Annotated in this window: 413 protein-coding genes, 6 tRNA genes, 2 rRNA genes, 1 other RNA gene, 6 pseudogenes, 1 CRISPR repeat array and 3 riboswitches (2 of these 432 cut by a window edge); of the genes and pseudogenes, 200 read left to right on the top strand and 228 right to left on the bottom strand. The window is 67.0% G+C overall.

Annotation, left to right across the window (positions count from 1 at the left end; translation table 11 throughout):
- Positions 1–1,114, bottom strand: the 5' portion of a protein-coding gene (locus QE360_RS10645; protein WP_309701411.1) for a TonB-dependent receptor domain-containing protein. 1,874 nt of this gene lie to the left of the window's left edge; the window shows 1,114 of its 2,988 coding nt (coding positions 1–1,114); the start codon lies at positions 1,112–1,114; its stop codon lies off the left edge, out of view.
- Positions 1,115–1,332: 218 nt separating this feature from the next.
- Here QE360_RS10645 and cobA (QE360_RS10640) point away from each other — a divergent pair, with 218 nt between their 5' ends.
- From cobA (QE360_RS10640) to QE360_RS10620, 5 genes are read left to right on the top strand one after another with little or no spacing between them, the layout of a single operon-like run.
- Entirely contained in the window at positions 1,333–2,124 is a 792-nt protein-coding gene (gene cobA / locus QE360_RS10640; protein ID WP_309701410.1) for a uroporphyrinogen-III C-methyltransferase, read from the top strand.
- Positions 2,121–2,417, top strand: a complete 297-nt coding sequence (locus tag QE360_RS10635; protein ID WP_309701408.1) for a DUF2849 domain-containing protein — start codon at positions 2,121–2,123, stop codon at positions 2,415–2,417. The genes cobA (QE360_RS10640) and QE360_RS10635 overlap by 4 nt, the downstream gene beginning before the upstream one ends.
- An 11-nt stretch (positions 2,418–2,428) precedes the next feature.
- Positions 2,429–4,054 (top strand): nitrite/sulfite reductase, encoded by a 1,626-nt coding sequence (locus tag QE360_RS10630; RefSeq protein WP_307100262.1) that lies wholly within the window; start codon positions 2,429–2,431, stop codon positions 4,052–4,054.
- Positions 4,047–4,505, top strand: coding sequence for a DUF934 domain-containing protein (locus QE360_RS10625; protein ID WP_309701405.1), 459 nt, complete (start codon positions 4,047–4,049; stop codon positions 4,503–4,505). The genes QE360_RS10630 and QE360_RS10625 overlap by 8 nt, the downstream gene beginning before the upstream one ends.
- The gene (locus tag QE360_RS10620; protein WP_309701403.1) at positions 4,498–5,244 is read left to right on the top strand and encodes a phosphoadenylyl-sulfate reductase; all 747 of its coding nucleotides are present in this window, start codon (positions 4,498–4,500) and stop codon (positions 5,242–5,244) included. Before QE360_RS10625 ends, QE360_RS10620 begins: the two co-directional genes overlap by 8 nt.
- A 159-nt stretch (positions 5,245–5,403) precedes the next feature.
- Here the strand turns inward: QE360_RS10620 and QE360_RS10615 are convergent, their stop codons facing one another.
- Positions 5,404–6,897, bottom strand: a complete 1,494-nt coding sequence (locus QE360_RS10615; RefSeq protein WP_307100268.1) for a replicative DNA helicase — start codon at positions 6,895–6,897, stop codon at positions 5,404–5,406.
- 97 nt (positions 6,898–6,994) lie between these two features.
- Here QE360_RS10615 and QE360_RS10610 point away from each other — a divergent pair, with 97 nt between their 5' ends.
- From QE360_RS10610 to QE360_RS10600, 3 genes are read left to right on the top strand one after another with little or no spacing between them, the layout of a single operon-like run.
- Complete coding sequence (locus QE360_RS10610; RefSeq protein ID WP_307100270.1) at positions 6,995–7,477, top strand: UPF0262 family protein; 483 nt, start codon at positions 6,995–6,997, stop codon at positions 7,475–7,477.
- Positions 7,477–8,151: a GH25 family lysozyme gene (locus tag QE360_RS10605; RefSeq protein ID WP_309701400.1), complete on the top strand. Its 675-nt coding sequence runs from the start codon at positions 7,477–7,479 to the stop codon at positions 8,149–8,151. Before QE360_RS10610 ends, QE360_RS10605 begins: the two co-directional genes overlap by 1 nt.
- Positions 8,148–8,606, top strand: a complete 459-nt coding sequence (locus QE360_RS10600; RefSeq protein ID WP_309701397.1) for a cytidine deaminase — start codon at positions 8,148–8,150, stop codon at positions 8,604–8,606. Before QE360_RS10605 ends, QE360_RS10600 begins: the two co-directional genes overlap by 4 nt.
- Before the next feature lie 130 nt (positions 8,607–8,736).
- On the opposite strand, the gene QE360_RS10595 is transcribed toward QE360_RS10600, so the two are convergent.
- Positions 8,737–9,516, bottom strand: coding sequence for a MerR family transcriptional regulator (locus QE360_RS10595; protein WP_309701395.1), 780 nt, complete (start codon positions 9,514–9,516; stop codon positions 8,737–8,739).
- Between the two features lie 113 nt (positions 9,517–9,629).
- Here QE360_RS10595 and dcd point away from each other — a divergent pair, with 113 nt between their 5' ends.
- Positions 9,630–10,184, top strand: a complete 555-nt coding sequence (gene dcd, locus QE360_RS10590) for a dCTP deaminase (protein ID WP_007405039.1) — start codon at positions 9,630–9,632, stop codon at positions 10,182–10,184.
- A 74-nt stretch (positions 10,185–10,258) separates the two neighbouring features.
- Entirely contained in the window at positions 10,259–11,167 is a 909-nt protein-coding gene (locus QE360_RS10585; RefSeq protein WP_309701393.1) for a LysR family transcriptional regulator, read from the top strand.
- A 5-nt stretch (positions 11,168–11,172) separates the two neighbouring features.
- On the opposite strand, the gene QE360_RS10580 is transcribed toward QE360_RS10585, so the two are convergent.
- The 13 genes and pseudogenes from QE360_RS10580 to QE360_RS10520 all read right to left on the bottom strand — a co-directional run bounded on the left by QE360_RS10580 (position 11,173) and on the right by QE360_RS10520 (position 25,386).
- Positions 11,173–12,171 (bottom strand): bile acid:sodium symporter family protein, encoded by a 999-nt coding sequence (locus QE360_RS10580; protein WP_309701392.1) that lies wholly within the window; start codon positions 12,169–12,171, stop codon positions 11,173–11,175.
- A 28-nt stretch (positions 12,172–12,199) separates the two neighbouring features.
- A complete protein-coding gene (gene uraH / locus QE360_RS10575; RefSeq protein WP_309701391.1) occupies positions 12,200–12,541 on the bottom strand; it encodes a hydroxyisourate hydrolase in 342 nt (113 codons plus the stop codon).
- Positions 12,538–13,959, bottom strand: coding sequence for an NAD(P)/FAD-dependent oxidoreductase (locus QE360_RS10570; RefSeq protein WP_309701389.1), 1,422 nt, complete (start codon positions 13,957–13,959; stop codon positions 12,538–12,540). Before QE360_RS10570 ends, uraH begins: the two co-directional genes overlap by 4 nt.
- Positions 13,956–14,447 (bottom strand): 2-oxo-4-hydroxy-4-carboxy-5-ureidoimidazoline decarboxylase, encoded by a 492-nt coding sequence (uraD, locus tag QE360_RS10565; RefSeq protein ID WP_309701387.1) that lies wholly within the window; start codon positions 14,445–14,447, stop codon positions 13,956–13,958. The genes QE360_RS10570 and uraD overlap by 4 nt, the downstream gene beginning before the upstream one ends.
- Complete coding sequence (gene hpxZ, locus QE360_RS10560) at positions 14,444–14,824, bottom strand: oxalurate catabolism protein HpxZ (protein WP_309704133.1); 381 nt, start codon at positions 14,822–14,824, stop codon at positions 14,444–14,446. Before hpxZ ends, uraD begins: the two co-directional genes overlap by 4 nt.
- 8 nt (positions 14,825–14,832) lie before the next feature.
- On the bottom strand, positions 14,833–15,735 hold the full coding sequence (gene puuE / locus QE360_RS10555; protein WP_309701385.1) for an allantoinase PuuE: 903 nt from the start codon (positions 15,733–15,735) through the stop codon (positions 14,833–14,835).
- On the bottom strand, positions 15,732–16,913 hold the full coding sequence (locus QE360_RS10550; RefSeq protein WP_309704131.1) for an alanine--glyoxylate aminotransferase family protein: 1,182 nt from the start codon (positions 16,911–16,913) through the stop codon (positions 15,732–15,734). Before QE360_RS10550 ends, puuE begins: the two co-directional genes overlap by 4 nt.
- 37 nt (positions 16,914–16,950) lie before the next feature.
- Positions 16,951–18,207, bottom strand: a complete 1,257-nt coding sequence (locus QE360_RS10545) for an allantoate amidohydrolase (RefSeq protein WP_309701383.1) — start codon at positions 18,205–18,207, stop codon at positions 16,951–16,953.
- Positions 18,201–19,782 (bottom strand): annotated as a pseudogene (locus tag QE360_RS10540) (gamma-glutamyltransferase family protein). The gene QE360_RS10545 and the pseudogene QE360_RS10540 overlap by 7 nt, the downstream one beginning before the upstream one ends.
- Positions 19,782–21,140, bottom strand: a complete 1,359-nt coding sequence (locus QE360_RS10535) for an AtzE family amidohydrolase (RefSeq protein WP_309701381.1) — start codon at positions 21,138–21,140, stop codon at positions 19,782–19,784. The pseudogene QE360_RS10540 and the gene QE360_RS10535 overlap by 1 nt, the downstream one beginning before the upstream one ends.
- Positions 21,137–21,301, bottom strand: coding sequence for a hypothetical protein (locus QE360_RS10530; protein WP_309701378.1), 165 nt, complete (start codon positions 21,299–21,301; stop codon positions 21,137–21,139). Before QE360_RS10530 ends, QE360_RS10535 begins: the two co-directional genes overlap by 4 nt.
- Before the next feature lie 30 nt (positions 21,302–21,331).
- Entirely contained in the window at positions 21,332–23,665 is a 2,334-nt protein-coding gene (locus QE360_RS10525; protein ID WP_309701376.1) for a TonB-dependent receptor, read from the bottom strand.
- 173 nt (positions 23,666–23,838) lie between these two features.
- Positions 23,839–25,386 carry an adenosine deaminase gene (locus QE360_RS10520; RefSeq protein ID WP_309701374.1) on the bottom strand — a complete coding sequence of 516 codons (1,548 nt, stop codon included), beginning with the start codon at positions 25,384–25,386 and terminating at the stop codon, positions 23,839–23,841.
- A 208-nt stretch (positions 25,387–25,594) separates the two neighbouring features.
- On the opposite strand from QE360_RS10520, the gene QE360_RS10515 reads away from it, so the two are divergent.
- The 6 genes from QE360_RS10515 to QE360_RS10490 are packed head-to-tail and all read left to right on the top strand — an operon-like array spanning position 25,595 to position 34,033.
- Complete coding sequence (locus QE360_RS10515) at positions 25,595–26,950, top strand: NCS2 family permease (protein WP_309701372.1); 1,356 nt, start codon at positions 25,595–25,597, stop codon at positions 26,948–26,950.
- Positions 26,951–26,954: 4 nt separating this feature from the next.
- The gene (gene xdhA / locus QE360_RS10510; protein ID WP_309701371.1) at positions 26,955–28,358 is read left to right on the top strand and encodes a xanthine dehydrogenase small subunit; all 1,404 of its coding nucleotides are present in this window, start codon (positions 26,955–26,957) and stop codon (positions 28,356–28,358) included.
- Entirely contained in the window at positions 28,358–30,670 is a 2,313-nt protein-coding gene (gene xdhB / locus QE360_RS10505) for a xanthine dehydrogenase molybdopterin binding subunit (protein ID WP_309701369.1), read from the top strand. The genes xdhA and xdhB overlap by 1 nt, the downstream gene beginning before the upstream one ends.
- A gap of 11 nt (positions 30,671–30,681) precedes the next feature.
- The gene (xdhC, locus tag QE360_RS10500; RefSeq protein WP_309701367.1) at positions 30,682–31,617 is read left to right on the top strand and encodes a xanthine dehydrogenase accessory protein XdhC; all 936 of its coding nucleotides are present in this window, start codon (positions 30,682–30,684) and stop codon (positions 31,615–31,617) included.
- Positions 31,618–31,619: 2 nt separating this feature from the next.
- A complete protein-coding gene (gene guaD / locus QE360_RS10495) occupies positions 31,620–32,909 on the top strand; it encodes a guanine deaminase (protein WP_309701365.1) in 1,290 nt (429 codons plus the stop codon).
- The gene (locus QE360_RS10490; protein ID WP_309701364.1) at positions 32,882–34,033 is read left to right on the top strand and encodes a nucleoside hydrolase; all 1,152 of its coding nucleotides are present in this window, start codon (positions 32,882–32,884) and stop codon (positions 34,031–34,033) included. The genes guaD and QE360_RS10490 overlap by 28 nt, the downstream gene beginning before the upstream one ends.
- Here QE360_RS10490 and QE360_RS10485 read toward each other — a convergent pair.
- Positions 34,015–34,935 (bottom strand): LysR family transcriptional regulator, encoded by a 921-nt coding sequence (locus QE360_RS10485; protein WP_309701362.1) that lies wholly within the window; start codon positions 34,933–34,935, stop codon positions 34,015–34,017. The genes QE360_RS10490 and QE360_RS10485 overlap by 19 nt on opposite strands.
- Before the next feature lie 336 nt (positions 34,936–35,271).
- Between QE360_RS10485 and QE360_RS10480 the strand changes: the two genes are divergently transcribed.
- Both QE360_RS10480 and QE360_RS10475 read left to right on the top strand, forming a co-directional pair.
- Positions 35,272–37,659 carry a TonB-dependent receptor domain-containing protein gene (locus QE360_RS10480; RefSeq protein ID WP_309701360.1) on the top strand — a complete coding sequence of 796 codons (2,388 nt, stop codon included), beginning with the start codon at positions 35,272–35,274 and terminating at the stop codon, positions 37,657–37,659.
- 59 nt (positions 37,660–37,718) lie between these two features.
- Entirely contained in the window at positions 37,719–38,810 is a 1,092-nt protein-coding gene (locus QE360_RS10475) for a purine nucleoside permease (RefSeq protein ID WP_309701358.1), read from the top strand.
- A gap of 26 nt (positions 38,811–38,836) precedes the next feature.
- Here QE360_RS10475 and QE360_RS10470 read toward each other — a convergent pair whose 3' ends face one another.
- On the bottom strand, positions 38,837–40,201 hold the full coding sequence (locus QE360_RS10470; protein WP_309701356.1) for a nucleobase:cation symporter-2 family protein: 1,365 nt from the start codon (positions 40,199–40,201) through the stop codon (positions 38,837–38,839).
- 278 nt (positions 40,202–40,479) lie between these two features.
- Here QE360_RS10470 and QE360_RS10465 point away from each other — a divergent pair, with 278 nt between their 5' ends.
- On the top strand, positions 40,480–41,493 hold the full coding sequence (locus tag QE360_RS10465) for an adenosine deaminase (RefSeq protein ID WP_309701354.1): 1,014 nt from the start codon (positions 40,480–40,482) through the stop codon (positions 41,491–41,493).
- A 99-nt stretch (positions 41,494–41,592) separates the two neighbouring features.
- Positions 41,593–42,144, top strand: coding sequence for a phosphoribosyltransferase (locus tag QE360_RS10460; RefSeq protein WP_307100324.1), 552 nt, complete (start codon positions 41,593–41,595; stop codon positions 42,142–42,144).
- Between the two features lie 42 nt (positions 42,145–42,186).
- Here QE360_RS10460 and QE360_RS10455 read toward each other — a convergent pair whose 3' ends face one another.
- From QE360_RS10455 to QE360_RS10425, 7 genes are all read right to left on the bottom strand, one after another.
- A complete protein-coding gene (locus tag QE360_RS10455) occupies positions 42,187–43,188 on the bottom strand; it encodes an MBL fold metallo-hydrolase (protein ID WP_309701352.1) in 1,002 nt (333 codons plus the stop codon).
- Between the two features lie 2 nt (positions 43,189–43,190).
- A complete protein-coding gene (locus QE360_RS10450; RefSeq protein ID WP_309701349.1) occupies positions 43,191–43,817 on the bottom strand; it encodes an SOS response-associated peptidase family protein in 627 nt (208 codons plus the stop codon).
- A gap of 872 nt (positions 43,818–44,689) precedes the next feature.
- The gene (locus QE360_RS10445; protein WP_309696915.1) at positions 44,690–45,040 is read right to left on the bottom strand and encodes a tetratricopeptide repeat protein; all 351 of its coding nucleotides are present in this window, start codon (positions 45,038–45,040) and stop codon (positions 44,690–44,692) included.
- A gap of 357 nt (positions 45,041–45,397) precedes the next feature.
- On the bottom strand, positions 45,398–45,823 hold the full coding sequence (locus QE360_RS10440; protein WP_307100333.1) for a biopolymer transporter ExbD: 426 nt from the start codon (positions 45,821–45,823) through the stop codon (positions 45,398–45,400).
- Positions 45,824–45,857: 34 nt separating this feature from the next.
- On the bottom strand, positions 45,858–46,331 hold the full coding sequence (locus QE360_RS10435) for a biopolymer transporter ExbD (RefSeq protein ID WP_307100335.1): 474 nt from the start codon (positions 46,329–46,331) through the stop codon (positions 45,858–45,860).
- Positions 46,332–46,433: 102 nt separating this feature from the next.
- Positions 46,434–47,225 (bottom strand): MotA/TolQ/ExbB proton channel family protein, encoded by a 792-nt coding sequence (locus QE360_RS10430; protein WP_307100337.1) that lies wholly within the window; start codon positions 47,223–47,225, stop codon positions 46,434–46,436.
- A gap of 51 nt (positions 47,226–47,276) precedes the next feature.
- Positions 47,277–47,957 carry an energy transducer TonB gene (locus QE360_RS10425; RefSeq protein ID WP_307100339.1) on the bottom strand — a complete coding sequence of 227 codons (681 nt, stop codon included), beginning with the start codon at positions 47,955–47,957 and terminating at the stop codon, positions 47,277–47,279.
- A gap of 214 nt (positions 47,958–48,171) precedes the next feature.
- On the opposite strand from QE360_RS10425, the gene QE360_RS10420 reads away from it, so the two are divergent.
- Positions 48,172–49,065 carry a hypothetical protein gene (locus QE360_RS10420; RefSeq protein ID WP_309701348.1) on the top strand — a complete coding sequence of 298 codons (894 nt, stop codon included), beginning with the start codon at positions 48,172–48,174 and terminating at the stop codon, positions 49,063–49,065.
- Here QE360_RS10420 and QE360_RS10415 read toward each other — a convergent pair.
- Together QE360_RS10415 and QE360_RS10410 are read right to left on the bottom strand one after the other, a co-directional pair.
- Positions 49,041–49,328: a Rossmann fold domain-containing protein gene (locus QE360_RS10415; protein WP_309701346.1), complete on the bottom strand. Its 288-nt coding sequence runs from the start codon at positions 49,326–49,328 to the stop codon at positions 49,041–49,043. The two genes, QE360_RS10420 and QE360_RS10415, sit on opposite strands and share 25 nt — an antisense overlap.
- Before the next feature lie 7 nt (positions 49,329–49,335).
- Positions 49,336–49,704, bottom strand: a complete 369-nt coding sequence (locus QE360_RS10410; RefSeq protein ID WP_307100345.1) for a dihydroneopterin aldolase — start codon at positions 49,702–49,704, stop codon at positions 49,336–49,338.
- Positions 49,705–49,838: 134 nt separating this feature from the next.
- On the opposite strand from QE360_RS10410, the gene QE360_RS10405 reads away from it, so the two are divergent.
- From QE360_RS10405 to QE360_RS10390, 4 genes are read left to right on the top strand one after another with little or no spacing between them, the layout of a single operon-like run.
- Positions 49,839–50,351 carry an N-acetyltransferase gene (locus QE360_RS10405; RefSeq protein ID WP_309701344.1) on the top strand — a complete coding sequence of 171 codons (513 nt, stop codon included), beginning with the start codon at positions 49,839–49,841 and terminating at the stop codon, positions 50,349–50,351.
- Positions 50,352–50,397: 46 nt separating this feature from the next.
- Complete coding sequence (locus QE360_RS10400; RefSeq protein ID WP_309701342.1) at positions 50,398–50,970, top strand: DUF1285 domain-containing protein; 573 nt, start codon at positions 50,398–50,400, stop codon at positions 50,968–50,970.
- A complete protein-coding gene (locus QE360_RS10395; protein ID WP_309701340.1) occupies positions 50,967–51,560 on the top strand; it encodes a CoA pyrophosphatase in 594 nt (197 codons plus the stop codon). The genes QE360_RS10400 and QE360_RS10395 overlap by 4 nt, the downstream gene beginning before the upstream one ends.
- Entirely contained in the window at positions 51,548–52,708 is a 1,161-nt protein-coding gene (locus QE360_RS10390) for a CCA tRNA nucleotidyltransferase (RefSeq protein ID WP_309704129.1), read from the top strand. The genes QE360_RS10395 and QE360_RS10390 overlap by 13 nt, the downstream gene beginning before the upstream one ends.
- On the opposite strand, the gene QE360_RS10385 is transcribed toward QE360_RS10390, so the two are convergent.
- From QE360_RS10385 to QE360_RS10375, 3 genes are all read right to left on the bottom strand, one after another.
- Complete coding sequence (locus tag QE360_RS10385; protein ID WP_309701338.1) at positions 52,699–54,297, bottom strand: bifunctional diguanylate cyclase/phosphodiesterase; 1,599 nt, start codon at positions 54,295–54,297, stop codon at positions 52,699–52,701. The two genes, QE360_RS10390 and QE360_RS10385, sit on opposite strands and share 10 nt — an antisense overlap.
- A 189-nt stretch (positions 54,298–54,486) precedes the next feature.
- Entirely contained in the window at positions 54,487–56,739 is a 2,253-nt protein-coding gene (gene parC / locus QE360_RS10380; RefSeq protein ID WP_309701336.1) for a DNA topoisomerase IV subunit A, read from the bottom strand.
- A 127-nt stretch (positions 56,740–56,866) separates the two neighbouring features.
- Positions 56,867–57,256 carry a hypothetical protein gene (locus tag QE360_RS10375; protein WP_309701334.1) on the bottom strand — a complete coding sequence of 130 codons (390 nt, stop codon included), beginning with the start codon at positions 57,254–57,256 and terminating at the stop codon, positions 56,867–56,869.
- 299 nt (positions 57,257–57,555) lie between these two features.
- On the opposite strand from QE360_RS10375, the gene purC reads away from it, so the two are divergent.
- The 3 genes from purC to purQ are packed head-to-tail and all read left to right on the top strand — an operon-like array spanning position 57,556 to position 59,233.
- Positions 57,556–58,335: a phosphoribosylaminoimidazolesuccinocarboxamide synthase gene (gene purC / locus QE360_RS10370; protein WP_007405170.1), complete on the top strand. Its 780-nt coding sequence runs from the start codon at positions 57,556–57,558 to the stop codon at positions 58,333–58,335.
- Positions 58,335–58,565 (top strand): phosphoribosylformylglycinamidine synthase subunit PurS, encoded by a 231-nt coding sequence (gene purS, locus QE360_RS10365; RefSeq protein ID WP_042486357.1) that lies wholly within the window; start codon positions 58,335–58,337, stop codon positions 58,563–58,565. The genes purC and purS overlap by 1 nt, the downstream gene beginning before the upstream one ends.
- Positions 58,565–59,233, top strand: a complete 669-nt coding sequence (gene purQ, locus QE360_RS10360; RefSeq protein ID WP_309701332.1) for a phosphoribosylformylglycinamidine synthase subunit PurQ — start codon at positions 58,565–58,567, stop codon at positions 59,231–59,233. The genes purS and purQ overlap by 1 nt, the downstream gene beginning before the upstream one ends.
- Before the next feature lie 314 nt (positions 59,234–59,547).
- Here the strand turns inward: purQ and QE360_RS10355 are convergent, their stop codons facing one another.
- Positions 59,548–60,282, bottom strand: a complete 735-nt coding sequence (locus tag QE360_RS10355) for a queuosine precursor transporter (protein ID WP_309701329.1) — start codon at positions 60,280–60,282, stop codon at positions 59,548–59,550.
- An 83-nt stretch (positions 60,283–60,365) separates the two neighbouring features.
- Here QE360_RS10355 and QE360_RS10350 point away from each other — a divergent pair.
- Positions 60,366–60,442: transfer RNA gene (locus QE360_RS10350), tRNA-Arg, on the top strand.
- A gap of 211 nt (positions 60,443–60,653) precedes the next feature.
- Positions 60,654–60,962, top strand: a complete 309-nt coding sequence (locus QE360_RS19135) for a CHC2 zinc finger domain-containing protein (RefSeq protein ID WP_405052582.1) — start codon at positions 60,654–60,656, stop codon at positions 60,960–60,962.
- Between the two features lie 102 nt (positions 60,963–61,064).
- Here QE360_RS19135 and QE360_RS10345 read toward each other — a convergent pair whose 3' ends face one another.
- From QE360_RS10345 to QE360_RS10330, 4 genes are all read right to left on the bottom strand, one after another.
- Complete coding sequence (locus QE360_RS10345; protein ID WP_309701328.1) at positions 61,065–61,844, bottom strand: hypothetical protein; 780 nt, start codon at positions 61,842–61,844, stop codon at positions 61,065–61,067.
- Positions 61,841–62,653 (bottom strand): hypothetical protein, encoded by an 813-nt coding sequence (locus tag QE360_RS10340; RefSeq protein ID WP_309701326.1) that lies wholly within the window; start codon positions 62,651–62,653, stop codon positions 61,841–61,843. Before QE360_RS10340 ends, QE360_RS10345 begins: the two co-directional genes overlap by 4 nt.
- 181 nt (positions 62,654–62,834) lie before the next feature.
- On the bottom strand, positions 62,835–63,716 hold the full coding sequence (locus QE360_RS10335) for a 3'-5' exonuclease (protein WP_309701324.1): 882 nt from the start codon (positions 63,714–63,716) through the stop codon (positions 62,835–62,837).
- A 49-nt stretch (positions 63,717–63,765) separates the two neighbouring features.
- Positions 63,766–64,497 carry a hypothetical protein gene (locus tag QE360_RS10330; RefSeq protein WP_309701323.1) on the bottom strand — a complete coding sequence of 244 codons (732 nt, stop codon included), beginning with the start codon at positions 64,495–64,497 and terminating at the stop codon, positions 63,766–63,768.
- Between the two features lie 189 nt (positions 64,498–64,686).
- Here QE360_RS10330 and QE360_RS10325 point away from each other — a divergent pair, with 189 nt between their 5' ends.
- On the top strand, positions 64,687–65,049 hold the full coding sequence (locus QE360_RS10325; protein WP_309701321.1) for a metalloregulator ArsR/SmtB family transcription factor: 363 nt from the start codon (positions 64,687–64,689) through the stop codon (positions 65,047–65,049).
- 207 nt (positions 65,050–65,256) lie between these two features.
- Here QE360_RS10325 and QE360_RS10320 read toward each other — a convergent pair whose 3' ends face one another.
- Positions 65,257–65,919 carry a hypothetical protein gene (locus QE360_RS10320; protein WP_309701319.1) on the bottom strand — a complete coding sequence of 221 codons (663 nt, stop codon included), beginning with the start codon at positions 65,917–65,919 and terminating at the stop codon, positions 65,257–65,259.
- 12 nt (positions 65,920–65,931) lie between these two features.
- Positions 65,932–66,282 (bottom strand): hypothetical protein, encoded by a 351-nt coding sequence (locus tag QE360_RS10315; RefSeq protein WP_309701317.1) that lies wholly within the window; start codon positions 66,280–66,282, stop codon positions 65,932–65,934.
- Between the two features lie 585 nt (positions 66,283–66,867).
- Between QE360_RS10315 and QE360_RS10310 the strand changes: the two genes are divergently transcribed.
- A complete protein-coding gene (locus tag QE360_RS10310) occupies positions 66,868–68,028 on the top strand; it encodes a hypothetical protein (RefSeq protein ID WP_309701315.1) in 1,161 nt (386 codons plus the stop codon).
- 355 nt (positions 68,029–68,383) lie between these two features.
- Here the strand turns inward: QE360_RS10310 and QE360_RS10305 are convergent, their stop codons facing one another.
- Positions 68,384–68,944, bottom strand: coding sequence for a hypothetical protein (locus tag QE360_RS10305; RefSeq protein ID WP_309701313.1), 561 nt, complete (start codon positions 68,942–68,944; stop codon positions 68,384–68,386).
- Between the two features lie 203 nt (positions 68,945–69,147).
- Between QE360_RS10305 and QE360_RS10300 the strand changes: the two genes are divergently transcribed.
- The 13 genes and pseudogenes from QE360_RS10300 (at position 69,148) to QE360_RS10240 (ending at position 89,167) form a co-directional block, all read left to right on the top strand.
- Entirely contained in the window at positions 69,148–70,356 is a 1,209-nt protein-coding gene (locus QE360_RS10300; protein WP_309701310.1) for a cysteine desulfurase family protein, read from the top strand.
- On the top strand, positions 70,353–71,255 hold the full coding sequence (locus tag QE360_RS10295) for a DUF4007 family protein (RefSeq protein ID WP_309701307.1): 903 nt from the start codon (positions 70,353–70,355) through the stop codon (positions 71,253–71,255). The genes QE360_RS10300 and QE360_RS10295 overlap by 4 nt, the downstream gene beginning before the upstream one ends.
- Entirely contained in the window at positions 71,252–74,425 is a 3,174-nt protein-coding gene (locus QE360_RS10290) for a hypothetical protein (RefSeq protein ID WP_309701306.1), read from the top strand. Before QE360_RS10295 ends, QE360_RS10290 begins: the two co-directional genes overlap by 4 nt.
- Complete coding sequence (locus tag QE360_RS10285) at positions 74,422–75,240, top strand: phosphoadenosine phosphosulfate reductase family protein (protein ID WP_309701304.1); 819 nt, start codon at positions 74,422–74,424, stop codon at positions 75,238–75,240. The genes QE360_RS10290 and QE360_RS10285 overlap by 4 nt, the downstream gene beginning before the upstream one ends.
- Complete coding sequence (locus QE360_RS10280) at positions 75,237–77,039, top strand: hypothetical protein (protein WP_309701301.1); 1,803 nt, start codon at positions 75,237–75,239, stop codon at positions 77,037–77,039. Before QE360_RS10285 ends, QE360_RS10280 begins: the two co-directional genes overlap by 4 nt.
- On the top strand, positions 77,036–78,610 hold the full coding sequence (locus tag QE360_RS10275) for a hypothetical protein (RefSeq protein ID WP_309701298.1): 1,575 nt from the start codon (positions 77,036–77,038) through the stop codon (positions 78,608–78,610). Before QE360_RS10280 ends, QE360_RS10275 begins: the two co-directional genes overlap by 4 nt.
- A complete protein-coding gene (locus QE360_RS10270; RefSeq protein ID WP_309701297.1) occupies positions 78,611–84,076 on the top strand; it encodes an FtsK/SpoIIIE domain-containing protein in 5,466 nt (1,821 codons plus the stop codon). It begins immediately after the preceding gene.
- 3 nt (positions 84,077–84,079) lie between these two features.
- Entirely contained in the window at positions 84,080–84,532 is a 453-nt protein-coding gene (locus QE360_RS10265; protein ID WP_309701294.1) for a hypothetical protein, read from the top strand.
- Positions 84,533–84,561: 29 nt separating this feature from the next.
- On the top strand, positions 84,562–85,947 hold the full coding sequence (locus QE360_RS10260) for a DNA phosphorothioation-associated putative methyltransferase (protein ID WP_309701292.1): 1,386 nt from the start codon (positions 84,562–84,564) through the stop codon (positions 85,945–85,947).
- Between the two features lie 291 nt (positions 85,948–86,238).
- Positions 86,239–86,613 (top strand): IS66-like element accessory protein TnpA, encoded by a 375-nt coding sequence (tnpA, locus tag QE360_RS10255; RefSeq protein WP_309701290.1) that lies wholly within the window; start codon positions 86,239–86,241, stop codon positions 86,611–86,613.
- Positions 86,610–86,963, top strand: a complete 354-nt coding sequence (tnpB, locus tag QE360_RS10250; protein ID WP_309701288.1) for an IS66 family insertion sequence element accessory protein TnpB — start codon at positions 86,610–86,612, stop codon at positions 86,961–86,963. The genes tnpA (QE360_RS10255) and tnpB (QE360_RS10250) overlap by 4 nt, the downstream gene beginning before the upstream one ends.
- Positions 86,964–87,006: 43 nt before the next feature.
- Positions 87,007–88,568 (top strand): annotated as a pseudogene (gene tnpC, locus QE360_RS10245) (IS66 family transposase).
- Complete coding sequence (locus QE360_RS10240) at positions 88,565–89,167, top strand: plasmid pRiA4b ORF-3 family protein (RefSeq protein ID WP_309701287.1); 603 nt, start codon at positions 88,565–88,567, stop codon at positions 89,165–89,167. The pseudogene tnpC (QE360_RS10245) and the gene QE360_RS10240 overlap by 4 nt, the downstream one beginning before the upstream one ends.
- A 22-nt stretch (positions 89,168–89,189) precedes the next feature.
- Here QE360_RS10240 and QE360_RS10235 read toward each other — a convergent pair whose 3' ends face one another.
- On the bottom strand, positions 89,190–91,301 hold the full coding sequence (locus QE360_RS10235) for a peptidase domain-containing ABC transporter (RefSeq protein WP_309701283.1): 2,112 nt from the start codon (positions 91,299–91,301) through the stop codon (positions 89,190–89,192).
- A 49-nt stretch (positions 91,302–91,350) separates the two neighbouring features.
- On the opposite strand from QE360_RS10235, the gene QE360_RS10230 reads away from it, so the two are divergent.
- Both QE360_RS10230 and QE360_RS10225 read left to right on the top strand, forming a co-directional pair.
- Positions 91,351–92,604: an HlyD family efflux transporter periplasmic adaptor subunit gene (locus tag QE360_RS10230; RefSeq protein ID WP_309701281.1), complete on the top strand. Its 1,254-nt coding sequence runs from the start codon at positions 91,351–91,353 to the stop codon at positions 92,602–92,604.
- 102 nt (positions 92,605–92,706) lie between these two features.
- Entirely contained in the window at positions 92,707–93,063 is a 357-nt protein-coding gene (locus tag QE360_RS10225; RefSeq protein ID WP_309701279.1) for a hypothetical protein, read from the top strand.
- A gap of 442 nt (positions 93,064–93,505) precedes the next feature.
- On the opposite strand, the gene QE360_RS10220 is transcribed toward QE360_RS10225, so the two are convergent.
- Both QE360_RS10220 and QE360_RS10215 read right to left on the bottom strand, forming a co-directional pair.
- Complete coding sequence (locus tag QE360_RS10220; protein ID WP_309701277.1) at positions 93,506–93,691, bottom strand: hypothetical protein; 186 nt, start codon at positions 93,689–93,691, stop codon at positions 93,506–93,508.
- Between the two features lie 284 nt (positions 93,692–93,975).
- The gene (locus QE360_RS10215) at positions 93,976–94,284 is read right to left on the bottom strand and encodes a hypothetical protein (protein ID WP_309701275.1); all 309 of its coding nucleotides are present in this window, start codon (positions 94,282–94,284) and stop codon (positions 93,976–93,978) included.
- 317 nt (positions 94,285–94,601) lie between these two features.
- On the opposite strand from QE360_RS10215, the gene QE360_RS10210 reads away from it, so the two are divergent.
- Positions 94,602–95,522: a hypothetical protein gene (locus QE360_RS10210; RefSeq protein WP_309701273.1), complete on the top strand. Its 921-nt coding sequence runs from the start codon at positions 94,602–94,604 to the stop codon at positions 95,520–95,522.
- A 39-nt stretch (positions 95,523–95,561) separates the two neighbouring features.
- Here QE360_RS10210 and QE360_RS10205 read toward each other — a convergent pair whose 3' ends face one another.
- Positions 95,562–96,668 carry a hypothetical protein gene (locus QE360_RS10205; protein WP_309701271.1) on the bottom strand — a complete coding sequence of 369 codons (1,107 nt, stop codon included), beginning with the start codon at positions 96,666–96,668 and terminating at the stop codon, positions 95,562–95,564.
- 132 nt (positions 96,669–96,800) lie between these two features.
- On the opposite strand from QE360_RS10205, the gene QE360_RS10200 reads away from it, so the two are divergent.
- The 7 genes from QE360_RS10200 to QE360_RS10170 all read left to right on the top strand — a co-directional run bounded on the left by QE360_RS10200 (position 96,801) and on the right by QE360_RS10170 (position 105,921).
- Entirely contained in the window at positions 96,801–97,025 is a 225-nt protein-coding gene (locus QE360_RS10200; RefSeq protein ID WP_309701269.1) for a hypothetical protein, read from the top strand.
- Positions 97,022–97,504: a hypothetical protein gene (locus QE360_RS10195; protein ID WP_309701267.1), complete on the top strand. Its 483-nt coding sequence runs from the start codon at positions 97,022–97,024 to the stop codon at positions 97,502–97,504. The genes QE360_RS10200 and QE360_RS10195 overlap by 4 nt, the downstream gene beginning before the upstream one ends.
- Positions 97,501–98,364, top strand: a complete 864-nt coding sequence (locus QE360_RS10190; RefSeq protein ID WP_309701265.1) for a hypothetical protein — start codon at positions 97,501–97,503, stop codon at positions 98,362–98,364. The genes QE360_RS10195 and QE360_RS10190 overlap by 4 nt, the downstream gene beginning before the upstream one ends.
- 514 nt (positions 98,365–98,878) lie before the next feature.
- On the top strand, positions 98,879–101,227 hold the full coding sequence (locus QE360_RS10185) for a transposase family protein (RefSeq protein WP_309701263.1): 2,349 nt from the start codon (positions 98,879–98,881) through the stop codon (positions 101,225–101,227).
- Positions 101,228–101,280: 53 nt separating this feature from the next.
- The gene (locus tag QE360_RS10180) at positions 101,281–102,462 is read left to right on the top strand and encodes a TniB family NTP-binding protein (RefSeq protein WP_309701261.1); all 1,182 of its coding nucleotides are present in this window, start codon (positions 101,281–101,283) and stop codon (positions 102,460–102,462) included.
- Positions 102,459–104,330 (top strand): hypothetical protein, encoded by a 1,872-nt coding sequence (locus QE360_RS10175; protein WP_309701259.1) that lies wholly within the window; start codon positions 102,459–102,461, stop codon positions 104,328–104,330. Before QE360_RS10180 ends, QE360_RS10175 begins: the two co-directional genes overlap by 4 nt.
- A 109-nt stretch (positions 104,331–104,439) precedes the next feature.
- Positions 104,440–105,921 (top strand): hypothetical protein, encoded by a 1,482-nt coding sequence (locus tag QE360_RS10170; RefSeq protein WP_309701256.1) that lies wholly within the window; start codon positions 104,440–104,442, stop codon positions 105,919–105,921.
- Positions 105,922–106,185: 264 nt separating this feature from the next.
- Here the strand turns inward: QE360_RS10170 and guaA are convergent, their stop codons facing one another.
- The 9 genes from guaA to QE360_RS10125 form a co-directional block, all read right to left on the bottom strand.
- Positions 106,186–107,739, bottom strand: coding sequence for a glutamine-hydrolyzing GMP synthase (gene guaA, locus QE360_RS10165; RefSeq protein WP_307100363.1), 1,554 nt, complete (start codon positions 107,737–107,739; stop codon positions 106,186–106,188).
- A gap of 32 nt (positions 107,740–107,771) precedes the next feature.
- Positions 107,772–108,356, bottom strand: coding sequence for a hypothetical protein (locus QE360_RS10160; protein WP_309701254.1), 585 nt, complete (start codon positions 108,354–108,356; stop codon positions 107,772–107,774).
- A 146-nt stretch (positions 108,357–108,502) separates the two neighbouring features.
- Positions 108,503–108,925, bottom strand: coding sequence for a 50S ribosomal protein L17 (rplQ, locus tag QE360_RS10155; protein WP_307100367.1), 423 nt, complete (start codon positions 108,923–108,925; stop codon positions 108,503–108,505).
- Between the two features lie 246 nt (positions 108,926–109,171).
- A complete protein-coding gene (locus tag QE360_RS10150; RefSeq protein WP_307100369.1) occupies positions 109,172–110,236 on the bottom strand; it encodes a DNA-directed RNA polymerase subunit alpha in 1,065 nt (354 codons plus the stop codon).
- An 88-nt stretch (positions 110,237–110,324) separates the two neighbouring features.
- Positions 110,325–110,714, bottom strand: a complete 390-nt coding sequence (rpsK, locus tag QE360_RS10145; RefSeq protein WP_007405180.1) for a 30S ribosomal protein S11 — start codon at positions 110,712–110,714, stop codon at positions 110,325–110,327.
- 95 nt (positions 110,715–110,809) lie between these two features.
- Positions 110,810–111,178 (bottom strand): 30S ribosomal protein S13, encoded by a 369-nt coding sequence (gene rpsM / locus QE360_RS10140; RefSeq protein WP_307100371.1) that lies wholly within the window; start codon positions 111,176–111,178, stop codon positions 110,810–110,812.
- Between the two features lie 158 nt (positions 111,179–111,336).
- Positions 111,337–111,570 (bottom strand): hypothetical protein, encoded by a 234-nt coding sequence (locus QE360_RS10135; RefSeq protein ID WP_309701252.1) that lies wholly within the window; start codon positions 111,568–111,570, stop codon positions 111,337–111,339.
- 75 nt (positions 111,571–111,645) lie between these two features.
- Positions 111,646–113,001, bottom strand: a complete 1,356-nt coding sequence (locus QE360_RS10130; RefSeq protein WP_309701250.1) for a HAMP domain-containing sensor histidine kinase — start codon at positions 112,999–113,001, stop codon at positions 111,646–111,648.
- Positions 112,998–113,690 carry a response regulator transcription factor gene (locus QE360_RS10125; RefSeq protein WP_307100376.1) on the bottom strand — a complete coding sequence of 231 codons (693 nt, stop codon included), beginning with the start codon at positions 113,688–113,690 and terminating at the stop codon, positions 112,998–113,000. The genes QE360_RS10130 and QE360_RS10125 overlap by 4 nt, the downstream gene beginning before the upstream one ends.
- 371 nt (positions 113,691–114,061) lie before the next feature.
- Between QE360_RS10125 and QE360_RS10120 the strand changes: the two genes are divergently transcribed.
- Positions 114,062–115,561, top strand: coding sequence for a sensor domain-containing diguanylate cyclase (locus QE360_RS10120; protein WP_309701248.1), 1,500 nt, complete (start codon positions 114,062–114,064; stop codon positions 115,559–115,561).
- 48 nt (positions 115,562–115,609) lie between these two features.
- Positions 115,610–117,781 (top strand): primosomal protein N', encoded by a 2,172-nt coding sequence (locus tag QE360_RS10115; protein ID WP_309701246.1) that lies wholly within the window; start codon positions 115,610–115,612, stop codon positions 117,779–117,781.
- A 332-nt stretch (positions 117,782–118,113) separates the two neighbouring features.
- Here QE360_RS10115 and QE360_RS10110 read toward each other — a convergent pair whose 3' ends face one another.
- The 6 genes from QE360_RS10110 to QE360_RS10085 all read right to left on the bottom strand — a co-directional run bounded on the left by QE360_RS10110 (position 118,114) and on the right by QE360_RS10085 (position 123,602).
- A complete protein-coding gene (locus QE360_RS10110; RefSeq protein ID WP_007405041.1) occupies positions 118,114–118,365 on the bottom strand; it encodes an ATP synthase F1 subunit epsilon in 252 nt (83 codons plus the stop codon).
- A 74-nt stretch (positions 118,366–118,439) separates the two neighbouring features.
- Positions 118,440–119,912, bottom strand: coding sequence for a F0F1 ATP synthase subunit beta (gene atpD, locus QE360_RS10105; protein ID WP_307100383.1), 1,473 nt, complete (start codon positions 119,910–119,912; stop codon positions 118,440–118,442).
- Complete coding sequence (locus QE360_RS10100) at positions 119,912–120,493, bottom strand: hypothetical protein (protein ID WP_309701245.1); 582 nt, start codon at positions 120,491–120,493, stop codon at positions 119,912–119,914. The genes atpD and QE360_RS10100 overlap by 1 nt, the downstream gene beginning before the upstream one ends.
- Positions 120,493–121,368 (bottom strand): F0F1 ATP synthase subunit gamma, encoded by an 876-nt coding sequence (locus tag QE360_RS10095; RefSeq protein ID WP_261269889.1) that lies wholly within the window; start codon positions 121,366–121,368, stop codon positions 120,493–120,495. The genes QE360_RS10100 and QE360_RS10095 overlap by 1 nt, the downstream gene beginning before the upstream one ends.
- A 128-nt stretch (positions 121,369–121,496) precedes the next feature.
- Complete coding sequence (gene atpA / locus QE360_RS10090) at positions 121,497–123,026, bottom strand: F0F1 ATP synthase subunit alpha (protein WP_007406897.1); 1,530 nt, start codon at positions 123,024–123,026, stop codon at positions 121,497–121,499.
- Positions 123,027–123,032: 6 nt separating this feature from the next.
- Positions 123,033–123,602 carry a F0F1 ATP synthase subunit delta gene (locus tag QE360_RS10085; protein ID WP_307104613.1) on the bottom strand — a complete coding sequence of 190 codons (570 nt, stop codon included), beginning with the start codon at positions 123,600–123,602 and terminating at the stop codon, positions 123,033–123,035.
- Between the two features lie 251 nt (positions 123,603–123,853).
- Here QE360_RS10085 and QE360_RS10080 point away from each other — a divergent pair, with 251 nt between their 5' ends.
- The gene (locus QE360_RS10080; protein WP_405052581.1) at positions 123,854–124,684 is read left to right on the top strand and encodes a bifunctional transcriptional activator/DNA repair enzyme AdaA; all 831 of its coding nucleotides are present in this window, start codon (positions 123,854–123,856) and stop codon (positions 124,682–124,684) included.
- Positions 124,685–124,687: 3 nt separating this feature from the next.
- Here the strand turns inward: QE360_RS10080 and QE360_RS10075 are convergent, their stop codons facing one another.
- Both QE360_RS10075 and QE360_RS10070 read right to left on the bottom strand, forming a co-directional pair.
- Positions 124,688–126,244, bottom strand: a complete 1,557-nt coding sequence (locus tag QE360_RS10075; protein ID WP_309701242.1) for a hypothetical protein — start codon at positions 126,242–126,244, stop codon at positions 124,688–124,690.
- A 92-nt stretch (positions 126,245–126,336) separates the two neighbouring features.
- Positions 126,337–127,884, bottom strand: coding sequence for a trypsin-like peptidase domain-containing protein (locus QE360_RS10070; RefSeq protein ID WP_309701239.1), 1,548 nt, complete (start codon positions 127,882–127,884; stop codon positions 126,337–126,339).
- Between the two features lie 85 nt (positions 127,885–127,969).
- Between QE360_RS10070 and QE360_RS10065 the strand changes: the two genes are divergently transcribed.
- Positions 127,970–129,490, top strand: a complete 1,521-nt coding sequence (locus tag QE360_RS10065) for an ATPase, T2SS/T4P/T4SS family (protein ID WP_309701237.1) — start codon at positions 127,970–127,972, stop codon at positions 129,488–129,490.
- A gap of 323 nt (positions 129,491–129,813) precedes the next feature.
- On the top strand, positions 129,814–131,064 hold the full coding sequence (locus tag QE360_RS10060; protein WP_309701234.1) for an aspartyl protease family protein: 1,251 nt from the start codon (positions 129,814–129,816) through the stop codon (positions 131,062–131,064).
- A gap of 4 nt (positions 131,065–131,068) precedes the next feature.
- Here the strand turns inward: QE360_RS10060 and QE360_RS10055 are convergent, their stop codons facing one another.
- The 6 genes from QE360_RS10055 to QE360_RS10030 form a co-directional block, all read right to left on the bottom strand.
- Positions 131,069–131,341: a 3TM-type holin gene (locus tag QE360_RS10055; RefSeq protein ID WP_309696974.1), complete on the bottom strand. Its 273-nt coding sequence runs from the start codon at positions 131,339–131,341 to the stop codon at positions 131,069–131,071.
- The gene (locus QE360_RS10050; protein ID WP_309701232.1) at positions 131,338–131,931 is read right to left on the bottom strand and encodes a glycosyl hydrolase 108 family protein; all 594 of its coding nucleotides are present in this window, start codon (positions 131,929–131,931) and stop codon (positions 131,338–131,340) included. Before QE360_RS10050 ends, QE360_RS10055 begins: the two co-directional genes overlap by 4 nt.
- A 25-nt stretch (positions 131,932–131,956) precedes the next feature.
- Positions 131,957–132,862 carry an ROK family protein gene (locus QE360_RS10045; RefSeq protein ID WP_309701230.1) on the bottom strand — a complete coding sequence of 302 codons (906 nt, stop codon included), beginning with the start codon at positions 132,860–132,862 and terminating at the stop codon, positions 131,957–131,959.
- Positions 132,863–132,969: 107 nt separating this feature from the next.
- A complete protein-coding gene (locus tag QE360_RS10040; RefSeq protein WP_309701228.1) occupies positions 132,970–133,959 on the bottom strand; it encodes an SDR family oxidoreductase in 990 nt (329 codons plus the stop codon).
- 83 nt (positions 133,960–134,042) lie between these two features.
- Positions 134,043–134,840, bottom strand: coding sequence for a phosphatase PAP2 family protein (locus QE360_RS10035; protein WP_309696983.1), 798 nt, complete (start codon positions 134,838–134,840; stop codon positions 134,043–134,045).
- A gap of 38 nt (positions 134,841–134,878) precedes the next feature.
- Positions 134,879–135,325, bottom strand: coding sequence for a MerC domain-containing protein (locus QE360_RS10030; RefSeq protein WP_309701226.1), 447 nt, complete (start codon positions 135,323–135,325; stop codon positions 134,879–134,881).
- Between the two features lie 142 nt (positions 135,326–135,467).
- Between QE360_RS10030 and QE360_RS10025 the strand changes: the two genes are divergently transcribed.
- The 6 genes from QE360_RS10025 (at position 135,468) to cobS (ending at position 143,998) form a co-directional block, all read left to right on the top strand.
- A complete protein-coding gene (locus tag QE360_RS10025; RefSeq protein WP_309701223.1) occupies positions 135,468–138,605 on the top strand; it encodes a glycoside hydrolase family 2 TIM barrel-domain containing protein in 3,138 nt (1,045 codons plus the stop codon).
- The gene (locus QE360_RS10020) at positions 138,602–140,869 is read left to right on the top strand and encodes a DPP IV N-terminal domain-containing protein (protein ID WP_309701222.1); all 2,268 of its coding nucleotides are present in this window, start codon (positions 138,602–138,604) and stop codon (positions 140,867–140,869) included. The genes QE360_RS10025 and QE360_RS10020 overlap by 4 nt, the downstream gene beginning before the upstream one ends.
- A 171-nt stretch (positions 140,870–141,040) precedes the next feature.
- Positions 141,041–141,225: riboswitch (cobalamin riboswitch) on the top strand.
- A gap of 91 nt (positions 141,226–141,316) precedes the next feature.
- Positions 141,317–141,724: a DUF1636 domain-containing protein gene (locus QE360_RS10015; protein ID WP_309701220.1), complete on the top strand. Its 408-nt coding sequence runs from the start codon at positions 141,317–141,319 to the stop codon at positions 141,722–141,724.
- Positions 141,721–142,731 (top strand): nicotinate-nucleotide--dimethylbenzimidazole phosphoribosyltransferase, encoded by a 1,011-nt coding sequence (cobT, locus tag QE360_RS10010; protein WP_309701218.1) that lies wholly within the window; start codon positions 141,721–141,723, stop codon positions 142,729–142,731. Before QE360_RS10015 ends, cobT begins: the two co-directional genes overlap by 4 nt.
- On the top strand, positions 142,728–143,285 hold the full coding sequence (locus QE360_RS10005) for a histidine phosphatase family protein (RefSeq protein ID WP_309701216.1): 558 nt from the start codon (positions 142,728–142,730) through the stop codon (positions 143,283–143,285). Before cobT ends, QE360_RS10005 begins: the two co-directional genes overlap by 4 nt.
- Positions 143,282–143,998, top strand: coding sequence for an adenosylcobinamide-GDP ribazoletransferase (gene cobS / locus QE360_RS10000; RefSeq protein ID WP_309701214.1), 717 nt, complete (start codon positions 143,282–143,284; stop codon positions 143,996–143,998). The genes QE360_RS10005 and cobS overlap by 4 nt, the downstream gene beginning before the upstream one ends.
- Here the strand turns inward: cobS and QE360_RS09995 are convergent.
- Genes QE360_RS09995 through QE360_RS09985 form a run of 3 tightly spaced genes read right to left on the bottom strand, consistent with a single transcriptional unit; the run spans position 143,983 to position 147,345 of the window.
- Positions 143,983–145,437 (bottom strand): cobyric acid synthase, encoded by a 1,455-nt coding sequence (locus tag QE360_RS09995; protein WP_309701212.1) that lies wholly within the window; start codon positions 145,435–145,437, stop codon positions 143,983–143,985. The genes cobS and QE360_RS09995 overlap by 16 nt on opposite strands.
- On the bottom strand, positions 145,425–146,363 hold the full coding sequence (gene cbiB, locus QE360_RS09990; RefSeq protein ID WP_309701211.1) for an adenosylcobinamide-phosphate synthase CbiB: 939 nt from the start codon (positions 146,361–146,363) through the stop codon (positions 145,425–145,427). Before cbiB ends, QE360_RS09995 begins: the two co-directional genes overlap by 13 nt.
- Positions 146,356–147,345, bottom strand: coding sequence for an aminotransferase class I/II-fold pyridoxal phosphate-dependent enzyme (locus QE360_RS09985; protein ID WP_309701209.1), 990 nt, complete (start codon positions 147,343–147,345; stop codon positions 146,356–146,358). The genes cbiB and QE360_RS09985 overlap by 8 nt, the downstream gene beginning before the upstream one ends.
- 27 nt (positions 147,346–147,372) lie before the next feature.
- On the opposite strand from QE360_RS09985, the gene cobU reads away from it, so the two are divergent.
- Both cobU and cobO read left to right on the top strand, forming a co-directional pair.
- A complete protein-coding gene (gene cobU / locus QE360_RS09980; RefSeq protein WP_309701208.1) occupies positions 147,373–147,897 on the top strand; it encodes a bifunctional adenosylcobinamide kinase/adenosylcobinamide-phosphate guanylyltransferase in 525 nt (174 codons plus the stop codon).
- Complete coding sequence (cobO, locus tag QE360_RS09975) at positions 147,897–148,496, top strand: cob(I)yrinic acid a,c-diamide adenosyltransferase (protein WP_405052679.1); 600 nt, start codon at positions 147,897–147,899, stop codon at positions 148,494–148,496. Before cobU ends, cobO begins: the two co-directional genes overlap by 1 nt.
- Before the next feature lie 179 nt (positions 148,497–148,675).
- On the opposite strand, the gene cobF is transcribed toward cobO, so the two are convergent.
- Genes cobF through cbiE form a run of 6 tightly spaced genes read right to left on the bottom strand, consistent with a single transcriptional unit; the run spans position 148,676 to position 153,782 of the window.
- The gene (gene cobF / locus QE360_RS09970; RefSeq protein ID WP_309701205.1) at positions 148,676–149,440 is read right to left on the bottom strand and encodes a precorrin-6A synthase (deacetylating); all 765 of its coding nucleotides are present in this window, start codon (positions 149,438–149,440) and stop codon (positions 148,676–148,678) included.
- Positions 149,437–150,159 (bottom strand): uroporphyrinogen-III C-methyltransferase, encoded by a 723-nt coding sequence (gene cobA / locus QE360_RS09965; RefSeq protein ID WP_309701203.1) that lies wholly within the window; start codon positions 150,157–150,159, stop codon positions 149,437–149,439. The genes cobF and cobA (QE360_RS09965) overlap by 4 nt, the downstream gene beginning before the upstream one ends.
- Before the next feature lie 8 nt (positions 150,160–150,167).
- Positions 150,168–151,475 carry a cobyrinate a,c-diamide synthase gene (locus QE360_RS09960; RefSeq protein ID WP_309701201.1) on the bottom strand — a complete coding sequence of 436 codons (1,308 nt, stop codon included), beginning with the start codon at positions 151,473–151,475 and terminating at the stop codon, positions 150,168–150,170.
- On the bottom strand, positions 151,472–152,236 hold the full coding sequence (cobM, locus tag QE360_RS09955) for a precorrin-4 C(11)-methyltransferase (protein ID WP_309701199.1): 765 nt from the start codon (positions 152,234–152,236) through the stop codon (positions 151,472–151,474). The genes QE360_RS09960 and cobM overlap by 4 nt, the downstream gene beginning before the upstream one ends.
- Complete coding sequence (locus QE360_RS09950; protein ID WP_309701197.1) at positions 152,233–152,589, bottom strand: cobalamin biosynthesis protein; 357 nt, start codon at positions 152,587–152,589, stop codon at positions 152,233–152,235. The genes cobM and QE360_RS09950 overlap by 4 nt, the downstream gene beginning before the upstream one ends.
- Entirely contained in the window at positions 152,583–153,782 is a 1,200-nt protein-coding gene (gene cbiE, locus QE360_RS09945; protein WP_309701195.1) for a precorrin-6y C5,15-methyltransferase (decarboxylating) subunit CbiE, read from the bottom strand. Before cbiE ends, QE360_RS09950 begins: the two co-directional genes overlap by 7 nt.
- Between cbiE and QE360_RS09940 the strand changes: the two genes are divergently transcribed.
- Positions 153,781–154,527 (top strand): cobalt-precorrin-6A reductase, encoded by a 747-nt coding sequence (locus tag QE360_RS09940; protein WP_309701193.1) that lies wholly within the window; start codon positions 153,781–153,783, stop codon positions 154,525–154,527. The genes cbiE and QE360_RS09940 overlap by 2 nt on opposite strands.
- On the opposite strand, the gene cobJ is transcribed toward QE360_RS09940, so the two are convergent.
- The 7 genes from cobJ to QE360_RS09905 all read right to left on the bottom strand — a co-directional run bounded on the left by cobJ (position 154,503) and on the right by QE360_RS09905 (position 163,625).
- Positions 154,503–155,252 (bottom strand): precorrin-3B C(17)-methyltransferase, encoded by a 750-nt coding sequence (gene cobJ / locus QE360_RS09935; protein ID WP_309701191.1) that lies wholly within the window; start codon positions 155,250–155,252, stop codon positions 154,503–154,505. The two genes, QE360_RS09940 and cobJ, sit on opposite strands and share 25 nt — an antisense overlap.
- Positions 155,249–155,977, bottom strand: a complete 729-nt coding sequence (gene cobI, locus QE360_RS09930) for a precorrin-2 C(20)-methyltransferase (protein WP_309701189.1) — start codon at positions 155,975–155,977, stop codon at positions 155,249–155,251. Before cobI ends, cobJ begins: the two co-directional genes overlap by 4 nt.
- Positions 155,974–156,603 (bottom strand): precorrin-8X methylmutase, encoded by a 630-nt coding sequence (locus QE360_RS09925; RefSeq protein ID WP_309701186.1) that lies wholly within the window; start codon positions 156,601–156,603, stop codon positions 155,974–155,976. Before QE360_RS09925 ends, cobI begins: the two co-directional genes overlap by 4 nt.
- The gene (locus QE360_RS09920) at positions 156,603–157,727 is read right to left on the bottom strand and encodes a cobalamin biosynthesis protein CobG (protein WP_309701185.1); all 1,125 of its coding nucleotides are present in this window, start codon (positions 157,725–157,727) and stop codon (positions 156,603–156,605) included. The genes QE360_RS09925 and QE360_RS09920 overlap by 1 nt, the downstream gene beginning before the upstream one ends.
- The gene (cobN, locus tag QE360_RS09915; protein ID WP_309701183.1) at positions 157,724–161,107 is read right to left on the bottom strand and encodes a cobaltochelatase subunit CobN; all 3,384 of its coding nucleotides are present in this window, start codon (positions 161,105–161,107) and stop codon (positions 157,724–157,726) included. The genes QE360_RS09920 and cobN overlap by 4 nt, the downstream gene beginning before the upstream one ends.
- Before the next feature lie 5 nt (positions 161,108–161,112).
- Positions 161,113–162,150 (bottom strand): cobalamin biosynthesis protein CobW, encoded by a 1,038-nt coding sequence (gene cobW / locus QE360_RS09910; RefSeq protein ID WP_309701181.1) that lies wholly within the window; start codon positions 162,148–162,150, stop codon positions 161,113–161,115.
- A gap of 180 nt (positions 162,151–162,330) precedes the next feature.
- Positions 162,331–162,532: riboswitch (cobalamin riboswitch) on the bottom strand.
- A gap of 22 nt (positions 162,533–162,554) precedes the next feature.
- Complete coding sequence (locus QE360_RS09905) at positions 162,555–163,625, bottom strand: HoxN/HupN/NixA family nickel/cobalt transporter (protein ID WP_309697031.1); 1,071 nt, start codon at positions 163,623–163,625, stop codon at positions 162,555–162,557.
- Positions 163,626–163,789: 164 nt separating this feature from the next.
- Positions 163,790–163,992: riboswitch (cobalamin riboswitch) on the bottom strand.
- A 109-nt stretch (positions 163,993–164,101) separates the two neighbouring features.
- On the opposite strand from QE360_RS09905, the gene QE360_RS09900 reads away from it, so the two are divergent.
- Both QE360_RS09900 and QE360_RS09895 read left to right on the top strand, forming a co-directional pair.
- Positions 164,102–164,668 (top strand): septal ring lytic transglycosylase RlpA family protein, encoded by a 567-nt coding sequence (locus QE360_RS09900; RefSeq protein WP_309701179.1) that lies wholly within the window; start codon positions 164,102–164,104, stop codon positions 164,666–164,668.
- 63 nt (positions 164,669–164,731) lie between these two features.
- Positions 164,732–164,923 (top strand): hypothetical protein, encoded by a 192-nt coding sequence (locus QE360_RS09895; protein ID WP_309701177.1) that lies wholly within the window; start codon positions 164,732–164,734, stop codon positions 164,921–164,923.
- Between the two features lie 581 nt (positions 164,924–165,504).
- On the opposite strand, the gene QE360_RS09890 is transcribed toward QE360_RS09895, so the two are convergent.
- Positions 165,505–165,581, bottom strand: a tRNA-Pro gene (locus QE360_RS09890).
- Positions 165,582–165,773: 192 nt separating this feature from the next.
- Between QE360_RS09890 and yajC the strand changes: the two genes are divergently transcribed.
- The 4 genes from yajC to QE360_RS09870 are packed head-to-tail and all read left to right on the top strand — an operon-like array spanning position 165,774 to position 169,123.
- Positions 165,774–166,124, top strand: a complete 351-nt coding sequence (gene yajC, locus QE360_RS09885) for a preprotein translocase subunit YajC (protein ID WP_307100460.1) — start codon at positions 165,774–165,776, stop codon at positions 166,122–166,124.
- Between the two features lie 4 nt (positions 166,125–166,128).
- A complete protein-coding gene (gene secD, locus QE360_RS09880; protein ID WP_307100462.1) occupies positions 166,129–167,733 on the top strand; it encodes a protein translocase subunit SecD in 1,605 nt (534 codons plus the stop codon).
- A 16-nt stretch (positions 167,734–167,749) separates the two neighbouring features.
- Positions 167,750–168,730, top strand: coding sequence for a protein translocase subunit SecF (secF, locus tag QE360_RS09875; RefSeq protein WP_309701176.1), 981 nt, complete (start codon positions 167,750–167,752; stop codon positions 168,728–168,730).
- Positions 168,731–168,739: 9 nt separating this feature from the next.
- Positions 168,740–169,123: an Mth938-like domain-containing protein gene (locus QE360_RS09870; RefSeq protein WP_307100466.1), complete on the top strand. Its 384-nt coding sequence runs from the start codon at positions 168,740–168,742 to the stop codon at positions 169,121–169,123.
- On the opposite strand, the gene QE360_RS09865 is transcribed toward QE360_RS09870, so the two are convergent.
- Positions 169,105–170,301: a glycosyltransferase gene (locus QE360_RS09865; RefSeq protein ID WP_309701174.1), complete on the bottom strand. Its 1,197-nt coding sequence runs from the start codon at positions 170,299–170,301 to the stop codon at positions 169,105–169,107. The genes QE360_RS09870 and QE360_RS09865 overlap by 19 nt on opposite strands.
- Before the next feature lie 235 nt (positions 170,302–170,536).
- On the opposite strand from QE360_RS09865, the gene QE360_RS09860 reads away from it, so the two are divergent.
- Complete coding sequence (locus tag QE360_RS09860; RefSeq protein WP_309701172.1) at positions 170,537–171,973, top strand: S41 family peptidase; 1,437 nt, start codon at positions 170,537–170,539, stop codon at positions 171,971–171,973.
- A 61-nt stretch (positions 171,974–172,034) separates the two neighbouring features.
- Here QE360_RS09860 and QE360_RS09855 read toward each other — a convergent pair whose 3' ends face one another.
- On the bottom strand, positions 172,035–172,859 hold the full coding sequence (locus QE360_RS09855; RefSeq protein ID WP_309701170.1) for a phosphoheptose isomerase: 825 nt from the start codon (positions 172,857–172,859) through the stop codon (positions 172,035–172,037).
- Between the two features lie 180 nt (positions 172,860–173,039).
- Between QE360_RS09855 and QE360_RS09850 the strand changes: the two genes are divergently transcribed.
- The 7 genes from QE360_RS09850 to QE360_RS09820 all read left to right on the top strand — a co-directional run bounded on the left by QE360_RS09850 (position 173,040) and on the right by QE360_RS09820 (position 183,492).
- Positions 173,040–173,975: an outer membrane protein assembly factor BamD gene (locus QE360_RS09850; protein WP_307100473.1), complete on the top strand. Its 936-nt coding sequence runs from the start codon at positions 173,040–173,042 to the stop codon at positions 173,973–173,975.
- A 216-nt stretch (positions 173,976–174,191) separates the two neighbouring features.
- Complete coding sequence (gene recN / locus QE360_RS09845; protein ID WP_309701167.1) at positions 174,192–175,856, top strand: DNA repair protein RecN; 1,665 nt, start codon at positions 174,192–174,194, stop codon at positions 175,854–175,856.
- 138 nt (positions 175,857–175,994) lie between these two features.
- Positions 175,995–176,123, top strand: coding sequence for a hypothetical protein (locus tag QE360_RS09840; protein WP_309701165.1), 129 nt, complete (start codon positions 175,995–175,997; stop codon positions 176,121–176,123).
- Between the two features lie 92 nt (positions 176,124–176,215).
- Positions 176,216–178,348 (top strand): NAD-dependent DNA ligase LigA, encoded by a 2,133-nt coding sequence (gene ligA, locus QE360_RS09835; RefSeq protein WP_309701163.1) that lies wholly within the window; start codon positions 176,216–176,218, stop codon positions 178,346–178,348.
- A gap of 329 nt (positions 178,349–178,677) precedes the next feature.
- Entirely contained in the window at positions 178,678–181,431 is a 2,754-nt protein-coding gene (locus QE360_RS09830; protein ID WP_309701161.1) for a TonB-dependent receptor domain-containing protein, read from the top strand.
- A gap of 127 nt (positions 181,432–181,558) precedes the next feature.
- Positions 181,559–182,698, top strand: coding sequence for a histidine kinase (locus QE360_RS09825; RefSeq protein WP_309701159.1), 1,140 nt, complete (start codon positions 181,559–181,561; stop codon positions 182,696–182,698).
- Positions 182,695–183,492 (top strand): LytTR family DNA-binding domain-containing protein, encoded by a 798-nt coding sequence (locus QE360_RS09820; protein ID WP_307100485.1) that lies wholly within the window; start codon positions 182,695–182,697, stop codon positions 183,490–183,492. Before QE360_RS09825 ends, QE360_RS09820 begins: the two co-directional genes overlap by 4 nt.
- A gap of 231 nt (positions 183,493–183,723) precedes the next feature.
- Here QE360_RS09820 and queE read toward each other — a convergent pair whose 3' ends face one another.
- The 3 genes from queE to QE360_RS09805 form a co-directional block, all read right to left on the bottom strand.
- On the bottom strand, positions 183,724–184,356 hold the full coding sequence (queE, locus tag QE360_RS09815; protein WP_309701157.1) for a 7-carboxy-7-deazaguanine synthase: 633 nt from the start codon (positions 184,354–184,356) through the stop codon (positions 183,724–183,726).
- A gap of 4 nt (positions 184,357–184,360) precedes the next feature.
- A complete protein-coding gene (gene queC / locus QE360_RS09810; protein WP_309701154.1) occupies positions 184,361–185,056 on the bottom strand; it encodes a 7-cyano-7-deazaguanine synthase QueC in 696 nt (231 codons plus the stop codon).
- A 234-nt stretch (positions 185,057–185,290) separates the two neighbouring features.
- A complete protein-coding gene (locus QE360_RS09805) occupies positions 185,291–186,142 on the bottom strand; it encodes an ABC transporter permease (protein WP_309701153.1) in 852 nt (283 codons plus the stop codon).
- A gap of 87 nt (positions 186,143–186,229) precedes the next feature.
- Between QE360_RS09805 and QE360_RS09800 the strand changes: the two genes are divergently transcribed.
- Positions 186,230–186,877, top strand: coding sequence for a GcrA family cell cycle regulator (locus QE360_RS09800; protein ID WP_309701150.1), 648 nt, complete (start codon positions 186,230–186,232; stop codon positions 186,875–186,877).
- A gap of 191 nt (positions 186,878–187,068) precedes the next feature.
- Here QE360_RS09800 and QE360_RS09795 read toward each other — a convergent pair whose 3' ends face one another.
- Complete coding sequence (locus QE360_RS09795; RefSeq protein WP_309701148.1) at positions 187,069–187,929, bottom strand: hypothetical protein; 861 nt, start codon at positions 187,927–187,929, stop codon at positions 187,069–187,071.
- A gap of 150 nt (positions 187,930–188,079) precedes the next feature.
- Here QE360_RS09795 and parE point away from each other — a divergent pair, with 150 nt between their 5' ends.
- From parE to QE360_RS09775, 4 genes are all read left to right on the top strand, one after another.
- A complete protein-coding gene (gene parE, locus QE360_RS09790; protein WP_309701146.1) occupies positions 188,080–190,059 on the top strand; it encodes a DNA topoisomerase IV subunit B in 1,980 nt (659 codons plus the stop codon).
- Between the two features lie 99 nt (positions 190,060–190,158).
- Positions 190,159–191,349, top strand: coding sequence for an aspartate aminotransferase family protein (locus QE360_RS09785; protein ID WP_309701145.1), 1,191 nt, complete (start codon positions 190,159–190,161; stop codon positions 191,347–191,349).
- Between the two features lie 53 nt (positions 191,350–191,402).
- On the top strand, positions 191,403–192,350 hold the full coding sequence (gene argF, locus QE360_RS09780) for an ornithine carbamoyltransferase (protein ID WP_309701142.1): 948 nt from the start codon (positions 191,403–191,405) through the stop codon (positions 192,348–192,350).
- 133 nt (positions 192,351–192,483) lie between these two features.
- Positions 192,484–193,398, top strand: a complete 915-nt coding sequence (locus QE360_RS09775; RefSeq protein WP_307100506.1) for an Hsp33 family molecular chaperone HslO — start codon at positions 192,484–192,486, stop codon at positions 193,396–193,398.
- A gap of 216 nt (positions 193,399–193,614) precedes the next feature.
- Here QE360_RS09775 and QE360_RS09770 read toward each other — a convergent pair whose 3' ends face one another.
- Genes QE360_RS09770 through QE360_RS09760 form a run of 3 tightly spaced genes read right to left on the bottom strand, consistent with a single transcriptional unit; the run spans position 193,615 to position 196,006 of the window.
- Positions 193,615–194,406, bottom strand: a complete 792-nt coding sequence (locus QE360_RS09770; RefSeq protein WP_309701140.1) for a LysR family transcriptional regulator — start codon at positions 194,404–194,406, stop codon at positions 193,615–193,617.
- Positions 194,403–194,801 (bottom strand): Co2+/Mg2+ efflux protein ApaG, encoded by a 399-nt coding sequence (apaG, locus tag QE360_RS09765; protein ID WP_307100510.1) that lies wholly within the window; start codon positions 194,799–194,801, stop codon positions 194,403–194,405. Before apaG ends, QE360_RS09770 begins: the two co-directional genes overlap by 4 nt.
- Positions 194,798–196,006, bottom strand: coding sequence for an aminotransferase class I/II-fold pyridoxal phosphate-dependent enzyme (locus tag QE360_RS09760; protein ID WP_309701139.1), 1,209 nt, complete (start codon positions 196,004–196,006; stop codon positions 194,798–194,800). The genes apaG and QE360_RS09760 overlap by 4 nt, the downstream gene beginning before the upstream one ends.
- Before the next feature lie 129 nt (positions 196,007–196,135).
- Between QE360_RS09760 and QE360_RS09755 the strand changes: the two genes are divergently transcribed.
- Positions 196,136–196,447: a hypothetical protein gene (locus QE360_RS09755; RefSeq protein WP_309701137.1), complete on the top strand. Its 312-nt coding sequence runs from the start codon at positions 196,136–196,138 to the stop codon at positions 196,445–196,447.
- A 131-nt stretch (positions 196,448–196,578) separates the two neighbouring features.
- On the opposite strand, the gene QE360_RS09750 is transcribed toward QE360_RS09755, so the two are convergent.
- Positions 196,579–198,438 (bottom strand): beta-galactosidase, encoded by a 1,860-nt coding sequence (locus QE360_RS09750; RefSeq protein ID WP_309701135.1) that lies wholly within the window; start codon positions 198,436–198,438, stop codon positions 196,579–196,581.
- 196 nt (positions 198,439–198,634) lie between these two features.
- Between QE360_RS09750 and QE360_RS09745 the strand changes: the two genes are divergently transcribed.
- Positions 198,635–199,879: a phospholipid carrier-dependent glycosyltransferase gene (locus tag QE360_RS09745; protein ID WP_309701133.1), complete on the top strand. Its 1,245-nt coding sequence runs from the start codon at positions 198,635–198,637 to the stop codon at positions 199,877–199,879.
- Between the two features lie 116 nt (positions 199,880–199,995).
- Here the strand turns inward: QE360_RS09745 and QE360_RS09740 are convergent, their stop codons facing one another.
- The 3 genes from QE360_RS09740 to recO are packed head-to-tail and all read right to left on the bottom strand — an operon-like array spanning position 199,996 to position 202,934.
- A complete protein-coding gene (locus tag QE360_RS09740) occupies positions 199,996–201,096 on the bottom strand; it encodes a glycosyltransferase family 2 protein (protein ID WP_309701131.1) in 1,101 nt (366 codons plus the stop codon).
- Positions 201,097–201,101: 5 nt separating this feature from the next.
- The gene (gene leuB, locus QE360_RS09735) at positions 201,102–202,145 is read right to left on the bottom strand and encodes a 3-isopropylmalate dehydrogenase (RefSeq protein WP_309701129.1); all 1,044 of its coding nucleotides are present in this window, start codon (positions 202,143–202,145) and stop codon (positions 201,102–201,104) included.
- Positions 202,146–202,202: 57 nt separating this feature from the next.
- Positions 202,203–202,934, bottom strand: coding sequence for a DNA repair protein RecO (gene recO / locus QE360_RS09730; protein WP_309701127.1), 732 nt, complete (start codon positions 202,932–202,934; stop codon positions 202,203–202,205).
- Between the two features lie 713 nt (positions 202,935–203,647).
- On the opposite strand from recO, the gene QE360_RS09725 reads away from it, so the two are divergent.
- Positions 203,648–203,776: a hypothetical protein gene (locus QE360_RS09725; protein WP_309701125.1), complete on the top strand. Its 129-nt coding sequence runs from the start codon at positions 203,648–203,650 to the stop codon at positions 203,774–203,776.
- Between the two features lie 48 nt (positions 203,777–203,824).
- On the opposite strand, the gene uvrC is transcribed toward QE360_RS09725, so the two are convergent.
- The 10 genes from uvrC to QE360_RS09675 all read right to left on the bottom strand — a co-directional run bounded on the left by uvrC (position 203,825) and on the right by QE360_RS09675 (position 213,433).
- Positions 203,825–205,744, bottom strand: a complete 1,920-nt coding sequence (uvrC, locus tag QE360_RS09720; RefSeq protein WP_309701123.1) for an excinuclease ABC subunit UvrC — start codon at positions 205,742–205,744, stop codon at positions 203,825–203,827.
- A gap of 223 nt (positions 205,745–205,967) precedes the next feature.
- Positions 205,968–206,288, bottom strand: a complete 321-nt coding sequence (locus QE360_RS09715) for a multidrug efflux SMR transporter (RefSeq protein ID WP_307100527.1) — start codon at positions 206,286–206,288, stop codon at positions 205,968–205,970.
- Positions 206,289–206,655: 367 nt separating this feature from the next.
- The gene (locus QE360_RS09710) at positions 206,656–207,318 is read right to left on the bottom strand and encodes a hypothetical protein (protein WP_309701120.1); all 663 of its coding nucleotides are present in this window, start codon (positions 207,316–207,318) and stop codon (positions 206,656–206,658) included.
- Positions 207,311–207,805 carry an ATPase gene (locus tag QE360_RS09705; protein WP_261269959.1) on the bottom strand — a complete coding sequence of 165 codons (495 nt, stop codon included), beginning with the start codon at positions 207,803–207,805 and terminating at the stop codon, positions 207,311–207,313. Before QE360_RS09705 ends, QE360_RS09710 begins: the two co-directional genes overlap by 8 nt.
- A gap of 58 nt (positions 207,806–207,863) precedes the next feature.
- The gene (locus QE360_RS09700) at positions 207,864–208,091 is read right to left on the bottom strand and encodes a F0F1 ATP synthase subunit C (protein ID WP_007406947.1); all 228 of its coding nucleotides are present in this window, start codon (positions 208,089–208,091) and stop codon (positions 207,864–207,866) included.
- An 81-nt stretch (positions 208,092–208,172) separates the two neighbouring features.
- Positions 208,173–208,964 carry a F0F1 ATP synthase subunit A gene (locus QE360_RS09695; protein WP_309701110.1) on the bottom strand — a complete coding sequence of 264 codons (792 nt, stop codon included), beginning with the start codon at positions 208,962–208,964 and terminating at the stop codon, positions 208,173–208,175.
- A 33-nt stretch (positions 208,965–208,997) separates the two neighbouring features.
- Positions 208,998–209,315 (bottom strand): AtpZ/AtpI family protein, encoded by a 318-nt coding sequence (locus QE360_RS09690; protein ID WP_307100533.1) that lies wholly within the window; start codon positions 209,313–209,315, stop codon positions 208,998–209,000.
- 352 nt (positions 209,316–209,667) lie between these two features.
- The gene (locus QE360_RS09685; protein WP_307100534.1) at positions 209,668–210,048 is read right to left on the bottom strand and encodes a YdbL family protein; all 381 of its coding nucleotides are present in this window, start codon (positions 210,046–210,048) and stop codon (positions 209,668–209,670) included.
- A 2-nt stretch (positions 210,049–210,050) separates the two neighbouring features.
- On the bottom strand, positions 210,051–210,224 hold the full coding sequence (locus QE360_RS09680) for a YnbE family lipoprotein (protein ID WP_309704127.1): 174 nt from the start codon (positions 210,222–210,224) through the stop codon (positions 210,051–210,053).
- Positions 210,225–210,268: 44 nt separating this feature from the next.
- The gene (locus tag QE360_RS09675; RefSeq protein ID WP_309701108.1) at positions 210,269–213,433 is read right to left on the bottom strand and encodes a YdbH domain-containing protein; all 3,165 of its coding nucleotides are present in this window, start codon (positions 213,431–213,433) and stop codon (positions 210,269–210,271) included.
- A gap of 127 nt (positions 213,434–213,560) precedes the next feature.
- On the opposite strand from QE360_RS09675, the gene radC reads away from it, so the two are divergent.
- The 8 genes from radC to QE360_RS09635 all read left to right on the top strand — a co-directional run bounded on the left by radC (position 213,561) and on the right by QE360_RS09635 (position 219,619).
- The gene (radC, locus tag QE360_RS09670) at positions 213,561–214,262 is read left to right on the top strand and encodes a DNA repair protein RadC (RefSeq protein ID WP_307100540.1); all 702 of its coding nucleotides are present in this window, start codon (positions 213,561–213,563) and stop codon (positions 214,260–214,262) included.
- A 180-nt stretch (positions 214,263–214,442) separates the two neighbouring features.
- Entirely contained in the window at positions 214,443–215,018 is a 576-nt protein-coding gene (gene pth, locus QE360_RS09665; RefSeq protein ID WP_309701106.1) for an aminoacyl-tRNA hydrolase, read from the top strand.
- Positions 215,015–215,617, top strand: a complete 603-nt coding sequence (locus tag QE360_RS09660; RefSeq protein WP_309701105.1) for a TIGR02466 family protein — start codon at positions 215,015–215,017, stop codon at positions 215,615–215,617. The genes pth and QE360_RS09660 overlap by 4 nt, the downstream gene beginning before the upstream one ends.
- Before the next feature lie 160 nt (positions 215,618–215,777).
- Entirely contained in the window at positions 215,778–215,972 is a 195-nt protein-coding gene (locus QE360_RS09655; protein WP_307100545.1) for a hypothetical protein, read from the top strand.
- A 206-nt stretch (positions 215,973–216,178) separates the two neighbouring features.
- Positions 216,179–217,279, top strand: a complete 1,101-nt coding sequence (ychF, locus tag QE360_RS09650; protein ID WP_309701103.1) for a redox-regulated ATPase YchF — start codon at positions 216,179–216,181, stop codon at positions 217,277–217,279.
- Positions 217,280–217,358: 79 nt separating this feature from the next.
- The gene (locus QE360_RS09645) at positions 217,359–217,751 is read left to right on the top strand and encodes a BLUF domain-containing protein (RefSeq protein ID WP_307100549.1); all 393 of its coding nucleotides are present in this window, start codon (positions 217,359–217,361) and stop codon (positions 217,749–217,751) included.
- Positions 217,752–217,837: 86 nt separating this feature from the next.
- Complete coding sequence (locus QE360_RS09640; RefSeq protein WP_309701101.1) at positions 217,838–219,157, top strand: ectonucleotide pyrophosphatase/phosphodiesterase; 1,320 nt, start codon at positions 217,838–217,840, stop codon at positions 219,155–219,157.
- A gap of 12 nt (positions 219,158–219,169) precedes the next feature.
- Positions 219,170–219,619 carry a MaoC family dehydratase gene (locus tag QE360_RS09635; protein WP_307100553.1) on the top strand — a complete coding sequence of 150 codons (450 nt, stop codon included), beginning with the start codon at positions 219,170–219,172 and terminating at the stop codon, positions 219,617–219,619.
- Here QE360_RS09635 and QE360_RS09630 read toward each other — a convergent pair whose 3' ends face one another.
- Complete coding sequence (locus QE360_RS09630; protein ID WP_309701097.1) at positions 219,620–220,144, bottom strand: hypothetical protein; 525 nt, start codon at positions 220,142–220,144, stop codon at positions 219,620–219,622.
- A 287-nt stretch (positions 220,145–220,431) separates the two neighbouring features.
- On the opposite strand from QE360_RS09630, the gene petA reads away from it, so the two are divergent.
- From petA to QE360_RS09595, 7 genes are all read left to right on the top strand, one after another.
- A complete protein-coding gene (gene petA / locus QE360_RS09625; protein ID WP_307100557.1) occupies positions 220,432–221,025 on the top strand; it encodes a ubiquinol-cytochrome c reductase iron-sulfur subunit in 594 nt (197 codons plus the stop codon).
- A 15-nt stretch (positions 221,026–221,040) separates the two neighbouring features.
- Entirely contained in the window at positions 221,041–222,339 is a 1,299-nt protein-coding gene (locus QE360_RS09620; protein WP_309701095.1) for a cytochrome b/b6, read from the top strand.
- Positions 222,340–222,364: 25 nt separating this feature from the next.
- Positions 222,365–223,213 carry a cytochrome c1 gene (locus QE360_RS09615; RefSeq protein ID WP_307100561.1) on the top strand — a complete coding sequence of 283 codons (849 nt, stop codon included), beginning with the start codon at positions 222,365–222,367 and terminating at the stop codon, positions 223,211–223,213.
- A 248-nt stretch (positions 223,214–223,461) separates the two neighbouring features.
- Positions 223,462–223,998 carry an adenine phosphoribosyltransferase gene (locus QE360_RS09610; protein ID WP_309701092.1) on the top strand — a complete coding sequence of 179 codons (537 nt, stop codon included), beginning with the start codon at positions 223,462–223,464 and terminating at the stop codon, positions 223,996–223,998.
- Entirely contained in the window at positions 223,998–224,453 is a 456-nt protein-coding gene (locus QE360_RS09605; protein ID WP_309697130.1) for a TrmH family RNA methyltransferase, read from the top strand. Before QE360_RS09610 ends, QE360_RS09605 begins: the two co-directional genes overlap by 1 nt.
- 35 nt (positions 224,454–224,488) lie before the next feature.
- Positions 224,489–225,349: an oxygen-dependent coproporphyrinogen oxidase gene (gene hemF / locus QE360_RS09600; RefSeq protein WP_309701089.1), complete on the top strand. Its 861-nt coding sequence runs from the start codon at positions 224,489–224,491 to the stop codon at positions 225,347–225,349.
- 3 nt (positions 225,350–225,352) lie between these two features.
- Entirely contained in the window at positions 225,353–225,946 is a 594-nt protein-coding gene (locus QE360_RS09595) for an N-acetyltransferase (protein ID WP_307100568.1), read from the top strand.
- Here QE360_RS09595 and QE360_RS09590 read toward each other — a convergent pair.
- Positions 225,936–226,664, bottom strand: coding sequence for a hypothetical protein (locus tag QE360_RS09590; RefSeq protein WP_309701087.1), 729 nt, complete (start codon positions 226,662–226,664; stop codon positions 225,936–225,938). The two genes, QE360_RS09595 and QE360_RS09590, sit on opposite strands and share 11 nt — an antisense overlap.
- 11 nt (positions 226,665–226,675) lie before the next feature.
- Positions 226,676–227,527: a hypothetical protein gene (locus QE360_RS09585; protein WP_309701085.1), complete on the bottom strand. Its 852-nt coding sequence runs from the start codon at positions 227,525–227,527 to the stop codon at positions 226,676–226,678.
- A 172-nt stretch (positions 227,528–227,699) separates the two neighbouring features.
- On the opposite strand from QE360_RS09585, the gene lipB reads away from it, so the two are divergent.
- The 4 genes from lipB (at position 227,700) to QE360_RS09565 (ending at position 231,706) form a co-directional block, all read left to right on the top strand.
- Positions 227,700–228,371, top strand: a complete 672-nt coding sequence (gene lipB / locus QE360_RS09580; protein ID WP_373424647.1) for a lipoyl(octanoyl) transferase LipB — start codon at positions 227,700–227,702, stop codon at positions 228,369–228,371.
- A gap of 90 nt (positions 228,372–228,461) precedes the next feature.
- Complete coding sequence (locus tag QE360_RS09575; RefSeq protein ID WP_307100572.1) at positions 228,462–228,728, top strand: hypothetical protein; 267 nt, start codon at positions 228,462–228,464, stop codon at positions 228,726–228,728.
- 246 nt (positions 228,729–228,974) lie between these two features.
- Positions 228,975–229,682, top strand: a complete 708-nt coding sequence (locus QE360_RS09570; RefSeq protein WP_307100574.1) for a hypothetical protein — start codon at positions 228,975–228,977, stop codon at positions 229,680–229,682.
- 161 nt (positions 229,683–229,843) lie between these two features.
- Positions 229,844–231,706, top strand: coding sequence for an ABC-F family ATP-binding cassette domain-containing protein (locus QE360_RS09565; RefSeq protein ID WP_309701083.1), 1,863 nt, complete (start codon positions 229,844–229,846; stop codon positions 231,704–231,706).
- A gap of 251 nt (positions 231,707–231,957) precedes the next feature.
- On the opposite strand, the gene QE360_RS09560 is transcribed toward QE360_RS09565, so the two are convergent.
- Both QE360_RS09560 and QE360_RS09555 read right to left on the bottom strand, forming a co-directional pair.
- Positions 231,958–232,236, bottom strand: coding sequence for a DUF3297 family protein (locus QE360_RS09560; protein WP_309701081.1), 279 nt, complete (start codon positions 232,234–232,236; stop codon positions 231,958–231,960).
- A 76-nt stretch (positions 232,237–232,312) separates the two neighbouring features.
- Entirely contained in the window at positions 232,313–232,693 is a 381-nt protein-coding gene (locus tag QE360_RS09555; protein WP_307100580.1) for a hypothetical protein, read from the bottom strand.
- A 140-nt stretch (positions 232,694–232,833) separates the two neighbouring features.
- Here QE360_RS09555 and QE360_RS09550 point away from each other — a divergent pair, with 140 nt between their 5' ends.
- Positions 232,834–233,235 carry an EVE domain-containing protein gene (locus QE360_RS09550; RefSeq protein WP_309704125.1) on the top strand — a complete coding sequence of 134 codons (402 nt, stop codon included), beginning with the start codon at positions 232,834–232,836 and terminating at the stop codon, positions 233,233–233,235.
- Between the two features lie 263 nt (positions 233,236–233,498).
- Here the strand turns inward: QE360_RS09550 and QE360_RS09545 are convergent, their stop codons facing one another.
- The 4 genes from QE360_RS09545 to QE360_RS09530 all read right to left on the bottom strand — a co-directional run bounded on the left by QE360_RS09545 (position 233,499) and on the right by QE360_RS09530 (position 237,274).
- Positions 233,499–234,317, bottom strand: coding sequence for a shikimate 5-dehydrogenase (locus tag QE360_RS09545; RefSeq protein ID WP_309701078.1), 819 nt, complete (start codon positions 234,315–234,317; stop codon positions 233,499–233,501).
- An 88-nt stretch (positions 234,318–234,405) separates the two neighbouring features.
- Complete coding sequence (locus QE360_RS09540) at positions 234,406–235,473, bottom strand: sialidase family protein (RefSeq protein WP_309701076.1); 1,068 nt, start codon at positions 235,471–235,473, stop codon at positions 234,406–234,408.
- A gap of 45 nt (positions 235,474–235,518) precedes the next feature.
- Positions 235,519–236,559: a nitronate monooxygenase gene (locus tag QE360_RS09535; protein WP_309701073.1), complete on the bottom strand. Its 1,041-nt coding sequence runs from the start codon at positions 236,557–236,559 to the stop codon at positions 235,519–235,521.
- Between the two features lie 7 nt (positions 236,560–236,566).
- A complete protein-coding gene (locus tag QE360_RS09530; RefSeq protein ID WP_309701071.1) occupies positions 236,567–237,274 on the bottom strand; it encodes a cytochrome c family protein in 708 nt (235 codons plus the stop codon).
- Between the two features lie 117 nt (positions 237,275–237,391).
- Here QE360_RS09530 and QE360_RS09525 point away from each other — a divergent pair, with 117 nt between their 5' ends.
- A complete protein-coding gene (locus QE360_RS09525; protein WP_309701069.1) occupies positions 237,392–238,282 on the top strand; it encodes a prephenate dehydratase in 891 nt (296 codons plus the stop codon).
- A gap of 370 nt (positions 238,283–238,652) precedes the next feature.
- On the opposite strand, the gene nudC is transcribed toward QE360_RS09525, so the two are convergent.
- Genes nudC through mutY form a run of 3 tightly spaced genes read right to left on the bottom strand, consistent with a single transcriptional unit; the run spans position 238,653 to position 241,881 of the window.
- The gene (gene nudC, locus QE360_RS09520) at positions 238,653–239,507 is read right to left on the bottom strand and encodes an NAD(+) diphosphatase (protein WP_309701066.1); all 855 of its coding nucleotides are present in this window, start codon (positions 239,505–239,507) and stop codon (positions 238,653–238,655) included.
- Positions 239,504–240,823: a serine hydrolase domain-containing protein gene (locus QE360_RS09515; protein ID WP_405052678.1), complete on the bottom strand. Its 1,320-nt coding sequence runs from the start codon at positions 240,821–240,823 to the stop codon at positions 239,504–239,506. Before QE360_RS09515 ends, nudC begins: the two co-directional genes overlap by 4 nt.
- A gap of 8 nt (positions 240,824–240,831) precedes the next feature.
- On the bottom strand, positions 240,832–241,881 hold the full coding sequence (mutY, locus tag QE360_RS09510) for an A/G-specific adenine glycosylase (RefSeq protein ID WP_309701062.1): 1,050 nt from the start codon (positions 241,879–241,881) through the stop codon (positions 240,832–240,834).
- Positions 241,882–241,907: 26 nt separating this feature from the next.
- Between mutY and QE360_RS09505 the strand changes: the two genes are divergently transcribed.
- Genes QE360_RS09505 through QE360_RS09495 form a run of 3 tightly spaced genes read left to right on the top strand, consistent with a single transcriptional unit; the run spans position 241,908 to position 243,884 of the window.
- Positions 241,908–242,423: a DUF721 domain-containing protein gene (locus tag QE360_RS09505; RefSeq protein ID WP_307100596.1), complete on the top strand. Its 516-nt coding sequence runs from the start codon at positions 241,908–241,910 to the stop codon at positions 242,421–242,423.
- Complete coding sequence (locus tag QE360_RS09500; protein ID WP_309701057.1) at positions 242,423–243,118, top strand: thioredoxin domain-containing protein; 696 nt, start codon at positions 242,423–242,425, stop codon at positions 243,116–243,118. The genes QE360_RS09505 and QE360_RS09500 overlap by 1 nt, the downstream gene beginning before the upstream one ends.
- 28 nt (positions 243,119–243,146) lie before the next feature.
- Positions 243,147–243,884 carry a thioredoxin domain-containing protein gene (locus QE360_RS09495; protein WP_309701055.1) on the top strand — a complete coding sequence of 246 codons (738 nt, stop codon included), beginning with the start codon at positions 243,147–243,149 and terminating at the stop codon, positions 243,882–243,884.
- An 853-nt stretch (positions 243,885–244,737) separates the two neighbouring features.
- Here the strand turns inward: QE360_RS09495 and groL are convergent.
- Entirely contained in the window at positions 244,738–246,378 is a 1,641-nt protein-coding gene (groL, locus tag QE360_RS09490) for a chaperonin GroEL (protein WP_309701054.1), read from the bottom strand.
- A 57-nt stretch (positions 246,379–246,435) separates the two neighbouring features.
- On the bottom strand, positions 246,436–246,723 hold the full coding sequence (gene groES, locus QE360_RS09485) for a co-chaperone GroES (protein WP_230483787.1): 288 nt from the start codon (positions 246,721–246,723) through the stop codon (positions 246,436–246,438).
- Positions 246,724–246,949: 226 nt separating this feature from the next.
- Here groES and sppA point away from each other — a divergent pair, with 226 nt between their 5' ends.
- The 5 genes from sppA (at position 246,950) to QE360_RS09460 (ending at position 253,253) form a co-directional block, all read left to right on the top strand.
- The gene (sppA, locus tag QE360_RS09480) at positions 246,950–248,914 is read left to right on the top strand and encodes a signal peptide peptidase SppA (RefSeq protein ID WP_309701052.1); all 1,965 of its coding nucleotides are present in this window, start codon (positions 246,950–246,952) and stop codon (positions 248,912–248,914) included.
- A 206-nt stretch (positions 248,915–249,120) separates the two neighbouring features.
- On the top strand, positions 249,121–249,711 hold the full coding sequence (locus QE360_RS09475; RefSeq protein ID WP_309701050.1) for an N-acetyltransferase family protein: 591 nt from the start codon (positions 249,121–249,123) through the stop codon (positions 249,709–249,711).
- Positions 249,712–249,857: 146 nt separating this feature from the next.
- Positions 249,858–251,348, top strand: a complete 1,491-nt coding sequence (gene pgi / locus QE360_RS09470) for a glucose-6-phosphate isomerase (RefSeq protein ID WP_309701048.1) — start codon at positions 249,858–249,860, stop codon at positions 251,346–251,348.
- 224 nt (positions 251,349–251,572) lie between these two features.
- The gene (gor, locus tag QE360_RS09465) at positions 251,573–252,922 is read left to right on the top strand and encodes a glutathione-disulfide reductase (protein ID WP_309701046.1); all 1,350 of its coding nucleotides are present in this window, start codon (positions 251,573–251,575) and stop codon (positions 252,920–252,922) included.
- 163 nt (positions 252,923–253,085) lie between these two features.
- Positions 253,086–253,253, top strand: coding sequence for a hypothetical protein (locus QE360_RS09460; RefSeq protein WP_307100613.1), 168 nt, complete (start codon positions 253,086–253,088; stop codon positions 253,251–253,253).
- 15 nt (positions 253,254–253,268) lie between these two features.
- Here the strand turns inward: QE360_RS09460 and QE360_RS09455 are convergent, their stop codons facing one another.
- From QE360_RS09455 to ptsP, 7 genes are all read right to left on the bottom strand, one after another.
- Positions 253,269–253,892, bottom strand: coding sequence for a glutathione S-transferase family protein (locus QE360_RS09455; protein WP_309701044.1), 624 nt, complete (start codon positions 253,890–253,892; stop codon positions 253,269–253,271).
- 30 nt (positions 253,893–253,922) lie between these two features.
- The gene (locus tag QE360_RS09450; RefSeq protein WP_309701043.1) at positions 253,923–254,819 is read right to left on the bottom strand and encodes a dienelactone hydrolase family protein; all 897 of its coding nucleotides are present in this window, start codon (positions 254,817–254,819) and stop codon (positions 253,923–253,925) included.
- Positions 254,820–255,101: 282 nt separating this feature from the next.
- Positions 255,102–257,069, bottom strand: coding sequence for an ATP-dependent zinc metalloprotease FtsH (gene ftsH / locus QE360_RS09445; RefSeq protein ID WP_307100618.1), 1,968 nt, complete (start codon positions 257,067–257,069; stop codon positions 255,102–255,104).
- Between the two features lie 124 nt (positions 257,070–257,193).
- Positions 257,194–258,186, bottom strand: a complete 993-nt coding sequence (tilS, locus tag QE360_RS09440) for a tRNA lysidine(34) synthetase TilS (RefSeq protein WP_307100620.1) — start codon at positions 258,184–258,186, stop codon at positions 257,194–257,196.
- A 107-nt stretch (positions 258,187–258,293) separates the two neighbouring features.
- Positions 258,294–259,229: a tetratricopeptide repeat protein gene (locus tag QE360_RS09435; protein ID WP_309697182.1), complete on the bottom strand. Its 936-nt coding sequence runs from the start codon at positions 259,227–259,229 to the stop codon at positions 258,294–258,296.
- A gap of 73 nt (positions 259,230–259,302) precedes the next feature.
- A complete protein-coding gene (locus QE360_RS09430; protein WP_309701040.1) occupies positions 259,303–260,259 on the bottom strand; it encodes a helix-turn-helix domain-containing protein in 957 nt (318 codons plus the stop codon).
- 91 nt (positions 260,260–260,350) lie between these two features.
- Positions 260,351–262,624 carry a phosphoenolpyruvate--protein phosphotransferase gene (gene ptsP, locus QE360_RS09425; RefSeq protein WP_309701038.1) on the bottom strand — a complete coding sequence of 758 codons (2,274 nt, stop codon included), beginning with the start codon at positions 262,622–262,624 and terminating at the stop codon, positions 260,351–260,353.
- 189 nt (positions 262,625–262,813) lie between these two features.
- Between ptsP and QE360_RS09420 the strand changes: the two genes are divergently transcribed.
- On the top strand, positions 262,814–263,347 hold the full coding sequence (locus tag QE360_RS09420; RefSeq protein WP_309701035.1) for a DUF4142 domain-containing protein: 534 nt from the start codon (positions 262,814–262,816) through the stop codon (positions 263,345–263,347).
- Here the strand turns inward: QE360_RS09420 and lldD are convergent.
- The 4 genes from lldD to dapB all read right to left on the bottom strand — a co-directional run bounded on the left by lldD (position 263,344) and on the right by dapB (position 266,186).
- Complete coding sequence (lldD, locus tag QE360_RS09415) at positions 263,344–264,489, bottom strand: FMN-dependent L-lactate dehydrogenase LldD (RefSeq protein ID WP_309701033.1); 1,146 nt, start codon at positions 264,487–264,489, stop codon at positions 263,344–263,346. The two genes, QE360_RS09420 and lldD, sit on opposite strands and share 4 nt — an antisense overlap.
- 169 nt (positions 264,490–264,658) lie before the next feature.
- Positions 264,659–264,735, bottom strand: a tRNA-Arg gene (locus QE360_RS09410).
- 45 nt (positions 264,736–264,780) lie between these two features.
- Positions 264,781–265,452, bottom strand: a complete 672-nt coding sequence (gene nth / locus QE360_RS09405; RefSeq protein ID WP_309697255.1) for an endonuclease III — start codon at positions 265,450–265,452, stop codon at positions 264,781–264,783.
- A gap of 5 nt (positions 265,453–265,457) precedes the next feature.
- Entirely contained in the window at positions 265,458–266,186 is a 729-nt protein-coding gene (dapB, locus tag QE360_RS09400; protein WP_309701031.1) for a 4-hydroxy-tetrahydrodipicolinate reductase, read from the bottom strand.
- Positions 266,187–266,442: 256 nt separating this feature from the next.
- Here dapB and QE360_RS09395 point away from each other — a divergent pair.
- Positions 266,443–266,562: pseudogene (locus QE360_RS09395) on the top strand (NAD-dependent protein deacylase); the annotation flags it as partial.
- Positions 266,563–266,728: 166 nt separating this feature from the next.
- Here the strand turns inward: QE360_RS09395 and QE360_RS09390 are convergent.
- Positions 266,729–267,313 carry a hypothetical protein gene (locus QE360_RS09390; RefSeq protein ID WP_309701029.1) on the bottom strand — a complete coding sequence of 195 codons (585 nt, stop codon included), beginning with the start codon at positions 267,311–267,313 and terminating at the stop codon, positions 266,729–266,731.
- 29 nt (positions 267,314–267,342) lie between these two features.
- Between QE360_RS09390 and QE360_RS09385 the strand changes: the two genes are divergently transcribed.
- Positions 267,343–268,080, top strand: a complete 738-nt coding sequence (locus QE360_RS09385) for an NAD-dependent deacylase (RefSeq protein ID WP_309701027.1) — start codon at positions 267,343–267,345, stop codon at positions 268,078–268,080.
- On the opposite strand, the gene QE360_RS09380 is transcribed toward QE360_RS09385, so the two are convergent.
- From QE360_RS09380 to QE360_RS09365, 4 genes are all read right to left on the bottom strand, one after another.
- Positions 268,070–268,879: a 3'(2'),5'-bisphosphate nucleotidase CysQ gene (locus QE360_RS09380; protein WP_309701025.1), complete on the bottom strand. Its 810-nt coding sequence runs from the start codon at positions 268,877–268,879 to the stop codon at positions 268,070–268,072. The genes QE360_RS09385 and QE360_RS09380 overlap by 11 nt on opposite strands.
- A complete protein-coding gene (locus tag QE360_RS09375) occupies positions 268,866–270,212 on the bottom strand; it encodes a metallopeptidase TldD-related protein (protein WP_309701022.1) in 1,347 nt (448 codons plus the stop codon). The genes QE360_RS09380 and QE360_RS09375 overlap by 14 nt, the downstream gene beginning before the upstream one ends.
- 58 nt (positions 270,213–270,270) lie before the next feature.
- Positions 270,271–271,974, bottom strand: coding sequence for a methyl-accepting chemotaxis protein (locus QE360_RS09370; RefSeq protein ID WP_309701020.1), 1,704 nt, complete (start codon positions 271,972–271,974; stop codon positions 270,271–270,273).
- A gap of 176 nt (positions 271,975–272,150) precedes the next feature.
- The gene (locus tag QE360_RS09365; protein WP_307100661.1) at positions 272,151–272,780 is read right to left on the bottom strand and encodes a DNA-3-methyladenine glycosylase; all 630 of its coding nucleotides are present in this window, start codon (positions 272,778–272,780) and stop codon (positions 272,151–272,153) included.
- 69 nt (positions 272,781–272,849) lie between these two features.
- Here QE360_RS09365 and QE360_RS09360 point away from each other — a divergent pair, with 69 nt between their 5' ends.
- Positions 272,850–273,167, top strand: coding sequence for a 2Fe-2S iron-sulfur cluster-binding protein (locus tag QE360_RS09360; protein ID WP_309701017.1), 318 nt, complete (start codon positions 272,850–272,852; stop codon positions 273,165–273,167).
- A 361-nt stretch (positions 273,168–273,528) separates the two neighbouring features.
- Here the strand turns inward: QE360_RS09360 and rlmB are convergent, their stop codons facing one another.
- Both rlmB and QE360_RS09350 read right to left on the bottom strand, forming a co-directional pair.
- Positions 273,529–274,272, bottom strand: a complete 744-nt coding sequence (rlmB, locus tag QE360_RS09355; RefSeq protein ID WP_307100665.1) for a 23S rRNA (guanosine(2251)-2'-O)-methyltransferase RlmB — start codon at positions 274,270–274,272, stop codon at positions 273,529–273,531.
- Positions 274,272–275,882, bottom strand: coding sequence for a M20/M25/M40 family metallo-hydrolase (locus QE360_RS09350; protein WP_309701014.1), 1,611 nt, complete (start codon positions 275,880–275,882; stop codon positions 274,272–274,274). The genes rlmB and QE360_RS09350 overlap by 1 nt, the downstream gene beginning before the upstream one ends.
- 167 nt (positions 275,883–276,049) lie before the next feature.
- On the opposite strand from QE360_RS09350, the gene QE360_RS09345 reads away from it, so the two are divergent.
- The 5 genes from QE360_RS09345 (at position 276,050) to QE360_RS09325 (ending at position 277,617) form a co-directional block, all read left to right on the top strand.
- Positions 276,050–276,135: transfer RNA gene (locus tag QE360_RS09345), tRNA-Tyr, on the top strand.
- Between the two features lie 42 nt (positions 276,136–276,177).
- Positions 276,178–276,251, top strand: a tRNA-Gly gene (locus QE360_RS09340).
- A gap of 112 nt (positions 276,252–276,363) precedes the next feature.
- Entirely contained in the window at positions 276,364–276,672 is a 309-nt protein-coding gene (locus QE360_RS09335) for a polyhydroxyalkanoic acid system family protein (RefSeq protein WP_309701012.1), read from the top strand.
- Between the two features lie 103 nt (positions 276,673–276,775).
- Positions 276,776–277,228, top strand: coding sequence for a DUF2721 domain-containing protein (locus QE360_RS09330; protein WP_307100671.1), 453 nt, complete (start codon positions 276,776–276,778; stop codon positions 277,226–277,228).
- Positions 277,225–277,617, top strand: a complete 393-nt coding sequence (locus tag QE360_RS09325) for a DUF4345 domain-containing protein (protein ID WP_309701010.1) — start codon at positions 277,225–277,227, stop codon at positions 277,615–277,617. Before QE360_RS09330 ends, QE360_RS09325 begins: the two co-directional genes overlap by 4 nt.
- Positions 277,618–277,683: 66 nt before the next feature.
- On the opposite strand, the gene QE360_RS09320 is transcribed toward QE360_RS09325, so the two are convergent.
- On the bottom strand, positions 277,684–279,027 hold the full coding sequence (locus QE360_RS09320; RefSeq protein WP_309701008.1) for an amidohydrolase: 1,344 nt from the start codon (positions 279,025–279,027) through the stop codon (positions 277,684–277,686).
- 83 nt (positions 279,028–279,110) lie between these two features.
- Between QE360_RS09320 and uvrB the strand changes: the two genes are divergently transcribed.
- Entirely contained in the window at positions 279,111–281,303 is a 2,193-nt protein-coding gene (gene uvrB, locus QE360_RS09315; protein ID WP_309697280.1) for an excinuclease ABC subunit UvrB, read from the top strand.
- Between the two features lie 508 nt (positions 281,304–281,811).
- Here uvrB and QE360_RS09310 read toward each other — a convergent pair.
- Complete coding sequence (locus QE360_RS09310) at positions 281,812–282,183, bottom strand: PRC-barrel domain-containing protein (RefSeq protein WP_309697282.1); 372 nt, start codon at positions 282,181–282,183, stop codon at positions 281,812–281,814.
- Positions 282,184–282,312: 129 nt separating this feature from the next.
- Here QE360_RS09310 and QE360_RS09305 point away from each other — a divergent pair, with 129 nt between their 5' ends.
- On the top strand, positions 282,313–282,846 hold the full coding sequence (locus QE360_RS09305) for a hypothetical protein (protein WP_309701006.1): 534 nt from the start codon (positions 282,313–282,315) through the stop codon (positions 282,844–282,846).
- Positions 282,847–283,235: 389 nt separating this feature from the next.
- Here QE360_RS09305 and QE360_RS09300 read toward each other — a convergent pair whose 3' ends face one another.
- The 4 genes from QE360_RS09300 to ruvB all read right to left on the bottom strand — a co-directional run bounded on the left by QE360_RS09300 (position 283,236) and on the right by ruvB (position 287,787).
- On the bottom strand, positions 283,236–284,507 hold the full coding sequence (locus QE360_RS09300; RefSeq protein WP_309701004.1) for a hypothetical protein: 1,272 nt from the start codon (positions 284,505–284,507) through the stop codon (positions 283,236–283,238).
- The gene (locus tag QE360_RS09295) at positions 284,504–285,238 is read right to left on the bottom strand and encodes a hypothetical protein (protein WP_309701002.1); all 735 of its coding nucleotides are present in this window, start codon (positions 285,236–285,238) and stop codon (positions 284,504–284,506) included. The genes QE360_RS09300 and QE360_RS09295 overlap by 4 nt, the downstream gene beginning before the upstream one ends.
- 4 nt (positions 285,239–285,242) lie before the next feature.
- Entirely contained in the window at positions 285,243–286,457 is a 1,215-nt protein-coding gene (locus tag QE360_RS09290; protein ID WP_309701000.1) for a toxic anion resistance protein, read from the bottom strand.
- Positions 286,458–286,761: 304 nt separating this feature from the next.
- Positions 286,762–287,787, bottom strand: a complete 1,026-nt coding sequence (gene ruvB / locus QE360_RS09285) for a Holliday junction branch migration DNA helicase RuvB (protein WP_309697291.1) — start codon at positions 287,785–287,787, stop codon at positions 286,762–286,764.
- A gap of 183 nt (positions 287,788–287,970) precedes the next feature.
- Between ruvB and QE360_RS09280 the strand changes: the two genes are divergently transcribed.
- Entirely contained in the window at positions 287,971–288,873 is a 903-nt protein-coding gene (locus QE360_RS09280) for a 2-hydroxyacid dehydrogenase (RefSeq protein WP_309704123.1), read from the top strand.
- Positions 288,874–288,877: 4 nt separating this feature from the next.
- On the opposite strand, the gene ruvA is transcribed toward QE360_RS09280, so the two are convergent.
- From ruvA to QE360_RS09260, 4 genes are all read right to left on the bottom strand, one after another.
- Entirely contained in the window at positions 288,878–289,477 is a 600-nt protein-coding gene (ruvA, locus tag QE360_RS09275; RefSeq protein ID WP_307100688.1) for a Holliday junction branch migration protein RuvA, read from the bottom strand.
- A 286-nt stretch (positions 289,478–289,763) separates the two neighbouring features.
- Positions 289,764–290,282: a crossover junction endodeoxyribonuclease RuvC gene (ruvC, locus tag QE360_RS09270; RefSeq protein WP_309700998.1), complete on the bottom strand. Its 519-nt coding sequence runs from the start codon at positions 290,280–290,282 to the stop codon at positions 289,764–289,766.
- A gap of 104 nt (positions 290,283–290,386) precedes the next feature.
- Complete coding sequence (locus tag QE360_RS09265; protein WP_307100692.1) at positions 290,387–291,130, bottom strand: YebC/PmpR family DNA-binding transcriptional regulator; 744 nt, start codon at positions 291,128–291,130, stop codon at positions 290,387–290,389.
- A 27-nt stretch (positions 291,131–291,157) separates the two neighbouring features.
- Complete coding sequence (locus QE360_RS09260) at positions 291,158–291,697, bottom strand: DUF1003 domain-containing protein (RefSeq protein WP_309697295.1); 540 nt, start codon at positions 291,695–291,697, stop codon at positions 291,158–291,160.
- 69 nt (positions 291,698–291,766) lie between these two features.
- Here QE360_RS09260 and QE360_RS09255 point away from each other — a divergent pair, with 69 nt between their 5' ends.
- The gene (locus tag QE360_RS09255; RefSeq protein ID WP_307100696.1) at positions 291,767–293,230 is read left to right on the top strand and encodes an ATP-binding protein; all 1,464 of its coding nucleotides are present in this window, start codon (positions 291,767–291,769) and stop codon (positions 293,228–293,230) included.
- 584 nt (positions 293,231–293,814) lie between these two features.
- On the opposite strand, the gene QE360_RS09250 is transcribed toward QE360_RS09255, so the two are convergent.
- Positions 293,815–294,075 (bottom strand): DUF2312 domain-containing protein, encoded by a 261-nt coding sequence (locus QE360_RS09250; protein WP_261268946.1) that lies wholly within the window; start codon positions 294,073–294,075, stop codon positions 293,815–293,817.
- Positions 294,076–294,246: 171 nt separating this feature from the next.
- Positions 294,247–294,549 carry a DUF1244 domain-containing protein gene (locus QE360_RS09245; protein WP_261268945.1) on the bottom strand — a complete coding sequence of 101 codons (303 nt, stop codon included), beginning with the start codon at positions 294,547–294,549 and terminating at the stop codon, positions 294,247–294,249.
- A 71-nt stretch (positions 294,550–294,620) separates the two neighbouring features.
- Here QE360_RS09245 and pyk point away from each other — a divergent pair, with 71 nt between their 5' ends.
- The 4 genes from pyk (at position 294,621) to cas2 (ending at position 300,973) form a co-directional block, all read left to right on the top strand.
- On the top strand, positions 294,621–296,090 hold the full coding sequence (gene pyk, locus QE360_RS09240) for a pyruvate kinase (protein ID WP_309697301.1): 1,470 nt from the start codon (positions 294,621–294,623) through the stop codon (positions 296,088–296,090).
- 315 nt (positions 296,091–296,405) lie between these two features.
- Positions 296,406–299,678, top strand: a complete 3,273-nt coding sequence (cas9, locus tag QE360_RS09235; RefSeq protein ID WP_309700996.1) for a type II CRISPR RNA-guided endonuclease Cas9 — start codon at positions 296,406–296,408, stop codon at positions 299,676–299,678.
- A 15-nt stretch (positions 299,679–299,693) separates the two neighbouring features.
- Positions 299,694–300,623 (top strand): type II CRISPR-associated endonuclease Cas1, encoded by a 930-nt coding sequence (cas1, locus tag QE360_RS09230; protein WP_309700994.1) that lies wholly within the window; start codon positions 299,694–299,696, stop codon positions 300,621–300,623.
- Positions 300,620–300,973, top strand: coding sequence for a CRISPR-associated endonuclease Cas2 (cas2, locus tag QE360_RS09225; RefSeq protein WP_309700992.1), 354 nt, complete (start codon positions 300,620–300,622; stop codon positions 300,971–300,973). Before cas1 ends, cas2 begins: the two co-directional genes overlap by 4 nt.
- Positions 300,974–301,046: 73 nt before the next feature.
- A CRISPR array of direct repeats spans positions 301,047–302,336; the repeat unit is 36 nt; unit sequence AGCATAGCCGCTCAGAGATTGCGGTCCAGCGGCAAC.
- 123 nt (positions 302,337–302,459) lie between these two features.
- Here the strand turns inward: cas2 and lpdA are convergent.
- The 10 genes from lpdA to phhA form a co-directional block, all read right to left on the bottom strand.
- The gene (lpdA, locus tag QE360_RS09220; protein ID WP_309700990.1) at positions 302,460–303,854 is read right to left on the bottom strand and encodes a dihydrolipoyl dehydrogenase; all 1,395 of its coding nucleotides are present in this window, start codon (positions 303,852–303,854) and stop codon (positions 302,460–302,462) included.
- Between the two features lie 109 nt (positions 303,855–303,963).
- Positions 303,964–305,196, bottom strand: coding sequence for a 2-oxoglutarate dehydrogenase complex dihydrolipoyllysine-residue succinyltransferase (gene odhB / locus QE360_RS09215; protein ID WP_309700988.1), 1,233 nt, complete (start codon positions 305,194–305,196; stop codon positions 303,964–303,966).
- 114 nt (positions 305,197–305,310) lie between these two features.
- The gene (locus tag QE360_RS09210) at positions 305,311–308,295 is read right to left on the bottom strand and encodes a 2-oxoglutarate dehydrogenase E1 component (RefSeq protein WP_309700986.1); all 2,985 of its coding nucleotides are present in this window, start codon (positions 308,293–308,295) and stop codon (positions 305,311–305,313) included.
- Between the two features lie 130 nt (positions 308,296–308,425).
- Entirely contained in the window at positions 308,426–309,310 is an 885-nt protein-coding gene (gene sucD, locus QE360_RS09205; protein WP_307100711.1) for a succinate--CoA ligase subunit alpha, read from the bottom strand.
- Between the two features lie 53 nt (positions 309,311–309,363).
- Positions 309,364–309,660, bottom strand: coding sequence for a GIY-YIG nuclease family protein (locus QE360_RS09200; protein WP_309700984.1), 297 nt, complete (start codon positions 309,658–309,660; stop codon positions 309,364–309,366).
- A gap of 59 nt (positions 309,661–309,719) precedes the next feature.
- On the bottom strand, positions 309,720–310,682 hold the full coding sequence (mdh, locus tag QE360_RS09195) for a malate dehydrogenase (RefSeq protein ID WP_261268936.1): 963 nt from the start codon (positions 310,680–310,682) through the stop codon (positions 309,720–309,722).
- 127 nt (positions 310,683–310,809) lie between these two features.
- Positions 310,810–311,928, bottom strand: a complete 1,119-nt coding sequence (gene zapE / locus QE360_RS09190) for a cell division protein ZapE (protein WP_309700982.1) — start codon at positions 311,926–311,928, stop codon at positions 310,810–310,812.
- Positions 311,929–312,155: 227 nt separating this feature from the next.
- Positions 312,156–312,935 carry a succinate dehydrogenase iron-sulfur subunit gene (locus QE360_RS09185; protein WP_309700980.1) on the bottom strand — a complete coding sequence of 260 codons (780 nt, stop codon included), beginning with the start codon at positions 312,933–312,935 and terminating at the stop codon, positions 312,156–312,158.
- A gap of 109 nt (positions 312,936–313,044) precedes the next feature.
- On the bottom strand, positions 313,045–313,620 hold the full coding sequence (locus QE360_RS09180; RefSeq protein ID WP_309700978.1) for an ATP-dependent Clp protease proteolytic subunit: 576 nt from the start codon (positions 313,618–313,620) through the stop codon (positions 313,045–313,047).
- A 145-nt stretch (positions 313,621–313,765) separates the two neighbouring features.
- Positions 313,766–314,635 (bottom strand): phenylalanine 4-monooxygenase, encoded by an 870-nt coding sequence (phhA, locus tag QE360_RS09175; RefSeq protein ID WP_309700976.1) that lies wholly within the window; start codon positions 314,633–314,635, stop codon positions 313,766–313,768.
- Between the two features lie 14 nt (positions 314,636–314,649).
- On the opposite strand from phhA, the gene QE360_RS09170 reads away from it, so the two are divergent.
- Positions 314,650–315,345, top strand: coding sequence for a TIGR02117 family protein (locus tag QE360_RS09170; protein ID WP_309700974.1), 696 nt, complete (start codon positions 314,650–314,652; stop codon positions 315,343–315,345).
- Positions 315,336–316,046: an alpha/beta fold hydrolase gene (locus tag QE360_RS09165; protein ID WP_309700972.1), complete on the top strand. Its 711-nt coding sequence runs from the start codon at positions 315,336–315,338 to the stop codon at positions 316,044–316,046. Before QE360_RS09170 ends, QE360_RS09165 begins: the two co-directional genes overlap by 10 nt.
- Here the strand turns inward: QE360_RS09165 and QE360_RS09160 are convergent.
- Together QE360_RS09160 and QE360_RS09155 are read right to left on the bottom strand one after the other, a co-directional pair.
- Entirely contained in the window at positions 316,040–316,357 is a 318-nt protein-coding gene (locus QE360_RS09160; RefSeq protein WP_309700970.1) for a hypothetical protein, read from the bottom strand. The genes QE360_RS09165 and QE360_RS09160 overlap by 7 nt on opposite strands.
- 13 nt (positions 316,358–316,370) lie before the next feature.
- On the bottom strand, positions 316,371–317,369 hold the full coding sequence (locus QE360_RS09155) for a glycerophosphodiester phosphodiesterase (protein ID WP_309700968.1): 999 nt from the start codon (positions 317,367–317,369) through the stop codon (positions 316,371–316,373).
- A gap of 113 nt (positions 317,370–317,482) precedes the next feature.
- Between QE360_RS09155 and QE360_RS09150 the strand changes: the two genes are divergently transcribed.
- The 5 genes from QE360_RS09150 to QE360_RS09130 are packed head-to-tail and all read left to right on the top strand — an operon-like array spanning position 317,483 to position 322,774.
- A complete protein-coding gene (locus QE360_RS09150) occupies positions 317,483–318,019 on the top strand; it encodes a 2Fe-2S iron-sulfur cluster-binding protein (RefSeq protein WP_309700966.1) in 537 nt (178 codons plus the stop codon).
- Complete coding sequence (locus QE360_RS09145; RefSeq protein WP_309700964.1) at positions 318,016–318,999, top strand: xanthine dehydrogenase family protein subunit M; 984 nt, start codon at positions 318,016–318,018, stop codon at positions 318,997–318,999. The genes QE360_RS09150 and QE360_RS09145 overlap by 4 nt, the downstream gene beginning before the upstream one ends.
- A gap of 4 nt (positions 319,000–319,003) precedes the next feature.
- Positions 319,004–321,244, top strand: coding sequence for a xanthine dehydrogenase family protein molybdopterin-binding subunit (locus tag QE360_RS09140; RefSeq protein ID WP_309700962.1), 2,241 nt, complete (start codon positions 319,004–319,006; stop codon positions 321,242–321,244).
- Positions 321,244–322,167 (top strand): XdhC family protein, encoded by a 924-nt coding sequence (locus QE360_RS09135; RefSeq protein WP_309700961.1) that lies wholly within the window; start codon positions 321,244–321,246, stop codon positions 322,165–322,167. The genes QE360_RS09140 and QE360_RS09135 overlap by 1 nt, the downstream gene beginning before the upstream one ends.
- Positions 322,154–322,774: a nucleotidyltransferase family protein gene (locus QE360_RS09130; protein ID WP_309700959.1), complete on the top strand. Its 621-nt coding sequence runs from the start codon at positions 322,154–322,156 to the stop codon at positions 322,772–322,774. The genes QE360_RS09135 and QE360_RS09130 overlap by 14 nt, the downstream gene beginning before the upstream one ends.
- Here the strand turns inward: QE360_RS09130 and QE360_RS09125 are convergent.
- The 11 genes from QE360_RS09125 to QE360_RS09075 form a co-directional block, all read right to left on the bottom strand.
- Positions 322,743–323,948 (bottom strand): ABC transporter permease, encoded by a 1,206-nt coding sequence (locus QE360_RS09125; protein ID WP_309700957.1) that lies wholly within the window; start codon positions 323,946–323,948, stop codon positions 322,743–322,745. The two genes, QE360_RS09130 and QE360_RS09125, sit on opposite strands and share 32 nt — an antisense overlap.
- The gene (locus QE360_RS09120; protein WP_309700954.1) at positions 323,948–324,694 is read right to left on the bottom strand and encodes an ABC transporter ATP-binding protein; all 747 of its coding nucleotides are present in this window, start codon (positions 324,692–324,694) and stop codon (positions 323,948–323,950) included. The genes QE360_RS09125 and QE360_RS09120 overlap by 1 nt, the downstream gene beginning before the upstream one ends.
- The gene (locus QE360_RS09115; RefSeq protein WP_309700952.1) at positions 324,684–326,066 is read right to left on the bottom strand and encodes an efflux RND transporter periplasmic adaptor subunit; all 1,383 of its coding nucleotides are present in this window, start codon (positions 326,064–326,066) and stop codon (positions 324,684–324,686) included. The genes QE360_RS09120 and QE360_RS09115 overlap by 11 nt, the downstream gene beginning before the upstream one ends.
- Positions 326,066–327,541, bottom strand: coding sequence for an efflux transporter outer membrane subunit (locus tag QE360_RS09110; RefSeq protein WP_309697346.1), 1,476 nt, complete (start codon positions 327,539–327,541; stop codon positions 326,066–326,068). The genes QE360_RS09115 and QE360_RS09110 overlap by 1 nt, the downstream gene beginning before the upstream one ends.
- A 188-nt stretch (positions 327,542–327,729) precedes the next feature.
- Positions 327,730–328,314: an ABC-type transport auxiliary lipoprotein family protein gene (locus QE360_RS09105; protein ID WP_309700950.1), complete on the bottom strand. Its 585-nt coding sequence runs from the start codon at positions 328,312–328,314 to the stop codon at positions 327,730–327,732.
- Positions 328,315–328,334: 20 nt separating this feature from the next.
- Positions 328,335–329,297 (bottom strand): MlaD family protein, encoded by a 963-nt coding sequence (locus tag QE360_RS09100; protein ID WP_307100754.1) that lies wholly within the window; start codon positions 329,295–329,297, stop codon positions 328,335–328,337.
- Positions 329,297–330,214, bottom strand: a complete 918-nt coding sequence (locus tag QE360_RS09095; RefSeq protein WP_307100756.1) for an ABC transporter ATP-binding protein — start codon at positions 330,212–330,214, stop codon at positions 329,297–329,299. The genes QE360_RS09100 and QE360_RS09095 overlap by 1 nt, the downstream gene beginning before the upstream one ends.
- Positions 330,214–331,320: an ABC transporter permease gene (locus tag QE360_RS09090; RefSeq protein ID WP_309700948.1), complete on the bottom strand. Its 1,107-nt coding sequence runs from the start codon at positions 331,318–331,320 to the stop codon at positions 330,214–330,216. The genes QE360_RS09095 and QE360_RS09090 overlap by 1 nt, the downstream gene beginning before the upstream one ends.
- Positions 331,321–331,417: 97 nt before the next feature.
- A complete protein-coding gene (locus tag QE360_RS09085) occupies positions 331,418–332,623 on the bottom strand; it encodes a DUF445 domain-containing protein (RefSeq protein WP_309704121.1) in 1,206 nt (401 codons plus the stop codon).
- A gap of 159 nt (positions 332,624–332,782) precedes the next feature.
- On the bottom strand, positions 332,783–335,986 hold the full coding sequence (locus QE360_RS09080) for an efflux RND transporter permease subunit (RefSeq protein WP_309700946.1): 3,204 nt from the start codon (positions 335,984–335,986) through the stop codon (positions 332,783–332,785).
- Position 335,987: 1 nt separating this feature from the next.
- Positions 335,988–337,166, bottom strand: coding sequence for an efflux RND transporter periplasmic adaptor subunit (locus tag QE360_RS09075; protein WP_309704120.1), 1,179 nt, complete (start codon positions 337,164–337,166; stop codon positions 335,988–335,990).
- A 214-nt stretch (positions 337,167–337,380) separates the two neighbouring features.
- On the opposite strand from QE360_RS09075, the gene QE360_RS09070 reads away from it, so the two are divergent.
- A complete protein-coding gene (locus tag QE360_RS09070; RefSeq protein WP_309700944.1) occupies positions 337,381–338,124 on the top strand; it encodes an SIMPL domain-containing protein in 744 nt (247 codons plus the stop codon).
- Between the two features lie 147 nt (positions 338,125–338,271).
- On the opposite strand, the gene QE360_RS09065 is transcribed toward QE360_RS09070, so the two are convergent.
- The 3 genes from QE360_RS09065 to QE360_RS09055 form a co-directional block, all read right to left on the bottom strand.
- Positions 338,272–338,529 (bottom strand): GlsB/YeaQ/YmgE family stress response membrane protein, encoded by a 258-nt coding sequence (locus tag QE360_RS09065; protein ID WP_042483991.1) that lies wholly within the window; start codon positions 338,527–338,529, stop codon positions 338,272–338,274.
- Positions 338,530–338,635: 106 nt separating this feature from the next.
- On the bottom strand, positions 338,636–338,935 hold the full coding sequence (locus tag QE360_RS09060; protein WP_307104629.1) for a DUF1153 domain-containing protein: 300 nt from the start codon (positions 338,933–338,935) through the stop codon (positions 338,636–338,638).
- Between the two features lie 96 nt (positions 338,936–339,031).
- Positions 339,032–339,262, bottom strand: a complete 231-nt coding sequence (locus QE360_RS09055; RefSeq protein ID WP_405052580.1) for a hypothetical protein — start codon at positions 339,260–339,262, stop codon at positions 339,032–339,034.
- A gap of 173 nt (positions 339,263–339,435) precedes the next feature.
- On the opposite strand from QE360_RS09055, the gene mnmA reads away from it, so the two are divergent.
- A complete protein-coding gene (mnmA, locus tag QE360_RS09050) occupies positions 339,436–340,533 on the top strand; it encodes a tRNA 2-thiouridine(34) synthase MnmA (RefSeq protein WP_309704118.1) in 1,098 nt (365 codons plus the stop codon).
- A gap of 15 nt (positions 340,534–340,548) precedes the next feature.
- The gene (locus QE360_RS09045) at positions 340,549–340,821 is read left to right on the top strand and encodes a UvrB/UvrC motif-containing protein (RefSeq protein WP_309700940.1); all 273 of its coding nucleotides are present in this window, start codon (positions 340,549–340,551) and stop codon (positions 340,819–340,821) included.
- Between the two features lie 67 nt (positions 340,822–340,888).
- On the opposite strand, the gene QE360_RS09040 is transcribed toward QE360_RS09045, so the two are convergent.
- The 3 genes from QE360_RS09040 to QE360_RS09030 all read right to left on the bottom strand — a co-directional run bounded on the left by QE360_RS09040 (position 340,889) and on the right by QE360_RS09030 (position 342,189).
- Entirely contained in the window at positions 340,889–341,275 is a 387-nt protein-coding gene (locus QE360_RS09040) for a VOC family protein (RefSeq protein ID WP_309700938.1), read from the bottom strand.
- Positions 341,276–341,304: 29 nt separating this feature from the next.
- Positions 341,305–341,751 carry a GFA family protein gene (locus tag QE360_RS09035; RefSeq protein ID WP_309700936.1) on the bottom strand — a complete coding sequence of 149 codons (447 nt, stop codon included), beginning with the start codon at positions 341,749–341,751 and terminating at the stop codon, positions 341,305–341,307.
- A gap of 69 nt (positions 341,752–341,820) precedes the next feature.
- Complete coding sequence (locus QE360_RS09030) at positions 341,821–342,189, bottom strand: hypothetical protein (protein WP_309700934.1); 369 nt, start codon at positions 342,187–342,189, stop codon at positions 341,821–341,823.
- Positions 342,190–342,307: 118 nt separating this feature from the next.
- On the opposite strand from QE360_RS09030, the gene QE360_RS09025 reads away from it, so the two are divergent.
- The 4 genes from QE360_RS09025 to QE360_RS09010 all read left to right on the top strand — a co-directional run bounded on the left by QE360_RS09025 (position 342,308) and on the right by QE360_RS09010 (position 346,228).
- Entirely contained in the window at positions 342,308–343,552 is a 1,245-nt protein-coding gene (locus QE360_RS09025) for a putative DNA modification/repair radical SAM protein (RefSeq protein WP_307100769.1), read from the top strand.
- A gap of 67 nt (positions 343,553–343,619) precedes the next feature.
- Positions 343,620–344,105 (top strand): hemerythrin domain-containing protein, encoded by a 486-nt coding sequence (locus QE360_RS09020; RefSeq protein ID WP_309700931.1) that lies wholly within the window; start codon positions 343,620–343,622, stop codon positions 344,103–344,105.
- A 47-nt stretch (positions 344,106–344,152) separates the two neighbouring features.
- Positions 344,153–345,550 (top strand): UdgX family uracil-DNA binding protein, encoded by a 1,398-nt coding sequence (locus QE360_RS09015; RefSeq protein ID WP_309700929.1) that lies wholly within the window; start codon positions 344,153–344,155, stop codon positions 345,548–345,550.
- 45 nt (positions 345,551–345,595) lie between these two features.
- Positions 345,596–346,228 (top strand): DUF3885 domain-containing protein, encoded by a 633-nt coding sequence (locus tag QE360_RS09010; RefSeq protein ID WP_309700926.1) that lies wholly within the window; start codon positions 345,596–345,598, stop codon positions 346,226–346,228.
- A 23-nt stretch (positions 346,229–346,251) separates the two neighbouring features.
- Here QE360_RS09010 and QE360_RS09005 read toward each other — a convergent pair whose 3' ends face one another.
- Positions 346,252–347,049: an aldo/keto reductase gene (locus QE360_RS09005; protein ID WP_309700924.1), complete on the bottom strand. Its 798-nt coding sequence runs from the start codon at positions 347,047–347,049 to the stop codon at positions 346,252–346,254.
- Positions 347,050–347,123: 74 nt separating this feature from the next.
- On the opposite strand from QE360_RS09005, the gene QE360_RS09000 reads away from it, so the two are divergent.
- A complete protein-coding gene (locus QE360_RS09000; protein WP_307100779.1) occupies positions 347,124–347,759 on the top strand; it encodes a DedA family protein in 636 nt (211 codons plus the stop codon).
- On the opposite strand, the gene QE360_RS08995 is transcribed toward QE360_RS09000, so the two are convergent.
- Both QE360_RS08995 and QE360_RS08990 read right to left on the bottom strand, forming a co-directional pair.
- Positions 347,714–349,129 carry a hypothetical protein gene (locus tag QE360_RS08995; protein WP_309700921.1) on the bottom strand — a complete coding sequence of 472 codons (1,416 nt, stop codon included), beginning with the start codon at positions 349,127–349,129 and terminating at the stop codon, positions 347,714–347,716. The two genes, QE360_RS09000 and QE360_RS08995, sit on opposite strands and share 46 nt — an antisense overlap.
- 62 nt (positions 349,130–349,191) lie before the next feature.
- Positions 349,192–349,668 (bottom strand): Lrp/AsnC family transcriptional regulator, encoded by a 477-nt coding sequence (locus QE360_RS08990; RefSeq protein WP_309704116.1) that lies wholly within the window; start codon positions 349,666–349,668, stop codon positions 349,192–349,194.
- A gap of 127 nt (positions 349,669–349,795) precedes the next feature.
- On the opposite strand from QE360_RS08990, the gene QE360_RS08985 reads away from it, so the two are divergent.
- Entirely contained in the window at positions 349,796–350,860 is a 1,065-nt protein-coding gene (locus tag QE360_RS08985; RefSeq protein ID WP_309700919.1) for a Glu/Leu/Phe/Val dehydrogenase dimerization domain-containing protein, read from the top strand.
- 33 nt (positions 350,861–350,893) lie between these two features.
- On the opposite strand, the gene QE360_RS08980 is transcribed toward QE360_RS08985, so the two are convergent.
- The 9 genes from QE360_RS08980 to QE360_RS08940 form a co-directional block, all read right to left on the bottom strand.
- Positions 350,894–352,891, bottom strand: coding sequence for an acetyl/propionyl/methylcrotonyl-CoA carboxylase subunit alpha (locus QE360_RS08980; protein ID WP_309700917.1), 1,998 nt, complete (start codon positions 352,889–352,891; stop codon positions 350,894–350,896).
- 183 nt (positions 352,892–353,074) lie between these two features.
- The gene (gene bioB / locus QE360_RS08975; RefSeq protein ID WP_261269035.1) at positions 353,075–354,103 is read right to left on the bottom strand and encodes a biotin synthase BioB; all 1,029 of its coding nucleotides are present in this window, start codon (positions 354,101–354,103) and stop codon (positions 353,075–353,077) included.
- Between the two features lie 14 nt (positions 354,104–354,117).
- On the bottom strand, positions 354,118–356,250 hold the full coding sequence (gene scpA / locus QE360_RS08970) for a methylmalonyl-CoA mutase (RefSeq protein ID WP_309700915.1): 2,133 nt from the start codon (positions 356,248–356,250) through the stop codon (positions 354,118–354,120).
- A 78-nt stretch (positions 356,251–356,328) separates the two neighbouring features.
- Positions 356,329–357,087: an enoyl-CoA hydratase-related protein gene (locus QE360_RS08965; RefSeq protein WP_309700914.1), complete on the bottom strand. Its 759-nt coding sequence runs from the start codon at positions 357,085–357,087 to the stop codon at positions 356,329–356,331.
- A gap of 8 nt (positions 357,088–357,095) precedes the next feature.
- Positions 357,096–357,515: a methylmalonyl-CoA epimerase gene (mce, locus tag QE360_RS08960; protein WP_309700912.1), complete on the bottom strand. Its 420-nt coding sequence runs from the start codon at positions 357,513–357,515 to the stop codon at positions 357,096–357,098.
- A 156-nt stretch (positions 357,516–357,671) separates the two neighbouring features.
- The gene (locus tag QE360_RS08955; RefSeq protein ID WP_309700910.1) at positions 357,672–359,198 is read right to left on the bottom strand and encodes an acyl-CoA carboxylase subunit beta; all 1,527 of its coding nucleotides are present in this window, start codon (positions 359,196–359,198) and stop codon (positions 357,672–357,674) included.
- 232 nt (positions 359,199–359,430) lie between these two features.
- Positions 359,431–360,363, bottom strand: coding sequence for a 50S ribosomal protein L11 methyltransferase (locus QE360_RS08950; protein ID WP_309700907.1), 933 nt, complete (start codon positions 360,361–360,363; stop codon positions 359,431–359,433).
- Positions 360,353–361,048, bottom strand: coding sequence for an SDR family oxidoreductase (locus tag QE360_RS08945; RefSeq protein ID WP_309697385.1), 696 nt, complete (start codon positions 361,046–361,048; stop codon positions 360,353–360,355). The genes QE360_RS08950 and QE360_RS08945 overlap by 11 nt, the downstream gene beginning before the upstream one ends.
- Positions 361,049–361,092: 44 nt before the next feature.
- Complete coding sequence (locus QE360_RS08940) at positions 361,093–362,439, bottom strand: methyl-accepting chemotaxis protein (RefSeq protein ID WP_309704114.1); 1,347 nt, start codon at positions 362,437–362,439, stop codon at positions 361,093–361,095.
- A 233-nt stretch (positions 362,440–362,672) separates the two neighbouring features.
- Here QE360_RS08940 and sdhC point away from each other — a divergent pair, with 233 nt between their 5' ends.
- From sdhC to QE360_RS08910, 6 genes are all read left to right on the top strand, one after another.
- Positions 362,673–363,083 (top strand): succinate dehydrogenase, cytochrome b556 subunit, encoded by a 411-nt coding sequence (gene sdhC / locus QE360_RS08935; protein ID WP_307100800.1) that lies wholly within the window; start codon positions 362,673–362,675, stop codon positions 363,081–363,083.
- Positions 363,083–363,466 (top strand): succinate dehydrogenase, hydrophobic membrane anchor protein, encoded by a 384-nt coding sequence (gene sdhD, locus QE360_RS08930; protein ID WP_306998429.1) that lies wholly within the window; start codon positions 363,083–363,085, stop codon positions 363,464–363,466. Before sdhC ends, sdhD begins: the two co-directional genes overlap by 1 nt.
- Positions 363,466–365,274, top strand: coding sequence for a succinate dehydrogenase flavoprotein subunit (gene sdhA / locus QE360_RS08925; protein ID WP_309700905.1), 1,809 nt, complete (start codon positions 363,466–363,468; stop codon positions 365,272–365,274). Before sdhD ends, sdhA begins: the two co-directional genes overlap by 1 nt.
- A 289-nt stretch (positions 365,275–365,563) precedes the next feature.
- A complete protein-coding gene (gene otsB, locus QE360_RS08920; protein ID WP_309700903.1) occupies positions 365,564–366,337 on the top strand; it encodes a trehalose-phosphatase in 774 nt (257 codons plus the stop codon).
- A complete protein-coding gene (locus tag QE360_RS08915; protein ID WP_307100809.1) occupies positions 366,334–368,115 on the top strand; it encodes a glycoside hydrolase family 15 protein in 1,782 nt (593 codons plus the stop codon). Before otsB ends, QE360_RS08915 begins: the two co-directional genes overlap by 4 nt.
- On the top strand, positions 368,112–369,527 hold the full coding sequence (locus QE360_RS08910) for a trehalose-6-phosphate synthase (RefSeq protein WP_309700901.1): 1,416 nt from the start codon (positions 368,112–368,114) through the stop codon (positions 369,525–369,527). The genes QE360_RS08915 and QE360_RS08910 overlap by 4 nt, the downstream gene beginning before the upstream one ends.
- A gap of 81 nt (positions 369,528–369,608) precedes the next feature.
- Here QE360_RS08910 and QE360_RS08905 read toward each other — a convergent pair whose 3' ends face one another.
- Complete coding sequence (locus QE360_RS08905) at positions 369,609–370,712, bottom strand: mechanosensitive ion channel domain-containing protein (RefSeq protein ID WP_309700899.1); 1,104 nt, start codon at positions 370,710–370,712, stop codon at positions 369,609–369,611.
- Between the two features lie 207 nt (positions 370,713–370,919).
- Positions 370,920–371,612 (bottom strand): hypothetical protein, encoded by a 693-nt coding sequence (locus tag QE360_RS08900; protein WP_309700897.1) that lies wholly within the window; start codon positions 371,610–371,612, stop codon positions 370,920–370,922.
- 131 nt (positions 371,613–371,743) lie between these two features.
- On the opposite strand from QE360_RS08900, the gene QE360_RS08895 reads away from it, so the two are divergent.
- From QE360_RS08895 to QE360_RS08880, 4 genes are all read left to right on the top strand, one after another.
- Positions 371,744–372,412, top strand: coding sequence for a response regulator transcription factor (locus QE360_RS08895; RefSeq protein ID WP_309700894.1), 669 nt, complete (start codon positions 371,744–371,746; stop codon positions 372,410–372,412).
- A 2-nt stretch (positions 372,413–372,414) separates the two neighbouring features.
- Entirely contained in the window at positions 372,415–373,782 is a 1,368-nt protein-coding gene (locus QE360_RS08890) for a sensor histidine kinase (RefSeq protein WP_309700892.1), read from the top strand.
- A 10-nt stretch (positions 373,783–373,792) separates the two neighbouring features.
- The gene (gene treF / locus QE360_RS08885; RefSeq protein WP_309700890.1) at positions 373,793–375,391 is read left to right on the top strand and encodes an alpha,alpha-trehalase TreF; all 1,599 of its coding nucleotides are present in this window, start codon (positions 373,793–373,795) and stop codon (positions 375,389–375,391) included.
- A 66-nt stretch (positions 375,392–375,457) separates the two neighbouring features.
- Positions 375,458–376,741, top strand: coding sequence for an Hsp70 family protein (locus QE360_RS08880; protein ID WP_309700888.1), 1,284 nt, complete (start codon positions 375,458–375,460; stop codon positions 376,739–376,741).
- A gap of 130 nt (positions 376,742–376,871) precedes the next feature.
- Here QE360_RS08880 and QE360_RS08875 read toward each other — a convergent pair whose 3' ends face one another.
- Both QE360_RS08875 and QE360_RS08870 read right to left on the bottom strand, forming a co-directional pair.
- Complete coding sequence (locus QE360_RS08875) at positions 376,872–379,259, bottom strand: TonB-dependent receptor domain-containing protein (RefSeq protein ID WP_309700886.1); 2,388 nt, start codon at positions 379,257–379,259, stop codon at positions 376,872–376,874.
- 327 nt (positions 379,260–379,586) lie between these two features.
- Positions 379,587–381,845, bottom strand: a complete 2,259-nt coding sequence (locus tag QE360_RS08870) for an NADP-dependent malic enzyme (protein WP_307100826.1) — start codon at positions 381,843–381,845, stop codon at positions 379,587–379,589.
- 133 nt (positions 381,846–381,978) lie between these two features.
- Between QE360_RS08870 and QE360_RS08865 the strand changes: the two genes are divergently transcribed.
- From QE360_RS08865 to mutS, 3 genes are read left to right on the top strand one after another with little or no spacing between them, the layout of a single operon-like run.
- A complete protein-coding gene (locus tag QE360_RS08865; RefSeq protein WP_309700884.1) occupies positions 381,979–382,164 on the top strand; it encodes an antitoxin in 186 nt (61 codons plus the stop codon).
- Complete coding sequence (locus QE360_RS08860) at positions 382,143–382,427, top strand: type II toxin-antitoxin system RelE/ParE family toxin (protein WP_307100830.1); 285 nt, start codon at positions 382,143–382,145, stop codon at positions 382,425–382,427. Before QE360_RS08865 ends, QE360_RS08860 begins: the two co-directional genes overlap by 22 nt.
- Before the next feature lie 14 nt (positions 382,428–382,441).
- Positions 382,442–385,012, top strand: a complete 2,571-nt coding sequence (gene mutS / locus QE360_RS08855) for a DNA mismatch repair protein MutS (protein ID WP_309704113.1) — start codon at positions 382,442–382,444, stop codon at positions 385,010–385,012.
- Positions 385,013–385,350: 338 nt separating this feature from the next.
- Here mutS and ssrA read toward each other — a convergent pair.
- Positions 385,351–385,738: a transfer-messenger RNA gene (ssrA, locus tag QE360_RS08850) on the bottom strand.
- A 36-nt stretch (positions 385,739–385,774) separates the two neighbouring features.
- On the opposite strand from ssrA, the gene QE360_RS08845 reads away from it, so the two are divergent.
- Positions 385,775–386,206: an Rrf2 family transcriptional regulator gene (locus QE360_RS08845; protein ID WP_309700882.1), complete on the top strand. Its 432-nt coding sequence runs from the start codon at positions 385,775–385,777 to the stop codon at positions 386,204–386,206.
- 153 nt (positions 386,207–386,359) lie between these two features.
- Here QE360_RS08845 and mscL read toward each other — a convergent pair whose 3' ends face one another.
- Positions 386,360–386,812, bottom strand: coding sequence for a large conductance mechanosensitive channel protein MscL (mscL, locus tag QE360_RS08840; RefSeq protein WP_307100834.1), 453 nt, complete (start codon positions 386,810–386,812; stop codon positions 386,360–386,362).
- A gap of 108 nt (positions 386,813–386,920) precedes the next feature.
- On the opposite strand from mscL, the gene QE360_RS08835 reads away from it, so the two are divergent.
- Genes QE360_RS08835 through QE360_RS08820 form a run of 4 tightly spaced genes read left to right on the top strand, consistent with a single transcriptional unit; the run spans position 386,921 to position 389,621 of the window.
- Complete coding sequence (locus QE360_RS08835) at positions 386,921–387,514, top strand: LemA family protein (RefSeq protein WP_307100835.1); 594 nt, start codon at positions 386,921–386,923, stop codon at positions 387,512–387,514.
- Between the two features lie 10 nt (positions 387,515–387,524).
- Positions 387,525–388,424 (top strand): TPM domain-containing protein, encoded by a 900-nt coding sequence (locus tag QE360_RS08830; RefSeq protein ID WP_309700880.1) that lies wholly within the window; start codon positions 387,525–387,527, stop codon positions 388,422–388,424.
- A 1-nt stretch (position 388,425) separates the two neighbouring features.
- A complete protein-coding gene (locus QE360_RS08825; RefSeq protein WP_309700877.1) occupies positions 388,426–389,091 on the top strand; it encodes a hypothetical protein in 666 nt (221 codons plus the stop codon).
- On the top strand, positions 389,088–389,621 hold the full coding sequence (locus QE360_RS08820) for an NUDIX hydrolase (protein WP_309700875.1): 534 nt from the start codon (positions 389,088–389,090) through the stop codon (positions 389,619–389,621). The genes QE360_RS08825 and QE360_RS08820 overlap by 4 nt, the downstream gene beginning before the upstream one ends.
- A gap of 457 nt (positions 389,622–390,078) precedes the next feature.
- On the opposite strand, the gene QE360_RS08815 is transcribed toward QE360_RS08820, so the two are convergent.
- From QE360_RS08815 to QE360_RS08805, 3 genes are all read right to left on the bottom strand, one after another.
- A complete protein-coding gene (locus QE360_RS08815; protein WP_261269007.1) occupies positions 390,079–390,360 on the bottom strand; it encodes an ETC complex I subunit in 282 nt (93 codons plus the stop codon).
- 12 nt (positions 390,361–390,372) lie between these two features.
- Entirely contained in the window at positions 390,373–392,823 is a 2,451-nt protein-coding gene (gene hrpB, locus QE360_RS08810) for an ATP-dependent helicase HrpB (protein ID WP_309700873.1), read from the bottom strand.
- Positions 392,824–393,137: 314 nt separating this feature from the next.
- On the bottom strand, positions 393,138–394,148 hold the full coding sequence (locus tag QE360_RS08805) for a polyprenyl synthetase family protein (protein WP_309700871.1): 1,011 nt from the start codon (positions 394,146–394,148) through the stop codon (positions 393,138–393,140).
- A 109-nt stretch (positions 394,149–394,257) separates the two neighbouring features.
- Here QE360_RS08805 and QE360_RS08800 point away from each other — a divergent pair, with 109 nt between their 5' ends.
- Together QE360_RS08800 and QE360_RS08795 are read left to right on the top strand one after the other, a co-directional pair.
- Positions 394,258–394,536, top strand: coding sequence for a chorismate mutase (locus QE360_RS08800; protein WP_307100847.1), 279 nt, complete (start codon positions 394,258–394,260; stop codon positions 394,534–394,536).
- Between the two features lies 1 nt (position 394,537).
- Positions 394,538–395,209, top strand: a complete 672-nt coding sequence (locus tag QE360_RS08795; RefSeq protein ID WP_309700868.1) for a thymidylate kinase — start codon at positions 394,538–394,540, stop codon at positions 395,207–395,209.
- 234 nt (positions 395,210–395,443) lie between these two features.
- Here QE360_RS08795 and QE360_RS08790 read toward each other — a convergent pair whose 3' ends face one another.
- Both QE360_RS08790 and QE360_RS08785 read right to left on the bottom strand, forming a co-directional pair.
- Positions 395,444–396,037 (bottom strand): NADPH-dependent FMN reductase, encoded by a 594-nt coding sequence (locus QE360_RS08790; protein WP_307100851.1) that lies wholly within the window; start codon positions 396,035–396,037, stop codon positions 395,444–395,446.
- Positions 396,038–396,408: 371 nt separating this feature from the next.
- Positions 396,409–397,332: a hypothetical protein gene (locus QE360_RS08785; protein ID WP_309700866.1), complete on the bottom strand. Its 924-nt coding sequence runs from the start codon at positions 397,330–397,332 to the stop codon at positions 396,409–396,411.
- A gap of 142 nt (positions 397,333–397,474) precedes the next feature.
- Here QE360_RS08785 and QE360_RS08780 point away from each other — a divergent pair, with 142 nt between their 5' ends.
- From QE360_RS08780 to QE360_RS08750, 7 genes are all read left to right on the top strand, one after another.
- The gene (locus tag QE360_RS08780; protein WP_309700864.1) at positions 397,475–399,520 is read left to right on the top strand and encodes a carbon starvation CstA family protein; all 2,046 of its coding nucleotides are present in this window, start codon (positions 397,475–397,477) and stop codon (positions 399,518–399,520) included.
- Positions 399,517–399,699 carry a CstA-like transporter-associated (seleno)protein gene (locus QE360_RS08775; RefSeq protein WP_309700861.1) on the top strand — a complete coding sequence of 61 codons (183 nt, stop codon included), beginning with the start codon at positions 399,517–399,519 and terminating at the stop codon, positions 399,697–399,699. Before QE360_RS08780 ends, QE360_RS08775 begins: the two co-directional genes overlap by 4 nt.
- Positions 399,700–400,236: 537 nt before the next feature.
- A complete protein-coding gene (gene secE, locus QE360_RS08770; RefSeq protein WP_007407051.1) occupies positions 400,237–400,434 on the top strand; it encodes a preprotein translocase subunit SecE in 198 nt (65 codons plus the stop codon).
- A 10-nt stretch (positions 400,435–400,444) separates the two neighbouring features.
- Positions 400,445–400,981 carry a transcription termination/antitermination protein NusG gene (gene nusG / locus QE360_RS08765; RefSeq protein ID WP_007407052.1) on the top strand — a complete coding sequence of 179 codons (537 nt, stop codon included), beginning with the start codon at positions 400,445–400,447 and terminating at the stop codon, positions 400,979–400,981.
- A gap of 324 nt (positions 400,982–401,305) precedes the next feature.
- Positions 401,306–401,737: a 50S ribosomal protein L11 gene (gene rplK, locus QE360_RS08760; RefSeq protein ID WP_007407063.1), complete on the top strand. Its 432-nt coding sequence runs from the start codon at positions 401,306–401,308 to the stop codon at positions 401,735–401,737.
- Positions 401,738–401,741: 4 nt separating this feature from the next.
- A complete protein-coding gene (gene rplA / locus QE360_RS08755; protein WP_261268994.1) occupies positions 401,742–402,434 on the top strand; it encodes a 50S ribosomal protein L1 in 693 nt (230 codons plus the stop codon).
- Between the two features lie 140 nt (positions 402,435–402,574).
- A complete protein-coding gene (locus tag QE360_RS08750; RefSeq protein WP_309700859.1) occupies positions 402,575–403,315 on the top strand; it encodes a FadR/GntR family transcriptional regulator in 741 nt (246 codons plus the stop codon).
- A gap of 148 nt (positions 403,316–403,463) precedes the next feature.
- Here the strand turns inward: QE360_RS08750 and QE360_RS08745 are convergent, their stop codons facing one another.
- Positions 403,464–404,360: a sugar kinase gene (locus QE360_RS08745; RefSeq protein WP_309700857.1), complete on the bottom strand. Its 897-nt coding sequence runs from the start codon at positions 404,358–404,360 to the stop codon at positions 403,464–403,466.
- A 143-nt stretch (positions 404,361–404,503) separates the two neighbouring features.
- On the opposite strand from QE360_RS08745, the gene uxuA reads away from it, so the two are divergent.
- The 3 genes from uxuA to QE360_RS08730 are packed head-to-tail and all read left to right on the top strand — an operon-like array spanning position 404,504 to position 408,545.
- The gene (uxuA, locus tag QE360_RS08740; protein ID WP_309700854.1) at positions 404,504–405,697 is read left to right on the top strand and encodes a mannonate dehydratase; all 1,194 of its coding nucleotides are present in this window, start codon (positions 404,504–404,506) and stop codon (positions 405,695–405,697) included.
- Positions 405,694–407,106 carry a glucuronate isomerase gene (uxaC, locus tag QE360_RS08735; protein ID WP_309700852.1) on the top strand — a complete coding sequence of 471 codons (1,413 nt, stop codon included), beginning with the start codon at positions 405,694–405,696 and terminating at the stop codon, positions 407,104–407,106. Before uxuA ends, uxaC begins: the two co-directional genes overlap by 4 nt.
- The gene (locus QE360_RS08730) at positions 407,103–408,545 is read left to right on the top strand and encodes a mannitol dehydrogenase family protein (protein WP_309700850.1); all 1,443 of its coding nucleotides are present in this window, start codon (positions 407,103–407,105) and stop codon (positions 408,543–408,545) included. The genes uxaC and QE360_RS08730 overlap by 4 nt, the downstream gene beginning before the upstream one ends.
- Here QE360_RS08730 and QE360_RS08725 read toward each other — a convergent pair.
- From QE360_RS08725 to QE360_RS08705, 5 genes are all read right to left on the bottom strand, one after another.
- Positions 408,479–410,275 (bottom strand): family 43 glycosylhydrolase, encoded by a 1,797-nt coding sequence (locus QE360_RS08725; RefSeq protein ID WP_309700848.1) that lies wholly within the window; start codon positions 410,273–410,275, stop codon positions 408,479–408,481. The genes QE360_RS08730 and QE360_RS08725 overlap by 67 nt on opposite strands.
- Positions 410,272–410,952 carry a DUF6445 family protein gene (locus QE360_RS08720; RefSeq protein WP_309700846.1) on the bottom strand — a complete coding sequence of 227 codons (681 nt, stop codon included), beginning with the start codon at positions 410,950–410,952 and terminating at the stop codon, positions 410,272–410,274. The genes QE360_RS08725 and QE360_RS08720 overlap by 4 nt, the downstream gene beginning before the upstream one ends.
- A 26-nt stretch (positions 410,953–410,978) precedes the next feature.
- Positions 410,979–413,984 (bottom strand): TonB-dependent receptor domain-containing protein, encoded by a 3,006-nt coding sequence (locus QE360_RS08715; RefSeq protein WP_309700844.1) that lies wholly within the window; start codon positions 413,982–413,984, stop codon positions 410,979–410,981.
- Between the two features lie 174 nt (positions 413,985–414,158).
- Positions 414,159–415,703: a tryptophan 7-halogenase gene (locus QE360_RS08710; RefSeq protein ID WP_309700842.1), complete on the bottom strand. Its 1,545-nt coding sequence runs from the start codon at positions 415,701–415,703 to the stop codon at positions 414,159–414,161.
- Complete coding sequence (locus QE360_RS08705) at positions 415,700–416,701, bottom strand: LacI family DNA-binding transcriptional regulator (protein ID WP_309700840.1); 1,002 nt, start codon at positions 416,699–416,701, stop codon at positions 415,700–415,702. Before QE360_RS08705 ends, QE360_RS08710 begins: the two co-directional genes overlap by 4 nt.
- Positions 416,702–416,878: 177 nt before the next feature.
- On the opposite strand from QE360_RS08705, the gene QE360_RS08700 reads away from it, so the two are divergent.
- The gene (locus QE360_RS08700) at positions 416,879–419,167 is read left to right on the top strand and encodes a glycoside hydrolase family 3 N-terminal domain-containing protein (protein ID WP_309700838.1); all 2,289 of its coding nucleotides are present in this window, start codon (positions 416,879–416,881) and stop codon (positions 419,165–419,167) included.
- A 129-nt stretch (positions 419,168–419,296) separates the two neighbouring features.
- The gene (locus QE360_RS08695) at positions 419,297–420,433 is read left to right on the top strand and encodes a DUF2252 family protein (protein ID WP_309700836.1); all 1,137 of its coding nucleotides are present in this window, start codon (positions 419,297–419,299) and stop codon (positions 420,431–420,433) included.
- Between the two features lie 51 nt (positions 420,434–420,484).
- Here QE360_RS08695 and QE360_RS08690 read toward each other — a convergent pair whose 3' ends face one another.
- Positions 420,485–421,087 (bottom strand): DUF2076 domain-containing protein, encoded by a 603-nt coding sequence (locus tag QE360_RS08690; protein ID WP_309700834.1) that lies wholly within the window; start codon positions 421,085–421,087, stop codon positions 420,485–420,487.
- A 179-nt stretch (positions 421,088–421,266) separates the two neighbouring features.
- Here QE360_RS08690 and QE360_RS08685 point away from each other — a divergent pair, with 179 nt between their 5' ends.
- Entirely contained in the window at positions 421,267–421,755 is a 489-nt protein-coding gene (locus QE360_RS08685) for a hypothetical protein (protein ID WP_309700832.1), read from the top strand.
- On the top strand, positions 421,752–422,687 hold the full coding sequence (locus QE360_RS08680; protein ID WP_309700830.1) for an SMP-30/gluconolactonase/LRE family protein: 936 nt from the start codon (positions 421,752–421,754) through the stop codon (positions 422,685–422,687). Before QE360_RS08685 ends, QE360_RS08680 begins: the two co-directional genes overlap by 4 nt.
- A gap of 273 nt (positions 422,688–422,960) precedes the next feature.
- On the opposite strand, the gene QE360_RS08675 is transcribed toward QE360_RS08680, so the two are convergent.
- Positions 422,961–424,466, bottom strand: coding sequence for an FAD-dependent oxidoreductase (locus QE360_RS08675; protein ID WP_309700828.1), 1,506 nt, complete (start codon positions 424,464–424,466; stop codon positions 422,961–422,963).
- 30 nt (positions 424,467–424,496) lie between these two features.
- On the bottom strand, positions 424,497–425,066 hold the full coding sequence (locus QE360_RS08670) for a Dps family protein (RefSeq protein WP_307100895.1): 570 nt from the start codon (positions 425,064–425,066) through the stop codon (positions 424,497–424,499).
- 195 nt (positions 425,067–425,261) lie between these two features.
- Here QE360_RS08670 and QE360_RS08665 point away from each other — a divergent pair, with 195 nt between their 5' ends.
- The 4 genes from QE360_RS08665 to QE360_RS08650 all read left to right on the top strand — a co-directional run bounded on the left by QE360_RS08665 (position 425,262) and on the right by QE360_RS08650 (position 430,997).
- The gene (locus tag QE360_RS08665) at positions 425,262–426,626 is read left to right on the top strand and encodes an alpha/beta fold hydrolase (protein ID WP_309700825.1); all 1,365 of its coding nucleotides are present in this window, start codon (positions 425,262–425,264) and stop codon (positions 426,624–426,626) included.
- Positions 426,623–428,170 (top strand): GMC family oxidoreductase, encoded by a 1,548-nt coding sequence (locus tag QE360_RS08660; RefSeq protein ID WP_309700824.1) that lies wholly within the window; start codon positions 426,623–426,625, stop codon positions 428,168–428,170. Before QE360_RS08665 ends, QE360_RS08660 begins: the two co-directional genes overlap by 4 nt.
- A 117-nt stretch (positions 428,171–428,287) precedes the next feature.
- Positions 428,288–430,333, top strand: coding sequence for a M13 family metallopeptidase (locus QE360_RS08655; protein ID WP_309700822.1), 2,046 nt, complete (start codon positions 428,288–428,290; stop codon positions 430,331–430,333).
- Positions 430,334–430,445: 112 nt separating this feature from the next.
- Positions 430,446–430,997: an antibiotic biosynthesis monooxygenase gene (locus QE360_RS08650; RefSeq protein ID WP_309700820.1), complete on the top strand. Its 552-nt coding sequence runs from the start codon at positions 430,446–430,448 to the stop codon at positions 430,995–430,997.
- Between the two features lie 420 nt (positions 430,998–431,417).
- Here QE360_RS08650 and QE360_RS08645 read toward each other — a convergent pair whose 3' ends face one another.
- Positions 431,418–432,404: an alpha/beta hydrolase gene (locus QE360_RS08645; protein ID WP_309700817.1), complete on the bottom strand. Its 987-nt coding sequence runs from the start codon at positions 432,402–432,404 to the stop codon at positions 431,418–431,420.
- A 181-nt stretch (positions 432,405–432,585) separates the two neighbouring features.
- Complete coding sequence (locus QE360_RS08640; protein ID WP_309700816.1) at positions 432,586–433,413, bottom strand: oxidoreductase; 828 nt, start codon at positions 433,411–433,413, stop codon at positions 432,586–432,588.
- 97 nt (positions 433,414–433,510) lie between these two features.
- Here QE360_RS08640 and QE360_RS08635 point away from each other — a divergent pair.
- The 3 genes and pseudogenes from QE360_RS08635 to QE360_RS08625 all read left to right on the top strand — a co-directional run bounded on the left by QE360_RS08635 (position 433,511) and on the right by QE360_RS08625 (position 436,035).
- Positions 433,511–434,428 (top strand): annotated as a pseudogene (locus tag QE360_RS08635) (LysR family transcriptional regulator).
- A 59-nt stretch (positions 434,429–434,487) separates the two neighbouring features.
- Positions 434,488–435,245 (top strand): IS5 family transposase gene (locus tag QE360_RS08630; protein WP_309700814.1). Its coding sequence is split into 2 segments (ribosomal slippage): positions 434,488–434,821 and positions 434,821–435,245, totalling 759 coding nucleotides; the frame shifts between segments, so codons are not numbered across the junction.
- A gap of 85 nt (positions 435,246–435,330) precedes the next feature.
- Positions 435,331–436,035: a hypothetical protein gene (locus QE360_RS08625; protein ID WP_309700812.1), complete on the top strand. Its 705-nt coding sequence runs from the start codon at positions 435,331–435,333 to the stop codon at positions 436,033–436,035.
- A gap of 129 nt (positions 436,036–436,164) precedes the next feature.
- Here QE360_RS08625 and QE360_RS08620 read toward each other — a convergent pair whose 3' ends face one another.
- Together QE360_RS08620 and QE360_RS08615 are read right to left on the bottom strand one after the other, a co-directional pair.
- A complete protein-coding gene (locus tag QE360_RS08620; RefSeq protein ID WP_279333301.1) occupies positions 436,165–436,503 on the bottom strand; it encodes a hypothetical protein in 339 nt (112 codons plus the stop codon).
- Positions 436,500–437,603 carry an IS5 family transposase gene (locus tag QE360_RS08615; RefSeq protein ID WP_279333303.1) on the bottom strand — a complete coding sequence of 368 codons (1,104 nt, stop codon included), beginning with the start codon at positions 437,601–437,603 and terminating at the stop codon, positions 436,500–436,502. The genes QE360_RS08620 and QE360_RS08615 overlap by 4 nt, the downstream gene beginning before the upstream one ends.
- Before the next feature lie 214 nt (positions 437,604–437,817).
- On the opposite strand from QE360_RS08615, the gene QE360_RS08610 reads away from it, so the two are divergent.
- Entirely contained in the window at positions 437,818–438,549 is a 732-nt protein-coding gene (locus tag QE360_RS08610; protein WP_309700808.1) for a hypothetical protein, read from the top strand.
- Positions 438,550–438,692: 143 nt separating this feature from the next.
- Here the strand turns inward: QE360_RS08610 and tnpC (QE360_RS08605) are convergent.
- The 4 genes and pseudogenes from tnpC (QE360_RS08605) to QE360_RS08590 all read right to left on the bottom strand — a co-directional run bounded on the left by tnpC (QE360_RS08605) (position 438,693) and on the right by QE360_RS08590 (position 442,374).
- Positions 438,693–440,342, bottom strand: a pseudogene (gene tnpC, locus QE360_RS08605) (IS66 family transposase).
- A 43-nt stretch (positions 440,343–440,385) separates the two neighbouring features.
- Positions 440,386–440,718, bottom strand: coding sequence for an IS66 family insertion sequence element accessory protein TnpB (tnpB, locus tag QE360_RS08600; RefSeq protein WP_309700806.1), 333 nt, complete (start codon positions 440,716–440,718; stop codon positions 440,386–440,388).
- Positions 440,715–441,089, bottom strand: coding sequence for an IS66-like element accessory protein TnpA (tnpA, locus tag QE360_RS08595; RefSeq protein ID WP_267436060.1), 375 nt, complete (start codon positions 441,087–441,089; stop codon positions 440,715–440,717). Before tnpA (QE360_RS08595) ends, tnpB (QE360_RS08600) begins: the two co-directional genes overlap by 4 nt.
- A 406-nt stretch (positions 441,090–441,495) precedes the next feature.
- A complete protein-coding gene (locus QE360_RS08590; protein WP_309700804.1) occupies positions 441,496–442,374 on the bottom strand; it encodes a LysR family transcriptional regulator in 879 nt (292 codons plus the stop codon).
- Positions 442,375–442,613: 239 nt separating this feature from the next.
- Here QE360_RS08590 and QE360_RS08585 point away from each other — a divergent pair, with 239 nt between their 5' ends.
- Genes QE360_RS08585 through QE360_RS08575 form a run of 3 tightly spaced genes read left to right on the top strand, consistent with a single transcriptional unit; the run spans position 442,614 to position 444,834 of the window.
- Positions 442,614–443,270 (top strand): type 1 glutamine amidotransferase domain-containing protein, encoded by a 657-nt coding sequence (locus QE360_RS08585; RefSeq protein WP_309700802.1) that lies wholly within the window; start codon positions 442,614–442,616, stop codon positions 443,268–443,270.
- A 2-nt stretch (positions 443,271–443,272) separates the two neighbouring features.
- Positions 443,273–443,728, top strand: coding sequence for a VOC family protein (locus QE360_RS08580; RefSeq protein WP_309700799.1), 456 nt, complete (start codon positions 443,273–443,275; stop codon positions 443,726–443,728).
- Positions 443,728–444,834 carry an NADH:flavin oxidoreductase/NADH oxidase gene (locus tag QE360_RS08575; RefSeq protein ID WP_309700797.1) on the top strand — a complete coding sequence of 369 codons (1,107 nt, stop codon included), beginning with the start codon at positions 443,728–443,730 and terminating at the stop codon, positions 444,832–444,834. The genes QE360_RS08580 and QE360_RS08575 overlap by 1 nt, the downstream gene beginning before the upstream one ends.
- A 540-nt stretch (positions 444,835–445,374) precedes the next feature.
- Here the strand turns inward: QE360_RS08575 and QE360_RS08570 are convergent.
- The 5 genes from QE360_RS08570 to QE360_RS08550 form a co-directional block, all read right to left on the bottom strand.
- A complete protein-coding gene (locus tag QE360_RS08570; RefSeq protein ID WP_309700795.1) occupies positions 445,375–446,577 on the bottom strand; it encodes a sulfatase-like hydrolase/transferase in 1,203 nt (400 codons plus the stop codon).
- A complete protein-coding gene (locus QE360_RS08565; RefSeq protein WP_309700793.1) occupies positions 446,578–446,784 on the bottom strand; it encodes a sulfatase-like hydrolase/transferase in 207 nt (68 codons plus the stop codon).
- A gap of 299 nt (positions 446,785–447,083) precedes the next feature.
- Positions 447,084–450,371, bottom strand: a complete 3,288-nt coding sequence (locus QE360_RS08560; RefSeq protein WP_309700791.1) for a carboxypeptidase regulatory-like domain-containing protein — start codon at positions 450,369–450,371, stop codon at positions 447,084–447,086.
- A gap of 335 nt (positions 450,372–450,706) precedes the next feature.
- Entirely contained in the window at positions 450,707–451,630 is a 924-nt protein-coding gene (locus QE360_RS08555; protein ID WP_309700789.1) for a formylglycine-generating enzyme family protein, read from the bottom strand.
- A 498-nt stretch (positions 451,631–452,128) separates the two neighbouring features.
- Complete coding sequence (locus QE360_RS08550) at positions 452,129–453,568, bottom strand: IS1182 family transposase (RefSeq protein ID WP_309700787.1); 1,440 nt, start codon at positions 453,566–453,568, stop codon at positions 452,129–452,131.
- A gap of 407 nt (positions 453,569–453,975) precedes the next feature.
- Between QE360_RS08550 and QE360_RS08545 the strand changes: the two genes are divergently transcribed.
- Positions 453,976–454,461, top strand: coding sequence for a cell wall hydrolase (locus QE360_RS08545; protein WP_309700785.1), 486 nt, complete (start codon positions 453,976–453,978; stop codon positions 454,459–454,461).
- Positions 454,462–454,655: 194 nt separating this feature from the next.
- A pseudogene (locus QE360_RS08540) lies at positions 454,656–455,167 on the top strand (MucR family transcriptional regulator).
- Between the two features lie 4 nt (positions 455,168–455,171).
- On the opposite strand, the gene QE360_RS08535 reads toward QE360_RS08540, so the two are convergent.
- From QE360_RS08535 to QE360_RS08515, 5 genes are all read right to left on the bottom strand, one after another.
- The gene (locus tag QE360_RS08535) at positions 455,172–455,372 is read right to left on the bottom strand and encodes a hypothetical protein (RefSeq protein WP_309700783.1); all 201 of its coding nucleotides are present in this window, start codon (positions 455,370–455,372) and stop codon (positions 455,172–455,174) included.
- A 39-nt stretch (positions 455,373–455,411) separates the two neighbouring features.
- The gene (locus QE360_RS08530) at positions 455,412–456,431 is read right to left on the bottom strand and encodes a phage integrase central domain-containing protein (protein WP_309700781.1); all 1,020 of its coding nucleotides are present in this window, start codon (positions 456,429–456,431) and stop codon (positions 455,412–455,414) included.
- Between the two features lie 186 nt (positions 456,432–456,617).
- Positions 456,618–456,694, bottom strand: a tRNA-Met gene (locus tag QE360_RS08525).
- A gap of 116 nt (positions 456,695–456,810) precedes the next feature.
- Positions 456,811–456,925 (bottom strand): 5S ribosomal RNA (gene rrf / locus QE360_RS08520).
- 128 nt (positions 456,926–457,053) lie between these two features.
- Positions 457,054–459,793 (bottom strand): 23S ribosomal RNA (locus tag QE360_RS08515); it runs 82 nt beyond the window's last position.

Raw genomic sequence — 459,793 nt, 5'->3', positions numbered from 1 at the left:
GGGCGCTGGGCGTCCAGATGCCGCCATCGATCGAATTGGCGCCACGCTCGACGATGCTGCTATACAGGAAGCTGCCGTTCAGCCGCATGCCCGCCGGCAGGTCGGCGGTCAGGAAGCCGCCGACATTGACCTGCTCGTTGCGACGCTGGACCGCGTCGACACGCTGGATGCGCTGCTCGTCCTGCACGTCATAGGCGCGGAAGCTACGCGAACCATCGCGTGCGTTGGTGAGGTCCTGGTTGTTGATCCCGAAATAGCTGTACGGATTGTAGGTCGTGCCGTTGCACGTCCACTTGGTGTTGCCTGCCTCCACCTTGTTCGGGTCGAACATCAGCAGCGGACAGTTGGTCGTGTCCAGATTGCGGTACTGGATCGGGTCGGCGCGCTTGTAGGTGGCGAAGGCGCTGAGATTGACCTTGTCGTCCAGGAACGAATGCCCGGCCGCCAGCGACGCATAGTAATTGCCGCCGCCCAGATAGCTGCCGCGCGGATAGGTGTAGCCCGCTTCCTGCGCCACCTTGGCCAGCAACGGATTGTTGTTGTTGTGGTTGAAGCCGCTGACCTCGCCATCGAAGGCGATGCCGTTGAACTTGCGCTTCACGATGAAGTTGACGACACCCGCGATCGCGTCCGAACCATAGACCGCCGATGCGCCGCCGGTCATGATGTCGATCCGCTCGATCAGCGCGCCGGGGACGATATTGACGTCATTGTCCATCCGCTGCCCGTTGAGCAGCGTCAGGGTACGGCCCGCCCCCAGACTGCGCAGGCCGACCGGCGCCGCGCCGGAGTCCCAGCTCTGGCCCTGAAGTCCCAGCATCGGCGTGACCTGCGGCAGTTGCGCCAGCGCGTCCTCGACGCGGGCGAGCCCCCGCTCCTTCAGATAGGTGGCGTCGATCGTGGTGATCGGCGCATTGCTTTCCATGTTCGGCCGCACGATGCGCGTGCCCGTGACGATCACGTCGCCGAGATCGACCTTTTCCTGCTTGGCGTCGATCCTGTCGGTCGATGCCGCCACACCCGTGACGACGGAGGCCTCGGTCTTCGCCTTGTCGTCGTCACCCGCCTGAGTCGTTTGCGCCGACGCAACCCCCGTCCACGCCAGCGCAATCAAGGATGCGCCAATCCCCATTCTGGAGCAATATGATGTCTTCATTGCCACTCCCCCCATCAGCTTCTTCTACTTTTGTCCACCAAAGCACATCCAAATGCGAATCACAAATATAATATACTATCGGTCCGATCCCTCCCTGGGCGGCACCCAAGCTGATCTACCCCTGTCCCAAGCATCGCTCGGTTGTGGCAGGCGCGGAGCGGGCGCACATGGGCATCATGGCTAGTCTCCTCGATCCCGCCGCGCGTGGACGCGTGATCCTTGTCGGTGCAGGCCCCGGCGATCCGGGCCTGCTGACGGTTCGCGCGGTCGAGGCGCTGAAACAGGCCGATGTCGTCGTGCATGACGGGCTGATCGATCCGCGCGTGCTCGACATCGCGCCCGGCACGGCACAGCGCATTTCGGTGGCCAAGCGGCGCGCGCGGCACACCCTGTCGCAGGACGCGATCAACGCGCTGATCGTCGCGCACGTCAAGACCGGCGCGATCGTCGTCCGGCTGAAGGGCGGCGACCCCTTCATCTTCGGCCGCGGCGGCGAAGAGGTGGAGGCGGTGCGCGCCGCCGGCCTGCGCGTCGAGGTGATTCCCGGTGTCTCGGCCGCGCTCGGCTGCGCGGCGGAGGCGATGCTGCCGCTGACGCACCGCGATCATGCCTCGGCGGTGTCCTTCGTCGCGGGCCAGTGCAAGGGGCTGACCGATCAGGACTGGTCGGGGCTGGCGGGCCAGGGCCGGACGCTCGTCATCTATATGGGCGTCGCGACCGCCAACGGCATCGCCGACAAGCTGATGGCGGACGGCGTCGCCCCCGACATGCCGGTCGCGGTGCTGGAGCGCGGCACGCTGGAGGGCCACCGCGCGATTCGTACCCTGCTCGCCGATCTCGGCCCGATGGTGGATCGCGAAAAGGTTCAGAGCCCGGCGATCATCGTCGTGGGCGAGGTGGTCGAATTGTCGGATGCCGAGGACAAGCTGGCGCGTTGGGCCCGCGTGGCGGAAGGAATGAGCGCATGAAGCTGTTGACGGGCAATGATCTGGCGACCGGCGATGTCGTCTGGTGGACAGGGCGCGACTGGTCGCGCCATATCGAGGATGCGGTCGATGTCGGCGCATCCGGCGAGGCGATCCTGCGCGCCGAGGAAGGTGCGCGCCGGGTCAACGTCCCCTATCTGATCGACGCCGAGGCGACCGGGCAAGGCCCCCGTCCCGCGCATATCAAGGACCGTATCCGCGCGCTCGGCCCCACGGTGCGCCCCGACCTGACGCTGAAGCCCGCCGATGCCGATGCCGGCGCCTGGATCATTTGAGAGAATAGCGCATGTATCGTTACGACGAATATGACCAGAGCATCGTCGATGCCCGTGTCGAGGAGTTTCGCGACCAGGTGGAACGCCGCCTGTCGGGCGCGCTGACCGAGGATCAGTTCAAGCCGCTGCGGCTGATGAACGGGCTCTATCTTCAGCTTCACGCCTATATGCTGCGCGTCGCGGTGCCCTATGGCACGCTGGACAGCCGCCAGATGCGGATGCTGGGCCATATCGCGCGCAAATATGATCGCGGCTACGGCCATTTCACCACGCGGCAGAACATCCAGTATAACTGGATCAAGCTGGCCGACGCGCCCGACATCCTGGCCGAGCTGGCGACCGTGCAGATGCATGCCATCCAGACGTCGGGCAACTGCATCCGCAACATCTCGTCCGACCAGTTTGCGGGCGCGGCCGCCGATGAAGTCACCGATCCGCGCCCCTGGGCCGAATTGCTGCGGCAATGGTCGACCTTCCACCCCGAATTCACCTATCTGCCGCGCAAGTTCAAGATCGCGGTGATCGCCGCGGACGAGGATCGCGCGGCGATGCGGCTGCACGATATCGGCATCCAGCTCCTGGAGCGCGACGGCGTGCTGGGCGCGAAGATCTTCGTCGGCGGCGGCATGGGCCGCACTCCGATGATCGCGCATGAGGTGAAGGACTTCATCACCGCCGACCATCTGATGAGCTATCTGGAGGCGTGCCTGCGGGTCTATAACCGCTATGGCCGTCGCGACAATATCTACAAGGCGCGGATCAAGATCCTTCTGCACGAGATCGGCGTCGACGCCTATCGCGACCAGGTGGAGGCGGAATTCGCCGCGATCCGCGAGCTGGGCATCGACCCGCCCGTGGCCGAACTGGCGCGGATCACCGCGATGTTCGCCGGACCGGACTTTGCCAGCGACGCGCCCGATAGCGTGGACCGGTCCGATCCCGACTTCGCGGTCTGGCTCGACCAGAATGTCGCACGCCACAAGCAGCCCGGCCATGCCATCGTCACGATCAGCCTGAAGCCGATCGGCGGGATTCCCGGCGACGCCTCCGCCGACCAGATCGACCTGATGGCCGACTTGGCCGAGCGTTACGGCCATGACGAACTGCGCGTCACCCATGCCCAGAACATCGTCCTGCCGCATGTCCGCAAGGCCGACCTGCACGCCATCTGGACCGCGCTTCGCGATGCCGGGCTGGCCGAGGCCAATCTCGACCTGATCTCGGACATCATCGCCTGCCCCGGCCTGGATTATTGCAGCCTGGCCAATGCCCGCTCGATCCCGCTGGCGCAGAAGATCGGCGAGCGTTTCGCCGGGCGGCAGCGCGAGCTGGGCGAGTTGAAGCTGAAGATCTCGGGCTGCATCAACGCCTGCGGCCACCATCACGCCGGGCATATCGGCATCCTGGGCGTCGACAAGAAGGGCACCGAAAACTATCAGCTGCTGCTCGGCGGGTCGGGCGCGGAGGACGTGTCGCTCGGCAAGATCACCGGCCCCGGTTTCGACGAGGACGGTGTCGTCGATGCGATCGAGCGCGTGACCGACCGTTACGTCCAGCTTCGCGAGGGCGGTGAACGCTTCCTCGACACCTATCGCCGCGTCGGCATGCAGCCGTTCAAGGAAGCCATTTATGGTTGATCCGATCACCGTGAACACCGATGCGGGCGAGACGCTGCTGCGCTTTCGCGACGATGTAGCGCATGACGAACCGGCGGTGACGCTGGACGCGTTCCTGGGCCAGACCAACGCCACCGCCGTCCGGCTGGAGGCGGGCGACGATGCCCGTGCCCTTCTCCCGCATCTGGGGCAGATCGCTTTGGTCGAGATCAGTTTCCCGACCTTCCGCGACGGGCGTGGCTATTCGGCGGCGCGGATTCTGCGCGAGGCAGGGTTCGAGGGCGAACTCCGCGCGGCGGGCGATGTGCTGGTCGACCAGATCCCGCATATGCGCCGCTGCGGCTTCGACAGCTTCGCGCCCGAAAAGCCGGTCGATGCGGCGACGCTGACGAAACTGCTCGCCCTTTATCCGCAACCCTATCAAAAGGCCGCCGACACCCGCGTGCCGGTGTGGAAGCGGCGCCATGGCTGAGCGGTCGCTCGACCGGATCGACGTTCGGCCGGCTTACACGGCGGAGGACGCTGCGGCTTATGAAGCGCGCTTCGCGGGCGTGGCTGCGCCCGAGATGCTGCGCACCCTGCTGACCGGCGAGCTGCGCGGACAGATCGCGGCGGTGTCGTCCTTCGGCACCGAGTCCGCCGTGCTGCTCCACATGGTGGCGCAGGCCGATCCCGCGACGCCGGTGGTCTTCACCGACACGCTGAAGATGTTTCCCGAGACGCTGGCGTATCGCGACACGCTAGTCGCGCGGCTGGGCCTGCTCGACGTGCGCGTCATCCAGCCCGACCTGGCGCTGCTGGCGGCGAAAGACCCGGAGGGCATCCGCCATGGCTATGACCCCGATGGCTGCTGCGACCTGCGCAAGGTCGAGCCGCTGGCGCGCGGCCTCGCCCCGTTCGAGGCCTGGATTTCGGGTCGCAAGGGCTTCCAGGCGGGCACCCGCCACGCCCTGCCCCGGTTCGAGGTCGAGGATGGCCGGTTGAAGCTCAACCCGCTGGCGGATTGGGACAAGGCGGCGCTGGACGGCTATTTCGCCGAACACGACCTGCCGCGCCATCCACTGGAGGCACAGGGCTATCTTTCGATCGGCTGCGCGCCCTGCACCAGCAAGGTCAAGCCCGGCGAAGACCCGCGTGCGGGGAGATGGCGCGGGTTCGACAAGGTAGAATGCGGCCTCCACCGGCCGGTGGAGGCCGCTCGGTCGGCCTGAGGGACTTCGATCCCTTGGCCACTCTTCCCTGCGCCGGTGTTACGCGAAAGCAATCCCAACATCCGCTCGCACTGAGCGAAGTCGAAGTGCACGCCCCGGACCATGCGGTCAGGGCTTTGCGTGGCCTTCGACTTCGCTCAGGCTGAACGGAGGTTGGAATCAATACCCCGCGAAGTCGGTGAACCGCGTGATCGTCGGGTCGAACTTCATCACCACCTTGCCGGTCGCACCGTGACGCTGTTTCGCGACGATCAGTTCGGCCAGGCCGTAGACCCGTTCCACCTCGGTCGCCCATTTCGCGTGGTCCTCGAAGACCTTGCCGTCATCGCCTTCCATCGGGCGCTTGGGCTCGCGCTGCATCATGTAATAGTCTTCGCGGAACACGAACCAGACCATGTCGGCGTCCTGCTCGATCGAGCCCGATTCGCGAAGGTCGGACAGCATCGGCCGCTTGTCCTCGCGCTGCTCGACCGCGCGGGACAGCTGCGACAGGGCCAGCACCGGCACGTTCATGTCCTTGGCCAGCGTCTTGAGCCCGCGCGAAATCTCCGAGATTTCCTGCACGCGGTTGCCCTCAGACGACTTGCCCGAGCCGGTCAGCAGCTGGAGATAGTCGACCACGACCAGCCCGATCTCGTTATTGTGCCGCCGCTGCAACCGTCGGACGCGGGTGTGCAGCGCGGAGATGGACAGGCCGCCGGTATCGTCGATGAACAGCGGCAGCTGCTCCAGTTCGGCGGCGGCGGCGGCCAGCTGCGCGAACTCGTTGCGGCTGATCTTGCCCATGCGCAGCGCCTCGGAGCTGATCCCCGACTGTTCGGCCAGGATACGCGTCGCCAGCTGGTCGGCGGACATTTCGAGGCTGAAGAACGCGACCTTGGCACCGACCGACTCGGACGGCGGGATGCCGTCCTGCATGTCGCGCATCCAGCGCCGCGCGGCGTTGAACGCGATGTTGGTGGCGAGCGAGGTCTTGCCCATGCCCGGACGGCCCGCCAGGATCATCAAGTCGGAGCGGTGCATACCGCCGATCTTGGCATTGACCGAGTCCAGGCCGGTGGTGATGCCCGAGACATGGCCGCCGGAGTTCAGCGCGCGCTCGGCATTCTTGACCGCCATGGTGGTGGCCTGGGCGAAGCTCTTCACCGCATTTTCGGAGCCGCCGTCCGCCGCGACCTTGAACAGCTCGTTCTCGGCCAGCTCGATCTGCGCGCGAGGGTTCACCTCCTCCGAGGTATCCATTGCCCGGTCGACCAGCGTCCGCCCCACCGTCACCAGCGCGCGCAGCATGGCCAGGTCATAGATCTGCGTCGCGAACTGCCGCGCGCCGATCAGCCCCGCGCCCGATCCGGTCAGCTGGGCGAGATAGGCCGGGCCGCCCAGCGCCTTCATCCCCTCGTCCGCCTCGAACATCGGGCGCAGCGTGACGGGGGTCGCCAGCATGTCGGTGGCGCGCAGATTCTTGATCGCGGCGAAGACGCGGCCATGGACCGGCTCGAAGAAATGGTCCGGGTCCAGCCGGTCGACCAGATCGTCGGCCAGCCGGTTGTCGATCATCATCGCGCCCAGCAGCGCGGCCTCCGCCTCGATATTGCGGGGGAGCTGCTGCGGCTCGGCGGCGGCAGCGGTGTTCGGAAATGCGAGGGTGGCCATTTCTTCGGCGTTAGCGCGGAGTGGCGCCGGATGAAAACGCATTGCGTCGATCAGCGGGGGATTTGCGGCGCACGCGCTTCGCGACTATCCCTGCCGGATGGCCGATCCGCGGATCATATCCATCGATCTCGACGAACGCAGCCTCGGCTGGCGGTCGGCCGATGTCGAGCAGGAGCGGCGGATCGCGATCTTCGACCTGATCGAGGAAAATTATTTCGCGCCGCAACGGCCGCAGGCGGACGGCTATGCCGGGCCCTATCGGATCAAGCTGGAGTCCGAGGAAGGGCGCCTGGGCATCCATATGTACCGCGAGGACGGCACGCATATCGAGACGCTGGTGCTGGCGCTCGGCCGGTTCCGGCGGCCGATCAAGGACTATTTCGCGATCTGCGACAGCTATTACCAGGCGATCCGCGCCGCCACGCCGCAACAGATCGAGACGATCGATATGGCCCGGCGCGGCATCCATAACGACGCCGCCGAAATGCTGAAGGACAGGCTGACCGGCAAGATCGAGGTGGACTTCGATACCGCACGCCGCCTCTTCACACTGCTGTGCGTCCTGCATATCCGCAACTGATGGCGATTCTCTGGAAAATCGGCGCCGGGCTGCTCGCGCTCGGTGCGGCGGGCATGGGCGGCTGGCACTGGGCGACGCATTGGCGCCCCTCGGCCGACCATTATGCGTTGCAGGGCATCGACCTGGCCGAGAATCCCCCGCCGGTGGAGTGGCGGACGCTGCGCGCGGGCGGCGCCGACTTTGCCTATATCGTCGCCACCTCGGGCGCGGACCGCCGCGATCCCGCGTTCGAGGCGAACTGGGCCGCGCTGCCCGAGGCCGGGCTGCGGCGCGGGGCGATCCATATCTACTCGCTGTGCCAGCCCGCCGCGGCGCAGGCGGATGCCTTCAACATCTTCGTGCCGCGCGCCGGGGATGCGCTGCCCGCCGCGATCGACCTGTCCTTTCACGACGATTGCACCGCGCGGCCCGATCGCGCGACGCTGGTCGCCGACCTGACCCGGTTCGTGACGATGGTCGAGACGCATACGCGCAAGCCGGTGATGCTGCGCGTCGCCAAGCCGTTCGAGTCCGAATACAGCATCACGACCGCGTTCGATCGCCCGATCTGGGCGGTCGGCAATATGTTCAAACCCGATTATGCCGCCCGCCCCTGGCGGATGTGGCGCGCGAGCGATTTCCGCCGGGTCGAGGGGGTGGAAGGCCCCGTCAACTGGGACGTCGTCACACCATGAGCCAGATCGATCCGACCGCCGAGCGCCTGATCGCCGCCGCCCGCGCCGCCGCGCGCCACGCCCATGCGCCCTATAGCCGGTTCGCGGTGGGCGCCGCCTTGTTGATGGAGGACGGGTCGGTCATCACCGGCGCGAACTTCGAGAATGCCAGCTATGGCCTGTCGCTCTGCGCCGAGACGGTCGCGATCGCCACCGCCTCGGCCGCCGGGCGACTGCGCGAGATCGTCGCGGTCGGCGTGATCGGCGGCGCGATGGACGCGAACGGCGAGCCCACCGGCACCGCCCCGGTCGGCCCCTGCGGCCGGTGTCGGCAGGTCATCAACGAGGCCGCCCAGATGGGCGGCCGCGACCTGCCCGTCCATTGCGGCGCGGCGGAAGGCGATGCGGTGCGCAGCTATCGGCTGTCCGAATTGCTGCCGGATGCCTTTGGTCCGGCGGATCTGGGGATCGGCTGAATTTCGCGCGACGCCGCGAAGACACGAAGATGTGTTCGCGCAGAGGCGCAGAGAAGACGTTCCAGCCCTGCCTGCCTCATCGCCATGAGCGGATGCCCCCTTATCTTCGCCTCCGCGCGAACACTTCGCCTCAGTTGCCCGGCTCTTCGCCCCGCACCCGCATCGCGGCAGCGGCCGCCTGGATGAACTGCCACACATCGGCCGAAAAGCCCGGATCGGCCTGCCCATCCCACGCCGCCCGGTTCTCATGCAGCCGCGTCGCGCCCGCCCACATCTCCGGCGAGGCCACCGCGCGGAACGGCGCCAGCAGCGCGAACCATTCGCGCACAAAAGCCTGCGCCGCCTCCGAACCGGGGTCGAGCGGCAATGCGGCGGCGATCCGCTGGCCCAGATCGGCCCATTGCGCCTGATAGGCATCCTGATCGAAATCGGGGGCAAGCGTGGTCATCCGCTCGGCCCAATGGGCCTGTTCCTCCTTGGTGAAATGCTGGTCGACCACGGCCTTCCATTGGGTCGTCGTCATGCTGTTTCCCTTTCGAATCAGCGAGCAGAGCGTCGCGACGTCGATGCGCTCGCCGGCATCGATGCGGGACTGGATGGAATGAAGCAGGGTCGCCGTATCGGCCAGCACGGCGGCTTGCGCCTCGACCACCGCCAGTTGTGCCGCGACCATCGGTCCCAGCCGCGCGTCGGGCCGGTCGAGCATCCGCCCGATCGCCGCCAGCGTGAACCCGGCCCGTTTCAGCGCGACGATCGCATGCAGCCGCTCGAGTTCCCCTGCACCGAAGATGCGCCGCCCGCCCTCGCTGCGCAGCGGCCGGATCAGCCCCCGCGCCTCGTAAAAGCGCAACGCCCGGCTGCTGAGCCCCGTGGCCTTCGCGATCTCGGCAATATCCAGCATCTTCGTCATGCGGAGCAGCCTACCGCTTGACGCAACGTCAACCGCAAGCCCCATTTTGCGTTTCGGCGCTTGCCCTGTCCGGGCGATCCGGCAATGAGCGGCAACGCTTAAGGGGAATGAAGATGTCGATCCTGTCCGACCGCTGGATTCGCGAAGCCGCGCAGACCCAAGGGATGATCGAGCCCTTTGTCGAGAACCAGCGCCGCGACGGCTGTATCAGCTATGGCCTGTCCTCCTATGGCTATGACGCGCGGGTGGCGGACGAGTTCAAGATCTTCACCAATGTCGACAGTGCGGTGGTCGACCCCAAGGACTTCGCGTCGAACAGCTTCGTCGATCGCAAGACCGATGTGTGCATCATCCCGCCCAACAGCTTCGCGCTGGCGCGGACGGTCGAATATTTCCGGGTGCCGCGCGACGTGCTGGTGATCTGTCTGGGCAAGTCGACCTATGCGCGCTGCGGTATTATCGTGAACGTCACGCCGCTGGAGCCGGGTTGGGAGGGGCATGTGACGCTGGAATTTTCCAACACCACGCCGCTGCCTGCGAAAATCTATGCCAATGAAGGCGCCTGCCAGTTCCTGTTCCTGAAGGGCAACGAGCCCTGCGAGACCAGCTATGCCGACCGCGCGGGCAAATATATGGGCCAGCGCGGCGTCACCCTGCCCCGGCTGTGACCGGGCAACCGTAACGCCCCCAAAGCTCGCGGGCCTCGACCGTCGGTTGCGGCCCGGATGGCGACACGAGGACGATGATGGCCCTCATCAAGACCGGGTTGATCTATTTCGATCAGGCGATCCGCCACGGCTCGATCCGCAAGGCGGCGGAATCGCTCAACATCGCATCCTCGGCGGTCAACCGGCAGCTGTTGCAGCTCGAAGAGGAGCTGGACGTGCAGCTGTTTGTCCGCATGCCGCGCGGGATACGCCCCACCGCGGCGGGCGAGGCGTTGCTGGCCTATATCCGCCGGTGGAAGCGCGAAAGCGTCGCGCTGCGCCACGAGATGCTGCGGCTGCGCGGCGGCGAGCGCGGCCATATCCGGATCGCCGCCGCCGAGAGCCTGGCCGACGACCTCGTGCCGCGCACCATCGTCCGCTACAAGGAACGCTTCCCGCTGATCGAATTCTCGCTGCTGGCGGGCGACAATCACCGGGTGAAGGCGGAATTGCTGTCCAAGGAAGCGGATGTCATCTGCGCCTTCGACCTGACGGGCACCGCGCGCACCGCGACGGTGGCGCATGTCCAGACGCCGATCGGCGTCATCACCCCGCCGGGCCATCCCCTTTCCCTGCTCGACCGAGTGACCCTGTCCGACTGCGTTCCCCATGCGGTGGTGACGCCGCATGACGACTGGCTGAAGCAGAGCGTGCTGCACGATCTGTTCGACATGAGCGACGTGCCGCTCAAGCGAGTCGCCACGGTCGAGCGGATCGATACGCTCAAGAATCTGGTGCGCGCCGGGGTCGGCATCGCCTTCCTCTCGCGCATCGGGCTGGAGCGCGAGCTGGCGGCGGGCGAACTCTGCTGGGTTCCGCTGGCCGAGGGGATCGTCCGCCCGGCCAGCGTGTCGATGCTGCTTCAACGCGGCCGGGTACTGCCCATCTATCTCAGCACCTTTGTCGACATGCTGAAGGAGGAGTTCGCCCGGCTGGGCGAATAGCCGACTTATCCCGACGCCACCGCGCCCGGCATGGCGGGCTCCGCCTCCACCGCGTCCGCCAGCCGCCGCGCGAGGAAGGCGCAGGCGATCAGCTGCAACTGGTGGAATACCATGACCGGCAGCAGGACGACGCCGACCTGCGCGGGCGGAAACAGCACGCCCGCCATCGGCACGCCCGTCGCCAGGCTCTTCTTCGACCCGCAGAAGCGCATCACGACCGCGTCCTCGGGCGCCAGCTTCATCGCCCGCGCCATCACGCCGGTCAGCACCAGCACCACCGTCAGCAGCAGCGCGCACCATCCGACGAGTTCCGCCAGCTCCAGCGCGCCGACCTGCGACCACAGCCCCTGGCTCACCGCCGCACCGAAGGCGGTATAGACGACCAGCAGGATCGATCCGCGATCGAGCGTCGTCACCATCCGCTTGCGCGCCGCGATCCACGCGCCGATCCAGGGGCGCAGCATATGCCCCGCCGCGAACGGCACCAGCAATTGCAGGACGATCGCCCGCACGCTGTCGAACGACAGCTCGACGCCCCCGGTGCCCGGAAGCAGCAGGGCGGCCAGCGCGGGCGTGACGGCGATGCCCAGCAGGTTGGACAGCGAGGCGCTGCACACCGCCGCCGCGACATTGCCGCGCGCGATCGCGGTGAAGGCGATCGAGGATTGCACGGTCGAGGGCAGCAGGGTCAGGAACAACAGGCCGGTGGCGAGGCTGGGCGACGGCAGGCCGCTGCCCGCGATGGCGAGCCCCAGCAGCGGGAACAGCACGAAGCTGGTCGCCAGGATCGCCGCATGCAACCGCCAGTGCCGCGCCCCCGCCAGCAGGGCGCTGCGCGACAGTTTCGCACCATGGACGAAGAACAGCGCGACGATCGCGGTATCGGCGGCGAGGTCGAAGACGCGCACGCCGACACCGCGCGGCGGCAGCAGCGTGGCGATCAGCACGGTCGCCAGCAGCATCAGGACATAGGGCTCGATCGTGGCGAGCAGGCGACGGATCATCGGGGCACTCCGGCGGGAAGGAACGGGATCAACTGCCCCGATAGGTGGAATAGCTGTAGGGCGAGACGAGCAGCGGCACGTGATAATGCCCCCCCTCCGGCGCGATGCCGAAATCGATCGTCACCCGGTCGAGAAAGGGTGGATTCGGCAGTTCCACCCCGGCGGCGCGGAAATAGTCGGCGACCGCGAAGCACAATGCATGACGCCCCGGCGAGACCGGCACGGCGGCCAGCGCGGGACAGCGCCCATCGGCATTGGTCACGCCATCGAACAACCGCATTCCGTCGCCGTCGAGCAGCGTGACGGCGATGCCCGCCGCCGGCCGGCCATGCGCGGTGTCCAGGACATGGGTGGACAGGGTCATGCTCATGCCACCGCCCCCGTGCGCGGCCATGCCCCGATGAATTCGGGCTCGTCATAGTCGAGATAGGCGGCGATCATCGCATCGCGGTCGTCGAGGAACAGCTGGTCGGCCACCCCCGCCACCAGCCGGGGCAAGGCGTGGCGCAGTCCCGACAGCGCGGACGCCGACAGGCCAAGGCTGATGAGCCCCGAATAGTTGAACGCGAACAGCCCGTGCAGCGCCGCCGCATCGTCGGGCGTGCGCGGCAACAGCTGGAATTGCGGCCCCAGATAGGGATGCGCATCGATCAGCGGATGCGACGCCTCCGCCGGGCGATAGCGGTCGGACCAGCGCGCGATGCCGTCGGCGACCAGCGCCAGTTCGGGACGCAGCGCCGGATCGGTGACCAGCCCGGTCGACAGGACGAGGAAGTCGAACGTCTCGGTCCCGCGCGGGGTGGTGACCGCGACCGCATCGCCGGTGTCCGCCACGTCCAGCCACGGCGTACCGAGATGCAGGTGAAAGCCGGGTAGCGCCGACGCGCGATCGAACGTGTCGTTGGTCGGCGGCTGGCTGCGGTCGAAAAAGGCGACCATCATCCGGTATTTGGCGGCATCGTCCAGCGCGGGGAAACGGCCGATGATCCCGCTGCGCTCCATATGCCGGATCGGATTGACGCGCGGCAGTTCCGGGCGGCGGACGAAGACATGCGCCTCGGCCACCCCGGCGGACAACGCGGCATGGGCATTGTCAAACGCCGAGGCCCCCGCCCCCAGCAACGCGATGCGCTTTCCGGCCAGACCCGCATAGTCGATCGAAGCGGACGTATGGGCATAGCGGGTCGCGGGCAGCCGATCGCGCACCAGTTCGGGCACGTGCCAGTTGCCGCCCCCCTGGATGCCGGTCGCCAGCACGACCTTGCGCGCGAGCAGCGGCGCACCGTCGGCAAGGTGGACGCGGAACCGCCCGCCCAGCGGCTCGATCAGCGTCACCCGCGCCTCGTTGCGCACCGGCAGGTTCAGGACGGCGCGATACCAGCGCAGATAGGCCATCCAGTCGCGGCGCGGGATTTTGTCCAGCGCCTCCCATCCTTCCACGCCATGCTGCGCCTCCCAAAAGGCGCGAAAGGTCAGCGAGGGGATGCCCAGGTCGATCGCGGTCAGATGCTTGGGCGTGCGTAGCGTCATCATCCGCGCATAGGTATCCCACGGCCCCTCATAACCCGCCGGGTTTTCGTCGAGGACGAGGATGTCCGACACGCGCTCGCGCAACAATCCGAACGCCGCGCCCAGCCCGCTCTGCCCGCCGCCGACGATGATGACGTCATAGACATGGCCCTCCGCCATGGGCTGCGGCACCGTCCAGGCGGGGCCGCCATGCGCCAGGCGTTCGAGATCGGTCGCGACCTGCTGGGCCAGGGCGGCCAGGCCGATGGGTTGGGTCATGCCAGGGTCTCCAGTCGCAGGCGGACGATATGGCCGATCTCGGTCAGCGCGGTTTCGACCTCGGCCTCGCGGTCGTTGGCCAGCCGCTCGGCCATGGCGCGCAATATGCCCGCCCGGTCGGTCCGCCGGACACAGATGACGAAGGGGAAGCCGAACCGCTCGCCATAGGCCGCGTTCAGCGCATGGAAGCGCTCGAACTCCTGCCTGGTCATGCGGTCCAGCCCAGCCGAGGCCTGCTCGCTGCGCGACTCCTCGGTCAGCGTGCCCGCGATCGCCGCGCGCCCCGCCAGTTCGGGATGGGCGCGGATCACCGACAGCCGTTCCTCGGGCGTGGCGTCGGCAAGCACCGCCACGATCCCCTCCGCCAGATCGGCAAAGGGGCGCCGCGCCGCCGCGCGTTCGACCACCCAGGGCGAATGCTCGACCACGCTCGCATAGCGCGCGACGAAAGCCTCGCTGGACATGGCATTGAAATCGCTATCGGTCATGATCCCGCCCCCTCGATCGAGACATGCGCGGCGACGACTTTCCACCCATCGGGAAAGCGCACCCAGGTCTGGCTCTGCCGCCCGCGCCGGGCATCGCCTTCGCGGAAGAATTCGGCGTTGGCGGTGGCATGGTCGCGGCCAAAGGCATGGATGGCGACCGTTCCGAGCCGACGCTGCGGCGAACCGCCCCGACCCTGGCGAAAGGCGCGAATGGCCTCCGCGCCGTACAGCACCTCGCCCACGCCATAGCGGATCGTGGTCGGATGATCGTGGAACAGCCGGTCCATCGCGGGCACGTCATCGGCCATCAGCGCGGCTTCATAAGCGGTGAAGGCGGCCATGACCTCGGCCACCACCTGCGGATCGTCGATCATCATCTCGGGCGTCATGCCGGGTGCACCTGTTGCCAGTGTCGCGCGATATCGATGCGGCGCGCGATCCACGCGTCGCCGCTGGCGATCACATGATCGACGAAGCGGGCCAGCGCCGCCGCGCGGCCGGGCCGCCCGACGATGCGCCCATGCAGGCCCACCGACATCATCCGCCCGCCCTCGGCCCGCAACTGCTCGAACGTGTCGCGCAGATAGCGGAAAAAGGGTTCGCCATCGGCAAAGCCGTTATAGGCGACGAACTTCATGTCATTGGCGTCGAGCGTATAGGGCACGATCAGCTGCGCCCGCCCGCCATTCGCATCGGCATGGCGACGATCCCAATAGGGCAGGTCGTCGGCATAGCTGTCGGCGTCATAGACGAACCCGCCCTCAGCGGCGACCAGCGCGGCGGTCGCGGGCGAGGTTCGCCCCTGATACCAGCCCAGCGGGCGCGTGCCGGTCAGCCGGGTGTGCAGCGCGATCGCCTCGGCGATATGCGCGCGCTCCACCTCGGGCGGGACATATTGATAGTCGATCCAGCGATAGCCGTGGCTGGCGATCTCCCAGTCGGCGGCCAGCATCGCGTCGACCGTCGCCGGATTGGCGGCCATGGCGGTCGCCACCGCGAAGGCTGTCACCGGCACCTGCCGCTCGGCGAACAGCCGGTGCAGCCGCCAGAAACCGGCGCGCGCGCCATATTCGTACAGGCTTTCCATCGCCATGGCGCGGGCGGGATGGCTGGCCGCGCCGACCATCTCCGACAGGAACGCCTCCGACCCGGCATCGCCGTTCAGGACGCTGTTCTCCGCGCCTTCCTCGACATTGACGACGAACTGCACCGCGACGCGCGCGCCGCCGGGCCAGCGGGGATCGGGCGGCGATGCGCCATAGCCGACCAGATCGCGCAGCGCGGTCATGCGGTATAGCTTTCGAGCGCGGCATCGACCCCGGCGCCGGAGGGCAATGCCATCCCCTCCGCCCGCAACACCGCCTCCAGCGCGGCGAGCGTCAGCAGCACCTTATGCTTCATGGCATTGTAGCCCATCGCGCCGATCCGCCAGACCTTGCCCTGGAGCGGGCCGAAGGCGGTGCCGATCTCGATCTCGAAATCCTCGCGCATCCGGGCGCGCACCCGCTCGCCGTCAACGCCGGGCGGGATCAGGACGCCGGTCACGTTGGTCATGCGGAAGCGATCGTCGCCGAACACCTCCAGCCCCAGCGCGCGGGCCCCGGCCACCACCGCCCGGCCCGCCGCCGCATGGCGCGCGAACCGTGCCTCCAGCCCCTCGCCCAGCGCCACGCGGGCGCATTCGCGCGCGCCGTAGAGCATCGTCGTCGCTTCGGTATGATGGTTCAGCCGCTTCTCCGACCAATAGTCCATGATCATGGCGAGGTCGAAATAGTTGGTGCCGATCCGCACCCCGCCCGCATCGACAATGTCGTCGCGGCGAATGCCCTTTTCGACATGGCGACGCCCCAGGATGCGCTCGGCGGCGCGGGGCGAGACGGTGATCGGGGCCGATCCCGACGGACCGCCCAGGCATTTCTGCAAGCCGCCGGTGACGATGTCCGCCCCCCAGCGGTCGGCGGCGATCTCCATCCCGCCGATCGTCGCGGTCGCATCGACATAGAGATACGCGCCCGCCGCTTGTGCCAGCGCCCCCACCCCGTCGAGCGGCTGCGCCATGGTGGTCGAGGTGTCGCCATGGACGCAGGCGACGACCATTGGCGCGGTCCGCTCGATCGCGTCTGCGATGGCGTCGAGCGGCACCGTCTGCCCCCAGGGGACCGACAGCCGCTCGACCTGCGCGCCGATCCGCTCGCCAATCTCCTGCAACAACAGTCCGAAGCGGCCGAAATCGACGACCAGCAGCCGGTCCCCCGGTGCGAGCAGCGACACCAGAGACGCCTCGATCGCCGCGCGCGCGGTGCCGTCGACCAGGAAGGTCCAGTGGTTCTCGGTCCCGAACACCGGACGGTACAGCGCCATGACCTGGTTCATATAGCCGGTCATCTCCGGATCGAACTGGCCGAGCAGGTCCGCACTCATTGCGCGCAGCACGCGCGGATGGGCGTTGACCGGCCCCGGCCCCATCAGCAGCCGCTGCGGCGGATCGATCTCGCCGAAAAGGTCAGGCGTCACGACAATTTCCTCCCAATCGGTCGATAAAGCCGCGCATTGCGGCAAAGGCGGCATCGGCATCGGCCGGGTCGACATGTTCGGCCGGGTTGTGGCTGATCCCCCCGGCACAGCGCAGGAACAGCATCGCGACCGGCCCCAGCGCGACCATCGCCATCGCGTCATGCCCCGCGCCCGACATCAGCCGACGCGAAACCTGCCCGGTGGCGACGACCGCCGCGTCGAGCAGATCCATGAGGCGGGGATCGCACGGGCATGGCGGCAGGTCGTGGACCGTCGCGACGGTGAGGCGCACGCCCCGATCGCGCGCGATGGCCTCCATCGCCGCACCGATCGCGGCGGCGGCGCGGTCGCGGCGGTCGGTCGCGCCCGCCCGAATGTCGACGGTGAAGCGCACCTCGCCCGCGATCACGTTCGCCGCCCCCGGCGCGACCTCGATCCGGCCGACCGTCGCGACCAGATCGGACGCGGCGGCGACCGCGATATCCTCGACCGCCGACACCATCCGCGCGGCAGCGGCCAGCGCGTCGCGGCGCAGGGGCATGGTGACGGTTCCGGCATGGCCTGCCACGCCGTTCACCGTGACCTCAAGGCGGAGTTGCGCGGCGATGCCGGTCACGACGCCCAGCGCCAGCCCCTCGGCCTCCAGCACCGGCCCCTGTTCGATATGCGCCTCGAGATAGGCGACCATAGAGCCCGACGCGCGGCGCGCGGTGGCGAGCGCGGCGGCCTGGCTGCCGAACTCACGCAGTGCGGTATCGACGCTGATCCCCGCCGCATCGGCCATGTCGGCCGCGCCGGGCGTCAGCGTGCCCGCCACCGCGCGGCTGCCCAGCATCGCGGCGGGGAAGCGCGATCCCTCTTCGTCGCCGAAGCCGATCACCTCGATCGCGAAGGGCAGCCTGCGCCCCTCGGCATGAAGCGCGGCGACGCATTCGATGCCCAGCATCACGCCCAGCGGCCCGTCATAGGCCCCCGCGTCGCGCACGCTGTCGAGATGGCTGCCGATCACCAAAGCGGGCGCGTCCGGGCGCGTGCCCTCATAACGGCCGATCAGGTTGACGGCGGCGTCATGGCGGACCGTCATGCCCGCCGCCTCCATCCATGCCCCGACGCGTTCGATCGTCGCGCGATAGGCAGGGGTCAGCCAGCCGCGAAACAGCCGGTCCGCCCGGTCGCTATAGGGCGCCCGCGACAGCTCGAGACAGCGCACCACCGCGCGCGCGCCGGATGCGGTCGTCGTCACCATGTCGCCACCATCCCGTCGCTGCGCGGATCGGCCGCGCCCTCGATCATCCCGCCGGGATGGCGCAGGATCGCTCCGGCATGGCCCATCATCGACGACCGGCCGGGCACGCGCTCGACCGCATGGCCCGCCGCCGCCAGTTGGTCGTACAAGGCCGGATCGAACCCCGCCTCGATCTTCAGCGTGGTGCTCTGGTCGCCCCAGGTCCGCCCGAGCAGCCAGCGCGGGGCGTCCACCGCCGCCTGCAGGGGCTGGCCGAACAGCGCATGGCGGGTAAAGATCGCCGCCTGGGTCTGCGGCTGTCCCTCGCCGCCCATCGTGCCATAAGCCATGACCCGGCCATCGTCGAACCGCGCCAGCGCCGGGTTCAGCGTGTGGAAGGGCCGCGCTCCGGGTCGCAGCCGGTTGGGGCCGTCACCGTCGAGCGCGAAGGAGCATCCCCGATTCTGCCACACGATGCCGGTCCGGGGCAGGACGATGCCCGATCCGAACTCGAAATAGGTGCTCTGGATACAGCTGACGACCTGTCCGCGCGCGTCGGCCGCGCCGAACCAGGTGGTGTCGCCCAGCGCCGGGGGATGCGGCCATGGCGCGGCGCGGTCGGGGGTCGATAGCCCCCGCCATGCGGTCCAGCGCGGCGGTATCGCGCAGCAACGCCTGCGCATCCTGCGTCATCGTCGCCGGATCGCCGACATGCGCGTCGCGCCAGCGGAACGCCTGCTTCGTCGCCTCGACCAGCCGGTGGACATGGTCGAACCCGTCGGCCTCACCTGCGCGCAGCCGGTCGAACAGCGCCAGGATCAGCAGCGACGCCACTCCTTGCGTCGGCGGCGGCAGGTTGAACACGCGCGCCCCGGTGATCGCCACCTCCAGCGGCGCGACGGCCAGCGCGTCGAAGGCGGCGAGATCGGCCGCCGCAAGCGGACTCCCGAGCTGGGCGAGGTCGTCGGCGATTAGCTGTGCCAGCGCGCCGCTATAAAAGCCGTCCAGCCCTTCCCCCGCCAATCGTTCCAGCGTCGCCGCCAGCGCGGGCTGGCGGAGCAGGTCCCCCTCGGCCAGCGGACGGCCTTCGGGCTCAAAGACGGACGCATAGGCACCGGACAGGTCGCGCAGCGCGGGCGACGCGGCGGCGGCGACCTGCGCTCCGCCCGCCGTGACGACCACGCCACTCCGGGCGTGATCGATGGCATCGCGCAGCAGCCGGTCGAGCGGCAGGGTAGCACCGCTCTGCGCCAAGGCCGCCTGCCACCCCGCGACGGTCCCCGCCACCGTGTTCGCCGCCAAGGGTCCGCGCCACGGAATGGTCGCATGGTCGCGGTACAGCGCGCGGTCCGCCGCCATCGCGGCCGCGCCGCAGCCGTCGATCGCCCAGGTCCGGCCGTCCGGCTCGGCGACCAGCCAGAAGCCGTCGCCGCCGATCCCGGTCATGTGCGGATAGACAACGGCGAGGCAGGCGGCCGTCGCCACCGCCGCCTCGACCGCGCTGCCGCCCTCGGCCAGCACGTCGCGCCCGGCCTGGGCCGCCAGATGGTGGGGGGCGCTGACCATGCCGCGCAAGGAACGGGGGGTCGCGCGCATCATGCCGCCTCCGCCAGATGAGGAACGGGCGGACAGGCCACCAGCCCCGCCGCGACCAGCGCCGCCGCCGTCTCGAACAACAACGCCTCACGCCCCGGCGCGGCGATCAACTGCACGCCGATCGGCAGCACCCCCTCGGCCTGGGCCAGCGGCACCGAGAGGATCGGCACGCCTGCCAGGCTCAGCGGCTGGGTGTGCAGGCCCAGATCGGCGCGCGCGGACAGCGTCTGGCCGTCGATGACGATCGTCGTCGCATCGATCCGGGGCGCGGGCATCGGCGTCGCGGGGGCCAAGAGCAGGTCATGCCCGGCCAGCGCCTCGGCGACCTCGGCCATGAAGCGCGCGGCGACCGCCTCGGCATCGCGGACGGCGGCCACCGGCTGGAGCGCGCCCGCGATCAGCCGGTCGCGCGTTGCCGGATCGAACGCCATCGCGTCACGGCGCAGCGCGGGCAGATGGCGATGGCCACCCTCGGCCCCGGTCAGCAGGAAACCGGCCGACCGCGCGGCGGCGGCATAGCGCAGCACGACCGGCGGCCCCGCCTCCAGATGCGCGGCGATCCGATCGATCCCGGCAAGCACGGCGGCATCGGCTCGCCCGGCGAACCATCCGCCCAGCGCCGCGACACGCACCGGCCCGCCCTCGAACCGCGACACCGCCTCGCCGAGCATCACCGCATGGGCCAGCGCCATATCCTCGGGCGAGCGGGCGAAGCACCCGACCGTGTCGAGCCGCTCGACAAAGGGATAGACACCCTCGATCGACAGCGCGCCGAAGCTCGGCCGCAACCCGAATATCCCGCACAGGCTGGCGGGCACGCGGATCGATCCGTTGGTATCCGATCCCAGCGCCAGCGGGACCAGCCCCGCACCGACCAGCGCCGCCGACCCGCCCGACGAGCCACCCGCCAGCCGATCGGGATCGTGCGGGTTGCGGGTGGTGCCGTAATGGGCGTTCTCGGTGGAGAAGCCATAGGCGAACTCGTCCATATTGGCCGTCGCGACCAGCACCGCCCCCGCCGCGCACAGCCGCGCGACGACCTCGGCATCACGAGCCGCCGCCGGGGCATGCGCGCGTTGCCGGGCACCCGCCGTCGTCGTCTCCCCGGCGACGTCGAACAGGTCCTTGACCGCGAAGGGCACGCCTGCGAGCGGGCCGGGATCGCGCCCGGCGGCGACCGCCGCGTCGACCCGCGCCGCATCGGCCAGCGCCCGCTCGCGCAACAACCGCGTGGCCGCCTTCAGACCATCGTGCCGCGCGATACGGTCGAGCGTGTCGATCGCGACCTGCCGGGCCGATAGCCGCCCCTCGCGAACCTCGGCCGCGATGGCGCAGGCGGTTTCGGGCACCGCGCTCATTCCGCATCCTCCGCCAGAGCTTCGCGCACGACGGCATGATGCCGCGCCAGCAATTGCTGGTTGGCGGTGACGCCGTCCAGCGCCGCTGCCGGAAGGGCCAGCCCCAGGCGTTCGGCCTGAAGCATGGCGGCGTTGCGTTCGGCCTCCGTCGGCTGCGTCATGCTATCGTCTCCCCATCGCTCGGCGCGCGGTCAGAAGCTGTACCGCACGCGGCCGATGACGGTGCGCGGCGGGATCAGCTGGTCGAAGGTGGCGTTGACGCCGAACACGTCGGTGAAGCGCGTGCTGATGCCGTCGGTGTCGAACAGGTTCTGCGCGCTCAGGCTGATGTCCCAGCCGCCGCCGAACCGGACGCCGCCGGTCAGGTTGACCTGATTGTAACCGGGGATGCGGTCGATCGCGGGATTGTTGAACACGCGCGCCTGCATCGCCCCGCGCCGGATGAACAACCCGGACGCATAGCCGCGCAGCCCGTCGCCGAACTGATGGTCCCAGTTCACGCCCGCCGTGGCGCTGAACGCGGGCGTCTTGGCGAGTTGGTTGCCGTACAGATCGCCGATGACCGCCGCGCGGGCCAGCGTCACGGCGGGCGCGAAGATGCTGAGCCGCTGGTTGACCACCAGATTGCGCTCCGCCGCCGTGGCATTCACGCTGTCCAGCGCGCGGGCATGGCCGCTGACCTTGCTGTCGAGCAGGGTCAGGCCGGTGTTGAACCGCAGGTCGCGGCTGGGTGCGAAGGTCACTTCCGCCTCCGCACCCAGGATGCGGCTGCGCGGGATATTGGCCACGCCGCTCGACCGGTTGCGCGGGTCGCTGGTCATATATTGCAGGTCGACATAGTCATAGCCGAACCCGGCCAGATTGGTGCGCAGCCGCCCGTCGAGGAAGTCGGCCTTCAACCCCAGCTCATAGGCGTCGATGCGTTCCGGGCGGAAGGTGCGGAACACCAGATCCTCGGCTACGTCGGCAATGCCATAGGTCAGGTTGTTGCCGCCCGGCTTGAACCCGCGCGTATAGGAGGCATAGGCCATGCGATTGCGGCCCAGGTCGAACTCCACCGCCGCGCGCCCCGTCACCGCCGTCCCCTGCGACGTGATCAGCGCGGTCGGTCGGCCGGTCGACAGGGTGAAGAAATTATAGTTGCGGTTGGTCGCCCGGTCGTCGGTATAGCGCAGCCCGCCGGTCATCCGCAGCCGGTCGGTCGCATGCCATGTCGCCTGTCCGTAAAAGGAGAAGGAGCGGCGCTCGGGGAAGAAATCGCTCTGGAAACCGATGTCCCCGGCGGGCGGCAGGCCGTTATTCGCGACCGCGTTGAACGGATCGAGCACCCCGTTGCGGTTGCGATCCACCCGCTCGAACGAATGCGCCTCGATCTTCTGCTGGAACCAGAAGGCGCCGAGCACCCAGTCGACGCTGCCGAACAAGGGCGTGCGCGACACGAGGTTCAGCTCGGAGGTATAGGAGCGATGCGCCTGGTCCTGCCGCTCGTAGAAGCTGCGCTCGACGGCCAGCGGCCCTACCAGCGCCACGTCGGAAAAGTCGTTGTCGCGATATTTGCGGACATCCTCGCGCTGGTGGCTGCCCAGATATTTGACGGTGAAGCCCGGCAGGTCCCAGGTCGCGACCAGGCTGTACAGTTGCGAGCGCAGGAACAGGTGCGACGGCGAGTCCTGCGCCAGTTGCCGGTGGCCGTCCGCGTCGCGGCGCGGGGTCGGGTCGAGCAGACCGAAGCGCGCGGGCCCGTTGGTGTCGCTGCGGAATTGCTGCGCGGTCAGGTCGATATGGAAATTGTCGACGGGTTTCCACAGCAGCTGGAACCGCCAGGCGGCGTCGTTGCGCTGGTCCAGCTTCTGCCCCAGCCGGATGTTCGTCGTGGTGCCGTCCTGCTTCAGCCAGCTTCCCGTCGCGCGCACCGCCATCGTCGATCCGATGGGCAGGTTCACCGCCGATCGCAGGTTGCGATAGTCGAACGATCCATAGGCCGCATCGACATAGCCCTCGGTCCGGTCGAGCGCGGGCGCGACCGTGACCAGATTGATCGCGCCGCCGGTCGAGTTCTGGCCGAACAGCGTCCCCTGCGGCCCGCGCAGCACCTCGACCCGCCCCACATCCAGGAAGTTGCCGCCCAGCGCGAAGGGCGACACGATATAGACGCCGTCCTGGTGATAGGAGACGGACGGCGCGGCGACGTCATTCTGGTTCGCCTCCTGCCCGACGCCGCGAATGGACAGCGTCGTGCGCTCCCCTTCGGCATTGCCGACGGTCAGGCCGGGGGCCAGCGCGCTCAGATCCTGGAAGCTGTTGATGTTGTTCGCGACCAGCGCATCGCCGGTCAGCGCGGTGATCGCCTGCGGCACCTGCTGCAACCCCGCCTCGCGCTTTTCGGCGGTGACGACGATGTCGGGCAGATATTCCTCCTGCGCCGCATCCGCCGGCGTCGCCGGCGTGGCGACCTGCGCCGCGCACGGATCGGTCAGCAGCGTCGCGCAGGACAGCAGCAGCGACCATTTCGTCCAGTTCATCATTTGCCCCCGCACCTGATTTCGCATGGGCCGGGCACCGTTCCTCAACCGTCCGCCGGATGATGTCGCGCGGCGCCGCCCGCTTTCGAGGGCTGTGTTAGCGTCGACAAATGGGGCGGCAGAAGCGCAATATTCCGCCTCGAGCGCGCGCATTTTTCGCTCACCCTTTGGGCGGGTCAGTCGAAGCTCTGCCGCTCGAACCTGTCGAAATCGCGTTCGAGCCGTGCCTCCAGCCGCGCCTTGGCATGGGTCGCGGTAAAGGCGCGGCACGCGGGGGTATCGAGGCGATCGCAGGCCGCGACACGGGCCCCGCCCGCGCGGTCGCGCCACAGGCTGTCCCCCGGCAGGAAGGAATAGTGCAGCGAATCGCGCGCCATCTGCTTGAGGTCGGGGTAGCGCAGCTTCTGCTCGGTCACTCCGCGAAGATATTCGTTGGTCATGTCGCTGCGCGAGACGCCCTCGTCGTCGGTCGACAGGACCACCGGCACGCCCGCCTGGCGATAGAGCGACAGCGGATGGTCGCGCCCCTTCACGCCCAGGATCACCGCGTTGCTGGTCAGGTTGATCTCCACCGCCACCCGGTCGCGCGCCATGCGGGCGAGCAAGGTGCGGGCGTCGGTTTCATAGGCAATGTCGACACCATGGCCGATCCGGCGCGCCCCCGCGACCTCCACCGCGTCCCGGATATGGAAGGCCAGGTCGCGCGGGGGGACCAGCCCCAAGGTCAGTTCGCCCGCGTGCAGCGACAGCGGAACGGCGGGATAGCGCGCCTTCAGGAAGCGCAGCATCCGCATGTGCAGCGCATAGTCGCGCAGCGCGACCGGATCATGTTCGGGCGCGACGATATTGACCGCCACGAAGCGCGGATCGCCCTGCGCCAGCGCAAATCCCAGCGCGAGTTCGGCGAAGACCTGCACCGGCGGCCGGGTGCGGATGGCGGCATATTGATACCGGATTTCCGTGGCGCAGGCGGGCTTCGGGGTGGCCGTGGCGCAACCGTCGATCGATGCCATCTCCGCCTCATAAGCGTCATATTCCGCCCGCGTCGCCTGCACCGCGCGGGGCAGTTCGGGCGCGATCCTGGCATAGAGCGCGGCCAGATCGCCCACATCGCCTTCCCCGACCTTGGCCAGCAAGGGCTGCGTCGCGGCCGAACCGGTGCTCAACTCGGCATAGGACACGCCGTCGGCGGCGGCCTGCTCGCGCGCCAGAGCGAGCACCTTACCGCCATGCCGTGCGGCGATCGGCCAGAAGGCACCGAAGGTCGCAAAGAAACGGTCATAGCCGGATATGCGCGGATCGCCGGTCCCCGCTTCGAAGCCGCGCGTGGAGAAGGCGTCGACAAAGGCGGCATAGCGCGGATAGTTGCGGACCAGATCGGCCGCCGCGACCCGGCCGGGCGCGTCGCAGGGTGCGGGCGCCACGCCGACGGGATCGGTCGACAGGCACAGTCCCTCCGCCGCCGCCCATTGCAGCATATCCTCGGCATAGACCGCGCCGCCCGCGTGATTATGCAGGTCGCCGCCCTTGGGCATGACTTGCAGGAACATGCGCAGCCGTGGCGGGCTGTCCGCGATACGGTCCAGATAGGCAGCGGTCCGCGCCTCGGGCGATGTCGGCGCGGCCGCCCCGCCGAGCATCGCCGCCGCCAGCACCAGCATCGCGCAGGTCGCACCGGCGCGCCCGCGCCTGCCCCTGCGACCGTCATTGCAACGGGCGTTCATTCGCTATCCCCCTTGATGATGCCCGCCTGTCTAGGGAGCGGATTCCGCTCCGCCCATCGCAATATCCGGCACGTCGCGTTGCCTTAAACCGCGCGCGGGGCGTACCAAGGGGTGCACTCATTTTTGCAACGATCTATCCCGTTCATTGATGTAGATCGGTCGGGCGCCGAGTGGCATGACGCCCGTGAGGCGGATTTCGGGGGACGCAATGACAGATAGGGCAGCGACGGAAGGACCGGCATCGACCGCGCTGGAACGCCGTTTCCTGTTGCGCGAGCGCGGCACTTCGCTGCGGACGGAGGTGCTGGCGGGAACCACCACGTTCCTGACCATGGCCTATATCGTGCTGGTGAACCCCGCGATCCTGGGACAGGCGGGGATGCCGGTCGCGGCGGTCGCCGCCGCCACCTGCTTCGCCGCGGCCTTCGCCTCGATCCTGATGGGGATGGTCGCCAATGTGCCGCTGGCGCTGGCGCCGGGCATGGGCCTGAACGCCTATTTCAGTTTCACCGTCGTCCAGCAGATGGGCATCCCCTGGCCGGTCGCGCTGGGATGCGTGCTGATCTCGGGCGTCTGCTTCCTGATCCTGACGCTGACCGGGGTGCGACAGCTGATCGTCTCGGTGATTCCGTCGCATCTGTTCGCGGCGGTGGCGGGCGGGATCGGGCTATTCATCGGTTTCATCGGGCTGAGGAATGCCGGGATCGTCGTCGCCAGTCCCGCGACGCTGGTAACGCTGGGCCCGTTGACCGAGCCGGGCGCGGCGCTCGCGCTGCTGGGGCTGTTGCTGATCGCGATGCTGAGCATCTGGAACGTGCGCGGCGCGATGCTGATCGGGATCGTCGTCACCACCGCCGTCGCCTGGATGACCGGCCAGGTCACGGTGAAGCCCGAACCCTATAGCCTGACCATGCTGACCGAGACCGCGTTCCGCATCGACCTGCCCGGCGTGTTCGGGGCAGGCGGGCGGCACGGGCTGGGCCTGTTCGAGATATTGTTCGTGTTCCTGTTCGTCGACCTGTTCGACAATATCGGCACGCTGGTCGCGGTGACCAAGCGCGCCGGGCTGATCGACGCGGCGGGTCGTATTCCCGGACTGAACCGCATCCTCCTGACCGATGCGGTGGCGACCATGGTCGGCGCGGTGGCGGGCACCAGCACCGTCACCAGCTATGTCGAGAGCGCGGCGGGGGTGCAGGCGGGCGGGCGCACCGGGCTGACCGCCATCGTCACCGGCCTGTTGTTCCTGCTGATGATGTTCGTCGCGCCCTATGCGCAGCTGGTGCCGCTGGCCGCCACCGCGCCCGCGCTGATCGTCGTCGGCGGGCTGATGCTGTTGCCGCTGGCCGAGGTGAAATGGGACGATCCGCTGGCGGCGATCCCGGCTTTCCTGACCGTCGCGATGATCCCGCTGACCTTCTCGATCGCCAATGGCCTGGCCTTCGGCATCACCGCGCATGCCATATTGAAGGCGGCACGGGGACAGGCGACGCGGGCCGACTGGTTCCTGTTCCTGCTCGCCGCCCTGTTCGTCGCGCGCTTCGTCTGGATGGGAGCGGCGTGAGGCGATGACGATCCGCTTCCTTCTCGACGATGCCGTGGTGGAGGTCGCCGACGCCGAGCCGACCGCGACGCTGCTCGACCATCTCCGCTATCGCCTGCGCCGCACCGGCACCAAGGAGGGTTGCGCCGAGGGGGATTGCGGTGCCTGCACGGTGTTGGTCGGCGAGCCGGACGGAGAGGGCATCGCGTGGCGCGCGGTCAATGCCTGCATCCTGTTCCTGCCGATGATCGACGGCAAGGCGGTGCTGACGGTCGAAAGCCTGTCGCGCGGCGAGACGCTGACCCCGCTCCAGTCGTGCATGGCGCGCAACGGCAGTTCGCAATGCGGCTTCTGCACGCCGGGTTTCGTCATGTCGCTCTATGGCCGCGCGGTGGGCGCGGCGGGGCACGCGCTGCCGGTCGCCGACGTGATCGCAGGCAATCTGTGCCGGTGCACCGGCTATGGCCCGATCCTCGCCGCCGCCGAGGACGCGCCCCGGATCGACCGCGATGATGCACGACTGGCCGCTACGCTGCGCGACCTTCGGACCGCCTCAGCGCCGACAGAAACGAACTGGTTCGCACCGCGATCGGCCGACGACCTCGCCGCGTTGCTGCTCGACCATCCCGATGCGCGGCTGATCGCCGGGGCCACCGATGTCGGGTTGTGGGTGACGAAGGGACTGCGCGACATCGACACGCCGGTCTTCATCGGCGACGTGCCCGAACTGCGCACCGTCATGGAGGACGCCGCCGGGGTCACGCTGGGCGCGGCGGTGCGCTATGCCGAGGCGCATGACGCGCTCGGGCGGCTGCATTCCGATCTGGGCGAGCTGGTGCGGCGGATCGGCGGATTGCAGGTGCGCAATGCGGGCACGATCGGCGGCAACATCGCCAATGGCTCGCCGATCGGCGACGGACCGCCCGCGCTGATCGCGCTGGGGGCAGTGCTGACGCTGCGTCGCGGGAACCGGCGTCGGACGCTGGCCCTTGAGGATTATTTCCTCGGCTATGGCCGCCAGGACCGGGCGCCCGGCGAGTTTATCGAACGCATCCATATTCCCCGCCCCGCCCCCGATGCGATCGTCCATATCGCCAAGCTGTCGCGCCGCTTCGACAGCGACATATCCGCGGTGTGCGGCGCCTTCGCGCTGACGCTGCGCGACGGCGTCATCGCCGAGGCGCGGGTTGCGTTCGGCGGAATGGCGGCGACGCCGCGCCGTGCCCCGGCGTGCGAGGCGGCGCTGGCCGGCGCATCCTTTTCGCAAGCGACGATCGCCCGCGCCGTCGCCGCGCTGCGCGAGGATTTCGCGCCGCTGACCGATGTGCGCGGCAGCGCGGCCTATCGCCACGAAGCGGCGGGCAATCTGCTGTGGCGGCTGTGGCACCGCGAACAGGGCGAGCCGGTTTCGGTCCGGGAGGCGGTCTGATGGCCGATCCCGTTACGACCCCCGCCGCCGAGCCGATCCTCAAGCCCTCGCTGCCGCATGACAGCGCGGTCCTGCATGTCACCGGCGGGGCGCGCTATGTCGATGACGAGCCGGAGCCCGCCGATCTGCTCCACCTCGCCTTCGGCCAGTCGGGCGAGACGCATGCCGAAATCGTCGCGCTCGACCTGTCGGCAGTCCGCGCCGCACCGGGCGTCGTGGCGGTCTTCACTGCGGCCGACATTCCAGGGCATAATGACGTCAGCCCGGTCGCGCATGACGACCGGCTGCTCGCGGACGGGGAAGTCCTGTATCGCGGCCAGCCGGTCTTTCTGGTCGCGGCGACCAGCCGGGGTGCGGCGCGGCGGGCGGCGCGGCTGGGGAGGATCGACTATGCCCCCCGCCCCGCGCTGCTGTCGATCGCGGACGCCCGCGCCGCCGCCTCGCTGATCGAGCCGACCCAGCGCATGGCGCGCGGCGATGCCGCCGCCGCCCTGGAAAACGCCCCGCATCGCCGGTCCGGCGGGTTCGCGATGGGCGGGCAGGACCATTTCTATCTGGAGGGGCAGGTCGCACTCGCGCGTCCCGGCGAGGACGGGCAGATCCATATCACCAGCTCGACCCAGCATCCCAGCGAGGTCCAGCATCTGGTCGCCGACCTGCTGGGCGTGACGTCGGCGGACGTCACGGTCGAGGTGCGTCGCATGGGCGGCGCGTTCGGCGGCAAGGAGACGCAGGCGGCTCTCTTCGCCGCCGCCGCTGCTTTGGTCGCCGCCAAGACGGGTCGCCCCGCCAAATTCTGCTGCGACCGCGACGACGACATGGTGCTGACCGGCAAGCGCCATGATTTCGAGATCGCCTATGATGTCGGTTTCGACGACGATGGCCGGATCGTCGGACTGGTGCTGCGGCTGGCGTCGCGGTGCGGGGCGACGGTCGATCTGTCCCCCGCGATCAACGACCGCGCCATGTTCCATGCGGACAATTGCTATTGGTTGCCCGCGATCGAGATCGTCTCCGAACGGCTGAAGACCCACACCGTCTCCGCCACCGCCTTTCGCGGTTTCGGCGGGCCGCAAGGCATGCTGGCGATCGAGCGGGTGATCGATGCGGTCGCCGCCGCGCTCGGCCGCGATCCGCTCGAGGTGCGCATCGCCAATCTCTACGGGCCGGGGCGCGACGTGACGCCCTATGGCATGACGATCGCCGACAATATCGCGCCCCCGCTGATCGCCCGGTTGCGCGGCGACAGCGACTATGACGCACGCCGCGCCGCTATCCGCGAATTCAACGCCCGCCACACCATCCTCAAGAAAGGCATTGCGCTGACCCCGGTGAAGTTCGGGATCAGCTTCACCACCACCCATCTCAACCAGGCGGGCGCGCTGGTGCATGTCTATGCCGATGGCAGCATCCAGCTGAACCATGGCGGCACCGAAATGGGCCAGGGCCTGTACATCAAGGTCGCGCAGGTCGTGGCGGACGTCTTCGCCGTGCCGGTGACAAAGGTGCGCATCACCGCGACGCGCACCGACAAGGTGCCCAACACCTCTGCCACCGCCGCTTCGTCGGGGGCCGATTTGAACGGCATGGCGGCGTTCGAGGCGGCGCGCACCATCCGCGAGCGGCTGGCGGGCGTGGCGGCGTCGATCGGCGGCTGTGCGGTGGAGGCGGTGCGCTTCACCCCGGCCGGGGTCGTTGCGGGGGCGGAGACGATCCCCTTCGACACGCTGTGCCGCAAGGCGCATCTGGCGCGGGTGTCGCTGTCCTCGACCGGATTCTATGCGACGCCGGACATCGCCTATGACCGAGCGGCGCATCGCGGGCGCCCCTTTTACTATTTCGCCTATGGCGCGGCATGCGCAGAGGTGGTGGTGGACACGCTGACCGGCGAACACCGCGTCCTGGCGGTCGATATCCTCCACGATGTCGGCCGGTCGCTCAATCCGGCGATCGACCTTGGCCAGATCGAGGGCGGGTTCCTCCAGGGCCAGGGCTGGCTGACCACCGAGGAACTGGTCTTCGCCGAGGATGGCCGCTTGCTGACCCATTCGCCCGCCACCTACAAGATCCCGACCGCCGCCGACCGCCCGCATCGTTTCCGGGTCGCGCTGTGGGACGGGGAGAATGTCGAGCCGACAATCAACCGCTCGAAGGCGGTCGGCGAGCCGCCGTTCATGCTGGCCCAGTGCGTGCTGTCCGCGCTGGGCGAGGCGGTGGCCGCCACCGCGCCCGAACGGCGCGGCTTTCCGCCGCTGAACGCGCCCGCCACGCCCGAGGCGATCCTGCGCGCGATCGCCGCCCACCGCGCATGAACGCGCTGTGGATGACCAGGCTGCGCGACGCCACGCCCGGCGAGCGGATCGCGCTGGTCACGGTGCTGGCGACCGAGGGGTCCGCGCCGCGCGGAGCGGGCACGCGGATGGTGGTGACGGATGCCGCCGCGTTCGACACGATCGGCGGCGGCGCGCTGGAGCATCGGGCGATCGAACAGGCCCGCGCGATCCTGGCCCACCCACCCGGCACCTGGCGGATACAGGATTATCCGCTCGGGCCGCTGCTCGGCCAATGCTGCGGCGGGCGCGTCCGGCTGTTGATCGAGCGGATCGACCCCGATGCGCTGGGCTGGATCGAGACGGCGACCCTCGGCGCGACGCTGACCACCCTGCTGCACCCGTCGGGCATCACGCGCACCGTCGATCCGGCGGCGGCAATCGTCGCCCTGCCCTCGCGCGGCGAACGCCCCGGCGCGGGCGCATGCTGGGCCGAACGGCTCGGCCAGTGGCATCGGCCGCTCTATCTGTTCGGTGCGGGTCATGTCGGCCAGGCCATCGCGCGTCAGGCGATCGGCCTGCCGCTGCGGCTCGCCTGGTTCGACAGCCGCGCGACGATGCAGGAGCTGAAGGGCGTGACGATCGTCGACGAGGACCGCCTGCCCGCCTGTCTGGCCGACGCGCCCGCCGAGGCGGCGGTGCTGATCCTGACCCATGACCATGGGCTCGATTACCAGCTGACCCGCGCCGCCTTGACGCGCCCGCCGCTGGCCTTTGTCGGGCTGATCGGATCGGCGACCAAGCGCGCCCGCTTCCTCGCCCGGCTGACCCGTGACGACGTGCCGGACGAAGCCCGCGCCCGACTAACCTGCCCGATCGGGCTGGCGGCGATCACCGGCAAGGAACCCGAGGTGATCGCGCTGTCGGTCCTGGCCCAGCTTCTGGCGCTGGGCCGCGAGCCCGCCCCCCACCCCGTTATTGCCGAGTGACCATGACCCTACGCCTTTTCCGCGCCGAATTGCTGTCGATCGGTGCCGATCCCCGCGACGATCCGACCGCGATCCGGCATGAGCCCGACGGGCTGCTCGCGGTCGAGGACGGGCTGGTCGTGGCGCGCGGCGATTATGCGACGCTGGCGCCGCAGTTCGACGGCGTCGCCGTCGAGCGGCTGTCCGGCATCGTCGTCCCCGGCTTTGTCGACGCGCATGTCCATTATCCCCAGATGGACCGCATCGCCTCGCATGGCGAACAGCTGCTCGACTGGCTGGAACGCCATATCTTCCCGGCCGAAAAAGCCTTTGCCGACCCGGCCCATGCCGCCGCCGTCGCCGATGCCTTCCTGACCGAGCTGCTCCGCCATGGCACGACCAGCGCGCTGGTCTTCCCGACCGTCCACCCCGGATCGGTCGACGCGCTGTTCCAGGCGGCGCTCGACCGGCGGATGCGGATCCTGTCGGGCAAGGTGCTGATGGATTTGGGCCCTGAGGGCCTGCGCGACACGCCCGAGAGCGCCCGTGCGGATAGCGAGGCGCTGATCCGCCGATGGCGCGGGAGCGGACGGCTGGGCTATGCGGTGACGCCGCGTTTCGCGCTGACCTCGTCCGACGAACAGCTCGTGCAGGCCGCCGCGCTGCTCGACGCGAACCCCGATGTGCTGCTGCACACCCATCTGGCCGAGAACCGCCACGAATGCGCCGCCGTCGCGGAGCGTTTCCCGCACGCGCACGACTATCTCGATGTCTATGACCGGTTCGGGCTGGTCGGTCCGCGATCGGTATTCGCGCATGGCATCCATCTGTCCGACCGAAGCTGCGCGCGGCTCGCGGAAACCGGAGCGGGGATCGCGGTCTGCCCGACCTCCAACCTCTTCCTGGGATCGGGCTTCTTCGATTTCGGGCAGGCCGATGCCCACAAGCTGCGGCTGGGTCTGGGCAGCGATATCGGCGCGGGCACATCCTTCTCGATGCTCCACACCGCCGGGGTCGCTTATCAGGCGGCGCTCGCACGCGAGTTGCGACTCGATCCGTTCCGTGCGCTCTATCTGGCGACGGCGGGCAGCGCGGCGCTGCTCAACATCGGCGACCGGGTCGGGGCACTGCTGCCCGGACAGGAGGCCGATTTCGTCGTGCTGGACGAAGCCGCCACGCCGCTGCTCGCGCGGCGGACCGCAGGCGCGGACCTGGCCGCGCGGCTGTTCGCGATGCAGGTGCTGGGCGACGACCGCACCGTGCGGCGTACCTATGTGATGGGCGAATGCGGCTGGGATCGGGGGATCGGCTGATGCGCAAGCTGGGGTTGCAGCTTCTTGGATGTTTAATGGCGCTGCTCGCGGCGACAATGCCCGCGCAGGCGCAGGAGAACCGCCGCCTGGTCGTCATCGACGACGAAGGCTTCGGGCTGGGCCATGTCATGCTGCTCGACGCGCCCGATGTCGAGGTGCTGGGCATCACCACCGTCACGGGCAATGTCTGGGCCAACCGCGCCACCGCCCTGGCGCTCAAGGGCGTCGAGCGGATGGGCCGGAGCGTGCCCGTGGCGCAAGGCGCGACCTATCCGCTGGTCAATTCGGAGGTTCTGACCGAACGCTGGGAGGCGCTGTACGGCAAGCTGACCTGGAAGGGCGCCTGGATGCGCCAATGGGTCGAGCCGACGAAACAGAGCACCCCGCCCTATCACCGCGCCGACGATCCGGTCGCGCTGCCCGGCGGCAATCCGACCACCCGCCCCTCGCCCGAGATCGCCGCCAATTTCCTGCTCCGCATGGTGCACGAGCATCCCGGACAGGTGACGATCATCGCGATGGGACCGCTGACCAATTTGGCGCTGGCGCAGCGGCTCGATCCCGCCTTTGCGGGTCTGGCCAAGGAGCTGGTCTATATGGGCGGCAGCCTCAATCCCCGTCAGGTAAGGGACGGCGTGTCGGCCAGCCAGTTTGCGCGCGAATTCGTCCATTCGCCGCGCCGCGAGTTCAATGCGCGCTTCGATCCCGAGGCGGCGAGCATCGTGTCGCGCAGCCCGTGGCGGCACATCACCGTCGTCCCCGCCGACCCGTCCACCGCGACCGAACTGACGCCCGCGCTGATCGCGCGGCTGCGCGCGGTGTCGCCGCCCGCCATGGCAGACTGGATCGGGTCGCTCGAACCCGGCTTTCCGATGTGGGACGAGATCGCCGCCGCGGTCTGGCTCGACCCGAGGATCGTCACCACGCGCGACACCGCCTTTGTCGATTACGATACGCAGTTCGGGCCGGGTTACGGCGATATGCTGTCGTGGAGCCCGGGCTATCAGCCGGGGATCGGCGAACAGCGCGCGGAGGTGATCCGCGCCATCGATCCCGCCCGGCTGGAGGCGCTGATGCTGCGGCTGCTGGCCCGTCCGACCCGGCCTCAGGCCGCGGGGGGCTGATAGGCGAACTGGGTGAAACCCGCCTCGATCTCGCGCAGCACCATCGCGGCGGCATAGGAGGGCGTGCGCGCGGTTGCGGTGCACAGGGCCAGCGTCATCGGGCGCAGCACCTTGTCCGCGATGCGCGTGAACGCCAGCGATCCGGTGCGCACCTCGGTCGATACGTCCAGCGAGGTCAGGATGCCGACGCTGTCGCCCTGCTCGATCAGCGACGCGATCATCTGGATATTGTCCGACGTCACCCGACGGTTGAGCGTGACGCCCGACGTCGCCTCCAGCACCGCGACCTGCTGGTGCACGGCTAGCGGCGCGGCCGGCAGGATCACCGATTCGCCGTCGCAATCGGAAAAGCGAATCTCCGGCTGCCCCGCCAGCCGATGCCCCGGCGGCGAGACGATGCCCAGCACCACGTCGACAAAGGCGCGGACCGTCAGATCCTGATAGGATTGCGGGTCGAACAGGATGCCGAAATCGACGTCATTGGCGGCGATCGCGCGCCGCACCTGCTCGTTGCCCAGCACATGCACCCCCATGGTGATACCGGGATGGCTTTGCTGGATCGCATGGATCGCGGCGGGCATATAGCCCTTGGACAGCGCGTCGATGACCGCGATGTCGACATGGCCGCGCTTCAGCCCGCGCAAATCCTCGATCTGGGCCAGCGTGTCCCCGAGCTGCTTCTGCCAGCGTCCGCCCGCCGCCATCATCACTTCGCCCGCCGCCGTCAGCCGCAGGCCGGTGGACAGCCGTTCGAACAACTGAACCCCCAGCCGCGCCTCGGCATTGAGTATCTGCCGGTCGATCGCCGAGGCCGACACGGCCAGCTCGTCGGCGGCGCGCCGGATCGAGCCCAGCCGCCCGACTGCCATGAAATATCGGATGAAGCGCGATAGGGCGGGCATGCTCTAATTTATGCAACGGATCGTCGTCATCATTGCGTTTGAATGCAATGATCCCGGCCCGTACGTCAACTGCCGGGTCGGTATGATGACGCGGCCACCGTGCGATTGCCGCGCAATACGGACCGGCGTGACGACGATGGCCATACGCCGCCGCGATCACGGGGGAGAGATCAGGGACAAACAGCGACGGACCGGCCCAGGGGAATGGGCCGGGCGTCACATGGGGGGCTGACACTGATGACGCTTGCTTGCTCGCTATCGACCATTTCGCGCGCGCCCGGGCGAGGGCGCCGCACCGGGATCGCTTTGCTCCTGTCGCTGCTGTGCGGGACCGCGATGACCACGCCCGCCCTCGCCCAGCAGGCGACGACGGCCACCCCGCCCCAGCCCGCCGCACAGGACGGAGCGGAAATCGTCGTCACCGGATCGCTCGACGCGCTGCCGGTCAAGGATGTCGGCTCGGTCTTCGGGTTCGACAAGACGCTGGTCGAAACGCCGCGCTCCGCCTCGACGATCAGCGACGAACAGATCGAGCGGTTCGGCATCACCGACATCTATGATCTGGTCGCGCAATCGCCCGGCACCTTCACCAACTCCTTTTTCGGGGTGGGCGGCGCGCTCGACATTCGCGGCACGCCCGGCGAGACCTATTTTCGCGGCGTCCGCCGGCTCGACAATGCGGGCAATTATCCGACGCCGATCGCGGCGGCCGACCGCATCGACATCGTGCGCGGCCCGGCCTCGCCCATCTATGGCCCGTCCAAGACCGGCGGCTATCTGAACTTCGTGCCCAAATCGGCGCGGGTCGCGGGCGGCGCGCTGTTGAGCGGTCCGACCGGCGAGGTGAGCTATACGGGCGGCAGCTGGGACCGGAACAATCTGCGCGCCGAGGTGCGCGGTCCGCTCCACCTGGCGGGCGCCGATCTGGGCTATAGCCTCTATGCCGAGGTCGAGGATTCGGGCAGCTATTACCGCAACATGTCGACCCGGCAGACCATCCTGCAGGGCGCGTTCGACCATCAGCTGACCGACCAGATCAAGATCGAGTTCGGCGGCCAGTATCAAAATTTCAAGGGCCAGCAGAATGGCGGCTGGAACCGCCTGACGCAGAAACTGGTCGATAACGGCACCTATATCACCGGCACCGCCAAGCCGCTCGACACCAATGGCGACGGCCAGATTTCGCAGGGCGAGATCAACGCATCCATCCCCGGCGGCCTGTCGATCTTCGGCAATTATACCTGCCCCAACAGCACGTTCAGCGCGTTCGCCACCGGCTTCACCAATGCCTGTTTCACCCAGACCTATCCGCAGTTGAACCTGGTCAACACCGGCACGACGACGCTCAGCCGCCGCAACGTGCTGACCGGGCCGAACGACAAGCTGGAGAACAAGCAGACCACGCTCTATTACGACATCACCTTCGACGGCCCCGACGACCTGACCGTCAGGAACCAACTGTTCTTCGACCATACCCAGAACATCAACAACAATGATTACGGCTTCTCGCAGCGCGTCAAATCCTATGTGATCGAGGACAAGATCGTCATCGCCAAGTCGATCAAGACGGACATCGGCAGATTCTCCGGTCAGTTCTCGCCATCGGTCCGCTATGTCAATTTCGACTATGGCGACGATTTCGATTATGAATATTTCAGCCGTGTCGACCTGACGCAAAGCTATACGCCCGCGTCGAACCGCCTGCTCGCGAACGAGTGCAATTGCGGCTATACCGACCGGGTCTTCGGCCACACCACCGACTTTGGCCTGGCCGCGCTGGTCGACCTGGATTTCGACTTCGGGCTCGATCTGCTGCTGGGCGGGCGGTACGACAAGGTGGACGCCGCGTCGCGCTATGATCCGACCGTCATGGACCGGGTGCCGACCCGCGTTTCGGCCAAGGGCAGCGACGATGGCTGGTCGTGGACCGCCAGCGCGTCGTACAAGCTGCCCTTCGGCCTGATCCCCTATGCGACCGCGTCGCAGCAGGCGACCATCGTCGTCGGCCAGGGCGCCGAGGTGCTGCCCGAGGCGGCGGCATCGGGCTTCATGTCGACCTCGCGCCTGTACGAAGGCGGCATCAAGGGAAGCTGGCTGAACGAGCGGCTCTATGCGGCGCTCTCGGTCTACAAACAGAACCGGACCGACTTCAACATCCAGTCGATCACCGTCAACCAGGCGGTCGAGACCAAGGGGGTCGAGGCCGAAGCCCGCTGGGCGGTCGACCGGCATCTGCTCGTTACCGGTGCCTATACCCATACCGAGGTCGTCAACCTGACCGGCCTGCAAGCGGGTTCGCTCTTCAGCTTCTTCGGCATCGAGGATCTGGTCAACGTCACCAACCCGACGCTGTATCTGGGGGGCCAGCCGATCGGCCTGGTGCCGATCACCAACCGCAATCAGGCGCGGCGCGCGGGCATTCCCGCCAACCTCTATTCCGCCACCGCCACCTATGGCTTCGACAACGGCCTGTCGGTCAGCGGCAGCGTGGTGAAGGTCGACTCGGTCTTTTCCGGCCAGTCGCAGGCGGTACGGCTGCCCGGCTATACGCTGGTCGATCTGTCGACCTCGTACCAGACCGGCCCGTGGCTGTTCCGCCTGGTCGTCAAGAATGCGACCAATGCGCGCTATTTCCGCGCCAACTTCACCGAATTGTTCGGCAGCACCATCGTCCTGCCCGAGCGTCCGCGCAGTTTCCTGGCCTCCGCCGTCTATAAATTCTGAATGGGCGCACGGGGATGCGAGCCGCCCGTTCGCGTCCCCGTCCCGCCGGAGTATCGATCATGAACCCTCTCGTCACCGGGCTGCTGCTCGCCGCCATGGCCCCCGCCCCGCAACCCGCTCCACAACCCGCCACGCCGCCATCGCTATGCGCCATCGCCGCCCCCTGCCCCCGCCCCCTGCCGGTGCGGATGGTCGTCGTCACCATGTTCGAGATCGGCAAGGACGAAGGCGATGTCGCGGGCGAGTTCCAGCTGTGGAAGACGCGGCGCGATCTGCGCCAGCGCATCCCCTTCCCGCACGGCTATCACGACCTTTATTACAACCCAGACACGCAGATATTGGGGGTCGTCACCGGCGTCGGCTCGGTGCGATCGGCCGCCGCGATCACCGCGCTGGGCCTCGACACGCGGCTCGACCTGTCACGTGCCTATTGGCTGGTTGCCGGGATCGCCGGGATCGACCCCGAGGACGCCTCGATCGGCTCGGCGGCCTGGGCGCGCTACAGCGTCGACGGCGATCTGGCGCATGAGATCGACGCGCGCGAGATACCCGCCGATTGGAAGAGCGGCTATTTCCCGATCGACCGCAAGGGGCCCAACGACCCCGCCCCGCCCCGGCCCGATGGCGGAGAGGTGTTCGCGCTGAACCCCGGCCTGACCGAATGGGCCTATCGTCTGACGCGCGACGTGCCGCTGCCCGACGATCCGGGGATCGCGCGCGAACGGGCCCGCTATACCGACCATCCCAATGCGCAAAAGCCGCCCTTCGTCCTGATCGGCGACCAGTTTTCCGCGATGACCTTCTGGCACGGCGCGCTGCTCAATCGCTGGGCCAATGATCACACCCGTTATTTCACCCAGGGCAAGGGCAATTTCGTCACTAGCGCGATGGAGGAAACCGGCACGCTCCAGGCGATCGCCTATCTCTCGAAGATCGGCCGGGTCGACAAGGACCGCGTCCTCGTGCTGCGCGCGGGCAGCAACTATACCATGCCGCCGCCGGGGGTGACAGCCGCCGACTATCTGCTGCGCGAGAATGAGGGCTATGCCGGGCTGAACGCGTCGGTCGAGAGCCTCTACCGGGTCGGCAACCGGGTGGTGGAGGAATTGCTGTCCCATTGGGATCGCTACGCCACGACCCCGCCGCGCTGATGCGCCGCCGCCCCAACGCGGCGCGGTCAGGCCACCGCGCCGTCGCCGCTCGTCCGGTTGCCGAAAAAGGCGTTCAGCCCGACCGCGCTGATCGATGCCAGCACGATCCCCGAATGCAGCAGCGGGGCAAGCGCGGTCGGCATCGCCTGGAAGAAGCGGTCGGACAGGACCGGGATCAGCCCGACGGCGATCGACACAGCGATCGTCACCAGCCGCTCGAAGGTCAGCTCGACCGATCCCAGGATGCGGATGCCCGTCGCGGCGATCATCCCGAACATGACCAGCGCCGCCCCGCCCAGCACCGGCAAGGGCACCGCCGCGACCAGCGCCGCCAGCTTCGGACAGACGCCCAGCGTCAACAGGATCACCCCCGCCCCCGCGCATACAAAGCGCGAACGGACGCCGGTGATGCTCAGCAACCCGATATTCTGCGCGAAGGAGGTATAGGGAAAGGTGTTGAAGATGCCGCCCAGCAGCGTACCGGCCGCATCGCCGCGCAGGCCCCGCACCATCTGGCGCCGGTCGATCGGCCGACCGACCATCTGCCCCGCCGCCATGAACATGCCGAAGGATTCGATCATCACCGTCATCATGACCAGACACATCGCGATCGACGCGGGCAGGTCGAAGGTCGGCAAGCCGAACTGAAAGGGGCGCACCAGCGCGAACCACGGCGCCTCGCGAACCTGGGTCAGATCGACCTGGCCGGTCGCGCCCGCGATGATCGTACCGACCACCGTCCCCGCCAGCACCGCACCGCTTCGCAACAGGCCGCGACCGAAGCGCATCAGGCAGAGCACGATGGCCAGCGTCAGCAGCGCCAGCAGCAGATGCGCGGGTGCGCCATAGCCGGGATCGGTCGGCTGTCCGCCCGCCGTCCAGTTGATGCCGACCCGCATCAGGCTGAGCCCGATCGACAGGATCACCGTTCCGGTCACGGCGGGCGGGAACAGCCGCGACACCCGGCCGACGAACGGCGCGATCAGGAAACCAAACAGCCCGGCGACGATCACCGCCCCGTAAATGCCCTGCAGGACCATGGCGGGCGGCGTGCCATCGGCCTTGCCGGTGGCGATCATCGCCAGCATCGGGCTGATCGAGGCGAAGGTCACGCCCATCACGATCGGCAGGCGTATCCCCACCAGCGGCAGGCCCAGCGTTTGGATCAGCGTGGCGAACCCGCAGGCGACCAGATCCGCGCTGATCAGCATGCCCAACTCCGCAGGGGGCAGGCCCAGCGCGCGGCCGACGACCAGCGGCACCGCCACCGCCCCGGCATACATGACCAGCACATGCTGACAGGCCAGCGGAACCAGCCGCCGCGCGGGCAGCACCGCGTCGACGCCGTCCCCGGCCCGGTCGATCGCGGGCGCGACGGACGGATCGGACATGTCCTGGCCTGCCAGGGGCAACTTCCGTGTCGCCGATTGCATGGGCTTGGATCTCCGTCTGTCCATGAGGTGATGACGGTCATCGTATCGATATCGAAGCGGCCGCCACCAGCGCCGATTCTGGAACGGAGCGATCGAGAAAAGGCATCGCTCCCGGCCCGCCATGCCGTTCACTCGCGAACGGCATTGGAAATCGCGCGTCCGGGCTATCGCCTGTGTGCACGATTGCGCATGATGACGCCCGCGCCCGCCAATCCCGGCCGATGGAGCCTGCCCGCATGACCGACGACGACTTCATCACCGCGCTGCCCAAGGCCGAACTGCATCTGCATATCGAAGGCAGCCTCGAACCCGAGCTGATGTTCGACCTCGCCCGCCGTAACCGGGTTTCCATCCCGTTCCGCTCGGTGGAGGAGGTTCGGGCGGCCTATGCCTTTTCCAATCTGCAGGATTTCCTCGACCTCTATTATGCGGGCGCCGACGTGCTGCGGACGGCGGAGGATTTTCACGATCTGGCGGTCGCCTATTTCGACCGCGCGGCAGCCGATGGCGTGGTCCATGCCGAAATCTTCTTCGATCCGCAGACGCATACCGATCGCGGCATCCCGTTCGACGTGGTGATGGAGGGGCTGCTGGCCGGGATGGCCGCGGCGAAGGAACGCCATGGCCTGACGTCGAAGCTGATCCTGTGCTTCCTGCGCCATCTGGACGAGGAGGCCGCCTTCGCGACATTCGACCAGGCCGGGAAATGGCTCGACCGCATCGATGGCGTCGGGCTCGATTCGTCCGAGGTCGGCCATCCACCATCCAAATTCGCCCGCGTGTTCGCCGCCGCCGGGGATGCGGGCCTCAAGCGCGTGGCGCATGCGGGGGAGGAAGGGGCGCCCGCCTATGTCCATGAGGCGCTCGATCTGCTCGGGATCGACCGGCTCGACCATGGCAATCGCGCGCTGGAGGACCCGCTATTGACCGCCCGCCTCGCGCGGGAGGCGATGACGCTGACCGTCTGCCCGCTGTCCAACCACAAGCTGTGCGTGGTCAGGGACATGGCGGACCATCCCATCGACCGGATGCTGCGCCTGGGCCTGCGGGCGACGATCAATTCGGACGATCCCGCCTATTTCGGCGGCTATGTCGGCGACAATTACAAGGCGGTCGCCCGGGCCCGGGCCTTGTCCCGCGCCGATCTGGTGACGCTGGCGCGCAACAGCTTCCTCGGATCGTTTCTGGACGATGCCGCGATCGCGGCGCATCTCGCGCGGCTCGACACTTTCGCGCAGCGTTACGGATAAGCGGCGACGGTTGCCCTGGCGACGCCAGGGGGTAGAAGACGAGCGCCGGCTTCGGGCAGGAATAGACCCGGTCGGCCCAACAAGGATGATGGAAGTTTCGTGGTCACCAAAGTCTATCTGTCCGCCGATCGCCTGCTCGAGGACTCGTTCCGCCTGGCCAATCTGGTGTTCGATTCCGGATTTCGTCCGACCCATATCGTCGGCATCTGGCGCGGCGGTGCGCCGGTGGGCATCGCCGTCCAGGAACTGCTCGAATATCGCGGCGTCCAGAGCGATCACATCGCGATCCGCACCACCTCCTACACGGGAATCGACCAGCAGGACCCGCAGGTCCGCATCTATGGCCTCGGCTATCTGGTCGATGTGCTCAACCCCGAGGATCGGCTGCTCCTGATCGACGACGTGTTCGATTCGGGGCGCTCGATCCGCGCGGTCCTTAAGGAACTGAAGGAGCGGTGCCGGAACAACATCCCGGACGAGGTGAAGGTCGCGACCGTCTATTACAAACCCTCGCGCAACGTGACCGACCTGAAGCCCGATTTCTTCGTGCACCAGACCAATGACTGGCTGATCTTCCCGCACGAGATCAACGGGCTGACCGAGGCGGAGATTCGCGAGCACAAGCACGGCGCCGACATCATCCTGCGCTGACACGAGATTGCCCCTCCCCTTTGGGAAGGGGCTCATGTTCGTTCAGCGCGATGTCCCCAGGGTCCGGCCGAAATGGTAGACGCCGCCCGGCTCGGCCGCGACGAAGCGATCGCGGGGGATGCGTGCGGCGTCGAGGGCCGCCGCCAGTTCCTCGACCGGCGCGTCGCGGGCTTCGTCGGTGAGCTGGAACGTGCCCCAATGGATGCCGAGCGCCCGCCCAGCGCCGACATCGGTGAAGATCCGCACCGCGTCGGCCGGGTCGACATGCTGCGCGGCCATGAACCATCGCGGTTCATAGGCGCCGATCGGGATGAGAGCGACGTCGGGCGCTCCCAGCCGCTCGCGCACCTGACCGAAGATGGCCCCGTCGCCATAGCCGGTGTCGCCCACGAACCAGATCGTGCCCGCGCGCGTCTCCAGATAATGGCCGCTCCACAATGTCATCCGCGTGTCGCTCGGCCAGCGATTGGACCAGTGGTTGGCGGGCGTCAGCGTCGTCGCGACGCCGTTGCCGAGGTCGATCCGATCCCACCAGTCGCCGGTCACGCACCGCGCGCCCGGCACCGCGGCGCGGACGACCGCATCATTGCCCAGCGGCATCGCCATCAGGGGATCGTGTACGGCGTGAAGGCGACGCAGCGTCGCGATGTCGAGATGGTCGTAATGGGCATGGCTCAGCAGCACGACATCGATCGGCGGGAGGGACTCAAACGGGATTCCCGGCGCGGTGACACGCTTGGGCCCCACGCGACGGAAGGGGCTGGCACGCTCAGACCAGACCGGATCGGTGAGGATGTTCACCCCCGCCGCCTGGATCAGCATCGCGGCATGGCCGACCATGGTGACGGACAGGCCATCGACGCGCGGCCGTGGCATCGCCGGGGTGACCGGCACCGTCACCGGCCATTTGGCGGCAGCGCCCGCCAGCTTCCAGCGCAGGATCGCCCGCAGTCCCCGATCGGTGCTCGCTTGGCCCGGATTGAAGAAGCGCGTGCCATCGAAATGGTCGCTCGGCGGACCGTCATAATAGCGGTTGCGGGCCATGGTCAGGCGACCCGCATCAATTGCGAAGGATAGGCGGTCAGCATGGCCAGAGCCTCATCGACCGGCGCGGTCAGCCAGCGTTCCTGATCTTCGGCCGACAGGATGACTGGCATCGCCTTGGGATGCTTGGGCGCGACCAGCGGATTGGGCTCGGTCGTGCAAAAGGCATAGACCCGGTCATGATCCCGGTCGAGCTTCCACAGCCCGGCGAAGCACGGCACCGCCTGATCCTCGACGGTGAACCACCAATGGGTGTCGCCCGGCCCCTGGCGATCGGCAGCGGCCTTGGGCTCGGAGAAGCGGGTGAAGGGCACGAGACAGCGATGTTCGGCCTTCGCCATCCAGGGCTTCCACATGCCGCTCTGCATGTTGCGGGCATTGGTCCACCAGTCGTAGAGGAAGGGCAACTCCCCCTCGCGCGCGGGCCGCTTGCGCGGCTTGCGGGTTGGGAAACCCCAGCGCATCGCGCTCAGCACCCGCCGGCCCTCTTCCAGGCGGACGACATAAGCGGGCTTGCCGGGAGCGGCGTAATCCTTCTCCACCGCCACCGCATTGGCCGCGTCGTCCGCCGCGCCCAGCGCATCGAAATAGGTTCGGGGGTCCACCTTGATGCTGTAAAGATTGCACATTCCGCTGTTCGATCACGGTCGGTGGCAGCAGACAAGCCTCTTCCGCGCCGACTACCCTCCGTCGCGCGCGAACGCGAGCCCTATGGCGACGCACGACGCGCTCCCCTGTCGCAAGACCGGATCGCGAGCCCCGGCTACGGACTGTTGGCTGGGACATTCTCCGTCGCGCCATCGGCCTGTTACTTCGCTGCCGGTATTCCCCGGCGAAACTCCCTTCAGGACCATTCAGCGAGAGCGACGATCCCATTGGGGGATTGTAAGTTGCCCCGATCATCGCCTGACTGGACTCCAGCCTCTGCCGGCGTGGGCCCCCTTAGGCAACGGGCCGCCTCTGGCGGAGGAACCCCGCCAAGGGCAGGACGACGGTGCAAATCGCGGGGATGATGGCGGACGCCGCCTATCCAGCAATATTAAGGCCAATCGACATTCAGGATCGCCCCTTCTTCCCTCTCCCCTGGCCAGGGGAGAGGGTTAGCGAAGCTTGCCAGCCTGCTGGCTAGCGCAGCTTGGGTGAGGGGTACAGCGAGCCTGTAGGCTCGCGCGCTCGCTTCGCGAGCGCCAACCCCTCACCCAGCTCCGACTAAGCCTTTGCTTTCGCAAAGACCAAGTCTGCGCGCCCCTCTCCCCTCTGCGAGGGGCGAGGGAGAGAGGCATCGCTGAATGGCGATCGGTCCTACACATCGTCGTTGGATAGGAATCCAGGCGCGGGGCGACAGAGCGCGTCAAACCCCACTATCGGAGATGCTGCCCCGCCCCGTTCGGCCGAGTGAGGTCGACGGCCGGGTTCAGGCATGGCCCTCGAACTCCGCGCGATCGTCTCACCCGGCGCTCGACGCCAGGACAGATTCGAACCCGACCTACCCCTTCTCGCGTCAGCGCGAAGCAAATGTCCGGTTCAGTTGGCGAAGGCCCGTCTCCGCGACGCGGTGCGAGGAAATCACCGCGCCCGAAGGCATGTCCATGGCAATCGGCTTTTCCTGCAGGACCGCCGCATAGAGCGATCGCGCCTCGGACGCGCGTCCGGTTTGGGCATAGACCGCGGCGAGGTTGAGCATCAGTTCCGGGCTGTCGGGGCTGGCCCGGCGCTCCTGGAGCAGGGTCCGCTCCGCTGCTACCAGCTTCCCGGCGGCGATCTCCTGATAGCCCGTCCTTTGCGGCCAGCGATCCTGGGCGATGGCCGGGGCTGCCATACCCGCCGCCGCCACGATCAGAGCCAAAGACATGCCACGCATCGCCCTTCTCCATGTTTCACTTTTATGACGGCATGTTGTCATTTATGTGAAACCGCCGCAAGGGTCGAAGGCGTTGCCGATGGCCGCGCGAAACCGGATTTCCGACGTGTCGGGGGAAATTCTTCCCGAAGACAACAAGTGATGGCCGCCTTCGCCTAAGGCCGATCATCGCAGGATAGCCCAGTGTGATCATGGGGCCCTTGCCCCCGCCGGTCTCCGGCACCAGCCCGACGCCCTCCGCACTCGATCACGCTCACACCCCGCCTCTCACCCCCTGTGTACCCCAGGCATAAAAAAGGCGGCCTCCGAAGAGGCCGCCCTGGTCCGTCAAGAACGGGATCGCTTCGATCAGAAGTCGTTGCGATACTGCTCGTTGCCGATGAAGCCGAGCTTGCTGACCGCCGAACGCTTGATGACTGCCAGGATCTCGTCGACCTTGACATATTTGGCGTCGGGGGCCGGCTGGAAGTGCAGTTCCGGCTCGGGGTTCATGGCCGCCGTCTGGTCGAGATACTGACGCAGCGTCACCTCGTCGACCGGCGTGCCGTTCCAGGTCACCGTACCGGCGGCGTCGATGCCGACCTTGTTCTTCTCGCTGTTCACGACGGGCGTGTTGTTCTTCGAGTTGACCGGCAGGTCGACCTTCACCGCGTGAGTCTGGATCGGGATGGTGATGATGAACATGATGAGGAGCACGAGCATGACGTCGATCAACGGCGTCGTGTTCATGTCCATCATCGGCTCGCCATCATCGGATCCGGCGCTCATTGCCATGGCGTGCTAACTCCTATTCTGTCCGCCCGGCCAATCAGGCGCGGGGGTTGCCGCCGGGGGGCGGCTCGGAGATGAAGCCGACACGGGCGAAACCGGCCTGCTGCATCGTGTAGATGGTGCCGCCAATGCACCGATACGGCGTATTCACGTCGCCGCGAATATGCGCCTCGGGCAGCTGATCGGGCGTTATGTTCGGCCCGAGCCGCTCGATCTCGGCCTTCAGCTTCTGAACCGCCTTGTCACGCAGCTCGGTCGAGGTCACGGGGCTGAGGCCCCAATACACCTTGCACTGACCATTTTCGCTGGTCACCGAAAGCGAGACGTTTTCCGGCTTCGTCGTCGTCGGATCGAAGCGGACGCTCGGCAGCTTGAGCGGAACGGTCTGAATCACGACCGGAACCGCGATCAGGAAGATGATGAGGAGAACCAGCATGACGTCCACGAGGGGCGTCGTGTTGATCTCCGACATCGGTTTCTCGGCGGAGTCCCCGCCAACGCTCATCGCCATGAGAGAGCTATCCTATCCATGCATTCTTTCGCCGTCCCGGAGCCGGGTCGACGGGGGGTGGCGGGGCCGTGCCGCGAACGGCCGGTCCCCGCCCCCTTAGGCTCAGGCGCGCGTCTGAACGCCACCGGCCTGACCGGCCGTGGTCGTCGCCGGGGTCGCCTTGACGGCGGTCGGCTTGGCACCGGCAACGGCCGGACGAACCGCACCGTTCGAGGCCAGGAAGCCCAGCACGTCGTTCGAGAAGGACGACAGGTCTTCCGCGATGCCCTTGTTACGACGCTGCAGCCAGTTGAAGGCGAGCACCGCCGGAACGGCGACGACGAGACCCAGCGCGGTCATGATGAGCGCTTCACCGACCGGACCGGCGACCGCGTCGATCGACGCCTGGCCCGACGAGCCGATCTTGATGAGCGCGCGATAGATGCCGATAACCGTACCGAACAGACCGATGAACGGCGCGGTCGCACCGACGGTCGCCAGGAAGGCGAGACCGCCGCCCAGCTTCGAGTTGATCGCGGCTTCCGAACGCGCCAGCGAGCCGTGCAGCCAGTCATGCGCTTCGACCGGATCGGTCAGCTTCGAATGCTGGTCCTGAGCGGCCAGACCGTCGTCGACGATCTGCTTGTAGGCCGAGTTCTTCTCGAGCTTGGCCGAACCTTCGCGCAGCGAGTTCGACGACCAGAAGCCCTGACGAACGCGCTTCGCCTGGTTGATGATCTTCTGCTGCTCGAACAGCTTCGAGAACAGGATGTAGAACGACACGATCGACATCAGGCAGAGGATGGTGAACACCGACTGCGAGATGAGGCCGCCCTCTTTCAGAGCCTGGCCGAGGCCGTACGGATTTTCGGCACCGGCCGCAGCGCCGCCCGCGGCGAGGATGGTGGTGAGCATGATTGGTTAGGTCCTCTGACTAAAGCGTTGGGTGTGATCGGCTTTTAGCCGTTATTCCTGTGGCAGCTGCCAACGGATGTTAAGCGTGTACGACGATGCGACGGGGTTGCCGGCCGCGTCCTGGGCGGGCGTGAAACGCACGCGCGCCTTGGAGATGCGGCAGGTGGCATCGTCAAGGGCCCGGTTGCCGCTGCCCGACAGGATCGTGCAGTCGGTGACGCGCCCATCGGTGCCGATCGACAGCTTGGCCGACACGCGGCCTTCCGCGCCTTCGCGCTGGGCCGAGGGCGGATAGGCGTCGGGACCGAAATACTGGCCCGGGTTACCGCGCAGACCGGCAGCCTTCGAGACCGTCGGCGCAGGCGGCGGCGCGGGCGGAGCCGGCGGCGCAGGCGGGGCCGGCGGTGCGGTCGGCTGGCTGAGCGGGATGATGCTCGTCGTCGAGATCGTCGGCGCCGGCGAGGGCACGTTGACGATCGGCGGCGGCGTCACCACCGTGGTCGGCGGCGGAGGCAGGTTGGGCTGCTCCGGCGGCGGGGGCGGCGGTTCATCCGGCGGTGGCGGGGGCGGCGGCTCCTCCACGTTGAACGTGTCGAGCTTTTCGGTCGCCTTCTTCACGTACTGGTATGCCAGTCCCGTGACGAAGGCGTAGCCCAGGGCAGCATGGATGAGCACGACGATAACGATCGCGACCACCTTGCCCCCGGACATCTTCTGGTCAGTATAGGCCATTCAGCAACGAAACTCCTCAGTCTGCCAGTTTCGCCTCGCCGTAGCGTGGGGACGTGGGAAACTCCTGCCATGCGCTCACGCATGCGGCAGAGCCTCGGACCCTATCGTCACGGCTGGCGCGGTGCAATCAGTTTGTCGGACGTAATAAACGTACAAGCACGCCATGACAAAATTATTTCTGTACCGTTAATACACGAAGGAGTAGCGCGAAGCGATGAAACCCCTCTCCCACGCCCTCCATGCTACCACCATCGCGGTCGCGATGCTATCGTTTGCAGGCCCGGTCGGGGCGCAAGTGGCGACCGCGCCGTCGGTGCGCGCGGGCGATCCGATGGTAGCGCAAACAGGGCCCGGCTATGCCGACCTCGCCGACCTGGTCCTGTCGGCCCCGGTGATCGCCGACGTGACGATCCGCTCGGCGGCCGCGATCAAGGGCGCAGAGGCCGTGGGTGTCGCCCCCGGCCGGCAGCGTTTCTATGTCGAGGCCGATGTCGGCACGCTGATCCGCGGATCGGGCGGCCTGCCGGCGCGTGTCGGCTATCTCTACGATGCGGCGACGGATGCGCGGGGCCGCGCGCCGCGGCTGAAGAAGATGCGCGTGCTGATCTATGCACGGCGGGTGCCCAATGCCCCCGACCAGCTCCAGCTGGTCGCGCCCGATGCGCAGCTGCCCTGGACGCCCGATACCGAGCAGCGCAGCCGGACCATCGCGCGCGATGCGCTGTCGCCGGACGCGCCGCCGGTCATCACCGGCGTCGGCAATGCCTTTTACGTGGCGGGCAGCCTGCCCGGCGAGGGCGAGACGCAGATCTTCCTCACCACCGCCAATAATCGCCCGGTGTCGTTGTCGGTCCTGCGGCGTCCGGGCGAGGAACGCCGCTATGCCGTGGCGCTGAGCGAGATCGTCGACGAATCGGCGGCCCCGCCCGCGCGCGATACGCTGCTCTGGTACCGGCTGGCCTGCGCGCTGCCCGAATCGCTGCCCGATCGCAGCACCGCCTCGCTCTCGCCGCAGGATGCCCAGGCGGCGCAGGAGGATTATCGCTTCGTCATCCAGAAGCTCGGCCCCTGCGTCCGCGAGCGTCAGTTGCCCAGCGTCAGCAACTGACCCGTGACGGCGTGCGCGGCGGCGAGATAGGCGACCGCCGCCGCGACCGCCTGATCGGACGCGGTATCCCGGCAAATCACGGCGTTGACCCGCGCATCCGGAGCGGCGGCGACCGCGAGCGGCCCGATTGCCGCCTCCACCATCGCCTGCACCACGGGATCGCGTCCGGGGCGCAGCACCAGGATCAGGTCGCAGCCGGGATTCGCCGCGACGAGCGCCGCGACATCGTCCCCCGGCGCCACGTCGATTCGCCGCGCGACCATGCCCCGATCAGCGACGGTGGCGGACCAGCGTGATGCCGATCGCCTCGCCATCCTCGGCGATGGCCAGCTTCACGATCTTCACCTTCACGCGCCGAACCCGCTTGTCCTGAAGGAACAGCGTGTCGCAGATATGGTCCGCAACCCCCTCGATCAGCGTGAAATGCACACCTTCGGGCAACTGCGTCGCGGCATGTTTCAGATCGAGATAATTCTTTGATTCGCCCAGCGGCGTGTCGGGCGCATAATGGGCGGGACAGTCGAGATCGACGGTCAGCGAGATGCGCAGCGGTTGCGGCAGATGCGTTTCCTCGGAGTAGATGCCGGTCAGCACCTGGACTTCGAGGTCGTGGACTTCGAGCTGGAGACGGTCTTCCATGCCAGGGCTCTAGCAGAGCCCGCGCGCAAGGGAAGTAGCGGCGCGGAGCCGCAGGGCTTTGCATCCGTCGAGGAGCGGATTAAGGGCGCGCGCATTCTCCCCTCTCCTTCTGCCGCGATCGGACCCCACCCGTTGTGACCGAGACGACTGCCCTTGTTCCGCTCGACAGGGTCGATCCCGCCGCCGTGGAGGCGCTGCTCGACCGCGCCTTTCCGCCGGGGCGCCAGGCGCGGACCGCCTATAAGGTGCGTGGGACCGTCGCGGCGATCGCCTCGCTCTGCTTTGCCGCGCTGGACGAGGACGGCGCGCTGCTGGGTTCGATCCAGTGCTGGCCGGTCGCGCTTGCCGACGATGCGGGCGGGGTGCATCCCATGGTGATGGTCGGCCCGGTCGCGGTCGCCCCCGATCATCAGCGGGACGGCCTGGGACGTCGCCTGCTGACGCACATGCTCGCGGCCGCCGCCGAACAGGGGCTGGACCGCGCGTTGATGCTGATCGGCGACCCGGAATATTATGGCCGCTTCTTCGGCTTCACCGCCGACCGGACGGCGGACTGGCGATTGCCCGGCCCGGTCGAGCGGCACCGGCTGCTGGCGCGCGGCCCCGATGTGCCGGCTTGTCCCGGCATGCTGGGCGCTGCGGGCTGAGGCCGGGCTTTACCTGCGCTCCCTGCGCCCCTAACTCAGAACGATCATGCCCATGGCGCCGCCCCCCGATCTGTCCTCGCTCAGCCTCGCCGAGATCGTGCGCGCGATGGAGGCGCAGAAGCTGCCCCCCGTCTCGCAATGGAATCCCACCCATTGCGGCGACAGCGAGATGCGGATCGCCCGCGACGGCACCTGGTATCATCAGGGCAGCCCGATCGGCCGCCCCGCCATGGTCCGGCTGTTCTCGACCATCCTGCGCCGCGAAGCCGATGGCCGCCACGTCCTGGTCACGCCGGTCGAAAAGCTCGACATCGCGGTCGAGGATGCGCCCTTCGTCGCGGTGACGCTCAAGGCGCAGGGCGAGGGTCGCGAAGCGCGGCTGACCTTCCAGCTCAACACCGGAGACCTCGTCGCGGCGGGCCCTGCGCACGGCCTGCGCTTCGCCGAGGGCGAGGATGGCCCCCGCCCCTATCTGCATGTCCGCGACGGGCTGGAGGCGCTGATCGCGCGGACGGTCTATTACGAACTGGCCGAACGGGCGCTGGCGGGGGGTGACACGCCGCCGGGACTGTGGAGCGACGGCGCCTTCTTTCCCATCGCGCCCGCGACCGACGCATGACGCTGGCCGAAAGGCTGGCACAGGCGATGGCGCGGATACCCGTTGCCGACCTGTTGACCGGCGACGGGGACATCCTGCCCGAAACCGCCGCGACACCCACCGCCGCGGCGGTGCTGGTGCCCGTCACCGATCGCGTCGAGCCGGGCCTCGTCCTGACCCAGCGGACCGAGCATCTGCGCAACCATGCCGGGCAAATCGCCTTTCCGGGCGGCCGCGCCGATCCGGGGGACGTCGATCTGGTCGCCACCGCGCTGCGCGAGGCGGAGGAGGAAATCGGCCTGTCGCCGCACGCGGTGACGGTGGTCGGGCTCGCCGACCGCTATCGCACCGTCACCGGGTTCGAGGTGACGCCGGTGCTGGGAGTCATCCCGCCCGACCTGACCCTGTATCCATCCGAGGCGGAGGTGGCGAACCTGTTCGAGGTGCCGCTCGCCTATGTCCTCGATCCCGCCCATCACCGCCGGGTCAGCGCACCCTGGCGCGGGCAAACCCGTCATTTTTACGAGATTTTATGGAACGACCGGCGCATCTGGGGCGCGACAGCCGCGATGATCGTCAACCTGTCGCGGCGGCTGCAATGGGCGGCATGACGGCTGCGACCGCCCCCTGGACCGACCGAACCGACCTGATCGCGCTGGCCGAGCGGCTGGAGGCGCGGTTCGTCGGCGGCGCGGTGCGCGATTCGCTGCTGGGCCAGGCGGTGGCGGACATCGACCTCGCCACCCCGCTGTCGCCCGAGACGGTCATCGCGCGCGTGCGCGAGGCGGGGTTCAAGCCGGTGCCGACCGGCATCGCGCATGGCACGATCACCGCCGTCCTGCCCGATGGCCCGGTCGAGGTCACGACGCTGCGCCGCGACGTGTCGACCGATGGCCGCCACGCCGTCGTCGCCTTTACCGACGACTGGCGCGAGGATGCGGCGCGGCGCGACTTCACGATGAACGCGCTCTATGCCGATCCGGTGACGGCCGAACTGTTCGACTATTTCGGCGGGCTGGACGATCTGAAGGCGGGGCGGGTCCGCTTCATCGGCGATCCGTTGCAGCGCATCGCCGAGGATCATCTCCGCATCCTGCGCTTCTTCCGCTTTCATGCGCGCTTCGGCCAGGCGATCGACCAGGCCGGGCTGGACGCCTGTACGCAGCGCGCCAACGACCTGATGGCGCTGTCGCGCGAGCGGATCGCGGCCGAATTGCTGAAGCTGCTGGTGGCGGCGCGCGCGGTGCCGGTGGTCGCGCTGATGGTCGAACAAGGCATCTTCCGCGCGGTCATCCCCGAGATCGATCGCGCCGGGGCCGACCGGCTGGCCCGCCTCGCCCAGGCGGAAGCGGCGGCGGGGATCGCCCCCGATCCGATCCGCCGCCTCGCCGCGCTGCTGCCCCCCGAAGCCGCCGAGCCGGTGGGCGCGCGGCTGAAGCTGTCCAACCTCGACCGCAAGCGCCTGATCGCCGCGACCGCCGGGCCGGGCGATGAGGGGCCCCATGCGCTGGCATACCGGGTGGGCACGACCGGCGCGGTCGACCGGCTGCTGCTGGCGGGCGAATCGGTGGCGGCGATCCGCGATTGGACGCCCCCTGCCCTGCCGCTGACCGGCGGGGCGCTGGTCGAGCGCGGCGTGCGCAAGGGCCCCGATGTGGCACGGCTGCTGCGTCAGGTGGAAACCCGGTGGATCGCGGAGGGCTTTCCGGACGCGGACCGGGTCGCCGCGCTGGCCGATGCGGCGGTGGCTCAGGCCTGAGCCGCGATCATCGCCCAGGCCGCCTCGGGATCGAGCGGCTTGGCGTACAGATAGCCCTGACCATAGGTGCAGCCCAGTGCGGCCAGCGTCTGACCGAGTTCGATCGTCTCGATCCCCTCGGCGGTGGTCTTCATGCCCAGCGCCTGCGCCAGACCCATGATCGCGCGGACGATGGCGATCTTGTCGCGGTCGGCCAGCATGCCGTTCACGAAGCTGCGGTCGATCTTGAGAATGTCGATGGGCAGTTTCTGGAGATAGGCGAGATTGGAATAGCCGGTGCCGAAATCGTCCATCGCCACCGTCGTGCCGAGTTCCTTCAACCCTTCCATGATCATGGTCACGCCGTCGGGATCGCCGACGATCGCGCTTTCGGTCAGCTCCAGCGTCAGCCGGTCGCCCGCAATCCCGGCCTTGCCCAGCGCGCCGTCGATCACCGCCGGAATGGCATCGCGCTGAAGCTGGATCGCCGAGACGTTGACCGACATCCGCATCCCGCACGAGCCGCCCGCGATGCGGTCCCACTCGGCCAGTTGCATCGTCGCCTGCTGCACCGCCCAGCGGCCGAGCGGCACGATCAGCCCCGATTCCTCGGCGACCGGGATGAAGTCGACCGGGGAATGATCGCACCCCTCGGCATCGCGCCACCGCGCCAGCGCCTCGAACGAGACCATGCGGCCCGTTGAGAGATCGCAGATCGGCTGATAGGCGAGATGCAGCTCCTCGCGCTCGATCGCGCGGCGCAGCGAGGTCTCCATCGCGAACTGGGCGCGCGCGATGGTGAAGGCCTGGGGGTGATAGACCTCGGTCCGACCCGCCGCCTTGGCGCGTTTCACCGCGAACTGGGCGTGGCGGATCAGCTCCTCGGCATCGCCGTCGCCATCGTCTTCGGCGTTGAAGGCGATGCCCACCGACGCCTCGACATTCACCTCGTAATCGGTCAGCCGGAAGGGCGAGCGCAGCGCGCGGTCGATCCGGTCGGCCAGGACATGCGCCTCGTCCTCGCTCTCGTCGATCATCATCAGGATGCCGAATTCATTGCCGCCGATCCGCCCGATCGAATCGCGCGACCGCAGCGCCCCCTTCAACCGGCGTGCGACGGTGATCAGCAGCTCGTCGCCGACCAGCGAGCCCATACAGGCGTTCAGCCGACCGAAGCGGTTGAGATCGATGACCAGCACCGCATGCGAATGGCCGGTCGCCATCATCGCCTCGATCAGGTCGCCGAATCCCTGACGATTGGGCAGTCCGGTCAGGCTGTCGGTCGTCATCTCGCGCCGCAGGCTGCGCTCGGTATGATGCTGGGCGGTCTGGTCGACCAGCATGAGGACATATTGGTCCGCACGTTCCTCCGCCGAGCGGGCGAGCGTGACCTGAAAATACCGGCAGTCGATGGCCTCGCCGAGCGCCAGCGGGAATTCGATCGACTTGCCGCCCAGGCTCTGGAGATCGCCGATTCGCTTCGTCACCTCGGCCATGATCAGCGCATCGGACCGCGCCTCGGTCAGACCGGCACGGCGATAGGGGGCGTTGACCGTGACGATGCCGGGCCCATCCGCGCGCATCGCGATTTCCGCCGCCGGGATCGCCATGATCTCGACCGCGCACGACGTCAGAGTCGCGATTGGGCGCGGCAAGGGTCGCGGGATTGGATAAGCGGTCGAAGCCATCTACCGACCATTTATCGGCCGATCGTTAAAACCCCCTAAAATTTCAGCGAAATTGACGCCGTAAACGGTTCAGTCCGCCATAATCGGAAACACGCGGTCGATCGGGGACGGTCAATCGAAACGATTATCGCGGGGGAAGCCGGTCGGCGGCATCCGCCCCGCCGCCCCGCGCGCGGTCCGCCAGGCGGACAGATCGGCCTCGGTCCGCACGCGCCCCGTCTCGCCGCCCATCGGCCAGCTCAACCCGTCCTTGAAGACGAAGGTCGTCGCGTCGGACAGGCCGCCGTCGCGATAACGTTGCAGCTGAACCCCGGTGCCGCGCGACAGTTCGACGAACTCGGTCAGCGGGAAGACCAGCAATTTGCGATTGTCGCCGATCGCCGCGACATAATCATCATCCGCCCCCACCGGACGCACGACCTTCAGCGCCGCTCCGGCGCGCGGCGTCAGCACCGTCTTGCCTTTTCGCGTCTCGGCGATGGTATCGGCGGTCGGCACGACGAAGCCGCGCCCGTCCGAGGCCGCGACCAGCAGCTTGGCCGCGCGCGCGGCGGGCAGGAAGCCGACGATGCCGATCGATCCGTCCAGATCGATCATCGCGCGCACCGGCTCGCCGAACCCGCGCCCGCCGGGCAGCTTGTCGGCGGCCAGGGTGAAGAACCGCCCGTTCGCCGCCGCCAGCAACAGCTTGTCGGTGGTCTGCGCATGGAAGGCGAAGGCGGGGCCGTCGCCTTCCTTGAACTTGGCGGTATCCGCCGAGGCCAGGTCGACATGTCCCTTCATCGCGCGAATCCAGCCGCGCTGCGACAGGATGACGGTGATCGGCTCGCGCTCGATCATCGCCTCCAGCGGGATGTCGCGGGTCGGCGCGGCTTCCTCGATCAGCGTGCGGCGCGCACCCAGCGCGGTTTCGGGACCATAGCGGTCGCGTATCCGGCCCAGGTCCTTCTTCATCCGCGTCCGCTGGCGCTGTTCGGAGCCGAGCAGCAGGGTGAGCTGCTCGCGCTCCTTGTCGAGCTTGTCGCGCTCGCCGCGAATCTCGAACTCCTCCAGCCGCCGCAGCGAACGGAGGCGCATGTTGAGGATCGCCTCGGCCTGACGGTCGGTCAGGCGGAATTCCGCGATCATCACGGCCTTGGGCTCGTCCTCGGTGCGGATGATCTCGATCACCCGGTCAAGGTTGAGATAGGCGACCAGATAGCCGTCGAGCAGCTCGATCCGGTCGGCGATCTTGCCGAGCCGATGCTCGGAACGGCGCCGCAGCACGACGAACTGATGCTCGACCCAGGCCGCCAGCGCCTCGCGCAGGGACATGACGCGCGGGGTGCGGTCCTTGTCCAGCACGTTGAGGTTCAGGCTGATCCGCGTCTCCAGGTCGGAGAAACGGAACAACCCGTCCATCAGCACCTGCGGATCGACGGTGCGCGCGCGCGGCTCCAGCACGATGCGGACCTGCGCATCCGATTCGTCGCGGACATCGGCCAGGATCGGCAGCTTCTTGTCGTTGATGAGCGTCGCGATCTGCTCGATCAGCTTGCCCTTGGCGACACCGTAGGGGATTTCGCTGACGACGATCTGCCAGCCGCCGCCCTTCTCGCGCTCGATCTCCCAGCGCGCGCGGACGCGGAAGCCGCCCCGCCCGGTGGTGTAGCTTTCGCGCAGGATCGCGGGCGCATCGACGACGATGCCGCCGGTCGGGAAATCGGGCCCCTTGACCAGCGCCAGGATCGCATCGTCATCGGCATCGGGCCGATCGACCAGCAGGATCGCGGCTTCCAGCAGCTCGGCGGCATTGTGCGGCGGGATGCTGGTCGCCATGCCGACCGCGATCCCGCTCGCGCCATTGGCCAGCAGATTGGGGAACAGGCCGGGGAACAGCTCGGGCTCCTGCTCCTCGCCATTATAGGTCGGGCGATAGGCGACGGCATCCTCGTCCAGCCCATCCATCAGGTCGATCGCGACCTGGGTCAGCCTTGCCTCGGTATAACGATAGGCGGCGGCGTTATCGCCGTCGATATTGCCGAAATTGCCCTGCCCGTCGACCAGCGGATAGCGAAGCGCGAAATCCTGGGCGAGACGGACCATCGCGTCATAGACCGACTGGTCGCCATGCGGATGATATTTACCTATCACGTCGCCGACGACGCGCGCGCATTTCTTGTAGCCCGCCGCCGGGTCGAGCTTGAGCAGCCGCATCGCCCACAGCAACCGGCGATGCACCGGCTTCAGGCCATCGCGCACATCGGGCAGCGAGCGCGCCGTGATCGTGGACAGCGCATAGACCAGATACCGTTCGGACAGCGCGCTGTCGAAGGGGGCATCCAGGATGCCGACGGGGGGATTGTCGCGGAGATCGATCGCCATGGGAGCGCCGCTTCTAGCAAGCGATGCGCGCAGGGGCAATCGGGCGGATCAAAAAGAGAACAGATCGCCGGGGGGCAAGGCGGGCACGTTGGGAGCGCCGCGCCCGCCTGCCTTGCGACAATCCGGATCAGGCGTGGTTCGCCTGCGCCTGGTTGACGTCCTGGGTGAAGTGGTTGCCCGCCGCGACCGTGCAGTTCTGGAACGCGACGGGGGTGAAGGTCTCGACCCCGGCGACTTCCGCGTCGGTCACGGCCTTGCCCTTGGCATTATGGCCGGGCGCGAAGGCGATGGCCTCGGGGCGGAAGGTGGCGAGGACGTCGGCGGTATCGCGACAGGCGACGGTCCGCTCCGTCCTGCCGTTCTTGACCACCGCGATAGCCTCCATGCCATTGGCCAGCGGAACACGCGCCTGTTCATAGACCAGCGGCGCCTGCGCCATGTGCATCGGCCGCGCCACGGCAGCACCCGCCGTCAGCATCAGAGCCCCACCAACAACACCGATCATCAGCTTGTTCATGACTTCCTCCTTTGCAAGCATCGACAGAACCCATGACTTGGATGATCGGTTTCCTATACTTTCCACCTTACCATTTTTTCATATACCGTGAAAATCATGTCCATCATGGCCGGGACATTACGTGATCTTCATCTTCCACACGCCTTTCGTTGCTTGCACGACGGAAGGAGCCTGTCCGCACTGCAAGGCCGCACGCCTCCATTGCGCCCGCCCGCACCTTCGATTATAGGCCGCGCCATCCCGCCTCGGGCCTCAGCATGTGGGGCACCGGGGCTGTACTCATTTCAGGGGACCGCCGCATGGCTCGCCGCCGCCAAATCTACGAAGGCAAGGCCAAGATCCTGTACGAGGGCCCCGAGCCCGGCACGCTGATCCAGTATTTCAAGGACGACGCCACCGCGTTCAATGCCCAGAAGAAGGGCACGATCAACGGCAAGGGCGTGCTCAACAACCGTATCTCCGAGCATGTCTTCACCATGCTCGACCATATCGGCGTGCCGACCCACTTCATCCGCCGCCTGAACATGCGCGAGCAGTTGATCCGCCAGGTCGAGATCGTGCCGATCGAGGTCGTGGTCCGCAACGTCGCGGCGGGCTCGCTATCCAAGCGCCTGGGCATCGAGGAGGGCGTGAAGCTGCCCCGCACGATCATCGAATATTATTACAAGGACGATGCGCTGGGCGACCCGATGGTCACCGACGAGCATATCGCCTGCTTCGGCTGGGCCAGCCAGGAAGAGATGCACGACATCGCCGACCTGGCGATCCGCGTGAACGACTTCCTGTCGGGCATGTTCGCCGCGATCGGCATCCGCCTGGTCGACTTCAAGCTGGAATTCGGCCGCATCTGGGACAATGACTTCGGTCGGATCATCCTGGCGGACGAGATCAGCCCCGATGGCTGCCGCCTGTGGGACATGACCACCAACGAAAAGCTGGACAAGGATCGCTTCCGTCGCGACCTGGGCGGCGAGGTGGAAGCCTATCAGGAAGTGGCACGCCGTCTGGGCCTGCTGCCCGAGGGGGGCGACACCGCCGTCCTCGACCTCGAAGAACACCGCAAGAGCCGGGGTAAGTAATGAAGCTGAAGATTTTCGTCACCCTGAAGCCCGGCGTGCTCGACCCGCAGGGCAAGGCGATCCACCACGCGCTGGAAAGCCTGGGCTTTGCGGGCGTGAACGACGTCCGCGCGGGCAAGCTGATCGAGCTGGAGGTCGCCGACGCGACCACCGACGCGCAGATCGACGAGATGTGCCGCCAGCTCCTCGCCAACACCGTGATCGAGAATTACCGGGTGGAGCGCGCCTGATGAAGACCGCCGTAATCGTCTTTCCGGGCTCGAACTGCGACCGCGACCTCGCCGTCGCGCTGGAGGCGGTGACGGGCGTCAAGCCGGCCATGGTCTGGCACGGCGACAGCGAGCTCCCTGAGGGGCTGGGGCTGATCGGCGTGCCGGGCGGCTTCTCTTACGGCGATTACCTGCGCTGCGGCGCGATCGCGGCCCGCTCGCCGATCATGCGCGCGGTCGTGGAGTCGGCGAACAAGGGCACGCCGGTGTTCGGCGTGTGCAACGGCTTCCAGGTGCTGGCCGAAACCGGGCTGCTACCGGGCGCACTGATGCGCAATCGCTCGCTCAACTTCGTCTGCCGCGACGTCGATCTGGAGGTGGCCAACACCGACAGCGCCTTCACCCGGCTGTACCAGCAGGGCGAGACGATCCGTATCCCGGTCGCGCATCATGACGGCAATTACTTCGCCGATACCGACACGCTCGACCGCCTCGAAGGCGAAGGCCGCGTGGCCTTCCGCTATGCCGAGGACGTCAACGGCTCGGCGCGGTCCATCGCGGGCGTGCTGAACGAGAAGCGCAACGTGCTGGGCATGATGCCCCACCCCGAGCGCCGCATCGAAGCCGCCCATGGCGGCGACCATGGCCGACGCCTGTTCGAGGGCCTGCTGGAGATGGTGGGGGCCTAACCGCCCCTCCCCCGTTCAGCCTGAGCGAAGTCGAAGGCCACGGGACTACATCTGACAAAGGGGGAGCGGGGCGACTCGCTTCCCCTTTTTTTTGTTCGCGCGAAGCCGCGATGGCGCGAAGAATATTGGGTTCGCGCGGAGGCGCGGAGAACGCAGAGGTGTTTGGCCTCGTTGCGGGCGTTATACCTTCTAACGCATGTCGATGGCAGAGATTGGCGGCTATCGCCGGCTACATCACCTCCGCGTCTCCGCGCCTCCGCGTGAACCCAATCTCTAAAACCCTTCGCGTCATCGCGGCTTCGCGTGAACCCAATTCAAACCCGTGCCCGGAACGGCGTGAAGTCGGTCCCCTCGTCGAACACATCCACCCCCTCGGCGCGCTTCAGCCCGCCGACGATCAGATAGGTCACGGGGGTCAGCAGCACCTCCCAGCCCACCTTCAGCGCCCATTGGGTGAACAGCACGACCACCACCAGATGCGTGGTCCACCCCTGCGCGCCCCAGAAGGCCAGCGGATAGAAGATCAGGCTGTCCACCCCCTGCCCCACCAGCGTCGAGCCGATCGTCCGCGACCAGAGGTGCCTCCCGCCGGTCCACAGCTTCATCCGCGCCATGACATATGCATTGACGAACTCGCCCGCCCAGAAGGCGCAGACGCTGGCCAGCACGATGCGTGGCACCTGGCCGAAGATAACCTCATAAGCGGCCTGGTTGCTCCAGCTGGGCGCCGGGGGCAGCGCGACGACGATCCAGCTCATGAACGCCATGAACAGCACCGCCGCCGTGCCCGCCCAGATCACCCGCCGCGCGCGGGCATAGCCGTAAACCTCGGTCAGCACGTCGCCGATGACATAGCTGAGCGGAAAGAACAGGATGCCCGCGCCGAACGGCCACTGCCCGACCAGCGGCAGGGTGATGACCGCCACCTTGCCCGCGCCGATGACATTGGACAGCAGCAGGATGGTGACGAACGCCGCCATGACGAAGTCGAACCAGCGAAAGGCCGACCGCTCCAGATCGCGGCCCGCGACCATCCGTTCCCCGCTCATTACGATCCCCTCAAAGCCGTGCGGACCGTTGTTTATCGCCATTCCCTTGGCGGTCAAACCACGCTAGGGACACCGCCATCCGCGCGTCCGTAGCTCAGTTGGATAGAGCAAGGAGCTTCTACCTCCTCGGTCGGGGGTTCGAATCCCTCCGGGCGCGCCACTCCCCTGTCCATTTCCTTGGAGGATGGACTTTTGGTTCAAATCTCCCGACCGCGAGGCGCTAGCCAGCGTTGCACATAAGACGCAAATAGGTCGTGACGCTCTACGCGATATCGCGTTGTTGCCTAGACACTCGAAAGGCCGAACATCCCCGAACCTTTTGTACGAGGATGACCACTTGACGAAGGCCAGCGATCGACGATCATACCGTCATGTCGCACCTTTCTGACCATCGGCAATTAGCCCGAGCGCAAAGCCCCTTGGTGCAGTTGGTGGCGCAAACGGTCGAATTGGAGACGACGCAGGCAGGGCGGCGGGGGTCATGCCCTTTCCACCCAGATCCGACTCGTGGCCTCTACGTCTACAACGGGCGCTTTTATTGTTTTTCATGCGGTACCGGCGGAGACGTGATCGACTGGTGGATGCGACTCTACGGAGTCGACGAGTCTACCGCAGCAGCACATCTCACGCGCGGCGCTCCCAGCGACAGCACTGATGAACATAGCGAGAAGCCTTGCTGATCGGACAGGATGACCGATCAGCAAGGCTTCGGATGTCGGGACGGAACCCATGACGTGCCACCAGCGCATTGATGCTATCTCGCCGGCTGGCCCGAGCATCGCCTATGTCTGCGATGACCTAGATGCTACGATCAGCCCAAGCAGGTGCTGCGTGAACGCATTGCCGCCCCGCCGATAGGCCATGCGCCCCCAGTGGTCCCAATGATCGACCCTGGCCGCGATCCAGGCGAACAGGTCGTCGCGCACGCTCTGGTCATCGAACGCCAGCGACCAAGTCACCCGCCTGACCGGCATCCTGGCGGGACTTTCGTTCGCCATTGAGGTCAGGGTGATCGCATGCGATTGCCCCACCGCCTCGCGCGCGAAGACGTGGCGCCGCAAGCCAACCGCGCGCTCGAAATCCTGCAGGGCCTGCTCCCGGTCCTGATCGGATGGATCGCGGACGGCCGCTACCACTGCCGCCATGACGTCCGCGATGGGCAGATCCTCCCACTCCAGATCGCGGGTCGCGATCAGCATCATGAGCACCGACCGGCCCTCGGGACTAAGATCGTCCGTCGACCCGCGCTGCAGCAGACCGACGGTACCAAGCCAGCACATATAGAAAGTCCGGAAAACCGGATTGCCGCGGAAGAGATCAAATCGGCGTTCGTTTTCACCACATTCTGCCATATCGACGGACAGCAGGACTCGGAGGAGGAACTCGAGCTGCTCCCGTAAGGCGTACGTGTCGGGAAGACCCAACTCGCCCCGCCAAAAGGCATCGCGCACCGACGTCCACTTGCGGCCATCCTCGTCCTCGAAATGAGCGCCGTTAGCTCGCAGCCACCAGCCCCACGGCAGCTCGCCCGGCCGATGCCGCTCCCTAGCTGTCGCCATCATCCGACACTCGGCTCGAGGCCGATGGGCGGGAGCGACGGCCCGTCGCGAGCCGGAACCGGGCAACCGTCACGGATCGCGGCGAGCTGCGCCGCGAGATTGCGGATTTCCCGCACGACATATCCGTCGTCGCGGTACCTTGCATCGATCCCGGCGCCGATCAGGCTCTGGCGATCACCCACGCGGCTCGGCACGACGTCGAAGATGTGATTACAATCGAAGCCGAACCACCACTGCCCCTGGCCGGCACGATGATCGGTCGCATGCTGCAGCGGCACCTTGCCGACGACGACGTGGCAGATACGGCGGTATTCGGTGATCAGGCGTCGGCGCGGATTGGGACCGTCGTCGCAGATGCGCGAGTAGGTCAGGCCACCGTGCACCTCGATCCCGAGACTCGCCGGCACCGCGTCATGGTCCCAGCCGAAGAGAGGATGGGTGGACGGCACCCCGACGAAGCCGCTCAGGTAGCCCTCGGGATGCTCGCGCATCATGATGCACTCCAGGCCGGTCGCCTCGTCGACCCACGAGACCTTGTCTGCCTCGCCGAGCCATGGACCATGAGAGCGCGGCATCTCCCGCTTCGCATAGAAGATCTCGGCTTCCGGCACCACGTCACCGCTCGTCGCATAGGCGCGGCCGGTGATGCGGACCACGCCGTCCTGGCTGACGAACTCGCCGCCCGTCCCCGACACCTTGGCCAGATCGACGCCCGACCCGACCGCATCCGCCAATGCGCCCTTCCCTACCTTCGCGAGCGGCAGCGGCTTCTGCACCGCGACGGCCGTCGACCTGCTCTTCTTCGTGGCCATGACTTTCACCTTTCCTGCTGTGGTTCGATCGATCAGTTGGTCGAGGGGCAGCGCCGCCCTTCGGCGCCTACGCCTATCGGATCGTCCCTGGCCGCCCGCCCACAGCACCTGCGCAGCCTGCGGATGGTCCTTCGCTGACGGTCGAGATGAAGCGCGCGCCTATCGGCACTGACGAAGGCGCTCACAGGAAGCGGTCCGCGGCCGTGACCATCTCGAAGCGGGGCGCCATGGCTCTGGCACCGTGCCCCGCGGCGTAGACGTTCGTCGCCAGCCAGAATTCTTCCGCCGTGCGCGCGTCATCCGCGACCTCGGTCCACCACGTCCGGCGCTCCGGATCCCACCTATAGCCCCGCGCCTTCAGTGCATCCTTGGCGTCAAAGCTGGCCCCGTCGGCGTACACCATCCAGCTGGGTGCCCTCATACGACCGAGCAGTTCCGCGAGCACGGTCGTGCCATCGTCCGCGCGGTGACGGAGCAGCTGGACGAGGGCGTCGACGTCCGTGGCGGCCCGATGGGGCCGGAAAAAGTATCCGGCCTGCTGGAGCAGGTAGCCGAGGGCCCGGCCATCGAAGCCTCTCCCGCGCCAGTCGACCTGTTGGAAGGAGCAGGCCCAGTCTAGTCCGCGTACGTCCGGCAGACGACGTTCGACATAGGGGCGGTCGAATGCGGCGTGGTGCGCCACGACGCATGACGCCGTGCGGAGCATGCGCGTCGCCTCGGCATCGTCGATCCGCCGACCGGCGACGTCGTCGTCAGTCAGCCCGGTGATCGCGACCGTCTCCGGCGTCAGCGGGTGGCCCGGATCCTCCGTCCACGAGGAAATGGGGCCGATGTCGGTAATGACGCCATCGGCATCGAAACGGAACGGGCGGATCGCTAGTTCGACGACCGCGCCTAGGTGGACAACGGTGCCCGTCGTCTCCACGTCGACCGCGACGCCGATGGCGGTGTCATGATCGTCCCCATCGCCGGTGGGGCCTTCGCGCACGTCGAGCCTGTGCAGGACGCGCGTCTTCTCGTCGCCAGCCGCATCGATGCGGCTGGCCGATGCCAGCTTTTCCATGTCGTTCTCCGGTGATCATGCCGGGCCGTGCCCGGCGGTTACGCGAACCTCAGGCTTCGAGGCGCTGTTCGGTGTCGTACGAGAAGGAAGCGTATCGCGGCTCGTCGCTCGCCAGCTCTACCGAACGCAGCAGTTCGGCGACCGCGCCCGGCACGAGAGCGATGGCTAGCGGCAAATAGGGGTGAAAACCTTCACGAATCTCCGCCAGGTCGATCACATCCTCGCCGAATCTAGCGCGCAGGCGCTGCACGACCTCGGCCGGGTGACGCGCCACCGAAGCGTGAAAGGCCTGCAGTACGACGCCGTTTCCCTCCCAGGCGATCGTCGCGCAGTAGAGCGATGGCCTCGCCGCCAGTCTGTGCCTTCCGCTGCGACCGCGCCTCGGCCGCGAGAGATGCGGAGTGTCGCCGTCACCATCGGGGGCTACGAGCCGGTCGAGCATGGCGGGATCGGCGTCCACCCCGAGCGAAAGGCCGTGCAGGACGATCGCGCGGACGAATTGTTCCCGGTCGAGGCACGCCTCGATCGCCGGAGCCCCATCAAAGATACGGCGAGGCGCGAGCATCCATCCCACTGGATCGATCGGGTTTGCCTCCCGCTGGAAGCGGGCACCAGCCTCAGCGGCAACCGTCACGACGCGGCAGAGGGCTCGACGCGTCGTGACGACGGTCTCGTCGCCGGGCATATCGTCATCCAGCGGATCTTCGAAACTAAACTGCGGAACCGGCACCACGGTGCTCGGCACCTTCGACATTACGGTTGCATGCATGGTCATCTCCATGTCCCCCGAATTCTGATCACGTTCCCGTCGCTGTGCGATCTGTTCGGGAACGCGGTTAAGATTGGTGACACCGATTTATATGTCAATAAGTCTGGATATGTTGAGGTTATTTTACTGGTAAATTTCTTTTTAACCGCTTCCTGAGTCAGGGCCCCTTGCGAAGCGCAAAACGTCTATTAATCTAGAGATATGGACCAAATTTCTGCCATCCAGTTGATGAGCGCCTTAGCTCAACCCACGAGAATGGCGGTCTTTCTCACGCTGGCGGAGCATGGAGCGGATGGGCTGCCGGTCGGTGAACTTGCACGGCTTATGGATACACCTCCAAACACGATGTCGACCCATCTTGCGATCCTCGCCCGCGCAGGTGCCGTGCTCGCCAACCGGTCGGGTAGGATCGTGACCTACAAAGTGCTTCCGACCGCTATCCGCGACCTTGCACGGTTCCTTGTAGTTGGCGCCTGTGGGGGAGCTGAAGACACGAGAGGTAATTTAGCGGCGGCGCTGGACGAGGCATGCCTCGCAAATGGCCACGTGGCGTCAGGCCGCTAGATGCAATCAACTACGACAAGCGCGGTCGTTGTTGATGGCTGTTCGGAAACCCAGGACGTGCGATAATCGTGGTCGCGCCTGTATGGCTGATGATGCAGTGCATCACCGCCATACAGGCTGTCGCAATCGTCATCTGAATATGGAAGATCGCGTCGGCCGACGGAAATGACCAGAGATGTTGCTTGGTCGCTCTACGTCGCATTTGCCCTACAGGGCCGGCCTGCCGCCCGTACCACGTCTCGACGCCTCCTGCTCGATCAGTGCCGTCATCCTGCTCGATGTCCCCTCTGGCTGCGCCAGTGTGATCTGGCCGCCCTGCGATCCTACGTCGGCAGCCAGCCGGAACACGCCACCTTGCCCCAGACAGGCGGTTCGACCGCACCACCGCGCGTGCAGCCCCTCGCCATCGATGTCGTCGCTATCTTTGGATGGCATGCCGTACTTGCCGACCAGCAATGTGCGCCAGGCTGCGGGATCCGTTCCCGCTGGCGGCAGATATGCGACGCTGCGCACATGCGCGCCATCCGGCCAGACGAACGTGCCGATCATCACCTTCCCGCCCTTGCCGTCGTCGAATTCGGCGCTGTCCAAGACGCTGCCGCCCTTCAGCGGTAGCCGCCCGCCCCAAAGATTGACAGCCTTGCGGACGCGGTCCTCGAACGTGTCGGTCCGCGTCCGCCGCTTCACGATCAATCCGCGTTCCCTCATTACCCTTTCGACGTCCGCCTCGGTCATTCCGAGCCGGAAGCCAGCAAGGTCGAAGGTGGCGGGAGTTCCTTTGGCAGTCTGTGTCGCGGCGGCGTCCACGCCGATCTGACCGGCCACCACCGGCTGCGCCGCCATGAGGACAAGCGCCATCACATGCTTCATGATGCTTCCTTTTCAGATGTCGATTTCGCCCGATCGCCGCAGCGAGCGGATGCGCAGCTGCGCCACGCCGCCGATGACGATATACGCTATCAGGTAAGGCAGGCCGTGCTTCGCCAAGCCGATCTTCATCGCGACGGCCGTCAGCGTGGCGACGATGAACGGCACGGTGCGCATCGAGCACAGTACGGCGAACAGCATCCAGGACGCTGTCGGGCGGATAAGCGCGGCAATGGCGGTCGCCATCACGACAGCGAAGCCGAGCGGATCAGAATTGGTGAAGAGCGTCACGATCATGCCTGGAGCGATCAAAAAGATGCCGCCGAGTATGAAGATCGGGACGAACGGTACGGTCTGGACCGGCACGCTCAGACCCCTTTGGTCAGCGTTGAACCCGTCGTGATGGCCGTCCTGACCAGCGTCTTCATGTATCCGGCTTGATTCCCAATCATCGTCGCCTCCGAAGTGAAGGACGCCACCTCAGTCGGCGGCATCCCGTGGAACGGGATGCCGGCCCCCTGAGCCGGGTGTTGGAAACCTGAATTGGAACAGGCGCGGAAACCTTTAACCGGGTGGTCTGGACATACGTCACCGCCACCCGGCCGAAGAGCTCTTCGACCGTCATTGGTCTTTCGACCGACCTCCAATTTCAGGGTTTCCACGCCCCGGCCCGGGAACCGCTTCCCGTGCATCGGGCAACATAGACCACCCATTTTTCGATGGCCATGTAATTTTACGACCTATGGTTAGTTAACCATAGACGCCCTATGGCGACCTGTATGCCAAGCGATATCGATCCCTTGACTCGCCAGCCCGCTTTGCAAAATGCTAGTTTTTCTCAATTAGCCAATTGCAATCTTCCAAATTCCCGTCACAATATTATGACGTCAGACGTGACAAAAAAATCAGGGGAATACTTCATTGTCGTCTAAGGGGGAAAAGAAGTTCGGATTGCTGAGCGATAGGCATATTTTGATCGCGTTTGGCATTGGTGTCTTATTAATGCTTTTCGGCTTCGCTGTTGAGGTATGGCTACCCATGCTTCTTGAGGCGATAGTTCGGGGTTGGCATTCGCTGATGGGAACGGAGGCGGCGGCGGCACATGAAGTCGGTGGGCATGGCCTTGGGTTCGTCGGCCTTCTTACATTGCTCCTCAAGGAACTGGGGGTGGCATTCCTAGTAGCGGCCATCATCGGCGTTATGCTGGAGAAGCAAGCGAAGGAACGAGACAACGAGCGAGCTATGAAGCTGCGTGCTGACGTAGCCAACGACGCCGTGTTCGCTCTGTATGGGCTGCGGCATCGTCGCGAGTTTGTAAAAGCCGTCGTCGAAACCAATCTTGAGCAAAAAATCGTAAGAGAAGGCATGAAACTCGACTATCGACTTCGTGCGCTTACGGAGGATGAAGCGACCACGATCCTACCTCACCGACCAGAAGACGCGCTGCAAAGATTCGTAATTCTGGAAATGACCTCGAGCTACTCTTTTAGGAATGTTTCTTCGACGGATCAGGACGTCAGGGTAAGATATGTCGTGCCGCTTCGACATGGTGTAGGCACACGCCACGTTACTGGCGCACATTTCGTGCGGATAGGAGATGAAACGCTAAACAGCGGCCAGATATCTGATGCCGTTCAACCTGGCGACGATGATCTTGAGTACGCTTGGACGCGGACACTTGGACCCGATCAGACCCTGCCCGTCATCATCAGCGTACGGTGCGTTAAAGAACTTTCGGACAACGAGGTATGGGGCTCGTTCTACCCAACGGTCGATGGGGTCACGCTGTCTTTGACGGTCCTGGACGACATGCGTTTCGGGGTTCGCCCGCTTAGCAGCGCGAGTCTCGTCGAGCAGCCTCGCGTACCCTCTGAGATTTCGAGAACCTGGCGTCTTGAAGGTCCACTCCTCAAGCACAACAGCGCCGTTTTCTGGTGGCGAACCCGGGAAGACGATGGTGAGGAAGTCACTTCCGACCCGATCAGTTTTACGCCGCCCGCTCTCGCACCGACAATGGCTGAGGAGAAATGCGATACCGTGGCGGCAAGCACCCTCAAAAAGCTCGGCGCTTTATGGCCAACATGGATGGCGCAAAAAAAGGGAGATACTTGATGTTAGGAGTTTCCATGTCTACGTTCGTGTCTGACGACAATCAGCAGGAGGCCATCATGATCCATGCGTCTTATCGGTTCGGGGATGGCGGCGGCGGCTGCTAAAACCCTTTCAAAATACTGAACTAGTGAGGGGCGTTTCGATAGAAACGCCCCTTTTGCTACATGGGAAACGAAATCCGTCGTCCGCTCATCCCGAACCACCCAGACGAGCCCCCTCCGCGGCTGACGAGAAAAAGCGACTGCATCCAGGTTAAGGGGCCACCTCACTTATCGCACCTAGGCGGCGGCAGCGAGACTTTTTCAGCTATATGATAGCATGGCTAATAGCGTGCTGTAGCAGTTACAAAAAAGCGTTATGAACCGCAATTGAGTCGGCCTCGCCAAGACCGGCTGCGTCCTTCTTCGGTCAACGTCAGCGTCGCCAAGGTTTCGACGTGCTCTGGCCCCCTCCCAGCCTCTTTCCCACTGTTCTTTATCAAAATGTCCATGCCCCCGCCGACCCAATGATGAAAGGTATACGGGAACACCTCGCTGGCGTCGGCGGCAGGACGCAACATGACGATCCTGCCGTCACGCTTTACAGCCCCTCGGTCCTCCTTCATCGCGACCCGCCGCGTGAGCCCCTTGCCCCCAAGCCAGGTGCAGCCACTACCGGCTGCCCGTGCCGCCGCCATCTCTTCGAAACTCATGGTCTCGAGGGGGATTGCCGACACTCGTTGTGCGTACGCTCGAGTAGCCGCAAAAGGGGCGATAAGCGTGATGCCAATCAGCCCGAACAGAACAGTCTTCGCACGCATCATCGCGCCTTTCTCTAGGCTTTCATCAGTGCCCCGACGTGGTTCCAAGATCAACTGCCACCTCGTGATTGATCGCTTGCTCCAGTTCCTGCCCGATGCCTGCGTGACGAGGCGCATTCATCAATGCTCGAGATCGCACCTTGCGCCAGTGTGGATGTTCGAATTATGTTCCTGCGGTGGGACTGTCAGATGCCCTCACGGGGGGGGGGCGATCGCATCGGTCAAGGACGTAACCTCCTAATCGGCGGTCAATCGCTTTGCCCGGATTCAGCAATCCTCCTATAGCCGTTCGATGACCCTGAAAGGAAAGGAGGAAGTGCATGGCAACATTGGCAGAAACGTCGTGTAGCCCTGTTTCTTTCGCGCCCGGCGGCGATCATACTGTCGTCAATCTGGACGCCAACGCGAACGCCGCTCCCACGGCGGCGGTTCTTTCTGCCGTCGTCGAAGCTATGACTAACGGCGCCGGCAATCCGTCCAGCGGCCATCTCGCTGGCGATCTCGCGCGCGGTATCGTCGAGCGGACCCGCGACTCCGTCGTCGCCCTGCTCGAAGGCGCTTTCGAGGACGGCGTTGTCTTCACGTCGGGCTGCACCGAGGCCAATAACACGGTGCTTCGCGGTATGGTCGGCCATACAGCTCAGACTCTATTCGTATCCACAGTCGAGCACGCCTCCGTCCTGAAGGTCGCCCTGCGTCTCGCCGTCGAGTTTACCGAGGTTCGCTTCGTGCGTGTCGATGCGGATGGTGTCATAGACCTCGGCGAACTCGAGGTGGGTCTGCAGGGCAGTCCCGATCGGAGCCTGATCTCCATCCAGACCGCGAACAGCGAAACCGGGGTCATCCAGCCTGTTGCTGCCATCGCCGACCTTGCCCGCCGGTACGGCGCGATCTACCACGCCGATGCGGCTCAGTCGTTCGGCAAGATCCGAACCGTACTTGGTCGTGGGCATGGGCCCGACGTGATCACCCTGTCGGGCCACAAGCTGCACGCCCCCGCTGGTACGGGCGCCATCGTGAGTGCCGACGCCGAGATCGAGTATGCTCCCCTGATCGTCGGTGGTGACCAGGAGCATGGCCGTCGAGCGGGCACCCAGAGCGTGCCGCTGCTGGCCGGCCTCGCGGCGGCCTGCGAGCAGAGGGGCAGTACCTTAGACGAGGACGTCGCAATGATGTCGATGCTGCGGGACAGGCTTGAGTCCGGTATCCGTACCCTGCTGCCCTGGACAGTGGTGAACGGGGTGGCGTCACCTCGACTGCCCAACGCCTCGAACATCCGGTTCGTCGGGGTCGACGGCATGGCGCTGGTGGCCAACCTTGATGCAGAGGGCATACTTGCGTCGCAGGGGTCGGCCTGCTCCAGTCGACGTCCGGAACCCTCTCACGTCCTGACCGCGATGGGGCTGTCGGAGGCGGACGCCTTCTCCAGCGTCCGCTTCTCCGTATCACCACTCAACACCCTGGAAGAGATCGACCACGCCGTGCAGATAATTGTCGCCGCAGCGACCCGCCTGAGGGGCGGCCTGTGAACCAGCCGTCCGTCCGCTTCCAATACGGCGGTCACGTCACTTTTCCCGTTCGGTACGGCTGGCTGCCCAAGGGGCTGTCGCAGATGGCCCGTGAGGGCACCTTCGCGCCCTCGACGGACGTCGCGGATAGTCTTGGGCTCGGCTCGAAGATGGTCGAATCCCTCGCGTTCTGGCTATCCGCTATGGGGCTTTCGGATGTTCCGGGCGACGACGCCAAGCGTGCGGGCAAGAGTGCGACCGGGATGGCGAAGCTAATTTCCGCAAACGACCCCTACTGCGAGCTTCCCGGAACGTGGTGGTTCCTGCACCTCGCCCTTGCGCGCCGGGAGGGGACGGTCTGGTCCTGGTTCTTCAACGACTATTCCGAGCGGATATTCGATCGCATCGGCTGTACCGACTCGTTCGTTCAGCATACAAAGGCCAAGGCGCTGCGTCCCGCCAGCCAGGCGATGGCGACCAAGGACGTATCTTGTCTTCTCAGTGCCTACGCGTCGCGGCCTGGCGTCGACACCGTCGACCCGGACGACGTCGGAGCCTGTCCGCTGCGGGAACTAGGCCTCGTGATCAGACATGAGGCGGTAGCGCGCTTCGAGCGGAGCCGTGCCCCGATTGGCGTGCCGCCCGAGGTATTCCTCGCCTGCGTGTCTCTGCTGTCCGAAGAGACTGAGAAGGACGCGCTGAGCCTGCGCGAACTCGCGACCTTGCGCCGTGGTCCGGGCAGAATCCTGTGCGCTGGTCTAGACTTCGTCGAGGAAATGACCGGCAGGGTCGGGGGCAAGGCCTTCCGCGGCGTGACCGTCGACACGTCGGCGGGTGAGCGTCGGCTCGAGGTGCCGTCGCGCAGTGTCACCGAATGGCTTGGTGACTTCTACCGCCGCGTAGGGGGAGCCGCCTCGTGATCGACGCCGACTTCTTCCGCTCGCTCAACCTCGTCGAGGATCTCGCCCACCCCGAGCGTTTCGCCCACTACCGGCCTACTCGGCGAGCGCTGCCCATCGTCGAGGCGGTCGTCACGCCCGGTTCCGCCACCATGGTGATAGCGCCGTACGGCAGCGGCAAGAGCCTTGCCGCAGGCGTCGGCGCGCTTCAAGTCAGGAACGACGCGAGCGGCCGTCCCGTAGTTGAGGCGATAGCGGCACGCATCAGTGACCTCGACGCGAACCTAGCGAACGCCGTCGTCGGGCGTTCGCGATCGGCCTCGTGCGGTGCCGTCGTCGTTCTCTCCGGCCTGGTGTCCGAGCCGCTGGCAGAGATCGCGACTCAGCTCGGCATGAGCCATGCGCCAAAGTCCGTGGAGGGCTTCAGCAAGGCCATGCGCGAGGGCAGCTGGGATCATGTCGCGATCGTTTGGGACGAGTTCGGGCGCCATTTGGAAGGGCTTGTCGCCGAGGGACGGTCCAGCGAGCTCGATCTGCTGCAGCGGCTGGCAGAACGGGTGTCGCGTGCTTCCGCGCCAACGATGAGCCTGACGCTTCTGCTCCACCAGAACCTGCTGGCGTACGCGACCAGGCTGAACGAAACCTCTCGCACCGAGTGGCGCAAAGTGGAAGGCCGGTTCCGGTCCATCCGCATGGTCGAGGACAGTCAGGAATTCTACCGGCTGGTGGGTTCGGTCGTGGAAGGCTTGCGACCGGAGGATGTGCCGGTCGCCGCTGTTGCCGACGAGACGGTCGCGGCCGTAATCGCCGCACGGTGGTTCGACGGCGTCGACGACGTCGCAACCGCCCGCGAGATACTGGAGACGGCGCGACCGCTGACGGCGGGCGCGCTTCAGGTCCTTCCCACCCTCGTCGCCCGGGTCGGCCAGAACGAAAGAAGTCTGTTCTCTTTCCTGCGCGAGATGAACCTCGCCGAGACGGTTGGCATCGAGGCCGTCTATGAGGCCTTTTCCGACGCGATGCGGACGGACGTCGGCATTGGCGGAACCTATCGTCGTTGGATAGAAACCGAGAGCGCTCGGTCCCGTGCCCGCGAACCCATCCAGCGGGAGATCCTGGCAGCAGCGTGCCTTCTTCAGCTGGGGGCTAGCGGCGAGCGGCGGCGGCTGCCGCGCGCCGTCCTAGAGCTTGCCGTCGGCGACGGCACGATGCCCGCCGCGCAGGTGACGGAAGCGATCGACGACCTCATGGCGGCGCGTCTACTACTATGGCGGCGGCACAACGACGACGTCGCCGTATGGCACGGAGCCGACATCGACGTCGCGCACCGGGTACGGGAAGAACGCGAACGCCGCTCCGCCGACTTCGACATCCGCACCTTCTTGGAGCAGCGCTTCCCAGCACCGCATCTGCGCGCACCCGGCCACAACGCAGAATTCGGCGTTAACCGGTTCCTCGCAGGCCGGTACGTCTCGCCGAACGAGCTGCGTCAAGGTCTGTCCGTCCCGACTGAGGCCGGCGCCATCGCCTACGTCGTCGCCGAGGATCGGAGGGCGATCGAGGAGGCAGTCGACGAAGCGAAGCGCCAGCGTCCGGGGCGCACCATTGTCGTCGTGCCCGACCGACCGCTCGAACTCGAAAGCGCGGCGCGTGAGCTCGTCGCTATCGAGGCCCTCCGCCAGGACGAGGAGTTCATCGCTTCCGATCCGATGGTCGTGACGGAGATCGACGAGCTCCAGTCGGTCGCCTTCGGCCAGCTGGCGGTCCTGCTCCGCGGTCTTCTTGATCCCCGCGGTCTGGCATCGACGTGGATTGCGGACGGTAAGGTGCTCGACGTCACCGAGGAAAAGCCGGGCACGATGGCGGCCTCGCGGCTGCTCGGCGGATGGTACAGCCAGACGCCCCGGATAGCCAACGAGCAGCTGATGCGGGCCACCGCATCGCGCACCATGCAGACGGCGCGGGTGCGCGTCGTACAAGCCATCCTAGAGCGCGGGGATCGCGAACGCCTCGGGTACGAGGATGGCGACCGAAGCGCCGAGGGTTCGATATACCGCACCGTGATCGAGAACACGGGTCTGCGCCCGGCGGGGGCAACCCGGTTCGCAGACCCGATGGAGATCAAGGATCCGGGTCTGCGCGAGGTCTGGATGCAGATCATGGAGTTCTTTCGTGTGCCCACCAAGCCGGGCTGCTACCGGGGCATGTCGGAGCTGGTCGCGGATCTCGAGGACGTCACCACCGGCGTCCCCCGCGCCGTCATGCCGATCCTCGTGGCGGCAGGATACAGCCACTTCGCCCGCTCCGTCGCGATATACCGCGACGGCACGTACGTTCCGGACATCATGGGTTTCGGCTTCGACGCGATGGTCACCTATCCCGAGGGCGTGACGATGCGCGTCGAGGAGCCGACCGATGCGCTGCGCGAGTATCTCTCCGCCCTCTGCTACGTACTGGTGCACGAGCGCCCAGCGCCGCATGCGGAGCTGATCCGGGCGGCTCAGGACGCGGTGCAGAAGTGGCTTGCCACCGTATCGGACGGCACGCGCCGCTCGAATCGGCTGACCGATGTGGCGCGCGCGCTGCTGCGCGTGTCGACGGCACCTGCCGATCCCGTCGACATGCTGATTCAGCACATCCCGGCCGCCTTCGGGGCGAAGAAGATCGGACCTGACGTCATCGCTCGTGTGGAGCGGGCGAGAAACGAGATCGACCACTTGCGGGAGGCATTCGCCGACGAGGCGGTAGCACTTCTTCAAGAGGGGTTCCGAACAGGCTCTGAGGCGGGCGAGCCGGTTCTAACCGTGAAGACTTGGGCGGACTGTTTCGACGTCGCGACGCTAGAACGCCGCGGCGATCTGAAAATTGTCGATCGCTCTGTGCTGCGCAAAGCAGTGGAGACCGCGGAGGGGCGCTTCTCGCCAAAATCGCTGGCGAATGCGCTGAGCTCAATACTGCTGCAGCGCAGCCTGGATAAATGGGATGACCGTACCTCATCACAGTTCCGAGCGGCGCTGCGGGAAGCGCGGGCACGCATTGAGGCCGCGGCGCTCGATGTCGAGAGGCCAGCCGCTGGGCTTCGCCCCATTGTGGAAGCAAAAGTCCGCGAGCTGAATGAACTACTTGTCAGAATCGACGGAGGTGACGACAAGGGTTCAAAGAGCCGCGTGGCTGCTGGGAGCAGGAAATGAACGTCGCAAGTGTAGACGATGCCGTACGTGATACAGAAGCACGGCATATCGTGCCTGTCTCTGGGGGCAAGGATTCGTCTGCGCTTGCAGTATACCTGAAGGAGCGCAATCCGGATGTTCGGTTTGAGTACGTCTTTTCCGACACCGGAGTAGAGCTACCCGAGACCTACGACTATCTCGATCGGCTCGAACACGTTCTGGACGGGAAGATCCATCGGGTGTCTGCGATGGATCTGTTCGACATCGCCGAAAAGCCGGGGCGCACGGCGTTCGACATCGCCCTTTACGAGCATTTCGCGGGCTTCCTCCCAAGCCCGCGCGCGCGCTGGTGCACCCGCATCATGAAGATTGCGCCGTTCGAGCGCTTCGTCGGCACCGACCGAGCGTATTCGTACATCGGCATCCGGGCGGACGAGAACCGCTCGGGGTATCTCGGCAGCGGCACCGCCGGTGCGAAGCCGGTCGTGATTTCGGAACAGCCAAACATCACACCGGTATACCCGTATCGCGACGATGCGATCGACATCGCCGAGGTGAACCGGATCCTCGACAGCGCCGGCCTTGGCCTGCCCGAGTACTACGAATGGCGCAGTCGGTCGGGCTGCTACTTCTGCTTCTACCAGCAGATCGGGGAATGGCAGGGCCTGAAGGAACGCCATCCCGAACTGTATCAGAAGGCCAAGGCCTATGAAGGCATGAAGCGGGGCCGCAAGTACACCTGGGTAGATGGCCGATCCTTGGACGACGTCGAACGAATGCCGAGACGGGCCGTGTCGGCGAAGGCGGAGGACGGCTGCGCCGTGTGCCACCTGTGACGCTCGAGCTGAAGCAGAACCCACTGGTCGACTTCCTGCGCTCCTACGGGCCGCTCCCCTCGTCGAACGCGCAGTTCGACGAGCACGTGCAGCGCACGGCGAAGCGCAAGAACGTTCAGCCCATCACCGTGACCGCACCTCGAGTGGAAGAGGTGCTAACGGCCTGGCAATCGGCTTCTCCGCCGAGCATCGTCCTGACAGGAACGGCCGGAGACGGGAAGACCTACACTTGCCGCTCCGCTCTCGAGAAGGTTGGGGCAGATATGAGCGAGTGGGGTACCGCGAAGGTGCTCGATGTCTCTCTGCCAACCGGTGGAACGGTTAGGGTCGTCAAGGATCTCGCCGAACTGGTCGACGACGAGAAGGCTGAAATCTACAAGGTCTTCGCGGCGTCCGTGTTCGGCACTTCCAACATTCCCCTGCTGATTGCGTCCAATGACGGACAGCTTGTCGCTTTTGTAAGGCAGTTCGCCCATCTACATCCGCAGGGCGATCAGCTGGACGAGGCCATTCGGACCATGCTCGTCCGGGAACGGCCGGACTCCCCCGGCCTGGCGCTCCGTCTATTCAATCTCAGCAGGCAGCCTCATGACCTGCTGTTCGACGAGGTCGTCAGGGCCATTGTGGAGCATCCGGACTGGGAGCGGTGCTCGGGATGTACACTGTACGAAAACTCGACGTGTCCGATCCGGCGGAACCTTGCAGTGCTCGCCGACTCCTCGGATCCAGGTCTGCGTGTTCGTCTGGGTAAGCTGATCCGCCTGGCGGCTCTAAACGACACCCATCTACCCGTCCGCCAACTGCTGCTGCTGTGTTCCAACATCCTACTGGGTGATAGCGGCGCGGCAGGCCTCATCCGCTGCACCGATGCGCACCACCTTGCGCCCGGTGGCGAGACGGCGAGGCGGGTAAACCCCTTCCGTAATCTTCTCGGTCTGAATTTCGATGCGGCCACCCGCCAGCAGTTTAGGGCGTTCACCGTATTCGATAGCTTTGGGCTCGGACGCGAAACCCTCAACGCGTTTGACGAGCTGATGATCGAGATGGAACCCGCCCAAGCCTTCGTTGAATTTATGGCGGCCGACGGACATCATGGCGACGTGCTGCTTGCGACGCACCGGACCCGATATCGTGCTGCGCCCGCGGAAGTGGACATGGCCGTGCTGCACGATGCGCTGGCCGACCAGCGCAGGCGGCTCTTCTTCGTGCTGCCGGAAGGAGACGAACGCTTGAACCCGTGGCTCCTGACGATCTTTACGGGCGGCGGCGACTATCTGCGGTTCGCTGACGGTCTTGCCAGCGGTGCCGACACGGGGCGCATGCAGCGTCACCTGATCACAGGTCTGAACAGGGTCTACACCGGGCTAATGGCCGACGACGACGACAAGCTCTGGCTGACTGGGCCTGCAGGCTACACACAGAGCCGGCAAGGCAGAGTCCTCGACACGGCGGCGCCGATCAGGCTCGGGGCTTCGCCGCAGGAGAGGCTCAGCGTCGACTTCGATGCCAAGGGGACGAATGAACGTCCCCGCATGGTGATACGGCGCGATGGCAACGAACTCACCGCGATCGACCTAACTCCCCTCCTGTTCGAGTACCTCGTGCGGATTCGGAACGGCAGTCTCCCCTCCAGCTTCTCCCGCCAGTGCTTCGAGGAGCTGCGGCAGTTCCGTCTCCGCTCCGTCGCCCGGCTGGCTAAGGAGGGTCTGCTCCCGCCGGAACCCACCGAGGTCACCCTGGTGCGTCTTCCTTCGAATGGTCGGCTGGCGCTCGCCCCGCTGCCCCTCGGTGCCGCATGACCGATATTGCTCATTTCAAGGTCGAGGGTGCACTCGACGTCCCCGAAACGGCTCAGCGTGACTCGTGGGGCGTAAACATCGAGCAGATGATCTGGGGGCATCGCCTCATCAACGATCAGTCACCTTGGCTTCTCCTGCTCGAGACGATCGCCATCATGGCTGCGCGGGCCAGCGACAAGAACAAGGGAAGCATATTCCTGCCATTGTCTGGCAAGCACGAGAAGTTCTCGTACGACGTGCCAATGCGTGCGGACCTGCGCAGTCTCCTCTTCCAAGATCCCGTCCTCGACAGGATCGCCGCCGACGGCGACACGCTGTCTGACGAGGCCAAGTGGGAGAAGTGGCGCGGCAAACGTAGCCCAGCGGAAGTCGCTCATCTTCGCGAGCGCTTCGACAAGTTCTCGTCCTTCCACGACGCGGTCGATCTGCTGCGAGCCGCGGTAGTCGAACCAGAGCGCGGTCGCCGCGCCACCTCGCGGCACCTGATACCAGGCGGAACTGACATGCTGACTGCCGACTACGGCATCAGCAAGAAGACGGGCAAGGTCACCAGCGATCGCAAGTTCTTCGCGCGTGGCGGCGAGATCGTCTTCCTGATGCTGAACCGCAGCAGCCTTGCGGAGCGCGTAGAGGAACTGGTCAGGAGGAGGCTGCTCGTCGACACGGGGCGATGGAACCGGGTTGCGAAGCTGCTTCAGAAGCCGAGCGAGCCGACCGAGGAGGTGGACGCGATCCAGTACAGGGTGGGCTATCTCCCGCTCCCGCACCACTTCGTCTACGATCGACTCGCCGAGGACTGGGCGGCCATTCTGAGCCTCGAGCAGCTGCCGGACGATCAGCTCGCCGAACCTCTGATGCGCGTCACCGGCCTCCATGTGGCGCGCTATATAGTCGAGCGCTCCGCCGAGGTGCTCGGCCGACGCCAGGATCAGCCGATGCCCGTCGACATGGCCATGACCAGCGCGGGCGGCCTGCGACGGGTGTCCCGAGAGCGCTTCCAGCTGCACCGGGAGCTCTCACGGCTGGCGATCTCGAAGACCGTCGACGACTTCGCGGCCAGCGATCCATGGCAGCAGGCCGGGGCAGCAGGCGATCCGACGGCCAGGCGGAAGCAGCTGCTGTCGGAGGTACTGTCGTTCAAGGTCGACCAGAAGACGACCGATCCCACACGCATGATCGAGGAGCTTCGCGAGGAGGCCCTCGCCAAGCACGCGAACCACCTCGGGCAGATGCTCGGGGTTCAGGCGGAGCGAATCGGGCTCGCAGTGAGCAGGGTCGGACAGGGACGATGGTACGCCGCGAACAACGGCTTCCTGGAAGCGCTCGTCCTGGCCAACGTGACGGCGCCTGTCGAACTGGAGCGCTACCTCGAGACGATCTGGGCGCGCTACCGACTGGTCATCGGACCTGCCATCGGCCAGCGCGAACTCGGCACCGACGCCCCGTTCGAACAACTCCGCGTGAACCAGCGGGTCTTCGAGGAACGCCTGCGCATGCTCGGCTTCCTCGAGCGCCTTTCCGACGACTGCGCCTTTGTGCGCAATCCATACCATCAGGCCGACGGCAAGTAGATGACCACGCAGAGCGCACACGCCCCCGCTACCACCGACGAGATTCAGTCGTCGTCTCCAACCATCCTTGAGGCGCGTGACGACGCGATCCTCGTCGCGAAGGTGGCGGCGCAGCGCGTGCGGCGGGCGCTGCTCGCAAGTCCCGACGAACCAGTCCTGTTCGCGGTGTTCGACTTTGATAAGGACCAAATCCGCCGAATCCTCGAGGCGATCCACGCGCTGGAACCTGCAGCTCGAATTGCCATCCATCCCGATCTGGTGAGTGGAACCGTCCGCAAGGAATGGATCTCGGACGAGCCGCTCACCCACTGGCGCAACGTCGAGCGGACCGACTCCGACCGTGCGGTGGTGTCGGCGGTCGGCAACGAGGCGCTTAACCGATTGGGCGAGACTGCGGCCACCATCTATCGCATCTCTCCCGACCACCTGAAGGCGGACGTGGACGCGTGGTTCGATGCCAGCCTTCACCTGAGGTCTCTGGAACCGCGGCATCAGGACTATCTCCACCGCGCCATCAGGGGGCTGCTACGCACCGACATCCCGACGGGCGTCGCGACGTTCGCGAAGTTCATGCTCGAGCTCGACGACGGGGTAGACAAGCAGGCATCCCATAAGGCGCTCAATCGGGCGCTGACGGTGCTGCGTATGCCGCCCGAGGCTCCGAGCTTCGCGCCGCCAGGTGACCGCGGGCGACTCACTTCTCCGGAGTCCTGGGCGACCCAGCTGAGCGAACTCTACAATCGAGTATCAGACGTCGCCTACCTCAGGAACGACAAGGGATCGCCCCTCGAACGCCCGGTGCTGCAGTCGCGGTTGGACAAGCTCATACAGGAAAGCGAAATCCAGCCCGACGACGCTGCGAAGTTCCAGGCGCTTCTGGATGATGGCGACATTGAGCCCGGAGTCTGGACGGAAAGCCAGGAGGGTTTCGTCACCCTGAAGTGGTCGACGATCCAGAAGGTGATTAAGACCCGCAAGACGAACAAGGAGGCGCGCCTGGGTCAGGCCACGATGGACTATGTCGATCGTGAGGCCACAGGCTCGCTAAGTGCGGTCGACCGCGACATCCTGGAGCGCCTGGACGAGAGTCGCCCGGCCGACGCGGCGGAGACGGCCCTGTACGGCCGCCACCGCACGCGGCTGGAGAAGGACCGCAAGCTCGCGAGACGCTGGGAGCAATTCATCTTCCGCGAGGTGCGCGCCCACGCGGATCTTGAGGTCGGGCTGCTGCGCTCGACATACGAACTCCTGTCAACGGCCGCCGTGGACATGGCGGATAGGATCGTCCTGTTCCGCCTTGATAAGGCGAACGAGCTCGATTTCTGGCGTCAGCACGTTCTGGAGGCATCCGTCACGCTTCGCGACCGCTACCGGGGGCTCGACGGGATTACTCCGGACTTCATAAGGATCGACTGCGGCATCTGCTGGACGCGCGACTGGGCGGGCGAGATCGACGCGGTCAGCGATCACCAGGGTAAGGACGCCGAGTTCCGATTCGAGGTCTACCTGCTCGGCAAGGGCGACTTCCTGCCGGACGGCGCCGTCGACCCGACGAAGCTGGACCATGCGGTCAAGACGCAGATGATCTGGACCCCGACCGTACGCGGTCTCGGGGTCAACTTTCCCGACCACCTTCGTGCGGTCGCACCGCCGGATACAGGAAAGGTCCAGCTGCTCTGCGGCCGGTTCTCGCGGACCGCCAAGGACACCGTGTCGGGGCCTGCCTCGCTGAAGCTCGCCGACCGGGAGACCATCAGCGACGTCAACGCGACCGACGGAGGGCAGCTGTTCGATCCGAACGATCCGACGTCCGACATGGGAGCAAACTTCACCAGTGGGCTTGCGGACCTGTGCGCGAAGAACATCGTCTCGCCATCCGGCCGCTCGGCCATCGAGACATCATACGCGGCGTTCTCCGAAAGCTATGGCGAAGCCGTAAAGGCGTTCATCGGCGGCAAGGGCGCGATGGAAGACGCCGTGATCGAGCAGGCGCGGCGATACGGGCAGCTTCTCCACGCCCTGCGTACGCATGCATACAGGGACGCGTGCAAGCGCGTACTCTGGACGCCTGTCATGACGATCGGGATCGCGCTGTCGCGCAATTCCCCGGGCGCCATCGTCACGCCGCTAGCCCCCTTCCGCCTCGCCGAGATCGGCCTTCGCGCGCGCATGCTGAAGGACAGCCTCGATACGGTGGCGTCGGGTCTCGACGATAAGGGCCTGCGCTCCTTCGTCCTGCGGGCGGAGGCCGACCTGCAGCGCAGCTGGTTCAGCGACTTCGCCGTGCTGCAGACTGGCGAGAGCGTCTTCGTGGCGATGACGGAGAATCAGTTCCTAGCCGACTATTCGTACGTCGAACCCGCTGCAGCCCCCGGAACGGCAGGCGAGGAGCAGGGCGCGCATACGAAGCAGGCTGCAGACAACCTGATGAAGGTGCTGTCAGAGCATCTCGATCTCCACCCCCACAACGCAGCCAACTTCTCGGTGGTGCTGTACAATTCCGAGAGCCGTGACCTTCCCTCGGCTGTCGCGGAGCGCCTCGCGCGCCGGGTAGACGAGGACACGCGGTTGCGCTGCGACCTCATTATCGCCAGCGACGACCGCAAGAGATTACGGCAATTGTACGCCGAGCAGAACGTCTCGATCGGACGCGAGCTCGACTCAAGCGGCGGCGCCGACCTCACCAAGGAGTTTCTGTCGAACCTGCGCGTCGGCATCGGGGACGTCGAGCAGCTCGCCACGTCGGAGCACGACAACAAGCCCCTCGACATCGCCTTCCTCCAGGACGTGTTCGCTCGAAACGCGGGAACCCACTGGCGACGCTGCGCCACCCGCGCCGGGTGGCCGGACGTCGATCTGTCGACCCGTGCGGCGCCGTCCCGCCGCCTGGTGCACGGAGCAGGGGAGAACCGGACGCGCATGCTTCTGGCATCGCCGACACGCCCCGAATGCGTCCAGCGCTATCTCGATCTGGCGATGGAGCTTGCATCGAGGGAGACGGACGACCCCGGTCGGAGCGACCACTGGGAGCCCGTGCGTGAGATATCGTTCGATCACGACGAGAACGCCAAGATAATTCGCCGCGCACACGATATCGCCGATTGGGTCGTCACGTTCGACACCATCGCGGACCGCAGGCTGTTCCGGCAGAATGGAATCAGCGTCATCCGTTCGGTGCCGATCGAGGAGGTGCGTCACAACCTCGTCGTGTCGACCTGCGCTCACAGGCGATCGCTGTCGAAGCGGCTTGCCGAGATGCTCGCGGACGTCACGGCTCGCGTACCGCACGACGAGATCGATCTCGCCAGAACTCTGATCGATCGTGCGGCGGATCTGTCGGGCCAGATCGTGCTTCGGGCGGCCAACCGGGACACGGCGGCACTGGAGCTTATCGGCCTCAGCCTCAGCGAGCAGCTGATCCGGAGCTCGGTCGGCGAGCACGGGCAGATGCTTGCCTGGTTCTTCCTCGACGACTTCAAGACGCGCTTCGGGCATCTGCTGAGCGATCCGGTCGCGGACCTGCTTCTCGTCAGCTCGCGCGAGGTCGATGGCAGAGACGTCGTTACGCTGACGGTCGTCGAATCGAAGTACGTCAGCGCCGACGGCCTGATCCCAGCCCGAAGCAAGTCGCGTCAGCAGACCGAGTCGTCCATGAATCGCCTGCGTGCCCGCTATGGCAACGGCGCGGACCGGCTGAATGCGGCAGCTCACGCTGCGCAGCTCGCCGACCTGCTCGTCGAGCACGGCAGCTTCGAGGAACGCGAGGACGGGGATCGGCTGCTCGAACGGATCGCGCAGATACGGGCGCTTGACGTCGAGATTGAGGTGACAGGAGCATCCCTAGTCTTCGTGCACGACGAGGATGGTCCCGTCGATCCTCCCGTCATGGACGACGGCTTCTTACAGATGTTCTTCAATCGACCGGCCATCGCTTCGCTTCTGGAGGACGTACGCGGCGGCGGCGGTTCCCCTCCGCTGCCGAGTCCTCCGTCGCCGCAGGGTCCGCCCTCTGCGCCAGACGGCGACGAAGGCGATGATCGGACGTCTTACGGTCCGCCGCCCACTTCTTCGTCCACGGCGGCCGGAAGCTCACCCGCCGACTCCCAACAGGGATCGGTCGAAATTGACGACGACATGGTCCTGTCGACGCTGGCAGCCGCACCATCGACGGGGGCAGAGCTACCGTCTCCGGACATCCTGCCGGAGGAAATCCTAACCTACTCCAACGACGCAGCGAGTGGCGAACCTGCATCGCAGCCCGCCGGCAATGTCGTTCTGAACGGAGCGTTCCGCAGCGGCGTCGCAAAGCTACTTGCGGAGCGCCCGATACCCCCGGCGGAAATTGCGGGTCAGGAATGGCTGCAGGCGACGGAAAGAAGACTGAAGACGGCGCTGAAGGGGTATGGCCTTACGACCGAAGTGGTCGGGTCACGTCTGACGCCGAATTCCGCATTGATCCGCTTTCGCGGAAGCGACGAGATGACGACCGATCTCGTACAGAAGCGGACTTCGACGCTGCTCACCTCGCATGGTCTCGAAATCGTCGCGGTGCGGCCAGCCAAGGGCGAGGTGGTGGTTATGGTCGCGCGCGATGACCGCATCACTCTTCCAACCCTCGACGTCTGGAAGCGCCGGGCACTCCCTGCAACGGCGCCGTTCCGGAACACCAGCTTCGTATTGGGCGAGCGGGAGGATACGGGTGAAATCCTGTACCTGAACCTGGGCGGCCCCTTCGCGGGTCAGCCGCAACACGGACCGCACACGCTCATCGCGGGTGAGACGGGGGGCGGCAAAGGCGTCTTCACCGCCAACCTCCTCCTCGACATTTGCGCGACAAACTCGCCGACTGCGGCACGCATCCGACTGGTCGATCCCAAGGCCGGGATTGACTACGGCTGGATCGAACAGGTGCCTCATCTCGACGGACCGATTATCGTGACCGCGGAAGAGGCGATCATCGCCCTCAGGGATCTCGTGGGAGAGATGGAGCGACGGTACGCCGAGGTCCTAGCCCCATCCAAATCGCCCAACCTCGACGCATACAATGCCAAGGTCGACGAGCAGCATAGGCTGCCGCGCATCTATTTCTTCCATGACGAACTTGCCGACTGGATGGCGGACAAGGCGGACGGACAGTATCGCGACGCCGTCTCCGAATACGTGGTACGTCTCAGCGGCAAGGCGCGTGCGGCCGGCATCCACCTGTTCCTGATTACCCAGCGACCTGACAAGGATGCTCTGCCCGGTCTGATCAAGGCGAACATGAACAACAAAATAGCCCTGAAGGTGTCGAACAGGGTGAACTCGCAGATCATCCTCGACGAGGGAGGAGCCGAAGGTCTGCTTGGTCACGGCCACATGATCGCCCGCCTGGCCAATCAGCCTGGCGGCCTGATCTACGCGCAGGCCCCTTACCTTGACCCCGAGGAGGCGTCCGCCGTGGCCCTCGGGACGACGAAGGCCTGACCGTTGGGAGTCGGCAAGTCGGTGCGCGGAGCCGTCTACGTGCACCGGTCGGCGCTGCACCTTCTCGACGGAAGCAAACAAGTCGCCGTCTTTCGTGCCCAAGCTCTATATGACGGCGACTGGAACGTGGCTCGCATCGAGGCCCACCGCATCGGCCTGCTTCTCTACCGCGACTTCGATCGCGATCCCTTCCCGGCGCTGGCCCGGTCCTGGGTCCTTGCCGAAGGATCCGCCACGGCAGCCGAGACCGACTATACGCATCGGATCAACCCGCCGATACTTCACAGGAAAGAACTGCTGGTCGCCGACGACCATCCGCTGCGCGCCCAATGGGCGGAGCTCACGTCGAGCCTGGTCGCCGCATCGGCGTTCATGGATGCGCATCGCATCGGGACACGGCGTCAATGGGCATCGCGCCTCGACATTCTCGGCCTCCACGTGGAGGGCTGGCCATGACATCGCACGGGATTGCTGATGGGCCAGCCGTGGCCCGTCATCGCACCGCCATGGTGCGCCATCATCTCTCCCAGCCCATGTCTTTGCTCGTGCGGACAGGCGTCATCCGGCCTGGCGTCAGCGTCTTCGACTATGGTTGCGGTCAGGGCGACGACCTTCGCGGTCTTACCGCCGCAGGCGTCGAGGCATCGGGATGGGATCCTCACTTCGCGCCTGACGCTGCGATCATGCAGGCTGACATCGTCAACCTGGGCTTCGTCCTGAACGTCATCGAGGACGAGCGCGAGCGATCGACGGCGCTGGAGCGCGCCTGGACACTCGCGGGTCGCGCCCTCGTCGTTTCGGTCATGATAGTGGGCGCGGTCCCGGTCGATGGCCTGAAGCCCTTCCGCGACGGCTATCTCACGTCCCGGGGCACGTTCCAGAAATACTACCAGCAGGACGAGCTGCGAAGGATCGTCGCGCATGCGACGGGCAGCGAGCCGGTAGCGCTGGCGCCAGGGATCTTCGTCGCCTTCCGCAAGCCTGAGGACGAGCAGGAGTTCCTGCTCGAGCGTCGAAGAGGTCGACGCGCCTCGACGGCGGCTTACGCGAGCGCGCGGCCGCGCGCTTCGCAGTCGACCGTCCCCCTCATCGAGCGAATTCAGGCTCCACTCGAGGCGATCACGGCATTCGCGATCGATCGCGGACGCATGCCCCATGCCGACGAGCTTCCATCGGGAGTTCACAACCGCCTTGCGCAGGAGAGAGTGAGCCTGTCCCGCGCAACCGACGCCGCGAAGGACGTGATCGACGAGGTAGCCTTCCGTTCCGCCGCCGTGGGGCGGCGCGAGGATCTGCTCGTTCATCAAGCGCTGAACGTGCTCAATCGCACACGTTCGGCAAGTCGACCAAGTGCGTCGATCGTGCGCGACATCCGTCACCACTTCGGCAGTCAGCAGCAGTTCGCCGAGCAGGCACTCGAATATCTGCACGCGCTGGCAGACCCGTCGCGGACGGCCGAAGCGATGGTCAAGTCGGCCGAGAAGGGACTCGGCGCGCTGGACGAGGATGGGCGTCTGGTCATCGATGGCGACAGGGTGGAGCAGCTCGAGGGCGTGCTTCGCTGCTATCACGGGTGTGCCGTATTCTTCGTCGGCGAACTCGGGCAGGACCATGTCGCAAGGCTGGATCCGGTGCGCAGGCAGGTCTCGCTCTTCCGCCTTGAAGACCGACGGAGCCCGTTCCCCGTCGTGACTGATACGGTAATGGTCGATCTGAAGCGCCAGAACGTGATCATACGGGACGAACGTAGGATGCTCGTGCGAAAAGCGGACGTCTTCGGCCTGTCCAATCGATCGCGTCAGCGCGGTGTGGAGCGCGACCGCCGCGCCGCCGAAGGCTGGGCCAAGGAGAAGGTGCTGGTCAGGCTCTGACCGTTTTTTTGACCCGACGAGCGAGCGCGCGGATGCATAAATAAGAAGCAGGCGGTTAGTCTGAAGACGGATCTCATGCCGAAGGATGGCGGAACGAGGTGGCGACGTATTCCGCCTCTCCGGTTCTCATTCAACACCACAATGCTACGAGGCGAACTGCGCCGCAAACGTAAGCGTGTTCAGCAGGCCGCCTTGCTGTAGCGCCGGTAGCGGGGATGCTTTCCGCCTTTGACGAGGGCGCGGGCGGTGCGGGAAGTTGCAGGTTCTGCGACCAGTTATACGAGCACTCGTATGACTGGTCGGATAGAGGTGGTCGGCCGGGTGTCGGGTCGACGGCGGTGGTCGGACGCGGAGAAGCTGGAGATCCTGGCGGAGGCGTTCCGGCCGGGGGTTCGGGTCTGCGATGTCATCGCTCGTCGCGAGGTGTCGAGTAGCCTGATCTATACGTGGCGCAAGCAGTTGCGCGAGGGCAAGCTGGCGGGGGTCGTGCCGTCGTTGCCGGTGTTCGCCGCGGTACAGGTGGCGGAGTCGCCCCCTCCAGCACCGGAGCCGGCGCCATGTTCATCGGGGCTTATCCAGATCGAGCTGCCGGGTGGCGTGCGGGTGAGCGTCGACGGACACGTGGATGCGGGCGCGCTGGCACGGGTGTTGTCGGTGCTGCGGTGAGCCCGGAGCCAGTGCCGCTGCCGACGCGGGTGTTCCTGGCGTGCGGTGTGACCGACATGCGCAAGGGGTTCGATGGCCTGGCGGTGCTGGTGCAGCAGGTGCTGGCGCAGAACCCGCATTCGGGTGCCTTGTTCGCGTTTCGCGGCAAGCGGGGGCATCTGGTCAAGCTGCTGTGGTTCGATGGCCAGGGACTTTGCCTGTTCTCGAAGCGCCTCGACCGGGGTCGCTTCGTCTGGCCGGTGACCGCGACCGGTACGGTGACGCTGACGCCGGCACAATTGTCTATGCTGCTGGAGGGCATCGACTGGCGTCGGCCCGAGCGGACGTTCACCCCGACGCTGGCGGGGTAGGAACGGCGGTTTTTCGCCACTTTCCCTCGCTCGCCGACATGCAATCTGCTATGGGAACAGGGTGTCGGAAGCGCCCGTTTCCCCTGCTGATGCCGTCGCGCGGATCGCCGCGCTGGAGGCCTCGCTCGCCCGGGCCAATGCCGCACTCGCCGCCCGCGACCTGCTCATCGACACCCTGCGCGGACAGATCGCGCGGCTGCGACGGATGCAGTTCGGCGCGTCGTCCGAGAAGCTCGGCCGCGAGATCGAGCAACTCGAACTGGCGCTGGAGGAATTGGAAACGGAGCGTGATGCGCCTGTACCCGAGGGGGCCGACAGCGGCGTAGTGGCACGACCGGTGCCCGTTCGCAGCCTGCCCGGAAATCTGCCGCGCGAGGAGGTCGTCCACGAGCCGCTGTCGGGCGCCTGCACCTGTCCGGACTGCGGCGGTGCGTTGCGGCCGCTCGGGGCGGACGCGCACGAGATGCTCGACATCGTGCCAGTCCGTTGGCGGGTCGTGCGCAACGTCCGCCCAAAATACAGCTGCCGGGTATGCGACAAGATCGTCCAGGCGCCGGCGCCGGTCACCGCCGTGGTACGCGGCAAGGCGACCTTCGCCACGCTGGCGCACGTCGTCGTCTCCAAGTTCGACCACCACCTGCCGCTGTACCGCCAGGCCGAGATGATGGCGGCGCAAGGCTCGACATCGACCGCTCGACGCTGGCGGGCTGGACCGGACAGGCCGCAGTGCTCCTCGACCCCATCGTCAGCCGTATCCGCGACGAAGTCCTCAAGGCCGACAAGATCCATGCCGACGACACACCGGTGCCGGTGCTCGACCCCGGTCGGGGCAAGACCGCGACCGGGCGGCTATGGGTCTACGCGGCCGATGACCGGGCATCCGGCGGCACGGCACCACGTGCGACCTGGTATCGCTTCACGCCCGACCGTACTGCCGCACACCCGATGGCGCATCTCGCGGGGTTTCGCGGTTTCCTCCAGGCCGATGCCTATGCCGGCTATGACGGGCTCTACCGCAGGGGCGTGACCGAGGTTGCCTGCTGGGCGCATTCCCGGCGCAAGGTCTTCGACCTCCACGAGCGGTCGCCCACGCCACTGACCACCGACATCCTCGAACGCATCGGCACCCTTTACGCTGTCGAGGCCGAGGTCCGCGGCCAGCCGCCCGACGTGCGGCACCGAACCCGGCAGGAGAAAAGCCGGCCGCTGGTCGATGAACTGCGCGCGGTGCTCGACGCGGCCCTGCGTCGTCTGTCACCGAAGTCCGACATGGCCCGGGCCATCGCCTATGGCACCAAGCGCTGGCCGGCGCTGTTGCGCTTCCTGGGCGATGGCCGCCTCGAGATCGACAACAACATCGCCGAGCGTGCGCTGCGCGGTGTCGCGGTCGGACGCCGAAACTGGCTGTTCGCCGGCTCGCGCGCAGGTGGCGAGCGGGCCGCGACCATCTACACCGTTATCCAGACGTGCAAGGCAAACGGCGTCGACCCGCACGCCTATATCGCCGACGTCATCGCCAAGGTCGCCGGCGACTGGCCTGCCAGCCGATGGGACGAACTCATGCCGTGGAACTGGTCCCTCGAACCTGCCAGACTGGCGGCATGAGCGCCGAGACCATCGCCCGCCTGCACATCGTCCTCGACGACATCGAGCCCGCCATCTGGCGCCGGGTCGACGTGCCGGTCACCGCCAGCCTCAAGATGCTTCACGACATCGTTCAGGCCGCAATGGGCTGGGAGGATTGCCACCTGTGGCATTTCGAGGCCGGCGACCGGCGCTACGGCATCCCCGACCCGATGTGGCCGGAGAGCGGCATGACCGCAGCCAGGAACGTGAAGCTCGCGACGCTCATCGACCGGGGCGTGGCGGAACTCGTCTATACCTATGACATGGGTGACGACTGGCGGCACACCATCACCGTCGAAACCGTCGGCCCCGGCGAACCCGACGTCAAATATCCGCGCTTCATCGACGGGGAACGGCGCTGTCCGCCCGAGGACGTCGGCGGCTTGCCTGGGTTCGAGATGTTCCTCGACGCCATGGCCGACCCCGGCCACGAGGAACACGACCGCTTACGCGAATGGCATGGCGGCCCGTACAACGCCGACGACTTCGACGAACGCTTCACCCGCCGCGCCGTCGCGGCCATCGCCATCCGCCGCCACGCCGGCAAACTGGCTTACCAGAAGAGCCGCGCTCAATAACAAGGCGGTATACTGGCCACGCTTACGCTTGCTCAACGATCGCCCCGTTTTCAACCCATATCGTCCTAGACGCGCCAAGAGTAGCGCCCTCTCGGTGAGCGACCACAACACGGGTGATGGGTAATGACCGGACAACATCCATTACGGCGGTTTCCGACACGGGGTCTAGATTGGCGGTACCTTCGTCTAGAAATAGGATCTCTGGTTCTCGATAGAGCGCGCGTGCCAGAAGAATCCTTTGCCGCTGACCAGCTGAAAGATTCGTTCCCAAGTCTCCTGTGAATGTCTGATAACCCATTGGAAACTTCATGATCTCATCGTGAATACAGGCGTCCTTGGCTGCTTGCTGAATGCGATCATCGCTCCCCGAAATATCAAAGAAGGATATGTTTTCTGACAATGTTCCAGAAAAAAGCTGATCATCTTGAAGGACGGCACCGACCATGGATCGGTATCGGGACACACCATACTGACGGAGCGGAATGCCATCGACTTTGATTTCACCGCTGTGGGGATGCTCGAAGCCAAGAAGCAGCTTAACAATTGTAGATTTGCCGTGGCCTGACGGTCCCTTTAAGCAGATAAAGTCCCCTTTATGGATATCCAGTGATACACCCTTTATTACATCGGGCTCATGGTCGGCATAACGAAAGCTCACGTCATGTAAGGTGATGACGGCTGGCGACCGAACATCGGCCATCAACTGAACGTCAAGCCCTGGCTCCTCTTCGGTATGGATAACGTCTGCAAGTCTTTCTAGATGAATCTCCAAAGTTCTAAATGAAAAGAAATGCGCAACAATCGAATTCGCAGAACTCCCGAATTGTGCTCCATAGGCCTGAAACGCAAACAGCATTCCAAGTGTCAACTTACCTTCTATAACAAATTTTGCACCAATGAACCAAATGATTATCTGTTGAAATCCGATTAAGAGCGATACCCCGCTGCCGCCCCAAAGACCAAACTTTGACAGCGCGGCGCTATTGTTGATCAGCTTTGCTTGTTCGTTCTGCCATATTGTGATGCGCTCATTCTCTTTCCCAAAAAGCTTCAGCGTCTTTGCGCCCCTTATTGTTTCCAGGAAAATAGTCTCAACATTCGAGCTGATATGGATTCCTTGAGTCGTTAGCCGTTTGACATGACCAAATGTTCCCAGCCGGACGAGAAGGTAGATGGCGACACAGGATAACTCCAAGGCGGCAAGCTCAAAAGAATAAATGGTCATCATTGCGAGGGAAACTATAGCAATTAAAATATCGAGCATCGCCGATGGTATGGTGTTCAATGCGAATGACTGAATGGGTGATAGCGACGAGAATCTTGAAATGACGTCTCCGATGTGTCGCTTTTCAAACCATGATACAGGGAGGCGCATTGCATGCCGCAGCAGGTTCGTCTTTGCCTGAAATGCTATTTGGGTAAAAATGTAAAGGCCGATGAAGCCTTGTGTCAATTTTATAACATTTGTCGTAATCAGCAGCAGGATCATGCCTATGGCCAAAACGCCTAGAAGATCGGCGTCGCCTTTCGTGATCGCTTCATCAACCACCAATTGACTCAGCAGCGGGGTCGCAAGTGCAAATAACTGCATTAGCGCGGCTAGAAAAAACATCTGCACAATCGAGGATGTGAAACCCCGCATTCTACTGGCGAGATCTGACAGGCGTACGACTTCGGGTTTTTTACGGCGCTCAAAATTTGACGATGGTGTAAATTCGATGGCAATACCCGTGAACGAAGAGCCGAATTCTGCGCTATCTACCCAGCGCGAGCCAGTCGCGGGATCATAGATCAGCATTTTGCCCCGGCGCTGATTGGCCAATACAACGAAGTGGTTGAAGTTCCAATGTAATATAACAGGCCCTTTGAGGCTGGCGAGCTTTGAAACTTCCACCCGAAGAGGTCGACCGGTCAGCTCCATAGCAGCAGCGACGTTCAAAATCCCACGTAGATTCATGCCTTTGGAAGAGATTGAGTAACGGCGGCGCAACTCTGCAAGTGAAACCTCATGTCCATACGCGCCGGCAATCATTGCAAGACATGCAAGCCCGCATTCGGCAGCCTCGGATTGTAAGATGAGACTGATTTTGCTATGATTTCTTTTGATAATCTGCCCGTCAGGCGAAACCAGCATTTATATTGTCCTATCGATGAGGCCTTGGCATAAAGGTCCTAAACGATATTTGGACTACCATCCGATGACACTTTTTCGGTCTGAGGCGATTAAAGGGCAGCGACGCGGTTTGATTGGTGATATCACAGTTCACCAGCCGACGAGTTTGCGCCTTGTGACCACTGGTTTGGTATCTCTTGCGGTTGGTGCGATCGCTGCCACGTCTATCGCCAAATTTGAACGCAAGGAAACGGCACTCGGCTGGGTGGTTCCCGAGAAGGGTTTGGCGGAGATCTACGCACAGCCTGGCGGGCTCCTTCAAGCGCTCGATATTCGCGTAGGTGATTATGTTCGCAAAGGGCAGTCGTTGGGAGCGATCGCGACCGAAACATATGGATCAAGCGGCTCGTTCAGCCGCCAGGGGCACCAGCAGATCGCCTCTGTCATTGCCGAGACGGATGCGCAAATTATCGCCGCAAGGGAGCGTGGGGAGCGGGAAGCGGCGAAGGCTCAGGAGCAGATTTGGGTTGCGCAACTCGCTCTGACGTCCCTGGCCGAGCAGCGCGATCTTCAGTCTACTCAAGTTCAATTGCTGCAAAAGCAGTTTGATGATGCAGAAGATATCGTAAGAAAAGGATTCATATCGAAGTTCGAACAGGATAAGCGCCGCCAGTCCATTCTTTCGGGTAGGCAGTCGTTATCTGCGGTCAACCAGCAAATACGAGAGCAGAAAGCGCAGTTGGTGATCCTTCGCACGGCTCAGAAGAATGCCCTGTCACAAGCAGCAGTTGAGCAATCACAATTGCGGGCGTCGCTGGCCAACCTTCGAACGACGGACATGAATATATCTGAGAAATCCGGGAGTATGCTTCGCGCGCCCGTTAACGGAGTGGTAGCTGCGGTCAATATGCGTGTGGGCGAGGCGGTTAAAGGTAATCTACCAGTGGTGTCGATCGCACCGATCGGAAGGCTAGGCATTGAGTTGCTTATGCCCACCCGATCTTCCGGTTTTATAAGTCGAGGGCAGACCGTGAGAGTCTTTGTCGACGCGTTTCCTTTTCAACGGTACGGTGCTTTGACCGGCAAGGTGGAGCAAATCAGCCGCGCTCCGGTAATGCCTCAGGAGTATATGTCCCCGGTGAAATTCGAACTTCCGTCTTATCGAGTTTTTGTTCGACTCGATCAGCAAGCTGTTCGCGCATATGGGAAAATAGCTCCGTTGCAGACCGGGATGACCATAACGGCGAGCGTTGTTGCAGAGCGAAGAACGTTGCTACAATGGCTGTTCGATCCAATATTAGCTGCTCGTGGAAAAATGACATAGTGACCCATAAATGTGTAATATTAGGCTAATATGGAGTGCCTGCACTCGGCAAGGCACCAAAATGGTTTCTTGCGGAATGCGTTGCATAAGCGGGAGATTATTATGTTTCAGGATGGCGTTCGCGAACTGACCTTGGACGAGTATGACTTCGTTTCCGGGGGGCTTTCAAGTGCTGACAAAAAAGACGACCCGAATCAGTACGCCGATTTCCGCGATGATATTGTGGTGACCGGCCGCCGTAACGGATCGTCGACCATTGTATTCAATGCTCCAGCCGTGCTGACCACGGGCAACATTCCCAATATTCCGTTCAAAACGATCCCAGGCGAAGGCACAAACTCGAAGGTGACCCTCCCCAAGGGTACAACTGTTACCGGCACGGATGCCGATAACAACGGGATTCCTGATATCGTCGAGGATCTCGTGAAGGCTGGCAATCTCAAGTTCCAGAATCGGTGATCGATATGCAGAAATGGTTGAGTGGTTGTGTCGCCGGGTTCGCGATTGGGTTCGTTAGCGCGGTTCTCTATTCAACATATGGCATTGGACAGATAAATTATGCCGAAGTAGCTGTTTTCTTAGCAATTTTCGGCATTGCATCTGCGGCATTCGCATTCGCCCACCGGTCCAAGCGGGAATTAGTGAATTGATAATTGATGGCACCCATCACAGTGTAACACCGGTGGTGGGTGCCACATTTCACCGAGTTATATTAGGCGTCGTGGACAAAGGGCAGCCAGAGCAGGACTGAAGCGAGGCTGACGAAGCCGATGTAAGATTCGGCAGTTTTGTCGTATTGGGTGGCGACCGTCGAGCGGCTAGGATCGACGCACACGCAGCCTTCATTCTGGATGCGATCGAGGCGAAGGACGACATCACGCTTACCGAGTTGCAGGTGCTGCTAGCCGAGCGCTGCACTCCAATTGGGATCGGCACGCTGTGGCGGTTCTTCGTCCGGCATCGGATCACGCGCAAAAAAGCCGCGCACGCCACTGAGCAGGACCGCCCCGATGTCCTGAAGTGCCGGGAAGAGTGGTTCGATGGCCAGCTCGATGCTGAAATCGGTATCGATGCGATAGGCGATCATCGTCTATCCTGCGCATACTAGGCATAGGCGCGATTGCTTTCCGAACCGTCGAGGCTCGCCTTGCCGGGCGGCCGGTGGCGTGTACCCGCCGGCCAACCTCTGCGCGAGGCAGCGGGCAAGGTACTAGAGTCGAACGAACCGAGCGTCGGACGTAGACCTCATGGGTCGGAGCCCGACGATGGCCTTCCGGTCGCCTCGATGCACGTGGCGCGCGCCGTCACCGCCGATCTCAGCCCAATGGCACGTTACCGGACGTTCGAGTCGAGGTGACCGGAGGACCGTCTTCAACGGAATGGCAGCCAGGCGCCGGAATTGCCGACTTCCCCGAACCGTACTTCTTCGATCGCGAGATGCGGGTCGCCGTACCCGCCGTCGTATCGCCCGAGAATGAAGGCGGGCAGCGGAACGCGCCGAGCTTCGCCGATCCACGCCACCACCGGATCGTCCTCGAAAAGACCCCTGTCGTTGCACCAGATGTCGTTATCGGCGTCGTAGGCGACGCAGTCCCATTCCTGATGACCGCCGATGATCTCCGTCGGCGCGCCTTCGACCCGCGTGATGGTGAGGTTCCTGTCTATGCGGTACGCGCCCATGCCGTGTCTCCTTGTACCCGGGACATGGCACGCATTCCTTGCATCATTCTCTACGGGTTCAAGCGGGCTCGGCTCCGCGTGACGTCGGATCTCAAGCGTCGGCCCGACGAGGTTGGGCACCCAGGGCGGCGGCATATGCAGCCAGTCGGGCGGCACGCTCTTCGAAAGACGATCGACCCTAGCCACACCTGAAGCATCGCGCCCCCGCGATGCGCTCCCCGGCGGCCGACCGTCGGAACCCGACGTGCGTGGGCAAGGCTCTGCCTCTCCAGCACCGCCCTCCCTTCGCGGGGCAAATCAAAAGAAAGGATCGAAAAATGGAAGAGCTCGACATGTCGGGCGTCGACCCCCTGCGTCGCGCGGAGGTCCGTCGTCGGATAGGCGTCATCAAGGACTTCATCGGCATCGCGAAGCCGAACGATGCCGACCGGAAGAGCCACGCCGATCGCCTCGACCTTAGCGTCGGCCAGTTTCTCGCACTCGTCCGCGCCTGGAAGGAATATCGTCGACCCTCCGCCATATCCGGCTCGGGATTCACCAAGGGTAAGGAGCGCAGGACCGGGCCCCGGCACCTCGCAGCCGAGGTCAAGCGTGCAGCGCGTCACGTGGTCGCGGGCCTGGACGCCGCCCTGACCTTGAACCAGACCGTTGCGGCCGTGAACGACGCGCTTGCCGAGCAAGGGCTCAACGCGCCGTCCCGAAGCACGATCTGGAACATGGTCATGGATGCGCGAAGAGACCGCGTCGTCAAGACGGCCGACGACGTGGTCCTCGTCTCCCGCTGCTGGATCAGGCTACCGATCGCCGCGTCCGACGGCGCGATGTCCTATCCCGAACTCGTCCTGGCCGTCCGGCCGTCGACAGGTGCCATCATCGCGGCTTCGATGGGGACGGACGAACAGGTGCCTGCCCGCATGGCGGCCGCGGTCCTCGAAGTGGCGCGCGATGCCGAGATCAGGGTCGAGAACGCCCTCGCCGACCCCTTCGAACTTGCGGGCGCGCGCGTGACCCGCCTGCTCTCGCACAACGGTCGGCGCGAACTCGCACGGGCGCTCGGCCGTGGCTTCGGCCAGATGCGCATCGTCTACCAGCCCGCCCGCGCGGTCGATCCGGCCGAGGTCCTGCGGAACACCAAGGACCAGCCGCTTACGGCGAAGGACGCGCGTGACGTCGTCGCCGACCTCCTGCTCCGCCACAACGCGGCGCGGCAGGCGCCGGCGGCAACCTGGGTCGGCTGAAATAGCGCCGAAGGATGGCAACCCGCAACCACTCCGACGCTAATTCGGCGCAAGGTGCTGCAGAAGGGCGATCAGGTCGGCGGGCGGTTCCGATCCATCGACGCGCTCGAGTTGGTCGACGAGCGGCGCATTGTGAGCCTCGACCTCCAATGCCAGCCGGGTCACGTCGTCGGTGGTTGGCTTCGATGGCGTTACATCCCCTACCCCGCCCCCCAACTCCTGCGTGCGGTTCGGCGAAAGCGCGATGCGGCCGAGTCGAGAACCGATGGCCGGTTTGAGGTAGCGACCAAAGCGCTGTCGGCGCGTCGACGGCTCGATCGGAGCATTGACCCCAGCGGCCGCCACCTCCGCCTTGACGTCGTTCCACCGGTCGCCATCGACGCCGACGACGAGTTGGAAACCCTCCACTCGCTCGAGCCAGGCCACCCCGGCAAGAGGCGATCGGCGTATTCGCCTGAGCGCGTCCGAAGCGGCATCTGCGTATCCGCGTCGGCTGTGCGCCGGATCGCCCAACGCCGCGCCGAGCACGAGCTGGCTCTCCTGATCGACGATCGCGAACAGCGCGTATTCCGATCCATCCATCCGCTGCATCGAGCAGGCGCAGCAGTCGAACCCGACGTACTTGCCCGGTCGCGCCTTCCGACTGCGTCTGCGCAACTCGTCGTCCACGTAGCGGCGCAGAGTGTTATAGGTCGGGGGCTTTTTCCCCAGTCCCGGCGTCTCGGCCAGCTTCAGCGCGAGCTGACGCACGCTCTCGCCCGGATAGGCGTCGACCAGTTCGCGGGCTTGTTCCGAGAGCAGGTCCTCGTGCTTGCTTTTGCGAGTCCGGGGAGCGGTAGCGAGCACGCCAAGGACTTTGAGGGATGGAGCGTCACCCCATGCCTTGGCCATCTCGTAGAACCTGGAGGTGTGCTTCAGTCCGGCGTTCGCGGCGGCAAGCACCGCATCGTGCGGCGCCTTCTTCCTGTTCCACCGCGTCAGGGCGGCCATGCGCTGCAGCGCCTTCGCTCGCTGACGCTCGGAAAGTTCGGCCCATAGCACCGCCTCTTCCGCTGGCAGTGGGTTGCCGAGGAACTGCCGCAGCCGACGCATCGCCCCCTTCGACGACGTCACTTCAAGGTCAGGCGAATCGATCGGGGCGGCCATGGTTGCGTTCTAGGGCAGCAAACCCCACATGTCCATCTATCCAAACAAGATTCGTTGTGTACAAATAAGGATTGACCGAGCCGGGACGGTTACCTAAATACGCTGTGTCGATCACTGTTTGGACACACACTTATGAACGCCGATGAAGACGACAAGACGACGGAGCGCCTCGATCTCACCCCCGAGCCACCCGCGCCGCCCCCGAACCCGCGCTACGATTCCCCCCTCGCCTACGACTCGCTCTTCGTCCTGCTGGATTGCGACTTCCCCCGGATGGAGCGCGCGCTGACTTGGCGCCGCCGTCATTGCCGCGACGCAACTCGTGTGCGCTTCATGACTGGAAGGACCCGTAAGTGAAGGCGGTCTTCGGGAAGTCGGCCGCCAAGCGCGCCCCGCGGCCGATCAGCCACTCATATCGGCGCGTTGCCGTCCGCCGGCGTTCGCCCGACGGACCCGGACCGCGCATCGAACGTAAGACCGGAGAGCTCAGCCGCATTAGACGTTGGCCGGCCGAGACGCCTGTCAGCCCCGCCGCCCGGAAGATCATCGACGGCGACGTCTTCGCGGCTGACGGCGACCTCTGCCAGGTGGAGGAACTCCTTCCCTCGACCGGCGGCGCGCAGGCCGACGTTTTGATCATCCGGGAATGGTTAGAACTCGGCGAACGCTCGGCGTGCCGTGCGCTTCAGGTCCGCGACATCGAGGAGATGATCGTCGAGGAGCGCATCAACTTCCCCTTCGTCTGCGGCGCGAAGGAGTTCAATCTGTCCTGCGGCTGGGGTCCCGGCGATAGGCCCCTCGCTTCCGTCGGCATCGCGCTGGGCGGCGACCAATGAGGATCAAGCCGAGGGAAGCCGCCCACCCCGCCGGCATCCACAAGCTCAAGCCGAGCCAGGTCCGCATCCCGCTATCGCAGCAGGTACTCGCCGGCCTGGACCTGAATGCCCGCCTTTACGATGCCGCCTTCGTGGCCGACCGCACCCGGCTCATGCCGGTGGCGGAAATGCCGCACGGCGACGAGCGCCTTTCATCCATGGCGGAAATGATCAAGGAGGCCGATGGCGGCTCGCTGCGCACCTTCAGCGGCAACCGCACCCACGAGAATGGCTGGTGGCCCAGTTTCAAGCGTCGGCGCCTGCAGCACTGGGAGGGCAGCACCCAGCGGTTCGCTCTCCTCGCCGCCGAGTGCGACTTCACGGTGGAATGGGCGCAGACCGAGCCCTGCCTTCTCAGCTTTCCGCTCGGGGACCACTGGTTCGAATGGTACGCCGACCTGTGGATCAGCCGGTTCGATGGTCCCGACGAGATCTGGGAGATCAAGAGCAGCGAACGCCAGCTCGAGAAGCCCGGCTACCGCCTGAAGATGGCGGGCGCCCATGAGGTTCTGCGTCGCATCGGCATCCGTCACCGCATCGTGATGGCGGACGAGATCATCCAGAACCGTTTTCATCGCAACAACCTGGAACTGTTCGCCTCGCGCCGCTTCGTCACCATTCCGCCCGAGCACATGCGCCGCTTCGAAGCGTTTGCGCTCGGCAACGGTCCGGAATCCACATACGGCGAGCTCGCCAATGCCATCGACCGCGACTGCCCTGCCCGGGGCGCGGCGATCCTGCAGGGCCTCGTCGTCCGCCGCCGTGTCGAAATCGATCTGACCGACATGCTCAGCAATCGCACCCCCGTCCGCCTCCACTGACGATCCGGGCACGTACGACATCCGCTCCCGCACCGGCTCCAGCCCCAACCCCAGCCCCAGCCCCAGCCCCGAAGGAATCTCCCGATGAACACGCCCGCCAAGTCCCTCACGTCCAACCAGCGAAATGCCCGCGCCGGAACGAGGGCTCTTAGCCGCCGACCCGCATTGCCCGTCGCCGCGTCGTCGCACCGTCACGTCCGTACGGATCTTCGCCAGCACTGCGGTACCCGTGGTGCTAGCCTCTGTTCCGTTCGATCCAACCTGATCCATCTCGAAGTGCTTGGGCAGAGCACCCGACCGGTCGTCGTGGTCATGACGGACGTGTGCACCAGCGCAATCGTCGGCTGCCACATGAGCTAGTCGTAGCAGCCGCCCCATCAAGGCGGCGTCGAACCTGAGAAATCGGGCCGCCACTCCGGCGTCCCCGTCCGGGTTCGCAGGCCCGGTTCAACCGGATCGCGTGCCTGCGGTCGGCGGGACGCCGACGCACGCCCTCCATACCTGGAGAAGACGTGTGAACCAGCAGCCCCTGCCCCCCTACAACTTCCCCGTCGGCACGATCATCGAAATCGATGGTCGGCCGCACCGTCCCCCGATCGAACACATCCCGGGCCGTCTCACGATCACGGATTGCCATACCGGCCAGCCGTTTCTCATCCCCGATGGCAACGGCGGCACGGTTCTTCCGGCCCCCGCCGACTACGATCGGCTGACGATCGACGGACGGGTCGAGGTAAAATTTCCGCCAAGCATGATCGCGGCCGAGGCGCTGATGACCCGCGCCGAATGGGACATGTCCGACCTCGAGGAGTTCGATCCAAGGATCCGCTGGGTCATCAAGCAGGTCGAGGTGCTCGACGAGGCGGGCGTTCCCAACGGCATCAAGGCGATGACGGAGGGTCTCAAGACGCTCTGGACGCAGGAGCTGATCGACGAGTTCGGCGCCCACGCCCCGCCTGCGACGATCAAGCACTGGCGATCGAAGGGGAAGCCGGGTGCCCGTGACCACCGTCTCCTGGTTCGCATGGCTGGGCGCACGCCGCGCCGTTCGCTCGATCGCGATGTGGTGCGCGAGATTCGAATGAAGCACGCGCTGCTCTGCGTCGGGACCAAGGGCTGCATGAAGACGGCGTACGCAGCCGCGGTCACCGAGCTGGTCGAGGTCAACGAAGGAAAGAGCGCGGACTACCCCAGGCCAATCAGTCCGCACCTTCGCTTCAGCTACTCCACATTCCGCCGCGACTGCATCGCGCTGGAAGGTTCAGACACGGTGACGGAACGCGATGGCAAGCTCTTCGTGGAGTCGAAGATGCGTGGCGGCGGCAAACCGCTCACCGCCAGTCGCATCCTCGAGAAGGTCATCATCGACCACACCCCGCTCGATGCGTTCGTGGTGGTCGATCCCGAACGCGACATCGTCGCGGGTCGCCCGTACCTCACCCTCGCGGTCGACGTGCACAGCCGCGCGATCCTCGCATGGGTGATCACCTTCCGCCCTCCCAGCTATTGGACGGTAGCAGAGTGCCTGCGCCGCATGAACCTGCCCAAGCGCCCGCCTCCCCAGGACGCCGCGCGCTATCCGATCCTCGTCCGAATCTGCGGCAAGCCGAACGAGCTGATCCTCGACAATGCGGCCGAATTCACTGGCCACGGGCTTGAGGACGCCGCCCGCTCCGGATCCTTCTCGGTCCGTTTCTGTCCGATCAAGGCGCCCCGCTACCGAGCCATCGGCGAGCGCGCCATGGGCACCATCCCACGTCTCATGCTGGAGCATCTGCCAGGCGCGACCATGCCGATCGCCTATACCCGGCGCTCGGAGCACGACGCCGAGGATCTCGCCGTCGCCACGATGAACGAGATCGAGGCGATCGCGAACAAGGCGATCGCCGACTACCACACCGACCTCCACGACGGCCTCAACAACCTGCAGCCCGCGCTCGTCTTCCAGAAGTCGGCCAACCGCCACGGCATCGACGTCATGGCGGACGTCTGGCGTTGGCGCCTCGAGACGATGGAGACCAGGCAGAACGTGACCGTCAGCAAGAGCGGCGTGCGCATCTTCGGCGGGCTGCGCTACTACGATCAGGAGGGTGTGAAGCGTCTCATCGACAACTGCCTGCGCTTCGAACCGCGTCGACAGGCCCGGGTCGACGCCGCCATCCACACGAAGGTCAAGTTCGACCCCGAGAACATCGCGGTCATCCACGTCTGGGACAAGACCACGCTAAGCTACGTCGAGCTGCGCTGCGAGGACGAGACGTACAGCGACGGCATGCCGCTGTGGTTCCACCGCGAGCTTCTCGAACTCGCCAAGGCGGAAGCGACCGCCGAACCGGAGGAAACCGCCAAGCCGCGCGGTCGCCGTCGCAAGGCGGTGGACGGAGCGGCTGACGATGCCGAGCGGGTCGGCCTGAGCCGCCTGTCGGAACTCGAGGGCGAGGAAGCGCCCAAGGGGTTCAATACCGAGGCTGAGCGCCTCGAAGCGCGGGCGCGCCGCATCACCGCCATCCGGGCTATTGCCCCCCGAGCCGCCAGCCGCGAACGCGACACCGTTGCCCGCCTCTACGAGATCCCACGTCTGCGCCAGATCACCGGCAACATCGTTCACCTCGACACCGACTTTGCGAAGTCGGCCACGACGGACGATTTCATCAGCCACGACGTGTCGGCGATGACCGCACTGGACCTCGAAATTCGGGCCCCGCGTCCAGACACGCCGGAGAAGCGCGAAAGGACGGGGAAGGGCGACCGCCGCGATGCCGGCCAGCCGCGCAAGGTCGAACCGCGCATCGACCAGGAGCCGGACGCCGCTACGGGCACCGACGGCCACGTCAGCCGCCGCCGCCGTAACATCAATCGCTGAGCCAAAGCCCCGCCTGCGGGCCGCGGGCGGGGTCTTTTGAAGGAGAGTACCCCATGAGCAACCAGACTCACAGCAGCAGCGACGATATCGAGAACTTTCGCGACGATCCCGATCACGACCTGCAGCACATCGTCGAAACCGCGTCGGCACCCGTCGTCGGCTCCAACTCCGATGCGGTCGAACGTCGCCGCCTCGGCAAGCTGATCGCGGAGCGCCGCCTCCTGCTGCGCGGCCTGCCCATCCCCTACGGGCCGCAACAGGAGCTCGCCGCTGCACTCGACGAGGCGCTGTGCAGTGCCGATGAACTGCGCGAGGCAGGACTTCCCCAGCCCGGCTTGAAGCTGCTCGCCGACAGCTTCTCGGGCAAGAGTTCGGGCGCCCTGCGCTACGTCAGGGAGGTTTTCGAACGCGAAGAGCATCGCCCCGGCACGATCCCGGTCGCCTACGTCAAGCTGGACACCGACGGAACTGTCGGCTCGCTCGCGACCGACATCCTGACCGCGCTCGACCAGCCGAGGCCCAACGCCCTGACGCCCGACAAGCGCTGGGAGCGAGCACGCCAGGCGATCCGCGACTGCGGCGTGTCGCTGATCATCTTCGACGAGTTCCAACGCGCGAGCCGCCGTCCAACCATCAGCCCGATCATCGCCGGCAAGATCCTCGACATCATGGACGGTGACGACTCCAAGGGCGGCGACTGCGCCTGCGCCTTCCTCGGCAAGACGAATGCGGCAAATGTATTCAAGTCCTGTCCGGACCTGCGCAACCGCCTCGACTCACCCGTCCACATCCCCAAGCTGGTCTGGTCACGCGACGAGGTGGACTTCATGGCCTTCGCCGACGCCTACGACCAGGCGCTCGTCGACGCCGACATCCTCACCCAAAAGGCCGGCCTGGGAACCCCGGTCATCGCTCAGCTACTGCTCGAGTCCGCCGGCGGCCTCATCGGCCGGTTCGCCCGAATCATCGAGACCGCCGTCCTCGGCATCACCCGGGAAGGCGTGGATACGATCACCCGTGCAGACCTCCGGGACGCGGTCAGCGACTGGGCGATCGGCAATGGGCACATCAATTACAACCCGTTCGTGAAGTCGAAGGGTGACGTGACCACGGCCACAGGGGAAAACGCCAAGGATGACGACGGCGTAGACCAGACGCAAGATGATGCCGATCGGAAAGAGGATGGTTCCGACGACGATGGCGGGCAACCGTTTGCGCAGGAGAAGGCCGCATGAGCGGCCTCCTCCCCGCCACCCAGGTCAGACCCCCGTTCTTGTTGCGCGACGGGGAGTCCTTCAACGGCGGGGTCGCGCGCTTCGCATCCGACAACTGGCATGAACGGATGATCGAGGTTACCAGCGTGGCCGGCCTGGAGTTCGGACACAGGCCGTCCGCGTCGGCTGTCGAGCCCGAGCGGCTCATCTCCCTGGCCAATTTCATGGGTGTGGAGGTGGCCGAACTCAGTTCCCGCTCACGCCCGTATCTCGCGGACAATGCTGGCGGTGGCGGCCATCGGTTGTTCAACGGCCTCGCCTTGCCGACTTTCCTCGTCGAAAGCGGCATCCGCCGCTACGCCCCGGCCGCACTGCAGCGCCCCGATGGCGCTTATCACCGTGCGCTATGGGACCTGCGCCTGCTCCCGGTCTGCACCGAGACGGGCCAGATGCTGCTCGACCGCTGCCAGAACCCCATCTGCGAGGGCGGTCGCGTCGGCTGGATCATCACTTCCGGCATCGCCCACTGCGAGCATTGCATGGCCGATCTCCGCCGCAGCCAGAGTACGACCGTAGCGCCGGAGCTGTTGGCTGCTCTGCAGCCTGTGGCAGACCTCTTCGACGAGGATCGACGCTCGGCGGCGCTCGAACGCCTTCCAGGCAGGCTGTCCATCGACGACGGGCAACTCGCCGCCGATCTGCTCGTGGCCCTAGTCCCGGTCGTCGACCCGGGTCTGAGCCGTGACATACAGCGGTTGCATCTGATGGACCCGGAGCGCGTCTGCAAGGCGACCACTCAAGCCTGGAGTCTGATGGAGGGCTGGCCTCAACGCTTCATCGACCTGATCTGCTGCCGCATGGAGGCGCGCTCCAAAAGGCATGGCGATGGAAACGGCGGCCGCACGACGCGCTTCCTTCGCAAGTCCAACGCCAGCGGCTCAGCCGCCCTGAGCGCCTTGATCGCCGAAGTGCGCAGTAGCCTGGATCTCGCTGGTCCAAGCGGTCCGGTCATCGAAGCGCGAACCATCGGCATCAAGGATGCCGCCCGGCTTCTGGGGCTCGGGACCCAGCAGCTTGCCGAACTCCGCCGCGGCAAGGGACTCGCTACCATTCCTGCACTCCGCGCGGAACGGTGCGAGCTGCTGTTCGACCGCGCGGAAGTTCATCGAATCAGGCGCGAGGTTTCCGGACGAAAGGGGTTCGACAGCGTGAGCTACGACCTCGGCATCTCCCACGACGGCGTCTCGCAGCTTGCCGAGATGCGGCTTATCGACGTGCTGGAGCATCCCTCTCACTTCATGCGCTATGCCGTCCACCAGACGACCCAGGAGTCGTTCGCGCGGCTGACCGCGGACCTCTTGGCCCATCGGTCGTCTATCCCGAAGGATGAGTCCATCCGTATTGCGCAGGCGATGAAGGCTGTCGGCGGTCGCTTCAAGCCGTGGGGGCCGGCCCTGCAAGCGTTCCTCAACGGTGACATCGCATACTCCGTCGATGACGTCCCGGGCCGGTTCGCCGACCGCATCCGCATTCACGTCAAGGACGCACGCCGCGTCGCATCGCTGATTTACAGTGCCCCCACGTCGCAACGTCTGGCGCCCGCCACCATGATGTCGAAAGCGGATGCAATGGAAGTGCTCAACATCGCCTCGAAACAGGTGACCGAACTTTTCGCAGACGTCCCGACCAGAAAAGGTGGACGTGAAAAGGCGCTCGCCGTCGTCGACGTCGTCGCCATGGCTCGCCGCAGCATCTCGTCGGCCGAGCTTGCCGCCAGGCGCGGTGTCGCGACCCAGATCGCGTATGCAGATGCCGTGCGCTCCGGTATCGAAAGGCATGGCTTGGCTGGCTTCTGCCGCGTCGCAGCCGAGGCGGAGTTCGGACTGTGAAAATTTGCACAACATCGGACTGGTCGCAATCATCAGCCAAGCCGCCGCCCCTAGGCGAAACGCGGCTCGCACCATGGCATCACTCCACCGTCAACATTAGGTATTGACGATGGAATTCATCAAGCCGCTCCGGAACTACCTTCGACCGTACAACACGGTCTCCTTTCTCCAGGCGATCTGGTACTTGAGCAACCATCTCGAATTCGGGATGGATCTGCCCCGGTATCTCGCTGGCGCCAACCCGAATGGACTCAGGAGCAATCTGGCGCTGGGCTTCTTCCTCTGGGAACTCGACACGCTTGCACGTGAGGTCATCCTCCATTGCGAACCCCGAGTAGGAAGGCCGATCACCGAATGGGGTCAGGTCGCAAAAGCGCTGAATCTTCTCAAGCGGGCAGAGGAGGAAGGCTCGACCATCGACGAGCACAACGTCATGTCCGAGATGACCCGCATCGCCCATCGTCAGTTCCATTGGCAGCAAGGCGTCAGCCACAACGACCTCATCCGGACCAGAAAAATCTACCGGAGCAACGCGATGAACGACGTCGTCCGGACCGTCTACGGCCTATCCGCAGAGCAGGTCGCTCTATCCGGCTTCGCAGCACTTGCCACGTACATCGAACATTTCGCCATGACCGCCGACTGGTGCGAGAACGTCGTTCCCATGCTGGGCTTCAATCCCCGACCGGTCATCGAGAACCTGACCGTCGATCTAGCCACCATCCGCAAGAGCGCCCACGATGCGCGATCACTGAACGGGGACTGGGCCTACGCCTTCAATCCACTGTGGCTACATCCGCTCATTCGGATCGAGGATAGCGGAAGAATCATCTGTCCGATCCCGGGCCTCCTCGCACGCCGCATGACCGACGGCCTCTATTTCGATGTCGCCGGCCACGACGTCGACGTGCTCAGTGCCCACATGGGTCCAGCCTATCAGGCCTACATCGGCGAAGCATTGGACCGGGCTAACAAGGGGCGTTTCTCAGTCCTGCCGGAGCAACCCTATGGATCGAAGAAGCAGCCGAAGGACGCCGTCGACTTCATCGTCGTCGACGATACCGCATCGCTCTTCGTTGAGACCAAACTGCTGAAGGTGGGCCGCGCGGCCAAGGAATACCTCGCGCCCGACGCCGCGGTGACCACGCAGCTCGCCAAGCTCGCGAAGGCGATCGGCCAGATCTACGCAACGCTGTCCGACGCCCTTGCAGGCCAATATCCACATTGGAAGCCGAACGGGAAACCAGTTCATCCGGTTCTCGTGACCATGGACAACTGGAACCTGTTCACCCACACCACCCACGGCGATCTGAACACCCTCGTTCTTGCCGAACTCGACCGTCGAAAGATCGACCGATCGATCATCACGGACCACCAATATGTCGTCTGCTCGGCAAACGAGTTTGAGGTGGCCATCCAGGTCATGCACCAAGTCGGCATACAGCAGGTGATGGAGCCGCTCTCTCAAGGCGAGAAGGTCGGGTGGCTTTTTTCAGGCCATCTGCGTCAGAGCTTCTCGAAGGAATTGCAGTCCGTTGTCCCGCTGTTCCCCGAAGAGCGGCGATCGCTCCTTCCAAAACCGCCGGCCTGACGTTGGCCAGGGCGCCTGCAACCTAGTGCGGTTGACGGATCGGTCCAGAGGGTGGAAAAATGGGCGATAGGTAGGTCCACGGGTTGAAAACGGTCCACGTGGATATCTGCCATTGTCCTTAGCGCTGCGGCCCAAGGACAATGAAGAAGGACATCCCCCCTCCCCTCATGGCAGACAACAAAACGCCCCGGCTTTCGCCGAGGCGCTGCATGACATGTCAGTCGGCATTGCCGCGACCCTGTCCGGCAGGGTCGCGGGGCCGTGTCACTCCCACTCGATCGTGCCAGGCGGCTTGCTGGTATAGTCATAGACGACGCGGTTGATGCCCTTGACCTCGTTGATGATCCGGGTCGTCACGCGCGGCAGGAAGTCGCCGGGGAAGTCGAAGGCCTGCGCGGTCATGCCGTCGACCGAGGTCACCGCACGCAGCGCCAGCACCGAGTCGTAGGTCCGCCCGTCGCCCATCACGCCGACCGACCGCACCGGCAGCAGGACCGCAAAGGCCTGCCAGATGGCGTCGTACAGCCCGGCGTTGCGGATTTCCTCGAGATAGATCGCATCCGCCTTGCGCAGGATGTCGCAACGCTCGCGCGTCACCTCGCCGGGGATGCGGATGGCGAGGCCCGGTCCGGGGAACGGGTGGCGGCCGACGAACACGTCGGGCAGCCCCAGTTCGCGACCCAGCACGCGGACCTCGTCCTTGAACAGTTCGCGAAGCGGCTCGACCAGCTTCATGTTCATGCGCTCAGGCAAGCCGCCGACATTGTGGTGGCTCTTGATCGTGACCGACGGGCCGCCGGTGAAGCTGACGCTCTCGATCACGTCGGGGTAGAGCGTGCCCTGCGCGAGGAATTCGGCGCCGCCGATCTTCTTGGCCTCCGCCTCGAACACGTCGATGAAGGTCTTGCCGATGAACTTGCGCTTGGCCTCGGGGTCGGTGACGCCCGCCAGGCCGTTCATGAACAGGTCCTGCGCATCCACATGGACGAGCGGGATGTTGTAATGGCCCCGGAACAGGCTGACGACCTGCTCGGCCTCGCCCTGGCGCAGGATGCCGCCATCGACGAAGACGCAGGTCAGCTGGTCGCCGATCGCCTCGTGGATCAGCAGCGCGGCGACCGACGAGTCGACCCCGCCCGACAGACCGCAGATCACCCGGCCGCTGCCGACCTGCTCGCGGATCTCGGCGATCTTGGAGGCGCGGAACTCGGCCATCGTCCAGTCGCCCGAAAGCCCGGCTACGTGACGGACGAAATTGCCGATCAGCTTGGCGCCGTCGGGGGTGTGGACGACTTCGGGGTGGAACTGCATCGCGAAGATGCGGCGCTCGTCATTGGCGATGATCGCATAGGGCGCGCCGGGGCTGGTCGCGACGACGCGGAAGCCCGGCGCCAAAGCCGTGACCTTGTCGCCATGGCTCATCCACACCTGGTGCCGCTCGCCGGTGTTCCAGACGCCGTCGAACAGCGCGCAATCGCCCTCGACGGTGATGAACGCCTCGCCGAACTCGCCGCTGTCGCCCTTCTCGACCTTGCCGCCCAGCTGCTGGGTCAGCGCCTGCTGGCCATAGCAGATGCCGAGCATCGGCAGGCCGCTGTCGAGGATCGCCTGCGGGATGCGCGGGGAATTCTCGTCCACCACGGAGGCCGGGCCGCCGGACAGGATGACCGCGGCGGGCTTGATCCGCGCGAACGCCGCTTCGGCCGATTGGAAGGGAACGATCTCGCTATAGACCCCCGCCTCGCGCACGCGGCGCGCGATGAGCTGGGTGACCTGGCTGCCGAAATCGACGATGAGGATGCTGTCGGGGTGCTCCATGGCGGTCCGATAGCGATGTCTTCTGGAAAATGCTACCGGGTCGGGAGGGTTTGAATCCCGTCGATCGCGATCATCCGCACCGCTTGCGCATCGACGCGGCAGCGGAAGGCGCGGCTCTCGCCCGCCTCGCGGTAACTGGTGCGCAGCAACACATCGCCCTGCACGTCATAACCATTGCCCAGCGGATGGGCCGAGCGGACCTGCCCGACCTGCGCCAGCGCGAAGCTGCGCCGCCCCTCGCCTTCCGCCGCCTGGGCGCAGGCATGGACCGCCGCCTCGTCGTCGGTTTCCGCGCGATAGGGAGATGGCGCCTCGGCGGCACGAACCGGACGGGAGACATCGATCGCACCCGAATCGCTATGGGGCGTCAGATTCTTGCCCGCGGTCAGCGCTACCGCCGTCGTGAGCAGCGCGCCCGCGACGAAGCCCCCGGCGATGGCGTCCGCCTGCTTGCGCTGTTGCGGGGTCTGCCATTGCCGTTCGCGATCGGTGGGAATGAACGGCGCGACCGGCACGACCTGCGGCGACGTGGTGGGCGAAGACGCCCCGTTCTGCGCCGCGAGCGGCAGGGGAAGCGCCAGACCCGCCAGAATCCACCCGACCGCCATGAAACGCATTCCCAGCCTCCCTCGATTCGCGCCCGTAACGTTATACATCCCGGCTTTCGCCTGGCTGAACATGCTTGAAACGGCGGATACGAAAAAGGGCCGCGCCATCGCTGGCACGGCCCTCTCTCGAAGGTGTCTCGAAAGACGCGCGGAAATTACGCGGCTTCGTCGAAATCTTCCTCGGTCATGACCGGACCCGAATCCTGGCCCTTCGCCGAGACGTCGCGGTCGACGAACTCGATGATCGCCATCGGCGAGGCGTCCGACGCGCGGATGCCGGCCTTGATGATGCGGGTATAGCCACCGTTGCGGTCCGCATAGCGCGACGCCAGAACGTCGAACAGCTTCACCAGCTGCGCGTCGTCGAGCAGGCGGGCATGGGCCAGACGACGGTTCGAGAGACCGCCCTTCTTGGCCAGCGTCACCAGCTTTTCGACATAGGGACGCAGTTCCTTCGCCTTGGCGACGGTGGTGGTGATCTGCTCGTGCTTGATGAGCGCGGCCGACATGTTGCGGAAGAGCGCGGTACGATGAGCCGAGGTACGCTGCAGCTTACGGCCGCCGACGCGATGACGCATGGGTAGTTCCTTCGTTCGTTAAGGGGCCGTGTCACGGTACCCCAGACCTGGTGACCGTTGAGGCCGTCACCTTCGCCTATTCCAATCCTCCCCAAGCTGGCCTGGGGAGGGGGCCAGCGAAGCTGGTGGAGCGGCCCGACCGAATCACGGCGAAGCCGCGATCCTGACGTCGAACGGGTCGCCCGTGGGCGACCCGCCGGCCGGACTTTCGCCGTCTCGCGGATAGCGATGCTATCCGCGTGCGGCTCAGCCCATGATCTCCTGTTCCAGCTTCTTGGCCATTTCCTCGATATTCTCGGGCGGCCAGCCGGGGATTTCCATGCCCAGGCGCAGACCCATGGACGACAGCACTTCCTTGATCTCGTTCAGCGACTTGCGGCCGAAATTCGGAGTGCGCAGCATCTCGGCTTCGGTCTTGCCGACCAGATCGCCGATATAGATGATGTTGTCGTTCTTGAGGCAGTTCGCCGAACGCACCGACAGTTCCAGCTCGTCGACCTTCTTGAGAAGGTAACGGTTGATCTGCTGCGCGTCGCTCTGCGGCTCGCCACCGGCGACCGGGAGCGCCGCCTGGCCCACGGGGGCCGCGCGGGTGAGCGCCGAGTCGTCGAAGTGCACGAACAGCGCCAGCTGGTCCTGAAGGATGCGCGCGGCATAGGCCACGGCGTCTTCCGGGGTCACGGTGCCGTCGGTCTCGACCGAGAGCGTCAGCTTGTCATAGTCCAGGTCCTGACCGACGCGGGTCGGGTCGACCTTGTACGACACCTGGCGAACCGGCGAGTAGAGCGCATCGACCGGGATCAGACCGATCGGCGCATCGGCCGGACGGTTGGACGCGGCGGGGACATAGCCCTTCCCGATATCGGCGGTCAGCTCCATGTTGAGCGTCGCACCTTCGTCGAGATGGCAGATCACCAGGTCCTTGTTCATGACCTCGATATCGCCCGATACGGCGATGTCGCCGGCCTTGACGGTGGCGGGGCCGGTCGCGGACAGCTGGAGCCGCTTGGGGCCTTCGCCCTGCATGCGGATCGCGAGCTGCTTCACGTTCAGGACGATGTCGGTGACGTCTTCACGCACACCGGCCAGCGACGAGAACTCGTGCAGCACGTTTTCGATCTTGATCGAGGTGACCGCCGCGCCCTGGAGCGACGACAGGAGCACGCGGCGCAGCGCGTTGCCCAGCGTCAGGCCGAAGCCACGCTCCAGCGGTTCGGCAACGAACGTCGCCTTCCGCTTGCCATCGCCACCCTTTTTCTCGAGCGCGTTGGGCTTCTTGAGTTCCTGCCAGTTCTTTGCGTTGACAGACACGTGGTTCCCCTGAGTTATGGGCCGGAACGGGGACGGTTCCAGCCGTGGAGAGAGGCATGGCCGACTCGTCAGCCGGCCATGGGAAGCATCAGACGCGGCGACGCTTGGAAGGCCGCACGCCGTTGTGCGGGATCGAGGTGACGTCGCGGATCGAGGTGATCTGGAAACCGACCGCCTGCAGCGCGCGCAGCGCCGACTCGCGGCCCGAACCGGGGCCCTTCACTTCGACTTCCAGGGTGCGCACGCCATGCTCGGCGGCCTTCTTGCCCGCGTCTTCCGCCGCGACCTGCGCCGCATACGGGGTCGACTTGCGCGAGCCCTTGAAGCCCATCATGCCCGCCGACGACCACGAAATGGCATTGCCCTGCGCGTCGGTGATGGTGATCATGGTGTTGTTGAAGCTGGCGTTCACGTGCGCGACGCCGGCGGTGATGTTCTTGCGCTCGCGACGGCGAATGCGCTGCGGTTCACGTGCCATTAGATGATAATCCTGACCTGATATCCTGATGCGGAGAGCGGCGGGCGGTCAGCCACAAGCCTGCCTCCGGCGGAGTAATTCGTCCCCCGGACGAATTACTTCTTCTTGCCCGCGATCGGCTTCGCCTTGCCCTTGCGGGTGCGCGCGTTGGTGTGCGTGCGCTGGCCGCGGACTGGCAGGCCCTTGCGGTGACGCAGGCCGCGATAGCAGGCCAGGTCCATCAGGCGCTTGATGTTCATCGCGGTCTCGCGACGCAGATCGCCTTCCACGGTGTGATCGGAGTCGATCGTCTCACGGATCTGGAGCACTTCCTGGTCCGAAAGGTCCTGGACGCGACGGTCGGCGGCGATGTTCAGCTTGGCGGTGATTTCCTTCGCCTTGGCCGGACCGATGCCATGGATATAGGTCAGCGCGATCAATACGCGCTTGTTGGTCGGGAGGTTGACACCCGCAATACGTGCCATGAAATTTATTCTCCTAGCTCCACGAAGCATGGCATGGCCGCACATGCTCCATCTCATCGCGATGGTTCCGCCACGCGGAAGCGCGACGCACGCAGATCGCGCGTCGTGAAACCGGGGGTGGTGGAAGGATGGTCAGTTAGGGCCCGCGAAACCCACTGTCAAGCGATCGGTTCCCGAATCCGTCGCAATTCCAACCATCGGCGAAAGGACACGACGGCCCAGACCAGCTCGACCACGCCGAACGGCCAGGCCCCCTGCAAAAAGCCATAGGCCGACCCCGCCAGGCATCCCAACACGAAGCCCAGCGTCCACCAATGCGCGCCCGATTCCTTCGCATAGCAGACCAAGGTGAAGGAGACGGCGGCAAGGCCGAAGAAGGAAAGAGAGTCCATGCCGCGGGATGTAAAGCGCTGAGGCCAGCGGGCAAGTGCCTGCAATGCCTCCCCTGAAAGGGGAGAAAAGCGTCGTTACGGAATCACCAGCCGCGCAATCAGCCCCGGCGCATTGTCCGCCAGCTCAAACCGCCCGCCATGCAGCCGGGCGACCGCCTCGATCAGCGCCATGCCCAGCCCCGCCCCCGGCGTGGTGCGTGCGGTATCGAGCCGCCCGAATCGCTTCAGCGCCTGCGCCCGGTCCGCCGCGGCGATGCCCGGCCCGCGATCCTCGACCTGAAAGACGATCCCCTCCAGCCCGCGCGACAGGCGCAGCGTGACCTGTGCCCCCGATGCGCCATGTTTCAGCGCATTGTCGATCAGGTTGGACAGGGCCTGGCTCATCAATTCACGGTGCAACGGCAAAGGCGCGGGGCGATCCTCGACCTCGATCAGGAAGCGCAGTCCGGCATCCTCGGCGACCGGCGCATAGAGCTCGCCAATCTCCTCGACCAGATCGGCGGGGGCGACCAGCGTGAACCGGTCGCGCGTCACCGATTCGGACCGGCTGATCTCGATCACCATGGTCAGCATGCGCATGATGAGATCGGTTTCGACCAGCAACCCGCCAAGCGCCGCCTCGCGCTGGTGCGGATCGGCGATCAGCACCGCCTGCTCGGTCTTGGTCCGCAACCGGGCGAGCGGCGAGCGGAGATCATGCGCCAGGCTGTCGGTGACGACGCGCAGCTCGGCCATCAGCTGCTCGATCTTGCCCAGCATCGCGTTCAACCGCTCGGCCAGCCGGTCGAAGGCGTCGCCCTCGTCGCTGTCGGCGCGGACCAGCGACACGCGCCGGGTCAGGTCGCCCTCGCCCGCCGCGTCGATCACCGCGACGATGGTGTTGAGCCGCCCCGCGACATAATGCGCCAGCACCAGCCCGGTGCCGACCCCCAGCATCAGCGACAGGAAGACCGCCAGCGCCAGCGCCCGCTCGATCGCGATCTGCTGCGCCTCGATCAGGTCGAGCGGACGCCCGACCAGCAACCAGTCGTCGCCGATCGGATGCAGCGTATAACCCGCCTCGCGCGAGGCCCAGACGCCCTCGCCCCCCAGCATGGCGATGCGGAACGGCGTATCCGCCAGCGGCACCGCCAGATGGCGCGGCGCATAGCCCGCCATCCGGTGCCCCCGGCTGTCGTAGATGGCCAGGACCAGCGTGACGTCGCCCGGCTCGCGCGCATGGGTGATCGCATCGGCCAGCGCTGGGAGCGCACCCGTCCGCCAGACGGCACGAAGCGCATCCGCCTGCTCGACGATCTCGCGATGGAGCGCGGCGACCGCATCGGCGCTGGTCTGTTTCCAGATGAAACCGACCAGCACGAGGTTGGACAACAGCGCCAGGACGACCGACAGCAGCGCGATCCGCGCCGATATCGTCAGGCGCAGCTTCACCCCTCCACGGCCAGCCGATAGCCCGCGCCGCGCACCGTATGCAGGATCGGGGTGCCGAAGCCTTCCTCCAGCTTGCGCCGCAGCCGCCCGATATGGACGTCGACCACGTTGGAGCCGGGGTCGAAATGATAGTTCCAGATCTTCTCCAGCATCATCGTGCGGGTGACGACCTGCCCGGCATGGCGGGCGAGGAATTCGAGGAGGTTGAACTCGCGCGCGCCGACCGGGATGATCTTGCCCGCGCGGGTGACGGTGCGCGCCAGCAGGTCGATCTCCAGGTCGCCGACGCTCAGCTTGGTGCGCGTCGGCTCGGACGCGGTGCGGTCCGACCGGCGGACCAGCGCCTCGATCCGCGCCGACAGCTCGGCGAAGGAGAAGGGCTTGCACAGATAGTCATCGGCCCCGGCCTTCAGCCCGTCGACCCGGTCGTCGACCGTGGCGAGCGCCGACAGGATCAGCACCGGCGTCGAGATTCCCGCCGCGCGGATCGCGCTGACCATCGCCAGCCCGTCCAGGCGGGGCAGCATCCGGTCGGCGATGATCAGGTCGAATATGCCCTCGCTCGCCAGGAACAGGCCGTCGCGCCCGTCCCCGCATTGTTCGACGGCATAGCCCGCCTCGGCCAGTCCCTTGGCGACATAGGCGGCGGTGGAAGCATCGTCTTCGACGATCAGGATTTTGCGACTCATCGGCTCGTCTGCTCCGGCATCGGACGACTTTCTGTCAATCAGGATCGGTGCCGCGACAAGGACGACCGTCGCCGGTCGATCGCGCCGCCCGGATAAGCGATGCCAGTGAAAGGCCGGCGGAAAGCGCGCTCTCCGCCGGCCCCGACGGCACCCCCGGGAGTGTCGGGCGCCGAGCTCTTCGAACTCTGTGACCGCAGGGCTACAGGCTGACGGGATACCCCGGGGTGACCATAACGTGAAAAATACGTCATCCTGCGCCCGGCCCGCCGGCGTCCCGCCCGGCGATGCCCACGGCTTCGGAGCAAATAAAGGCTCCGCTTCCCGATCTATTTTTAAGATTTTGACAAGACTTGCTTTTATGAATGTCTGTCATGAAGGTCGATCCCCTGCCCATGCCCTCCCGCGAAGAGCGCCGCATGGCCGCCGTCCAGGCTCATGCGCTGCTCGACAGCGAGCCGGAGGCCGAGTTCGATGCGCTGGTCTCGCTGGCCGCCGATATGCTCGGCTGTCCGGTCGCGGCGCTGACCCTGGCGGATCGCGACCGTTTCTGGATCAAGTCGGCGGTCGGCCCGCTGCCCAGCGAGATGCCGCGCAAGGTCGCCTTTTGCGACCACACGATCGAGGCCGCCGACCTGATGATGGTGCCCGACCTGACGCGCGATCCGCGCTTCGCGGCCAATCCCTTCGTCACCGGCGAGGCGGCGACCCGTTTCTATGCGGGGATGCCGATCCGCGTTCCCGACCTGGACGGCACGCCCCAGGCGATCGGTTCGCTCTGCGTCATGGACGCCAGCCCTCGCTCGCTGAGCGCGGCGGGGGAGCGGACGCTGCGCCATCTCGCCAGGCTGGCCGAGGCGTTGATCGCCGCGCGCGCCATCGCCCGCCGCGCCACCGCCATGGCCGAGTTGAGCGATCGTCAGGCCGAGGACCTGCGCGCCAAGGAACATACCGTGCGCCAGGTCGAGCGGCTGGCGTTGATCGGATCGTGGCGGATCGATCTGGCGGACGGACACGCCACCTGGTCCGAGGGGGTGTACCGAATCCACGAACTGCCGCCGGGCAAGACGTTCACGGTCGAACAGGGCCTGTCCTATTACCCGCCCCAGTCGCGCGATCAGCTGCGCTCGACCATCGAGCAGACCATTCGGACCGGCGAGTCGTTCGACATCGAACTGGACTTCATCACCGCGCTGGGGCGGCGTCGCCGGGTCCGCGTGATGGGCGAGCGCGAGATGCTGGGCGGTCGCCCGAGCGGGGTGGTGGGCATGTTCCAGGACGTGACCGAGCGGCACGTGCTGGAGACCCAGCTTCGCCGCAACGCCGATACCGATGCGCTGACCCTGCTGGCCAACCGCGCCGCGTTCGACCGCGCGCTGGAAACCGCGATCGCCGAGGCGTCGGCGAACGACACGCCGCTCGGGCTGGTGCTGATCGATCTCGACGGGTTCAAGCTCGTCAACGACACGCTCGGCCACCCCGCCGGGGACGAGGTCCTGCGCGTCGTCGGCCAGCGGCTGCGCAGCGACTGGCTGGACGGCTGTTTCGTCGCGCGGCTGGGCGGTGACGAATTCGGCGTGATCGTCCAGGACCCCGCGCTCCTCGCCGATCCCGAGCGGATCCGGACGCGGATCGAGGCGCTGCTGATCATCGCCGTCACCGCCGAGGGCCTGACCATGCATTGTTCGGGCACGGTCTGCCTCACGACGCTGCCGCCAGGATGCGCGACGACGCGCGATTTCATGCATCACGCCGACAGCCGCCTGTACGGCGCCAAGCGCGAGCGGGTCGGCGAACGGCGGCGCGGCGACAGGCGGCAGAACGACCGGCGCCAGGGGGATCGGCGGCAGGACGATCGGCGACAGGCGGGCTGACGCGCTCGGCCCTTTCCTCGGGCCCGGCCAACCCCATATAGCGGGTCCATGTCCTCGCGCGCCCGCGTCCTCGTCCTGAATTCCGCCCTCGGCCCGCTCGATTACCGCGTTCCCCAGGGCATGGCGGTCGAGCCGGGATCGATCGTCATCGCGCCGCTCGGGCCCCGCCAGCTGCTGGGCGTGGTGTGGGAGCCCGAGCGGATGCCCTCGGACGCCGAAGTCGGCGACAATCGCCTGCGTCCGCTGCTCGGCGTGGCCGATGCCCCGCCATTGCCGACGCCGTTGCGCCGGTTGATCGAATGGACGGCGGATTATTATCTCGCCCCACCCGCCGCGGTGGTGCGGATGGCGCTGTCCTCCACCTCCGCGCTGGAGGGGGCGCGGACCGTCACCGAATATCGCGTCACCGGCCATGTCCCCGACCGCCTGACCCCGCAGCGCGCGCAGGCGCTGGAGCGGATCGGCGACCGACAGGGCCTGATCCGGGAACTGGCGACGATGGCGGACGTGTCCGACGCGGTGATCCGGGGCCTCGTCAAGAACGGCGCGATCGAGGGGGTGGAGGTCGATATCGACAGCCCCTTCCCCCTTCCCGATCCCGATCATCACCGCCCGACCCTGTCCGACGACCAGCGCGCGGCGGCGGACATATTGGTCGCGGGCGTGGCGGCGCGGAGCTTCCAGCCGGTGCTGCTCGACGGCGTCACGGGATCGGGCAAGACCGAGGTCTATTTCGAGGCGGTCGCGCAGGCGGTGGCCGAGGGACGGCAGGTGCTGGTCCTCCTGCCCGAAATCGCGCTGACCGAGCCGTTCCTCAAGCGTTTCCACGACCGCTTCGGCTGCGAGCCGGTGGCGTGGCACTCCGGCCTGCGCTCCTCGCAGCGTCGGCGCGCCTGGCGGGCGATCGCCAGCGGCCAGGGGATGGTGACGGTGGGCGCGCGCTCGGCGCTGTTCCTGCCCTATGCCAATCTCGGCCTGATCGTCGTCGACGAGGCGCATGAGACCAGCTTCAAGCAGGAAGACGGCGTCCATTATCACGCCCGCGACGTGGCGGTGATGCGCGGCCTGTTCGAGCCGTGCCCGGTCATCCTCGCCTCCGCCACCCCCGCCATCGAGACCCGGCAACAGGTCGCGCTGGGCCGCTATACCGAGGTCAAGCTACCCGGCCGCTTCGGCCCAGCGCAGATGCCGACGATCGAGGCGATCGACCTGATCCAGGACCCGCCCGAGCGCGGCCGCTGGATCGCGCCCAAGTTGGTCGCCGCGATGAAGCAGGTGCTGGAAAAGCGCGAACAGTCGCTGCTCTATCTCAACCGGCGCGGCTATGCCCCGCTGACCCTGTGCCGAACCTGCGGGCATCGGTTCCAGTGCCCCAACTGCACCGCCTGGATGGTCGAGCACCGGCTGGTCCGGCGACTCGCCTGCCATCATTGCGGCCATGTCATGCCCACTCCCCGCGCCTGTCCCGAATGCGGCGGCGAGGATTCGCTGGTCGCCTGCGGCCCCGGCGTCGAGCGGATCGCGGACGAGGCGACCGCGCTGTTCCCCGAGGCCAAGATCGCGGTCGTCACCTCCGACACCATCTGGTCCCCCGCCAAGGCGGCGGAGTTTGTCGGGCGGATGGAGGCGGGCGATATCGACATCGTCGTCGGCACGCAGTTGATTACCAAGGGCTATCACTTCCCCAATCTGACCCTGGTGGGGGTGATCGACGCCGATCTGGGGCTGGACGGCGGCGACCTGCGCGCGGCGGAACGCACCTTCCAGCAGATCCGCCAGGTATCGGGTCGCGCGGGACGCGGCGCCAAGCCGGGCCATGTCTTCATCCAGACGCACAGCCCCAAGGCCCAGGTGATGCAGGCGCTGGTAACGGGCGATGCCGAAGCCTTTTACGCGGCGGAAACCGAGGCGCGGCGCGATGCCGATGCCCCGCCCTTCGGCCGCTATGCCGCGATCATCATCTCGTCCGAGGATCAGGGCGCGGCCCAGTCGACCGCCGCCATGATCGCCCGCGCCGCCCCCAAGGTCGAGGGCATGCACGTCTTCGGCCCCGCCCCCGCCCCGCTGGCGATGCTGCGCGGGCGGCATCGGTTCCGCTTGCTGGTCCATGCCCGGCGGGCGCTGGCGGTGCAGGATGTGATCCGCGAATGGCTGGGCGGGGTGGAATGGTCCGCCAAGGTGCGCGTCGCGGTGGATGTGGACCCGTACAGCTTTTTGTGAGCGCTCTGGGGGCGAGCAGGTCGTCCGCCCCAGGCACGCCCCTCCCGCAGGCGGGAGGGGATGGGGGAGGGAAAGCCGCGAGCGATGGTCTCTGCGAGAACCCATGCCCTCCCCAAACCCCTCCCGCCTGCGGGAGGGGCTTACGGTCTGTGGAGGTGGTTTCCCTTGGCCTTCGACTTCGCTCAGGCTGAACGGAGCGGGGGGTAAGGCGGCCATTCCCAACCGCCGTTCAGCCTGAGCGAAGTCGAAGGCCACGCCCTGCCCCTCACCACAAACGAAAACGGCCGCAGCTTCCGCCACGACCGTTTCAAAACCCCGGTAGGGAAAAAGCCTTACCCCGCATGCTCCGCCAGCACGGTCAGGCCCTTGGGCCCCACCTCGGCGAAGCCGCCGCGGATCTGGATCGATTCCGGCTCGCCCTTGTCGGTGCGGTACACCTGGATCGCGCCGTCGCGGATGGTCGACATAAAGGGCGCATGGCCCTCCAGCACGCCGAAATCGCCCTCGGTGCCGGGAACGACCACCATATGCACCTCCTCCGAGCGGAGGAGCTTTTCGGGCGTGACGAGTTCGAAGTGCAGCATGGTCTAGTATCTCGCATCGCTCTCCCCGCCGGGGAGAGGAAAGAGGGGGACGGACCGGGCCGTCCCCCCTGTCATCAGGCTTCCTGAGCCAGCTTCTCGGCCTTGGCGACGGCTTCGTCGATGCCGCCGACCATGTAGAAGGCCGCTTCCGGCAGATGGTCGTACTCGCCGTCGACCACCGCCTTGAACGAACGGATCGTGTCTTCGATCTGGACGAACTTGCCCGAGATGCCGGTGAAGACTTCCGCGACGTGGAAGGGCTGCGACAGGAAGCGCTGGATCTTGCGGGCGCGCTGGACGGTCAGCTTGTCCTCTTCGGACAGCTCGTCCATGCCCAGGATCGCGATGATGTCCTGCAGCGCCTTGTAGCGCTGGAGCAGCGACTGGACCGCACGCGCCGTCTCATAATGCTCCTGACCGACGATGCGCGGCTCCAGCACGCGGCTGGTCGAGTCGAGCGGGTCGACGGCCGGGTAGATGCCCAGCTCCGAGATGGCGCGGTTGAGCACGGTCGTCGCGTCGAGGTGGGCGAACGAGGTGGCCGGCGCCGGATCGGTCAAGTCGTCGGCGGGCACGTACACGGCCTGCACCGAAGTGATCGAGCCCTTGTTGGTCGAGGTGATGCGCTCCTGCAGCGCGCCCATGTCGGTCGACAGGGTCGGCTGATAGCCCACGGCCGAGGGAATACGGCCGAGCAGCGCCGACACTTCCGCACCCGCCTGGGTGAAGCGGAAGATGTTGTCGACGAAGAACAGCACGTCCTGGCCTTCCTGGTCGCGGAAATATTCCGCGATGGCGAGGCCCGACAGCGCGACGCGGGCACGGGCGCCCGGCGGCTCGTTCATCTGGCCATAAACCAGCGCGACCTTCGAGCCCTCGCTGATCGCGTTGCCCTCGGCATCCTTGGCGATGACGCCCGCGTCGAGGAATTCGTGATACAGGTCGTTGCCCTCGCGGGTCCGCTCACCAACGCCCGCGAAGACCGAGGTGCCGCCATGGCCCTTGGCGATGTTGTTGATCAGTTCCTGAATCAGAACCGTCTTGCCGACGCCCGCACCACCGAACAGGCCGATCTTGCCGCCCTTCGCATAAGGCGCGAGCAGGTCGATGACCTTGATGCCGGTGACCAGGATCGCGCTCTCGGTCGACTGCTCGACGAACTCGGGCGCCTTGGCGTGGATCGGCGCGCGCAGATCGGTGGCGACGGGCCCGCGCTCGTCGATCGGCTCGCCGACGACGTTCAGGATGCGGCCGAGCGTCGCGGGGCCGACGGGAACCTGGATCTGGTTGCCGGTGTCGGTCACGCTCTGCCCGCGGGTCAGGCCCTCGGTCGTGTCCATCGCGATCGTGCGGACGGTGTTCTCGCCCAGATGCTGCGCAACTTCGAGCACCAGGCGGGTCCCGTTGTTGTCCGTCTCCAGCGCCGACAGGATCGCGGGCAGGTGATCGGGGAAGTGAACGTCGACGACCGCGCCGATGACCTGGGCGATCGTGCCGACATTGTTGGTGGCCGTGGTCGGCCGGATGTCCTCAGCGGCGGTTGCCATCATTGCTTCCTTGGTTCGGTAGAGCCCGACATAGCTTCGGGGCGGGTAAAGGTCACGACCAGACGGCGGCCACCGTCGATCTTGTCACGGGTAACATGGTAATCGGCGCCGGTCAGGTGGCCGGTGGTGGCGCTTTCGGTCTGGATCGCGGCCGCAACCGCATCCTTGCCGTCCAGACCCAGCTGTTCCATCGGCTTGGTCACCCAGCGGATGAACTGGGTCTTGGCGAACGGGCTGGAGTCGAGATTGACGAGATCGAGCGTGAAGCGAAGCGTTTTCAGCATCTTCGCATCGCCCTCGACGATCAGATTGGCCATGTTGACCGGCGTCACCGACGGATCGGCCATCGGCGTGGCTTGCGCGACCGCGCGATACTGGCCCTGGACGGGCGCATAGCCAGTCATGCGAAAGCCCATCCGGTCGAGCAGGCTGACCGTCTCCGGCGCATTGCCAAACACGGTCGCCCAGCCGCCCGTCACGAGCGGCGTCGGCGTCGCGCGGGGTGCGTCCTTCGGCTGATCGGACGCCTGGCCGCATCCGGCCAGAGCGACCGTCAGGCCCAGAAGGAGCGCAGCCTTCATCAGAGCGCCTCGGCGCCCGAGATGATTTCGACCAGCTCGGTGGTGATCGCGGCCTGACGCGTGCGGTTATACTGGATCGACAGGCGGCGGATCATGTCGCCCGCATTGCGCGTGGCATTGTCCATCGCGTTCATCTGCGACCCATAGAAACCGGCCTGGTTCTCCAGCAGCGCGCGGAAGATCTGCACCGCGACGTTGCGCGGCAGCAGCGCGTCGAGGATGTCCTCCTCGCTCGGCTCGAACTCGGCGACCGCCTCGACCGAGGTTTCGGCCTTGGTGGCTGCGGGCATCGGCACCGGGATCAGCTGCTGGGCGACCGGGTCCTGCACCAGCGCCGAGACGAACTTGGAATAGAACAGGTGCGCCACGTCGAACTCGCCGCGCTCGAAGCGGGCGATCAGATCGTCGGCGATGACGCGCGCGTCGTCGAACTTGGGCGCCTTGATCGCGCTCATGTCGTGATCGGCGAGGATCGCGTTGGGGAAGAAGCGCTTCAGCACGCGCCCCTTCTTGCCCGCGATATAGAACTTCACCGTCTTGCCCTGCGCGGTCAGCTCTTCGGCCTTGCGGCGCGCGGCGCGGACGATGTTGGTGTTGAACGCACCCGCCAGGCCACGCTCGGAGGTCGCGACGACCAGCAGCTGGACATCGTCCTTGCCGGTGCCCGCCAGCAGCGGCGACGCACCGACGCCGCCCACGCGCGCGGCCATGCCGGCCATCACCGTTTCCAGCCGCTCGGCATAGGGACGGCCGTTCTGCGCCGCGTCCTGCGCCCGGCGCAGCTTGGCGGCGGCGACCATCTTCATCGCCTTGGTGATCTTCTGGGTCGACTTGACCGAGTTGATCCGGATTTTGAGGGCCTTGAGGGACGCCATCTTAGTCCTTCTTCTCCCTCTCCCCACTGGGGAGAGGGCCGGGGTGAGGGGCTGCCACGGATGAGACGGCCTGTGTGGCGCCCCTCACCCAACCCTCTCCCCGGAGGGGAGAGGGCTTACATGCCGTCTTACGCGAAGATCTTCGCGAACTGGTCGAGCGCGGCCTTGAGCTTGCCCTTGGCCTCGTCGCCCAGATCCTTGGTGTCGCGGATCATCGCCAGCACATCGGCATGATCGTTGCGCAGATAAGCGAGCATCGCCGCTTCGTAGCGGACGACCTGCGCCACCGGCACGTTGTCGATGTAACCGTTGGTGCCCGCGAAGATCGACGCCGTCTGCTCCTCGAAGGGCAGCGGGTTGAACTGCGGCTGCTTGAGCAGCTCGGTCAGGCGCGCACCGCGGTTGAGCAGCTTCTGCGTCGAGGCGTCGAGGTCCGAGCCGAACTGCGCGAAGGCGGCCATTTCGCGATACTGGGCCAGCTCCAGCTTGATCGAGCCCGACACCTTCTTCATCGCCTTGGTCTGCGCGGCCGAGCCGACGCGGCTGACCGACAGGCCGACGTTGATCGCCGGGCGGATGCCTGCGAAGAACAGGTCGGTTTCGAGGAAGATCTGGCCGTCGGTGATCGAGATCACGTTGGTCGGGATGTAGGCCGACACGTCGCCCGCCTGGGTCTCGATGATCGGGAGCGCGGTCAGCGAGCCAGCGCCGTTGGCGTCGTTCATCTTGGCCGCACGCTCGAGCAGACGGCTGTGCAGATAGAAGACGTCGCCAGGGTACGCTTCACGGCCCGGCGGACGGCGCAGCAGCAGCGACATCTGACGGTATGCAACGGCCTGCTTCGACAGATCGTCGAACACGATCAGCGCGTGCATCGCATTGTCGCGGAAATATTCGCCCATCGCGGTGCCGGTGTAGGGCGCGAGGAACTGAAGCGGCGCGGGCTCCGACGCGGTCGCGGCGACGACGATGGAGTACTCCATCGCGCCATTCTCTTCGAGCGTCTTGACCAGCTGCGCCACGGTCGAGCGCTTCTGACCCACGGCGACGTAGATGCAGTAGAGCTTCTTCGACTCGTCGGTGCCCGCGTTTACCGTCTTCTGGTTGATGAAGGCGTCGATCGCGACGGCCGACTTGCCGGTCTGGCGGTCGCCGATGATCAGCTCGCGCTGGCCACGGCCGACGGGGACGAGCGCGTCGATCGCCTTGAGGCCGGTCTGGACCGGCTCATGCACGCCCTTGCGCGGGATGATGCCCGGCGCCTTCACCTCGACGCGGCGGCGCTCGGTCGCCTCGATCGGGCCCTTGCCGTCGATCGGGTTGCCCAGGCCGTCCACGACGCGACCCAGCAGGCCACGGCCGACCGGCACGTCGACGATGGTGCCGGTACGCTTGACGGTGTCGCCTTCCTTGATCTCGGCGTCCGAGCCGAAGATCACGACGCCGACATTGTCGGCCTCGAGGTTCAGGGCCATGCCCTGCACGCCATTGGCGAACTCGACCATCTCGCCCGCCTGGACATTGTCGAGGCCGTAGATGCGCGCGATGCCGTCACCGACGCTCAACACCTGGCCGGTCTCGCTGACCTGGGCCTCGGTGCCGAAATTGGCGATCTGGTCCTTGATGACCTTGGAGATTTCTGCGGCGCGGATATCCATGGAACGTCAGCCTTTCATCGCGCTGGCGAGCGCATTCAAACGGGTGCGGATCGAGCTATCGATCATCTGGGAACCGATGCGGACGACAAGCCCGCCGAGCAGGTCCGGATCGACAGACAGGTCGACCGAAACCTCACGGCCGACGCGGGTGCGCAGCTGCTGCTTGAGCGCTGCGACCTGGTCCTCGGTCAGCGGGTGGGCGCTCGTCACCTCGGCGGCGACCTCGCCGCGATGGCGGCTGGCCAGCTGGCGGTACGCGCGGATGATCTGCGGCAGCGCCGAGAGGCGCCGATTCTCGGCGAGCACGCCGAGGAAATTCTTGGTCACGCCGTCGAGGCCGAGCGTGTCGGCGACCGCCAGGATCGCCTTGACGGCGGCCCCGCGCGCCACGACCGGGCTCTTGGTCAGCGCGGCCAGATCCTTGTCGGCGGCCAGCGCATCGCGAAGGGTCACGAGGCTCGCCTCGATCGTGTCGATCGAACGGCCCTCAACGGCCGTTTCGAACAGCGCGAGCGCATAACGTCCACCCAGGCTCGCCTGGATGCCGCCTGTGCCGCTTATAGTACCGCCGGACATCTCCACGGATGCGAATTCCTCGAACAACGAACGGGTTGGCCCCATGGGGAACGGGGCGCGAAAAACGCGCCTCCGATGGGTTGGCGGGCGGTTAGCATCGGGAACCTTGGGATGCAAGCTGCGTGGCGCATCTTGTGACAGGATGGTGACGCAAGTTTAACGGCTTTGGGCGCAAGCCGTGGGATGTATGCCACAGCGGCGCTGCTATCATGCCCCCGTCCCCAGGCCGGGGATCGTCGGAAGCCGTTGAAATGACTGACTTGCCACGCCTTTTCGATGCGGATGCCGCCTGGGATGCCTTTTGCCGCAGGGACCGGCGGGCGGACGGGCAGTTCGTCGTCGCGGTCCAGACCACCGGCATCTATTGCCGCCCCAGCTGCGCCGCGCGGCGACCCCGGCGCGAACACGTCCGCTTCCACGCCGATAGCGCCTCGGCGCGGGCGGCGGGCTATCGCGCGTGCCTGCGCTGCCTGCCCGACGACGTCGCGCGCGACAGGCAGGCGGTGGCCGAGGCGGTCGCCATAATCGAGGCCATGGAGGGCACCCCCGCGCTGAACGACCTGGCGGCGCGGGTCGGCTATGCGCCGCATCATTTCCACCGGCTGTTCCGGCGCGCGACCGGGGTGACGCCCGCCGCCTATGCCCGCGCGTTGCGCACCGACCGCGCCGCGAGGGCGCTGGCGAGCGGATCGAGCGTGACGCACGCCGTGTATGAGGCGGGCTATGCCGGGCCGAGCCGATTCTATGCCGACAGCGAACAGCGGCTGGGCATGGCGCCCGGCCAGTGGCGGCGCGGCGGCGAGGGCGTGACGATCGAATGGGCGGTGGTCGATTCCCCGCTGGGCGCGCTGCTCGTAGCGGTCACGCCGCGCGGGGTGGCGCGGATCGCCTTTGAGGGGGACGCGGCGGGCCTGTGCCAATCCCTCCCCTCCGCCACGATCCGCCCGGCGGAGGGGGCGACCCGTGATCGCCTCGCCAGCGCCGTCGCCGCCGCCACCCCGCCCGACCCGCTGCTCGCCGAACCCGCGCGGCGCACCGCCTTCATCGCAGCGGTCGCGGGCGCATGGCGGACCGGCGGCTAAGGCCTATTCGCCGGGCGATTGCCCCGACATGGCGCCCAGCGCCTTGCGCACCGCATCGCTATTGCCCGCGTCGAGCAGCGTCAGCAGTTGCGCCGCCGGATTGTCGGGCGGCATATGCGGGTCGAAGGCGAGCGGGCGCAGCAGGCCCTTCGCCGTATCGATATGGTTGGCGCCGATCTCATGCGCCGCCAGCGTGAAGCGCAGCCCCTTGTCCTGCGGCACCAGCTGGAAGGCACGCTCCAGCCCGAGAACGGCGGACTCGCGCGGCTTTTCGCCCGCCATCACGAAGCTGCGATAGAATATCGCCAGCGGCTCGGCGGCATTGGGATCGGCGCGATTGGCGCGGACGATCCAGCTGCGCGCCTCCCCCCAGCGCTTCGGATCCTTGCTATGTTCGGCCTGGGCGCGGCGCAGATGGATCAGCCCCTTGTAGAGCAGCGCCTGTTGCGACTTGGCGTCGACCGCCAGCGCGCGGTCCGCCGCCGCCTCGGCCGCCGCATCCTCGCCCGCGTCATAGGCCATTTCGGCGAACCAGCCCTGCGCCATCGCATCCTGCGGATAGGAGGCCGCGAGCGATGCGGCGCGGTCATAGACCTGCCGCGCGCTGGTCTGGTCGACGCCGCGATCCGACCGCATCCGCAGCTCGATCAGCGCCTGTTCGCCGGGGCTCAGCACGCGCACCGCGACCTGCGGCTTGGGCAGCCGGTCATAGGGGATCAGCATCCCCGGTATCCGGCTCTTGCGCAGATAGCTCTCCAGCTCCCGGTCGAGCTGCTTGAGCGAGCCATAGGCCTGGTCGCCCGCCGCGATACTGGGCGTGCCGGTGTTGAGCAACGTCAGATAGCGGTTGAACTTCGCCTTCTGGGCCGGGTCGAACATCAGCAAATGGGTCAGCAGCCAGCCGCGACCATAGACCTGATCCAGCTCGGCGGGCCCCAGCTTGCGGCGCGACGAATCGAACAGCGTCTCGATCGGCAGCTTGCTGCTGTCGAGCAGGCCATAGGCGCGGTGCTGCGCCGCGACGCCGACCATCACCCCGTCGCGATCGAACCGCGCCGTGCTGGCGAACTCGGAAAAGCCCTCCGAGAACCAGGCGGGATAGGCGACGGTCGAATTGCCGAACAGGAAATGATGGCCATATTCGTGGAACAGCACGATCTGCGGCTGGAGCGCATTGGGGCCGTCGCCATCGCCCCGGATCGGGGTGAACGCCACCGAGCCCGAGGCGCGCGGCTGGTAGAAGCCGGCGACATGATCGCCGTCCTTGCCGTACAGCCGCCGGATCGCCGCCACATTGGCCACGGCATAGACGGTGACGGGGTTGCTCTCCTGCCCGTCGACCTCGGGCAGATGGTAGAAATAGCGCAGCACGCCGTCGAACTGCTCCAGCCGCGTCGCCATCGCGCGGATCGCGTCCTCGGACATGTTGCCATAGATGACGAAATGCCGGGCGCGCGCCTCGCGCCATTCGGCCTGTGCCGGACTGCCCAGAAACGCCGTGCAGACCATCATCAGCGCCGCCGCCATCCAGCGACGCGCGCGCATTCCCCCCAGGATCATCCCCGGCCCTCCCAAGCCGCTTCAGCCAAGGCCCCTTCTCACCGCAAGGGGGGATCGAGGCAAGCCCCATAGGGCCTTGCCCCCGGACTTTGTCAGGTCGAGCGGCAGCTATAGACCAGCTTCTCGTTGGGAAGCGGCGGCAGTTGCTGGCGGATCTGCGCCTGTTCGCTCTGCAGCCGCTGGAGCGCCGCATCGTCGCGGGTGCAGGCGTGCGGGGTGGCGGGCTGGCGCAGCTTGCGGATCGCCTCCATCGTCGCGGCGGGCAGCAGATAGCGGGTCTGGGTATAGCGGCGCGTGACGGGATCGAAGCGCGCGACGGTCACCGTCTGCTCGTCATCGGGGACCAGGATACGCTGCCAGCCGCCCTCGCCTTCCAGGAACTGGACGTTGCGGTCGGCGCAGCCGTCCGCGCCCCAGTCCAGCCGCGCCTCGGCGGTGGAGGATATGGTGATTCGGCTGTGATCGGGCTCCAGGGTGCAGATCAGCGCGCCCAGCGCCTTGCCCGGCGGCGACGCGCTGGGCGTCGTCGTCATTTCGGGCGGCAGCGCGATCTCGCCGGAGGGGCGCAGCAGGAACACGACCACTGCCGCGACGATCGCGGCCCCGCCTGCCGACACGGTCCAGATGGCGGGCCGCCGCCGACCGCGCGATTCGAGCAGCCCCGCCGCGCCGATGCCCAGCGCGCCGCCGACCAGCAGCAGCGCGGCGACCGCCATGACATTCTCCCGCGACCGCTCGGCCTGGGCGCGGGCGGTGGCCAGCGCCGCCTCGCGACGGATCGCGGCGGTGTTGGCGGCCTCGCGACGGGCGGCGGCGGCATCGGCGATCGCGCGCGCATCCGCCGCGCTGTCCTCGCGCAGCCGCTCCTCGATCGAGGTGCAGGGCATGCCGACCGCGGTATAAGGCTGCTTGGCGGCGCGGAGGAATGCCATCAGCTCGGTATCGGCGATCGCGAAGCCGAAGGTCGAATCGCCGTCGTCCGCGCGCGTCAGCGCCGAGTTCACCCCGATCACCCGCCCGCAAGGGTCGAGCAGCGGACCGCCCGAATTGCCGCGCGCGATGCTGGCGGTGTGGAGCAGCACCTCGATCCCGGTCAGCGCGCGGCGGCCCGAGGCGACACCCTGCGACCGGACGGGCGACAGCGGGCGGATATAGTCGGCGGCCGACTGCGCGGTCGCCAGGTCGACATTGCCTGGATAGCCGAGCGCGATGACCTGATCCCCCTCGGTCACCGGGCCGGTGAACAGCGCCACGGTCGGCAGCTTGGCCTCGCTGACCTCGATCAGCGCCAGGTCGCGGTGCGCGTCATAGGCGATGACCCGGCCCTGATAGGATTTGCTGCCCTCGGACGGCACGACGCCGATCACGACATTGTCGGGATAGCGCTCGGCGAGTTCGACGACATGCGCGTTGGTGACGATCCGGTTGGGTGCGACCGCAAAGCCCGAGCCATGGCCGAACCCCGCCACCTGGTCGTCGACCATCGCGATGGTGACGACTCGCACCACCCCGCGCGCGGTCGCGGCGATGTCGTCCGCCCCGGCGGCGACGGGCATCAGTCCCAGCACGGCCAGCATCAGCGGCAGGAAACGGGCGAGGACGAACCGGCTCAACATGTCCTGCGCGCCATATCCCGCCATTTCCATGCCCCGCAACCGGGATCGGTTAGGCTTATGGTAAATCTTGCCATTTACCCCTGCCCGCCATGTCATGGGGAATTGCGGGATGAGTGCGTTCGGTCGCCGTCACGGTCTGGGAAGCGGGCAAGCGGGCCGTCCCGCCTTCGGCGTCGCGCGGCCGATGCACGGCCCCGGCCCGGCCGCCCGCGCAGATGGCGATTCGGCGGCCGCCGGGCAGCCGCTGTCCCCGCCCCCCTTTGCCGAGGGCCCCCGCGCCGCACCCGCCACCGCCGCCGATGCGATGCAGCGGCTGGCCGAACGCCAGGCCGCCCCGGTCGACGGCACCGCCGCGCGCGGCGAGGGCTTCGAGGCGTCGATCCACCGGATCAAGGAACAGGTGCTCCCCCGCCTGCTCGAACGCGTCGATCCCGAGGCCGCCGCGACGCTGGGCAAGGACGAGCTGGCCGAGGAATTCCGCCCGATCATCGGCGAGGTGCTGGCCGAGCTGAAGCTGACGCTCAACCGGCGCGAACAATTCGCGCTGGAAAAGGTGCTGGTCGACGAACTGCTCGGCCTGGGGCCGCTCGAGGAATTGCTGGCCGATGCCGACATCACCGACATCATGGTCAACGGCCCCGAGCAGACCTATGTCGAGCGCAAGGGTCGGCTGGAGCTCGCCCCCATCCGCTTTCGCGACGAGGAGCATCTGTTCCAGGTCGCGCAGCGCATCGTCAACTCGGTCGGCCGCCGCGTCGACCAGACCACGCCGCTGGCCGATGCCCGCCTGAAGGACGGCAGCCGCGTCAACGTCATCGTGCCGCCGCTGTCCCTGCGCGGCACCGCCATCTCGATCCGCAAATTCTCCGCCAAGCCGATCACCATCGACATGATGGCGGCGGGCGGATCGATGAGCCAGGACATGGCGACCCTGTTGAAGATCGCGGGCGCATGCCGGTTCAACATCGTCATTTCGGGCGGCACCGGATCGGGCAAGACGACGATGCTCAACGCCTTGTCCAAGATGATCGACCCCGGCGAGCGCGTGCTGACCATCGAGGACGCCGCCGAGCTTCGCCTGCAACAGCCGCACTGGCTGCCGCTGGAGACGCGTCCCGCCAATCTGGAGGGCCAGGGCGAGATCTCGATTCGCGACCTGGTGAAGAACGCGCTGCGCATGCGGCCCGACCGGATCATCCTGGGCGAAATCCGCGGGAGCGAATGTTTCGACATGCTGGCCGCGATGAATACCGGCCATGACGGGTCGATGTGCACGCTCCACTCCAATTCCCCGCGCGAGGCGCTGGCCCGCATGGAGAATATGGTGATGATGTCGGACATCAAGGTGCCCAAGGACGCGATCAGCCGCCAGATCGCCGACTCGGTCGATCTGGTCATCCAGGTCAAGCGCCTGCGCGACGGCAGCCGCCGCGTGACCAACATCACCGAGGTGATCGGCATGGAAGGCCCGGTGATCGTGACCCAGGAGCTGTTCGCCTTCGCCTATCTGGACGAGGGCACCGACGGCAAGATCATCGGCGAGTTCCGCTCGGCGGGCCTGCGCCCCTATACGCTGGAAAAGGCCAAGCAGTACGGTTTTGACGAGGCGCTGCTGGAGGCATGCCTCTAACGTCGAGCGACATTCAGCGATGCCTTTCTGTCCCTCGCCCCTCGCAGAGGGGAGAGGGTTGCGCAGACTTGGCCTTTGCGAAAGCAAAGGCTTAGTCGGAGCTGGGTGAGGGGTGGCGCTCGCTTGGCGAGCGCGCGAGCCTTTGGGCTCGCTCAACCCCTCACCCAAGCTGCGCTAGCCAGCAGGCTGGCAAGCTTCGCTAACCCTCTCCCCTGTCCAGGGGAGAGGAGAAGACGCAATCGTGAATGGCGATCCGACCTAACACCGGGCGCACGCGATTTCCCGCGCGCGCAGCTTCGGGCTGGGCTAGGCGTTGGGGCACGATGCCTCGCCTCTTCTATCTGCTCCCCGTCCCGTTCCTGCTGGCCGCCGCGATGGCGGTCCCCCGTGCCGATCAGGCTTCCAGGCCCGCCACGCCCGGTGCCGGGGCGGACGATATCGTCGCCGCCGCCGCGCGCGATCCGGGGGTCCAGACCCTGGCCCCCGATGCCGAGCAACGCTGGATCCCCTTTCAGCTGACCCCCGGCAACCAGATCCGCTTCGCCATGACGATCGACGGGCAGCGTGTCTCGGCGATCCTCGACACCGGGGTCAGCTTCACCCTGTTGTCCAAGAGTTCACCCGTCGCCGCCAAGGCCAAAGTGCGCCCCGGCGGAGAGGCCAGCGCGATCGGCGGCGCGGTGGCGGTCGGATGGATGCCGACGCGCACCCTGGCGCTGGGCGGTCTGACCCGCAGGGGCGGCGGCGTCGTGGTCGCGCCGCTGCCCGCGCTGGCGACCGGGGATGCGACGCCGGTCGACCTGCTGGTCGGGCGCGACCTGCTGGCCGCCCATGCGCTCGACATCGACTATGGTGCCAAGCGCTTCCGCCTGATCCCCTCGGGCCGGATGCCCTTTACCGGGGCGACGGCGCCGCTGACCGTCTCGACCGAGCGGCGCGTCTATGAAAGCGCGGTCGGCCTGGGGGCGGCCAAGCTGTCGCCAGTGATCGTGGATACGGGGGACGGATCATCGCTGACCGTGACCCAGGCGGGATGGCGCGCGGCGCGGCTGTCCACGCTGCCGACGACGACCGCGATCGGCTTCGGGCTGGCGGGGGCCAGCATCAACGATCTGGCGATCGTCCCCACGGTCCGGCTGGGCACGCTCACCGCGCATGAGGTCGAGGTGCGGATCGAGCCCGCGCAGGGGTTCAGCGAATCGGTCGGCGCGGCAGGACGGATCGGGTCGGGCTTTCTCCAGCGTTACCGCGTCCTGCTCGATCCCGGCGCGGGGCGGATGATCCTGTCGCCCGGCCCCGATGCGGACAAGCCCATGCTGCGCTCGACGGCGGGGCTGTTGATGGGCGTGGCGGGCGACCGGCTGCGCGTGCTGCACGTCATGCGCGGCGGCCCGGCGGCGAAGACCGGCTGGCGCGACGGCGACACCATCTGCGCCATCGACGGACAGCCGATCCCCAAGGATTATGTCGACAGCCCGCTCGCCCGCTGGACGGTCGGCAAGCCCGGCACCGTCGTCCGCCTGCGCACCTGCGACGGGCAGGACCGCTCGCTGACGCTGGCGCGCTTCTATTGAGCCGTCATCGCCGCTTTCCCCATTCGCGCGCCACCGTATAGCCCAGATAGCCGGTGCCGAAGAGCGCATAGAGCGGCTCGGGTATGGCGGCGAGATATTGCGCCATGCCCCGGATCATCGCCGCCGCCATGCCGGGCCGCAGACCGGCGAGCAGCCCCATCGGGATGCTCCACAGCAGCAGCGCGTACATGACATAGAGGAAGGTCGGCCGCGCCCGGCGGGTCCAGGCATCGCCGCCCTCCCCCGCCGCATCGTCGATGCCGTCGCCGCCGGTCACGACAGCCGGTCCGCGAGCCAGCCGTACAGGAACGCCTCATTGGCGGGCCGCCGTTCGGCGAGCGTCAGATAGCGTTCGCCCTGCAACGCCTCGACCGCCTTCAGCAGCACGGTCTCGCCCGCCGCCCCGCGATGGCGCAGGAACGCCGCCAGCGCGGCCAGCGTGGCGGGGCCGATCCGCCCATCGGGCACCAGGTCGGGATAGTCGCGCCCGCCGCGGTTCAGGGCGGTCAGCGCGCGTTGCAGGAACCCGGCCGCCACCCCCGGCCCCATGTTGACGCCGGTGTCGAACAGCTCCTCGGCCAGCGTCGGGGCCAGCGCGCCCACCCGGTCGAGCCCCGGCGCGGTCCAATAGAGCCGCCGATAGATCGCCTCCGCCCGCGCCAGCGGCAGGCGGCGCATCGGCCCGGTATAGCCGTCGGCGCGCGCGACCGTCTCGGTGATGCCGAACCGCGTCGCGCCGCCCCGGTCGGCGGGGTGATCGCTGTAATCGCCCTCGCGCGCGATCACCTGTGCGATCAGCGCATCGACCCCCGCCGTCTTGTTCCCCTGTCCCATATCGCCCTCCCATGACAGGAAGGAAAGAACCATATCGGTTCGCTGTAGGACAGGGATTTTACGCCTGGGGCAGGACGCTGCGCGCCAGGGCCAGCGTGCCCAGCGGCCCCGCCTGGTCGCCCAGCTGCGCATGGACGATCCGGTTGGCGACCTGTGCGGCATCGACGAAGGGCAGATAGCCCGACAGCTTCTCGACCGTGGCGGCCCGCACCATGTCGAGCAGGTGCGGCTGGCCCACGCCCACGCCGCCGCCGATCACGATCCGCCCGCAGGCCAGCGTCAGGAACAGCCCGGCAAAGCTCTCCGCCAGCGCATCGGCGACGAAGCCCCAGGCGGGATCGTCCGCCGCCAGCTCCTGGGCGGGCTTGCCCGTGCGCGCGGCGATGGCGGGACCCGCCACCAGCCCTTCCAGGCAGTCGCCGTGGAACGGACACGAGCCCGCAAAGGTGTCGCCCGGCACCCGGCGGACGCGGACATGGCCCGCCTCGGGGTGCATCCGGCCCGACACCGGCTGGCCGTTGACGATGATGCCCATGCCGACGCCGGTGCCGATGGTGACATAGACATGGTCGGACAGGCCACGCGCCGCGCCCCACTGCCCCTCGGCCAGCGCCGCGCCGGTCACGTCGGTATGGATCGCGACGCGATCGCCAAAGCCCTCGGCCAGCGCGCCCGCCACGTCCGCCCCCGCCCAGCCCGGCTTGGGGGTGGCGAGCATATGGCCATAGTCCATGCCGGTCTTGTCCAACGCGATCGGGCCGAAGCTGCCGATGCCCAGCGCCTCGGGCCGATATTCGTCGCGCCATTCGGCCAGACGCTGGCGCAGCGCGGCCAGCGTGACGGCGGGCGTGGTCGTCGGCAACCGTTCGGATACCAGAATGTCCCGTCCGCGCCCGATCAGTACAATCGATTTCGTACCGCCAAGCTCGACCCCCGCGACGATCCGATCCTGTGCCTCGGTCATTCCATTCTCCCGCCAGACTCTTATTCGCTAAGATGTGCGCGCCTGCGCGAAACCGCGCGTCGCGGTCAAGAGCGAGGCTGCAAAAAGCCTGGCGGGAACGGGACGGTTCAGCCCACGCCGGTGCCGCCCGAGGCGCCAAACACCTGCCCCGTGGCATAGCTTTGTTCGGGCGCGGCCAGCGTCACATAGGTCGCCGCCAGCTCGGCGGGCTGGCCCGGTCGGCCCAGCGGCGTATCCTCGCCAAAGCTCGCCACCTTGTCGGTCGGCTGCCCGCCCGAGGGCTGGAGCGGGGTCCAGAACGGACCCGGCGCGACCGCGTTCACCCGGATGCCCTTGGGGCCGAGCTGCTTGGCCAGCGACTTGGCGAAGGCGACATTGGCCGCCTTGGTCTGGGCATAGTCGAACAGATTGCCCGAGGGCTGGAAGGCCTGGACCGAGGCGGTGATGATGATCGCCGATCCAGGCTTCAGATGCGGCAGCGCCGCCTTGGTGATCCAGAAGGGCGCATAGATATTGGTCTTCATCGTCCAGTCGAACGCCGCCTCGTCCAGATCGGCGAGGTCCTCGACCGATTGCTGGCGCCCGGCATTGTTGACCAATATGTCCAGCCCGCCCAGCTCGCGCACCGCATTGGCGACCAGCTTGCGGCAAAAGGCGGGATCGCGAATGTCGCCGGGGATGGCCACGCCATTGCGCCCCTCGGCCCGGATCAGCGCGATGACCTCGCGCGCGTCCGATTCCTCGGCGGGCAGATAGTTGATCGCGACATCGGCGCCTTCGCGCGCATAGGCGATGGCGGCGGCGCGCCCGATCCCCGAATCGCCGCCGGTGATCAGCGCCTTGCGCCCCGACAGCCGCCCCGAGCCGCGATAGCTCTTCTCGCCATGATCGGGCAGCGGCTGCATCTTGCTGGCAAGGCCGGGCCAGGCCTGGGGTTGGCGGGGAAAGGGCGGCCTGGGGTAACGGTTGACCGGGTCCTGCACGGTGTTGACCGGCGTGGTGGCGGGGCCGGTGGCCTGCGCCGCGACCGCAGGGGCCGCGACGGCCGCCGCCGCTCCGCCCAGCACATCGCGCCGCGATGCCGAAATCTTGTCCATAATCCCGTTCCTTGCCGAAAAGCCGCCCGCCCCACCCGAACAGGTGCGGCGGATGACAGTTCCGTCATGAAACGGGTTACGGGTCAGAAGATCGGTTGCGCGACCAGCGCCGCCTCCTGCCGACAGGCGGCCGCGTCCGGGCGCGGCGTCGCCGGGTTCCGGCGCAGCGCGTCGATCTCGGCCCGCGCGGCGGCCAGGTCATGCTGGAAGGCGGGGCTCTGCGACAGCGCGGTCAGCGTCACGGTGGCGGACAGCCGTCCGCCCTCGACCGCGCTGGCATTGTGCGCGCCGCAGACGATCCGGCTTTCGCCAAAGGCCCGCCCGCGCGCCAGGATCGGCGTCGCGCGGTCGGGCGCGATCTCGGCCAGCAGCATCGCCCAGGTCCATCCCGCCGTGGTGTGGCCCGAGGGATAGTCATAGCTGCCCTTGAGCTCGGATGCGGGCTGGCAGACCGGACCCCGGTCGATCAGATAGGGGCGCTGCCGTTTGTAATAACGCTTGGCGATCCCCGTCGCGCGCGCGGTGTCGGAGCCGACCGCGTCGATCAGCCGGATCGTCACCGGGGCGTTCTGCGGGGTCAGCGCGATGCCCAGCGCGCAGGAGAAGTCATGCGCCATGTCCGCATCGTCCAGCTTCACGTCGTTGGTCGCCAGCGCCCAGCGCGGCGTGCCGACCAGCTTGCGCGTCTGGCGGAAGATCGCCCGGTCGGCCTTGCCACGCGCATCGTCCGGCCTGGGCGCGGGCGGCAGGATCGCGAGCAGGTCGAACCCGCCCGCGGGCAGATAGTGCGGCGGCTCGTCCCCCTCGCGCACTTCGGCCAGCGCGGCGGTGCCCATCAGGGCCAGGACCAGACAGGATGCGACGAACTTCGATTTGGACACGGCGTCCCCCACTCACGGCTCGGGTTGAAGAAATCGGGTTACAGCGCGGTCAGCAACCGCATGTTGGTGGCATGGAGATTGGCGATATGCGCCAGCGCCAGCGTGATACCGCCACCGACGGTCAGGATCGTGCCGATCAGCATATGGTCGAGCATCACCCCGAACATCAGCAGGAGCAGACCGCTCGCGCCGGCCAGCAGCGGGCCGACCACGCGATGCTGCCGCCATCCCCGGATCAGTGCGAAGCTGCTCAACGGGACCGCGATGGCCAGCATGACGAGATGGAACGCCTCGCCGGTATCGGTCCACTGGGCGAGCGCAGGCAGAAAGGCGGCCAGCACGGGCAGGAACAGGCAATGGATCAGGCACAGGGTCGATGCCGAGATGGCCAGACGGTCCACGCCCCAGCCGCCGCGATGATGCGGCGCTCCTTCCGGCATGGCGGCCAGCGCCGCTTCATCGCCATCGTTGCGTTCGGTCATCATCCGGGCCTTTCCCATTCGCCCCCCGGCGGCGGCTAATGATATCTTGTATCATGGATGGCAAGCGTTAAATCCGACGACCATGCCTTTAAATTGTATTCCGTATAATCTAGCATGGCGTGGTTTCAGAGGAGAAGGATGGGATATGGCGACGAAGCGACTGGCCCTGTGGGCAAGCCTGTCGGCCATGATGGCGAGCAGCGCGCTGGCGCAAACCCCGGCTCCCCAACCCGTCCAACCCGTCCCGCCCCGCCCCGATTGGGAGAATCCCGCGATCGACCGGATCGGCGCGGAGCCGATGCACAGCAGTTTCGCCGGGTTCGAGACGCGGTCGGCGGCGCTGGCGGGCGATGTCGCCCGGTCGCGCTATCACCTGTCGCTCGACGGGACGTGGAAGGTCCACATGTCGCCCAATCCCGAGGCGCGCCCGATCGGCTTCGAGGACCCGGCGCGCGACGTATCGAGCTGGCACGACGTGGCGGTCCCCGGCATCCTCCAGGCGCAGGGGCTGAGCCGTCCGGTCTTCGTCGGCAGCGGCTATCCCTTTCCGCGCAACGAACCCCTTATCGAGCACCGGCTGAACGAGGTCGCGTCCTATCGCCGCGACTTCACCGTTCCGGCGCATTTCGCCGGACGCCGCCTGCTCCTCAACATCGGCGCGGCGGGGGCGGCCTATTATCTCTGGGTCAACGGCCAGAAGATCGGCTATTCGGAGGATTCCAAGCTCCCGGCCGAATTCGACATCAGCCGCGCTGCCCGGCCGGGCCGGAACACCATCGCGATCGAACTCTACCGTCATTCGGACGGCAGCTACCTCGAGGATCAGGATTTCTGGCGGGTCAACGGGATCGAACGCTCGATCACCCTCTATGCCGCGCCGCAGACGCATATCCGCGATCTGGCGATCGACGCCGGGCTGACCCATGACTATCGCGACGGGACGCTGTCGGCCGCGATCGACCTGGCGGGCGCGGCGCAGGCGACCTCGGTGCGCGCCACGCTGCTCGACGGCAAGCGGGTCGTGCTGACCCGGACCGCGACGCCGACCGGCACGACCGCGACGATCGTCGCCGAGGTTCCGGCGGTGAAGACGTGGAGCGCCGAGGACCCCAATCTCTACACGCTGCTGGTCGAACTGCTCGACTCGAAGGGCAAGCTGATTGAGGCGACCAGCCGCCACATCGGCTTCCGCACCGTCGAGGTCGCGGGCGGCGAGGTGCGGGTCAACGGCAAGCGGATCATGATCCGCGGCGTCAACCGGCACGAGCATGACCCGCACACCTTCCGCGTCGTGTCCGAAGAGACGATGCGCAAGGATATCGAGCTGATGAAGGCCGCCAATATCAACGCGGTCCGCACCTCGCACTATCCCAACGACCCGCGCTGGTACGACCTGGCCGACGAATATGGCCTGTACGTGATGGACGAGGCCGATATCGAGAGCCACGGTTACTTGAGCCTCACCCAGGAAAAGGGCGATCCGACGCTGAACCTGGGCCACAAGCCCGAATGGGCGGCGGCGCATCTCGACCGGGTGCAGCGGATGGTCGAGCGCGATCGCAACCACCCCTCGATCATCTTCTGGTCGCTGGGCAATGAAAGCGGCGTCGGCCCCAATTTCGAGGCGGCGGCGAAATGGATCCGCCAACACGACAAGACCCGGCTGATCAACTTCCTGGGTTACAGCATGAGCGGCTGGCGGCATCCGACCAATGCCTATGTCGACATCTTCGCGCCCATGTACGACGATGTCGAGAAGCTGGCCGACTATGCCCAGCGCCCCGAATTCACCCAGCCGCTGATCCTGTGCGAATATGCCCATGCGATGGGCAACAGCCTGGGCGACTTCCAGGGCTATTGGGACGTATTCCGCAAATATCCCAAGCTCCAGGGCGGCTTCGTCTGGGACTGGGTCGACCAGACGATGATCCGACACGACAAGGACGGCCGCCCCTATTGGGGCCAGGGTCTGGACTATGATCCCGATCCCAAGGATGCCGGGCTGCACGGCGACGACAGCCCGGTCGGCGATGGCGTGATCCAGTCGGACCGGACCCCCGACCCCGAATATTACGAGATGGCGCATGTCCAGTCGCCGATCAGCTTCACCCACAAGGACGGCGGGTGGCAGGTGGTCAACCGCCACGACCATATCGACCTGTCGCGCTTCACGCTGGACTGGACGGTGCTGGAGAATGGCGTCGAGACGGCCCGCGGCAGCATCGCCACCCCGTCCGTGGCGGCGGGGGCCAGTGCGCCCCTGTCCTTCGCCCTGCCCGCGCCCAGGGATGCCTCGGCCGAGCGTTCGCTGATCCTGCGCGCCCGGACCAGGGCGGGGGCGATCCCGCCGCTGCCTGCGGGCCATGTCGTCGGCTGGGACCAGTTCGCGCTGACCGGCCCGGTCTTCGCCGCCATACCCGCCGGGTCGGTCGCGCCGCAGGAAAGCGCCGATGCGATGACGCTGGCGGCGGGCGATGCCGTGCTGGAGATCGACCGGACGACCGGGCTCGTCCGCCGTTATGCGCGGGGCGGCAAGACGCTGCTGACCGGCGGCACCCCCGATTTCACCCGCGCGCCGACCGACAATGACGTGGGCGCGGGCGTGCCCAAGAGCCATGCGATGTGGCAATATTTCTCCGAGCATCGCCGCCTCGACGCGATCCGGCGCGAGGGCGATGCCATCGTCGTGGATCACGACATGGGCGTCGGATCGATCAAGATGCAGACCCGCTGGACCATGGCGCCGGACGGCAATGCGACGGCGACCGTCCGCTTCACGCCGCTGCGCGCGACGCTGCCCGATCCCTTGCGCGTCGGCCTCGCCTTCGCGACGCCGGGGCAGCAATTCACCCAGCTCAGCTGGTTCGGGCGCGGCCCGTGGGAAAGCTATGCCGACCGCAAGACCGGCGCGATGATCGCCCGCTGGAGCGGGGCGCTGGCCGACCAGTATCACGACTATGCCCGGCCGCAGGAGAGCGGCAACAAGACCGATGTGCGCTGGCTGCAACTCACCGGCACCGGCGTCGGGCTCCGTGTGACGGGGGCGCAGCCGCTTTCGGTCAACGCCCTGCCCTTCCCCTATGCCGACTTGGCGATGAAGCCGCCGTCCCAGGCGCACAGCTCGGACATCCGCCCGCATGGCGACGGCACGCTGCTGATCGACGCCGCGCAGGTCGGGGTCGGCGGGGACACCGGCTGGAGCCTCGATGGCCGGGCGCACATGCCGTACCGCATTCCGCTCCAGCCCCTGACCTACAGCTTCACCATCGGAGCGGCCCGTTGAAGACCCTGCTGACGCTTTCGCTGTTGCTCGCCGCCGGTCCGGTCGCCGCGCAGGGCGTGCCCGACCGTATCGCCAGCTCGCTGGCCCTTCGCGAGCAATGGCAATGGCTGACCCGCGACATCGCCTCCCCCGCCGCGTGGGACGCGGACGGACGGCATTTCCATTATCGCAAGACGGTGGCGGGCGGCTTCGCCTTCGTCGATGTGGACGCGACCAGCCGCGCCAAGGCCCCCGCCTTCGACGCCGCCGCGCTCGCCCCCGCATTGGCCAGGGTCATGGGCAAGTCGATTGCACCGCTCCGCCTGCCCTTCGATCATTTCGCCTATACGCCCGATCGTTCGGCGATCACCTTCAGCATCGGCTATGAGGACAGCGTCACCTATCGCTGCGTCCTCGCCCGGCCCGCCTGCACCGTCGTCCCGCCGGAAAACCCCGGCCGCCCGCGCGGCTTCGGCGTGGTGCGCGACCTGCGCGTGCCCGCCGACAACCATCCCCGCCTCTCGCCCGACGGCAGGCGGGAGGCGCTGGTCCTCGACGACAATCTGGTCGTGCGCGAGGCCGGGGGCGGCAAGGAATTGTGGCGGTCCCAGGACGGCAGCCCCGCCAATTTCTACGATCCCGAGACGATCGCCTGGAGCCCGGACGGCCAGCATATCGCGCTCCAGCGGGTCCGCCCCGGCTATCCCCGCATGGTCACCCGCGTCCTCGCCGCCCCGCCGGGCAAGGTCCAGCCAGAGGTCGTCCAGCAACTCTATCCCAAGCCCGGCGACGCGGTGGATCAGGAAGCGCCCGTCCTGTTCCGCGTCGCCGACGGCAGGCGGACCGAGATCGACCCGTCGCTGTTCGCAAATGCCTATACCCTGTCGGCCCCGGCCTGGCGGGCCGATGGCAAGAGCTTCGCCTTCGACGATCTGAAGCGCGGCTTTGGCGAGACGAAGATCATCGCGGTCGATGCCGACACCGGCAAGGCGCATGCCGCCGTGACCGAAACCGCGAAGACCTTCGTCTTTCGCGACCGCATCTGGTCGCACGATGTGAAGGATATGGGCCGCGAGATCCTCTGGGCGTCGGAACGGGACGGCTGGCGGCATCTCTATATGATCGACGGCACGACCGGCCGGATCGTTCGGCAGATCACCAAGGGCCAATGGATCGTCCGCGACATCGCCAAGGTCGATGACGAGAAGCGGCAGATCTGGTTCTCCGCGAGCGGCTTCGTGCCCGGCGAAGACCCTTATTACAAGCAATGGTTCCGGGTCGATTTCGACGGCCGCAACCTGACCCGGCTGACCCAGGAGAATGCGACGCACGAAGTCCGCTTCTCCCCCGACATGACGACCTATGTCGACGTCTATTCGCGCACCGACCTGCCGGAGACGATGGAACTGCACGACGCGCGCGACGGCCGCCTGATCCAGACGCTGGAAAAGGGCGACATCACCGCGCTGACCGCCGCCGGGTTCCGCCCGCCGGAGCGCTTCACCGCCAAGGGCCGCGACGGCCGGACCGATATCTACGGCCTGGTCGTCCGCCCGCGCGATTACGACCCGGCCAAACGCTATCCGGTGATCGAGAACATCTATGCCGGGCCGCATGACAGCTTCGTGCCCAAGGCCTTCTGGCCGTTCGGCGGCTTTTCGGGCGGCGACAAGGTCATGGGGATGCAGCAGCTCGCCGATCTGGGCTTCATCGTCGTGATGATCGACGGCATGGGCACCGCCAACCGTTCCAAGGCCTTTCACGACGTCGCGTGGAAGAACCTGGCCGATAGCGGTTTCCCCGACCGGATCGCCTGGATGAAGGCGCTGGCGGCGAAGGACCCCGCCGTCGATCTTTCCCGCGTCGGCATCTATGGCGGCTCGGCGGGCGGGCAGAGCACGCTGAACGCGCTGCTGTTCCACCCCGATTTCTACAAGGCCGGGGTCGCCTATGCCGGGTGTTTCGACAACCGCATGGACAAGATCGACTGGAACGAACAATGGCTCGGCTATCCGGTCGACCAGAGCTATCTGGACGCCTCGGGCGTGGTCCATGCGCACCAGTTGCGGGGCAAGCTGATGCTGGTCGTCGGCGAACAGGACTCCAATGTCGATCCCGCCAGCACGACCCAGGTGGTCGATGCGCTGATCAAGGCGGACAAGGATTTCGACCTGCTGGTCATCCCCGGCGGCGAGCATACGGCCGGGCGCAGCACCGGCCCGGTGGCCTATGCGATGCGGCGGCAATATGCCTTTTTCCTGAAGGCCTTGCGCGGGGAGGAATAGCACCCTTCCCTCAGCCACAATAGCACCACCCCGGCGAAGGCCGGGGTCCAGTTTCGGCGTTCCATCGGGCGCCCCACGAGCGACACGGCAACTGGGCCCCGGCCTCCGCCGGGGCGGACGGCGGGAGTTGGGAAGGGAATAGCGGTGTTGCCTCCCGCCCTCCCCGCGCCTATCGCTCCGCCCGCGACAGGTTCCCCTCGGGGATGAAAAGGGAATGGGGTGCAACGCCCCGGCTGCCCCTGCAACTGTAAGCGGCGAGCCATCCGCCATCACGCCATTGGGGTTCGCCCCCGAGAAGGCGGCGGACAGGCACCGACCCGCGAGCCAGGAGACCTGCCCGTCGCAGTCGTCTTTCGGCCGGTCAGGGTGTACCGGGCGGACGGGGCTATCCCCTCGCGCGACGACAGCGCCTTTGTGGAGACATGCCCCGATGACCGAGCCCTGTTCATGCTGAAACCCGCCGCGAACGGCCCCGCCGTGGTCGCCTGCAACACCTGTCGCCTGTCCGACGACGCGCGCGAGGACGCCGAAGGGCGGCGCGGCGGCGCGCTGCTGGTCGAGGCGTTGCACGCGGTGAAAGCCTCCGACCCGGCCTATGCGGACGTGGCGGTCGAGGAGATGCCCTGCCTCTTTGCCTGCCAGTCCTTCTGCACGGTCCATCTTCGCTGCCCCGGCAAGGTCGGCTATGTGATGGGCAAATTCGCCCCCGACGAAGAGGCCGCACGCGCGATCCTGGACTATGCGCGCGCCTACGCCGACAGCGACTGGGGACAGGTGCCGTACAAGCAATGGCCGCAAGGGGTGAAGGGCCATTTCCTGACCCGCACGCCGCCCGAGGGATTCATCGTCGAATGACCGCTTTCCCGACCATCGCCAGCTTCGAGACGACCCTGGCCGTGTTGCCCGCGCCGGACACCGGCGCGCGCGACGCCGCCGCGCGGCGGCAGGGGCAGCTGACCAAGCCGCCGGGCTCGCTCGGACGGCTGGAGGACATCGCGATCTTCCTGGCCGGATGGCAGGGACGCGAACGGCCCCGGATCGATCGTGGGCGCGCGGTGATCTTCGCGGGCAATCACGGCGTGGTCGCGCGCGGAGTCAGCGCCTTTCCGGCGGAGGTGACCGCACAGATGGTCGCCAATTTCGCCGCCGGGGGCGCCGCGATCAACGCGCTGGCCGCCGCCGCCGGGCTGGAGCTGTCGGTCGTGCCGCTCGACCTCGACCGGCCGACGGTCGACTTCACCACCGGCCCGGCGATGAGCGAGGCGGAATGCCTGGCCGCGCTGTCGGCGGGGGCGGCGGCGGTCGGCGATGCCGACCTGCTGGTGCTGGGCGAGATGGGGATCGGCAACACCACCCCCGCCGCCGCGCTGGCCGCCGCCAGTTTCGGGGGCGATCCCGCCGACTGGGTCGGTCCCGGCACCGGGGTGGATGCACGCGGCCTGTCGCGCAAGGCGACGGTGGTGGCCGAGGGGCTGGCGCTGCACCACGAGCATCTGACCAGCGCGTTCGAGCTGCTGCGCCGTCTGGGCGGGCGGGAGATCGCGGCGATGGCGGGGGCGATCCTGACGGCACGCACCCGCGGCGTGCCCGTGGTGCTGGACGGCTTCATCGGCACCGCCGCGATCGCGCCGCTGGCGCTGGTCAATCCCGCGATCACCGCCCATTGCCTGGCGGGCCATTGCTCGGCGGAGCCCGGCCATGTCCGGCTGCTCGACCGGCTGGACCTTGCGCCGATCCTGTCGCTGAACATGCGGCTGGGTGAAGCGAGTGGCGCGGCGGTGGCGGTCCAGGTCATCCGCGCGGCGCTGGCGGCGCATGACGGCATGGCGACCTTTGCCGAGGCGGGCGTGGCGAGCGCGTGAGCGCGTTTCGCCTGCATCTGCTTCGGCATGGCGAGCCCGAGGCGGCGGGGCGGATGCTGGGGCGGACCGACAGTCCGGCGACGGTCGAGGGCATCGCCGCCTGCGCCGCACGGGGACGCGATCTGGCCGTGACCCGGCGGATCAGCTCGAACCTGTCGCGCGCGCGCGCCTGTGCCGAGGCGATCGGGCCCGCCACGGTCGATCCCCGCTGGCGCGAACTGGATTTCGGCGACTGGGACGGGCTGGCGCCCGAAGCGATCGACCGGACCGCGCTCGGCCGGTTCTGGGACGATCCCGATGCCGCCCCTCCGCCGGGCGGGGAGCGCTGGTCCGATCTGGTCGCGCGCGTCGCGGCGGCGATCACCGAGCTGCCGCCCGAACCGACGCTGGTCGTCACCCATGGCGGCGCGATGCGCGCGGCGCTGCATATTCTGTGCGGGTTCGACCGCCGCGCCGTCTGGGCCTTTGCGCTGCCCTATGCCAGCCTGTTGACGCTGGAGGTGTGGGACGGCCGCCCCCGCGTGGCGCAGGTGACGGGTCTGGTCACGGCATGAAAGCGCTGATCCTCGCGCTCGGTTTCCTGACCCGCCTGCCCATGCCGCGCGTCGAGGCGGACGAGGCGGATTTCGCGGCGGCGATCCGGCTCTATCCGGTCGCCGGGCTGGTCGTCGGGGCGATCGTCGCGGGGGCGGCGTGGCTCGGCCAGCATATCGATCCCTGGGCGGGGGCGCTGGCGGGGCTGGCGGCCTGGGTCTGGGTGACGGGGGCGCTGCATCTCGACGGGCTGGCGGACCTGGCCGATGGGCTGGGCGCGGCGCATGGCGACCGGTCGCGGCTGCTGGCGGTGATGGCCGAGCCGCAGATCGGCAGCTTCGGCGTCGTGGCGCTCGTCATGCAGCTTCTCGCCAAGCTGGTGCTGCTCCACGCCATGCCCGCCCGCGCCTGGCCGATGCTCGCGCTGATCCCGGCGGCGGCGCGGGTCGGGCCGCTGGTCTGGGCGCGCGTCCTGCCGCCGTTGCGCCCCGGCGGGCTGGGGGCGATGGTGGCGCGCGCGGTGCGGCCGTTCGACATGATCGCCTGGCTGCTGGCGGCGGTCCTATTGGGTCTGGCCTGTCCGCCCATCGCCGTCACGCCGCTGCTGATCCTGCCGCTGTCGTTCTGGTTCCGGCGAAGGCTGGGCGGCGTGACCGGCGATGTGCACGGCGCCGGGATCGAGCTGACCGAGACCGGCCTGCTGATCGCCGCCCTCCTCTATCTGGCGTCCTGAGCGATCCGCAACAGCGTGTCGCAATCGACATGCGCCTCCAGCACGGCGGCGATGGCGTCGAGCGCGGCGTCCACATCGGCGCGGTGATCGGGGCCCGCCCCCGCCACGCCGATCCGCGCCAGCCACGCCGCGCGCTGCCCCGCCTCGCCCAGCAGGCCATGGACATAGCTGCCCGCGACCAGCCCGTCGGCGCTCATCGCACCCTCCGCCCGGCCATCGGCGAGGTGCCCGACCGGACGCGCGGCATCCGGCCCTTCAGTCCGGCCAAGGTGAATCTCATAACCGGAAAAGGCCGCGCCCAGCGCCTCGCCCGTTACCGGCCGCACCGTCTTTTCGCCGGTCAGCACCGTTTCGACATCCAGCAGCCCCAGCCCCGCGACGCTGCCCGCCGGGCCCTCGACGCCATCGGGATCGGCGACCCGCCGCCCGAGCATCTGATAGCCGCCGCACAGGCCCAGCACCGGCCGCCCGCGCCGACGGTGCGCGGCGATGTCGATATCCCACCCCTGCGCGCGGACGAAGGCCAGGTCGGCGATGGTCGTCTTCGATCCCGCCAGCACGATCATCGCGGCATCGGGAATGGGCTGGCCGGGGCGGACCATGACCAGATCGACCTGGGGTTCGAGGCGCAGCGGATCGAGATCGTCGAAATTGGCGATGCGCGGGGTGATCGGACAGGCGATGACCACCCGCCCCCCGGCCCCGGCGGCGGGCCGCTCCAGCGCCACCGCATCCTCGCTCGGCAGGCGGCGCGCGTCCGCCAGCCAGGGGATCAGCCCCAGCGAATGCCAGCCGGTATGCCCGGCGATCACCGCCATGCCATCGGCGAACAGCGCCGGGTCGCCGCGAAACTTGTTGACCAGAAAGCCCCGGATCATCGCGGCATCGGCCGGGTCGATCACCGCCCTGGTGCCGACCAGCGACGCGATCACCCCGCCCCGGTCAATGTCTCCGGCCAGCACCACCGGAACGTTCGCCGCGCGCGCAAAGCCCATATTGGCGATATCGCCGCTGCGCAGATTGACCTCTGCGGGCGAGCCCGCGCCCTCGACGATGACGAGGTCGCATTCCGCCTCCAACCGGCGATAGCATTCCACCACTTCGGGCAGCAGCCCGATCCGCCCCTCGCGCCACTTCGACGCGGGCAGCATCCCGCGCACCTGTCCGCGCACGATCAGTTGCGAGGTGCGATCGCCCTGCGGCTTGAGCAGCACCGGGTTCATGTCGACATGCGGTTCGACCCGCGCCGCCATCGCCTGGGTCGCCTGCGCCCGGCCGATCTCGCCACCTTGCGGCGTGGCGGCGGCATTGTTGCTCATATTCTGCGGCTTGAACGGGCGGACGGTCAGCCCGCGATTGGCGAAGACCCGGCACAGCCCCGCCACCAGCACCGACTTGCCGACATCCGACCCGGTGCCCTGGATCATCACGCCAGCCATGCGACACCCCCCGCGACGATCCACAGCAACAGGCAGGCGCGGGCATAGATCTGCAAGCCCGTCACGATATCGGCGGGCGTCGCGCTGCGGCCGCCGCGCCCGATCCAGGGCTTGATCTGGGTCACCCCGTCATAGCTCACCGGCCCCGCCAGCGCGACGCCCAGTGCCCCCGCCATCGCCGCCTCGGGCCAGCCCGCATTGGGCGAGGCATGGACGCGCGCATCGCGCTTCATCACCGCCCAGCCGCCCGCGCCCGCCACACAGACCAGCACCCCGGCGATCCGCGCTGGTATCCAGTTCGCGCCGTCATCGATCCGTGCCGCCGCCCAGCCAAAGGCGCGCCAGCGCGGCTCCTTGTGCCCGATCATGCTGTCGGCGGTGTTGATCGCCTTATAGACCCAGACGCCCGGCAGGCCGAGCAGCAACAGCCAGAAGAGCGGCGCGACGATGCCGTCGCAGAAGCTCTCCGCCAGCGTCTCGATCGCGGCGCGCGACACGCCCGCCTGATCCAGCCTTTGGGTATCGCGCCCCACAACCCGCGCGACCGCCGAGCGAGCGGCGGGCAGGTCGCCGCGCATCAGTGCGTCGGCGACCGGGCGGACATGAAGATAGAGGCTGCGCTGCGCCAAGGCGGGCCAGGCGAGGACGGCACTGACGATCCAGCCCCAGCGTCCGAACAACAGGTGCGATTCCCGGTCCAGCCACCATGCCGCCGCGCCGGTCAGCGCGATCAGCGCCAGGATCGTCGCGACCCCCAGCGCCCGACGGGTCGCCTCAGACCGGTCGGGCCGGTTGCCATGCCGTTCGCAGATATGGAGGAACCGGGCAAAGCCACCCACCGGATGCCCAACCCGGGCATAGAGCCGATCGGGCCAGCCGATCGCGGCATCGAGCGCCAGCGCCACCAGCGCGATCGGATCAGCCATGACTCAACACCTTGTCCAGCCGCGCAAGCTCCGCGACCGAGGCGGGCACGCCGAAACGCAACCGCTCGGGCGCGTCGGCAAAGGGACGGACGAGAATCCCCGCCGCCGCCAGTCGGTGGAAAACAGACCCCGCATCGGGTGTCTCGACCATGCGGAACAGCGGACACGACCCCTTCGCGACCAGCCCATGCCGCGCCAGCACGGCATCGAGCGCCGCCGCGCGTTCGACCAGCGCAAGGCGGGTCGCCGCGATCCACGCGCGATCGGCATAGGCCGCGCCGCCCCAGACCATCGCATGGCTCGACACCGGCCAGTCGCCCAGCAGGTCGCGAAGCCGCGACAGCAGCGCGGGCGCGGCGATCACGAAGCCCAGCCGCACGCCCGCCAGCCCGAAGAACTTGCCGAACGAGCGCAGCACCACCACCCGCTCGCCGCCGGTGAAACCGGGATCCGGCATCGCATCGGCAAAGGCTTCGTCCAGGATCAGCCAGCCGCCCGCGCGCGCCTGCGCCTCGGCCAGCCGGGACAGCTTCTCGCCTGTATGAACCACCCCATCGGGGTTGTTGGGATTGGCGAGCAACAGGCTGCCCGACTGCCCCGCCCAGTTTTCCAGCGCGCCGTGATCGACTCGCGTCGTGGCGATCGCGCCGTGCGTGCCATAGCTGGGGCGAAGCGCCACGATCGGCTGGGGCATCCCGAGCAGGGGCAGCAGCCGCAACACCATCTCGCTGCCCGGCACCGCCGCGACGCGCTCGGCCGCGACCCCGAAATGTGCCGCTGCCAATGCCTCCAGTCGTGCGAGCGCGCCGCGATCGGGCAAGGGCCCCGCATCGACGTCCAGCCCCTCGGGCGGCGTCCAGGGAACCGGATTGATGCCGGTCGACAGGTCCAGCCACGGCGCAGGCGCGTTCGGGAACAGCGCCCTGGCCGCATCGATCCGGCCGCCATGATAGGTCAGCGCGGCCATTTCCGCTTGCGTCACAGCCCGGCTCCCGCGATGCGGACGGGCATGCGCACGCCCCGCACTATCCTCGTCCTCGGCGGTGCCCGATCGGGCAAGAGCCGCCATGCCCAGTCGCTGGCCGAGGCGATGACGCCGACCGGCTGCTTCATCGCGACGGCACAGGCCTGGGACGCGGAGATGCGCGACCGGATCGCGCGGCACCAGGCCGACCGCGATGCGCGCTGGACGACCGTGGAGGCGCCACTCGCGCTGCCCGAGGCCATGGCCGCGCATGGCCGTGCCGACCGGGTGCTGCTGGTCGACTGCCTGACCTTGTGGCTGACCAACCTGCTGCTGGGCGAGGCCGATCTGACGGCGGCGGGGGATGCGCTGGTCGCCGCCATCGCGGACGCGCCCGGCCCCGTCGTGCTGGTCAGCAACGAGGTCGGCTTCGGCATCGTCCCCGACAATGCGCTGGCCCGCCGCTTCCGCGATGCGCAAGGGTCGCTGAACCAGCGGCTGGCGCGGATCTGCGACGCGACCGACCTGGTGGTCGCCGGGCTGCCCCTTCGTCTTTCAGGAGAGAAATGATGCGAACCGACGCCGAACATGCCGAGCGCATGGCCAAGAAGAAGGTCGCGCAGGACAGGATGGTCGCCGCGCGCGACGTCGAAAAGGGGCTGGTCATCGTCCATACCGGCAAGGGCAAGGGCAAGACGACCGCCGCGCTGGGCATGGTGATCCGCGCGGTCGGCCACGGGATGCGCGTCGGCATGGTCCAGTTCGTCAAGGGCGCGATGACCACCGGTGAGGCGGCGGTGCTGGCGCGCTTTCCCGAGGTGGACTTCCACGCGATGGGCGAGGGCTTCACCTGGAACACCCAGGACCGCACCCGCGACATCGCCACCGCGCGCACCGCCTGGGACGAGGTGAAGCGGATGATCGCCGACCCGGCCTATGACCTGATCGTCGCGGACGAGCTGAACATCGTGTTGCGCTATGACTATCTGCCGGTCGACGAGGTGCTGGAGGTGCTGGCGACAAAGGGCGCGATGACCCATGTCGTCATCACGGGCCGCAACGCGCCCGAGGCGCTGATCGCGGCGGCCGACCTGGTGACCGACATGACGCAGGTGAAGCATCCCTTCCGCGAACAGGGCGTGAAGGCGCAAAAGGGGATCGAGTTCTGACCCCCTCCGCCCGGCAGAAGCTTGCGGCGAGGCAATCCGTTTTAAGCCCCTCCTCCCGGAAGGGGGGAGGGGTTTGGGGTGGGGGCCCGGCCACGCGCGACACAATTTGGGGCGCTGCCCTCCCCCATCCCCTCCCGCCTGCGGGAGGGGAGCGGCTAGCGGCGAGTTGAGGGACATCGTCAAAACCCCTCCCCCACCAGATCCCCGCCCCGCCGCAGCAGGTACACATCCATGATCCAGCCATGCACGCGCCGCAGCGCCGCCCGGCGCGCGACGATCCGCTCGGCGACGTCCGCCAGCCGCCCGGACTCGATCGCTTGCTGCGCCATGCCCAGATACGCCCCCCACCAGATCGCGACATCCGGCTGGTCGAGCGTCGTGAAGGCGCATCCGCCGTCCAGCATCACCGCGACGCTGTCCGCCCCTTGCGGCCAGCCAGTTTCGCGCAAGCGTCGCCCGGTCGTCACCATCACCGGCGCGCCGACCGCGTTGAACGGGATGGCATGCGCCGCGCACAGCGCCTGGAGGCTGGTGATCCCCGGCACCACCGTCACCCGCTCCACCGCCGCCAGCCGCCGGGCGATTCGGATCGTGCTGTCATAGAGCGAGGGGTCGCCCCAGACGAGCAGCGCCACCCGCCCGCCATCCGGCAGATGCGCGGAAATCTCCGCCGCCCAGCATTCGGCGATCGCGTCATGCCAATGCTCGACCGTATCGAGATAGGCACCCTCCGCCGCGCGCACCGGCAGGTCGAACTCGACCACCCGCACCTCCGCCCCCACCAGCACCTGCGCGCAGATGTCGCGGCGCAGGTCGATCAGCTCGATCTTGTCGCCTTTACGCGGCAGCAGGATCAGGTCGGCGGCGCGCATCGCGGCCTCGGCGGCGCGGGTCAGGTGGTCGGGATTGCCCGTGCCGATGCCGATCAGGTCGAGATGGATCACAGATCCTCCATCAACGGGCCATAGAGGATCAGCGCCGCCTTGTCCGACACGCCCTCCGCCAGTCGCGCGGCCAGGCCGCCCACGGTCGAGCGGGTCAGCCGCTGGTCGGGACAGCCGACATGCTCGGCCATCAGCGCGGGCGTTTCGTGCGGCAGGCCATGCGCGATCAGCGCATCGGCCAGCGCGGGGAAGGTCCGCTTGGGCATGAACACCACCGTCGTCGCGCTCGCATCGGCCAGCGCCGCCATGTTGCGGTCGGCGGGCAGCGCGCCGGTCACGTCATGGCCGGTCACGAACTGCACCCGCCGCGCCTCGGCCCGCCGGGTCAGCGGAATGGCGGCCGCCGCCGCCGCCGCGCTTGCCGCGCTGACGCCGGGGACGATCTCGAAGCCGATACCGGCCGCCTTCAGCGCGACCATCTCTTCCTCCAGCCGCCCGAAAATGCCGGGATCGCCCGATTTCAGCCGCACCACCCGCTTGCCCGCCAGGGCGTGATCGACCAGCAGCCGGTCGATCTCCGCCTGTTTGGGCGAGGCGCGGCCCGCCCGCTTGCCCACCGCAATCAGTTCGGCTCCGGGCCGCGCATGGGTCAGCATGGGTCCGGCGGCCAGATCGTCGAACAGCACGACATCGGCCTGCGCCAGACATCGCGCCGCCTTGAGCGTCAGCAATTCGGGATCGCCCGGCCCCGCGCCGACCAGATGGACGAAGCCGCTCACCACCCCCCTCACCACCAACGCGCCACCAGATGGAAGAAGGTGCCGGTCACCGCGCCCCGCCGCGATCCGGTTTCGGGCACCGCCTCGCCCTGCGCATCGACGACATGCGCAAGCGGCGCGTCGGGTTGTTCGAGGACGGTCGAGTAATGGAATTCATGCCCGCCCAATACCGCGCCCTCGGGCATCCCCGCCACCTCGCCCAGCAGCGTCGCACGGCGGTAACCCAGATGCATCTTGCGCTTGGCATAGCTGGTCACGAGGCCGAGCAGCCCCGCCATCCGGTGGCTGACGCCCTCGGCATCGATCAGCGCCTCGCCCAGCGCCATATAGCCGCCGCACTCGCCATGGACCGGCCTGGTCCGGGCATGGTCGGCCAGTCCGGCGCGGAAAGTCTCCGCCGCCGCCAGCCGCCCGGCATGAAGCTCAGGGTAACCGCCGGGCAGCCAGACCAAATCGGCCGACGCATCGGGTGCCTCGTCGGCGAGCGGCGAGAAAGGCAATATCTCCGCCCCGCCCGCGCGCCAGCCCGCCAGCATATGCGGATAGACGAAGGAAAAGGCCGCATCCTGCGCCAGCGCGATCCGCTGCGCCGGGGGTGGCGGCAGGACCGCGTCGATGACGGGCGCGGTCTTGGCATAGGCCGCCGCGCGGATCGCTTCCAAGTCGACATGCGCCGCCAGGAACGTCGCATAGTCGCCGATCAGCCGGTCGAGTTCGGGATGCTCGACCGCCTGCACCAGCCCCAGATGCCGCTCGGGTAGCACCAGATCGCCGCGCCGGGGAAGCGCGCCGAAGACCGGCAGGCCGATCTCCTCGAACCCCAGCTTCGCCAGCCGCTCGTGACGCGGGCTCGCCACGCGGTTCAGGATCACGCCGGCCACCCGCAGGTCGGGATCATAGCGCGCAAAGCCGAGCGCGGTCGCCGCCGCCGACTGCGCCTGTCCCGACACGTCGATGACCAGCACCACCGGCCAGCCCATCCGCCGCGCCGTCTCCGCGCTGCTGCCCATGCCGGTCGCGCCGGGTCTGGCGACGCCGTCGAACAGCCCCATCGAGCCCTCCGCCAGCACCAGTTCGGCATCCGCCCCACGTTGCCCCAGCGTATCGAGCAGCGGCGCGGGCATCGCCCAGCCGTCGAGGTTGAACGACGCCCGCCCGCACGCCGCGCGGTGGAAGGCGGGGTCGATATAGTCGGGGCCGCTCTTGAACGGCTGCACCGCCACCCCCGCATCGCGAAACGCGCGGAGCAGGCCCAGCATCACCGTCGTCTTGCCGGTGCCCGAAGCGGGCGCGGCGATCATCAATCCTGGCGTCATTCGATCGTGTTCCCGGGGCGATAGCGACGGTCATAGCCCTCAGCGTATAACCGGCTCTCGGCGAAATCGCTCTGGTCGAGGACACGCCCGACCAGGATCAGCGCGGTCCGCTCGGGGCCGTCGGCGGCCGCCGCCTCGATGGTGGACAGCGTCGCGCGAACGATCCGCTGCTCGGGCCAGCTGGCGCGCCAGACGATCGCGACGGGGCAGTCCGCGCCGTAATGCGGGGTCAGATCCGCGACCACTTTCGCAAGGTTATGGATCGACAGATGGATGGCGAGCGTCGACCCCGTCGCGGCGAAAGCAGATAACGACTCCCCTTCGGGCATGGCGCTGGCGCGGCCGGGGGTGCGGGTCAGGATCACCGACTGGGCGATGCCGGGGAGGGTCAGCTCGCTTTCCAGCACCGCCGCCGCCGCCGCGAAGGACGGTACGCCGGGCGTGACCGACACCGGGATGCCCAGTTCGCGCAACCGCCGCACCTGCTCGCCCATCGCCGACCAGACCGACAGGTCGCCCGAATGGAGCCGGGCGACATCCTGGCCTTTGCGATGCGCGTCGGAAATCTCGGCCATGATCTCGTCGAGCGTCATCGGCGCGGTGTTCACGATCCTCGCGCCCGGCGGGCAATGCGCCAGCACCGCTTCGGGCACCAGCGATCCGGCATAGAGGCATACCGGGCAGGCCGCGATCAGGTCGCGCCCCCGCAGGGTCAGCAGATCGGGGGCGCCGGGTCCGGCACCGATGAAGTGAACGGTCATTGATCGGGTCCTTGGGCGATGGCGCAGGTCGCCATGCGGTCGGAGGAAATCAGGCGGGGCACGACGATCCGCGCGCCCGGCCCAGCGGCGGCGAGCGCGACCGCCTCGGCCACGCTGCCGACGCTGCGACGAGCGAGGCTGACGGTCGAGCGGGTCGGCGTATCCAGGCCGTCCAGCAGGGCCGCGTCGATCGGACGGACGGACAGGCCCTGCCCTTCGGCAAAATCGGCGATGACGGCTGCGCGGTCGGCGGGCACGGCCAGCGCATCGGGACGTATCCCCGCCGCCGCCAGCGCGCTGCGGAAGGAATCGGGGGTCGCCCCCGCCCGGCATCCGAACCCGGCGATCACCATGCGACCCGCCACTGGACGATGGGATAGCTGGCCTTCCAGCCGCGCTTCGTCCCCAGCGGTCGCGCCTGGGCCAGCTCGATCCGCAACAGCTCGCCCGCGAAACGGGCATGGCACTCGGCCAGCAAAGCCTCCGTCTCCAGCGTCACCGCATGCGCCACCAGGCGGCACCGGGGCAGGATGCGCAAGGCCTCGACCAGCGGCCGCGACAGGCCGCCGCCGACGAAGACCGCATCGGGATGCGGCTGGTCGGTGAGCCGGTCGAGCGCATCCCCCTCGACCAGTTCGAGCCGCTCGACGCCCAGCCGCAGCGCATTGTCGCGGGCGCGGGCCAGCCGGTCGGGATCGCGCTCGAAACCGATGGCGCGGGTCGTCGGGTCGCTCAGCAGCCATTCGATCGCGACCGACCCCGAACCGGCGCCAATATCCCACAATAGCTCACCGGCACGCGGAGCCAGCGCCGATAGTGCAAGCGCACGGACGGGGCGCTTGGTGATCTGTCCGTCATGCGCGAACCAGTCATCGTCCAGCCCGCTCGCGCAAGGCAGGGTGCGGCCGTCTCCCGCAGGCTCGATCGCCACCGCCACCGGGTGCGCGATGTCGGTCCCGTCGAGCGCCGCCGCCGTCGTCCGCCGCACCCGCTCGCGCGGACCGCCCAGCGCCTCCAGCACGGTCAACACACTGTCGCCGAAACCCTGGTCGACCAGCCAGGCCGCGAGCCCCGGCACCGCCGCCCCGTCGCGCATCAGCGCCAGCACCCGCCGCCCCGGCGCCAGATGCGGGCGCAGCGTCTCGATGGGGCGGGCGTGCAGCCCGACGCTCCGGATCGTCTCGACCGGCCAGCCCAGCCGCGCGGCGGCCAGCGACAGGGTCGAGGGGGCGGGATGGGCGATCCACTCGCCCGGCTCCAGATGGCGGGTCACTACCGACCCCGCGCCGAACCAGAAGGGATCGCCTGAGGCGAGCATCACCACCCGCTCCCCCCGCCGGTCGAGGAGCATCGGCACCCCGTCCGCGAACGGTACCGGCCACACGATGCGCCGCGCCGCGCCGCGCTCGGGCAGCAGCGACAGGTGACGGGCCGCGCCCATCACGCTATCGGCCGATTCGATCGCGGCGCGCGCGGGGGCGGTCAGGCCGTCCCAGCCATCCTCGCCGATCCCGACGATCGTCAGCCAGGGTCCGGAGTCAGCCATGCGCCATATCCTTCTGCTCGGCGGCACGACCGAGGCGAGCGCGCTGGCCACCGCGCTGGCGCAGCGTGGCGAGCGCGCGGTGCTGAGCTATGCGGGCCGCACCGACCATCCGCGTGCGCAGGCGATCCCGACGCGGGTCGGCGGCTTTGGCGGCATCGAGGGGCTGGCCGATCATATGACCCGCGAGGGCGTGACGCATCTGGTCGACGCCACCCATCCCTTCGCCGCGCGCATCAGCGCCAACGCGATCGCGGCGGCCGAATTGGCGGGCGTGAAGCTGCTCGCATTGACCCGACCCGCCTGGGAAGCCGGCCCTGGCGACCGCTGGATTCGCGTCACCGATACGGCGGAAGCCGTGGCGGCGCTGGGCAGCGAGGCGGCACGAATCTTCCTCGCGCTCGGTCGCCAGACCATTGGGGACTTCGCCGATGCTGCGCAGCATTTCTACCTGCTGCGCTTCGTCGATGCCGCCGAGGTCTCCGTCCTGCCGCGCCATCATCTGGTCGTGGATCGCGGTCCCTTCACGCTGGCGGGCGAACGGGCCTTGCTGCGCGCGCATCGCATCCAGACGATCGTCGCCAAGAATGCGGGCGGCGCGGGCGCGCGGGCCAAGCTGGAGGCGGCGCGCGAGCTCGGGCTGCCGGTCGTGATGATCGACCGCCCCTTCATCCCCGTCCGACCGCAGGTGGAGAGCGTCGCGGCGGTGCTCGACTGGCTCGATCACGGCGTCGTCCGGGGGGTGTAGAGGATCGGCCGTCCCGCATGCGGGATCATCCGCGTGCGGCTGGACCCGATGATGACGACGGTGCGCATGTCCGCCATCTCGCCCCGCGCCTGGGGCAAGGGCACGATGCGCAGATGCTCCTGCGCGGTCGAGACGGCACGCGCGAACAGCACCGGACGGTCGTCGCCGCACGTCTCGCGGAGCAGCGCAAAGGCTGCGTCCAGCGCATCGGGCCGCGCCTTGGACCGGGGATTGTAAAGCGCGATGGCAAAATCCGCCTCCGCCGCCAGCCGCAGCCGCCGCTCGATCAACGCCTGCGGCTTGAGGTTGTCGGACAGGTTGATCGCGCAGAAGTCATGCCCCAGCGGCGCGCCCGCCCGCGCGCTGGCCGCCAGCATCGCGGTGATGCCGGGCAGGACGCGGATGTCCAGGTCGTGCCACCGCGCCGGGTCCTCCTCCACCCGCTCGAAGATCGCCGCCGCCATGGCGAAGACGCCCGGATCGCCCGAAGAGACCACGACCACCCGCGCGCGCGCCTCCGCCATTTCCAGCGCATGGAGCGCGCGGTCACGCTCGACCCGATTGTCGCTGGCATGGCGGGTCAGGCCGGGGCGTTCGGGCACGCGCGCGACATAGGGGATATAGCCGACCACATCGGTCGCCTCCGCCAGCGCCGCCGACACCTCGGGCGTGACCATGGCGTCCGCCCCCGGCCCCAGCCCCGCGACGATCAGCCAGCCGCTCATGGCCGCCGCCCCTGCCCATGGATCAGCGCGATCGAGAAATAGGGCGCGGGCGCGTCCTCCACCTCCGCCAGCCGCCGCACGCGCTCGCCCGCCTGGGCGGCATGTTCGATCAACCACGCCTGGTCCGACCGCCCCGCCGCCGCGATGGCGCGGCGCAGCTTGGGCAGATGGCGGCCGATCTTCATCACCACCAGCGCATCGGTCTCGGCGATGCGGCGGGTCAGTTCCGGCTCGGGAAGAGTCGCCATCGCGACGGTCAGCACATCGTCGCCCCAGGTGATCGGCGCGCCGCTGGCGGTCCAGGCGCCCGACATGCCGGTGATGCCCGGTACCACCGCGACGGGGGCATGGGGCCGCAGCCGGCTGTGCAGGTGCATGAACGAGCCGTAGAAGAAGGGATCGCCCTCGCACAGCACCACCACATCCTCGCCGCGCTGCACCAGCGACAGGATATGCGCGGTGCAGGTCGCATAGAAGGCGGACAGGCATTCATTGTAGCGCGGGTCGGTGAAGACGATCTCGGTCGTGACCGGATAGTCCATCGGATATTCGACCACGTCGTCCCGCAACATGCCCTCGACGATGGTGCGCGCATGGCCGCGCCGCCCGGCCTTGCGGAAATAGGCGACGTGCCGGGCCCCGCGCACCAGCCGGTCGGCGCGGACGCTCATCAGGTCCGCCGCGCCGGGGCCTAGGCCGACACCGTGGATCGTGCCCGTCGTCATTCGGCGCGGCTCGCCAGCGCGTTGATTGCCGCGACGGTGATCGCACTGCCGCCCGGGCGGCCCTTCACGATGGCGCAAGGGACGGGCATCGCCTCCCACAGCGCGTCCTTCGACTCCATCGCGCCGACAAAGCCGACCGGACAGCCGATGATCGCCGCCGGGCGCGGACAGTCGGGGTCCTCCAGCATGGTCAGCAGGTGAAAGAGCGCGGTCGGCGCGTTGCCGATCGCCACCAGCGCGCCCGCCAGATGCGGCCGCCACAGCTCCAGCGCGGCGGCGGAGCGGGTCGTGCCCATCTCCTTGGCCAGGGCGGGCACCGACGGATCGCGCAAGGTGCAGATCACCGGATTGTCGGCGGGCAGCCGCGCGCGCGTGACCCCCTCGCTGACCATATGCGCATCGCACAGGATCGCCGCGCCCGCCGCCAGCGCCTGCCGCCCCGCCGTCGCGAAGCCGCGCGAGAAGTGGATCGACGGGGCGAGTTCGACCAGCCCGGCGGCATGGATCATGCGGACCGCGACCGGCTCCTCCTCCGCATCGAAGCGGGCGAGCTCCGCCTCGGCGCGGATGATGGCGAAGGACTGGCGATAGATCGCCGCGCCATCGGTTTCGTAACGATAGGGCATCAACAGGCTCCGAGAAGCGCGACCGCCCGCTCGGGCGACAATCCGGTGTGAAGCGGTGCCGCCCCGGCGCGGGCGTGGCGGGCCAGATCGAAAGCCCCCTCGCGCCCGGTCAGCACCCAGTCCGCCGCCCGTGCCCGCGCGCAGCCCTTCGCGCAACCCGAGACGTGCAGACGCCCCTCGATCAACGGCGCGAGGCGGGCGGCCAGATCGCGGGTTTCGACGCTCGCCTGGGGACAGGCTGGCGCGCCGACACAGGCGTCGACATGCAGGATCGGCGCATCGTCCAGCACCATGCCGGCGGCCGGTAGGGGAACGAGGCCCTCCGCGATCAGCAGCCGCCACGGGGTCAGCCGGACGGCACAGCCCTGGCTGCGGACAAAGGCGGCCAGCGCCGATGCCCCGATCCGGCCGAACGGCAATCCATAGACCGCACCGATCGGATGAGTGCCGGGCCGCATCGGCGAGCCGCCCGCGCCCGGCACCGCATCGCCGCTCGCCCAGTCGGGCAGATCGGCCGCGTGGCGCGCCATCCGTCCGGCGGCGACGCCTTCGCTCTCGACGAACCAGTGCGCCAGCCGGATCAGCGCATCGGCGGCGGTCCGGCGCGTAACGCGCATGCCCGCCGCCCGGCCATCGGCGCGCAGCAGCAAGCCCCCATCCGCCCCCCGCTCGATCCGGAAATCGGCGGGCGCTTCCATCAGCATCGGGGTCGGCCCCGCATCGATCGCAAAGCCGATCTTGCTCGGCAGATCGGGCAAGTCGGTCAGCCGCGCGCGCAACTCGGTCGCGATGCCGTACGAATCGTCGCCCTCGCGCCAGTCGGGATTGATCAGGATCGCGCCCCGCGCCTCGCGCACCGGATCGGGATCGACCAGCCCCAGCGCGCGGAGCGCCTCGACCATCGGGGGCCAGCTCCGCTCAGTCGCGCCGCGCAGTTGCAGGTTCGCGCGAGCGGTCAGGTCGATCTGGCCATTGCCGTGGGCGTTTGCGGCCTCGCACAACCCCTCGACCTGATGCGCCGCCAGCCGGGCGAGCGGCGGGCGGACCCGGACCAGCAGGCCGTCGCCCGCCATCATCGGCCGCCACGCATCGGGGCACCAGCCCTTGACCACGAACCCGCTCATGCCGCGCCGTCCAGCATCGCCAGCACCGAGTTGCGCCGCGTCCGCCACAGCCCCGCCGCATGAAGCGCCGCGAACCGCACCTCCATCGCCGCCAGCGCCTGCGGGTTCGCCTGCGCCATGAAGTCGCGCACCTCGTCGCGGGCGAGCGTCGCGTCCCAGTACAGATCGATCAGTGACGCTGGGACCATGTCCGCCAGATGCGCGAAGCTGCCCAGATGGTCGAGCGTCGCCGCGATCTCCGCCGCGCCGCGAAAGCCATGCGCCATCATCCCCGCCACCCAGCGCGGATGGGCGGCGCGGGCATGGACGGTGCGGGCGATCTCCTCGGCCAGCGTCCGCGCCCTGGGGCTGGCCGGATCGCGCGTGTCGAGATGATAGAGCGACGCCGCCCCCTCTCCCAAGGCCGCCCGCGCCGCCGCGAATCCCGCCTGATGCGCGGCATAATCGGCGGCGAGCAGCAGATCGCTTTCGGGCAGGTCATGGACATGGACAAAGGCCTGCGCCCCCGCCACCCGCGCGGCGATCCCCTCCGCATCGCGACGGTCGCCGTCGTCGAGCGCGGTGGCCGAGGCGGCAAGCCAGCTTTCCCCCGCCGCGATCCGCGCGGCCTCGTCATAGCCCGCCTCCGGGTCCAGGCCGATGCCGTATCGGCCCGGCGCGGGGCCATAGACGCGCGGCGCCGCCTGCCCGACATAGGGGTTCCATTCGGGCTCTTCGTCACGCTGACCGAGAGCCCGCACCGCCTGCCCGAACAAGGCGACCAGATGCGGGAAGGCGTCGCGAAACAGCCCCGACACGCGCAGCGTCACATCGACGCGCGGCCGGTCGAAACGCATCAGCGGCATCACCTCGAACCCCGTCACCCGTTCGGAACGGTGGTCCCAGACCGGCTCGACCCCGATCAGATGGAGCGCCATGGCGAATTCCTCGCCCGCGGTTCGCATCGTCGCCGATCCCCAGAGATCTACGATCAGGGTGCGCAGGTGATCGCCCTCTTCCTGCATGTGCCGCCGGATCAGTTCCTCGGCGAGCTTGACCCCTTGCGCCTGCGCGGCGCGGCTCGGCACCGCGCGGGGATCGATGGCGTAGAGGTTGCGACCCGTCGGCAACACATCGGCGCGGCCCCGGTAAGGCGAACCCGATGGCCCCGCCGCCACCCGTCGTCCGTCCAGCCCCGCCAGCAGCCCGGCCCGCTCGGCCGCGCCCTGTTCGCCGCGCCCGAAGACATGGAGCCCCTCGCCGAACTGGCTGTCCTTCACGTCGCAGACAAAGGCGTCGATCCGGGCGAGCTGGTCCTCCGCCCCCGCCAGCCCCAGCGTCTCGCCCAGCCCGACGCTGTCCGCCTCTTCGGCGATCAGGCCGCGCAGCCGGTCGCGGCGCGCCGGGTCGAGGCCATCGGCATTGGCGTACTCGTCCAGCAGCGCCTCCAGCCGCCCGAGCCCCGCGCCCGTCTGCGCCTGAACCAGCGCCGGCGGGACATGCCCGATCGTCACCGCACCCAGGCGTCGCTTGGCCTGCGCCGCCTCGCCCGGATCGTTGACGATGAAGGGATAGAGGACCGGCCAGTCACGGGCCAACGCCTCGGGCCAACAGGCGTCCGACAGCGCGACCGCCTTGCCGGGCAGCCACTCCAGCGTGCCATGCGCGCCGACATGGACCAGCGCGTCAATCGCTTGCGCGCGGAGCCAGAGGTAGAAGGCAACATAGGCGTGACGCGGACAGCGCGACAGGTCGTGATAATCCTCGCCCCGCGCACTCGGTCGGCCGCGCTCGGGCTGGAGCGCGACGGTCGCCTTGCCCAGCGCCAGCGCGGGGAAATGGAAGGCGGCGCCCTCGACCAGCGGGTCCTGCTCGACCGCGCCCCAGCTTTCGATCAGATCGGCGCGCAACGCTTCGGGCAATGTGGAAAGTGCGTCGTGATATGCCGCCACCGGCCATGCGATACGGTTTGCGAGCAACGCGGCGGGCAAATCCGACGGGGCTTCCACATCATAACCGGCCTCGCGCAGATCGCCGAGGATCGCTTGCGCCGAGGCGAAACCGTCCAGCCCGACCGCATGCGCCGCCTGCCAGTCCTTGCCCGGATAGGTGGACAGCAGGATCGCGAGCCGCCGCTCCGCCGCCGGGGTCGTCGCCAGCCTCGCCCAGCCTGCGACCTTGTCCGCCACGGCGGCGATCCGCGCGGGCTCGGCGCGGTGGAGACGCAGGGCGATGTCGAAATCGGGGTCGCGCTCGCCGGGTTGCTTGAAGCTGATGACCCCCGCGAACAGCCGTCCGTCGATCTCGGGCAGGACGACGTGCATGGCGAGGTCGGCGGGCGACAGGCCCCGCGCCGAACCCGCCCAGCCCTCGCGGTCGCTGGTCGCGAGCGCCACCTGGAACACCGGCACGCCCGCCCCGTCTAGCGGCGTGGTGTCGTCCTCGACCCGTGCGGAGAAGGCGGTGGCGTTGACGATCGCGGCGGGGGCGAGCGTCTTCACCCAGCGCGCGATCCACGAGCCTGCGCCTTCGGCCTTCAGCGAGGGGACGAACAGCGCCACAGGGTCGAAGCCGCGTTCGGTCAGGGCGACATAGAGGGCGGCGATCGGCTCGAGGTCGGCGGCGGCGAAATAGGCGCGGTAGAAGACGATCAGGACGCGGGGACGGGTTGCGGTGAGCAGGGTTGCGGCTGGGCAGGCTATGCCGTTCGGGGACCAGCCTCCGACGGATGCCAATTGCGGAGAGGGCCCTCCCCCATCCCAGTTGCGGGTGAACGATGCCCCGCATCGTTCAGGCCATGCCGCGGGCATGGCCGACCCACAACTCGCCTGCGGGAGGGGCGTGCCTGGGGCGGGTGTTCCGCCTAAAAGCCCCTCTCCCGGCAGGGGGAGGGGTTGGGGAGGGGCAAGGGCCACGGGCGATACAACTGCCGCAAGCGCCTCCAGAGCGGCAGCAGCCGCCTCCGCCCCCCCCGCATCGCACAGCGCCGTCAGCCGCCGCACCACCGCCTGATCGACGGTGGACGCCGCCATCAACCGCCGGTCCTCGCGCCCGTCCGCCGCCAGCACCGCCAGCGCGATGCCGCGCTCGCGCGCCAGCCGCTCGACTTCGCGCAGGCCGTATTCCCAATAGGCCGCCCCGCCGATCAGCCGGATCAGGATCGCCTTCGCGTGCGCCAGCGTCTGCTCGACATAGGTATCGACCGACAGCGGATGGGCCAGAGCCCCCAGATTGGCGAGCCGCAGCGACCAAGGGAATCCCCCTGCCCGCCAGCCCGCCGCAAAGGCGCTCAGGTCGCTGTCGGAAAAGGACAGCACCACCACGTCACCGGGGCGCTGCCCCAGATCCTGCGGAACCGCTTGTTCCTCCAGCCCATGGCTCTCGCGAAAGACGAGATGCACGCGCGTTAGCCCTTCAGCACGCCCTCGATCGCGGCGCGGTCGATCCGGTCATGCTCGGCGATGACGACCAGCCGGGTGCCGCGCGGCTCGCCCGCCCCCCAGGGACGGTCGTAGCTGGTGCGCACCCGGCGGCCGACCGCCTGGACCAGCAGCCGCATCGGCTTGCCCGCGACCGCCGCATAACCCTTTACGCGCAGGATATCCTGCTGCTCGGCGAGCGTGACGATGCGCGCGGCGATCGCCTCGGGGCTCTCCACCTCGCCCAGCATGACAGAGATACTGTCGAAATCGTCATGCTCGTGATCGTCCGCGCCGTCATGGTGCGAGGGGCGCGCGGCGATGTCGTCCTCGGCGGCGGCTTCCAGGCCCAGCACGATCTCGGCGGAGACGATGCCGTCGACCGCCTCGACCATGGGCAGCGGGCGCGGAGCCTCGGCGGCGATGATCGCGCGCGCCTTGGCGACACCCTCCGCCCCGGCCAGATCGGCCTTGGTCAAGAGGACGAGGTCGGCGCACGCCAGCTGATCCTCGAACACCTCGGACAGCGGGGTTTCATGGTCCAGGCTGGGGTCGGCGGCGCGCTGCGCCTCCACCGCGTCCAGATCGGGGGCGAAGCGACCCGCCGCGACGGCCTCCGCATCGGCCAGTGCCACCACGCCGTCGACGGTGATGCGCGAGCGGATGGCGGGCCAGTCGAACGCCTTCAACAGCGGCTTGGGGAGCGCCAGACCGGAGGTCTCAATCAGGATGTGATCGGGGCGCGGCTCCATCGCCAGCAGCTTTTCGACCGTCGGGATGAAGTCGTCGGCGACGGTGCAGCAGATGCAGCCATTGGCCAGCTCGACGATATTCTCCGCCGGGCAGTCGGGGATGGCGCAGCTTTGCAGGATGTCGCCATCGACGCCCAAAGTGCCGAATTCGTTGACGACGACCGCCAGGCGGCGACCGCCCGCATGGCGGATCAGGTGGCTGATGAGCGTGGTCTTTCCGGCGCCCAGAAAGCCGGTGACGATGGTGACGGGGACCTTGCTGAGGTCACGCATGCTGTTTCTCCGACGCGCCGGACGAGCGAGCGCGGACACGGGACCGATCGCCGGAGCGGTGACGGACGGGCGCAGTCGAATGCGTCCGCCCCGCGTGTCGGCGACCGATGCGGCCCCGGCCGCATGGCTTCGTCGCTCCCCGACGGAGAACCGTGCCCCGACCACCCCCTGGGTCTAGGCAAGAGCGACCATGACGCCGGCAGGTCTCCTGGCTCGCGGGTCAAAGCGAAGGGATGCGCCTTCCCGGATCGCTCCAGTGGCCGTGCCTCCGATGGGGCACCAGCATCGCTCGCTCGCCGCTTACAGTTGCAGGGACAGCCGGGGATTTGCACCCCATTCCCGTTTCAAAGCCCCAAGGGGCACCGGCGCGATCTTCGAGACTTTTCAGTCCCGACGCGCGGCATTTATCCCGCCGCGCCGGGCTTGGCAATTCGCGCCTCCATCGCGGCGAACCCGCGCCAGCGATAGAGGAGGAAACTCGCGCCCCAGCAGATCACGAACAACCCGACAATGGCGAAGCCCAGCACGTTGAAATGCTCCGACAGCGCCCCCGCATAGCGGAACGGCCCCGCGGTCCAGCCGAACCGCTCGGCGAGCAGCGCGGTCGCCTGGATACCGCCGATCACCAGCGCGACCAGCGCCGACACCAGGGTGATCGTCATGTTGTAATAGAGCTTGCGAAGCGGATGGACGAACGCCCATTCATACGCGCCCAGCATCACCAGCCCGTCGGCGGTGTCGATCAGCGCCATGCCCACCGCGAACAGCACGGGAAAGACCAGGATCGTCGCCAGCGACACGCCGTCCGCCGCATGCGCACCCGACAGGCCGAGAATGGCGACCTCGGTCGCGGTGTCGAAACCCAGCCCGAACAGGAAGCCGAGCGGCGCCATATGCCAGCTGCGGCGGATCAACCGGAACAGCGGACGGAAGAGGCGCGACAACGGCCCCTGCCCCGAAAACATCATGGCGGCGTCCGCCTCCGCCATCGGCTCGCCGCGTGCGACCCGGCGGAACCGGGTCCAGACATCGCGCAGGATGATCAGGTTCATGATCGCGATGGCGAACAGGAAACTCGCCGAGACGATGGTGGCGATCGTCCCGCCGCTCTGCCCGAACGCCTCGAAATCGGACAGGGTGCTGGCGGCCAGCGCGACCGTGGTCGCCGCGATCAGGACGATGGCGGAATGGCCGATCGCGAACCACAGCCCGACCGCGATGGGTCGCTGGCCGTCCTGCATCAGCTTGCGGGTGACATTGTCGATCGCGGCGATGTGGTCGGCATCGACCGCATGGCGCAGCCCCAGGCTATAAGCGAGCAGCGCGGTGCCGAGCATCAGGCTGTTGCCCGCGAAGACGCTGAGCGCCCAGCCCCAGACGGCGATATTGACGAAGACCAGCGCGCCCATGAGCAGCGCGACGCGCTTCTTTAGCGGCAACCGGGCGCGCGGCGCTCCGGCATGATGGTAGGACATGGGTGATACCCCCGGCGTCATTGCGACAAGGGCCGAACTCCGCTGTCGCGGTCGCCATCCCACCCCACGGACGCACGCCGGGCGGGATGGCCGATTCGTCTCGGCCGATGGGCGTCGCTCGCATGATACAATATATCCAGCCGGTGACCATCCCCTGGATCGCGGCAAGAGCGACTCGCACTGGCAGGTCTCCTGGCTTGCGGGTCGAAGCGCACGCGACACGGCCTTCCCGGATGGCTCCAGTGGCTGTCCCCTGTCGCAGGGACCGGCGTCGCTCGCTCACCGCTTACAGTTGCAGGGACAGCTGGGGATCTTCACCCCATTCCCGTTTCAAGCCCCGAGGGGCACCGGCGCGATTGACCGGCGGTCTGGCTGAAAGCCGTTGCCGGTCGGCACCGGGATAGTCTGCGGCGGGTGGAGGCGCAAACCGCTTTATCGGGCCGGACGCCCGGCTTAATCCGGATCACATGGTGGATGTGAGAAGATGGCGCCGCTGGGCGCCGGCGGCGGCGTGCCTGGTCGCGGCATGTTCGGGCGGGAATTACCGGCCGGTCAGCGATTATCCGGTGCGGATCGGCAAGCCCTATACGGTGCGCGGCGTCACCTATGTGCCCGCCGAGGACGCGACCTATGACATGCTGGGCTATGCCAGCTGGTATGGCAGCGAATCGGGCAAGCGCACCGCGAATGGCGAGCGTTTCCGCCCCGGCTGGGCGACGGCCGCGCATACCACCCTGCCCCTGCCCAGCTATGTCGAGGTGACGGCGCTGGACACGGGGCGGCGGATCATCGTGCGAGTCAATGATCGCGGACCGTTCGCGGGATCGTCGCGGATCATCGACCTGTCGCGCGGCGCCGCCGAACAGCTCGGCCTGCGCGCGGTCGGCAAGGCGGCAGTACGGGTGCGGCGGGTGGAGCCGGACGAGAAGGACCGCGAACGCCTGCGCCACGGCAAGGCGGCGCGGCCATTGCCGCCGGTATCGGATGCGGTGCGGGCGAATCTGCTGTCGCAGATCGCGGCGGCGGGCATGACGGTGCGGTAGGGCGGCAGTTTCCGCCCACTTGCAGACATTGAGCATGGCTTTGCGATCTGTCATCGTGCGGTAATGTCGCTTGAACACCAGCCGCGCCTGTTGGACGAACAAACCGCTTTCAGGGCGATGTGCGTTTATCTTGAGGCTTACTGGGAGCGAGGCCTGCGGTCATCTGATGACATTGCCCAGCTTTTGTCGATCGTCCACAACGACCCGGCAACGCCGGATGATTGGGCAAATGCTATCGAGCAGGTCGTCCGCTAACGCCCAGCCAGTAGCGGACATGCCGTCAGGGATCTAAGCTGAGCGTTCTCTCAGCCGGGCCGGTGGATAAGACTCGGCGAGGGGAAAGCTGGGGCCTTGCAAAAGGCAGCGGAGCCTCCACCGCTCTCCCAGCACCGCGTGTCCACTAATGTCTCGAGAGCGGACATTCTCGGGTCGTGTATACTGCGCTGATGAGCGACAGTCGCTACAAAGGTGGAAGCACTCGCGGGGGTCGATGGGGTTGCGCCCTCGCAGCGCTTTTCGGCATCCCGGTCTTCATGCTCGCTACGCTGGTTGCGAGCTTAGGTGACTGTATGCCGAACGTGCAGTGCCATCCCAGCTTTTGGCTCGAAGGCATCCTCCCTACCGCGTTAGTAGCGTTGCCAATTGGGCTGGGGGTTAGATGGCTAGTAAACCGTCGATTGAATGATGACGGCTAACCACAATAGGCGGACATTCAGCCCGAGCTAGTTCGGCGCTCGGTGGCGCTAAACCCAGCCTTAGCCCCGCAACAAATACGCCATAACGAAAGAGCGGGCTTTCGCCCGCTCCGCCGCCATCCGCCAATGTTGGAAGAAGATTGGTCGGGGCGACAGGATTCGAACCTGCGACCCCCACACCCCCAGTGTGATGCGCTACCAGGCTGCGCTACGCCCCGACCGAGCGGCGGCCTCTAGGCGGGTTTTCCGAAGGATGCAAGCCTTGATGTGAAGATAGTGCGCACCCCACATCCGGCGCTCCATTGCGCCTGTTCGCCTGCGATGGTAGCGGGCAGGCTATCCGACATGGGGGCTGGTCGATCGTTCGCGGTCGGCGGGTGCCCGTGCCCATTCAGCATAGACGGGTCCGAATGTTCATTCCCTTCACCGCCCCAGTCGCCGCGATGGCTGCCGCCACCGGGGCCACCGCATCGAGCGGCGCCGCCTCGTTCCTCAGCCTGGCGCCGCTGCTCCTCGTCTTCGTGGTCTTCTATTTCCTGATGATCCGCCCGCAACAGCGCCGCATGAAGACGCTGCAAGCCTCGATCGAGGGGGTCAAGAAGGGCGATCAGGTCACCACGGCGGGCGGCATCGTCGGCAAGGTGACCCGCGTCGAGGACCAGCTGGTCGAGGTCGAGATCGCGCCGAACGTCCGCGTCCGGGTGGTCAAGGCGACGTTGACCGACGTGGTCAATCCGAACGCCAAGCCCGCGAACGACTGACCCGATGCTGGATTTCCCCCGCTGGAAGGTCGCTTCCATCGTCGCGCTGCTGGCGGCCCTGTGCCTGCTGGCGATCCCGAGCTTTCTGCCCGAGAGCGTCACCAACACCTGGGGTTCGATTCCGCACCCGCGCGTGAACAAGGGCCTCGATCTGGCGGGCGGCAGCTATCTGCTGCTGGAAGCGGACACCGCCGACCTGGCCAATTCGCGGCTGGAGACGATGCGCGACCAGGTGGCGGCGGAGATGCGGCGCGGCAATCCGCGCATCGAGATCGGCGACATCTCGGTCCGCGGCGGACAGCTCAGCTTCATGCTGCGCGATCCGACCCAGGTCGATGCGGCGCGTGAGCGACTGCTGTCGATCACCGGCGGCGGGGCGGGCATGACCGGCCAGCGCGAATGGGACATCCAGGTCGTCGACACCTCGCGCTTCGTGCTGAAGCCGACCCAGGCGGGCCTGACCCAGGCGGTCGACACCGCGATGAAGACCGCGACCGAGGTCGTGCGTCGCCGTATCGACGCGCTGGGCACCAAGGAGCCCACCATCCTTCAGCAGGGCTCGAACCGCATCGTCGTGCAGGTGCCGGGTCTTCAGGATCCGCAACAGCTTAAGGACCTGATCGGCAAGACCGCCAAGCTGGAGTTCAAGCTGGTCGACACGACCGCCAACCCGGCCGAGGTGGTCAAGGGCAACGCCCCCGCCGGCAGCCAGGTCCTGCCCTATCCGGGCAATCCGCTGGGCGCGCCGGTGATCGCGGTCAAGCGGCCGGTCATCATCTCGGGCGACCAGCTGATCGACGCGCAGCAGACCTTCGACCAGCAGACCAACGCGCCGCAGGTGGCGATCACCTTCGACGCGCAGGGCGGTCGCAAGTTCGCGCGGATCACGCAGGAAAATACCGGCAAGCCCTTCGCCATCATCCTGGACGGCCAGGTGCTTTCGGCCCCCAATATCAACGAACCGATCCTGGGCGGTCGCGCCCAGATCATGGGCAATTTCACCGTCGACACCGCCAACCAGCTGGCGATCTCGCTGCGTTCGGGCAAGCTGCCGATCGACCTGAAGGTCGTCGAGGAACGCACCGTCGGCCCGGACCTGGGCGCCGATTCGATCCGCGCGGGCATCCTGGCCTCGGCGATCGCGGCGGTCGCCGTCATCGTCTTCATGACCGTCACCTATGGCCGGTTCGGCATCTATGCGAACATCGCGGTCGTCATCAACGTGCTGGTCATCCTGGCGGTCATGGCGATGCTGAACGCGACGCTGACCCTGCCGGGTATCGCGGGCTTCATCCTGACCATCGGCACCGCGGTCGACGCCAACGTGCTGATCAACGAGCGTATCCGCGAGGAACGCAGGCGCGGGCGAAGCGTCATCCAGTCGGTCGAGCTGGGCTATAAGGAAGCCAGCCGCACCATCTTCGAGGCGAACGTGACCCACGCCATTTCGGGCGTCATCATGCTCGTGCTGGGCTCGGGCCCGGTCAAGGGCTTCGCGGTCGTGCTGCTGATCGGCATCGTGACCAGCGTGTTCACCGCCGTTACCTTCACGCGGATGCTCGTGGCGCTGTGGTTGCGCCGCGAAAAGCCCAAGACCATCAATATTTGAGGCAGGAGAACAGATCATGCGCCTCCTGAAACTCGTCCCCGACAACACGAACATCGACTTCGTCCGCCTGCGCGGCTGGGCGTTCGGGCTGACGCTCGCGCTCACCCTGCTGGCGGTCGGCGTAACGTTCGCCAAGGGTCTCAATCTGGGCGTCGACTTTGTCGGCGGCCTGATGATCGAGGAGAAATTCCCCACCCCGCCCTCGGCCGACCGGGTACGTTCGGTCATCGACGGGCTGGGCGTCGGCGAAGCCAATATCCAGACGGTCGGCGACGGCCGGACCATCAGCATCCGCCTGCCCGCCCCGGCCTCCAACGACGAAGGCGCGACCAACGCCGTCGTCCGCAAGGTCGAGACCGCGCTAGGCCAGCAATTCCCCGGTGCGACCTTCAGCCGTTACGACACGGTGTCGGGCAAGGTGTCGGGCGAGCTGATCAAGCACGGCGTGCTGGCGGTCGTCCTGGCGATCCTGGGCATCGGCCTGTTCGCCATCTTCCGCTTCGAATGGCAGTTCGGCGTGTCGACCATCGTCGCCATCGTCCACGACCTTCTCGTCACGCTGGGCTTCTTCGCGATCACCCAGTTCGAGCTGGACCTGACGATCATCGCAGCGTTCCTGACCATCATCGGCTATTCGATCAACGACAAGATCGTGATCGACGACCGTATCCGCGAGAATATGCGCCGCTATCGCAAGATGGACATGCGCGAGATCATCAACCTGTCGGTGAACGAGACGCTGCCGCGCACGGTCATGACCTCGGTCACGATCCTGCTGGCGCTGATCGCGCTGCTGCTGCTGGGCGGCCATGTGCTGCGCGGCTTCACCGCGGCGATGATCCTGGGCATCGTGGTCGGCACCTATTCGTCGATCTACGTCTCGTCCTCGCTTCTCATCACGCTGGGGCTGCGCGCCGAGCCGAACCGCGAAAAGCCCGGCACGACCGACAAGCGCAGCATCGCCGACGCCGAGCGCATCACCCCGCGAGAGGGGTAAGCCGGGCGCATGAGCGACTCGATCCGCATCACCCGCGATCCGACCGCCCCCGGCCCGATCGTCCGTGGCTTTGCCGCCACGGGCTTCCGGGTCGGGGAGATCGCCTACCCCGCGCTGCTGCTCTCGCCCGACTGGCATGAGCCGTGGAGCCCGCCGCCCTTCGAGGCGCTGGATGCACAGGCGGTGGCGTCGCTGATCGACGAGGCGCCGGAATTCCTGCTGCTTGGCACCGGTGCGACGCTGCGCCGGGCGCCGCGTGCGCTGATCGAGGCGCTGGAGGCGCGCGGACTGGGTGTCGAGGCGATGGACAGCCGTGCCGCCGCCCGTGCCTGGGGCGTGCTGCGCTCCGAGGGGCGCAAGATCGTCGCCGCGCTCTACCCGCTCGACGCCTGACCGGCCGCCTGGCGGCGCGCGACCAGCCCCGCCAGATGCGAATGAAGCGCCGCGGCATTGGCCGCCCAGGTGAAGTCGCGCACCGCCGCGCGCACCGTCCAGGGATCGGGCGCCTGCTCCAGCACATCGCGGATCGCATCCGCAAAGGCTTCGGCCTCGGGCGCGGTGATTCGCCCCGCCGTGCGGCTGGTCACCACATCGCCCGCCCCGCCCGCCGGCGTGATGACGATGGGCGTCCCGCAGGCAAGCGACTCGACCCAGGCATTGGCAAGGCCCTCGGAGGCCGAGGCCAGCGCCATCACATTGGCCGCCCCCAGCAGCGGCGGCAGCGCCTGGTGCGGGATGCCGCCGACCAGCTGCACCCGCTCGCTCATGCCCAGCCGTGCGACCTGCGCGGCGAGCGCGTCACGCTCCGGTCCCTCTCCCACGATCAACAGCTCGACGCCGGGCAGCCGGGCGACCGCATCGATCACCACATGATGCCCCTTGCGCGGGATCAGCGCGCCGAGCGAGACGACCAGCGGCCCCCGGATTCCCAGCGCCTGCTTGGCGGCGGACCGGTCGATCGGCTGGAAGATCGCCTGGTCGACGCCGGTATGGTGGACCCGTATCCGTTGTCGCGCCACGCCGAGCGCGGCGACGTCGTCGGCCATCGCATCGCTCACCGCCAACAGCCCGTCCGCCCGCGCCGCCGCCCTGGCAACCTGATGGCGGGTGGCCGGGGCCCGCCCCCAATGATGGATGTCCGCGCCGCGCGCCTTGATCGAGACCGGCACGCCATAGCGGCGCCCCAGCGCCACCGCCGCCGGGCCATCGGGAAAGAAGAAGGAGGCATCGATCACGTCGAACCGCTGCTCCTCCCACAGCCGGTCGAGCAGCGGGCACAGCGCCCGGACCAGCGCGGCGACATGGAACCGCCCGCCCGTGCCCGGCAGCGTCACGAAGCGCGGCCGCGCGACCGACAGCCCATGCCATGTCTCCGCCACCGGCAGCGCGGCCTGCGCCCGGAACCGGGCGGCGCGCGCCAGCGGCCAGACCGGCAAGCCGATCGGCGCGACCACGCGCACCGAAACGCCAGGCCGCTGCGCCAGCGCCGCCGTCTGCCGCTCGACGAAAATGCCGAAATTGGGGCGCGTGGCATCGGGAAACAGGCTCGACAGGGTCAGGACGTTCAGCATCAATCCTTCAACTCCGGTCGGCGCGCCCACGATGCGCGACGCTCCATCCTAGCCCGGAAACGGGTGGTGGCAAAAACCATGGCCGCGAAAGATGATGCACATGCGATCATCTTGCACGATCAAATACCCATCCTGACTCGCCACAGTTAAGAATTGTTCATCAACGCGACAGATCGTTCCTGACACAGTTATGGCCATGGGCTATCCAGTCCAGACCAACAGGGTGGGACATTTCATGACGCGATTCGGACGTTTGGGCACGATGCTGGCCCTGGCCGCGACGCTGGCGGGCTGTGGCGGCGATGGCGGGTCGAACACGATCACCCCTTCGGGCGGGGGCGGCTCGGGGGGCGGCACCGCGACGAACGGCTGCTCGCTGCGCAACCGGCAGAACTGGGTCGCGGCGCAGATGAACGAATGGTATCTCTTCCCCGAGACGCTGCCCGCCAGCCTCGACCCGACCCCCTATTCCACCGTCAGCGACTATATCGACGCGCTGACCGCGACCGCACGGGCGCAGCGCAAGGATCGCTATTTCACCTACATTACCTCCATCAAGGAGGAAGATGCCTATTATAATTCGGGTGCGGATGCGGGCTTCGGCTTCCGCCTGACCGCCGACGCCTCGCAGACCAGGCTGATGGTCGCCGAATCGTTCGAAAGCGGCGCCGCGCTGGCCGCCGGTATCGATCGCGGGACCGAGATTCGCGGCATCGGCACCACGACCGCCAATATCCAGTCGATCGCCGACATCGTTCGCGCCGATCCGAACAACGGCCTGTCCAACGCACTCGGACCCGATACGGCGGGCACGACCCGCGTGCTCCAGGTCGCCGACACGTCGGGCAATGTCCGCACCGTCACGCTGACCAAGTCGGCCTTCACGCTCCAGCCGGTGTCGCCCAATTACGGCACCCAGGTCATCGTCGAGAACGGCCAGCGTTACGGCTATATCAATCTGCGCACCTTCATCAGCACCGCCGATCCGCAGCTGCGCGCCGCCTTCGCCACCTTCAAGCAGCAGGGCATCACCCAGGTCGTCGTCGACCTGCGCTATAATGGCGGCGGTGCGATCACCATTGCCGACCTGTTCAACAATCTGCTCGGCGGCAATCGCCAGACGTCGGACGTGATGGGCTATACCGCCTTCCGCGCCAGCAAGGCGTCGAACAACACCACCACCTATTTCGCGCCCCAGGCCGAATCGATCGTGCCGACCCGGCTCGCCTTCATCGGCACGGGCGGCACCGCCTCGGCCAGCGAATTGGTGGTGAACCGCACCCTGCCCTATATGGGGTCCAATAGCGGGCTGATCGGCGCCAACACCTATGGCAAGCCGGTGGGGCAGATCGCGCTCGACAAGAGCGAGTGCGACGACCGGCTGCGCGTCATCGCCATCTCGATCCAGAACGCCAATCAGCAGGGCGGCTATTATAACGGCCTGGCCAGTGTCGTGCCCGCCAGTTGCAAGGCGGGCGACGACCTGACCCGCAAGATGGGCGACCCGCAGGAAGCCTCGACCCGCGCCGCGCTGGACTTCCTCCAGGGCAAGACCTGCACTCCGATCAGCGCCTCGACCGCGACGGCGCAATCGCTGTCGGGCGGCGCGCGCAAGCTGCTCCAGCCCGAACGCCCCTCGGTCGCGCAGCGCGACGTGCCGGGCCTGTTCTGATACGAAAACGCCCCTCCGGCCATAAGGCGGGAGGGGCGCTTTTCCGTCCGGAACCTCCGGCTTACAGCCGCTGCGTCCCCGCATAAGCGAACAGCGCATCGCCGTCGCCCGACAGCGTCACCGTCTCGGCGCCGGTGACGGTCAGGCACTGGCCCGCCCGGAACGCGACGCCCGCGACTTCGCCCGATCCGGTGATCGGGATCAGCCAGGCCGTCCGCCCCTCGGGCAGCGCCACGGCGTGCTCGCCCGCCGCCCAGCGCTCCAGCACGAATTTCGGCCCTTCGACCAGGATATCGCGCCCCTCGCCCGCCGGCCCCGGCGAGACGATCGGCTTATAGGGGGTCAGATGCGCGACATCGACCCCGTCCTCCAGATGCAGCTCGCGGTCGCTGCCATAGTCGTAGAGGCGGTAGGTGGTCTCGCTATTCTGCTGCACCTCGATCACGGTCAGCCCGGCGCCGATCGCATGGATGGTGCCCGAGGGCGCGTAATAGAAATCGCCCTCCTTGACCGGCACCCAGTCGAGATCGGCCTCGACCGAGCCGTCGCGGGCGTCGGCGCGCAGCTGTTCCTTGGTCATCGGCGCCTTGGGGCCCAGCGCGATGGTCGAATCGGGCTCGGCGGTCAGGATCGTCCAGCATTCGTCCTTGCCGCGCGGCAGGCCACGGGCATGGGCCTGTTCGTCGTCGGGATGGACCTGGACCGACAGCTTCTCGCTGGTGAACAGATATTTGATGAGCAGGTCGGGCGAAGTGTCGCCCGGCGCCTGGAACCAGACCTCGCCGATCGGCGCGCCGTCGGCGGGCGCATCCTCGAAGCCGGGATACAGGGTATGGCGGCCCCAGGGCTTTTCGACGCGGTGGGTATGGAGCAGCGTGGCGGGCATGGGTCTATCTTCCTTCCGATCGGGCGACGGGAAAACCGTCGGCGCCATGGGCCGTTCCGCCCTGTCCCGCCCATGCCGCGACCCATATGTCGATGGCAAGCCGCGTCGTTTCGCATCCGTCGCAGACGCATGTGCGGAAGGACTGTTCCCCGCCGTCCGGCTGCGCTAAGGACATGCGCGATGCGTAACCCCCGTTCCCGTGCGCTGTCGCTGGCGCTCATCGCCGCTCTGGCCCTTCCGATCGCGGGTTGCGCCCGCAACCGTACCCGCACCGACCTGCCTTATGTCGCGCGCGACGTCGGCACGCTCTATACCGCCGCCAAGAACCGGCTGGATCAGGGCCGCTACAAGGAGGCCGCGCTGCTGTTCGACGAGGTGGAGCGTCAGCACCCCTATTCGATCTGGGCCCGCCGCGCGCAGCTGATGAGCGCGTTCAGCTATTATCTGGGCCGCGACTATACCCAGTCGATCCAGTCGGCGCAGCGTTTCATCTCGGTCCATCCCGGCAATCGCGACGCGCCCTATGCCTATTATCTGATCGCGCTCGGCTATTACGAGCAGATCCAGGACGTCACCCGCGACCAGAAGATCACCCGCCAGGCGCTCGACGCGCTGGGCGAGCTGATGCGCCGCTATCCCAATTCGCGCTACGCCGCCGATGCGCGGCTGAAGGTCGATCTGGTCAACGATCACCTGGCGGGCAAGGAAATGGAGATCGGCCGCTTCTACGAGGACCGCCACCAGTGGCTGGCCGCGTCGATGCGCTTCCGCACCGTGGTCGACAAGTACCAGACGACCAGCCACACGCCCGAGGCGCTGCTGCGGCTGACCGAGACCTATCTGGCGCTGGGCGTGCGTCCCGAGGCGGAACGCGCCGCCGCGGTGCTTGGCGCCAATTATCCGGGCAGCGACTGGTATAACCGCGCCTACAAGCTGATGCGCGAATATCCGGTCGAGACGATCCCGCCGATCCAGCCGGGCCAGCCCGTGGTGCCGCAGGGCACGCCGGGTTCGGTCAATGTCACCCTGCCGGGCAGCGCGGGCAACGCCACCCCCAGCGCCGCCGCACCGGGCCGCCCGACCCCGACGGGCAACAACAGCTCGCCGACCGGCTAAGCCCCTTTTCCTCCCCTGCAAGGGGAGGTGGCAGGTCGCGGGCCTGACGGGAGGGGTGTCGCGCGCTCGACAGGGCGACACCCCTTCGCCAGCTTCGCTGGTCCCCTTCTCTTGCAGGGAAGGAAGGCCATGTATCGCGCCCCACCCGAACAAATCGGGATCATTTTCGCGCAGGGGGGATAACATCGCGCGGCATTTGGCTTTATATCGCGCCCCATGCTGACCGCGCTGTCCATCCGTGATGTCGTGCTGATCGAGGCGCTCGACCTCGATTTCGGCCAAGGCCTGGGCGTCCTGACGGGCGAGACGGGCGCCGGCAAATCCATCCTGCTCGACGCGCTGGGCCTGGCCCTTGGCGGGCGCGGCGACAGCGGCCTTGTCCGCCATGGCGCGGGCCAGGCGATCGTCACCGCCAGCTTCGAGCCCCCCGCCCCCGACAGCCGCCTCGCCACGATCCTCGACGATGCGGGCATCGCGGTCGAGCCGGGCGAACCGCTGATCGTCCGCCGTCAGGTCAAGGCCGATGGCGGCAGCCGGGGCTTCGTCAACAGCCAGCCCGCCTCCGCCGCGCTGCTGCGCGAGATCGCGCCCTTCCTGGTCGAGATCCACGGCCAGCATGACGATCGCGGACTGCTGAACCCGCGCGGCCACCGGATGATGCTCGACAGTTTCGGGCGGATCGACACCGGCGCGGTCGCCGCCGCCTGGACGAAGCTGCGCGAGGCGGAGACCGCGCTGGCCACCGCGCGCGAGGAGATCGAGACGGCGGCGCGCGACCGCGAATGGCTGGAACATGCGGTCGCCGAACTCACCAAGCTTGCCCCCGAACCGGGCGAGGAGGAATCGCTGGCCGACCGGCGGCGCACCATGCAGCGTTCGGAAAAGATCGCGGGCGAATTGTCCGCGATCGAGGACCATTTGCAGGGCTCCGACGGCGCGCTGGCGGGACTTCGCCAGGCGGCCCGCGTGCTGGAGCGGATCGGCGAGGATCACCCCGCGCTGGCCGAGGCGCTGGCCGCCATCGACCGCGCGGTGATCGAGGCGTCGCTGGCCGAGGAGCGGCTGGCCGATGCGCATCGCGAACTCGCCTATGATCCCCGCGCGCTGGAGGAGGACGAGGCCCGGCTGTTCGAACTGCGCGGTATGGCGCGCAAACACCGGGTCCAGCCCGACGACCTGGCCGAACTGACCGAGCAGCTGCGCGGGCGGCTGGAGCGGCTGGATGCGGGCGAAGAGGGGATCGGTCGGCTGGAGGCCGCCGTCGCGACCGCGCGCGCGTCCTATGACAAGGCCGCGGCCCAGATTTCCAAGGCACGCACCGCCGCCGCCGAACGGCTGGATCAGGCGGTGAAGAGCGAACTCGCCCCGCTCAAACTGGACGCCGCGCGGTTCCGCACCGTGGTCGCCACCGTCGAGCCGTCCGGCTGGTCGGCAGCGGGCAAGGACCGGGTCGAGTTCGAGATCTCGACCAACCCCGGCGCGCCCTTCGCCCCGCTGATGAAGATCGCCAGCGGCGGCGAATTGTCGCGCTTCATCCTGGCGCTGAAGGTCGCGCTGGCCGAGGAAGGCGGCGCGACGACGATGATCTTCGACGAGATCGATCGCGGCGTCGGCGGCGCGGTCGCCTCCGCGATCGGCGACCGGCTGCACCGGCTGGCGCGGCGGACCCAGTTGCTGGTCGTGACCCACAGCCCGCAGGTGGCGGCGCGCGGCGCGGCGCATCTGCTGATCGCCAAGAGCCATGACGGCACCGTCACCCGCACCGGGGTCCGCGCCCTGAGCGAAGCGGAACGGCGCGAGGAGATTGCCCGGATGCTGTCGGGCGCGACGATCACCGACGAAGCCCGCGCCCAGGCCGACCGACTGCTCGAAACGCTGTAGGGCGACGCCAATTCGATTTTATATTTGATGTCGATCAGTTATGAAGGCGATGCGTTCGATCCTTGCGCACGCCTTGAACGGACTCATCGCATGCCTGTCCCTTTGCCTTTGACGCCCGCTCCGCCCAGTGCAAACGATATGACGGCATTGGTGGCGGGAATGCGTTCCTGCCTGGCGCTGGCGGATCGACTCGACCTGCCGATGGTCGGCATCCATCTGGAACAGGGCCGGTCATGGCTGATCGCCCATGGCTATGACGAGGCATAGCGCCATCCCCGGGATACGCCCGTTCCCCGCGACCCCGGACTGACGTCATCTCGGTCTTGATCCCCCGGCGGGGGGTGGACTAGCACGGCGGCGTGACTGCCCTCCCCGCCCTGCCGCAAACCGATCTCGAAGCCGCCGCCGATCTGGAGGCGCTCGCCCGCGAAATCGCGCATCATAACCGCCTCTATCACACCGAGGACGCGCCCGATATTTCGGACGCCGACTATGACGCGCTGGTCCGCCGCAACGCCGCGATCGAGGCGGCCTTCCCCCATCTGGTCCGCAGCGACTCGCCCAGCGTCCAGGTCGGAGCCGCCCCCGCCGCGCATCTGGCCAAGGTCGCGCATGCCCGGCCGATGACCAGCCTCGACAATGCCTTCACCGACGAGGAGGTCGAGGAGTTTGTCGGCCGCGTCCGCCGCTATCTGAAGCTGCCCGAGGACGAGCACGTCACGCTGACCGCCGAGCCCAAGATCGACGGCCTGTCCTGTTCGCTGCGCTATGTCGACGGACGGCTGGTCCAGGCACTGACCCGCGGCGACGGCGCGATCGGCGAGGACGTGACCGAGAATGTCCGCACCATCGCCGACATACCCCAGACCATTCCCGCGCCGGGCGTGTTCGAGGTGCGCGGCGAAGTCTATATGAGCAAGGCCGATTTCGCCGCGCTCAACGCCAAGCTGGCGCAGGAGGCGGCCGAGACGGGCAAGGAGGCGCGCCAGTTCGCCAATCCGCGCAACGCCGCCGCCGGTTCGCTGCGCCAGAAGAACCCCGCGATCACGGCGGGCCGACCCTTGCGCTTCCTGGCCCATGGCTGGGGCGAGGCGAGCGAGGTCGCGGTCGACAGCCAGTTCGACATGGTCGAGACCTGGCGCGGCTGGGGCTTTCCCATCGCCGACGCCTTTGCCCGCGTGCCCGATGCCGCCGCCGCGCTGGCCATCTATCGCACGATCGAGGCGCAGCGCGCCGACCTGCCCTTCGATATCGATGGCGTGGTCTATAAGGTCGACCGGCTCGACTGGCAGGCGCGGCTCGGCATCGTCGGGCGCACCCCCCGCTGGGCGATCGCGCACAAATTCCCCGCCGAGCGCGCGCAGACCACGCTGGAGCGGATCGACATCCAGGTCGGCCGCACCGGCGCGCTGACCCCGGTCGCGCGGCTGGAGCCGGTGACGGTCGGCGGCGTGGTGGTGACCAATGCGACGCTGCACAATGCCGACGAGATCGAACGGCTGGGGGTGCGCCCCGGCGACCGAGTCGTCCTGCAACGCGCGGGCGACGTCATCCCGCAGATCGTCGAGAACCTGACCCGCGACGTGGCCCGCGAGCCCTTCGTCTTCCCCGATCACTGCCCCGAATGCGGCAGTCTGGCGACTCGCGAGGAGGGCGAGGTCGTCATCCGCTGCACCGGCGGGCTGATCTGCCCGGCGCAGCGCGTCGAACGCCTGATCCATTTCGTGTCGCGCCATGCCTTCGACATCACCGGGCTGGGCCTGGTCCGCGTCGAGGAGTTCTTCCGCGACGGCCTGATCGCCTCGCCCGCCGACATCTTCCGGCTGCACCGGCACCGCGAGGCGCTGGTCGCGCGCGAGCGCATGTCCGAACTGGTGGTCGACAAGCTGCTGGCGGCGATCGACGCGCGGCGCGACATATCGCTCGACCGTTTCCTCTTCGCGCTGGGCATCCGCCATGTCGGCGAGATCACCGCGCGCGATCTGGCACGGCGTTTCGTGTCGATGGCGGGCTTCCGCGCGATGATCGACGCCGCGCTTCAGGTCCGCGCCGAGACGGTGCCCGCGCTGGGCGAGCCCGACCGCAAGTTCGAGCTGCGCCGCCAGCGCGCCATCGTCGCCGCGATCGACACGCCCCAGATCGGCCCCGAAGTCGCCGATGCGCTGCTCGACTTCTTCGCCGAGGAGCATAACCGCGCGGTCGTCGACGACCTGCTGGGCGAGGTGACGCCCGCCGACACCGTTCACCAGACCCGCGAGTCGGAGGTCACCGGCAAGACGCTGGTCTTCACCGGCACGCTCGAAAGCCTGTCGCGCGACGAGGCCAAGGCGCAGGCGGAGGCGCTGGGCGCGCGCGTCTCGGGATCGGTCTCGGCCAAGACCGACCTGGTCATCGCCGGGCCGGGCGCCGGATCGAAGCTGAAAAAGGCGCAGGACCTGGGCATCCGGGTGATCGACGAAGCCGCCTGGAACGACTTGGTCGCATCCAGCTGACCCTGCGCGACGCCGCCGCCGAATCATGACGGCGGCGTCACCTTCGCAACGACGGTCGAGCGCCCTTATCGGTCCTTGCGTGTCGCCACCGACCGCGCCGCCGGAACCTGGCAAACCGGAAAATTGCCGCGATCCGAATGCGATGTCGCTGTGATCGCTCCCATTACCGTTGCCAAACTGCAACGCCCGGCAATTGAGTGATCCCCCCCCTGTCGTAAGCGTGAACTTTGTCACATAACGGCAATGTTCGTCAGTCAGGGGCACGCTCAACCGAGCCGGAAAACACGGCCGGACCGCGCCGCTTCGCGCGAAAAGGGGACCTTTTATCTATGCGTAATTCGCTTTTCCTGGGCGCGGCCATCGTCGCGCTCGCCATTCCTGCGGCGGCCGCCGCGCAGTCGACGGGCTCGGTCGATGCTGAGGACGTCGTCGTCACCGGCAGCCGCAACGACAGCGTAGGCGGCGTGAAGACGGTCGACACCACCCGCAACAAGGCGGTCCTGACCCAGCAGTTCATCAGCCGTCAGACGCCGGGCCAGAGCGTCAATGAGATCATCAACAACCTGCCGGGCGTCAGCTTCCAGAACAACGATCCCTTCGGATCGGCGGGTGGTACGCTGACGATTCGTGGCTTTGATTCGACCCGCATCAGCCAGACCTTCGACGGCATACCGCTGAACGACACCGGCAACTATGCAATCTATTCCAACCAGCAGTTGGACCCCGAGCTGATCGAGCAGGTCAACGTCAATCTCGGCACCACCGACGTCGACTCGCCGACCGCCGCCGCGACCGGTTCGACCGTCAACTATCGCAGCCTGATGCCCTCTGACACGTTCGGCGCGCGCATGGTCGGATCAGTCGGCGACTACAGCTTCTTCCGCGTTTTCGGCATGGTCAACACGGGCGTCTTCACGCCGTGGGGCACCAAGGCCTGGATTGCGGGCAGCAGCGCGACGAACAACGTCGTGTTCAACAATTACGGCAAGATCGCCAAGCAGCAGTATAACGCGAAGGTCTATCAGCCGATCGGCAGCAACGGCGACTTCATCGCTGTGTCGGGCCATTACAATCAGAACCGCAACAACTTCTTCGGTTCGGCTCCGCTGCGTGAAGACACCAACGTGTTCACCTCGACCGGCGGCAGCGGTCCAAATGCCGCTGCCCCGACGCTGGTGACCGGTGCTGTCCGCACGGCTGGCACGGGTTCGAGCAACCGCTTCCCCAACAGCCGCGATGAACTGCCGTACAACGTCGCGCGCTGCCAGATCGACACGCCGCAAGCAGGTGTGAACGACGTTCCGAACAGCTGCGGCACCAGCTTCGACGAGCGCTACAACCCCTCGAACACCGCCAATATCCGCATCAACTCGCGTTTCACGCTGGCTGACAACCTGATCCTGTCGGCGGATCCCTATTATCAGTATACCAAGGCCAATGGCGGCGGCACCGTGCGCGGCCAGGAAGGTGGCTTTGTCCGCAACGGCGTCACTTATTACGGCTTCATCAACAACAACTACTATTTCGGCCGTGATCTGAATGGCGACGGGGATGTGCTGGATCGCACGTCGACCACCGGCACGACCACCACGAACGGCGGCGTCACCCTGCTGGCTCCCAGCCAGACCGTCACCCATCGTTACGGCCTGATCTCGTCGCTCCGCTACGATTTCGCGCCTGGTCAGACTTTCCGTGTCGCCTACACGCATGAATATGCTCGTCATCGCCAGACCGGCGAACTGGGCTATCTCCAGTTGAATGGTCAGCCATTCGACGTTTTCCCGATCAACAACCCCATCCTCGCAGCCAATGGCTTTGCGGTACAGAAGCGTGATCGCCAGTCGTTCGCGATCCTGGATCAGGTTTCGGGTGAATACACCGGCAAGTTTCTCGACGACGCGCTGACGCTGCAGGCTGGCGTCCGCGCTCCGTGGTTCAAGCGCGACTTGAACAACTTCTGCTTCGTCACTTCGGGCGGCGGCAATGTTGACTGTCTGGGTCGGGGCAATGATGCAGCCAATGCTGCCTATGCCGCGCAGAACCCCTATTCGTACAACGCCGCCACCAATACGGTGACCGGCTATGCCGTGCCGCAGCAGCGTGTCCTGAAGTACAACCGCGTTCTTCCAAGCGCGGGCTTCACCTATCGCTTCGACGGCAGCGCCTCGGTCTTCGGTAACTACTCGCGCGGTTTTCAGGTCCCGGGTACGGACAATCTGTACCAGACGATCTATTATCCCGCGAACACCGAAGCGGCCAACCCGAAGCCCGAATTTTCGGATAACTTCGACCTCGGCGCGCGCTACACCACCAACCGCCTTCAGGCGCAGGTCGGCCTGTGGTACACCAAGTTCAGCAACCGTCTGGCCTCGGCCTATGATGTCGACACCCAGCAGACCATCTATCGCAACCTGGGCCGTGTCGACAAATACGGCATCGACGGTTCGATCGCCTATCGCCCGATCAACGAACTGCTGTTCTACGTCTTCGGTTCGTACATGAAGTCGGAGATCAAGAACGACGTCGTGCTCGGTCGCTGCCCAACCACGCTGACCGCAGCAAATACCACGACCAACTGCACCACCGCGGGAGCGCCGACCTACGCCTTGACCGCTGGCAAGCGGGAATCGGGTGCGCCCGTCTACACGCTGGGCGGTCGCGTCCAGGCCACACTCGGCCCGGTGGACCTGGGCGTCCAGGCCAAGCGGACCGGCCGTCGTTATCTGAACGACCAGAACCTGCCGCAGTTCGCCTGCACGGTCGCATTGATCAACAATGTCTGCCCGACCGTCTCCAACGTGCCCGCGTCGTTCACCGGCACGCGCGGTATCCAGTACCAGACCTATGGTGCCTATGCGCCAGGTTACACGACCGTCGATCTGGACGCGCGTATCTCGCTGGGCTGGACCGGCATTGGCACCGACAAGACCTACATCCAGCTGAACCTGCAGAACGTGTTCAACACCTTCTATGTCGGCGGCATGGGTCAGGCCGGTCAGACGGCGAACGTCGTGTCGTCGCTGCCCTTCGTCCAGATTGGTTCGCCCCGCGCACTGATCGTGTCGCTCAACACGCAGTTCTAAGTTCCGACCCGGCTTTTAAGTCGGACTGGATTTCGGGCCGCCCCTCCTCCGGGAAGGGCGGCCCTTTCTTTTGCCCCTGCCCCAATCTTTGCCCTTCGCCTGTGGTCCGTGTAGATGTCGCCCGGCCATGGCCACCCATTCGCCCGTCGCGACCAGCACCGTTTCGCCCGCCGCCGCCGACCAATTGTCGGTGCGGCCGTTTTTCGAGAACAAGGCGCGCGCCTTCTGGATACTCCAGGCGGTCGGCTGGTCCGGCTATCTGGTCCAGCGTTCGGTGGTCGGCGTCTCCAACGGCTTTTCGCTGGAGAAGATCATCCCGGTGATCATCGAGGCGATCCTGGGCTATTGCATCACGCTGCTGCTCTCGACCCTTTATGGCTATTACCGGCGGCTGCCGCGCATCGCGGGGGTGTTCCTGACGCTGGCGACGCTGGCGGCCGCGACCTTCCTTTATGCCGCGCTCAACGCCTTTTCCTTCTCGTTCATCACCACGACCCAGCCGGGGGTCACCGTCTCGCTGCTGATCGGCAACCTGTTCATCACCTTCGAGGTGCTGGCGGGCTGGTCGGCGCTCTATTTCGCGATCAACTATTATCTGATCGTCGAGCACCAGATCGACGAGATGCGTGCGCTGGAGCATCAGGCGTCCTCGGCGCAGTTGGCGATGCTGCGCTACCAATTGAACCCGCATTTCCTGTTCAACACGCTCAATTCCATCTCGACGCTGGTGCTGCTCAAGCAGACCGAGCGGGCGAATGCGATGTTAAGCCGGCTGTCAGCCTTCCTCCGCTACACGCTGGCCAATGAGCCCACGGCGCATGTGACCGTGGCGCAAGAGGTTGAAACGCTGAAACTCTATCTGGAAATTGAGAAGATGCGCTTTGAGGATCGCCTGCGCCCGAGTTTCGAGATCGACCCGCGGGCCGAACGTGCCCGGCTGCCCTCGCTGCTGCTGCAACCGCTGGTCGAGAACGCTATCAAATATGCCGTCACCCCGCAGGAAGAAGGCGCCGATATCCGCGTCGATGTGCGACTGGTCGGGCAACGGGTGCGGATCGCCGTATCCGATACCGGTCCCGGCTTGCACGAGGTGCGTCATTCCTCAAGCGTTTCGACCGGCGTTGGGCTGTCCAATATCCGCGAACGGCTGGCCCAGGCTTATGGCCCGGATCACCGCTTCGAATCCCGCTCCGCGCCGGCTGGCGGATTCTCGGTCGAGATCGAGATCCCCTTCCAGCTTGAGAATGTGAACAGAGAGGCCGCATGACCATCCGTACCATCCTCGTCGACGACGAGCCCCTGGCGATCCAGGGACTGGAGATCCGTCTCCAGGCGCACGAAGACGTCGAGATCATCGAGCGCTGCTCGAACGGGCGCGAAGCGATCCGCGCGATCAAGACGCACAAGCCCGACCTCGTCTTCCTCGACATCCAGATGCCCGGTTTCGACGGTTTCTCGGTGATCCAGGGGCTGATGGAGGTCGAACCGCCCTTGTTCGTCTTCGTCACCGCCTATTCCGACCATGCCCTGCGTGCCTTTGAGGCGCAGGCGGTCGACTATCTGATGAAGCCGGTCGAGGAGGCGCGGCTCGCCGACACGCTCGACCGCGTGCGCCAGCGGCTGAACGAGAAGCGCGGCGCTGGCGAGGTCGAGAAGCTGAAGGAAGTGCTCGCCGAGCATGCTCCCGAAGCGGTCGCCGACCTGAACGAAGGCGGCGAGGTCGCCGCCAGCCGCTTCGAGAAGCTCATCAACATCAAGGATCGCGGCCAGATCTTCCGCGTCGATGTCGACACGATCGAGATGATCGAGGCGGCGGGCGATTACATGGTGATCAACACCGGCGACAATTCGCTGGTCCTGCGCGAGACGATGAAGGACCTGGAGAAGCGACTCGACCCCCGCCGGTTCCAGCGGGTGCACCGCTCGACCATCGTCAACCTGGACCTGGTCAAGCAGGTGAAGCCGCACACCAATGGCGAATGCTTCCTGCTGCTCGAGTCGGGCGCGCAGGTGAAGGTCTCGCGCAGCTACCGCGACGTGGTGGCGCGGTTCGTTCACTGATCGTAACCCTCTACCTCCGTTCGCACTGAGCGAAGTCGAAGTGCACGTTCCGCGTTGGGTTGCTGTCGGGCGTGGCCTTCGACTTCGCTCAGGCTGAACGGAGGGTGGGACTTATCGGCAGAGCCGTTCAGGCTGAGCCCTTCGACGGGCTGGCAAGCCAGCCGCTCAGGATGAACTTCGGCACTTCGCGCTGAAGTCGAAGCGCACGTCCCAACGCCAGCCAAACAGCCCCTACCGCAACCCCAGCATCTTGTGCGTCTGGAGCGTCAACCGCCAGCGCGGTCGCTCCATGACCATGGCGATGCACGCCTCGCGATTCGCCTCCGCGCGCGGATCGTCGAGCGGCTGGAGCAGATGGTTGGCAAAGTCCCAGCCTTCGACCTCCGCCGGGTCGATCCCCGCCTGGGGCCAGACCAGCTTCAATTCCTGCCCCGAACGCTGGACGACCTGGGACCCCGCCTTGGGGCTGATGCACACCCAGTCGATGCCCGGATGCGCCGCGATCGTCCCATTGCTCTCGATCGCGATGAAGAACCCCGCCGCATGCAGCGCCTCGACCAGCGCGTCGTCGACCTGAAGCATCGGCTCGCCCCCGGTCAGCACGACGAAGCGCTGGTCGCGGGTCGTGCCCCAGAAACCCTCGACCGCCGCGACCAGCGCCGCCGCATCGGCGAAGCGCCCGCCGCCCAGGCCGTCGACCCCGACGAAATCGGTGTCGCAGAATCGGCAGATCGCGCTCGCCCGGTCCTGCTCGCGCCCCGACCACAGGTTGCACCCGGCAAAGCGCACGAACACCGCGCGCCGCCCCGCCTGCACCCCCTCGCCCTGGAGCGTCAGGAACATCTCCTTGACGGCATAGCTCATGGCCTCAGCCCTGCGGCTTGACCGCATAGGCGGTGGGATCGGGAATGCCCGCTTCCTCGAAGCCGCGCGAACGCAGGCGGCAGCTGTCGCACTCGCCGCAATGCAGCCCCTCGGGCGTCGGGTCGTAGCAGGACCAGCTGATCCCCATGTCGACGCCCAGCCGCGTACCCTCGCGCACGATGTCCGCCTTGGTCATGTGCTGGAGCGGCGCGTGGATCTTGAACGGCTGGCCCTCGACGCCCGCCTTGGTGGCGATCTCGGCCAGCCCCTCGAAGGCGGCGATGAATTCGGGGCGGCAATCGGGATAGCCCGAATAGTCGAGCGCATTGACCCCGATGAACAGGTCGCGCGCGCCTGCCGCCTCGGCCCAGCCCAAAGCCAGGCTGAGGAAGATGGTGTTGCGCGCCGGGACATAGGTGATGGGAATGCCCGGCTGCACCCCGTCCTTGGGCACGTCGATATCGGCGGTCAGCGCCGACCCGCCGAATGCCGACAGGTCGAGCGGCAGGACGATATGCCGCTCGGCCCCCAGCGCCTCGGCGACGCGCGCGGCGGCGGCCAGTTCGACCTTGTGCCGCTGGTTGTAATCCACCGACAATGCGAGGATGCGATAGCCTGCGGCCTTGGCCGAGGCGGCGGAAATCATCGAGTCCAGCCCGCCCGAAACGAGCACGACCGCCATGGGAGCAGAAGATGTCATGATGGGGTCCTCCGCTACGCCCATTGGCGCGCGCTTGCAATGCCGCTTGGATTACGGAGCGCGAAAGGCCGGGACCGCCTGGCCCGACCCCCGAGGGGCATCGATGGCGCAGGCGGTCCCGCTAAGGACCTGAACCGGGCATGCTGATGACCCGGCCAAGAGGAGGTTCCGCTGCTGGAGCAGAGAGGCAGGGATAGCGGCTCTATGGTGAAAAAGCGGTTAAGCCGCAGGGACTTAATTTTTAAGCTTCCAGCCTTTGCGCAACAGCACATAGCATAGCACCGCCATCGCGACGTCGATGCCCAGCACGATCGCGCCGCCCAGCGTCACCGGCGAATCGGCCAGCCCCAGAAAGCCGTAGCGGAAGCCCGAGATCACATAGAAGAAGGGGTTGGCATGGCTGATCGCACGGAACGCCGGGGCCAGGCCATCGACCGAATAGAAGGTGCCCGACAGCAGCGACAGCGGCACGACCACGAAATTGGTGACGGCGGCGGCATGGTCGAACTTCTCCGCCCAGATCGAGGTCAGCACGCCCAGCAGCGCCAGGAACACCGAACCCAGCAGGCCGAACCACAGCACCGCGAAAAAGGCGTGCGGCGTCACATGGACGCCCGGCCAGATCGCCATCGCCGCCCAGACGGTCACCCCGACCAGCACCGCGCGCGTCACCGCGCCGCCGACCAGCGCGGCCAGCAACTCGGCGGTGGACAGCGGCGGCATCAGATAGTCGACGATCGTGCCCTGGATCTTGCCGACCAGCAGCGAGAAGCTGGCATTGGCGAAGGCATTGTTCATCATCCCCATGACGATCAGGCCCGGCGCGATGAAATCGGCGAACGGCACCTGCATCCCCGCCACCGGCACGGCATGACGCCCGCCCAGCGCGGTGGTGAAAATGATGAGATAAAGCAGGGTCGTGACCGACGGCGCCCAGATCGTCTGGAGCTGCACCTTGAAGAACCGGCGCACCTCCTTGATATAGAGGGTTCGCAGGCCTCCCCAGTTGATGTTCCGGATCACGGGCTCACCAGGGGCGGCGCGCACCGCCGAGTGGATTTCACCGATTGGGGGCTGGCTGCTCATCGCCATAGCGCGTAACCGTTGCCGTGGCCGCCCGCAACCCGGTACAATGACTGGCCGGTGCGATGATGAAGTGAGGAAAGGTTTCGAATGTCGTGGACCGATGAGCGGATCGATACGCTCAGGACGATGTGGGAGGCGGGACAGACCGCCAGCCAGATCGCTGAAGCATTGGGCGGGGTCAGCCGCAACGCGGTGATCGGCAAGGCGCATCGCCTGGGCCTTCAGGCGCGTCCGTCGCCGGTAAAGGCCAACGAGCCCGCCGCCCCGGTGGCCGAGGCGCCCGAGCCGGTCCCGGCCGCTCCGCCGCCCGCCCCGGAGCCCGAGCCCGAACCCGTGCGCGCCGAACCGGCCGCCCCTGCCGCGCCCGAACCCGCCGCCGAACCGACGCGCGAGCCGCAGCCGATCCTGCGCTCGGTCGGCCCCGGCGGCTTCGTCCGCCAGTCGCCCGGCGAGCAGCAGCCCCCGCCCTCGCCCGCCCCGCCGCGTCGCCTGGTCCCCGCCAAGCCGAGCGCCGAGATTGCGGGCAAGACCTCGCTGCTCGACCTGAACGACCGCATCTGCAAATGGCCGATCGGCCATCCGGGTGAGCCGGACTTCCACTTCTGCGGCGAAAAGGTGAATCCGGGCTTCCCCTATTGCGTCGAGCATTGCGGCCACGCCTATCAGGCGCAGTTGCCCCGCCGCGACCGTCGCCCGCCGCCGCCGCTGCCCTTTGGCGGCCCGCGCGTCCGCTGATCCGGGATCGATGAGAAAAGCCCGCCGGTCGGAATGACCGGCGGGCTTTTTCTTGTTTGGGGGCTCTCTTATAGCCTTCGACTTGGCTCAGGCTGAGCGGAAGTTGCGATTACGCCAAGCCCTCCGTTCGCACTGAGCGAAGTCGAAGTGCACGCCCCGCCGCTTTCTCGAGCGACAGGGCGCCCCCATCATCAGAAGCGGAACGCCGCCGTCGCGCGCAGCGAGTGCCAGCGGAACTTGTCGTCCGACCGGCGGATGTCGGTGCCCGCCGTATTGGGCGCCAGCACGAACGGATTGGTCGCGAGCGCCGATCCCTGGGTCACGCGGACGCGGGTCTCGTCGTCGTTATACTGGTGGTACATATATTCCATGCCGATCGAGAAGTTGCGGCCGATCTTCTGCTCGATGCCGCCACCACCAAGGAAGCCGAACCGGTTGCGGTCGCCGCTGATCGCAAAGGCGTTGGCGGTGTTGGACGTGGTGAAGGTGCGGTTGATCCGCGCATAGCCGCCACCGAACGTGCCGTAGAACAGCGTGTTGTTCGCCGCATAGCCCGCGCGTCCGCGAACCGAGGCTTCCCAGTCGATGCTGCGGGTGAAGGTGTACCAGGCGGGCGTGGTCGAGAAACCCGAGACGCTGTCGGTGATCTCCGACTTGCCGAACTCGCCGACCGCGCCATAGACGATGTTGCCGACCTGATGGTCGATGCCGACCCGGCCATAATAGGCGATGCCGTCCTTGTCGTTGTTGCATCCGGTCGCCGCATTCTGGGGCGACAGCGCGCTGCGTGCCGCACCGTTGCAGAAGCCCGGCGAGAAGGCGTTGGCGCCGGTCGAGGTCGTCACGACATCGCCGAACCGGCCGTCGCCGTTGCGATCGAACAACAGGCGCGAGCCGACATCATTGGGCTGCACGTCGTAACCGAAGCTGCCGCCGACATAGACGCCCGAAAACGGAGCGGCATCGTCCCCCGTCGCATAGCTGTCCTGCGCCATCGCAGGCGCGGCGAACAAGGCCGAGGCCGCGACGCCCGCCATCCAAAACTTCACCATAAATTCTCCCATGTCCCTTGGCTAAGGTTCCGGGGGAACGGACGGACGCGACCGAAATATCCCGCGACTTAACGTAAGCAAAGTTTTGTCGCATTTGCGCGGTGCAGGCGGCGCTGGCGCACCGGCCTTACAGCCCCTATAGTTCCCGTTATGTCCAATGACCTGTTCGCGGGCACGCCCCGCACCCAGCCCGCCTATGACGCCTCCTCGATCGAGGTGCTGGAAGGGCTGGAGCCGGTGCGCCGCCGCCCCGGCATGTATATCGGCGGCACCGACGAACGCGCGCTGCACCACCTGGCCGCCGAGGTCCTCGACAATGCGATGGACGAGGCGGTGGCGGGCCATGCCACCCGGATCGAGGTCAAGCTGGAGCCGGGCAACCGCCTGACCATCGTCGACAATGGTCGCGGCATCCCGGTCGACCCGCACCCCAAATTCCCCGACAAGTCGGCGCTGGAGGTGATCCTGTCGACGCTGCATTCGGGCGGCAAGTTCACCGGCAAGGCCTATGCGACCTCGGGCGGCCTGCACGGCGTCGGCGTGTCGGTGGTCAATGCGCTGTCCTCGGACACGGTGGTCGAGGTCGCGCGCGAGCGGATCCTCTATCGCCAGCGTTTCGCGCGCGGCGCGACGCTGGGGCCGCTGGAGACGGTGGGGGCCGCCCCCAACCGGCGCGGGACCAGCGTCGCCTTTACCCCCGATACCGAGATTTTCGGCCCCGAACTCGCCTTCAAGCCCGCCCGGCTGCACAAGCTGGTCCGCTCCAAGGCCTATCTGTTCGCGGGCGTCGAGATTCGCTGGCACTGTTCGCCCGCGCTGATTACCGACGATACGCCCGCCGAGGCGGTGTTCCAGTTCCCCGGCGGCCTGGCCGATCACCTGAAGGAACAGCTGGGCGGGCGCGAATGCGCCACCGCTGATTTCTTCTCCGGGAACCAGGAGTTTCCGGGCGAACAGGGCCGCGTCGAATGGGCGGTCGCCTGGCCGCTGTGGAGCGACGGCAGCTATAGCTGGTATTGCAACACCATCCCGACCCCCGATGGCGGCACCCATGAACAGGGCCTGCGCCAGGCGCTGGTCCGGGGCCTGCGCGCGTTCGGCGAGCTGGTGAACCAGAAAAAGGCCAAGGACATCACCGCCGACGACGTCATGGTCGGCTCCGAGCTGATGCTGTCGGTCTTCATCCGCGAACCGCAATTCCAGAGCCAGACCAAGGACCGGCTGACCAGTCCCGAGGCCGCCGGGCTGGTCGAAAAGGCGGTGCGCGACCATTTCGACCATTATCTCTCCGCCAATATGGAGCGCGGCAAGGCGCTGCTCGGCTATGTGCTCGACCGGATGGACGAACGGCTGCGCCGCAAGGCCGAGCGTGAGGTCAAGCGCAAGACCGCGACCTCGGCGCGCAAGCTGCGCCTGCCCGGCAAGCTGACCGACTGCGCCGCCGACAGCCCCGAGGGGACCGAGCTGTTCATCGTCGAGGGCGACTCGGCGGGCGGCTCGGCCAAGCAGGCGCGCGACCGCAAGACCCAGGCGATCCTGCCGATCCGCGGCAAGATCCTGAACGTCGCCAGCGCCACCTCGACCAAGATCCTGCAGAATCAGGAGATTGCCGACCTGACGCTGGCCATGGGCTGCGGCACGCGCAAGGATTGCGACCCGACCCAGCTGCGCTACGAAAAGATCGTCATCATGACCGACGCCGATGTCGACGGCGCGCATATCGCCACGCTGTTGATGACCTTCTTCTTCCAGGAAATGCCCGATCTGGTGCGGCGCGGACATCTCTATCTGGCGCAACCGCCGCTCTATCGCCTGACGGTCGGGGCCAAGTCGCTCTATGCGCGCGACGACGCCCACCGTGCCGAGCTGGAACGCACCGCGTTCAAGGGCAAGAAGGTCGACGTCGCCCGCTTCAAGGGCCTGGGCGAGATGAACCCCGGCCAGCTGCGCGAGACCACGATGGACCCGGCGACCCGCAGCCTGATCCGCATCACCCTGCCCCAGGAATATGAGGAACGGGCGGGCGTGAAGGACCTGGTCGACCGGCTGATGGGCAACAACCCGGCGCACCGCTTCGCCTTCATCCAGGAGAATGCGGCACGACTGGACGAAGAGGTGATCGACGCCTGACGCGATGACGGGAGCGGTGTTGTCTCGCTTTTGGTGATCGGCTAACGTGACACCGGGCGGCCCATTGAGCCGCCCTTTGCTGTTTGAAGGAGACGTCCCGTGACCATCACCGCCCTGATGCCCGTTTACCCACGGTGCGGGGTGCGTCCGGTCCGAGGCGAGGGCGTCTATCTGTATGGCGAAAATGGCGAGCAGTATCTGGACTTTGCCGCCGGGATCGCGGTGAACGCGCTGGGCCATGGCCATCCCAAACTGGTCGAGGCGATCGCCAAACAGGCCGCGACGCTGATGCACGTGTCCAACCTGTACGGCAGCCCGCAGGGTGAGCATTTCGCGCAGCGGCTGGTCGATTCGACCTTTGCCGACACGGTGTTCTTCACCAATTCGGGCGCCGAGGCGGTCGAGTGCGCGATCAAGACCGCGCGCCGCTATCACTTCGCCAACGGCAATCCGCAGAAGCATACGCTGATCACGTTCAACAACGCGTTCCATGGCCGGACGCTGGGCGCGATCTCCGCGACCAACCAGCCCAAGATGCGCGACGGGTTCGAGCCGCTGCTGCCCGGCTTCGCCTATGCGCCGTTCGACGATCTGGAGGCGGCGCTCGCGCTGATCGACGAGAACACCGCCGGTTTCCTGGTCGAGCCGATCCAGGGTGAAGGCGGCCTGCGCCCTGCCAGCACGGAATTCCTCCAGGGCCTGCGCAAGGCGTGCGACGAGCATGGCCTGCTGCTGGTGCTGGACGAGGTGCAGTGCGGTTATGGTCGCACCGGCAAGTTCTTCGCGCATGAGCTGTACGGCGTGACGCCGGATATCATGGCGGTGGCCAAGGGCATTGGCGGCGGCTTCCCGCTGGGCGCGTGCCTGGCGACCGAGGAAGCGGCCAAGGGCATGGTGATCGGCACCCACGGCTCGACCTATGGCGGCAACCCGCTGTCCATGGCGGCGGGCGAGGCGGTGCTGGACGTGATCCAGGAGCCGGGCTTCCTCGAACATGTCGAGGCGATGGGCCAGCGGCTGCGCTCCACGCTGGAGCAGATGATTCCGAATTTCGATCATCTGTTCGAGGAAGTGCGCGGCCACGGCCTGATGCAGGGGCTGAAGATGAAGAGCGACAGCCGTCGCTTCGTCGCGCATTGCCGCGACCATCACGGGCTGCTGCTGGTCGCGGCGGGCGAGAATGTGATCCGCATCCTGCCGCCGCTGACCATCGACGAGAGCCACATCACCGAGTTCGCGACGAAACTGTCCGACGCCGCGCGCGTCTACGTCCCCGCCGCCGACGATTGATGATCCCTGCCACCCCGGCGGCACCGTCCGCCGGGGCGACGGAGTAATATTCCATGACGATCCGCCACTTCCTGAACCTCGCCGACGCCGGTCCCGAGGGTGTGACCGCCATTCTGACCGATGCCCAGGCCCGCAAGGCCGCGCGCGCCGGTTTCACCAAGGGCCGCGTCGATGCCGACGCCCCGCTGGCCGGGCATGTCCTCGCCATGGTGTTCGAGAAGAACTCGACCCGCACCCGCGTCAGCTTCGACATGGCGATCCGCCAGCTGGGCGGCACCTCGATCGTGCTCGATGCCGGGACCATGCAGCTGGGTCGCGGCGAGACGATCGCCGACACCGCGCGCATCCTGTCGGGCTATACCGACGCGATCATGATCCGCACCGACGATCATGCCAAGGTCGAGGAGATGGCGCATTATGCCAGCGTGCCGGTCATCAACGGCCTGACCGACCTGTCGCACCCCTGCCAGATCATGGCCGACCTGCTGACCGTGATCGAGGCGGGCAAGACCCTGACCGGCATGAAGGTCGCCTGGCTGGGAGACGGCAACAACGTGCTATACTCTATCATCGAGGCGGCCAGTTTGCTGCACTTCGAGGTTTGGGCGGCTTGCCCCCAAGGCTATGAACTTGATCCCGCCGCGCTTGCTTTGGCTAGGGCGCGTGTCGCAGGGACGGCAGCCGCCGATTTCATCACGACGACGAACAGTCCAGCGGCCGCCGTCGAGGGGGCGGATATCGTCGTGACCGACACCTGGATCTCGATGGGCCAGGCCCATGCCGAGGAAAAGCTCGCCGCGATGATGCCGTTCCAGGTCAATGCCGCACTGATGGCGCTGGCCAAGCCCGACGCCAAGTTCCTCCACTGTCTCCCTGCGCACCGCGACGAGGAAGTCACGTCGGACGTCATCGACGGGCCGCAATCGCTGATCTGGCCGGAGGCGGAGAATCGCCTCCACGCGCAGAAATCGGTGCTGCGCTGGTGCTTCGGCCAAGTGTGAAATCGGCTCGGTTGATCGGCAGCGAACCGATCCTATCTATGGAAAGGCCGGCGGGTTCGTCGGCCTTTTCTCTTTCCCCCGCCGCACCGGCACCATATCGCCCGGACGTTTCCCGGCGCGTAAAGGCACGACCATGACCGACCTCACCCTGCCCGACCTCGACCGCGCGATCGCGTTCACCATCCCCGAGCAGCATGCGCGCGGACGGCTGGTGCGGCTGGGCCCCGTGCTGGACGAGATCCTGGCGGCGCATGCCTATCCCCCGGTGATCGAGCGGCTGCTGGCCGAGGCGCTGACCCTGACCGCGCTGATGGGCGCGACGCTGAAGGACACGGGCGGGCAGCTGACCATCCAGACGCGCAGCGACAGCGGCGTGATCCGGCTGCTGGTCTGCGATTATCGCGGCGGCGAGCTGCGCGGCTATATCCAGTATGACGAGGACCGGCTGGCCGAACTGCCCGCCGACCCGACGCTGTTCGCGCTGTTTGGCCAAGGCTATCTGGCGATCACCTTCGACCTGGCGGTGACCGGCGAACGCTATCAGGGCATCGTGCCGATCGACGGCGAGACGCTGTCGGCGGCGGCGGAGAGCTATTTCATCCAGTCCGAACAGATCCCCAGCCTGTTGCGCGTCGGGATCGCCAAGGGACCGGACGGCCGCACCGTCGCGGGCGGCCTGTTCCTCCAGCATCTGCCCGAGGGCGAGGAAGGCCGCGAGCGGCTGCACGTCAAGCTCGACCATCCCGAATGGGAGCATGTCCAGGCGCTGGGCCAGACCATGCAGGCCGAGGAACTGGCCGACGCCGCGCTGCCGCTGGAAACGCTCGTGTGGCGGCTGTTCAACGAGGAACAGAATGTCCGCGTGTCGGAAAGCCCGGCCATCGTGCGCGGCTGCCGCTGCTCGGCGGAGTATATCGCCAGCGTCATCACCAAATTCTCGGTCGAGGAACGGCGCGAGATGGCGGATGCCGAGGGACTGATCCAGGTCGACTGCGCGTTCTGCGCCAAGAAATTCCCGGTGCCCTTCGACGCGGAAGCGGCGGCCTGACCGTCTTTTCCTCGCCTGTAAGGGGAGGAATGGAGCCACTCTTCGTTCCCCGGCGAAGGCCGGGGCCCAGCTTCGATGTCGGTGAGATGGCGCGACACGCTGCGGGGGAGGCATCGCCACCCGCTCGCTTTTGCCTCCCACGCGGCACAAGCCCATTCCCCCAGCCGCATCGCAACTGGGCCCCGGCATTCGCCGGGGAACGTGGAGTGATGGCGCTTACCCGCCGAGCGCCTCGACCAGCAGCTTGACCTTCTGCTGGCGCCATTGCGGCAGCGGCGCGACCAGCCAATAGCCCATGCGCGAGGGCACCGCCTCGCCGGTGGCGATCACGCGCCCCTCGGCCAGATCGCGCTCGGCGAGAAGCTGCGGCACGATCGCGCGGCCCAGCCCCGCCGCCACCGCGTCGATCGCCAGTCCCGCATCGGTCACGCGGACCAGCGGCGTTCCTTCTTCGGGCGCGCCGGGCCAGGCGATCAGCGACGCGTCTTCGGGACCGCCGGGAGCACCGATCGCGATCATCCCGTCCGACTCGATCGCCTCGCCCTCCAGCCCGCCGGGCCCGTCGCCCCAGCGGATGGCGAGGTCGAGATTGGCCTCGGTGAAGTCCAGCCCCTCGTCCGATGCGATCAGCGAGAAGCGCAGGTCCGGATCGCTGGCGGCGATCGCGGCCAGGCGCGGCATCAGCCACTTCTCGGTCACGTCGCGCGGCGCGGCGATGGTCAGCGACTTGGACGACTGGCCCGCCTGCATCGCGCGCACGGCGTCCTCGAACTGTAGGAAGCCCGCACGAAGCGGTGCGAGACCGGCTTCCGCTTCCGGGGTCAGCTCCAGCCCGCGCGTGGTCCGGCGGAACAGGACGACGCCCAGCGTATCCTCCAGCGCGCGGATCTGCTGCCCGACCGCCGCCGGGGTGACGGCCAGTTCGTCGGCGGCGCGGGTGAAGCTCAGATGCCGGGCCGCCGCGTCCAGCACGCGCAAGCCGTTCAGCGGCAGATGCGTCCGCTTCACGATTCCACCGCCGGCGCGATCAGCGCGAAATGGGGGATGGCCGCATCGAAGGTCTCGCCGTCCGCGCCGACCATGCGATAGCTGCCCTGCATCGCCCCGCTGGTCGTCGCCAGCGGGCAGCCCGAGACATAGTCATAGGCCGCACCCGGCTGGATCACCGGCTGTTCGCCGACCACGCCCTCGCCCTCGACAGAATGGCGTGCGCCGCGCCCATCGGTGATGATCCAGCGGCGGGTGAGCAGCTGCACCGGCTGATCGCCCTCATTCTCGATGCGGACATGATAGGCCCAGAACCAGCGCCCGCGCTCGGGCTCCGACTGTTCGGGCAGATAGCTGACCGACACCCGGACCGTCACCGGCCCGGTGGTCAGCGCATGGGAAAAGAGCGCCTTCACAGACCCACGGCACGCAGCGCCTGGTCGAGATCGTCGATCAGGTCGTCCGCATCCTCCAGCCCGACATTCAGGCGCAGCATCCCCTCGCCGATCCCCATCTCGACCCGCTTGTCCTCGGCGACGCCCGCATGGGTGGTCGAGGCGGGGTGGGTCATCAGCGAGCGCGAGTCGCCGATATTGTTGGAGATATCGATCAGCTCCAGCGCATCGAGCAGCCCGTGCGCCTGGGTCCGACCGCCATCGAGTTCGATCGCGAAGATGCTGCCGCCCGCCTTCATCTGGCGCATGGCGAGTTCATGCTGCGGATGGCTGGGCAGCGCCGGGCACAGGACGCGGGGCACGCGCCCCTCCAGGAAGGAAGCGACCTTCAACGCCGATTCCGACTGGCGGTGGATGCGCAGGTCGAGCGTCTCCAGCCCCTTGAGCACCACCCAGGCGTTGAACGCCGACAGGGTCGGGCCGGTGTTGCGGGTGAAAGGCAGCAGCGTGTTGGTGATGAAATCTTCCGAACCGCACACCGCGCCCGCCAGCACGCGCCCCTGCCCGTCCATCATCTTGGTGGCCGAATAGGCGGTCACGTCCGCGCCGAAATCCATCGGCCGCTGAAGCGCCGGGGTGGCGAAGGCATTGTCGACGACCGTGGTGATCCCACGCTCGCGCGCGATGGCGCAGATCGCCTCCAGGTCGGCCACGTCCATCGTCGGATTGGCGGGCGTCTCGAAGAAGAAGACCTTGGTTTCGGGCCGCACCGCATCCAGGAACGCCTGCGGGTCGCGCGCATCGACGACGGTGGTGGCGATGCCGAACTTGGGCAGCAGCGTGTCGGTCAGCCAGCGGCACGAGCCGAACGCCGCGCGCCCGCCGACCAGATGGTCGCCCGCCTGCAACTGGCACAGCAGCACCGCGGTCATCGCCGCCATGCCCGACGCCATGGTCCGGCACGCCTCCGCGCCCTCCAGCAGCGCGATGCGCTGTTCGAGCATCTCGACGGTCGGGTTCTGGAGGCGGGAATAGGTCATCCCCTCCTGCTCGCCCGCGAACCGCGCCGCCGCATCGCCCGCCCGGTCATAGCAATAGCCCGAGGTCAGGAAGAGCGCCTCGGAGGTTTCGCCATATTCCGACCGCGCGGTGCCGCCGCGAACGGCCTGCGTGGCGGGGCGCCATTGGGTGGTGATCGAACGGTCCTGGCCAGTCTTGCGCTTCATGCCAGCCCATTTGCCGGTCCGGGGGGCGGGGTTCAAGGATATTCGGACACGCGCGGCCAAGTGTAGCCGTTACCGAAGCGGAACGGAATTGCGACGATCCGGTTGTTGCGGCCGAAACGAACAGGGGAAATGACGATGAAGATGCGTATCGGTCTTTTGCTGGCCGCCAGCCTGGTCTCGCTGTCGGCCTGCAACAACAAGGGCACCGACAAGCTGGCGGGCCGGGTCGAGGACGCCGCCGACAACCGCGCCGACAATATGGAAAGCCAGGCGGACATACTGCGCAACGAGGCCAAGGCGCTCGACAAGCAGGCCGAGAAGACCCGCGACTATGCCGAGGACCGCGCCGACGCGATCAAGGCCGCCGACGTCAATGCCAGCGCGATGAGCCAGGAACAGCGCGATGCGATCGTCGCCAACCAGGCAGCGGCGGTGCGCTAAAAACACCAAATTCCTCCCCTGCAAGGGGAGGTGGCAGTCCGTAGGACTGACGGAGGGGTGTCCCGGCCAGCGGTGACACCCCTCCACCATGCTGCGCATGGTCCCCCTCCCCTTGCAGGGGAGGAATAGGATTACTGCGCCTCGCGGTGGTTGGTCACCTTGCCCCAGATGGGCTTGTCCACCGTGGTCAGCCGGTCGCCGGCATCCCCGGTCAGGTCGAAGAACAGGACGCGGTTCGCCCCCTGCTTCATCCACGGCGCAGGCGTGAACAGTGTGTGGACGGGGCCGATCCCCCAATAGCGGCCCAGATTATGGCCGTTGAACCACAACTGCCCCTTATGCGCGCCGCGCATGTCGAGATAGGTGTCGGCGGGTTGCGCCACGGTCATCTCCGCCTCGTAGAAACAGGGCCCGGTGCAGGGCCTGGCCGATAGCTTCAACGCCGACAGGTCGTCCATCGGCAGGCGGAACATCTGCCAGTCGGTCAGCGGCTGCCCCGCCAGCATCACCGCGCCGGTGAGGCCAGCCTGCTCGGTCCGGATGGCGTGGCTGTAATTCACGCGGCCGGTATTCTCGACCAATATGTCCAGCGTCGCTGGCGCGGTCCGCGCGGGCAGCTCCACCGTTTCCTGATCCAGCCGCCGGTCGAGCGTGCCGACCAGCTTGCGGCCCAGATAGACCTGCGCATAGCTGTGCATGCCCTTGAGCATCAGCGTCCCCGCCGGGCCCTTTGGCACGGTGACGCGGTAGAGGACGTAACCGTAATTCTGGTCGAGTTCCTCGAACGTCTTGGGCTGCGCCGCACGGATCGGCTGCGGCAGATTGTCCCAGAGCGAGGCGCTGCGCCGGACCGGCGAGACGGGGAAGCGCTGTGCTATGGTGGGCGCGGGAGTGGGGGCGGCGGGCTTGCCGGTCACCTCGGCGATGGCGGCGGCGATCAGCCCGTATTTGTAGCGCGGATTGCCCGCCTCATCGATCGGCGCGTCATAGTCATAGCTGGTCGTGTCGGGGTGATAGTCCTTGCCGGTGTGCGAATCCGCCCCGTTCATCCAGCCGAAGGTGGTGCCGCCATGGACCATGTAGAGCGAGATCGAATAGCCGCGCTTGAGCATATAGGCCATTTCCTCGGCCTCTTTCCGGCCGTCGGTCTCGTGATGGTCCTCGCCCCATTTGTCGAACCAGCCCGCCCAATATTCGCCGACCATGCGCAGACCGTCGGGGCGATAGGCCTCCAGCTTGGCGATGGCGTTCTGCGCGCCGCCCGACCCGAAATTGACGACCGATGGCAGGTTGGGCAGCGACCCCTTGGCCAGATCGCCGCCCTGGTTGCTGGTGAACAACACCCCGTCCGCCAGACCGGCGCGCTTGTAGCTGGCCTCCAGCCCGCGCAGATAGTCCTGGTCGCTGCCAAAGGCGCCATATTCATTCTCGAGCTGGACCGCGACGATCGGCCCGCCATTCTTCAGAAGCAGCGGCTTGACCTCCTGCCCCAGCCGCATCAGCCAGCGATCGACCGCGGCGGTATATTTGGGATCGGTCGAGCGCAGCACGAGGCTGCGGTCCTTGAGCAGCCAGGACGGATAGCCGCCCAGTTCCCATTCGGCGCAGACATAGGGACCGGGGCGCAGGATGACGTCCAGCCCCTCGGCCTGCGCGTCGCGGATGAAGGCGACGATGTCGTTCTGACCGCTGAAGTCATAGGTGCCGGGGCGCGGTTCGTGCGCGTTCCAGAAGGCATAGGTGGTGATGGTGTTCAGCCCCATCGCCTTGGCCTTGCGCAGCCGGTCGCGCCAATAGGCGCGCGGGATGCGGACATAGTGCATCTCGCCCGAAATCACCTGATGCGGCTGGCCGTTGCGCAGAAAGCCCTTGCCCTGCACCGCGAAGGTCCGGGGCGGGCCGTCATTGGCGGTGGGGCCTTGCGCCTGAAGCGGCGACAGGGCGGTGGCCGCCAGAATCCCGCACAAGATCGATCGAACCGCTCGCGTCACGTCACTCTCCCGCAATCTGGACCGGACGGGATGTGTCGGACGATTGCGCCCCACCCCTGCCCCTTCGCCATGGGTGCCATGCGCAAAGCCTTTCGTCAAATTGTCTGACCATTGAAAAGGGAACCGACGCCCCTTTCGCGTCGGGCGCCACCAACCCCATTGCCCCGCTTCACGTGCGGCGTCATGACCTGGGGCCATGCGCCGCCTGCTCGCCCCCTTCAGCCGCCCGGTCCCGGCGCTCCTCGCCCTTCTGGTCGCCGCGCAGGCCCTGTTCTGCTGGCGGCTGACCACGCCGCACAAGCTGGTCTTCGACGAGGTTCATTACGTCCCCGCCGCCCGCGCGCTGCTGGCGCTGGAGGGGCCGGTGAACATCGAGCATCCGCTGCTCGGCAAGGCGCTGATCGGGCTGGGCATGATGGCCTTTGGCGACAATCCGCTCGGCTGGCGGGCGATGTCGACGCTGGCGGGCACCGCGATCGTCGGCGGGGTGTTCGCCATCGTCTGGCTGATGACCCGGCGGACGCGCGCCGCCGCGATCGGGGCGGGGCTGACGCTCGCCAACTTCATGGTGCTGGTGCAAGCGCGGATCGCGATGCTGGACGGCTTCATGGCGGCGTTCACCGTGCTTGCGGTCGCCGCCATGGGCTGGGCGATGCGCGGCACGCCCGCGCAAAGCCGGTGGCGCTGGGGCCTGGGCGCGGTGCTGCTGGGGCTGGCGGTCGGGACCAAATGGGCGGCGGTCCCCTATCTGGGCTATGCCGCGATCGGCTTCGTCGTGATGAAGCGCGGCGACCCCAGCCGCTGGCCGGGGCTGCGCTGGTGGTCGGCCTGGGGGCTGCTGGGCATCGGGGCGGGGCTGGCCTATGCCGCGACCTTCGCACCCGCCTTTTTCTATGCGCGCGATCCGCTGACCGCGGCGGGGTTCGTGCCCTTTCAGCTCGACATGTATGCGCGCCAGACCCAGGTGCTGGCGGCGCATACCTATCAGTCGGCCTGGTGGAGCTGGCCGGTGATCGGGCGGCCTATCTGGTATTTCTACGAGGTCGCCGACGGGGCGCAGCGGGGCATCTTCCTGCTCGGCAATCCGGCGGTGATGTGGGGCGGGCTGGTCGCGGTGGCGGTCTGCGCGCTGGGCTGGGTCCGGACGCGCGAGGTGCGGCCGGGATTCGCGGCGGCGCTGTGGATCGGCGGCTTTGCGGTCTGGGCGATCATCCCCAAGTCGCTGGGCTTCTATTATTATTACTTCCTGCCCGCCATCTGGCTGTCGGTCGCGCTGGCGGTGGCGATCGATCGGTGGCGGGCGACGCTGCGCGACTGGGACGAGGCCTATCTGGTCGCGGCCGCCTGTCTGTTCGTCTATTTCTATCCGATCCTGACGGCGGGGGCGCTGGCGGGGCCGAAGTCCTTCGTGCGGTGGACGTGGTTTGTCGATTGGCGGTGAGCTTGTCCCTTGGCCTTCGACTTCGCTCAGGCTGAACGGCGTTTGGGGTCAGGCCCAGTCCACCAGCCGTTCAGGCTGAGCGAAGTCGAAGCCCACGCCCCGCCCTCACCGCCAGCTCAATACCGCCCCCAGACGAACCGCGACGACAGCGCGTAATTCCACACCGCGCCGACAAGCACCCCGATCAGCGCCGACACGGCCCATTCGTTCGCCCGCGCATCGTGCAGAAAGGCCGCGACGCCGACATTGGCGATCGCCCCGACCGCACAGACCAGACAGAAAGACACCCAACCGTCGAGCAGCGGCCGGAACCCGCGCAGGCGCCGATCGCGATAGGTCAGCGCGTTGTTCAGGAAGAAGTTGAACGTCATCGCCGCCGCCACCGCGACGATCTGGCTGGCCAGGAAGGTCGCGCCGAGCAGCACGAAGAACAGGCTGAGTACCGCCATATGGACGCCCACGCCGAGCACCCCGATCGCGGAGAACATGGCGAAGCGCACGGGCACGACCTTGCCGAAGCGGCGGTCGTAGAGCGCAATCAGATATTCCATCGCGACGACGTGATCGAGCTTCGACTCGCCCTCGGTCCGCACGCGGAAGACATAGGGCATCTCGGCGGCGCGCAAGGGGCGCGGCGAGGCGCTCATGATGTCGAGCAGGATCTTGAAGCCGATTCCCGACAGATGCGGCACCGTCTCGCGCGCCACGGCCGTACGGACCATGAAGAAGCCGCTCATCGGGTCGGACAGGTTCACGTTCAGCACCCGCTGCGACAGCCGGGTCGCAAAGGCCGACTTGGCCACCCGGTCGCGGTCCCAGTCGCCCGTGCCGCCGCCATCCACGAAGCGCGAGCCGACGACGATGTCGAGATCGTCCTCCGCCTGCAACCGGTCGAGCATCTTCGGCAGCAGCGTCTCGTCATGCTGCAGATCGCCGTCGATCACCGCCACCATCGGCGCGGCGGTGGCGCACATCCCCTCGATACAGGCCGAGGACAGGCCCCGCCGTCCGATCCGCTGGATCACCCGGACGCGGGGGTCGACCCGCGCCAGCTCGCGCGCGGCATCCGCCGTGCCGTCGGGGCTGTTGTCATCGACGAAGATCGCCTCCCACCGCCGCCCGGCCAGCGCCTGGTCGAGCTTGGCGATGAGCACGGGCACATTGGCGCGCTCGTTGAAGGTCGGGATGACGACCGCGAGTTCGAGGAGCGCGCTCACCGAGGTCAGAGGCGCTCGAGGATCGCGTCGGCCATGGCGCGGGTCGACAGGCTGCCGCCCAGATCGCCGGTCCGCGCACCGTCGCGGATCGCGCCCGCTACCGCCGCGTCGATCCGGTCGGCGGCCTCGGCCAGCCCCAGCGAGTGGCGCAGCATCATCGCCGAGGACAGGATCGCCGCGCAGGGATTGGCCTTGCCCTGCCCGGCAATGTCGGGCGCCGAGCCATGGATCGGCTCGTACAGCCCCTTGCCCGTCGCGCCGAGCGCGGCCGAGGGCAGCATCCCGATCGAGCCCGCGCACATCGACGCCTGGTCCGACAATATGTCGCCGAACAGATTGCCGGTCAGGATCACGTCGAACTGGCCCGGATCGCGCACCAACTGCATCGCGCAATTGTCGACATACATATGGTCGAGCGCGACCTCGGGGTAATCCTTCGCCACCTCGACCACCACGTCGCGCCACAGCTGCGAGGTTTCCAGCACATTGGCCTTGTCCACCGACAGCAGGCGGCGGCGACGGCGCATCGCCGTTTCGAAGCCGACACGGGCGATCCGGGCGACCTCTTCCTCGTCATAGCGCATCAGGTCATGACCCTCGCGCAACCCCGCCTCGGTGGTGCCGCGACCCTTGGCGCCGAAATAGACGTCGCCGGTCAGTTCGCGCACGATCACCATGTCGATGCGCCGCGCGATGTCGGGGCGCAGCGAGCTGGCATCCTCCAGCCCCTCGAACAGCCGGGCGGGGCGCAGATTGGCGAACAGGCCGAACGCCTTGCGAAGCCCCAGGATCGCCTGTTCGGGCCGATGCGCGCGCTCCAGCGTGTCGAAGCGCGGATCGCCGACCGCCCCGAACAGCAGCGCATCGGCGCGCTCCGCCACCTCCAGCGTCTCGGGCGGCAGCGGATGGCCCGCCGCTTCATACGCCGCGCCACCGACCTTGGCCTCCTCGAAGGTCAGGCCGAGGTCCAGCGCCTCCAGAACGCGCCGCGCTTCGGCGGTCACTTCCGGGCCGATGCCGTCACCGGCGAGGATCGCGATCAATGCCATGGCTGGCCCCTTGTCCTAAGCTGAGTTCGGAGCGCCCTTTGCCTTAGCGGGCGGGCATCACGCAACCGCCCTTTTGAAACGATCGAACAGCCGGGCGCGGGCCGGCATCGGATCATGGCGCAGACCGGCCAGGATGTCGCGCGCCAGGAAATGCGCGGTGATCCGCCCGGCGGCGAAGATATCGGGCCAATCCCCCACCCCGCCCTCACGCAGAAAGGGCGGCAGGGGAAACAGCCGCGCCTCGTACCCGAACGCCGCCCCCGCCGACACCGCCGCGCCGCTCTTGGGACTGACATAGGCGAGATCGGTCGTCCCGCCGGTGACGGTGCACCGCTCCAGATCGAGCCCGAACCCCAACTGCCCCAGCAGCAGCAACTCATAGCGCACCAGCGCCCCCGCCCAGCCCCGCGCCGAGGGCGCCGACTCGATCGCGGTCAGCACCGCATCGAGCGCGTCATACAGGACCGGATAAGGCTGCTCCTCGGGCAGCGCGGCGGCGGTCAGCGCGCACAGCCACTCGATCCCGGCGGCGGCTAGCGGCTCGCCGTGGAGCCCCGCGCGGCTATGCCCCGGCTCGATGGTCAGCGCGGCGAGTTGCTCGACGGTCCGCGCCCGCCATTCGCCGATAATGCCGTTACCCGGTTGCAGCACCGGCCTGAGCGCCCGCGACCGCCCGCCCCGGACATAACCGGGCTGCACCCCGTCCTCGCGGGTCAAGGCCCGCACGATCGCCCCATGCTCGCCATGCGGCCGGACCGACAGGATGATGGCGGGGGCGACGCGGTGCATGTCTGGGGATGTAGGGGGGAATGGGGTGGGATACCATGGATGGCGAGCGGGCCGATCCGCGCTGACCCCTCGACCGAAAAAATCAGCGCGGATCGACATTCAGCATTGCTTCTTCTGCCCCTATCCCCTGGACAGGGGAGAGGGTTAGCGGAGCTTGCCAGCCTGCTGGCTAGCGCAGCTTGGGTGGGGGGTTGAGCGAGCCCAAGGGCTCGCGCGCTCGCTTGGCGAGCGCCCACCCCTCACCCAGCTCCGACTAAGCCTTTGCTCTCGCAAAGGCCAAGTCTGCGCAACCCTCTCCCCTCTGCGAGGGGCGAGGGAAGGAAAGGCATCGCTGAATGGCGACCCGCCGCCCCAGCAGGAAGTGGGAGGCTTATCGCTTCGACGCCGGAGAATGGCCCCGCGCGTCCGGTTTTACGGGGCAGATGCTTGCCCGGAACCTTGGCATCAGCCCGGTGCGCCAAAGCGCCGGCATATAGGCATGGACCTCGCACGCGGCGCGGCTCCCCTCGGCGCGATCGCATCGTTCAATCCCGCCATCCGCGCCACGGGGGAGCACGCCATCGAGTTGGTGACGGTCGCCGGATGACAGGCTCGCCCTGAAATCGTCCAATAGCTGGAGCATGTCTCCGGGCGGGACCCTGACGATCTCCGGGGCGGAACAGGCGGTCGCCTTGTGCGAGGGCGGAGAGCTGACGGACTGCGCGGCAAGCACCATGGCAAAAGCGATCGGCACGCTCGTCTCCCGCTTCGATAAAGCCGTTTCCAAACCGGCTCTTCCCGCCGGACAGCAAAGCTGCACGGCCGATGCGCAGGCTATCGCGCTATGGCTTACCGTCTGCTGACAAACGCATGAATTCGACCATGATCGGCCTCGGAAGCAATGGAGGCTCTCACCGGCTATGGTAAAAGTCGTACACCTGCTGCGCCACCGCCTGGCTGACCCCCGGCGCCTTCTGCAAGTCTTCCAAGCTGGCATTGCGCACCGCCCGGCCCGTGCCGAAGTGCATCAGCAGCGCCTTCTTCCGCGCCGGGCCGATGCCGGGCACTTCGTCCAGCGGGCTTGCGCCCATCGCCTTGGCGCGCTTGTCGCGGTGCGCGCCGATCACGAAGCGGTGGACCTCGTCGCGTAGCCGCTGGAGGTAGAAGAGCAGCGGCGCGTTGACCGGCAGCATCCGTTCGCTGCCGTCCATCATGTGAAAGACCTCGCGCCCCTCGCGGCCGTGATGCGGGCCCTTGGCGACGCCGACCAGGCAGACATCCTCGATGCCCAGATCCTCCAGCACCGCCTTGGCCGCGTTGAGTTGGCCGCGTCCGCCGTCGATCAGGACCAGGTCGGGCCAGGTCGCATCGTCGCGGTCGGGATTTTCCTCCAGCTGACGCGCGAAGCGGCGACGGAAGACTTCGCGCATCATGCCGAAATCGTCATTGGTCGCCGCCTCGTTCCCCTTGATGTTGAACTTGCGATACTGGCCCTTCTGGAAACCCTCCGGCCCGGCCACCACCATCGCGCCCAGCGCATTGGTGCCCTGGATATGGCTGTTGTCGTACACTTCGATCCGCTGCGGCGGTTCGGACAGGTCGAAGAAGTCCGCCACCTCGCGCAGCAATTTGGCCTGGGTGGTCGACTCGGCCAGCCGCCGGTCGAGCGCCTCGACCGCGTTGCGCTTCGCCTGGTCGAGCAGGCGGCGGCGGTCGCCGCGCTGCGGCACGGTGAGTTGCACCTTGTATCCCGCCCGCTCGCCCAGCGCCTCGGTCAGCAATTCGCCTTCGGGCAGGTCGCGGTCGAGCAGGATCGTCTTGGCGGGCGGCACCTCCTCATAGAATTGGGTGAGGAAGCTGGTCAGCACCTCCTCCTCGGGCACGTCGGTGGTATGCGCGGGAAAGAAGCTGCGATGCCCCCAATTCTGGCCGCCGCGGATGAAGAAGGCCTGGATGCCCATCACCCCCTCGCGACACGCCAGCGCGAAGATGTCGGCATCGCCCACGCCCTCGGCATTGATCGCCTGAGTCCCCTGGATGAAGGTCAGCGCCTTCAGCCGGTCGCGCAGGATCGCGGCGAGCTCGAAATCCATCGCTTCGGCGGCGTCCTGCATCTGCTTGCCCAGCTTGGCCTGGACCTGGGTCGACTTGCCGCCGAGGAAATTCTTCGCGTCGGCGACCAGCTCGGCATAGGCCGCCTCGTCGATCCGGCCGACGCACGGGGCCGAGCATCGCTTGATCTGGTAGAGCAGGCACGGCCGGTCGCGCCCCTTGAAGAAGCTGTCGGTGCACGACCGCAGCAGGAAAAGCTTTTGCAGCGCGTTCAGCGTGTTGTTGACGCTGCCTGCGCTGGCGAAGGGGCCATAGTAATTGCCGACCGCCCGCCTGGCGCCGCGATGCTTCTGGATGCGCGGAAAGTCGTGATCGTTGCGCAGCAGGATGAAGGGAAAGCTCTTGTCGTCGCGCAGCAGCACGTTGAAGGCCGGGCGGTAGCGCTTGATGAGCTGCGCCTCGAGCAGCAGCGCCTCGGCCTCGTTGTTGGTCGTGACGATCGTCATCGACCGGGTCTGCGCCACCATGCGTTGCAGGCGCTTGGGCAGGCGGTCGACCTGGGTGTAATTGGCGACGCGGTTCTTCAGCGCCCGCGCCTTGCCGATATACAGCACGTCGCCGCGCGCATCCTGCATCCGGTACACGCCCGGCCGCAGCGGCAGCGTCGCCAGCACGTTGCGGATCGCCGCCACCCCCGCCTTCAGATCGGGCGCATCGGCCCCGCGCAGGGTGAAGGTGGATTTCTCTTCGTTGAAGCGGTCGACGGGAGGCTCGGACATTACGGCCGATTTAGGAGCGCGGGGGGCGGATCGCTACCCTGTGAGGTGGCTTTGGTTCACGCGAAGACGCGAAGACGCGACGGTTTTTGTTCGCGCGGAGGCGCGGAGGACGCAGAGGCGTTCCAAACGTGGCGGTCGGAAGACCTTCTTCTTTCTCCGCGCTCTCTGCGCCTCCGCACGAACCATCTTCTTCGTGTCTTCGCGGCTTCGCGCGAACCCAAATTCAGCCCTGCGCGAACAGCTTGGTTCCCATCACGCCGATCACGGTCAGCACCATGAAGCCCGCCTGGACCGGCGCGATCCTGTCGCCGAAGACGATCGCGCCGCCGATGACGACGCCCACCGCGCCCAGCCCGGTCCACACCGCATAGGCGGTCCCGGCCGCAAGCCCGCGCATGGCCAGCGCCAGCAGGCCCATATTCACGAAGCTGAGCAGGATCGGCACGCTCGACGCCTGCCAGGTGGCTACGGTCGCCGCCCATTTCAGGCTCAGCGCCCAGCAAATCTCGGTAATCACGGCAATGCCCAGAATGACCCATGCCATCGGAGCGTCTCCTTGGTTACGGGCTCGGCACTATGGGCATCGGCGCCGGAAACCCGGAAGAGACGGCGATGCGACCCCGTGTGTGCGGGACTATGTCATTTGGGGCTTGGCCCCTCCACCACCGGGCTTGGCCCGGCGGTCCCCCTCCCCAAGCCGAGCTTGGGGAGGAATGGGCTTTCCCATCCCCCGTTCGGGCTGAGCGAAGTCGAAGCCCACGCCCTGCCCTCTCCACGCGCGGGGCGAGGGATTCCCTTGGGCTTCGACTTCGCTCAGCCTGAACGGGGTGGGTGGTTGTTCGGCCGCCAAAAACGACCGAACCGCGCCTCGGTCGCCCGAAGCGCGGTCCTGTCACTGGCCCTGGCGCCGATCAGTTCGGGCGACCGAGCCCTGCAATCGAGCGGTCGATCATCGCCCGATCGGCTTCGACCGAATGATGCTCGGCGATCAGCAGACCGGCGGCCTTGGCCGCGGCCTCGGCGGCGCGGGCGCGGACCTCCGCCAGCGCGGTGCGCTCGGCGGCCGCGATCTTGTCTTCGGCCATCTTGGCGCGACGCTCCATCAGCGCCTCGGCATCGGCCTTGGCCTTGCTGAGCAGCTGCCCCGCCTCGTGCTGCGCCTGGACGCGCATCGCCTCGGCATCGGCATGCGCCGCCTTGGCCTTGGCCTCATATTCGGCCTTCAGCGCTTCGGCTTCCTGACGCAGCTTGGTCGCTTCGTCGAGCTGGGCACGGATACCGGCGATCTTCTGGTCGAGCGAGCGCCCGATCATCGCGGGCACCTTCTTGACCAGCATCCCGATCAGCACGACCAGAGCGGCAAGCGCCACCCAGCCGGTCGAATCGAAACCCAGCGCGGTCGGGCTGGCGGCATGATGCTCGCCCTCGGCGGGCGCGACCGTGTTGGCGGTCAGGCCATCGCCCTCGCGGATCGGCTGGGGGGCCATGCCCTCGGCCGAGGCCGCATCGGCCAGGTTCTGCGCGACCAGCGCGTCGGCGTTGGTCAGCGCGCCGTTCGGGGAATGATTAGCCATGCGCGCTCACCTTTCGCACCGCGTCGGCCGCCGCATCCTCGCCCACATGGACGCCGGACAGCTTGGCGACGAGATCGCGCGCGGCCTCGGCCGCCACGGACTGAAGATTGGCCATCGCCTCGGCCTTGGCATTGGCGATCGCCAGGTCGTGATGACCCAGCCGCTCGGCCAGGTCGGCATCGGCCGCCTTGACCTGCGCCTCGAAGGCATGGGTGGCCCGCGCCTTGGCGGCGTTGGTTTCCGCCATCGCGGCGGTGCGCGCGGCGTCCATCTCGGCCCGCCATGCCGCCTCGACCCGGTCGGCCTCGGCACGCGCGGCCTCCGCCGCCGCCAGATCGCCGGCGATACGGGCTTCGCGAGCGTCGACGGTCGCCTGAATCTTGGGCACCATCCCACGACCGACCACGAAATAGAGCAGGCCGAAGGTGATCAGGAGCCAGAAGATCTGCGACGCATAGGTCGCACTGATCTGTGCTATCTGGGGCATGGAGTCCTCGTTGCCATATCAACCGGGCGACACGGGGCCGCCCGGCCGATCCGAATGATTAGGCGACGAACACCAGGATGATCATCGTCACGAAGGCGAGCAGGCCCAGAAGCTCGGCACCGGCGAAACCGATGAAGAGGCGGCCCTGCTGGCTGTCCGCCGCACCCGGATTGCGCAGCGCGCCTTCGAGGAACTTGGCGAACACGTTGCCCACGCCGAGCGAGGCGATGCCCATGCCGATAGCGGCCAGACCGGCACCGATCAGCTTCGCGGCTTCTGCGTCCATTTCAATCACTCCAGTTCAAAAAGGGTCGTTTGGGTATTCAAGTCGTGCGGCGAGGCCGCCCGCCCGGTCCGGCTCCCCGGATCAGTGCAGGTTGACCGCGTCGTTCAGATAGACCGAGGTCAGCAGCGCGAAGACATAGGCCTGGATCGCGGCGACCAGCAGTTCGAGAAGCGTGATGCCGATCATCAGCAGGAAGCTCGGCAAGGTGACAAGCGCGGCATAGCCCGGGCCCATGTTGATGCCGTTGATGACGAAGGCGGCGAGAACCTTCAGCAGGATGTGCCCCGCGGTCATCGCGACGAACAGTCGCAGACCCAGCGAGAAGGGGCGCACCAGGAAGCTCATCAGCTCGACCACGAAGATCAGCGGAATCATCAGCTTGGGCGTACCGTGCGGCACGAACAGCGCGAAGAAGTGGAAACCGTGGCGACCGAAGCCGACGATCAGCACGATCGCGAACGAGATCAGCGCGAGCACGCCGGTCACGGTCACATGGCTGGTCACGGTGAAGGGATGGACACCCGGCACCACGCCGAAGGGCAGCAGGCCCAGCACGTTGGCGAACAGGATGAACATGAAGAGCGAGAAGACATAAGGCAGGAAGCGCTTGCCCTCCGGCCCGATATTCGACGTCAGCATCGAATTGACGAAGCCGGTGAAGCCCTCGACCGCCGCCTGCCAGCGACCGGGAACCAGATCGCGCTTCATCCCGCCGATCATGAAGATCCACAGCGCGACCAGCGTCGCCACCATCCACAGAGCGGAATTGGTGAAGGAAAGGTCGTAGCCGCCGACCACCCAATGCCGACCGAGCACCGGCTCGATCAGGAACTGGTGCATCGGATCAATCTTGCCGCCCGATTCTGCCGCCACGCTGCTTCGTTCCCACATATGACGAACGCCCGGTTACTCCGGGCGTTCGCCAGAAATCCGAATGATCTGCCTGAACGCCACGCCGATCCCCAGGAACAGCATCACGATCAGGGCCCAGGGTGCGGTGCCGAACCAGCGGTCGAAAAGCCAGCCGATCAACGCACTGCCCACAAGACTTCCGATCAGCGCGGAGATGACGCGGCTGCCCTGGGAATATCCCCTGTCGGCATCCACCTTCACCCCCTGCCGCGATGCGCCCTCCGCGCGTGCCTGTGCCAGTCGCTTGTCCAGCGCGGCCAGACGCGGATCGTCCGCATCGCCAAAGTCCTGTCCGGGCTCTTTCTCCGCCACGCAGCCACCCTCACCTGTTTTCGTCACCGAAGGGGAGAATGCGCGCGAACGGCGAGCGACCCCGCCAAGGCGAGGCCCGTTTAGAAAGGCCCTCCCCCCAAGTCAACCGCCTGGGGTAGGAGTTGTGACAGATGCGTTAAGGATTGTTGCCGAGGAGCGACAGGACCGCCCGATTCGCGGGGCGGTTCTTCTTCTCCCCTCCCGCAGGCGGGAGGGGTCGGGGGAGGGCTGGCGCTATCGTCGGGCAATGCCTACCGAAATAGGGTTTAACCCCTCCCCTCAAGCCGATCGCCTGACCGCAACCGGACTCCCCTCCCCCAGCCCCTCCCGCCTGCGGGAGGGGAGTATGAGGTCAGACGCAGGCCGGTGCCCGCTCGGGCGCCGCCGCGGTGCGCGTCTTCCACACGCCCTCGGGCGTCTTGTACTTCTCGCCGCTGGCGGTCTGAGCGATCAGGTTGCAGCCGCTGGTAAAGGCCATCTGCTCGACGGTCGCGCCGCTGGCCTGTGCCTTCTGGGTATAGGCCGCCTTGCGCTGGATGTTGATGCTGTTGACCAGCGTGCGCAGCGCCGGGGTCGCGGCGCCGACGATGCCCAGATAGCCGTCGGGCTGCTCGCCGACCAATCCTTCGGCGCGCGCGGCGGCATAGGCGGGATCGCGTTGTGCGATCGCCACGCCCGAAATGCCGATCAGCGCGACCGCTGCCGCCACCATCACCACCGCCTTGGTCTTCATGATCAGAATATCCCCGGATTCTGCTGGATCAGCGATTTGGCCTCGCCGTCCAGGCGATATACCACTTCCTGCGTCACATTGATGTTGAGATTGATCTCGATCGGCTTGTCCGGCGCGGAAATGTTCACACATCCCCCGCTCGCCAGGACCAGCGCGACCGGCATCCATCGCGTCATCCCCAAGATCGGCGTCCTCACCAGCATTTTCAATCCTGTTACGGTCATGGCACGGTCTCGCTTGCGGAAGGCTGAATGGCGGGATTGGCGGGTGGCGCAGCGCGCTTATTCTGCTCCTCCAGCAGCGCGGGCAGGTTCCGCTGGATCAGGCGGCGCGGGTCATAGAAGGACTGCGCCGAATCAAGCAGCCCGCGGAAGGGCGCCTTGATCCGCACGTTGAACACGAAAGGCAGCTTTTGCAGCCGCCGGATCAGGAAGTTCGACTTGGCGCCCTTGCCCTGGCTGATCCCGGCGAAGCGGACATCGGTCACCATCTCGCCCGCAAGCGGCCCGTTCATGTCGATCCGGAGCGAACGATAGTTGAGCGAACGGAGCGCACCGAAGGCTAGATTGCCCCAAAGCCCCAGATCCTTCTGACTGACCGCCCCCAGATAGGCGATGCTGCCCCCGCCCGGCCGCACGACCAGCCGCCCGCCCTCGATCCGGCCGCCGCGCTCGTCGAAGACCATCGGCAGTTCGCCGTCGAAGATGCCGGTGGCGTTGAGATTCTGGAAATCGAACTGGAGCAGGAACTGGTCGGCCGCCGCGCCCTTGACGTGGAAGGTCATCCGCCGCTCCACCGGCTGCGAGAAATCGAGCAGCGTCGGGTCGAGCGTCAGCGTGCCGCCCGCAAAGGGCCAGTTGCCGCTCTCCACCCGGATACGCGTGCCCGACAGCGTCTGGTAGCGGACGGTGCCGTTCGTCACCTGGATGCCGGGATTGATCGTGCGGATCGTCACCACCTGGCCCGGCGCGCTCTCCAGCGCCAGCAGGTCGGTGAAATGGATCTTGCCCGCAATCCCGGTGACGGGGCCGAGCGCGGCGGCGAGGTCGATGCCCTCGGTGCCGAAATCGCCGGTCGAGCGGACGCCATCGGCATCCCAGGCGATCCGCCCCTGGCCGGACATCTCGCCCCGCACATCCTCGATCACGCCCTTGGTAACGGGGGTCAGCAATTCGGGCTGGAAGTCCTTGGTAAAGGTCAGCCCCGGCACCACCAGCTCGGCCGAACCCGCGCCCCGGTCGAGCGCATGGGTGATGGCGACATCGGCGACCTTCACATTCCTTGTGGGCTCGAACAGCACGCCCTTCGCGTCGATCCGGCTGCCCGCCAGCGTCAGCGTCACGTCCCGCGCCGCCATCGGCAGGAAGCGCGGCGAATCGGCGCGGGCATCGCTCACCTGCAACCCGCCGCTCAGGGTCAGCACGCCCTTGGCCAGCCGCCATGTGCCATCGGCCTGCCCCAGCAGCAGCGGCACCTGCCCGACCTGGCCGCTGCCGCCGATGAACTGGCCCGCGATTCCTTCCGGCGTGATCCGGCCCGACAGGCTCGCCGCATCGATCCGCGTCGGCGATTCGGGGCGGCCGATGCGGCTCTCGACGCCGGTCAGCGTAAAGCTGCGATCGGCCAGCGCGAACCGGGTCGCCGCCGCCGACAGCGCCAGCGGGCTGCTCCCGATCCGCCCGGCGAGCCGTGTCGGCCCCAGTTGCGCCCCGCCGCCGATCCGCCCGCCGTCGAGACGGACCAGCGCGCCGTCGAGCGGACAGAGCGTCGTCGCGACCCGCTCCAGCCGGAGCCCCGACAGCGCCAGCCGGTCGATCGCCAGCGGCTGGCAGCTCGGATTGACCCGCAAGCGCCGCCCGCCATCCCAGTTGGCGGTGATGGGCAGGACCAGATTGTCGATCCGGCCGCCGCTGATCGGCCCGGACAGCATGGCGCGTGTCGTGATCTGCGTCTCGCCATTCATCGCCGCCTGGAACACCAGCCGGTCGAGCGCCAGGCTGGCGCCGCCCGCGTCGTAACGCGCCAGCTCGGCGGTGCCGCGCATCGGCGCGCCCGGCGCATCCTGTCGCAAGGTGGCGCGCAGACCGGGCAGGCCGCCCCCGCGCATCGCCAGCCGGGTGTCGAGCCGCAGCCCCCGCGCGTCATAGGTCAGCCCCGCGCCATCGGCGAAGGCCAGCCGCCCGCCACTGGCCGAGGCGAGCGACAGGCGCGGCACCCGCACCGCAAAGCCGGGGCCGCGCGGCCCCTTGTCGCTGTCGATCGCCAGCGCGACGTCGGCGGCAAAGCGCCGCCCGCCGCGCCGGACGGCGTCGGCCATGGCGCTTGCCACCGGGCCGACCGGGGTTCCGGCGGCGGCCGCGCCCCATTGCCCGACCCGCGCCAGCATGGCGGGCGACAGCTGTGCATCCCCCAGCGTCATCCGGCCGTCGAAGCGGGTGACGGGGCCGACCTGATATTGTCCGGCGATCGTCGCCCGCCCGGCGCGGCCCGGTTGCGCGGTGACGTTGCGCGCGGCCAGTTGCATCCGGCCATGCGTGCCCTTGGGGGTGCCGGTGAAATCGAGCTGTCCTTCGATCGCGGCGGCGGCCATGACGGGATGGCGGATCGCGCCGCTGCTCACCGTGGCACGCCCCTGCCACCGATCGAGCGCCGCGCCGAAGGTCACATCGACCCGCGCCGCCAGATCGGCCACCGCCACCTCGCCGCAGCGCAGATTGCCGAGCCGCAGCGGCCCCGTCAGCGTCGGCTGCTCGCGCACCACCCGCACGCGCAGCGGCGCGGCAAGCCCCGTGGCGACGCAATCGCCCATCACCAGCCGGGGCGCCACCGCCGCCAGATGCCCGGTGAAACCGTCGTTCAGCACCCCCCGCCCCGACAGGCTGAGCCCCACCGGCCCATGCGGCGTGTCGAGCCGGATGCCGCCATCATCGACCACGACATCCAGCGCGGGGAGCGCAAAGGGCTTGCCCGAGGACGGCCCCATCAGCTTGTCGAGCGCGCCCAGCGTGATCCGTCCGCCGACCAGTCGCCCGTGCAACCGCACCCGGCCGGCGCGCACCCCCGTCACCTCGGGGCCGGACAGGGTCAGCCGGGTCCGCGTCTCCAGCCAGTCGGCGACCAAGTCGGGATCGCGCGGATCGCCGATCACCACATCGGTCAGCCTTTGCCGTCCCGTCCCCAGATCGGAAATTTTGTAACGCGCAGGGACGCCGCGCCGCGCCAGTTCGCGATCGATGAATCCCCCGGCGAGCGGCTTGCGCTCCAGCCACAGTGCGATCAGCGCGACCAGGATCAGCAACGCGATGGCGATCAGGATACGCTGGAGGCGACGGAAACGCCGGATCGGGCTTTCGGGGGTGCCGACTTCCTCGTTCGCGCCCTCCACCCCGATGTCACTCCTTCCGTCTTGACCTGTGTCATAACCCTATGGTCGCGCCGCACGCAATCGCACGAAGCCCGGCGACAGTTCCCCGCGCCGCCCTTATGCTGTCCGGCAAAGGGGGAAGCGGACCATGGGCGACGGTGGCGGCGGGGACGAGCGGGATCAGCCGAATGACCATGCCGGACACCGTGCGCGACTGCGCGACCGGTTGTTGGGCGGTGGCGGATTGCTCGACCATGAACTGATCGAATATCTGCTGATGACCGCCATCCCCCGCCGCGACACCAAACCGATCGCCAAGGCGCTGTTGCGCGAATTCCATGACATAGGCGGCGTGCTGACCGCCGATCCCAATGCCCTGCGACGCGTCGACGGGGTGGGCGAGACGGCGGCGGCGGCGCTCAAGATCGCGCAGGCCTGCGCGCTGCGGCTGGTGCAGGTGGAGGCGGCGAAGCGCCCGGTCCTGTCCAACTGGCAGGCGCTGCTCGACTATCTCCATGCCGACATGGCGCATCACGGGGTCGAGCGGTTCCGGGTGCTGCACCTCAACACGCGCAACATGCTGATCCGCGACGAGCTGATGGGACAGGGTTCGATCGACCAGGCGCCGGTCTATATCCGCGAGGTGATTCGCCGCGCGATCGACTTCGGCTCGGCGGCGCTGATCCTGGTGCACAACCATCCCAGCGGCGACCCCTCGCCCAGCCGCGCCGATATCGACGTGACCCGCGCCATCGCGGAGGCAGGCAAGCGGCTGGGGATCACGGTGCACGACCATCTGATCATCGGCACCTCGGGGCATGTGAGTCTGCGGGCGCAGGGGTTGATCTGAGGGGATTCCCTTGGGCTTCGACTTCGCTCAGCCTGAACGGCTGTCGGTAGTGCGGCAGGATTACCCAAACCCCGTTCAGGCTGAGCGAAGTCGAAGCCCACGCCCACCACTCTCACCGCATTGGAAACCCGAAGCCCCCGGTGCTAGGGCCCTGCCAACCAAGCGAATAAGGAATATCACATGCAGGTCTGGACCGGGCTGGGCAATCCGGGGCCGCAATATGCGATGCACCGCCACAATGTCGGCTTCATGGCGATGGACGCCATTGCCGAGGTGCATGATTTCGGCCCCGTGAAGAAGCAGTTCTTGGGCTGGACCCAGGAGGGCCGGATCGGTGGGCAGAAGATCCTGCTGCTCAAGCCCGCCACCTTCATGAACGAAAGCGGCCGCAGCGTCGGCGACGCGCTGCGCTTCTATAAACTGGGCGTGGACGCGCTGACCGTGTTCCACGACGAGCTCGACATCGCGCCCTTCCGCGTCAAGGTGAAGACGGGCGGCGGCACGGCCGGGCATAACGGACTGCGTTCGATCGACCAGCATCTGGGCCCCGATTTCCGCCGCGTGCGGCTGGGCATCGGCCATCCGGGGCATAAGGACCGGGTGACGGGATATGTGCTCGGCAATTATGCCAAGGCCGAGATCGAGCCTTTGTCCGATCTGCTCGGCGCGGTGGCGGCGGAGGCACATTGGCTGGCCGAAGGCGATGACGTCCGCTTCGTCAACGACATCGCGCTGCGCCTGGGAGATCCCGCATGAGCGTGCGCCGCCTCTTCGCCTCGCTTCTCTATGAGGGCCAGCTGGACGATGCCGATCTGCTGGAGGAGATCGAGCAGAGCTGCTGGGCGCTGGCCGAGGACGACCGCGCCGGGCGGCGCTGGTCGAAGGAGCATGGCTATCGCGGCTATACCAGCTATGCCTCGCTCGACGACCTGCCGATCCGCGATCCGGTGTTCGCGGACCTGCGCAAGAAGCTGGACCGCCATGTCGCGCGCTTCGCCGAGGAATGCGCCTTCGACCTGGGCGGGCGCAAGCTGAAGCTGGACAGCCTGTGGGTCAATGTCCTGAAACCCGGCGGGCATCATTCGGCGCATATCCATCCGCACTCGGTCGTCTCGGGCACGCTCTATGTCGCCATGCCCCAGGGATCGGGCGCGCTGAAGCTGGAGGATCCCCGGCTGCCGATGCTGATGGCCGCCCCGCCGCGCCGTGCCGATGCGCCCGACGACCTGTCCACCTTCGCCACCGCCACGCCCCAGCCGGGAACGGTGCTGCTGTGGGAAAGCTGGCTGCGGCACGAGGTCGTGCCCAATGGTGCCAAGGGCGAGCGGATCAGCGTCAGCTTCAACTATCGCTGATCCGCCGCGCGCGACGATCCGCGCCGCACCCGCGACAGGGCGAAAGGTTCCCACGGCTTATCGATGAAAGCGGGCGCTTCGCCGCGCCGATATCGTGCCGTTAACTTATCTCGGTTAAAGGGGACATCGATCGCACCCCCTATCCCGGACGTTATTCCCGATGATCGAATTCGCTGTCTTCACCTTCGGCATGTTGGCGAGCTTCGTGCTGTCGGGCCTGGGCCGGAACAAGAAGGCGCAGCGCGCCAATCCGCCGATGCTGCATTATCTGGGCCTGGTGCTGATGGGGTTTTCGGGGGCGCTGGGCGTGATGCTGCTCGCCTGGGCCGCCGCGATGATGGTCGGGATCGCCTGACCCCTATACCCTTTCCCACGACCCGTTCAGCCTGAGCGAAGTCGAAGGCCACGCTGGAACATCCGACAATGGCGCCCCGCCCAACCGTCATCCCTTGGCCTTCGACTTCGCTCAGGCTGAACGGAGCATGGGAGAAGCGCTCGGTTGAGAAATATCCCCATCGTCGCTAGAGGGACGCTTTCCCCTTCCTGTAGGATAAGCGACGCATGGGTTTCCGCTGCGGCATCGTCGGCCTGCCGAATGTCGGCAAGTCCACCCTCTTCAACGCGCTGACCGAAACGGCGGCGGCGCAGGCCGCCAATTATCCGTTCTGCACGATCGAGCCGAATGTCGGCAACGTCGCGGTCCCCGATCCACGCCTGTACCAGCTGGCCGAGGTCGCCGGGTCTGCCAAGATCATCGAGACGCAGCTCGCCTTTGTCGACATTGCGGGCCTGGTGCGCGGCGCGTCCAAGGGCGAGGGCCTGGGCAACCAGTTCCTCGGCAATATCCGCGAGGTGGACGCGATCGTCCATGTCCTGCGCTGCTTCGAGGACGGCGACGTGACCCATGTCGAGGGCAAGGTCGACCCCATCGCCGATGCCGAGACGGTCGAGACCGAGCTGATGCTCTCCGACCTCGAAAGCCTGGAAAAGCGCGTCCCCGCCTTCATCAAGAAGGGGCAGCAGGGCGACAAGGAGGCCAAGATCGCCGCCTCGGTCCTGGGCCAGACGCTGGAGCTGCTGCGCGACGGCAAGCCCGCGCGGCTGACCGTGCCCAAGGATGAGGAAGAGGCGCGCGTGTTCTCGCAGGCGCAGCTGCTGACCGCCAAGCCCGTCCTCTATGTCTGCAATGTCGAGGAATCGAACGCCGCCAACGGCAATGCCCATTCGGCGCGCGTGTTCGAAAAGGCCGCCGCCGAGGGCGCGCAGGCGGTCGTCGTGTCGGCCGCGATCGAAGCCGAGATCGCGACCATGCCGGCGGAGGATCGCGGCGAGTTCCTGTCCGAGCTGGGCCTGTCCGAAACCGGCCTCGCCCGCGTGATCCGCGCCGGTTACGCGCTGCTCGACCTGCTGACCTTCTTCACGGTCGGCCCCAAGGAGGCGCGCGCCTGGACCGTCCATCGCGGCGCCAAGGCGCCCAATGCGGCGGGCGAGATCCACAGCGATTTCGAACGCGGCTTCATCCGCGCCGAAACCATCGCCTTTGCCGACTATATCGCCTTCAAGGGCGAGGCGGGCGCCCGCGATGCGGGCAAGCTGCGCGCCGAGGGCAAGGAATATGTCGTGCAGGACGGCGACGTGATGCTGTTCCGCTTCAACGTCTGACCCATTATGCGCCGGTCGGCTCCGGCCGCCCGGCGCATTGCCGCTTTGCAGCGCGCGCCGGAGGACCTAGAAGCTAATCATGATCCAGGTTAGTTCGTTCCGGCGTATCATCTATAGCAGCCAGGCCGTGGGCGAGGATGGCCGGTCGGACCATCTGGCCATATTGCGCGTCTCGCGCCGCAACAACGGCATGGACGGCATTTCGGGCATCCTCTGGATCGAGCGGGGCCGCTATCTCCAGCTGATCGAGGGCCCCGTCGACAGCGTCGGCGACGCGTTTGAGCGGATCCGGCGCGATCCGCGCCACACCGACATCCAGGTCCTCGACGACCGCCGGACCGACACGCCGACCTTCGGCGACTGGGCGATGGCGGGGCTGCCCGGCGATCATCCCGCCGAAGCCGCCGAACGGCTGCGGGTCCTGCTTCGCCATGCCGGGCCGGAGGTGCGCCACTTCTTCCCGCTCGACTGACCGGCCGGGCCAGCGCGATCCTGCCGACGGGCCTCGCCAGTGTCACAGGACGACGCTATCGGCTGGCCTGAAAGGATAGCCGCTCCGTGACCCGACTCCCCCTCGCCGCCCTCGCCCTGACCCTCCTGGCCGGTTGTGCCTACCCCTATACGCCGCCCGCATTGCCCCCGATCGGTGAGAGCGCGGCGAGCGCGGGAGCGGCGACGCCCCGCCCCGCCGCCGATGCGGTCGCGGCGCGCGCGCCGGTCACGATCCTGGTATCGATCGATGGCTTCCGCCCCGATTATCTGACGCGCGAGCTTACCCCGAACCTGTCGCGGCTGGCCGCCGAGGGGGTCAGCGCGTCGATGCGCCCCTCCTTCCCGTCCAAGACCTTCCCTAATCACTGGACGCTGGTCACCGGGCTGGTGCCCGATCGCCACGGGATCGTCGCCAACGGCTTCACCGATCCAGCCCATCCCGACGCGCGCTTCACCATGGCCTCGGACCAGCCCTATTGGTGGAACGCCGCCGAGCCGATCTGGATCACCGCCGAAAAGGCCGGGATTCCCACCGCCACCATGTTCTGGCCGGGATCGAACGTCGCCTGGGGCGGCACCTTCCACCCCGGCGACTATGGCGGCACCGTGACGGGCGGCATGCGTCCGCACGACTGGCAGCAGTTCAACCAGAACGTGACCGACCGCCAGCGGGTCGATTCGATCATCGACTGGCTGCGTCGCCCGGCGGCCAGCCGCCCGCAATTCCTGACGCTGTATTTCGACGAAGTGGACAGCGCGGGCCATGACGCCGGCCCCGACTCGCCACAGGTGAACGCGGCGGTCGGCAAGGTGGACGAGGCGATCGGCCGCCTGCTGGCCGGGCTGGCCGAACTGGGCCAGCCCGCCAATCTGGTCGTCGTCGCAGACCACGGCATGGCCGCGACCTCCAGCGACCGGATCGTGACCGAGGATATGCTGGTCGATCCCGCCGATGCGGTGATGACCGAGGACGGCCCCTATGCGACCTTCCGCGCGGTGCCGGGGCATGAGGCCGCGCTGGAGCGGCGGCTGCTCGGCCATCACGATCATGCCGATTGCTGGCGCAGCCCGGCGATGCCCGCGCGTTTCCATTATGGTCGCAACCCGCGCATCCCGCCCTATTTCTGCCTCGCTCAGACCGGCTGGCTGATCCAGGCCAAGCGGCCCGACGCCCCCTTTGCCAAGGGCACCCATGGCTATGACAATGCCGATCCCGCCATGGCCGCGCTGTTCATCGCACAGGGCCCCGCATTTCGGTCGGGGGTGCGGCTGGCGCCGTTCGACAATGTCGATGTCGCCCCGCTGCTGCGCGATCTGATCGGGCTTCCGGCGGGCCGGGGGCTGGACGGCAACGATGCGCCGTTCCGCCGCGTTTTCAAACGATAAGGAGAGGATGCGATGATCTGGCTGGAGGATGTGGCGGTCGGCGATACCGCGCGGTTCGGAAATCATCGGGTCGAGCGGGACGAGGTGATCGCCTTTGCCACGCGCTACGATCCCCAGCCCTTTCACCTGTCCGACGAGGCCGCCGCCGCCACCCATTTCGGGCGGCTGTCGGCCAGCGGCTGGCACACCGCGTCGATGACCATGGCGATGATCGTCGAGCATTACCGGGCGACCGGATTTCAGAGCCTGGGATCGCCCGGCATCGACGAGCTGCGCTGGCTGAAGCCCGTCTATCCGGGCGACACGCTGCGCTGCGAGACCGAGGTGCTGGAGGTGCGTCGCTCGGCCAGTCGGCCCGACATGGGGCTGATTGTCAGCCTGCTGACCGTCTATAACCAGGACGATGTGGCGGTGATGCGGTTTCGCCCCACGCTGATGATCCGGGCCCGCTCGGCAGGCTGATCAGCGCGGCCCGCGCGGACCGCCCCGCGCGCCGCCGGGCCGCCCGCCGCGCCAGCCGGGATTGCCGCCGCGAGGGCCGCGCCATCCCTCGACCCGTGGGGCCGGTGGGCGGGGCGCGACACCAACACCGGGGTTGGGACCGGGGCCACGCGGGCCGCTGCCCCAGCGATCGCCGCGCCAGCCGTTGCGACCCCAGCCGCGCCACTGATCGCGGATCGGGGCCCCGCGCCACGCGCCGCGCCGCCCCTCCCAATAGGCGCGCTGGCCCTCGTTCCAGCGGAACGGCCGACGATAGCGGTCATAGACATAGACGCCCGTGCCCGGATAATAAAAGTCGTCGTACCAGCCATAATAGGACGGCGCATAACCCGCGCCATAATAGCCGGGGGCATAGCCATAGCCGCCATAACCGCCATAGCCCGTGCCCACCGACACGCCGCTATAGCCATAGCCGTCGGCGCAGCCGCCCAGCGCCAACAGCCCGGCGGCCAGCAAGCCGCCCCATCCGATCCTGCCCAAGAGCATCGCCTCTCTCCATGCCCCTGGTCGTTCCTGCGGATGCGACAGGGGCCCGTCATCCGCGTCCGTCATCGGTCAACCCGAACCACGCCATCATGGTTCCTGCACCCGCCCGACTGCACCCGCCATGAACGCCACCGCAAAGGGGATTGGCAAAGCCCGCCAAGCAAGGCTAACCTGACGCTCCGTTCATCATGGGCGGGCGAGATCGGGCGGCGCATGACTGGGGACAATCCGGCACGACCGCCAGGGCGCGACCGGCGCCACGCGAACGAGGTGGAGGGACAGGACGAATGGCGATGACGGAGAACACCGTACCCCCCGGCGAGTCGCCGGAGCCATTCCACGAAGAGGTCCATGATCCCCGCCGCCGCGACTTCATCAACGTCGCCGCCGTGTCCTTCGCGGGCGTGGGGGCGCTGGCCATCGTCCTGCCGCTGATCAACCAGATGAACCCCTCGGCCGACGTGCTGGCGCAGTCGACCACCGAGATCGACCTGTCCAAGATCGCGCCGGGCCAGGCGATCAAGGCCAGTTTCCGCAAGCAACCGCTGTTCGTCCGCAACCTGACGCCCAAGGAAATGGCGGAGGCGGATGCGGTGCCGCTGTCCGAGCTGCGCGATCCCCAGACGCTGGAGGAGCGGACCAAGCCGGGCAAGAAGAACTGGCTGATCACGCTGGGCGTCTGCACCCATCTGGGCTGCGTGCCGCTGGGCGCGGGTGAGGGCGAGAATAAGGGCCCCTATGGCGGCTATTTCTGCCCCTGCCACGGTTCGGCCTATGACACCGCCGCGCGCATCCGAAAGGGTCCGGCACCGAAGAACCTCTTCGTGCCCGATTACAAGTTCGACAGCGACACGACCGTCACGGTCGGCGCGGCCGCTTAAAGGGGGACCCGAGACATGAGCTTTCCCTGGGCCAAGCATTACGAACCCAAACAGCCGGTCATGCGCTGGCTGGACGAGAAGCTGCCGCTGCCGCGCCTCGTCTACAATGCGGTGGGCGCGGGCTATCCGGTGCCGCGCAACCTGAACTATTTCTGGAATTTCGGCGTGCTGGCGGGCGCCGCGCTCGCCATCCAGATCATCACCGGCGTCGTGCTGGCGATGCATTATGCCGCCAATGCGGGCGTCGCCTTCGATTCGGTCGAAAGCATCATGCGCGACGTCAATGCGGGCTGGTTCCTGCGCTATGCCCACGCCAACGGCGCGTCGATGTTCTTCATCGTGGTCTATACGCACATCTTCCGCGGCCTCTATTACGGATCGTACAAGGCCCCGCGCGAGATGGTGTGGCTGCTCGGCGTCGTCATCTTCCTGCTGATGATGGCGACCGCCTTCATGGGCTATGTCCTTCCCTGGGGGCAGATGAGCTTCTGGGGGGCGCAGGTCATCACCGGCTTCTTCTCGGCGATCCCGCTGGTCGGCGACACCATCCGCGTCTGGCTGCTGGGCGGGTTCGCGCCGGACAATGCCGCACTCAACCGCTTCTTCTCGCTCCACTATCTGCTGCCCTTCGTGATCGCGGGCGTCATCATCCTGCACATCTGGGCGCTGCACATTCCCGGCTCGAACAACCCGACCGGCGTGGACGTGAAGGGCGAGCAGGATACGGTGCCCTTCCACCCCTATTACACCGCCAAGGATGCGGTGGGGCTGGGCGTGTTCCTGCTGGTGTTCGCGGGGCTGCTGTTCTTCTTCCCCAATTATCTGGGCCATCCGGACAATTATATCCCGGCCAACCCGCTCTCGACCCCTGCGCATATCGTGCCCGAATGGTATTTCTGGCCCTTCTACGCGATCCTGCGCGCCTTCACCGCCGACTTCATCCTGCCCGCCAAGCTGTGGGGCGTGCTGGCGATGTTCGGGTCGATCCTGCTGCTGTTCTTCCTTCCCTGGCTGGACAGCTCGCCGGTGCGGTCTAGCAATTTCCGGCCCAAGGCGCGGATCGCCTTCTGGGTGCTGGTGGTCGACGTGCTGCTGCTCGGCTGGTGCGGGGGGTCGCCTGCGACGCCCTTCTTCATCATCCTCAGCCAGGTCACGGCGGCCTATTACTTCCTCCACTTCCTGGTGATCCTGCCCTGGATCGCGCGGACGGAGCGGCCCGCCCCCCTGCCCCATTCGATCACCGAAGCCGTGCTGGCCAAACATGGCGGCACCGCGCCCACCAAGTCGGCCCTAACCCCTTCGGCTTCGGCCTGACACGAACCGAGAGAGGATTTCGAACATGGTTCGTGGCATCGCATTCCTGGTCGGGGCGGCCTTCACCCTGGTCCTCGCCATCGCGCTGTGGGGCAGCGTCTCGGGGCTGGTCTCCGACCCGCCCGCCCCCACCGCCGAGGAGGAGTTCCACCTCCACCCCAAGCCCGCGCATCTGGCCTCGGACGGGATATTGGGCCGGTTCGACCGGCGCCAGCTCCAGCGTGGCTTCCAGGTCTATAAGGAGGTCTGCGCGGCCTGCCATTCGCTGCGGCTAGTGGCGTTCCGCGACCTGAAGGATCTGGGCTATAACGAGGCCGAGGTGAAGGCGATCGCCAACCAGTGGGTGATCGAACAGCCGAGCATCAACCCGGAGACCGGCGAGGCGACGACGCGCAAGAACGTGCCCGCCGACCATTTCCCCTCGCCCTTCGCCAACGAGGTCGCGGCGCGCGCGGCGAACAACAACGCGCTGCCGCCCGACCTGTCGCTGATGACCAAGGCGCGGCATGACGGCACCAATTACGTCTATTCGCTGATCGGCCCCGATGCCTATCGCAACCAGCCCGCCGCGCTGCTGCGCCAGTTCCCGGATGCCAAGACGCCGACGGGACTGCACTACAATCCCTATTTCGCGAACCTCAACATCGCGATGCCGCCGCCGCTGACCCAGGACGGGCAGGTCCAATATACTGACGGCACGCTGGCGACCCGCGACCAGATGGCCAAGGACGTCGCCGCCTTCCTGACCTGGACCGCGGAGCCCAAGCTGGAGTCCCGCCATGCGGCAGGGATCGGGGCGGTGATCTTCATCCTGATCTTCTGCTTCCTGGCCTGGGGCGCGTATCAGAATGTCTGGCGCGACGTGAAGCATTGAGGCCGTATCGAATCATGTGAGAGCCTGGGGCGGTTTTCCGGCGAGGGAGCCGCCCTTTTTTTTCTTGGGGAACCCGCCGCCCCACCCCCGACCTCCGTTCAGGCTGAGCGAAGTCGAAGCCCATGCCCGAACCTTTCCTCCGGCCCCTTTGGCAATGGATTCCCTTGGCCTTCGACTTCGCTCAGGCCGAACGGAGGGTTGGGATTGCCCCCTTTACCCCCGCCGCCATCAGGCCCATGAGGCGCCGCATGAACGCCAATGACGATCTGAAAGCCCTGATCCGCACGATCCCGGACTTTCCCAAGCCCGGCATCGCGTTCCGCGACATCACCACGCTGCTGCTCGACCCGACGGGTTTCGCCAAGACCATCGAGCGGATGGTCGCCGCGACGCGCGGGCCGGTCGACCTGATCGCGGGGATAGAGGCGCGCGGCTTCCTGTTCGCCGCCGCGCTGGCGGTGCCGCTGAACGCGGGCGTGCTGCTGATCCGCAAGGACGGCAAGCTGCCCGGCGCGACCATCGCCGAGGATTATGCGCTGGAATATGGCCAGGACCGGATCGCGATGCACGAGGATGCGCTGGTCCCCGGCGCGCGCGTCCTGCTGGTCGACGACCTGATCGCGACCGGCGGCACCGCCCGCGCCGCCGTCCGGCTGCTGCGCAAGGCAGGGGGCGTCGTCGAACAGGCGCAGTTCCTGGTCGACCTGCCCGATCTCGGCGGCGCCGACGCGTTGCGGGTCGAAGGGCTGGCGGTCGATGCGCTGCTATCCTTTCCCGGCCATTGATGCGGCTGGCGCTTCATGAGCCCGATATTGCGGGCAATGTCGGCACGCTGATCCGCACCGCGACCTGTTTCGGCGTCGCGGTCGACCTGATCGAGCCGATGGGCTTTCCCTATTCCGACCGGGCGCTGGCGCGATCGGCGATGGACTATGCCGCCATGGCCCAGGTGGTGCGCCATGCCGATTGGGACGCCTTTCGCGCCGCCACGCCGGGACGGATCGTGCTGGCGACGACGCTGGGCGCGCTGCCGCTGCCCGAGATGGTGTTCCGCCCCGACGACGTGATCCTGCTCGGCTCGGAAGGCGCAGGGGTGCCGGAGGCGGTGCACGACGCCGCCGATATCCGGGTGCGCGTGCCGATGCGCAGCGGCGTCCGTTCGCTCAACGTCGCGATCACCGGCGGCATCCTGCTGGCCGAGGCGCGGCGGCAGACGGGTTGGGACCAAATGCCGGGTTGACCCCCGCCCCCTCCCCCGCCCAGAGACTCCGGATCATGACCAGCCGCACCCCCGACATCGCGCTCGACGCCGAGCAGGACGCCGCCCGCCTCTGGTTCGAATCGCTACGCGACCGGATCTGCGCCGCGTTCGAAGCGATCGAGCGCGAGGCGGGATCGGACGCGGCCTTCACCTATACCGCCTGGGACCGCGCCGATCCCAGCGGCGAGCCCGGCGGCGGCGGGGTGCGCGGCGTGATGAAGGGGCGCGTCTTCGAAAAGGTCGGCGTCAACGTCTCGACCGTCGGCGGCACGTTCGAGGGGCCGTTCGCGCAGACCATCCACGGCGCGGGCGAGGATCCGCGCTTCGTGGCGACGGGGATCAGCCTGGTCGCGCACATGGCCAACCCGCATGTCCCCGCAGTCCATATGAACACCCGCTTCCTGACCACGACCAAGCGCTGGTTCGGCGGCGGCGCGGACCTGAATCCACCGCTGCCCATCGACGAGGATACCGCCGAATTCCATGCCGCGATGCAGGCGGCGTGCGATGCGCATGACCCGGACCATTATCCCCGGTTCAAGGCCTGGGCCGACGACTATTTCTACATCCCCCACCGCAAGGTGCATCGCGGCGTGGGCGGCATCTTCTACGATCATCTGGAGGGCGATTTCGACGCCAATTTCGCGCTGACCCGCGATGTCGGCGAGGCGTTCCTGGACGTCTATCCACGCATCGTCCGGCGGCGGATGGACCAGCCCTTTACCGAGACGGATCGCGCGACGATGCTGGCGTGGCGCGGGCGCTATGCCGAGTTCAACCTGGTCCATGACCGCGGCACGCTGTTCGGACTGAAGACGGGCGGCAATATCGAGGCGATCCTGATGAGCCTGCCGCCGCTCGCGACCTGGGAATAATCCATGGCGCTGATCCCCGTCGATCCCGGCGAGATCGCCACCATCGTCACCACGCTGGAGATGCGCGAGCGCCCGCGCCCGCGCCCGATGCTCGCCTCGCCGCTGCGGCTGACCGCCTGGGCCCGGCCCGACCCCGCCAAATACCGGGCGCTGTTCGCGCGGGTCGGCGCGCCGTGGCTGTGGTTCTCGCGGCTGGTGATGGACGATGCGATGCTGACCGGGATCATCCACGACCCCGCCGTCTCGGTCTTCGCGGTCATCGACCGGATGGGGATCGAGGTCGGGTTGCTCGAACTCGACCATCGCCAGACGGGCGCGTGCGAGATCGGCTATTTCGGGCTGATCCCCGAACTGGCGGGGCATGGCCATGGCCGCTGGCTGATGGCGCAGGCGATGCTGCGCGCCTGGACGCCGGGGGTGGAGCGGGTCTGGGTGCATACCTGCACGCTCGACCATCCCTCGGCGCTGAGCTTCTACCGCAAGCAGGGATTCACCCCGATCGGGCGCGCGATCGAGACCTTTCCCGATCCCCGCGCGCTGGGACTGCTGCCCGAGGATGCCGCGCCACAGATCCCGCGCCTGGGGATCAGCGGCTGACCAGTCGGCGATAGGCGGCGAGCGCGATCAGCGCCTGGGCCACCCCGGACGCCAGCGCCACCGCCGCCGCCCCGGTCTGGAGCAGCGCGATCGCGACCGGATTGCCGCCGCTGCCCTGCACCGTGTCGATCAGCAGGATGAAGGGCTGGCCCAGGATCATCCCGCCCAGATAGGTGCAGGAGGCCAGCGCCGCCATCGGCAGCCCGACGCCCCGCGTCAGCGCGAACGAGCGGGCCAGCGCCGCCAGCGCGGGCATCCGCCGCTCGGCCAGCAGGATCGGCCCGACCAGCAGCAACCGCCCCGCGACATACAGCCCCGGCAGGATGTAGAGCAGCATTCCCGCCCCCACCGGCAACGCCACCAGGATCATCGCGAGCAGGAAGCGCGGCGCGATCCGCAGGCTGACGTTCAGCGCCTGCCCCACCGTCAACCGGCCGCCGCCCAGATGCAGCGCCAGCAGCGCCGCAGTGCCGATCAGCCCGATCGCATAGGTCGCGAAATACCAGCCGCCATATTGCCCCGCCCAGTTGCCCACCGAATCGACCCAGGCCATCGCCCGCGCCGCGCCGTCCGCCGCGTCCTCCTCGGGCAGCGGCGGCGCAGGCACCAGCAGGCCGAGCGCGAGCGTCGGCAGGAACAGGAAGGGCGCGGCCAGCCGCAGCGAAAGGTCGGCATTCCGGCGGAACAGGCCCCAGGCGTCCCGCAGCGCAGCCATCATGTCGAACGTCATCACAGCGACGGCGTGCCGTCCTCCGTGGCCGGACCGGCGGGATGCTCGGCCGCCGTCGCGACATAGAGCCGGGCGACGAAGACATAGGCCAGCGTCATGAAGGCGGCGGTGACGATCGACCCCAGCACCCCGACCAGCCCCAGCACGATCCCCGGCCGGTCGGGCCCGAGCGCCAGCCGCAGGACGGCGCCGGTCACCCCCTGCACCGCCAGCGTGGTGACGAACAGGACGATCAGGAACAGCAGCGAGACGCCGATCAATCGCCAGGTCATTCCACGCGTCAACGTCAGCGACCGGCGATAGGCGCCCAGCCCCCGCCGCTCGTTCAGGACCACCGCATAAAGGGGCATGAACCGCACGCCGATCCACACCGCGACCAGGGCCAGGGCCAGGATGTAGAGCCCCAGAATCGCACCCAGCCCCGAGGGGATGGGCGGCATCAGCGCCGGATTGCCATTGGCGGCCACCGCCTGCGCGAAGTCGAAGCCCGAGGCGCCCAGCAGGACCATGGGAATGAGGATCGCGACCATGAACGCCAGGCCCAGCACCAATGCCACGCCCAGCGCCGCCGGGAATCGCCGCAAGCCGGCACGCGCCGCATCGGCCTGGGTGGTTGCGGGATGGGTGGCCAGCGCCATGATCGCCAGCTGCGCCCAGATGCCCAGCAGCGCGCCCAGGATCGTCGATACCATCATCAGGCCGCCATGCGGCACGCTGCCTGCGGGGACGAGCAGGAGCTGGACCAGGACCGGGACCACGAACCCGATCGCGGCGAAGGGGACCAGCATCCCGGCCCTGCCCGCCAGCACCTGTTGCGTGCTGTCCCACACCGATCCGATCCTGACGGTCATCTTGCTTCCCTTTGCCCCGTCATGCGGCCGACTTGTCCGGCGTCATCCGTCATGAACACGACTCCTGCCTAACCGATTGCCGGACGGGACGCCATCGGTCGCGTTGGCCCGCCGCCCCCTTCCCGGCGGAACGCTTGCATCGCCGCCGCCCCGGGCGCAGATAGCGCGCATCGTGACCGATCTTCCCGCCTTTTCCGATATCGAATGGCGCATCAGCGCCGGGCTCACCCCCTATGACCAGTCGCTTGCCGAGATGGAGGCGCGCGCCGCCGCGGTGGCGGCGGGCGAGGCGCGCGAGCTGGTCTGGCTGCTCGAACATCCCCCCGTCTATACGGCCGGGACCAGCGCCGATCCGGCCGAGCTGGTCGATCCGCGCTTTCCGGTGCACCAGACCGGGCGCGGCGGCAAATATACCTATCACGGGCCCGGACAGCGGACCGGCTATCTGGTGCTGGACCTGACCAAGCGCGGCCGCGACGTGCGGCAATTCGTCCATGCGCTGGAGGACTGGCTGATCGCCGCGCTCGCCCGGCTGGGGGTGAATGCCTTCAGCGTGGACGGGCGCGTCGGCATCTGGACCCGCGACGGCGGGCCGGAGGCCAAGATCGGCGCGATCGGGGTGCGCGTGCGCCGCTGGGTCACGCTGCACGGGTTCGCGGTCAATATCGCGCCCGACCTGTCCCATTTCGGCGGCATCGTCCCCTGCGGCCTGCCGGAGTTCCCGGTGACCAGTCTTTTTGCGTTGAATGGCACCAAGTCATTGGAAACCTTTGACGAGGCGCTTGCGTTCAGCTTTCCGGCTTTCCTCAAGACCCTTGATCCGGTCCGACAAAACGAGGCTTGAGGACCAGGCGGTATCCGATTAATGTCCACCCCGATTTGGGTAATAGGGCCAGCAAGCCGTTCCAAATCCTTATTATCAAGGGAGCTTCCAATGCGTGCAATCATCTCCAAGGTCCTGACGGGCTCGATCATCGCCGGCGCGGCGCTCGCGGTTTCGGCTTGCGGCTCGAAGACCGAGAACACCACCGACGCGAACATGACCACCGAAATGAACGCTTCGGAAGGCATGGACACCACCACCGACAACATGACCGCCGTCGACGGCGCCATGAACGGTGGCGTGATGGCCAACGACACCATGTCGAACGACATGATGATGGCCAACGACACGATGACCAACGCGTCGAACGCGATGTAATCATCGCCAGGATCATTCCTGACGACAGGGGCCGTCCGGGCGACCGGGCGGCCCTTTTCATGGGTGCGCCAGCCCGCACCAGAGAGTGTCGGCGCCGCCGCCAACACCGCGATTTCGCTGCCTTTCCGTAACGACCGATCGCATCCGACAATCGACGCGACCCCGTGATTTCCATTTGGGTCGGCCCCCAAAAAGCGTTATGTTTCGGGACGCTCGAAAGCCCTACGGGGGAAGGATCGGAACACAATGAAGGTGGTGCGTACCGCGCTGGTCGCCGGCGTGGCTTTTTGGGGGATGGGTGCCGCGGCACCCGCATCGGCACAATTCTTCCTGCAGCCCTATAATTTCCAGGGAAAGCCCGTTCAGGGCGACGAACCCGGCATCGGCCAGCCGCTGCCCGGCGCGACCCCGGCCGAGCTGCGCGCGGGGCTGCTCTGGAACATGCGCGCCGCGCTCAACGTCGCCGCGCTGCAATGCCAGTTCGAGCCGACGCTGGCCACGGTCGCCAATTACAATGCGATCCTGAAGGATCATGAGGGCGAGCTGAAGGGCGCGTTCGACACGCTCGGCGCCTATTTCAAGCGCAAGAACAAGACCGTGAAGGAAGGCCAGAACGCGCTCGACCAGTTCGGCACGCGCACCTATGCCAGCTTCTCCTCGGTGTCGGGCCAGCTGGGCTTCTGCCAGACGGCCAGCTCGATCCTGCATCAGGCGGTCTTCACCCCGCGCGGCCATCTGGGCGAGCTGGCGGTCGACCGGATGCAAGAACTGCGCAACAGCCTGGTCCCTTATGGCGAGCAGCGCTTCCCACGCTATATCGGCCGCGAGCATGTCGCCGTGACCATGCCGCGCCTCGACGCGCTGTGCTGGAACAAGCGCGCCGAATGGGTCGTCAAGAAGTGCGGGCCGCAGAACTGGCCGCCCGCCGGCGCGACCAACCTCGCCGCGCGCTGAACCTTACACCTCCCCGACACGGGGAGGTTGCAGGCCGAAGGCCTGACGGAGGGGTTTCCCCGGCGGCGAGGCAGAGCCGATCTCGCCAGCCGGGACACCCCTCCACCATGTTTCGCATGGTCCCCCTCCCCTTTCGCGCCGGAATTTGCTACGCGCGCGCCATGCTCAATCTGAATGGCATCACCGTGCGCCTGGGCGGCCGCACGATCCTCGACGGTGCATCCGCCGCGCTCCCCCCCGGCAGCCGGGTCGGCCTGATCGGCCGCAACGGCGCGGGCAAGTCGACGCTCGTCCGCGTGATCGCGGGCCAGCTGGAGGCCGATGACGGCGCCTGCGAAATGCCCAAGGGTGCGCGGCTCGGCTATATCGCGCAGGAAGCGCCCGACGGCACCGCCACCCCGTTCGAGACGGTGCTGGCCGCCGATGTCGAACGCGCCGAGCTGATGGAGCGCAGCGAGACCGAGAGCGATCCCGAAAAGCTGGGCGACATCTATGAGCGGCTGATCGCGATCGACGCCTATACCGCGCCCGCGCGCGCCTCCAGCATCCTCCAGGGCCTGGGGTTCGACGAGGCGATGCAGGCGCGCCCGCTGTCCAGCTATTCGGGCGGGTGGAAGATGCGCGTGGCGCTCGCCGCCCTGCTCTTCTCGGCGCCCGACGTGCTGCTGCTCGACGAACCGTCGAACCACCTCGACCTCGAAGCGGTGATGTGGCTGGAGGATTTCCTCAAATCCTATCGCGCGACGATCCTGCTGGTCAGCCATGAGCGCGACTTCCTCAACAATGTCGTCGACCATATCCTGCACCTGCAGGGCGGCAAGGTGACGCTCTACCCCGGCGGTTACGATTCGTTCGAGCGCCAGCGCGCCGAGCGGATGGCGCAGCTCGCCGCCGCCAAGGCGAATCAGGAGGCGCAGCGCGCCAAGCTGCAGGATTATATCGCGCGCAACTCGGCCCGCGCCTCGACCGCCAAACAGGCGCAGAGCCGCGCCAAGATGCTGTCCAAGATGCAGCCGATCGCCGAGATGGCGAACGACCCCTCGCTGTCCTTCGACTTCCCCGATCCCGACCAGCTGCGCCCGCCGCTGATCACGCTGGACCTCGCCAGTGTCGGCTATGCGGAGACGCCGATCCTGAAGCGGCTGAACCTGCGCATCGACCCGGACGACCGGATCGCGCTCTTGGGCCGCAACGGCAACGGCAAGACGACGCTGGCCCGCCTGCTCGCCGCGCAGCTGACGCCGATGGAAGGCGACATGAATTCGTCGGGCAAGATGCGCGTCGGCTATTTCACCCAATATCAGGTCGAGGAACTCGACACCGACGATACCGCGCTGGAGCATATGACGCGCATCATGCGCGGCGCGACCCCGGCGGCGGTGCGCGCGCAGCTAGGCCGGTTCGGCTTTTCGGGCGACAAGGCGACGACGAAGGTCGGCAAGCTGTCGGGCGGCGAGCGCGCCCGGCTCGCGCTGGCGCTCATCACCCGCGACGCGCCGCACATGCTGATCCTCGACGAACCGACCAACCACCTCGATGTCGACGCGCGCGAGGCGCTGGTCCAGGCGCTCAACATGTACAAGGGCACGGTCGTGCTGGTCAGCCATGACCGCCACATGCTGGAGATGACCGCCGACCGGCTGGTGCTGGTCGACAACGGCACCGCGAAGGAATTCGACGGGTCGCTGGACGATTATATCGCCTTCGTCCTGAAGGGTGATGCGGGCCAGGGCGATGCCGCGTCCAAGGCGGACCGCGCGGCCAGCAAGAAGGCCTCGGCCGAGCAGCGCGAACGCTTCAACGCGATGAAGAAGACGCTGCGTGGCATCGAGGACGAGATGGCCAAGCTGACCCGCGAGCGCGATGCGCTGGACAAGGCGATGAACGACCCGGCCTCGGCCGAACCGCGCCATGCCAGGCTGTCGATGGGCGAACTGAACAAGCGCCGCGCCGAAGTGGTCGAGAAACTCGCCGATGCCGAGGCGCGCTGGATGGAGGCGGGCGAGGCGATGGAGGCGGCTTGAGCCCGGCCCTCCGTTCGCGTTAAGCGAAGTTGAAATGCGGCAGGGGATTCCCTTGGGCTTCGACTTCGCTCAGCCTGAACGGGGGATGGGGAGCAGATGGCCCATAACGCAGGCCCGTTCCCCGGCGAAGGCCGGGGCCCAGTTACAACGAAGTAGATGGCGCGCTACCCGACGAGTGGGAGGCAACTACACCCCACCATCGAAGGCACCCAGCAACCGTACCCCGGCCTTCGCCGGGGTACGGCCGGAAATCAGCCCTCGTCCGAACCCTCGGCGGCGTCTTCGCCAGCGGCCGGATTCTCGATCCACGCCTCGACCTCGCCGGTCAGCTTCAGGGTCAGCGGGCGGCCATGGCGGTCGACCTTCTTGCCCAGCGCGACGCGGATCCAGCCTTCGGAAATGCAATATTCCTCGACGTCGCGGCGCTCGGCGCCCTTGAAGCGGATGCCAACGCCCCGCTGCAGCAGGTCCTGGTCGAAATAGGGGCTGTCCGGGTTGGTGGACAGGCGATCGGGAACGGTATCGGTCATGTCCGCGCCTTAACGCCGAGACGGGCTCGCTGCCAAGAAAAAGCGGCGCCGGAATGATCCGACGCCGCCCTTGGACTTAGTTGCAGACCCGCACCTGGACGTTGCGGCCCCAATAGGGGTCCCAGCGCCAGTCGTTCCAGCAACGCGGCCGGTAATCCTGATATTCATAGACCACCGCCGGGGGCGGCGGCGCATAATAGGGATCATAGCCGCGATCGTAATAATAACCGCGATCGACATAGCGCGGCCGGTTGCTGCTGGCGATCGCAGCCCCGACGCCCAGGCCGAGGATGCCGCCGAGCAACGCGCCCGCCACCGCATCGCCGCCGCGATCCCGGTTGTAATAGCCGCCACCCCAGCCACGACCCCAACGCTGCGCCTCGGCGGGTGCCGCTGCGGTCAGCGCGGTCGCGGCCAAGGCGACGCCCAACCCCACTTTCTTCAAAACTCCGTTCATACCGAACCTCCGATACTGATACGCCCGGTCCGCTGATGGCAAAACGCGCCGCTGGCGTCGGTGTTGCGTTCCCTGCCATCATCGGGCTGAATGGACATGGAATGCGGCGTTTAGTCGCGGTTCAGGAGCGCGATACGACCATGGCCCATTGGCTGCTGAAATCGGAGGCGGACAGCTATGGCTGGGACGATCTGGTCCGCGACGGCGCGACCGAATGGGACGGCGTACGCAACGCCGCCGCCGCCGGGCATCTGCGCGCCATGGCGGTGGGCGACTCGGCGATCTTCTATCACAGCGGCAAGGACAAGGCGGCGGTGGGGATCGTCACCGTCACCCGCGCCGCGCGCGCCGATGGCGAGGATGGACGCTGGGTCTCGGTCCAGGTCGCGCCCGACCGGCCGCTGCCACGCCCCGTCACGCTGGCGGCGATGAAGGCGGAGGCCAGGCTGGCCGACCTGCCGATGCTGCGCCAGTCCCGCCTCTCCGTCTCGCCGGTGGGTGAGACCGAATGGGCGGTGTTGATGGCGATGGGCGGAATCTAGGGCGGGTCGACGCTCACGATTGCGTCTTCTTCCCCTCTCCCCTGGAAAGGGGAGAGGGTTAGCGAAGCTTGCCAGCCTGCTGGCTAGCGCAGCTTGGGTGAGGGGTTGCGCGAGCCTGTAGGCTCGCGCGCTCGCTTCGCGAGCGCCCACCCCTCACCCAGCTCCGACTAGGCCTTTGCTCCCGCAAAGGCCTAGTCTGCGCAACCCTCTCCCCTCAGCGAGGGGCGAGGGAAGGATAAGGCATCGCTGAATGTCGATCGGCCCTAGCCCAGGCTGCGGGCATAGGCGGCCGCCTCGGCCACCTGATCGGGGGTGGGACGCAGGCCGGTATAGAGGACGAACTGTTCCAGCGCCTGGATGGTCGCGACCTCGGTGCCGGTGACGATTCGCTTGCCCAGCGCCCGGGCGGTCTTCAGGAACCGCGTCTCGGGCGGATATTGCACCACGTCGAAGGCGATCTCCGCCCCAGCGATCATCGCCTCGGGAAAGGCCAGGTCATCCTCATTGCCGCCGGTCATGCCGATCGGCGTGACGTTGATGAGCAGCGGCGCGCCCTCACCCAATTCGCTCGCCCAGCCAAAGCCGTAAAGCTCGGCCAGCCCCCGCCCCGCGGCTTCGTTGCGCGCGACGATGGTGCCGTGGGTGAAACCCGAATCGCGCAGCGCGGCCGCCACCGCCTTGGCCATGCCGCCCGATCCGCGCAGCACGAACGGCGTCACGCGATCGATATCGGCGACCAGCTCGACGACGGCGGCATAGTCGGTATTATATCCGGTCAGCCGCCCGCCATCGTTGACGATCGTGTTGACGCTGTCGATCGCCGCCGCCGACCCGGCCAGCCCGTCGAGCATCGGGATCACCGCTTCCTTGAACGGCATCGAGATCGCACAGCCCCGAATGTCCAGCGCACGAATCCCCCCGACCGCCGCCGCCAGATCGGTGGTGCTGAACGACTTGTAGACATAGTCGAGCCCGGTCAGCTCATAGAGCCGGTTGTGGAAGCGCGATCCGAAATTGCCGGGCCGCGCCGACAGCGACATGCACAGCCGCGTATCGCGACCGATGGGGGGCTTTGTGGTCATCGCGACGGTGTAGCGGGGTGCGGCGCGTGTGGCACCCCCTTGTTGATTTCGCGGCCGATTCCCGTGGCCTTCGACGGGCCTCCCTCCCTTACTTGAGCCGCCTAGGATCGATCACGACATGCCGGATATGCTGCCGGTTCCAGGTATAGGTCACATGGACCAGCCCGTCGCGCGTCTGGATCACCGCCGGATAGGCATAGCCATCGGGCATCGGCTTGCTCTCCAGCGTCAGCGCGTTGTGCCAGCGCACTCCGTCATCGGACAGCCCGATATTGATCGGCCAGCGCGGCCCGTCGCCCGGCGTATCGGGGGCGTGTGCGCTGTGGTTATAGACGATCAGCTGCCGCCCGTCGGCCAGCGTCACCGCATCGGTGCCCGCATTGGGGTTGGGCAGGTCGATGGCCGCGATCGGCGACCAGGTGACGCCATTGTCGCGCGACCAGCTCTGCGCCAGCGCGCCCTGCCGCGTCCGCGCGATCAGTTCCAGGCGACCGTCCGGGTGGAAGAGGATGCTGGGCTGGATCGCCTCGATATGCATGGGGCTGGCGATGCGCGGGCCCACCGTCCAGCTCTTGCCCCGGTCGGTGCTGCGCTCGATCCGCAGCGACCAGATATTGGCCTCGGCATTCCCCTCCTCGCGGCTGGACGGAGCGATCCAGCTGCCATCGGCGGCGATCACCGGCTTGTTCTTGATCGGCCCCAGCACGCCCTCGGGCAGCGGCTCTGGGCGGGTCCAGGTGCGGCCGCCATCGGTCGAGCGAATCACCATGCCCCACCATTCGCGCGGGTTCGGACCCACCTTGTAGAACAGCTGGAGCGCGCCGCCCGGCGGCTGGAACAGCACCGGGTTCCAGGTCGGATAGCGTTTGCCGTCCGGGCTGACGCCATCGGCGACCGGCACCGGCGCGGCCCAGCCCTTTGCCCCCCGGCGCGCGAACCAGATGCGGACATCGGGGCGGCTCTCGCCCGACCCGGCGAACCAGGCGGCGGCCAGCGTGCCGTCGGGAAGCTGGACGATCGTAGAGGCATGCGCCTGCGGATAGGGGGCGGCGGCATCGACGAACTCGGACAGCAGGATCGGCGAGCGGCTCTCCGCTGCGGGCAGGGGCGCGGCCGCGACCAGCGCGGGGGCCGCCATCCAAAGCGCGATTCTCACAAACTGTCCCTTTCCGATGCCTGCAATCGTCGGCGCGGATAGACGCTATCGCCGTATCTCGCCAGCGATCGTGCGGACCAGCGTGCCCGCCGGCAGGGCGCGGGCCAGCGGAGCCCCCTGCCCGGCCCATTGCGCGCCATAGCCATGCTCGCCCTTCGCGCGGGCAGCGGCGTTCAGCGCCTTTCCGGCGTCATAGGCCCGCGGATAATCGGGCGGCGCGGCCGACAAGGTCTCGCCCAGCGCGGTGAAGCGATTGGGCAGGCAGCGCGCGGGCCGCCCGGATATGGCGCGGGTCATGACGCTATGCGCCGCTCCGGGGCCGCTCAGCGCCGCGCGATAGGCGTCGTCCGCCGCGCTTTCCGGACAGGCGATGAAGGCGGTGCCCAGCTGCGCCGCCACCGCGCCCAGCGCCAGCGCCGCCGACACGCCCGCCCCGTCCATGATCCCGCCCGCCGCGATGACCGGCAGGCGCGTCCGCACCACCAGCAACCGGGTCAGCGCCAGCGTCCCCAGCCGGTCGTCGGGCGCATCCGGGTCGAAGACGCCGCGGTGCCCGCCCGCTTCATAGCCTTGCGCGACCAGCGCATCGATGCCCGCACGCTCGGCGGCCCGCGCCTCCGCCAGCGAGGTGACGCTCGCCAGCAACCGGCAGCCAACGCCTTTCAGCGCCGTGATCCGGTCGGCGCCGGGCAGGCCGAAGTGAAAGCTGACCACCGAGGGGCGCGTCGCGACCAGCAGGGCCAGCATCGCGTCATCCTCGGCAAAGCTGGCATAGATGGTGCGCAGGGCCAGCGGCGGGGCGGCGTCCTGTTCGGCGAAGGCGGGCCGCAACGCCTCGCGCCAGGCCGCCTCCCGCTCGGGATCGGGGCGAGGCGGCGCATGGACGAAGAGATTGACGTTGAAAGGGCGCGGCGTTCGGCCCCGCGTCTCGGCGATCATGGCGGCGGCACCGGCGGCATCGCTCGCCCCCAGGGCGACCGCGCCGAGCCCGCCCGCCTCCCCGACCGCCGCCGCCATGGCGGGCGTCGACACCCCCGCCATCGGCGCTTGCAGGATCGGCGGATCGAGGCTCAGACCGGGCAGCATTCCCCGGTCAGCGCGGCGCCTTGGCCCCCTCCACCGCCGCCTGCGGATCGACCGAGGGCGCGCCCCGCGCGGGCGTGCCGGTATTGGCGATCGACCCGGTATCGCCGCGCGGATCCTCCTCGACCCGGTTGACCGCCGCATCGGCGCCGTTGGCGGGGGCGTCGCTGGCCGCCGGTTCCTTGGCGGCCGGCGCGGCGGGCAGCGGCAGGTTCGATCCCTGCTGGTTGAGATAGAGGATCACGTTCGCGCGGTCCTGCGGATTGGACAGCCCGGCGAAGGTCATCTTGGTGCCGGGCGCGAATTTGCGCGGGGACGTCAGCCACGCGTTCATCTTGTCCCAGTCCCATGTGCCGCCGACCGCCTTCAGCGCATCGGAGAAGGCGAAGCCCGCCTTGCCCTGCGCGATGGCCTCTCCCATGGTGGCATAGAGGTTGGGACCGATGCCGTTCGCGCCGCCCTGGTTGATCGTGTGGCAGGCGGCGCATTTCTTGAAGACTTCGGCGCCCTTGGCCGCATCGGCGGTCGGCAGCAGCGAGGCGATCGGCACCTCGGCGGCGCCCCCGCCCGATCCCTCGGCCTCGACGCCCTCGATCGCATAGCCCATTTTCTCGGGGCGCTCGTCATGGAAGATCATGCCGCCGACGATCGAAAGGCCCAATGCGACGCCTGCCGCGCCCAGCACCCATCCCGCGATCGTATTGGTCTTTAGGTCCATCGCTTTTCGCTGCCCCGCCAATATCTCTCCTGAACGCAGACCTTAGGTGCGGCTTTCGCGGACGGCAAGTTTTGCTTCCCTTGATCGCATGGCGCCCGCGCTTTAGGCCGCTGGCCCATGGAAAATTATGCCGCCCCCGCCCGCCCGATCGTCGCGGCGATGACCGAGGCCGCGCTGGCCGAACCCGCGCGCGCGGTCGCCTTTCAAGGTGCGCCGGGCGCCAACAGCCATGTCGCGGCGGTGGAGGCCTTTCCGGACGGCCTGCCGCTGCCCTGTTTCGACTTTGCCGACGCGCTGGATGCGGTGAAGAGCGGCAAGGCCGACCGCGCGATCATCCCGATCGAGAATTCGCTGCACGGACGCGTCGCCGACATCCATTTCCTGCTGCCCGAATCCGGGCTGGCGATCGTCGGCGAGCATTTCCTGTCGATCCGCCACGCCCTGATGGCGACGGGCGGCCGCGACGGGCTGGTCGAGGCGATGAGCCATCCGCAGGCGCTGGGCCAGTGCCGCCACTGGCTGCGCGCGCATGGGATTCGCCCGATCGCCTATGCCGACACGGCGGGCGCAGCGGCGCGGGTGGCGGAGATGGGCGACGCCAGCATCGCCGCGCTCGCCCCGCCGCGCGCCGCCGAGTTGTACGGCCTGAACCTGCTGGCCGAGGATGTTTCGGACGGCGACCGCAACATGACCCGCTTCGTGGTGCTGGCGCGCGGCGGCCAGCCGCCGGTGGGCGACGGTCCGTGGATGACCAGCCTGATCTTCGAGGTGAAGAACATCCCCGCCGCGCTCTACAAGGCGATGGGCGGCTTTGCGACCAACGGCGTCAACATGACCAAGCTGGAAAGCTATCAGCGCGGCGGCAGCTTCGCGGCGACCGAATTCTATTGCGACGTGGTCGGCAAGCCGGGCGACCCCGCCTTCGATCGCGCGATCGAGGAACTGGGCTTCCACAGCAAATGGATGCGGGTGCTGGGCACCTACGCCCAGGCACGCCAGCGCGGCTGAAACCCTCCCCGTACCGGGGAGGGAGGCCGCCACGAAGCGGTGGCGAAGGGGGATGGCGGCCAACGAGCGCCGATCGACATTTCCTTCCCTCGCCCCTCGCAGAGGGGAGAGGGTTGCGCAGACTTGGCCTTTGCGAGAGCAAAGGCTTAGTCGTAGCTGGGTGAGGGGTGGGCGCTCGCTTGGCGAGCGCGCGAGCCTTTGGGCTCGCTCAACCCCTCACCCAAGCTGCGCTAGCCAGCAGGCTGGCAAGCTTCGCTAACCCTCTCCCCTGGCCAGGGGAGAGGGAAGAAAATGTCGATCCGCCCTAAACCGCTTGCCGAAGCCCCCCGTCAGGCCTTCGGTCTGCCACCTCCCCATGCCGGGAGGAGGATTATCGGGCCCACGCCTCCAGCAGCGTATGCGCGATGGCATAAGTGGGCGGCACGCCGAACCTGGACGCATCCCCCGCCAGCGCGGCGCGCACCTCGTCCCGCGACACCCAGATCGCGTCCTCCAGCTCGGTCGTGTCGATCGCCAGCCGGTCGTCCAGCGCCGTCGCGACACAGGCGATCATCAGCGACGAGGGGAAGGGCCAGGGCTGGCTGGCGATATAGCGGACGTCGCGCACCCGCACGCCCGCTTCCTCGAACAGCTCGCGCGCGACCGCTTCCTCGATCGATTCGCCGGGTTCCAGAAACCCCGCCAGCGCCGAATAGCGCCCCGGCGGAAAGGCGGGCTGGCGGCCGAGCAGCGCGCGACCGTCATGCTCGGCGATCATGATGACCACCGGGTCGACTCGCGGGAAATGCTCGGTGCCGCACGTCGGACAGCGCCGTCCCCAGCCCGCGCGGAACGGCGCGGTCGCCGCGCCGCAGCGCGCGCAAAAGCCGTGCCGGGTATGCCAATCGAGCACCGAGCGCGCCGCCGCATAGGTCGCCGCCTCGCCCGCCGCCAGCGCGTGGAGCGCCGCGATCATCTCGACCGAGCGCCCAACGGCCGGTTCCGCCACCAGCCGCGCGAAATGCGGCACGCCGTCCTCGATGCCCAGCAGGACATGATCCTCCGGCCGGGCGTCGGGGGCGATGGCGGTCCAGCCCAGGCGCCCCTCGGCCATGACCGGCTGATATTCGTTCAGGATCAGCAGCCGTGCCGCCGGATCGGCCAGCGCCGCCGCGAAACCCGGTTCGTCATGACGCAGCGGATCGGCGCGGTCGAGTCGCCCGCCGGTAAAGCCGAGTCCCTTCATCGACGCGGCACCCCCAGATCCTGGTACAAGGCCGCCGCCAGATCGCGCCGCAGCGGATAGCGGTCCGCCGGGAAGTAATTGACCATGACGGTCCCGCGCATGTGGCGGCTGGGGTCGACAAAGGCGATGGTGCCCGCCGCCCCGCCCCAGCCATAGGTGCCCTTGCCCGGCCCGCCCGGCGTATCGGCCAGCGTCACCGACCCGCCCGCGCCGAAGCCGGTCGGCACCTCGCCCGCGCTGCCCCCGGTCGTGCCCGAAACCGAGCCATAGGTGACGCCCGGCGGCAGCAGGTTCGACATGGCCAGCTTGACCGTCTCGGCCTTCATCACGCGGACGCCGTCCACCTCCCCGCCATTCTGGAGCATCTGGAGGAACCGGTCATAGTCGCGCGCCGACATGACCAGCCCTGCCCCGCCATAGGGAAAGCTGGGCGGCTGGCGAAAGACCGAGCCCGCCGCCGGATCGAGCGGCACCAGCCGGTCGCCGATGAAGGTGTAATTCGTCGCCAGCCGGTTCGCCGCCGAGGCCGGGACCTGCCAATAGCTGGACGTCATCCCGAGCGGGGCGAACAGCCGCGTCTGGACGAACCGCTCGAACGGCATGCCCGATACCTTCTCGACCACGGCCGCCAGCACGTCGAGACCGATCGAATAGCTCCATTTGGTCCCCGGCTCGGCGATCAGCGGCAGGGTCGCGACGCGCTCGGCGAATTGCTGGAGGCTGGCGGGGCGGGTCGGCCGCACCTTCGCCTCGACCTGCGCATTGGCTGCGAAGGGCACGATGCCGAGCCGCTCATATTCCTGAAGCAGCGGCCCCTTCGTGACGATGCTGTATCCCAGCCCCGCCGTATGGGTCATCAGGTTGCGGATGGTGATCGGCCGGGTCGCAGGCCGGGTTTCCAGCGACTGCTCCGGGTCGGTCAGCACCCGCATCCGCGCATAGGCCGGATAGATGTCGGACAGCGGCTGGTCGAGCTTCAGCCGCCCCTCCTCGATCAGCATCATCGCGGCCATCGCGGTGATCGGCTTGGTCATCGAATAGACCCGCCACAGCGTGTCCGGCCCGGCGGCGGGTGCGTTCGGCTCCAGGCCGGTCCGCCCTGCCGAGACGAAGACGGTCGGCTGTCCCTGCATCCCCAGCGCGGCGACGATGCCGGGCATCTTGCCGGTGCGGACATAGCTGTCGAACAGGGCCTGGGTCGCGGGCAGCCAGGTCGCCGCCGCCATCGATGCGCGGGGCGGTGCCGCGAGCTGGGCCGGAGCGGCGGTCGCCAGCAGGGTCATCGCCACCCCGCCCGTCATCATCATTCGGCGCATCATCGGCATCAGGTCCTTTTCAACAGATCGGCCGCCCGCGCGAACAGCGTGGGGAGCCCGGCGGTTCCCAGATCGGCGACCGGCCACCATTCCCCCGCCGCCGCGTCCTCGGGCCGCCCTTCGCTCCGGGCGAGCGCGAGTTCCAGCTCGAAATGGGTGAAGCCATGCACGACCGTCTTGTTCAGCATCGTCCATGGCCCCTTGCCCGGTGCCTCGGCCAGACCCGGCCGTTCGTCGCTCCATGGCCCGGTCGGCAGCGCGCGCATGCCGCCCAGCATCCCCTTGTCCGGGCGGCGGACCAGCCAGACCCGCCCTTCCTGCTCGATCCAGAAGACGGTGCCGTGACGATAGGGACGTTTTTTCTTGGGCGCCTTGGCGGGAAGCGTCTCGGCAATCCCTTGCGCGCGGGCATCGCAATCGACCGCCAGGGGGCAGAGCAGGCATTGCGGCTTCTTCACCGTGCAGATCGCGGAGCCCAGGTCCATCATCGCCTGCGCGAAGTCGCCCGCGCGGGCTTCGGGGGTGATTCGGTCGGTCGCGGCGCGGATCGCGGGCCGCGCGGCGGGCAGCGGCGTTTCGATCGCGAACAGCCGGGCGACGACACGCTCGACATTGGCATCGACCACCACCGCGCGCTCGCCGAACGCGATCGCCGCCACCGCCGCCGCCGTATAGGCCCCGAGTCCCGGCAGGTCGCGAAGCGCCGCCTCCGTCGCCGGGAAACGCCCGCCATGCTCCGCCACGACCGCCCGCGCGGCCTTCACCAGATTGCGCGCACGGGCATAATAGCCCAGCCCCGCCCAGGCGGCCATGATGTCCTCGTCGGGCGCGGCGGCCAGGCTGGCGACGTCGGGCCAGCGTTCGACCCAGGCGGTGAAGCGCGGCGCGACCGCCGCCACCGTCGTCTGTTGCAGCATCACCTCCGACAGCCAGACCCGGTACGGATCGGGCGTCTCCCCCGGCTTGCTGCGCCAGGGCAGGTCGCGGGCATGACGGTCATACCAGGCGAGCAGCCGGGCGGCAGGATTGTCGGGCGATGATGAAGGCTTGGCGTGCACCGGCCCGCTATGGCATGGAGCGCGACATGAGCAAGCGCGTCCGCGCCCCCCAGGAGCCGCCCCCCCGTTCCAACCGCCCCCGCGCGGTGTCCGAACTGCTGCCCGCCATCGGCGGCGCGGCCTTTCGTCGTTTCGGCTTCGTGCAGAGCGCGATCGTCAGCCGCTGGCCCGATATCGTCGGCCCGCGCCTGTCGACCGCCAGCGCGCCCGAATCGATCCGCTTTCCGCAGGGCGAGAAGCAGAATGGCGTGCTGACCCTGGTCGTGCGCGGGGCCCATGCCCCGATGATGCAGCATATCGCGCCCGAGATCATCGAGCGGGTGAACCGCTTCTTCGGCTATCCGGCGGTCGCGCGGTTGCAGATCCGGCAGGGCGAGCTGCCGATGGGCGCGCCCCGCCGCCCCGCCCGCCCCAAGCCCCAGCCGGTGCCGCCGGAAATGGGCGACGGCCTGCGCCAGATCGCCGACCCGGAGCTTCGCGCGGTGCTCGAATCGCTGGCCGCGGGCGTCGCGGCGACGCGCGGCATTCCCAAGGTATCGTGATGCGCCTTTTCCTGTCGCTGGCCGCGCTCGGCCTTTCGCTTTCCGCCACCAGCGCCGTCGAGGCGGCCCAGGCGCAGCGCAAGACCGACTGGACGACCCATATCACCCAGACGCCGACGGGCGCCTATGTCATCGGCAATCCGGCGGCGCGGGTGAAGCTGGTCGAATATGTCAGCTATACCTGCCCGCATTGCGCCGCCTTCATCAACAGCTCGGGCGCGGTGCTGAAGGGGCAGATGGTCCGGTCGGGCTCGACCAGCATCGAGCTGCGCCATTACATCTTCAACCGGATCGACCTGGCGGCCGCGCTGATCGCGCGGTGCGGCGGCGCGGCGAAATTCGCCGGGCTGACCGACACGCTGTTCGCGCAGCAAAAGACGTGGCTGGCGCGCGGCATGGAGTTCGAACAGGCCAATGGCCAGCGGATCGGCATGTATCCGGCGGCGGCGCAGATGCGCGCGATCGCCGATGGCGCGGGGCTGACCGAGATCGGCCGGAGCGCCGGGCTGACCGACGCGCAGATCACCGCCTGCCTGTCGGATCGCGCCGCCACCGACCGGATCGTCGCGATGACCAGCTCTGCCCCCAAGACCCTGGAGGGCACGCCCGGCTTCTTCATCAACGGCCGCCAAGCGACGGGTGTCTTCACCTGGGAGCGCCTGTTGTCGCTGTTGCGCGCGGCCGGCGCCCGCTGATCCCCCTTTTCTCTCGGAGCATTTGTCGATGAAGTCTCGTCTCCTCCTTCTCGCCCTGCCTCTCGCGCTGGCCGCCTGCGGTGGCGGCGGCGACGCCAACAATAGCGCCCCCGCCGCCTCGCCGGTCGCGGCGGTCCCCGCGCCTGCGGGCAAGGACTGGACCCAGGTCGTCAGCAAGACCGGCGAAGGCTTCGTAATGGGCAACCCCAATGCCCCGATCAAGCTGGTCGAATATGGCTCGCGCCTGTGCCCCGCCTGCGGCGCCTTTGCGCGCGAAGGCTATGAGCCGCTGACGAACGATTACGTCAAGTCGGGCAAGGTCAGCTGGGAATTCCGCGAATTCCTGATCCACGGCGCGCCCGACCTGCCGCCCGCGCTGCTCGGCATCTGCGCGGGCGAGGCGACCTTCTTCCCGATCCTGGAACAGATGTACCAGTCGCAGCAGGGCTTCAACGACAAGCTCCAGGCGATGAGCCCCGAGCAGCAAAAGGCCTTGCAGAACGCCAAGCCGGTCGACGTGATCAAGGCGCTGGCCGACCAGATGGACCTGATCAATTTCGTCAAGCAGCGCGGCATCCCCGAAGCCAAGGCGCGCGCCTGCCTCAGCAACATGCTGGAGATCGACCGCCTGACCAAGCAGACCCAGGATCGCGGGGCCGACGGCACGGTGACGGGCACCCCGACCTTCATCCTGAACGGCAAGCCGCTTCAGGGCGCGATCACCTGGAAGGACGTCCAGGCCGCGCTGAAGAACGCGGGCGCGTAAGCGCGGCATTCGCGGTTCGTGAAGGGCGGTCGGGCGAAGGCTCGACCGCCCTTTTTCGTCTCCACGCCTCCTGTTCCTCGGCGAAGGCCGGGGCCCAGTCGCCCCATCGTCGCTGGCGCGCGGACGGCTTCATGGGAGGCGTTTGCGACGCGTCGGTTTTAGCCTCCCACGCGACGCCTGGAGCCATCTCGATCGCATCGTAACTGGGCCCCGGCCTTCGCCGGGGAACGGGGCCTTTCAATGGCTCTCCCCCACCCCGTTCGCACTGAGCCAAGCCGAAGTGCATGCCCCGCCATCTCCGGGAGGGGATCCCATGGCCTTCGACTACGCTCAGGCTGAACGGAGGGAAGGATGTGGGATCGCGCCGACACTCCCCACCCCCCGTTCGCACTGAGCGAAGTCGAAGTGCACGCCCCACCATCTCCGCAAGGGGATTCCCGTGGCCTTCGACTACGCTCAGGCTGAACGGAGGGCAGACTGTGGGATCGCGCCGACGCTCCCCACCCCCGTTCGCACTGAGCGAAGTCGAAGTGCACGCCACGCCATCTCCGCAAGGGGATTCCCATGGCCTTCGACTGCGCTCAGGCTGAACGGAGGGAAGGATGTGGGATAGCGCCGACGCTCCCCCACCCCGTTCGCACTGAGCGAAGTCGAAGTGCACGCCACGCCATCTCCGCGAAGGCATTCCCGTGGCCTTCGACTGCGCTCAGGCTGAACGGAGTTCGGGACCATGAAGTAGACACAAAAAAGGGCCCGGGGATCGCTCCCCGGGCCCTTTCTGTTGGCTTTGCCGCACGGACAGGCCGGTCCGGTTCCCGGCGAGGCGCAAGCCCCGCCGGTTGCCGATTCCGACTTAGAAGTCCATGCCGCCCATGCCGCCCATGCCGCCACCGGCGGGCATGGCGGGCTTGTCTTCGGGCAGCTCGGCCACGGTGGCTTCCGTGGTGATGAGCAGGCCCGCGACCGACGCCGCGTTCTGGAGCGCGGTGCGCACGACCTTGGTCGGGTCGATGACGCCGGCGGCGACCAGGTTCTCATACGTGTCGGTCGACGCGTTGAAGCCGAACGAGGTGTCGTCCTGGTCGAGCAGCTTGCCCGACACGACCGCACCGTCATGACCCGCGTTCTGAGCGATCTGGCGAACCAGCGCGGTCAGCGACTTGCGAACGATGTCGATACCGCGGGTCTGGTCGTCGTTGACGCCCTTGACGCCGTCCAGCGCCTTGGTCGCGTACAGCAGCGCCGTACCACCGCCGGGGACGATGCCCTCTTCGACGGCCGCGCGGGTCGCGTGCAGCGCGTCGTCGACGCGGTCCTTGCGCTCCTTCACCTCGACCTCGGTCGCACCGCCGACCTTGATGACGGCCACGCCGCCAGCGAGCTTGGCCAGACGCTCCTGGAGCTTCTCGCGGTCGTAATCGCTGGTGGTGTTCTCGATCTGCGCACGGATCGCCTCGGTGCGGCCCTTGATCGCGTCGGCATCACCCGCACCATCGACGATGGTGGTGTTGTCCTTGTCGATCGTGACGCGCTTGGCGGTGCCCAGCATGCCGACGGTGACGGTCTCGAGCTTGATGCCCAGGTCTTCCGAGATCAGCTCGCCCGCGGTCAGGATGGCGATGTCTTCCAGCATCGCCTTGCGACGATCGCCGAAGCCCGGTGCCTTGACCGCCGCGACCTTCAGGCCGCCGCGCAGCTTGTTGACGACGAGCGTGGCGAGCGCCTCACCCTCGATGTCCTCGGCGATGATCAGGAGCGGACGGCCCGACTGGACGACGGCTTCCAGGATCGGGAGCATCGCCTGCAGGTTCGAAAGCTTCTTCTCGTGGATCAGGATGTACGGGTCGTTGAGTTCGACCGTCATCTTTTCCGGGTTGGTGATGAAGTAGGGCGACAGGTAACCACGGTCGAACTGCATGCCCTCGACGACGTCGAGTTCGAATTCGAGGCCCTTGGCCTCCTCGACGGTGATGACGCCTTCCTTGCCGACCTTTTCCATGGCCTCGGCGATCTTCTCGCCGACTTCACGGTCGCCGTTCGCCGAGATGATGCCGACCTGGGCAACTTCCTGGCTGCCCGAGACGGGCTTCGAGCGCGACTTGATGTCCTCGGTCACCTTGGCGACGGCGATGTCGATGCCGCGCTTCAGGTCCATCGGGTTCATGCCGGCCGCGACCGACTTCATGCCCTCGCGGACGATCGCCTGAGCGAGGACGGTCGCGGTGGTGGTGCCGTCACCGGCGATGTCGTTGGTCTTCGACGCCACTTCGCGCACCATCTGCGCGCCCATATTCTCGAACTTGTCCTTGAGTTCGATTTCCTTGGCGACCGAGACGCCGTCCTTGGTGATGCGGGGCGCACCGAACGACTTGTCGATCACGACGTTGCGGCCCTTCGGCCCCAGCGTGACCTTGACGGCATCGGCGAGGATGTCGACGCCCTTCAGAATGCGCTCACGCGCGTCGCGCGAAAACTTGACTTCCTTGGCTGCCATGGTGGCTACCCTTTCGATCTGGAATTGTCAGAAAAACGGAAAAGAAGAAACGGTCGCTCAGCCGATGATGCCGAGGATGTCCGATTCCTTCATGATCAGCAGGTCTTCACCGTTCACCTTGACCTCGGTGCCCGACCACTTGCCGAACAGAATGCGGTCGCCCGCCTTCACGTCCAGCGGGGTCAGCTTGCCGTCTTCGGCCTTCGCGCCCGAACCGGCGGCGACAACCTCGCCCTCCTGGGGCTTTTCCTTGGCGGTGTCGGGGATGATGATCCCACCGGCCGTCTTTTCCTCGGCCTCGACGCGACGGACGAGAACGCGGTCGTGCAACGGACGAAAGTTCATTGCCATGTCCCTTTATCTGGCATGTTACACTTTTCTGGCACTCGAGCCATGCGAGTGCCAACGCCACCGGATATGTGAACGCCGGTTCAGGCCGTCAACGACCCCCATCAAAAAATTTCGACCGGCCGCCCCGAAAGCGGGAACAAAATCGCGGTGCGGCGGCGTCCGTATTGGGTGGCTAATACGGACCATTGCCGCGCCTTCGCGGCTGGGGTAGCGATGGGGAATGACCGACGCTCGCGCAGACGCTCTTCCGCCCGCCTCTCCCCTCGACCAGGATTTCAGCCGACCGGGACGCAAGCCGGGCAAGCGCAGCGGCTGGCGCATCCTGAAGGCGGCGTGGCGGCTGCTGGTCGGGATCAAGGATTTCCTGGTCCTGGCGGCAATGCTGTTGTTCTTCGGCCTGATCTTCGCCGCGCTCAACGCACGGCCGGGGACCAAGGCGATCACCGACGGCGCCCTCCTCCTCAAGCTGGACGGCCCGATCGTCGAGCAGCCCGAGACCATCGCGCCGCTCGCCATGCTGTCGGGGCGCAGCGTCCCGCACGAATATCGCCTGCGCGATCTGGTCCGCGCGATCGATACGGCTCGCGACGATGGCCGGGTGAAGCTGCTGGTCCTCAACCTGGATGCGTTCGGCGGGGCTTATCCTGCGACCTTGCAGGAGGTCGGCGACGCGATCCAGCGCTTCCGCAAGGGCGGCAAGCCGGTGCTGGCCTATGCCACGGCCTATACCGACGGCGCCTATCGCCTGGCCGCGAACGCCAGCGAGATCTGGGTCAACCCGCTGGGCGGCACGCTGTTCGCGGGGCCGGGCGGCAACCAGCTCTATTACAAGGGCCTGATCGACAAGCTGGGCGTCAACGCGCATGTCTACCGCGTCGGCAAGTTCAAGTCCTTCGTCGAACCCTATATCCGCGCCGACCAGAGCCCCGAGGCGCGCGCGGCCTCGCAGGCGCTGTACGGCACGCTGTTCGCCCAGTGGCGCGAGGGCGTCGCCAAGGCGCGGCCCAAGGCGCAGATCGACAGTTTCCTGGCCCAGCCCGACCGCGCGGTGCTGGCCGCGAACGGCAGCATCGCCGATGCGAACCTGAAGGCCGGGCTGGTCGACAGGCTGGGTGACAAGCTGGCCTTCGGCAAGCGCGTCGCCGAGATTGCGGGCGCGGATGCGAGCAAGCCCGCGGGCAGCTTCCGGACCATCTCCTACGCTTCCTGGGTTCGTGCCCATCCCCTGCCGACGCAGGGCGACGCGATCGGCGTGCTGACCATCGCGGGCAATATCGTCGATGGCGAGGCGGGCCCCGGCACCGCGGCGGGCGATACGATCGCCAAGGCGCTGCTCGACGGGCTGGCCAAGAAGAAACTGAAGGCGCTGGTCGTCCGCGTCGCCTCGCCCGGCGGCTCGGTGCTGGCCTCCGAGCAGATCCGCCAGGCGATCCTGGAGGCCAAGCGCCAGAAGCTGCCCGTCATCGTGTCGATGGGCGGCCTGGCTGCGTCGGGCGGCTATTGGGTCTCGACCCCCGCCGACCTGATCTTTGCCGAACCGGGCACGATCACCGGGTCGATCGGCATCTTCGGGCTGATCCCCTCATTCGAGAACACGCTGGCCAAGATCGGCATCACCACCGACGGGGTGAAGACCACGCCGCTGACCGGCCAGCCCGATGTGCTGGGCGGCTTCACCCCGATGCTCGACACCATCCTCCAGGCGGGGATCGAGAATGGCTATCGCCAGTTCCTGACCCGCGTCGCCGAGTCGCGCCACATGTCGGTGGAAAAGGTCGACACCATCGCGCAGGGACGCGTGTGGGACGGCGGCACCGCACGGCAGATCGGGCTGGTCGACCGGTTCGGCACCCTGTCCGACGCGATCGCCGAGGCCGCGCGCCGCGCCAAGCTGGACCCCGCCAAGGTCCATGCCGAATATCTGGAGAAGAAGCCGGGCTTCGCCGCGATGCTGGCGGAGGGGTTCGACAGCGACGATGACGACACGCAGCAGGGCGGCGACGTGTTCGCCATCGCGGCGGCGGAGCGTCGCGCGGTCGCGGCCCGCGCGCTGGGCGATGTCGCGCGGCTGGCGCGCGGCGGGTCGGTGCAGGCGCGCTGCTTGGAATGCGGCGGCCTGGGTCCGGTGGGCTCGGTCAGCGACGAGCGGCTGCTCGACCTGCTGATCACAAAGCTGGGGCTGTGAGTTGATCCGCCACCTCCGTTCAGCCTGAGCGAAGTCGAAGGCCAAGGGAAACCCTTTACCCCTATGTGGGGCGTGCACTTCGACTTCGCTCAGGGCGAACGGGGCTTGGGATTGTGGCGTTCCCAAAACGGCCTGCGGGAATCGGGGCTTTCCGAACGGCGCGTCCGCGCGCTAGGCAGGCCCATCGTTTCAGGAGACGCACCCCCATGATCGCCATTCGCGCCGCCCGCCCCGATGACGCCGCCGCCATCGCCGCCATCTATGCGCCGCATGTGCTGGCGGGCGTGGTGTCCTTCGAGACGCAGGCGCCCGATGCCGATGCGATGCGCGCGCGGATGGCGGGCGCGGACGGGCTGTATCCGTGGATCGTCGCCACGCTGAGCGACGAGGCGGGCCGCGAGGATGCGGTGATCGGCTATGCCTATGCCGCGCGCTTCCGCGAGCGCGAGGCGTATCGCTGGGTGGTGGAGACGACCATCTATGTCGCCGACGTGTCGCAACGCGCGGGCGTCGGACGGCTGCTCTATGAAGCGCTGGTCGACACGCTGACCGCGCAGGGCTTCACCCAGGCGATGGGCGTGATCGCGCTGCCCAATGACGGATCGATCAAGCTGCACGAGGCGGTCGGCTTCCGCCGCGCGGGCGTCTTTCGCGAGGTCGGGCACAAGCATGGCCGCTGGATCGATGTCGGCTATTGGCAGCGCGAACTGGCCCAGCCCGTGCCCCAGCCCGCCGAGCCCCGGCGCTTTGCCGATGTCGGCGTGGTGCGCGACCCGGTGGCGGTGAAGCACCGCTGATCGATCCGCCGCAGGTCCCCCGCCCGTGGCGATTTCGCGTGCCAGCCTGATCCACCATACCAATCTAGGGCTTGGCTTTGCGCACCCGCATTGTCTAACGCCGTGGATGAAGCCCTTTGGGGCAGGTCAAGGAAGGAACAGGCATCATGGCTGCCGACTGGTCGACGATCGAATCGCTCCCGCAGACTCCGCTTCTCGATCTTTTCGCGAATGATCCCAACCGGCTGGCCTCGCTCAGTCTGGACGTGGCGGGCATCCATTTCGACTGGTCCAAGACGCATCTGACGCCCGACGCCGTCGCCGCCTTCGCCGAACTGGCCAAGGCCAAGGGACTGGCTGCCAAGCGCGACGCGCTGTTCGGCGGCGAGGTGGTCAACGTCACCGAGGGCCGCGCGGTCGAGCACACCGCCGAGCGTGGCGAGGGCAATCCCGAAAGCGTCGCCACCGCCCGCGCCTCGCACGCCCGGATGCGCGCGCTGATCGACGCGATCGAGGCCGAGGCGCTGGGCCCCATCCGCCATGTCCTGCACATCGGCATCGGCGGATCGGCGCTGGGCCCCGACCTGCTGGTCGACGCGCTGGGCCGCGACAGCGACCGCTATGACGTCGCGATCGTCTCCAATGTCGACGGCATGGCGCTGGAGGAGGTGTTCAAGCGCTTCGACCCCGCCGCCACCTTGCTGGTCGTCGCGTCCAAGACCTTTACCACCACCGAGACGATGCTCAACGCCACCTCGGCGCTCCAGTGGATGACCGAGCACGGCGTGGAAGACCCCTATGGCCGGGTCATCGCACTGACCGCCAACCCCGCCAAGGCGGTCGAATGGGGCGTGGACGAGACGCGCATCCTGTCCTTCGCCGAATCGGTCGGCGGCCGCTATTCGCTCTGGTCGACGATCGGCTTTCCCGCCGCGCTGGGCCTGGGCTGGGACGCGTTCGAGGAATTGCTGGAGGGCGCCGCCGAGATGGACCGCCATTTCCGCCTGACCGACCTGTCGCAGAACGCCCCCGCGCTCGCCGCCTTTGCCGACCTCTATTACACCCAGGTCCGCCATGCCGAGACGCGCGCGCCCTTCGCCTATGACGAGCGGCTGCGCCTTCTGCCCTCCTATCTCCAGCAGCTGGAGATGGAATCGAACGGCAAGGGCGTGACCGTCGACGGCCAGCCGGTCGGCCGTCCCACCGCCGCGATCACCTGGGGCGGGGTCGGCACCGATGCGCAGCATGCGGTGTTCCAGCTGCTCCACCAGGGCACCCACCTCGTCCCTGTCGAGTTCATCGCGGTGGTCGAGCCGGGCGACGTGCTGAGCGACGAGCATCACCGCCAGCTGCTGCTCAACGCCTTCGCGCAGGGCGCCGCGCTGATGAAGGGCAAGACGGTCGATGACCCCGCGCGCAGCTATTCGGGCGATCGTCCGTCCTCGACCATCCTGCTCGAGACGCTCGACCCGCGCACGCTGGGCGCGCTGATCGCCTTTTACGAGCACCGCGTGTTCGTGAACGGCGTGATCCTGGGCATCAACAGCTTCGACCAGTTCGGCGTCGAACTGGGCAAGGAAATGGCCAAGGCCGCCGATCAGGGCGGGCAGGATTTCGATCCCTCGACCGAGGACCTGATCAAGCGCGCCTTTGGATGATCCGATCCTCCCCTGCAAAGGGGGGGGGCAGCGAAGCGGGTGGAGGGGTGTCGCCATCTCGATAGCGGGACACCCCTTCCGTCACGCTACGCGTGCCACCTCCCCTTGCGGGGGAGGAATTTGAATTTCCGATCACTGTCAGGGGGACGCTGAACTTGGCTCGGCGTCCCCCGTTATGCTTTTAGGCGGGCCTGTCGCCCCCATTCCCCGGAGAAACCGATCCCATGGCTGAGTATGACTATGACCTGTTCGTCATCGGCGCAGGCTCGGGGGGAACGCGGGCGTCGCGGGTCGCCGCGGCGCATGGCGCGCGCGTGGCGGTGGCCGAGGAATATCGCGTCGGCGGCACCTGCGTCATCCGTGGCTGCGTGCCGAAGAAGCTGCTCGTATACGGCGCGCATTTCGCCGAGGATCTGAAGGACGCCCGCCGCTTCGGCTGGCAGGTGCCCAGCGAGTGCGAATTTTCGTGGAAGACGCTGCGCGACAATGTCCTGTCGGAGGTCGATCGGCTGAACGGCGCCTATACCAACACGCTGGAAAGCCATAAGGTCGAGATCATCCAGCAGCGCGCGGTCGTTACCGGCCCGCACAGCGTGCGCCTGGCCGACGGGACGGAGAAGACCGCCGACAAGATCCTGATCGCGGTCGGCGCGCATCCCGCCGTCCCCTCCTGCCCCGGCCATGAGCATGGCATCACCTCCAACGAGGCGTTCCATCTCGATGCGATCCCCAGCCGCGTGCTGATCGCAGGCGCGGGCTATATCGCCAACGAATTTGCGGGCGTCTTCCACCAGTTCGGCGCGCACGTCACGCTGATCAACCGCAGCAAGGATATCCTTCGCGGATACGACCTGACGATCCGCGACCGGCTGCTCCAGATCTCGATGATGAAGGGGATCGAGTTCCGCTTCGACGCGACCTTCGAGGGGATCGAGAAGCAGGCGGACGGATCGCTGCTGGTCTCCATGTCGAACCATGCGCCGATCGAGGTCGATCTGGTCATGTTCGCGACCGGCCGCCTGCCCAACACCCATGGGCTGGGGCTGGAATCGGCGGGCGTCGAACTGGACGAGCATGGCGCGATCAAGGTGGACGAGGATAATCGTTCGACCTGCGACAGCATCTATGCGGTCGGCGACGTGACCAACCGCGTCCAGCTGACCCCGGTGGCGATCCGTGAGGGACAGGCCTTTGCCGATACGATCTTCGGCAACAAGCCGACCCGCGTCGATTATGACTGCATCCCCGCCGCCGTGTTCAGCCACCCACCCATGGCGGGGGTCGGCATGACCGAGGCGCAGGCCAAGCAGAAGCTGGGCTCGGTCCGCGTCTATACCTCCGACTTCCGCCCGATGAAGAATGTGCTGGCGGGGCGCGACGAGCGTGCGCTCTACAAGATGGTGTGCGACGGCGACACCGACCGGGTGGTCGGGCTGCACATGATCGGCCCCGACGTGCCCGAGATCATCCAGGCCGCGGCGGTCGCGGTGAAGGCCGGGCTCACCAAGGCACAGTTCGACGCCACCGTCGCGCTGCACCCGACCATGGCCGAGGAACTGGTCCTGATGCGCTGACCCGCGCGCACCCTGCCCCCGAGTGTCCCGCTCGGGGGCAGATGGTCACTTGGCCCCGGACAATCGTTATCGCGAAAAAAGTTATCGAAGCTTAAGCCTCGCGCGTTATGCGATTGCACGGCCGTCACGCGATGGCCCGAAACCCGTTGCCCTGGAAACCGCGATGTCCGCTCCTGCCCCGACCCTCGATCAGATCATCGCGCTGGCCCAGGCCGCGCTGGAGGGCGCCGATGCGTTGAACCAGCCGCTGGCCGGCAATCACTTCGCCGCAGGGCTCGACATGCTGCGCGCCGCCCAGCAGGCGCAGCGCGCGTTTCCGGTACTCGCCTGACCCGCCGGGGCGAAGTCAGGCCGCCCCTTCCTCGACCCTTTCGTCGTCCAACGCAGTGGCGCGCGCATGGGCGGGGCGCTCGCTCAACCGGCCGATATAGGCCATGACCGGCTCGGTCTTGGGCAGCAGCCCGAACTGGGTGAACCACATCAGCTGCGACCCCAGATAGACATCGGCCGCGGTGAAGCAATCCCCCGCGATATAGGGATGGCGCGCCACCGCATCGCCGATCACCGCCACCGCCCGGTCGAAATCGCCATAGCCCGCCATGCGCTGCTGCTCGACCGTCGGGGTCACGCCCATCGCGCGGTTGGTGATCGCCGCCTCCAGCGGGCCCGCCGCGAAGAACAGCCAGCGATAATAATCGGCGCGCTCCGCCGGCAATGGCGCCAACCCGGCATCCGGAAAGGTATCGGCCAGATAGGCGCAGATCGCGGCGGTTTCGGTCACGACCTGTCCGCGATGGACGATGGCGGGCACCTTCATCATCGGGTTGATCGCGCGATAGGCGGGCGCGACCATCGTCGTCCCATAGTCGAGCACCACCGTGTCGTAAGAGGCCCCACTTTCCTCCAGCATCCAGCGCGCGATGCGGCCGCGCGAGCGGGGGTTGGTGTAGAGCGTCAGATCGTCGGTCACCCCGTGTCTCCTCGATAAATGCTCGACCGGTCAGACCCGGTCGAGATGGCGATGCAGGAAGCGCGTCGTTCGCTCCCATGCCTGTGCGGCCGCCGCCGCGTCATAGCGCGCCGCCGAGCTGTCATTGTTGAACGCATGATCGACGCCGGGATAGGTGAAGGCCTCGACCGGCCGCCCCGCCGCCTTGAGCGCCGCGGCCCAGGGCATGCCGGTCGCGTTCACACGCGCATCCTTGCCGGCGTAATGGAGCATCAGCGGCGTGCGGACCTTCACCGCCTCGGCCGGGTCGGGGGCGGGCCCATAATAGGCGACCCCCGCCGCCAAGGCCGGTCCCGCCGCCACCGCCAGCCGGTTGACGAACGCCCCGCCCCAGCAAAAGCCGACCGCGCCGACCTTGCCCGTCCCCTTCCGGTCCGCCCGCCCCTGGTCGATCATCGCCCGCGCCTGGGCCAGCGCCAGATCATAGTCGAGCGTACCGATCAGGGTGCGCGCCTTGTCCTCGTCGGGCGGCGTGCCACCCTGGGGGGCGAGCAGGTCAGGCGCGATCGCATGGAATCCGGCCAGCGCCAGCCGCCGCGCGACATCCTCGATATGCGGGGTCAGACCGCGATTCTCATGGATGACCAGGACCGTGCCCAGCCGCTTCCGCGCGGCCCTGGGACTGGCGAGATAGGCCGCCGACCGCGCGCCCGCCTCCATGCCCTCGCGCCGGTCGATCCGCAGCCGCGTGTCGTGCGGATCGGTCTGCGCGGCCGCCGCCGGGCTGGCGGCGATGCCGAGGATCAGCGCCTCGGCCGCCGCGGCCGACCCGGCCAGCGCGGTCATCTGGCGCAACAGGGTGCGGCGGTCGTGATGCTCATGGGTGAAAGCGTCATAGATCCGGACGGCCCGGTCATGCAGCGAATCGGTCGGGGGGATATCGGTCATGCGGGCATCCTCCACTCCTGATCGCGGGTCCGGCATCGGCGCCGGTGATTTTGCGATCCGGATGAAGAGCTTAGTCGGGTGCGGGGGCCGGGGCTAGGCTTGATCGGGTCCGGTTGGGACATGGCCTTCGACTTCGCTCAGGCCGAACGGAGAGAGGGACCGCCCCCCTCACCCGAGACCGCCGTTCACGCTGAGCGAAGTCGAAGCGCACGGGAGGGCGCGCCTCCAAACAAAAAGGCCACCCCCTTTCGGGGATGGCCCTGTGTCAGCTTGGCCGGAAGATCACGCCCCCAACGGGCTCGGCGATCCGAACGGTCCGGGGCCGCGCCGCGTCTTCGGGATCGAGGTTCCCGCCTTGGCGATCGGCACCGCCTTCGCCTTGGGATCGTCGCGACCGATATCGTCGCCAGCGATCAGCTTCTTGATCTCGTCGCCCGACAGCGTCTCATATTCCAGCAGCGCACCGGCCAGCAGATGGAGCTGGTCGACATGCTCGGTCAGGACGTGCTTGGCGCGGTGCAGGCCGCCCTCGACGATCGACTTGATCTCGTCGTCGATCAGCTGCGCGGTCTGGTTGGACATGCGCACCGGCTGGCTGGACGAATAACCCAGGAAGCTCTCGCCCTCGGGCTGGGCATATTCCACCGGGCCGACCTTGTCCGACATGCCCCATTTGGTGACCATGTCGCGCGCCAGACCCGTGGCATATTGGATGTCGCCGCTCGCGCCGCTCGACACCTTGTCGTAACCGAAGATGATCTCCTCGGCGACACGACCGCCCATGGCGACCGCCAGATTCGCGTACATCTTGTCGCGGTGATAGCTGTACGAGTCGCGCTCCGGCAGGCGCATCACCATGCCCAGCGCGCGACCGCGCGGGATGATCGTCGCCTTGTGGATCGGGTCCGAAGCCGGTTCGTGCAGCGCGATGATCGCATGGCCCGCCTCGTGATAGGCGGTCATCCGCTTCTCGTCCTCGGTCATGACCATCGAGCGACGCTCGGCACCCATCATGACCTTGTCCTTGGCTTCCTCGAACTCGGCATTGGCGACCAGACGCTTGCCCTTGCGCGCCGCCATCAGCGCGGCCTCGTTGACCAGATTGGCCAGATCCGCGCCCGAGAAGCCCGGCGTGCCGCGCGCGATGACGCGGGCGTCGACGTCGGGGGCCAGCGGCACCTTCTTCATATGGACTTCGAGGATCTTTACGCGGCCATCGATGTCCGGGCGCGGCACCACGACCTGGCGGTCGAAGCGGCCGGGACGCAGCAGCGCGGGGTCGAGCACGTCGGGGCGGTTGGTCGCGGCGATGATGATGATGCCCTCATTGGCCTCGAAACCATCCATCTCGACCAGCAGCTGGTTCAGCGTCTGCTCGCGCTCGTCATTGCCGTTGCCCAGGCCCGCACCGCGATGGCGGCCGACCGCGTCGATTTCGTCGATGAAGACGATGCAGGGCGCGCTCTTCTTGGCCTGTTCGAACATGTCGCGCACGCGGCTGGCGCCGACGCCGACGAACATCTCGACGAAGTCCGAACCCGAAATGGTGAAGAAGGGCACGCCCGCCTCACCCGCGATCGCGCGCGCCAGCAGCGTCTTGCCGGTGCCGGGCGAGCCGACCAGCAGCGCGCCCTTCGGGATCTTGCCGCCCAGCCGGGCGAACTTCGACGGGTCCTTCAGGAACTCCACGATTTCCTGCAACTCTTCGCGCGCTTCGTCGATGCCGGCCACATCGTCGAACGTCACCTTGCCTTCCTTCTGGGTCAGCATCCGCGCACGGCTCTTGCCAAAGCCCATCGCACCGCTGGCTCCGCCGCCCTTCTGCATCTGGCGCAGGACGAAGAAGGCAATGCCGATGAACAGCAGGAACGGCAGCGAGTTGTACAGCATCAGCATCCAGATCGACGGGCCTTCCTCGGCCTTGGCCGTGAAGGTCACGCCCTTGTCGCGCAGACGCGGGATCAGCTGCGAATCGGGAACCGGGCTGGTGCGGAACTTCTCGCCCGACGACAGCGTGCCGGTGATCGAATCGCGCGAGATGACGGCGGTCTTCACCGTCCCCTCGTCCACCTTGTCGAGGAAGGTGGAATATTCGATCTGGTTGCCGCTCTGCGCCGACGATCCCGCGCCGGACAGGCTGACGAACAGGGCGAGCGCCATCAGGATGCCCACCCAGATCAACAGGCTCTTCATCCAGGGGTTGCCGCCCCCATTGGGATCGGGGCTCTGTTGCTTGTCGTTGTCGTTCATCGGTGCCGGATACCTTTCAGCCCTCAAGATAGGCACAGCGAGGTTAATGGCAATGGAACAACGCCGATCAAAGTGATCGAGCGCCCCCTCCGATGTCGATCACGCGCCCGAGTCCGCCCCCGGCTCAGCCGGTGCGGCGGGGCGGCGCGGGGCGGAAGCGCCAGATACCCGACCGCACGCTGGCGATCACGCCCGCCTGGGTCGCGCGGCTGCCTTGCGCCAGCGCGTCGAGCAGCTTCTCGATATTGCCGCCCTCGTTCCAGGCGGGAGCCTCGATCGCGGCGGCGGCGCGGACGGTGCCGATCGCGCGCCGCGCCAGCCGACGCCCCAGCTCGCGCGGCAGGTCGGCGGCGGCGATGCGGACATTGTCGCCATCGATCTGCGCCCGCTCCTGCCACAGCCAGTCGACCGTCGCGCGCAGATCGGTGTCCGCCTCGGCCAGCTGCGCCGCCGCCCGCGCGAGCTGCGCCACGCCCAGCCATTCATGCCCGTCGAGCAACTGGCGGAACCGGGTGCGGTCGTGCCGGGGATCGTGATTGGCGGGATCGTCGACAAAGGGCGCCTCGGCGCGGCGGACGATCCGGCGCAGCTCGGCGCGGCGCCAGTCGAGCAGCGGGCGCAGCACCGTCATCCCTGCGATGACCGTCCGGGCCCGGACCCCGGACAGGCCCGACAGTCCGGCCCCGCGCGCAGCGCGCATCAGGAAGGTCTCGGCCTGGTCGTCGGCATGATGCGCGGTCAGGATCGCCGCCGCGCCGATCGCGCGCGCCTGCTCGGCGAGCAGCGCATAGCGGACCTCGCGCGCCTGCGCCTGGATGCTGGCCCCCGCGATCGCCTCGCCGGGCCTGAGGGCGTGATGCGGCACGCCCAGCGTGGCGCAATGTGCCGCGACCATCCGCACCTCGTCGGCGGCCTCGGGGCGCAGACCGTGATCGACCGTCGCCACCGCGATCCGCCCCGGAAAGGCCGAAGCCGCCAGCATCAGCATCGCCATGCTGTCGGGGCCGCCCGACACGCCCAGCAACAGCGGCGCCGTATCGGAGGACAAATCGTGAAGGATCGTCAGATCCGCCGCGAAGCGCGCGATCTGATCGACGGCCGTGGCATCGGTGGCCATGATGCTCTCGAAACTGGTGAGGGATGCGCCCGCTCTGGCCCTTCCGCCGGCCGCGCGCAAGGGGTTTCGGCCCCCTGCCCGCCGCCGGTTTCGAGCGGATCAGCCGCTTACTGGCACTTGGCCGCCGAACGTCCCGCCGCGACCTGCCCCTTCATCGCGCCCGAAAGCTTGGCGCCATAGACATCGCTCAGCTCGTCATAGACCTTGCAGGCATCGGCGGCCTTGTTGAGCTTGGTCAGCGCCTGGCCCAGATACATCAGGCTTTCGGGCGCGCGCTCGCCATCGGGGAATTTCTTGTAATTCTCGTAAAAGGCCATCGAGGCGAGGCTGGGTTTGCCCGAGTCGAGATAGGTGCGGCCCAGCAGATTCTGCGCATAGCTGGCGCGGCGGCTCTTGGGATAGTCCGCGACGACCTTCTTCAACTGCGCCTCGGCCTCGGGATAGCGCTTGGCCGCCCACAGGCGATAGCCATAGAGATAGGCGTCCTCGGCCGCATCGCCGGTCGAGGGCTTTTCCACCGCCGCGCCGCCGGCCGCCGCCGGGGTCGCCGTATCGCCGCTGGCGACGACCGCCGCCGGGGTCTTGGTCGGACGGGTCGAGGCCGTCGGCGCGGGGGTTCCGGTGTCGAGCGGCGCGCTCTGCCCGGCCGGGGCGATCGGGGCGGGCCCGGCCTCCAGCGCCTTCAACCGCGCCTCGGTGCCGCGCCTATAGGCGTCGAACTGCTCCTGAAGCTGGCGGGTGCGAAAGCCGTTCTGCTCGATCTGGCCGGTCAGATTGGCCATCTGCTCCTCGAGCGAGGTGACGCGCGAGGTCAGGTCGGCCAGCGCGCTCGTCGCGGGCACGCCGGGGGCCTGCGCCTGGGTCTGGGGCGCGGTGATCTCGGGCTGGACATAGCCGCCCGCGCCGTTCGGAAACACCTTGCGCTGGACCGCGCGCATCTCGCTTTCCAGCTTGCCGACCCGGCCCTCGACATTGGACTGGGCTTGCGCGGCGGTCGGCAGGATCATCACGGCCGCGACCCCGGCCAGCAACAGGTTACGCATCGGTCTCACCCCCCGGTGGGCTGGTTGTTGAACGGACGCGGCACCCTATGCCCCGTCCCGGCTGTCTCCAGCCTTAAAGATCCGCCGGTGCCGTGGCGGCGGGCGTCGGCGACGGCGCGGGGGCGGGCGGTGCCGCCACCCCTGCATCATTGCCGGTCGTCGTCGGGCGCCGCCGCTCCTCGCGCACGCGCAGCGCGGCGACAGGGGTCGGCGAGGCGCTGGCGGCGGGCTGGGGCGCGCCGGACATACGCGCCGCGATCGAGGCGGGGTCGAGCCGCACGTCCTTGATCGCGCGCGAACCGTCGCCCAGCGGCGGGATGGCCGCGCCGTTCAGCGTCACCGCCAGCTTGTCGGGACGGCCGACATTCAACAGCGGCCCCTGCGCATTGGCGGGCACTTCATATTGCTCGCCGGGCTTCAGCGTGCCCATCTTCAGCGTGACGTTGTTGGCGTCATAGACGCGCAGCCAGACATCGCCCTTGGCGGTCAGCACGACCTTGCCGCCCGTCACCGGGGTCGGGCTGGGCGCGGGCGTCGGGGCCGGGGCGGCGGCGTTCGCGTTGGCGAGCGGGGTCGCGGCGGGCACCTCCTGCGCGGTGTGGTCGCGGCGGAACAGGTCGGTGCCATACCACAGCCCGGCGATGATCAGCAGCGCCAGTGCCAGCCCGACGCCGAGGATCGCCAGCCCGCGCGACGGCACGCGGGCGGGATCGGCGATATCCTGGGGCACATATTCGGTGATGCGGCGGCCCAGCCGGTCGACATCGGCGCGCACCGCCTGCGCGATCGCCACCTCGTCCGCGCCCACGGCACGGGCATAGGCCTTGGCGAAGCCGACCGCATAGGTGGCCGATGGCAGGCTCTGATAATCGGATGCCTCGATCGCCGCGAGATGGCGGCTGGGGATACGCGTCCGCGCACCGATATCGCCGAGCGAAAGCCCCTGCGCCTCGCGCGCCGTGCGCAGGACGTCACCGGCGCGGGCAGGTGCCGCCGGTGCGGCATCGTGGCCGGGATTGACCTCGTCCATTCTCAACTCCGAAGTGACCATGGCCCACCCCATGATCGCGGTCGTTCTTTCAGACGGCTGGGATCAAGTCAACGCGGAGCCCCGCCCCGCGTCAGGCCAATTCCACACCATTCGTCGCAGCCCAGGCACCAAGCGCCCCGCGCATGTCGCGGACCGGATTGGCGAGCAGCCGCGCCATCTCGGCGGTGATCGCGGCGCGGTCGAGCGAGCGGATCATCGCCTTGACCGGCCCAACCGCCGCCGGGGTGATCGACAACCGGTCGAGCCCCAGCCCGATCAGCGCCATCGCCTCCAGCGGACGCCCGCCCATCTCGCCGCACACGCCGACGCGCACCCCCGCCGCGCGCGCGGGCTCGACCACCCGGCGCAGGAAGCGCAGGATCGAGGGGCTGAGCCAGTCATAGCGCTCGGCCAGCTTCGGGTTGGCCCGGTCGGCGGCGAACAGGAACTGGGTCAGGTCGTTGGTGCCGATCGACAGGAAATCGACATTGGGCAGGATCAGGTCGAGCTGTTCGGCCAGCGCGGGCACCTCCAGCATCGCGCCGTAGCGCACCTCGATCGGCAGGCGGCGTCCGCGCGCGCCCAGCCAGGCGCGCTGCGCCTCGAACAGCGCCTTGGCCTCGTCGAATTCCCACGCCTCCGACACCATCGGGAACATGACGTGGAGGGTGCGCCCCGCCCCCGCCTCGATCAACGCGCGCGCCTGCGCCTTCATCAGCCCGTCGCGCTCCAGCGCCAGGCGCAGTGCGCGCCAGCCCATTGCCGGATTCTCCTCGTCCCCGGCGGGCGTGTTCAGATAGGGCAGCGCCTTGTCGCCGCCGATGTCGATGGTGCGGAACACGACCGGCCGGTCGCCCGCCGCCTCCATCACGTCGCGGTACAGACGCTGCTGCCGCTCGCGCTGCGGCAGGGTGGCGGAGACGAGGAACTGGAATTCGGTGCGGAACAGCCCGATCCCGTCCGCCCCCGTGGTGTCGAGCGCGGCGGCATCGTCGCGAAGCCCGGCATTGACCATCAGCGTGACGCGGTGTCCGTCCTTCGTCACCGGCGGCACGTCGCGCAGGGCCGCGAACGCCGCTCGCCGCTTTTGGCGCAGCGCCAGCTTGGCCTCGAACGCCTCCTCCATCGCCGAGGTCGGACGGACCAGCACGCTGCCCTCGGTCACGTCGAGGAGCAACTGATCGCCCTCCGCGATCTGGCGCCGCACGTCGCTGACCCGGCCCAGCACGGGCACGCCCATCGCGCGCGCCACGATGATGACATGCGCGGTCAGCGACCCTTCCTCCAGGATCACGCCCTTCAGCCGCCGCCGGTCATATTCCAGCAGCTCGGCCGGGCCCAGGTTGCGCGCGATCAGGATCGTGTCCTGGCGCAGGCCCAGCTGCGCCGCCGTGCCCATCTGGCCCGACACGATGCGCAACAGCCGGTTGGACAGGTCCTCCAGATCGTGCATCCGGTCGGCGAGCAGCGGATCGTCGATCTGGCGCATCCGCTGGCGCGTGCGCTGCTGCACCCGCTCGATCGCGGCCTCGGCGGTCAGGCCGCTGTCGATCGCCTCATTGATCCGGCGCGCCCAGCCTTCGTCATAGGCGAACATCTTATAGGTCTCGATGACCTCGACATGCTCGCCCGCCACGCCGAACTCGGCCTCGCGCGCCATGCGGTCGATCTGTTCGCGCATCTTGTCGAACGCGGCATAGACCCGGCGGCGCTCGGCATCGATATCCTCGGCGACCGTATGTTCGATGACGATGCGCGGCTGGTGATAGACGGCAAAGCCGCTGCCCATGCCATCGACCAGCTTCTGCCCGCCCAGCCGGACCGACGCGGTCATCTGCGGCCGCGCCCCCGCCGCGCCCGTCGCGTCGATCAGCCCGGCATTGGCGATCAGTTCGGACAGGACCATTGCGACGGTCTGCAGCGCCTCGATCTCGACATCGGCATATTTGCGCGGCTCGCTATGCTGGACCGCCAGCACGCCCACCGCCCGCTCGCGCCGGATGATCGGCACGCCCGCAAAGCTGTGGAACCGGTCCTCGCCCGTCTCGGGCTTATAGGCGAAATCGGGATGGCTGGCGGCTTCGTCCAGGTTCAGCACCTCGACATCCTCGGCGATCGTGCCGACCAGCCCCTCACCCAGCGCCAGCTTGGTGACGTGGACCGCCTCCTCGGCCAGCCCGCGCGTCGCGAACAGCTCCAGCACGCCCTCACGTAGCAGATAGATGGAGCACACCTCGCTGCCGATCGCCTCGCCGATGATCTGGACCACCTGGTTCAGCTTGGCTTGGGCGGGTGCGCGCGACGCCATCACGTCGTGGAGGCGGACGAGGATCTCGCGGGCGGATGCGGCGGCCGAAACGGGCATGGCGACAGGGCTAACAGACGGCAGGCGGCGGTGTCATGCCCTAATATCGCAGCGCCGTGCCTTTTCCGGGTGGACGCGCCCCTCCCATATCGCCCAAGTGACTGATCCGCATTATATTTCAGATATTTATCCGGAACAGCGCGGTGATCGGCCGGTTGCGATCCCACATCCATTGCACGGGAGATCATCATGCCCAAGGCCCTCCGCATCGCACCCGCCCTTTGCCTCGCGCTCGGCATCGCCGCCGCCCCCACTCCCGCCATGGCGCAGACCCCGCCGCCCCCGCCCCCTGCCGCCGCCACGGCGAAGGCCCCCGATTATGTGAAGGCGGCGGGCATGAGCGATCTGTACGAGATCACCTCCAGCAAGCTCGCGCTGCAAAAGTCGCGCAATGCCGATGTCCGGCGATTCGCGCAGATGATGATCGACCATCACCAGCAGACGACCGCCGCCACCGTGCAGGCGGCGCGGCAGGACGGCCTGAGGCCGACACCGCCCCGGCTGGGCGGAGCGCAGGCCTCGATCGGCGAGTTGAGCCGCGCTTCGGGCGATGCTTTCGACCGGCTCTATATCGGGCAGCAGATCCCCGCGCATCAGGCCGCGCTCGCGCTGCACCAGGGCTTCGCGGCGAATGGCGACAAGCCCGCGCTGAAGGCCAGCGCGCAAAGCGCCATCCCGATCGTGCAGCAGCATATCCAGATGCTGCAACAGATACCGCGCTAGGCGATGCGCCCGGCCAGCGCCGTCCGGTCGAGTTCGGCGACCGAACGGACGCCGGTCAGGGTCATGGCGACGCGCATCTCGCTGTCGATCAGGCGAAGGAGGTTGGCAACCCCGGCCTCCCCGTCCGCCGCCAGCGCATAAATGAAGGCGCGGCCCAGCATCACCGCATCCGCCCCCAGCGCCAGCATCCGCACCACGTCGAGCCCCGATCGGATGCCCGAATCGGCGAGCAGCCGGAGCTCGCCCTTCACCGCGTCGGCGATGGCGGGCGTGGCGCGTGCGCTCGACCGCACGCCGTCCAACTGCCGCCCGCCATGGTTGGACACGACGATCCCGTCCGCGCCGAAGCGCACCGCGTCGCGCGCGTCCTCCGGGTCGAGAATGCCCTTGATGACGATCGCGCCCTTCCAGACATCGCGGATCCATTCCAGGTCGCGCCAGGCGATCGACGGATCGAAATTGGCCGCCAGCCAGCCGATATAGTCGGCCAGCGCGGTCGGCGCGCCGCGATAGGCCGAGATATTGCCCAGGTCATGCGGCCGCCCGCGCAAGCCCACATCCCAGGCCCAGCGCGGATGCGTGACCGCCTGCACCATCCGGCGAAACGCGGCATTGGGCCCCGACATGCCCGAATGCGCATCGCGGTAGCGTGCACCGGGCGTCGGCATGTCCACCGTGAAGACCAGGGTCGTCACCCCCGCCGCCTGCGCCCGCTCCAGCGCGTCGCGCATGAAGCCGCGATCCTTGAGCACATAGAGCTGGAACCAGATCGGCGCGGCGGACGCCGCCTGCACTTCCTGGATCGCGCAGACCGAGACGGTCGACAGGGTGAAGGGAATGCCCTTGGCGGCGGCCGCCCGCGCCGCCTGCACCTCGCCGCGCCTGGCATACATGCCAGTCAGCCCGACGGGCGCCAGGACCACCGGCATCGCCATGCGGGTGCCGAACAGCTCGGTCTCCAGGCTGAGATCGGCGACGTCGCACAGGACACGCTGGCGCAGTTCAATCCCGGCCAAATCCTCGACATTGCGGTGCAGCGTATGCTCGGCATTCGCGCCGCCATCGATATAGTGGAACAGGAACGGCGGCAGCCGCCGGCGCGCGGCCTCCCGATAATCGGTAGGGGCGGAGATGATCGTCACGCGGCAGCCTCTATCCCGGATGGCCCGGCACGCCCGAGCACGACGACTCGCTGACGGAGCCCTTGCCCGTTCCGTACACCGCACCACCCCCACGGCAAAAGCCTCAGCGGCCCAGCCCCGCGCGCAACGCGCAGCGGCACCGGTCAGGCGATCAATCCGAAATGTTCGATGGCGCACCCGACAGGATTCGAACCTGTGGCCTCTGCCTTCGGAGGGCAGCGCTCTATCCAGCTGAGCTACGGGTGCGTGGGCGAGCCGACTAGCATCGCCCGCACGCACGCGCCAGCCCTTTTATGCCGCCACGGGCGCTTTTCCCGATTTGGCCGCAGGGGCGGGTGTCTTGGGGCGATAGGCGCACAGGTCCTCGACCGGGCAGCGCCAGCATTCGGGTCGCCGGGCCTTGCAGATATAGCGGCCGTGCAGAATCAGCCAGTGATGGGCATGGACGCGGAACGGCGCGGGCGTCGCCTTGTCCAGCTTGAGTTCGACCGCCAGCACCGTCTTGCCCTTGGCCAGCCCGGTGCGGTTGCAGACGCGGAAGATATGCGTGTCGACCGCGAAGGTCTCCTGCCCGAAGGCCACGTTCAGCACGACATTGGCGGTCTTGCGCCCCACGCCGGGCAGCCGCTCCAGCGCGGCGCGATCCTCGGGCACCTCGCCGCCATAATCGTCGACCAGCATCTGCGACAGGGCGATGACGTTCTTGGCCTTGGTGTTGAACAGGCCGATCGTCTTGATGTGCTGCTTCAGCCCATCCTCGCCCAGTTCGAGCATCTTTTGCGGCGTGTCGACCTCGGCGAACAAGGCGCGGGTCGCCTTGTTGACGCCGATATCGGTGGCCTGCGCGGACAGCGCGACCGCGACCACCAGCGTATAGGGGTTGCGGAACTCCAGCTCGGTCTCGGGATGCGGGTTCGCCTCCGCCAGCCGGTGGTAGAATTCGACGACGTCCGCCTTCTTCATGTCCGTTACAGGCCCAGCACGTCGCCCATGCGATAGCGCCCCGGCGCCTGCCCCGCGAGCCACAGCGCCGCGCGCACCGCGCCGCGCGCGAAGATGCTGCGGTCCTGCGCGAAATGGCCCAGCGTCACCCGCTCGCCCTCGCCCGCGAAGATCACCTCATGATCGCCGATCACCGAGCCACCGCGCAGGGCCGCCAGCCCGATCGTCCCCTCGGTCCGCGCGCCCACCAGCCCGGCACGGCCATCGACGCGCAATTCGGACAGCGGATGCCCCCGCCCCGCCGCCGCCGCTTCGCCCAGAAGGAGCGCGGTGCCCGATGGCGCATCGACCTTGTGCCGGTGGTGCATCTCGGTGATCTCGATATCCCAGTCGCTGCCCAGCCGCGCCGCCGCCTCGCGCACGAGATTGGCGAGCAGCGTGATGCCGAGCGAGGTGTTGCCGGTCTGGAGCACCGCGATATCCGCCGCCGCTGCGTCGATCGCGGCATGCTGCGCGGGCGACAGGCCGGTGGTACCGATCACGATCGGCGTCCCCGCCGCACGCGCGGCCGCCAGATGCGCGTCGAGCGCGCCCGCGATCGAGAAATCGACCAGCACATCGGCCCGTGCCGCCAGCGCCGCCGGATCGTCATGCGAGTCGCAGCCCCCCGCCAGCGTGGCGCCCTCGCCCTCGATCAGTTCCGCAATGGCGCGGCCCATGCGCCCGGCGCTGCCATAGATACCGATGGCGGTCATGCGGGGATCCCGGCGGAGAAGAGGAAGAAGGTCGTCATGGGAGCGCTCCTTGACACAGGTTGGCGCGCGAAGAAACCGCGTGGCCGTTCCATGCTTCAACGATCCCCAGGCCATAAAGGTTGGCCGTCGGACCTGCCCCGGATTAGAATTGCCGGCCGTGACGCCCGACGGCCCTTCCCCCGAATTCGCCTGGACCATCGATGGTCCGTCGCGATGGTGGACTTCGCCGTGGTGACAATAGTGGAGCGCCTGCTGCATGACCGACATCCGCAACATCGTCATCCTCACCGGCGCGGGTATCTCGGCCGAGTCCGGCATCGCCACCTTTCGCGGGCCCGGCGAGCTGTGGGAGGGGCACCGGGTCGAGGCTGACTGCCATTCCGGAATTCATGATCAATATTGATGCATTTCAATCGCTTTGACCTTGCAAGAAGAGCATCGCGATCAAATACGATCACGCTCGCGCAAATCTCAAACCCTTGTTTTACTCACTTCAAAAAGCGTCTTTTCATGTGAGCGGTTTGCCACCTACACTTATTCGCTCAGCCGTGCGAAGCTGAAAGAAACTGAACGAGAATACCCAGCATGTAGAATAAAGTGGCAAGACCGAGAACCATCATCGCAATAAGCAGAGATTTCACTCGGGAGCTTAATGAGCGAACTAACTCGAACTCAACCATCCTGGCAAGCTGATCCTCCGACCTAATCGTCAATATCGCTGGGATATCGTGGTTGACCGAAAAAACCTCAAGGTTTAGCTCCTCTCCAGACGCAAGACTATCAAGCTTTATCGACCAACGGTTATTTTGAGAGTCTCTTTCTTCGTAATGCCTTACGGGCCAAACGTTTAGAGATTGAGGCTTCCAGTTGAAAACGATCTCTATATTTTTAGCAGGCTCTCTTCCATCGTTGCGGATCATGACTGACTCAGTCCGCAGGGTTTGGCGAGCAGAAATCACGTTGCCGTTGGCGTCCTTAAGTGGCTCTTCAATAAGCGATATAAAAGCATGACGCCGCCCAAAAATCAGCTTCGCGCGACTTTTTAAAAACCTATTTAAACCGAACGTCAGAAACACGCCTAGAATAGTGACGATTTCTTTAGAATATGTTTGAAGCACGGCTAACATTCGGTTCTCCCCCAAAGCGAAGATAGACCATGCCAAAAGCCACGCGCAACGTTGTGATTTTGACAGGCGCGGGCATATCCGCAGAATCCGGCATCCCTACCTTTCGCACCCAAAACGGGTCAACATATTGGGAAGCATACGAAAACGACCTTATTCCGAAATACCATCGGGTCGAGGATGTGTGCACGCCCGAGGCGCTCGCCGCCGATCCGGACCTCGTCCACCTTTTCTATGATCGGCGGCGGGCGGCGCTGGCCGATGTCGTGCCCAATGCGGCGCATGCGGCGCTGGCGCGGCTCGACCGCGAATGGCCGGGCGAATTGCTGATCGTCACGCAGAATGTCGATGACCTGCACGAGCGGGCGGGGGCGAAGCGGTTGCTGCATATGCACGGCGCGTTGAAACGGGCCCTGTGCGCGGGCTGCGGGGAGCGGTTCGACTGGCAGGACGATCTCCCACCCGGTACCGCCTGCCCCGCCTGCGCCACGCCCGCGCTTCGCCCCGACATCGTGTTCTTCGGCGAAATCCCCTATCACATGGACCGGATCGAGGCTGCGCTGGCCGAGGCCGATCTGTTCGTATCGATCGGCACCTCGGGCGCGGTCTATCCCGCCGCCGGGTTCGTACGGATGGCGCGCGAATATGGCGCGGCGACGCTGGAGCTGAACCTCGATCGCTCGGAGGGAAGCGGCTGGTTCGACGAAAGCCGCCTTGGGCCGGCGGGGCAGCTGGTGCCCGAATGGGTCGAGCTGATGCTCAGCCGGTGACGGGTACGATGACCTCGCGGGCGCGGGGGCCGAGCCGTTCGACCGCCGGAGCCTGAAGCCCCCGCGCCGTCACCAGGACGCCAAAGGCGCGCGGATCGGGCTTGTTGAAGAGCAGCGGCTGGCCCAGCGCATCGGCGACCCCCGCCCCCGCCTCGGACGCGATCAGCGCGGCGGCGGCGATGTCCCATTCATTGCCCCAGCGCAGCGTGGCGACCAGATCGGCCTCGTCGGCGGCGACCATCGCGATGCGCAGCGCGATCGAGTTGGGCTTGAAGACGGCGACCAGATCGCGGTCCGCCTTGGGCAGCGCATCGACCGGCACCCGCGCGCCGGGCATCTGGCGGCAATAGCCCGCACTCAGCGCGCGCCCGTTGCGCGTCGCACCCTGCCCCGCCTGCGCCAGCCACAGCTCGCCGCGCGCGGGGGCGGCCAGCACGCCGATCACCGGCCGCCCGTCCTCGACCAGCGCGACCGACACCGCCCAGCCCTCGCGCCCCCGGATATAGTCGCGCGTGCCGTCAATCGGATCGACCACCCAGACCCGGCGCGCGGCCAGCCGGTCGGGCTTGTCCGCCGTCTCCTCGGACAGCCAGCCCGCATCGGGGACCAGCGCGGTCAGCCGGGCGTGGAGCATCCGGTCGACGTCCAGATCGACCTCGCACACCGGGCTGCCGGGGGTCTTTTCCCATTGGCGGAAATCGGTGCGCCAGCGGGCGAGCGCCATCGCCGCCGCCTCGCGCGCCGCCGCCACGACCGCCGGGATCAGGTCCCGGGCGGGGATCGGGTCAGCCGCCGGCAACCGTCATTCCATCGATGCGCAGCGTGGGCACGTTGACGCCGTAGCGGAACTCCAGATCATGGGCCGGGGTCATGGCGAGGAACATATCCTTCAGATTGCCTGCCACGGTGAACTCCGCAACCGGCTCCGCGATCCGCCCGCCGACGATGCGAAAGCCCGCCGCGCCCCGGCTATAGTCGCCGGTGACGGGATTGACCCCGCTGCCGATCAGCTCGGTCACATAGACGCCGTCGGCGATGTCGCCGATCAGCGTGTCGACCGGCACCCGGCCCGCCGCCATATAGAGGTTGCTGGTCGAAACGCCCGGCGCCCCCGCCGTGCCGCGCGCGGCATGGCCGGTCGGCTCCAGCCCCAGCTGCCGCGCCGAGGCGGAATCGAGCAGCCAGGTCTCCAGCACCCCGTCCTCGACGATCGCGGTCGGCGACACCGCCAGCCCCTCGCCATCGAAGGGGCGCGAGCGCAGGCCGTGCGGGCGATGCGGATCGTCCTCGATACGGATGCCCTCGGCCATCACCCGCTCGCCCAGCCGGTCGAGCAGGAAGCTGGTCCGCCGCGTGATCGCCGCCCCCGCGATCGCCGAGACGAGATGCCCGACCAGCGACGATCCGACGCGCGGATCGAACACCACCGGCATCGCACCGCTCGCCAGCTTGCCGGGGTTCAACCGCGCCACGGTCCGCTCGCCCGCGCGCGTGCCGATCGCCTCGGGGCTTTCGAGCAGGCGACGCAGGCGCGCGCCATGATGCGCATAATCGCGCTGCATGCCCGCGCCCTCGCCCGCCACGACGCTGACCGACAGGCCATAGCCGGTGGCGGCATAGCCCGCCGCGAATCCATGGCTGGTGGCCAGCGCGGTGACGATGCGCGAGGCGGACGCCCCGCCGCCTTCGGAATTGGTCACGCCCGGCACCGCGCGCGCGGCCTCCTCGGCGGCGAGCGCGGCGGCGCGCAGCGCCTCGGGCGCGACCTCGCCGCCATCGTCCAGGTCGAGCATTGGCGGCGCACCGTGCAGCAGCCGCTCCTCGGGCGCCAGGCCCGCCCAGCGATCCTCCGGCGCCTCGCGCGCCATCGCGACCGCGCGTTCGACCGCGCGGTCCATCGCGTCACCCGACAGGTCCGAGGTCGAGACGCTGGCCGAACGCCGCCCGACGAACACGCGCAGCCCCAGCTCCTCGCTTTCCGACCGGCCGACATCCTCCAGCGCGCCCAGCCGTACCGACACCTCCAGCGCGGCATCGGCGGCGAAGATGGCGTCGGCGGCATCGGCTCCGGCGGCACGGGCGCGGGCGACGATATCGGCGGCCCGGTCGCGGGCCTGTTCGGGGGTCAACATGCCACAGGACTTAAGGGCGCATGCGCGGCGATGCCAGTCCCCACGAACCCGCGCCCCGTCAGCCGGCCCGCGCCAGCGCCAGTACCGGGCGCGCCGCGGCGGCGGGCGCCCGGACCGCCGGTCCGTCCCCGCGCGTCAGCCGGAACTGCGCCACCTCGTGCGCCAGCCCCTCGGCCTCTGCCGCCAGATGACGCGCGGCGGCATGGGCCTGTTCGACCATGGCGGCATTTTGCTGGGTCGATCCGTCCATGTCGGCGACCGCGAGATTCACCTGTTGCAACCCGGTCGCCTGGCGCTGTGCCGAGGTCGCGATCTCGGCGACGAGCCCGGCAATCTCCTCGATCCGTACCGAAATCGCCTCCAGCGCGCGCCCCGCCTCGCTGACCAGCCCGACACCCATGCCGATCTGCGACGACGAGGTCTGGATACGTTCCTTCACATCCTTGGCCGCGTCGGCCGAACGCTGGGCGAGCGCGCGCACCTCGCTGGCGACGACGGCAAAGCCCTTGCCCGCATCGCCCGCGCGCGCCGCCTCCACCCCGGCGTTCAACGCCAGCAGGTTCGTCTGGAACGCGATGCCGTCGATGACCGTGATGATCTCGGAAATCTCACCCGAGGAACGTTCGATCGCCCCCATGGCATCGACCGCGCGGCGGACGACCTTGCCCGATTCCTGCGTGTCGCGGTGCGCGGCGGTGACGGCCGCGTTGACGCGCGTCGCACCCCCGGCCGTCTCGCGGACCCCGGTGGTGATCTCGTCCATCGCCGCCGCCGTCTCCTCCAGGCTGGCCGCCTGCTGCTCGGTACGCTGCGACAGGTCGTCGGACGCCGAGCGGACCTCCGTCGCCCCCGTCCTGACATGACCCGCCGCCGCCGCGACGCGCGACAGCGTCTGGGTCAGCCGCTCCATCGTCGCGTCGAAGGACAGGGCCAGCCCGCGATATTCCACCGGCAGCGTGTTCCCGATCCGGTGCGTCATATTGCCTTCGCCCAGCTGGTCGAGCGCGCAGGCCAGTTCGCGCACCACAATTTCCTGCTTGTCGGCGTTGGTCCGTTGCGCCTGCGCGGCGACGCGGAAGACCTCGACCGCCGAGACCATGGTGCCAATCTCGTCGGTGCGCTCGCCCCCGTCGAGCGCCAGCGCTAGGTCGCCGCCCGCCATCCGGCGCATCGCATCGGCGGTCGCCCCGACCGGCCCCAGCACGCGGCGCATGAGATAGACCAGCCCGCCCGCCAGCAGCGCGGCGATGACCAGGCCCAGCGCCACCAGGATCGCGATCGTGCTGTGCAGCGACGTCAGGCTGGCATCGGTCACGCGCCCCTGTGCCCGGGTGACGGACGCGACCAGCGTGTCGATGTCGCGGCGATGCGCGGCATAGGCCTGGGTCAGCCGGGCATAGCTCGCCTCGGCCGCGGCGCGGTCGCCGCGCTGGATGGCGGGGATCGTCACATCGTCCAGTTCGGTCCAGAAGCGGTCGGCGTGACGCGCCGCCTGGTCGACGAGCAGCGGCTTCAGCCCATCGCCGATCGCCGACTGCTGCCAGCGCGCGATGCTCGCCCGGAAATCCTTCTCCAGCATGGCCAGCGCGGCCCGGCGCCGGGGCAGCGTTTCCGGATGCTGGACGAGCAGCGTCGCCTCCAGATAGGGCTCGATGATATAGGCAGGTGGCGGCAGGATATCCGCCTGGAGATCGCTGATCTCCTGATTGGCGTCGGCCAGGGGGCCACCGATCCGGATGCGGTCGATCTCGAACCCGGTCACACCCCGCCCACGACCAGCATGGCCATTATGGACAGGCCGCCCGCTCGGCACTTTTCTTTGATATTCAAGAGATTCGCTCCTCACCCTCTCTCCTGATACCAATCAAAACTTAAGATATGTTGTTTCGGCGGTTCAACGACTGCTCATTCCGGGCATGCCGTCGGCCCGCCTTTTCCTCAGACCGGGGCCGCATCGGCGCCCGCGCCGTAATGATGCCAGGTGAAGATCGCCAGCGCGCTGCGATGGGGGCGAAACGCCTCCGCCAGAGCACGCACCTGCTTTTCCGAGGGCCGCGTGTCGTGGCCCAGGATCCGGCCCATCTCGATCTGCACCGCCAGATCCCCGGCGGGCCAGATATCGGTCCGCCCCTCGGCGAACAGCAGATAGACCTCCGCCGACCAGCGACCGATGCCCTTCACCGCGACCAGTTGCGCGATCGCCTCTTCGTCATCCTCGGGCAGATTGGCCAGATCGAGGCGGCCGCTCGTCACCTCTTCGGCCAGGCTGCGCAGATAGCCCGCCTTCTGGCGCGAGATGCCCGCACCCCGCAGCGCTTCGTCGGTGACGCCGTGCATCCGGGTCGGATCGGTCGCATCGCCCAGCAATTCGTGCAGCCGCCGCCAATGCGCATCCGCCGAGGCGACCGAGACCTGCTGGCCCAATATGGTGCGGACCAGCGTGGCATAGCCGCGCGCGCGGATACGCGGCTCGGGGTAGCCGATGCGCGCCACGGCCGCGGCGATGGCGGGCTCGGCGGCGGCCAGCGCGTCGAGACTTTCGCGAATCTGTTCGGCGCTCAGCCCCATGATGCTTGATCCGCGCGTTCAGGCCCGGCAGAGGCACTGCCAACAACAGGGGCGACAAGGAGAATGGACATGCCCAAGCTTATCGTCGTGACCCGCGACGGGGAAGAACGCGAAATCGACGGCGAGGCCGGTCTGTCGGTGATGGAAGTCATCCGCGATGCAGGCGTCGACGAATTGCTGGCGCTGTGCGGCGGGTGCTGCTCGTGCGCGACCTGCCATGTCCATGTCGATCCCGAATTCGCCGGCACGCTGCCCGCGATCGGGCCGGACGAGGACGATCTGCTCGATTCGACCAGCGAGCGCGACGCCAGCTCGCGGCTGTCGTGCCAGCTGCCCTTCGGCGCGGCGCAGGACGGGATGCGGGTGCGGATCGCGGCGGAGGACTGACGGCGCATCGCGCGTGAACGTCGAGGGCGGGGTTTCGGCCCCGCCTTTTTTGTTTCGCGCGGAGACGCGGAGGCGCGGAGATGATGGGTTTGGCCGCGAGGCCATTCCATCCCCTCAGGCCGTCGCAAAGTCTGCCGGTCGTGATGGCGGGCTTCGATCACCCGGAGCCGGACATCTCCGCGCCTCCGCGTGAAACCCGTGGCCTTCGACTGCGCTCAGGCTGAACGGAGTTTGGGGATCATAGCCACCCATACCAACATCCGTTCAGCCTGAGCGCAGTCGAAGGCCACGCTCCGCCGTCGACAACGATCCGCTCCGCGCGCAAAAAAGGCGGCAGGACCAGACCCGCCGCCCCAAGACATCACCGCGCCGCCACCGCGTAAAGGGCGATCGCCGCCGCGTTGGAGACGTTCAGGCTTTCCACCTTCGGGCTGATCGGCAGCTTGGCGAGTTCGTCGCAATGCGCCTCGGTATTCTGGCGCATCCCCTCGCCCTCGGCGCCCAGCACGATGCAGATGCGCTGCGTGCCCATCGCCTCGGCCAGCGTCTGGTTCGCATGGCCGGTCAGGCCGATCCGCCAGAAGCCCGCCTCCGCGATCTCCTCCAGCGCGCGAGCGAGGTTGACGACGCGGATCCAAGGCACCGTCTCCAGCGCCCCGCTGGCCGAACGCGCGACCGTGCCCGATTCGGGCGGCGCGTGCCGGTCCTGGGTCACGATCCCCAGCGCGTCGAACGCGGCGGCCGAGCGCAGGATCGCGCCGACATTGTGCGGATCGGTCACCTGGTCGAGCACGACCAGCGGCCGCCGGTCGTCCTGCCCCTCGTGAAGCAGATCGCCCAGCCACATATCCTCCAGCGGATCGACTTCCGCCACCAGGCCCTGGTGCGGCGCGTCGGCGGGGACCAGGCGGCCCAGATCGGCCACATCGGCATAGGTGATCGGCACCACCGGCGGCAGGTCGAGCGCGGCCAGCGCCTCGCGCGTGCCCCAGATCTTGCGCACGGTGCGGTTGGGGTTGGCGAGCGCCGCCGTCACCGCATGCCGCCCCCAGAAGCGCGGGCGGTTGGAAGAAGCCTGGCTGGGGCGATGTCCTCGGCGTGCCATCAGTCGTCGGTATCCGTATATGCAAAGGGGTTGGTCGATGCCGGTTCGGTCGGCACCGGCGGACGCGGCAACGCCTTGTCCGCATTCGCCGCCGCGAGCAAGACCCCCGCGAGCACGACCGAGGCCTGGCGCATGTCCTCCCCCTTCAAATGATCGAAGGTATCGGCCGAGCTGTGATGGATGCGGCTGCCATAGTCCAGCGGGTCCTGGATGAACTGGAAACCCTGTACGCCGACCGCCTGCATGAAGACATGGTCGGTGCCCCCCGTCGTCCGCTGGACGACATTGCCCGCCCCCATCGAGGCATAGGGCGACAGCCATTCCTTCAGCATCGGCACCGCCGCCGGATTGTTCTCGGCATAGAGCCCGCGCAGCTTGCCCGAGCCATTGTCGATGTTGAAATAGGCCGCCAGATCACCGTAACCCGGCTTGGGCGTGATCGGCCAGCGATTGGTCCAGCCATAATAGCGCTTCAGGCCCGTCTGCGGCGCATCGCCCGGCCGCCCGCGCGTCGCCAGATGCTGCTCGACATAGGCCATCGAGCCGAGAATGCCCTGCTCCTCGCCCGACCAGAGCACGAAGCGGATGGTGCGCCGGGGCCGCTGGCCTGTCGCGGCCAGGATGCGCGCGGCCTCCATCACCATCGCGCTGCCCGCCGCATTGTCGGCCGCGCCGTCGCCCGCGACCCAGCTGTCGAGATGCGCGCCGGCCATCACATAGCCCGCCTTGGGATCGGTGCCGGGAATTTCGGCGATGATGTTATAGGCGTTCTCGTCGCTGTCGTCGTACCGCACGTCGCTCAGCACCTCGATGGTGGGCGCGGGACCGACCTTGGCGAGCCGTGCGAGGCGGCGATAATCCTCGGCGGCCAGCTCGATCCCCGGCACCGCGGGCGTCTCGCCGCGTCCGAACAGATAGCCCTCGCCATGGAGCAGCTTGCCGTCGCGATAGCTCTGCGTGACATAGGCGACCGCGCCCTCGGCCTTCAGAAAGGCGTCGAGCTTCTGCGCGAAGTCCAGCCGCTTCATCCGGCGATCGGCGCTTTCGGGGTCATGCTCGGGCTGGACGTAGAGGTCGAGCTTGGCGATGTCCTCGCCCGACAGGCGGCGGAAGGGCGCGGTACCGGGTTCGTCGCCGGTGCCGGGGAGCGACACCATCACGATCTTGCCGCGCAGCTGGCCCCGCCACTTGTCGAAGTCCCGCTCGCGCTTCATCGGCGCGACGATCACCGGGGCGGTCACCGCGCCGTTGGTGGCGGGGGTCCAGGCGATGGGGATCGCGGTCAGCTGCAACGGGCGGGGCGAGACCATCCGCACGCTTGCCCGCTCGATCGACCAGCCGCGTCCGAAGGCGAAACCTTCCTTATGGACGTTCTTCAGCCCCCATTTGGCGAACTGCCCGGCGGTCCAGGCTTCGGCGGTGCGCATCGCGGGGCTGTTGGTCATGCGCGGGCCGATCACGTCGGTCAGATGCTGGGCGGTCTGCATCGCCTGGCTGTGATTCATGCCCTCGTCGATGATCCGGTTGGCGGCAGCACGATCCTGGGCGGAGGCGGCGGTGACGGGCAACAGGGCGGCCGCCGCGACGGCGGCGAGCAGGGAAACGCGCATCGAAATGAAAACCCCCAGGTAACTGATATGGGACAGAGGCTATGTCCCGGTCCCGGGCGATGCAAGCGAGTGATCGCACATTCCGGCCAAAAAACCCGCAAAACGGCGTTGACAGCCGTGCTTTGCTTCGGCATTTGGCGCGCCTCGCTCCGATGGAGTGACACCCCGGAAGGGTGGCCGAGTGGTTAAAGGCAGCAGACTGTAAATCTGCCCGCGTGAGCGTACACTGGTTCGAATCCAGTCCCTTCCACCATCCCCGCCGATCGGCTAGGGTCGATAGCGGCGCCGGATCCGAGCGGGTATAGCACAATGGTAGTGCAGCAGCCTTCCAAGCTGAATACACGGGTTCGATTCCCGTTACCCGCTCCATTCTCCCTGACCGTGCATCAGCCTTCCAAGCTGAATATTTGCCACTCGCTGCTTGACGTTGACGTAAAGCGCCGCCACTCCGCCCGTTCACCGGGACGAGAGGATTTACGCCATGGCATCGGTCAATTTCGACATCCCCCACGAGCTGGGCCATGCCGAGGCGCGCCGCCGGATCGAGCAGGGCCTGCCCAAGCTGGAATCCAAGATTCCCGGCGGCGGACAGGTCTCCTCGGAATGGGTCGCCGACGACCGGCTAATGCTGACCATCATCGCGATGGGACAGACGGTGAAGGCCGATATGGCGGTCGCCGACCGTGCGATCACCGGCACCGTCACCATCCCGATGATGCTGTCGATGATGGCGGGCCCGATCGGCGAGTTCGTGAAAACCAGCGCCGAAAAGATGCTGGCCAAGGGCTGATCGCCCGAAAGGTTCCTCCGCGAATTTGGTGACGGGCAGCCCCGTGGCGGGGCAGCACTTCCCCCTTGCCCGACCGCGCACGACACGCCACCATTTCGCGGACATGCCTACCCTTCCCGCCGTCGCCACCATCGCCCAGACCATCCAGCTGTCGCTGGCCCCCGTCTTCCTGCTCGCCGCCATCGGACAGCTGCTGAACGTCCTGGCGGGGCGGCTGGCGCGGGTGATCGACCGGGCGCGCGGGCTGGAGATGATGATCCACAAGATCGATCACGGCCCCGACCTGCTGCGCCACAAATGGGAGCTGCGGCTGCTCGACCGGCGCATGTCGATCATCAACGCCGCGCTGTTCCTGGCGGTGTCGAGCGCGGTCATGGCCTGCATCGTGATCGCGGTGCTGTTCATCGCCAATCTGGGCAAATTCCATATCGGCACCTGGATCGCGCTGGCCTTCATCTTGTCGGTCAGCCTGCTGACGCTGTGCCTGATCGCCTTCATGGTCGAGGTGCGCATCTCGCTGCGCGCGATCCATGTCCGCAAGGAGATACTGGATTGATCGCCGAGCGTCGCGCGCTGCAGGCGGTGGTTGCGATCGCGTGTCTGGTGCCGCTGTCGATCGGGGGGATCAGTGTCGTCAGGGGGCCCGGCTGGCTGGGCCATGCGCCGTCGATCCCGGCCGATCTCGACAGCCAGTTCCGCTATGTCTCGGGCATCTTCCTGGGCCTGGGGCTCGCCTTCGTCACCTGCGTGCCCGCGATCGAGCGCAAGGGCGCACGCTTCCGCCTGCTGGGCGCACTGGTGATCGCGGGCGGCATGGCGCGGGCGCTGTCCTGGGCGATGGTCGGCGCGCCCTCGACCGGCCATCGGCTGGGGCTGGCGATGGAACTGGGCGTCGTCCCGCTGCTGATGCTGTGGCAGGCCCGCGTCGCACACCGCCATCGCTGATCGCGCCGCAGCGTCGCGATTCGGGCGGGCGGCCGCGCGACGACCGCCCTGTTCCACGCCGACGGGTCAGAGCGACGCCATCGCCCCCGGCTTCAACAGATCGAGGATCGCCGCCGTCGTCGCCACCGCGCCGGTCACGATCGAGGGCTCGGGCGCAATCCTGAACTGGGGCGAATGGTGCGACGCGATGGCCGGCCCGCCCGCCTTCGCCGCCGCCAGCGCCGCAGCGGGGGTGCCGCCGACCGACAGATAATAGCCGCGCACCCCGCTGTCCGGCTGGACCAGATAGGCGAAGTCCTCCGCCCCCATCCCCTTCTGCTCGAACGGCGTGACATGATCGGCCCCGAAGGTCGCCGCCATCACCGCGTTCAGCCTTTTGGCGAGCGCGGCGTCGTTGATCGTGGTCGGCGTCCCCTCGGTCACGGTCACGACCGGCATCTTGTCCTCGGGCATGCCGTTCATCTCGCCCACCCCGCGCGCGACCCGCTTGATGCCCGCCAACAGCCGCGCCCGCTCCGCCTCGTCATTGGCGCGCACCGTCACCTGGAGCTTGGCCTGGTCGGAGATGATGTTGTGCTTCAACCCGGCATGGAAGGAGCCGACCGTGATGACGCCGGGCTTGAGCGGCTGTTGTTCGCGGCTGATCAGCCCCTGGAGCGCCACGACCAGTTGCGAGGCCATATAGACCGGGTCCTTGCCCATATGCGGGCTCGCCCCATGCGCGCCGATGCCCGGCACCGTGATGTCGACCGAATCGGACGAGCTGTACTGGATGCCCTCCGACGCCGACACCGTGCCCGCCGCGCGCTCGGCATCGACATGGAAGGCGACCGCGTAATCGGGCTTGGGGAAGCGGCTATAGAGCCCGTCCGCCACCATCGCCTTGGCCCCGCCGACGCGTTCCTCGGCGGGCTGGACGATGAAGACCACCGTGCCCCGCCAGCGATCCTTGAGCGCCGCCAGCCGCCGCGCGGTCGCCACCATCGCGGTGATGTGCGTGTCATGGCCGCAGGCGTGCATCACCGGCGCCTCCACCCCGTCCACGCCCACCTGTCGCACGGTCGAGGCATTGGCGAGCCCCGATTTCTCCTCGACCGGCAGCCCGTCCATGTCGGCACGCAGCAGCACGACCGGCCCCGCGCCGTTCTTCAACACGCCGACTACGCCGGTCCCGCCGACCTTCTCGGTGACGACCATACCCGGCACCGCGCGCAGCTCGGCGGCCATGCGCGCGCCGGTCTTCACCTCGCGAAAGGACAGTTCGGGGTTGCGGTGGAACCAGTCCCAGAGCTTGCCCAGATCGCGGTCGTAATCCGCCTTCACTGCGGCGGCATAATCGGGCTCTGCAAGCGCGGGCGCGGCGGCCAGCATGAGAGAAGCGGTCACCAAGAGAGCGGCGGCGTGGCGCATGATATCCCCTTTTCGCGTTTTTCCGCGATGCTAACCCAGATCGACGGGTGACGAAACGGGAACAGATACCCATATTCGCACCCATGGCGATCCAGATCCGCACCACCCTAGACGAGCCCGAAACCGGGGTCAGCTTCATCCCCCACCGCCCGTCGCGCCCCGAAAAGGCCGAAGGCGGCAAGCGGTTCGAGCTGGTGACGGACTATACGCCGAACGGCGACCAGCCCGCCGCGATCCGCGAACTGACCGCCGCCGCACGCGCGGGCGACAAGGATCAGGTGCTGCTGGGCGTCACCGGATCGGGCAAGACCTTCACCATGGCGAAGGTCATCGAGGAGTTGCAGCGCCCCGCGCTGATCCTGGCACCCAACAAGATCCTGGCGGCGCAGCTCTATGGGGAGTTCAAGAACTTCTTCCCCAACAACGCCGTCGAATATTTTGTCAGCTATTACGATTATTACCAGCCTGAGGCCTATGTGCCCCGTTCGGACACGTACATCGAGAAGGAAAGCTCGATCAACGAGTCGATCGACCGGATGCGCCACTCGGCGACGCGCGCGTTGCTGGAGCGCGACGACGTCATCATCGTCGCCTCGGTGTCGTGCCTTTACGGTATCGGCTCGGTCGAGACCTATTCGGCGATGATCTTCGACCTGAAGAAAGGCCAGAGCGTCGACCAGCGCGAGATCATCCGCAAGCTCGTTGCGCTCCAGTACAAGCGCAACGACGCCGCCTTCATGCGCGGCAATTTCCGGGTGAAGGGCGACAATCTCGAAATCTTCCCCTCGCACTATGAGGATTCGGCCTGGCGCATCTCGTTCTTCGGGGACGAGATCGAGGAAATTGTCGAGTTCGATCCGCTGACCGGCAAGAAGGTCGCGCATCTCAACTCGGTGCGCATCTACGCCAACAGCCACTATGTGACGCCGGGTCCGACGATGAAGCAGGCGGTCGAGGCGATCAAGTTCGAGCTGGCCGAGCGGCTGAAGGAGCTGGAGATCGAGGGCAAGCTGCTGGAACGCCAGCGGCTGGAGCAGCGCACGAACTTCGACCTGGAGATGATCGCCGCCACCGGCAGCTGCAACGGCATCGAGAATTACAGCCGCTTCCTGACCGGCCGCCTGCCCGGCGAGCCGCCGCCCACTTTGTTCGAGTATCTGCCCGAAAACGCCGTGCTGTTCGTCGACGAGAGCCATGTTACCATCGGCCAGATCAACGGCATGTCGCGCGGCGACCATCGGCGCAAGATCACGCTGGCCGAATATGGCTTTCGCCTGCCCTCCGCGATCGACAACCGGCCGCTGCGCTTCAACGAATGGGACGCGATGCGCCCGCAGACGGTCAGCGTTTCGGCCACGCCCGGCAATTGGGAGATGGAGCAGACCGGCGGCGTCTTCGTCGAACAGGTCATCCGCCCCACCGGGCTGATCGACCCGCCGGTCGAAATCAAGCCGGTCGAGGAACAGGTGCAGGACCTGATCATCGAGGCGCGCAAGACGACCGAACTCGGCTATCGCACCCTCGTCACCACGCTGACCAAGCGGATGGCGGAGGACCTGACCGAATATATGCACGAGGCGGGGATCAAGGTCCGCTACATGCACTCCGATGTCGAGACGCTGGAGCGTATCGAGCTGATCCGCGACCTGCGGCTGGGCGTGTATGACGTGCTGATCGGCATCAACCTGCTGCGCGAGGGGTTGGACATTCCCGAATGCGGGCTGGTCGCGATCCTCGACGCGGACAAGGAAGGCTTCCTGCGCTCCGAGACCTCGCTGATCCAGACGATCGGGCGCGCGGCGCGCAATGTCGATGGCCGCGTGATCCTGTACGCCGACCGGATCACCGGATCGATGGAGCGCGCCATGTCGGAGACGTCACGGCGTCGCGAGAAGCAGATGGCCTATAATGCCGAACATGGCATCACGCCGCAGACGATCCGCCGCCAGATCGGCGACATCATCGCGCATGTCGCCAGCGGCGATCAGGTGACGGTGCCGATCGATGAGGACCGTCCGCACATGGTCGGCCACAATCTGCGCGCCTATATCGAGGAACTCGAAAAGAAGATGCGCAAGGCCGCCGCCGACCTCGAATTCGAGGAAGCCGGCCGGTTGCGCGACGAGATCCGGCAGCTGGAGAATGAGGAACTGGGCCTGCCCGTCCATGAGCAGAAGGCCCCGATCATGGGCCGCTCCAACGAGGGCAAGCCAGGAACGCGCAAGACGCGGTTCGGCAAGAGCAAGAAGTTCGCGAGCGGGCGCAAGGCGAATTGATCGAAGGGGCAACCGCACCATGTGAAGCTCCCCATGGGGCGCGCATCCCGCTTCCCCTCCCCCATCCCCTCCCGCAAGCGGGAGGGGATGGGGGAGGGCCCGCGCCGCAAGGGCTAAGGGTCAAAGCTGTTCGTGACGCTAACGCGGTTACCGCAGGGACCCCAGGCCGCTTAAGGGCCGATCGACATTCCGCGATGCCTTATCCTTCCCTCGCCCCTCGCAGAGGGGAGAGGGTTGCGCAGACTTGGTCTTTGCGAAAGCAAAGGCTTAGTCGGAGCTGGGTGAGGGGTGGGCGCTCGCCCTGCGAGCGCGCGAGCCTCTGGGCTCGGTCGCCCCCTAACCCTAGCTGGACCTGTTTGGCCTTTGCCCCTCCCCAACCCCTCCCCCTGCCGGGAGAGGGGCTATCGGGTCACGCGAGGCGAAAGGCGCCGGGCGTAGCAATGGCCATCACGCGGGCATTCGGACAAGGCGGGCACATACGCCCCCCCACGAACCACCTTCCACCCCCTCACCCCAGGTCGAGATTCTCCGTCGTCACGCCATAATAGCCCGCCACCCGGTCGGCATAGGCCTGGTCGAAAATCGGCGCATTGTTGGCCCAGCTCGGGCCGCCTTCCAGCAGGCGGCGGTCGACGGTGATGACATATTGGTCGTTCACCGGATCGAACTGCAACAGGCTGAACGGCACCGGGTAGAAGCTCTTGCCCATGCCCAGGAACCCGCCCAGCGCCAGCACCGCATGCGTCGCGCGGCCCGATCGCTTGTGGACCATGAAGGAATAGACGCTGCCGATCGTGTCGCCGTCGCGGCTCTCCAGCTTCAGCGTGCCCGCGACATTGGACTGGACCAGGATCAGGGTCGGCGTATCGTGATCGGCCATTCTTAACCTCCGTTTATCGCCCTTCAAACCCGCCAGGGCGAGGCCGGGTTCCGGTGCCCGCCGCAACGGCACGGCCTGCCGCAGCACGGGGTTGAGCGATAGTTGATGCTCGCCCATAGGCTGGGGGCGATGCGTCGCTTGTCCTTTGCCCCCCTCGCCACGACGATGGTCGCGGCGGCCGCCCTGTCGGGCTGTATCCCCGCCACCCGCCCCGAGGCCGCTCCGCCGGTCCGTCACACGCCCCGCCCGGCCCCGCAGCCGCCCGCACCGCGTCCCGTGCTGGGCTCCGACTGGCGCGACTGGCCGCTGACGCCCGGCGACTGGCGCTATCGGCGCACCGCGCAAGGGTCGACCGCGGTGTTCGGTACGGCGGGGGTCACGCGGCTGGCGCTGACCTGCGATCCGCGCATCCGCCAGATCAGGCTGGATCGCCCCGCCTCGGTCGCCGGGAGCATCACCGTCCGCACCTCCAGCACGACCAAGATATTGACCGCGCGCGCCGTCGCGGCGGGGGCGGAAATCCTGCTCCCCGCCGCCGACCCGCTGCTCGACGCCATGGCGTTCAGCCGGGGGCGGTTCACGATGGAACAGGCGGGCCAGGTGCCGCTCGTCATCCCCGCCTATGCGGAGATCGGACGCGTGATCGAGGATTGTCGGGGCTGAGTCCCGGCCGTTTGGCGGGCGCAAGATGCTCGGCTAAACATCGTTGCATTACAAGTCTTGTTTATCGACTTTCGACTACGCACATTGCGATTGCGCACTTTGAAAGGGCGCGTTGGCTATCCACTAGCGAAAGGAGGTGATCCGATGTCTCATGGTTCAGCAAGGGGGTCGGTTCAGTTCGTTCGGGGGGCCGGTCTCTGACATCGACGGATGCGGTCCGGGGGGTATTCTCCCCCAATCAACGGCCGTGTCCGATGTCATGAGGCCCGCATGGTCTCCCGGGCTGGAGCTCTCCGGCCGCTGACCATGTTTAGGGGTTGCCGGGGCCGTCGCGATGACGTCCCGGCAGCCTCTTTTCATATGGGGCAGACGGGACGGCGGCGTCCGCGTCACGGCCTTGCCGGGGCCGGGTCCTGCATCACCAGCCGCAATGGCCTGTCACCGGGCACCATCAGCGACGGCACATCCTCGCCCGCCCGCACCAGCACCTGATCGACCGGAATCGCATCGTCGCTCTCGCCCGCGATGAACGCCTGCACCAGCCGCTCGCCCCTTTGCGGCACGAAGCCCGGCGGGATCGCCAGAGGCCGCCGGTTCATCGCCGCCAGCCAGTCCGGACGCCCCTTCACCCTGCGGGCGGCGGGATGATAGACCTGCAAGTCGACCGCACCGGCATATTGGCCGACGGTGACGGGGCGATCGCCGTCGAACAGGATCGTCGATCGATCATAGCCCTTCGCCGCCAGGGCCTGGCGGGCAAGCCCGGTGTCACGCCCCATTTGCGGCCCCAGGGTCACCTGATCGATGGTCAGCGGATCGATGCCGGTCTTCGCCTTCAGCCGGGTCGCCATCCAGCTGTACGTCCCTTCGTCCCAGCCCTGGATCGGCCGCTCCGTGACATGGCTGAAACCGACATAGACGAAGAATTTGGCCTTGGGATCGGCCGCCAGCGCCTGCGCCAGGTGATTGGCCTGTGCCTCTTCCCGTCGGGCGATGCTTTCGGCGCGACTCGTGCCGCCGCCGCGCTCCGCCTGGGTGATCTCATAGGCCAACGGGCGATAGCCGAGCGACAGCGACTGGCGGACGAAATCGGCGAACACGGGGTCGCGCGTATAATAGCCCGTACCGTTGAGCGTCGGATAACCGCTTTTCGCCAGGCGAGTCATGGCGGCCTGCGTCCCGTCGCTGACGAAGGTCTCCGCCGCCAGCACCGAATAGCCCAGCGGCCGGAGAGCCCGCGCCACCTCCAGCGCAAAGGCCCGATGCCGGGGAACGCCGTGATTCTCGTTGAGGATGACCACGCGCGTCCGGGCCGCCCGCGCGACGATCTCGGCAATGGCGTCGCGCGGGGTCCCGGCGCCGACCCGCTCCGCCATCGCCCGAGCCTCGGCGTCCTCGGCTGGTGCGGGCTCGGCCTCTACGGGTTCGGCCGTCATCAGCGTCCGCATTTCCAGCCACTGGCCGTGAACGAAACCCGGCTTCGCCTTGCCGGCCGGATCGAAAGCCAGCGGCCGGAGCCGCTCGGCGGCATCGAGATAGCGTCCTTTCCCCAGCAGTTGCGACGCCGCGTTCGCCGCCTCCAGATCCGCCTGCGTCGCGCCATCCTGTGCCATCGCGGCGGTGGAGAATGCCATCAGCACCACCGCCGCGCGCCGAATCATTCCGCCTTTTCCTCGCGATACTTCATTTCCAGGAAGCGTCCGCGCGTCGACAGGCTGTCGAGATCGGCCTGGGCCAGACGCTGGGTCATGTCGCCAATCTCCTGTTCGATCAGCTTCAATCCGTCGACCAGCTGTGCATCCGGCGTGCGCCCGTTGCGCTCGACCCGGCGAAGCGGCTCGGGCACGCGCTCATAATCGCGCAGAAAGGCGGGCAGCTGCTCGCCGATCAGGCGGCGGACCTCCATCGCCTCGGCGGTGTCGTTGTCGACGGCGGCGAGCTGCGGCGACAGCGTGTCGAGCCGCTGGCCGATCCGGTCGACCAGCTGCACGGCGGGCGCGGGCAGCAAGGGGCGCTGCGCCTCCAGCCAGCGTTCGGTCTGGGCGGGCAGCGCCTTGATATCCACCTGCGCCAGCTTGGCCGGGCTGGGCGCGCGCGCGGCCGGAGCCAGGGCGATCGCCAGCGTCACCGCGATCATCAGCATCATCGCCGCCAGCGCCCCGAAAATGCCGATCCCGCCGGGCAGGATCAGCCCGGTCACCATCGCCGCGATCAGGATGACGGCATTGGCGACCGCGATCAGGATCACGCGTTGCAGGGCCGAGCGCGCGCGGCGGCGCACTCGCTTGACGGTCTGCTGCGCGGACCCGCGATAATCCTGCGAGATGCGCGCCATCACTTCGCGCGCACGCTCGATCTGGGCATCGACCTCGTTCGAGCGGGGTGTGGTCACGGGCTTACAGCGCCTCCAGCTTGAACGACGACGACGATGCGCCGCCGGTCAGTTGCGGGTTCTGCGCCCCCTCGGCCCGCGCGATATAGCCCTTCGACTTCTCCACCTCGTTGCCCAGCGTCGTGACGGTGGTCTTCATCGAATCGAGCGCCTTCAGCTTGAAGCTGTCGATCGCGTCCATCGTGTCATAGATATTCTGGAAGGCGCGTTGCAGCGTTTCCAGCGGAATGGTCGAGGCCGCCGCCTGCTCGTGGATCTGCGCGGTTTGGCTGCGCAGCAGCTTGCCGGTCGAATCGATGATGTTGGCGGTGGTCGAGTTGAGCGCGGTGATCTGGTCGAGCACCAGCTTCTGATTGGCCAGCGCCTGCGCCACGGTGACCGCGGTGCGCAAAGCCGAGACGGTGGTGGTCGAGGCGCGGTCGACGCCCTTCACCAGCTCGACATTGTTCTTCTTGACCAGATCGAGTGCCAGATAGCCCTGCACCGTGACCGCCATCTGGGTCAGCAGGTCCTGGGTCCGCTGGCGCGTGTAGAACAAGGCGGTCTCGCGGATCGCCTTGGCCTTGGCGGGATCGGTGTGATCCAGCTCGTTGGCCGTATCCTCCAGCTTGGCGTCCATCGTCTTGGACAGATGGATCATCTGCTCCAGCCGCCCCATCGCCGACCACAGGTTCGCCCGCTCGGTATCGATCGCGGCATTGTCCATCAGCAGTTCGTCGCGGCCCGAGGACAGGCTCTTCAAGATCGCGGCGATATGCGTCTGGGACGAGCGATAGCCGTCGAAATAGTCGCGCATCTTGTTACCGAAGGGCAGGATGCCCAGCAGCTTGCGCGGTGCCGAGAGATTGCCCTGGCGACCGGGATCGAGGCTTTCGACCACGCGGCGCAGTTCGGTCAGGTCCTTGCCCACGCCAGTCTCGCCGTCCATCGCCTTGACCGGTCGGTCGAGGAAGCGGTTGGACTGGCTGGCCGCCTCGCGGATTTCCTTCTGCCCCATGGCGGTGATCGCATCGACGCGGCGGCCGAATTCGGGGCTGTTGACGTCCTGCGCGATCAGTTCGGCGACGAAGCCGTCGACCTTCTGCTCCAGCTGGCTGCGGGTCTTGTCGTCGACCGGCACCAGCCCGGCGGCCTGAGACGGCGCCACCATCGGCACGGGATCGGGCGGCGTCAGGGTCAGCCCCTTTTCCCCGGTCACAGTCTCGGCGGTCGTGGCCATTACGCGTCTCCAAATACCTTGCCGCCTAGTGTGGAGGGGATGGCCGCGCGGTTCAAGTGTATTAACCGCATAATACTATGCGACGCGTTTTCCATCTGTTCGACGGGATCAACGAAACCGATGCGGCAAGGCTTCGTTGGATGGCGGCGGCCCGGCTTCTCCGGATGGCCTGCCGATCATGCAGGATGGCGACGACACTCCCGCCCGGTCCAGCCGACCGAGGGCCGAGCCGAGTTATACCCTGCCTGGCCCCTGCCGGTCGTCCGACCGGCGGGGGTCCTTTTCGAACGGCCCCGCCCGCCCCTCAGGCGTCGAACAACCCGTCCTGCGACCCCACCGGCGGGTTCAGCCCCAGATGCTTCCACCCGCCCGCATTCAGGATACGCCCCCGCGCCGTCCGCGCCAGCAGGCCGAGCTGGATCAGATAGGGCTCGATCACCTCCTCGATCGTGTCGCGCGGCTCGGACAGTCCGGCGGCGAGCGTTTCCACCCCCACCGGGCCGCCGCGATAGACATCGGCGATCATCGTCAGATAGCGCCGGTCCATCGCGTCCAGCCCCAGCGAATCGACCTCCAGCCGGTTGAGCGCCTGGTCGGCGGCGGCGGCATGGACGATCTCATGTCCCGCCACCGTCGCGAAGTCGCGCACCCGGCGCAGCAGCCGCCCCGCGATACGCGGCGTCCCGCGCGATCTGCGCGCGACCTCGACCGCGCCGTCCTCGGCGATCGGCAGGTCGAGCAGCCGCGCGGCGCGGGTCACGACGCGGGTCAGTTCGGCGACCGTATAGAATTGCAGGCGGACCGGGATGCCGAAGCGATCGCGCAAGGGCGTGGTCAGCAGCCCCTGGCGCGTCGTCGCCCCGACCAGCGTGAAGCGCGGCAGGTCGATCCGTACCGAGCGCGCCGACGGCCCCTCGCCGATCATCAGGTCGAGGACGCGGTCCTCCATCGCGGGATAAAGGACTTCCTCGACCGCGGGTTGCAGGCGGTGGATCTCGTCGATGAACAGGACGTCGCCATCCTCGAGATTGGTCAGCAGCGCGGCGAGATCGCCCGACTTGGCGATGACCGGGCCCGAGGTCGCGCGGAACCCCACCCCCATCTCGCGCGCGATGATCTGCGCCAGCGTCGTCTTGCCCAACCCCGGCGGGCCGAAGAACAGCACATGGTCCAGCGCGTCGCCGCGCCCCTTCGCCGCCTGGATGAAGACGCGCAGATTGTCGCGCGCGGCCTGCTGGCCGACGAACTCGTCCAGGCTCTTGGGGCGAAGCGCGGCGTCGACATCCTCGGGACGGCGGCTGGCGGACAAAAGACGGTCTTGGTCGGTCACGACACGCGCCCTAGCGGCTGGACGGCGTGGCTGTCGAGCAGCGGGAGAAAGGCAGAAACGGCGAACATTGCACGAACATAGCAGCCTGTGGCCGACAGGGACAGCCATGGCGTCACTGGGCCGCGTGACCTGGTCCGTTGCGCTTGCCTCATGTGGCGGACTTTCGCCGCAAATCGCGCTAGACTGGCGGGCATGCCGCACGACCTCTTCCTGGCCACGTCCATTCCGCCCGCGCTGGAACTGGCGCTTGCCGAGCGTTTCCAGCTTCACCGCGACGACGCCCCGCCCTCGACCCGCGCGATCGTCGGCGGCGGGATGATGACGGTGGACCAGGCGCTGCTCGACCGGCTGCCCGCGCTGGAGATCATCGCGGTGCACGGCGTCGGCCATGACCGGATCGACCGGGAGGCGGTGGCCGCGCGCGGCATCCGCATCGCGATCACCCCCGATGCGCTGACCGAGGATGTCGCCGACCAGGCGATCGCGCTGTGGCTGGCGGTCGAGCGCCGGGTCGCCGCCAACGACCGCGCGATGCGGATGGGCAACTGGACGGTGCCGCTGGGCCGACGCGCGAGCGGGCGGCGGATCGGCATCTTCGGGCTGGGCCGGATCGGCCAGGCGATCGCCCGGCGCGCCGAGCCCTTCGCCAGCGAGATCCTCTACACCGCCCGCTCGGCCAAGCCCGTGCCATGGCGCTTCGTTCCCGACCCGGCGACGCTGGCGGCGGAGAGCGACGTGCTGATCCTCGCCGCGCCGGGCGGGGCGGACACGCACCATCTGGTCGACGCGGCGATGCTCGACCGGCTGGGGCCGGAGGGGGTGATCGTCAATATCGCGCGCGGCAGCCTGATCGACGAGGAGGCGCTGATCGCCGCGCTGGAGGCGCACCGGATCGCGGGCGCGGGGCTGGACGTGTTCGCCGAGGAACCCGACGTGCCCTATGCGCTGCGCCGGATGAACCATGTCGTGCTCGCCCCGCATCAGGGCAGCGCCACGCGTGAGGCGCGGGCCGAGATGGCGGCGATGGTGGTCGCCAATCTGGAGGCGCATTTCGCGGGACGCGAGCCGCCGGGGTTGCTGGGTTAAACCCCTATTTGGCCGCCTTGCGCAGCGCCAGCCGCACCAGCGCATCGAGGGTCGCGCCCGCGCCCAGTTCCTCCTCGGCCGAAGCCACCGCCGCGCTCGCCTCGGCGGGACGGAAGCCCAGGTTGAGCAGCGCCGACACCGCATCCGCGCCCGCCCCGACCGGCGTCGCCGCACCGCCACCCGATCCGGGCGCCAGGACGATGCCGCCGACCTTGTCCTTCAACTCCATCACGATCCGCTGCGCCAGCTTCGGCCCGACGCCATTGGCGCGCGCGACCATCGCCTTGTCGCCGCTGGCGATCGCGCGCATCAGGTCGGCGGGCTCCAGCGCCGACAGGATGGCCAGCGCCACCCGCGATCCCACGCCCTGCACCCCGGTCAGCAACCGGAACCAGTCCCGCTCGTCCGCGCTGGCGAAACCGACGAGGCGGATCGAATCCTCCGATACCAGCATCTCGGTATGCAGCATCGCCGCCTCGCCCACCGGGCCGATCGAGGATAGCGTGCGCGCCGAGGCGCCGACCAGATAGCCGACCCCCCCGACATCGATCACCGCATGGTCGATGCCGGTGGAGTCCAAACGTCCCTTGAGGTGCGCGATCATGGCGACGGATTAGAACAAAACGGGGGTTTCGTCACGCCCCCCGCCGATGTTGCTGGTGGGACGGGTTCACGCGAAGCCGCGATGGCGCGAAGAAGGTTTGTGCGCGCAGAGGCGCGGAGGGCGCGGAGGCGGCGTCCTGTTGGGCGAAGCCCAGGCTGTACCATCAACCGTAGAGATAGGAGGGCCGCTGGCGCGGCATACCAACCATCTCTGCGTCCTCTGCGCCTCTGCGCGAACAAACCTTCTCTTCTTCGCGTCATCGCGGCTTCGCGCGAACCCACACTCCTTAAAAAGCAGAAGTCCGCCGCTGCATCGCCCGTGCGCTCGCCAAATGGTGGGCATGGGTGATCGCCACCGCCAGTGCGTCCGCCGCGTCCGGCCCCGCTAGCTTCACGCCGGGGAGCAGGTGGCCGACCATCGCCTGCACCTGTTTCTTGTCCGCGCCGCCGGTGCCGACCGTCGCCTTCTTGACGATGCTCGGGTGATATTCGCCGACGATCAGCCCCGCCTGCGCCGCCGACAACAGGACGATGCCGCGCGCCTGGCCCAGTTTCAGCGTGGATTGCGCGTTGCTGTTGCCCAGCACCTCTTCCACCGCCGCGCCGTCGGGCCGTTGCTGGCGGATCACGTCATAGAGCGCCGCGTGCAGGTTCGCCAGGCGCCGGGGGAGCGGCATCGACGGCTCGGTCTTGATCTGGCCGTTGGCGACATGGCGCAGGCGGTTGCCCTCCGCCGCGATCACCCCCCAGCCGGTGGTGCCGAGACCGGGATCGAGGCCGAGGATGATGGCGGGGGGTGGGGTCATGACGGGCTTTCGGGAGGGGTTATCTTGCGCGTGGCTTGCCCCTCCACCACGCGGCCATCCCGCGCGGTCCCCCTCCCCAAGCCGAGCTTGGGGAGGAATAGGGGTTAGCCGAGCTTTTCCATCACTTCGTCGGAGACTTCGTAATTGCCCCAGACGGTCTGGACGTCGTCGTCGTCGTCCAGCGTGTCGATCAGCTTGAACAGGGTCGCCGCCGCCGCTTCGTCGACCGCGACCATGGTCTGCGGACGCCAGGCCAGCTTGGCGCCTTCCGCCTCGCCCAGCACGGGCTCCAGCGCCTTGGCGACTTCATGCAGATCGGCCTGCGCGGTCCAGATCTCGTGGCCGTCCTCGGTCGAGGTCACGTCCTCGGCCCCGGCTTCCAGCGCCGCCTCGAACACCTTTTCGGCGTCGCCCGCGCTGGCGGGATAGTTGATCAGGCCCATCCGGTCGAAACCGTGGCTGACCGAACCGGCGGTGCCCAGATTGCCGCCATTCTTCGACACCGCGGTGCGCACATTGGTCGCGGTGCGGTTGCGATTGTCGGTCAGCGCCTCGATGATCAGGCTGACGCCGCCGGGGCCGAAGCCCTCATAGCGGATTTCCTCGTAATTCTCCCCGTCGCCGCGCGAGGCCTTGTCGATCGCGCGGGCGATATTGTCCTTGGGCATCGAGGCCGCCTTGGCCGCGTTGACGGCGGCGCGCAGACGCGGATTCATGTCCGGGTCGGGGGTGCCCATCTTGGCCGCGACGGTGATTTCGCGGGAAAGCTTGGAGAATGCCGCCGAGCGCTTCTTATCCTGCGCGCCCTTGCGGTGCATGATGTTCTTGAATTTGCTGTGGCCTGCCATCGGTGCCTCGTAAAATGATCGCGCTCTCTACGACCGCGCAAGGGCTTTTGCCAACCCGTCGATCTTCGCCTCCAGCGAGTCGAGTCGTTCGACGACCGTGCTGTCCAGCTTGTGATGCAGCCGCAATATGTCGATCTCGGCGCGCAAATTGGTGCGATAGTCGAGGCTGGCGGCCAGCCGATCCTTGGCCGATTGCCGGTTCTGGCTCATCATGATGACCGGCGCCTGGATCGCCGCCAGCGTCGAGAGCATCAGGTTGAGGAAGATGTACGGATAGGGATCGAAGACCAGCCCGAAATGGCCGAGCACGTCCGAGTTCAGCAGCATCCACCCCAGCAGGATCACCGAAAAGGTGATGATGAAGCCCCAGCTTCCGCCGACCGCCGCCACCCGGTCGGCCAGTTTCTCGCCCCAGGTCGAGCTTTCGTCCGCGACATCGGCGGCGTCGCGGGTGCTCAGCTGGCCCGACTCGATGTCGGCGATGACCTGGCGTTCTTCCTCGTCCAGTTCGTGCGCGGGCTTGCCCAGCGTACGGCGGGCGATTTCGGCGGCGGTCGACAGGGCCATGTTCGGTCGCTCCCTCGGGGAATCAAATGCCTTGCTCCTTGGGGCGTTGATCGGCCAAACGCCAGAGTCATGACGGTACGCGTGGATATGGGAACCGATGAGCGTGGCTCGTCGGTGCCGATCGATCTTGAGGAACTGCTGGCGACCCGCCTGCTGGTGCAGGGCAATTCGGGGTCGGGAAAGTCGCATCTGCTGCGCCGCCTGCTCGAGAAATCGGCGGGCCAGGTGCAACAGGTGGTGATCGACCCCGAGGGCGATTTCGTTACGCTTTCCAAGGCCTATGGCCATGTCGTGATCGAGGCGGGCGACTATGCCGAGCGCGAGGTCGGACGGTTCGGCGCGCGAATCCGCGAACACCGCGCCTCGGTGGTCCTCAGCCTGGAGGGGCTGGAGATCGAGGGGCAGATGCGCTGCGCCGCGACCTTCCTCAACGCGCTGTTCGATGCCCCGCGCGAGCATTGGTATCCCGCGCTCGTGGTGGTGGACGAGGCGCAGCTGTTCGCCCCCACCACCGGCGGCGAAGTGTCGGAGGAGGTCCGCCGCGCCTCGCTGTCCGCCATGACCAACCTCATGTGTCGTGGGCGCAAGCGCGGTCTGGCGGGGGTGATCGCGACCCAGCGACTCGCCAAGCTGGCCAAGAACGTCGCCGCCGAGGCGTCCAACTTCCTGATGGGCCGCACCTTCCTCGACATCGATATGGCGCGCGCCGCCGACCTGCTGGGCATGGAGCGGCGCCAGGCCGACTCGATCCGCGACCTGGCGCGCGGCACCTTCCTGGCGCTGGGGCCCGCCGTCTCGCGGCGGCCGATCACGGTGAAGATCGGCGCGGTCGAGACTTCGGCGCGGTCGGGCAGCCCCAAGCTGACCCCCCTGCCCGACGCGCCGCCGCCCGATTTGCAGGAACTGCTCTTCGCGCCGGTCGAGGAAGCGCCGACCCTGCCCATGACCTTCGACCCGCGCCCGCGCCGGGTGCCCGCCGAGGAACTGATGGCCGATCTCGGCCGCCCGCCCTTGCCCACCACCGCCGCGCCGCCCGCGCCGGAAATGGACGAGGGCGAAGTCGAGGCGATCTACGAACAGGTACTGCGCGCGATCGTAGAGGACCCCGAATCGACCTTCCGCCCCGCCTCGGTGCTGTTCCAGGATTTCCAGGTGCGCTGCCGGATGGCGGGGCTGGCCCGGCCGCCGCTCGACCTGAACGGCTTCGCCCGGCGGCTGTCCTGCGCGCGGGCGGGGATTTTCGACGTCAACGATCCCGACTGGCAGGAGGCACTGGCGCTGGCCGGGATGCTGCCCGACGACATGCTGGGCGCGTTCCTGCTGGTCGCGCGCGCGGCGCGGGAGGGCTTGCCCTGCCCGCCGGATACCAAGATCGCGGAGACCTATGGGACCAGCTCGCTCGGCCGGGTGAAGCGGCTGATCGCCTATATCGAGAGCCGCGACCTGTTCGTGTGCCGCACCGACCTGACGGGGAAGCGGTCGATCACGATTCCCCGGCTGGGCTGGACGACCCAGGCGGCGGAGATGGGGTGAGGGTTTGGCTTGGCCTTCGACTTCGCTCAGGCTGAACGGGGGTGGGGGTATGGCAAAAGCTGCACTTTACGAGTTTGCCCTTATCCATAGCTGGTAAAGTTAGTGCCGACGACCACGGCAACGATCAACGAAACACACAACAAAGCAAAGACCATAAAGCATCGCCGATCCCAACCAACATTGGCCGCCATCCCAACTCCGATCGGTATGACGAACATCCACACTAAATTGATCGGAGACCTAAAATTGTTGAAATCTGCGACTAACTCACAGACCACGGTCAAGAGCACCACAAAACTCGCTTGAGCCAGATACCGATGTCGCTTGATGACAGACCGGAACGTCATTGCATCGCATTCAGCTATCATCGAAACTCCTATTTACGAGCTATCAAGCCTCATGTCGGGCAGGACGCGTCGCTATAGGCATGATACCTACATTGCCTGAAGCTGCAACGCTCGTCGACCCAACCCCCGTTCAGCCTGAGCGAAGTCGAAGGCCACGCCTGACCGCCCGCCCCAAGCAAAAGGGCGACGGAGCTCAAAGCCCCGCCGCCCTTCGCATCTCCGAACCCGAAACCGGGATCAGATCATGCCCAGCGCCTTCATATACACTTCGAGGATGGCTTCCTCTTCCTGATATTCCTCGCGCTTCTTCTTGCGGATCTGCATGATCTTCTTGATCGCCTTGGGGTCGTACCCGCGCGCCTTGGCTTCGGCGAAGACATCCTTGATGTCGTCCGAAATGCCCTTCTTCTCTTCTTCCAGCCGCTCGGCCCGCTCGATCAGCAGGCGCAGCTCGTCGGCCGTCACATTGCCGCTGCTGTCGTAATTGTCGTCCGCCATCGTCTTAACCCTCTGAATACCGATAGGCCCGCATGACCGAATCCATGTCGCGGCCCGTACCTGCCCCCTCAATCAAGCGAAGGTCGGTCTGGCGCGGCCGGATCAGGCCCCATGTCGGGATCGGCGGCGGGTCTAGGCGCTTAACGCGACATGCTCAAGCGGGCATGTTCGTCAGGCGTTCTTCTTCACGCTTTCGGCCATGCGCGCCAGCTGCTCGGGCGTCGCTTCGCCCTGATGCTGCGCCTTCCACTGGTCATAGGGCATGCCGTAGATCGCTTCGCGCGCGGTCGCCTTGTCGACCCCTGCGGCCTCGCCCACCCAGTCGGACAGGCAGTTGCGGCAAAAGCCCGCCAGCCCCATCAGGTCGACATTCTGCGCATCGGTCCGGTGGCGCAGATGCAGGACCAGCCGCCGAAAGGCCGCCGCCGCCGCATTGTCATCGATTGCATTCAACGCATCCACTGCATCGGCCATATTCGTCTCTCCAAGGTTGATCGCGCCGCATTAGGCTTTAGGACGCACCCAGAAAAGAAGCAGGATGTAAGATGACCCAGGCCCTCCCCCCGCGTTCGCGAAAAGTCCGCGTTCTTGCCACGCTTGGCCCGGCCAGCAGCGATCCCGAAATGATCGCCACCCTGTTTCAGGCAGGGGCCGACGCCTTCCGAATCAATATGAGCCATGGCGACCAGCAGTCCAAGGTTCCGCTGATCCAGGCGATCCGCGCGCTCGAGGAGCGGTTCGGTCGCCCGACCACGATCCTCGCCGATCTTCAGGGGCCCAAGCTGCGCGTCGGCAAGTTCGCCGAAGGCAAGGTGATGCTGGAAACCGGCAGCACCTTCGTGCTCGACCGCGATCCGACGCCGGGCGACGCCACCCGCGTCGAACTCCCCCACAAGGAAATCTTCGCCGCGATCGAGCCGGGCGCGCGCCTGCTGCTCGACGACGGCAAGCTGGTGCTGCGCGTCGCCTTCCATGACGAACAGAAGATCACGACGCTGGTCGAGGTCGGCGGTGCGCTGTCGAACAACAAGGGGCTGAACGTTCCCGACGTGGTGCTGCCCATGGCCGCGCTGACCGAGAAGGACCGTTCGGACCTGGCCTTCGCGGTCGAGCAGGGCGTGGACTGGATCGCGCTGTCCTTCGTCCAGCGCCCCGAGGATCTGATGGAGGCGCGCGGCCTGATCAAGGGCCGCGCCGCGCTGCTCGCCAAGATCGAGAAGCCGCAGGCGATCGACCGGCTGGAGGAAATCGTCGAGCAGTGCGACGGCGTGATGGTCGCGCGCGGCGACCTGGGCGTCGAACTGCCGCCTCAGGCCGTCCCGCCGCTCCAGAAGCGCATCGTCGAGGTGTCGCGCCGCATGGGCCGCCCGGTCGTCGTGGCGACGCAGATGCTCGAATCGATGATCCAGAGCCCCTCGCCCACCCGCGCCGAGGTGTCGGACGTGGCGACCGCCATCTATGACGGCGCCGATGCGATCATGCTGTCGGCCGAGTCGGCGGCGGGCGCCTGGCCGGTCGAATCGGTCGCGATGATGAACGCGATCGGCGTGTCGGTGGAAAACGACCCCGGTCATGGCGACCGCGTCCACTTCACCGCGATGACCCCCGACCCGACCACCGCCGACGCGCTGGCGGCGGCGGCGGCGGGCATCTCGCGCACCGTGTCGTCCAAGGCGATCATCTGCTTCACCTCCAGCGGCTCGACCGCGCGCCGCGTCGCGCGCGAGCGGCCCTCGGTGCCGATCCTGGTCCTGACGCCGCAGCTGGAAACGGCGCGCCGCCTGGGCCTGCTCTGGGGAACGCATGCGGTCCATACCCGCGACGTCGAGTCGTTCGAGGAGATGGTCGCCAAGTCCAAGCGCATGGCGCTGCGCCACGGCATCGCCGAGGCGGGCAACCAGGTCGTGCTGATGGCGGGCGTCCCCTTCCGCACGCCGGGATCGACCAACGTCCTGCACGTCACCCGCATCATGGGCGACGAGTTGGCCAATTATGGCGACCAGGCGGAAGCGTAAGTTTCCGCGCCTGTACGCATGAACAGTCAAGGGCGGCGGGGCGAATGCTCCGTCGCCCTTTTCCATGCGACATCGCCAACGCCGGACAAGAAAAAAGCCAGCGCCGTAGCGCTGGCCTTATCTGGTGCAGACATGACTGCTTGTTAGCCGCCAGTACCGCAATCTCTGAGGCCCACAGTCTTTGCGATTTCATGGCGTCGGTCAAGTGCGATTTACCGCCGGAACGAACCATCTTCCGGTTTCCGCCCAAGGACTTTCCTCCCAAGATAAACGCGTCCATCATTCGGCCGAACGAACAGATGGGCGGGGGAGCAGATGGGCTGGCGACTGGGACTGGATCTGGGCGCGAATTCGCTGGGCTGGGCCGCGCTGCACCTGGACGGCGCGGGCAATCCAAACGGAATCCTCGCCATGGGATCGCGAATCTTCAGCGACGGGCGCGATCCCAAGTCGGGCGCCTCGCTGGCCGTCGACCGGCGCGCCGCCCGCGCGATGCGGCGGCGGCGCGACCGATTCAAGCAGCGTCAGGCCGCACTCATCAAATATCTGATTCGCGACGGGCTTTTCCCCGCCGACCAGGCCGAGCGGCAGAGGCTGGCGGTCGAGGACCCCTATGCCCTGCGGGCCCGTGCGCTGGATGAGGCGCTGTCGCCGTTCGAGCTGGGCCGCGCGCTGTTCCACCTCAACCAGCGACGCGGTTTCCAGTCCAACCGCAAGACCGATCGCGGCCAGGATGACGAAGCGGGCAAGATCGCGGTCGGCGTCGACCGGCTGACCCGGCAGATGCGGGAGAGCGATGCCCGGACGCTGGGCGAATTTCTCCATCGACGGCGTCAGGCGGCGGAGGATGCCAACCATATCCCCTCGGTCCGCACCCGGCTGCGCCCCGAAACCGGCGAGGGGGCCAAGGGCGACGGCTATGACTTCTACCCCTCGCGCGCGCTGATCGCCGAGGAGTTCGCCGAGATCTGGGCGGCACAGGCGCCGCATCATCCGACCGTGCTGACGCGCCAGGTCCATGACCGGCTGTACGAGATCATCTTTCACCAGCGCCCGCTCAAGGCCCCGCCGGTTGGGCAATGCACGCTGGTCCCCGGCGAGACGCGGCTGGCCAAGACGCATCCGCTGTTCCAGAAGCGCCGCCTGCTCGAGGAGATCAACGCGCTGACGATCGTCAGGGCGGGCGAAATCGCGCAGCGGCTGACGCCCGAGCAGCGCGATATCCTGTTCCTGGCGCTCAAGACGCGCGCGAAGATGAGCTTCGCCGCCCTGCGCAAGCAACTCAAGCTCGACCCCGCCGATCGTTTCAACAAGGAGAGCGAGAACCGCACCGAATTGAAGGGCGACGAGGTCGCCGCCGAACTGGGCGCAAAGAAGCGGTTCGGAACGCGCTGGGCGCATCTGTCGACCGAGGCGCAATGGGAGGTGGTGCAGCGGCTGACGGCGCTCGAGAGCGAGCGCGACGAGGCGGCGTTCGCGGACTGGCTGCGGCAGACCCACGGGCTTTCGGAGGACGAGGCCCAGGCGGTGCTGGGCGCACGCTTGCCGGACGGGCATGGTCGCTTCGGGCCGACCGCGACGACGACGCTGATCGACTCGTTGCTCCACGACCGGACGGAGGATGGCCGGGTCCTGGTCTATAGCGAGGCGGTGCAAAGATCGGGCCTCGGCCATCACAGCGATTTCCGCCGCGACGACGCCGATCGGGAGGTCAGCGAACTGCCTTATTACGGCGTCGCGCTGGAACGGCATATCATGCCGGGCACCGCCGAGCCGACCGATCCCGAGGAGATGCGGATCGGCCGCCTGACCAACCCCACGGTGCATATCGGGCTGAACCAGCTTCGCCATGTCGTGAACCGCCTGATCCGCGCCTATGGCCCGCCCGACGAAATCGCGGTCGAACTCGCCCGCGAACTGAAGCTGACCGACGAGGAAAAGAAGCGGCGCAACCGCGAAAATGCCGAGAACCGCCTCGCCGCCGAGGGGCGGTCCCGCAAGCTGGAGGAGATTCGCCAGCGTGACAGCGGCGCGAACCGCGCGCTTCTGAAGCGGTGGGAGGACCTCAATCCGGGCAATGTGCTCGATCGCCGCTGCATCTATACCGGCGAACAGATTTCGATCGACATGCTGTTCTCCGCCCAGGTCGAGGTCGATCACATCCTGCCCTTTGCCGAGACGCTGGACGATTCGAACGGCAACAAGCTGCTCTGCCTGCGCGAGGCCAATCGCGAGAAGCGGTGCCGCTCCCCCTATGAGGCCTGGGGTCACACCGATCGCTGGCCGGGGATCGCCGAACGCGCCTCTCGGCTGCCCAAGGCCAAACGCTGGCGGTTCGAACCCGATGCGATGCAGCGTTTCGCGCAGGACGGCGGATTCCTGGCGCGGCATCTGGTCGACACCCAGTATCTGGGGCGGCTGGCGCGCGAATATCTGACCTCGCTCTATCCCGGACGCGGGGAGGGATCGAACCCCGTCTGGGTATCGCCTGGCCGCCTGACCGAGATGGTCCGGCGCAAGCTGGGGCTGAACGATCTGCTTCCCGACCATAATTTCGGCGGCGGCGCGGACCAGCCCAAGAACCGGCTCGACCATCGCCATCACGCCATCGACGCGGTCGTGGTCGCGATCGTCGACCGGGGCATGCTGAACGCCATCGCCCGCGCTTCGGGTCAGGAGGGCAGCGAAGGGCGCGAGCGCATCCATGTCCCCGCGCCATGGGACGGCTTTCGCGACGACCTGCGCGCGGCGGTCAACCGCATCATCGTGTCGCACCGCCCCGATCACGGCACGGTGTCCAAGGCGGGCCTGCGTCCCGGTCGCGACCAGACCGCCGGGCGGCTGCACAACGACACCGCCTATGGCCTGACGGGCGAGACGGATGCCAAGGGCAACAGCATCGTCGTCAGGCGCGTGCCGCTGGGCGCGATCAGGAAGCCCGCGGATATCGCCCGGGTCCGCGATCCGCTGCTCCGAACCGCGCTGGCCGAATTCACCCAGGGGCATGACGGCAAGGCGTTCGAGGCCCGCATGGCGCGCTTCGGCGAACTCGGCCCCCTGCTCTACCGCGGCATCCGCCGGGTGCGCGTGACCGAGCCCCTGACCATCATCCCGATCCGCGACCGCGATGGCCGCGCGTACAAGGGCTATAAGGGCGACAGCAATTATCGATACGATGTGTGGGAGATGCCCGACGGGAAGTGGCGGTGCCAGGTGATCTCGATGTTCGATGCCCACCAGACCTCCGAACAGCCACGCCCCCATCCGGCCGCGCGAAAAATCCTGAGCCTTCAGCGCAACGATATGCTCGCGGTCGAACGGACCGACGGCAACCGCGAGCTGGTTCGCGTCGTGAAATTCTCCGAGAAGCAATTCGCCGTTGCCGCACCGCATGAAGGCGGAGCCCTGAAAGCCCGCGATGCCGATGGGGACGATCCGTTCCGCTATCTCTATCCGTCACCCAACACGCTCAAGGGCTGGCGGGCCCGGCAGGTGCGCATCGACGAACTCGGCCGTGTGCTCGACCCCGGCTTTCCCGCCCGCAAGACCGTAAGGCGCACCCGCCCCCGCGCCGCGCCGGCCGATTGAGGGACGCACGCCGCGATGGGGCTGGAACGGATCGTCGATATCGCCACCGACAACCGGCATCTGTCCGTCCATCGCGGCTTCCTGATCGTCTCGGAGGATCGGGTCGAGGTCGGCCGCGTGCCGCTCGACGATGTCGGCGCGGTCATCGTCCATGCGCATGGCATCACCTGGTCGACCAACCTGATCGTTGCGCTGGCCGAGCGGGGCGCGGTCCTGCTGCTATGCGGCTCCAATCACAGCCCCGCCGCCATCTGCCTGCCGATCGACGGCCATCATGCGCAGAACGGCCGAATGCGCGCGCAATGGGAGGCCGGCCGGCCGCTGTCGAAGCAGCTGTGGCGCGCGCTGGTCGTCGCCAAGATCCGCTGGCAGGGCGCGGTGCTGGCCGCCAACGGGCATTCCGCCACCGCCTTCGACCATCTGGCGCGCAAGGTCGGGTCGGGCGATCCCGAAAATGTCGAGGCACAGGCGGCGCGGCGATACTGGCCGCTACTGATGGGTGAGACCTTTCGTCGCGACCGGGATGCGGACGGCACCAATGCGCTGCTCAACTTTGGCTATGCGGTGATGCGCGCGACCTGTGCCCGCGCAGTGGTCGCCGCGGGGCTGCATCCGTCGATCGGGGTGCATCATGCGCATCGCGGCAATCCGCTGGCGCTGGCCGACGACGTGATCGAGCCGTTTCGCGCGCTGGTCGATGCGCTGACCCTGAGGCTGATCGCGCGCGACATCACCCGCGTCACGCCCGAGGCCAAGCGCGCCTATGCCGGGCTGATCGCGGTCGACCTGATGCTGGACGACGGGATCACCACCGTCTGGCTCGCCATCCAGCGCGTCGCCCAGACGCTGGCGCGCAGCTTTCAGACCGGGCGAGCCGCAGACCTGGTCCTGCCCCTGCCGCCCTCCGCGCTGGAGCTGGCCGGGCTGGAGGGCCTGGTCCGATGACCATGGGATCGCCTGGCATCGGGCAATTGTCGGGATATCGGCTGATGTGGATTTTCGTGATGTTCGACCTGCCGGTGACCACCAAGACAGAGGCCCGGGCCGCGACCAAGTTCCGCGAATATCTGCTCGACGAGGGATTCGAGAAAAGCCAGTTTTCGGTCTATGCCCGCTTTTGCAGCGGCAAGGAACAGATGGAGGCCTATCTGCGTCGTATCGAGGCCCATCTGCCCGACAAGGGAGAGGTCCACATCTTGAGCTTTACCGACCGCCAATATGAAAACATCATCCGCTTCGCCGGCCAGTCCCGTCGACAGCCGCGAAAAAACCCCGATCAGTTGGCGCTGTTCTGATGATTCGCGAAGGGTTTGACTATGCCGGATGGGGGATTTCGTGGTTGCGGATCAACACGATATCCCACCATCCAGCATAGCCGCTCAGAGATTGCGGTCCAGCGGCAACTGAGCCATCGACACGGTCGACAGAACGCGCAGCATAGCCGCTCAGAGATTGCGGTCCAGCGGCAACTTTCGGCGATCGGCGACGTTCCTGACGCCAAGCATAGCCGCTCAGAGATTGCGGTCCAGCGGCAACTCGAGGACCAGCGCGCCTGGCATGACATAGAGCATAGCCGCTCAGAGATTGCGGTCCAGCGGCAACGTACACATGCTGGAGTATTATATCAATCGAGCATAGCCGCTCAGAGATTGCGGTCCAGCGGCAACAGTTTGGTGGCGTGGTATTCTGCTCGAATTAGCATAGCCGCTCAGAGATTGCGGTCCAGCGGCAACCTCGGCCTCGTTCCACGCCCACTTTTGGTGAGCATAGCCGCTCAGAGATTGCGGTCCAGCGGCAACTGGATTATCAGTTGGCATCGTCGGAGGACCAAGCATAGCCGCTCAGAGATTGCGGTCCAGCGGCAACTAATATACGATGGGCTAACCGGCACTTCGCAGCATAGCCGCTCAGAGATTGCGGTCCAGCGGCAACGGCCCAGCGGTGTTGTCGATGCCGATGCTAAGCATAGCCGCTCAGAGATTGCGGTCCAGCGGCAACACACGTCTCAGCTGAGATCGCTGCGTTGGCAGCATAGCCGCTCAGAGATTGCGGTCCAGCGGCAACGCGACGCCTCGCGGCGCTGAAGATCGGTCGAGCATAGCCGCTCAGAGATTGCGGTCCAGCGGCAACCGACTGCCCGACCGAGCGCCAGGCCGCGGAAGCATAGCCGCTCAGAGATTGCGGTCCAGCGGCAACTTGGTCGACCCATTGCCGTCCGGGGTTCCTAGCATAGCCGCTCAGAGATTGCGGTCCAGCGGCAACTATTGACACGCAAGGCCCGTGGATTTCCGCAGCATAGCCGCTCAGAGATTGCGGTCCAGCGGCAACAAGAGCGTGCGAAGCCAGATCATCGGGGTTCAGCATAGCCGCTCAGAGATTGCGGTCCAGCGGCAACGGTGGATGGTGACGATCTGACCGTCGAGTTAGCATAGCCGCTCAGAGATTGCGGTCCAGCGGCAACCCGCCCATGCGCATCGTCGTTCCGGCCTGAGCATAGCCGCTCAGAGATTGCGGTCCAGCGGCAACTGAAGGCCGTCGCGCGGACCGCTGCGATCAAGCATAGCCGCTCAGAGATTGCGGTCCAGCGACAACCCAAAGGCGCGCAGCCGGTCGATCAGCGCGAGCATAGCCGCTCAAAGATTGCGGTCCAGAGGCAACCTCCCCGCATAAGAGCCCGACGGGATGCGCCGCCGTAACCGTCGCCCCCGACCCACGAAACAAGAAAGGGGCGGGCATCCTGCGATGCCCGCCCCCTTTTGCGGATAGCCCGGCCGTGACGGGTCAGATATGGATCGGCTTGCCCTGCACCGCCATGGCGGCCTCCTTGAGCGCCTCGGCATGGGTGGGGTGTGCGTGGCAGGTATAGGCGATGTCCTCGGACGTCGCGCCGAACTCCATCGCCTGCGCGGCCTGCGCGATCATCGTGCCGGCGAGCGACGAAATGATCCACACGCCCAGCACGCGGTCGGTCTTGGCATCGGCGATGACCTTCACGAAGCCGTCGGTGTCGCGGTTGGTCTTGGCGCGGCTGTTCGCCATGAAGGGGAACTTACCGACCTTGACCTCGCCGCGCTCCTTGGCGGCTTCTTCCGACAGGCCGACACCGGCGATTTCGGGCATGGTGTAGACGACGCTGGGAATAACGTCGTGGTTCACGATGCCGGTCTGGCCCGCGATATTCTCGGCCACCGCGACGCCTTCGTCCTCGGCCTTGTGGGCGAGCATCAGGCCCGGCGCGACGTCGCCGATCGCCCAGATGCCATCGACATTGGTCGCGAAGTCATGGTCGATCTCGACCTGGCCACGGCCGTTCAGCTTTACGCCAGCGGCCTCCAGGTTCAGCCCGTCGGTATTGGGCTTGCGGCCGATCGCGACCAGCACGGCGTCAGCCGACAGCGTTTCCGCCGCACCGCCCGCCGCCGGTTCGACCGACACGGTCGCGCGGTCGCCCTCGACGGTGACGCCGGTCACCTTGGTCGAGGTCTTCAGCTCCATGCCCTGCTTCTTGAACAGCTTGGCCGATTCCTTGCGGACCTCGCCGTCGAAGCCCGGAAGGATCTGGTCGAGATATTCGACGACCGTGACCTTGGCCCCCAGACGGCGCCAGACCGAGCCCAGCTCCAGCCCGATCACGCCGCCGCCGATGACGACCAGATGCTCCGGCACCTTCGGCAGCGCCAGCGCGCCGGTCGAGTCGACCACAACCTTCTGGTCGATTGCGACGCCCGGCAGCGGGGTCACGACCGAGCCGGTCGCGATCACGATGTCGCGTGCGGTGACGGTCTGGTCGCCGACCTTGACCGTGCTCGAATCCTGGAACGCGGCCTTGCCCTTCAGCCAGGTGACCTTGTTCTTCTTGAACAGATATTCGATGCCGCCGGTCAGCTCGCCGACCGCCTTGGCCTTTTCGGCATGCATCTGGTCGAGGTTGAGCTTCGCGCCCTCGATCTCGACGCCGAACTTGGCGAGCGCACCGTGGCTCGCTTCCTCGAACAGCTCGGAGGCGTGGAGCAGCGCCTTGGACGGGATGCAGCCGACATTGAGGCAGGTACCGCCCAGCGTCTCGCGCGCCTCGGCGCATGCGGTCTTCAGGCCCAGCTGCGCCGCGCGGATCGCCGCGACATAGCCGCCGGGGCCAGCGCCGATCACCAGGACGTCATAGTCATACTCAGCCATTTGTCTCTCCCGTTCCCCGGCGTTCGGGGTCCAGCCTGCGGGCGCACCCGCCTTACATAGCAAGGACGGACCCTCGCCGTGGCGAGGGTCCGTATAGATCACAAAGCGATCAGAGGTCGATCAGGATGCGGGTCGGATCCTGGATCGCGTTCTTCAGCGCGACGAGGAAGGTCACCGCCTCGCGGCCGTCGATGATCCGGTGGTCATAGGACAGCGCCAGATACATCATCGGGCGGATGACGATCTGGCCGTCGACGACGACCGGACGCTCCTCGATGCGGTGGAGGCCCAGCACCGCCGACTGGGGCGGGTTGATGATCGGGGTCGACATCAGCGAGCCGAACACGCCGCCGTTCGAGATGGTGAAGGTGCCGCCCTTCATCTCTTCCATCTTCAGCGTACCGTCCTTGGCGCGCTTGCCGAAGTCGCCGATCGTCTTTTCGATGCCCGCGACCGTCAGGTCCTGCGCATCGCGGATGACCGGCACGACCAGGCCGTTCGGGGCCGAGACGGCGACCGAGATGTCGGCATAATCGTGATAAACGATCTCATCGCCCTCGATTGAGGCGTTGACCGAAGGAATGTCCTTCAGCGCCATGGTCGCGGCCTTCACGAAGAAGCCCATGAAGCCCAGCCGGACGCCATGCTTCTTCTCGAACAGGTCCTTATACTTGGCGCGCGCCTCGATCACCGCGGTCATGTCGACGTCGTTGAACGTCGTCAGCATCGCGGCGGTGTTCTGCGCTTCCTTCAGGCGCTTGGCGATCGTCTGGCGCAGGCGCGTCATCTTCACGCGCTCTTCCTTGCGCGCCGAACCGGCGGGGGCAGCGGCCGGAGCAGCGGCGGCCGGAGCCGGTGCGATCGACTTGTTGGCAGCGGCGGCGGCGACGTCTTCCTTGGTGATGCGGCCGTCCTTGCCGGTGCCCTTGATCGTCGCGGGGTCGAGGCCATGCTCGAGCACTGCACGGCGCACCGACGGCGAGAGGGCGGCGGGCGAGTCGCTCGACTCGTCAGCGGCCGAAGCCGCCGCAGGGGCCGGAGCGGCCGCCGCCGGGGTCGCGGTCACGGCGGGGGTCGCCGCTTCGGTCTTGGCCGGGGCCGAGCCACCGGCATCGACGGCTGCCAGCAGCGCGCCGACCTGCACCGTGTCGCCGACCTTGACGGCATGCTGGCCCATGACACCCGCCACCGGCGAGGGCACTTCGACCGACACCTTGTCGGTCTCCAGGCTCGCGATCGGCTCGTCGACCGCCACCGCGTCACCCGGCTGCTTCAGCCATTCGCCCAGCGTCGCCTCGGAGATCGATTCGCCCAGCACCGGCACCAGAACTTCAGTCGCCATTCCCATTTCCTCCGCCCGGTCCATCGACCGGGGCTCTTACGCGGGCGGGCAAAACGCCCGCGCCAGATTTCGTCCCTCCCCGGCCCCTGAAGGACCGGGGAACTCGGTTAAGTGTCAGTCCGCCGCCGCCGTGGTCGGCTTGGCGGTGGTGTTGCTGCCCTCGGCGCGCGTCCGGCGGATTTCCTCGCGGACATTGTGGCCCAGCGCATCGGCGACCAGCGCGCCCTGCTCGGCGGTGTGGCGCTTCATCAGGCCGGTGGCGGGCGATGCCGCCGCCGCACGACCCGCATAACGCGCCCGCTTCACCGACGCCCCGGCCTCGGCCAGCGCTTCCTCGATCAGCGGCTCGACGAAGAACCAGTAACCATTGTTCTTCGGCTCTTCCTGCGCCCAGACCACGTCCTGCAGGTTCGGCATCCGCGCGATCCGCTTGGCGAGCGCGTCGCTCGGGAACGGATAGAGCTGCTCGACGCGCACGATCTGGGTCGTGGTGTCGCCCGCCGCGTCGCGTGCCTCGATCAGGTCATAGGCGACCTTGCCGGTGCACAGGACCAGACGCGTCGTCGCCTCGTCGGCGGCACCGTTGGTGTCCGACAGCAGGCGGCGGAAGTGGCTCTCACCCTGGAAGTCCTCGGCCTTCGACACCGCCAGCTTGTGACGCAGCAGCGACTTCGGCGTGAAGACGATCAGCGGCTTGCGGAAGTTACGGTGCATCTGGCGGCGCAACAGGTGGAAATAGTTGGCCGGGGTGGTGCAGTTCGCAACCTGGATATTGTCGTTGGCGCAGGACTGGAGGAAGCGCTCGGGACGCGCCGACGAGTGCTCCGGCCCCTGCCCTTCATAACCATGCGGCAGCAGCATCACGAGGCCGTTGGCACGCAGCCACTTGGATTCGCCCGACGTGATGAACTGGTCGATCATGATCTGCGCGCCGTTGACGAAGTCGCCGAACTGCGCCTCCCACAGCACCAAAGTCTTCGGATCGGCGAGCGCATAGCCGTACTCGAAGCCCAGCACGCCATATTCGGACAGCGGGCTGTCCAGCACCTCGAAGCTGCCATGCTCGACGGTCTTCAGCGGCACGTACTTGTGCTCGTCGGTCTGGTCGACCCAGACGGCGTGACGCTGCGAGAAGGTGCCGCGCCCCGAATCCTGGCCAGACAGGCGAACGCCGTAACCTTCCGACAGCAGCGAACCGAAGGCCAGAGCCTCGCCGGTCGCCCAGTCGAAATTCTCACCCGTCGCGAACATCTGGCGCTTGGCATCAAGCACGCGGTTCAGCGTCTTGTGGACCTGCAAGCCTTCCGGGATCGTGGTCAGCGTGCGGCCGATCGCGTCGAACAGCTTCTTGTCGAGGCCGGTCTCCACGTTGCGGCGGCCCTGGTCGGTTTCCTTGGGGGCCGACAGGCCCGACCAGCGACCGGCGAACCAGTCGGCCTTGTTGGGCTTGTAGCTCTGGCCCGCTTCGAACTCGCCTTCGCAGCGCGTGGTGTACTGCTTGATATTCTCGTCGACCCAGGCCTGATCGACCACGCCCTCGGACACGAGACGCTTCGAGTAGATCTCGCTGACACCGGGGTGCGAGCGGATCTTGTTGTACATCAGCGGCTGGGTGAAGCCCGGCTCGTCGCCCTCGTTATGACCGAAGCGGCGATAGCACCACATGTCGATCACGATGTCGCGGTGGAACTTCTGGCGGAACTCGATCGCCATCTTGGTGGCGAAGGTCACCGCCTCGGGATCGTCGCCATTGACGTGGAAGACCGGCGCCTGAACGCCCTTGGCCACATCCGACGGATAGGGCGAGGAGCGCGCGAATTGCGGGCTGGTGGTGAAGCCCACCTGGTTGTTGATGATGAAGTGGACGCAGCCGCCCGTATTGTAGCCGCGAATCCCTGAGAAGCCGAGGCACTCCCACACGATGCCCTGGCCCGCGAACGCCGCGTCGCCATGGATCAGCACCGGCACCGAGGCGGCGTGATCGGTCAGGTCGCCCGCGATGGTCTGGATCGCGCGGGTCTTGCCCAGCACGACCGGGTTCACCGCCTCAAGGTGCGAGGGGTTGGCGACCAGCGACATATGGACCTTGTGGCCGTCGAACTCGCGGTCGGTCGAGGTGCCGAGGTGATACTTCACGTCGCCCGAACCACCGATGTCATCGGGGTTGGCCGAGCCACCGGCGAATTCGTGGAAGATCACGCGCAGCGGCTTGGCCATGACGTTGGCCAGCACGTTCAGACGGCCGCGATGCGCCATGCCGAACACGATCTCGCGCACGCCCATCTGGCCGCCGTACTTGATGACCGATTCCAGCGCGGGGATCATCGACTCGCCGCCGTCCAGGCCGAAGCGCTTGGTGCCGACATACTTCTTGCCGAGGAACTTTTCCCACTGCTCGGCCTCGATGACCTTGTTCAGGATCGCCTTCTTGCCATCGACGGTGAAGTCGATCGCCTTGTCCTGGCCTTCCATCCGGTCCTGGAGGAAGCGGCGCTCCTCCACGTCCGCGATGTGCATATATTCCAGGCCGATATTGCCGCAGTAATTCTTGCGCAGCGTGTCGACCAGCTCGCGAACGGTCGCCCATTCGAAGCCCATCGTGCCGCCCAGATAGACCTTGCGGTCGAGGTCGGCGTCGGTGAAGCCGTGATATTCGGTCTTCAGGTCCTCGGGAAGCTCACGCAGGCCCGACAGGCCGAGCGGGTCGAGATTGGCAGCAAGATGGCCGCGCACCCGGTAGGTGCGGATCAGCATCTGCGCGCGGATCGCGTCGCCCGCCGCCTTGACGATGTCGGCGGTCGAGGGCGCGGCGGCTGCCGGAGCGGGCTTGCCGCCCCCCTTGCCATCACGGCCGGGCTTGGGCGCGGGCTCCATCTGCGTCGGGTCGAGGCCCGCCGTCAGATCGTCGGTCGAGGTCAGCGGCCAGCGCTTGTTCTGCCAGCTGGGGGCGCCCACGCCCTGCTCCAGACCGTCGAAAAAGGTCCGCCAGCCCGCATCGACCGACGACGAGTCGGCCTGATACTTGGCATAGAGCGTTTCGATGAAGGCAGGGCTGACGCCCGCCGCGATTTCGCTGAATTCCTGGCCTTCGTAGCCCATGAGACGCTTCCTCGACCGCCCGTCTTCTTCATGATCGCCACCCCGGCACATCCGCCTGGGGTCCGCAGCCGCGAGCGGCCCGCCTGCCGCCACGGACCCCGGCGGGTGTGCCGGGGTGACGCGATACACCTTACTTGTTCAGCACCGACAACAGGGTCGAGCCGAGTTCCGACGGCGAAGCCGCGACCTTGATCCCGGCCGCTTCCATCGCCGCGATCTTGTCCTCGGCGCCGCCCTGGCCGCCCGACACGATCGCACCGGCATGGCCCATGCGACGGCCCGGAGGCGCGGTGCGGCCCGCGATGAAGCCGGCCATTGGCTTCGAACGGCCGCGCTTGGCTTCGTCACGCAGGAACTGCGCGGCTTCTTCTTCCGCCGAGCCGCCGATCTCGCCGATCATGATGATCGACTTCGTTTCGTCATCGGCCAGGAACAGCTCGAGCACGTCGATGAAGTTGGTGCCGTTGACGGGGTCGCCGCCGATGCCGACCGCGGTCGTCTGGCCGAGACCAGCGTTCGAGGTCTGGAACACCGCCTCATAAGTCAGGGTTCCCGAACGCGACACGACGCCGACCGAGCCCTTCTTGAAGATCGAACCCGGCATGATGCCGATCTTGCACTCGCCCGGCGTCAGCACGCCCGGGCAGTTCGGACCGATCAGGCGCGACTTCGAACCCGAAAGGGCGCGCTTCACCTTGACCATGTCGAGGACCGGAATGCCCTCGGTGATCGCGACGATCAGCGGAATCTCGGCGTCGATCGCTTCCAGGATCGAGTCGGCCGCGAAGGGCGGCGGCACGTAGATGACCGACGCATCGGCGCCCGTCTTCGACTTGGCTTCGGCGACGGTGTTGAAGACCGGCAGGCCGATATGCTCGGTGCCGCCCTTGCCCGGCGTCACGCCGCCGACCATCTGCGTGCCGTACGCCAGCGCCTGCTGGGTGTGGAACGTGCCGGTTTCACCCGTCATGCCCTGGGTGATGACCTTGGTGTTCTTGTTGACGAGGATGCTCATCTGCTAATCGCCCTTCCACCCCGGCGTACGCCGGGGTCCAGTTGGGAAGACGGTCATGGAAGCGCGATCCGATCGTAAAGGTCATCCCAGTCGGGATTGAGCCCTTCGATCTCCTGCAACTTCCAGCCCCGTCTCCATTCTTTCATCTGCAGCTCGCGCTGCCGTGCAAATTCCAGGCTCTCATGCACCTCGTACCAGACGAGCAGATGACAGCCATAACGTTTCGCGAACCCCTCGACGACGCCGTTGCGATGCTCCCACGCACGTTTCGGCAGATTGATCGTCGACCCCAGATAGAGCGTTCCGTTCCGGCGGTTGGCCATGATGTAAACATAGGCCGGACCGTCCATGGTCGGGGACACTCCCAACTGGACCCCGGCTTTCGCCGGGGTGGGTGCTCACTCCTTAATTACGCCAGGCTCTCGTCGATGCCCTTGCAGGCGACGAGCAGTTCCTTGACCGCGTCGACCGAGACCTGAAGGTTCGCCTTCGCCTCATCCGACAGCTTGACCTCGACGACCTTCTCGACGCCGCCGGCGCCGATCACGACAGGCACGCCGACGTACAGATTGTCGATGCCATATTCACCCGACAGGTGGGCAGCGGCGGGCAGAATGCGCTTCTGGTCGTACAGATACGCCTCGGCCATCGCGATGCCGCTGGTGGCGGGCGCATAATAGGCCGAGCCGGTCTTGAGCAGCGCGACGATCTCGCCGCCGCCGCCACGCGTGCGCTTGACGATCTCTTCGACCTTCTCCTTGGTCGAGAAGCCCATCTCGATCAGGTCGCTGACCGGGATGCCGCTGACGGTCGAATATTCCAGGACCGGGACCATGGTGTCGCCGTGACCGCCGAGCACGAAGGTGTTCACGTCCTTCACCGACACGCCGAACTCTTCGGCGAGGAAGTGGCTGAAGCGCGCCGAGTCGAGCACGCCGGCCATGCCGACGACCTTGTTCGCCGGGAGCCCCGAGAATTCGCGCAGCGCCCAGACCATCGCGTCGAGCGGGTTGGTGATGCAGATGACGAACGCGTCGGGGGCATTGTCGCGGATGCCCTCGCCGACCGCCTTCATCACCTTCAGGTTGATGCCGAGCAGGTCGTCGCGGCTCATGCCGGGCTTGCGCGCGACACCGGCGGTGACGATGATGACATCGGCGCCCGCAATGTCGGCGTAATCGTTGGAACCCTTGATATTCGCGTCGAAGCCTTCGACCGGGCCGCACTGCGACAGGTCGAGCGCCTTGCCCTGGGGCACGCCCTCGACGACGTCGAACAGGACGATATCGCCCAGCCCCTTGAGCGCGGCGAGGTGCGCCAACGTGCCGCCGATGTTGCCGGCGCCGATCAGCGCGATCTTCTTGCGAGCCATTCCAATCCTACTCCGTAGTGGACGTGCGTGATTGGTCACGCGGCCTACGCCTATCTGGGCGTCGGGGCAACCGTTATTCCACAGAGTTTAAGATTTTAAACGATAATAGTTCGCAAGTGCATTAAGGTCAAATCAAGGGCTCGCCCGACCCATGACCCTGCGCCAGATAGTCCTCGGAGCGCATCTCTTCGAGGCGGCTGATCGTCCGTTCGAACTCGAATCGACCATCCCCGGTTTCATAGAGTTCGGCGGGCTGCGCATCGGCTGCGGCGAGCAGCTTGACCTTGTGTTCGTAGAGCGCGTCGATCAGCTGGACGAAGCGCGCCGCCTCGTTGCGATTCTCCGGCCCCAGCTTGGGGATGCCGACCAGGATGACGGTGTGGAAGCGCCGCGCGACCGCCAGATAGTCCGCCGCCCCCCGCGCCTCGCCGCACAGCCGCTTGAACGAGAAGACCGCGACGCCCTTCAGCGCCTTGGGGACATGCAGCACCCGGCCGCCGACCTTCAGATCCTCTGAGGGCACATGCGCGGCATCCTCGACCGGATAGTCGGTCAGGCGAAAGAAGGTCGCCGACAGCGTCAGCGTGGCCTTGGGCCCATTGGGCACCAGCCAGGTGTCGAGCCGCCCCAGCCGGTCGCGCCGGTAATCGGTCGGCCCGTTGAGCGCCAGCACGTCCAGCCGTGCCTCGATCAGCGCGATGAAGGGGAGGAAATGCTCGCGGTTGAGACCGTTCTTGTACAGGTCCCTGGGCGGACGGTTGGAAGTGGTGACGATCGTCACCCCCGCCTCGATCAGCGCGGTGAACAGCCGCGAGAGGATCATCGCGTCGGGGCTGTTGGTCACCATCATCTCGTCGAACGCCAACAGCCGGACTTCCTCGGCCAGCGCGGCGGCGACGGGGGCGATCGGCTCGCCCGCCTGCTTGGCCCGCTCGGTGGCGATGCGGGCATGGACCTCCAGCATGAACTCGGCGAAATGGACCCGGCGCTTGGCCTCGACCGCGACATGGTCGAAGAACAGGTCCATCAGCATCGACTTGCCGCGCCCGACATCACCCCAGAGATAGACGCCCTTGGGCGCGGGCGCGCCCTTGCCGGTCAGGCGTGCGAAGAAGCCGGTCTTGCGCGGCGTTTCCAATTCGGTCGCCAGTTGCTGGAGCCGGGCGGCGGCGGCGGCCTGTTCGGGATCGGGGCGAAGCTCTCCGGCTTCGATCAGGCGGCGATAGGCATTGAGGATGTCGGGCATGTTGGGGGGCGGTGTCTGCCCTGGCCTCTTTCCCGTCAACCCCATTCCTCCCCTGGAAGGGGAGGTGGCAGCCCGCAGGGCTGACGGAGGGGTGTCACCGCCCGATCAGGGATACCGCCCCTCCACCATCGCTTGCGCGATGGTCCCCCTCCCCAAGCGAGCTTGGGGAGGAATAGAAAAAGGGGGCCGTTTCCGACCCCCTTTCCGTTTCCGTCGAACCAACCGGATCAGATGATCCGCTCGGCCTCCATCTTCTTGATTTCCGCGATCGCCTTGGCCGGGTTCAGGCCCTTGGGGCAGACATTCGCGCAGTTCATGATCGTGTGGCAGCGATAGAGGCGGAAGGGATCCTCCAGCTCGTCCAGACGCTCGCCGGTCATCTCGTCGCGGCTGTCGGCCAGCCAGCGATAGGCCTGGAGCAGGATCGCCGGGCCAAGAAACTTGTCGCTGTTCCACCAATAGCTGGGGCACGAGGTCGAGCAGCAGGCGCACAGGATGCACTCGTACAGGCCGTCGAGCTTCGCACGGTCGTCGGGCGACTGGAGCCGCTCCTTGCCCGAGGGCGCGGGCGACACGGTCTGGAGCCACGGCTTGATCGAGGCGTACTGTGCGTAGAAGTGCGTGAAGTCGGGGACCAGGTCCTTGATCACGTCCATATGCGGCAGCGGGGTGATCTGGACGGTGCCCTTCACATCCTCGATCGCGGTGGTGCAGGCCAGGCCGTTGCGGCCGTCGATGTTCATCGCGCACGATCCGCAAATGCCCTCGCGGCACGACCGGCGGAAGGTCAGCGAGCTGTCCTGCTCGGCCTTCATCTTGATCAGCGCGTCGAGCACCATCGGGCCGCATTCGTCCAGATCGATCTCGAACGTGTCGTAACGCGGATTCTGGCCCGAGTCGGGATCGTAGCGATAGACCTTGAACTTTTTCAGACGGCCGCCGGTGGTCGCCTTATGCGTTTCGCCCTTCTTGATGACGCTGTTCTTCGGCAGGGCAAATTCGGCCATGGTCACAAACCCGCTGGATGGGCCGACAGGCATGTCGGCAAAGGATCGCTCCCGCCGATACATGACAGGGGCGCATGTCGCAAATGTCTTGACCGATTTAGGCGCTGCCTCAGATCACATCAAGGACGAGGCCCAGCTCGCGCGCCTCCTCGGCATCGATATACCAGTTGCTGCGCGCCTTTTCCTGAAGCGTCTCGAAGGTCACCTTCGATCCGTTGACGATGGCGCGGAAGCCCTCCTCCTGGATCAGCACCGACTGCTCGATCTCGTGCAGCTTGGCCTTCAGCACCACGGGCAGGTTGGTGAGCGGGCCGGACAGGTCGATGCTGCCGCTCATCTGCCGCTCGTGCAGCATCAGGCGGGTGCCGCGCGTCAGGAAGCGATATTCGACCGGAAAGGCCGACATGAAGGTCGCCCCCGCCGAGTAGACCGCGACCTTGCCCAGGAACAGCGTGTCGCGCCCCGTATGGTCGCGCAGCAGCCGGATCGAGTCGCCCATCGCCCGCGCCATCTCCGGATCGCCGCCCAGCGTGGTGATCGACACGACCAGCGGACCGTCCGCCGGTGCGGCGGCGAGCTGGTCCTTGAACCCGGCATACATCACCTCGTCCACCGTGCCGTAAAGCTGGATGTGCGGGCGGGCGAGCAGCGGATAGTTCACCGCATTGTTGGGCTGGTCGTGCATGATGCAGCGAACCGGGGGCGGAGGCGAAGGTTCCGATGGGTGGTTTGCGCGTGGCCTTCGACTTCGCTCAGGCTGAACGGACTTTGGTATCCAGCCCTTCCCCACCGCCGTTCAGGCTGAGCGAAGTCGAAGCCCAAGCGACACCCTATCCCCGCCTCCCCCTCGCATAATCCTGCGTCCCGTGGGTCATAACCGCATCACCGTCCACGATCTCCGCCACCGGAATATCCGGCAACGCCTTGATCTGCGCGTAAAGCGGCGCGAAATCCGTCTCGAGCGTGGTGCGAAGCAATTCCTCGAACGACGGGATCACAAAATAATTCTGCTGGAAATCGTCGATCCGATATTCGGTGCGCATCACGCGGGCGAGGTCGAAGCCGATCCGGTTGGGACTTGGGTCCTCCAGCGCGAAGCGGCTTTCCGAATAGCTCGACACGATGCCTGCGCCATAGATACGCAGGTCGCCATCTTCGCGCACCAGCCCGAACTCGACCGTGTACCAATAGAGCCGCCCGAGATATTTCAGCGCATCCATCCCCAGCGCGCGCTGCCCGCCGCGCCCATAGGCGGCGAGATAATCGGCGAAGACCGGGTCGGCGAGCATCGGCACATGGCCGAACACGTCGTGAAAGACGTCGGGCTCCTGAAGATAGTCGAGCTGGTCGGGCCGCCGGATGAAGTTGCCCGCGACGAAGCGGCGATTGGCCATATGGTCGAAGAACACCGCGTCGGGCACCAGCCCCGGCACCGCCACCACCTGCCACCCGGTCAGCGCCATCAGGCGTTCGGACAATTCCTCGAAATCGGGGATGCCCGGCCGCGACAGCTTGAGGACGTCGAGGCCGCGCAGATACGCCTCCGACGCGCGGCCCGGCAGCAATCTGGACTGGCGCGCGAACAGCGTGTCCCAGGTCGCATGCTCCTCGGCCGTATAATGCGCCCAGCCCTGGGGGATGGTCCAGTCGGCACCGGCCCCTTCGGGCGGAGCGGCGAGAACATGGGTATCCTGTGCCATTCGTGGAGCCTATCATGATGATGGTGACAAATGAAACCATATCGTGGCGACGGCTCGGCCGGGTGGCAAGGGGGATGGCGGCCGCCATCGGCCTGATCCTGCTGGGCTATTTCGCGTTGGGACTGGCGCTGGGGGCGGTTCCGCGTCGCACCATCGCCCTGCCCGCCCCCGGCCCCGATGCGGTCACCATCTTCGTCGAGTCGAGCGCGGTCCATACCGCCATCATCCTGCCCAAACAGGCGGCGGGGGTGGACTGGCGCGACCGGGCGCGGGCCGAGGACTTGCGCGATCCGCGCTATGCGGGCTTTCCCTATCTCGCCATCGGCTGGGGCGAGGCCGGCTTTTTCCGCGAGACGCCGCACTGGCGCGACGTCAGGCCGGGGACGATCCTCCATGCCGCGCTGGGCAGCGACCGGACGCTGATCCATGTCGACCACCTGCCGCTTCCGCGCGCGAATGGCGACGATGTGCGGATGATCCGCCTGTCGCCCGAGGCGTATCGCCACATGGTCGCGTTCATCCAGCGAAGCTGGCGGAGCGATGGCGCCCATTATCCCGGCTATGACGTGTACGATGCCTTTTACGAAGCGAGGGGGCGGTACAGCGCCGCCCACACCTGCAACAGCTGGACCGGCGACGCGCTGGCGGCGGCGGGGGTGCGGATGGGGTGGTGGACGCCCTTCCCTTGGGCGGTGATGGCATGGCTGTGATCCCGCCGCCGTCCAAGGCGCTGTGGGCGGCCGAGCTTCCGCGTGCGCTGTGGATGGGCGCGACCTGGTGGCGGCATCGCGCCGAACTGGCCGCCGCGCCGCGGGGCGACGGGCGCGCGGTGATGGTGCTGCCCGGCCTGTTCAACAGCGACCGGTCGAACATCGTCCTGCGCCGCTATCTGGCCGCCAGCGGCTACCGCGTTCATGGCTGGGGACTGGGACGCAATCTAGGGGTGCGCAGCGTCGGACCGGACGCCGAGCATCTGATCGCACGGATCGAGTCGGTCGCCGATCGCGGGCCGGTGACGCTGATCGGCATCAGCCTGGGCGGGATCATGGCGCGGATGGTGGCGCAGGCGCGCCCCGATCTGGTCGCGGGCGTCGTCACCATTTCCTCGCCCTATGCGGGACCGGCCCGCGCGACCAATGTCTGGCGCGCCTTCGAGACGCTGACCGGCGAGCGGGTGGACGATCCGGCCGTCATCGCGCGCTCGGCGGCGATCGCCGGGCCGCTGCCCTGCCCCTCCGCCGCGATCTGGAGCCGGAGCGACGGGCTGGTCGCCGGGATCATCTGCCGCGACGACACGACCCCGGCGGTCGAGGTCCGCTCCAGCCATTTATGGGTGCAGCATCGGCCACAGGTGCTGGCGGCGGTGGCGACCATCCTGGCGGGATGGCCGCCGCCCGTCAGCGGTCAGTAACCGGCGCGATAGCCTTCATAACCCTGCTGACCCTGCTGACCCTGCTGACCCTGCTGACCCTGCTGGCACTGCTCGGGGTGCTTGCGGCACTGCTTCTCGTAATCGCGACGCTCGCGTCCTTCGCGCGCTTCCTGCTTGCGCATCTTGCGACCGTAATTGCGGTCCGCCTCGTCCTGGCTGGTCGTCGTCCAGTCGACCACCTGCCCCGCCGCCTGGAACGGGGCCTTCACCACGCTGGCGACGGTCTTGACGCAGCCCCCTAGGCTGAGCGGCAGGGTCAGGACGGCGATTTTCAGGACGAGATTACGCATGGTCACGGGTCTTTCAGCGGGCGCGCACGACGGCGTTGCGCGTTTCTACCCCGATTTGCGGGAAATCGGTGAAGAATCCGTCGATGCCCTGGCCCAGCGCGGCGCGAATCTCGCCCGCGACATCGCCATGCGCCTTGGGATCGGTGCCTTTGCGGAAAGCGGGGCGAACAAACTGGTTCTCCGCGCGGTAGGTCCAGGGATGCACCCGCAGCCCCGCCGCATGCGCGTCGGCCACCAGCGTCGTCGCCGCATCGCCCTTCCACAGCATCGCCTTGTCCGGGCCGATCCCCCAGGCATAGGTCGCGACCTGGCGGAGCCCTTCGGGCGTCATCATCGCGGCATAGCTGGGCGCGGCGCCATCCGCCGGACCGCCCTCGCCCGCGACCAGCTGGATCAGGCGGATTCCGGTCATCGTCTTGAGATGCTGGAGGTTCTTCACCTCGAACGACTGGATGAAGACGGGCGCATCGGCGGTCTTCCACCCCGCCTTGTCGAGCGTGGCGACCAAAGGCGCGTCGGTGCCCTTGCCGATCGAGGCGAAATAGGTCGGATGCTTGGTTTCGGGATAGATGGCGATGGTCCGCCCCAACTCCTTCGACCGCTGCTTGGCGAGCGCGATGATCTCTTCCAGCGTCGGGATCTGATACCGGCCGTCATAGGCGGTCGAGCGCAGTTGCGGCAGGCGTTCGCGGGCGCGCAAGCTCTTCAGCTCGGCCAGCGTGAAATCCTCGGTGAACCAGCCGGTCTCGCGCTGTCCGTCGATCGTCTTCGTCGTCTTGCGATCGGCGAACTCCGGGTGGGCGGCGACATCGGTCGTGCCCGAAATCTCATTCTCGTGCCGGGCGACGAGGTGGCCGTCCTTCGTCGGCACCAGATCGGGCTCGATCACGTCCGCCCCCTCGCGGATCGCCAGATCATAGGCGGCCAGCGTATGCTCGGGCCGCTCCCCGCTTGCGCCCCGATGCGCGATGACGATCGGCGGGGACAGCGGCTTGGACAGGTCGGCGGACATGGCCTCACCCTGCCCCATGACCAAAGCTACGGCAATGAGAGTGGTTCGCAACGGGAAACGCAGGGAAATCATGGCGTTTGTTCATCCAACTGTAATCCCAAGGGGATGGCGCGATGCATTTCACAATCAATGGTCAATCGCATGACATCGAGGTCGATGTTCGCACCTCGCTGCTCGATCTGTGTCGCGAACATCTGGGGCTGACGGGTTCCAAGAAGGGCTGTGACCATGGCCAGTGCGGCGCGTGCACCATGCTGGTGAACGGACGCCGCGTAAACAGCTGCCTGACGCTGGCGGTGATGCATCAGGATGACGAGATCACCACGATCGAGGGTCTGGGCCAGCCCGGCAATCTCCACCCGTTGCAGGATGCGTTCGTGCGGCATGACGGGTTCCAGTGCGGCTATTGCACGCCAGGCCAGATTTGCTCGGCGGTCGGCATGCTCGACGAGGTGAAGAAGGGCTGGCCGAGCCATGTCACCGAGGACCTGGGCGCGGCCGAGCTGACGGTCGAGGAAATCTCCGAGCGGATGAGCGGCAATCTGTGCCGCTGCGCCGCCTATCCCAATATCGTCGACGCGATCCGCGAGGTGGCGGGGCTGGGCGACCGCAACCCCAATGAGGATGTCGGCCGGGAGGTCGCGGCATGAAGCTGTTCGACTATGCTCGTGCCGACTCGATCGGCACCGCCACCCGCGACGGCGCGGTGCCGGGCGCGCGCTTCATCGCGGGCGGCACCAATTTGCTCGACCTGATGAAATTGCAGGTCGAGACGCCCGACACGCTGGTCGACATCAGCCGCCTGGACCTGGGCGAGATCGAGGCGCGCGAGGATGGCGGCCTGACCATCGGCGCGCTGGTGCCCAATAGCGACCTGGCCGCCGACGCCCGCATGATCGAACGCTATCCGGTCCTGTCGCGCGCGCTGCTGGCGGGTGCGTCGGGTCAGTTGCGCAACAAGGCATCGACCGGGGGCAATCTGCTCCAGCGGACGCGCTGCTATTATTTCTACGACCCCGCCACCCCGTGCAACAAGCGCGATCCGGGCAGCGGCTGTTCGGCGATCGGCAGCGAGAACCGCATCCTCGCCATCCTCGGCACCTCGGACCAGTGCATCGCGACGCATCCCAGCGACATGGCGGTCGCGATGCGCGCGCTGGAGGCGGTCATCATCACCCAGAAACCAGACGGCGACCGCCGCCGGATCGCGATCGGCGAATTCTATCGCCTGCCGGGCAGCACGCCCGAGATCGAGACCGTGCTGGAGCCGGGCGAACTCATCACCCATGTCGAACTGCCCCCCGCCCCTGCGGGCCGCCAGACCTATCGCAAGGTGCGCGACCGCGCCTCCTATGCCTTTGCGCTGGTGTCGATCGCCGGGATCCTCGCGGTCGAGAATGGCAGGATCGCCTCGGCCCGGCTCGCCTTTGGTGGTCTTGGCCCGATGCCCTGGCGCAACGCGGCGGTGGAGGCCGCGCTGGTCGGACAGGAGCCCACCGACGCCGCCTTCCACGCCGCCGCCGATGCGCTGCTGGCCGACGCCAAGGGCTATGGCTCGAACGATTTCAAGATTCCGCTGACGCGCCGCACTTTGGTCGCGACGCTCCGTGAACTGACTCAGGAGGGCTGATCCCATGTTCGGATTCGGCAAGGACGACACGCATTCGCTGACCATGAATCAGCCGCATCCCGACAGTTTGCTCGACACAGGCGTGCAGGGGGTGATTTCCAAACCGCTGGACCGGGTGGATGGGCCGAAAAAGGTGACGGGCACCGCCACCTACGCCGCCGAATATGCCATCGATAACTGCGCGCACGGCGTGCTGGTCAGCGCCACCAAGGGCCATGCGAAGATCAAGGCGATCGACGCCGATGCGGTGAAGGCGATCCCCGGCGTCATCGACGTCATCACCGATTACAAGACCTTCATCCGCAACTCGCAGCAGGGCGGCGAGACCGAAGCCCCGACGCAAGGCGTGCGCACGGTCGACTATTTCGGCGAGATCATCGCGATCGTCGTTGCCGAGAGCTTCGAGGTCGCGCGCGACGCCGCCAAGCGGCTGAAGGTCGAGTATGAAGAGCTGGTCGACGGCGCGTTCGACTATGAGGCGAACAAGGACAAGGCCGAACCCGCGCCGGACGGGCTGATCAAGGGCCATTACGACCAGGGCGATTTCGACAAGGCGTTCGAGAATTCGGCGGTCAGGCTCGACGTGACCTACACCACCCCCAGCCAGAACTCGGCCGCGATGGAGCCGCATGCCTCGATCGCGGTGTGGGAGGACGGTGCCCTGACGCTGTACGGTGCCTATCAGATGCCGACCTCGGACGCGCAGCAGCTCGCCAAGTCATTGGGCGTATCGCAGTCCAAGGTGCGGATCATCTCGCGCTATATCGGCGGCGGCTTTGGGTCGAAGCTGGGCATCGCGCCCGAAAGCGTCGCCGCCGCCATCGCCGCCAAGCGGCTGGGCCGCCCGGTCAAGGCGGTGATGCTGCGCCAGCAGGTGTTCGACGCCACCGTCCGCCGCTCCAACACCGAACAGCGGATGCGGCTGGGCGCGGAAGCGGGTGGCCGGATCGTCGCACTGGGGCATGAGGCGATCACCTCCAACCTGCCGGACGAGGATTTCTTCGAGCCTGTCGGGATCGGCACCCACTTCCTCTATGCGGGCGAGAATCGGCGGATCAACCATGACGTGGTCCGGCTGAACTGGACGCTGTCGGGATCGATGCGCGCGCCGGGTGAGGCGGTCGGCATGGTCGGCATGGAATGCGCCATGGACGAACTGGCGGAGGCGATCGGCATCGATCCGATCGATCTGCGCAAGATCAACGATCCCGAACAGGACCCCGAGCTCAAGGTCCCCTATTCCTCGCGCAACCTCACCCGCTCGCTGGAAGAGGGCGCGAAGCGTTTCGGCTGGGACCAGCGTAAGGCGGCGGGCCAGCGGCGCGAGGGCGACTGGCTGATCGGCATGGGTGTCGCCGCCGCGTGCCGTTCCAACCAGCTCCAGCAGTCGGCGGCCAAGGTCGAACTCCATGCCGACGGCAGCGCCACCGTGTCCTCCGCAATGACCGATATCGGCACGGGCAGCTATACGATCATGGCGCAGATCGCCGCCGAGATCCTCGGCCTGCCGGTCGAGAAGGTCAGCATGTCGCTGGGTGACACCAACGATCCCCCCGCCGCCGGATCGGGCGGTTCCTGGGGCGCGGCCTCGGCGGGCTCGGCCGTGTATCTCGCTGCCGAGCGGGTGCGCGAGAAGCTGGCCAAGGCGATGGGCGTCAAGCCCGCCGACCTGACGCTGAAGGACGGCATGGCGATCGGCGACAACCGCTCAGTGCCGCTGGCCGAGCTGGTCGGCAAGGACGGCCTGTCGGCGATCGGCGAGATCAAGCCGGGTAGCCAAGAGAAGCAGTTCCAGCAGGCCAGTTATGGCGCGCATTTCGCCGAGGTCGGCGTCAATGTCGTCACGGGCGAGGTGCGCGTGCGGCGGATGCTGGGCGTGTTTGCGGCGGGACGCGTGCTCAATGCCAAGACCGCGCGCTCGCAATGCCTGGGCGGCATGACCTTCGGCATCGGCACCGCGCTGACCGAGGAGCTGATCCACGACCCGCGCACCGGCAAGCTGGTGAACCATGATCTGGCCGAATATCATGTGCCGGTGAATGCCGACGTGCCCCAGCTGGAGGTCCATTTCCTCGACGAGCGGGACATCCATGCCAATCCGATCCATGCCAAGGGGATTGGCGAGCTGGGCATCTCGGGCGCGGCGCCCGCCGTCGTCAACGCCATCTACAACGCCACCGGCATTCGGGTGCGTGAGATGCCGGTGACGCTCGACAAGCTGCTCGACCATCTCCCGGCGCTTTGATGAGCGACAATGATCGGGTTCTGGCCGCCGCGCGCGAATGGCGCGGTGCGCCGATGGCAATCGCGACGGTGGTGTCGACCTGGGGGTCGGCACCGCGTCCGCGCGGCAGCCATATGCTGGTCCATGAAGATGGCCGGTTCGAGGGATCGGTGTCGGGCGGCTGCGTCGAGAACGACATCCTCCACACCGCCGCCGAGGTGATCGGCGGCGCGCCGTTCCAGCTGAAGCGCTACGGGGTGGCGGACGCCTCGGCCTGGGAAGTCGGCCTGCCCTGTGGCGGCGAGATCGCGGTGATGGTCCAGCCGGTGTCGGCGGACGGGTTCGATCCCGAACTGTTCGACCGGATCGCCGAGGCGCGCGAGGCGGGGCGCTCGCTGACCGTGACCACCGACCTTTCCACCGGCCATTCGGACCTGCGCCCCATCGAAACCGGCGAGGTCTTCGCCAATCGCTATGACCCGCCACGCCGCCTGCTGATCGTCGGCGCGGTGCAGATCGCGCAGAGCCTGGCGCAGCTTGCGCAGACGCTGGGCATCGAGACGGTGGTGATCGACCCGCGCGCCCGCTTCCTGACGCCGGAGCGGTTTCCCGGCGTGACGCTGGACGATCGCTGGCCCGACGAAGCGGTGGCGGCCTATACCCCCGGCCCCGCCACCGCCGTGGTGACGTTGAGCCACGACACCAAGATCGACGACCCCGCGCTGGTCGCCGCGCTTGCCCATCCCACCGCCTATGTCGGCGCGCTGGGCAGTCGGCGCAGCCATGCGGCGCGGCGGGAGCGTCTCGCGGCGATGGGCGTTTCCCCCGAGGCGATCGACCGGATCGATGGCCCGGTCGGGCTGGACATCGGGGCGATCGGCCCGTCGGAGATCGCGCTGTCGATCGCGGCGGCGATGATAGGAGCCTTTCATGATCGACGCTGAGGATGTGGTTCTGGTCCTGCTGGCGGCGGGACAATCGAGCCGCTTCGGAATGGAGAACAAGCTGGAGGCCGAATTCCTCGGCAAGCCGGTGGGCTTCCACGTCACCACCGCGCTGGAAAGCATTCCCTTTGCCGACCGGATCGTCGTGACCGACGGGTGCCAGCTTGACTTCGCCTCGCGCGGCTACCGCGTGATCCACAATGACGACATCGCCAAGGGCATGTCCTTCTCGCTGCACCTGGGCGTGCAGGAGGCGATCAAGTCCGGCCCCAAGGCGATCCTGATCGCATTGGCCGATATGCCGCGCGTGACGGCGGCGCATATCTATCGCCTGTTCGACGCCTTTGATGGCCCGGACGCGGTCGTGGTATCGAGCAATGGCGAGCATCCCACCCCGCCCGGCGTCTTCGGCGCGGGCCGGTTCGAGGCGCTGCTCAAGCTGGAGGGCGACGAAGGCGGCCGCAAGCTGGTCGCGGGCGGGCGCCATGTCGTCACCGCCCCGGCCGAGCTGATCGACATCGACACGCCCGAGGATCTGGAACGGCTACGCCAGCTCGTCCACGCGCCCGAGCGGATCACTCGTGCCGTAGAGCATCGATCGGATTGAGCGCCGCCGCCCGCCGCGCCGGGAAATAGCCGAAGACCACCCCGATCACCGCCGAAATCGCAAAGGCGATGATGTTGATCTGGGGGTCGAAGGTCCAGGGCACCTGCATCAACGGCACCAGCGCGGCGATGATCGCCTGCGCCAGGATCAGGCCGATGATTCCGCCCAGACAGGACAGCACCACCGCCTCGACCAGAAACTGCATCAGCACCTCGCGCGCGACCGCGCCGATGGCCAGGCGAATACCGATCTCGCGCGTCCGCTCGGTCACCGACACCAGCATGATGTTCATGATGCCGATACCGCCGACCACCAGGCTGATCGCCGCCACCGCCGCGACGATCCGGGTCAGCATCGTCGTCGTGCTGGTCAGCGTGTCGCTGATCTGCTTGGTGTCGAAGATGTTGAAATCATCTTCCTTGCCGCCCGTGACGTTGCGCCGTTCGCGCAGCAGGTCGGTCAGCGAGGCCTGCACCGCGCTGGCCTGATAGGCCTGATCGATACCGACCAGCATCAGCCGGATGTCGCGGCTGCCGGTGAAGCGGCGCTGCACCGCCTTGATCGGCATGAGCACGACATCGTCCTGGTCGCCGAACCCGCCCTGTCCGCGCGTCGTCAGCACCCCAACCACGTCGCAACTGATCGCCCCGATGCGGAAGCGCTTGCCGACCGCCTCGGTGCTGGGGAACAGGTTCTTGCGCACGGTATTGCCGATGATGCACACCGCCTTGCCCGCCGCCTGCTCGGCCGGTGTCCACAAACGCCCCGAGGCCAGCGGCCAGGGCTGCACCGTGAAATAGGCCAGCGTCGTGCCGGTCACCGTGGTCGACCAGTTCGCCCCTTCATAGATCGCGGTCGCGGTCGTCTGGGCCTGAGGCGCGACCGCCGTCACGCCCGCAATCTGGTCGGCGATCGCCTCGACATCCTCGGGCTTGAAGTCGGGCGGGCGCGGGCCGCCGCCGCCGCGCCCGAAGCCCTGGCCGGGGCGGACTTGCAGGATGTTGGTGCCCAGCGACGATATGGACTGCTGTACCGCCGCCGTGGTCGCCTTGCCCAGCGTCACCATGGTCACGACCGCGCCGACGCCGATGATGATGCCCAGCGTCGTCAGGAACGACCGCAGCATATGCCGCCGGATCGACCGGATCGCGAGGAGAAGCGTGGTGCCGAACATCAGTGCATATCCGCCACGGGCGCATCCGGCTCCGGCATGGTGCCCGGCCGATGCTGTGCCTCGATCCGATCGACCAGCCCGTCCTTGAAGTGGATGACGGTGCGCGCGAACGCCGCCATGTCGGGCTCATGCGTGACCATCAGCACGGTGATGCCGCTGTCCCGGTTGAGCCCGGTCAGCAACTCCATGATCTCCACCGAGCGTTCGGAATCGAGATTGCCGGTCGGCTCGTCCGCCAGCAGCACGTCGGGGCTGGTGACGATGGCGCGCGCGATCGCCACGCGCTGCTGCTGCCCGCCCGACAGTTCGGCGGGGGTATGGTCCCACCATTGGTCGAGCCCGACCTTCTCCAGCGCCGCCATGCCCATCTCGCGCCGCGTCTTCTTGTCCTCGCCGCGATACAGCAGGGGCAGCTCGACATTTTCCAGCGCGGTGGTGCGCGACAACAGGTTGAACCCCTGGAACACGAAGCCCAGATAGCGCCGCCGCAGCATCGCGCGTTGGTCGCGGTCCAGCGTCTCGACATGATGGCCGCGGAACAGGAAATTGCCGCCGCTCGGCACGTCGAGACAGCCCAGAATGTTCATCGTGGTCGACTTGCCCGATCCCGAAGGCCCCATCACCGCGACGAAATCGCCGCCCGCAATGTCCAGATCGACGCCCTTCAGCGCCTGGAACTGGGTCGCGCCGCTGCCATAGGTCTTGGTGACGCCGCGAAGCCGGATCAGGGGCGCATCAGCGGCCACCACCGCCCCCTTGCTGGCCCTGGCGACGCTGTCCCCCCGCCGCCGCCGGCGCGGCCTCGCCCGCCGCCAGCTGCCCGGTGATGACCTGCATCCCCGGCTTCAGCCCGCCCGACAGGACTTCGGTCATCGATCCGTTGGTGTCGCCGGTGACGATCTGCACCGGCTGCGGCTTGCCGTCCGTGCCCCGGACATAGACGGTCTGCGTCGCGCCGCGCTGAACGGTGGCGGTGCGCGCGGCCCGGTCGCGGCGCGGACGGAAGGTCAGCGAGCCCGCAATGCCGCCGCCGCCGCCCTGGCTCGCCCCATCGGACGGCTGGAAGCGCAGCGCGGCATTGGGGATCAGCACGACGTTTCGCTTGTCCGAGGTCACGATATCGGCGGTCGCGGTCATGCCGGGGCGCAGTTGCAGGTCGGGATTGGCGACGGTCAGGTCGGCGGCATAGCTGACCACCTGTCCCGTGGTCGACGTGCTGGCGGTCGAGGACGAGGAGGACGAGGTCGCCGCGCTGACCGTCAGGTTCGACCCCAGATCGACCCGCGTGATCGTCGCGGGGAAGGTGCGCCCCGGAAAGGCGTCGACGGTGAAATTGGCCTTTTGCCCGACCTTCACCTCGCCGACATCGGCCTCGTCGATCGCGACCTCCAGCTTCATCTTGGTCAGGTCTTCGGCGATGACGAACAGGGTCGGCGTGTTGAACGACGCCGCGACCGTCTGGCCGGGATCGACCTGCCGCGCCAGCACCACGCCCGACACGGGCGAGCGGATGATCGCGCGCTGCCGCTGGGTCTGCGACTGGGCCAGCTGTGCGCGTGCGGCGGCGACATTGGCCTCCGCGACCCTCAGCGCCGCGACCGCACGCTGCGCATCGGCGCGCCCGGTCTGGAGTTCGGTACCGGAGGGCACGCGGCCGTTGGACAGCTTGTAGACTTCCTCCAGCCGCCGCAGCTGCGCCTGCGATTCGGCCACGGTCGCGCGCGCCTGCGCCACCTGCGCCTGATTGGCGGACAGCGTCGCCTGCGCCGCGCGAATCTGGTCGTCAATCTGTTCGGGATCGATCAGCGCCAGCGCCTCGCCCGCCTTCACCCGGTCATTCACATCGACCACGACCTTCGTCACCAGACCCGATAGCTGTGAGCCGACCGTCACCTGGTTGGTCGGGGCGAGCTTGCCGGTGGCCGAGACGGTCACGGTCAGGTTGCCGCGCGAGACGGGGGCGGTGGCATAGCCCGCCTGGTCCGACCCGCCGAAACAGCTTTTCAGCAGCACCGCGAGCAGCACGACGCCCAGGATCACGACGCCCCACTGCACCCATTTGCGCCAGCGCGGTTGCGGCTTCACGCCCAGGAAATCGTCGAGAGTCTGATCGGCCATCAGCGGTTGTCCGGGGTTTGCGTCGCGCGCGGCGGCGCTTCGGGGGTGGTGCTGTCGTCCCATCCGCCGCCCAGCGCGGCGAACAGCGCGACCTGCGCGGTGGCGGCGTCCGAGCGCGCCTGGACCAGCCCGTTCTGGGCGCTCAGCAACGACGCCTCCTGCTGCGACAGGGTGGTGAAATCGGTCAGGCCCGTGCGATACTGGCTGCGCGCCAGGATCGCCGAGTTGCGCGCCGCGTCGAGCTGGATCGCGAACAGCCGCTCCCGCTCGCGCGCGGTGTTGAGCGCGACGATGGCGTTCTCGACATCCTCCAGCGCCAGCAGCACGGTGCCCTGATAGGCGGCATAGCTCTGATCGGCGAGCGCCCGCGCGTTGCGGACCTGGCTGCGCAGGCGACCGCCGTTGAAGATCGCCTGGGTCAGCCCGGCGAACAGGCTGCCGGTGATCGCATCGCCCAGCGAGCCGATGCTGGTCGCCGCGGCGTTGATATTGCCGGAGATGGCGAGCGCGGGGTAGAGCGCCGCCTGCGCCACGCCGATCCGCGCCGTGGCGGCGGCCAGGTTGCGCTCGGCCGCGCGGACATCGGGGCGGCGGCGCAATATGTCGGCCGGGATGCCGACGCCGATCACTGCCGGTCCGCTGGGGATCGGCCGCACCGCCTCCAGCCGCGCCTTGAGCGCACCGGGCGCCTGCGCGGTCAGCACGCCTAGGCGCGAGACGGCGGTATTGTATTGCTGCTCCAGCGTCGGGATGGTCGCGGCGGTCTGCGCCCGCTGCCCCCGCGCCTGCTCGGCGTCGAGCGAGGACACCAGTCCCGCCCGCACCCGGAAGCCCGCAATCTCCAGATTGTCGTCCTGCAACGCCAGGCTGGCGCGCGCATTGGCAAGCTGGGCCTGATAGGCCCGCGCGAGCACATAGTTGCGCGCCAGCTCGCTCTCGACGGTCAGCAGCGTCGCGGCATAGGTGAACCCCGCGCCCTCATAGGTCGCGCGCGTCGCCTCCACGGTGCGGCGCAACTCGCCGAACAGGCCGACCTGATAGCTGGCGGACAGGCCGACCGTGAAGCTGTTGCTGCCGCCCCCGCCGGTATCGACCACCGTGCCATCGGGCAGGGTGAAGCTGCGCCCGCCGCCGCGCAGATTCTCGTTGCGCTGATAGCCGGTCGAGCCGGACAGGGTGGGAAGCAGCGAGGACCGGCTCTGTACCAGGCTTTCGCGCGCCTGCCGCAGCCGGGCGACGGCCTGGACCACATCGGTATTGGCGACCACCGCGCGTTCGACCAGCTCGGCCAGCAGCGGATCGTCGAACGATCGCCACCAGCGGCCCATATCCTGTGCCTGCGCCGTGGCGGCGGGAACCGACCAGCTGGCGGGCACCCCCAGCGCCTGGGGAGCGGCGGGATGATAATCGGGACCGACCGTACAGGCGGACAGGGCCGCCGAGGCCAGAAGAAGGACGCGGGCGCGAGGCTTCATGCCCGCGAACCTGCCCCGCCGATACGGCCCCGTCCAGTGCGATTATGTCGCAAAATGTTACAGCGCCGACAAATTGCCGTCACCCTCCCCCGAAGGAGAGGGGTGGGTCCACCCCAAGTCCATGGGCTCTTGCCTACAGGGCCGGAGGGCTGCGGTTGTCCTGCAATATCCTCCCTTGCCGGGGAGGATTACCGTCCCACCCAGTCGGCGACCTGCTGCGCCACCTGGTTGGCGGCCTGGTTCAGCGCGGGGCCGACGCTGGTGCTGTCGATCTTGCCGACCGGAACGCGCGCCTCGAACCGGCGCTTTTCGACCGTGGTCTGGCCGTCGCGGACCAGCGCGGCGTCATAGACCACCACGGCATCGCGCCGGGTCGCGTCCAGGCCGAACTGGCGCAATTCCCCGCCCAGCCGATCGCCGGGATCGGCCACCGACTCACGCGCCGACAGCACCACGCGGCCCATCCGCGCGGTCAGCGTATCGGCCATCAGCCGCGCGAACAGCCGCGCGGGCGGCTCGGCCCATTGCGCATCCTTCACATAGGCGATGCTGGTCGCATTCTCCTGCACCGGCACCCGCGGGGTCGCGAGTTCCTGCGGCGCGGCCGGCACCTGGATGGTGATCGACTTGCCGCGCCCCGAATCCTGCGTCTGTCCCACGGTCGGCTGCGACTGCGCCTGCAGGGTCAGCAGCGAGGGCGGCGGCTTGGCGCCGAAGCTGATGCAGCCCGCCAGGGGAAGCGATGCCATCAGAACGATCAGCGGAGTCTTCATGACGGTCCTCATCGGCTTCCTCACTTGCCCTTATAGTCCGGCAGCTGGGGCTGCCCGATCAGCGACCCTGCGCCCTGCTGGTCGACCTTTTCGGCGACCGCCGACAGCGACTGGGTCATCACGCGCAGGTCGCGCACCAGACGATCGACCTCGGGCACGGTCTGCTTCGAGAAGGTCTGCAGGCCCGGCCGCGCATCGCCGATCGCCGAATTCAGCGTATCGGCGCTCTTCTGGGCCGACGCGATCGCCTTGTTCAGATTGACCATGGTCGGCTTGACGTCCTCGGCGAGCAGGCCGTTGGTCGTCGCCGCCAGCTGACCGATCGACTGCGCCGCATCGCCCGCCTGCTGGATCGCCACGCGGGTCTGCGCCAGCGTCGCCGCGATCTCCGGCCCGCGATCGGCCAATGCATCGGTCAGGCGGTTGGTATTGTCGAGGATGCCCGCGATCGACGCCTGGTTCCGATCCGACAAGAGGCCGGTCAGCCGCTCGGTCAGCGTCGACAGCCGCTCCAGCAGCTGCGGCGCGGAGTTCAGGATCGCGCCGATGCCGCCCTGCTTGGTCGGGATGACCGGCACGTCATAGGGGCAGACGGTCCGGTTTTCGGGCGTCGGGCAGGTGATCGGCGGTGCGCCCTTGCGCGCGCCATCGAGCGAGATGGTGCTGGTGCCGGTGAAGCTGGCCGAGATCGACGCGGTCGTCCCCTGCAGGATCGGCGTCTGGTCGTTGACCGCGACCCGCACCCGCACGAATTGCGGATCGGGCCGCCACAGCGCGATTTCCTTCACCTGGCCCGAGGGCACGCCCGAATAGGTGACCGCCGAGCCCTTGGCCAGGCCGTCCACCGACTGGCGGAAGAAGATGTCATATTCCTTCTCCGACGTGCCGCCCAGCCGGGCGATCCAGACGGTGAAGATCGCCAGCACTGCGAGCAGGATCAGCACGACAGAGCCGACAAGGACGTGGTTCGAACGGGTTTCCATCAGCGTGTCCCTGCTTCGCCTCTCGCATGGGCATCGGCCCCACTGCCCTGGCTATGCTGGCCGGTGGCGTGGGCTTCGACTTCGGTGGGGTGGCGTGCGGCGTCCGCATCCGCCGAACGGGGCGTCATGTCGGCGATCTCGTCCTTGGCGGCGATGGCGGCGCGGCCGCGCGGCCCCTTGAAATATTCCTCGATCCACGGATGGTCGAGCGCGATCAGTTCGTCGATCGTGCCGACCGCGATGACCTTCTTGTCCGCCAGCACCGCCACGCGGTCGCAAATGGCATAGAGGGTGTCGAGGTCATGGGTGATGAGAAAGACGGTCAGCCCCAGCGTCTTCTGGAGCGACTTGATCAACTGGTCGAACGCCGCCGCGCCGATCGGGTCGAGGCCCGCCGTCGGCTCGTCGAGGAACAGCAGCTCGGGGTCGAGCGCCAGCGCGCGCGCCAGCCCGGCCCGCTTCTTCATGCCGCCCGACAGCTCGGCGGGATATTTAGGCCCCGCATCGGCGGGCAGGCCGGTCATCACCACCTTGTAGGAGGCGATCTCGTCCATCAGCGCCTGGGGCAGCTCGCGATAGAATTCGCGCAACGGCACCGCGACATTCTCCGCCACGGTCAGCGTCGAGAACAGCGCCCCCCCCTGGAACAGCACGCCCCAGCGCTTGCGGACCTCGGTCGCCTCGGTCGCCTCGCGTCCGATGGTGGGTTCGCCGAACACGGTGATCTCGCCGGTATCGGGGGTCTGGAGCCCGATGATCGAGCGCATCAGCACCGACTTGCCGGTGCCCGACCCGCCAACCACGCCCAGAATCTCGCCCTTGCGGACGTCCAGGTCCAGGCCGTCATGGATGACCTGCTCGCCGAAGCTGTTGCGCAGGCCCCGGACCTGGATCAGATGCTCGTCCCGTTCGGCCATCAGTCCCATCCGATCCAGGTGAAGAAGACCGCGAAGAACGCGTCGAGCACGATCACCAGGAAGATCGCCTGCACCACCGCCGCGGTGGTGCGCAGGCCGACCTGCTCGGCATCCGACTTGACCTGCATCCCCTGGAAACAGCCCGCGATCGCGATGATCGCCCCGAAGACGGGGGCCTTGATCAGCCCGACATACAGGTCGGTGATCGGCACCACTTCGCGGATGCGCGCGATGAAGGTGACGGGCGGGATGCCCAGCGACACCGCCGCCAGGAAACAGCCGCCGATCATCGCGATCAGCGAGGCATAGAAACCGAGCAGCGGCATCAGGGTGATCGCCGCCAGGGCGCGCGGCACGACCAGCGATTCCATCGGCGACACGCCGATGACCCGCATCGCATCGATCTCCTCGGTCAGCTTCATCGTGCCGATCTGCGCGGCGAAGGCCGAGCCCGACCTTCCTGCGACCATGATCGCGGTCATCAGCACGCCCAGCTCGCGCAAGGTGAGGCGGCCGACCAGGTTGATCGTGAAGACCTCCGCGCCGAACTGGCGAAGCTGCACCGCCCCCTGCTGCGCGATGACGATGCCGATCAGGAAGCTCATCAGGCCGATAATCGCCAGCGCCGAGACGCCGACCGTCTCGAACTCGTGCACCACCGCGTTGAAGCGGAAGCGGCGCGGATGGCGGATCACCGCCAGCCCCGCGATCACCGTCGCGCCCATGAAGCCGAGCAGGCCGTACAGCGTCTGGAACGCCGCCACCACCGCATCGCCGACCTCGCCCGCGACGCGCGCAAAGGGGCTGATCGGCTTGGGCCGCATCGCCACCGGCTGGTCCGCCTCGACCACCTTGTCGATCAGGTGGCGCTGGTCGTCGCTCAGCCCCTCGATCCGGGCGTCGTTGCGCGCGGCGAAGCGGTGGACCAGCCACGCGCCCACCGTGTCGATCCGGTCCACCCGTGACAGGTCGAGGCGGCGGACCGAGGCGTCCTCGCGATCCAGCCGTTCGGGCAGGTCGCCCAGCATCGCCAGCGACAGGCTGCCGGTGAAGCGCAGGGCCCCTCCGTCGGCCGGGTCGTGCTGATAATCGGCCTTGGCGTCCATCACCTGCCTCTTTGCGGGAAAGCGGGGGCATCGACAAGGCGCTTCCGCCTCGCGACGAATCGATCCCGCGCCTTAATTATACGGATAGGTGACGTTTTCAAAGCAGCCTGTCCACGACATGAAGGACCAGGCCGACGCTGCCGCCGACCAGCGTGCCGTTGATCCGGATATATTGCAGGTCGCGGCCGACCGCATTTTCCAGCCGGGTGGTGATCGTGTCGGCATCCCATCCGCGCACCGTCTCCGACACCAGCCGGACGATCCCGTCGCCGTAATCGGCCGCCACGCCCACCGCCGCGCGCCGGACGAAGCGGTTGATCGTCGCCGCCAGCCGGGGATCGGCCTGCAAGGTCTGCCCCAATTGCCGCAGCGCATCGCCCAGCCGCCCCGCCGTCACCGCCTCCGGATCGCGCGCCAGCCGCAGCAACGCCTCGCGCGCCTGTTCCCACAGCCCGTCCAGCCAGCGCTGCATCGCCGGATTGGCGATCAGCTCGGCTTTCATCGCCTCGACCCGCGCGCGTGTGTCGGGGTCATATTGCAGGTCCCAGGCGAGGCGGTCGAGCCCCTCCTCGATCTTCTGGCGCAGCGGATGCTCGCGATCCTCGGCGACGTCGTTCAGCAGCTTGTACAGCCCGTCGATCAGCTTGTCGGCCAGCGTCTCGTCCAGCCCTGTCCAGCGCAGGATCGCCCCCGCCCGCTCATGCACCATCGCGCGCAGGATCGGCTCGTTCGCCTCCAGCGCGCCCGCCGCCCAGCGCAGGCCCGAGTCCATCAGCGGCAAATGCCGCCCCTCGGCGATCGTCGCCTTCAGCAACTGGCCCAGGATCGGCGCCACCTCGGTCGCGCGCAGCCGCGATCCGATCCCCGCCTTGACCATGCCGCCCAGCCGCTGCGGATCGAAGGCGGTCAGCATTTCGGCGAACAGGCGCGAGGCCCCACGCCGGATCCGCCCGCTTTCCTGCGGCGGCTGCGCCAGCCAGCGCCCCGCCGCGCCCGCCACGTCGACGCGGCTCATCCGGCGCGCGACGACGCGGGGGATCAGGAAATTGGCGCGCAGGAAATTGGCGAGCGTGTCGCCGATCCGATCCTTGTTGCGCGGTACGATCGCGGTATGCGGGATGGGCAGGCCGAGCGGGTGGCGGAACAGTGCCGTCACCGCGAACCAGTCGGCCAGCCCGCCGACCATCGCCGCCTCGGCAAAGGCGCGAACGAAGCCCCAGGCGGGATGCAGCGGCTGAAAGGTGCGCGCGATCAGGAACAGCGCCGCCATCGACAGCAACAATCCGGTCGCCACCACCCGCATCTTTCGCAGGGCGGGCGGAACGGGCTGGCTACCCCCCGGTCGCGCGTTCAGGTCCATCGATCATGACAATTCGTGAACGGCGGCTTTGTTCAAGCGGAATCTTTCCCAAGCGTAACGAAACCACCCATTGCTCCCCTGCAAGGGGAGCAATTCACCGCGTCACTCCGCCGGATCATAGCCCAGCTTGCCCGTCGCAGGGGGCAGCGCGGGGCCGCCCGCAGGCCCCTCGATCACCGGCCCGCCTCGCTCGTCGCCCGGGGTGTAGGTCAGCAGCCGCCGACCGAGGCGCGGCCCGATCCAGCGCTCCGCCCCCACCGCCAGGCTGAACGCCGCGGGCACGATCAACAGGGTCAGGATGGTCGACAGGGCCAGCCCGCCGATCACCGTCACGCCCATCGGGCTGCGCCACGATCCGTCGCCGCCCAGCGACAGCGCGGTCGGGACCATGCCCGCGACCATCGCCACCGTGGTCATCACGATCGGCTGGGCGCGCTTGTGGCCCGCATCCAGCACCGCCTCGCGGATCGGCACGCCCTTGGCGATCTCCTCCAGCGCGAAGTCGATCAGCAGGATCGAGTTCTTCGCGACGATGCCGAGCAGCATCAACAGGCCGATATAGACCGGCAGCGAGAGCGGATTGCCGGTGAAGTACAGCGCCAGCAACCCGCCCAGTGGCGCCAGCAGCAACGAGGCCATGTTGACGAAGGGCGGCAGGAAGCGGCGATAGAGCAGCACCAGCACCGCAAAGACCATGAACACCGCCGAGATGATGGCCGTGAAGAAATTGGTCATCATCTCGTTCTGCATCTTGGCCTGGCCCAGCACCATCTCGCTGACCCCCATGGGCAGGGTCTTCATGATGGGCAGGTCGTGGACCTTCTTCATCGCGTCGCCGCTGATGACGCCCTTGGCCAGGTCGGCGCCGACCGTGATCTGCCGTCGCTGGTTCACGCGGTCGATCTGGGTCGGCCCCGCGCCCAGGCCGATGTCCGCCACGACGCTCAAAGGCACCGAGCCGCCGGTCTGGGTCTGGACCGGCAGGTTCTGGATGGTCGACAGGCGGGCGCGGGCATTCTGGTCCAGCGCGACGCGGATCGGCACCTGACGATCGGACAGCGAGAAGCGGGCCGAATTCTGGTCGATATCGCCCAGCGTCGCGATGCGGATCGCGCTCGACAGCGCCTGGGTCGTCACGCCCAGATTGGCCGCGAGGTCGAGGCGCGGGCGGATGACGATTTCGGGCCGGTCGAGATTGCCGACGATGCGCGGCGCGACCAGGCCGGGGACGGTCCCCATCTGCTCGACGATCTTGTTGGCGGTATCGCGCAGCACCGCCGGATCGTCGCCGCCCAGCGTGATGGTCAGGTCGCGGCCGCTCGATCCCCAGCCGAACTGCGACTGGAAGGACACCCGCGCATCGGGGATCGCCGCCAGCTCGGGCGCCAGCGACCGCTCGAAGTCGGTGCTCTTCATCGAGCGATCCTCCTTCAGTGTCGCGACCACGCGGCCATTGCCGACGCTGGTGCGCGAATAGACCGATTCGACATCGGGCTGCTTCTTCAGGAACGCGGCGACGCGGCGGACGACCTGGTCGGTCTGGGCCAGCGTCGTGCCCGGCACCATCTCGACCTTGGCGACCGCCTGGTCATTGTCCTGCGGCGGCTGGAAGGTCTTGGGGATGACCGCGAACATCACGACGGTCAGCGCGAAGGCGGCAAAGCCGATGCCGATCACCCACAGGCGATGGTCGCGGAACCGCCCGAAGAAACGCCGCACCACCCCGCGCCGCACGCCGTCGGTCGGCCGGTCATAGCGCAGCGACCAGCGCAGCGTCGCCATATAGGCGTCCATCAGCCGCCCCTCGCCATGGCTGGCATGGCCCGCCGACTTCAGGAAATAGGCCGCGATCATCGGGGTGATCATGCGCGCCACCGCCAAGCTCATAAGGACCGAGACGACGACGGTCAGGCCGAAATTCTTGAAATACTGGCCCGGTACGCCCGGCATGATCGACACCGGCAGGAACACCGCGACGATCGCCATGGTGGTGCCCAGCACGGCCAGGCCGATCTCGTCCGCCGCGTCGATCGACGCCTGATAGGCGGATTTGCCCATGCGCATGTGGCGCACGATATTCTCGATCTCCACGATCGCATCGTCGACCAGCACGCCCGCCACCAGGCTGAGCGCCAGCAGCGTCATCTGGTTCAGCGTGAAGTCCAGCAGGTCCATGACCCAGAAGGTCGGGATCGCCGACAGCGGGATCGCCAGCGCCGAGATCACCGTCGCGCGCCAGTCGCGCAGGAACAGGAACACGACGATCACCGCCAGCACCGCGCCCTCGATCATCGCATGGATGGCGCTTTCATATTGCTGCTCGGTATATTTCACGCTGTTCGAGCGGAGGACGAACTTCACCTCCGGATTGCGCTTTTCCAGCGCCTTCAGCTTCTCGACCGCGCCATTATAGACGCTGACGTCCGAGGCGCCCTTGGCGCGTTGGAAGTCGAAGCTGATGACCTGCCGCCCGTCGACCGCCGCCTGCGAGCGCCGCTCGGCATAAAGGTCGCGCACCGTCGCGATGTCGGCCAGCCGCACGGTGCGGCCGCCGCGCACATTGATCTGGCTCTGGCCCAGGTCATAGGCGTTGCGCGCATTGCCCAGCACGCGGACCGCTTGCTCGGTCCCGGCGATCTCGGCGCGACCACCGGCGGCGTTCAGGTTGGTCATGCGCAGCTGTGCGTTGACCTCGCTGGCGGTCAGCCCCTGCGCCTGGAGCTTGAGCGGGTCGAGGATCACGCGGATCTCGCGCGTCACGCCGCCGTTGCGGATGACCTTGGACAGGCCCGGAACCGACAGCAGCTCCTTGGTGACATTGTTGTCGATATACCAGCTGAGCTGTTCGGGCGTCATGTTGGACGCGACCGCCGAATAGCTAGCCAGGTCGTTATCGGTCGAATCGACGCGGATCACCTGCGGCTCGAGGATGCCGTCGGGCAGCATCGAGCGGATCTGGGTGATCGCGTCGCGCGCATCGCTGACCGCGCGGTCGATCGGCGTGCCGATATCGAGCTGGACCAGGGTCTGCGACTGGCCCTCGGTCACGGTCGAGGTGATCTGGTCGACGCCCTGGAGGTTCCGCAACGCCGCCTCGACCCGCTGGGTGACCTGGGTCTCCAGCTCGGTCGGCGCCGCACCCGGCTGGCTGACGACAACCACGACGATCGGGAAATCGATGTCGGGGTCATTGTTCACGTCCATCCGCATGAAGCTGACGATCCCCGCCAGCGTCAGTGCGACGAACAGGACGATCGGCGGAACGGGGTTCCGGATCGCCCAGGCGGAGATGTTGCGGAAACTCATGTCACTTGGCCTCCGGGCCGCCGAGGATCGGATGGACGAGCTGGCCCGCCGCCAGGAAGCCGCCCGCCGAGCGGACCACCCGCTCATTGCCGGTCAGGCCCGAGGCGATGGTGACGCCGTCGTCGGACACCTGCCCGATCTTGATGTCGCGCCGGGCGACCTTGTTGTCCGACCCCACGATATACACGAAGCTGCCCTTGTCGTCGCTCTGGATCGCCGAGTCCGGCAGGACGGGGGCATGGCCCGCGCCGCCGCGGATCGTCGCCGCCGCAAAGCCGCCGGGACGCAGCGCGGGGTCATAGGCCAGCGCGATGCGCGCCACGCCCTGCCGCGTCTGCGGATCGATGACCGGCGACACCTGCCACACCTCGCCCTTGAAGGTCTTGTCGCCGCCGACCGGGGTGACGGTGGCGGGCGCCCCGACGGCCAGGCCGACCAGATCGGCCTCCGCCAGCTGCGCGCGCAGCTCCATCTGCCCGCCCATCGCCATGCGGAAGAGGACGCCCGAGCCCGAACTGACGATCTGGCCCGGCTCGGCGGCGCGGGTCAGGATCAGCCCTTCGGCGGGCGCACGGATGTCGAGGCGGCCGTTGCGCGCCTGCGCCTCGCGGAAGGTCGCCTGCGCGGCGCGGACGCGCGCGGCGGCGGCGTCGCGGGTGGCGGCGCGGCGCTGGAGATCGGCTTTGGAGATGAAGCCGCGATCGACCAGCTGCTGCGCACGGTCCAGCTCGGCCTGCGCGATCTGCTGATCCGACTGGGCGACCGCGACCTGCGCGTTCAGCGCCGAGGCGGTCTGGGTCTGGACCGAGCGATCGACGGTCGCCAGCACCTGGCCCGCGCGGACCCACTGGCCCGGTTCGACCAGGACGCGGGTGATCATGCCCCCCTCGCCCGCGACACCGACCGGCATCTCACGACGCGCGGCCAGCGTGCCGGTGGCCGAGACCACCCGGCTGACCGCCTGCTGCCCCGGCACGACGACGGTGATGTTGGGCACCTGCGTGCCCGCACCGGCGGCGGAGGCCGCCTCATGCTTCTTGCCGCCGAGCATGTACCAGCCGCCCAGCGCCAGCACGATCACCACCAGGGCGATGGCGATCCAGCGCCCACGCCGCGCGGGCGCCGGTCCCTCCAGCCCCAGATGCCGGCCGCCACCGATCGCCCCCGTCTCGTAATTCATGTTCGTCACCGATCCCCGATCCGCATCCTTCGTGCGCATTTCACCCTTGGGATGCGCCATGACCCGCTGTGTTATAGAAATATAGCACCATGCTCAAGCGTCTTTGCGCGATACTGGATCAAGATGGCTCAAGAATGATTCCGGCGCGTTCATCGCACGTTTTGCCGAGCTTCGCCAAAGCTTTGCCAGCTTCAAACTGCATCAACGGGAGATGATGATGAACAAAATTCTGCTTGCCGCCGCACTGGCGCCCGCCGCGCTGATTCCGGGGGCCGCCTGGGCCCAGAGCGCGCCCGTGCCGACCACGGTCGAGCCGCTCGTCCCGGCGGCGGGCGCGGTCCTCGACGTCTCGGCCGAGGGGCGGACGAGCCGGGTCCCCGACCTGGCGACGATCCGCGCGGGCGTGGTCAGCCAGGGCGCGACCGCCGCCGCCGCGCTGTCCGACAATGCGCAGCGCATAGCGCGCGTACTGGCGGCGGTGAAGCGCGCCGGGGTCGCCGATCGCGACATCCAGACCGCGACCGTGCAGTTGCAGCCGCAATATCGCTATGGCGAGAATGTCCCGCCGACCATCACCGGCTATCAGGCGACCAACACGCTCAGCATCCGTTTCCGCGACATCGCCAAATCGGGCAGCGTCCTCGATGCGCTGGTCGCGCAGGGCGCCAACCAGATTGATGGGCCCAACCTGTCGATCGACAATCCCGATGCCGCGCTGAACGAGGCGCGCACCGATGCCATCCAGAAAGCCCGTGCGCGGGCCGAGCTTTATGCCAAGGCGGCGGGGCTGCGGGTCGCGCGGATCGTGTCGATCACCGAGAATGGCCAGGATGCAGGCGGACCCGAGCGTCCGATGATGATGCAGGCGATGGCGCGCGACGCGGTGGCCAAGACCAGCATCGCCCCCGGCGAGCGCGACGTGACGGTCAATGTCTCGGTCCGCTTCCTGCTGAACTGAACGGACGACGCCCCCATGGCCGATCGGCTTGGGGGCGTCGCTCATGCGGCCGGGACGATCCCGGCGGCAAAAACATATTGTGATACGAGAAGGGCCGCCCGGTCGCCCGGACGGCCCATTCCTTCGTTCGCCTTGTGTCGGGAGCGATTAACGCACCCGGCCGCGACGAACCAGGTTCACGATCGCCAGCAGGACGACGGCGCCCAGCAGCGAAACCAGGAACGACGTCAGCGTCAGTCCGGCATTGTTGATCGAACCGCCCGCAAAGATCAGGCCGCCGATGAACGCACCGACCACACCGACGACGATGTTCAGGAAGATGCCCTGCTGGGCATCGGTACGCATGATGATGCTGGCCAGCCAGCCGATGACACCACCGACGATAAGCCACAGGATAATACCCATTGTCTTTCCCTCCGTTGGGCCCGCAAGCGGGACACGGGGTTTAGACGTGCGAATGGCGTTACTTGTTCCGTACCCGTATCATCAACTCGACGCAAAAATCGATTTGTCAATATTTCTGCTGGCGCTCGTAAAGGGTGCGATAATGCTGGATGCGGGTCACGCGCAGGCCCGGCATGCCCGACCGGTCGATCGCGCGCTGCCATCCCGCAAATTCCTCGACCGACAGGCCATAGCGGTCGCACACTTCATCGACCGACAGCAATCCGCCATTGACGGCCGCCACCACCTCCGCCTTGCGGCGGACCACCCAGCGGGTCGTGCTGGCCGGCGGCAAGGTTTCGAGCGTCAGCGGTTCGCCGAGCGGCCCGATTACCTTGGCAGGGCGGATCTTCTGGTTCTCGATCATCATGCAACCTCGTCGGGGCTCCCTACCCCATATCGTCTACCAGGGAATGGGTAACACAGGCCGTTGAACACGGCTTAAAACCAACCGGTTAATTCTTCATTTACCCTGACTCCATTCGGCAAGAGCCCGTGCCATCGCCCCGTTGAACGCCCCGTCCAGCGGGGCGAACAGCGCCGGATCGACCAACTCGCGGGTAAAGCCCGCCTGCACCACGGCCGTATGACTGGCCGCCTGCCGCGCGGTCGCGCCGACCATCAGCACCGCCAGATCGGGCGGCAACACCGTCAGTTCGGTATCCCGATCGAATCTGTTGAAGCTGAGATCCAAAAGCGCCATCCATATTGTGGGTCGGCCCTCCTGTTACTGGACGGGTATGAAAGCCGGGTAAAGGCCCATCGCATTGGCCCCGTTTTTCAGGCCCCTGTCACCCCTTTCCCCATCGGCTGCCCCGATTTTTTGCATGCCCGGCCGGAAAGGCGTATGGGAGCGCAATGGAGCAGATGGTGGATTTCCAGCTTGGGGGCGATCCCCGGGCGCGTCGGATCGTGGTGGCGATGTCGGGCGGGGTCGACAGTTCGGTCGTCGCCGCGCTGGCCCATGCCACGGGGGCCGAGACGATCGGCGTCACCCTCCAGCTCTACGATCATGGCGAGGCGGTCGGCCGCGCCGGGGCCTGTTGCGCGGGCCGCGACATCCGCGATGCGCGCGCGGTGTGCGACCGGCTGGGCATCGCGCATTACGTCTTCGACCATGAGAACAGCTTCCGCACCCAGGTGGTCGATCGCTTCGCCGACGAATATCTGGCCGGGCGCACCCCGATCCCTTGCGTCCAGTGCAATATGGGGCCGAAATTCACCGACCTGCTGGCCCTCGCGCGCGATCTGGGCGCCGACTGCCTGGCGACCGGCCATTATGTCCGCCGGGTCGAAGGCGCGAGCGGCGCGGAGCTGCATCGCGGGGCCGATCCGGCGCGCGACCAGAGCTATTTCCTGTTCGCCACCACCCAGGCCCAGCTTGACTTCCTGCGCTTCCCGCTCGGCGCGCTGCCCAAGTCGCGGGTGCGCGAGATCGCGGCCGAACTGGGCCTCGGCGTCGCGGCCAAGCCCGACAGCCAGGATATCTGCTTCGTCCCCGATGGCGATTATGCGGGCCTGGTCCGCAAGCTGCGTCCCGAGGCCGATACGCGCGGCGACATCGTCGACCTGTCGGGCACCAAGCTGGGCGAGCATCGCGGCCTGATCCACTATACGGTCGGCCAGCGGCGCGGGCTGGAGATCGGCGGCAGCCCCGAGCCGCTCTATGTCGTCCGGCTGGAGCCCGACACCCGGCGCGTCGTCGTCGGCCCGCGCGTGGCGCTGGCGGTGGAGGCGGCGCGGCTGAGCGCGATGAACATCCTCGGCCCGCTCGACGGCCCGCTCTTCGCCAAGGTCCGCTCGATGGCCAAGCCGGTGCCCGCGCGCATGGTCGGCGACCGGCTGGTCTTCGACGCGCCCGAATATGGCGTGTCGCCGGGCCAGGCGGCGGTGTTGTACGACGGCGACCAGGTGCTCGGCGGCGGCTGGATCGCCGAGACCGAGGCGGCACGCATCGCCGCCTGACGCGTTTATCGGGTCATGACCGGGCCAAGCATCGAAGACCTCCGCCGCCAGATGGACGCCGCCGCCGAACGCCTCGACTTCGAGGAGGCGCGGGCGCTTCGCGACCGGATCAACCTGCTGCGCGGCGGGGCGGAGGATATCAGCGTCGACACCAGCGGCCTGACCCGCCAGCAACCCGGCGCGATGGGCCTGGGCACCAGCCAGTCCCGCCCCGAACGCCCCGAAGGCTGGGTACCGCCCAAAAAGCCCGACCCGATGACCAAAGGACGCAGGCGGCGACAGGGTTGAAGGCGGGCGGGGCGGCCGATCCCATAATTCCCACATACCTTACCAGGGTATCAGCCCTGTGAAGGGCTCACAGGATTCCCGTCTCCGTATCGATACGCCACGGCGGATTGCGGCGATTCGGACCGGCATGGAACAGGCAAAGCCGGTTTCCGGAAGGATCGAGCAGTCGCGCCTCTCGCCAGAGCCAAGGCTGATCCTGCGGTTCCGATACCAGCGTGCCGCCCTGCGCCTTAAACCGCGCGGCGGTCGCGTCCACGTCATCCACCTCGAAATAGATGATCGGCCCCTCCGGCGACACATGGTCTTGCAGATGGATCGAAAAGGTTGCCTCGCCCTCTGGCAATTCGAAGCGGGCATATTCGCTCCGCGCCGATACGATCAGTCGTAGCCCCAATGCACAATAGAAACGCACGCTCGCGTCGAAATCGGTCGCCCCGACCGTTACCTGATTCATCCGCATGTTATCCTAGCCCCCATCTCGGTTCATGACCGCTCCTCAGCCTGTTCCACGGGAATGAATCGGAGCACCCCGGCCTGCCGGGCGGGAGCATGGGTATCGCTGGGATGGTTGACGCCGTCATTGACCGGCACCTCGCCAAAGTCGAACGGGGACACACCCTCCAGACAAGCGACGTTCACACCATATTGGTTCGGGTTGGATCGCCGCTGGTGATGCGTGTAGATGCCGCATATCGAGCAGAAGAAATGCTCGGCCGTCCGCGTGTTGAAGCGATAGCTGGTAAGCCATTCTCTGCCTTGAACGATCGTGACACCGCCCATTTCGGCGGAAACGACAACGGCACCGCGCATCCGGCAATAAGAACAGGTGCAGCGGCGGACGGTGTTGAAGCCATCACTGAGCTTCGCCTCGAAACGGACCGCCCCACAATGGCATTGGCCCGGCCAGTGATTCTCCACATTCCCTGCCATTGCGACTCCGAGCCTCACTGACGTCCTTGCGAGATCATAGGGACGGCAGGGGCAGGAGCGCCAATGCTTTCAGCTTGGCGCCTGGTTACAGCCAAACGGCAAAGCCCCGCGATATTCCGGCTTCACCGCCGCGAGGATCGCGCGCGTTACCGGCAACGTCACTTCATAAGCCCGCTCGGCATAGGAGCCCGCGACATAGGGGTCGGCGATCAGCCCGATCCGGTCGATCGCGCGGCCATTGGTCGATCCCAGCAATATTGTCAGATTCTTGACCTGGGGACAGACATTCATTGACGACACATCACCCTGGTTCCGCCGCCGCTGCTCCGCCTTTAACCGCGCGCAATAATCGGTCCGGATGGCCGACTGGAGAGCCGCTGCTGCCGTCACCTGCGCCATCGCCGGACTGGCGATGCCCGTCAAAGTCAGCGCGATCATGATCCTTCGCATCGTCCGTCTCCCCTCGATCCGGCCAATCTGGATCAGACGGGCTGTACGGTCGATGACCGGCCCGGTTCCGCTTGTCGTGCCGCGCGGGCGAACATATATCGAACACATGGCGCAACTCGACACCCGTGAGAAGCTGGCGATCCTGGCGGATGCCGCGAAATACGATGCCTCCTGCGCCTCGTCGGGCACGTCCAAGCGCAACAGTCGCGACGGCAAGGGGATCGGCTCGACCGAGGGCATGGGCATCTGCCATGCCTATGCGCCCGATGGCCGGTGCATCTCGCTGCTCAAGATCCTGCTGACCAACAGCTGCATCTTCGACTGCCATTATTGCATCAACCGCAAATCCTCCAATGTCCGCCGCGCGCGGTTCACCGCGCAGGAGGTGGTGAACCTCACCCTCGCCTTCTACCGGCGCAATTATATCGAGGGGCTGTTCCTCTCGTCGGGCATCATCAAATCGTCCGACTACACGATGGAGCAGATCGTCGAGGTCGCGCGGAGCCTGCGCGAAGATCATGGCTTTCGCGGCTATATCCATCTGAAGACCATTCCCGACGCCGATCCCGAACTGGTGCGGCTGGCGGGGGTCCATGCCGACCGCGTATCGATTAATGTCGAGCTGCCGACCGTGGGCGGGCTCCGCCGCCTCGCACCCGAAAAGGATGCTGCTCGGATCGAAGGCGCGATGGCCGATGTGAAGACCGCGATCGAGGATCGGGCGGACGCCTCCAAACGCTATAAGTCCGCCCCCGGCTTCGCGCCCGCCGGCCAGTCGACGCAGATGATCGTCGGCGCCGATGCCGCCACCGACCGCGACATCGTCGGGCGCGCGGCGACGCTCTACGACCGCTTCCGGCTGCGCCGCGTCTATTATTCGGCGTTCAGCCCGATCCCCGACGCCTCGGCCGTCCTGCCGCTCCAGCGCCCGCCGCTGATGCGCGAGCACCGGCTATACCAGTCCGACTGGCTGATGCGCTTCTACGACTATCGCCCCCATGAGGTGGCCGCCGCCGCCGACGAGGCGACGGGCATGCTGCCGCTGGACATCGATCCCAAGCTCGCCTGGGCGCTCAAATTCCGCCAGCATTTCCCGGTCGATGTGAACCGCGCCCCGCGCGAGATGCTGCTGCGCGTGCCGGGGCTGGGGGTGAAGGCGGTGGACCGGATCATCGCCACCCGCCAATGGCGCAGGCTGCGGCTGGAGGATGTCGGGCGGCTGACCGTCTCGATCGCCAAGCTGCGCCCCTTCCTGATCGCCGAGGACTGGCGCCCGGTTGCGCTGGCCGAGCGGGCGGACCTGAAGCCGCTGGTCAAGCCGCGCGGCAAGCAGCTCGAACTCTTCGGCTGAGTGAGAGTGATTCGCGGGTGAAACGCGCGTCGCGCTTCGCCGTTGGTCGCGCGAAGGAGACAAGGCCATGGCCACCGCCGACATCTATGCCGATCTGAAGCGCGACCACGACAAGCAGCGGGAAATGCTCAAGGAACTCGCCGAGCTGAAGGGCGACGGAGCCAAGCGCAAGAAGCTGTTCGAGGCGTTCCGCATCGAGATCCAGAGCCACGCCGCCGCCGAGGAGGAGTCGCTCTATGCCACCATGCTGGGCGAACCCGAGCTGCGCGACGATGCCCGCCATTCGGTGTCCGAGCATAAGGAGATCGACGATCTGCTCGGCGAGATGATGGACCTCGACTTCGCCTCGGACGAGTGGGAGTCCAAATTCTTCCACATGCGCCATCGCTATGAGCATCATATCGACGAGGAAGAGGAAGAGATGTTCCCGGCCGCCGAAGAGGAACTGGACGACGCGACCGAGAAGAAGCTCGCCGAAATCTACGAGGAGCGCAAACCCATCGAGGCGAAGGAGGCCAAGGCCAATCCGCCGGGCGGAGACGAGCGCGATTGATCGGGAGCGACCTTCATCCTCCCCGCCACGGGGCGGATTGACGCGCGATGCGCATCATAACCCTTTCTGCCCCCGATGATTTCGACGCGTGGCGGGACGCGGCGCGTGGGTTGATCGCCGACGCCGTGCCGCCCGATCAGGTCGTCTGGCAGGTCGGCGAGCAGACCGCCGACCTGTTCGGCGCCGTTGCGGAGGAGAGGCCGACCAGCCCCGCGCCGCGCTTCACGGTCGCGCGCGGCTTCATCGACCTCGCGCGCAGCGTCATCCTGTCGAACGATCCGGAGCGTTTCGCGCTGCTCCACACCGCGCTCGACCGGCTGCGGCGGCAACCCCGGCTGATCGAGGACCAGGCCGATCCGCTAGTCCGCAGGCTCGACCGGCTCGCCAAGGCGGTGCGGCGCGACATCCACAAGATGCGCGCCTTCCTGCGCTTTCGCGAGACCGAGGATGACGACGGCCCGCGCTATGTCGCCTGGTTCGAGCCCGAGCATCATATCGTGCGCGCCAATGCGGCCTTCTTCGTCAACCGCTTCACGACGATGCGCTGGTCGATCCTGACGCCGGAGGTGTCGCTCCACTGGGACGGCAAGACGCTTTCGGAAGGGCCGGGCGCCAGCAAGGCCGACGCGCCCGAGGGCGATCCGACCGAGGCGGTGTGGAAGACCTATTATGCCAGCATCTTCAACCCCGCGCGCGTGAAGATCGGCGCGATGTTGAAGGAGATGCCGCGCAAATACTGGAAAAACATGCCGGAAACCGCGTTGGTCCCGCAACTGATCGCAGGCGCGCAGGCACGGGAGACGGGCATGATCGACACCGCCAGGGTGGATGTACGGACCGGACGCGGCGGCAATGCGCAGGCGGCCTGGGCGGCGCTGCGCGATGAGGCGATGGGCTGTACCCGCTGTCCGCTTTACGTCCCCGCCACCCAGACGGTGTTCGGCGAAGGTCCGGTGGACGCGCCCCTGATGTTCGTCGGCGAACAGCCGGGCGATCAGGAGGACCTGGCGGGCCGCCCCTTTGTCGGTCCTGCCGGACAGGTCTTCGACCGCGCGGTGGCGGAGGCGGGGATCGACCGCACGCGGGCCTATGTCACCAACGCGGTCAAGCATTTCAAATTCGAGCCGCGCGGCAAGCGGCGTATCCACACCTCGCCCGATGCGGGGGAAATCCAAGCGTGCCGCTGGTGGGTCGAGCAGGAACGCCTGCTGATCCAGCCGCAGGTGACGGTCGCGCTGGGCGCGACGGCGGCACGCTCGCTGTTCGGCAAGGCGATGACGATCGGACGCGAACGGGGCAAGGCGCTGACCCTGCCCGATGGCGGAACCGCGTTCATCACCGTCCATCCCAGCTATCTGCTCCGCTTGCCCGATCCGGCGGCGAAGGAGGTCGAATATGCGCGGTTCGTGGAGGATCTGAGGCTGGCGGCAGGGGCCATTGCCTAGGTCAGAATAGCGTGCCACCCATGCTCCCTGATGATAGAGGAACGGATGGCGTCTTCATCGCTCGAACAGCTTTGGTCGTTCCTCTGGACGAGACGTTTTACCGATCACGAAGCGCGACTGCGTTTCGAGCTGGGCGGGGACATATGGGGTGCCGACCATTACCCGATCCCCCGCTTCCTCCAGGCACTCCATCGTGCCACAGCGATTGCCGACGTGCTTTTCCCAAACGGCTGCCACGCGGTGGTCGCCTCGATCAAGGGTTCGACACAACCGGAAGACTTGCACGACGAATGGCGCGAGGACGGTTTTTCGCGTTTGCAGGCAAGCGGGTTTTCGGCGGCCTACATGAGCGAGTGGCAGAGCATAATCTATCCGGACGATTCTGATGACGCCTATTGCTGGACCCTTCGCGGTTGTCGGTTGGGCGACGACAGGATCGCACGCGACTGCCTGATCTGGCACGGCATCGCGGCGGAAATGCCAATATCGCCTAGTGCGCCGGTCGTTGCATTCCTGCTCGATCCCGATGCAGGTACGATGCTCCATATTTATGATGATCGCGGCATGGACGTCATGGCGTGCGACGCCGTAAAGCTGAGCAGGTTGCAATCAACCCATGCGAGTTGGCTTCTCGAGGATGACCGCACGGCTATGGGCAGGCTGTTCGATCCAAGCTGACCATTCCCATGCGGCGGCCGCTGCTACATCTCCCGCGGGTCCGGCCCGATCCGCCCCTCGGCATCGTCCAGTGCATCGATCGCGGCCATGTCCTCGTCGTCCAGCGTCAGTTCGGTCGCGGCGAAATTGTCCGCCATATGCGCCGCATCCGCCGCCTTGGGGATCACCGACAGGCCATGCGCCAGATGCCAGGCGAGCACCACCTGCGCCGCCGAGCGGCCATGCTTGTCCGCAATGGCAACGATCTCGGGCGTCTTCAGCAGTTCGCCGCCCTGCCCCAGCGGGCTCCAGCTCTGGGTCACGATGCCCTTGGCCTGATGATAGGCGCGCGCCTCGCGCTGCTGGAAGCGGGGGTGGAGCTCGATCTGGTTGACTGCGGGCACCACGCCCGTCGCCGCGATGATGCGGTCGAGATGCTCGGGCAGGAAGTTCGACACGCCGATCGACCTGGCCTTGCCCGCCTCGCGAAGCGCGATCAGGCTTTGCCATGCCTCGACATAGGCGTCCTCGGCGGGGACCGGCCAGTGGATCAGATAGAGGTCGACCGCCTCGACGCCGAGCAGCGCCAGGCTCTCGTCCAGCGCCGCTTCGGCATCGCGGTGGCGGTCGTTCCACAGCTTGGTGGTCAGGAACACGTCCGCATCGCGAAGGCCGTCGCCCACGCCGCGCTCATTGCCATAAAGGGCGGCGGTGTCGACCAGACGATAGCCGGTATCGAGCCCGCGCCGCACCACCAGCGCGACCTGCGAATCCGGAATCTGATAGGTGCCCAGCCCGATTTGCGGCATGGTGCGATCGTCGTTCAGGGTCAACATCGTCATGCGTCCCAAACCGGCCGCACGCCCATGCGGTTCCGATTGACCCTGCCCCGCCAATCGCGCAAGTCGCTGGCCCCATGGTCGAACAACTTCTTTCCGCACTGGCGAGCTTCGCCATCTGGGTCATCTCGTCGGGCGGCTATCTGGGCATCATGCTGCTGATGGCGATCGAGAGCGCGTGCATTCCGCTGCCCTCCGAGATCATCATGCCCTTTGCCGGCTATCTGGTGTCGACCGGCCAGTTCAATCTCTATCTCGCCGCGACGGCGGGGGCGCTGGGGTGCAATCTGGGTTCGATCGTCGCCTATGAGATCGGCAAGCGCGGCGGGCGGCCGGTCGCCGAGCGCTGGGGCAAATACCTGCTGATCGGGCCGGGCGAGCTGGATGCGGCGGACCGGTTCTTCGCGCGATACGGCTCGATCGCGGTGATGATCGGGCGGCTGTTGCCGGTGATCCGCACCTTCATCGCCTTTCCGGCGGGGGTGGCGCGGATGCCGCTGGTGCCGTTCCACCTCTATACCTTTCTCGGCAGCTGGCCCTTCTGCCTGGTCCTGGCGATCGTCGGGCGCGAGCTGGGCGAGAAATGGGATTCGGACCCGCGCGTGAAGGCGTTCTTCCACCGGGCCGATCTGGCGATCGGGATCGTGCTGGTCCTGCTGGTCGGCTTCTATGTCTGGCACCGGGTGCGCGGGCTGAAGCGCGCGCAGGACTGAACCAGCCACAGGGCGAGCGGGATCGCGATCGCCGCCCATAGATAAAGGCCGTTCCAGCTTGTCCATCCCCACCATTCGGAGGGGATGGTGCGCAGATCGCCGAAGCGGAACCGCAGCTGGATCACCGCCTGCCACCAGGCCCAGCGATAGCCGGGCGGCGCGAAGATCTCCGCCGCCGCGATGGTCAGGTTGATCGCGACCGAACCGAGCAGCAGCATCGCCAGCCCGACACGCTGCCACCCAGCCCGCGCCATCGTCCAGACCGGCGCCAGCCCCAGCGCCGCCACGCCCGCCAGCGGCATCGCATGGCGCGGCCCGGTGGCATTGCCGCCGTCCCAATAGACATAGGCCGCGTTGACCAGCAGCGCGACGACCGCCACCCCGGCCGCCGCCAGCGCGATCCCGCGCGTCGCCCGCGCCTCCCCCAGCCGCCACAGGCCGACCGGCGCGACCAGCAGCACCGGCGCCACCCAGAACAGCCCGCGCGTCGGCCCGACCAGAATTGCGCGCAGCACCGCCACGCGCGGCACGGTCAGCCCGAACAGCCCCTGGTCCATCCCCTCGAACCCGACCACGCCCGAATAGCCGATGCGGAACAGCGTCCCGAAGGCGAAGAAATTATAGGCGGCGAGCGGCAACAGCCCCGCCACTCCCGAGACGATCAGCGGCAGCAGCGCCTTGGGCGTCGCGCGATACTTCCACGCCGCCCACAGCCCGATGACCGATCCCGCCAGCACCGCCTGATACTCGACCACCACCGCCCAGCCGAGCGCCAGCCCCGCCACCGCCATCCACCGTCCGCCGCCACGCGCGACGCCCACTAAAGCGATGACGAACAACGCCGCGACCGCCGCATGGCCCAGCAAGGTGGTGGAATAGCCCCAGATCGGCGTCCCCAGCGCATAGCCCAGCGCCGCGAACAGCGCCGCCCCCGCGCCGCCGGTCAGCGTCAGCGCCAGATCGAACAGCAGCACCGCCGCGATGGCGGTCAGCAGCGCCGATCCGGTCGCCGCCGCCACCCGCGTACGCAGCTTCAGATAGGCGACGAAGCCGGGGTCGACCGAGCTTGGTATATGCCGCCCCGCGCGGTCGCCGGTAACGAGGTCGGTGATCGCCACGGCGGGCAAGGCCATCAGGGTCATACCCGGCGCCTTGTCGAGATAGGCATGGTTGCCGAACTGCGCCTTGTCGATGGTCAGCGGCGCGAAGGGATCGATGCTCGCGGTGCCGTTCTCGACCATGCGGATCGCGGCGAACAGCCGGGTCGCGTTGTTGGGATTGAACTCCCACGACCCGAACCAGGCACCGCTCAGCCAGACCAGCAGGAACAGGCCGATCCGAATCCTCCCCAAGCCCTGCGTCCGCGCCATATCGTCTCCGCCGCCTGTCGTGGCCGGGCGGTATCGGGACCGCGCGTGCCGGGCAAGCGTCGTTACGATCCGGGCCCGATCGGCAGCGAGGTGGTCGACTTGATCTCCGACAGCGCGACGGTGGAGTTGATTTCCTGCACCCCCGGCAGGTTCGACAGCCGCTCGAAGAACAGCCGTTCATAGGATTCGATATCGGCCGCCACGATGCGCAGCATGAAGTCGACCGACCCCATCAGCACATGGCATTCCATCACCTCGGGCACTTCGCGGATCGCGGCGGTGAATTCGTCCAGATTGGCGCGGCCATGCGCATTGAGCTTCACCTGCGCGAAGATCTGCGCCTTCAGCCCGACCTTCGTCCGGTCGACCAGCGCGACGCGCCGCTTGATGATCCCATCCCGCTCCAGCCGGTCGATCCGGCGCCAGCAGGGCGAGGCCGACAGGCCGACCGCCTCGGCGATGGCGGCGGTGGACAGGCTGGCATCCTCCTGAAGCAAGGCGAGGATGCGGCGTTCCCAGATATCGAGGTCGTGCGGCATAACCATTCCGATAAATCGCCTTATCGGGTCAATTCAACCGATCTTTCGCGTCGAAGCCCCCAAGATGGACCAGAAACACTCGGCCGGGGCCGCTAGATTGCTTTCAACAGATCAAGGGAAGACCAACATGTCGCGCACCGCACCAGACGCCCACAGCCTGCCCCCCGAAGAGGTGGTGTCGTTCCACGACGCCGACACGGGGGCGAGCGGGGTCATCGTCCTCCATTCGACCGCGCTGGGCCCGGCGGCGGGCGGATGCCGCGCCTGGCATTATGCTAGCGACCGCGCGGCGACCGTCGATGCGCTGCGCCTGGCCGAAGGAATGGCGCTGAAGAATGCGCTGGCCGACCTGCCCTTTGGCGGAGGCAAGGCCGTCATCCGGTTGCCGCAGGGCGATTTCGACCGGGCGGCGCTGTTCCGCGCCTTTGGACGGACGGTGCGCGAGTTGAAGGGACGCTATGTCACCGCCGAGGATGTCGGCACCTCGGTCGAGGATATGGGCATGGTCGCCCGGGAAACGCACCATGTCGCCGGGCTTCCCGCAAGCGGCGGGCGGCCGGGCGGCGATCCCTCGCCCTGGACCGCGCTGGGCGTCGCACAGGCGATGCAGGTCGCGGTCCGGCACCGGCTGGGCGCCGAGCTATCCGACGTGACCGTCGCGGTGCAGGGGCTGGGGCATGTCGGCTATGCGCTGTGCGAATTGCTGCATGAAATGGGTGCGCGGCTGATCGTCGCCGAACCGCGCAGCGAGGTGGCGGCGCGCGCCGCCGATCGCTTCGGCGCGATGGTGATGAGCAGCCGCGCGCTGCTGTCCGCGCGGGTCGATGTGCTGGCGCCTTGCGCACTGGGGGCGGTGCTCGATGCCGAAACCGTGGCGGGTCTGCGCGCCAGCGTGGTGTGCGGCGCGGCGAACAACCAGCTGGCCAGCGAGGACATGGCCGACCGACTGGCCGAGCGCGACATCCTCTATGCCCCCGACTTCCTGGTCAATGCCGGGGGGATCATCAATGTCGCGGGCGAATATCTCGGCTGGCGCGCGCCCGACGTGCGCAAGCGGGTACAGGGCATCGCGCTGCGGATGGAGGAGACGCTGGCCCGCGCGGCGCGCGACGGCGCCACCCCGCATCATGCCGCCCGCGCCATCGCGCAGGACCGCATCGCAAACGCCCCGCGCCAGGCGGTCGCGGCGTGACGATCGGGGGCGTCGACGGCGACGCCCCCGGCATCATTCCAGTTCGAGGATGACCGCATCCACCGCCAGGCTGTCGCCGGTCCTGGCGGAGATGGTCTTGACGGTGCCGGTCTTGGCGGCGCGCAGGATGTTTTCCATCTTCATCGCCTCGACCACCGCCAGCGGCTGGCCCGCCTCGACCCTGTCGCCCTCGGCCACGTCGAGGCGGACGAGCAGGCCCGGCATCGGCGCGATCAGGAACCTGGACAGGTCGGGCGGGACCTTCTCGATCAGGTGCCGGGCGTAAGGCGCCGCGCGGGCGGGCAGGACGCGGATGGTGTGGCTCGCCCCGCGCGTCGTCAGGCGAAAGCCGGTGCGGGTCCTGGCGATGCGGACGTGGAGGGTTTCGCCCGCTTCGTCCTCGACCGCGATCATCCGGTCGCCGGGCGTATAGGCGATGGCGAGGTCGAGCTCCGCGCCGTCGACGCTGATCCCATCGGTCGAGACGTTGACCGCATGGTCCTTGCCCCCGATCCGCACCGTCCAGTCGGCGGGCGGTTGCAGCCGGTGGCCGAGCTGGCCGTCGATCCGCCGGGCCCGGTCCGCCTCGGCGGTGGCGGCGAAGGCGGCGATGGCGGCAAGCGTGCGGGTCAGCTCCGCGCTTGCGGGTGCGCCGTGGAAGCCCTCGGGATATTCCTCGGCGATGAAGCCGGTGGTGAGCGCGCCCGCACGGAAACGCGGATGCTGCATCAGCGCAGAGACGAAGTCGATGTTCGTCCCCGGCCCGACGATCTCGAACGCATCGAGCGCGGCGATCTGCGCGTCGATCGCGGCCTCGCGGGTGGGGGCCCAGGTGACGAGCTTGGCGATCATCGGATCATAGAACATGCTGACCTCGCCGCCCTCGGCGACGCCGTCATCGACGCGCACGCGGACGTCGTCATCGGCCTGCTCGGCGGGCGGGTTGTAGCGGACCAGCCGCCCGGTCGAGGGCAGGAAGCCGCGATACGGGTCCTCGGCATAGACCCGGTTCTCGATCGCCCAGCCGGTCAGCGTCACATCGTCCTGGCCGAACGCCAGCGGCTCACCTGCCGCGACGCGGATCATCTGCTCGACCAGATCGAGGCCGGTGATCTCTTCCGTGACGGGATGCTCGACCTGGAGCCGGGTGTTCATCTCGAGGAAGTAGAAGCTCTCGCCCGTCGGATCGGCGCCCGACACGATCAGCTCGACGGTCCCGGCCGAATGATAGCCCACCGCCCGGGCCAGCGCGACCGCCTGCTCGCCCATCGCCCGGCGCATTTCGGGGGTGACGAAGGGCGACGGGGCCTCCTCTACCACCTTCTGGTGGCGGCGCTGGACCGAGCATTCGCGCTCGCCGAGATAGACGATATTGCCGTGCTGGTCGCCCAGCACCTGGATCTCGATATGGCGGGGGGACTCGATGAACTTCTCGATGAAGACGCGGTCGTCGCCGAAGCTGGCGAGCCCTTCGCGCTTGGTCGCCTCGAAGCCCTCGCGCACGTCCGCCTCGGACCAGGCGAGCCGCATGCCCTTGCCGCCGCCACCGGCCGACGCCTTCATCATGACCGGAAAGCCGATGTCGGTGGCGATGCGCACCGCCTCCTCGGTATCGGCGATCTCGCCCAGATAGCCGGGGACGACATTGACGCCCGCCGCCTTGGCCAGCTTCTTCGACTCGATCTTGTCGCCCATCGCGGCAATGGCGTTCGGCGGCGGGCCGATGAACGCGACGCCCGCCTCGGCACAGGCGCGCGCGAAGCTCTCGCGCTCGGACAGGAAGCCGTAACCGGGATGGATGGCATCCGCGCCCGTCGCCTTGGCGGCGGCGAGGATCAGCTCGGCCTTGAGATAGCTCTCGGCGGCGGGTGCGGGGCCGAGGCGCACCGATTCATCGGCCAGCCGGACATGGGGTGCGCCCGCATCGGCGTCGGAATAGACCGCGACCGTGGCGATGCCCATGGCCCTCGCGGTGCGGATCACCCGGCACGCGATTTCCCCGCGATTGGCGATCAGGATTTTCTGGAACACGGGGTTACCTCTCCTTTTATGTCATTGGTCCGTGTCGCCTGTTCCCCGGCGAAGGCCGGGGTCCAGTTTCCAAGACGCTGATGGCGCGCCCGTGCCGCCTCGGGGGAGGCCTCTGCCACGCGCCATCGATGGTTCACCGCCACTGGGCCCCGGCCTTCGCCGGGGAACAGGGCGGTGGAAGCCTCACTCCGCCGCTTCCAATTCCACCTTGCACTCCGCCGCCATGGGGGTGAGCCCCAGCCGGGCGAAGAGTGCGGCGTCCTTGTCGTCGCCCGCATTGCCTGCGGTCAGCAGCTTGTCGCCGGTGAAGATCGAATTGGCGCCCGCCAGGAAGCACAAAGCCTGGGTCGCATCCGACATGCTCTCGCGCCCCGCCGACAGCCGGACCATCGAATGCGGCATGGTGATGCGCGCGACCGCCACGGTGCGAACGAATTCGATATCGTCGATCTTGGCGAGCGGCGTGTCGGCCAGCATATCGCCCAGCACCGTGCCCTTGACCGGCACCAGCGCGTTCACCGGCACGCTGCCCGGATGCACCGGCAGGGTGGCGAGCGCATGAATGAAGCCGACCCGGTCGCCGCGCGTCTCGCCCATGCCGACGATACCGCCGCAGCATACGTTGATGCCGGCGTCGCGGACATGCTCCAGCGTCTCCAACCGCTCACCGAAGCTGCGCGTGGTGATGACGTCGCCGTAACGCTCGGGCGAGGTGTCGATATTGTGGTTGTAATAGTCGAGCCCCGCCTCGGCCAGCGTCTGCGCCTGCGCATCGGTGAGCATGCCCAGCGTCATGCAGGTTTCCATGCCCATGGCGCGCACGCCCTTCACCATCTCGACGATGGCGGGCATGTCGCGGTCCTTGGGATTGCGCCAGGCCGCGCCCATGCAAAAGCGCGTCGAGCCGTGATCCTTGGCCTGCGCCGCCGCCTGCAGCACGGCGCGCGGGTCCATCAGCTTGGTCGCCTTCAGCCCGGTATCGGCATGCGCCGACTGGCTGCAATAGCCGCAATCCTCGGGGCAGCCGCCGGTCTTGATCGACAGCAGCGTCGACAACTGAACCTGATCGGCGGCATGATGCGCGCGGTGCACCTCGGCCGCGCGGAACAGCAGCTCGGTGAAGGGCAGGTCGAACAGCGCGGCGATCTCGGCGCGGGTCCAGTCGGTGCGCGGGGTTGCCGTCTCGGCGCTCAGCGCGGTGGTCGTCGTCATCACGTGTCGTCCTGTCATTCGCCCGTTTCCGGCGGCATGTTATGGCCCAGCAGCCTCAGCACATCCTCGGCCGCCTTCACAAGATTGGTGCCGGGGCCGAATATCGCCTGCACCCCGGCATCGTAGAGCGCCTGATAATCCTGCGCGGGAATAACGCCACCCGCGATGACCTTGATATCGGCGCGGCCCGCGTCGCGGAGGTGGCCGATCAGTTCGGGGATCAGCGTCTTGTGCCCCGCCGCCAGGCTGGACGCGCCGACGACATCGACATCGCGGGTGAGTGCGACCTGCGCGGCTTCCTCCGGCGTCTGGAACAGCGCGCCGGGCACCACCTCGAACCCCAGATCGCCGAACATGGACGAGACGAGGTTCGCGCCCCGGTCATGGCCGTCCTGGCCCATCTTGGCGACGAACAGCCGGGGCTTGCGGCCTAGGCGGCGCTCGACCGCCTCGACGCCCCGGAGCAGGCGGGCCCAGCGTTCGTCCTCGGCGTAGGCCCCGCCATAGACGCCCGACACCGGAGTCGGCTGGGTGCCATAGCGGCCGAACGCATCCTCCAGCGCCGAGGAAATCTCGCCCAAAGTCGCCCGCGCCCGTGCCGCCTCGACGGCCAGCGCAAGGAGGTTGCCCTTGCCGAATGCGCCGTCGCGCAACGCATCCAGCGCCGAGCGGCACGCCGCCTCGTCGCGCGCGGCCTTCACCGCCGCGATCCGCGCGACCTGGGCCCCGCGCACCGCGTGATTGTCGATGTCGAGGATTTCCACCGGCGCTTCGTCGGCCAGCCGGTACTTGTTCACTCCGACGATCACATCCTCGCCCCGGTCGACCTTGGCGGCGCGGGCGGCGGATGCCTCTTCGATCATCGCCTTGGGCCAGCCCGCCGCGACCGCTTTCGCCATGCCGCCTTCGGTCTCGATCCGCTCGATCAGCGCCCAGGCACCGTCGACCAGCGACTGGGTCAGGCTCTCGACATAGTAACTGCCGCCCAGCGGATCGACGACGCGTGTCATCCCCGTCTCTTCCTGCAACACGATTTGCGTGTTGCGCGCGATCCGGGCGGAAAAGTCGGTGGGCAGCGCGATCGCCTCGTCCAGCGCATTGGTGTGGAGCGACTGGGTGCCGCCCAGCATCGCGGCCATCGCCTCGATGGTGGTGCGGATGACGTTGTTATACGGGTCCTGCTCGGTCAGCGACACGCCACTCGTCTGGCAGTGCGTCCGCAGCATCTTGGAGCGTTCGTCCCTCGCCCCCAACTGGGTCATCGCCCGGTGCCACAGCACCCGCGCGGCGCGCAGCTTGGCGACCTCCATGAAGAAGTTCATGCCGATCGCGAAGAAGAAGGACAGGCGGCCCGCAAACTTATCGATGTCGAGGCCCGAGGCGACACCGTATTTCACATATTCCATGCCGTCGGCGATGGTGAAGGCAAGCTCCTGGAGCTGCGTCGCCCCTGCCTCCTGCATGTGATAGCCGCTGATCGAGATGCTGTTGAACTTCGGCATCTCGGCGGATGTGTAGGCGAAGATGTCCGAGATGATCCGCATGCTCGGCTCAGGGGGATAGATATAGGTGTTGCGGACCATGAACTCCTTGAGGATGTCGTTCTGGATGGTCCCTTCCAGCTTGGAGCGGTGAACCCCCTGTTCCTCGGCCGCGACGATGAAGAAGGCGAGCACCGGGATCACCGCGCCGTTCATCGTCATGCTGACCGACATGGCATCGAGCGGGATGCCGTCGAACAGGATCTTCATATCCTCGACCGTGTCGATCGCGACGCCCGCCTTGCCGACATCGCCGGTTACGCGGGGGTGGTCGCTGTCATAGCCCCGGTGGGTCGCCAGATCGAAGGCCACCGACAGCCCCTTCTGCCCCGCCGCTAAGTTGCGGCGATAGAAGGCGTTCGACTCCTCGGCGGTCGAAAAGCCCGCATATTGCCGGATCGTCCAGGGGCGGCCCGCATACATGCTCGCCCGCACCCCGCGTGTGAACGGCGCGAAGCCCGGCAGGCCGGGGTCTTCGCGCACATCCTCGGCGGTGTAGAGTGGCTTGACCGTGATCCCCTCCGGCGTCTGCCAGTCGAGGTCACGCCCCTTCACCTCGCGCGCGGCAAGGGCTTCCCAGTCTGACAGGTCAGGGCGTTCGGCCATCGGCCACTCCTCATCCATTCGTTACGCGCGCTACTTATTTTCTTTCACTAGAGCGAAATCATCATACGCGCGCAAGTCTTACCGCCCGAGGAAACGCGGCGGGCGCTTCTCGAAGAAGGCCCGGCTGCCTTCCTTTCCGTCCAGTGTCGCACAGGCGCTCCGCTGGTCCTGTGCTTCCCGCGCGAGTGCTGCGGCATAGTCGCTGTCGAACCCGGCATGGAGCGCCCGGCGCATCAGGCCCAGCGCGACGCTCGGCCCCGCCGCCAGCCGTTCGGCCAGCGCCCAGGCCTCGGCATCGAGCGCACCGTCGGCGACGACCTTGTGGATCATGCCCCAATCGAGCGCCTTGGCCGCCCCCACCCGCTCGCCCAGCATCATCATTTCGGCGGCGCGGGCGCGGCCGATCAGGCGCGGGAGCATCCAGCTCGCCCCGCCATCGGGGACCATCCCGATATTGACGAAGGCGTGGAGGAAATAGGCGCTTTCGCTGGCGACGCAGAAATCGGCGGCGAGCGCCAGACTGCACCCGATCCCTGCCGCCGCGCCGCGCACCGCGCTGACCACCGGGATGGGCAGGTCGGCGAGCGCCAGCATCACGGGGTTGCAATGCGCGACCAGCGCGCGGTGGACGGTGTCCGGGCCGACATCGCCCCCCGATATGTCCGCGCCCGAGCAAAAGGCGCGCCCCTCGCCCGCGATCAGTATCGCGCGGGCATCACCTCTTTCCGCCAGCGCCGCGCGGATCGCATCGAACAGCGCGGGCGGCGCGGCGTTCAGCCGATCGGGCCGGTCGAGCGTCAGGGCCAGAACGTCCCCCCGGCGCTCGGTGCGTAGCATGGCCTCGCTCAATGCCCCTCCTCCGGCGTTTCCATCAGCTCCACCAGCACGCCACCCATGTCGCGCGGATGAAGGAAGACGACGGGCGTGCCATGCGCGCCGATGCGCGGCTGGCCCAGCAGCGTCGCGCCCTTGGCCTGCAACGCGGCGACGGCGGCGGCCATGTCGGCCACCTCGAAGCACAGATGATGCTGGCCACCGCCTGGGTTCTTCTTCAGGAAATTGGCGATGGGGGAGCTTTCGTCCAGCGGCTGGATCAGCTCGATCTGGGTGTTGGGCGCATCGATGAAGCACACCCGCACGCCCTGCGGCGGCAGATCGAAGGGCTCGCCGATCGCGTCTGCGCCGAGAAGATGGAGATAGGTTTCGACGGCCTTCTCGATCGAAGGCGTAGCGATGCCGATATGGTTGAGGCGGCCGAGGGTCATGCGCGCCTCCAGCCGGTTTGCAACTGGACAGCGCCAGCCCTCCCCCGGCCCCTCCCGCCTGCGGGAGGGGAGAGGCTTGGAGCGAGCGCTGGTCCCAGGCACGCCCCTCCCGCAAGCGGGAGGGGATGGGGGAGGGAAACCCCGCTCGCGACCATCTCAGAGCGGCAGGTTGTCATGCTTCTTCCACGGGTTGGCCAAGTCTTTGTTGCGCAGCTTGCGCAGGCCCAGCGCGATGCGGCGGCGGGTGGAATGCGGCTGGATGACCTCATCGACAAAGCCCTTGCTGGCCGCCACGAACGGATTGGCGAAGCGCGCCTCATATTCGGCGGTGCGCTCGGCGATTTCCTCGGGCGTGCGCCCCCGGAAGATGATCTCGACCGCGCCCTTGGCCCCCATCACCGCGATCTCGGCGGTCGGCCAGGCATAGTTGAGGTCGCCCCGCAAATGCTTGGACGCCATCACATCATAGGCACCGCCATAGGCTTTCCGGGTGATGACGGTGATCTTGGGGACCGTCGCCTCGGCATAGGCGAAGAGCAGCTTGGCGCCATGCTTGATGATGCCGTTATGCTCCTGCGCGGTGCCGGGCAGGAAGCCGGGCACGTCGACGAAGGTCACGATCGGAATCTCGAACGCATCGCAGAAGCGCACGAAGCGCGCCGCCTTGCGGCTGGCATTGATGTCGAGCACCCCCGCCAGCACCATCGGCTGGTTGGCGACGAAGCCGACCGTGCGCCCCTCGATCCGGCCGAAGCCGGTGATGATGTTGGCGCCGTGCGCGGGTTGGACCTCGAAGAAATCGCCTTCGTCCACGACCTTGGCGATCAGCTCGTGCATGTCATAGGGCTGGTTGGCCGAAGCGGGGATCAGCGTGTCGAGGCTCTCCTCGATGCGGTCCCACGCATCCGCCGTCGGCCGCTCGGGCACGCCCTCGCGATTGTTGGCGGGCAGGAAGTCGATGAAGTCGCGCGCGGCCAGCAGCGCCTCGAGATCGTCCTCGAACGCGACGTCGGCGACGCCGGTCCTGGTCGTGTGGGTCACCGCACCGCCCAACGCTTCCTGAGTCACGACTTCGTTGGTCACCGTCTTCACCACATCGGGGCCGGTGACGAACATGTAGCTCGAATCCTTCACCATGAAGATGAAGTCGGTCATCGCCGGGCTATAGACCGCGCCGCCCGCGCAGGGGCCCATGATGAGCGAAAGCTGCGGCACCACGCCGCTGGCCAGCACATTGCGCTGGAACACCTCGGCATAGCCCCCCAGCGACGCCACGCCCTCCTGGATGCGCGCGCCGCCGCTGTCGTTCAGGCCGATGACGGGCGCACCGACCTTCATCGCCATGTCCATGATCTTGCAGATCTTCTGGGCATGGCGTTCGGACAGCGAGCCGCCGAAGACGGTGAAGTCTTGGCTGAAGACGAACACCAGCCGCCCGTTGATCGTGCCCGAACCCGTCACCACCCCGTCGCCGGGGACGATCTGTTCGGTCATGCCGAAATCGGTGCAGTTATGCTCGACGAACATGTCGAGCTCCTCGAAACTGCCCTCATCGAGCAGCACGTCGAGCCGCTCGCGCGCGGTCAACTTGCCCTTGGCGTGCTGCGCGGCGACGCGCTTCTCGCCACCACCGGCCCGCGCGGCCGCGCGGCGGCGTTCCAGTTCGACCATCGTCGATGCCATGACCTCTCCTTGGGTTCTTTGCACGGGCTTATGCCCGAGAGGCCGGGGGGATGGCAAATGCTCTGGCTTACGTTTTCGTAAGCGGGAGGCAGGGAATAGGGAACCGCCGCATGCGCTCCCCCTCCCGCAAGCGGGAGGGGGTCGGGGGGAGGGTTGGGGTCTCACCGAGACCATCGTTTGTAGCCTGCCCTCCCCCAACCCCTCCCGCTTGCGGGAGGGGAGAAGAAGAAAGTCAGATATCCAGCGCCCAGCCGTCACGGCCCTTGGGATCAAACGGCGCATTCGGCACGAACCGCTCCTTCGCAGCCCGCAACCGCAACACGCTCCAGTCGCCGCGCCGGTCGACCGTCTCCAGCGCGCAGCCGCACGCTTCATAGGCCGCGACCACGTCCGCTCGCTGCGTCTCCAGCAACCCGGCGAGCACCAACGTCGCTTCGGGCCCGGCGATCGCGGCCAGTTCCGGCGCCATCGAGATCAGCGGCCCGGCCAGGATATTGGCGACGACCAGGTCATAGGGTGCCCCCGCCATGATCGGATCGGCCAGCGCCCCGTCGGCGACGATCAACTCCACTTGGTCGACGCCGTTGATCGCGGCATTCTCGGCGGTCACGTCGATCGCGATCGGATCGATATCGGTCGCGACGACCTTCGCCTCGGGCCAGAGGTGCCGCGCGGCGAAGGCGAGCAGCCCGGTGCCGGTGCCCACGTCGATGGCGTTCGCCACCCGCTCGCCCGCCATGGCGTCGAGCATCGCCAGGCAACCGCTGGTCGTCTCATGATGCCCGGTGCCGAAGGCGCGGCCCGCCGGGATGTGGAACCCGCGCAGCCCCTCGGGCACCGCCTCGTCGCCGGTGTGGACGAAGAACCGCCCGACCGCCAGCGGCGCCAGTCCCGCCTGGCTGATCGTCACCCAGTCCTGTGCGGGCACATGCTCGACCGTGGCGGGGTGGTCGCCCGCGCTCGGCACCAGCGCGCGGATCGCGGCGATGGTGGCGGCATCGGGCTCCGCCTCGAAATAGGCGTCGAGCCGCCAATGCTCGCGGTCGTCCTCCACCTCCTCGGTGGTCATGATGACCGCTTCGATCGCCAGGTCGTCGGCCGCGTCGATCGCCTCTGCCTCGTCGCGGGTGCAGGGCAGGGTCAGCTTCCAGCTGTCAGCGGACATAGCTTGCTCCATTGATGTCTAGGACCGCGCCGGTCATCGAAGGCGGCGCATCGGTGCACAGGAAACGGACGGTCGCGGCGACCTCCTCGGGCGAGGCGACGCGGCCGAGCGGGATGTCGGCGAGCAACTTGTCCCCGCCCCGGCTGGCCAGATAGTCGTCGGCCATGCCGGTCATGGTGAAGCCGGGGCAGACGGCAAAGGCCAGGATGCCTTGCGCGGCATAGCCCCGCGCGATCGTCTTGGTCATCGCGACCATGCCGCCCTTGGACGCGGCATAATGCCAATGGGCGGGCGAGTCGCCGCGATAGGCGGCGCGGCTGGCGATGTTGACGATCCGGCCGCCCTGCCCCCGCGCCTGCCAGTGCAGCACCGCCAGACGGCAGAGTTCGGCCGAGGCGGTCAGGTTGACCTGCATCGTCCGCGCCCAGCTGTCCGACCAGTCATCGGCGTCGAGCGGGCTGGCCTCGAAGATGCCGGCATTGTTGACCAGCACGTCGATCGCCCCGCCCGCCTGTTCCAGCGCCGCAGCCCAGAGGCGGGCGGGCGCGCCCTCCTCGGACAGATCCACGGCGATGCCGCTGCGCGTGCCATGCCCCAGCACGCGCGTTTCGGGCATGGCGCCCAGGGTCGATGCGATGGCCGCGCCGATGCCTCGGCTGCTTCCGGTTACCAGGATCGTCGTCATGCCGTGCCCGTGCCGGGCGCGTGCGGGCGCGTCAACAGGGTCGATCAGGCGGCGACGCGCACCACGAACTGGCTGGCGCTGGCCTTCAGGTCGCCCAGCTGGCTGTCGAGATGGTCGAAGCCCCGTCCGACCCGGTCGATCTCCTGCGCGACGCTCTCGGTATCCTCGCGGATCGCGGCGATGGTGTGCGACATCGAATCGGCCGCCAGCGCGGTTTCGTCGACGGCGGCGGTGATCGCGGTCACGGTCTGCGCCTGCGCCTCCATGGCGTGGCGGATATGTTCGGCCGAGGCCTGCAATTCGGTGACCGTCGCCTTGATCGAGGCGTTGGTCTCGACCGTGGAGCGGGTCGCGGCCTGGATCGCGGCGATCTTGGTGGCGATGTCGTCGGTCGCGCGCGCGGTCTGGCTGGCGAGGCTCTTCACCTCCTGCGCGACGACCGCGAAGCCCCGGCCCGCATCCCCGGCGCGCGCGGCCTCGATCGTCGCGTTCAGCGCCAGGAGATTGGTCTGGCCCGCAATGTCGCGGATCAGGCCCAGGATCGATTCGATCGACTTGGCGTGATCCGACAGCATCTCGGACATGCCGACCGCCTGGCCCGCCTGGTCGGCGGCGCGGTTGGCGACGTCGGCGGCCTGGTCGACCTCGGCCCGGGCATCCTCGATCGCGCGGATCAGCCCGGCGGCGGTCTGTGCCGCCTCGCGCATCGCGACCGCCGACTGCTCGGCGGCGGCGGCGACCTCGCTCGACTTGCCCAGCATCCCGCGCGTCGACAGCGAGGCGTCCTGCGCCTGGCGACGCAGATCCTGCCCCTCGACCGATGCGTTTTCGACCACCGCGACGATGCCGTTGCGGAAATCCCCGGCCAGCCGCTCGCGCTCGCGATCGGCGCACCAGTTCTCATAGCCCGAGAAGAGCTCGACGGTCAGTTCGGTTTCCATGCCGAACAGGCGGAGCAGCGTGTCGACCGCCACCGCCCGGCGCGGATCGTCGGCGGACATTTCCTCCATCAGGATCTTCAGCGCGGCCCGGTCACTGGCGCAGGACATGGCCAGCGCGTCCATCGGCATGACGCCCGCGGCATAGGCCGAGGCCACCGAACGCCCCAGCGACTCCACCCAGTCGCGCCCCGACAGGTGGCAGAAGCGGTTGCGCAGATAGGCATTGCCCGCGACGCGGCGGCGTTCCTCGTCCAGCGGCGTCCAGTCGGGCTGTCCGGGATTGGCGGCGCGCCAATAATCCCAATAGGCATCGACGACCTCCTGCGCGCGCGGCTCGATCACCGGCCACAGTTCGGCGGCCTGCCGGATCAGCATGCCATCCCCCCCGTCAAAGGCCCGGATCCGCGCGTCGAGATCGATCGCGGCGGTGATGACCGTGGGCGGGGGCAGATCGGACTTGGGCTGGGACTTGGGCACGCAGGCTCCCCGTTTCAGGCACTTGGAATCGTTCGATGCGACCTTGCGTGAAAAGCGTTAAGGGGCGGTTAGCCGCGTTGCGCCCCTCCCCTGCCCGCCGTCCCGGCCCGCAATCAATCTCGCCTCGCGACTTGCATCCTGTCGGCGTCTTCACCATAGGCGTATCCGCAAACCAGCCCGACTTTAGACTGTTCGAGGATCTGCCCTTGGCCGCCCGCAACACCGCACGCCCGCTCTCCCCGCATCTCCAGATTTGGAAATGGGGTCCCAACATGCTGGTCTCCATCCTGCACCGCGCCACCGGCACGGGCATGGCGACCGTGGGTGCGGCGCTTCTCGTCTGGTTCCTGGCGGCCGTCGCCGCGGGGCCGGAAAGCTATGCGACATTCCGCGACGTCTTCACCGTCGAGTCGGGCAGGCTGAACATCATCGGCTATGTCGTCGGCATCGGCCTGACCGCCTGCCTGTTCCAGCACATGGCCAACGGCATCCGCCACCTGTTCATGGATGTCGGCGCGGGTTTCGAGCTGAAGTCGAACAAGCGTCAGGCGCAAGCCACCATCGTCTTCGCCGTCGTGATGACGGTGGCCTTCTGGCTCTATCTGGGGATCAAGTGATGCGTTCCGGAACCGCGATCGGCCGCGTGCGCGGCCTGGGCTCGGCCAAGTCGGGCACCCATCACTGGTTGAACCAGCGCCTGACGGCGGGGTCGAACTTCCTGCTGGTCGTCTGGCTGCTGATCTCGATCCTGCGCCAGCCGTCCTTCGACTATGCCTCGGTCCATCTGTGGCTGGCCAATCCCTGGGCCGCCATCCCGATGGCGATGCTGGTCGCCTCGATCTTCTATCATATGCGCCTGGGGCTCCAGGTCGTGATCGAGGATTATGAGCAGGACCAGAACCGGGTCGCGCTGCTCGTCGTCATGAACCTGTTCGTCTTCACGATCGCCGCCATCGCCATTTTCTCGATCCTCAAGATCGCCTTCGGAGCCGCTGCATAATGTCCGCTGCCGCTTACAAGATCATCGACCATACCTATGACGCCGTCGTCGTGGGTGCGGGCGGCTCGGGCCTGCGCGCCACCATGGGCATCGCCGAGGCGGGTCTGAAGACCGCCTGCATCACCAAGGTGTTCCCGACGCGCAGCCACACCGTGGCCGCCCAGGGCGGCATCGCCGCGTCGCTCGGTAACATGGGTCCGGACCACTGGACCTGGCACATGTACGACACCGTCAAGGGGTCGGACTGGCTGGGCGACCAGGATGCGATCGAATATCTGTGCCGCGAGGCGCCCGCCGCCGTGTACGAGCTGGAGCACGCCGGCGTGCCGTTCAGCCGCACCGAAGAGGGCAAGATCTATCAGCGCCCCTTCGGCGGCATGATGCAGAATATGGGCGAAGGCCCCCCTGCGCAGCGCACTTGCGCCGCCGCCGACCGTACCGGCCATGCCATGCTGCACGCGCTGTACCAGCAGTCGCTGAAGTATGACGCGGACTTCTTCATCGAATATTTCGCGCTCGACCTGATCATGGACGAGCAGGGCAATTGCCGCGGCGTGATCGCGCTGTGCATGGAAGACGGCTCGATCCACCGCTTCCGCGCGCACAATGTCGTGCTGGCGACCGGCGGCTATGGCCGCTGCTATTTCTCGGCCACCTCGGCGCACACCTGCACGGGTGACGGCGGCGGCATGGTGCTGCGTGCGGGCCTGCCGCTCCAGGACATGGAGTTCGTGCAGTTCCACCCGACCGGCATCTACGGCGCGGGCGTCCTCATCACCGAGGGTGCGCGCGGCGAAGGCGGTTACCTGACCAACTCCGAGGGCGAGCGCTTCATGGAGCGTTACGCGCCGTCGGCCAAGGACCTCGCCAGCCGTGACGTCGTGTCGCGTTCGATGGCGATGGAAATCCGCGAAGGGCGCGGCGTCGGCAAGGAGGGGGATCATATCTACCTCCATCTCGACCATATCGACCCCAAGGTCCTGGCCGAGCGCCTGCCCGGCATCACCGAGACCGGCAAGATCTTCGCCGGCGTCGACCTGACCCGCCAGCCGCTGCCCGTCACGCCGACCGTCCACTATAATATGGGCGGCATTCCGACGAATTATCATGGCGAAGTCGTCCGCCTGAAGGACGGCAACCCGGATTCGGTCGTCCCCGGCCTGTTCGCGGTCGGCGAAGCGGCCTGCGTGTCGGTGCACGGCGCGAACCGCCTGGGCTCCAACTCGCTGATCGATCTCGTGGTGTTCGGCCGTGCGACCGGCCTGCGCATCAAGGACACGCTGAAGCCCGGCACGCCGCACGCGCCGCTGCCCAAGGGGTCGGAAGAGCTGGCGCTGGGCCGCCTGGATCACTTCCGCAACGCCGCCGGTAGCTCGACCACCGCGCAGGTCCGCAGCGAGATGCAGAAGACGATGCAGCGCCACTGCGCCGTGTTCCGCACCGACGAGCTGCTGACCGAAGGTCGTCAGATGATCCGCGCCACCTATGACCGGATGAAGGACATCGGGATCAAGGATCGCTCGCTGATCTGGAACACCGATCTGGTCGAGACGCTGGAACTGGACAACCTCATCAGCCAGGCGGTCGTGACGATGGAGTCGGCGCTGAACCGCAAGGAAAGCCGCGGCGCGCATGTGAACGAGGACTTCCCCGATCGCGACGACGCCAACTGGATGAAGCATACCGTCGCGACGTTCGACGGCTGGGGCGGCCAGGGCGGCGGTGTCGCGATCGACTATCGCCCGGTCCACGACTACACGCTGACCGACGATATCGAGTATATCAAGCCGAAGAAGCGGGTTTACTAAAGGCCCGGTTTTACGGTTCGGAATAAAGGGCTGGCGAGCGATCGCCGGCCCTTTTTTGTTTTCGGATCGCTCATCGCAGCGTCCTCTTCTTACTCCCCTCCCGCAGGCGGGAGGGGTTGGGGGAGGGAAAGCCCCAAGCGATGTCGCCCGTGGAGAGAGCCCTCCCCCCATCCCCCTCCCGCCTGCGGGAGGGGGAGCGCCCAGCCGCGCGCGATATACTCCATCCGACCTTCCGTAATCATTTCGCATGCGCAGCGGAACGCGAGCGGCGGGGATGGGTTCACTCGGCATGTCCGCATCCGCTATGCTTTCGTCCATGCTGGCCGACCTCGCCCCGCCCCCGCCCCGCCTGTCCGCCGAGGACAGCCTGTTCCTCGACTTCGACGGCACCCTCGTCGACCTGGCCGACAATCCCGAGGGGGTGCATGTCAGCACCGCGCTCGCCGATCGGCTGGATGCGCTGGCCGCGCATATGCCCGGCCGTCTCGCCATCGTCAGCGGCCGCTCGATCGCGCAGCTCGATGCGCTGTTCGGCCCGCAGGCGCAGCATTTCACGCTGGCGGGCAGCCATGGTGCCGAGCGCCGCAGCCCCGAGGACGGCCATAGCCAACCCGAAAAGCCCGACCATCTCGCCACCGCGACCGAGGAAATGCGCGCCGTCGCCGAGGCGAACGATCTGTATTTCGAGACCAAGAGCTTCGGCGCGGGGCTGCATTATCGCCGCAATCCGCAGGCCGAACCGCTCGCCCTGCGCGAAGCCGCTGCCATCGCCGAGCGTCATGGCCTGACCCTGCAACCCGGCAAGATGATGGTCGAGATCCGCCTGCCCGGCGACAAGGGCCAAGCGATCGAAACCTTGATGGAAAGGCCCGCCATGCGCGGCACCATCCCGATCTTCTTCGGCGACGACGTGACCGACGAGGACGGCTTCGCCGCCGCCGCCGCACTGGGCGGTGCCGGCGTGCTGGTCGGCCCGATGCGCGAAACCGCCGCGCGCTACCGCCTGCCCGATGTCGCCGCCGTCCACTCATGGCTCGCCCAAGCGCTGGAGAATGCCGAATGACGCAACAGGATCTGAATCTCTGGCCGATCGGCAATTGCCAGGTTTCGGCGCTGATCGACTCGACCGGGCGGTTCGTCTGGGGTTGCGTGCCGCGCGTCGATGGCGACCCGGCCTTTTGCGCGCTGCTGGGCGATGGCGAGCCGGAGACGGGATATTGGGCGATCGAGCTGGAGGACCGGGTCTCGACCACGCAAGGCTATCTGCGCAACACGCCGATCCTCGTCACCACCCATATGGACGACCGGGGCAACGGCATCGAGATCACCGATTTCTGCCCGCGCTTCTCGCGCGAGGGCCGCGTCTATCGCCCGACCAGCTATGTGCGGATCGTGCGCCCGATCGGTAGCCCCCGTATCCGCATCGCGCTGCGCGTCGCGACCGACTGGGGCACCCCGACCGAGCGGACGCAGGGGTCCAACCATATCCGCTATCTGATGACGCAGCAGACGTTGCGCCTGACCACCGACGCGCCGGTCGGCCATATCGCCGCCGAACAATGGTTCCGCCTGGAACGCCCCATCCACATGTTCCTGGGGCCGGACGAGAGCTTCGCCGGCGTGCTGAGCGAGGCCAGCCGCGCGATGCTGGAGCGCACCACCCACGAATGGCATCACTGGGTGCGCGGCCTTGCCACGCCCGTAGAGTGGCAGGCCGTCGTCATCCGCGCCGCGATCACGCTGAAGCTGTGCCAGCATGAGGAAACCGGGGCGATCGTCGCGGCGCTCACCACCTCGCTGCCGGAACATGCCGATTCGGGGCGCAACTGGGACTATCGCTACTGCTGGATCAGGGACGCCTATTACACGGTGCAGGCGCTCAACCGGCTGGGTGCGCTCGACGTGCTGGAGGGGTATCTCGAATATCTGCGCAACATCGTCGATGCCGCGCGGGGCGGGCATATCCAGCCGCTCTACGGCGTCGGCGGCGAGGCGACCCTGGTCGAGCGGATCGAGACCAAGCTCCCCGGCTACCGCGCCATGGGGCCGGTGCGCGTCGGCAACCAGGCCTATGAGCAGATCCAGCACGACGCGTACGGCCAGATCGTGCTGTCCGACGTGCAGGCGTTCTTCGACACGCGCCTGTTCCGCATGTCGGGGGTCGAGGATTTCCACTCGCTGGAACGCGTCGGCGAGCGCGCCTGGGCCAAGTATGACCAGCCCGATGCGGGGCTGTGGGAGCTGCGCACCAAGAGCCATGTCCACACCTATTCCGCCGCCATGTGCTGGGCGGCGTGCGATCGCCTCGCCAATGCCGCGCAGGCGCTGGGGCTGGAGGAGCGGCGTGCCTTTTGGCAGGAGCGCGCCGACCTGATGCGCGAGACGATCGAGCAGGCGGCGTGGCGTCCCGAGACGCAGCGCATGTCGGCGACCTTCGGTGGCGACGATCTGGACGCCAGCATCATCCAGTTGCTCGACCTGCGCTTCCTGTCGCCCGACGATCCCCGTTTCCGCTCGACGCTCGACGCGGTGGAAAAGGGGCTGCGCCGGGGCAGCCATATGTTGCGCTATGCGACCGAGGACGATTTCGGCCTGCCCCATACCGCGTTCAACGTTTGCACCTTCTGGCTGATTGAAGCGTTATATGTGACCGGGCGTCATGCCGATGCCCGCGCGCTGTTCGAGGAGATGGTGGCGCGCTGCACCCCTGCCGGGCTTCTGTCCGAGGATATCGACCCGAATACGGGCGAGCTGTGGGGGAATTATCCGCAAACCTATTCGCTGGTCGGCCTGATCAACTGCGCCGTCCTGCTGAGTAAACCATGGAGTGCCGTGCGATGAGTCGCCTGATCGTCATCTCGAACCGGGTCCAGCCGCCCACCACCGGGCCGGGCGGAAATCAGGGCGGGCTGGCGGTCGCACTTCTCGCCGCCCTGCGCGAACAGGGCGGGATCTGGTTCGGCTGGTCGGGGGAGACCACCGAGGAATTCAGTGGCCATATCAACTTCCAGCAGGGCGGCGGCGTCACCACCGCGACCATCGACCTCGAAGAGCAGGATATCGACGAATATTATAACGGCTACGCCAACCGGACGCTGTGGCCGCTCTTCCACTATCGCATCGACCTGACCGAGTTCGAGCGCGACTTCGACTCCGGCTATGCCCGCGTCAACGAGCGTTTCGCCGAAACCGTTCAGCCGCTGATCGAGCCCGACGATCTGGTCTGGGTCCACGACTATCACCTGATCCCGCTCGGCCGCGACTTGCGCAAGCGCGGGTTCAAGAACCGGATCGGCTTCTTCCTCCACATCCCCTGGCCGCCGGTGCGGCTGCTGATGTCGCTGCCCAGCCATCGCAAGCTGGTGGAATCGCTCTTCGCCTATGACGTGGTGGGTTTCCATACCGAGGACTGGCTGGACAGCTTCCGCGACTATGTGACCAAGGAACTGGGCGGCACGCTGGGCGAGAATGGCGCGGTGACGTGGAACGGCAAGACCATCCAGGCGATCCGCGCGCCGATCGGCATCGAGACCAAGGAGTTCGAGGAAGCCGCCAGCGGCCACGACGCCCGTTTCGCGCGCGAACGCATGTATATGTCGGCGACCGGCCGCAGCCTGATCGTCGGGGTCGACCGGCTCGACTATTCCAAGGGACTGGCCGAGCGTTTCCTGGGTTACGAACGCTTCCTGGTGCAGAACCCGGAACGGCGCGCGCTGGTCTATATGCTCCAGATCGCACCGCCCAGCCGCGAGAAGGTGAACACCTATCAGGAAATCCGCGCCAATCTCGATGCGCTGTCGGGGCGGATCAACGGCGAATATGCCGATATCGACTGGGTGCCGATCCGCTACGTCAACAAGGGGTTTCCGCGACCGGTGCTGGCGGGCATCTATCGCGCGGCGCGGATCGGGCTGGTGACGCCCTTGCGCGACGGGATGAACCTGGTCGCCAAGGAATATGTCGCGGCGCAGGACCCCGACGATCCCGGCGTGCTGATCCTGTCGCGCTTCGCAGGCGCCGCCGAGCAGTTGAAGGACGCGGTCCTCATCAATCCCTACAGCGCCGAGGAAATGTCCGACGCCATCGTCCAGGCGCTGACCATGCCGCGCGACGAACGCATCCGGCGCTGGGAGAGCTTGATCGACAATGTCCGGCGCGAAGACGTGTTCTGGTGGTGCGAACTGTTCCTGGCCGCGCTGCGCGGGGATGGGGTGAAGGACGAAGCGAAGGCGATCGAGGCGGCGGAGTCCTGACCATTCCTCCCCTGTAAGGGGAGGTGGCGCGCGTAGCGCGTCGGAGGGGTGTCATCCTTTCGATAGCGGGAAACCCCTCCGTCAGGGCTGACGCCCTGCCACCTCCCCTTGCAGGGGAGGAATTTGCGAATGGTGCTCCAGCCGCCGTTTGGGCAGCGCCTCAGGCATTTCCAACCGGATATATTCCAGCAGCCCCTCGCGAATCTCGCAGCGCAGGTCGAAGGCGATCGCCGCATCGCGCGCGGTCATCAGCCCGCGTACCTCGATCGAATCGGGCTTCACATCCGTCACCTGCATGTTGAAGAAGCGCCGGTCCCAGCGCGTGCTCGCCTCGACCAGTTCGCCCATTTTCTTGCGCAGGCGGGGAATGTCGGCGGCGGGGTCGAGATACCAGAAGACAGACCCCAGCAGCTGACTGGTCTCGCGCGTCCAGTTCTGGAAGCTGTTCTCCAGGAACTTGGCGACCGGCACAACGAGCCGCCGCTCGTCCCAGATGCGCACCACGACGAAGGTCAGGTGAATCTGTTCGATCCGTCCCCATTCATTATCGATGATGACCACGTCGTCGAGGCGGATCGGCTCGGTAAAGGCCATCTGCACGCCCGCGATCAAGTTCTTGAGCGCAGGCTGCGCGGCGGCACCGACGACGAGCCCTGCGATACCCGCCGAGGCCATCAGCGTGACGCCGATGGTGCGGATGCCGGGTACGCTGAGCAGCATCAGGCAGACGGTCAGGAACACGATCAGGAAGATGCCGATCCGCCCCAATATCTGCGCCCGCGTCCGCTTTCGCCGGGCGCGCAGATTGTCCTCGACGCTGATGTCAGCGCGCAGGTAGACGACGCCCTGAAGCGCGCGCAGCCCCGCCACCGCCAGCCAGCCGAGGAGCGCGGGCACGCAGAAGCCCAGCGCCTGCCGCCATATCTCGCGCCCGTCGCTGGACATCGGGACCAGCCGCATCGCGAAGCTGACCGCGATGGCGATCGCGACCCAGCGCAAGGGTTGGCGGATATGTTCGAGGACCAGATCGTCGCTCTGGCTGGCGGTCCGCCGCGCGGCATGCCCCGCGATCCGCATCGCGACGCTATGGACCAGCACCGCGATCAGGATCGCGACCGCAATGATCGTCACATGTTGAAGCCACAGCCATTCGGCCGGAATGTCGAGCGATCGAAGCCAGCGCATGGGGTGCTAAAGGGTCAAGGGGGCGAAGGTTCCTTTTGGTTGCTGGATTCCCTTGGCCTTCGACTTCGCTCAGGCTGAACGGAGGTTTAGAGTTTGGCTCCCCTCACTCCGTTCAGCCTGAGCGAAGTCGAAGGCCACGCCCCACCCTCGCCCGAACACGAAAACGCCCCCCGACCAAAGCCGGAGGGCGTCCTCGTCAAACCCCGATCAGCGCGCCGGGCGGACCGCTCCCGTGGGGGCAGGAGCCGGAGCCCCGGCGGGCGGCGGGGGCGGCGGTACGGGGGCGCCCTGCGGGGCCAGGCCATTCACCGGGGGCGGCGGAGGCGGGGGCACGGCACCCGGGACCCCCGGACCACCCGGTGCGCAGCCACCCGGCGGCGGGGGCGGAGGAGCACCGGGGCCACCCGGCGCACCCGGACCGCCGGGCGGCGGCGGAGGCGGCGGCGGGCCGTCGCCACGCGGGCCACCAGGGCCGCCAGGACCGCGCGGACCACCCGGCGGGGGCGGGGGCGGGCCGACCGGGGTCACCGTCCCTTGCGGATTGACCAGATACTGGGCGTGCATCAGCCCGTCGTCATAGCGGCCCTGCACCATCACGTTGCTGCCGACCGCGGGCATCGCGTCACGGTCGCCGGCGACCATCGCGCGGCCGGTGGCGTCCTGTACCACGAAGCGGTCGCCAAAGACCTCGGCCACCCGCCCCTTGGCGGTGACGATGCCGCTGGTCGAGGCCAGCTTGGCGATCGGCGTCGGAATGGTCGGCGCCATGGTGACGGTCGGCCGGGTCATCGAGACGGCGGCGGCACCGCCGCCCGCGCCCAGCGTGATCAGGGCCGCTGCGGCGACGGCCAGCGGGGCCTTGCCTTGCAGCCGGGGAGTCGGGAAATTCCATCGAGACATGTTGTCCTCCTTGGTTGATGTCCCGCTTTTAGGTGATTCGCCCCGATGCCCGCTGAACCACGCGGTTCAGATTGGGTTTAAGCAATCGGCCGATAGCCGGGGTCGGTCGGGGACAAGAGGGAAAGGGGATCATGCGTATCCTGTTGGTCGAGGATGACGCCGCTCTGGGCCCCGCCATCGCGCGCGCGCTGCGGGCCGAGCATTGCGCAGTCGACCTGTTCGCCAGCGGCGTCGATGCGGGCCATGCGGGCGACACCGAAATCTATGACGCCGCCGTGCTCGACCTCGGCCTGCCCGATGGCGACGGCATGACCCTGCTCCGCCAGTGGCGCGAGGCGGGGCGGGCCCTGCCCGTGCTGATCCTGACCGCGCGCGACGGCTGGTCGGACAAGGTGGCGGGGTTCAAGGCGGGGGCGGACGATTACCTGACCAAGCCCTTCCGCGTCGAGGAACTGGTGATGCGGCTGCGCGCGCTGGTCCGCCGCTCGGCGGGCCATGCCCATCCGCGCCTGACCTGCGGCCCCCTGTCCTTCGACAGCCAGACCGGGCAGTTCGAGCTGGACGGCCTGCCGCTGAAGCTGACCGCGTTCGAATGGCGCGTCCTGTCCGCGCTGATGCTGCGCAAGGAGGCGGTCATCCCTCGGCTGGAACTGCTCGAACGGGTCTATGAGGGCGATGCCGATGTCGATTCCAACAGCCTGGAGGTGATCGTCGGGCGGTTGCGCAAGAAGGTCGGCGCGGCGCTGATCGAGACGGTGCGCGGGCTGGGCTATCGCCTGACCGCCGGTGAAGCCGCATGAGGATGCCGCGTTCGATCCATGGCCGGATGATCGTCATCTCGGGCACCGCGATCCTCGCCGCGCTGCTGCTCGCGGGCTGGGCGCTGACCAGCGCGCTGGAGGGGATCGTGACGCGCGGGCTGGACCAGCGGCTCGATTCGGAGATCGCCGTGCTCGCCGCCGCGATCGGGCCGGACGGACGGGTCGACCGGGCGCGCATCGCCGATCGTCGCGGGCTGCTGGAGCCCGAGCCGGGCTGGCGCTGGCGGATCATGGGGCCTGACGGCACGCTAGGATCGGGCGATTTCCCGCCACTCGTCACGCCGCATCCCCCCGGCCCCGGCCCCGGCCCCGGCCCGGACGAAGCCGGTCGTTCCCCCGCCCCGCCGCCACCGAGCCCCGCCATCCAGGGCCCCCGCCCCGCCGAGGGTCGGACCGAACAGGGCGTGCGCGTCCATGCCCGGCAGATCGCCATCCCCTCCTCGCGCGGGCCCGTGACGATCACTGCCGCCGCCCCGCGCGCGGTTGTCGCACAGCCGATTCGCGCCGCGCTGGTCCCGTTGCTGGCAATGCTGGCCGGGCTGGGGGTGTTGCTGGCGGCGGCGAGCCTGATCCAGCTGCGGCTGGGTCTGCGCCCGTTGCGGCGGCTGCGCGATCAGGTGGCGGCGATCCGGGGCGGCACGCTGAGCCAGGTCGATGAGGACCAGCCCGCCGAGCTTCGCCCGCTCGCGGTCGAACTCAACGCGATGGCCGCCGATGGTGAGCGCGCGCTCGCCACCGCGCGCGCCTCCGCCGCCAATCTGGCGCATGCGCTCAAGACGCCGGTCGCCACGCTGGCGCTCGATCTGGCGGGCGATCCGCCCCGCGCGGCACAGGTCGCGCGGATCGATGCCACCATTCGCCATCACCTCGCGCGGGCGCGGGTCCAGAACGGGGCGGTGCGCGCCGCGACGGCGCTCGCCCCCGCGATCCGCGACCTGACCCATGCGATCGGGCGGCTCCATGCCGATCGCGGCATCGCCCTGTCCGCCGACATGGCGGACGATCTGGCGGTGGCGATGGACGCGCAGGATCTGGACGAGGTCGCGGGCAATCTGATCGACAATGCCGCCCGCCATGCCCGCACCCGCGTCCTGATCGCGGCGTGGGCGGAGGAACGACAGATTCGCCTGACCGTGTCGGACGACGGCCCCGGCATCGCCGAGGCGGATCGGATTCGCGCGACCCAGGCGGGGGCGCGGCTGGATGAGCGGGGCGACGGGCATGGCTTCGGCCTGTCGATCGCGCGCGAACTGGCCGAGCTTCATGGCGGGCGACTGATCCTCGACGAAGCGGCGGGCGGCGGGCTGGCCGCCACCGTGCTGCTGCCCCACGCCGCCCGCACCGCCTAGACAGGAGAGCATGATGATTCCCCGCCCCGCCCGCCTTCGCCCGATATGCCTGCTCCCCATGCTGGCCCTGCTGCTCCAGGCGCAGACGCCGGTTCCGGTCGCGCCGCCCTCGCCCGCCGACATTTATGGCCCGCTCTTCGCCGCGGTGCAGGAGGCGCAGGTCTTTCCCGACGGCAAGACCTTCGCCGATGCGGTGCCGCGCGAAGAGCCGCAGGCGATCCTGGCCGCCTATGCGCGCGAGAAGCCGGTGGACAAGGCGGCGCTGGCGGCCTTCGTCCACCGCCATTTCTCGGTGCGCGGCGACGAGGCAAAGGCCCGCCCGCCGCTGCGCGCGCGTATCCGCGACCTGTGGCCCGTGCTGGGCCGCGCGCCCTTCGCCGCGACGCCCGGCTCCTCCGCGCTGGGGCTGAACCGTGGCTATATCGTGCCCGGCGACCGGTTTCAGGAAATCTATTACTGGGACAGCTATTTCACGATGCTGGGGCTGAAGGCCGATCGCCAGGCACCGCTGGTCGAGGCGATGCTCGCCAATTTCGTCGATCTGGTCGAGCGGTACGGCCATGTCCCGAACGGCACGCGCAGCTATTATCTCAGCCGCTCGCAGCCGCCATTCCTGGCGCTGATGATGGACCTGTCGGACGATCGCGACCCGGCGCTGGCGAAGCGGCGGCTGGCGGCGCTGATCCGCGAGCATGACTATTGGATGGCGGGGGCGGACTGTCTGAATGCCTCCGGCACCTGCCGGCATGTCGTGCGGATGCCCGATGGCAGCCTGCTGAACCGCTATTGGGATGCGCGCGATACGCCGCGCGACGAGAGCTGGCGCGAGGATCGCGAAACCGCCGCCAGGGCCGCGCCCCGCCCCGCCGCGATCGTGCAGCGCGACCTGCGCGCGGCGGCGGAGTCGGGCTGGGACTTCAGCTCGCGCTGGCTGGGCGACCCGATGCGGCTGGAGACGATCCGCACCACCGATATCGTGCCTGTCGACCTCAACAGCCTGTTGTGGATCGGCGAAACCCGCATCGCCGCGCGGGCCAGGACCGCCGGGGACAACGCGACCGCGCAGCGTTTCGCCGCGATGGCGACGCGGCGAAAGGCGGCGATCGACCGCTATCTCTGGGTCGCCGGGGAACGGCGTTTCGCCGATTGGGACCGGGTGGCCCGGCGCCCCACGGCGGCACGCACCGCCGCCTCTCTCTTCCCGCTGTTCGCCGGGCTGGCGAGTGCCGAGCAGGCGCGCGCGGTCGCCGCATCCACCCGCACCACGCTGGTCGGCGAAGGCGGGCTGCGCACCACCAATATCCGGTCGGGCCAGCAATGGGATGCCCCCAATGGCTGGGCGCCGCTGCAATGGATCGCGGTCGAGGGGCTCGGCCGCTATGGCGAACAGGCGCTGGCCAGGGACATTGCCCACCGCTGGATCGCGACCGTCGCGCGGACCTATGCCGAGACGGGCAAGCTGCTGGAGAAATATGATGTCGAGGAACGGCGGCCCGGCGGCGGCGGGGAATATCCCACGCAGGACGGGTTCGGCTGGACCAACGGGGTCACGGCGGCGATGCTGGAGCGCTGGCCGGAACTGACCCCTTCGGATGGCGCGCCCCGATAAGGGGTTCATACGGAGGCGCGAACAAAAACTCTCCCCCCGCCCCGGACTTCGTGTAGCGGACCCCGCATGACCGACATTCCGCACGCCGTCCTGGGCATCGACTTCGGCACCACCAACTCGGTCATCGCGCGTGCCGAGGGCGGGCAGTCGCATCTCGTTCCCCTCAAGGGGCCGAAGGACGCCGATCCGGTGTTCCGTTCGGCGCTGTGCTTCTGGGAGGATGACGGGATCGCGGTCGAGGCGGGGCCCTGGGCGATCGCCGAATATCTCGACTTTCCGGGTGGCAGCCGCTTCATCCAGTCGTTCAAGTCGGTCGCCGCCTCGCCCGTGTTCGAGCATGCGACGGTGTTCGACAAACGCTATCGCTTCGAGGAACTGGGGCGCACCTTTCTCGACCGGATGGCGGCGCATGGCGGTGGCGCCCTGGACGGCAAGGCGGCGCGGATCGTCGTCGGGCGGCCGGTCGAATATGCCGGGCACCGCCCCGACGAGGCGCTCGCCCGCCAGCGTTACGACGCGATGTTCGCGCGGCTGGGGGCGGAGATCCACTATGTCTATGAACCGCTGGGCGCGGCGTTCAGCTATGCCTCGCGGATCACCGAGCCCGCGACCGTGTTGGTCGCCGATTTCGGCGGCGGCACCAGCGACTTTTCGATCGTCCGCATCGCCGCGCCCGGCGCCGAACGCCGCTGCGAGCCGCTGGGCCATGCCGGTGTCGGCATTGCGGGGGACCGGTTCGACCAGCGGCTGATCGATCACCTCGTCCTGCCGCTGCTGGGCGCGGGCGGCCAATATCGGTCGTTCGACAAGGTGCTGGAGATTCCGCGCGGCTATTTCGCCGATTTCGGCGACTGGTCGCGCCTGGCGCTGATGCGCAACCGCAAGACGCTGGCCGAGCTGGAGAAGCTGCGCCGCGCCGCGCTCGACCCGGAGGCGATCGGGCGGATGATCGCGATCATCGAGGAGGAGCAGGGATACAGGCTCTACGACGCGGTCGGCCGGGTGAAGCGCGACCTGTCGGCGGCGGAGGAGGCGCGGTTCCGGTTCGAGGGCGGCGGCCTGTCGATCGAGGCGGGTGTCAGCCGGAAGGATTTCGAAAGCTGGATCGCCCCCGATCTGGCGCGGATCGAGCAGGCGGTCGACCGGGCGATGACGGCGGCGGCGACCGGGCCCGAGCGGATCGACCAGGTGTTCCTGACCGGCGGCACCTCGCTGATGCCCGCGATCCGGCGGATGTTCGAGATGCGCTTCGGCGAGGGCAAGATCGCGACCGGCGGTGAACTCACCTCGATCGCGCATGGCCTGGCGCTGATCGGCGAGCAGGCGGATATTGCCGCCTGGGCGGTGTAAAAGCCAACAAAAGCCCCTCCCGCAGGCGGGAGGGGTTGGGGAGGGCAAGCCGCAAGCGATGGTCTCGGTGAGACTCCTTGCCCTCCCCCATCCCCTCCCGTTTACGGGAGGGGAGCATCATACGGATAGGTTAGAACCCCTTCTTCAGCGTCACGAACCACTGGCGCGGCGCGCCGGCGAGCAGCGTCTGGTTGTCGCCGCTGGCGGTGAAGCCGTTGGTGCCGATGGTCGAGATATAGCGCTTGTCGGTCAGGTTGGTCACGCTGCCCTCGATCGAGAAGCCGCCCCAGGCCGCCGGGAAGCGATAGCCGATGCTGGCATCGACCAGCACGCGACCCGCCACCGACTGGTCGTTCAGATAGGTGAAATAGCGCTTCGACATGTAATCCGCGCCGACCCGGCCGAAGAACCGGCTGTCGTCATAGACCAGCTCGCCCTTGACCATGTTCTGCGGCGTGTCGACGACATAGCGGCCCTTTTCGGCCAGCAGGTTGCCCGAACCGTCGCGCACCGTCTGCTGATAGGTCGCATGATTGTACGAATAGCTGGCCAGCGCCGAAAAGGCCGGGGTCAGGCGGTAGAAGGCCGAAACCTCCGCGCCATAGCTTTCCACGCCACCGACATTGTTCAGCGTCGGCGGAATGCCCTGGATCGCGGTGCCGACCGAATAGGTCAGCAGGCGATCGGAGAAGTCGATATAATAGCCGACCGCCGACAGTTGCAGCCCGCCGGTGCGATAGCGCAGGCCGCCCTCGGCCGTCTTGGACTTTTCGGGGCGCACCGTGTTGGCCACGGCATTGAACGCCGCCTGGCTGATCGAGAAGGGCGGCGCGGTCGCGGCGGCGACGAAGGCGCGCATATTCTCGGTATAGCTGGCGAAGACCTCCGCCTGGTTGCCCAGGTGCAGCACCGCGCCGATCTGCGGCAGGAACCAGTCCTGGCTCTTGATCCGGCCGCGCGCCAGCGTGCCCGCCAGCACATTGGCCTGGTTGCGCACGCGCATCCCCTTCCAGCCGCCGTTAATGGTCAGCTGGCCGATGTCGAGCGTGTCGCCGACCGAATATTGCAGCGTCTCGGTGTCGTACTTGCCGTTCCACGCGGTCGACATCGGATTGCTCTGATAGTCCAGCGCGTTGCGGTTCGGCGTCGCGGTATCGGTCATGCCATAGAGGCGACGTGCCTGGTGCAGCGTGTTGCTCTCATACCAGCCGGTCAGCGCCAGCGTGTTGGCGCCAGTGGCCAGCGCCAGCTTGGCGATGGTCCCCGCGCGGTCGAGGCTGTATTCGGTCGTGCGGAACGACAGCGGCGCGGGGTTGGTGATCGGCGTGCCGTCGGCATTGGGCGCGCCCAGCGTGGTCGGGCTGTAGGGCGTGATCCACGACCCCTGTCCCTTGTTATGATGATAATAGCTGGTCGAGGTCAGCGACAGGCTGTCGGTCAGCTTCGCGTCGAAGGTCACGCCGCCCAGATAGTCGCGGCGCAGACCCGCCGCGTCATAATAGCCATCGTCCAGCGTGATGCCGCTCGGCAAGCCGATCCCGACCCCGGCATAGGGCGCGGAAAAGCCGTTCAGCGAACCGTTCGCCTTCTGATAGGCCGCCGCCGCCGCGCCGTTGGTCGCCTGCTTGGCATAGAGGATCGCCAGCGGATAATTGTTGCTGATATTGTCGTTGAAATAGCCGCGACGCTTGATGATATCGAGGCTCAGGTCCTGATAGTCGTTCTCGCGACGGTCGGAGAAGTTGAAGAAGCCGGTGATCGAGCCGCGATCGCCGAAATCCTTGACAATCTTGGCATTGGCCTGATGCTGACGCTGGCTGCCATAGCCCTTCCACTTGTCGGTGGTCAGATAGGCATAGCTCAGATAGCCCTTCAGCCCGCCGCCCAGGTCGCCGCTGTCGACACGGATGAAGGCGCGCGCGGTATCGTTGCTGCCATAGGTGCCCGACGCGGCGATCCCGGCGGTGTCCGACGGGGTGCGGCTGGTGAACTGGATGGTGCCGCCCAGATTGCTGGTCGAGGCGGTGCCCAGCGCGCCCGCGCCCTGCGCGACGCTGGTCGAGGCGATATTCTCCGAGATGATCGCGCGACTGATGTGCAGGCCGTTGGTCGGGCCATAGCTCATATCACCCAGCGGCACGCCGTCCAGGGTGAAGCCCAGCTGGTTCTGGTTGAACCCGCGCAGCGAGATCTTGGTCGACCATTCATAGGCGCCGAAGGGATCGGCCGACTGGAAGTTCACGCCCGGCAGCTTCGAGATCGCCTTGAGCGGCGAGGTGCCAGGCGTCAGCCGGTCGAGGTCGGCGGCGGTGACGGTCTGGACCTGGCGGCTCTGGCCGAAGCCCAGCACCACGACGTCACCCGAATTGCCCGACTGATCGGTATCGGTCGTGCTGGGGTCGGCGACCACCGGGTCGCTCGCCGTGCCGGTAACAGCGGCCTGCGCGGGCAACCCCTGCGCCGCGACGCCGGGTGCGATCAGCGCGACCGTCGCAACACCGACCAGATACTTCACCATGATGTTTCGCCCCCAAATGGCTCGTTAACCCAATGAGGCGGGCGCATGGGACCGGCGCGTGACATCATGGCGACAGCGTAATGACCGGTTTGTGACGGCCTGCCGTTGTGGCTTTGCGGTCACGTACTTTTCCTCCCCTGCAAGGGGAGGGGGACCAGCGAAGCTGGTGGAGGGGTGTCACCACTTGCGAGGATGGCGGAACCTCGCACAGCGGGACACCCCTCCGTCAGGGCTTCGCCCTGCCACCTCCCCTTGCAGGGGAGGAAAAAAGGGGGCCGGACAGCCTATGCCGCCCAGCCCCCCTTTTGCTGTCCTAAATGCCGAGGATCAGCGCGCGATGCCGCCCGCCGCCAGCACCGCCAGCGTGACCAGGTCACCCGCGGTCGAGGTCATCGGCGCGATCTGCACCGGCTTTTCCATGCCGATCAGCATCGGGCCAATCATGCTGTCGCCGCCCAGTTCGCGCAGCAGCTTGGCCGAGATATTGGCCGACTGGAGACCCGGCATGATGAGGACGTTCGCCGGACCCGACAGGCGCGAGAAGGGGAAGTTCGCCATCTGCTTGGGGTTCAGTGCGACGTCGGGGGCCATGTCGCCTTCATATTCGAAACCGACCTGCCGCTTGTCGAGCTCCGCCACGCCGTCGCGGATATTGTCGATCCACTGCCCCTCGGGATTGCCGAAGGTCGAATAGGACAGGAAGGCCACGCGCGGCTCATGCCCCATGCGGCGCGCCACCGCCGCGGTGCGCTCGGCGATGTCGGCCAGTTCCTCGGCGGAGGGGCGTTCGTTGACCGTGGTGTCGGCGATGAAGACGGTGTGGCTCTGTCCGACGAGCAGGTGGATGCCGAACGGCACCTTGCCGTCGACCGGATCGATGACCCGGCGGATCTCGCGGAAGCTCTGCGCATAGGTGCGGGTGATGCCGGTGATCATCGCATCCGCCATGCCCAGTTGCAGCATGACCGAACCGAAGATGTTGCGGTCCTGGTTGATCAGCCGCTCGGCATCGCGCTTCAGGTAGCCGCGCCGCTGGAGCCGCTCATAGAGGAAGTCGACCATCTGCGGCACCATCTCCGAGGTGCGGCTGTTATGGACTTCATATTCCTTGGGGTTGGTGACGCCCAGCGCGGCCAGACGGTCATAGACGTCGTCGCGCCCGACCAGCACCGGAATGCCGTAACCACCTTCCTTGAACGCGATGGCGGCGCGCAGCACGACTTCCTCTTCGCCCTCGGCGAACAGCACGCGCTTCGGATGCGCCTTGGCGCCCTCATAGGCCAGCGTCAGGACCGAGGTGGTCGGGTTCAGGCGCGCGCGCAGCTTCTGGCGATAGGCGTCCATGTCCAGGATCGGCCGCGTCGCCACGCCCGAATCCATCGCAGCCTTGGCTACTGCCGAGGGGACCAGCTCCATCAGGCGCGGATCGAACGGCGCGGGGATGATATATTCGGGGCCGAAGCTGTGCTGCGTGCCGTAAGCCAGCGCCACTTCCTCCGGCACGCGCTGGCGCGCCAGTTCGGCGATGGCGTTGGCGGCGGCGATCTTCATCTCGTCATTGATGCCGGTCGCGCGCACGTCGAGCGCGCCGCGGAAGATGAAGGGGAAGCCGATGACGTTGTTGACCTGGTTCGGATAGTCCGACCGCCCGGTCGCGACGATCGCGTCGGGGCGCGCCGCCTTGGCGAGTTCGGGGCGGATTTCCGGTTCCGGGTTCGCCATCGCGAAGATGATCGGCGAGGGCGCCATGTCCTTGACCATCTCGGGCTTGAGCGCGCCCGCCGCCGACAGCCCCAGGAACACGTCGGCGCCGTGCAGCGCCTCGGTCAGGGTGCGACGGTCGGTGACGGCGGCATGCGCCGACTGCCACTGGTTGATGTCGTCGCGGCCCTGATAGATGACGCCGGTGCGGTCGCACATGATGACATTGTCGTGGCGGACGCCCATCGCCTTCATCAGCTCGGTACAGGCGATCGCCGCCGCGCCCGCGCCGTTGACGACGACCTTGATCTCGTCCAGCCGCCGCTTGGTCAGCAGGCAGGCGTTGATGAGACCCGCCGCGCAGATGATCGCGGTGCCGTGCTGGTCGTCATGGAAGACCGGGATGTTCATCCGCTCGCGCAGCGTCTGCTCGATGATGAAGCATTCGGGGGCCTTGATATCTTCCAGGTTGATGCCGCCGAAGCTCGGCTCCATCAGCTCGATCGCATCGATGATCCGGTCGACATCCTCGGTCTTCAGCTCGATATCGATCGAATCGACATCGGCGAAGCGCTTGAAGAGCACCGCCTTGCCCTCCATCACCGGCTTGGAGGCGAGCGCGCCAAGATTGCCGAGGCCGAGGATCGCGGTGCCGTTGGAGATGACCGCGACCAGATTGCCCTTGGCGGTATAGTCGTACGCCGTGGCGGGATCGTCGGCGATGGCCAGCACCGGCACCGCGACGCCGGGCGAATAGGCCAGCGCCAGGTCGCGCTGCGTCGCCATCGGCTTGGACGCGATGATCTCGATCTTGCCGGGCCGTCCCTCGGAATGGAACAGCAGGGCCTCGCGCTCGGAGAACTGATCGGTGGGTTCGTCGGTCATGCGCGCGGCCTTCGATGCTGTGGATACTAAGGACGCTACGGCTCTTGAAGGTTTCGGACACGGCTGACAACCCTGTCACGCAGCCCTTTTGCCGCCCTAGGCAAGTCCGGGCATCAGCCTTATACATTGATCCATGGAGCATGAGCCGGGCATTTTCGAGCAGCGTGACGAGGCGGCGGAAGCGCTGTCGCTGGAACGCGCTCGGGCGGATTACGCCGCCGGGCGCTATCATGACCACGCCACCGTTTCCGCCTGGCTCCGCACCTGGGGAACCCCGAACCGCAAATCGTTTCGCGAATGGCTCAAGTCGTCTGGCTGAACGAGGCCCTCGACCAGCTCGATCTCATCGTCGCCTATCTGGAAGCCTTTGATCCCGAGGCCGCCGCTCGAATCGCGCAGCGACTCGTGGATCTCGGCGAAAGCCTGCGAGACTTTCCTCGCCGTGGCCGTCCCGCTGCGGATGGCACCCGCGAGCTGGTGACGGTTCCTCCTTACATTCTCAGCTATGACGTGAACGGCGACATCGTATCGATCGTCGGCATCCGCCATGGCGCACGCAATCTGGATTCCCGCCCCCAATGACCACCCCCACCCCGATGATGGCCCAGTATCTGACGCTGAAGGCCGAGGCCGAGGATTGCCTTCTCTTCTATCGCATGGGCGATTTTTTCGAGCTGTTCTTCGACGATGCGCGGATCGCCTCGGGCGTGCTCGACATCGCGCTGACGTCGCGCGGGGAGCATGGCGGTGAGAAGATTCCGATGTGCGGCGTGCCGGTCCATGCCGCGACCGCCTATCTGCAACGGCTGATCAAGGCGGGTCACCGCGTCGCCATCGCCGAGCAGACCGAGACCCCCGCCGAGGCCAAGGCGCGCGGCGGGTCCAAGGCGCTGGTCGCGCGCGGCATCGTGCGCGTCGTCACGGCGGGCACGCTGACCGAGGAAGCGCTGCTCGACGCCAAGTGCGACAATTGGTGCGTCGCGATCGGCGAGGCGGGCGGCGCGGTGGCGCTGGCCGCCGCCGACATCTCGACCGGGCGGTTCGTGGTGATCGACGTGAAGCCCGATGCGCTGGGCGCCGAACTCGCCCGCCTGGCCGCCGCCGAGGTGGTCGCGGCCGAGAATGCAACCCATGCCGAAGCGGCCACCACGCTACGCCCTTCCGCCACGTTCGACAGCGGCCAGGGCGAGGATCGGCTCAAGCGGCTCTACGGCGTCGCCACGCTGGACGGGTTCGGGCAGTTCAGCCGCGCGGGGCTCTCGGCGGCGGGCGGGCTGGTCGCCTATCTCGACCACACCGCCAAGGGCGCGCTGCCCTTCCTGCGCCCGCCGGTATTGATGCAGGCGGCTGGGGCGATGGCGATCGACGCGGCGACGCGCGAGAGCCTGGAACTGACCCAGACCGCGAACGGCCAGCGCAAGGGCTCGCTGCTCGACGCGGTGGACCGGACGGTGACGGGCGCAGGCGCCCGTGCGCTGGCCGGGGATATCGGCGCGCCGCTGATGGACCGCGACGCGATCGAGGCCCGGCTCGACCTCGTGCAGCATTTCCATGACGATGCCGCGCTTCGCGAGCGGCTGCGCGCGGCGCTGCGGGCGCTGCCCGATATCGGCCGTGCGATCGGGCGGATCGCGGCGGGGCGCGGCTCTCCCCGCGATTTGGGGCAGTTGCGCGACGGGCTCGACGGGGCCTGGGCATTGTCCGAACAGTTGAGCGACGGCCCTCCCCTGTTGCGCGAGACGACGCCGCGCCTGCGCGGGCATGGCGAACTGATCGACCTGCTCCGCCGCGCGCTCGTCCCCTCGCCCCCCATCGAGGCCAGCGAAGGGGGCTATATCGCGGCGGGCTATGACGTCGCGCTCGACGATCTGCGCGATGCGGGCGCAGGCGGCCGCCGCGCCATCGCCGCGCTGGAGGCGGAGTTCCGCCAGAAGACCGGCATCACCGCGCTGAAAATCCGCCACAATGGCGTGCTCGGCTATCATGTCGAGGTGCCCGCGCGGTCGGCCGATGCGCTGATGAAGCCGGATTCGGGCTTCACCCACCGCCAGACGCTGGCGGGCGTCGTCCGCTTCAACACGCCCGAGCTGCACGAGGTCGCCAGCAAGGTCGCGCAGGCCGGTGCCCATGCGCTGGCCGCCGAGGCCGCGCATCTGGAGGAGCTGACCGCCGCCGCGCTGGCCTCGCGCGAAGCCATCGCCGCGACGGCGGACGCGCTCGCCCGGCTCGACGTGGCGAGCGGGCTGGCCGAACGCGCGGTCGAGGGCGGCTGGGTGCGGCCCGAACTGGTCGACCATAGCTGCTTCGACGTGACGGGCGGCCGCCATCCGGTGGTCGAGGCGGCGGTGGCGCGCTCGGGCGAGCGGTTCGTGGCCAATGACTGTTCACTGTCGGAGGCTTCGCGGCTCTGGCTGGTGACGGGCCCGAACATGGGCGGCAAGTCGACCTTCCTGCGCCAGAACGCATTGATCGCGGTGCTGGCGCAGGCCGGCTCCTATGTCCCGGCCACCCAGGCGAAGATCGGGCTGGTCGACCGGCTGTTCAGCCGGGTCGGCGCGTCGGACAATCTCGCGCGCGGACGCTCCACCTTCATGGTCGAGATGGTCGAGACCGCCGCGATCCTGGCGCAGGCGACCCCGCGCAGCTTCGTCATCCTGGACGAGGTCGGGCGCGGCACCTCCACCTATGACGGCCTCGCCATCGCCTGGGCGGTGGTGGAGGCGATCCACGAGGATAATCGCTGCCGGTGCCTGTTCGCGACCCATTATCACGAATTGACCCGGCTGGCCGAACGCTGCGAGGCGCTGTCGCTGCACCATGTCCGCGCGCGCGAGTGGAAGGGCGAGCTGGTCCTGCTGCACGAGGTGTCCGAAGGCCCGGCGGATCGCTCCTATGGCTTGGCCGTCGCACGCCTTGCGGGCATGCCGCCGATGACGGTCGCGCGGGCGAAGGCGGTGCTTGCCAAGCTGGAGGCGGGCCGCGCCAAGACCGGCGGGCTGGCGGCGGGGCTGGACGACCTCCCCCTCTTCGCCGCCGCCGCGCAGGCTGAGGAAGAACAGTGCGACGCGATCCGGGCCGAGGTGGAGAAACTGGACGTCGACAGCCTGTCGCCGCGCGAGGCGCTGGATGCGCTGTACCGGTTGAAGGCCCTGGCGCGGGAGGGGTAAGCCGCTCCCGTCTTCCACCCCGGCCGAGGCCGGGGTCCAGTTGCGGTGCATTTCCGGAGGCGCAAATGGGTCTGCCTTCCCCGCACCGTCTGGCGCACCATCGACTGGGTGGAACCTGGGCCCCGGCCTCCGCCGGGGTGCGGGAATGGAGGCATTCCCACCCCCGTTCAGCCTGAGCGAAGTCGAAGGCCACGCCCCATCGCCCCGCCGCGAGCGTCGCCCGTGCCCTTCGACTTCGCTCAGTGCGAACGGACGTTGGGAGAGCAGCTGACCAGCAAGCATCCACCCGCCGCCTACCCCAAGGCCCAGGAAGATTCGGCTCACCCGAAAATTCGGAAAGTGGGGAGCTTCTGTTGCCCGGTGCTCCCCGTACCGCTGGAATCCGATTCTGTTGCCCGGTTCGGTCCAACCGCGCTATTTTGGAGTAATCTCAGGCCGTGAGGCCCTCAATTACGCCGCAATCGCGAGTGCTTCGTTATCGTTGGCACTTGTGTGTATGGGCCGTTGCGGTGGTCCCATTCCGAACGAAAACAGCGCTTTTCAACACACGTCGATCCTGGTTCGGCCCCGTCAGAAACGGTGTCCAAGTACACCACCTTTTATGGTGGAGCCGCCGGGTACTGCCCCCGGGTCCGCTGCGTCTATTACTCGCCGCAGTTTATCGTCATAGCCGGGTGAAACCCGGCACGAAGAGATATAGTTAGCCATGCGCGTTTACGCAAATGCCTTTCGCTCGCCCCATTTTGGGTCCATGGAAGCGCCATGTTGACCCAGCGGTCCCGTTATGCGTTGCGCGCGATGCTGTTCCTTGCGGAAATGCCCGTCGAAGGGCCGCCGACCTCGATGACGCGCATCGCGGCCGAGGCGAATGTGCCGCGCAAATTCCTGGAATTGATCCTCGCCGATCTGAAGGGCGCGAATCTGCTCGACAGCCAGCGGGGCAAGATGGGCGGGTATCGCCTTGCGCGCCCGGCGCATCTGATCTCGCTGGGTGACATCATCCGCACGATCGAGGGGCCGCTGGCGCTGGTCCCCTGCGTCAGCCGGACCGCCTATCGCCCCTGCAACGACTGCAAGAGCGAGGCGGACTGCGCCATCCGTCATGCGATGATGCGCGTGCGTGACGAGACGGCGCGGATTCTCGACGGCACCAGCCTGGCGGATGCCACGGCCAGGAAGCTGGCAGCGGCGTAAGCCCCCCCTAACCGCGCCACCCCGGCGAAGGCCGGGGTCCAGTTGCGGTAGAAATCGCGACGATGGGACGCCTTTGCCTCCCATGCAACGGCGTCCCGCACCACGAACGTGGTGGCACCTGGGCCCCGGCCTTCGCCGGGGCGGCAGGTCGACTCAGGAACGCCGCGCGCGCAGTTCGTCGCGGATCTCGCGCAGCAGCGCGATATCGGTCGGCTCGGCCTTGGGCTCTTCGGCCGCCTTGGCCTTTTCCTTCTCGAAGAGCGTCGTCGCGCGGTTCACCGTGCGGACCAGCAGGAAGATGATGAAGGCGACGATGACGAAATTGACCGCCTGGGTCACGAACGCGCCGTAACCGAGCAGCGGCACCCCCGCCTTCTTCAGCGCGGCATAATCGGTCAGCGAGCCCGTATAGCTGGCGGGGATCGGCCCCATGCGCAGGAAATAGCTGGAGAAATCCAGCCCTCCGAAAATCTTGCCGATCACCGGCATCAGTACGTCGTCGGTCAGCGAGGTCACGATCTTGCTGAACGCCGCCCCGATGATGACCGCCACCGCCAGGTCGAGGACATTGCCCCGCGCGATGAAGGCGCGAAATTCTTTTAGCATCGCCAACTCCCTCCGTTCGATGAGCGTTACGCCTATCGTCGCTTTTCCCCTTCGCCAAGCGGGGTCGGCGTCTTATATGGATCGGACAGTTGACGGAGGAATATTCGAATGCGTCGTCCCGTTCTTGCCCTGACCCCGGTCGTGATGGCCGTCGCCCTGTCCGGCTGCGGCATGAACAGCGTGCCCACGGCGGAGGAAAATGCGAAGGCGAAATGGGCCGACGTCCAGGCCGCCTATCAGCGCCGCGCCAACCTGATCCCCAACCTCGAAGCGACGGTGAAGGGCGCCGCCGCGTCCGAAAAGGCGATCCTGACCGATGTGGTCAACGCCCGCGCCAAGGCGACCTCGGTCCAGGTCAGCGCCGACGACCTGTCCGACCCCGCCAAGATGCAGCAGTTCGCACAGGCCCAGGGCCAGCTCAGCGGTTCGCTCGGCCGGCTGCTCGCCAATGTCGAGGCCTATCCGAACCTGAAGAGCCAGGACAATTTCCAGACCTTCATGAGCCAGCTCGAGGGCACCGAGAACCGCATCAACATCGCGATCCGCGATTATAATGGCGCGGTGCAGGAATATAACACCCGCATCCGCACCTTCCCCGACGCGATCGGCGCGAAGGTCTTCTACGGCGCCAAGCCGATCACCCCCTATCAGGCGACGACGCCGGGGGCCGAGAATGCGCCCAAGGTGAATTTCGGCAGCTGATCGGGCGCTCATGACCCGGTTCACCCGGTTGCTTCGCCCGGTCCTCGGGCTCTGGCTGATCCTCTGCGCCGTCCCCGTGATGGCGCAGAGCTTTCCCAAGTTCGACGGCCTGGTCGTCGATGCGGCGAACAAGATCAACCCCGCCACCAAGGCGCAGCTCGAACAGAAGCTGGAGGCGCTGCAAAAGGATACCGGCCGCCAGCTGGTCGTCGCGACCATCCCGGATCTTCAGGGTTATCCGATCGAGGATTATGGCTATCGGCTGGGCCGAGCCTGGGGCGTCGGGCTGAAGGATGCGGACAATGGCGCGATCCTGTTCGTCGCGCCCAATGAGGGCAAGGGCCAGCGCGGCCCCCGGCTGGAGGTCGGACGCGGGCTGGAGCCGATCCTGACCGACGCCTGGTCGTCCCAGATGATCCGCACCCTGATGATCCCGCGCCTACGCGAGTCGAGCGACATATCGGGCGCGCTGAATGCGGGCGCGGACGCGGTGATCGCGCAGCTCCGCGCCTCACCCGAGGAAGCCCAGGCCAAGGTGGCCGAGGCGGCGAAGCAGTTCGACCGCCAGCACCGGCGCGGCGGCGGCGATTCCAACGGCTTTCCGATCCTGATCGTCCTGGTCATCTTCATCGGCGGCTTCGTCCTGCTGTCCATCCTGCGCCGCAAGCAGGGCCAGCGTTTCCACGATGACGATGACGACGATCGTGGCGGCGGCGGCGGGCGACGCGGTGGAGGCGGCTGGCCGATCATTCTCTGGGGTCCCGGCTGGGGCAGCGGTGGCGGATCGGGCGGCGGCTGGAGCTCGGGCGGATCGTCGGGCGGCGGCAGCGACGGATCGTGGTTCGGCGGCGGCTTTACCGGCGGCGGCGGCGGGGATTTCGGCGGCGGCGGCGCTTCGGGGGATTGGTGAGATGTTGAGCGAAGCCGATAGCGATCTGGTCACCGCCGCCGTGGCGCGCGCCGAGGCCGCGACCGATGCCGAGATCGTGACCATCGTCGCCCCCCGATCGGACGACTATCGCGACGTGGCGCTGTGGTTCGCCGCCGCCGCGATGCTGCTGGTGCCGCTGTTCGCCGCGCTGTTTCCGGGCCTGGGCCTGAAACTGCTCGCGCTGGTGCATGACGGATGGAGCGACGCGGGCGAGGATCTGGTCCTGGGCGTGCTGATGATCGCGCAGATCCTGATCTTCGCGGTCGTCGTCGCGGCGCTGGGGCCGGTGAAGCGCCGGATCGCGCTGATCCCGAAAAGCATCCGCCATGCCCGCGTCCGGGCGCGCGCCGTCCTGCTCTTCCGCGTCTCGGCCGAGCGGCGGACCGACAGCCGCTACGGCGTGCTGCTCTACCTTTCCGAAGACGAGCATATGGCGGAGATCGTCGCCGACTCCGGCCTGACCGGCAAGGTCGGGCCGGAAACCTGGGGCCGGGCCATGGCGGTGATGCTGCCCCATGTCGCGAAGGGCCATGTCGGTGAGGGCCTGGGCGCGGCGGTCGAGCGGATCGGGCTTGTGCTCGCCGAGCATTTCCCCAAGACGGCGGCCGATACCAACGAACTGCCGGACAGACCCATTTCGCTATGACCGATCCCCGTATGGACGCCCCCCTCGAAACCCTGGCCGAGGGACGGTTCCTGGCGCTGCGCAAGCGCGGCACCTGGGAATATGCCGACCGCCCGCGCGACATACGCGCCGCCGTCATCCTCGCGGTCGACGACGACCATATCCTGCTGGTCGAACAGTTCCGCGTCCCCCTGGGCGCGCCCTGCCTGGAAATGCCCGCCGGGCTGATCGGCGACGAGACCGAAGGCGAGGCGGTACTGGACGGGGCCGCGCGCGAGTTGGAAGAGGAAACCGGCTATCGCCCCTCGCGGATCGAGGCGCTGGGCGAATTCTGCTCCTCGCCGGGCATGACCTCGGAACGCTTCACCCTGGTCCGCGCAAGCGGCTTGGTGAAGGTCGGCGAAGGCGGCGGCGATTCGGACGAGCAAATCGTCGTCCACCGGGTCAGGCTGGCGGATGTCCCCGCCTTCGTCACCGAACGCCGTGCGGCGGGCGTGGTGATGGATGCCAAGCTGCTCTTGCTGCTGGGGGGCGGCATCTTGGGCTTTTGATTTCACGCGAAGGCGCGAAGGCGCGAAGAGAAGAAGGTTGCTTCGCGCGGAGACGCGGAGACGCGGGGATGTCGTGTTCGCGGCAGCGAAATATCTCTTCAACCAGCCGTTTGTGGTGCGCATCCGATGCCGCCGGACACGTCACCTCCGCGCTCTCTGCGCCTCTGCGCGGACCCATTCCGACAATCTTCGCGTCATCGCGGCTTCGCGTGAAATCATCGCGACATGCCGCAACGGACGGGAAGGCGCCAGGAAACTTTGTTCGCGCAGAGGCGCGGAGGGCGCAGAGAGGGATTGCTCGCGGAAGCGACACGCCGCTCCAACAGATCGGTTGTGATGCGATCCCGATGCCGCCGGGCGCGACACCTCCGCGTCTCCGCGCCTCCGCGCGAACCAGCCTTCTCAAGCGCTGCGCGCGAAAGAAAAGCGCCCCGGCCTTGACCGGAGCGCTCGAACCTCAACGGAAATTGTCGGCGTAGCTTTGCAGCTTGAGCGTCTTTTGCGGCGTCGGCACGACATGATGGTCGAGCCCCTCGCGCTGGCAATAGGCGATCGCCTCTTCCAGCGTCGCGAAGGTCAGGCGAACCTGCTCCCGCGTATCGCCGCTTCCGGCCCAGCCGGTCAGGGGATCGGGCTTTTTCGCCTCGGTGGATTCGAATTCGAGTTGCCAGCGATCGGTCCGGTACTTGCCGGATTGCATCGCGTTCTTGGGGCGCTGGAAGATGCGAGCAGTGGCCATAATCCACGTCCCTTATCGCGAACCGGCGGCTCTTGCATCCGCCTTTTTCGTGCGCAGCGTCGCAGAGGCCGCGGCGGGGTCGTCGGGCCAGGGATGGCGGGGGTAGCGGCCGCGCATTTCCTTGGCCACCGCGCTCCAGCTTCCCGCCCAGAAACCGGGCAGGTCGCGCGTCGTCTGGATCGGGCGACCGGCGGGCGAGGTCAGGCTGAGGACCAGCGGCACCCGCTCGGTCCCGATCACCGGATGCTCGGCCAGGCCGAACAGCGCCTGGACGCGCAGCTCCACCCTGGGGCCACCTTCCGCTGCATAATCAATCGCATGGCTGCTGCCAGCCGGGCTTGTGAACTGGGCGGGCGCCATCGAATCGATCCGCCGCTGGTCGTTCCAGTCGATCAGGTTGCGGATCGCCTCGGTCAGCGCGCCGGGGGCGATCGAATCCAGCCGCCGCTTGCCCGCCACCAGCGCGGGCAGCCAGTCGTCCAGCCGCGCGATCAGCGTCGCATCGTCCAGCGCCACCCCGGCATAGGCCGCGCGCGCGCGATAGGCCCCCGCCCCGTCGCTCCATGGGAGCAGCGACAGGCCGTGCATCCGCACCCCCTCGACCAGCGCCTCGGCGATCGCCTCGGGGGAAGCACCCGAATCGGGTCCGCTCGACAGGCGTAGCCCGCCCAGTCGCCGTTCGCGCAACGCCTCGACGCCGCCGGTCGCGGGGTTGAAGGCGACGGTACGCCGCGTCTCGATCCGATCGGCGAACAGCGCCTCGACGGTGGCGAGGTCGAGCGGCGCGGCGGACAGGATGCGCGCGCCCGACGCCGCGCCCTGCGTCTCGCCCACCGCCAGCCATTCCGCACCGGCCAGCGCCGATGCCGGATCGAGCCGGAAGCCCCGCCCGCCGACGCTCGCCCAATTCTCGCCGGTCGAATCGCGGCGACGCGCGACCCGGTCGGGATAGGCCAGCGCCAGGCAGACGCCCGCCGGATGGTCCCACGCCTCGCGCTCGACCGGCCTGGGGGCCAGGCTGGTCCAGCGTTTCGCCATCTGGCGCGCCGCCTCCGCCTTGGGACCGCGCTCGGTCCGCCAGCGGCGCAGGCGTTGTTCGACATCGACATCCTGCCCCCCGATGCCCCGTTCCCCTAACAGCACCGCGACCTCGGCGGCGACGGAGGCCAGCCCGCGCTCGCCGCTGCGGATCAGCATATGCGCCAGGCGCGGCGGCATCGGCAGCGCGGCGATCGCCTTGCCATGCGCGGTCGGGCGGCCGGTGTCGTCCAGCGCCTCCAGCACGGTCAGCCGTCCGCGCGCCTCGGCGACCGCAGCCTCGGGCGGCGGGTCGAGCCAGGGGAGCGCGCGCGGGTCGCCCACCCCCCAGAGCGCGGTGCCGAGCAGCAGCGCCGACAGGTCCGCCTCCAGGATTTCGGGCGGATCGAAACGCGGCAACCCCGCCGTGGCGGCTTCTTCCCACAGGCGATAGGCGACGCCGGGCGACTGGCGCGCGGCGCGGCCCGCACGCTGGGTGACGGCGGCCTGGCTGGCGCGCTCGGTGACCAGCCGGGTCATCCCCGCCGCGCGGTCGTAGCGCGGGCGGCGCGCCAGCCCCGAATCGACCACGATCCGCACCCCGTCGAGCGTCAGGCTGGTCTCCGCGATCGAGGTGGCGAGGACGATGCGCCGCCGCCCCTCCGGATCGCGCCGGATCGCCGCGCGCTGCGCCGCCGGGTCCAGCGAGCCGTGGAGTTCATGGACCGCAATCCCGGCGGGCAGGCTCGCCAGCCGCTCGGCGGTGCGCGCGATCTCGGCGGTGCCGGGCAGGAAGGCCAGGATGTCGCCCTCCGCCTCATCGGCCAGCGCGCGGCGGATGGCGGCGGCGACCGAATCCTCGATTCGCGCCTCGGCTGCACGTCCGAGATGGCGTAAGGCGAGCGGATAGCTGCGCCCCTCGCTCTCGATGACGGGGGCATCGCCCATCAGGCTGGAGAAGCGACGACCGTCGAGCGTCGCGGACATGGCGACTAGGCGCAGGTCCGGTCGCAACCCCGCCTGCGCATCCAAGGCCAGCGCCAGTCCGAAATCGCCGTCGAGGCTGCGTTCATGCACTTCGTCGAAAAGTACCGCCGAGACGCCCGCCAGCTCAGGATCGGCCTGGATGCGCGCGACGAAGATGCCCTCGGTCACCACGGTCACGCGGGTCGCGGCGCTGACCCTAGTATCCATGCGGGTGGCATAGCCGAAGGTGCGGCCGACCGGCTCCTCGGCCAGCGCGGCCATGCGTTCGGCGGCGGCGCGGGCGGCCAGGCGGCGGGGGGAGAGGAGCATGACCTCTCCGGTGCACCAGGGCTGGTCGAGGAGAGCAGGCGCGACGGCGGTGGTCTTGCCCGCGCCCGGCGGCGCGACAAGGACGGCGTTGGGAGCGGCCGCGAGCGCGGTCAGCAGGTCGGGCAGGACGGCGGTGACGGGTAAGGTCATCGGCTTGCGATACGGGGTTTGCCGGGCGGGGTGAAGGACTTCGACCCTTCTGGCCCCCACCTTCCGTTCAGGCTGAGCGAAGTCGAAGCCCATGCCTGGGCATTTGCCCAGCGGACAGGCTTTCTCTTGGCCTTCGACTACGCTCAGGCTGAACGGAGGTGGGATGCCTTATCCGCAAACCCGTTCCCCGGCGAAGGCCGGGGCCCAGGCTCCACCAAGCCGGAGGCGCACCACGCAACGCGGGGGAGGCAGACCGCCCCGCGCCCTTATGAATCCACCGCAACTGGGCCCCGCACCTCCGCCGGGGAACGCCCTCAATACGCCCGCGCGACAGCGAACTCGACCGCTTCGATCATCGCCGCCTTGGCGGGGCTATCGGCAAAGCCCTTGATCGCCTCGATCGCCAGACCGCCATAATGGCGCGCGCGCGCCATGGTGTCGTCGACCGCACGGCTCTTGCGGACCAGCGCGATGGCATGGGCGAAGTCCTCGTCCGACGTGCGCCGCCCCTCGACCGCGTCCTTCCAGAACTGGCGTTCTTCATCATTGGCCCGCGCATAGGCCAGGATCACCGGCAGGGTCATCTTGCCCTCGCGGAAATCGTCGCCCGCATCCTTGCCCATGGTTCCGGCGTCGGAGACATAGTCGATCGCATCGTCGATCAGCTGGAACGCGATGCCCAGGTTGCGGCCATAGGCCTCCAGCGCCAGCTCCTCCGCCTCGGGCCGCTCGGCGACGACCGCCGCGATGCGGCAGGCGGCGGCGAACAGCGCGGCGGTCTTGGCGTCGATGATCGAGAGGTAACGCTCTTCGGGCAGGCCCACCTGCCGCACTGCGGTCAGCTGGTTCACCTCGCCCTCGGCGATCACCGCCGAGGCGCCCGACAGGATGTTCAGCACCTTCAGGCTGCCCGCATCGACCATCAGCTGGAAGGAGCGGCTGAACAGGAAGTCGCCGACCAGCACGCTCGCCGGATTGCCCCAGATGATGTTGGCCGTCCGCCGCCCGCGCCGCAGGTCGGAGCCGTCGACCACATCGTCGTGCAGCAGCGTCGCGGTGTGGATGAACTCCACCGCCGCGGCCAACACATGGTGGCTGGTCCCCTGATAGCCGAGCAGCTGCGCGCTCGCGAGCGTCAGCATCGGGCGCATCCGCTTGCCCCCGCCCGCGATCAGATGACCGGCCAGTTGCGGGATCAGCGGAATCTCCGACCGCATCCGGTCGATGATCACCTGATTGACCTGATTCATGTCGTCGGCCACCAGCCGGATCATCGTGTCCAGCGAGGGCGCGGGCTTGGCGAGGCGGGTGGCGGTTACGGTCATGGGCAGGTAAGAGCCTCTGGCGACAACGCTTGCCGAACGCAAGCCTAAGCGCGAAAGGACGCGCGCGAAATGTGCGCGAGCCCACGCGCCAGAGGGAGACACGTCCACCATGTCCGACACCGTGCTGACCGGCTATCGCCAGTCGATCGACAATATCGATGCCGCGCTCGTCTTCATGCTGGCCGAACGGTTCAAGGTGACGCAGGCGGTCGGCGAATATAAGGCGAAGAACGGCCTGCCCCCCGCCGATCCGGGTCGCGAGGAAGCGCAGATCGCCCGGCTTCGGCAATTGGCGATCGATGCGCAGCTGGACCCGGAATTTTCCGAGAAATTCCTGCGCTTCATCATCGACGAGGTGATCCGCCACCACGAACGCCTGCGCGGCTGAGATGGCCTTTCTCCTGGCGATTGAAGGGGCCGATGGCGCCGGCAAGGCGACCGCGACGGCGGCCGTCACCGAGCAGCTGAACGCGGCGGGCCTGTCGGCGGCGGCGCTGTCCTTTCCGCGTTACGGCGACACGATCGGCGGCTGGGCGCTTGGCGAATATCTGGCGGGGCGCCTGCCCCATGCCGCCGCGCCCGAGACGGCGGCGACGCTCTATGCGCTCGACCGATTCGAATCGCGCCCGCACCTGATCGCGCTGGCCGAGCGCCACGACGTCATCGTCTTCGACCGCTATATCGCGTCCAACATGGCCTATCAGGCGGCGCAGGTGCCCCCCGAACAGGCCGAGGCGCTGCTGCAATGGATCGAACGGCTGGAGACGGTGCAGTTCCGCCTGCCCGCGCCGCATCTGTCGGTCTATCTCGACACGCCGCTGACCGTCGCGCGCGACCTTATCGCCCGCAAGCGCAAGCGCAGCTACACCGACGAGACCTATGATGCCTATGAGGCCGATCTGGGGCTCCAGGCGCGGGTTCGGGCCAACTATGCCGCGATGGCGGACGGCGCGATGCTGGGCGAATGGGCGACGGTGTCGACCGTGGCGCATGGCGGATTGCGCGCTCCGGCGGAGATCGCCGACGAGATTACCGCGCTGGTGACGGGACGGCTGGGGTAGGCTTTTACTTCGCGCGAAGGCGCGAGGAGAAAGAGGAGGGTTCGCGCGGAGGCGCAGAGAACGCGGAGATGTCGTACCCTGTGGGCCGCACAGTCCTTCTTCCTCATATGATCGAAGAAAGGATTGCGCGCTGTCGCACGCGATTCCGTCTCTGCGCCCTCCGCGCCTCTGCGCGAAATCAGCATCTTCCTTTCCGGCTTCGCGCGAACAAGATTTGTTTGGGGATAGCGCCCCTCAATTCGACGCGCGGATCGTCCCTGCCAGCGGTGCGAAGCGAGCGACCTGCTGGCCGACCAACCGCAATTGCCCCTCCACCGAGGCATCGTTGATCCGGCCATCCTCATCGAACCGCGTCTGCTGCGAATTCACCGCCGCCGCGAAGGGCGTCGGCCAGCCGCGCAGCGCATGGACGATCGAGCGCAGCGCCGCGATGGTCGATCCCGTCGCCTGCCAGCCATAGGCGGTGGCGATCAGCCCGACCGGCAGATCGGCCAGATAGGGGCGTTCGTCCTTCGCCGTCTCTTCGAGCAGGTCGAGCGCGTTCTTCACCAGCCCCGAGATGCTGCCATGATAGCCCGGGCTGGCGATGATGATCGCCGAGGCCTGTCGCACCGTCTCGACAAAGACCCGCTCCGCCTCGGTCCGCTCCGCCGCGCGCGGATTGTAGAGCGGCAGGCGCGCCAGGTCCTCGCCGCCGAAGACATGGGTGCGGAACCCCTCGTCGGCGGCGGCCGTCATCGCGATGCGAAGCGCACGCTCGGTCGAGGAGACGCTGCCGATCGTGCCGCCGATGCCGACGACGAGCGGGGAGGAGGAAGGACTGACCATGTCCGCCTTTCACCCCGGACCGGGCGGCTGGGCAAGGGGTAAGTTTGACCACGCCTTGCCGGTCGCGATGGGCGAGGTGTCGCCCTATCCCGAGCGACCGGGGACAGAGCATCGCGATCGGCTCCGTCCCCGGGCTCAACCTCGCCTGGCATAGATCGCACGGGAGGGCACTGTCGCCTTTCCAAAATGCGGGAGAATTACGGCGAAACGCTTTTCGCTTCGATGCGCGAAAGGATCGGGGGAACGCGATTCACCGCGACGGCTGGCGCGCCGGGCCGCGCATGCCCCCATTTACCGGCCTGGGGCGGCTGGGCGGATTCGCCCGTGATCTACGAACGGGAACGGTGGACGCGGGCGGCGCTGGGCCTGAGTTAGGGCTTCCGCTTTAGGTTCTGAACCGGAACGGCGGGCGGCGAGGCGGTGACGGAGCCGAGCCAGTAGACACCGTCATAGTCCGGGTCCAGCTGCTCCCCCGGCAAAGCGCCCAGCGCGACGAAGGGTTTGCGCTTTAGATCGGCGTCGGCCCCAACAGAATGAGCGGCACATTCGGAGTCCTCGGCATTGTTTCCGTTCGCCCGCAGTTCGCATGTCCAGGTCGTCCCACCGGCCACTTTCATATTCAGCGTGAGGAGGGGAACCGACCTGCCCAGCCGCATTGCCATGGGTTCGTAGGCGGGGGATGAATAGGTGACGGGTTGTTTACGGGCATGCATGTTGCCTGCCAAAACCAGGACATGGTCGTAGGGGTGGCGGGCTGCGGCTTCACGGATATTCTCCGCCTGCGAAGCATCGTGCTGTCCCTGCAGACTGGGCAGATTCGCCAGTTTGCGGGCTTGCGCCTTATCCTTCACACCGCTGAACGCCACGATATCGATCTTGCGGCCCGCCTGCGACAGGCTGTGAAGCTGCACGAGCATGGCCAGCATCGCTTCGCTAGCGACACCGTCCTCCCGCCCGGCCCATCCCGATTTGATCAGCGCCGGGACAAAGGCCGTATCGGGCAAATCCCAGGCCTTTTGATAGTCGCCATCCACGAGCGAGAAATGCTCGACCGCGACCAGAATCCGTTCACCCTTTGCCGCCAGCGCGCAGGCCAGACTGCCGACGAAGGCAGGCGACTCGCGCGTGCCGTGCACCTCGCCGAACACCACGATCCGTGCGCCCCGCGCCGCCACTTGGTCCCATCCCGGTGGCAATTGGCAAGAAGTGGCGTCGGGGGCAGGACGCGTCTGCCCCGGTGTCCATGCCGCCAGCGCGACTCCCAGCCCCAGCATCATGACGGCCTTGCGCATCATCCCTCCCCCGGTCGGTGCATGGCGAATGTGGCACGATGCAGCACAAGCCACAATCAGCCTTGGCCGCGAACTTTTCAGGGGTGGCGCCCCCATGCCAGCCGGTTAGAAGGGAATTAAAATCATAAAGAGGACCGGACGGGGCATGACGAAACACCTCCCCTGGATCGCGCTGGCGATCGTCGGAGCGGGCGCCTTGGGCGTGGTGGCGACGGTGCGCGGCGAGCCGATCAACGCGCTGTGGATCGTCGCGGCCGCGGTCTCGGTCTATCTGATCGCCTATCGTTATTATGCGCTGTTCATCGCCCGGGTGATCGGCATCGACCCCAGCCGCCCCACCCCCGCCATTCGTCGCGCCGACGGGCTGGACTATGTCGCGACCGACCGGACGGTGCTGTTCGGCCACCACTTCGCGGCGATCGCGGGCGCGGGGCCGCTGGTGGGGCCGGTGCTGGCGGCGCAGATGGGCTATCTGCCGGGCACGCTGTGGATTCTCGCGGGCGTGGTGCTGGCCGGGGCGGTGCAGGATTTCCTGGTCCTGTTCCTGTCGATGCGGCGCGACGGGCGCTCGCTGGGCGAGCTGATCCGCATGGAGATGGGGCCGGTCGCGGGCACCATCGCGCTGTTCGGCGCCTTCATGATCATGGTCATCATCCTGGCCGTGCTGGCGCTGATCGTCGTGCGGGCGCTGGCGGAAAGCCCCTGGGGGCTGTTCACCGTGACGGCGACCGTGCCGCTGGCGATGCTCATGGGCGGCTATACCCGCTGGGTGCGGCCGGGGAAGATCGGCGAGGTGTCGATCATCGGCTTCATCGGCCTGATCCTCGCCATCGTCTATGGCCAGTCGATCGCCGAGTCGGCCGTCCTCGCGCCGCTGTTCACCTTCACGCCGGTCCAGCTCTGCTTCCTGCTGATCGGGTACGGCGCGGTCGCCTCGGTGCTGCCGGTGTGGCTGCTGCTCGCGCCGCGCGATTACCTCTCGACCTTCCTCAAGATCGGCGCGATCGTGGCGCTGGCGATCGGCATCGTCATCATGGCGCCACCGCTGAAGATGCCCGCGCTGACCCAATTCATCGACGGCAGCGGGCCGGTCTGGGCGGGGCCGCTCTTCCCCTTCCTGTTCATCACCATCGCGTGCGGCGCGGTGTCGGGATTCCACGCGCTGATCGCCAGCGGCACCACCCCCAAGCTGATCGCCAGCGAAAAGGACGCGCCGTTCATCGGCTATGGCGCGATGCTGATGGAGAGCGCGGTGGCGATCATGGCCTTGGTCGCCGCCTCGATCCTCGATCCGGGCGTCTATTTCGCGATGAACGCGCCTGCCGCCGTGCTGGGCACCGACCCGGCCAGCGCCGCCGCCGCCGTGACCGCTATGGGCTTCCCCATCTCGGCCGACACGCTGGCGCAGGTCGCGCGGGACGTGGGCGAGCACACGATCATCTCCCGCGCGGGCGGCGCGCCGACCCTGGCGGTGGCGATGGCGGAGATTTTCAGCCACCTGTTCGGCGGACAGGCGATGAAGGCCTTCTGGTATCACTTCGCCATTTTGTTCGAGGCGCTGTTCATTCTGACCGCCGTCGACGCAGGGACTCGGGCGGGCCGCTTCATGCTCCAGGACCTGATCGGGCTGGCCGTCCCCAGCTTCCGGGGATCGAGCAAGGTCGCGCCGGGCCTGATCGCGACGGCCCTGTGCGTCGCGGCCTGGGGCTTCTTCCTCTATCAGGGCGTCACCGATCCGCTGGGCGGGGTGAACACCTTGTGGCCGCTGTTCGGCATCTCCAACCAGATGCTCGCTGCCGTCGCGCTGATGCTGGCGACGGTCGTGCTGTTCCGCATGAAGAAGGACCGCTTTGCCTGGATCACCGTGATCCCCACCGTCTGGCTGCTCGCCTGCACGTTGACCGCCGGGTGGTTGAAGATCTTCTCCGCCGACCCGCGCGTCGGCTTCCTGGCGCATGCCGACAAGTTCGCGAGTGCGGCAGCGGAGGGCAAGGTCCTGCCCCCCGCCAAGACCATGGCGGAGATGGGGCGGATCGTCTTCAACGACCGAATCGACGCGGGGCTTTGCGCGATCTTCCTGGGCGTGGTGCTGGCGATCTTGGTCTATGCGGTCCGCACCTGCCTGATCGCGCGCCAGATAGACCGGCCGAGCATCAGCGAAATCCCGCCCGAAATGGCGGCGGCCGAATGAGCTGGCTCGCCCGCCTGCGTGAGATCGGCAACGCCATGGTCGGGATTCCGAGCTATGACGCCTATCGGGCGCATATGGCGGCCAGGCATCCCGACCGCGAGCCGATGGATGAGGTGACGTTCTTTCGCGAGCGGCAACAGGCGCGCTACGGTAGCAAGAATGGTGGGCGTTGCTGTTGATTGTTCACGCGAAGGCGCGATGGCGCGAAGAGGAAAGAAGGTTCGTTCGCGCGGAGACGCGGAGAGAAAGAGTGGGGCATTACCCCCCCTCCGTTCAGCCTGAGCGTAGTCGAAGGCCATGGGATGATGCCCGTCACGCGGGCGGAACGCGCCAGCGTTCGTTGAGCCTGCGGCTCGAAGTCCTTAGGCGTCTCCTTCCCTTGGCCTTCGACTACGCTCAGGCCGAACGGAGGTTCGAGAGAGAGGTAACGAGAGCCTGCCGCTGCCCCCTCTGCACCTCCACGCCTCTGCGCGAACCACAGAAATCTCCGCGTCTCCGCGTCTCCGCGCGAACACAAAACCTTCGCGCCATCGCGGCTTCGCGTGAACCCGAAAGCCCCGATCCGCCGCTACCCTTGCCTTTTGACCAAGCCACGGCTACATCGCGTTCCCATCCGAACAGCGCGGACGGACCTTTCGTCGCAGGCCCCTTGGGTCAGCGACGGCGGACCCATGCCTCGCTGACAGTATTTCAACGCAGGTGCGGGAACGGCACGAGTGGCGAAGACGACCCCCATCGAATTCTTCAACCAGGTCAAGACCGAGACCAAGAAGGTCGTCTGGCCGACGCGGCGCGAGACGGTGATGACCGGCGTGATGGTGGTCGTGATGACTACGATCCTGGCCATCTTCTTCCTGGCGGTCGACTCGTTCTTCGAGACGCTGGTCCGCACCCTGCTGTCGCTCGCGAAGTAAAAGGGTTCCCATGGCGCGCTGGTACATCATCCACGCTTATTCCGGTTTCGAGGGCAAGGTCCGCGATTCGATCATGGCCGAGGCGACCCGTCTGGGCCTCGACCATCTCGTCGCGCAGATCGAGGTGCCGACCGAAACCGTGACCGAGGCCCGTCGCGGCAAGAAGATCGCGGTCGAGCGCAAGTTCATGCCCGGTTACGTGCTGGCCAAGCTCGACATGAACGACCAGGTCTATCACCTGGTCAAGAACACGCCGAAGGTGACCGGCTTCCTGGGCGCGATGGGCAAGCCGCAAGCGATCAGCGAAAGCGAAGCCACGCGGATGCTGAACTCCAAGGAAGAGGCCGCCGCCGCCCCGAAGCACAAGGTCAAGGTCGATTACGAGATCGGCGACGCGGTCAAGGTGCTGGAAGGCCCCTTCGCCAGCTTCAACGGCGTGGTCGAGGAACTGGATTTCGACAAGTCCAAGGTCAAGGTGTCGGTTTCGATCTTCGGTCGCGCGACCCCGGTGGAACTGGATTTCGAGCAGGTCGAACGCTCGAAATAAGGTCGGACCATCCGATGAAACAGGGCCGGGGCGGCGACGCCACCGGCCCTTTTCGTATCCGGGCCCCCATTCCCCGCCCCTCCCAAACCGCCGTTCAGGCTGAGCGAAGTCGAAGCCCACGTTCGACGCCTTGCCGCGCGAATCCCGTGCACTTCGACTTCGCTCAGTGCGAACGGAGGTGGTGGCTTGCCCGCCTTGCCATTCCCCCCATTTTCCGCTATCGGCCCGCGCTTCCCTAGCATCATGCGACGGAACCCTTGCGGGAGGGTGCGCTGGCGTACGCCACGTGCCCGTCACGACCGCTAGACTCGAAAAGAGAGTGACATGGCAAAGAAGATTACCGGCTATATCAAGCTGCAGGTCCCTGCAGGCGCCGCCAACCCCTCGCCGCCGATCGGCCCGGCGCTGGGTCAGCGCGGTGTGAACATCATGGAATTCTGCAAGGCGTTCAACGCGCAGACCGGCGAAGTCGAGAAGGGCACCCCGCTGCCCACCGTCATCACCGTCTATGCCGACCGTTCGTTCTCGTTCGAGACGAAGACCGCGCCTGCGACCTACCTCATCAAGAAGGCGGCCAACCTGAAGTCGGGCTCGAAGGAGCCGGGCAAGGTGTCGGCGGGCAAGATCGCGCGCTCGAAGCTCGCGGAAATCGCCCAGGTCAAGATGAAGGACCTGAACGCCAACGATATCGAGGCTGCGACCAAGATCATCGAAGGCTCCGCCCGCGCGATGGGCCTCGAAGTGGTGGAGGGCTAAGATCATGGCGAAGCTGACCAAGAAGCAGAAGGCCGTCCAGATCGACTCCGAGAAGCTGCACGGCATCGACGAAGCGATCACGCTGGCTCGTACCAACGCGACCTCGAAGTTCGACGAGACGATCGAAGTCGCCGTCAATCTGGGCGTTGACCCGCGTCACGCCGACCAGATGGTCCGCGGCGTCGTCACCCTGCCCAAGGGCACCGGCAAGACCGTTCGCGTCGGCGTGTTCGCCAAGGGCGCGAAGGCCGACGAAGCGCGCGCCGCTGGCGCCGACGTCGTGGGCGCCGAGGACCTGATGGAAACCATCCAGGGCGGCACCATCGACTTCGACCGCTGCATCGCGACCCCGGACATGATGGGCGTCGTCGGTCGCCTCGGCAAGGTGCTGGGCCCCAAGGGCCTGATGCCGAACCCGAAGCTGGGCACCGTGACCATGAACGTCGCCGAAGCCGTCAAGGCGGCCAAGGGCGGCCAGGTCGAGTACCGCGTCGAAAAGGCCGGCATCATCCACTCGGGCATCGGCAAGGCGTCGTTCCCGGCGGAGGACCTGCGCGCCAACTTCGACGCGCTGGTCGACGCTCTCATCAAGGCCAAGCCGTCGGGCGCGAAGGGCAAGTATGTCCGCAAGATCGCCGTCTCGTCGACGATGGGCCGCGGCATCAAGGTGAACGTCTCGGAAGTTCCGGGCGCGTAATCCTCGCCGCAGCCGTCAGGCTGACGGATCAGGGGGTCGGGACTTCGGTTCCGGCCCCCTTTTCGTTGGAGCGGGAAGCACTTGTGCGGAACCCACACCCCCCGGCTTGCAGCGGGCGGTCAGGCCGCATAGGCTTGGCCATGGCAAAAAAGCCCGACAATGGCCGCTTGTACGAGCGGATCGCGCGCGAGATCGGCGCGAAAATCACGGCCGGCGACTATGCGGTGGGCCAGCGCCTGCCGTCCGAGCGCGACCTGGCGCAGGCGCATGCGGTGTCCCGCCCCACGGTGCGCGAGGCGATCATCGCGCTCGAACTCGACGGGCTGGTCGAGGTGCGGATGGGATCGGGCGTCTATGTGACGGCCGCCACCCCGCATGGCGGCGAGCCGGGCCAGACCGATATCGGCCCCTTCGAGCTGCTGGAGGCGCGCCGCACGATCGAGAGCGAGGTCTGCGCGCTGGCGGCCACCCGCATCGACGATGCGACGCTGGCCGAATTGCGCACGCTGACCGACGCGCTGCACGACCCCGATCTGGAGCGCGCCGAGCTGGCCGACCGGCGGTTCCACGAAACGATCGCCCGCGCGACGCAGAACAGCGCGATGGTGGCGATGGTCGAGCTGCTGTGGAACGCCCGCGAACGCTCGCCGCAATATCGGCTGCTCAGCGACAAGGCGCATGGCGCGGGCGTCGTCCCCCGGCTGGAGGACCATGTCGCGATCCTCGACGCGCTGATCGCGCGCGATGCGGACGCCGCGCGGGCGGCGATGCGCCAGCATCTGACCAATGTGCTCGACGCGATCCTGGCCGCGACCGAAGTGCACGAAATGGAACAGGCGCGCGCCCGCATCGCCGCACATCGGGAACGCTACGCGGTCTGATTCCTGATCGTCGCCCCAGCGCAGGCTGGGGCCTTTGGCGAAGGGCCAGGGTGAGTCGTGAAAGATCCCAGCCTGCGCTGGGATGACGGTGGGATGACCGTTATTTGGCACGCACCACCCCCGACCATGGCCGACCAGCCCGAAGGCGTCAGCCCGGCATGTCGGCATCACGCGGCGGGATCGCGCCGGGGCGCATCACCGTCCATCCCGCCAGCCGGTGCCCGCGCAGCGCCGCCTCGGCCGGGTCGAGCCCGTCGAGCCGCGCCGCCAGATACCCGGCATTGAACGCATCGCCCGCGCCGCTGGTATCGCGCGGCGACAACCGTTCGGGCGGCGGCACCAGTCCGCTCGCCAACAGGCACCCCTCGGCCCCCAGCTTGACCACGACCTCGCGCGCGCCCAGCCCGTGCCAGCGCGCCTGCACCGCCTCGGCCGAGCTCGTCCCCTCCAGCATCGTCTCGTCCTCCAGCGTCGGCAGGCCGATATCGCACACCGCGATCGCGCGGCGGCACGCGGCCTGCGCGGTCGGCTGGTCGGGGAACAGCCGGGGGCGGTAATTGCCGTCGAACGCCACCCGGCCACCCCGCGCGCGCACTCGCTCGGCCAGCGCGATCAGCCGGTCCTGCCCCTCGGGCTCCAGGATCGCCATGGTGATGAGCGAAAAGAGCAGCAGGTCCGCCCCTTCCGCCTCGGCAAGCACCGCGTCGCTACCGGGCAGCGACAAGGTGCGCCGCGCCGCGCTCTGCCCGCGCCAATAGGCGAAGCTGCGCTCGCCCGCCGCGTCGGTGGTGATCGCATACAGGCCCGGCATCCGCGTCGGATCGCTCTGGATCAGCGAAGTGTCGATCCCCTCACCCGCCCAGTCGTGGCGCAGCGTCGCGCTGAACGGATCGTCGCCCAGCGCGGTGACGTACCGCACGTCGCGCCCCATGCGCGCCAGATGGATCGCGGTGTTCAGCGTGTCGCCGCCATGGCCCAGCCGCCAGTCCTGCGCACCGGCCCGCGACAACTCGATCATTCCTTCCCCGACCACGACGATCCGCATGAAGCTTCCTCTCCTCTTTTATACCCTACCGGTCTTGAAAGACTGGCAAGGCCAATTCTACAAAACTGGTCTATCAGAATCATTGCTGCTACCGCATCACCCAAAGCAGCTTGATGTCCGCTGGAGAGGATGGCGACATGTTCATGACCCAGACAATGCGGTGGTTCGGCCCGGCCGACCCCGTACCCTTGTCCCATATCCGCCAGGCGGGCGCCACCGAAGTGGTAACCGCGCTGCACGAAATCCCCAATGGAGAGGTCTGGCCGCGCGCCGCCATCGCTGAGCGGCGGCACATGATCGAGGCCGCCGGACTGGGCTGGACCGTGGTCGAGAGCCTGCCGGTCCACGACGCGATCAAGCGCGGCGAGATGACCGATGCGCTGATCCAGGCTTATGGCGACAGCCTGCGCCATCTGGCGGCGGAGGGGGTGCGCACCGTCACCTATAATTTCATGCCGCTGCTCGACTGGACCCGGACCGATCTCGACTGGCGGTTGCCCGACGGCGCGACCGCCTTGCGCTTCGAATGGGCGGCGGTGGCGGCCTATGACATCCATATGCTGCGCCGACCGGGGGCAGAGGCCGATTATTCGCCCCAGGTCCGCGCCGCCGCCGCCGCGCGGTTCGAGGGCATGAGCGCGGAGGAGCGCCACCGGCTCGAGCGCACGATCATCGCCGGATTGCCGGGCAGCGAGGAGAGCTTCGACTCGCCCGCCTTCCTGCGCGCGATCGACAGCTATGCCGGGATCGACGCCGAACAATTGCGTGCCAATCATGTCGCCTTTCTGCGCGCGGTCTGCCCGATCGCCGAAGAGGTCGGCATCACCCTGGTCGTCCATCCCGACGATCCCCCCTTCCCCATTTTCGGCCTGCCGCGCGTGGTCAGCACAGCGGACGATCTCGACCGGCTGTTCGCCGCCGTCCCCTCGCCCGCCAATGGCCTGTGCTTCTGTACCGGGTCGTTCGGCGCGCGGCCCGACAATGACTTGCCCGCCATGGTCCGCCGCTTCGGCGAGCGGATCGACTTCCTCCATCTGCGCGCCGTCGCCTGGGAAGAGGGCGAGCGCAATTTCCACGAGGCCGAGCATCTGGGCGGCGATGCGCGCATGATCGAAGTCGTGCGCGCGGTGGTCGAGCTGTCGCACGACCAGGGCCGCGCCATCGCGATGCGCCCCGATCACGGCCACCGGATGATGGACGACCTTCATCGCCAGGCCAATCCGGGCTATTCGCTGCTGGGCCGGATGCGCGGACTGGCGGAGCTGCGCGGGGCGGAGAGAGGAATTGCCGCGATGCTGGGCCTGACCCGAGACTCCGTGCAGGAGATGGCGGCATGACCCGTCCGCTGCATCTTCATCCCGACCGGCTGTTCCCCGCCGACCCGACCATTCGCGGCATCGCGCGCACCCTGTACGCCGAGGTCGCCGACCTGCCGATCGTCAGCCCGCATGGTCATACCGATCCACGCTGGTTCGCGACCGATGCACCCTGGCGCGATGCGACCGAGCTGTTGCTGGCGCCCGATCACTATATCTTCCGCATGCTCTACAGCCAGGGGATCGTGCTCGACGATCTGGCCATCCCCAGCAAGGCGGGACGCCCCGCCACCGATCCGCGCGCGGCCTGGGCACTGTTCGCCAGCCATTACCATCTGTTCCGCGGCACGCCGTCGCGCATGTGGCTCGACCATGTCTTTGCCGAGGTGTTCGGCATGTCGGTCGCGCTGGAGGCGGCGACGGCCGACCTGTATTTCGACACGATCGGCGAGAAGCTGGCGACCGACGCCTTCCGCCCGCGCGCGTTGTTCGAGCGGTTCCGGATCGACTGCCTCGCCACCACCGAAGGAGCCGACGATGCGCTGCCGCACCACCGCGCGATCCGCGAATCGGGGTGGCAGGGGCGGGTCATCACCACCTATCGCCCCGACAGCGTGATCGATGTCGAGCATGAGCAGTTCGCGGGCGCGATGCAGCGCTTCGCCGAGCTGACCGGCGAGGATGTGCATAGCTGGTCGGGCTATCTGGCCGCCCATGCCAAGCGCCGCGCGGCGTTCCGCGATATGGGCGCGACCGCGACCGATCATGGCCATCCGACCGCCGCGACCGCCAACCTGTCGACGGCGGAGTGCGAGGCGCTGTTCGCCCGGATCGTCGACGGCACCTGGACCCCGGCCGATGCCGAGCTGTTCCGCGCGCAGATGCTGACCGAGATGGCGAAGATGAGCGTCGCCGACGGCATGGTGATGCAGATCCATCCCGGATCGTTCCGCAACCACAATGCCGCGCTGTTCGCCAGCCATGGTCGCGACAAGGGCGCCGACCTGCCGATGCGCACCGACTATGTCCATGCGCTCAAGCCCATGCTCGACGTGGTCGGCAACGAACGCGACCTGACCATCATCCTCTTCACGCTGGACGAAAGCGTCTATGCGCGCGAGCTGGCGCCGCTGGCGGGCCATTATCCCTGCCTGAAGCTGGGCCCCGCCTGGTGGTTCCACGACAGCCCCGAGGGGATGCGCCGGTTCCGCGAGATGACGACCGAGACGGCGGGCTTCTACAACACGGTCGGGTTCAACGACGACACCCGCGCCTTCCTGTCGATCCCGGCGCGGCACGACGTCGCGCGGCGCGTCGATTGCGGCTTCCTGGCGCGGCTGGTCGCCGAACACCGGCTGGAAGAGGATGAAGCGGTGGAACTGGCCCATGCGCTGACCAGCGGTCTCGTGCGATCGGCCTACCGGCTGTGAGCACGCCCCGGTTGAATGCCGCGCAGGTCGCGGCCTTGCCCCAGGCGGTCGCGCGCCCCGGCTATGACCGCGATGCGCAGAGGATCGGCATCGTCCATCTGGGGCTGGGCGCGTTCCACCGGGCGCATCAGGCGGTCTATACCGACGATGCCATGGCGGCGGGGGATCGCGACTGGGCGATCGCCAGCGCCTCGCTGCGCTCCTCGGGGGTATGCGATGCGCTCGCCCCGCAGGACGGGCTCTATACCGTCACCGATCGCTCGGCGGAGGGCGAGGCCGTCCGCCTGATCGGCGCGGTGCGGGAGGTCAGCGCGGTCGCGAAGGCGCCCACCCGGCTGGCCGCGCTGCTCGCCGCCGCCGATACGCGGGTGGTGACACTGACCGTGACCGAAAAGGGCTATTGGCGGCGGCCCGGCGGCGGCACCGACCTGTCGGGCATCGCGGCCGACGGCAACAGCATCTACCACCATCTGGCCCGCGCGGTGACGGCGCGGCGCGCTGCGGGGCTGGGCCCGCTGACGCTGGTCAGTTGCGACAATCTGCCCGACAATGGCCGGGTGCTGCATGGCGGCGTGGCGGCCTTTCTCGATCATCAGGGACTGGCGGCCGAGCGCGACTGGTTCGAGCGCGAATGGCGCGCGCCCAACACCATGGTCGACCGCATCGTCCCCGCCGTGACCGACGCCGATCTCGACCGGGTCGAGGCGATGCTGGGCCTGCGCGACGCGGCGGCCGTCGTCACCGAACCCTATCGCCAATGGGTGATCGAGGATGATTTCGCCGCCGACCGGCCGCGCTGGGATGCGGGCGGTGCAACCTTCGTCGCGGATGTCGCGCCCTATGAGACCGCCAAGCTGCGGATGCTCAACGGCGCGCATTCGGCGCTGGCCTATCTCGGGCTGGAGCGGGGGCATGACCATGTCCATCAGGCGATCGCCGATCCCGTCATCCGCCCGCTGGTCGAGACGCTGATGCGGGCCGAGGCGGCGACCGGCTTCACCCCGGCCCGAGGGCAGGATCTGGACGCCTATGCCGATGCGCTGCTGGCGCGCTTCGCCAATCCGTCGCTGGCGCATCGCCTGTCGCAGATCGCGAGCGACGGGTCGCAAAAGGTCGGGCCGCGCTGGCTCGGCTCGCTGGCGGATCATGCGTGGCGGGGTACCGACATGCCCGCGACGCTCGCCGCGCTGGGGGCGTGGCTGCGCTTCATCCGCCGCGAGCATCCCGCCTCCCCCGATCCGCGCTCGGGCGAACTGGCGGCACTATGGCAGAGCGCGGGCGAGGCGGGGCTGATCGACGCGCTGTTCGGCGAGCGCGGCCTGCTGGCAAGCGACTGGCATCCGTCCGCGTCGCAGCGGGCGGTGCTGGCGCTTCACATCGGCGCGACCGCGCTGAGCGGGGATACGCCGTTTTCATCGAACGCCTCGACCGCGACATAATAAGGCTGGCCGCTGGTCAGCGCGCGCAAGGGGAGCGTGGCGGCCTCGCCGCCCGCGACCCGGTCCGCGAACAGCTGATAGCTCAGGTACAGCCGGTCGGGCCGGATGCCCCAGCGGACATTATAGCCGACCGCGCCCGGCACCCGCCGCCAGCGGATCGTCGCATCGCGGCTGTCCGCCTCGCGCCTGGCCTCGACCAGCACGGGCGCGGCGGGCACGGGCCCATCGGCGCGGCCGAATACCCGCAGGTCGCTGATCGCCAGATGCGCGCCGCCGATATGGCCGTGGACATAGCGGACATAGCGGGTCCGCACGGCCGCGGGGAGCGCGAAATAGGCGTTGGGCCGGTCGCGACGCGGCGCCTCGGTCCGGGCGAGCGGGTGCCAATGGCGGCCGTCACGCGAATGCTCCAGCCGGAATTCGGTATAGATATCGGGCGCATCGCTGAAGCGCCCCGCCTGGTAATCGGCGAAATTGACCTGCACCGCGCGCACCGTCTTCACCGCGCCCAGATCGACGGTCAGCGTCGCGCCCGCCGCCTTGCTGGGCGACAGCCAGAAGCTGCGGGGATTCTCGTCGGTCGCATCGCTTGCCGGGTGCCCCGCCACCGCCCCGCTCGCCACCACGGGCTTGCGATAGGACAGCAGCATCCACCCGGTGAACAGCGCCTCGGGATCGGTGACGCGGCCGCGCGGCACAAAATGCGGGAAGTCGCCGAAGCGGGTCGAGACATGCATCTGGCCATCAGCCTCGAATGCGGCGGGCCATAGCCCGATACGCCGCTCGAACGTCCAGTTATAGCCGATCCACGGCGTGCCGGTGTTCCACCAATTGCCATGCGCGTCCTGGAAGCTGTTGCCATGCCCCGCCCCCTGGACGAAGCCGCCGGGCTTGTACCCGACCGGGTTGTAGGGCGCATAGGTGAACGGCCCCATCGGCGACGTCCCGACATAGGTGCCGGTGGCATAGCTGTTATACTCGGTCCCCGGCGCGCCATATTGCAGATAATATCGCCCGCTCGTCCGGGTCATCCACGCGCCTTCCATATAGGGGGTGATCGGCGTGCCGTCGGGCAGCGTCCCGCTATGATCCTGGCCGAACCGCTCCCAGCCATGATGCGCGGGGTCGAGCCGGATGAAGGCGCGACGCGGCGTGTCATAGACCATCTTCCCATCGGCAAAGCGCACCGGCGCGCCATAGATCGGAAAGACGTTGGACGAGTTCCAATAGAGATACCAACGCCCGTCTTCGTCCTGGAACAGGTCGGGGTCCCAGGGGCCGGGGGGCACCTGCCCCGGCTTGATGCCATCCTCGAACCCCGATCGCACCGCGCCGGGCAAGGGCGGCATGCGACGGACGAAATAGTCGAGCCTGCCGCTCGCCGGATCGCTGGTCGCATAGATCGCGCCCTGGCCGGTCATCGAGGGCATGATGAGCAACCGCTCCCCGTCCGACCGCACGGCGGGCGCGACGATCCCCTCGGCGGGCCAGCGGCTGGGGGTGACGAAGCGCCAGTGGATCAGGTCGGTCGAGCGCCAATAGCCATCGGCCAGCGTCAGGAAGAGATAATAGGCCCCCTTGAACCGCACGATCACCGGATCGGCGCCGGTGCGGTAGGAGACGCCCTCGTTCACCTGCTCGAAATTATACCGGTAATCGATGTCGACCGGGTTGGCATATGTCTGGCCGGGGGACGGGATCGCGGCGGCGAGCGCGAGCGACAGGATCATGGTCGCGCCTGCACGAACATATTGGCGGTCAGGCGGCCGATGCGCGGATCGGCGCTGAGCGGCATGTCGGGCGGAATGATCCCCGAATGCAGCAGGCTGCCCTGATAGATGACGACGCGGTCGACCCTGGCCTCGACCATGCCGATCCGCTCATAGGCGGTGTCGCTGCCTGCGATATAGCCGGTCCGTGCCGCCCCGGCGCGACGCGCGGCGGCTAGGAAATCGTCGCGATTGGCCGCGTCCACCCGCTCGATATTCGTCGCGCGCTGGCGGTAGAAGGCGGTGCCGCTGCCCGGCGTGTCCGACAGATAATGGAGTACCGCCAGATAGCCCGGATCGGTCGAATCGAAATGCGGCATACGCTGCGCCGGAGACAGGGCATGGGGCGCGGCGGTGATCATCGAGAAACTGGCCTCGATCCAGTCGAACCGATCCACCGCGAACGCGCCGCCGATAAAGGGAGCCACCGCTTCGAGCAGCGCGGTGGCATAGCCATGGCCTGCGCCATCGGCCGGTGTCAGGACGCGCCGGACACCGGGATAGCCATTGCCCGATGCCGGCGGAAACGGTGCCAGCGCCGCCGCCATGGCGACGATCGCCGGGACATCGCCCATCACGTCGTCGACCACCACGACCGGGCTTTGCGACGCGCCGATGCGGAGGAGGCGGGGCGTCATGACGATACCGCCTCCCCGTGCGTCGGTCAGAACTTGTACCGCGCGCCGACCTGGAAGGAGCGCGGCACGCCGATCGTGTCGTTCTCCCGCTTGGTCGGGTTCACCCCCGACCCGGCACCCCAGGCGGTGTAGGTCCGGTTGACCGAGTCGAACAGGTTGAACGCCGCGAAATTGACCTCCAGGTCATGCCCCCAGGGCATGTGGAAATTCTTCGAGATGCGCGCATCGACCGAGGCATAGCCGACGATCTGGTCGGGCCAGAACACGCCGCCGAAATTGCCATAGGCGTTCGCATTTTCCGGCGGATTGGCCGGGAAGATCACCTGGCCGAAGGACGGTCCCGAGCTGAAGGTGCCGGTCAGCGAGATCTTGGTGTCCCACGGCCCCTTGGCGATGCCGGTGCCGACGAAGCGCCACTTCTCGACGCCCGCGACATAGTTCCAGCCATAGGCATCGACGCGCGGGCCATTGTAGAATTCGTCGCCCTGCAATTCCTGCGCGACGTTGCTCTTGGCCTGCTGCACCGTCAGCGTCGCGGTGAAGCCCCATTTGGAGCCCGTCACGAACGGCTTTTCGGCGGTGAAGTAGATGGCGTTATATTCCGCCTTGCCCGCATTCGACCCGATGTTCAGCTTGCCGCTATAGCCGGGCAGGATGCCCGAGGCGGGGAAGAGATCCTCGATCCACTGGTCGCCCTGGCTGGTATATTGGCCGCTGGGCAGGCGGTTGCCGCGCACATATTTGAAGATGTTGTGGCTGCGGATGTGGCTGAACGTCACCGAGGTCTGGACGACGCCCAGCCGCTTGCGGAAGCCGAAGTTGAACTGATCCGAATAGGGCAGCCGGGTGTTGTTGTTGAGCAGCCAGACATCGCCCCCCACCCCGGTCGCGGTCGCCGCCGCGCGCAGCGTATCGACATTCTTGTAGCCGCTGTTCCAGGCCAGCGTCGCGGGCGGCAGCGCGCCGCCATTGCCCGCGCGGATGCTGGCGCAGGTCGGCTGGCCGGGACCGTCGCAGAAGCTGAGCGTGACCGTCTGCTGATAGAGCGCCTTCACCGTCTCGATGCCCGAGGCGATGAACAGCGGCCGGTCGTAATAGCGCCCCGCGCCCGCGAAGAAGATGGTGTCGCGGTCGCCGTTCACGTCATAGGAAATGCCCAGGCGCGGCTGGAACGCCTTCCAATAGGGTTTCCGGTTGCTGCCCGTGGAGATGTAATCCTCCGGGTTGATCCCCGCCGCCTGCCAGGGCTGGTAATTGCGCAGCGCATTGGCGATTTCGGCGGGGGTGACGAACTTGTCGTTCTTGGCGTTGGTCTCGTAATCCCAGCGCAGGCCCGCATTGATGGTGATATGGTCGTTGACCGTCCAATCGTCCTGGATGAACAGGCCGATCTGCGTGTCCTTGGCGGTGGCGGGACGCACCGGCACGACCGAGATGGCGGCCTGTTGCGGGGTCGAATTCTCGAACGAGGTGAAGGTCGACGGCGTGAAATAATAGGCGCCGTTGCCCAGATTGTCCTCGGAGCGCGACAGGTCGTTCAGCGACACCTTGACGCCCGCCTTCACGACATGGCGATCGCCGAAGAAGGTCACATTGTCCTTGAACGTCCAGGTCTTCTGGTTGTCGATCTGCTCGAACCCGTTGGTGCCGAGCTGCGCCACGGCGGCGCCGGGCTTGCCCAGCACGATCTCGGGGCCGGTGCCGGTGCGCGGCGTGCCGTTGAAGACGCTGTTATAGGCGATCGTCGCCTCGTTCAGCCAATGGTCGCCGCGATGATTCCATTCGAGCTGGTAGAGATCGATCTTCGACTCGAGCAGATGGCCGTGCGAAGGCACCGAGATGCCGCCAAAGTCCGCCAGATTGCTCTCGCGGCGGAAGAAGCCGCTGAAATTGACGGTGTCGGCATTGGACAGGAACGCGGTCAGCTTGCCGAAATAGAGGCGCTGGCTGAAGTCCTGCGGATAGCTGCCATTATACTGGCTGGCGATCGCCTGCGGCACATTCTGGGTCGGGTCGGCGGAATTGGTCTGGCCGAGCAGCACCGCCGCCGACGGCGATTTCTGGTCGGTCGCCTCGAACGCGCTATAGATGTGCAGCACGTCCTTGATGATCGGGCCGCCCAGATCGGCGCCATATTGCTTGCGGTCGTAATTGCCCTGCTGAAGCTGGCCGTCGATATTGTTGGCATGGCCCGGCCGGTCGAAATATTTGGTGCCATAGAAGGATTTGGGCTGCCACTCGCCGAACAGCGTACCGTGGTAGGAGGTGCCGCCGGTCTTCGTCACGGCGGTGATGACCGCCGATCCCGCCTGGTCATACTCCGCCTTGAAGTTCTGAGTGTCGACCTTGAACTCCTGCACCGCCAGCTGCGGGAAGGGGTTGCCCTGGCTGAAATTCTGGCCCGCGACGCCGCCGTGATTGACCTGGTTCTTCAGCGACAGGCCGTCGATGAAGACGTTGATGTTGTCGGCGCTGATGCCGCCCGCCTGGACCTGGCGATTGCCGCGCCCCGGCGTCACCGCGACGCCCGGTGCGAGCGCCGCGAAGTTCAGGAAGTTGCGGTCGCTCTGCGGCAGGCTTTCGATCTGCTGCTGCGAGACGTTGGTCGAGACCTCGGCGGTGCGCACCTCCTGGGTGCGGCGGCCGGTGACGACGACATCGCCGCTGGCGACGGCCGCGTCGGCCGATCCGGTGGCGGCGGTGGCGGCAGGCTCGCCGATATCGGCGGTGATGATCTGGCCGACCGGCACCACGACCTCTTCGGGCGGCTGGCCCTGGACTGCGACGCGGTAGGTGCTGGGGCGGATGCCGGGGATGGTATAGTCGCCCGCCGCATTGGTGCGGCCGTTGATGACCTGGCCCGTCGTCAGGTCGGTGATGGTGACCGTCGTACCGGCCGCCGCGCCCTCGACATGGCCGCGCAGGGTGGAGGTCGCTTGGGCCAGGGCCGGCGCGCTCACGACCAGGGTCGCGGCCATCGCCATCGCCGAAATCCCGCGGACCAGACGCACACGATCGATTCTGGATGCCATTTCAATCCCCTCCATGATCATCCCTTGTGCCCCGTCATGTTCCCCGACAGCCGATGACGCGCATCGACCGCCTGAGCCTTTCAGGACTTGTGTAACCGGTTACTTGGCTGCGTAACCGGTTACAACCACCGTGATCGGGTTCCACCCGATATCGATTTCCCTGTTACGGAAATGTCACAGTCCGGCGGGAAGCGCAGGCGCCCGGCAATGGCGGGCGATGAACGCCTCATGGGTGGGCATCGCCGCCGCGACCTCGGCGATAACCTCTTCGACATCCTTCAGAAAGTCGCTCGCCTGGGCATCGGGGATCATGTCGACCATCGGGTCATACCGCGCGGCCAGCCCCTGCCCCAGCAGCACCTGCACCCAGCTTTCCTCGCGGAACAGTTCGGCCTTGCCATGCATGAAGAAGCGCGCCGACGAGCGGAACAGCGCGATCCGCTCGGCCAGGCTGTCGGGCACGTCCATATGCTTGAGATATTGCCAAAAGGGCGTGTCCTCGCGATTCGTCACCTTGTAGTGCGCGATGATGAAATCGCGCACGTCGCGATATTCGAAATCGGTCTGGCGATTATATTCCTCCCGATCGACCGCATGGAAACCGCGCCCCGGAAACAGCGCGATCAGCCGCAGCAGCCCCGTCTGGATCAGATGGATGCTGGTCGATTCCAGCGGCTCCAGGAACCCGCCCGCCAGCCCCAGCGCGACGACATTCTTCTCCCAGGCGCGGATGCGCTTGCCGGGGCGGAAGCGGACCGCGCGCGGGTCGCCCAGCGCGGGCGTGTCGAGATGCGCGAGCAGCGTCGCCGCCGCTTCGTCATCCGAGGTGAAGCCGCTGGCATAGACATGGCCGTTGCCGGTGCGGTGCTGGAGCGGGATGCGCCATTGCCACCCGGCGCCATGCGCGGTCGAGCGGGTATAGGGGGTCAGCGGCCCGCCACCCCGGACGCTCGGCACCGCCAGCGCGCGGTCGCAGAGCAGCCATTGGCTCCAATCCTCATAGCCGACGCCCATCGCCTCGCCGATCAGCAGGGCGCGCATTCCGGAGCAGTCGATGAACAGGTCGCCGTCCACCGTCCGCCCATCGGCCAGCACGACATGGTCGAGAAAGCCGTCACTGGCGCGCGCCTTGGCCGCGACGATCCGCCCCTCGATCCGCTCCACGCCCGCCGCCTCGGCACGCCCGCGCAGGTAGCGCGCATAGAGCGAGGCATCGAAGTGATAGGCATAGTCCAGGTCCGCCATCGGCGAATAGGGATTGGACGGATCGGGCATGGCGAAGCGGTTCATCCGCGCCGCCAGCGTGTTCAGCGCATAATGGTCGAGATGCTTCGCCCGCCCGCGCGCGGCCTCCTTCAGCCAGAACTGGTGACAGTGCAGCCAGTAGAGATCCTGCCCGATCTTGCCGAAGCCATGGATATAGCTGTGCCCCGGTTCGCGCCAGTTGCGGAACTCGATGCCCAGCTTGAAGGTCGCCTGGGTCGCGCGGACCATCTCATATTCGTCGATCCCGGCCAGGCCGTTGAAGGTGCGGATCGCGGGGATCGTCGCCTCGCCGACGCCGATCGTGCCGATCTCCTCGGACTCGATCAGACGGATCGCATAGGCCCCCAGGAACAGCCGCGACAGCAGTGCCGCCGTCATCCACCCGGCGGTGCCGCCGCCGACGATGGTGATGGTCCTGATCGGCGCATTGGGATTGGGATCGGGATCGGTCATGCCGCCCCCGCCGGGGTGGTCGCGCGGATCACCAGTTCGGTCGCCATGACCTGCGTGTCCGGGGTCAGTCCGCCCCCTTCCAGCGCATCGATCAGCCGCGCCACCGCACGCTCGCCCATCCCGGCCAGCGGCGCCCGGACGGTGGTCAGCCCCATATAGCGCGCCAGCGGCACGTCGTCGAAGCCGGTGACGGAGACCGCGCCCGGAACATCGATCCCGGCCCCGCGCAACGCGCCGAGCACGCCCAGCGCCATCATGTCGTTCGCCGCGACGATGCCGTCGCACGGCATGTCCCGCGCCAGCAGCGTCGCCGCCGCCGCCGTGCCCGAGGATTCATGGAAATCCCCCTCGATCACCACAGCTTCGACATCCGGGGCCAGGCGCGCCATCGCGGCCAGGAACCCGTCCCGCCGCTCGCTCGCATCGACATTGCCCGCCGGGCCCGAGACATGGACCAGCCTGCGCCGCCCCAGCCCGACCAGATGCGCGACGCTCGCCGCGATCCCGGCGGCATTGTCGACCCGCAGGGCGGCACGGCCCAGGCCGCGATGGGCGTTGACCAGCACCGCGGGCACTTCGGGGGGCAGCGCCTCCGCCAGCGCCTGTGCGTCGAGCTGCGGCGCCATGACGATCAGCCCGTCGACCCGCCCGCGCATCGCCCGCACCGCCAGCGCCGCGCGCTCGGCATCGGCGTGCATGTTGGACAGGAGCAGATGATAGCCGCGCGCCGTCACCTCGCGGTCCATGCCGCGCACGATCTCGGAAAAGAATTCGCCGTGGAGGTCGGGCAGGACGACGCCGATCGCATGGCTGCGCGACAGCGACAGGCTGCGCGCACCCGCATGGGGGACATAGCCCAGCGCCTTGGCGGCGGCGAGGACGCGCTCGCGGGTGTCCGGATGGACGCTGCTATGCCCGTTCATCGCCCGCGATACCGAGGCGACCGAGACCGAAGCCTCGCGCGCGACATCGCGGATCGTGGCCGATGACTGCCTCACACCCCTCCCCCCATTTCCGGCGCAGGTCCGGCTCGCTCCATCCCTCACATCGTATCTTGTGCGACGTGTCCAGCCTGTGTAACCGGTTACAAAAGAGCGTCAATGCGAAAGTCGACAGGCGCATGCCGAAGCCCGAAGGGCCGCGAGCATTCGCCACATCCTAGGGGAGAATCGCCAATGTCCGACACCAGAATCTCGCGGCGTGCAGCGCTGCTCGGCGCAGGCGCGGTGGCGGCCTGGGCGGCCAGCCCGGCGCGCGCGCTGCTCGCACAAGGCGACGGCGTCGCGCTGCCTGCCTCGGTCGAGGCGATCCTGGCGCGCATGACGCTGGAGGAAAAGGCGGGGCAGCTTCAGCTGAACGCGGCGGCCTGGGGCGGCGGCGTCGCCACCGCGCTCAACCCGCCGTCGAACGGCCCCAGTTTCGAGGGGCAGCTGGCCGATGCGGTCGCGGGCAAGCTGACCGGCGTGTTCAACGGCAATGGCGCGGAAATGGCGCGGCGGATGCAGGGCGCGGTGATGCGCAATTCGCGGCTGAAGATCCCGCTGATCTTCGCCGCCGACGTGATCCATGGCCACCGCACCATCTTCCCGGTGCCCGTCGCCGAGGCGGCCAGCTTCGAGCCCGACCTGGCGATGCGGACCGCGCGGATGGCCGCGTTCGAGGCGGCGGCGGCGGGCATCGACTGGACCTTCTTCCCGATGGTCGACATCGCGCGCGACCAGCGCTGGGGCCGCACCATGGAGGGCGCGGGCGAGGACGTGCTGCTCGGCAATTTGTTCGCCGCCGCGCGGGTGAAGGGTTTCCAGGGCAAGAGCCTGTCCGCCGACGATGCGGTCATGGCCTGCATCAAGCATTTCGCGGCTTACGGCGCGGGCGAGAGCGGGCTCGACTATAACATCGTCGACCTGTCCGAACGCACGCTGCGCGAAGTCTATCTGCCGCCCTACAAGGCGGGGTTCGACGCGGGCGCGATGAGCGGCATGGCCTCGTTCAACGAGATCGACGGCATCCCCTCGACCGGCAATCCCTGGCTGATGAAGCAGGTGCTGCGCGACGAGTGGAAATTCCCCGGCATCATCGTGTCCGACTATACCGGCGACGAGGAGATGATCGCGGCGGGCTTCGCTAAGGACGGCAAGGATGCCGCGCGCCTCGCCTTCCTGGCGGGGGTCGACATGAGCATGCAGTCCAACCTCTATGCGCTGTACCTGCCCGAGCTGGTGCGCGAGGGCGCGGTGCCGCAGGAGGTGCTCGACCGCTCGGTCCGCCGCGTGCTGGCAGTCAAGCAGATGCTGGGGCTGTTCGACGATCCCTTCCGCCGGATCGACCGCAAGCGCGAAACCGCGCGGTCGCGTACCAAGGCGGCCCTCGCTTTGTCGCGCGAGGCGGCGCAGAAGGCGATGGTACTGCTGAAGAACGATGGCGACCTGCTGCCGCTCGACCCCAATCGCCGGATCGCGCTGATCGGTCCCTTTGCCAGCGGCCAGCACGACCTGAACGGGCCATGGGTCGTTTACGGCGACAACAAGCAGGCGATCGACTTGGTGACCGGGCTGCGCGATGCGGGCGCGAAGAACGTGACGGTGACGCCGGGCTCTGGCGTCGAGCAGGCGCTGCCCGGCGGGATCGAGGCGGCGGTCGCGGCGGCGCAAGCGGCGGACGTGGTCGTGCTGGCGATCGGCGAGAGCGAGGTCATGTCGGGCGAGGCGCAGTCGCGCACCTCGATCACCGTGCCCGCACCGCAGATGGCACTGGCCGAGGCGGTCGCCCAGGCGGTGAAACCGTCCGGCAAGCCCATCGTCGTCCTGCTCAAGAACGGGCGCGGCCTTGCGCTGGAGGGCGCGGTGAAGGACGCGCCCGCGATCCTCGTCACCTGGTTCCTCGGCTCCGAGACCGGCCATGCCATTGCCGACATCCTGTTCGGCAAGGTCGGGCCGTCGGGCCGCCTGCCGCTCAGCTTTCCGCACGAAAGCGGGCAGGAACCCTATTATTACGCGCACAAGGCCACCGGCCGTCCCGCGCCGGAGGGGCCGCGCGTCCCCTACAAGACCCAGTGGCGCACCGCGCCCAACGCGGCGCTCTATCCGTTCGGCCATGGCCTGACCTATGGCAAGGTCTCCTACGGCGCGGCGCAGGTGCCCGCCAGCCTGCCCTGGGACGGGCGGATCACGGTGTCCGCCACCGTCACCAATGGCGGCACCCGCCCCTGCGAGGAGGTGGTCCAGCTCTATATCCGCGACCGCGTGGCCAGTATCACCCGGCCGGTGCGCGAGATGAAGGCGTTCCGCAAGATCGCGCTCGCCCCCGGCCAGAGCGAGGTCGTGAGCTTCACGCTGACCCGTCCCCAGTTGGAGTTTCTGGGCCGGGACCTGCGCCCCACGGTCGAGCCCGGCACCTTCGACGTGTGGATCGCCCCCTCCGCGCAGGACGAGGGCGCGCATGGGACCTTCGACCTGATCCGCTGACCGGCGCGGCGGGGCATGATGCGGGGCAGGCGTCGCCCCGCCGCCTGCCCCGCCCGCCAGCAACATTTTGTTACTTTCGGCGACGGGCGGCGTTTGAAGAGCATCCCTCCTGTCAGGTGCCCCCGATCGATGCCCCTTCCCGCCGAACGCCACGCCATCCTCGACCATCGCCGCACGCTGAAAATGGCGCGTTCCGCCCATGCCTATGTGCGGGGCAACACCGCGAAATTCTATGAATGGCTGGCGGCGTCGCCGGTCGCGGCGCGGGTGCCGCAGGGGCCCGCCATCTGGATCTGCGGCGATTGTCATCTGGGCAATCTGGGGCCGCTGGCGAACGGCGCGGGACAGGTGGAGATCCAGATCCGCGATCTCGACCAGGCGGTGATCGGCAATCCGGCGCATGACCTGATAAGGCTGGGGCTTTCGCTCGCCACGGCGGCGCGGGGATCGGACCTGCCGGGCGTGGTGACAATGCGGATGCTGGAGGAGATGGTCGACGGCTATGCCGCCGCGATCCGCGACCCCGGCAGCGATCCCGGCGACGAATCGGATGTGGTGCGCAGCGTCGAGCGCACCGCGCTGGGCCGCCGCTGGCGCCACCTCGCCAGGGAGCGGCTGGACGCGGTCGAGCCGCGCATCCCGCTGGGCAAGAAATTCTGGGAACTCGCGCCCGAGGAACGCGACGCGCTGGAGCATCTGTTCGAGGACGAACGCGTCGCCGCGCTGGTGCTGGCGCTGAAGGGCAAGTCGAAGGAGCGCGAGGTGCGGCTGGTCGATGCCGCCTATTGGATGAAGGGGTGCAGCTCGCTGGGGCTGCTGCGCTATGCCGCGATCGTCGGGCTGAAGGGCGGCAAGGGCCAATGGACCTATGCGCTGGTCGACCTGAAGGAAGCGACCGATCCGCTCGCCCCCGCCGCCGCCCGCGCGCTGTCACCCCATCTGGGGCAGCGGATGATGCCGGTGCGGATGCTCGACCGTTCGCTGTTCATCCGCGAACTGACGCCGCAGGACCTGAAGCTGGAGGTCGACCAGTTCAGCCAAGGCGAGGCGGTGCGCGCCGCCCGCCATCTCGCCTTCGTCGTGGGCAAGGCGCATGGCCGCCAGCTGGACGATCGGGCCAGGGCCGACTGGCTGGCGATGCTCGACGCCGACCGGGGCGGCGCGGTCGACACGCCCTCCTGGCTGTGGGAGAGCGTCGTGTCGCTCGCGGGGCGGCACGAGGCGGGCTATCTGGACCATTGCCGCCACTATGCGCTTGCCGCCTGAACGACGGCGGACGGGACCGGTCGGGCCGGGGCCGTCCGCCGGGGCGCGGCGTCAGTAATCGTCCGACGGGTCGAAATCACCGCCATTGTCCATTCTGCCATCGTCGAAGCGGCGGTCGTCATCATCCCCGTAATTGTTGATGGTGATATTCTCGGGCCGCTCCATGAAGCCCTGACCGCCACCACCGCCGAACAGGCCGCCGCCGCCCTGATGGCCGAACATGTCCGACAGGCCGGAAAACAGCATCTGGCCGCCGACCACCCCGGCCGCCGTCGTGCCCGCGCTGCGCAGGAAGCTGCCGAGCCCGCCGCCGCCGGAAAAGACGCCCGGCCGCGCCTCGGGCGGGGGCGGCGCATAGCTGTCCTGCGGCCGCGCGCCCCAGGGGCCGCCCGCGCCCTGCGGCAGGAAGCTGCTGCCGGACGGGGCCGGGGCGTATTGCGGCTGCTGGCGTTCCAGCTCGGCGATGCGCTGTTGCGCGGCGTGGAGCGACTGGTCCGCGACGATCGCATGCTGGACCAGCAGATAGGCCGCATCCGGATTGGATGACAGCGTGCGGGCGATCATCGCCTCGGCCTCGCCATCCTTGGCGCTGGTCCGCGCGACGGCCAGCTCATCGAGGAAACGGGTGAGAAGGGTGCGTTCTTCGGCGTTCATCGGGGCACTCCAGTGATGCGACCGGAACATCGGCCGGGCGTCGGTGGAATCAAGATCGCCGGCGATGGATGACCGATAATTCACCGCGCCGGAACGCGGCGTCCACGATTCGGTTGATCCGGCATCGACGCGGTCGGCGTGCCCCGGACGGGTCCGCCGCCGCGCATCGAGGGGAGACGATGATGACCGACCTGCCGAGCCGCGTTCCGCTGGACAATGACGGCACCGATGCCGACCGCCCCCCGGTCCTGCCCTTCCTGAACATGTGGGCCGCCATCGACGGCACCAGCCGCATCGACCTGTCGCGGATGACCGGGTTCGGGATGAAGAGCGTCGGGGGCAAGGCATCGCCGCAATGGATGCGTCCCTTTCCCGGCGAGGTCGCCGCGATCAACTTCGCCATATTGCCGGTCGGCTGGACCGGCGACTGGCACGAAAGCCCCAGCCCGCAATGGGTCATCCCGCTGCGCGGCCGCTGGTTCATCGAGACGATGGACGGCAACCGGGTCGAGATGGGGCCGGGCGACATCCATTTCGGCCAGGATCAGGACACCACCGATGGCAAGGGCCACCGCTCCGGCCAGATCGGCGACGAGCCCTGTTTCCAGATCATGATCCAGTTCGCGACCTCGCCCGCCGCGCAGACGCGCGATCCGTTCGGCGCATGACGGGCAACCCTCCCCCCTTGCTGACACCCGCACGCCTGCGTCCACCGGGACCGCCCGCGCCGACCGAGGCCGCCCCGATCCGCATCCACCATGCCGCCGCGCGGGAGGTGCTGGGCGAGGCGCGGCTCTTCACCCTCTACGATCAGGCGAGTTGGAGCGAAGGGCCGGTCTGGTGGCCGCGCGCGCGGACGTTGGTGTGGAGCGACATTATTGGCCGCCGGGTGCTCGGCTGGCGCGAGGATGGCGCGGTCGACGTGCTGCTCGACGCGACGCCCTTCATCAACGGCAATGCGGTCGCCGCGGACGGCGGCCTCGTCCATTGCGAGCATGGCCGCCGCGCGATCAGCCGCTCGGACGGCACCGGCATCCCGACGCCGATCGCCACCCAGGCGCAGGGCCAGCGGCTCAACGCGCCCAATGATCTGGCCGTCGCCGATGACGGTTCGATCTGGTTCAGCGACCCGACCTTCGGCCTGGAAAACCCCAGGCAAGGCGTACCCGGCCGGTCCGAGAGCGGGCGCACCGCGATCTGCCGGATCGGTGCGGACGGAATGGCGGTGCGCGTCATCGACATGGCACAACCCAATGGCCTGGCCTTCTCGCCCGACGGCCGGACCTTCTATGCCTCGCAGACGCCCGAACATGGCGAGGGCGAGGTCGCGATCTTCGCATTCGACCGGCATGGCGACACCCTGTCGAACCGCAGGCTCTTCGCCCGCGTGCCGCAGGGCATTCCCGATGGCTTCACCGTCGACCGGCGCGGCTGGCTGTGGAGCAGTTCGGAGATCGGTGTCGAGCTGTTCGATGCCGAAGCCCGGCACCTGGCGACCATCCCCACGCCGCACCTGTGCAGCAACTGCGCCTTCGACACCGACGAGCGGCGGCTGTTCGTGACCGGCGGAGAAAGCCTCTGGATGCTGGCGCTGGGGTAAGCGCGCGGCGGAGTCGATTGCCATTCAGCGATGCCTTTCCTTCCCTCTCCCCTGGACAGGGGAGAGGGTTAGCGAAGCTTGTCAGCCTGCTGGCTAGCGCAGCTTGGGTGAGGGGTCGAGCGAGCCCAAAGGCTCGCGCGCTCGCCAAGCGAGCGCCCACCCCTCACCCAGCTTCGACTAAGCCTTTGCTTTCGCAAAGACCAAGTCTGCGCAACCCTCTCCCCTCTGCGAGGGGCGAGGGAAAGAAGACGCAATACTGAATGGCGATGCGACCTAATCGCGCTCCCAGCCATGTTCCTTTTCCAACGCCAGAACGTCACGCCCGGCGGTCAGGACCGCCCGTTCGCGCCCCTCCTCGGCAAAGGACACCACGAAGTCCCGTCCGGGAATGTCACCGTCGATCGCCCGGTCTTCGGTCGATGCGACATGGCCGACATAGCGCAGGCTCAGGTCGTAATGGCCCGACCAGAAAAACGGCACTTCGGTATATTCCGCCTTGCCCTCGCCCATCAGATGCCGGGCGAGCCATTGACCCATGCGCTGTGCCACCACCCAATGCTCGACGCGGATCGGATGGCCCAGCCGGGGATCGGGCACACTGGCGATGTCACCGATCGCATGGATGGCGGGGTCAGAGGTACGTAGGCAGCCATCGACCTGCACCCCGCCCCCCGCTTCCTTGGCGGCGAGCGTCAGCCCGGCCGCCTCGGCCAGCTCGGTTCGGGGCGTGGCACCGATACCCGCAACCAGCAGATCGCCCTCGACCCGGCTGCCGTCGTCGAGCGTCGCGGCATGCCCGTCCCAGCGCGCGACGCGGCGGTTGAGGTGGAAGGTCACGCCCTTGGACTGGTGGAGATCGCGGATCATCGCGCCGACTTCCGGCCCGGCGGTCTTTTCCAGTGGCAGGTCGGCGTCGGACACCACCGCCACCTCCAGACCGCGCGCGACCAGTGAGGCCGCGACTTCCAGCCCGACATAGCTCGATCCGATGATGATCGCGCGCGCCGCGCCTGCCAGCGCGGCGATCAGTCGGTCGGCATCGGCCAGGCCGCGCACGACATGCACATCGTCCCGGTTCGCGCCGTAGAAATCGGGCGGCACGGCGGCCGATCCGGTCGCCAGGATCAGAATGTCATAGGCCACACGCTCGCCGTCACCGAGCACGACCGCCCCGGCATCGCGGTCGATCCGCGTCACCGCCACCCCGGTCCGCAGCGTCACCCCCTCGCCCGGCAGCGGGAGCGCGGTGTCGTCGCGATCCGCCTTGCCCGCCAGATATTGTTTGGAACAGAAGGTGCGATCATAGGGCGCGCCCGGCTCGTCCGACAGGAGCGTCACCGTCGCATCCGCGCCGTGTCGCGCCAGCATCTCGGCACAGGCATGGCCCGCCCCGCCGCCACCGATGATGACGACCCGGCCGATCCTCCGCCCGGCCTTCGCCGGTACGACCTCGGCCCGTGGCGCGGGCCCCTCGACCCGGACCCGCCCCTGCTCCTCGACCACCGTGAAGCGTTCGAGCGGGGCAAAGGCAGGCGCGCCCACCGCCTCGCCCGTCTCCACGTCGAAACGGGCATGATGCCAGGGGCAGCGGATCGTGCCATCGGCGACGATCCCGTCGGCAAGCGGTGCCTTCAAATGGGTGCAGGTGCCCGCGAGCGCGCAGACACGGCCCCGATGGCGGACCAGGACCACGTCCTGTCCGTCCACGACCCCGGCAAGGATCCTCCCTTCCTCCAGATCGGTGGAGGCGATGCCTTTCGCCAGATCACGGTCCGCCATCGCCTCACCCTTTTCCGTCGGTCGTCCGGATCAGTCCGCGCGCTGCAATTCGGTCGCGGCGAGATGCTCGCCGATGAACCAGACCTGCGGCTCGCCGGTGCGGATGATGTCGCTGACCAGCAGGTCGTTGGTGCCGTCGTCGCCCGATTCATCGGCCGTCTTGGCGCCTTCATGCGCCTGTTCCAGAACGATCTTGTGTGCCTCGAGCAGCCGCGCGAGCATGGTCGGCACATCCTCGCGGCCACGCGGCGGGCGCGGAATCTTGGTCATCTCGGCCACGTCATGCGGCGTCGCGATGCTGATGCCGCCTAGCGCCTGGATACGTTCGGCGACCATGTCGACCAGTTCGGCCTGCTTCTCATAATGAGTGTCGAGCAGCAGATGCAGTTGATAGAAGGTCGCACCCGACATCTGCCAATGATGCTTCTTGTACAGGTCCCGCAGCATGATCGTGTCGGCCAGCACCTGGTTCAGGATCGACACGCTTTGCTTGCGGGCATTTTCGGACAGGCCGAGGGGAAGGTCTTTCAGCGTGCCGAACGGCTGGATTTCGCGATAGTCGATCTTGTACTGCGGCTGCGCCTGGTCGGTATCGGTCACGATGTCACTCCACTCTGCAATGATCTTCGTTCCGAAGCGCTTGTTCCCGCACAGGGTTCCATGAAATTATCGACAAGGCTGCGGGAACAAAAAGCGCGGCGATCATGATCCAAATTAATTTTGTTACGGTCGGTTTGGGCGGGAACGCTCCGGCTTTTGCGACGTCCAGCATGGGATTTATCCGGGCGAGACCGCATGACCCAACCCATATTGGTTTTTCTTCACGCACTCGGCGCCAGCAGCGGGGAATGGGATCTGGTGCGCCGCCAGCTCGGCCACCTGCCCAGCCTCGCGCTCGACCTGCCGGGGTTCGGTGCGCGGAGCGACGAGGGCTATGCCGATGTCACCGCGATGGCGGACGATCTGGCCGACGCGATACGCCGCCACCGTCTGACCGCGTGCATCCTGGTCGGACACAGCATGGGCGGCAAGATCGCCACCCTGGTCGCGGCGCGCGCCCAGGCGGGCGAGCAGGGGCTGGCCGGTGTCGTCGGGGTCGTGCTGGTCGCCGCCTCCCCGCCCGCCCCCGAGCCGATGGACGATGACCGTCGCGCCCAGATGATCGGCTGGGTGTCGGACGGCCCGGTCGGACAGGCCGATGCCGAGACCTTTGTCGACGCCAACACCGCCCGGCCGCTGCCCTCGCCGCTGCGCGAACAGGCGATCGCCGATGTCCGTCGGTCGAGCCGCGAGGCATGGCTGGGCTGGCTGGAGCGCGGCAGCCGTGAGGATTGGAGCCGACAGGCAGGCTCCATCACCATCCCGACGCTGATCGTGGCGGGCGCGGAGGATGGCGATCTTGGCGAGGATGCGCAGGCCCGGCTGAACCGGCCGCATTATCGCCATGCCGAGATGCGCGTGGTCGAGGGTGCGGCGCACCTGATCCCCTATGAACAGCCTGAGGCGCTGGCCGCGCTGATCGCCGATCACGCCGCCTCGCTCGCCGGGTCGATCCTTCCCGCCGGGTTCGTCCATGTCCTGGGCTCCGATCGGGTCAGCCGCCGGACCCGCGCTGCGATGCTGGAGCGGACGCGGCCGGTATCCGATGAACAATGCGGCTGGTCGGAGGCGCAGCTGGCCATGGTCGCGGCGCTGATCGCGCATGTCCTGCCCGACCAGGGGGCCGATCGCGACCTCGCCCGCCATGTCGGTGCGGCGGTCCATGGCCCCGGCGATGGCTGGCGCTTCGCCGACCTGCCGCCGGATGGGGTGGCATGGACACAGGGACTGGCCACGCTCGACGCGCTGACCGGCGGGTTCGTCACGCTGGACCATGCGGCGCAGGCCGAATGGCTGAAGCGGATCGACGCCGGGGGCATGGACGACCACGGCGACAGGGCATCCGGCCCCGACCGGCTCACGCCCGACCAGATGGCCCTGTGGTTCCAGGACGTCCGCGCGGAGATCGTGCGGCAATGGATGGCCTCGCCCGCCGCGATGGCCGCCATCGGCTATGACGGCTTCGCGGTCGGCGGCGATGGCCCCCGCAAACAGGGCTATGCCCGCACCGCCGCCAACGATGCCGAACGCTGGCAGCACGCCACGGAGACGACCGCATGAGCCGCCCCCCTTATGCCGAGCATGACATGGTCGACGCGGTGGTCATCGGCACCGGCGCGGGCGGCGCGCCGCTGGCCGCGCGCCTCGCCAAGGCGGGCCTGTCGGTCGTCGCGCTGGAGGCGGGCCACGCCTTTCGCCCTGACGAGCATGTCGCCGACGAGGTGGCCGCCACTATCTATTGGATGGAGGAGCGGCTGAGCGGTGGCGCCGACCCCACCGCCTTCGGCTCGAACAATTCGGGCATGGGGGTGGGCGGATCGACGCTGCACTGGGGCGCCTTCTGCCCCCGGCCCGATCCCCGCGACCTGCAACTCCGGACGATGACCGGGCAAGGCGCAGACTGGCCCGTCGCCCATGCCGAGCTGATCGCCTATATCGAGGAGGTGGAGGCGTTCACCGGCGTTTCCGGCCCCGCGCATTATCCGTGGGACGACAGCCGCCGCTATGCCTATCCGCCGGTGGCGCGCAACGCGTCGGCCGACGCCATGGCGCGGGGCTGCGCGGCGCTGGGCATCACCGCGACCGACGCACCCGCCGCGCTGGTGTCGCGCGATCGGGACCAGCCCTATTGGGGGCAGCGCCAGGCCTGCGTGAATTGCGGCACCTGCCACCAGGGATGCCGCAACGCGTCCAAGACCAGCATGGACACCAGCTATCTCCCCTATGCCGTCGCGCATGGCGCCGAGATTCGCGCCGGATGCCGCGTGCTGTCCTTCGATCGCGACCATCAGGGGCGGATCGACGCCGTGGTCTATCGCCAGGACGGCGAGGACCGCCGCCAGCGCTGCCGCGCGGTGTTCCTGTGCGCGGGCGGGGTGGAGACGCCGCGCCTGCTGCTGAACCTCGGCCTCGCCAATTCCAGCGGACAGGTCGGGCGCAACTTCATGGCGCATGTCGCCACCCAGGTCTGGGGCCGGTTCGATGCCGAGATGCGGATGAATCGCGGCTATCCCTCCTCGATCATCACCGAGGACATGATGCGCCCCGGCGATGCGGATTTCGCGGGCGGCTATCTGATCCAGAGCCTGGGCGTGCTGCCCGTCAATCTGGCCACCGGGCTGGCGCGGGGCGCGGGCATGTGGGGGGACCGGCTTCAGGACACGCTGCGCCACTATAACCGGATGGCGGGGATCGGCATCAATGGTGACTGCCTCCCCCATCCCGACAACCGCCTGACCCTGTCGGATGAAACCGATGCGTTCGGACAGCGCAAGGCGCGGATCGACTTCAGCTATCAGGCGAACGAGCGCGCCATCGATGCGCATTCGCGGCGCACCATGACCGCCATCTGGAACGCCGCGGGCGCCAGCGACATCTTCGCGGTCGACCGTTCGGCCCACACCATCGGCACCTGCCGCATGGGCGACGATGGCGACGAGGCGGTGGTCGATGCCGATGGCCGCAGCTTCGACATCCCCAACCTGCTGATCTGCGACAATTCGATCTTTCCCAGCGCGCTGGCCGCCAACCCCGCGCTCACCATCATGGCGCTGTCGCTGCGCACCGCCGACCGGTTCCTGGCATCGTCGCGAGGGCAGGCGTGACGACGGGCGCAGGGCCCGCCAGCATGTCTTCCGCGTCACATTCGGCGCAGCCCCTTGACGGGAGCGGGGCAAGGGGTGCTCCATCGGTCAGCAACACTGTCTGAATCCGGAAACACCATGAAACGCCTCGCGCTCTCGCTCGCCCTGCTCGCCTCCACCGCTGCCGTCGCCCAGACCGGCGCCCTTTCGGGCGTCGACAAGGCGCTGATGGACGGGGCGGTCAAGCCCGGCGACAATTTCGACGCTTATGCCAATGGCACCTGGCGCAAGACCGCCCAGATTCCCGCCGATCGCTCCTCGATCGGCGTCGGGCTCGACGTCTCGCTCCGTGCCGAGGCGCGCAATGCCGCGATCATCAAGGGGGCCGCGGCCGCCCGTGGCGCACCGGGCAGCGACGAGCAGCGGATCGCCGACTATTACGCCGCCTATACCGATACCGCCGGGATCGAGGCGCGCGGGTTGAAGCCGATCCAGCCCGGCCTGGCCGCGATCGCCGCGATCCGCGACAAACATGGCCTGTCGCGCGCGATCGGTGCCGCGATGCGCGCCGATACCGATCCGTTCAACAACAACAATTACGCCAGCACCAACGACCTGTTCGGCCTGTTCGTCAGCCAGGATCTGAACCATCCGACGCGCAACATCCCCTATCTGATGCAGGGCGGGCTCGGCCTGCCCGACCGCGACTATTACCTGTCCGACAAGCCCGAGATGGCGGAGATTCGCACCGCCTATCGCGCCTATCTGGGCCAGTTGCTGCAACTGGCGGGGCTGTCCGATCCGCAAGCCCGCGCCGACCGCATCTTCGCCCTCGAACAGAAGATCGCGGCGGCCCAGGCCGACATCATCGCCAGCCAGGATGCGCACAAGGGCGACAATCCCTGGACCCGCGCCGACTTCGCCACGCGCGCGCCGGGGCTGGACTGGGCCGCATTCTGGACGGCGGCTGGCGTGCCCGCGAGCCAGCGCGACTTCATCGCCTGGCAACCCGGCGCGATCGCCAAACTGTCCGCACTCGTCGCCAGCGAGCCGCTGCAAAGCTGGCGGGACTGGCTCGCCTTCCACATGATCAACCAGGTGACCGGCTCGCTGCCCAAGGCGATCGACGACGCGTCCTTCGGCTTTTACGGCCGCACGCTGACCGGCACGCCCGCCCAGCAACCGCGCGAGAAGCGGGGCATCGCGGCGGTCAATAGCGCGCTCGGCGAGGCGGTGGGCAAGATCTATGCCCGGCGCTATTTCCCGGCCTCGTCCAAGGTCGAGATCCAGCATATGGTGACGAACATCGTCGCCGCCTTCGACCGCCGCATCGCCGCGCTCGACTGGATGGCACCCGCCACCAAGGCGGAGGCGAGGGCCAAGCTGGCGGTGCTCAAGGTCGGGGTCGGCTATCCCGACCATTGGTGGAACTACCCGACCTTCGCGGTGCGCGCCGACGATCCCGTCGGCAATGCGCAGCGGGCGCGGCTGTCGCTCTATCGCTATCACCTCGCCAAGCTCGGCAAGCCGGTCGATCGCGGCGAATGGTGGATGACGCCGCAGACGGTCAATGCGGTCAACCTGCCGCTCCAGAATGCGCTGAACTTTCCGGCCGCGATCCTGGAGAGCCCCTATTTCGATCCCCGGTTCGACGCGGCGGCCAATTACGGCGCGATCGGATCGGTGATCGGGCATGAGATCAGCCACAGCTTCGACAATCTGGGCGCCGATTTCGACTCGACCGGGCGGCTGCACAATTGGTGGACGCCTGCCGACCTCAAGCGGTTCGAGGGCGCGGGCCAGGCGCTGGTCGCCCAATACAATGCCTATGAGGCGTTGCCCGGGCTCCGCCTCAACGGCGAGCAGGAACTAGGCGAGAATATCGCCGATGTCGCCGGACTCACCGCCTCCTACGAAGCCTATCGCGCCTCGCTCGGGGGCAAGCCCGCCCCGGTCATCGACGGGCTGACCGGCGACCAGCGATTCTTCCTGGCCTTTGCGCAGAGCTGGCGGACCAAGATGCGCGACAAGGCGCTGCGCGCCCGGATCGCGACCGACGTCCACGCCCCCGCGCCGTGGCGGGTCCTGACGGTCCGCAACCTCGACGCCTGGTATGCGCCCTTCGACGTCCAGCCGGGGCAGGCGCTTTACCTGATGCCCGAAAAGCGGGTCCATATCTGGTAAATGGCGACACGGCCCCATGCGCCTCCGGCATCGCAGGCGCATGGGGGCGCGGCATGGCCCATCACCGATGCTTGGGTAGAAACGAGACGGCCATCCGGACGTTCTCCCCGCCATGCCACTCGACCCCGAAGAGACCGCGACCATCGTGACCAGCCGCGCCATCCGCGCGGAGCATGAGGAGGATTTCGAGCGATGGGCCGCCGAACTGGATAGGCTGGCCCGCGCCGAACCGGGCTTTCGCGCCAGCATCCGACTGGGCCAAACGGCGGGCTTTCAGCATCTCCTCTTCCGCTTCGACGATCGTGGCACGGCCGAGGCCTGGCGCAACAGCCCCGCCTTTGTCGCGCATGTGGCCATGGCCGACGACTATTCCACCGCGCTTGACCAGATCGATACCGGCGACGTCGTCCGCTTCGAATTGCCGAGCGACGCCAGCGCCAGCAAGTGGAAGCGTTTCGTGACGACATGGCTGACGGTCTTCCCGGTTCTGCTGATCGTCAGCCTGAGCGTGCGCATCGTGGTGAAGGAGGCCCCCCTGCCCCTGCAACTGCTCCCCTCGTCCCTGCTGCTCACCGCGACCCTGCAATGGGTGATCCTGCCGCGCCTGCAGCGACACACCCGTTTCTGGCTGCTTCAGGACGGCTCCGGCCATCTGAGGACCTGACAGACGCGCGGCTTTGCCGCTCGCGCAATGGTGCGCGTCTTATCGAGAGCGTGCAGATCTGCTCGGACGAGGCCGATGGCCCAGAGGGGGAGTTGGTTGCGAGCGTGGCGTCGCTGATGGCGTATGCCCTAAACGACAACGCCGCCCTGGAGGGCGGCGTTGTCGAGTTCTAAGGCGTTGGTTGCGGGGGCAGGATGATTTTGCACCCACGCCAACACCTATCAATATGATTTACTTGCCTATTTCTTTCACGTTACCGGCTGACACCCCCATCGATACCCCCAGCTGGGTCTGAAGCGCCGAGGCGGTAAAAATCTGCGACAAATGGTCAAAGTAGCGGCAGCTCGACTATGAGGCATCAAGTCGCATTGAAACCGAATGCATCGCTGTTTTCATTGGGTACAATTTTGAAAGAGTACGTCACTGCCAGCGAGCTTTAACGAACCGGGCTATCTCGGCCGCCAAGTCGTCGTCCTCCGGGGTGTTCCCTTGAAATCCTCCGTGCGGCATCCCCTCAAAGACATGCAGCTCGGCATCCACATCCGCTTGGCGCAGTGCACGGTGCATCCGTACAGCGTTGGACAGGAAGAGGTCTCGCGTGCCGGATTGAAGGAAGGCCGGCGGCAGGCCTTTTAAATCTTCGAACAATGGCGAGAGATAAGGATGCGACAGGTCTGCCCCACCGGCATACAGCGCGTTGTTCCGCATCAATGATCCGGGCAGCACGACATCCACCATCTGATTAACCTGGAAACTGTCGCCGGACTCGGTCAGATCGACCTCTGGTGACAGGAGAACCATGCCGGCGGGCATGGGCAGTCCTTCGTCCTTCGCGCGCAGGAGCATCGCGACAGCAAGGTTGCCGCCCGCCGATCGCCCGCCCACGACGATGCGCGACGGTGCGTGCCGTTCCAGCACATAGCGATACGCCGCCATCGCGTCATTCAATGCCGCCGGATAGGGATGCTCGGGCGGCATCCTGTAATCGACGCCGTAGCTGAGCGCCCCAAGCCGATCCGCCTGCATTCGCGCCTGCACGCGACACGCCTCGCCGCGACCAAACACGAACGCTCCGCCATGGAAATCCACATAGGCACAATTCGGTGCCGATATGGCTTCAGGCGTCGCGACGTGAATCGTGGTCTTGCCGATGCGAAGCGTCTCGGCGCTGGCACGCAACGTACCGGCCAGCCCTTTCACTGCAGCCGCATAATGCCCGTCCGCTGCCGCCTTGATCTTCATCCAGCCCGCATGATCGTCCGGCGGTGGCATCGAGTAGAGCGCGTTGATCGGGACGCCATCGTCATTCACCAGTCGTTCGAGACTGGCGCGAGCCTCCTGGCTTATCGATGAGGGGAAGGGTATCAAACGGCCCTGGACCATAATGCCGCTCTTCTGGTCGATCATGTCGTTGCGCTCCTCATGACGCGCGCCGGATCGCAGCTGCGCCGCAACCAATGCTGACGGGGCCCAAGCATTGCGTCAAAGCGCCCCCTCTCCTGTTCCCGTAAACGGACCTTGAGCGGGTTGGTCTTGCACCGCTGGGTGGCGCCGTCGTTTAAGGTGATAGCTGCTCAGGCCCAGCCTCTCAGGCATTTTCCTCATAATCGGTCGAACGCGTTACGCTTTCCCAGCGATCCATCTCGTCGATCACCACGTCGAGCTTCTCTCGGGCACGTCGCAGCGCGTCGCTCCCAAGCAGCAGATGAAGCGGCGGGTTGGGCGTGTCGACCAATTCGAGGATCGCCGCAGCCGCCTTGTCCGGATCGCCGATCTGGCGCCCGGCCATCGCGTCAAGCCGTGCGATTCCGGTCCCGACGCTTTCGGCATACTGCTCGCGGCCCTGACTGCGGCGGATCGAATGACCACTGAGAAAGTCGGTACGAAAGGCACCGGGTGCGATGGCCGTGGCCTTGAGACCGAAAGGCGCGACTTCCTGGGCTAGGCTCTGTGTTAGGCCTTCGAGCGCGGATTTGGTCGCCGAATAGAGGCCAGACGATCCCGCCGGCGCACGGCCTGCGATCGAGGTGATGTTCAGGATGTGACCGCTGCCCTGCCGCCGCATGGCCGGAAGCGCGGCGCGGATGATGGCAAAGGGTGCAAAGACGTTGACCGCGAACAGCCGTTGAAACTCGGCGTCCGTCGCTTCCTCGATCGCCCCGAGCAGGCCATAGCCGGCGTTGTTGACCAGCACGTCGATGTGGCCAACCTTGTCGAAGGCCGCACTTACAACCGGTGCGATTGCCGCCGCATCGGTAAGATCGACGGTCAGGACATGCAGCGTACCATGACCCACTTCCAAATCCGGCGCAGCCTCGCGCACCGTGCCGACGACGGTGTCTCCCCGGGCGAGCGCCGCCTGCGCGAGCGCCTTGCCGAGGCCGCGGGAAATACCCGTGATAAACCATGTCTTCATAGCTGTTCTCCTTCACCGCCAGATGTAGCGCTTCACTCCAAGCGGATAATCGACCATTTGCTACCCAGGCTTGTAAGGTCAGCTTCACAATGCTGAGATGCCCCCTATGATCCATCCCAGCGAGTTCGGTGCCTTGCGCGCCTTTGCAGCCGTCGCCGAGCAACGGAGTTTCAGCCGGGCGGCCGAGCAGTTGGGGGTATCGTCCTCGGCGCTGAGCCAGTTGATCCGCGGCCTGGAGGAGCGGCTAGGCATCCGCCTGCTCCATCGCACCACCCGCAGCGTGTCGTTGACCGAGGCTGGCGCCGGGCTGCTCGGTGATATCGCACCCGCGATCGACAGCCTGACGGGCGCCCTGGAGCAGGCGCGTACTGCCGCGAAGCTGCCGGCCGGTACAGTCCGCCTGCACTGCTTCCATGCTGCCGCAGACAGGTTCGTGGTGCCGATCCTGCCGAGGCTGGCGCGCGCATTCCCCGACATCACGCTCGATCTCACGATTGATGACACGGTCGTCGACATCGTCGGCAGCGGCTATGATGCCGCAATCCGTATCGGCGAGGTGATCGAACGCGACATGGTCGCACTTCGGCTAGGCGAGGATATTCGCCAGCTGGCTGTCGCCGCGCCCGCATACCTGGCCGAGCACGGCGTTCCGCAAACGCCAAAGGATCTGCTCCAGCATCGTTGCATCCGCTGGCGCTGACCGGGGCAGCCCGGCCCCTATGCATGGGAGTTTTTCGAGAAGGGCCACTGGTTCTCGGTGGCGGTCGAAGGGCCGTTGATCACCAGCAGCCGCGCCGTGATGGTGGACGCCGCGCTTGCTGGCATCGGGATCGCCTTCCTCAAGGAGGAGTCTGTCGTCAACGCTTTTGCGCAAGGTGCCCTCGTTCCGCTGCTGGCGGAGTGGTCGGTTCCCTTTCCCGGCTATTATTTGTGTTACCCCCAGCAACGGCAGATGGCACCGGCCCTGCGCGCGGTAATCGATATGATCAGATCGGGTGAGGATGCGGCTTTCTAGGGTCAGGACCTATTGATGTGAACGTCGCGATCTGATTCAGGCTCCGTGAGGAGACCGGGATGAGCGACCTGTTTTGGCTGACGGATGAGCAGATGGAGCGTTTGGCGCCATTCTTTCCCAAGAGCCACGGGAAGCCGCGCGTCGATGATCGTCGGGTGCTGAGCGGCATCGTGTTCGTCAACCGCAACGGTCTGCGCTGGCGAGATGCGCCCAGCGCTTATGGTCCTCACAAGACGCTGTACAACCGGTGGAAGCGCTGGGGCGAGATGGGCGTGTTCACGCGCATAATGGAGGGGCTGGCTGCGGCGGATGCTGAACCCACGACCGTCATGATCGATGCGACCTACCTCAAGGCGCACCGCACGGCATCGAGCCTGCGGGTTAAAAGGGGGATCTCGGCCGCCTGATCGGGCGCACCAAAGGGGGCATGAACACGAAGCTCCATGCTGTCGCCGACGCAAACGGCCGCCCCTTGAGCTTCTTCATGACCGCGGGCCAAGTCAGCGACTACACCGGAGCAGCGGCGCTACTTGACGACCTGCCCAAGGCACAGTGGCTGCTCGGCGACAGAGGCTATGACGCCGACTGGTTCAGGGATGCCCTCCAGGCAAAGGGCATCCAGGCCTGCATCCCAGGCCGGCGATCCCGCAACGAGCCCGTCAGATACGACAAGCGCCGCTACCGGCGCCGCAGCCGTATCGAGATCATGTTCGGCCGCCTCAAGGACTGGCGCCGCGTTGCCACCCGCTACGATCGGTGCCCAACGGCCTTCTTCTCCGCCGTTGCTCTCGCTGCCACCGTCATCTTCTGGTTATGATCAACGAGTCCTGACCCTAGCGCTCGCTGCAATGGCGGCTGTTTGGATAGTTTCGGGTGTCCGTGCCCTGCCGACTGGCGAAGCTATGACGGCGGCATGGATTGGATTCGCGGGTAGCGTCATTGGAGCGCTAATTACCGTGGTAGTCGCGCTGTTGGCACTATGGCCCGCCTATCGCCAGATGGGGGAAATGCAGCGCGCTTCATCTGTCCAGTCGGGCCAGATTTTGCGCGTCCGTCTGCGGGCTCTGCAAACTGACTGGAATATATTGCTGAAAAACACGTTCGAAAATCGGATGCCCGAACTGCTACGGATCGAACCCGATGACGATCTCGCTCACTGGGCGGGCCGCCATCCAGATAATGTCGCCGAACTACGGGACATAATTCTGCCGCGCATTGAGGAGATTCACTCCGAACTGATCATGGCGTCGATGGGGATCGATCTGCCCGATCTTGATCGCGGCGATTATATCATGGTGCTGCAGGACTATGCCGCCATGCTCCGCACAGTCTTAGACGGACTGCCGCGAGGCAAGACGGATGCATCCGGGCAACCATTGACCGCCGAGCAGTGGCGCGCCCACGTCGTAGCGACAAAAAATTTCGTCGAGCGTCGGCTGCCGCAGGCCCATTTGGCATTCAATAATATCTACAACGCCGCCAATCAGATTATCCGGTGGCAAATCATCCAAGCTGATCGTTCGGCTATTGGCCCTGAAAACACCAGGCTGTTTGACGCAACACAAAAGCAGTCTGCTGCTCTCTCAAAAAGGCCTGCGGGCGAATGACGCAATGCACGATATCAGTCACCAGCGTCCTCGCGATCGGTATGACGCCCGAGAGAATACGGCTGCAGGTGTCGGCTACGATGAAGCGGGTATGATAGGTTCGCATAGGGGCTGAAAAGCGTGAGCGTATTAGCAGGCTGCTGAAAAATGCCATGGCTCGGCGATGGAGGTGGTTTGGTCGCCATTGTCGTAGGCGATCTCGCCTTCGAGGCTGCCGTCCTCGCACAGGTCAGCCCAGCCGTTGCCCTGGATCTGGTCACCTTCGTCGCTGCCGTTCCAGTCGAACTCGATGCCGCTGGTGGTGAAGCCGGCGTTCACCGCCGCGGTGAGCGCGCCGCAGGCCATCTCGCCGGTGCCGTCTGGATCGATGCGAAGAAAGGCAGGCCCGCACAGGTCGAGATGCTCTCGCGGCCATGCCGCGGCCTCGACGATCCGCCATCTGCCAGCCAGCGCGGCTGTGACGGTCATGATCCCGTCTCCAGCAGCCGGGGCAGCCGGATGAGATTGTATGCCGCAACGCTGAGCGTGAAGGCGAAGCGGACCCGCGCCAGTCCGCGAAAGCGTGTCTTTCCCTGTCCGGCAGCGGACTTTACCCAGCCGAACACCTCCTCGATCCGTTTGCGGATGCGCTGACTGGCGGCGTAGCCGGCGTGCCGGGTGGTGCGCCCGTCGATCGCCGAGCGCCGGCCGCTGGTGTTCTGCGCGACGTGCGGTGTCACGCACCGGTCGCGCAGGTCCGACACGAACTCTCGCGTGTCATAGGCCCGGTCCGCGCCCAGCGTGATGCGTTGCCCTTCGGGCCGGGCAAGGTCATCGACCATCGCCACCGCGGTCAGCCGCTCGGCGAACCCTGCCGCGCGCGTGGCTTCGGTGTCGACCACCAGTCCGTGCCGGTTCTCCATCAGCACATGGCCCATGTAGCACAGCCTGGCACCCGTGCCCGCGCTCTTGCGGTACAGCCGGGCGTCGGGATCGGTGAGCGAGGCGTGCGTATCGTTGCTGCGCTTCGTTCCCCGGAAATCAACCTCGGCGTTGCGCCCGCCCGGACCGTCGCCAGATGGGCCTTCGTCACCGGCATCCTCCTTCGGACGGAAGCTCTTCATGCTGCACCATGCCTCGATCAGCGTGCCGTCGACCGAGAAATGGTCGCTCGACAGCAGCCGCCGGATCTGCGGCAGGGCCAGGATCGAGGACAGGAAGCGAGCCGCGATCTCACCATCCAGCAGTCGTTCGCGGTTCTTCGAGAAGGTGGAGGCATCCCATACGCGGTCATCCACGCCCAGCCCCACGAACCAGCGGAACGACAGATCGAAGTCCAGCCGCTCCATCATCTGCCGTTCCGAGCGGATGCCGTGGAAAAACTGCAACAACAGCGCGCGCAGCAGCTTCTCCGGGGCGATCGACGGTCGCCCGATCCGCGCGTACGCCGCTTCCAGATCAGAGCCGATGCCCGCAAGGCCCGCGTTCACCACCTCGCGGATCTTCCGCAACGGGTGACCCGCCGGCATCCGCCGCTCCAGATCGACGTACGAGAACAATTCTCCCGACCGCGCATCCCCGCCCCGCATCCACTCGCCCTCATCGCCTCATCGCCTCATCGCCTCATCCGCGATGAATCATCTCCAGCCGTCCAAGCCAAGCCTTTTTCAGCAGCCTGTTAGAGGATATCGCCCCCGCCAATGTCTATTTTTTTGGGGGGGGGCAGCAGTCGACTTGCTTTCGGTCGCGCGAGGGGAAATTTGCTGCTGTTGCGCTTGATCACGCCCGCATTAGGCTGTTCTGATGAGGCTCCATCCAAAATTCGGCATTGGCATTTTCACTGTCGCTACATTTGCCTCGTTCGCCATGTGGCACTTGCTTAAAGACGACTGGTGGGGCGGGATCGCGGGCAATATGGCGGTCGGGCTCGTGACTATTCTTGTCATCGATCTGATCGTCGAGCGTGCGGTCGCGAGCGAGCGCAAGCCTGCTGTTGAAGTCTCGATCGAAGCTGCAAGGAGAATATTCGGCGAATGCCAGAAAATGGCGTTCGACCTGTACGGTGCGACCGTTTTGTCGAGAAATATAACTAAGGTTCAGCATCAAGCACTTGCCGAGACGAAGGCTGTTCGGGGCATGGCTCCATATCTCGCGGCTACTCCGTTGCGGCAGGAAGCATTTAACGAGCCCAAACAGCCCGTCATCGCTTACCTCTTTCAGGATGCCCTGACGGTACAGCAGCTGGTAAACCTCGCGCTCGCTACGCATTCGCAATACCTCGAACCCGACATCGTTGCGGCACTTTATCGGATCGGACAATCACAACTCATCACATTCACGATGTCAGCAGTAAGCATCGGCGTCGTTCCCAAGAATTTTGACCAGTCGATCTTCGATGAGTTTTTCGACCGCTTGGATGACCTCGCAAAATCTGTTGCCGACACGGACCCTAGATTGAGGGGCAAACTCCACGCGGGCGACACCTACTTGCTTTATGGACAACCGGGAATGTTTGCGTGGGAAGAAATGATCTGAAGGCCGCTGAAGGATGCGGTCTCGTGAGGCAGACGTCTTTCCCTGTCGGCTCACTGCAATCGCTTCACAGCAGCTAAACCGACGATCGCAGTCGTGTGGCATCAAGCTTCACCAATGAGTAAGCGTGGCGTGGAGGCCGTAGATTATGCTGCTTGTGCGGTCGACTGATCTACCTGCGGCATCCAATTCCAGGGCATGAGTTCGTCCCATCGGCTGGCAGGCCAGTCGCCCGCGACCTTGGCGATAACGTCAGCGATATAGGCCTGCGGGTCGACGCCGTTCGCCTTGCAGGTCTGGATGACGGTGTAGATGGCAGCGGCCCGTTCGCCACCTGCGCGCGAACCGGCGAACAGCCAGTTGCGGCGCCCAATGGCAACACCGCGCAGTGCACGCTCCGCGATATTGTTGTCGATTTCCAGACGACCCTCACCCAGGAAGCGCGACAGTGCCTGCCAGCGCTTGGTGCCGTAGGCGATGGCTTTGGCCATGTCGGACCTGGGCGACAGATGGCGAAGGGCGGCGTCGAGCACCTCGCGCAGGGCCTCGACCAGCGGTTTGCTCCGCTCCTGCCTGACACAACACCGTATGTCGGGCGGCTGGCCGCGCACCTCGGCCTCGACGGCATAGATCGCTCCGATCCGCTCGAGAATGTCGGTGGTCAGCGGCGTGGGCGACCGCTCGTGCAGATCGAAGACCTTGCGCCGGAAATGTGCCCAGCACGCGACTTCGGTCACGCCACCACGATACAGTCCGTCATAACCGGCATAGGCATCGGCCTGAAGGAAACCGCGGAAGCCGGCGAGATGGGCCATCGGGTGCGCGGCCGTGCGGTCGGGCGTGAAGCGATACCAGGTCGCGCGCGGCGCCGTGCCGCCGGACGCCTGGTCGTCGGCTGCGTACCCCTCCGCCTGCCTTCCAACGATGCTGCGCATCGCCGGAACCTTCTTGGCAGGCTCCGCCCATAGCCGCCCGGTCGCGGTCTTCCCCCGGCCGGGGTCGAGCACCGGCACGGGCGTGTCCCCGGCCTTCGCCGGGGCAGGCTAGGCATGGATCTTGTCGGCCTTGAGCACCTCGTCACGGATGCGGCTGACGATGGGGTCGAGGAGCACCGCGGCCTGTCCGGTCCAGCCCGCCAGCGTCGAGCGGTCGATGTCGAGCCCTTGCGCGGCCATCATCTCGGCCTGGCGGTAAAGCGGCAAATGGTGGTCGAACTTTGAGACGACGACGTGCGCCAGCGTGGCGAAGCTGGCCTTGCCACGCGCCACGGCCCTGACCGGGACGGGAGCCTGGACGATCTTGTCGCAGGAACGGCAGCTGTATTTGGGGCGGACGTTGCGCACGACCCGCCAGCGCACCGGCACGATGTCGAGCATCTCGTGTGCGTCTCGCCCAAGCGGGCGCAACGCGCCGCCACAGTCCGGGCAGGTGCAGGCACCCGATGCCGGCTCATGGATGACGTCCTCGCGTGGCAGATGTGCGGGCAGACTGCGGACGGGCACCGGCCGAACCGCCACGCCGCTGTCGGCCATCTCAGCCCCAGGCGCGTTGCGCTGCGTCTCCAGTTCCTCCAGCGCCAGTTCGAGCTGCTCGATCTCGCGGCCGAGCTTTTCGGACGAGGCACCGAACTGCATCCGCCGCAGCCGGGCGATCTGTCCGCGCAGGGTATCGATGAGCAGATCGCGGGCGGCGAGCGCGGCATTGGCCCGGGCGAGTAAGGCCTCCAGCGCGGCGATCCGCGCGGTGGCATCTGCAGGGGAAACAGGCGCTTCCGACACGCTGTCTTCATAGCAGATTGCAGGTCGGCGAGCGAGCAAAAGCGGCGTAAAACCGCCGTTCTCACCCCGCCAGCGTCGGCGTAAACGTCCGCTCGGGCCGACGCCAGTCGATGCCCTCCAGCAGCATCGACAATTGCGCCGGCGTCAGCACCACCGTGCCGGTCGCGGTCACCGGCCAGACGAAGCGGCCACGGTCGAGCCGCTTGGAAAACAGGCACAGGCCTTGCCCATCGAACCACAACAGCTTGACCAGATGACCCCGCTTGCCGCGGAACGCGAACAACGCTCCGGAATGCGGGTTCTGCACCAGCACCGCCAAACCATTGAACCCCTTGCGCATGTCGGTCACGCCGCATGCCAGGAACACCCGCGTCGGCAACGGCACCGGGCTCATCGCAGCACCGACAGCACCCGTGCCAGCGCCCCTGCATCCACGGCAGCATCCACGCTCACCCGCACGCCACCCGGCAGTTCGATATGGATGAACCCCGGTGGACATGGTGCCGGCTGCGGTGTCCGCACGACCGGTTCCGCCACCTGCACTTCGGCGAATACCGGCAACGACGGCACGGCACTCGCCAGCTTGCCCTCCCGCAACTGCTTGCGCCACGTGTAGATCAGGCTGCTCGACACCTCACGCCGGGCGATGACGTCGCAAACCCGCACCCCCGGCCGGAACGCCTCCGCCAGGATCTCCAGCTTCTCCGCGTCCGACCATCGCCGTCGACCCGACACACGGCCGACCACCTCCATCCGACCAGTCATACGAGTGATCGTATGACCAGTCGTAGAACCGAAAACTTCCCGCACCGCCTGCGCCCCCGTCAAAGGCGACAAGCATCCTGACCGCCAGCGCTACCGCAAGGCGGCCTGCTGACCACGCTTACACCAATGACGACTTTTGGGTGAAAGCGACTGCCCTGCCCTCCTGCCGCGACGACCCAAGAGCCGACCTTAGGGCACTTGGTAGTGCTACGTCGTGGGATACCTGGGGGCAGTATCGGTATCCGTGCGGCCGGCGATTGAAGATCCCTTTCCGTTTAGCATCGGCTCGACCGATGTTGGCGGGATGACCAAAGTCGGCCATTCGCGTCCCTCTTTCCGCTTTCAGGAACTGTTCAATCGTTCCTCTCAGTGTATCGAGCTCTCCGGGACCAGTCGACCTTACCGCTCATGCCTGCAATGCTCCGATCAGCGCATCGCGGGCTAATGCCACTCGGGGGTGGCGCAAGGAGGATTTGGCCCAGACGAGATAGAGTGCGTTGGTTGGCACGCAGACAGGCGCGGCAATTTCGACAAGGGTGCAGGCCGTGCGCTCGGCGCTGGTGAGATAACCGGGCAGCACCGTCCAACCCAGTCCTGCGCATAGCCCAGAGCGCAGGACGCGCAAATCCGGTGCGGTCAGGGCCGGAAGCCGGGTGACCTCGATTTGGTTCGCCTCCAGCCAATTGCGCACCAACGGCCGGTCGAGATCATAGGCAAGATAGGGCACCGTATTGAGTGCTTCACGCAGCGGCATGCGCGCAATCCGCTCGGCTATGGCGGGTGCGGCCACGGCGCGCAGGTCTTCCCTGCCGATCTCCTGATAAGCAAGCCGCGCGTCTTCGGGCTGGGATGCGGTGATGCCAAGGTGCACCTTGTCGTCGAGCAGCATGGCATAAAGTGCATCGCGCCCACCGATATGCAGGCGCAGATCAAGCCCTGAATCGAGCAGTGGCCCGAGTCTTGGCGTGATCATTTCGCCGAGAAGGTCGGATGGCGCGGCGATGTGCACCGTCCCCGAAATGCGAACCGACCGTGCGCGTGCCATTGCTAATGCGGCTTCGGCCCTGTCGAGGCTGCCACCAATCGAAGCGGCGAAATCGTCAGCGATCACCGTCGGACGGACACCGCGCGCATGGCGGTCGAAGAGCGGATGACCGAGTTGCGCCTCGAGTGAGGCGATGTGCTGGGAAACCGCAGGCTGCGTGATGCTGAGCGCGCGCGCTGCGTCGCTCAGGGACCGACGGCGATAGACTTCGATGAACGTGCGCATCTGGGGAAGGGACATTATGTTTCCATAAACTGATTTATGGCGGATGACCATTTTCGTTGGGTTTCATGATGGGCGATGTGGCCTATCTGATTGAGCATCGACGGGACAGACGGATAGCCGAGGCTGCATTCTGACAGGCTTTGGTGCGAGCCATCGCTGCAACGGCATCGTCACTTGCTCGCCTCCGCGATCCGGCACGCAAAGGAGCCAAGCCGATGGCACGAATTCTCATGATCGCCACGTCAGCCGACCGCATGACCCCCGGCACCGAGCCAACCGGCGTCTGGCTCGAAGAACTGACCACACCCTACTACGCCTTCCGCGATGCGGGCGCCGACGTGACCCTGGCCTCGATCAAGGGCGGCGCGATCCCGGTTGACCAGCGCAGCGTCAACGCCGATGGCGAGAATGATGCATCGGTCGAGCGCTATCTGAAGGACGAAGCGCTGAAGGCCGAAGTGGCCGATACGCCCGCTTTCACCAGTATCGACATTTCGAATTACGACGCGGTGTTCCTCCCCGGCGGGCACGGCACGATGTTCGACTATCCCGGCAGCGAAGACCTCGCGCGACTGGTCGAGCGGTTCGACCGCGAAGGCAAGATCGTGGCCGCCGTCTGCCACGGCCCCGCCGGGCTTGTTTCCGCGAAGAAGCCCGATGGCACGCCGTTCGTGGCGGGGCGCCGGGTTGCCGCCTTCACCGACAGCGAGGAACGCGCCGTGGGCCTCGATCAGGCCGTGCCGTTCCTGCTCGAAACCCGCATGAAGGAGCTGGGCGCGCACCATGAGGGCGGCCCCGATTTCCAGCCCTTCGCTCTGCGCGACGGCAATCTGGTGACCGGACAGAACCCCGCTTCGGCCACACGCACGGCGGAGCTGGTCATGGAAGCCCTCAAGGCAAAGACCGTCTGATCATGCGCTATCTCCACACCATGCTGCGGGTTGCCGATCCGGAGGTTACTATTCGTTTCTTCGAACTGCTGGGCCTCAGGGAGACCCGGCGGATCGAAAACGAGCAGGGGCGATTCACGCTGATCTTCCTGGCGGCCGACGAGGATCATCGCGGCGAGGGCAAGCCCGGCCAGGCCGAGGTAGAATTGACCTATAACTGGCCGCCAGAAGATGGCAGCCCGGTCGAGACCTACACCGGTGGCCGGAATTTCGGCCACCTCGCCTACCGCGTCGAGGACATCTACGAGACCTGCGCCCGGCTTCAGGCCGGCGGCGTGACGATCAATCGCCCGCCGCGTGATGGATATATGGCATTCATCCGCTCGCCCGACGGCATCTCGATCGAACTACTCCAGCAGGGCGAACATAAGGCGCCTGCCGAACCATGGGCTTCGATGCCCAACGTAGGAGAATGGTAATGGCCAAGCTTTTCGAACCCCTGGACGTGGGCGGGATGTCGCTCAGCAACCGTATCGTGATCGCGCCCATGTGCCAGTATTCGGCCGAAGACGGGGCGATGACCGACTGGCACCTGATCCATCTTGGCCAGCTCGCCATGTCGGGCGCGGGCGCTCTTACGATCGAGGCGACGGCGGTCACGCCCGAGGGGCGCATCACCTATGGCGATGTCGGATTGTGGGATGATGCCACCGAAGCGGCGATGCAGCGCGTCGTCGATGGCGTGCGCCGTTGGTCCAACATGCCACTGATGATCCAGCTGGCCCATGCCGGACGCAAGGCGAGTACGGCAAAGCCCTGGCACGGTGGGGCGCAGATTGCTCCCGATGCCGAACATGGTTGGCAGACCCTTGCCCCGAGCGCCCTGCCGTTCGAACCCGACGAGCATCCACCGCTCGCGCTCGATCGCGATGGTCTTGCGCGTATCCGCGATGCCTTTGCCAATGCGGCACGGCGCGCCGCCCGGATCGGTCTGGACTCGATCCAGATCCACGCCGCACACGGCTATCTCCTTCACCAATTCCTCTCGCCCCTCTCCAACACGCGCGAGGATGAATATGGCGGCGATCTTGCCAACCGGATGCGCTTCCCGCTCGAAGTGTTCGATGCCGTGCGCGCCGCCTTCCCGGCCGACAAGCCGGTGACGGTTCGCGTCTCGGGCACGGACTGGGTCGAAGGCGGCTGGACGGTGGACGAGACCGCGATCTTTGCGGCAGCACTCGAAGCGCGTGGATGTGCCGCGATCCACGTGTCCAGCGGGGGGCTTGACCCTCGCCAGAAAATTCCGGTCGGTCCATCCTATCAGGTTCCGCTGGCGAAGGTCGTGAAACAGGCTGTGTCGATGCCGGTCATCGCGGTCGGTCTCATCACCGACCCACATCAGGCCGAGGCCATCCTTCAAGATGGCGATGCGGACGCGATAGCGATTGCGCGCGGCGTGCTGTGGGACCCGCGCTGGCCTTGGCATGCGGCTGCGGCTCTCGGCGCATCGGTGGACGCACCACCGCAATATCTGCGGTCCGAACCACATGAGGCCGGGCGTGTCCTTAAGGAAATGAACCTATGAAGCTCTACAACGCCTGATCGTCACCGGAGGTCTTTCGCTTGCCGCCTGCTCGATTATCGGCGCGCCGAAGCCCCGGTGAACGAGCAGGTCGCATCCTTCGATGGCGCCATCCAAATAGGCCTTACGGTTGCAGTTTCTCTTGTCTCGCTATGCAGGGCAAATCGAAACGCGAGCGGAGTTACCCTTGATAACCCGCATTTGGCGACAAGCTGCCGTTTCGGCCTGACAGAGCTCGAAGGCATAGCGATCCCCCTAATCCGGGTCGGGAGCCTGCCTGCGGTTCGCCACCTGGCCACCGGCTTCTACAGCGTCGATCACCGCAATCTGTTTCTCGACCGGTGCCTGGAATGCCTCGAATACGATAGCATCGGTCGCTTTCGGTAGCGAGCAGATCGGCGAGCTCGGCCACCGTCAGTAGATCGGTGCCGCCAATACGCCGAGAACCATCCCGATGGCCGTTGCGCGCAAGCTCATCGACCGAAGACTGGCAGACACGGCACGGCGTTTGATCGACAATGTTCTTGACCACCGGACATCGGTTCATTGGCCAAGGCTTGCCGGACGCCCGAAGCCGGGATCGCTGTACGATGGGTAATGGTCGAAGAGGTCATGGTCGGCGCCTTCGACGATGCGCGGATCACCGGTTCTGGCCAGATCCCGCATCAAGAAACGATCCAGCCGGGCGACAAGCTTAGCCGATGATGGATCGTCCGCCAGATTGCGAAGCTGGTAGGGATCGTTGCGGACGTCGTAAAGTTCACGTGCCGGCCGCTTTCCCGTCGCCAGCGCACGCACTTGCCGAGCGGTATCGGTATCGCCGAGCACGAGATCGCGCTTGGCCTGCCCGGCATCAATGTCAGCGAACGCGGCATAAGTGTCGGTAGCAATCTCGTTGGCGGTGACCGAAAGCTTGCCGGGTATCCCGGCCGGGTAACGATCGGGGCGGAAATTGCGGATATAGAGGTGCGTTCCGGTGCGTAGCGCCCGCGAAGGATAGCCCTGGCCGGGCACCGATCCGCCATCCATGTGCCGTTCGCGTCCCAGCAGCACATAGCTCCGCGGCGGACGGGCGCGCGGGCCGAACAGTGTCAGCAGTGATCGAGAATCCATTGCTATGGGGATGGACACACCGCCGAGTTCAAGGAAAGTGGCCGCCAGATCGACCAGGCTGACGGGATCGCGGACGATCATTCCGGCTGGCACCCGGCGCGGATAGCGGATCGCCAGCGGCACATGCGTTCCGGCATCATACAGCGTCGCCTTGCCACGCGGGAAGGGCCACCCGTTGTCGCCGGTCATCACCACCAGCGTATTGTCGAGTTCTCCCGCCTTCTCCAGTGCATCGAGAATGGCACCAGCCTGCCGGTCGAACGCCTCGGCATAATAGCGATAATCGGCCATGTCGCTGCGGGTCGCGGGGGTGTCCTCCAGATATGGAGGAACGACCATGGACGCCGGATCGATACCGCTGCGGATACCGATGCCGGGTTGATAGGGGCGATGTGGCTCGTGTGCGCCGTGCCAGAAACAGAACGGAGTTCCGTCGGGCCGATTGGCGAGGAAGGCCGCAAAGTCGGCGAACGATCGACCGGCGGGATTGCGCGTTCTGCCAACCGGCTTCAACTGACCCGGTGCCCAGCCCTTGCCGTCGAAGCCGACATGATAACCGCTGGTTTCCAGCAGGTCAGTATAAAGTGGGAAGTGCTGCGGCAGGACGCTTGCCAGATTGGCTCCCTCCTCCAATCACCAGGGCCAGCGGCCCGTCAGGATCGCACCGCGCGAGGCGGTACAGGTCGGCGACGCGACGAAGGCGTTCTCGAACATTGCCCCCTCGCGGCCCAGCCGATGGAAGACCGGCAGCCGCGCCCCTGTCAGGTCGATGGCGCGCGAGCCGGGCCAACTCCAGTCGTCCGCCAGCAGCAGCAGGATGTTCGTGCGTCGGTCCGGCATAGCCCGCGACGCCAGCGCCGTTATCGGAGTCGCCGCCGTGATGGCTGCCGTGCCCCCGAGCAGGAAAGCCCGGCGATTGGGGTGATACCGTTGCAAATCAGACCCTCCCTCGTTTCAGTTGCACGATAGACCGGTAACGGGCGCCCGTTCGATCCAGTCCCTGGATCACGTCACCGCGTCCGCTCGCCGCCACTGCGGCAGAAGACACGGCGACTTTTGGACGTGACAGCCCCGCTCCGCCTTGATGGGCGCAACGAACGACGACCGAACGAGGCATTGCGCCCGACCCGGCGCGTCGATCAGAATTCGATCTTGGCCCCGACCCGGATCGCGTACAGCGAGGGGCGTCCCAAATTGTCGACGACCGGGTTGGAGAAGTTCGAGTAGCGATATTGCGTGCAGTTGCTGCCGCTCGTCGTCGCGCATGAGACGTTCACGACCGACGCCAGATAGGGAAAGCTGACCTGGCGCAGCGCGCCCCAGTCCCGGTTCAGGAGGTTCAGCACATTCTCGACGTCGGCATAGAGCTTAAACCGGCCGGTGCGCACAAACGGCAGCGGCACCTCCTGGTCGACATGGATGTCGATCTTGGTCCATTGCGGCGCGCGCATCGAGTTCTTGCCGATGATCGCCCCCTGCTTCAATTTATTCGCCTGGACGAATGTCTGCAACGCCGTGAAGGTCGTCGCCGAGTCATAGCTGACCAGCGGGTCCGCCGTGATGCTCGACACATTCGGGACGTAGAGCAGGAAACGACTGCTAAGTCCTGCGACGCCGAACACATTGCCATGGCTCAGCGTCTGAACTGAGTCGTTCATCGTCAGGCTGTACGGCAGGCCGGACCGACGCTCGCCGAACAAACTGAAACGCGTCTTGTAATCGCCGTAGAACGCATGGTCGAAGTCGATGTGCAGCTTCGTGCTGTTACGAATCTGATAGATGGACGTACCATAGGCGGCGCGGTTCGGATCGATCATCGCGGTCTGACCATAGGTCTGCGACGCGGTAGTCGAATTCATCGCACTCACGTCCTTTATGTCCTGGAACGTGTAGCTGGCGCCGACCGACAGGCCGAAATCGAACGACTTGTCCAGCCGCGCCACGGCGACGAGAGAATGGCCCTGCCGTGTATTGGTGAGCAACAGATCGGTGTTGGCGCTGGTTGAGGTCAACGTCGCATAGCGTGGACGACCATCCGGCGCCGTGCCGATCGCACGCAGACGCAGGTCATAATATTGCGGAGCATAGTTGACCCAGCCATAATAGAGATCACCACCGATGTTCCAGCCAGTTCCCAGGAAACCGCCGAAATCTGGGCTGTAATCCGCCGAGAAGCTTGCCTTCCAGGTAGACGACATCTGGAACTTGGGGTCCATCGCGTTGACGTTCGCCACCGACAGCGAGCCGGTGTTGCTCCGGATATAGTCGGTCAACTGGCTGGAGAAGGTGCGACCATTGACGTTGTCGAGCGCAGCCGAACACAATGCCGTGGAGATATTGCCTTGGCAGCCCACGCCGTTGAGATTGCGTGTGATCGTCACCGAATTGGCGAACACGCCCGACACCGAATAGCTGTTGCCGAGGAACACATCGGGCGAACCGCCGGCGAACAGGCCAAAGCCCGTCTTCAGACGCAGTCGCGGCGCCGGGGTCCAGCTTGCTTGAAGTCGCGGTTGCACGATCATCTTGCCGTCGATGACGCTCGTGTTGGTGAAGCCGTAACGCTGGGTGAAGAAGCTGTTCAAAGCGGGTCGCGCGATGCCACCGTAAAGGTCCGTACGAGCACCCGCGGTGATATTCAGCGTCGCATCGGGATCCCAGGCGACCTGGCCGCCGAACGTATATTGATCATATTTAAAGCTGGCGAGCGTGTCGATCAGGTTACCTGTGATCGACCCTGCCAACGTCACGCTGCTCGCCCGGCCCGCCTGAAAATCGGGAATCGAGTCGAAATAATAATTTCCCAGCGCGTTCTGGGTGAAGGCATTGCCCACGTCGAGATGCTGCCACCCGGCATTGAGCTTCATCGTAAAGTCGGCATAGTTCCACCGCACGACCAAGTCGGTGCCATATTGCTTCGTATGGACATAGTTGAAGTGGCGGAACTGATCCGGCCCGAAATAGAGGCGGGCGGTGCCGGGACTGGCTGAGCTGCCCTGGCTACATAGCGTCGCATTGCTGTTCGTCGTGGTCGAGGTGACGGCGGACACCGGGTCGAGGCAGACCTGCATCTGCGCGAAATTGAATTCGCCGAACGGAACCGGATCGAGGTCGTATTTACGGAAATTGCCGCGCAGCTCGGTGTGGAAGTTGCTCGACCAGTCGGAATTGAGCTGCGCGACGTAGGAGTCGACTTTTTCTGGGCGGAGAAAATTGTTCGATTGAAGCCCGAGTGCCGGTGAGGCCGGATTGGTCGAAGAAAAGCCCGCCGTCGACGCGTTGGAACTATTATTGTGAATCCATGTCGCTGACAGGCGCTGGCCGTCCACGATGTTCCAGTCCGCCTTGACGGTCCATTTTTCGTCCGTTTCAACCGTAGTGCGCTGCACGCCCAGCGTATCATAGTTATAGACCGACTTGGCGATCGACTGGACGTTGGCGATCTGCGCATCCGAAAGGTTGGGTACGACGTTGGGAAAGCCCGCGGTGCCGATCGCGATCGGCGTTCCCTCGCGCAGATGCTCATAGGACACGGCGAGAAACAGCTTGTCCTTGATGATCGGCCCCGACAGGAAGCCGCCATAGTTGCGGCTCTCGAAATCGAGCGCAATGTCGCCCGTCCGATTGGCGATCCCGGGACTGGTGTGCGATCCGGTCAGGCCATCGCTGCTATACGCGTAGAATCCTGATCCATGGAATTGGTTGGTGCCCGAACGCAGGATGACGTTCACCGCCCCGCCCTGAAAGTCTCCCTCCGTGATATCGTAGGGAGCGATCTTGACCGACATCTGCTCGATCGCGTCGATTGGCACCGGACCGCGAGCCGTTGGCAGCCCGCCGACGTTCAGACCAAAATTGTCCGAGAAACGCTGTCCGTCGACCGAGAATTTGTTCAGGCGGGCATTCTGCCCCGCGATCATCACGCCACGCCCCTGACCCGGATCGATCGTCGCGAACGGATCGCGCCGGACGATGTCGCGAATATCCCGGTTGACCGAAGCGACCCCCTGGATCGCCTGGCGGTCCAGTACCGTGGACGGCCCACCACCCAAATTGACGCCTTTGACCTTCGTTCCCGTAACGACGACCTCCTCACCGACATCGAGCTCGATCGGCAAAGCCAGCGGCTGGCTAGCAACCAGTTGAAGGTCGGTGACCCGCAGTTCCTGGAACCCCGGCGCGGTGATTGTGACGGTGAACGGCCCGCCGACGCGAAGCCCCGATGCGCCATAGCTGCCGTCCGCACTTGTAGTAACCGTCGAAACCGTTCCTGACGGAACATGGACGACCTTGACGGTGGCCCCCGCTACCGGCGCACCATTGGCGGTGACGTTACCCCGCACGGAAGCGGTAATCTCCTGCGCGCCGACCGTTGACGAACAGCACATTGCAATGACGAGCGCGCTCGCCGTACCCAGAATGCGCATTAAAGCCCCCCTTCCGATTGCTCACACGTCCGAAACCATGACGAATGCGTCGTTGGGATCGCGAAAATCCCAAAGCATTCGATCATCGCTATCGCTGAAGCCCCCTCCAGCATGAGGATAGGATCGCCGGTCCAACTCCCCGCGATCGGCCGCCCCCTTCGTGCAAGGGGCGTAGTTCGTGGTGGCGACACATTCTATAACTTTGAAACGGACACTGTGTTGAGAAAAACAGAGCGGGTGGTCTGCGCCTGCGCCTATTTCCTGCTGTTTCAATGATATGACGAATTAGGGCTGTCGACCCGCAATAGGATCGTGCCCACTGCGTTCGATCGAATTCAGCGCCCCCTGAAGACGCAACGAAAGCCGATATGGCTGGTCGCGCTGTCGGTCGTCTGCGGATGCCGGGCGGCTGGGCGATAGCGTTGGCAGTAACTAGGGGCGCAGAGATGTGAGCCGCCTTTCAAGACTTTGCGGCCGAACAGCGAGTCGGAGGCTTGCGGATCAATGCTGTCCCGCCGGGCCGGGCCGCGCGGATTGGAGGGAATGCAGCACGATCCCTTCTTCTTGGCCTTTGGGGTGACGCGTGGCATCGCATACCAGTCCGTCGTCCATTCCCAGACATTGCCGATCATATCATAGAGGCCATAGCCGTTGGCGGGATAGGAGCGGACCGGCGAAGTCCGCTCATAGCCGTCCGACAATAGATTGCTGAACGGGAACAGGCCCTGCCAGGTGTTTGCTTGGTGGATGCCGCCTGGCGCCAGTTCGTCGCCCCAGGGAAAGTCTTTTCCCTCGACGCCGCCCCACGCGGCGAACTCCCACTCCGCCTCAGTCGGTAACGCCTTGCCCGCCCAGGCCGCATAGGCTGTGGCGTCGTCGAAATTCACATGAACGACCGGATGGTCCCATATTCCGTCCAGATCGCTGTCCGGTCCATGCGGATGGCGCCAGTCGGTTCCGAAGCTGAATGTCCACCACTGCGAATAGTCCGCCAGATCGACCGGCCCGCTCGTCCGCTCGAAGAGCATTGAACCGGCGCGCGCCATCTCGGGTGACATGCCGGGATAATCGCGCGGGTCGGGCGCGATTTCGGCGAAGGTGCGGTACCCCGTCGCCTCGACGAAGCACGCAAAGTCTCGGTTGGTGACCGGCGTCTCGTCGATCCAGAATGGGTCGACCCGGACAAGGCGAACCGGCGATTCCTCCGGGTAATAGCGGTCAGACCCCATTGCGAAGACCCCACCCGGCAACTGGCGCATCCCCGCCCTCCGTTCGTGGGCGGCGGTAGTGGGCAAGGAAGCAGGTGTCGTCACAGGTCCGATCCTTCGCAGATAAGCCGACCGGTTCGGCGGGCAGGGAGGATTGGCCGGTCATGTACCGCACGGCCCATCCGCGCGAGAATATGAGAGGGTAGAGAAGATGTGATACCGATTGTAGCGCCTGAGCACAGCTTTGCTTCGCTCCGCCTCGATTTTTACCGGCATAGACGCATCAGTTCGACCCTGACCTTCGCCGGTCGGGATGTATTGAATGCCGGTGAACCGCATCGACGACCGAGTGGCTGGGATAAGGGCGCACGGTCGCATGTCCGTTCGCTGAAACGGCAGCGACAGGTTTCGGCAAGAGCCGCTGCTCTAGCCAGGGCTTGGAACGACCGGCTCTGGTCGAGGCTGTGTAGAAACGCTCCCGAGATGAAAGGCGCGTGGTGATGATCGGAAGGCCACGATGACCGAGTGCCGGGCTTTCGCGCCGGCCTTTCAGGTGCGGATCGCTGCAATGAGTGGTTGAATGCCCATGATCTGGATCATTCGCTTCATATTATATGCCAGCACGCACAAACTCATCTCGGTTCTGACGTTTCTGAGGGTCTTGGTAAGAAAGTGGGTGCTGCCCATCCAGAATTTGAGCGTGCCAAAGACATGCTCGACGGTTCGGCGACGGATACCCATGGCATTGGGCAACAGGTCCAGCCGCTTTTGCATGGCATCGATGACCGCCTCATGCTTCCATCGTTTGACGCGCTTCACTTTTTCGGTGGTGCAGCGTGCTCGTAGTGCACAGCCATGGCAGGCGCTCAGGTTGCGGTAATGGTCGATGTCGCCGTGATGGTCCGACCGCGTACGTGCCTTGGTCAGATATTCTCCGGCCGGGCAGGTATATCGGTCGTGGCCGGCGTCGTACACGAAGTCGGCCTTGGTGAATAAACCGCGCTGGGCCTTGCCGGACGTGTCGGTTCTGGGCACGCAGGGCAAAATGCCGGTGCCTTCGCATTCCAGCACCTGTTCGCCGTTCATATAACCGCGATCCGCCAGAATGGTGATCTTGGGTGCGGCAATGGCCGCTTGCGCTTGCCGGCCCATCGGCGCGAGTTGCGCCCGGTCATTGCCCTCGTTCACCACGTCATGCGCGACGATGAGGTGATGTTCGGCATCCACCGCTGCCTGCAGGTTGTAGCCGACAATGCCAGTACCGCGACCACTGCTGTTCATGGACCTGGCATCCGGATCGGTCAGTGAAACCTGATGATCGGGCACCGCTTCAAGCTGTGCGGCCATTTCCTTCAGGAACCGCATCTGGCCGCGCAAGCCCGCGATCTTCTCACGGATCTGTTCGACCCGCGCTTGCGGAACGTCGCTGGCCTCACGATCGGCACGATCAAGGGTCGCAAGGTAGCGCTCGATGCTGGCCTCGACCTGCTCGATCCGCTTGGTCACCTTGTGTTCTGTGTAGTTGCGATCCCGGTTGTTCACCGCTTTGAACTTGCTGCCGTCGATCGCGACGGTCGCCTGTCCGAACAGGCTCAACTGTCGGCACAGCACCACAAACTGGCTGCAGACCGCCCGGATCGCTGCACCATTGTCCCGTCGAAAGTTAGCGATCGTCTTGAAGTCCGGTGCCAGTAGACCGGTCAGCCACATCAATTCGATATTGCGCTGGGCTTCGCGCTCCAGGCGCCGGCTCGACTGGATCCCGTTCAAATAGCCGTAGAGATAGATCTTGAGCATAGTCGACGGATGATAGGCCGGGCGCCCGGTATGCGCCGGCGTCGCTCCGGCAAAGCCAACTGCCACCAGATCCAGCTCGTCGACAAACGCCTCGACGACCCTAACCGGGTTATCTTCGGCGACATAATCATCGAGCGATGCTGGCAGCAAAAAATCCTGCCGACGGTCTTGTTCTTCTACGAAACGGCCCATCGACAAGCCTCCCGACATCGCGGCAAACTCTATCACAAAACAACGTTTTTACACAGCTTCGGTCGAAAGCTGACGCGCTATCTCACCGCCAAAACCACTGCTGCGCAGCAGCTTCGTGCAATAAGTCAGGCTCGCTCCTTCGCCAGCATTCGCTGCCGCCGGAGCCAAGGTATGTTATCGAGCAGTGAGCTTGTTCAACGCTGCCTTGCACCGCGCGCTGCGCTAGCATGTCGGTGATGGCATCGCGACGAACCCTATATGCCTCCAGGAGCCGCCCGGGACGGCGCGATGTTGCCGCGGAGCGCTGGCTACTGCTGCTCTTCGTCGTGGCAGCGGTCGCAATCGCTGCTGGCCTTCTGGATACCGTCAGCTTTGCCCCCGAGACGAAGCCCCCGAGGGAGATGACGATGGCGCAGGCCCGCGCCTCGAACGCCAGGGTGCCCATCGTAGCTGCTGCGCTTGTCCGCGCAGCGCCCTATCGCTTTCGTGGCGGCCCCGCCGAGCGCGCGCAGGCTGTCGACTGCCTAGCCACCGCGGCCCTTTATGAAGTGGGTGATGACCCGCGGGGCCAGCGCGCCGTCATTCAGGTCATTCTCAACCGTGCGCGAGCCCCTGGCTTTCCGCGCACCATTTGCGGCGTTGTCTACCAGGGTTTCGACCGGACCACGGGCTGCCAATTCTCGTTTACCTGCGATGGCTCGATCAAGCGGCGCACGAAACATTTCGGCTGGTCTGCGGCGCGACGCGTGGCAAGCGAAGCGCTTGCCGGCCACGTCTTCACCGATGTTGGCCGCACCACGCACTATCATGCCGACTGGATGGTGCCGTATTGGCGTGACACAATGACTAAGATTGCAAAGGTCGACACCCACCTTTTCTACGTGCGCCTCTGAGCGGCTTCGTTATCTCTGTGCCATCATTTTACGTGGGGACGTGATGAAACACATCAGTCGTCTATCGAAACAAATCACTGCTTGACGCCGTGTCGTTATTGCTGCTGCAAGACCGTTGCTGTGACATGGCCGTTTACGGTTCTTCGGAACCGCGCAGCGTTTTGACACTCCTGCCACTCCCATCTGGATAGACCATGGCTGACGAAACCATCACCGATACCGCGCACGCGGTCGAACTCGCCACCGAACTGACCATTGCCTGGCTGGGCAATCCCAACACCCGCATCGACGCCGAGCAGGTCCCGGCCTTCTGGGCAGCATGCACAGCGCCATTCTGAAGCTGGCCGGCGGCGGCGAGACGGCCGCAGCAGACGCCGTCGACACGACCGAATACACGCCTGCGGTGTCGGTGCGGAAGTCGCTGGCGTCGAAGGAGCACATCATCTCGATGATCGACGGCAAGCCCTACAAGACGCTGCGCCGCCACCTCGCCACCAATGGCCTGACGCCGGAGGAATATCGCGAGCGCTATAACCTCAAGGCCGACTATCCGATGGTCGCCGAGAGCTATTCGGAAAGCCGCCGGGCGATGGCCAAGAAGATCGGCCTCGGCCGCAAGCCGGGTGCCAAGGTGGCAACGACCGCCAAGCCCAAGGGCGCCCGCGCCGCCAAGAGCGCCGCTCAGGCGCATCTGTCGGGCGAGTAACCGGTCAGGCAGGGCTGGCTTCGAGCAGCCGGCCCTGCCCGCTACTTTTGGCCACGGCCAAGGCGTCATCGGCCACGGGCGCCGCGCTCAGATGGCTTTGGATGAAACCGGCCCAGTCCGCGAGCATGCGCCGACGCGGGGAAAGATAGAGTGCGGCGTTATACGCCCCCCTCACCTCATCGCGTTCGACATGGGCAAGCGCCATCTCGATCCAGTCGGGCTGATAGCATTCCGCCTCATTGGCTCAGGTCGAGGCGAGCCCACGAAAGCCGTGCACGGTCTGGCGACCGCGATAGCCCATCCGGTAGCAGGCATAGATCATCGTGTTCTGCGAGATCGGCTGGTCGAGCTTCTCGCCGGCAAAGACATAGTCCGTCGAGCTATAGACCTGCACGTCCTTGAGCAGCGCGACGACTGCCGGTGCCAACGGCACGACATGCTCGCGCGCCATCTTCATGCGCTCGGCCGGCACCCGCCAGAGCGGCGCAGGCCCGTCGAGATCCTCGAACTCCGCCCAGCGGGCATGACGCGTCTCGTTGGTTCGCGCCCAGGTCAGCAGCGTGAACAGCAGCACCGCCCGGGTCACCGCGCGACGCCGCGGCGTCTCCTCGCCGTCATAGCCGTCAATCGCCCGGATCAGCGCCGGCAACTCGCTGCGGCCAATACGCGGCATATGCCGGGTACGCGGCTTGGGCTTGAGCAGTTGGCCGAGATGCTCGGCCGGGTCGCGCTCCGCCCAGCCATGCGCGATGGCAAAACGGTAGATTTGGCTGACATGCTGCTTCAAACGCCGACTGACGTCGAGCGCACCCCGCGCCTCGACCCGCCGCACCATCGCCAGCACATCGGCCGGCGTGATGACACCGAGCCCAAGCTTGCCGAGCACCGGAAAGGCATCACGCTCGAGCCGAGTCAGCAGCCGGGTGGCATGCCCGGCATCAAGTCCGTCGAGGCGGTGGCCATGCCATTTGCGCGCCGCTTCCTCGAAGGTCATCTGCGCCCTGGGCTTGTTGCCGGCGCCCGGATCACCCCCCTCGCCCAGCACCACCTTGGCCTTGGCACGGCGCAGCCGCGCCTCTGCCAGCGAGACGGCCGGATAGGCACCAAAGCTCAAGAGCTTTTCCTTGCCGCCGTAGCGGTACTTCATCCGCCACAGCTTGGAGCCGTTGGGGCGGACAAGAAGGTAAAGGCCTTCGCCGTCGGTGAGTTTATAGTCTTTTGCCCGCTTGGTGGCGTAGCGGACTTCGAGCTCCTTGAGAGCCATGGGGGTATCTCCTGCCGAGGCCGGGATGATACCCACGAAAATACCCCCAAATGCAAATCGACGTCCTGACATCGCCGGGGCGGTAATGAACCGCCTTGAGCCCGTGCGACTCCGAGCTAAGCCACGGAAAAAAGACACAAAAAAACCGCCGCAGGTTATCCTGGGCGGTTATGGTATCGGAAAGTATGGTTGCGGGGGCAGGATTTGAACCTGCGGCCTTCAGGTTATGAGCCTGACGAGCTACCGGGCTGCTCCACCCCGCGATTGAGCTGAGCCGCACGGCGGCACGCTTCATGCGTGGTGTCGTGGGGCTGAGCGCCCCGGGCTGAGTGCCCGAGGAAACAAGTGAATGGGTTTTTGTGTATACGCGGACTATAATGCCTGGCGACGCCCTACTCTTCCACTGCTTGAGCAGTAGTACCATTGGCGCAGTCGGGTTTCACGGCCGAGTTCGGGATGGGATCGGGTGGGACACCGACGCTATGGCCACCAGGCAATAGAGTCCGCGAATACTGACCCCGCTTTGTGGGCGGGGTGATGGGTATAAAATCGATGCACCTGGCTTGATAATGACCGCACCCTTTTGCCGTCAGCCCAGGGCTGATGGTGGGGGTGTGGAGCTCTCAAGCGCGAATAGGACAATTAGTATCGGTTAGCTCCATGCGTTACCGCACTTCCACATCCGATCTATCGAGGTCGTGGTCTTCGACCGTCCTGAGAAATCTTATCTTGAGGGAGGCTTCCCGCTTAGATGCTTTCAGCGGTTATCCCGTCCGTACATAGCTACCCTGCTGCGCCGTTGGCACGACGACAGGTACACCAGAGGTACGTTCAACCCGGTCCTCTCGTACTAGGGTCAACTCCTCTCAAATTTCGACGCCCACGGCAGATAGGGACCAAACTGTCTCGCGACGTTCTGAACCCAGCTCACGTACCACTTTAATTGGCGAACAGCCAAACCCTTGGGACCTGCTCCAGCCCCAGGATGTGATGAGCCGACATCGAGGTGCCAAACAACCCCGTCGATATGAGCTCTTGGGGGTTATCAGCCTGTTATCCCCGGCGTACCTTTTATCCGTTGAGCGATGGCCCTTCCACGAGGGACCACCGGATCACTATGACCGACTTTCGTCTCTGCTCGACTTGTCAGTCTCGCAGTCAGGCTGGCTTATGCCATTGCACTCTAACAGCCGGTTTCCAACCGGCCTGAGCCAACCTTCGCGCGCCTCCGTTACTCTTTAGGAGGCGACCGCCCCAGTCAAACTACCCGCCACAGAGGGTCCCTGTACCGGTTTCACGGTACGAGGTTAGACATTAAACAACAACAGGGTGGTATTTCACCTATGGCTCCACATCGGCTGGCGCCAATGCTTCAAAGCCTCCCACCTATGCTACACAGTTCTTGTCCAATGCCACTCTGAAGCTGCAGTAAAGGTGCACGGGGTCTTTCCGTCTAACCGCGGGTACTCCGCATCTTCACGGAGAATTCAATTTCGCTGAGCATGTCCTGGAGACAGTGGGGAAGTCGTTACGCCATTCGTGCAGGTCGGAACTTACCCGACAAGGAATTTCGCTACCTTAGGACCGTTATAGTTACGGCCGCCGTTTACCTGGGCTTCATTTCAGAGCTTGCACTCCTCCACTTAACCTTCAGGCACCGGGCAGGCGTCAGGCCCTATACGTCGTCTTGAAGCCGACTTAGCAGAGCCCTGTGTTTTTGCTAAACAGTCGCTACCCCCTGGCCTGTGCCCCCCATGAGAGCTTGCGCTTACATGGGGCCTCCTTCTTCCGAAGGTACGGAGGCAATTTGCCGAGTTCCTTCAGGACACTTCTCTCAAGCGCCTTGGTATACTCTACCTGACCACCTGTGTCGGTTTCGGGTACGGTCTATACGGTGGGGCTATTTCCCGGGACCTCTTCGAGGCACGTCCAATCCGATAAGGACGTACAACACACGAGATCCGTCACACACCACCAGGCCCACGAATATTAACGTGGTTCCCATCGACTACCCCCTTCGGGCTCGTCTTAGGGGCCGGCTCACCCTGCGCGGATTAGCCTTGCGCAGGAACCCTTGGTCTTTCGGCGAGAGGGCATCTCACCCTCTTTATCGCTACTCATGTCTGCATTCGCACTTCCGATACCTCCACGACCCATTACCAGATCGCTTCGCAGGCTTACGGAACGCTCCGCTACCGCGTGTACAAAGTACACACCCTAAGCTTCGGTGCGTGTCTTGAGCCCCGTTACATCTTCGCCGCAGAAACCCTTGTTTAGACCAGTGAGCTGTTACGCTTTCTTTAAAGGATGGCTGCTTCTAAGCCAACCTCCTGGTTGTTTTGGGATTTCCACATGCTTTCCCACTTAGACACGACTTGGGGACCTTAGCTGTAGGTCAGGGCTGTTTCCCTTTTGACGACGGACCTTAGCACCCGCCGTCTGTCTCCCGAGTATCACTCATAGGTATTCGGAGTTTGGTTAGTATTGGTAGATCTCGCGACCCCCGCAACCATCCAGTGCTCTACCCCCTATGGTGTCCGCTCGAGGCACTACCTCAATAGTTTTCGCGGAGAACCAGCTATTTCCCGGCTTGATTGGCCTTTCACCCCTAAGCACAACTCATCCGGTAACTTTTCAACGTTAATCGGTTCGGACCTCCAGTGCGTGTTACCGCACCTTCATCCTGGTCATGCATAGATCGCCGGGTTTCGGGTCTAATACTTCAAACTAAAGCGCCCTATTCAGACTCGCTTTCGCTGCGCCTACACCTATCGGCTTAAGCTTGCTTGAAACATTAAGTCACAGACCCATTATGCAAGAGGTACGCAGTCACCCCATAAAGAGGCTCCTACTGCTTGTAGGCAATCCGTTTCAGGTACTGTTTCACTCCCCTCATCGGGGTGCTTTTCACCTTTCCCTCACGGTACTAGTTCGCTATCGGTCATGTACGAGTATTTAGGCTTGGAGGGTGGTCCCCCCATGTTCAGACAGGATTACACGTGTCCCGCCCTACTCGAGTCCTGACACATCACTTTCGCATACGGGGCTGTCACCCGCTATGGCCGAACTTTCCAGATCGTTCTGCTAGTTGAATGTCAGGCACTGGCCTGGTCCGCGTTCGCTCGCCACTACTAACGGAATCTCGGTTGATGTCTTTTCCTCCGGCTACTGAGATGTTTCAGTTCACCGGGTTCGCTTCTCGAAACCTATGTATTCAGTCTCAAGATACCTGAACCGCCTAACCCTCACAGAGCCTCTCACCAGCACGCATGAAGCGTGCCGCCGAGCGGCTCAGCTAGGATTAAACGGATAGGTGGGTTTCCCCATTCGGAAATCGTCGGGTCAAAGGTTGCTCACACCTC

The organism is Sphingomonas sp. SORGH_AS_0789, assembly GCF_031453055.1.
Taxonomy (GTDB): domain Bacteria; phylum Pseudomonadota; class Alphaproteobacteria; order Sphingomonadales; family Sphingomonadaceae; genus Sphingomonas.
Note: the sequence above shows the minus strand (reverse complement) of the source record. Positions and strands in the feature narration are given on the sequence as shown.

Bases quoted from the DNA above. Each gene is read 5' to 3' on its own strand.
- cobA (WP_309701410.1), top strand. From the start codon at position 1,333: ATGGCTAGTCTCCTCGATCCCGCCGCGCGTGGACGCGTGATCCTTGTC.
- QE360_RS10635 (WP_309701408.1), top strand. From the start codon at position 2,121: ATGAAGCTGTTGACGGGCAATGATCTGGCGACCGGCGATGTCGTCTGG.
- QE360_RS10630 (WP_307100262.1), top strand. From the start codon at position 2,429: ATGTATCGTTACGACGAATATGACCAGAGCATCGTCGATGCCCGTGTC.
- QE360_RS10625 (WP_309701405.1), top strand. From the start codon at position 4,047: ATGGTTGATCCGATCACCGTGAACACCGATGCGGGCGAGACGCTGCTG.
- QE360_RS10620 (WP_309701403.1), top strand. From the start codon at position 4,498: ATGGCTGAGCGGTCGCTCGACCGGATCGACGTTCGGCCGGCTTACACG.
- QE360_RS10615 (WP_307100268.1), bottom strand. From the start codon at position 6,897: ATGGCCACCCTCGCATTTCCGAACACCGCTGCCGCCGCCGAGCCGCAG.
- QE360_RS10610 (WP_307100270.1), top strand. From the start codon at position 6,995: ATGGCCGATCCGCGGATCATATCCATCGATCTCGACGAACGCAGCCTC.
- QE360_RS10605 (WP_309701400.1), top strand. From the start codon at position 7,477: ATGGCGATTCTCTGGAAAATCGGCGCCGGGCTGCTCGCGCTCGGTGCG.
- QE360_RS10600 (WP_309701397.1), top strand. From the start codon at position 8,148: ATGAGCCAGATCGATCCGACCGCCGAGCGCCTGATCGCCGCCGCCCGC.
- QE360_RS10595 (WP_309701395.1), bottom strand. From the start codon at position 9,516: ATGACGAAGATGCTGGATATTGCCGAGATCGCGAAGGCCACGGGGCTC.
- dcd (WP_007405039.1), top strand. From the start codon at position 9,630: ATGTCGATCCTGTCCGACCGCTGGATTCGCGAAGCCGCGCAGACCCAA.
- QE360_RS10585 (WP_309701393.1), top strand. From the start codon at position 10,259: ATGATGGCCCTCATCAAGACCGGGTTGATCTATTTCGATCAGGCGATC.
- QE360_RS10580 (WP_309701392.1), bottom strand. From the start codon at position 12,171: ATGATCCGTCGCCTGCTCGCCACGATCGAGCCCTATGTCCTGATGCTG.
- uraH (WP_309701391.1), bottom strand. From the start codon at position 12,541: ATGAGCATGACCCTGTCCACCCATGTCCTGGACACCGCGCATGGCCGG.
- QE360_RS10570 (WP_309701389.1), bottom strand. From the start codon at position 13,959: ATGACCCAACCCATCGGCCTGGCCGCCCTGGCCCAGCAGGTCGCGACC.
- uraD (WP_309701387.1), bottom strand. From the start codon at position 14,447: ATGACCGATAGCGATTTCAATGCCATGTCCAGCGAGGCTTTCGTCGCG.
- hpxZ (WP_309704133.1), bottom strand. From the start codon at position 14,824: ATGATGATCGACGATCCGCAGGTGGTGGCCGAGGTCATGGCCGCCTTC.
- puuE (WP_309701385.1), bottom strand. From the start codon at position 15,735: ATGACCGCGCTGCGCGATCTGGTCGGCTATGGCGCATCGCCGCCCGAT.
- QE360_RS10550 (WP_309704131.1), bottom strand. From the start codon at position 16,913: ATGGGGCCGGGGCCGGTCAACGCCCATCCGCGCGTGCTGCGCGCAATG.
- QE360_RS10545 (WP_309701383.1), bottom strand. From the start codon at position 18,207: ATGGTGACGACGACCGCATCCGGCGCGCGCGCGGTGGTGCGCTGTCTC.
- QE360_RS10535 (WP_309701381.1), bottom strand. From the start codon at position 21,140: ATGAGCGCGGTGCCCGAAACCGCCTGCGCCATCGCGGCCGAGGTTCGC.
- QE360_RS10530 (WP_309701378.1), bottom strand. From the start codon at position 21,301: ATGACGCAGCCGACGGAGGCCGAACGCAACGCCGCCATGCTTCAGGCC.
- QE360_RS10525 (WP_309701376.1), bottom strand. From the start codon at position 23,665: ATGATGAACTGGACGAAATGGTCGCTGCTGCTGTCCTGCGCGACGCTG.
- QE360_RS10520 (WP_309701374.1), bottom strand. From the start codon at position 25,386: ATGAACGCCCGTTGCAATGACGGTCGCAGGGGCAGGCGCGGGCGCGCC.
- QE360_RS10515 (WP_309701372.1), top strand. From the start codon at position 25,595: ATGACAGATAGGGCAGCGACGGAAGGACCGGCATCGACCGCGCTGGAA.
- xdhA (WP_309701371.1), top strand. From the start codon at position 26,955: ATGACGATCCGCTTCCTTCTCGACGATGCCGTGGTGGAGGTCGCCGAC.
- xdhB (WP_309701369.1), top strand. From the start codon at position 28,358: ATGGCCGATCCCGTTACGACCCCCGCCGCCGAGCCGATCCTCAAGCCC.
- xdhC (WP_309701367.1), top strand. From the start codon at position 30,682: ATGACCAGGCTGCGCGACGCCACGCCCGGCGAGCGGATCGCGCTGGTC.
- guaD (WP_309701365.1), top strand. From the start codon at position 31,620: ATGACCCTACGCCTTTTCCGCGCCGAATTGCTGTCGATCGGTGCCGAT.
- QE360_RS10490 (WP_309701364.1), top strand. From the start codon at position 32,882: ATGCGGCTGGGATCGGGGGATCGGCTGATGCGCAAGCTGGGGTTGCAG.
- QE360_RS10485 (WP_309701362.1), bottom strand. From the start codon at position 34,935: ATGCCCGCCCTATCGCGCTTCATCCGATATTTCATGGCAGTCGGGCGG.
- QE360_RS10480 (WP_309701360.1), top strand. From the start codon at position 35,272: ATGACCACGCCCGCCCTCGCCCAGCAGGCGACGACGGCCACCCCGCCC.
- QE360_RS10475 (WP_309701358.1), top strand. From the start codon at position 37,719: ATGAACCCTCTCGTCACCGGGCTGCTGCTCGCCGCCATGGCCCCCGCC.
- QE360_RS10470 (WP_309701356.1), bottom strand. From the start codon at position 40,201: ATGTCCGATCCGTCCGTCGCGCCCGCGATCGACCGGGCCGGGGACGGC.
- QE360_RS10465 (WP_309701354.1), top strand. From the start codon at position 40,480: ATGACCGACGACGACTTCATCACCGCGCTGCCCAAGGCCGAACTGCAT.
- QE360_RS10455 (WP_309701352.1), bottom strand. From the start codon at position 43,188: ATGGCCCGCAACCGCTATTATGACGGTCCGCCGAGCGACCATTTCGAT.
- QE360_RS10450 (WP_309701349.1), bottom strand. From the start codon at position 43,817: ATGTGCAATCTTTACAGCATCAAGGTGGACCCCCGAACCTATTTCGAT.
- QE360_RS10445 (WP_309696915.1), bottom strand. From the start codon at position 45,040: ATGTCTTTGGCTCTGATCGTGGCGGCGGCGGGTATGGCAGCCCCGGCC.
- QE360_RS10440 (WP_307100333.1), bottom strand. From the start codon at position 45,823: ATGGCAATGAGCGCCGGATCCGATGATGGCGAGCCGATGATGGACATG.
- QE360_RS10435 (WP_307100335.1), bottom strand. From the start codon at position 46,331: ATGGCGATGAGCGTTGGCGGGGACTCCGCCGAGAAACCGATGTCGGAG.
- QE360_RS10430 (WP_307100337.1), bottom strand. From the start codon at position 47,225: ATGCTCACCACCATCCTCGCCGCGGGCGGCGCTGCGGCCGGTGCCGAA.
- QE360_RS10425 (WP_307100339.1), bottom strand. From the start codon at position 47,957: ATGGCCTATACTGACCAGAAGATGTCCGGGGGCAAGGTGGTCGCGATC.
- QE360_RS10420 (WP_309701348.1), top strand. From the start codon at position 48,172: ATGAAACCCCTCTCCCACGCCCTCCATGCTACCACCATCGCGGTCGCG.
- QE360_RS10415 (WP_309701346.1), bottom strand. From the start codon at position 49,328: ATGGTCGCGCGGCGAATCGACGTGGCGCCGGGGGACGATGTCGCGGCG.
- QE360_RS10410 (WP_307100345.1), bottom strand. From the start codon at position 49,704: ATGGAAGACCGTCTCCAGCTCGAAGTCCACGACCTCGAAGTCCAGGTG.
- QE360_RS10400 (WP_309701342.1), top strand. From the start codon at position 50,398: ATGCCCATGGCGCCGCCCCCCGATCTGTCCTCGCTCAGCCTCGCCGAG.
- QE360_RS10395 (WP_309701340.1), top strand. From the start codon at position 50,967: ATGACGCTGGCCGAAAGGCTGGCACAGGCGATGGCGCGGATACCCGTT.
- QE360_RS10390 (WP_309704129.1), top strand. From the start codon at position 51,548: ATGGGCGGCATGACGGCTGCGACCGCCCCCTGGACCGACCGAACCGAC.
- QE360_RS10385 (WP_309701338.1), bottom strand. From the start codon at position 54,297: ATGGCGATCCCGGCGGCGGAAATCGCGATGCGCGCGGATGGGCCCGGC.
- parC (WP_309701336.1), bottom strand. From the start codon at position 56,739: ATGGCGATCGATCTCCGCGACAATCCCCCCGTCGGCATCCTGGATGCC.
- QE360_RS10375 (WP_309701334.1), bottom strand. From the start codon at position 57,256: ATGAACAAGCTGATGATCGGTGTTGTTGGTGGGGCTCTGATGCTGACG.
- purC (WP_007405170.1), top strand. From the start codon at position 57,556: ATGGCTCGCCGCCGCCAAATCTACGAAGGCAAGGCCAAGATCCTGTAC.
- purS (WP_042486357.1), top strand. From the start codon at position 58,335: ATGAAGCTGAAGATTTTCGTCACCCTGAAGCCCGGCGTGCTCGACCCG.
- purQ (WP_309701332.1), top strand. From the start codon at position 58,565: ATGAAGACCGCCGTAATCGTCTTTCCGGGCTCGAACTGCGACCGCGAC.
- QE360_RS10355 (WP_309701329.1), bottom strand. From the start codon at position 60,282: ATGAGCGGGGAACGGATGGTCGCGGGCCGCGATCTGGAGCGGTCGGCC.
- QE360_RS19135 (WP_405052582.1), top strand. From the start codon at position 60,654: ATGTCGCACCTTTCTGACCATCGGCAATTAGCCCGAGCGCAAAGCCCC.
- QE360_RS10345 (WP_309701328.1), bottom strand. From the start codon at position 61,844: ATGATGGCGACAGCTAGGGAGCGGCATCGGCCGGGCGAGCTGCCGTGG.
- QE360_RS10340 (WP_309701326.1), bottom strand. From the start codon at position 62,653: ATGGCCACGAAGAAGAGCAGGTCGACGGCCGTCGCGGTGCAGAAGCCG.
- QE360_RS10335 (WP_309701324.1), bottom strand. From the start codon at position 63,716: ATGGAAAAGCTGGCATCGGCCAGCCGCATCGATGCGGCTGGCGACGAG.
- QE360_RS10330 (WP_309701323.1), bottom strand. From the start codon at position 64,497: ATGGAGATGACCATGCATGCAACCGTAATGTCGAAGGTGCCGAGCACC.
- QE360_RS10325 (WP_309701321.1), top strand. From the start codon at position 64,687: ATGGACCAAATTTCTGCCATCCAGTTGATGAGCGCCTTAGCTCAACCC.
- QE360_RS10320 (WP_309701319.1), bottom strand. From the start codon at position 65,919: ATGAAGCATGTGATGGCGCTTGTCCTCATGGCGGCGCAGCCGGTGGTG.
- QE360_RS10305 (WP_309701313.1), bottom strand. From the start codon at position 68,944: ATGCGCCTCGTCACGCAGGCATCGGGCAGGAACTGGAGCAAGCGATCA.
- QE360_RS10300 (WP_309701310.1), top strand. From the start codon at position 69,148: ATGGCAACATTGGCAGAAACGTCGTGTAGCCCTGTTTCTTTCGCGCCC.
- QE360_RS10285 (WP_309701304.1), top strand. From the start codon at position 74,422: ATGAACGTCGCAAGTGTAGACGATGCCGTACGTGATACAGAAGCACGG.
- QE360_RS10275 (WP_309701298.1), top strand. From the start codon at position 77,036: ATGACCGATATTGCTCATTTCAAGGTCGAGGGTGCACTCGACGTCCCC.
- QE360_RS10270 (WP_309701297.1), top strand. From the start codon at position 78,611: ATGACCACGCAGAGCGCACACGCCCCCGCTACCACCGACGAGATTCAG.
- tnpA (WP_309701290.1), top strand. From the start codon at position 86,239: ATGACTGGTCGGATAGAGGTGGTCGGCCGGGTGTCGGGTCGACGGCGG.
- QE360_RS10240 (WP_309701287.1), top strand. From the start codon at position 88,565: ATGAGCGCCGAGACCATCGCCCGCCTGCACATCGTCCTCGACGACATC.
- QE360_RS10235 (WP_309701283.1), bottom strand. From the start codon at position 91,301: ATGCTGGTTTCGCCTGACGGGCAGATTATCAAAAGAAATCATAGCAAA.
- QE360_RS10225 (WP_309701279.1), top strand. From the start codon at position 92,707: ATGTTTCAGGATGGCGTTCGCGAACTGACCTTGGACGAGTATGACTTC.
- QE360_RS10220 (WP_309701277.1), bottom strand. From the start codon at position 93,691: ATGATCGCCTATCGCATCGATACCGATTTCAGCATCGAGCTGGCCATC.
- QE360_RS10215 (WP_309701275.1), bottom strand. From the start codon at position 94,284: ATGGGCGCGTACCGCATAGACAGGAACCTCACCATCACGCGGGTCGAA.
- QE360_RS10210 (WP_309701273.1), top strand. From the start codon at position 94,602: ATGGAAGAGCTCGACATGTCGGGCGTCGACCCCCTGCGTCGCGCGGAG.
- QE360_RS10205 (WP_309701271.1), bottom strand. From the start codon at position 96,668: ATGGCCGCCCCGATCGATTCGCCTGACCTTGAAGTGACGTCGTCGAAG.
- QE360_RS10200 (WP_309701269.1), top strand. From the start codon at position 96,801: ATGAACGCCGATGAAGACGACAAGACGACGGAGCGCCTCGATCTCACC.
- QE360_RS10190 (WP_309701265.1), top strand. From the start codon at position 97,501: ATGAGGATCAAGCCGAGGGAAGCCGCCCACCCCGCCGGCATCCACAAG.
- QE360_RS10180 (WP_309701261.1), top strand. From the start codon at position 101,281: ATGAGCAACCAGACTCACAGCAGCAGCGACGATATCGAGAACTTTCGC.
- QE360_RS10175 (WP_309701259.1), top strand. From the start codon at position 102,459: ATGAGCGGCCTCCTCCCCGCCACCCAGGTCAGACCCCCGTTCTTGTTG.
- QE360_RS10170 (WP_309701256.1), top strand. From the start codon at position 104,440: ATGGAATTCATCAAGCCGCTCCGGAACTACCTTCGACCGTACAACACG.
- guaA (WP_307100363.1), bottom strand. From the start codon at position 107,739: ATGGAGCACCCCGACAGCATCCTCATCGTCGATTTCGGCAGCCAGGTC.
- QE360_RS10160 (WP_309701254.1), bottom strand. From the start codon at position 108,356: ATGCGTTTCATGGCGGTCGGGTGGATTCTGGCGGGTCTGGCGCTTCCC.
- rplQ (WP_307100367.1), bottom strand. From the start codon at position 108,925: ATGCGTCATCGCGTCGGCGGCCGTAAGCTGCAGCGTACCTCGGCTCAT.
- rpsK (WP_007405180.1), bottom strand. From the start codon at position 110,714: ATGGCACGTGAACCGCAGCGCATTCGCCGTCGCGAGCGCAAGAACATC.
- rpsM (WP_307100371.1), bottom strand. From the start codon at position 111,178: ATGGCACGTATTGCGGGTGTCAACCTCCCGACCAACAAGCGCGTATTG.
- QE360_RS10135 (WP_309701252.1), bottom strand. From the start codon at position 111,570: ATGGACTCTCTTTCCTTCTTCGGCCTTGCCGCCGTCTCCTTCACCTTG.
- QE360_RS10125 (WP_307100376.1), bottom strand. From the start codon at position 113,690: ATGAGTCGCAAAATCCTGATCGTCGAAGACGATGCTTCCACCGCCGCC.
- QE360_RS10120 (WP_309701248.1), top strand. From the start codon at position 114,062: ATGAAGGTCGATCCCCTGCCCATGCCCTCCCGCGAAGAGCGCCGCATG.
- QE360_RS10115 (WP_309701246.1), top strand. From the start codon at position 115,610: ATGTCCTCGCGCGCCCGCGTCCTCGTCCTGAATTCCGCCCTCGGCCCG.
- QE360_RS10110 (WP_007405041.1), bottom strand. From the start codon at position 118,365: ATGCTGCACTTCGAACTCGTCACGCCCGAAAAGCTCCTCCGCTCGGAG.
- atpD (WP_307100383.1), bottom strand. From the start codon at position 119,912: ATGGCAACCGCCGCTGAGGACATCCGGCCGACCACGGCCACCAACAAT.
- QE360_RS10100 (WP_309701245.1), bottom strand. From the start codon at position 120,493: ATGAAGGCTGCGCTCCTTCTGGGCCTGACGGTCGCTCTGGCCGGATGC.
- QE360_RS10095 (WP_261269889.1), bottom strand. From the start codon at position 121,368: ATGGCGTCCCTCAAGGCCCTCAAAATCCGGATCAACTCGGTCAAGTCG.
- atpA (WP_007406897.1), bottom strand. From the start codon at position 123,026: ATGGATATCCGCGCCGCAGAAATCTCCAAGGTCATCAAGGACCAGATC.
- QE360_RS10085 (WP_307104613.1), bottom strand. From the start codon at position 123,602: ATGTCCGGCGGTACTATAAGCGGCACAGGCGGCATCCAGGCGAGCCTG.
- QE360_RS10080 (WP_405052581.1), top strand. From the start codon at position 123,854: ATGACTGACTTGCCACGCCTTTTCGATGCGGATGCCGCCTGGGATGCC.
- QE360_RS10075 (WP_309701242.1), bottom strand. From the start codon at position 126,244: ATGATCCTGGGGGGAATGCGCGCGCGTCGCTGGATGGCGGCGGCGCTG.
- QE360_RS10070 (WP_309701239.1), bottom strand. From the start codon at position 127,884: ATGGCGGGATATGGCGCGCAGGACATGTTGAGCCGGTTCGTCCTCGCC.
- QE360_RS10065 (WP_309701237.1), top strand. From the start codon at position 127,970: ATGAGTGCGTTCGGTCGCCGTCACGGTCTGGGAAGCGGGCAAGCGGGC.
- QE360_RS10060 (WP_309701234.1), top strand. From the start codon at position 129,814: ATGCCTCGCCTCTTCTATCTGCTCCCCGTCCCGTTCCTGCTGGCCGCC.
- QE360_RS10050 (WP_309701232.1), bottom strand. From the start codon at position 131,931: ATGGTTCTTTCCTTCCTGTCATGGGAGGGCGATATGGGACAGGGGAAC.
- QE360_RS10045 (WP_309701230.1), bottom strand. From the start codon at position 132,862: ATGACCGAGGCACAGGATCGGATCGTCGCGGGGGTCGAGCTTGGCGGT.
- QE360_RS10040 (WP_309701228.1), bottom strand. From the start codon at position 133,959: ATGGACAAGATTTCGGCATCGCGGCGCGATGTGCTGGGCGGAGCGGCG.
- QE360_RS10030 (WP_309701226.1), bottom strand. From the start codon at position 135,325: ATGATGACCGAACGCAACGATGGCGATGAAGCGGCGCTGGCCGCCATG.
- QE360_RS10025 (WP_309701223.1), top strand. From the start codon at position 135,468: ATGGCGACGAAGCGACTGGCCCTGTGGGCAAGCCTGTCGGCCATGATG.
- QE360_RS10015 (WP_309701220.1), top strand. From the start codon at position 141,317: ATGCTGAAACCCGCCGCGAACGGCCCCGCCGTGGTCGCCTGCAACACC.
- cobT (WP_309701218.1), top strand. From the start codon at position 141,721: ATGACCGCTTTCCCGACCATCGCCAGCTTCGAGACGACCCTGGCCGTG.
- cobS (WP_309701214.1), top strand. From the start codon at position 143,282: ATGAAAGCGCTGATCCTCGCGCTCGGTTTCCTGACCCGCCTGCCCATG.
- QE360_RS09995 (WP_309701212.1), bottom strand. From the start codon at position 145,437: ATGGCTGGCGTGATGATCCAGGGCACCGGGTCGGATGTCGGCAAGTCG.
- cbiB (WP_309701211.1), bottom strand. From the start codon at position 146,363: ATGGCTGATCCGATCGCGCTGGTGGCGCTGGCGCTCGATGCCGCGATC.
- cobU (WP_309701208.1), top strand. From the start codon at position 147,373: ATGCGCACGCCCCGCACTATCCTCGTCCTCGGCGGTGCCCGATCGGGC.
- cobO (WP_405052679.1), top strand. From the start codon at position 147,897: ATGCGAACCGACGCCGAACATGCCGAGCGCATGGCCAAGAAGAAGGTC.
- QE360_RS09960 (WP_309701201.1), bottom strand. From the start codon at position 151,475: ATGACGCCAGGATTGATGATCGCCGCGCCCGCTTCGGGCACCGGCAAG.
- cobM (WP_309701199.1), bottom strand. From the start codon at position 152,236: ATGACCGTTCACTTCATCGGTGCCGGACCCGGCGCCCCCGATCTGCTG.
- QE360_RS09950 (WP_309701197.1), bottom strand. From the start codon at position 152,589: ATGGTGATCGCCGGGTTCGGATGCCGGGCGGGGGCGACCCCCGATTCC.
- QE360_RS09940 (WP_309701193.1), top strand. From the start codon at position 153,781: ATGCGCCATATCCTTCTGCTCGGCGGCACGACCGAGGCGAGCGCGCTG.
- cbiE (WP_309701195.1), bottom strand. From the start codon at position 153,782: ATGGCTGACTCCGGACCCTGGCTGACGATCGTCGGGATCGGCGAGGAT.
- cobJ (WP_309701191.1), bottom strand. From the start codon at position 155,252: ATGAGCGGCTGGCTGATCGTCGCGGGGCTGGGGCCGGGGGCGGACGCC.
- cobI (WP_309701189.1), bottom strand. From the start codon at position 155,977: ATGACGACGGGCACGATCCACGGTGTCGGCCTAGGCCCCGGCGCGGCG.
- QE360_RS09925 (WP_309701186.1), bottom strand. From the start codon at position 156,603: ATGCCCTATCGTTACGAAACCGATGGCGCGGCGATCTATCGCCAGTCC.
- QE360_RS09920 (WP_309701185.1), bottom strand. From the start codon at position 157,727: ATGAGCGGGTTCGTGGTCAAGGGCTGGTGCCCCGATGCGTGGCGGCCG.
- cobW (WP_309701181.1), bottom strand. From the start codon at position 162,150: ATGCGTGACCTCAGCAAGGTCCCCGTCACCATCGTCACCGGCTTTCTG.
- QE360_RS09905 (WP_309697031.1), bottom strand. From the start codon at position 163,625: ATGTCCTACCATCATGCCGGAGCGCCGCGCGCCCGGTTGCCGCTAAAG.
- QE360_RS09895 (WP_309701177.1), top strand. From the start codon at position 164,732: ATGTCGCTTGAACACCAGCCGCGCCTGTTGGACGAACAAACCGCTTTC.
- yajC (WP_307100460.1), top strand. From the start codon at position 165,774: ATGTTCATTCCCTTCACCGCCCCAGTCGCCGCGATGGCTGCCGCCACC.
- secD (WP_307100462.1), top strand. From the start codon at position 166,129: ATGCTGGATTTCCCCCGCTGGAAGGTCGCTTCCATCGTCGCGCTGCTG.
- secF (WP_309701176.1), top strand. From the start codon at position 167,750: ATGCGCCTCCTGAAACTCGTCCCCGACAACACGAACATCGACTTCGTC.
- QE360_RS09870 (WP_307100466.1), top strand. From the start codon at position 168,740: ATGAGCGACTCGATCCGCATCACCCGCGATCCGACCGCCCCCGGCCCG.
- QE360_RS09865 (WP_309701174.1), bottom strand. From the start codon at position 170,301: ATGCTGAACGTCCTGACCCTGTCGAGCCTGTTTCCCGATGCCACGCGC.
- QE360_RS09860 (WP_309701172.1), top strand. From the start codon at position 170,537: ATGACGCGATTCGGACGTTTGGGCACGATGCTGGCCCTGGCCGCGACG.
- QE360_RS09855 (WP_309701170.1), bottom strand. From the start codon at position 172,859: ATGCCCGCCACGCTGCTCCATACCCACCGCGTCGAAAAGCCCTGGGGC.
- QE360_RS09850 (WP_307100473.1), top strand. From the start codon at position 173,040: ATGCGTAACCCCCGTTCCCGTGCGCTGTCGCTGGCGCTCATCGCCGCT.
- recN (WP_309701167.1), top strand. From the start codon at position 174,192: ATGCTGACCGCGCTGTCCATCCGTGATGTCGTGCTGATCGAGGCGCTC.
- QE360_RS09840 (WP_309701165.1), top strand. From the start codon at position 175,995: ATGACGGCATTGGTGGCGGGAATGCGTTCCTGCCTGGCGCTGGCGGAT.
- QE360_RS09830 (WP_309701161.1), top strand. From the start codon at position 178,678: ATGCGTAATTCGCTTTTCCTGGGCGCGGCCATCGTCGCGCTCGCCATT.
- QE360_RS09825 (WP_309701159.1), top strand. From the start codon at position 181,559: ATGGCCACCCATTCGCCCGTCGCGACCAGCACCGTTTCGCCCGCCGCC.
- QE360_RS09820 (WP_307100485.1), top strand. From the start codon at position 182,695: ATGACCATCCGTACCATCCTCGTCGACGACGAGCCCCTGGCGATCCAG.
- queE (WP_309701157.1), bottom strand. From the start codon at position 184,356: ATGAGCTATGCCGTCAAGGAGATGTTCCTGACGCTCCAGGGCGAGGGG.
- queC (WP_309701154.1), bottom strand. From the start codon at position 185,056: ATGACATCTTCTGCTCCCATGGCGGTCGTGCTCGTTTCGGGCGGGCTG.
- QE360_RS09805 (WP_309701153.1), bottom strand. From the start codon at position 186,142: ATGAGCAGCCAGCCCCCAATCGGTGAAATCCACTCGGCGGTGCGCGCC.
- QE360_RS09800 (WP_309701150.1), top strand. From the start codon at position 186,230: ATGTCGTGGACCGATGAGCGGATCGATACGCTCAGGACGATGTGGGAG.
- QE360_RS09795 (WP_309701148.1), bottom strand. From the start codon at position 187,929: ATGGTGAAGTTTTGGATGGCGGGCGTCGCGGCCTCGGCCTTGTTCGCC.
- parE (WP_309701146.1), top strand. From the start codon at position 188,080: ATGTCCAATGACCTGTTCGCGGGCACGCCCCGCACCCAGCCCGCCTAT.
- argF (WP_309701142.1), top strand. From the start codon at position 191,403: ATGACGATCCGCCACTTCCTGAACCTCGCCGACGCCGGTCCCGAGGGT.
- QE360_RS09775 (WP_307100506.1), top strand. From the start codon at position 192,484: ATGACCGACCTCACCCTGCCCGACCTCGACCGCGCGATCGCGTTCACC.
- QE360_RS09760 (WP_309701139.1), bottom strand. From the start codon at position 196,006: ATGAAGCGCAAGACTGGCCAGGACCGTTCGATCACCACCCAATGGCGC.
- QE360_RS09755 (WP_309701137.1), top strand. From the start codon at position 196,136: ATGACGATGAAGATGCGTATCGGTCTTTTGCTGGCCGCCAGCCTGGTC.
- QE360_RS09745 (WP_309701133.1), top strand. From the start codon at position 198,635: ATGCGCCGCCTGCTCGCCCCCTTCAGCCGCCCGGTCCCGGCGCTCCTC.
- leuB (WP_309701129.1), bottom strand. From the start codon at position 202,145: ATGGCATTGATCGCGATCCTCGCCGGTGACGGCATCGGCCCGGAAGTG.
- recO (WP_309701127.1), bottom strand. From the start codon at position 202,934: ATGCACCGCGTCGCCCCCGCCATCATCCTGTCGGTCCGGCCGCATGGC.
- QE360_RS09725 (WP_309701125.1), top strand. From the start codon at position 203,648: ATGGCAAAAGCGATCGGCACGCTCGTCTCCCGCTTCGATAAAGCCGTT.
- uvrC (WP_309701123.1), bottom strand. From the start codon at position 205,744: ATGTCCGAGCCTCCCGTCGACCGCTTCAACGAAGAGAAATCCACCTTC.
- QE360_RS09715 (WP_307100527.1), bottom strand. From the start codon at position 206,288: ATGGCATGGGTCATTCTGGGCATTGCCGTGATTACCGAGATTTGCTGG.
- QE360_RS09710 (WP_309701120.1), bottom strand. From the start codon at position 207,318: ATGGCTAATCATTCCCCGAACGGCGCGCTGACCAACGCCGACGCGCTG.
- QE360_RS09705 (WP_261269959.1), bottom strand. From the start codon at position 207,805: ATGCCCCAGATAGCACAGATCAGTGCGACCTATGCGTCGCAGATCTTC.
- QE360_RS09700 (WP_007406947.1), bottom strand. From the start codon at position 208,091: ATGGACGCAGAAGCCGCGAAGCTGATCGGTGCCGGTCTGGCCGCTATC.
- QE360_RS09685 (WP_307100534.1), bottom strand. From the start codon at position 210,048: ATGAAGACCAAGGCGGTGGTGATGGTGGCGGCAGCGGTCGCGCTGATC.
- QE360_RS09680 (WP_309704127.1), bottom strand. From the start codon at position 210,224: ATGACGCGATGGATGCCGGTCGCGCTGGTCCTGGCGAGCGGGGGATGT.
- radC (WP_307100540.1), top strand. From the start codon at position 213,561: ATGGGCGACGGTGGCGGCGGGGACGAGCGGGATCAGCCGAATGACCAT.
- pth (WP_309701106.1), top strand. From the start codon at position 214,443: ATGCAGGTCTGGACCGGGCTGGGCAATCCGGGGCCGCAATATGCGATG.
- QE360_RS09660 (WP_309701105.1), top strand. From the start codon at position 215,015: ATGAGCGTGCGCCGCCTCTTCGCCTCGCTTCTCTATGAGGGCCAGCTG.
- QE360_RS09655 (WP_307100545.1), top strand. From the start codon at position 215,778: ATGATCGAATTCGCTGTCTTCACCTTCGGCATGTTGGCGAGCTTCGTG.
- ychF (WP_309701103.1), top strand. From the start codon at position 216,179: ATGGGTTTCCGCTGCGGCATCGTCGGCCTGCCGAATGTCGGCAAGTCC.
- QE360_RS09645 (WP_307100549.1), top strand. From the start codon at position 217,359: ATGATCCAGGTTAGTTCGTTCCGGCGTATCATCTATAGCAGCCAGGCC.
- QE360_RS09635 (WP_307100553.1), top strand. From the start codon at position 219,170: ATGATCTGGCTGGAGGATGTGGCGGTCGGCGATACCGCGCGGTTCGGA.
- QE360_RS09630 (WP_309701097.1), bottom strand. From the start codon at position 220,144: ATGCTCTTGGGCAGGATCGGATGGGGCGGCTTGCTGGCCGCCGGGCTG.
- petA (WP_307100557.1), top strand. From the start codon at position 220,432: ATGGCGATGACGGAGAACACCGTACCCCCCGGCGAGTCGCCGGAGCCA.
- QE360_RS09620 (WP_309701095.1), top strand. From the start codon at position 221,041: ATGAGCTTTCCCTGGGCCAAGCATTACGAACCCAAACAGCCGGTCATG.
- QE360_RS09615 (WP_307100561.1), top strand. From the start codon at position 222,365: ATGGTTCGTGGCATCGCATTCCTGGTCGGGGCGGCCTTCACCCTGGTC.
- QE360_RS09610 (WP_309701092.1), top strand. From the start codon at position 223,462: ATGAACGCCAATGACGATCTGAAAGCCCTGATCCGCACGATCCCGGAC.
- QE360_RS09605 (WP_309697130.1), top strand. From the start codon at position 223,998: ATGCGGCTGGCGCTTCATGAGCCCGATATTGCGGGCAATGTCGGCACG.
- hemF (WP_309701089.1), top strand. From the start codon at position 224,489: ATGACCAGCCGCACCCCCGACATCGCGCTCGACGCCGAGCAGGACGCC.
- QE360_RS09595 (WP_307100568.1), top strand. From the start codon at position 225,353: ATGGCGCTGATCCCCGTCGATCCCGGCGAGATCGCCACCATCGTCACC.
- QE360_RS09590 (WP_309701087.1), bottom strand. From the start codon at position 226,664: ATGATGGCTGCGCTGCGGGACGCCTGGGGCCTGTTCCGCCGGAATGCC.
- QE360_RS09585 (WP_309701085.1), bottom strand. From the start codon at position 227,527: ATGACCGTCAGGATCGGATCGGTGTGGGACAGCACGCAACAGGTGCTG.
- QE360_RS09575 (WP_307100572.1), top strand. From the start codon at position 228,462: ATGCGTGCAATCATCTCCAAGGTCCTGACGGGCTCGATCATCGCCGGC.
- QE360_RS09570 (WP_307100574.1), top strand. From the start codon at position 228,975: ATGAAGGTGGTGCGTACCGCGCTGGTCGCCGGCGTGGCTTTTTGGGGG.
- QE360_RS09565 (WP_309701083.1), top strand. From the start codon at position 229,844: ATGCTCAATCTGAATGGCATCACCGTGCGCCTGGGCGGCCGCACGATC.
- QE360_RS09560 (WP_309701081.1), bottom strand. From the start codon at position 232,236: ATGACCGATACCGTTCCCGATCGCCTGTCCACCAACCCGGACAGCCCC.
- QE360_RS09555 (WP_307100580.1), bottom strand. From the start codon at position 232,693: ATGAACGGAGTTTTGAAGAAAGTGGGGTTGGGCGTCGCCTTGGCCGCG.
- QE360_RS09550 (WP_309704125.1), top strand. From the start codon at position 232,834: ATGGCCCATTGGCTGCTGAAATCGGAGGCGGACAGCTATGGCTGGGAC.
- QE360_RS09545 (WP_309701078.1), bottom strand. From the start codon at position 234,317: ATGACCACAAAGCCCCCCATCGGTCGCGATACGCGGCTGTGCATGTCG.
- QE360_RS09535 (WP_309701073.1), bottom strand. From the start codon at position 236,559: ATGCTGCCCGGTCTGAGCCTCGATCCGCCGATCCTGCAAGCGCCGATG.
- QE360_RS09530 (WP_309701071.1), bottom strand. From the start codon at position 237,274: ATGGACCTAAAGACCAATACGATCGCGGGATGGGTGCTGGGCGCGGCA.
- QE360_RS09525 (WP_309701069.1), top strand. From the start codon at position 237,392: ATGGAAAATTATGCCGCCCCCGCCCGCCCGATCGTCGCGGCGATGACC.
- nudC (WP_309701066.1), bottom strand. From the start codon at position 239,507: ATGAAGGGACTCGGCTTTACCGGCGGGCGACTCGACCGCGCCGATCCG.
- QE360_RS09515 (WP_405052678.1), bottom strand. From the start codon at position 240,823: ATGCGCCGAATGATGATGACGGGCGGGGTGGCGATGACCCTGCTGGCG.
- QE360_RS09505 (WP_307100596.1), top strand. From the start codon at position 241,908: ATGAGCAAGCGCGTCCGCGCCCCCCAGGAGCCGCCCCCCCGTTCCAAC.
- QE360_RS09500 (WP_309701057.1), top strand. From the start codon at position 242,423: ATGCGCCTTTTCCTGTCGCTGGCCGCGCTCGGCCTTTCGCTTTCCGCC.
- QE360_RS09495 (WP_309701055.1), top strand. From the start codon at position 243,147: ATGAAGTCTCGTCTCCTCCTTCTCGCCCTGCCTCTCGCGCTGGCCGCC.
- groL (WP_309701054.1), bottom strand. From the start codon at position 246,378: ATGGCAGCCAAGGAAGTCAAGTTTTCGCGCGACGCGCGTGAGCGCATT.
- groES (WP_230483787.1), bottom strand. From the start codon at position 246,723: ATGAACTTTCGTCCGTTGCACGACCGCGTTCTCGTCCGTCGCGTCGAG.
- sppA (WP_309701052.1), top strand. From the start codon at position 246,950: ATGACCGACGCTCGCGCAGACGCTCTTCCGCCCGCCTCTCCCCTCGAC.
- QE360_RS09475 (WP_309701050.1), top strand. From the start codon at position 249,121: ATGATCGCCATTCGCGCCGCCCGCCCCGATGACGCCGCCGCCATCGCC.
- pgi (WP_309701048.1), top strand. From the start codon at position 249,858: ATGGCTGCCGACTGGTCGACGATCGAATCGCTCCCGCAGACTCCGCTT.
- gor (WP_309701046.1), top strand. From the start codon at position 251,573: ATGGCTGAGTATGACTATGACCTGTTCGTCATCGGCGCAGGCTCGGGG.
- QE360_RS09460 (WP_307100613.1), top strand. From the start codon at position 253,086: ATGTCCGCTCCTGCCCCGACCCTCGATCAGATCATCGCGCTGGCCCAG.
- QE360_RS09450 (WP_309701043.1), bottom strand. From the start codon at position 254,819: ATGACCGATATCCCCCCGACCGATTCGCTGCATGACCGGGCCGTCCGG.
- ftsH (WP_307100618.1), bottom strand. From the start codon at position 257,069: ATGAACGACAACGACAAGCAACAGAGCCCCGATCCCAATGGGGGCGGC.
- tilS (WP_307100620.1), bottom strand. From the start codon at position 258,186: ATGGCCACCGATGCCACGGCCGTCGATCAGATCGCGCGCTTCGCGGCG.
- QE360_RS09435 (WP_309697182.1), bottom strand. From the start codon at position 259,229: ATGCGTAACCTGTTGCTGGCCGGGGTCGCGGCCGTGATGATCCTGCCG.
- QE360_RS09430 (WP_309701040.1), bottom strand. From the start codon at position 260,259: ATGGACGAGGTCAATCCCGGCCACGATGCCGCACCGGCGGCACCTGCC.
- ptsP (WP_309701038.1), bottom strand. From the start codon at position 262,624: ATGCCCGTTTCGGCCGCCGCATCCGCCCGCGAGATCCTCGTCCGCCTC.
- QE360_RS09420 (WP_309701035.1), top strand. From the start codon at position 262,814: ATGCCCAAGGCCCTCCGCATCGCACCCGCCCTTTGCCTCGCGCTCGGC.
- nth (WP_309697255.1), bottom strand. From the start codon at position 265,452: ATGAAGAAGGCGGACGTCGTCGAATTCTACCACCGGCTGGCGGAGGCG.
- dapB (WP_309701031.1), bottom strand. From the start codon at position 266,186: ATGACCGCCATCGGTATCTATGGCAGCGCCGGGCGCATGGGCCGCGCC.
- QE360_RS09390 (WP_309701029.1), bottom strand. From the start codon at position 267,313: ATGTTAGCCGTGCTTCAAACATATTCTAAAGAAATCGTCACTATTCTA.
- QE360_RS09385 (WP_309701027.1), top strand. From the start codon at position 267,343: ATGCCAAAAGCCACGCGCAACGTTGTGATTTTGACAGGCGCGGGCATA.
- QE360_RS09375 (WP_309701022.1), bottom strand. From the start codon at position 270,212: ATGTTGACCCCCGAACAGGCCCGCGACCGGGCCGCCGATATCGTCGCC.
- QE360_RS09365 (WP_307100661.1), bottom strand. From the start codon at position 272,780: ATGGGGCTGAGCGCCGAACAGATTCGCGAAAGTCTCGACGCGCTGGCC.
- QE360_RS09360 (WP_309701017.1), top strand. From the start codon at position 272,850: ATGCCCAAGCTTATCGTCGTGACCCGCGACGGGGAAGAACGCGAAATC.
- rlmB (WP_307100665.1), bottom strand. From the start codon at position 274,272: ATGGCACGCCGAGGACATCGCCCCAGCCAGGCTTCTTCCAACCGCCCG.
- QE360_RS09350 (WP_309701014.1), bottom strand. From the start codon at position 275,882: ATGCGCGTTTCCCTGCTCGCCGCCGTCGCGGCGGCCGCCCTGTTGCCC.
- QE360_RS09335 (WP_309701012.1), top strand. From the start codon at position 276,364: ATGGCATCGGTCAATTTCGACATCCCCCACGAGCTGGGCCATGCCGAG.
- QE360_RS09330 (WP_307100671.1), top strand. From the start codon at position 276,776: ATGCCTACCCTTCCCGCCGTCGCCACCATCGCCCAGACCATCCAGCTG.
- QE360_RS09320 (WP_309701008.1), bottom strand. From the start codon at position 279,027: ATGCGCCACGCCGCCGCTCTCTTGGTGACCGCTTCTCTCATGCTGGCC.
- uvrB (WP_309697280.1), top strand. From the start codon at position 279,111: ATGGCGATCCAGATCCGCACCACCCTAGACGAGCCCGAAACCGGGGTC.
- QE360_RS09310 (WP_309697282.1), bottom strand. From the start codon at position 282,183: ATGGCCGATCACGATACGCCGACCCTGATCCTGGTCCAGTCCAATGTC.
- QE360_RS09305 (WP_309701006.1), top strand. From the start codon at position 282,313: ATGCGTCGCTTGTCCTTTGCCCCCCTCGCCACGACGATGGTCGCGGCG.
- QE360_RS09300 (WP_309701004.1), bottom strand. From the start codon at position 284,507: ATGATTCGGCGCGCGGCGGTGGTGCTGATGGCATTCTCCACCGCCGCG.
- QE360_RS09290 (WP_309701000.1), bottom strand. From the start codon at position 286,457: ATGGCCACGACCGCCGAGACTGTGACCGGGGAAAAGGGGCTGACCCTG.
- ruvA (WP_307100688.1), bottom strand. From the start codon at position 289,477: ATGATCGCGCACCTCAAGGGACGTTTGGACTCCACCGGCATCGACCAT.
- ruvC (WP_309700998.1), bottom strand. From the start codon at position 290,282: ATGACCCCACCCCCCGCCATCATCCTCGGCCTCGATCCCGGTCTCGGC.
- QE360_RS09265 (WP_307100692.1), bottom strand. From the start codon at position 291,130: ATGGCAGGCCACAGCAAATTCAAGAACATCATGCACCGCAAGGGCGCG.
- QE360_RS09260 (WP_309697295.1), bottom strand. From the start codon at position 291,697: ATGGCCCTGTCGACCGCCGCCGAAATCGCCCGCCGTACGCTGGGCAAG.
- QE360_RS09255 (WP_307100696.1), top strand. From the start codon at position 291,767: ATGACGGTACGCGTGGATATGGGAACCGATGAGCGTGGCTCGTCGGTG.
- QE360_RS09250 (WP_261268946.1), bottom strand. From the start codon at position 294,075: ATGGCGGACGACAATTACGACAGCAGCGGCAATGTGACGGCCGACGAG.
- QE360_RS09245 (WP_261268945.1), bottom strand. From the start codon at position 294,549: ATGGCCGATGCAGTGGATGCGTTGAATGCAATCGATGACAATGCGGCG.
- pyk (WP_309697301.1), top strand. From the start codon at position 294,621: ATGACCCAGGCCCTCCCCCCGCGTTCGCGAAAAGTCCGCGTTCTTGCC.
- cas9 (WP_309700996.1), top strand. From the start codon at position 296,406: ATGGGCTGGCGACTGGGACTGGATCTGGGCGCGAATTCGCTGGGCTGG.
- cas1 (WP_309700994.1), top strand. From the start codon at position 299,694: ATGGGGCTGGAACGGATCGTCGATATCGCCACCGACAACCGGCATCTG.
- cas2 (WP_309700992.1), top strand. From the start codon at position 300,620: ATGACCATGGGATCGCCTGGCATCGGGCAATTGTCGGGATATCGGCTG.
- lpdA (WP_309700990.1), bottom strand. From the start codon at position 303,854: ATGGCTGAGTATGACTATGACGTCCTGGTGATCGGCGCTGGCCCCGGC.
- odhB (WP_309700988.1), bottom strand. From the start codon at position 305,196: ATGGCGACTGAAGTTCTGGTGCCGGTGCTGGGCGAATCGATCTCCGAG.
- QE360_RS09210 (WP_309700986.1), bottom strand. From the start codon at position 308,295: ATGGGCTACGAAGGCCAGGAATTCAGCGAAATCGCGGCGGGCGTCAGC.
- sucD (WP_307100711.1), bottom strand. From the start codon at position 309,310: ATGAGCATCCTCGTCAACAAGAACACCAAGGTCATCACCCAGGGCATG.
- QE360_RS09200 (WP_309700984.1), bottom strand. From the start codon at position 309,660: ATGGACGGTCCGGCCTATGTTTACATCATGGCCAACCGCCGGAACGGA.
- mdh (WP_261268936.1), bottom strand. From the start codon at position 310,682: ATGGCTCGCAAGAAGATCGCGCTGATCGGCGCCGGCAACATCGGCGGC.
- zapE (WP_309700982.1), bottom strand. From the start codon at position 311,928: ATGCCCGACATCCTCAATGCCTATCGCCGCCTGATCGAAGCCGGAGAG.
- QE360_RS09185 (WP_309700980.1), bottom strand. From the start codon at position 312,935: ATGGCCGAATTTGCCCTGCCGAAGAACAGCGTCATCAAGAAGGGCGAA.
- QE360_RS09180 (WP_309700978.1), bottom strand. From the start codon at position 313,620: ATGCACGACCAGCCCAACAATGCGGTGAACTATCCGCTGCTCGCCCGC.
- phhA (WP_309700976.1), bottom strand. From the start codon at position 314,635: ATGGCACAGGATACCCATGTTCTCGCCGCTCCGCCCGAAGGGGCCGGT.
- QE360_RS09170 (WP_309700974.1), top strand. From the start codon at position 314,650: ATGATGATGGTGACAAATGAAACCATATCGTGGCGACGGCTCGGCCGG.
- QE360_RS09165 (WP_309700972.1), top strand. From the start codon at position 315,336: ATGGCTGTGATCCCGCCGCCGTCCAAGGCGCTGTGGGCGGCCGAGCTT.
- QE360_RS09160 (WP_309700970.1), bottom strand. From the start codon at position 316,357: ATGCGTAATCTCGTCCTGAAAATCGCCGTCCTGACCCTGCCGCTCAGC.
- QE360_RS09155 (WP_309700968.1), bottom strand. From the start codon at position 317,369: ATGTCCGCCGACCTGTCCAAGCCGCTGTCCCCGCCGATCGTCATCGCG.
- QE360_RS09150 (WP_309700966.1), top strand. From the start codon at position 317,483: ATGCATTTCACAATCAATGGTCAATCGCATGACATCGAGGTCGATGTT.
- QE360_RS09145 (WP_309700964.1), top strand. From the start codon at position 318,016: ATGAAGCTGTTCGACTATGCTCGTGCCGACTCGATCGGCACCGCCACC.
- QE360_RS09140 (WP_309700962.1), top strand. From the start codon at position 319,004: ATGTTCGGATTCGGCAAGGACGACACGCATTCGCTGACCATGAATCAG.
- QE360_RS09135 (WP_309700961.1), top strand. From the start codon at position 321,244: ATGAGCGACAATGATCGGGTTCTGGCCGCCGCGCGCGAATGGCGCGGT.
- QE360_RS09130 (WP_309700959.1), top strand. From the start codon at position 322,154: ATGATCGACGCTGAGGATGTGGTTCTGGTCCTGCTGGCGGCGGGACAA.
- QE360_RS09125 (WP_309700957.1), bottom strand. From the start codon at position 323,948: ATGTTCGGCACCACGCTTCTCCTCGCGATCCGGTCGATCCGGCGGCAT.
- QE360_RS09115 (WP_309700952.1), bottom strand. From the start codon at position 326,066: ATGGCCGATCAGACTCTCGACGATTTCCTGGGCGTGAAGCCGCAACCG.
- QE360_RS09110 (WP_309697346.1), bottom strand. From the start codon at position 327,541: ATGAAGCCTCGCGCCCGCGTCCTTCTTCTGGCCTCGGCGGCCCTGTCC.
- QE360_RS09105 (WP_309700950.1), bottom strand. From the start codon at position 328,314: ATGAAGACTCCGCTGATCGTTCTGATGGCATCGCTTCCCCTGGCGGGC.
- QE360_RS09100 (WP_307100754.1), bottom strand. From the start codon at position 329,297: ATGGAAACCCGTTCGAACCACGTCCTTGTCGGCTCTGTCGTGCTGATC.
- QE360_RS09095 (WP_307100756.1), bottom strand. From the start codon at position 330,214: ATGGCCGAACGGGACGAGCATCTGATCCAGGTCCGGGGCCTGCGCAAC.
- QE360_RS09090 (WP_309700948.1), bottom strand. From the start codon at position 331,320: ATGGACGCCAAGGCCGATTATCAGCACGACCCGGCCGACGGAGGGGCC.
- QE360_RS09085 (WP_309704121.1), bottom strand. From the start codon at position 332,623: ATGCGGGTGGTGGCGACCGGATTGTTGCTGTCGATGGCGGCGCTGTTC.
- QE360_RS09080 (WP_309700946.1), bottom strand. From the start codon at position 335,986: ATGAGTTTCCGCAACATCTCCGCCTGGGCGATCCGGAACCCCGTTCCG.
- QE360_RS09075 (WP_309704120.1), bottom strand. From the start codon at position 337,166: ATGAATTACGAGACGGGGGCGATCGGTGGCGGCCGGCATCTGGGGCTG.
- QE360_RS09070 (WP_309700944.1), top strand. From the start codon at position 337,381: ATGATGAACAAAATTCTGCTTGCCGCCGCACTGGCGCCCGCCGCGCTG.
- QE360_RS09065 (WP_042483991.1), bottom strand. From the start codon at position 338,529: ATGGGTATTATCCTGTGGCTTATCGTCGGTGGTGTCATCGGCTGGCTG.
- QE360_RS09060 (WP_307104629.1), bottom strand. From the start codon at position 338,935: ATGATCGAGAACCAGAAGATCCGCCCTGCCAAGGTAATCGGGCCGCTC.
- mnmA (WP_309704118.1), top strand. From the start codon at position 339,436: ATGGTGGATTTCCAGCTTGGGGGCGATCCCCGGGCGCGTCGGATCGTG.
- QE360_RS09045 (WP_309700940.1), top strand. From the start codon at position 340,549: ATGACCGGGCCAAGCATCGAAGACCTCCGCCGCCAGATGGACGCCGCC.
- QE360_RS09040 (WP_309700938.1), bottom strand. From the start codon at position 341,275: ATGAATCAGGTAACGGTCGGGGCGACCGATTTCGACGCGAGCGTGCGT.
- QE360_RS09035 (WP_309700936.1), bottom strand. From the start codon at position 341,751: ATGGCAGGGAATGTGGAGAATCACTGGCCGGGCCAATGCCATTGTGGG.
- QE360_RS09030 (WP_309700934.1), bottom strand. From the start codon at position 342,189: ATGATCGCGCTGACTTTGACGGGCATCGCCAGTCCGGCGATGGCGCAG.
- QE360_RS09025 (WP_307100769.1), top strand. From the start codon at position 342,308: ATGGCGCAACTCGACACCCGTGAGAAGCTGGCGATCCTGGCGGATGCC.
- QE360_RS09020 (WP_309700931.1), top strand. From the start codon at position 343,620: ATGGCCACCGCCGACATCTATGCCGATCTGAAGCGCGACCACGACAAG.
- QE360_RS09015 (WP_309700929.1), top strand. From the start codon at position 344,153: ATGCGCATCATAACCCTTTCTGCCCCCGATGATTTCGACGCGTGGCGG.
- QE360_RS09010 (WP_309700926.1), top strand. From the start codon at position 345,596: ATGGCGTCTTCATCGCTCGAACAGCTTTGGTCGTTCCTCTGGACGAGA.
- QE360_RS09005 (WP_309700924.1), bottom strand. From the start codon at position 347,049: ATGACGATGTTGACCCTGAACGACGATCGCACCATGCCGCAAATCGGG.
- QE360_RS09000 (WP_307100779.1), top strand. From the start codon at position 347,124: ATGGTCGAACAACTTCTTTCCGCACTGGCGAGCTTCGCCATCTGGGTC.
- QE360_RS08995 (WP_309700921.1), bottom strand. From the start codon at position 349,129: ATGGCGCGGACGCAGGGCTTGGGGAGGATTCGGATCGGCCTGTTCCTG.
- QE360_RS08990 (WP_309704116.1), bottom strand. From the start codon at position 349,668: ATGCCGCACGACCTCGATATCTGGGAACGCCGCATCCTCGCCTTGCTT.
- QE360_RS08985 (WP_309700919.1), top strand. From the start codon at position 349,796: ATGTCGCGCACCGCACCAGACGCCCACAGCCTGCCCCCCGAAGAGGTG.
- bioB (WP_261269035.1), bottom strand. From the start codon at position 354,103: ATGACGACGACCACCGCGCTGAGCGCCGAGACGGCAACCCCGCGCACC.
- scpA (WP_309700915.1), bottom strand. From the start codon at position 356,250: ATGGCCGAACGCCCTGACCTGTCAGACTGGGAAGCCCTTGCCGCGCGC.
- QE360_RS08965 (WP_309700914.1), bottom strand. From the start codon at position 357,087: ATGCTACGCACCGAGCGCCGGGGGGACGTTCTGGCCCTGACGCTCGAC.
- mce (WP_309700912.1), bottom strand. From the start codon at position 357,515: ATGACCCTCGGCCGCCTCAACCATATCGGCATCGCTACGCCTTCGATC.
- QE360_RS08955 (WP_309700910.1), bottom strand. From the start codon at position 359,198: ATGGCATCGACGATGGTCGAACTGGAACGCCGCCGCGCGGCCGCGCGG.
- QE360_RS08950 (WP_309700907.1), bottom strand. From the start codon at position 360,363: ATGTCCGCTGACAGCTGGAAGCTGACCCTGCCCTGCACCCGCGACGAG.
- QE360_RS08945 (WP_309697385.1), bottom strand. From the start codon at position 361,048: ATGACGACGATCCTGGTAACCGGAAGCAGCCGAGGCATCGGCGCGGCC.
- sdhD (WP_306998429.1), top strand. From the start codon at position 363,083: ATGCGTTCCGGAACCGCGATCGGCCGCGTGCGCGGCCTGGGCTCGGCC.
- sdhA (WP_309700905.1), top strand. From the start codon at position 363,466: ATGTCCGCTGCCGCTTACAAGATCATCGACCATACCTATGACGCCGTC.
- otsB (WP_309700903.1), top strand. From the start codon at position 365,564: ATGTCCGCATCCGCTATGCTTTCGTCCATGCTGGCCGACCTCGCCCCG.
- QE360_RS08915 (WP_307100809.1), top strand. From the start codon at position 366,334: ATGACGCAACAGGATCTGAATCTCTGGCCGATCGGCAATTGCCAGGTT.
- QE360_RS08910 (WP_309700901.1), top strand. From the start codon at position 368,112: ATGAGTCGCCTGATCGTCATCTCGAACCGGGTCCAGCCGCCCACCACC.
- QE360_RS08905 (WP_309700899.1), bottom strand. From the start codon at position 370,712: ATGCGCTGGCTTCGATCGCTCGACATTCCGGCCGAATGGCTGTGGCTT.
- QE360_RS08900 (WP_309700897.1), bottom strand. From the start codon at position 371,612: ATGTCTCGATGGAATTTCCCGACTCCCCGGCTGCAAGGCAAGGCCCCG.
- QE360_RS08895 (WP_309700894.1), top strand. From the start codon at position 371,744: ATGCGTATCCTGTTGGTCGAGGATGACGCCGCTCTGGGCCCCGCCATC.
- QE360_RS08890 (WP_309700892.1), top strand. From the start codon at position 372,415: ATGCCGCGTTCGATCCATGGCCGGATGATCGTCATCTCGGGCACCGCG.
- treF (WP_309700890.1), top strand. From the start codon at position 373,793: ATGATGATTCCCCGCCCCGCCCGCCTTCGCCCGATATGCCTGCTCCCC.
- QE360_RS08880 (WP_309700888.1), top strand. From the start codon at position 375,458: ATGACCGACATTCCGCACGCCGTCCTGGGCATCGACTTCGGCACCACC.
- QE360_RS08875 (WP_309700886.1), bottom strand. From the start codon at position 379,259: ATGGTGAAGTATCTGGTCGGTGTTGCGACGGTCGCGCTGATCGCACCC.
- QE360_RS08870 (WP_307100826.1), bottom strand. From the start codon at position 381,845: ATGACCGACGAACCCACCGATCAGTTCTCCGAGCGCGAGGCCCTGCTG.
- QE360_RS08865 (WP_309700884.1), top strand. From the start codon at position 381,979: ATGGAGCATGAGCCGGGCATTTTCGAGCAGCGTGACGAGGCGGCGGAA.
- QE360_RS08860 (WP_307100830.1), top strand. From the start codon at position 382,143: ATGGCTCAAGTCGTCTGGCTGAACGAGGCCCTCGACCAGCTCGATCTC.
- mutS (WP_309704113.1), top strand. From the start codon at position 382,442: ATGATGGCCCAGTATCTGACGCTGAAGGCCGAGGCCGAGGATTGCCTT.
- QE360_RS08845 (WP_309700882.1), top strand. From the start codon at position 385,775: ATGTTGACCCAGCGGTCCCGTTATGCGTTGCGCGCGATGCTGTTCCTT.
- mscL (WP_307100834.1), bottom strand. From the start codon at position 386,812: ATGCTAAAAGAATTTCGCGCCTTCATCGCGCGGGGCAATGTCCTCGAC.
- QE360_RS08835 (WP_307100835.1), top strand. From the start codon at position 386,921: ATGCGTCGTCCCGTTCTTGCCCTGACCCCGGTCGTGATGGCCGTCGCC.
- QE360_RS08830 (WP_309700880.1), top strand. From the start codon at position 387,525: ATGACCCGGTTCACCCGGTTGCTTCGCCCGGTCCTCGGGCTCTGGCTG.
- QE360_RS08825 (WP_309700877.1), top strand. From the start codon at position 388,426: ATGTTGAGCGAAGCCGATAGCGATCTGGTCACCGCCGCCGTGGCGCGC.
- QE360_RS08820 (WP_309700875.1), top strand. From the start codon at position 389,088: ATGACCGATCCCCGTATGGACGCCCCCCTCGAAACCCTGGCCGAGGGA.
- QE360_RS08815 (WP_261269007.1), bottom strand. From the start codon at position 390,360: ATGGCCACTGCTCGCATCTTCCAGCGCCCCAAGAACGCGATGCAATCC.
- hrpB (WP_309700873.1), bottom strand. From the start codon at position 392,823: ATGACCTTACCCGTCACCGCCGTCCTGCCCGACCTGCTGACCGCGCTC.
- QE360_RS08805 (WP_309700871.1), bottom strand. From the start codon at position 394,148: ATGACCGTAACCGCCACCCGCCTCGCCAAGCCCGCGCCCTCGCTGGAC.
- QE360_RS08800 (WP_307100847.1), top strand. From the start codon at position 394,258: ATGTCCGACACCGTGCTGACCGGCTATCGCCAGTCGATCGACAATATC.
- QE360_RS08795 (WP_309700868.1), top strand. From the start codon at position 394,538: ATGGCCTTTCTCCTGGCGATTGAAGGGGCCGATGGCGCCGGCAAGGCG.
- QE360_RS08790 (WP_307100851.1), bottom strand. From the start codon at position 396,037: ATGGTCAGTCCTTCCTCCTCCCCGCTCGTCGTCGGCATCGGCGGCACG.
- QE360_RS08785 (WP_309700866.1), bottom strand. From the start codon at position 397,332: ATGATGCGCAAGGCCGTCATGATGCTGGGGCTGGGAGTCGCGCTGGCG.
- QE360_RS08780 (WP_309700864.1), top strand. From the start codon at position 397,475: ATGACGAAACACCTCCCCTGGATCGCGCTGGCGATCGTCGGAGCGGGC.
- QE360_RS08775 (WP_309700861.1), top strand. From the start codon at position 399,517: ATGAGCTGGCTCGCCCGCCTGCGTGAGATCGGCAACGCCATGGTCGGG.
- nusG (WP_007407052.1), top strand. From the start codon at position 400,445: ATGGCGCGCTGGTACATCATCCACGCTTATTCCGGTTTCGAGGGCAAG.
- rplK (WP_007407063.1), top strand. From the start codon at position 401,306: ATGGCAAAGAAGATTACCGGCTATATCAAGCTGCAGGTCCCTGCAGGC.
- rplA (WP_261268994.1), top strand. From the start codon at position 401,742: ATGGCGAAGCTGACCAAGAAGCAGAAGGCCGTCCAGATCGACTCCGAG.
- QE360_RS08750 (WP_309700859.1), top strand. From the start codon at position 402,575: ATGGCAAAAAAGCCCGACAATGGCCGCTTGTACGAGCGGATCGCGCGC.
- QE360_RS08745 (WP_309700857.1), bottom strand. From the start codon at position 404,360: ATGCGGATCGTCGTGGTCGGGGAAGGAATGATCGAGTTGTCGCGGGCC.
- uxuA (WP_309700854.1), top strand. From the start codon at position 404,504: ATGACCCAGACAATGCGGTGGTTCGGCCCGGCCGACCCCGTACCCTTG.
- uxaC (WP_309700852.1), top strand. From the start codon at position 405,694: ATGACCCGTCCGCTGCATCTTCATCCCGACCGGCTGTTCCCCGCCGAC.
- QE360_RS08725 (WP_309700848.1), bottom strand. From the start codon at position 410,275: ATGATCCTGTCGCTCGCGCTCGCCGCCGCGATCCCGTCCCCCGGCCAG.
- QE360_RS08720 (WP_309700846.1), bottom strand. From the start codon at position 410,952: ATGACGCCCCGCCTCCTCCGCATCGGCGCGTCGCAAAGCCCGGTCGTG.
- QE360_RS08715 (WP_309700844.1), bottom strand. From the start codon at position 413,984: ATGGCATCCAGAATCGATCGTGTGCGTCTGGTCCGCGGGATTTCGGCG.
- QE360_RS08710 (WP_309700842.1), bottom strand. From the start codon at position 415,703: ATGACCGATCCCGATCCCAATCCCAATGCGCCGATCAGGACCATCACC.
- QE360_RS08700 (WP_309700838.1), top strand. From the start codon at position 416,879: ATGTCCGACACCAGAATCTCGCGGCGTGCAGCGCTGCTCGGCGCAGGC.
- QE360_RS08695 (WP_309700836.1), top strand. From the start codon at position 419,297: ATGCCCCTTCCCGCCGAACGCCACGCCATCCTCGACCATCGCCGCACG.
- QE360_RS08690 (WP_309700834.1), bottom strand. From the start codon at position 421,087: ATGAACGCCGAAGAACGCACCCTTCTCACCCGTTTCCTCGATGAGCTG.
- QE360_RS08685 (WP_309700832.1), top strand. From the start codon at position 421,267: ATGATGACCGACCTGCCGAGCCGCGTTCCGCTGGACAATGACGGCACC.
- QE360_RS08680 (WP_309700830.1), top strand. From the start codon at position 421,752: ATGACGGGCAACCCTCCCCCCTTGCTGACACCCGCACGCCTGCGTCCA.
- QE360_RS08675 (WP_309700828.1), bottom strand. From the start codon at position 424,466: ATGGCGGACCGTGATCTGGCGAAAGGCATCGCCTCCACCGATCTGGAG.
- QE360_RS08665 (WP_309700825.1), top strand. From the start codon at position 425,262: ATGACCCAACCCATATTGGTTTTTCTTCACGCACTCGGCGCCAGCAGC.
- QE360_RS08660 (WP_309700824.1), top strand. From the start codon at position 426,623: ATGAGCCGCCCCCCTTATGCCGAGCATGACATGGTCGACGCGGTGGTC.
- QE360_RS08655 (WP_309700822.1), top strand. From the start codon at position 428,288: ATGAAACGCCTCGCGCTCTCGCTCGCCCTGCTCGCCTCCACCGCTGCC.
- QE360_RS08650 (WP_309700820.1), top strand. From the start codon at position 430,446: ATGCCACTCGACCCCGAAGAGACCGCGACCATCGTGACCAGCCGCGCC.
- QE360_RS08645 (WP_309700817.1), bottom strand. From the start codon at position 432,404: ATGATCGACCAGAAGAGCGGCATTATGGTCCAGGGCCGTTTGATACCC.
- QE360_RS08640 (WP_309700816.1), bottom strand. From the start codon at position 433,413: ATGAAGACATGGTTTATCACGGGTATTTCCCGCGGCCTCGGCAAGGCG.
- QE360_RS08625 (WP_309700812.1), top strand. From the start codon at position 435,331: ATGACGGCGGCATGGATTGGATTCGCGGGTAGCGTCATTGGAGCGCTA.
- QE360_RS08620 (WP_279333301.1), bottom strand. From the start codon at position 436,503: ATGACCGTCACAGCCGCGCTGGCTGGCAGATGGCGGATCGTCGAGGCC.
- QE360_RS08615 (WP_279333303.1), bottom strand. From the start codon at position 437,603: ATGCGGGGCGGGGATGCGCGGTCGGGAGAATTGTTCTCGTACGTCGAT.
- QE360_RS08610 (WP_309700808.1), top strand. From the start codon at position 437,818: ATGAGGCTCCATCCAAAATTCGGCATTGGCATTTTCACTGTCGCTACA.
- tnpB (WP_309700806.1), bottom strand. From the start codon at position 440,718: ATGAGCCCGGTGCCGTTGCCGACGCGGGTGTTCCTGGCATGCGGCGTG.
- tnpA (WP_267436060.1), bottom strand. From the start codon at position 441,089: ATGACTGGTCGGATGGAGGTGGTCGGCCGTGTGTCGGGTCGACGGCGA.
- QE360_RS08590 (WP_309700804.1), bottom strand. From the start codon at position 442,374: ATGTCCCTTCCCCAGATGCGCACGTTCATCGAAGTCTATCGCCGTCGG.
- QE360_RS08585 (WP_309700802.1), top strand. From the start codon at position 442,614: ATGACCCCCGGCACCGAGCCAACCGGCGTCTGGCTCGAAGAACTGACC.
- QE360_RS08580 (WP_309700799.1), top strand. From the start codon at position 443,273: ATGCGCTATCTCCACACCATGCTGCGGGTTGCCGATCCGGAGGTTACT.
- QE360_RS08575 (WP_309700797.1), top strand. From the start codon at position 443,728: ATGGCCAAGCTTTTCGAACCCCTGGACGTGGGCGGGATGTCGCTCAGC.
- QE360_RS08565 (WP_309700793.1), bottom strand. From the start codon at position 446,784: ATGCCGGACCGACGCACGAACATCCTGCTGCTGCTGGCGGACGACTGG.
- QE360_RS08560 (WP_309700791.1), bottom strand. From the start codon at position 450,371: ATGCGCATTCTGGGTACGGCGAGCGCGCTCGTCATTGCAATGTGCTGT.
- QE360_RS08555 (WP_309700789.1), bottom strand. From the start codon at position 451,630: ATGCGCCAGTTGCCGGGTGGGGTCTTCGCAATGGGGTCTGACCGCTAT.
- QE360_RS08550 (WP_309700787.1), bottom strand. From the start codon at position 453,568: ATGGGCCGTTTCGTAGAAGAACAAGACCGTCGGCAGGATTTTTTGCTG.
- QE360_RS08545 (WP_309700785.1), top strand. From the start codon at position 453,976: ATGGCGCAGGCCCGCGCCTCGAACGCCAGGGTGCCCATCGTAGCTGCT.
- QE360_RS08535 (WP_309700783.1), bottom strand. From the start codon at position 455,372: ATGGCGCTTGCCCATGTCGAACGCGATGAGGTGAGGGGGGCGTATAAC.
- QE360_RS08530 (WP_309700781.1), bottom strand. From the start codon at position 456,431: ATGGCTCTCAAGGAGCTCGAAGTCCGCTACGCCACCAAGCGGGCAAAA.